Genomic DNA, 445894 nt, shown 5'->3' with positions numbered 1-445894 from the left:
AGAGAGAGAGAGAGAACAGCATCCCCAAGACGTTCCTGTCGCAAAACCGTAATATCGTGCCTCTAGGTTTAGAACGGATCTAAAACAAGACAATTTGACACCAGTTTTTAACCGTGGAGGCATTGGATGAACGAGCATCTTTCCCAGAGGATTTTCCCGACGACTCAGCTCGAAGACGCGGATGGTGACGGCCACAACACCAGCGCCAATCCGACGATGGGTGAAATCATCGGCAAGCGTTTTTCACGCCGCAGTTTTCTGCAGGGCTCGCTTGCCGTTTCCGCCATTGCAGCCACGGTAAGCCCGATCGCGCTGATGAGCGCGGACGAGGCGCGCGCTGCAGACAATAAAGGCTCTGCCTTCAACTTCTCCGAAGTGGAGGCCGGCGTCGATCACAAGCATCATATCGCTGAAGGTTATGATGCCGATATTCTGCTGCGCTGGGGCGATGCCGTGCTGCCGGGTGCCCCGCAATTCGATCCGGCGAAGCAGACGGCCGATGCACAGAGCAAGCAGTTCGGCTACAACAACGATTATGTCGGCTTCATTCCGCTCGACGGTTCGTCCGAACATGGCTTGCTCGTCGTCAATCATGAATACACGAACCCGCACCTGATGTTTCCCGGCCTCGTCCAGGTGATCGACGGCAAGATCAAGCAGGGCGCGCTCAGCAAGGAGCAGGTGGATGTCGAGATGGCGGCCCACGGCGGCACTATCGTCGAGATCCGCAAGATGGGTGGCAAGTGGCAGGTCGTCGCCGACGGCAAGTATAATCGCCGCATCACCGCCAACACGCCGATGGAAATTACCGGCCCCGCCGCCGGAAACGACCGCTTGAAGACCAGTGCCGACGCGACCGGCACCCGCGCCATCGGCACGATCAACAACTGCGCTGGCGGCGTCACGCCCTGGGGCACATACATCATGGCCGAAGAGAACTTCCACGGCTATTTCTCCGGCGCGCTGCCGGAAGGTCATAAGGAAGCCCCGAACTATAAGCGTTACGGCGTTCCGGAAGGCGCCTACGAGTGGGCCAATTTCTACGACCGCTTCGATCTTTCCAAAGAGCCGAACGAGCCGAACCGTTTCGGCTGGATCGTCGAGGTCGACGTCATGGACCCGACGTCGGCGCCGAAGAAGCGAACCGCGCTCGGCCGCACCAAACACGAGGGCGCCGAGTCGATCGTCGCCAAGAACGGCAAAGTCGTCTTCTATCTCGGCGACGACGAGCGCTTCGACTATGTCTACAAGTTCGTGACATCAGCAGCGTTCAACCCGAATGATCGCGCCGCCAACATGAACCTGCTCGACAGCGGCACGCTCCATGTCGCCAAGTTCAATGAGGACGGCACCATGCAGTGGCTGCCGCTGGTCTTCGGCCAAGGCCCGCTGACGGCGGAAAACGGCTTCACCAGCCAGGCCGATGTGCTGATCGAATGTCGTCGCGCCGGTGACGCGCTCGGCGCCACCAAGATGGACCGCCCGGAAGACGTCCAGCCGAACAGCGTCAACGGCAAGGTCTATGTCATGCTGACCAACAACACCCGCCGCAAGGCCGACCAGGTGGATGCCGCCAATCCGCGCGCGGAAAACGCCTTCGGCCACATCATCGAAATCTCTGAAAACGACGGCGACTTCACTGCCACATCAGGCAAGTGGGAAGTGCTCCTGAAGTGCGGCGATCCCTCGGTTGCCGCCGTCGGTGCGACCTTTTCAACCGAGACGACCAAGAACGGCTGGTTCGGCATGCCCGACAACTGCGCCGTCGATGCTGCCGGCCGCCTTTGGGTTTCGACCGACGGCAACAACAACAAGGCCACCGGCCGCACCGACGGTCTGTGGGCCGTCGATACGGAAGGTGCGGCGCGCGCCACCTCGAAACTGTTCTTCCGCGTGCCGGTCGGTGCCGAAATGTGCGGCCCGCTCTTCACACCGGATGACGAAACCGCCTTCGTCGCCGTGCAGCATCCTGGCGATGGCGGCGAGGACTGGCCAGGCCATGGCCGCCCGTCCTATTACGAGGACCTTTCGACCCGCTGGCCGGACTTCAAGCCCGACATGCCAGTGCGGCCTGCGGTCGTCGCCATCACCAAGGTTGGCGGTGGCAAGATTGCCGTCTGACGGTTGAACGCGGAGGCTGCCACCTCGCTGTAAATGCCCTTTGGCGGCCGGGGATGAGCCCATCTTCCGGCCGCCTGTCGCCGCGCCCGTATGTGCGTTATGCAGCTCTCATTTTGAGCACGGGCGTGGCCGTCGTATCGGTGGGGAAACTTAAGGCCATCCCGACCCATTGAGAAGTAGCCTGCTATGGATGCAGGGTTTCTTGCAGCACGGTTTGGATTTCAGATAGCAGCGCAAAAATTGACGGGGCAAAGCGAGACATAGACCGATCTCCGTCAACTGCAGAGAAATCCGCCTCTGCCAACAAGATCATGATCTCAACCGGGAATGGACGCTCAGCCCGGAAAGCAAGCAGCCTCTACCGATGCGCCATCACCGTGATCCACCGCGTCGGCTCACCGTCATAACCGCCGCCGTCGTTTTCCTCGATGGTGATGTCACGCCAGCCGCCTTTTGTCAGAAGCGCCAACAGTCCGTCGGCGGAGGGATAGTTGTAATAACGGCCGAAGCCGTCATGGCCCTCCGCTTCCCCTGCCTTGAAGCTCGCGTGAAAGATGCCGCCCGTCCTCAGCGCGCGCCGGATGCGGGCGAAGACGTCGGGCAGCTCAGATCTTGGAACATGGAGAAGGCTTGCATGCGCCCAGACGCCATCGAAGGCGCTGTCGGCGTCGAGCTCCTGGAACAGCATGACCCTCACCGGCCTACCGATCAGCGCCTCCGCTTGTCTTGCAAGCTCGGTCGAGCCATCCGTCGGCGTCACGTCGAAACCGTGCGCCAGCATGTAGGCGCTGTCCTGCCCGCCGCCGCAGCCGAGCTCGAGGATTGCCGCACCCGGCGCAAGCCCGGCGAGGAAAGCATCGAGCTGCTTCGGCAGGCTGCGCACCCGCTTGGCGTATGTCTCGGCATTTTCCTCATAGAAGGCGGAGGTGCGGTCAAGAGGCATGCTGTTCGGCTCAGGAAGCCGGTCGGCGTCGATGATGTCAATGACGACAATCCCTTCCGACGTCACCCGGTAGAAGGCGACGTGGCGCATGTGGAGGAGGCGGCGAAGGCCCGCTCCGAGTTCGTCGCACTCCTCTCCCATGGAGGGAGCATGCGAAAGAAGCACGAAAATCCTGTCCCAGTCGAGAAGATAGGCGTCTGCCTGCGCCTCGCCGAAATTGAGGCAAGCATATTCGTCGATGCCTGATAGCACCGCGTCCGCCGTTCGGGTCAGCCTATAGGTTATTGTCACGCAGCTTTGCCTTCGTTTCCGACAGGATGTCGGGAATGCGTCGCTCGCTCGGGCCGCTTTCCTCAGCCTGTCTCAGAATGTTGCGCAGTTCTTCGTCGTCAAGCTTATGATGGAGCTGATCCTTCAGAACAAGCTCCGCCAGGAATGCGTCGGCACTGCTGTATCTACCGCTTGCGACACGGTTTTCGACGTATTCCGCCAGATTATCCGGAAGCGAGATCGTCATTTTCGCCATTGGATTCGGTGCCGCCTGCACATGCCGGTTATCAGCCATTCCAGATGCCAGATTATCATTTCCCAGTTTGTGATAGAAGCGTTGCGCCCAGCCGTCGAGGGCTTGGGTCACATGCGGATCAGTCTTTTTTATCGATATAGATGACGCGTTGGAGATCCTTGAAATGGGCGTCGCAGGTCAGGATATCGGCATCGTGGCGCTCCGCGGTCGCATAAATGATCGCATCGGCGGTGGCGAGTTTATGGGCTGCCGATATTTCGGCAGCACGGCGGGCAAGCGTCGTGTCGAGAGAAACAACCATGCATGTTGAGGTATAGGCGATGAAGCTGTCGACGGCTTCCTCGTCCTTTTCGCGTGCCAGCCATTTGGAAAGCTCGAGCTGCACGATCGTCGGAACGATGCATTGATCGCGTTCCGGGATTTCGGCCTGCAGCCGGGTTCCGGCAGCACTTTTCGTCAGCCATTCTATCCATGCGGAACTGTCGATCACGCGCATCAGAAACGGTCGTTCCGGTCGCGGTAATTTTTCTTGTCTGCGCCTTCGGCAATGCCGCGAAGATCGGCAAGCGTCGGGACCGGCATCAGCAATACGCCTTTGCCTTTGGGTATGAACACGAATTCCTGTCCAGCTGACCAGTGCTGTTGTTCGCGCACTTCCTTGGGGATGGAGATCTGGAATTTCGTAGAGAGGGTTGCAGTTGCCATTCTTACCTTTCCTCTATCGATTAGTGGATAGTAAGAATTCGCTGGGCGTCGGTCAATGGCGAACCGTTTTTGGCGTTGGTGCTATTTCGGTCGCCAAATGGGAAGTTGACGACGGTTTTTCCCCGCTGACTCGGCCAAAAAACCGGGCGGCGCCCGGTTTCGAAAGAGATCCGCGGATTGCTTAATGGCTGTCGGCTCAAAGAACATCATAGAGTATCGTGCAGATCGAAACGAACTTGAACGCGGGCGGAACAGATCGCCAGCCCGGCGGCTTTGCGGGCGAGGCGGAGAGCGGCGCCCACCAAGTCGGTGTTGACGCCGCCGTTGCGTGACGCGTCCGGAGTTCAAGCCGGGATAAGGCGCGTCCAGCCGCGCTCATCGTTGGTTACGCCCTTCTGCAGACTGACGAGTTGCTGGCGCAGTTCGCTGGTCAATTTGCCGGTCTGTCCGTCTCCGACCAGAAACTCGCCGCCGGCATGTCGAACCAGGCCAATGCCCGCCAGGACTGCGGCAGTGCCGCAAGCGAAGGCTTCAACCAGCTTGCCGCTGGTTGCGTCCTGCTGCCATTCTGCGAAGGAGTAGGGACGCTGCTCGACGCGCAAGCCCTTTTCTTCAGCGAGCACGATCACCGAGGCCCGGGTGATGCCCGGCAGGATCGTGCCGCCAAGGGGCGGGGTCACCACTGATCCATCATTCATCACGAAGAAGACGTTCATGCCGCCGAGTTCTTCGACCCAGCGATGCTCTGCGGCGTCCAGGAAGACGACCTGATCGCAATCCTTCTTCGCTGCTTCGGCTTGCGCCACGAGGCTGGCCGCGTAGTTACCGCCGCATTTTGCAGCACCAGTGCCGCCGGCGGCAGCACGGGTGTATTCAGTCTCGACCCATAGGGAGACCGCCTTCGCCCCGCCTTTGAAGTAGGCGCCGACCGGAGAGGCGATGACGCAGAAGACATATTCCTGAGCCGGACGAACGCCGAGAAACGCCTCGTTGGCGAACATGAAGGGGCGAAGGTAGAGACTGGCGTCGCCGGATGGAATCCAGGCCTTGTCAATGCGGACCAGTTCTTCGACCGCCTTCAGGAAGAGTTCTTCGGGCACAGGAGGCATCGCCATGCGGGTCGCCGACTGCGCGAAGCGGCGGGCGTTCTCTTCAGGCCGAAAGAGCAGAATCCGGCCGTCATCTGCCTTGTAGGCTTTCATGCCCTCGAAGATTTCCTGAGCGTAGTGCAGCACGGCGCTCGCAGGATCGAGCTCCAGGGGACGCCTCGGCGTAACCTTCGTGTCGTGCCAGCCCTTATCGGCAGTCCATCGTGCCAGGACCATATGATCCGTGAAGACCTTACCGAAGCCGGGCGTCTCCAATGCCTGGATGCGGTCGGCATCGGAGACAGGAGACTTGTGCAATTCGATTTTGATTTCAGGAGAGGTCGTCGTCGCGGTCATTGCTGGCACCTTGATAGTACATTGAATAGTGGCGGCGACACTACTGCCGCCGGGCTGGTCTTGGAAAGGCCTGAATCAGCCGGTTTCGGCATCGATCAGGGGAATAATCGCTTTCTTGTCACAGGGACAAGAAAATAGGTCAGTATTGTTGACATAAATTGCCCGGCATGGTCTGCTAGGGGAATAGAAAAATACGAGGAAACCCCATGCTGAACTGGGACACCATGTTTGCGTCGCGCTCGTCGCGCATGCGCGCATCCGAGATTCGCGAGCTCTTGAAGCTTCTCGACCGGCCCGATATCATCTCCTTTGCCGGCGGCATTCCGGATCCGGCGCTCTTTCCCGATCAGGAATTCAAGCAGGCCTATGCCGATATCTTCGACGGCGCCGCCGTCAACGCGGCGCTGCAATATTCGGTCAGTGAAGGCTACAAGCCGCTGCGCGAATGGCTGGTCGGGCAGATGGCGGCTCTCGGCATTCCTTGCGAACTCGACAACGTCTTCATTGTGTCCGGTTCGCAGCAGGGCCTCGATTATCTCGGCAAGCTCTTCCTGTCGCCTGATGACACCGCGCTGGTGACATGGCCGACCTATCTCGGCGCGCTGCAGGCCTTCAATGCCTATGAACCGGCCTACGACCAGCTGACACCGAACGGCAACCGGACGCCCGAGTCCTACCGCGCGGCCGCTTCCGCTGCCGGCGGCAAGGTAAAGTTCGCCTATCTTTCCACCGACTTCTCCAATCCGACCGGCGAAACCGTCGATCTTGACGGCCGCAAGAAGGTCCTGGCACTTGCAGAAGATCTCGACATCGCCGTCATCGAGGATGCGGCCTACCAGTCGCTGCGTTACGACGGCGATCCGATCCCGTCGATCCTGGCGCTTGAAATCGCCGAGAAGGGCCATATCAACGATACGCGCACGATCTATTGCGGCAGCTTCTCGAAGACGCTGGCGCCCGGCTTGCGCGTCGGCTTCATCGTCGCCAATGCGTCCGTCATCCGCAAGCTGGTGCTGATGAAGCAGGCGGCCGACCTGCATTCCTCGACGATCAACCAGATGGCGATATCAGATGTCGCCGAGCGCGGCTTCGACGCGCAGGTCGCCAAGATCAAGGCCGCCTACAGCCAACGTCGCGACTGCATGCTGGCCGCCCTTGACAAATACATGCCTGAAGGCACCAGCTGGACGAAGCCGGAGGGCGGTATGTTCATCTGGATCACGCTGCCGGAGGGCATGGACGGCGCCAAGCTGCTGGCGAAATCGCTTGAGACCGCCAAGGTCGCCTTCGTGCCCGGCAAGGCGTTCTTCGCCGACGGTTCGGGCGCCAACACCTTCCGCCTCAGCTTCTCCTGCGCCAACGAACAGATGATCGAGGACGGCATCGGCCGCCTGAGCGCGCTGATCTCGGCTGAAATCGGTAGCTGAGCGTGAGAGGTCGAGGAGAGGGCGTGCCCTGCGGCCCCCTCATCCGACCCTTCGGCTCCCGCTGGGGAGAAGAGGAAGCAAGCCGTAAGCTCTCGCTTCCATAACGAACGCTTTCGAGGAGGCGAGGCGTCGCTACGAATCTCTTCTCCCCAGCGGGGAGAAGGTGGCGGCAGCCGGTTGAGGGGGTGAGCGGCAGAGCCGCGAATGCACGGAGCGCAAGCGAAGGGCAACATGTGGCATATGCCATGCAGCTCCATAGACTCCCCGTTTTGCAAACCAGCCAGCCAGAACGCCGATCAGAAGATCGTCGTCCAGCCTTCGTTCGCCGTCTCGCTCTTGCCGTAGCCGACCCGATCGGCAACGGCGCCATCGGCATTGCGCAGGATGATGTCGCCGCCCCGGTTGGCAAGCTGCGGGCCGCCGGCTGCGGCATCGAGCGCTATGGTGCGCAGCTCGCCTGCGTTAAGCGATCCCGACAGCGTCTGGCTCCTGCCGTTTTCGTCCTCCAGCTTCCAGCCTTCGAGCGATGCCTCCATGTCGGAGCGGTTGATGAGCGTCACCGTTTCGGCCTCGATGCCGCCTTCGCCGTTGACCGGGTTGATCAGCGCGGCGACGATGCGCAGCGACGAGGCGACGATCGGCTGTGGCCGGCGTGTGCCTTCACCGCGGCCCTGGCCGCCACGGCTGTCGGAAACCGGATGGCCGGTCGCCGCATCGGTATTCCAGTTCTGCGACTGAAAGCAGAGGAAGATCGCCGCCCATTCGTCGGTATCGTTAAAATGGACGAGCAGGGCGCCGTCCTGGTTCGGCCCGTTGGTGGCCTTGAAGCTGCCGCCGTCGCCCTGGTTCATGTGGATGTCGTGGATGCCGTTGCCCGGCTCGAAATCGAAATATTGGTCGGGCTTGTTGTGCTCGGGGCCCCAGGCCTCGCCGAAGGCATAGAAATGGATGTCGGGATCGGCAATGCCTTCCTCGACGATCGGCTCGATGAATTCCCTGAGATCATTCTTCGGGCCGGAGAGCTGGAAGGGCGCGACATTCATGTCCTCGCGCTCGATCAGCCCGCCGCGGACGTAGTCGATCGCAAGCTCCGGACGGTCCTTGCGGATGTCGGTCAGGCCCATCGGCAGGGCTTCGAGCGCCTCCGTCAGTGCCGGATGCTTGAAATCGACGATGTTGGCATAGAGCAGGTCGTGCGGCGACATCTTCGAGCGGACATTCAGAGCGATCCGGTAGCTGACGCCGTCCGCCTCGATGCGGATTTCGATATGGGGATCGTTGTCGTCATCAAGGGCGAGTGCGCTCGCCGTACCCTTCAGGACCTTGTAATTCTTCAGCATGGAGAACCTCGCGGAGGTGGCGGGATCTTACGCTAACACGGCGAAAGTGCATCTTTTGTGACGGCTAAAGTATGACGCGATCCTTCAGATTCGCCTGTCACACTTTAGGTCTTTGATTTGAGCATGTCGTGGCCGCAAAACCGCTGCACACTTTGCGCGACATGCTTTGTCTTCCGCCGTGCAATGCCTGATCCGCTATCGCCTATTGCTCCAGATGCGGTCCGAAAAGTTCGAGATCGGCTTCACCAAGCCTGTCGCTAACCGTGTTCAGCTGGTGCCAGTAGGGATAGATCAGCGGCGGCAGGCTGACCGCGTCGAGGCGCTTGCGCTCCTCGTCCGTGAGTTTCAGATCGGCGGCGGCGATGTTGTCGCGGAACTGGGCTTCGGTGCGGCCGCCGATGATCACCGAGGTGACCGCCTTGCGGCCGATCAGCCAGGCGAGCGCAACTTGAGCGGCGGAAACGCCGCGTTCCTCACCGATCGCGACCAGCGCCTCGACGATATTCCAGAGGCGGTTCTCGTCGCGGATCGGCGGTTCGGTCCAACCGGCGAACTGGCGCGTGCCTTCGGGGGCTGCCTGGTTGCGGCGGTGCTTGCCGGAGAGCAGGCCGCCAGCCAGCGGGCTCCAGACCAGCACGCCGAGACCCTGGTCGATCGAGATCGGCAGCAACTCGTATTCGGCGTCGCGGGCTTCCAGTGTATAGTGGATCTGCTGGCTGACGAAGCGCTGGTACCTGTGCTCGTTGGCGAGCCCAAGCGCCTTCATGATGTGCCAGCCGGAATAATTCGAGCAGCCGACATAACGCACCTTGCCCTGTCTGATCAGGGTGTCGAGGGCTTCCATCGTCTCTTCAAGCGGCGTCTGGCCATCCCATTCATGCACCTGGTAAAGGTCGATGACATCGGTCTTCAGGCGCTTGAGGCTCGCCTCGCATTCGCGGATCAGGTGGTAGCGCGACAGACCCTGGTCGTTCGGGCCATCACCCATGCTAAAGCGGGCCTTGGTGGCGAGCAACACGCCTTGCGGCCGCTTACCGGAGAGCACGTCACCGATGATGTTTTCGCATTCGCCTGATGAATAGGCGTTGGCGGTGTCGATCAGGTTGATGCCGGCATCGATGCACATATCGATCATCTTTTTCGCCTCGGAGATGCCGAGATCGCCGACCATCTTCGCCCAGCCGACGCCGCCGAAGGTCATCGTGCCCATGGTCAATGTCGAAATCTTCAGGCCGGAACGGCCGAGCAGACGATATTCCATTGAAACTCCTCCTTCATCGAAACAGGATTGACGTACCTCAGCGCGACCGAATAGCAAATGGCGGCGTATTCACGCCTGCGTGAGGCTCAGGCAAGAAAGCGGACGCCGGCATCTTGGGCCGCGTGGCGAAATGGCCGATCGCGCGTGCTGGCAGCAGACGGATGGTACAATATGCTATCGACTTGTCGAACGAAAATCGTCGCAGCAACGCGGCGAGGCGGCACTGCGTCAGGCCTCGCCCTTATCCCTGTTGTGAATGTTGTCGCGGATCGAAGCGATAGTGTCCCGCATCTTGCCGGCGGTTTCGGCGTCGAGGCCGACGGCCTTGCCGATGCAGTCGAACACATAGGCGGCGCGGCTCTTCAGGGCCAATCCGTCTTTCGTCAGGCGCAGGAGCACCTGGCGTTCATCGGCGGGATTTCGATTGCGGGTGACGAGGCCGACATTTTCCAGCCGCTTCAGCAGCGGAGTGAGGGTGCTGGAGTCGAGAAAAAGCGTCTCGCCGAGATCCTTCACCGTGCGGTCGTCGCGCGCCCACAAAGCGGTCATGACAAGGAATTGCGGATAGGTGAGTTCAAGCTCGTCGAGCAGGGGACGGTAGAGCTGGTTAAAGGCGTGGCTTGCCGAATAGATCGAAAAGCAAAGCATTTCATCGATCTTGGGCACGTCAGCGAGATCATTTGATGTGGTGTCTTTCATCACGCTCTCCTTTGATCTCAATATAATTTGTGCGCGATCTGTTTGCAAGCTATTGACTCGGCAGACGAGGGAGCCTAATTAGATCGTGCACAAATAAATCGCTGGCAATTATATGCCGAACACGGAAAGCTTCAGAGGTTTGCTGCGTCAACGGATGCGCAAGCAGGTGAATTCCCCTGTGGCTCCCCATTCGGCTTCTTTGAAACTCAACCGACGAAAGGAAATGACCAATGTTCAAGTTTGCTGCTGCCGTCGCCCTGGCGGGCGCTCTTCTTTCCGGTGCTGCCGTTGCTCAGCCGGCCAAGCCGACCGTTGTCCTCGTCCATGGCGCCTTTGCCGATTCATCCAGCTGGAACGGCGTCGTCGAAATCCTGCGCAAGGATGGCTTTTCTGTCGTGGCAGCCGCCAATCCGCTGCGCAGCGTTTCTAACGACGCTGCCTATGTCTCCGACGTGATTGGCAGCATCGCCGGCCCTGTGGTCCTTGTCGGTCACTCCTATGGCGGCCAGGTCATTTCGACCGCGGCCAACGGCCACGACAATGTCAGGTCGCTGGTCTATGTCGCGGCCTTCGCCCCGGATGCCGGGGAATCGGTTGCCGATCTTGCCGGCAAGTTTCCGGGCGGCACGCTGAGCGGAGCGCTGGCGGCCCCGGTAAAGCTCAGCGCCGGCGGTGTTGATCTCTATATCGATCAAGCCAAGTTCCATGATCAGTTCGCCAGCGACGTGCCGGCCGAACAGGCGGCCCTGATGGCGGCTGCCCAACGTCCAGTCACCGAGGCCGCGCTGACCGACAAATCCGGCGAGCCCGCCTGGAAGAAGCTGCCGTCGTGGTTTTTCTCCGGCACCGGCGACAAGAACATCCCGGCCGCAGCCCTAGGCTTCATGGCCGAGCGGGCAGGCTCCAAGCGGACCGTGGTGGTCGATGGCGCCTCCCACGTCGTGATGGTGTCGCATCCCGGGAAGGTGGCTGAACTGATCGAAGAAGCTGCAAAGTAGTATTCGATCCGAGGGCCACGGCGCGTGAGCGCCGTGGCCCTCGGATGCTGTGAGCCTGATCATTCGGCTTGAAAATGCCGCCGTCGTTAAAGCCGGGCTCAGCCCCTTCCATTCGATGCCGACACAGCAGCCCTGGAGAGGTTACGACTGCTCGATGACAAAGTAGTGGTGCAGGGCGTGGACCAACCGACGCGCCCTGTCACATCTCTGTCAACGATCCCTAATAAGGGAGGGTGACGCAATTCCGAGGACCCCTCCCCATGAAAACGATCGTTTCCGCCGCAGCCCTTCTCGCCGCGAGCCTCTTTGCCATTCCGGCTTCTGCCGCAAACCTCGTTCTCTACACCAGCCAGCCGAACGAAGACGCGCAGGCAACGGTCGATGGCTTCATGGCCGCCAATCCCGATATCAAGGTCGACTGGGTACGCGACGGCACGCCGAAGATCATGGCGAAACTCCAGGCCGAGATCCAGGCCGGCAACCCGGTTGCCGACATTCTCCTCATCGCCGACATGGTGACGCTGGAGCGCCTTAAAGAAGACGGCAAGCTCTTGGCCTATAAGTCGCCGGAATCCGCAGGGTACGATGCCGCCCTTTATGACGCCGACGGCTATTACTACTCGACCAAGCTGATCACCACCGGCATCATGTACAACACTTCGGCCGCCATGAAGCCTGCTAGCTGGAAGGACCTGACCAAGCCGGAAGCCAAGGGCCTCGTCACCATGCCGAGCCCGCTTGCCTCGGGTGCGGCCCTCATCCACGCCCAGACGCTCGCCGCCGTTCCGGGACTCGGCTGGGATTTCTACAAGTCGCTTGCGGAAAACGGCGCGATTGCAGCCGGTGGCAACGGCGCCGTGCTGAAGTCGGTCGCCTCGGGCGAAAAGGCCTATGGCATGGTCGTTGACTACATGCCGATCCGCGAGAAGGCCAAGGGCGCGCCTGTCGAGTTCGTCTTCCCGAGCGAAGGCGTTTCGGCCGTCACCGAGCCGGTCGGCATCCTTGCCAGCACCAAAAATGCCGATGCCGCCAAGAAATTCGTCGATTACGTGCTCTCCGAAAAGGGCCAGGAAGGCTTCCTGAAGCTCGGCTACATCCCGGCTCGCAACGGCATGAAGCTGCCGGAAGGCTTTCCGGCGCGCGACACCATCAAGGTCCTGCCGATCAAGGCGGCCGAAGCATTGAAGAATACCGATCAGGATCTCAAGACCTTCTCGGGCATCTACGGCTCGAACTGATCCTTTCATGCACGGATACATCAAAACCGGAAACAGCCAGCCCGCCTGGCTGTTTCCTTTTATCGTCGTGGTCGTCCTGTTCCTCAGCGTGCTGCCGCTCGCTCGTCTCGCCATGGTCGGGATCGCAGCCTTCGCCAGCGGCGGCGTGATTGATGTTCTGAGCGAGGCGTCGCTCTGGTCGGCGACCTATTACACCGTCGTCACCGCCATTCTAGGCACGATCATCTCGCTCGTCATCGGCTGCCTCTTCGCCTTCCTGCTGACGCTGACCGATATCCGCGCCAAGGGGCTGCTCAGCTTCTTCTTCGTGCTGCCGATGATGATCCCGCCGCAGGTAACGGCGCTCGCCTGGGTGCAGATGTCCGGCCCCTCCAGCCCGTTGCTGAAGGCGCTGCATATCGCCCCGCCACTCGGCTCGCCGCAGCCGCTCTATTCGGTGGGCGGCATCGCGCTGCTCTATGGCGTGCAGCATGCGCCGCTGGTCTACCTGGCGCTCCGAGCCGGGCTGATGACGCTGCCGCGCGACGGCGTCGAGGCCGCGCGGCTTTCCGGCGCCTCCAGCTTGCGGGTGTTCCGCGATATCATCCTGCCGCTGTCGCTGCCCGGTATCATCGCGGGTGCGGCGATCTCCTTCGTCTCCTGCACCGGCAATTTCGGCATTCCGGCCATTGTCGGTATTCCGGCCTCGATCTTCACGCTGCCGACGTTGATCTTCACCAAGTTTTCCGCTTTCACCAGCCGCACCTTCGGCGACGTCGCCGTGCTCTCGGCAATCATCGCCATCATCTCGGTCGTCGGGCTGATGATCCAGGACCGGGCGCTGCGCGGCCGCGACTACCGCGTCATCGGGTTATCTGGGGCGAGTGCGGCCTTCGAGCTCGGCGCCTGGCGCCTTGTTTTCACACCGCTCGTTTGGGCGATCCTGTTCTTCATGCTGGCAGCACCCTTCTTCGCGCTTGTCGCTGGCGCGCTGGTGCCGGCCTATGGCGTGCCGCTCACTTTCAAGACGATGTCGCTGCATGCCTTTGAGGAGATCCTGTTCCGGCAGGCGGTAACACGCACCGCCTTTATCAATTCGCTGTCGCTCGCCGGAGCCACCGCGCTTTGTCTCCTGGTGGTGACGGTGCTTGCGGCCTATGCGCTGACGCGGCGCAAGGATGCGGCGTCGCGGATCGTCGCCAGCCTGATCGAGATACCATATTCGCTGCCCGGCATCGTCATGGCGGTCTGCTTCATCCTGGTGTTCGCAGCACCGATCCCGATCCTCCACGTGTCGCTCTATGGCACGATCTGGATCATCCTGATCGCCTATTTCTCCTCCTTCTTCGCCGTCAGCCTGAAACCCGTGGTCAGCGCCTTTCATCAACTCGATCCGGCGCTGGAAGAGGCGGCGCGGCTTTCCGGCGCCGGCTTCTTCCGCCGGCTTGCCGATATCATCGTGCCGCTGATTGCGCCGGCCGCCGGCGCCTCCGTTATTCTTGTCTTTCTGATTGCCTGCAACGAGCTGACGATCTCGGCGCTGCTCTGGTCTGCCGGCACCCAGACGCTCGGCGTCGCCATCTACAATCTCGATGACAGCGGCAGCTCGGACCTTGCTTCGGCGCTCTCGGTGCTCGTCGTCCTCATGGTCGTCGTGCTGATGCTGTTGCTCGAACTTCTGGCGAAACGACTGCCGAAAGGAGTGATCCCATGGCGAGGCTGATCCTCAACCAGCTCGGCAAGGACTTCGGCACCGGGCGCGCCGCCGTCAGCGGCTTTTCGCTCGATGTGCGTGAGGGCGGCTTCCTGGCGCTACTCGGACCTTCCGGCTGCGGCAAGACGACGGTGCTGCGCATGATCGCCGGTTTCGAGACGCCCACCGACGGCTCGATCCGTCTCGGCGAACGGCTGCTTGCCGACGCCGCGCAGTCGCTGCCGCCGGAAAAGCGCAACATGGCGATGGTCTTCCAGTCCTATGCGCTCTGGCCACATATGAGCGTCGCCGAGAATGTCGGTTATCCCCTCAAGGTGCGCGGCATATCAGGCGAGGCCTACCGGGCGAAGGTGCTCGACGCGCTCGGCACCGTCCGGCTCGCCGCCTATGCTGAACGGCGCCCGGCCGATCTCTCCGGCGGCCAGCGCCAGCGCATCGCGCTCGCCCGCTGCCTGGTGACCTCGCCCGACGTGGTGCTGCTCGACGAGCCGCTCGCCAATCTCGACCGGCACCTGAAGCAGGAGATGGAAGAGACTTTCCGCGAGTTCCACCAGCGCTCGGGTGCAACGATGATCTACGTCACCCACGACCAGAGCGAAGCAATGGCGCTGGCGACCGACGTCGCCGTCATGTCGGAAGGGCGGCTGCTGCAGGTGGCGGCGCCCGCCGAGATCTACGCGCGGCCTGAAGGGCGCATCGTCGGCGGCCTGATCGGGCGCGGCGCGATCCTAACGCTGCCGGTGATGGGCGGCGAACGCCAGTTGGAGTGGGACGAGCTGCAGGATGCGCTTCATGCCGCCAATACTGATGGCGCCGATATTCTGGTGCGGCCGGAGGATGTGATCATCGGCGGCGAGGGGGCTTCGGCAATCGTCGAATCCGTGCTGTTCGAGGGCGAGCGCTACGCCGTGAAACTGATCCTCGGCAATGGCCAGACGCTACGCGCCTTTAGCCGCGTGGTCGTCGTGCCGGGCGAGGCGGTGCGCGTCATCATCCGCACCGGCTGGCGGCTTTGATGGACTAGGATTTGAGTTTTGACGATTCCGAGTTGAAGCCTTACGAACCTTCAAGAAGAAGCAGTCCTTCTTCAGTCCATCTGTCACCTTGAATATCCGATTTAACGAAGCCGTAGGAGGCAAGGACTTCGATCGCTAGCTCGCCGGCGTGCATCGCCTTGTGGTCTAGAAAGCCATTGCCCCGGCTGAGGTATTGCTCGCACATCCACGCCAACGCTTCCAGGATCTCTTTCTCTTTGGCGGTCATGATTTTTGCGACTCCAAACATCTGGAAATTCATAAACAATATAGAAGACATTACATAACTGTTCTAACCGCTGCTATCCAGATGCTTGCGGGAGATTGTCAGCCCTTGAATTCACAGCTCGCTACGTCCGGGCTGCAAGCGGGCGGTTATTCGCAACTTTCTTGGTCCCGCCACCTTTTCCTGTGGCGATTGCCGGATAAGGTACTGCCCGCAACCGGACTCCTGCCATGTCGCTTCGCCTCGCCACCTTCAACGTCGAAAATCTCCTGACCCGTTTCGATTTCACCGGCTTCCGCAACCAGCTGCGCCAGGACCGGGTCATCAAGCTTTTCCAGGTGTCGAGCGAGGGTGTGTACCAGCAGCTCGAGCAGGCGCGGGTGATCGCTGCGACCGACGACACGCGGCAGATGTCGGCCCTTGCGATCGCCGATGCTGACGCCGATATCCTGTGCCTGCAGGAAATCGACAATATGGCTGCCCTGCAGGCCTTCGAATACGGCTATCTCTTCCGCATGGTCGGCAACGGCTATCGGCAGAAATTCCTGGTCGAGGGCAATGACAGCCGCGGCATCGATGTTGCCGTGCTGATGCGCGAGGAAACGCGCGACGGCCAGAAGATCGAGCTCAGGGATATCAGAAGCCATGCGATGACGACCTATCGCGATCTCGATCTCTTCAATGAGGATCTGGCGCTCACCAACCGCATCGACGACAAGATCTTCAAGCGCGACTGCCTGGAGCTCGACCTTCTGATCGGCGGCCGGCCGTTTTCGCTCTACGTCGTTCATTTCAAGTCGATGGGCAATCCGCGCGATGGGCTGGACGGGCGGCAATCGACCATGCCGATCCGCCGCGCCGAGGCGCGCGCCGTGCGACGCATCATCGAGGATCGCTTCAGTGCGGAGCAAGCCGGCACGAAGAGCTTCGCCATCTGCGGAGACATGAACGATTATCAGGAGCGTGTCGATGTCATCGGCCGCCGGGGCACCGGCTATCGCTTCGAACATCAGAACGAGACCGAAAGCGCGCTCGACGTTTTCAGTAGCGACGGCTTTGCCGAAAATGTCGTGCGCCGCCGCGAACCCCTCGACCGCTGGACGCTCTATCACGCTCGCGGGCCACACGAGCAGTGGCTTTGCCAACTCGACTATCTCTGGCTTTCGCCAGCACTTGCCGCCCATAATGCCGGCCGCCTGCCCGAAATCATCCGCAGCGGCCAGCCCTACCGCACTGTCTTCCCGCCGGGGCAGGAGGTGGAGCGTTATCCGCGCACCGGCTGGGACAGGCCGAAGGCGTCCGATCACTGCCCCGTCGTCATGACACTGGATCTCCCATGAATGCAAATTTGAACGCGAATTTCACCAACATCAATTTTTCCGATGATTTCGCCGGCTGGCCGCCGGAGGCGACGGTCTTTCCGATTGCCGGCGTGGATCTGCGCATTCTGCCCGGTCCCCATCCCTTCGTCGCCGCCGAAGAGGCGGCGATCCGGGAGAACTGGGGCAGGGAGACTGCTGCCAATCCGGCGCTGTTCGACGGGCGCATGGTGTTCCAGCGGTTCGTATCGCTCGGTGAAGACGGGATTGCCGGCGAGGGCCACGTCATTCCCTTTTCCGCTTTCATGTGGTGGCGCCGGCAGCCGCAGCGCCAGGGCGGCATTCACATCTTCGCCTATCCGGTGCTCGAGACCTCCGACGGCGCACTGGTGGCGATCCGCATGGGCGCCCATACCGCCAATCCCGGCCAGGTCTATTTCGCCGCCGGCTCGCTGGAGCCGGAGGATGTCGTCGACGGTCGTTGCGACATCGAAGCCAATATGCGCCGCGAAGTCCATGAGGAGACCGGGCTCGATCTTGCCGAATCCGTCGCGGGTGAGGGGCTGTTCGCCACTCATAACAAGCGCACGGTGACGCTGCTGCGGTTATTCCGCTTCGATATGACGGCGGATGAGATGATCGAGCGGATCGAGCGGCATATGCTCGTCGCCGAGGATCAGGAGATCGCGGGCGCGGTGGCGATCCGCTCGGCCGATCCCTCCGCCCATGCCTATAACATCGCCATGTTGCCTGTGATCGACTGGTATTTCGGTAAGGCCGAACGGAGTTGATGTATGCCGCCCAAAGCCATGCAGCGTTCCGGGATAACGACACGCACCACGTAACGATCGAAAGCGCGTCGTGTGAATCCGGTTGACGCGACACGTTTTAGCGCCTTGCACTCGCTCGCGTGGTCGGGCAGGTTGGCGGCGCGATGACGATTCAAGGAGGCCGATGTGGCGCGAAGCTACAGCGTCTATGACGTGTTCACCGATCGAAAGCTTGCGGGCAATCCGCTGGCGGTGATCTTCGACGGAGACGATCTCAGCGACGAGGCGATGCAGGCGATCACCCGGGAGCTCAATCTCTCCGAGACGGTCTTCGTGCAGCCTTCGACCAATCCCGCCTATGCGGCACGGCTCAGGATCTTCACGCCGGGGCGCGAACTGCCCTTTGCCGGCCATCCGACGGTCGGTACGGCGGTGGCGCTGGCCGAACGGGCACATGGTGCTGCTACGCGCGATCTCGTCTCGGTGCTTGAGGAAAATGTCGGGCCGGTGCGCTGCGCGGTTCGGCTGAGAGAAGGTGAGGCGAGCTTTGCCGAATTCGACCTGCCGCGCAAATCGCAGCCGGCCATCATGCCGCTCGACAAACTCGGCATCGCCGATGCGCTGTCGCTGAAGGTGACCGAGATCGGCTTCGAAAATCATGTGCCCTCCGTCTGGAGTGCCGGCGTTCCCTTCCTGCTCATTCCGGTGCACGATGTCGGAGCCACGCAGCGGGTGGAATTCGATCCGCAACTCTGGGAAAAAATCGTGCCCTTCGTCGATGGCGCGCTTGCCTCGGCCTATGTCTATTGCCGCGGCGGCGTCAACCACGTGGCAAAGTTCCATGCGCGAATGTTCGCAAGCGGCATGGGCATCGTCGAAGACCCGGCTACCGGTTCGGCGGCGGCCGCACTCTCCGGTGCGATCCACCATTTCGACCGGCTGACGGACGGGCATCATCCGATCATGATCGAGCAGGGGGTCGAGATGGGCCGGCCGTCCTTCATCCACCTGCATATCGATGTCGACGGCGGGGCGATCTCCAACGCGCGGATCGGCGGCCAGGCAGTGCGGCTGGCCAGCGGCACGCTCGACCTTTGATTTGATTAGAACGCCGCGCGTCCGACAGGACGCGCTAAGGACGCTCTATCACTTTGAATCTGCGCATATCCTTTCCGAAGATCGATTCCGATTTTCGGGGTTATGCGCTGCATTTCAGCCAAACCGAAAAATCTTCGCGGTTAACCAAAGAAATTTCGGCTATGCGCTGGACAAGGCTGCCGATCCTGTTTATACGCCCCGTCACACCGCGCAGCCAAGCGCGAACGGGTGATTAGCTCAGTTGGTAGAGCAGCTGACTCTTAATCAGCGGGTCGTAGGTTCGAGCCCTACATCACCCACCAAATTTCTTGAAAAGATTGATATATTCGAATTCAGGCCGGATTTTCCGGCCTGCCGGAAACTGTTCTCGAAGCGAGCGGCATGGTTCGCGCTGTCCGTAGGACTGGCCGCGTCAGTCCGTGCGCCCTATCTCCCTCTCGCGTATCGGGAGGGTCTATGAGAAGCGTTATTTTTGCCGTCGCATTGTCTCTGCCGTTGCCTGCCTTTGCCGCAGGCGTCATGAACGTCAAAGCGAGCGAGCATAGCTGCAGCGAGCTTACGCAGATCATCCGCCAGAACAAAAAGGTCTTTGTCCGCGTCGGTTTCGGCGGCCGCAGTTTCCGTTATCCGCCCGCCCAATGCAGCATGGGCGATAAGCGCACCACGACCAGTTTGCGCGATGCAGGTGGAAAACAGTGCATCCTCGATTATTCCTGCGTCTTCGACCCCGCGTCGCCCTATAATTTTCCCTAGCGTATCAGCCCGAAAAAATCGGAATCGATTTTCGGAAAGCACGATGCGAGGGATTGAAAGAGTTAGACCGTCCTTTGTGTGTCGCTCAATCGCCGCCGCTCAGTTTCATGCCGGCGAGCCAGAGTGCTGCGACGATGAAAAACGACAGTGCCGCCATCACTGCTATGGGCGGTGCGTATTCCTGGAAGGAATGCGAGGCGTTTAGTCTAAGGACGTAAATAGTCGCAACCGCAATCTTTGTGACGATCAAGAGCGCCAAGGTCGCGTTTTTGGCGTAACGCCTGGTTTCGGCCAATCGAAGCTTCCGGCGGGGACACATCGACCTTCTGTGCCGGAATGGCCCTTGTCCACTCCGGCTCTGTGCTCAGCCGTATAGTTCGGACGGTTCCCGCACTGGCGGCACGCGGTGCGATGCCCTACCTTCGCTCTCTCACATTCAGGAGTTTCCATGAAAAGCGTTGTTCTGGCCGTCGCACTGTTGTTTCCGTCCGTCGCTCTTGCCGCCGAGGCGGTGGAGGTCAATGCCAGGGATCACAGTTGCGAAGAGCTTGCGCAGATCATCCGCAAGGACAAGGCGGTTTTTGTGCGCATGGGCTTTGGCGGCCGCAGCTTCCGTTATCCGCCGGCCAGGTGCAATCTCGGCGACAAGTACGACACCGCAAGGGTGAGGGATGCCAATGGCAAGCTTTGCCTCCTCGACTACGAGTGCGTGTACGATCCGCAGTCCTTCTATAACAGGATTCCCAAATAATATTCCGATCCAGGCGTTGCCAGTAGCCTGTCGCCATGGATGACGAGGTCAAGAAAAAAGGCCGGGCGAAACTCGCACCGACCTTCCTCGATCAGTCTCGATAACGGCTGCCAGTACCTCCGTGGTCAGCCGTCAGAAACAGATTTAGTATCCCTTAAATAGGGTTTACTTAAAAAGCTTCAAGAGCTAGCAGCCGAGAGGAAGCCGGCACTGGGCCGGCTTCTTCTGACCGAGCAGCGATTACTGCTGTGCAGGGGCAGCCGGCGGAGTGGCCGGTGCTGGTGCCGGTGCAGGCGTTGCGCTGTTGTCGGTCGGAGCGATCGGCTTGGCCGGCGCCGGCTCTGATTGGGTCGTGGAGGCTGTCGTGTCCGGGGATGTGCCGGGGGTGCTCCACTGCGAATAGGCGAATGCAGCGACAGCGATCACGGCCAATGCAGCGACCCAGACAACCCACGTATTACTGCTGCGCGCGCTCGGCGTGGTGCGCAGATCCAGATTTGGGTTCAGCGGGCGGTTCGGGTCGTTGGCATTATTGGGGTCGTACGTCATGGTACTTTCTCCTCTTTCGGTGACAGAAGAATGCCGAAGTGGGCATTTTGTTCCGTTCTGGGCCGAAGCGCTTGTGCTGATTGGGTTTTCGTACTCATTATTCTCGCTTTACTGGCGCTCCGCGCATTCGCGGGCTTTGCCGTTCACTCCTCATCTGCTTTGCGGTCGACGGCAGAGACCCGGTGGTAGAGCTGCCGGCCGATCGGATGCGGTGGTGGATGGCGGGCCGCGGGTGCGGACAGCAAGCCGCCATGGCGCAATGCGCTTGACACCACCGGGTCTGTTTGCGAATGATTTCCGCATGGGGTCGCGATCACCCCACGAGGCGTCATGCTGAAGAATCGCGTCCAGTAAAACCGATCAACGGAGGGACGCGTCATGCCGTCATTTCTCGAAATTTCTCCCGACAAGCTCAACCGCCTTATCGGAACCCCCGGTGCGCCTTGCATTATCGACGTTCGCACCGAGGAGGACTTCGCACTCGATCCGCGCCTGGTGCCTAGCTCCATCCGGCGGGGCCATGCCGAGATCGGGTCCTGGGCGGGCAGCGTCGATGCCGATTCCGTCGTCGTGGTCTGCCAGAAGGGCAGCAAACTCAGCCATGGCGTCGCCGCCCACCTGCGCCATGCCGGGATCGACGCCGAGAGCCTCGAAGGCGGCTTCGAAGCCTGGATTGCCGGCGGACTGGCGGTGCCTGACGCCGAGCTGCCGCGCCGCGATGCCGAGGGGCGCACCGTCTGGGTGACGCGGGCGCGGCCGAAGATCGACCGCATCGCCTGTCCCTGGCTTATCCGGCGCTTCGTCGATCCGAGCGCCGTATTCCTGTTCGTGCCGGCGCCTGAGGTTTTAGCCGTCAGCGAGCGCTTCGGGGCGGTGCCCTTCGATATCGATGACGTGTTCTGGAGCCATCGCGGCGAACTCTGCACCTTTGATGTCATGGTCGAGGAGTTCGGGCTGGCATCGGAGCCGCTCCTGCGTCTGGCGCGGATCGTCAGGGCGGCGGATACCGCAAGGCTCGATCTCGCGCCCGAGGCGGCGGGCCTGCTGGCCGCCTCGCTCGGCCTCTCCAGGATGTATTCCGACGATCTGGAACAGCTCGAGGCCGGGATGCTTCTCTACGACGCCTTCTTCCGCTGGTGCCGCGATGCGACCGAGGAAACCCACAACTGGCCGGCGCCGAAGAAGAGGGCATGAGATGGTCGAGATGACGGATAAAGCGCCAGGCGGCAAAATGGCGGAGGAAGACGCGGGAGAGGGGCATCATCACGGCGTCTCGTTTGGCGAGGCCTTCAAGGTGTGGCTGCGTGTCGCCGCCCTGAGTTTCGGCGGCCCCGCCGGCCAGATCGCCGTCATGCACCGGATCATCGTCGACGAGAAGCGATGGATCGGTGAGCACCGTTTTCTGCATGCGCTGAACTATTGCATGCTGCTTCCCGGACCCGAGGCGCAGCAGCTCGCCATCTATATCGGCTGGCTGATGCATCGGACAGTGGGCGGTCTCGTCGCCGGCCTGCTGTTCGTGCTGCCTGGGTTCCTGTCGATCCTCTGTCTCAGCTATATCTACGCGGCTTACGGCAATGTCGGCATCGTCGCCGGCCTGTTCTTCGGGCTGAAGGCGGCGGTGCTTGCCGTCGTCGTGCAGGCCGTCATCCGCATCGGCGGCCGTGCGCTCAAGAATCGCGTCATGGTCGGTATCGCGGCCGCGGCCTTCATCGCCATCTTCTTTCTCCATGTGCCGTTCCCGCTGATCGTGCTCGCGGCCGGCATTGCCGGCTTCCTCGGCGGCAGGTTCGGGCTTGCCGCCTTTCAGACCGGCGGCGGCCATAAGGCCGGAAGCGGGCCGGTGCTGTCGGATGCCGAGTCGGCGCTTGGCGAAGGCATACCGGCGCATGCGCGCCCGAATCTCGCCTGGTCGCTGCGTATCTCGGCCGTGCTGCTTACCCTCTGGCTCGCGCCGCTCGCGGCGCTCTACGCAACCTTCGGTGCTGACAACGTCTTTACCGAAATCGGCCTGTTCTTCAGCAAAATGGCGGTCGTCACCTTCGGCGGGGCCTATGCCGTGCTTGCCTATGTCGCACAGGAGGCCGTGCAGCATTTCGGCTGGCTGAAACCCGGGGAGATGCTGGATGGTCTCGGCATGGCCGAGACGACGCCGGGGCCGCTGATTATGGTCGTCCAGTTCGTCGGCTTCATGGGCGCCTACCGGGATCCGGGAGCGCTGGACCCGATGCTTGCTGCAACGCTTGCGGCGATATTGACGAGCTGGGTGACCTTCGTGCCCTGTTTCCTGTGGATCTTCCTCGGCGCGCCGTTCATCGAAAAACTGCGCGGCAACATAGCGCTCGCCGGCGCGATGTCGGCCATAACAGCGGCGGTGGTCGGGGTTATCCTCAACCTCGCTATCTGGTTTGCCCTGCACACGCTGTTTGCCGAGGTTGCGACCGTCCAGCTTGGCGGCTTGCGGCTCGATATTCCGGTGCTGCAATCGGCCGTGCCGGCGGCAATGGCGCTGTCTGCCGCCGCGGCGATAGCGATCTTCCGCTTCAAGGCTTCCGTGATCGCGACGCTGCTAGCCTGCGCAGCCGCGGGAATGCTCTGGACGCTGGCGGTGAACTAAAGCGCGTCGCGACCTTTCAGATTCGCTCCTCGCGCTTTAGGCATTTGTTTTTACGCATGTCGTTGTCGCAAAACCGCGGCACACTTTTGCGCGACATGCTTTAGAGCCTTTCCTTGGCTCTAGGCCTCCGCCCCATCCGCGGGAATGCGCGTCGCGAGCATCTTGTCGATACGCATGCCGTCCATGTCGAGCACTTCGAAGCGCCAGTTGTCGAAGACGAAGGTTTCGCCGGCTTCGGGGATGTGCTGGAGCTGATGCAGCGCGAAGCCCGCCAGCGTATGGAAATCGGCATCCGGACGATCGCGCAGGCCCAGCCGTTCGAAGGCGTCGAAGGCCGGCATCATCGCATCGATCAAGAGCGACCCGTCTTCCCTGACGACGATATCGGGCTCTTCGTTGGATCCCGGCAGGTCGCCGGCGATGGCTTCGAGCAGGTCGGTCTGGGTGACGATGCCTTCGAGGCTGCCATATTCGTCGATGACGATGGCGAGGCGAACGGGTGAGGCCTTGAAACTGTCGAGCACGCGGACGACCGAGGTGCCCTCATGCAGCACCAACGGCTGTTTGATCACCTCCATCGGCCGGACCCTGCCGCCGTCGAGAACCTGATCGAGAAGATCCTTTTTCAGCACCATGCCGATCGGTTCGTCGATCGAGCCTCGCGCGACCAGCAGCTGTTCGTGGCTGCATTCGCGGATCGTCTTCAGGATCTCGGCCTCGCTGTCGTCGGCGTCGAACCAATCGATATCGAGACGCGGCGTCATGATGTCGGAGATCGGTCTCTCGCCGATGTTAAAGACCCGCTCGACGAGCTGCTGCTGCACCTGGTTGAGAAGGCCGGCTTCCTGGCTCTCGGCGATCAAAAGCTTGAGCTCCTGCGGCGAATGGAACGATGATTCCCCGGTTCCGGCGCGAAGACCGACACCGCGCAGCACCAGGTTGCCCATGCCGTTCAGGACGAAGATCGCCGGTTTGAACAATATCAGGAACAGACCGAGCGGGCGCACCACGGCAAGCGAAGTGGCCTCGCTGCGCTGAAGCGCCAGGCTCTTCGGCGCGAGCTCGCCAAGCACGATATGCAGGGCCGTGATGATGATGAAGGCGATGACAACGGCAACAGTATGCGCGCCCGCCGTCGCCCATTGCCCGGGCAGCCAGGACAGCAGCGGCTCGATCAGGTGGGCAAGCGCCGGTTCGCCAACCCAGCCGAGGGCGAGCGAGGAGATGGTGATGCCGAGCTGGGTGGCTGCAAGGTTGGAGTCGAGATTGTCGACGGCGCGCTGAAGTGCCGAGGCGTTCATGCGGCCTGCCGCAGCGAGTTCGGCGACACGGCTACGCCTGACCGACACCAGGGCGAATTCGGCGGCAACGAAGAAGCCATTGGCGGCGACGAGAAGAAACACGGCTAGTATCCCAACATAGTCGGAGAGTCCGCCGGCGGATTCGGACATGTTTTCCCTGCCTTCGAATTGATAGGAATCTGAAACTACACGCTCGCACACTGGTGGCAAGGCGCAGCTGATATTCTCGCGGCAGGAGCTCGCTGTGATCGACAAGCGCCGGTCTGCGGATGCGGAGCACAAGTTGTGTTGCGAACCGCATGATCGGGGTCATGTGTGTTGATGTAGAGTGCAGGAATGTGTGGCGACCGCCGTGACCGACGTCGCTCCGTTCACCTCTTGGGCGCTTCGAAGAGTTCGATCGGGTTTCCGGCCGGATCATCGAGCAGGATCTGCTTGCCGCCGATGCCCTGCACGATCTCGTTGCGGAAGCGCGCACCGGCTTGGCGCAGTGCGGTGACTTTCGCCTCCAGGTCTCCGACCTCGATCTGGATACGATTCCATCCGCCAGGCTCCGGCTTTCGTCCGTCGGGCATTGCTTGAGATGCTCCGCCCGGTCCCGTCATGCCGCTGACGAACAGACGAAAACCGTCCCTGGTCAGGATGGCGAAACTCGGTGCGGGACGAAGCGCGACGGAGAAGCCGAGATGTCTCGTGTAGAATTCCACCGCGGCGTCAACGTCGTCGACGATGTAGCGCATGCTGATACCGGGCATGTTTTCCTCCATTGTGGTCTTCGTTGTCTTGCTCTGATCGTCCCCTCACCGGATATTCAGAATTCTCCTGTTCCCAAGATACGTCGCTTCGAAACTCGATTATGCGCCCGTTTCAAGTTTTTTTATGCATCTCGTTATGCCAAATCGCTTGAGCACCTGCCGCCGCCAGCAGCGGGACATCCCTGCACGGTGGCGCCTTCCAGGCGATGAGCACAGGAGGGGCGCGTCGCCCAGCCCCATCCTCAGATGCTCCGCAAATTTCTTTTCTTCGGTCATGCCTGAGGCGCTGCCAAAGGATGAACCTGGCTGGGCGCGCCGATGGCGACAGACTATACGTCACGGTGTACAAGTTTAATCTAAAATATAAACTTCGACCCGTAGCTATTGGATTTCATTACAAAAGTTTAATTTTTATTTCAGTTTCGGTTCATCTTTTCGGCCCTAGTTTGGTCACGTGCCCAACATGAGGACCCCCACATGAAAAAGATTTTTGCAGCTCTTCTTTCCGCCTCCTTCCTTCTTTCCCCGATGGTTGTTTCCCAGGCCAGCGCCGACGATCATCGCCGTCCGCCTGTCGTCGTGCAGAAGAAGGTGGTCGTCAAGAAGACGGTCGTTCGGTCGCATTGGAAGAGGGGATACCGCGTCAATGCCAGCGAGCGTCGCCGCTTCTCCGATGTCAACGACTACCGCCGCTACCGGCTGGCGCCTCCGCCGCGCGGTTATCGCTGGGTGCGGGCCGATCACGACTACCTGCTGATCGGCGTCACCAGCGGCATCATCTCCAGCATTATTGCCGGTCGCTGATCGGTCGATAGATCAGGAAAGGGCGGCTTCGGCCGCCTTTTTGACTTTGGGAGGGCGTGTAGCAGTTTCGCGCCCTTCCTGCGCTTCTTCAATTGGCGGCGGTTGTGACCCGCTTCAGGGTTGCCTGCGCGACGGCATGACCCGTTCAGCAATGATGCCGAGAAAACCTCTTGGTCTTCCGATTTCAGCGTCGGTATCCTCCTCGTGCGTAAGCGGATGAAGCCCTTCGACCGGCGGCAGCGGTTCGCATTCGGTACAGGCGCAGAGAGTGCGTTTGATTGCCTTCGCCTTCATGCCGCCTGCCTGTTCCAGCTGGCGAAAGGATCGGGCAGGTCGCGCCAGCGCTCGGGCGCGAAGACATCTGTCCTGATGAGACAGGCGTCGAGTTCCTTCCTGATCCAGGCTTCGTCCATCGGATCGGCACCGATGAAGACGATTTCCTGGCGGCGGTCGCCCCAGACGGGGTCGAGATAAGGGCCGATGGCGCGCATGAAGGCCGGTTCCTCAGGCCATTGTTCGCGGGGTACGGCCGCCCACCAGAGACCCATCTTGCCGGTGCGCACGATTGCGCCCGCCTGGCTGATCTCGCCGACATGGTGCGGGCGCGTCGCCAGCCAGAAGAAGCCCTTGGCGCGCACCACGCCTGGCCATGTCCGATCGAGGAAGGCCTGCAGTTTTGCCGGATGGAAGGGCCGCTTCTCGCGATAGACGAAGGAGCGAATGCCATATTCCTCGGTCTCCGGCACGTGGTCGCGGAAACCGTGCAGTTCCTTGTACCAGAGCGGATGGGTCTCGGCCTTGTCGATATCGAAGCGGCCGGTACCGAGCACGTCTTTCAAGGCGACCTTGCCGAAATCCGCCTCGATCAGCTTCGCATCCGGGTTGAGGCCGGTGATGATCTTGCGCGCGGCGTCGCGCTCTTCCTTGGTTGCCGTGCCGATCTTGTTCAGCACCACGACATCGGCGAATTCGATCTGCTCGACGAGCAGGTCGACGATGGTTCTGTTGTCGCCGTCGCCGGCCGTTTCTCCGCGGTCGGCGAGGAAATCGGCCGAGGCATAATCGGCAAGCAGATTGGCGGCGTCGACGACGGTCACCATGGTGTCGAGCCTTGCGACATCGGAAAGGCTTTGGCCATTCTCGTCGCGAAATTCGAAGGTGGTGGCGACGGGCAGGGGCTCGGCGATGCCGGTCGATTCGATCAAGAGGTAATCGAAGCGGCCCTGATCGGCGAGTTGGCGCACCTCCTTCAGCAGATCGTCGCGCAGCGTGCAGCAGATGCAGCCATTGGTCATCTCGACGAGCTGTTCCTCGGTGCGGGAGAGATTGGCGCCGCCGTCGCGCACCAGGGCGGCATCGATATTCACCTCGCTCATGTCGTTGACGATAACCGCGACGCGTAAGCCTTCGCGATTGGTCAGCACGTGGTTGAGCAGCGTCGTCTTGCCGGCGCCGAGGAAGCCTGAAAGCACCGTGACGGGAAGTCTAATGTCCATGGGAACCTCATCAGAGTCTTATTAATGTTATATCATTACATTTGACGGTCCGAAAAAAGGCGGAACGGGGTTGTCCGCCTTTTTCCGCCTCAGCTCTCCCTGGAGCGTCGCGTGTCCGGCAGGACGCGCGGAGCGGCGCATGAGAGTCATGCGCTGGAGAGGCAGTCCTTCATGCTGTTGGCGATGCCGCGCATGAGGTTGAAGTAGAGATCGGGACCGGCCTTCAGCGTTGCCGCTTCGGGATCGAGCACGCCTGACTTGGCGCGCGTGCCTTCGATGACGACATTGACGAGGCGCGGCTCGAACTGCGGCTCGGCAAAGACGCAGGTGGCGCCGAGTTCGCCGACCCTGCGGTGGATTTCCGAAACACGCTCGGCGCCGGGAATGGTTTCCGGGCTGACGGTGATCGAGCCGGCGACGCGGATACCGTAGCGGTGCTCGAAATATTGGTAGGCGTCGTGGAAGACGATGAAGGGCTTGTCCTTGACGGGAGCGACCATGCCCTTGATCTCGGTATCGAGCGCATCCAGCCTGTCGTCCAGCGCCTTGGCGTTGCCCTGATAGGTCAGAGCATTGGCGGGATCGGCGGCGACCAACGTCGTGGTGATCATGGCCGCCATGGCCTTGGCGTTCATCGGGTCGAGCCAGAGATGGGTGTCGAATGTATCGTGGTCATGGTCATGGTCGTGGTCACTGGTGTGCCCGGGATCAGCATCATGTGCGGCGTCAGCCTCATCATGCTGACCGGAAGCACTTTCGTGCTCCGGGGCGTCATCATGCGGCTCGAATGCGCCGCCTTCGCGGAAAGGCAGCTTGACGAGGCCGGGCGCGTCGTCGAGAGCAGCGATGCTGGCATCCCGGCCCAGCGCCTGCAGCGGCTTTTCGAGGAAGGCCTCAAGGCCGGGGCCGACCCAGAAGATTACCTTGGCGTCCTGCAGGGCGCGGGCATTCGATGGCTTCAGATTGTAGGTATGCGGGGAGGCGGCGCCAGCGACGATCAATTCAGGTTCGCCGACACCCTGCATGATCGCCGAAACCAGCGAATGGATCGGCTTGATCGAGGTGACGACGACGGGTGCATCGGCTGCCCGCATGGTGCCGGAAAAGAGCAGGGTGGAGATCGCCAGGACCGGGATTGCGAGGGCCGGCATTCTGAGGGCCAAGATTTTGAGGGCAGGCCCCAAGGCGCGTTTCATCAATATGCTCCGCTTGAATTGCAGTTGTTATGTTATTACATCAATTGCGTTATGCTATAACGTGTGCAATAGCAGGACGCAACAGCACTTTCGGAAAATTTGATGCTCTCTCCCGCAAAGACCCCCGCCGGTATCAGGGCCGAACCGCTGGTTTCGCTTGAAGATGTCGGCATTCTACGCAGTGGTCGTTGGCTGGTGCGCGGTGTCGATTTTTCCGTCTCGCGCGGCGAGATCGTTACGCTGATCGGGCCGAACGGCTCGGGCAAATCGACCAGCGCCAAGGCGGCGATCGGTGTGTTGAAGCCCGACGAGGGCAGGGTGGAGCGCAAAGCCGGCCTCAAGGTCGGCTATGTCCCGCAGAAGCTCGCGATCGACTGGACGCTGCCGCTTTCGGTGCGCCGGCTGATGACGCTGACCGGACCGCTGCCGGAGCGCGATATGCTCTCGGCGCTCGAATCCGCCGGCATTGCCCATATGCTCGATGCCGAGGTCCAGCACCTCTCCGGCGGCGAATTCCAGCGGGCGCTGATGGCCCGGGCGATTGCCCGCAAGCCCGATCTGCTGGTCCTCGACGAGCCGGTGCAGGGGGTCGATTTTTCCGGCGAGATCGCCCTCTACGACCTGATCAAGTCGATCCGCAATTCGACGGGCTGCGGCATCCTGCTGATTTCGCACGATCTCCACGTCGTCATGGCCGAGACCGACACGGTCATCTGCCTCAACGGTCATGTCTGCTGCCGCGGCACGCCAGAGTCGGTCAGCCGCAGCCCGGAATATGTGCAGCTGTTCGGCAGCCGGGCGGCGCAGACGCTTGCCGTCTATAGCCATCACCACGATCATACGCATCTGCCGGACGGCCGCGTGCAACATGCCGACGGCACGGTGACCGACCATTGCCATCCCGATGACGGGCATCACGCGCATGACCACAGTCGTGAGCACGACAATGGTCATGATGGGCACCACCACGAACATGACCATCCGCATACCCATGCCACGGAGGACCGCCATGCTTGACGACTTCTTCGTGCGCGCCATTCTTGCCGGCGTTGGTCTGGCGCTGACGACAGGGCCGCTCGGCTGCTTCATCATCTGGCGGCGCATGGCCTATTTCGGCGACACGATTGCCCATTCAGCGCTGCTCGGCGTCGCACTGTCACTGCTTTTCGAACTCAACCTGACGCTGGCTGTCTTTGCCGTCGCCGCCCTCGTGTCGGTGCTGCTGCTCTTCCTGCAGAAGCGCCAGGCGCTGTCGGCCGATGCGCTGCTCGGCATCCTCTCGCATGCGACCCTTGCGATCGGCCTCGTCATGGTCGCCTTCATGAGCTGGGTGCGGATCGATCTCATCGCCTTCCTGTTCGGCGATATCCTTGCCGTTTCCACCACCGACATCGCACTGATCTGGGGCGGCGGGCTCTTTGTGCTCGTGGCAATGGCCTGGCTCTGGCGGCCGCTCTTGGCCGCAACGGTCAATGCCGAGCTCGCCGAGGCCGAGGGGCTGAAGCCCGAGCGGGCGCGGCTGTTCTTTATGCTGCTGATGGCCGTCGTCATCGCCATTGCCATGAAGATCGTCGGCATCATGCTGATCACCTCGCTGCTGATTATACCGGCGGCCGCGGCGCGGCGCTTCTCGCCGACGCCGGAAATCATGGCGGTGCTCGCCTCGCTGATCGGAGCGGCGGCCGTCGTCGGCGGGCTGTTCGGTTCACTCACCTACGACACGCCCTCCGGCCCCTCGATCGTGGTCGCGGCACTGATCCTCTTCATTCTCAGCCTGCTTCCCGTCAGGCGCCACCGCGCGGTCATGCAAGGACAAGGCTCATGACGACACCGCAATTGACCAAGAACCAGTCGCTTGTTTTCGACGTGCTCGAAAAGGCCGATGGGCCGCTCAGCGCCTACACCATTCTCGACAAGCTGCGCGACCACGGTTTTCGCGCTCCGCTGCAAGTATACCGGGCGCTGGAGAAGCTACTCGAATATGGCGTTGTGCACCGGCTCGAAAGCATCAACTCCTTCGTCGCCTGTGCCCATCCGGGCGACGACTGCCACAGCCACGGCATCGTCGCCTTCGCCATCTGCGAAAGCTGCGGTCAGGTGACGGAGTTCCACGACCACGAGGTCGACCACCGGCTGATGGAATGGGTGCGGGGGCAGAAGTTCAAGCCGGAAAAGACGACGATCGAGATCCGCGGATTGTGCGAGGCCTGCGCGGCGTAAGCTTCCTCGCCTCTCACTTTCTTTTCGCCGATCGGGTTAGCCCGGCTTAGATTCAGAGCCGCCCTTGCCGGGACCGTCATTGCCGCCCTTGCGGGCGTGCAGGCGAGTTCTCTTGAACGGAAATTCTCGAGGCGGCGCGTTCGCCGCTGGCAAGTGCCCCGGCGCCATCTTTGCCTGAGAAACCAAGCCAGGGGCGATCGCGTGACGAAAACCGAACTCGCGGAGATATATCGCGGCTACATAGCCTGCTTGAACAGGCAGGACTGGCCCGATCTCGGGCAGTTCGTCGGCGACGATGCGGTTCATAACGGCCGGCGGCTCGGGCTGCCGGGTTACGTCGCCATGCTCGAGCGGGACTTCGATGAGATTCCCGATCTCTATTTCAAGGTGCTGATGCTGCTTTGCGATCCGCCATACGTCGCCTGCCGGCTCGGCTTCGATTGCAGGCCGAAGGCAAAATTCCTCGGCCTCGATGTGAACGGCAGACGCCTTTCCTTCACCGAGAACGTCATCTACGAATTTCGCGGCGGCAAGATCATTGAGGTCTGGTCGGTCATCGATAAGGCGGCGATCGAAGCCCAGCTTGCGGGCTCGAAATGACCGCGCGGACGGTTTCCTGTCTGCGTTTCGATCAGATGATGGCGACGCGCTCGCCGAAGGGCGTGTCGTCGTCGAAATTCCGGGTGCCGATCCGATCGCTTTCGCCTGACAAGACCGGCTGTTCCGCCTGGTCGCCGGCCTCTTCCCCGTCGCCCGATGCCGCATGCCCGTGCCGCTTTTGCGGATGCTCCTCGTTTTCGACAATCAGATCCGCGTGCGGGATGAGACCACTTGCGGCCTCCTTCTCCACGGCCTTCTTCGTTGCCAGCTGGTCAGCGGTGATCTGCGACTGGTGGGCGGCGACCCAGGCATTGTCTGGTTCGGAGCCGATCGAGGTGCTGGTGCCGACCTTGGTGGGCTCGGACGCGGCGGTGGCGGAGATGGGGTTGATCGCGTCGACCATGATGCTCTCCTGCTGGAACAGGATCATTTTAGGCCGGATCGGTCTAAAACCTAAATCCTGTTCTAAATGAAAGAGTTAGAGCATGATGTCATCCGAAAACCGCTTACACTTTTCGGCATCATGCTCATGGCGAACCGGCAAACCAGCCGCCCGCTTTCCGGGATGAAAACGGCGTGGTCTTCGGGCCAATTAGGTAGAGATATCGAGCCCGCGCCGAAAAACACAAGGGGACATTGACGTGACTGCCACATAGGACAATGACGAAATCGGTAGCAGGTTGCGGGAAATTCGACGAAGAATTGTGTGCACAAGGGGGTGCTCAGCGCGTGGTTAATGTAAGAATCGGAAACACTTTGTGACTAAGTGTCTCCAAAAGCAGCGTTTTTTGACTTGCTGCGCGCGAAGACATGACGGATATTGTTTAAACGTTGAGGAAGCCGTCATGATTAGAATGATTGAAAACCCTGCCGAACTGGCTGGCGAAGATATCACCGGCAAATATATTCTCCGGAGGCTGAACTATCACTGGTTCGCCTACGGCAAGGCGGCTATCGTGACCGCCTGCAAGGGAACGATCCTGCAGCTTGAGCGGGAAGAGACGGTCTATTCCGAGCGTTGGGGACGTCGCGCCTATACGGGCGCCGGCAGGCGTTATCCCGGCGGCATCTGTCCGATTTCTGCGGTCGCCTGCGTTTGCGATACGCCTGATGACGTCAATGCCGTCATTCAATTGGATGTCGAAGCGCAGGACGAATTCTATCAGCTGATCGCGAAGGCCGAGGCCAGGGTTCAGGCTCTTGCCTCATCCTCACGAAACAGCCAATTTCTCGAAGCCGCCGAGTAAGGCGATTTTTTCAATGAAATCCGCCATGTGCAGCGTCCTTCTGCGCGTCTAAAAGGACGCTCGGCGCTGTAATGGAACGGAGAGCGATCATGATACAGCGGGACATCCGGCCCGGTCACTCATTCGCCGCGGCGCCATCGCTCGGATCGCTCGCCATCACCATTGCCGTGATGTTTGTAGCGCTGTTCTGGCCGGCCGGCACGCTCGACTGGCCGCGCGGCTGGATTTTTCTCGGCCTGTTCCTTGTGCTGACTGCTGTCGCAATCATCTGGATCTGGCGGACGAATCCGGAGCTGTTTGCGGCGCGCAGCCGATACCAGAAGGGTACCAAATCCTGGGACGCCGTGGTGGCGACGCTGACGATCGTTCTCCTTGCTGCCATTCTTCCGGTCGGCGCATTCGATGACGGACGTTTCCACTGGGCGCCGCAGCCCGATTGGGTCGTCTTTATCGGCTATCTCCTGATGACATCAGGTTATCTCGGCCTGACCTGGGCGCAATCGGTCAACCGGCATTTCGAGCCGACGGTGCGCATTACGGCCGACCGCGACCACAAGGTGATCGACACCGGACCCTACGCCGTAATCCGCCATCCCGGATACGCAACCGCCATCGTGCTCAGCGCCGGCATGGCGCTGTCGCTCGGATCGCTCTACGCGCTGATCCCCGCCGGCCTGCTCGTCGTCGTCCTCTTCGGCCGCACGCTCGGCGAGGAGGCCGAACTGCGCAAGGGCCTCGAAGGCTATGCGGAGTACATGGAGCGTGTGCGGTGGCGCTGGATTCCGGGGGTGTGGTGAGCGGCGGAGGCGGGCGGAGAGGGCGCCTGACCACCCGCCCCCGTCCTTCGAGGCTCCGGCCTTTGGCCTGCGCACCTCAGATGAGGGCTGATCGGTGTGCCGTGTGGTTGGGAGGCTGATGGGTGTCTGGCAGGCTGATGAATTCGCGACCGTCATCCGTCGTCCTTCTCTCAGGTAGTGTGCGGAAGGTTCTGCAAATTCACTGAGAGGGGCGGTCATGGCAGGCTGGTGATGTTCAACGTCACCTGATTCCCTGGAAGGAACGCCACCATGACCAAGACAGAAGATAAGACTGCTGTTGCTACCGTCAAAGACATTCTGCTTTCGAACCCCGATGGGCTGCACGAGGTGCTGCGCGCGGTGATGCAGGAGGTCCTTGAAGCCGAGATGGACGAGGCTTTGGGAGCCGCGAAAGGCGAACGCACGCCCGAGCGGCTCGGCTACCGCTCCGGCCATTACGGCCGCACGCTGATAACGCGGGTGGGCAAGTTGGAACTCAGGGTGCCGCAGGACCGCTCGGGACACTTCTCCACCGAGCTGTTCGAACGCTACCAGCGCTCGGAGCGGGCGCTGGTCGCCACGCTGGCCGAGATGTATGTGCAGGGGGTGTCGACGCGCAAGGTCAAGGCGATCACCGAAGAACTGTGCGGGCATGCGTTCTCGGCCTCATCGATCTCGGCGATCAACAAGCGGCTCGATGAAAGCCTAAAGGCCTTTGCCTGCCGCCCGCTTCAAGAGCCCTTTCCCTATCTCATCCTCGATGCCCGTTATGAGAAGGTCAGAGAGGGCGGCGTCGTCAGGAGCCAGGCGGTGCTGATCGCCGTCGGCATCGACTGGGACGGCCGGCGGCAAATCCTGTCCGTCGAGATGGCCGGCCGCGAGAGCCGCTCGGCCTGGAAGGACTTCCTGTTGGGATTGAAAGCCCGCGGCCTCAAGGGTGTCGAGTTCGTCGTCTCCGACGATCATGCCGGCCTCGTCGCGGCGATCGGCGAAGTCATTCCGGAAGCCGCCTGGCAGCGCTGCTATGTGCACTTCCTGCGCAATGCGCTCGACCATCTGCCACGCAAGCACGGCGACGATTGCCTGCAGGAACTGCGATGGATCTACGACCGGCGCGATCTCGCCGAGGCGAAAACCGATCTTTCCGCCTGGCTTGGCAAATGGTCGGGAAAATATCCACGGCTGACCGGCTGGGTCGAGGAAGCCATCGAGCAGACGCTCACTTTCTTCCGGCTACCGCGCACTCACCACAAGCATCTCAAGAGCACCAACATGCTCGAGCGCCTCAACGAGGAAATCCGTCGTAGAACCTACGTCGTGCGCATCTTTCCCAACACCGAAAGCTGCCTGCGCCTGGTCAGGGCGCTTGCCGTCGAAACCCACGAAAACTGGATGGAGGCCAATCGATACATCAACATGGACGATCTCAGAGAGCATAAGAAACTCGCTCTCCGCAATGCCGCATGACCAGTCTCATGACCGCCCTTTTTGCTGAACTTGACGCACATAACCTTCTCTCACCCGCGGCCCTCTCTCCAGCCTCATCCTGAGGTGCCCCGCAGGGGCCTCGAAGGACGGGGCTGGTCACCTGCCGCCGAGGTACCCAATCACCCGATCTGTTTGAGATCGCGGGCGAAGCGTTGCCAGTTGGCGACGTAGTTTTCTGCCGAGCGACGGATGGCCTCGATTGCCGCCTCGTCGAGCACGCGCACTGCGCGGGCAGGTGCGCCGACGATCAGGGAGTTGTCGGGGAATTCCTTGCCTTCGGTGACCAGCGCATTGGCGCCGACGAGGCAGTTGTTGCCGATCTTCGCACCATTCAGGATGGTGGCGCCCATGCCGATCAGCGTGTTGTTGCCGATGGTGCAGCCGTGGAGGATGGCGTGGTGGCCGATGGTGCAGCCTTTGCCTGTTGTCAGCGGGAAGCCGATGTCCGTATGGGCCATCACGCCTTCCTGGATGTTCGTGCCTTTGCCGACGGTGATCGGCTCGTTGTCGCCGCGTAGCACGGCGCCGAACCAGATGCCGACATTCTCGCCGAGTTCGATCTGGCCGATGATGTTGGCATCCGGTGCGATCCAATAGAGGCCGGCTGCGGGCAGTTTCGGCGTCGATCCGCCAAGCGCGTAGACGGGCATGGCTTCCTCCTCAGACGACCTCGACCGATAGCGTGGCGACGCCGTCGATACCGCAATTGATGCGATCGCCCCTGGCCACCGCGCCGACGCCGGCGGGCGTGCCGGTCATGATGATATCGCCGGCTGCGAGAGTGAAGAGCTTCGACAGTTCGGCGATGATCTCCGGCACCTTCCAGATCATCTGGTTGAGATCGCCGTCCTGCACGCGCTTGCCGTTCTGTTCCAGCCAGATCTTCGCCTGCGCGGGGTGGCCGAGGCGGCTGGCCGGAACGATTGGGGAGATAGGGGCGGAATGTTCGAAGGCCTTGCCGATCTCCCAGGGACGACCAAGCTTCTTTGCCTCGCCCTGGAGGTCGCGACGGGTGAAATCGATGCCGACGGCATAGCCGTAGACGCAGTCTAGCGCGTCCGCGGCCTGGATGTTTGCGCCGCCTGATTTCAGCGCCAGCACGCATTCGACCTCGTAATGCACGTCGTTCGACAGTGACGGATAGGGAAAGGCCTTGCCGGCCGGCAGCAGGTTGTCGGCATTCTTCTGGAAGAAGAAGGGCGGCTCGCGGCTGGGATCATGCCCCATCTCGATCGCATGGTCGGCATAGTTGCGCCCGACGCAATAGACGCGGCGCACCGGAAAACGCTCGGCGCTGCTTTCGACCGGCAACAACACCGGTTGCGGAAGCGGGATGACGGTGGCGGGATCGGACATGGGCGGGCTCTTCCTGTTTCGAGTCTTGATGCATCTTAGACGCAAAACATCGCGCCGGGAAAGCCGTCCTTGGCGTCCGGCTTCGGTGCATTGACGCTGTCGCGGCCGCGGGTTAACCTTAGCCATGAGCAGGATATTTGCAGTTTCGATGACGTCTACGACCACCGCGCCGCGGTGGGTGGTAGACGCGTGAACTGAATTCCGTTCATTGCTGCTGAAACCAACCCGCCGGAAACGAGCGGGTTTTTTGTTCCCGCCTGTGCCCCGTATTCGAGGACGAGATCGTGGACGATATCCAGAAACATGTTCTTGCGGAGCGGGCACTGGCCGTCGCCCGCCGCTGCATCGCCCGCCGCTATGCCGGGGCAGCATTCGCCTATGTCGCCGGCTCCATCATGCGAGGCGAAGGCACCGCCTTTTCGGATATCGATCTAGTCGTGGTATTTCCGTCGCTCCAAAGAGCTTGGCGGGAATCGTTCAGCGCGGATGAGTTTCCAGTCGAAGCCTTTGTCCACGATCCGCAGACGCTGGCGCATTACCTCCATCAGGACGCAGACAGCGGCTATCCCATCATGGTCAACATGGTGGCGACAGGCTGTATAGTGGGATTGGATATCGACAGCGCGCGCGTCATCCAGGCAAAGGCGGCAAGTATGCTGGCGGCAGGACCGAAACCTCCTGCCGGGGCGGACTACGACATGCTGCGTTACCAGGTCACCGATTTGGCCGATGACCTGCGCGGCGCCCGCCCGCCCGAAGAGGTCGCTGCCATCGCCGCACTTCTCTACCAGAAGCTGGCCGACCTGATTCTGCTCGGACGCGGCGCATGGACCGGCCGCGGAAAATGGGCGCCGCGCCTCATGAAGAAGCTCGATGCGCAACTGGCAGCCGAATTCGACGCGGCGTTCAGTCTGGCGGCAGCGGGCGACGGCGCCCAGTTTCTGGCTTTGGCCGATCGGGAGCTTGCCTTGCATGGCGGCCGTTATTTCGAGGGGTTCAGACGGGATGCGCCGCTGGAAGCGCGCCGCCTGGGAAGTATCGATTTGCGTTGACTGCATTCTGCTCGGTCATTCCTCGCCGGACTCGACCAGCGCCTCGCGGACGATCGCGTAATAGCCGGCAAGCTCAGAGATATCGGCGGCCAACCTGTCGAAGGCGGGATCGGATGGCACAAGGGTGCCGGCGTATTTCGCCGCGATGAAGGCCTGGTGGGCGGCAAGGGCTTCGGCTTCGGCCTTGTGCACGACGGTATAGACCGGCGAAGGTACGGTGCGACCTTTGACGATGATGCGATCGAGCTCAGCGACCGTGTAGGTGCCGGCGACCAGCCTTGCGGTCTCCTCGCCGAGCAGCAGGGCCACGCCATAATTCTTCGAGGCGCCTTCGAGGCGGGAGGCGAGGTTGACGCTGTCGCCGAGGCAGGAATAATCGAAGCGGCGGGTCGAGCCCATATTGCCGACGATGCATTCGCCGGTGTTGATGCCGACGCCCATCTTCAAGACGTGGGGCTTGCCGCCGCGTGCTGCGGCTTCCCGTTCCAGCTCACGGTTGAGGTTCGAAATCGCGGCCTGCATGGCGAGCGAGGCTTTGACTGCGTGGAGCGCATGCTCGGGATCGTCGAGCGGCGCGTTCCAGAAGGCCATGATGCAATCGCCCATATATTTGTCGATCGTCCCGCCATGGTCCATCACCACGTCGGAAAGCGGCGTCAGCAAGCGGTTGATCAGGCCGGTCAGTTGCTCCGGATCATCCTTCAGCGTCTCGGCGATGGTGGTGAACCCACGCACATCGGAAAACAACACCGACAGCATGCGCCGCTCGCCGCCGAGCTTCAGCTGCGAGGGATCGCTCGACAGGCGCTTGACGAGATCGGGCGAGATATATTGGGCAAAGGCGCGGGTGATTTGGCGCTTGTTGCGGCGCTCCTCGGCAAAGTCGAAGGCGGCCTGGCCGAAAACGACGGAGATATAGGCGACGGTCGGGCCGAGCGGCGAGACGAAGAGATGGGCAAGCCGCATGCCGGCGGCACTGACGGCAGCGAAGGCGAGGAGGGCCGCCGCGCTGGTCACGATCGTCAGCCATCCGGTTGCGCGCCAGACGGTGGTTGCGGCCAGCAGCACCGATATCAGGATGCAGGCGGCGACCGTCGGCAGCCGGGCCTCCGCGATCGACAGGCCGCTGCGGATATTGTCGTAGATCGTCGCCTGGATCTCGACGCCGGAGACGAGCTTGCCGGTATGGACGGTGTAGGGCGTCGCGAAGGCATCGACGCCGCCTTTGTCGATGGCGGGCGCATTCTGCAGGCTGAGGCCGACCAGCACGATGCGATCCTTGAAATAATCCGGCGGCAGCAGGTTCTTCGGGTCGAGCGCCTGATAGTAGGAGACGGTGGGATAGCTGCGGGCCGGGCCGAAGGACTGGATGAGCCGGCCGGCCGGCAAGGTCTCGGGGGCGACGCCGGCGACCTTGGTCAGCATGGCGGCAAAGCCGTCCTCGTAGCCCGGGATGCGCCGGAAGGTGCCGTCGCCGCTGAGTTCGACGGAGGCGATGCCAGTCACGGCACCTGCCTCGGTCAGCTGCGGCAGCGGGGCCGCACGGATCAGTTGCGAGGCCTGCGGCGTTTCGATCAGCGTTTCGTCGCCGGCAAGCACGGTATCGGGGCCGACCGCTTTGGTGATCGCCACGTCATTATCGGGGTTCGAGGGCTCGGCCATGATGATGTCGAAGCCGATGACGCGGGCGCCGGCGGCGCGCAGCTGGCTGATGAGCTCGGCATGCAGGCTGCGCGGCCAGGGCCATTGCGCATTGATATCGGCAAGCGAGGGTTCGTCGATCGCGACGATGACGGGTCCGCCGGGTGGCGGACGGGGATCGTCCACGGTCGAGAGATAGTCGAAGCTTCTGAGCTCCAGCAGCGACCAAGCGGGCAGGCGCGACAGGAGCGAGATGGCAATCAGCGTCGTCAGCGACAGCACCAGCAGCCTGAGATGGCGGCTCCTGGTCTGCCCTGCCTGCCGCGACTTCTCCTGCGGCCGCATCAGAAGCGAACTTTGAGCGTGCCCTTGAAAGCGCGGCCCCAGCCGGGCACTCCGGGCGTGATCTCGAAGTCCTCGTCGAGCAGGTTATAGGCGGCCGCCTCCAGCTCGATGCGCTTGTCGAACGGTTCCCAGACCAGGTGGGCGTCGAGGCTCCAGTAATCGTCGAGCTTGGTGCCGAACCGATCGCCATCGCGCTCGCCGATATAGTTGGCGGCAACCGTTGCCTTGACCTTGGCTTCGTTGACCCAGGTCAGCGCAATCTGCCCGGAATTCTGCGGTATGAAGGGAAGGGGGCCGCCATAGATCGGCTCAAGCGGATCCCGGTTTTCCGAATCCATATAGGCATAGGTAGCCGAAAGGCCGAAACCATGGCCGAGCACGACGTTTGCGGTAACGGCAGCGCGATCGATGCGGCCGCGCGAGATCGGCAGGCTCGTATCCGACGGAAGCGAGATCATCGGAAAATCGATCGAGAAATCATGCAGTTCCTGGTGCTGATACTCGACCGAGGTGAAGAATCGATCGGTCCATTCGGCATCCCACTGCAGGGCGACCGTATCCGTGTAGCCCTGCGGATTGGCGGAAAACTGGTTGGCCTGAAGCCCGAGGACGCCGATGGGGGCAAGGGTCGGAATTCCAATATCAAAGCTCTGACGCATGAAGGCAGCACGCAGCCAGTGGTTTTGAACCGGCGCCCAGGCGAGGCCGAAGCGCGGCTCCAGCCGGCTGATGTCGATGCCATCGCCCTCCAGGCGCGTGGCGAACAAGGCGTATTCGCCCTTGAGGTCCGGCGTGATCTCATGCAGCACATCGATATAGCCGCGGCCGATATCGATGGTGTTCTCGGTACGATCGGTAGGAGCTGTCAAGCCTAGGAGCGTCGTATCGACCGTGCTGCTGGCATCCAACCAGCCGCCTTCGATGCCGTAGCGAAAGGTCAAAGGCCCGGCACCTATGGAATGGCTCAAAGCGCCGATATAGGTTTGGGATTCGGTCTCCTGAGTGACGTTGGTAAAGGGAATGATGAAGGGAACCCCTCTGCCGATAAACACTGGGTCCAGGTCGACATCAAGCACGCTGTTCGTATTCGATTTGCTTCCCGAATAAAGCAGTGCTCCATTCAACACGTTTTCATACGCAAACGTGTGGCTCCAGCCGATGCCGGCATATGTGCTTTCTCGTAGAGTCTCCTCTGTCGTGTAAAGAGGCAGCGGGATAGGGACACGGAACAGGAGTTCCATGAACCCGGTGTTTGACGACAAGGCGCTCAGCGCTCCATCATTCTTGCCATGGTTGACGAAGGCTACCACGCGATCATCAGGCGTGACCGTTGCCGTCAGATAACCGTTGGCGCTCAGCAGCTTGTTGTCCGTCTGGACACCGCCGAAATCCTGGTAGTCGCGGTCGAGCGCCAGCTCTTCCCAGGTCAAGTTGCCATAGAAGCTGATCGGGATCGTCGCGTTCGAATAACCTTGGATATCGGCCTCGCCGATGCGTCTCGTATGGCCGTCGACACTGTTGATGCCGCCGCCGAGCGAACCTTCGATGAAGGGCACATCGAACAGCGTTGCCGAGCGCGAACGGCCGGAAAGCATGTGCGGCGAAAGCAGCAGGCCCTGGATGAAGGATGAGTAGCTCGACGCGTTGCCGCGGTTCTGGATGATATTGTCGTCGCTGAAGCTAGTCGCGTTGACGAAAGGAAAGATGCTGCCTTTGATCGATTGATCGATATAACCGGTGCCGTTGAAGGGATCAAAGACGGCATCGCCGTAGTAGCGGCCCCAGGCATCCAATCCTTGCAGGCGGAAGGCGTCATTCAGTGTCGAACCGGCGCTCGCATTGGCGCCGAGGCCGCTGTAATCGCCGCCGCGGGCGCGCGAGCGGCGCAGGAATTCCTGCGCGTTGCGGATCGCGCCGTCGGCGTCGTAGTCGTCGATATCGACGGCGGTGCGGAAGGCCGAGATAACCGGGTCGTTGTTGTCGAGCCGGTCGGCATTGTCGAGCGCCTGCTGGGAAGGAATGCGGTCGCCTTTTTCGTAATGGGCGGCGGCGAGCATCAGCTGTGATTGCGAATGCGCCGGGTTGGCGGTGCCGGCGGCGAGCAAATCTTGCAGCGCCTTGTCGCGCTCGCCAGTTTGCAGGTAGTATCGGCCACGGGCGAGCAGGGCAATATCGAAGGATGAATCGAGTGCAATTGCCGTGTCGATCTCGTGCTTGGCTTCCTTCATGCGCCCCTGATCGAGATAAAGGATCGAGAGATTCGCGCGCAGCAACGGGTCCTGCGGATCGAGCTCGATCGCCTTCTTGAAGGCCTTTTCCGCTTCGCCATTGGCATCGCGCGAGCCTTGCAGCAGGCCGAGAGAATTCAGCGTGCCTGAGGCGCCGGGGGCAAGCGCGATGGCGCGGTTCAGGTCCGCGAGCGCGCCGTTGATATCGCTTTCATAACTTGCCTTGTAGCCTGCACGGGCGGAGAGCGCCATCGGATGATCAGGGTCGAGCGACAGCGAGCGTTCTATCGCTTCCTTCATCTGCTCACGGTCATCGGTGAGCTGCGCCAGCTGGGCGCGGACCGCCGGCAGGGTCGGATCACCGGGGTATCGCTGCTCCGCTTTCCTGATGATATCGATCGCAGCGCGCGGATTCTCAAGGAAGCCAGCGGTATATGCCTGCATGATCGCGCCGTAGGGGCCGGTGGTGTTGGCCGGCGGCGGTTCGGCATGGGCGGGGTCGGCCAGCGAACGGGCGAAATAGCCGCCATATTGGGCCATGTTGCGGCGTGTCGGGTCGAGATGCGGCAGGGCCTTCTGGAAGAGCTTGGCGGCATCGCCATAACGCTTTTCCGAGCCGGCGATGGTGGCGTCGATCAGGTCGACGCGCGCCTGCTGGGCTGCCGTCAGTTTGCGGCCGCGGATATTCTGCAGCGTTGCGGCTGCAGCCTGGCGTCCGTCGAAGGCGCTCTGCACTTCGGCAAGTTCCAGCCAATCTTCGGTGGTGCGGCGCTCCGGCGGCAGCCCTAACAGGCGGCGGCGTTCGGTCGCCATGCGGTCGGCCCGCAGCGGCGAAGTCGGCATCAGGTCGAAGCCGTCGCGCAGGTCCAGATAGAAGAGCATCTGTTCGCGGTCGTCAGGATTGACGCTGATGACCTTGCTCGGCGCCTGGCCGATGGTCGCGACCGCCCCTTCGCCCTCGTTCACCTCGACGCTGCCCTGCGGGTTGCTGAGCGCCACGCGGCCTTCGAGCACGATCATCGAGGTCTTGGCGCCCTCGACGGTCATCGTCCAGTCCGTGCCGCGGATAGCGGCGGCGGCGGCCGGTGTTTCCACCGTCAGGCCCTGGCCACCGCGCTCGGCGCGTGCCCAGATGGTGCCGGATTGGAGATTGAGCACGGTATCGCCGCCGGCAGCCATCTTCTTGACCTGCAGCGAGGAATTGCGGCCGAGGCGGACCTGAGTGTGGTCGGAAAAAACGATGGCGAGCTGACCGTTGGCGTTGGTGCGCAGCACGTCGCCGGTCAAAAGATCCTGCTTGATGTCGACGACGCGCCAGTCCGACACGTCGATGAAGCGGACTTCCTCGCCGATCTTGCGGGCGATGACGGAGCCGGCGACCGGCGTGGCACGCGGCACGGGATCGGCCATCGCCGGCAGCCCGAAACCGGGCACGGCAAACGCCAGCGCCATGCCGACGCGACTGATGTTACTGGAATAACCCCGCATGTCCTCGACCCCATACCCCACTTCCCCTTTGTCCGTGTAGAGTGGAAAAGTCAAGTATGTTGCGCACGTGTTCTTGCTTTCGTCGTCAAGTGTAATATCAGGGAAACACTTTAGGGTATGGAGTATTCAGGTGAGTGAATTTGAAAATGCCACTGAGGTTATGCTGAGCAAGCCCTCGAGCGGGGACGTCAGCACCGAGTATTTCGATCATATCAAGAAAATCAACGACATATTTTATGATCAGATCAAGATATCCGACCAAAAGGCTGCCTATATTTTTACTTTCATGCTCGCCTTTCTGGTGAGCTCCAGCGAGGTGAGGGCCGTGTTCAGCCTGGGGCGTTACACCGGCGGCACGCCGGGCAGCATGCTCTTTTCCGGCCTGCTTGCGGCAGCCTCGGTCTTCTCGATCCTGTCGGCAATTCTTGTTGTGCTGCCGCGGCGTCTCGGCACCTCCACCTCGCTATTCTGGGGCGCCTGGCCTGATCATCGCGATATGTTCTTCGAGGCCGCGCTACGCCGTGACGAGCGCTACCTCTTCGACCAGTATCTCGAAAACGCCAACATTCTCTCGGCCATCGCCCGCAACAAATATCGCTGCGTCACCTTCGCGTTTCGTGGGCTGATGGTAAGCGTGATCGCCTATGTGCTGCTGTTGATTGCCGTGTGAGGGAGTAGGCGGCGAAGCCAGCGAATGCGCTGAGCGCAGGCGGCCAAGAATGCAGGGCGCGCCGAGGCGCGCCCGCCCGTTCAATCTTCGATTTCGAGAACGAGCTCGAGCTCGATCGGCACGCCTAACGGCAGGCTGGACACGCCGAGGACGATTCGGCCGGAGAGTTTGTCTTCGCCGAAGACCTGGAGCAGCATTTCGGATGCCCCGTCGGCGACCTTTGGGTGGTCGCGAAAATCGCCTTCGGTGGCGATGTAGACGCCGAGCTTGACGACCTTCGCCACCCTGTCCAGCGAACCGAGATATTCCCTGGCGGCCGCAAGGGCGCTAAGGATCGCTGTCTCGGCGGCCTTCCTACCGTCTTCGGCCGTCAGCGCGCCGCCGACGCGGCCGATATAGCGGGGCTTGCGGTCGACGACCGGCAGCATGCCGCTGAAGAAGACCAGCTTGCCGGTTCTGACCGCCTCGACATAGGCGCCCAAGGGCGTCGGCGGTGGGGGAAGGGCGATGCCGAGATCCTGCAGCCGCCGTTCCGCGCCGGCTGCCTGCGCTTTTGCATGGTCTACCATTTGCCCAGATGTGCGCCGCCGTCGACGTGCAGCACCTCCCCAGTGACACGCGGAGCTTCGGTGAGGAAGACGACCGCATCGGCGATCTCTTCGACATTGGAAATGCCTGCCATCGGCGACAGAGTGCTCAGGAAGTCCTTTGGATTGTCCTTGTGCAACGGCGTGTCCACCACGCCGGGAGCGACGATATTGAATCGAATTCGCTCGTTCGCATATTCCATCGCCAGGTTCTTGGAAATCGCGTTGATGCCGCCCTTTGTCATCATCGAAACCGAGGCGGAAAAGCCGGCGATCGGATGGTCGGTCAATGGCGTGGTAATGCTGACGACGCTGCCGCCGGTTTTCTGCGCAAGCATCTGCCTGACGACCTGCTGCGTCAGGTGAATGAAGCCTTCGAGATTGGTCGAGGACAATTTCTCGAAGTCGGCCATCGTGAACTCGACAAAAGGTTTGGCTAGAAAAATGCCGGCATTGTTGACGAGTGCGTCGATCGAGCCGAAGCGATCGATCGCAGTCCTTGCCACCAGCGCTGCTGTTTCGGCATCGCCGATGTCGCCATCGACGAGCTCCAGCCTGTCCGAGGCTTGGAAAGCCTCCGAGGCGCTGACCTGGCGCGAGGTGGCAACGACATTGTAGCCGCGCTGGATGAAGGCGTTGACGAGGCCGGCTCCGATACCCTGGGAGGCGCCCGTGACGATGACTGTTTTTCTCGTAGTCATGCTGATCTCCATAATCTGGTTCGGGCAACGCGGGCCTTGCGGTTGCAAAGGCGGGGTCGCTCGAGATGGGGCTGCTGCGAATGCGCCTCCATCGGGTTGTGGTTGTTTTCGCAAGGTGAATATGGCGAAAACTCCATTACCCGATTAGATGGAAATATCTGGATTCTCTTTTGCACGCATGCAAAAATGAGCGCATGGCCGATCTGAACGATATCGCCGTTTTCGTGAAGGTGGCGCAGTATGGCAGCTTCAGCCGCGCTGCCCATTCCCTCGGCATGCCGGTATCGACCGTCAGCCGGAAGGTGACGTCGCTGGAGGAGCAGCTCGGCGTGACGCTCATCCAGCGGACGACCCGCAAGTTGAGCCTGACCGCGCAGGGCCGGGCCTATTACGACAGGTGCAGCGAACCGCTCGCCCATCTCGTCGACGCCGAGCAGGCGCTCACCGAGACACAGAGAAAACCGGAAGGTCTGCTGAAGATCTCCGTGCCCGTCATCTTCGGGCAGGAGGTCTTCTACGAATTCATCTCATCCTTCCTGAAGACCTATCCCAATATCCAGATCGATCTCTTCGTCACCAACCTGTTTCTCAATCTAGTCGCCGAGAATGTCGATCTCGGCATCCGCTTCGGCGACCTCAAAGATTCGACTATCGTGGCGCAGCGGCTCGGCAAGAGTGTGCGCTATCTGGTCGCCGCACCGGACTATCTGAAGGGCAGGGTGCTTCCCTTGAAGCCCGAAGAGCTGAAAGACCATCAGTGCGTGCTTTTGAACGGCCGCAACGGCGAGGCGGAATGGCATCTCGTGAGCGGTCGCAAATCGGTTCGCCTGCATGTGTCGGGGCCGGTATCGAGCAGGGATTTCGATGCGGTGAGCGCCTTCACCTATCGCGGACATGGCATCGGCCTGCTGCCTTCGACCTATTGCGACGAACAGATCAGAAGAGGCGAACTCGTCCGCCTGCTGCCGGACTGGTCGTCCGATGAAATTTTCGTGCACGCCGTCTATCCTACGCGCCGCTTCCTGCCCTCCCGATTGCAGGTCTTTCTCGAGGCGCTGAAAGCATGGAAGAACCCTTTGTGGCTTCCCTTGCATTGAGGCTTTTCGATTCCATCACCGAAAATTGAAGCCGCGCGCGCGGCTGAGCGATCTGCGTCGGCCAAGCTGTGTTAGAGTTCGCAGGCTTGCATGGCGCAGGGATTGGATTGCCAATGCTGACGACACTTGCGGTGCTTATGAGTCTTTCCGGCATCGTCCCCATCGCGCAAGCGGGGGGAAGCGAGGTCGATGTGACCCTCGTACTTGCCGTCGACACCTCGCGGTCTATGGATTTCGAGGAGATCGGCATCCAGCGCGAGGGTTATGTCGAAGCGCTCAAGCACAAGGAATTCATCGACGCGGTGCAGGGCGGGCTGACCGGCCGCATAGCCATCAGCTATTTCGAATGGGCAGGCTATGTCGTCCGGGATTCGGTGATCGACTGGCAGGTAATCGAGACGGAAGAGGATGCGGCCGCTTTTGCCGACAAGCTCGAAGCCCGGCCGATTGCCACGCAACGGCGCACATCGATCTCCACCGCGATCGCCCAGGGCGCCAGCATGATCGTTTCCAGTCCTTTCCAGTCCAGGCGGCAGGTGATCGATGTCTCCGGCGATGGGCCGAACAATTCCGGCGATCCCGTCACCCCCGCCCGCGACAAGGCGATAGAAGCCGGCATGATCATCAATGGCCTCGCCATCATGCTGCGGCCATCCGATGCGCCCAACGGGCTCGACAAATATTATGCGGATTGCGTGATCGGCGGTCCCGGCGCCTTTGTGCTGCCGGTCCGCAAAATAGAGGATTTCGCCGTTGCCGTGCGCCGCAAGCTGGTGCTGGAGATCAGCGGCATTTCCCCGGCGGCGACGGTGCAGAAAACAGCCGGCGCCGGGACGGGCACCGACTGCCTGATCGGTGAGAAGCAATGGCGGGATATCTTCGACCGCTGATGCCAGAACAGGATGATTTTAGGCCGGGTCGGTCTAAAATCTCAATCCTGTTCTGAATTACATAGTTAGTGCCCGTCCACAAACGGTAAACCACTGAAATTATTGGAGGAATAGCGATATTGCGACGGGCAAAGCCCGGCGGTTTCAGGTATACTTTAGATCAAGCCATTGATTCTAAAGACAAACCCGCAACCGCCGGAGCCGACAATGCGCCAAGAACGCACCGTCCAAGCCAATATATTCGATCTTTTCGCCGAACACGAGATCGGCCGCGAGCTGAAAGCCATGTCGCAATGGCTGGATGAGCATCGTGATCTGCTCGGGCTGGTAGCGCAGGACCTGCGCCGCCACGGCGTCAAGGAGACCGGCCGCGAGGGCCTGCCGGCGGAGGCCGTGCTGCGTTGCGCCCTGCTCAAACAACACCGTCAGTTGAGTTATGAGGAGTTGGCCTTTCATCTGGAAGATTCCGCCTCGTTCCGGGCCTTTGCCCGGCTGCCGTGGGGGTGGAACCCGAAGAAGTCGGTCTTGCACAAGACGATCAGCGCGATCCGGGCCGGGACCTTTGAAGCGATCAATCGCGTGCTGTTGACGAGCGCCCGGCAGGACAAGGTGGAACGCGGCAAGGTCGTGCGCATCGACAGCACCGTCACTTCGGCGCTGATGCACGAACCGAGCGACAGTAGTCTTTTGTGGGACTGCGTGCGGGTGATGGTGCGGCTGTTGCAGCAGGCGGCTTCCTTGGGCAGCGCCATCTCATGGCACGATCACTGCCGCGCGGCGAAGAAGCGATCCCGGGCGATCCAATTTACCCGCGGTCGTCCGAAACGAGTTCAGCACTATCGCGCGCTGCTCAGGATCACGCGCACCACCTTGAGCTATCTCGAACAGGCGGCGGCGCAACTGCCCTTGGCGGCGGGCCCGGCGGTCGAACTCTGGCAGGCCCAACTCCGCCACTATAAGCCGCTGATCGAACGGATCATCGCCCAGACCGAGCGGCGGGTCCTGGCCGGCGAGGCGGTGCCGGCTGGCGACAAGCTGGTCAGTTTGTTCGAGCCGCATGCCGACATCATCGTCAAAGGCAGCCGCGACGTCGAGTATGGCCATAAGATCAATTTGACCACCGGCACAAGCGGGCTGATCCTCGACCTCGTCGTCGAAACCGGCAACCCGGCCGACAGCGAGCGCTTGCTGCCGATGCTGGAACGCCACATCGGCATCTGGGGCGAGGCGCCGCGTCAGGCGGCGGCCGACGGCGGCTATGCCAGCCGCGATAATTTGAGCCGAGCCAAAGCCTGGGGCATCTGCGACATGGCCTTCCACAAGAAGTGCGGCCTCAGGATCGAAGACATGGTCAAGAGCCGCTGGGTCTATCGCAAGCTGCGCAACTTCCGCGCCGGCATCGAGGCCGGCATCTCCTGCCTCAAACGCGCCTACGGCTTGGGGCGCTGCACCTGGCGTGGGCTCGACCACTTCAAGGCTTATGTCTGGTCCTCGGTGGTCGCATACAATCTCGCCCTCTTCGCCCGCCTCAGGCCGACCTGACATCCCATGTCGCCAGCCAAAACCGGACCGGCGTGACGCCGGCAGTTGCCAATGCGCGCATGTCCACCAGAAATCCTGGCCGCCGCAATTAGCACCCATGAGCCACACCGCATGGCTTCAAAGCGGCCACCAAGCGGAACCCAAGTGCGCTGCAAGCTCAAGAAAACCAGCGTTTATGGACGGAAACTAGTTAGAGCATGATGTCGTCCGAAAACCGCGCACACTTTTCGGCATCATGCTCTACCGGGTCAGCGCGCCGAAGTTATTTCAGTCAGTATCTGGTAAGCGGCGGAGACACGGTCCTCATTGGGATAGTTTTTGTTGGCCAGAATGACGATGCCAACTCGCTCTTTCGGGATGAACGCGACATATGCGCCGAAACCATTCGTTGAGCCGGTTTTATTGATCCAGACATCGTCGCGCGGTTTCATTGCCGGCATCAGTTGCTTGACGGGAATGGTCTTGAGCATCGCGCTCGAATTGTTGTCCATCAACGTCGTCAATGTCGCGGGATAGGAATACTGTTCCCAAATAAGGCCCTGGGTCATCGCGCCGACATCGAAGTATCCCGTGTGCGTATTGGTGATCGCCTGCTGGAGCTTATCGTCCAATTCGACCATTCCCATATTCGCGTCGATAAACCGGATCATGTCGCCTGCTGTGGATTTCACGCCATAGGCCTCGGACGAAAGAGTGGCGGGTGTCATCCGAGCCGGCTCGCCGCTTCGCTTGTAGCCTTGGGCATAGTCGGCCATCCTCGATTTCGGCACATTGATATACGTGCTCGTCAACCCGAGAGAAGGAAACAATTGGTCTTCCACAAGAGCTGCGAAATTTTTGCCCATGCTTTTTGCCGTTATATATCCGAGCATGCCGATGCTTGGATTGGTGTATGTTCGGTGCGTTCCGGCGGCATATGAGGGTTTCCAGCTTGCGAAGTACTCCATCAGCTGTTTTTCGGTTTTGACTTCATCGGGAACTTGCAGCGGAAATCCGCCAGCCGTGTGCGTGCCCAAATTCATCAGCGCGACATCGCCGAAGGGCCTTCCCTTCATCGACGGAAGATATTTGCTTGCCTTGTCCGACAGCGAAAGCCGGCCGGTCACGTCCGCGTAAGAGGTGAGGGTGACCGTAAAGGTTTTGCTGATCGATCCCAGTTCGAACATGGTCGCCGAGGTGACGGGCCTGCCCGTGTCCTTCGACTCGACACCGTAGTTGAAGATGTGGTCCTCTCCGTCAACGGCGATGGCAACGGCCATGTCCGGAATGCCGTATTTATCCATGATTGGTTTTATCGCGGCGTCCGAGATGGCTTTCAGTTTCAGCTCGTCAGCCGCAAAGCCACTTGTGGAAATGCATGTCGAGACCAATGCGGCCGATAGAATTCCTATCCAATCACGCTTCATTTCTTCATCCTCTCAAAGCAGCTTCATCAGCGCAAAGGCGCATGAGGACGGCATTTAATGGCACTGTTTTGCGGCAGCAAACGATGATATCTCGGAGGAGATCCAAGAAAATCTAGGGCTAAGATGGTTCGGCAATTCCTCCCTTTAAATGGCTTGAGGGCCTTCGAAGCATCGGCAAGACATCTCAGCTTCACCCGGGCCGCGATCGAGCTTTGCGTTACCCAGGCGGCTGTCAGCCAGCAGGTGAAAAGCCTGGAGAAGCGGTTGGGGGCTGCCCTTTTTCAGCGTCTCCCAAGAGGCTTGAAAATCACCGCTGAAGGCGAAGCTCTTTTGCCGACCTTGACCAATTCCTTCGATCAGATGGCGATCACGCTGGACCGGATTGAAGCCGGGCAGGTTCGGGAATTGCTGTTCCTGGGCGTGGTCGGGACGTTTGCCGTCGGCTGGTTGTTGCCAAGGCTTTCGGATTTTCAACGGCAGCACCCGTTCATCGATGTGCGCGTTTCGACAAACAATAATCGCGTCGATATGGCGGCCGAGGGACTGGACTTTGCCATTCGCTTCGGCAGCGGTTCCTGGCATGGCACAGAAGCGCTGCGTCTGTTCGACGCTCCGCTCTCTCCCCTGTGCGCGCCCAAATTGGCCGAGCGTTTGAGGTCGCCTGCAGACCTGGTCGAGGCGACGCTTTTGCGGAGCTACAGGGCGGACGAATGGAGCACCTGGTTCGCGGCAGCGAACGTTCCTCCGGCGGCGCAAATAAACGCCGGTATCGTCTTCGACTCTTCCCTGGCGATGATGGAGGCGGCCCTGCAAGGACTGGGGGTCGCTCTGGCACCGCCGTCGATGTTTTCCAGACATCTATCCTCGGGGGCTATCAGACAACCTTTTCCCACGACCATATCGCTGGGGAGTTATTGGCTAACCCGACTTCAATCAAGACCGCCAACAGCGGCCATGCTCGCATTTTCCGATTGGATAACGTCGCAGATGTCTTCCGCATCGCAATGAGCTTCCGGCGAGCCGGAGGCCGAGATCATCCCAACCGGCGTCAGCCTCGTGGCGCTCTCCTCTCGTCATGCCTCCACCGCTGCAGCTTTGCTTACGCCACGCAGATGCCCGGCACGGCGACCTTCTGGAAGAGATGCGGTGAGGCGACCGCCGAGGATGGATAGGCCGAGAGCTTCGCCCGAAACTCCGGATGCGAGAATGCCGCCCGGAAGTCGGCGGTCGATTCCCAGACGGCATAATTGAGATAAGCAGGACTTTCGCCGATGGCGCGGTGCATCTGGGTCGAGATGAAGCCCGGCTGCCGTTTCATGAAGGCGGCATCGGCCCGCCAGGCATCAAGGAAGGCCTGCTCGTCGGCCTTGTCGAGCGTGAAGAGGTTGATGAGGATGATCGCGGAGGCATCGATCGCGATTTGGCGATCGATCGGGAAGGCAGGGTCCATCGGGCGCATGAGCGACATGGTCGACTCCATCTGATTTGGTTACATGATGTCAATCTGGTGATACGGATACATATCCAGTTTGACACTATGATGTCAATATAGCTATATGGTGACAAATGGACGAACTTCAACGAACCCCGGCCGGAACAGCTTTGACCGACCTCATTCTGGATCTCTTCCGGCTCAACAACCGGATGATCAACGCCGGCGATAAGCTTGTCGACGGGCTCGGCCTGACCAGCGCCCGCTGGCATGTCCTCGGCACCGTCGTCACAGCAGGCCGGCCACAGCCGGTTGCGTGGTTGGCGCGCGACATGGGGGCCAATCGCCAGAACGTCCAGCGCATCGTCAACGATCTGGAGAAGGAAGGGCTTCTGGCGTTCCAGCCCAACCCGCACCACCGACGGGCACAGCTCGTCTTGCTGACGGACAAGGGAAAACAGGCATACGAAACCGCCATGCGTCTGCAGGCCCCCTGGGTCGACGGGCTCTCGGAAGGGCTTCAGGTCGAGGATCTCAAAATCACGCATGCCGTCATGAAGGCGTTGCGCAGCAAACTGGAAGGACATGGAGATGTTGAAGAGCAGGCCTGATCGCCATGGCGCAATAGCGGTTTCGATCCACTGGTTGAGTGCGATTCTGATCCTGGCGCTGCTCGGCTCCGGCTTCCGGGCCGCCAACGCCATGGATGCCGCGACCAAGGCAGGGCTGCTGCGCTTCCACATTCCGGCATAATTCCTTAAACAGGAGACGCAGATCGGCGAACCTACAAAGGAGCTGGCTACTGCCAAACCCAATTCGATGATCAACACTCACCAGGACCGGCTCGATGGTATGGTGGCCGCTGCACGCGGCAAAGACACGCGATGAAGTCCCGGCGCGGCACGTGCGGTACCCGCCGGGATGTTTCTCTCGAATGATGTCGCCGTCTGGTCGCCGCCCTTGCCCTATAAGGGCAGCTGCTTACCGGCCTGTTCGCTGACCATGTATTCGGCGTACCAGTCCGGCCAGTTCTCGTCGTGTTTGCCGCCGTTCCGTTTCTCGTGTTCGCCGTGCGCGGTCGCCGCACGGCGCATGGCTGACGCGAGATCGGTTGAGTTGGTGAATGTCGTCCCGTCGGTATCGATGCGTCCCGGCAGGCGCGTGGTGACTTCCTGGAACAGCCAGCCGTTGCCGTCGGGATCCTTGAAGGAGGCAAAGGAGCGGTAGCTGCGGTGATCGGGATCGCGGCCGGCAATGCGGAGCCGCCCGAACAGATAGGGTTCGTCCTTGCCGGCATAAACGCCGGCCGCGTCGTGGAACACTTCGCTCACCTCGACGCCGCGGGCGATGAGATCGCGGCGGGCGGCCTCGATGTCGGAGACGATAAGATAGAGCCCCTGGGCTGAGCCGGGGGCTGCGGCGGTGACGTTCTTGCCGAAGATGATCGCGCAGCCGGAGCCGGGCGGCGTAAACTGGATCACCCGAAAGTCGGCATCATTGGCGAAGTCGGCGTCGAGCCGCCAGCCCAAGCCGTCGTAAAAACGTTTGGCGCGGTCGACGTCGGAAACGGGGATGACGACCACCTCGAGCTTGGTGTCGACGGGCTGTGTTCTCGGGGTCTCAATGGGGGATTCGCTGCGCAGTGCATTGCTCATCTTAAGCTCCTTGGGTTCTGGATGTCTTGAGAATTGCGGACACGTGACGGGCCAAGTTGACCACGGCGCGGTGGGGTCGTCGAATCAATTATTCTGTCTGATTTGGCCGGTATTGGCGGATTCCGCTGCGACACACGGCGCGTCGCTCTCGATTCGTGCGGTTGGTGCGGTCATGTCGATCCGATGAGGCGGCGGGGTCGGTTCCCCGCCACCTTCGTCTGTCGTCCTGCGGCTCGTCGAGCCGGGGTGCAGGAAGTCCCTACGCAGCGAGAGCGGCGCGGGTTTTGCCAATCGTCAGAGCCGCCTTTGCTGCCTCGCGCCCTTTCTCGACGAAATGTGCTCGGTAGATCTGTTTGTGGTGCACGGTTTCCTGATACTGATGCGGCGTCAGCGAAACCGACAGCACCGGCACACCGGTATCCATGCCGGCGCGCATCAGCCCATCGACGACGGCCTGGGCGACGAATTCGTGGCGGTAGATTCCGCCGTCGACGACGAAGGCGGCGGCAACGACAGCGGCATAGCGTCCGGTTGCCGCAAGATCGCGCGACAGCAGCGGCATCTCGAATGCGCCGGGAACATCGAACACATCGATCTGCTCGGGCGGAATAAGCTGATGGAAGCCATCTAGGGCGCGGTCGACGATATCGGCGTGCCAGCTGGCTTTGACGAAGGCATAGCGGGTGGGTGTCATGGTAATCTCCTTTGGCGAACAGACACATCACCCAAGGCGATCACGAACGTCCCCGACAGCCGCAAGGGCGGCAGGAACGCACGTTCTCTTTCATCCGGACTATGACCGTCGGCTCAGGCATCTCACCTGATCTGCTGACCCTTCCTGAGAAGGCGCTCGCGGGCTCGCAATCTAAATTGCATACCGCCGGTAGGGACTTGCACCCCGCCCTGAGAACGGCGCGAACAATAGGGGGAAGGTGACGGGCTGGCAATAGGCCGAAATGCTTCGCGACTAATGCTGGATCAGCGCTCCCGACGCGGCGATTTCGCTTGTTGGTCGATCGCGACGGGCAAGCCCTCTTGCGGAGGATGGGCTTGCGCCTACATGCTGTGCGTGAGGACATTCACGTCAGAATAGCGGCAAGACAGGCTGCGCCGTCTCCACCGGAGACGGGCAGGGCCATGGAAACCATGGGAGAGAGAGATGCAAGACCCCTTTGTCGTCCACCGCGAGGCGCATATCGCGGCGCCGCCGGCTGCGGTGTTCGCGTTGATGACCGACCCGGAAAAGATCCTGCGCTGGATGGGAACGGAAGCGCAGGTCGAGCCGCAGCCCGGCGGGCTCTATCTCGTCAACGTTACCGGCGCGCGCTTTGCGCGCGGCTCGTTTCGCGAGGTGGTGCCGGTTCATCGCCTTGCCTACAGCTTCGGCTGGGACGGCAGCGAGGTGGTGCCGCCGGGGTCGAGCCTAGTCGAGATCGACCTGATCGAGCAGGGGGGCGGAACGCTGCTGCGGCTCACCCATAGCGGTCTGCCGAGCGCCGAGCAATGCGCCGGCCATGCGGAAGGCTGGGCACATTATCTCGGACGGCTGACCGAGGTCGCCGCCGGGGGTGATCCGGGTCCCGATCCTTTTTACGGCAGGACATGAACAATTTTTGCGGGCGGCGGGGCGGTTCTGAAGCGCTTGCCGTTGCGACAACAGCGGTCGGCGAGCGCTCTGACCAGCCGTGCGGAAGCGCTTCTTTTTCTCCCGCAAACATGAACGCGCAGTTCATCTCCAGTTCAATTTGGCGGTCATAAGGTGTGGACGGCTGGATTGAAATGGAGTTCTCGATGAAGGCACTTTCTATCGCGGCTGCCTTGCTCGCTGGCAGCCTCTCGTTCGGCACAGCGCAGGCGATGCCGATGGGGACAATCAATGTCCAGAGCAATGTCACAAAGGTCGACTACGCCTGCGGTCGCGGCTGGCATCTGACGCGCTGGGGCGAATGCCGGCGAAACTGGCGCCGCCCACCGCCGGTAGCTTTCTACGGTGGTCCGCCCCGCTGGGGCTGGGAGCGGCGTCACCGGGATTGGGATGGCCCGCGCTGGCGCCATGAGCGGCGCTGGGATCGCGACCGCCGTTGGCGGGATTATGATTAAGGGTCTTGCTTAGTTGGAGATGGACGAAGGCCGGGGCGATTTTCGCCCGGCCTTTTCTGATGAGACAGCTTCACGACGCTGACCGGCAGCGTCCTCCCGATTTGTCCGATACAGTCAGATCCTGCTGACGAGCCAGTACTTGTCGTCGATCAGCTCCTCGAGCTCGACCGGGTCCTTGACGCCGAATTCGAACCATTCGACGAGTTCCTTCGCCTTGCGGCTGCTCTCCTCCGCCGTCAGCTCGACCTGATGTCTTTCGCACCATCGCCGAAGGATCGACGTCAGCAGCGTCATGTCATTCCCATCCAGCGGATCTTTCGGCCAGAATATCGTGCCCATCGCACCCCTCAATCACACGATGACGAACGACCCTATAATGGAATCAAAGTCGCGCAAGTTTAAAGTGTTTATTTTTTGTTTTCCACCACGCCGAATGTTTTCGACAGCCGATGCGGACGGCCTTTGCGGGCGACAGGCCGAGTTGCTGGAAACGTCCCCACGATCACCCGGGGGATGTCCTTGCGGACGTCCACGTGGGCGTGCGATGTTAAGCGATGGATCTGCCGTCTCCCCTTGCCTGGCTGGTTGATGAGGCCGGAGCCTCGCCTGGTCCCGAACGGTTTCTGGCCGAGCTCGGGCGCCGGCTGCTGGCCGACGGACTGCCGCTTTCCGGCGGCACGCTGACGCTTTCGGTGCCGCATCCGATCATTGCGCGGCGCACCTGGTTGTGGCGGGCCGAGACCGGTGCTGTCATCGAGGCGCTGGCCTTTGCCGCGGCTCCGCAGAGCGAGGCCGGGCGCGACTGGCTGACCGGGCTTGGGCCGGTATGGGAGGAGCGAATAGGGCCTTCGCAGGATAGTCCCATGCTCGGCTGGGCGGGTATCGACAACCGGGCAGGGGCGGGCGCATTCGCTCCGGCCGACGCCGACAGGCTGCGCGAGGTTGCGCGTTTTGCCGCCGCACCGCTCGCAGCACTCGCGGCGCGGGAGGCGCGGGCAGCTCTGCTCGAAGCCTATCTCGGCCGGCGTAGTGCCGCCCGGGTGCAGGCCGGCGAGCTTGCCCGCGGCAACGGCGAAACCATCCGTGCCGCTCTTCTCTGCGCCGATCTGCGCGATTTCACCGCGCTTTCGGAGGTGACGGAGCCGCATGCGATGATTGCGACGCTTGACGCATGGTTCGACCGCGTCGCAGGCGCGGTGCACGCCTTCGGCGGCGAGGTGCTGAAATTCATGGGCGACGGCGTGCTGGCGATCTTTCCGGTCATGGGCGCTTCCGACGACGCAGGAAGGGTGTGCCACGGAGACCGGGAAGCCTGCGAGGCAGCACTCAGGGCGGTTGCTGCCAGCCGTGCCGGCATGGCCCATCTCGACCAGATACGCCTGGCGCAGGGGCTGGCGCCGCTGCCCTTCGGCGCGGCGCTGCATTTCGGGGAGATCCTGTGGGGCAATATCGGCGCAGCCGACCGGCTGGACTTTACCGCCATCGGCCCCGCCGTCAATCTGGTCAGCCGGCTGGAAGGGCTCTGCAAGCCGCTCGGCCGAAGCGTGCTGATCTCGGGCGCGGTGGCAGCGAATACGGCGACGGCGCTGACGCCGCTCGGAGAGCATACCTTGCGCGGCATTGCCCAGCCTTGCGCGGTCTTCACCCTGCCGGAGAGTTGAGCCGCAAGGCAGGCCAGGTGCCGGATACGGGGCGTGTCCTCCCGGCTGCCACTTTTGTCCAACCCCGAAATCCTGCAAGAGAATCATGATTGTTAAACTCCGCTTTTTTGGCTAAAGCCTGTCCGCACATTGGACGGAGGTTTCACACATGGCTCTATACGCACGCACATTTTTCTCTGCTCTGGGTCTGGCTGCAATGCTGATGGGAGCGGCCGCTCAGGCCGAAGAGGGCAAGAAAGTCTCGATCATTGACGACCGCGGCGTCACCGTCGAAGTCCCGGCGCAGCCGAAGCGCATTGCCTCGATTTCCTATTTCGCCGATGACGTCGCGCTGGCGCTCGGCATCAAGCCCGTTGCGAGCACCTATATGACGGCGGGCCGCGAACCCGATTTCCTGCTTGGCCTGACCTCCGGGATGAAGCAGATCGGCCAGCGTGCCAAGCCCAATCTGGAACTTCTTTCCGAAGCCAAGCCGGACCTGATCATCGCGATCCGCCGCTATACCGTCGGCAACGCGGCGCAGCTGCAGAACATCGCCCCCTATGTCGCTTACAATATGGAACTGCTCGAAGAGAGCTACAGCGAAACCGCCGCGCTTTCGAAGCTGCTCGGCAAGCCCGAACGCGGCGAGCAGCTGAATGCCGATTTCCGCAAGCATCTTGCAGAATACGCAGCCAAGGCGCCGAAGGATGTTCATCCCCGCTTCCTGATCATGTGGGGCGGCGCAACACCTTTCGCCTTCCACACGGAAAATACCTCGGCTTCGATCGTCGCCGCAATCGGCGGTGACAATATTCCGGGGCCGAAGAGCCCAGGTGGTGAATTCGGCATCGATCTCAGCCTCGAAACCATGCTGGAGAAGGACCCCGAGGTCATCTTCATCTATGATTCCGGCCCGGATCGTCCGCATGAGAGCAATCCGATCTGGTCGCAGCTGTCGGCGGTCAAGAACAACCGGGTCTTCTATGTCGGCGACCAGTGGGTCGAGACCAATGGCCCGATCGCCCGCGAAATCGTCCTGCGCGAGGCCGCACATTATCTCTATCCCGACACGTTCCCGGCCATTGATGTCAAAGCGGAGGCCGCCAAGCTGATCCCCGCCGAACTGCAGAACTAAGCAGCGGAAAAGACTTGCGATGAGCTCGCGGCAATCGTCTCTGGCCATTGGGCTCATCGTCATGGCCTCCATGCTGGCGGTGATGCTCGGATTGCTGGTCGGCGCAAAGCCGATTTCGATCGAGACGGCGTTCCGCGTGCTCCTCGCACCCGACGGGAAGATCGAATCCATCCTGGTCTGGACGCTGCGCCTGCCGCGCAGCCTGACGGCCGTTGCCGGCGGGGCGGGGCTTGCCGTTTCCGGCTATGTGCTGCAGACGCTCACGCGCAATCCGCTGGCCGATCCCGGCATCACCGGGGTGACATCGGGGGCGGTTGCGCCGATCGTTTGCTGTTTCGTGTTCGTGCCCTGGCTGTCGCCCATCTATTATCCCTTCATCGGCCTTGCCGGCGGGCTCGCGGCTGCCTCGGTAACATTCTGGGTGTCGCGCGGCGGGCAGGGGCGGCCCTTGCAGCTCGCGCTCGGCGGCGTCAGCATCTCCCTCTTTCTCGGCGCGATCACCACCTATGTGCTGCTGCTGACCGGCCCCCAATCGGCATCGCTGCTCTTTTGGCTGGCCGGCGGCTTCCAGGGGCGCACCTGGTCACATCTCGCCTACATGCTGCCCTGGACAATCACTGGTGTCGTCGGGGCGCTCGCTCTCCGGCGCGTGATCGGCATGTTCATGCTGAGCGATCATGCGGCGGCCGGCATGGGGCTTCAGCTCGGCCTATGGAAACCTCTCATCCTCATTCTCGCAGTCATCCCGGTGGCAGGTGTCGCACCGGTCGCCGGGCCGGTCGCTTTCGTCGGCCTTGCCGCTCCCCATGTCGCGCGGCTGCTCAAGCCGCAGGGCACGGGATGGGAGATCGGATTATCCGCCGCCCTCGGCGCGCTGATCGTCACAGTCGCCGACGTTATCGCCCGCAGCGTCGCCATTCCGCGCGAGCTGCCAGTCGGCATCATTACCGCGCTGCTCGGCGGTCCCGTCTTCATTTACCTCATCCAGCGCGGGCAGCTCAACCTTGCAGGTGAGACGCGATGAGCGCTTCGGTATCGACAAGGGGCGGTTCCGCAGCCGTGTGGATGGTTGCCGCGCTTGCCGCATTGGCGGTCCTGTCGCTTGCCGCTGCGATCTTCCTCGGCGTCGCCGACATTCCGATCGCTGATGTCGTTGCCGTGCTGACTGGCAGCGGCTCCTCCGAAGCACGTTCGATCATCCTCGATATCCGGCTTCCGCGCATCGTCACCGGCATCCTGGCCGGCATCCATTTTTCGCTGGCGGGATATCTGTTACAGACCATCACCCGCAATCCGCTTGCCGACCCGTCGCTGATGGGTGTGTCGCAAGGGGCGACGCTCTCCGTCACGATCTTCCTGCTGTTCACCGTCTATATCTTCCAGCCCGGCTCGAACACGCTTGCCGAGCTGCCGGTCGCCTGGCTGCCCGCTGCCGGGCTCGCCGGCGGCATGCTCGCCGGCGGCGCCATCTATCTGCTTGCCTTTCGGCTCGGCCTGAGTGCCCTGCGCATCACGCTCTGCGGTGTGGCGGTCGGCGCTGTGCTGCATGCGGTGGCGATCGGCCTCATCGCCGGATGGGGATCGGCCCGCATCGAAATCATTCTCGAATGGCTTTCGGGCAGCCTTTATGCCCGCAGCTGGGATCACGCGCTCTTCCTGCTGCCGTTCACGATCGCCGGACTGGCAATGTTGCCGGTCATTTACCGGCCGCTGATGCTGCTGCAATTCGATGCGCCCGTCGCCCGGTCCTTCGGGCTTGCCTATCGGCGGCAGTTCACGCTCGTGCTGATCGTGTCTTGCGCACTTGCGGCGAGCGCCGTCGGCGCGGTCGGTCCGGTCGTCTTCGTCGGACTCATCGTGCCGCATCTCGCCCGCTTTTTGGCGGGGAGGAATTTCATCCTGTCGCTTGCCCTGACGATCGTGCTCGGCGCCATCATCGTCACGCTCGGCGATCTCGCCGGCCGGCTGCTGGGACAGGCGGAGGAAATCCCGATCGGGGTGGTGACGGCTGTTTTCGGCGTGCCGCTTCTGCTCGCGCTGCTGCGCAAAACCATGTGAGGCCGAAAATGCCATTGTCCTGCTCTGACCTGTCGGTGATGTACGGCCAGCGAAAGGCTCTCACCAGCTTCAGACTTTCGCTTGAAAAGGGCGAGATTCGAGCGCTGATCGGTCCGAACGGCTCGGGCAAGAGCACGGCGCTGCATGCGCTTGCAGGCCTGATCAAACCGGCGGAGGGCAAGGCGTCGCTGGACGGCGTTGCTGTCACCTCGATGTCGCGGCGGATGCTGGCGAGGAGGTTGGCATTCTTGCCGCAACAGCCGGCCGCACCGGACGAGATGACTGTCGCCCAACTCGTCCGGCAGGGCCGCTATCCGCATGTCGGTCTGTTCCGCTCCTATGACAGCGGCGACGAGAAGGCGATCGAATGGGCGCTCGAAAGCACCGGACTTACAGGACTTGCCGATCGCAGCCTTCGGGAACTGTCCGGGGGCGAGCGGCAAAGGGCGTGGATATCAGCCGCCCTTGCGCAGGAAGCGGAGATCCTGTTGCTCGATGAGCCGACGTCCTTCCTCGATATCGGCTACCAGGTCGAAGTGCTCGACCTGGTGCATCGTCTGAGCCGGGAAAAGGGCGTCACCGTCGTCATGGCGATCCACGACATCAACCAGGCAATCGCCGTCAGTGACCGCATCTCGCTGCTCGAAAAGGGACAGCTCAGATTTGACGGCGCACCGCACGAGCTGGCCGAATGCGAGCTGATCCAGCAAATCTTCCGCGTTAGGGGCCGCTTCGTCCAGGTCGGTCCGGACAGCCCGCCGCATTTCGACGTCGAGCTGATGCGGCTTCAGCGGGCCGAAACTGGGATTAGCGCTTCACCAGCCTGAAGACGATTTTAGTCTGGGTATAGTAAGTCAGCGCATCGGCGAAGTCCGGCGTCCATCCGTCCGCGACGAAGGGGATGAAGCCGTCATATTCGAGCTTGCGGGCCGAAACCTGAAAGCCCGCCTTTTCGAAGGCGCGGCCATAATCGGTGATCGATCGATCCTGAACGACAGTATTCGTACGGTTGGCGACGAACTCGCGCCATTTCGGCCAGAGCGGGTTGTCGGTATGGCATCCCGTCACCGCATAATAGACGCCGCCCGGCTTCAGCGCTCGCCAGATATCGGCGGCGTGGGCGTTGATATCGGGAACGAGGTAGATGACCTCGTGGCTGATGGCCAGATCGAATTCCTCAGCCCAGCCTTCCAGCTGGCCGCCAACCTGGTGCTGGATCGGCAGGTTGCCTTTCAGCGTCTCTGCCTTGGCGATCGAGGTTTCGGCGATGTCGATGCCGAGCGCCTTGCGGAACGGGCGTATCGCATTGAGGTGCCGCAGCAGGCCGCCCTGATTGCAACCGAAATCAAGCACACTCTTGTCGGTCAGGTCCCGCTCAACGATGAGGTCGATCAGGTGGCGCCAGATTGGCGCATGCCCATCGGCCATCCTGTCCTCGGCATCTGGATCGATATACCACGTGCCGATGTTTTTCTGCGCTTCCTCAGCCATCCTCTTGCCCCTCGCATCATGCCGATCACGGTGACGGTCTTAAAATGCGTGGTCATGCTTGGCTAGATCAGAAGCCGGTTTTCGAGCGCCTTCCACAGCCGTCAAATTTTTTGCAAAGAAAGTTTTGCAAAGATATGTTTGCGATTATATGCTTCGCGCATGAAACATCCGCACACCAAACCTGCCGCAGATGCCGCCGCTGCCCGCACCGTTAGCCGGGTCGTGCCCGAGCCGACCGCGCTGAAGGCGCTGGCGCATCCTGTCCGACTGCGCATGCTCGGCATGCTCAGGATCGATGGGCCTGCCACGGCGACGCAGCTTGCCGCGCGGCTCGGCCTGAACAGCGGTGCGACGAGCTATCATCTGCGCCAGCTTGCTCAGTACGGCTTCATCGAGGAGGCGCCGCATGCCTCGCGGCGCGACCGCTGGTGGCGCGCCGGCCATGAGCTGACCTCGGTGCCGCCAAGTGAGGCCGAAGGGGAGGCGCTCGATCTCGACATCGCCTTCAACCAGGCCGCACTCTCGCTGCAGGTCGGCCAGATGCAGCAGGCGCTGGAGGAATATGCCGAGCTGCCGGCTGAATGGCGCAAGGCGACGGCTGCCGACGACATCATCATCCCGATGACGGCGGCACAGGCCGAGGCCCTGACGAACCGGTTGCGCGACATCATCCTGGAGGCGATGCGGGCGGCCCCACCGCTCGGGGAGGCGGCGTCGCAGGAATCCGGCATGGTTCCCTTCTATGTCATGTTGCACGCCTTTCCCTATCCGGGCCGCGTTCCGCATTGCGAAGGGGAGGATAAGCAGTGAGACGGGGCGGGCCGTTCCTGGCGCTCGCGGCTGCCGAGACATTCTCGCTCTCCGGCACGCGGCTTTCGACCATCGCAATTCCCTGGCTGGTGCTGAGCACGACGGGCAGCCCGGTGCTGACAGGCCTGACGGCAATGATGGAGATGCTGCCCTATGTTATCGCCAAGGCGCTCGGCGGACCGCTGATCGACCGCGCCGGCGCCAAGAGCATCGCCATCATCTGCGACACCGCCTCGGTGCTCGTGGTCGCTCTGGTGCCGCTTCTCGATCTCTTCGGCATGCTCGGCATGCCGGTGCTGCTGCCGCTCGTCTTTGCCATGGGCGTGCTGCGCGGCCCCTCCGATGCGGCCAAGCAGGCGATGGTTCCCGATATCGCCACACTCGCCAATGTACCGCTCGAACGAGTGACCGGCGTTGCGAGCGCCATCGAGCGGCTGGCCTCGACGGCGGGTGCGGCCGGCGCCGGCGCTTTGATCGGGCTGATCGGCCCCGGCCAGGCGCTGCTCGTCAATGCCGCCACCTTCGCCGCCGCCGCGCTGATCGTTGCCGCTGGCATACCCGGGACGCGACGCACGCCCGCGCCCGAGACTCGACCGGTCGAGCGGGCTTCCTATATCGAGGATCTGCGCGAAGGCTGGCGCTTTCTGCGCGGCGATGCGGTGCTCGTCAGCATCGTCGCCATGGTGGCGGTTACCAATCTCTTCGACCAAGCCTATCATGCCGTGCTGCTGCCGGTCTGGACACGGGATGCCGGTCATGGCCCGGAGTTGCTCGGTGCGATGTTCGCCGCCTTCGCCGGCGCCTCGATCGCAGGCGCGGCGATTGCCGCGGCGATCGGCGAGCGCATGCCGCGACTGATGGTCTATACGGTGGCCTTCCTCTTGACCGGTTTTCCGCGCTTTCTCGTTCCGGCGCTGGACGCGCCCATCGGCCTCGTCTTTGCGACGCTCGCCATAGCAGGATTCGCGTCGGGCTTCCTCAACCCGATCCTGTCGGCGGTCATCTTCGAGCGCATCCCCAAGCCGCTGACTGGTCGCGTCACCGCATTGAACACCGCCCTCTGCTTCGCCCTCATCCCTTTCGGCGGCCTCGCCGGCGGCGCGCTGATCAGCACGCTCGGCCTTGCCGCGGCGCTGTTCCTGATGGGGATTGCCTATCTCGCGGCAACGCTTGCGCCGCTGGCGCTGAAGAGCTTTCGCGGGTTTGACAGGGGCCTCGCCTGAAGCGTCCAGACTCTAGCCGCGCCCAAGCTCTTCGACGATCAGATCGATGAAGCGGCGGACACGTGGTTCCAGCAGGCGCTTGTCGGGATAGAGCGTGACGATCTTTGCGTCGTCGGTTTCGAAGTCGGCCAGGATCTGCCGGAGGCGGCCGGCGGCGAGATCGTCGATGATGAGAAAATCGGGAAGCAGTGCGATGCCCAGCCCCGCCAAGGTGGCGTCGCGGATCGCCTCTCCGCTGTCGAGCCTTAGTCGGCTGCGGCCCTGCGCCTTGATCCAGGAACCGCCTTCCCCGCGAAAGCGCCAGCCCTGTCTTTGATTGCGGCCGGCGAAGATCAGGCAGTCGTGGACCGCGAGATCGTCGATATCGCGCGGCTCGCCGCGCTCGGCAAGGTAGGACGGCGAGGCGCAGAGCCGCGCCTTATAGGTGGCGATCACGCGTGAGACCAGGCGGGTGTCCGTCGCCGTCGCGCCGACCCGGATCGCCAGATCGAAGCCCTCCTCGACAATGTCGGCCAGGCGATCGGTGAAGCTCACTTCGACCTGGATGTCGGGCCAGGCCCGAAGATATTTTTCAAGCAAAGGCAGCACGACGAGCCGCCCGAAAGCATCGGGAACGGTAAGCCGGAGAACGCCCCGCGGCGTGCTGTTCTGTCCCGCCACGCTCGCTTCCGCCTCGTCGACCGATACAAGGATCTGCAGCCCGCGCTCGTAAAACATCCGGCCTTCGTCGGTCAGGCTCAACGTCCTCGTCGTGCGGTTGAGCAGGCGCGCGCCGAGCCGGTCTTCCAGACGGGTGACAGCCTTGCCTGCCGCCGAACGCGACAGGCCCATGGCCTGGCCGCCGGCGATAAAGCTTCCGGCATCGACGACGGCCATGAAGATCAGAATATCGTTCAGGTTCGTACGCGGCATCAGGCAACTCGCGCGGTTCGGCTACAGCCATAAGTCGGTCAGTCATGGGATCGATTCAAGGTTCCGACCATCAACGCCCAACGCGGCAGTAAGGTCCGACCGCTTCGCTTCTGTGTCGACATGCCTTCGTCAAACAAGCTGCTAATAGCAGCCATCGCGCCGGTCGCCGGTCAACAAGGGTGGCCGGGGCACGACAAACAGGAAGGAAAACATGACCGCCAATGTCGGCTAACGCGCGGCTGGCACATCGAGGTCAGACGATCGGGGTTCTGCCGAATGGGCCCTGGAAAGCCGGACTACAGCATATCACCGAGACTCCAATGGTTGTTCCATCGGACGTCGATCTCGTCGTCGACATTCTGATATCTTATATCGGTGGAGAGGCGCAGCCGCCGGCTGCGGTCCTGGTTGATGGTCGAGGCGTGGATCATGTAGGGCGAGTGGAGCACCACGTCGCCGGCCTCATAATCGGCGGCGAGCCAGCGGGTGTCGAAGCGCTCCGCCATATCGGGCAGATCCTTCGAGATCCATCCGCCTTCCGCCATATGGCGGTTATAGGCACTGACCCGCTCTTCCGCAGAAAGATCCCCGCTTGCGGCCTGGAACTCGGCCTCCATCCTGACGCCCAGCGCGTGCGAGCCTTCGAGATAGACCAGGCCGCCCATCTCGGTGGGGATGTCGCCGATCGGAATCCAGGCCGTCACCAGGCGGCTGGTGCCGCCGCGGAGATAGACGAGATCGTAGTGGGCGGGTGTGGCCGTCGGCGTTCCCGGTTGTACGAAACGCATGATCTTGCGCTTGTGGAGATAGGAGATACCCTGCAGGAAATCGTCCATGAATCGGGCGAGTGGCGGTTGCGCACAGAAGCCTTCATAGGCGGCGGAGCGGACGAGCGACATCAGGCGCCGGTCCGCCAGGCTTTTGTCGAAGCCACCGGCAGACGCCAAGCCCAGCGAAAAATCGCTTCCGGGCTCGACCAGCCCGGTTTCGGCGAGGCGTTCGAAAACCCAACGGCGAAAATCGATCACATCGGCCCGCGGCAGAAGGCCCTTCAGCCAGACATAACCATCGTCCTGATAGCGGCGGCGGATGGCGTCGATGCCGATGCCAGGATCGGTCGGCGCGAGCCAACCGATCCGCTCAACGGGCAAGGTTCTGCCATTTGCGGCAAGAGGCCAATCCATCTTGCGGGCTTGCATGACCTCCGCAGCAATTGACATTTTACTCCTCCGTCGCTTGAGTTGGCTTGTCATCAATTACCTGATCCGGCATACCAACCGACATAGAGGAAATTCATAGCTGGACTTTTCGCTCACCATGAGAGACGCCGAAGCCATCTATAGAACGCCGCTCGGTGCGGCCGGCGGACTGGCAGTCACCGGCAGCGGCAGGCAGCATGCCCGCCGTGCGGTGACGGACCGGAAACTACCGAGTTTCGCCGTCGTGCTGGTGGAGCGGGGGCAAGGCTGGCTGGAAACCGTCGCCACCGGCCGCATGAGCCTGGCCGGACCTTCACTGTTCTGGCTGTTTCCCAACCGCGTGCATTCCTACGCCCCCGACGGAGACGGCTGGGACGAGCGCTGGGTGCTTTTCGAAGGGTCGTTCACGCGGGACTTCGTGAGGCTGAGGATCATCGCGGAGCGACATCCCGTCGTGGCCCTGCATCATCTCGACGAGGTGGTGCGGCTCTTCGGCAAACTTCATGCCGATCTGCTTGACGACACCAACCTCGGGCAGGCGTCGGCGGCATTGATGCTGCATCGCATCGTCGTGTCAGCCGCCAGACAGGCAAGCGGCGCGGCCGATCGACGCCAGGAAAGGCGGGATATGGCCGACATCGTGGAAACACTACGGCGGCGGGCGATGCAACCGTTGGACCTCGCAGCCTTTGCCGCCGAGCACGGCATGTCTCCGGCCACGCTGCGCAGGCGGTTCACGCTCGAAACCGGACTGCCTCCCAAGGCATTTCAGCTTCGGGCGCGCATGGATCATGCCAAACAACTATTGGCAACTACCGACGAAAAGATCGAAACGGTGGCCGCCATGATCGGCCTCGATGACCCGTTTTATTTTTCGCGGATCTTTCACGAACGCGAGGGCTGCAGCCCTCGCGAATTCCGTGCGAGATATCCGCGGGTTTGAGCGCCCGGAGTGATGGCAGCGCGTCAGCGCCAACCCATCGCAGGCGCGACGTGGGTGAGGATCGCTTCGATGACGTGGGTGTTATATTCGACGCCGAGCTGGTTGGGGACGGTGAGCAGCAGGGTGTCGGCCTCGGCGATCGCCTCGTCTTCGGCGAGTTGCTTGATCAGGGCATCGGGTTCGGCGGCATAGCTGCGGCCGAAGATCGCCCGGGTCTTCTCGTCGATGAAGCCGATTTTGTCCTCACCGTCGTTGCCGTAACCGAAATAGGCGCGGTCGCGGTCGTCCACCAGCGCGAAGATGCTGCGGCTGACCGAGATGCGCGGCCGGCGCGTGTGGCCGGCTTCTTTCCAGGCCGCGCGGTAAGCGCGGATCTGGTCGGCCTGCTGGACGTGGAAGGGCTCTCCCGTCTCATCGTCCTTCAGCGTCGAGCTCTGCAGGTTCATGCCGAGCTTGGCCGCCCAGACAGCGGTGGCGTTGGAACTTGCGCCCCACCAGATCCGCTCGTGCAGGCCTTCCGAATGCGGCTCGAGGCGCAAGAGGCCGGGCGGGTTCGGAAACATCGGCCGCGGGTTCGGCTTGGCAAAACCTTCGCCGCGCAGCACCTCGAGGAAGACTTCGGCATGGTGGCGAGCCATGTCGGCCTCGCTCTGGCCTTCGGGCGGGGCGTAGCCGAAATGGCGCCAGCCATCGATCACCTGTTCGGGCGAGCCGCGGCTGATGCCGAGTTGCAGGCGGCCGCCGGCGATGAGGTCGGCCGCACCGGCATCCTCGGCCATATAAAGCGGGTTCTCGTAGCGCATGTCGATGACGGCGGTGCCGATCTCGATCCGGTTGGTTCTAGCACCGACGGCTGATAGCAGCGGGAAGGGTGCGGCCAGCTGTCGGGCGAAATGATGCACGCGAAAATACGCTCCGTCAGCCCCGAGTTCCTCGGCCGCCACCGCAAGCTCGATCGACTGCAGCAGCGCATCGCCGGCTGAGCGCGTCTGCGATTGGGGTGAGGGCGTCCAGTGCCCGAACGAGAGGAAACCGATCTTCTTCATGCCGATGCCGCACCTTGATCTGTTGTATCTTGGGTCGATCGGTCATGGCACAGTTTCGGTCTGGAAGACAATCGGAACCGGATGGCTGCGGCGTATCACTTATCCGGCATTTGGCGTACTATCCGCCGCCATAACCGACAGCATTCGCGCGACACCTTCGCACCTTCGAAACTCGGCGATCGTATCGCGACCTTCGACGCGGAACTCTCCGAGTTGCTACGCGCCTATTCGAATGATGATTGGTTGAGCTTTGTCGTACGCACCAGGATTGTCTGGGGCGAAATCAAGCTGATCTGAGAAGAGACGATGTTTGGTAGAGACAAAGGCGCGGCAGGAGCCGCGCAGACCACCTCTCCGCCATTCCTGTGACGAGCACAGGAAATGAGGGTGGGTGGTGTTCGCGCTAGATTGTTTTGCCGACGGCGGTATGGCGCGCGAACGCGTCATGGACCGACCGACAATAGTCCCATCTCAAGATCACGCGCCGCCAACATTCTCCATCTGCTGCCGCACGCCGTTGAAGACCTGCGCCGGCACATGCAGCCCGGCATCGTCCTGGTAGAGGGCCTGCAGCTCGCCGAAGCGTTGGTCTACGTCGACCGTCAGCGCGGCGAGACGATCGAAGCGCGCCAAGCCACCCGGAGATATTTCTTCCTCGGGCTGCGGCATCGCTCCCCAATCGTCCCAGGGAAGCATCTCCATGTTATTGAGGGCGGCGAAGTCGCGCACGAGGTTCATGGCAATGAACCAGAAACCGGACTCGTCGAAGATGCCGAATTTCGCGGGGTCGGCGGCACCGGCGCGACAGCGCTGCCAGGTTTCGCCGGCGCTGAGGAATTTGCCCGGCGGCTGGTCGAGGGGATCGAAATCGAGCTGCAAGGCGGTGCGCTGAAGATCGTCGATTTGGAAGTCCGCAGAGACCCAGCGCTCTCCGTCCCAATATTCGGCGATCCAGTGATCGATGCCCTTACCGGCCTCGAAATACATGCCGAAGCCGCAGCGGGCGCGTGCCGGGACGCCCTGGGCCTTGAGTGCCGCGCAGGCGAGCACGGTGAAATGGCGGCACACGCCGATGCTGCGCTTCTCCGGTGGGCGCGGGATGTCGAGTGGGGCAGGATCGATCCCCATGATCGTATCGAGTATCTCTTGCGCCGGCCGCGTGTGTGACTGCGCCCTTCGCGCCGGGGTGAGCGGCTGATTGTAGCGCGGAGCCCAGGCTTCATGCAGCAGCGCGCCTTGCACGGCCGTAGCAACGGTTTCGACGCCCTTGAGCGCTGCAAGGGCGGGGGCATGCGGCCCGGTCGATGTCATCTGGCCGGGGCGCGTGTAGAAATCGACAGGGCTCTCATATCCGCTCATGCCGGGTAGTATGATAAAATCGGCGAGGCAGGGCAAGGTCCCGCAGGCCATGCGTGAGGCCCGCGAGCGGATCACGGGAGGTCCTTATCGCGCAGCATCAAGCGGAAGGAGAGGGACAGCCATAAGCGGCTGAGCGGGAGTCAGTTTCTGGCTCGGTGGAGCCGTCGAAGCGCCTGAAATCAATAATAGGCCGACTTGAACGGGGTGATTGCCGCACCCATGGCCGAGGCGTCGCTTGAGATCTCGGAGATGATCAGCTTCGGGCGCGGGCGCTGCACGCCGTAGCGCGGCCGATCGAAATTCTCGGTCCGGTCGATCAGCATCTGTGCCAGAGCGGTGGGAACCTGGCCGCCGAAGACGATTGCCTGCGGATCGAAAACGGCCCAGATCGCATTGATCAGGCGGCTATAGGCGGGCGTGACCTCGTCCACCCATTCGGCGACACCTGGCCATTTCGGGTCGAAATGCTTGCGCATATAGCTGATCGAGGGAACGTCGACGCCGTTGCGGTTGAGTTTTTCGATCAGCCACTGCAAGGCCGGCCGGCGTTTGCTCTCCTCGGCGTCGTACATCCCCGAGAATTCGCCGGCATTGCCGATGCCGCCCAGCAGCAGTTCGCCGTCGCTGATCAGGCCGCCGCCAAATCCGTAGTTGAAGCTCAGATAGGCAAAGTGCTTGATATAGCGGCCGACGCCGAACATGGATTCGGCGATCGCTCCCGTCTTGCCGCCGTTGCGCACCCAGGCGGGCTTGCCGAAAAATTCCGTGAGCAGCGGGCCGAGTTCGATCAGCGACCATTCATGCAGCGGGAGGGGCGCATTGTATCGGGTGCCGCTGATGTGAAAGCCGGCAATGGCAAAGCCGATACCGAAGAAGGCCTCTTCGGAAAGATTGTTCACCCTCTGATGTTCGATCAGCTGCTCGCGAACCAGATCGAGCGACTGGGCCATGGTGCGTTCGCGCAAGGCGACGCTGCTTTCGGCGAGCACATTGCCTGATATATCCATCAAGCAGATGCCGATGATGTCGGTATTGACCGAGATGCCACAGGAATAAGCGTAGCGGCCGTCGAGCCGGAGTGTCGGGCTCGGCTGGCCGCGGCCGGTGCCGGGTTTCGGCGAGCCGAAGGAGACGATGCCGCGTTCCTCCAGCTGGTCGATGATGCGGTAGACGGATTGCTGGGTGAGATCGGTGTGGGCGGTGACTTCCGATCGGGAAAGGCCGGGATGACGCCAGATCAGCTTCAGCAGGTCGCGTTCGTTCGGCGAGACGACGCCGCCGCCTTCGCGCAGGAAGCGGGTCGCGATGAGTGTCTCAGGAAAGTAGGCCATATCAACACTTCCCTCGTTAAAAATTACTACAGAGGTGTAGTAATAATTTTTGGTGCTTTCGGTTGTCTGTTGCGTCTCCCCTTTATCAGCGGCCTCTCTTCCCATCAAGTGTCACGTGCGCGTCACTAAATTGTTACACACTACGTGTAATAAATGCGCCGTCACAGAGCCGGGCTCGAACCCGGCTATCAAAACAGGCGAGGGCAATGATGAAGATTTCCATCCTGGCGGCTGCTGCCGCGCTGATGGCGGGCGCGTGTTCTGCGCAGGCCGCCAATATCGAATTCTGGTACGGCAATACGGGCGTCGTCGAAAAGGCGATCCAGGATCAGTGCGCCGCTTTCAATGCCGCGCAATCCGAGCATCGCATCACCTGCGTCGGCCAGGGCAGCTACGAAGTGTCGATGCAGAAGGCGATTGCCGCCTTCCGCGCCAACAAGCATCCCGTCCTCATCCAGTTCTTCGACGCCGGCACGCTCGACCTGATGCTGTCGGATGCCGTCGTTCCGGTCCAGGACGTGCTGCCCGAGGTCAAGTGGGACAATTATATCGCCGGCGCCCGGGCCTATTACGAAACCTCCGGCGGCAAGCTTTTCGCCCAGCCCTACAATTCCTCGACGCTGCTGTTCTACACCAACAAGACCGAGCTGCAGAAAGCCGGCATCACCAAGACGCCTGCGACCTGGGAAGAGATCATCGAGGCCGCCCGCAAGCTGAAGGCTTCGGGTCATGCCTGCCCCTTCACCACCGATGGCGACACCTGGCGCGTGCTCGAACAGTTTTCCGCCCGCCATGGCCTGCCGATTGCTTCGCGGCATAACGGCTATGATGGTCTCGACGCCGAATATGTGTTCAACACCACCTTCGCCGCCAAGCATCTCCAGAACCTGATCGACTGGCGCAAGGAAGGCCTCGTCAAGCTCAATGCCGATACCAAGGCCGGCAACTTCACCGCCGCCTTCAACACCGGCGAATGCGCGATGATGGAGAATTCCTCGGGTTCCTATACCGCCTCGGCCAAGGCGTTCGAAGGCAAATACGAACTGTCAGTCGGCATGGCGCCGATGTATGAGGGTTACGAGCGCCACAACACGCTCGTCGGCGGTGCCTCGATCTACATCATGAGGGGTCACGACAAGGCCGAGGTCGAAGGCGCCAAGGCCTTCCTCGACTTCCTGCGCCGTCCCGAACAGCAGATGTTCCTCACCGCCGCCACCGGCTACGTCCCCGTCACCAACGATGTGATGGATGCGATCGTGAAAAGCGGCGAGGCGAACGCGCCGAAATATGCGACGGCCGCCGTCGGCATCGAGTCGATGAACCAGCCGCGCACGCCGGATACCCGCGGCATCCGTCTCGGCTTCTACGTGCAGTTCCGCCAGGTGTTCATGGAAGAGACGCAGAAGGCCTTTGCCGGCCAGGAGACCATGCAGGCGGCGCTCGACAACGCCAAGAAGCGCGGCGACGAGTTGCTGCGCCGCTTCGAGCAGACCTACAAGGGCGTGAGGATGCAGTGATCCCGACATCTCACGCGCGGGACGTTTGAACGTCCCGCGCGTCCCACGCACGGGCGCGTCCCGCGCTCCCGTGCGGTCTTCCAATGCAGGGCTTCTCCATGACGTCGGAATCTTCTCTCTTCAGCCATCGCTGGCTGCCGCTTCTGCTGGTAGCGCCGCTCATGCTGCTGATTGCGCTCTTCTTCTACGTGCCGGTTTTTCAAGCCTTCTACTGGTCGTTCTTCCTCGAGCGCCCCTTCGGCGGCGGCTCGATGTTTGTCGGCTGGGATAATTTTGCCCGCGTGTTCTCCGATCCGGAGTTCTGGAAGAGCTGTTGGCGCACCATCGTCTTCATGGTCACTGCCTCAGCGCTTGCGGTGGTGGTCCCGCTGATCCTTGCGGTCGCGGCCGACCGGAAGATCCGCCTGTCGCTGCCGGCGCGTAATGTGCTCGTCTGGCCGAAGGGTGTTGCCGGCGCCTCGATCGGCGTCGTCTTCGCCTTCATCTTCAATCCCTTCGTCGGCGTGCTCGCGCCACTCAACTCAGCCTTTCCCGGCATCTGGGCGCCTGGCATCAACGGCACGGATGCCTTCATCACGCTGATCGCCGCGCATGTCTGGGGCGGCATCCCGTTCAATTTCGTCATCCTGCTCGCCGGCCTGCAGTCGATCCCGAAGACCATGCACCAGGCAGCCGCAATGGATGGGGCAGGGCCGTGGCGGCGCATCTTCGACGTGCAACTGCCGCTCATCATGCCGCAGCTCTTCCTGACGTTGGTGCTCGAGTTCACCGAAAGCGTCACCTCGGCTTTCGCGCTGATCGATACGATCACCCATGGTGGTCCCGGCGGCGCCACCACGCTGCTGGTCTATAAGATCTATACCGACGGCTTCAGCGGCTACGACCTCTCCGGCGCCTCGACCCAGACGGCGATCCTGATGGTCTTCGTTGTCCTCCTCACCGCCGCCCAATTCCTCTTCCTCGGCCGGCGCATCAACTACGAGCGGTGACCCCATGATCGAAAACGCACGTTCCCTCAACATCGCTGCCGGCTTCGTGCTCATCGTCGGCATCGTCTATATCCTCGGGCCGCTCTATCTGACGCTGGCGACAGCCTCGCAGTCCTATGAATTCATCCTGCGCAACGGGCTCGCCTGGTATCCCGGCGACCAGTTTTTCACCAATGCGGCGCACATCTTCACCGAGACGCACATCCCGGTTCAGATGCTGAACAGTCTGGTGGTCGCCTTTGGCGATGCATTCGCGACGTGCGTCCTGTCGCTTCTGTCGGCCTATGCCATCGTCTATTTCAGGGTTCGCTGGGCGAGCGTGGTCTTCGCGCTCATCCTTGCGACCATCATGCTGCCGATCGAGATCCGCGTCATCACCACCTACCAGGTGGCGTCGAACGTGTTTTCGCCGGTCAACGCGCTGCTCGATATCACCGGCCTGAACGGGCTGATCGCCGACTATTTCGGCGCGCCGGTGAAGCTCGAATGGAGCGTGCTGAACACGCATTTCGGCCTGATCGCGCCGCTTGTGGCGCATGGCACCGGTACCTTCCTGTTCCGCCAGTTCTTCCTCACCCTGCCCAAGGATCTGTTCAAGGCGGGGCGCATGGATGGGGCAGGGCCGATCCGCTTTCTCTTCGATATCCTGCTGCCCTTGTCGCGCACCAGCTTCGCCGCGCTCTTCGTGCTGACCTTCCTCAGCGGCTGGACGCAATATCTCTGGCCGCTGGTCGCCGCCTCGACGTCAGACATGCAGACCGCCGTCGTCGGGCTGGCGCGGCTCGTGCCGGATTCGGAAGGAGAGATCCCCGACTTTCCGATGATCATGGCCGGCGCCGTCATCGTTTCCATCATTCCGCTCGCGATGATCGCGCTCCTGCAGCGCTATCTGGTCCAGGGCCTCGCTCTCACGGAGAAATAGGCATGAACGCCATCGACATGGCCATCCGCGCCGCTGCCGCCAACATCACGCTATCAGGCGTCACCAAGGCCTATGACGCCGAGACCGTCGTCATCCCGCCGATGGATGTCGAACTCCGAGCCGGCGAATTCACCGTCGTGCTCGGTCCCTCCGGCTGCGGCAAGTCCACGCTGTTGCAGATGATCGCCGGGCTGGAGCGGGTGAGCGGCGGCACGATCGTCATCGGCGGCCGGCAGGTGCAGGATCTGGAGCCGAAACATCGCGGCTGCGCCATGGTGTTCCAGAACTATGCGCTCTACCCGCATATGAGCGTCTTCGACAACATCGCCTACAGCCTCAAGGTATCAGGCATGGCGAAGGCCGAGCGCATCGAGCGGGTCGGCGCGGTGGCGAAGATGCTCGGGCTGTCGGACTTCCTCGGCCGCAAGCCCGGGCAGCTTTCCGGCGGCCAACGCCAGCGCGTCGCGATCGGCCGCGCCATCGTACGCGAGCCCGGCGTGCTTCTATTCGACGAGCCGCTCTCCAACCTCGACGCTCAGCTCAGGCACGACATGCGTGTCGAGCTTGCCGAACTGCACCGGCGCATCGGCGCCACCACCGTCTTCGTCACCCACGATCAGGTGGAGGCGATGACGCTGGCGGACCGCATCCTCATCCTCAACAAGGGGCGGATCGAACAGTTCGACACGCCGAAAGCGATCTATCACCAGCCGGCCTCGGTCTTCGTCGCCAAATTCATCGGCGCGCCGCCGATGAACATCCTGCCGGTCATCGGCGACGGCACGGTGCTCAGGCTCGCCGACGGGCAGGTGGTGGCGCGAGCCCGGCTTACCGGCGCCTATCAGCTCGGCATCCGGCCCGAGGATATCCTGATCGGTGGCGGGGCCGACGGACAGGTGCTCACATCCGCCCTGCGGTTTCGCGAGGATCTCGGCTCGCACGCGATCCTGGCAGCCGAGCTCGGCGGCTCGGTCGTCAGGATCGCGACGCCCTTCGGCGTCGAGATACCGGATCACAGCCAACTCTCTCTCAATTTCCCTGCCTCCCGCCTGCATCTCTTCGATGCGGAGAGCGGCAGGGCCATACCAGGCGCATTCGGCGCAAACTAGAACATTTCCGTTTTTTTTCCGAAACACGGAAATGTTCTATCTCTTTGTTTTAACACAATTCCGAACGCAAAACAGCTGCGCACTTTTGCTGGAATTGTTCTAGAGGAAGTCCCGTGAAATACATCGACCACATTGCCGACCCGTCGCGCCCCTGCGCCATCGTCGCCCATCGCGGTGCCTGGCATCATGCTCCCGAAAACAGCCTTGCCGCCATCGAGAATGCGATCGCCGGCGGCTATGACATCGTCGAGGTGGATATCCGCCAGAGCACCGACGGCCACTTGTTCATCCTGCATGACGACACGCTCGAGCGCATGGCCGGCATCGATCGCACCCCCGAGGAGATGACGATCGCCGAGATCACCAGCCTGCGGCTGCGTATGGCCGATGGCGGGCCGGACCAGCCGTTCACGACGCAGACCGTTCCGACGCTGGAACAGGTGCTCGAAACCGTACGTGGCCGCATCTTCGTCGATCTCGACCTCAAGGACCTCGAGATGATGAGCATCGTCGCGGCCAAGGTCAAAGAGATGGGCATGGCCGACCAGGTCGATCTCAAGGCTCGCGCCGACACGCCGGAGGCGCTGGCTTGGCTCGCCAGGCAGCCCGGGATCGACGGCATTCCGTTCATGGGCCAGGCGTTCTTCAGGGTCGGGAGCGCCGAAGAGACCGCCAAGGCAGTCATCGCGGTGCGCCCCTTCATGTGCGAAGCCAAGTTCGATGCGCTTGAGACCCTGGCCGGCCAGCACGCGCGCCTGCGCAACGCCGGAATCTCGCTCTGGGTCAACACGCTCGATCCGGTCTCCTGCTGCGGCTTGACCGATAGTGCGGCACTTGCCGATCCCGACGCGATCTGGGGACGGATGATGGCGGCCGGCATCAGCGTCATCCAGACCGACCAGCCCGCCGCGCTTAAGGCCTATATCGAGGCGCGCCGGGCATGAGGGACGTGTCGAACGACATATTCTCCACCATCATGGAGGATATGCGCCGGGCGGCGGAGGCGGAGATCCTGCCCCGCTTCCTCGGCGTCACCGCCGAGGGCATCCGCACCAAGACCGCGCCCGACGATCTGGTGACCGATGCCGATATCGGCGCCGAGTGGCGGCTTACCGAAGCGCTGTCGGCGCACTTTCCCGAGGCGCTGCTGGTCGGCGAGGAGGCGGTCTCCGCCGATCCGTCGATTCTGACGCGGCTTGGCGACGCCGATCTGGCCGTCATCATCGATCCTGTCGACGGCACCTGGAATTTCGCCCATGGCGTGCCGCTGTTCGGCATGATCGTGGCGATCGTCTCGGGCGGCGAGACGGTGGCCGGGCTGATCCACTATCCTGTGACCGGCGATTTCCTTGCCGCCCGGCTGGGGCGAGGGGCGTGGCATATTGCCCGTGATGGCACCAGGACCCGGCTCAGCGTCGCGCCGCCGGGGCCGATCGGGGAGATGCACGGCTTCGTGCCGCTGCATATGTTCCCCGCCGAGGAGCAGCCGGTCTACTCTCGGAGCCTGCTGCACTTTGGCCGCACCACCACATGGCGCTGCTCGGCCTATGAATACCGGGCGGTGGCGACGGGAGCGATGAGCTTTTCGCTCAACGCCGAGCTCAAACCCTGGGACCACGCCGCCGGCGTGCTGATCCATCACGAAGCCGGCGGCCATGGGGCATTGCTCAGCGGCGAAACCTATCGCCCTGCGATGACCAAGGGCCGGCTGCTATTGGCGCCGGATGCGGAGAGTTGGGAGGCGGTCCGGCGGGGTTTTGTCGAGGGGTGATAGCGGTTGTGGTTCGGTTCGGCATTGCGACGGCGTGAAGTTTGGCAGAAGCGCCACCCACCCTCCGTCATTCCTGTGACAGGAATGACGGAGGAGAGGCGAGCGGCCGTCAGGAATTTGCCAAGCGATTGGGGATGAGTTCCGACTGCATCCAATGCGTTTCACTCTGAATGTGGTTGTCCCGCACATACTTGCCCATCCGAACTGGCATTTCGGCTTCCAGGAACGCATCAGCGATCCGAACGACAAACCCCTCCTGCTTGGTCCTATCCAGCGAGGCCGCAGTATCCTCGAACAGGCCGGTTTTGTATGGCCCCCGATACAGAGTCGACACCGGAACGATACTCAGTTCTTCGAATCGAGCGAGAGTCAGATCCCAGGATTGAACTTCGCCGTCGATAATCCAAGCAAAGCCGAGGAAGTATGACGGAAGATCATCATAGCCGATCGAGTGCCGGGCATAGAGGTTCTCACCCACGATGCGTTCGCCATCTGCCAGTTGCGGACTGATGCCGGCAGCAAAAGCCTTAAGCCAATCGCGCGATGAATGGTAACGGCTATCGGGACTACGGGCATGAGACCCGCCCCGATGAATGGTCGTGTTCTCACCATCCATTTTCTCTGTGATGACAAGATCGCCAATCATCAGCCCGTCAAGCTTCGCCATGACCTTATCGTCGCTTGTCGCTCCGGGCGAAATCGGTAGGTGATAGGTTCGTCCGTATTTCTTCATGGTGATGAAGGCATAGCCGTTGGCGACCGCACAATGCAAGGTCGCACCCGTCTGCGGATCGGCATCTTCGATGGTTGGTGCGATGATCATATCGAATTCAAGCGGAAGGAGAGCCAATGGCCATAAATGCCGGAGAACGAGTCGGTTTTCGCGATGGCGGCCGGCTTTCCTTTGCTATGATGCGGTGGACGACGAGCGGCGTGAGCCTCCGCACAAAGTCCTGGCGTGTCTTCTCATCCTTGGCCGCGGGCCGTCGCATTGCAACCGAGAAGCTTGAAACATGCGCTACACATTCGCCATAGGTGATATCCACGGCTGTATCGATCCGCTGAGAAGGATGATCGATCGTATCGAGGCCTATGCGCCTGAAGGCACGGTCGTCTTCCTTGGCGATTATATCGATCGCGGGCCTGACAGCAAAAGTGTCCTCGACCGGATCATTGCCGGTCCATCTGAGCCGTGGAGATGGATCTGCCTGAAAGGCAATCATGAGGATATGATGGTCGCTGCCTATGCCGACGGTCAGAGCAGAGCCGTGTGGCTCGGCAACGGCGGGCTGGAGACCGAAATATCCTATGGCGGCAGGGTTTTGTCGCAGCATCTGCAATGGGCGGCCGATCGTCCGCTCATGCATGTCGATCGGCATCGTATCTTCGTCCACGCCGGCGTCGATCCGAAATTTTCGCTGGACCGGCAGAGCCAGGACGATCTTCTATGGATGCGGTTCCTGGCCGGTCAGCCAGGCGAATATTGGGGCAAGCACCTGGTCCACGGCCATACGCCGTCACGGTCCAATCCGGTGACGACAGGAAACCGCACCAACATCGACAGCGGCTGCGTCTTCGGTGGCAAGCTTTCCTGCGCGGTGTTCGATGACGAGATTGTCGGCGGACCGATCGATTTTATCGCGGTGAGGGCATGAACTTGGGAGGGCCGGCAGGGAGATATTACGGGAGGAGGCAGTGCGGCTTGCTCCATCTTCTCCCCGCTGGGGAGAAGATGGCGCGAGGTCGCCGCCCATTCAGGCCCGCCAGCCGGCGGCGAGCCGCAGCCAGGGCGCCAGGTGGAAGCCGCCCATCAGCAGGTACATGGGCACCATTCCGCCGATCGGGAAGGCATCCGGCGTCGTCGTGCAGATCATGTCGGCGCTGCCGGTCGTGGCCGTCAGCAGCGCCATGACCGCGAATGTCGGGGCGGCGGCGAGCGACAGCCAATCGGCGGTGTGGGCGGCGATCCGGCCGCCCGGGCTCGCCATGCCACTGCTCGGCTTCGCAGCTGATGCGTCTGCTGCGGCGGCCAGCGAGAGCCATTCGGCGGCGTTGAGAGCGGCGTTGCCGTCGGCTCCCTTTGGAGTGTGGGCGGAGAGCAGCATTGGCGTCACTCCTTGCCATACCGGTCGTGGTGGCGCCACCAGGTGCCGGTTTCGTTGCGGCCCTTGGGTGCGCGGTCGAGCCATTGGTACATGCCCCAGAGCCCGTCCAGCCCGCGCGCATAGCTGGAATAGCTATGGTAGACGGCGCCGTCGATAAGCTCGAAGGCGCTGACGCCCGGCCGGTCGCGGGTATAGGTGGGGACATCGGTGCCGGTCATGGCGGCGATCTGAGTGATCGGGGCCTCGCTGTCGCGCGGCTGCCATGCCTGGACAGTCCTGCCCGGGAGGGGTTCGGGGGCGGGCGGTTCGCGGCGGTAATTATAGTCTACCTCGCCCTGGTGCTGCTGCTCGGCGGAGAACCAGACGCTGAAATCGCCGTTGAAGTCGCTGCCGAAGGAGGAGCCCCAGGGAAAGCTCCAGTCCATCCGCTGCTTGAACGCTTCCAGCTTTGCGAGCGGCGCCCGCGAGACCGCCCAAAAGGCGACATCGTGGTTTTCAAGATGAACGAAGACGCCGCTGAAACCGTCGGCGATCGAGGAGCAGGAGGGGCATCCCGCGGTATAATCCGGCCCGAACATGAAGTGATAGACGAGAAGCTGTGAGCGCCCACCGAAGAGATCCTTCAGCGAGACGTTGCCGCCGTCGGTCTCGAAGCGGTATTGCTTGTCGATCCTCACACGCGGCAATTGCTGGCGCTTCGTCGCCAGCGCGTCGCTCTGCCGCGTCAGTTCCTTCTCCTCCTCGAGCAGATCGAGCCTTGCTGCCAGCCATTGCTGGCGTGTTGCGTTCAGCTGTGCCGTCATGGGTCTTCTCCTTTGCCTGTCTCTCGTCGTAGCATCCGGCGCAGGCCTGCTTGCCGGTCGACGACAAATCTAAGGCTGGGTGGGGAAGTGGTGGGAGTGACAAGTGTGACGGGATTTGAATGGACTCGCTGATCACGGCAGCGGCGCGGGCGCTGGCAGTGGGAGATGCGCTCGGCGCGCTGAAGCGGGTGGCGCTGCGCGACGATGCGCCGGCGCTGGCGTTGCGCGGCATTGCGATGGCGCAGCTCGGCGATCTCGTCCGTGCCAAGGCGCTGCTGAAGAGTGCGGCGCGTGCTTTCGGCCCGCGGGAGGCGGTGGCGCGAGCCCGCTGCGTGGTCGCCGAGGCCGAGATCGCGCTGGTCTCGCGCGATCTCACCTGGCCGCCCAAAGCGCTGGAGGCGGCGCGCAAGGTGCTCGAAGCGCATGGCGACAGGGTCAATGCCGCCCATGCCAGGAATGTCGAGCTTCGCCGGCTGGTGCTGATCGGCCGGCTCGACGAGGCCGAGCGGGCGCTCGAAACACTCGACCCGACGCCACTACCGCCGGCGGCAAAGGCTGCCCATGAGCTCGTGGTCGCGGGTATCGCGATTAGACGCCTGCAGACCAAAGCGGCGCGTGCGGCGCTTGACCGGGCGAGGCAGGCGGCGCGCGAGGCCGGTATGCCCGTATTGACGGCGGAGGTGGAAAATGCCGCCCGCGTGCTCAGCGCGCCGGTGGCACGGCTGATTTCGCGCTGGCGGGAAAGCCCGCTGCTGCTGGAAGAGGTGGAAGAGCTGCTAGGTGCGGGTGCGCTCGTTGTCGATGCCTGCCGTCATGTCGTGCGCGACGATCAGCTTTCCGTGTCGCTGGCGACGCGGCCGGTGCTCTTCGCGCTCGCCCGCGCGCTCGCCGAAGCCTGGCCGGGGGATATGGCAAGGGGCACGCTCATCGCGCGCGCCTTCCGCGGCAAACATGCCGATGAATCGCATCGTGCGCGGCTGCGCGTCGAGATCGGACGGCTGCGCGCCGAACTGCAGGCGCTCGTCGAGGTCTCGGCGACGAAACGCGGCTTTGCGCTATCGCCGCAGCGCGCCGGCGAGACCGTCGTGCTGGCGCCACTGGTCGAGGGCCAGCATGGGGCGGTGCTTGCCTTTCTCGCCGATGGCGAGGCCTGGTCGAGCTCGGCGCTGGCGATCGCGCTCGGCGCCAGCCCGCGCACCGTGCAGCGGGCGCTGGATTCGCTTGCCGGGGAGGGCAAGGTGCAATCCTTCGGGCGCGGGCGGGGGCGGCGCTGGATGAGCCCGCCGCTGCCCGGTTTCCCGACGATCTTGTTACTCCCGGGACCGCTGCCAAGCGACTAGTATCGCCTGACTGATGAAGATGGCCCTACGGGCGAACAGGATGGAAGAGATGAAAAAATCGGCTGCGACGATCATTCGTGAATATGGACCTTTTCCCGGCGCCGAGCGCGTCAATGGCGTCACCTTCGATGGTGAGCACGTCTGGTTCGCCTCAGGTGACAGACTGAATGCGCTCGATCCCGCAAGTGGCGAGGTGGTGCGCTCGATCGAGGTCGCGTCCCATGCCGGTACGGCTTTCGACGGCACGTTTCTCTATCAGATTGCCGAGGATGTCATTCACAAGATCGACCCGAAGACCGGACGTATCCTTTCCACCATCCCGGCGCCTGGCAATGGCGGCGATTCCGGCCTTGCTTGGGCCGAAGGCTCGCTCTGGGTCGGCCAGCACCGGGGCCGCAGGATCCATCAGATCGACCCGGAGACGGGCAAAATCCTGCGCACCATCGAATCCAACCGCGTCGTGACAGGCGTCACCTGGGTCGACGGCCAGCTCTGGCACGGCACCTGGGAGGGCGATGACAGCGACGTCAGGCGCATCGACCCCGAAACCGGCGAAGTGCTGGAGCGGCTGGAGATGCCCGAGGGAACCGGCGTCTCCGGCCTCGAATCCGACGGCGCCGACTGCTTCTTTTGCGGTGGCGGCGCCAGCGGCAAGGTCCGCGCGATCAGCCGGCCGGCGCAGGGCAAGGAGGGGAAGGGGAAGTAGCCGATGCGACGTTGAAGAGGCCGATGCAGCATATTTCTCTCCAGCGGCAGTCAGCTCGCCAGCAATCCGGGCGCCAAGTTGGAAGTCGAAACCAAGGGTCAAGTATGTGGGGATTTCAACCGAGTGAGCGATTGATTTTGTCACGTGACGATCTACTTTCGCGGGCAGTGTCGAGGCTTCGGTGTCAGGGGCTGTACGCTAAGCCGGTGCGACGGTAGGGGAAAGACTTTGAAACATCTGCGCACGACACTCGGCCCTAAGAGCAAATCCGAACTTGGGATGATCCTGCCGCACGAGCATGTCTTCGTCGACCTCAGGACGCCGGACCAGCCCGGTTATGCTGAAGCAGAGATCGAAGACGTCGTTCGGCTGATGGCCCCTGAGATCGAACGGATCAAGAAGCTCGGTGTGACGGCATTGGTCGAATGCTCGACGGGCGGCGTCGGACGCCGTGCGGATATCGATCTTGCCGTGTCACTTGCGACGGATTTTCCAATCGTCGTTCCCACCGGCAATTACCGCGAGCCTTGGATTCCCGAATGGGTCCGCCAGGCCTCCGAGAAGGAGCTGGAGGCGTGGATGCTCCGCGAGCTGACGGAGCAGATCGACGAGACCGGGTTCCAGGCAGGCTGGATCAAGCTCAGCGCCGGCGATGAGGGCATGACGGCGCTCGAGACGAAAATTCTGCGGGCAGCCGCGCGCGCGGCGGCGCAGACAGACGCCGTCATTGGCAGTCATGCGATCAGAGGACGGGTCGTCATGGATCAGCTCGATGTCATCGAGGCGGAGGGCTACCGGGCCGACAGGTTCATCTCGATCCATACGCAGGAAGAAAAGGACTTCGCCTATAACGTCGCCGTCGCCGAGCGAGGCGCCTGGATCGAGTATGACCATGTCGGCCGGGGCGAGGACAACGAGGTGGCTGAGCTGGTGATCAAGGCGTTGGAGGCGGGCTGCGGCGATCGCTTGTTGTTGAGCCATGACCGCGGCTGGTTCGATCCGGCGCTGCCGATGGGCGGGATACCCAAACCGTATACGCATCTTTCCACGGTCTTGCTGCCAGAGCTGAAACGGCGGGGCATAGACGACGGCACCCTGGTGCGCCTGACCCACGACAATCCGTTCGAGGCTTTCGCCCGATAGGGGGAGTGGCCAGGCACGACCCAATATTTCAATCCCCAATGGCTTGTCTCTGTTGCTAGACGCACATCGCTCTTGCGACATGTTCGTCGATGGCGGAAATGATCTTTTCCCAATCTCCGGGGTGAAGTTCGTGGCCGCCACCTTCGATCTTCACGAACTTCGCATCTGTCACAGTCTGCGCGAGTGTCTCTCCGTGCGTCGGCGGAAAGACCGGATCGGCGGTGCCGTGAAGGACGAGAAGCGGCACGTTCATCTCGTCGAGCCGGCCCCGCCATGTCTCGCCGATCTCAAAGAGGACGCTGTGGTTGGTGGCACTCAGATAGCCTCCGGAGCGATCGAAGTCGCGTTCGAGGAAGGCTCGAGTTCCGGCTTCGTCGAATGGATGCGCTATTCCGGCGGACAGGCGCGCATCCTCGACGACGTACGCGACCGCGTCCGCCCGGTCCGACCAGTCCGCCTCCACGGCCATGTGTTCCAGCCAGGCCTCGCCGCTCGGAGGGAAATGGGATGTATCCACACCGACCGGCGAGGTACTGATCGCCGTTAGGGAAAGCACGCGTTCCGGCCTCTTCAGTGCGGCGGCCTGGCCGACCATGCCGCCGAGGGAAAAGCCGACGATATGAGCGCTCGGGATTCCGTAGCCGTCGAGCACGCGGAACACGTCATCGACGGCGTCCTCGAAGGTGTAGCCGGGCCGACCGGGCGGATATTTCGTGGAAAGGCCGGAATCGCGCTGGTCGTAGCGGATCACGAAGCGACCCCGTTCGGCGAGCCGGCGGCAGAATTCCTCCGGCCACCACAGCATCGACGCCATTCCGCCCATGATCAGAAGTAGGGGCGGCTGGTTCGGATTGCCGAAGCTCTGCGTCGCGAGCTCGACCCCGTCAGTGCGGATCATCAGCCCACTCATGCCAAGCCCTCGCGGTGCAGCGCGGCTTGCACCGCCGGCCGTCGTTCGATCCGTGCGATGTATTCGCCTAACGGCTCGGGCAGAGCGAATCCGAGTTGAGCTGCGCCCCACGCGAGTTGGAAAAGATAGGCATCAGCGACCGTGAAGGTCTCTCCGAACAGATAACCCCGCTCAAGTCGGCCGGCGACGAAGCCGAACCAGTGCACTATTTGCTGGCCCGTCGGCTCCCTGACTTCCTTCGGAAGCGATAGGTAGGTGGGAAAGCGCTTGTGAATCTCGGTTGCGAGAAAGCTCAGCATCTCGAGCAGGCGGAAGCGGCCCAGATGACCCTGCGGTGCCAACTCCGGTGCGCGGTCGGCGATCCAAGCCAGGATGGCAACATTTTCGGTCAGCACCTCACCATCGTCGAACATAAGGGCGGGCACATAGCCCGTCGGATTGATGTCTATGTATCGGCCGCCCCCTTCAATCTGCTTCGTCTCTAGGTCGACCTTGACCAGGTCGAATTGAATTCCAGCCTCCAGCATGGCGATGTGGTCCGCCAAGCTGGAGAATCCGGGCGCAGAGTAAAGTTTCATCCAACCGTTCCTTCCTTCGTTTCGTATGTCCATTGTCCAAGAAGAGGTGGGCAGCGTCGGGCGGTTACCCGATCGCCCACGCATAAATGTTCCCTTCATGTCCGGATACTGTAGCTAAGGTGGGGGGTGCCGCATCGGGCATATTGAGTAGGACCGGTTTGAAATGCATGTCCGGGGGCATAGAAATTCAGTCGACCGACCGCCGCACCTCTGCCTTTGGAAGGTCGGCCTGCTGGTGTTTACAAACCGTCGGGTTCGGGCAGCCTGCTGCCGGTTGTACACATGGGATGATTATGGCTTCATCTCTGCAACCTCGAATTCCAAGTATCGGAGCATTTTGTGTCGATTTTCCGTAAAAGGGCGCGGTTTTCGGGCAGAGCCGCAGAACTCAATTCCATGGAAACTGCTTTCCGAGATGTCTCTGGCGGTCGGCAATGTTGCATTCTTCTCGGGGCAGAAGCAGGTGGCGGGAAAAGCCGGCTGGTCGACGAGTTCGCCGACCGACTCTCAGGCCGGGCCTTGATCCTAAAAGGTGGGTGCATTGAGCAACGGGAATCGGCCTTACCTTACGCGCCTATTACAGCTCTATTGCATGAATTGGTTCGTCTGCGCGGCCAGTCCGCAGTCGGATCGCTTGTCAGTGGCGAGGGTACTCGAGAACTGGCCTGGCTTCTTCCCGAACTCGGCGAGACCTCCGAGCGATTTGATGCAGGCATCGCAAGGTCGCGGCTGTTCGAGACACTTCGAAAGTTGTTCGAGGAATTGGCGCGCGAGATGCCGCTCGTCCTAGTTATCGAGGACATTCACTGGGCCGATCAGGGAACCTGCGATTTGCTTCGCTTTCTTTCGACGCGGCTGAAGAAAATTCGCCTAATGCTGATCGTCACCTATCGACCCGAGGAGGCGAACGGCCCCAACGCATTGCGGACAACCATCGTGGACCTCTCTCTTTCCGAGGGTTCTGAAGTGCTGAAACTTCCTCGCCTCACCCGCGCGGAGATCGCCATGCAGCTCCAGGGCCTGCTCGGGTCGCCACCAACGCCTGCTATGATCAACAGCTGTATTTGCGGGGCTGCGGAATCCCGCTGTTCACCGAGGCACTTATCGATGCGAGCGGAAGCTTGCGCACAGATGTTCCAGGCTCGCTCAACGATTACCTGCTGAGAGGCGTGAGAGACCTGCCGGCATCCACGGCCGAGTTGTTGAAAGTGATGGCGCTCGGCGGACCGCATATTACCCATTCGCTACTTCGCAACGTGGCGAACAAACCTGACCTCGAACTCGCGGAGTTGTTGCGCCCCGCGATTTCGGCGGGGGTCGTGGCAGCCGATCGTGATGGATATGCGTTCCGCCACGCGCTTATCCAGGACTCTGTGCGGGGCGACCTGATCGCCGGCGAAAAGGTGGCCATCCATCGCTTCTATGCCGATGTTCTCGAACGCGGACCGGTTCCAAGCTACCGGATTTGGCATTCCGTAGCACTCGCGCGTCATCTGCACGGCGCCGGCCAAGCGGAACGTTGCCTAAAATGGGCCTGGCATGCAGCGGCGGAAGCCGCTGCCACTTTCGCCTATGTAGACCAGATGGAGATGCTGAAGCTCGTGTTAGCGGCGTGGCCCGAGGTCGAAGATGCGACTGGGTTGATCGGCGTCGACCATTGCAAGGTGTTGGAACTCGCTGCTGACGCCGCCTGCTGGGCAGCGGAGGCGGAGCAGGGGCTCGCCTTTGTCGAACGCGCACTCGCCGAACTGGATGCCGACGGCGATGGCGAGCAATTGGCGGCGCTTCTTCTGCAGCGCGCGGTAATGCGTCAGCACGCGCTTCTCCCAGGCGAGATCGCAGACCTTGAGCGCGCGCTCGATCATGCAGTCCGTCCCACAAGGTTGCGCGCTGATGCCCTCGGGCAGTTTTCCCGTGCGCTGATTTTACGGGGAGAGTTCGATCGCGCCAGGTGCTTGGGCGAGGAACTGAGGGATTTGGCGGAGAGGCTCGACGATGAGGAATACCGTATCGAGGCACTGATCATTGCGGCGTCGCTGGACAGGGCGCCGAACGTGTCTCGCATCGATGCCCATCGGACCGTCGCAATTCGGGCGGAGCAGGTGTCCATAGGCCGAGTCGAGATTCTTGCGGGCGCAGCACTGCTGCAGGCCCTGCTCGACGCAGGAGAATATGGCCAGATCATTGCGATCGGACCGGCGATTTTTGCGCGGACGGTCGAGCTCGGGCAGGCACGGTATATAGGAGCCTTGGTCGGTTCGCCCCTTTGCCGCGCCTTCTTGGTCTTGGGCCGTGTCTCCGAAGCCACTGAGACATGCGAACGGATGGCGGCGCTGGATCCGCTGCCATTGGGGCTTGTTCACGTCTTCGAATGCCAAGCGGAGATCGCCTTGGCATTAGGGGATGCGAATCGAATTGCTGCAGCGGCAAGATCGTTGCGCGCTCTCCCGTCGGGGCCTCAAGTTGCTAACCGTATGGCGGCCAACCTTCTGAGATTTGACATTGAAAGCTCAGCGTTATCAGGTGACATGGATCAGTCGGCGCTCTTGGTGAGATCTGCTCTGGCGCATCTGGAGAAGCGAGGGAGCGCCTCCTGGCCGCTCCTGGCTTCTGCCATCCGCGTTGCCGTCGATACGAACCAGAGAGACGTTGCTCTGGAACTGGCCGAGCTTGCCGCTCAGGCCCCATGCCGAAATATGGTAGAGCAGACCGAGAGGCTGGCGATTTTGGCTGAGATGTCGCGCGCCACGGTTTCTGATCTCGATGGATGGGCTGCGGTTGCCCAAAGCTGGGCTGGATTGAACCAGCCCTTTCGGCAGGCGTACGCCCTTATGCAAGCAGGTGCCGCCGCAGTGAACGCCGCCAAGCGGGCGAGTGGAGCGCGCCATTTCAGGCACGGTGCGGAGCTTGCTCATTCGATCGGCGCCCGCCTTTTGGCCAACCAGATTGAAGCCCTCGCTGCAAAAGCGCGTATTAATTTACGAGATGAAGAGGATGAGGGGGCGCCGAAGGCGCCCCTCGGCCTGACAGATCGAGAATTCGAGGTCCTCCGGCTAGTCGCGGCTGGCCATAGCAATCGGGAGATCGCGAAGAATCTATTCATTTCCTCGAAAACGGCGAGCGTTCATGTGTCTAACATTTTGAGCAAGCTTTCCGTCTCCAGCCGGGGCGCGGCCGCAGCCGTCGCACACCGGCTCAGGATCATTGATCTGGGATAGAGTTTGTTGGTTCGGATGCACAGTGCGTATACGGATTGGACAAGGAAATTCGGCTGGACCGCAGTGGTCAAGCAAGATTGCGTCCTCAGCCGTCGGCTCCGGAGGGCGACGGCCGCTTCGGCCATCTGTCGATTCTATCGGTGGGTGGCACGCCGATATTTGGTGCGCCACTGCCAGCCTCCCGCGTCGATTCTGCTTATTGTTTGCCGATTGGAAGGCCTCGGAAGTGCTCTATCACTCGCCACGCGACAAGCTTTAATTGCGCGAAGGGCGTTTGTTCCAATTCCAGGCCAAATGATTGATCAGTTGGGCTTGCTGGGGCTTTTCAGAAATCGACGGCGATACCAGGATCTATGAGAAGTCGCGCTCATCGAACAAAAGCGCCATGCTGATCGCATCGATGAACCGGCCATCGATGCACGCCGCACGTCGGACGATGCCTTCAGGCGCAAACCCCACCTTTTCGTAGAGAGCGATAGCACCGGCGTTGTCTTCGTAAACATCGAGTTCGACCCTGACGAAACCGGCTTCCTGCGCCGCTTTCAATGTGGTCTCGATGAGCCTTCGTCCCAGACCTCTGCCGCGATAGACGGGAAGGACCCCCATTCCCAGCCTTCCGCGATGGGCGCGCGACGGGAAGAAATGCCGGCTGATGTCGCACCAACCGACGACCTCGCCTTCAGCGGTGGCAACGAATTGCGGATTGCCCTTCGCAATCATGCCCATCACGAACTCACGAGTCTCGGGCAGGGGCGATGCTTCCAGCATGGACAGGTATTTTTTCTCCCGCGCGACGACGTCCAGCGTACGATGAAAGCTGTCGATATGGACGGCAGCGATCGGCTCGATCCTGATGCCTGACGTATCCGGCGATGCTGCTGCATCCATGTGCTTCTCCTTCAACGATTGCGGAATGCCTATCGGAGACCTGCCGCAGACCCGCACGGGAGCGCATAATTCACGGTCCGTCAACCTTTGCGTGTCAATTTCTCGACAGCGGGCGCCATCAAAAGGTTGCAGGTATTGAAGGTCGGGCTCACATCCCACATTACATTCGTCTTGGTGACGCTCACCTGCGCCGCGGCTGTGTTGCTGTGCGGATTTGCGTGGCTCGCCGCGGTGAAGGTCGACGATCTCTCGTTGCGCCGACAGGCCGACTTCGTCGGCCAAGGATTGGAAGAGCAGATCGCGGCACTTCCGCGGGAGCAGGAAAGCGTCACCAAATGGGACGATGCCTTCCTCTATGCCAAGCAGCGAAACCATGAATGGCTGCTCGACAACGTCGGCCGGTGGACGAGCCAGTATTTCGGGCACGACAGGACCTATATCTTCGACGATACCAATCGCCTGATGTTTGCGTTCCGTGACGGCGCGGATGCCGTGCCGCCGCGGCTCGGTGACGACGATGGCCGAGAAATGACCGCTCTCGCCGGGGAGATGCGCGCCGTTCTCGTCGAGCCGGCTGCAAAGCCCGGTGCCGAGGCGCTCGGGCAACTGGCCGCGGTTCGGACGATCATGATCGGCAACCGGCCGGCAATTGCCAGCGCGCGTCCTATTCTGCCGAGCTCGACCCGGATGCAGATCGAGGCGGGCCAGGAGTTCATCGCCATCTCGGTCAAGTTCATCGATGGAAAAGCTGCCGAAAGCATCGCCCATTACGCGCGGCTCGAAGGATTGCATTTCGCGCCTTCGAAAGGGGAGGACGAGCGGGCGCAGGTGCCTGTGCCGTCCCATGACGGCGGCACGATCGGTTATCTCGTGTGGCCGCCTATCCTGCCCGGATTTATGCTGCTTCAGCAGATCGCGCCGGCGGGACTTGGCTGCCTTGCGCTGCTGATTGCCGTCGTCTTCTGGCTCGGACGAGGTCTGCATCGCACCTCGGTGACCCTGCTGGACAGCCAGGCGCAGCTCACCCACCACCGCAACCATCTGGAAGAGATGGTGGTCGATCGAACGGCCGAGATCGAAAGGCAGAGAGAGGAACTGGATCGCCTGCTGGTGCACGAACGCCAGGTGAATGCGCTCCAGCGCCAGTTCGTCGCCATGGCTTCGCACGAGTTTCGCACGCCGCTCGCCATCATCGACGCCGCTGCCCAGCGGCTCTGCCGCTCGACGACCAACGTCAGCGGCGATTACGTTCACGAAAAAGCCGGCGTGATCCGAAGCGCGGTCGTGCGCATGGTCGATCTGATGGAGAGTATTCTCGCCAACGGCCGGCTCGAAACCGGACAGATCACACTGAAGCGCAGTGAAGGTGATCTGAAAGCCCTGCTCGTCACCTGCTGCGACAGGCAGCGCCATCTCAGCCGCACGCATGTGTTCCATCTCGATCTTGAGCCCATACCGGATGTCTTGACGTTCGACCGCAGCGCGATGGAACAGGTCTTCACCAACCTGATTTCGAACGCCGTCAAATATTCGCCCAACGCGCCTGACATTCATGTTCGCGCCCGGGCCGACGAGAAGACGGTGGAGGTCGCCATTTCCGACAGCGGCATCGGCATGGATGCGGAGGATCTGCCGAAGCTGTTCCAGCCCTATTACCGTGCCCGCAGCGCCACGGGCATTGCCGGAACGGGCATCGGCCTCAACGTCGTCAAGCAGGTCATCGAACTGCATGGCGGCACCGTCGAGGTGACGAGCGAACTCGGCAAAGGCACAACATTCACCATTCTTCTGCCAATAGAGTTTCTATTGTCGGATCAACAAGTCGCAGCTTAAGGAAGAGCTCATGGTTACCGTTCTGTGCATAGAAGACGAAGTCGAGATCCGGAACCTGCTCGTCGAAGAGTTGAGCGAAGCCGGCTACAAGACGCTCGAGGCTTCCAACGGCGCCGAGGGGCTGGAAATGATCCTGTCGAAGTGGCCCGATATCGTCATCAGCGACATTTCGATGCCTGTGATGGACGGGCACCAGCTTCTGGCCGAAATTCAGATCAATCACCCGGAGCTCTCCAATATTCCCTTCATCCTGCTGACGGCGCTGACCGACCGGGAAAATACGCTGGCCGGCCTTCGCGGCGGAGCGGCGGACTATCTGACGAAGCCGCTCGACTTCGATCTGCTGCTCGCCAAGCTCGAAGGCTGCGTGACGCGTCTTGCCAACGACAAGGCGGTTCACCGGTCGTTCTGATGGTCGATGGCGGAGTTAGGGGTTCCGGCTGCGCTCGGTTCCACGCCTCGGGCGATTTTGACATTGCCGGCGCGGCCGGCAATGGTTCCCTGACGGAAGACGATCTTCCACCTCCCGCCAGAGCTTAACCAGATGGTCGTTCTAAGCTTCGTCCTGTTCGGTTCGTCCAGCGTGTAGTTCAGCAGATAGAGGTTTCGGCGAGCCGTCGGACCGAGAAGTCCCGGCAGGGCCAGTCATGCCTTTCCGGCTGCTTGTAGCGCTCCGGTAGGTTGGAAATGGCGAAGTCGCGCCGGTAGATCCTGCCACTTGCGCCGATCTCGAAGAAATCCTCCGCCGTCATGGCCTCCAGATCGTCACGGCTCGTGCCGAAGGCACGCCGATGGAATATCGGCTCCCTTTGCCGGAGTTCGCCTAGACTGGTTTCGAGATCGAAATCAGACATCGTTATTTTCACTAAATACGCGAATGTCGAACGATATCAATTTGTTCTCGCGAGTTATCGCCACAGCCCGCCTGCTCAGCAAACGTCAGTTAGGACTAGCATCGACAGTCGCGCAGGGAGGCTGTGGCCGGCATTCCTGTTCGCGAAGCCGGTAGACTCCGTGCTTCGCGATGCGATCGTCCTCCGGCTCAAGCCGTCCTGCGAAGCGCGTAAGTGCGGTCCTGAGCGATATCGTTTAGATTGAATTGACTGATCAGCCGGCGAAGCGTGGCGCCTTCGTCGGCAAGCGATGCGGAAGCGGCGCTCGCCTCTTCGACCATGGCAGCGTTTTGCTGCGTGGTCTGGTCGAGACTGTTGACGGCCGTGTTGATTTCCGCAAGTCCGACGGATTGTTCGCGGGCGGAGACGGCGATTGCCTCGACATGCCGGTTCATGGAGACGATCAGCCCACCAATGGTTTTCAGCGCTTCGCCGGTTTTCGAGACCAATACGACGCCGGCGGCGACTTCTCCCGCTGATGCTTGGATCAGCGTTTTGATTTCCTTGGCGGCCTGCGCGGAGCGTTGCGCCAATTCGCGGACTTCCTGTGCCACCACTGCAAATCCTTTGCCTGCCTCGCCGGCCCGCGCTGCCTCGACACCGGCGTTGAGGGCCAACAAGTTGGTTTGGAACGCGATCTCGTCGATTACCCCGATGATGTTGGAAATCTGGCTGGAGGACTGCTCGATCCGGCTCATGGCCTGGACCGCTTGGCTAACGATTTCACCCGATGTCGTCGCACCGGCATTCGCTTGCGCGGCTACCTCACGCGCCTCCTCGGCACGCTTGGAGGCGGATGCGACATTGGCTGTGATTTCATCGAGAGCCGCGGCTGTCTGCTCCAGCGCCGCTGCCTGTTGTTCGGTTCGTTTCGCCAGGTCGTTTGCACTATTGGCGATTTCATTCGAGCCGCCGTCGATATTGACGGCCGATCCCGCCACTTCGGCGAGGGTCTGGCAGAGCTTTGCGACGGCGCCGTTGAAATCCTGGCGCAGGCCCTCGAAATCTGCATCGAAAGGCTCGCTGATCTGAACGGTGAGATCGCCGCCGGCAAGTTGCTTTAGGCTCCCTGCCAATCCGTTCGTGGCTTGCGCCATGGCCGCAGCCCTCGCGCGTTCGATTTGCTCGCGGCGCTGCCGCTCGGATTCCGTCAGCACCCGATTCGTTTCGATATTTTCATCGGCTCTGATCTTGGCAAGTGCCGTCTGCCGAAAGACCTCAACCGCCGCCGCCATCGCACCGATTTCGTCCGTGCGGCTGGAATAGGGAATCTGCATGCCGGTGTCGCCCCCGGCCAGCCCAGTCATCGATTGCGTGATCTTCTTGATCGGACGCGAGATCTGGATTGCTACATAGCAGATCGCGCCAGCAACGATTGCAAGCACAAGTGCCGTGAACGCCCAAGTCGTCCAGAGAATGTCCAAGTACTTGGATTGACTGTTTTCATAGGACGCTTCGGATCCATTAACGTTTATCGTCAGCAATTCATTGGCCAATTCTTCCGCACGATCGACGTATGGCTCCATGTCGGAATAGAAGATCGTCTTGGCAACATCGTTATCGTTCTTGCGGGACTTTTCCAGCATAGGCTCGGACGATTTCTGGTAGCTGGCGGCCTGCTCCTCGATCTGCTGCAGCAATTGGCCTTCGCGCGGCGAGGATATAAGCGGCCGATAAGCTGCAATCGCTTTGTCAAGCTCAGTGCGCTGAGAGGTAATCTTTGCTTCTGCGGCGGCGATGGCCTGGTCGTTGATCGACATGATATGGTTGGCGTAGGCAAACTTCATGCGCTCCAACTCGAAGCCGATATTGCGGACTACCGAAACACTCGGCAGCCAGTTTTTGGCGATTGCCGTTGTGTCCTGGTTAACCTGCTGCACGCTTCTGAGGGAAAACAGCCCAAAGCTCAGGAAGATGAATGCAAACGTTACATTGATAATTGTCAGCGAGGTCCGAACGTTTGGCTTGCGCATGGAATACCTTCTTCGGAGCAATGATCAGGCCAAAGTTCCAGACTTGGTGATCATTCGGCATGTGCGAATTCTAACTCTCTGCATTTAAAGAAAAATGAATATGTATATGAGGCATAGCGGGCAGGCGACTGTGTTCCCCGCGTCTTACGCAGATGGCCACCAGTACGAGGACGATTGCCGCCGAAGAGCCCCCTTATGTCTAATGCCTCTCTTTCTGCAGGATGTCGCTCAGCACCTCGCAAACACGCGGATCGAGTGTTTGGGACACGTTGAAGCGCATGAAATTCGTTGCCGATTGCGACAGGCTGAATGCGTTTCCGGGAGCCAGAACGATTCTCTTTTCGAGTGCGGCCCGCGCCACATCGGCCGCATCGATGCCATCGGGCAGCCGGCACCAGAGGAACATCCCGGCCTGGGGCTCCAGCCAGGGCGTTATACCGAGATTCTTCAGCTTGGCTGAGACCTCGCTCGTCGCCCGGGAGAGCCGGTGTCTCAGCGTCTCCATGTGTTTGCGATAGCTGCCGTCGCTCAAGACGTTCAGCACCAGCTCTGCCGTCAGCCGGCCGCCGCCGAAGGAGGTGGCGATCTTGAGGTCTGTCAGGCCGTCGATCCATTCCGGTTTCGCCACGACGAAGCCGCAGCGGGCCGATGCCGACAGAGTTTTCGAGAAACTGCCGATGTGAATGACCCGCTCGAGCCCATCGAAGGCGGCAAGGCGGGGTGCCGGCGTGTATTCGAAATCGGCGAAGATATCGTCTTCGATGATGGTCAAGTCGAAGTGGTCGGCGAGTTTTAGAACCCGGTGAGCCGTAACGGGAGACAAGGTTGCGCCGGTCGGATTGTGGATGGCGGAGTTGGTGATGTAGAGCCGCGGACGCTCATTGGCGACGACTTGCGCAAACATCTCGATATCGGGACCGGACGCGGTGTAGGGCACGCCGACGATCTTTGCCCGATGGGCGCGCAGCAGCGCATGGAAATTGAAATAGCAGGGATCGTCGACCAGCACCGTGTCGCCGGGTTCCAGCAGGAAGCGGCAGAGCAGATCGATTGCCTGCGTGCCGGAATCGGCCAGCATGATTTGATCCGGGGAGGCTTCGATCCCCCGTTCGCTCATGCGGCGGGAAATCAGCTGGCGCAGTTGCGGCAAGCCGAGCGGAGAGCCGTATTCGGCAAGCGCCGGCCCGTCGGCGCGGGCAAGTGTTCTGAGCCCGCGGCGCATGCCGTCCGCCGGCAGCCAGGAGTGCGGCAGCCAACCGCAGCCGGGCTTCAGGTCGGCTTCGCCGGCCTCAAGCGATTGCCGCGATATCCAGAACGGATCGACCGCGCGGTCGAGCTTCGGGCCGGCCTCTGCAAGCGCAAAGGGCGCTGCCTGGTTGGCGACGTAGAATCCAGAGCCTGGCCTTGCCAGGATCGCGCCTTCGGCGACCAGCCGCTCATAGGCGTCGACGACGGTCGACGTCGACAGCTTCAACGTCGCAGCCAGTCCCCGGACGGAAGGCAGTCTTGAGCCCGGCGTCAAGCTGCGCCCGGCGATGCGCTGCCGGATCGTCGCGACGACCATCTCCACGCGTGTGCGTCCCTCGTTCATCTGTATTGCTTTCTGCATCACTACAGTTTTGAAAAATCGTATCAGACCGTCACTGCCATGACCATCCGTGTTGGCCGATAAGAGTCAGAGAATGAAGGAGTGCAGCGCATCATGGACCGTATGGCATCGGGATGGATCAATGGTTTTATCGGGGTGGTGATCTTCAGCGGATCGCTGCCGGCCACCCGCGTGGCGGTGATGCAGTTCGATCCCGTCTTCCTCACCGTGGCGCGCGCGGCGATCGCCGGCTTTCTCGCGCTCGGCCTGCTGATTGCTTTCAGAGAGAAGCGGCCGAGCCGAGGTGATATTCTCTCCCTGGCCGTCGTCGCGCTCGGCGTCGTTGTCGGCTTTCCCCTGCTGACGGCCTTGGCGCTGCAGCATGTCACGTCAGCCCATTCGATCGTCTTTATCGGCCTGCTGCCGCTCGCAACCGCGATCTTCGGCGTGATCCGTGGCGGAGAACGGCCGAAGCCGGCATTCTGGCTGTTTTCCGTTCTCGGTAGCGCGCTGGTGGCGGGGTTTGCACTGACGCAGGGCCTGACGGCCTCGCCGGTCGGCGATCTGCTGATGCTGGCGGCCGTCGTCGTCTGCGGCCTCGGTTATGCCGAAGGCGGCAGGCTGTCGCGCACGCTCGGCGGATGGCAGGTGATTTCCTGGGCGCTCGTGCTGTCGCTGCCGGTGACGGTTGTGGTCGCGCTTTTCCATCGGCCGGCAACCTTCTCCGGCATCGAAGCGCCGGCGCTGCTCGGTCTTGCCTATGTCTCGCTGTTTTCCATGCTGATCGGCTTCATCTTCTGGTATCGCGGCCTGTCGCAGGGCGGCATCGCCGCCGTCGGCCAATTGCAGCTGCTCCAGCCGTTCTTCGGCCTGGCGCTTGCCGCAACCCTGCTGCACGAGCCCGTGACCTCAGCCATGCTCGCCGTGACCGTTGCCGTCATCCTGTGTGTCGCCGGCGCCTGCAGGTTTGCGCGGTAGGGGAGGATCGGGACGTTCTCTCTGTCCTCAGGTTCGGTGGAAAACCTCGGGCTGCAATTTTCCGCTCTTCATCAGATGTTGCAGCGTGTATGATATCGACAGAGCGTCGTCGAGCGCGTCATGCCCACGCAATGGAGGATGTTCGACCTCGTAATAGTCGGCCAGTTTGTTGCTGGGCGTCTTTGCCAAAACCTCGATCGGCATGCCCGCAGCGACGAGAAGCTTGACGGCGTTGTCGAACCGGCGGGCCGGGATGGAAGGCTGAATGCCTGCGACATAGCAGCTGATGGCCAACATGTTCAGCTCGTCCTTGCCCCACGACCAAAACCGGGCGCCGCCCGAGAAGCTGTCGACGCTGGAAAGGGCATCCTCCAACGCCACGCCATGGGCGTCGATATCCTCTTCGGTGATGCCGGTCAGATTGGTGAAATAAGGATCGAGCGGATACTGCTTACCGAAGCGATCGATGGGCCGAACATAGGACTTGTGCGTATCGAGGATCGGAAACTCGCCCTCGAGGCCAAGCTTGACGGCTCCGATCTGCGCAATGACAGGATCGGGATCGTGGGCCGCGCACCAAAATCTGCGTTGCGAGCCTTCCAGGCAAAGAAATTCACAGTCGAATATGATGGCGGTCCTCATCGTCGACGCTCCTCTGACAAATTATCCGGATTAGTTTAAGGACGAATCCAACGCATGGAGCGCATCCAGATGCAAGCGCCCGGCGTCTCTTTGGAGGCCTATGGCCGCCGGCCAAGCGTGCCGCCTGCAGGTGCTGCCTCGACAATTTCGCTCCCCCGTTTTGGTCGACCGTGGCAAACTGCGATGGCGGTGATCGCGGCATTTCTCGCGAGATCACCATGCAATCTGCTGAAATCAGAAATTGAGGCACCGCAATGACCGAAATCGGTCGGATCCTTGGTTCGGGTAAAGAGGCCGAAGTCTTCGAATATGGCGCCCTGGCGCTGAAGCTGTACAGGCGCGCCGCCTCCAAGGCGTCGTCATTCAGGGAAGCCGCGAACCTGTCGATTCTTGAGAGGCTCGCGCTGCCGGCGCCAAAGGTCCACGCGGTCGGTGAATTCGATGGGCGCTGGGGCGTGTTGATGGATCGGGCGCCCAGCTCCTGTTTTGCCGGCCAATTCGTCTCGACGGCAGGAAGAGCGCCGCTTGAAGACATGGCGCGCCTGCATCGAAGCATTCACGAAAAACCCGGCGAAGGGTTGCCGTCTCTCATGGCCAGGCTTTCCGCCAGGATCCGGCGAGCCGAGGGGCTGGATGCTGCGTCCAGAAAGCGGCTCCTGTCGAAACTTGATTCTCTTCAGGATGGCGACAGGGTGTGTCACGGCGATTTTCACCCATGGAATATCCACGGGTCGGGGCAGGGGTTCATGATCGTCGACTGGCTCGACGCCTGCTGCGGCAATCCTCTGGCCGATGTCTGCCGAACATACGTCCTGTTGCACCATGCGATGCCGGACCGGGCGATGGGCTATGTCGAGGCTTATGCCTCGGTCACCGAATCGGAAGTCAGCGGCATTCTGGCCTGGCTTCCCGCGATTGCCGCCGCGCGGCTGACGGAGGGCGTTGCAAACGAAAATGACGAGCTGTTGCGGTTGGCTGGCCTTCTCCGATGACTGTCGAAGCTCCAAGCAAGCGTTGGTCTCCGCCTTGCGCGAAGCTGCTATTGCGGCCGGCTATCGGCCTGGCTGATCTATCCGCTGTTTCCTCGGTCCTTTGCTTCCCGCACCAGGTCCGGCATACCATCGTGCGGACCGAGGGCGTGAAGGGGATGGTCATCCCACCAATCATTATGCAGCGGTCTGCGGTGAGGGTGGAGCGGGTAGAAAATGCGGTTCTCGGCCTTGTGGCGCTCGCCGACGACGAGGAGGTGCACTTCGGCTTGCGTGTTGTTGAGGAAACTATGGGCGATCCCCGTGCCGGCAGGAAAGCCGACGGCGTCGCCGGGCTTCAGCCGATGCAGGTGGCCATCGAGCCAGACGTCGGGCGCGCCTTCGATGACATAGACAAATTCTTCCTCGGCGCTCTCGGCATGCGGAAAGGATGTGCGCCGGCCAGGCGGCAAGCGCTCGTGATGAATGCCCAATTTCGCCAGGCCGAAATATCGTCCGAAAGGCGCACCGATGCTCATCAACTCGTCGTCATCGTCATAATGCGAGCCGTCAGGCCGTTCGATCTCGCTCCAATGGACGACAAAGGCCGGCCGCTCCGACGTTGCCATGGTAATCCTCCTGATGTGAGAGGTTCAGATGATTGAGAACACGGACATGCTGCCGTGAATGGAAGGCGACCGCAAGGGTGAAACGGTGGCCCGCACGCAAGTGGTGTGGTTGGTCGTCGCTGGCTCAGACGCCTTTCACCATAACCCTCTCCCGGCAAACGGGTCCCGAAGGGCGGCGCGGCAAAGCGAATTCGCATCAATGGGCAGCCAAACCCACGTTTCCTCCATTCCTGCGAGAGCACAGGAATGGGAAGAAAAGTGGTGCCGGCCTGATCACCGGTTATATGAACGGCTCACTTGGCAGGCACGACGAGCGGCGCCCCTTTGCGAACGATGTAAGTCGCCAGTTCCGAAGCCTTGCCGCTGCCGACATTCTTCGCAGAGTGAGCAACGCCCGTAGGAATGAACAAGGATTGGCCGGCTTTAAGGGTAACCGGCTGCCTGCCCGCGAGCTGGTATTCCAGCGTTCCTTCGATGACGAAGGCGATCTCCTCGCCGGGATGCGAGTGACTGGGGGCGAGAACGCCGGGCGCGAAATCGACGCGGACCTGAACGACCTCGTGGCCGGGCACATCGATATCGCTCTTGAGTAGATCGGTGCGCTGTAGCGGCTGTTCCGCGTGTGCAGCAGCTGCGCCGCCGAGAACAAGGGCGAGCGCGATAGCCTGGATCATTTTCATGTCGTCATCCTTCTTGAATTGACCTTTTTCCGACCGGTTGGCCGTATCGGGATTTAAGTCGATGATTGAACCTGGGATGTGTCGGCAAACCCGCATTTTTGTAAGCCAGTGTATCTGCGGTGCGATCAGTCGTGAGGCTGCTCTGACGTGGTCCTATTTAGAGGCGGTGCGGGGTTGGCGAGAACGCCAACCCAATCTCCCTCATCTCTGTGCTCGTCACAGAGATCCAGTGCGCCCAGGTCCCTGGGCGCGGGAGACTTGTTCCTGCAGCAGAGTCAATCACGGCGCGGACGCGCCGTGGCTGGATTCCTGTGACAAGCACAGGAATGAGGGAACGTGGGTGACGCCATTGCCTGAATTAGGCGGCCGACGATGAGTCCACCGGTCTGACGCCGGTAAGATTGGCAATGTCCGTGATGCCGCCGGAGGACTCGAAGTCGAATATTTTCTGGGTGACCAGAGCGGCGGCACCCCGGGCCCAGGAATTGTCTTCCCAGTCGGGCAAGAGCGGTGGGGCGGTTCGGAAGGTCCGGGCGGCGAGGGCTTCGCGCAGCGGCGTCAGGAAAGGGTCGCCGAGGGAGACGGCTTCGCCGCCGGCGACGATGACTTCGGGATCGGTAATGTTGACGAGGTTGGCAAGAGCAGTGCCGATGCCGCGGCCGGAATCGGCGACGAGGGCGAGGGCTGCGGCATCGCCTGATGCGAGCGCAGCCGACAATTCCGGCAGTCCCAGTTCCTCGCGGCCGGTCGCTTCCCGCCAGCGCCGGAGCATCGAGATTTCGGAGTGATAGGCCATAAGACAGCCGCGCTTGCCGCATTCGCAGAGCCGGCCGTTCTCCTCGTAAAGCGTGTGGCCAAATTTGCCGGCAGCACCATTGGCGCCGCGATAGAGCTTGCCGTCGATGACGAGTGCGCAACTGATGCCGACACCGACAGCCAGAACCGCCATGTTGCGATGCTGGCGGCCGAGCCCGAAGAGCTGCTGGGCGATGGCATAAGCGTTGGTGTCGTCCTCCAGCCAGACCGGGACATGGACGCGGCTGGCGACCAGTGAGGCGAGGGCGACATTGTCCCATTTGAATCGGTAGCTGCGCACGCAGGCCGTCTGTTCGTGGTTGATGACGCCGGGCATGGAGATGCCGATACCGGCGAGCTTCGCGTTCGGCCGGCCGGCGAGCTTCACCAGTTCGGGAACCGTGCCGGCCAGCAGGTCGGCGACCTTATCGGGGTCGTGGCTGTCGAGGCTTACCCGCATGGCGGCGACGGGGTTGGTGGCGAGGTCGGTTGCCACGCACTCTACCGAATCCACCATCAGCTTAAAGCCGACGGCAAGCGCGTGCTCGTAATTGATATCCACCGGAATCGGGCGGCGGCCGGTGAGGCCGGGTACGGTCTTCCCTTCGATGACGATGCCTTCCTCCAAAAGGTCGGCGACGACGAAGGTGACTGCGGCCGGGCTCAAGCCGATGACGGTGGCGATATCGGCGCGGCTCCTCGGCCCCTCGCGACGGAGGAGGTTGAGGATGAGGCGTCGGTTCATGGCTCTCGCCGTGGTCTGGTCGCCTTTTAACTTCACGATACATTCCTTAATTTTGTAAATTAATTATTGCGAGCTGGTTCGATCTATGCATAAGTTTGGCCGCCGATCAACTGAGCCAGGCGGATTATACGCCTTGGGACGACGGATGGATCGGCGCGTTGAATGCCTGATCGAGCGCTTCAAGGAGGAGGCCGCTTGGGCCAGGCTGTGTCGATCGATCAACTGGGAGGAATTCAATGGCATTTTCAAAGCAATTTCCGTCAACCACCCGCAGGAGCTTCCTGAAGGGTGCGGGCATGGTGTCTGCCGCTGCGGTCACCGGCAGTTTTCCGATCCCTGCGATCGCGCAGGCCCAAGAGGTCACGATGATCTCGGCCGAAAACAATGGCGCTGCGCTCGACGCGCTGAAGGCGATCGCCGCTAGCTTCAGCAAGGAAGCCGGCGTCAACGTCGTCATCAACAATATGGACCACGAGGCCCACAAGACGGCCATTCGCAACTATCTCGTCGCCGGCGCGCCTGACATTTGCTCCTGGTTTTCGGGCAACCGCATGCGCGCCTTCGTCAAGCGCGGCCTGTTTGACGACATCTCCGACCTTTTCGAGAAGGAGAAGTACAAGGACGTGCTGGGTGCCACGGCCGGCGCCGTCACCGACGGGGGCAAGCAATATGGCCTTCCCACTGGCGGCACGCTCTGGGGCATGTTCTACCGCAAGGATGTGTTCGAGCAGCATGGTCTGAACGTGCCGACGACGGCCGACGAGTTCATGGCCTATGGCGACAAGTGCAAGGCCGCGGGCATCACGCCGGTTGCGATCGGCACCAAGGAATTGTGGCCGGCGGCCGGCTGGTTCGACCAGATGAACCTTCGCGTCAACGGCCTCGACAAGCATATGGCGCTGATGAACGGCGAGATGAGCTATCTCGATCCCGCGTTGACGGCGGTTTTCGATCAGTGGGAGGCGATGATTTCGAAGGGGTTCTTCACGGAGAACCATACGTCCTTCGGCTGGCAGGAGGCCGCGGCGCTGCTGGCGCAGAAGAAGGCCGGCATGATGAACCTCGGCGCTTTCCTGCGCTCGGCTTTCACCGCCGAAGATCTGCCGCAGCTCTCCTATGCGACCTTCCCGGTGCTCGACGCCAAGGTCGGCCACTTCGAGGAGTTCTCGGTCAATTCGATCCACATTCCCGCAAAAGCCAAGAACAAGCAGGGCGCACGCGACTTCCTCGCTTATTTCTACAAGCCGGAGAATCTGGCGGCCTATCTGGAGCCGGGCGGCAACGTGCCGCCACGCAGCGATCTGCCGCCGAGCAAGGATCCGCTGGTCAACGTCGCCGTCGAGACGATGAAGACGGTGCAGGGCACGTCGCAATATTACGACCGCGACAGCGACCCCGACATGGCGCAGGCAGGTCTCGTCGGCTTCCAGGAGTTCATGGCCAAACCCGACCGGCGCAAGGCGATCCTGACGCGCCTCGAAGGCACGCGCAAGCGGATTTACAAGATCTGACCTGGACGTCTCAGCCCAGTTTGTTGGCAAGCTACCGCCCTTCACTCGACGTCATCCTCGGCCTTGTGCCGAGGATCTGCTGCGCATCGGCGTGGGCAGATGCTCGGGACAAGGCCAAGCATGACGAAAGAGAGGTTGGCGGGCTTTGCCAGCAGCCTGAGGCCCGCAGCCTGCTCTTCGCCTGGGGGCATAGCGCCGTTATAATATGAGGCTCCTGATATGTTGATGTTATGGCGCCGCCAGCGTTGGTGGCTTACCCCGACTTTGCTCATCGCGCCCGCGATCGTGCTGTTCTTCACGGTCATCCTGCTGTCGGCGGTAAGAAGTCTCTGGATCAGCCTGCACGACTGGGATGGCTTCGGCCCGATGGTGTGGATCGGCTTCGGCAATTACGTCGAGCTTTACAACGATCCGCAATTTTACGTGTCGCTGAAGAACAACCTGATCTGGCTGGTGATGTTCATGGCAGCACCACCTCTCGGGCTCGCCATCGCGTTGCTGGTCAACCAGAAAATCCGCGGCATGCGCTTCCTGAAGTCGCTGTTCTTCATTCCGCTGGTGCTTGCCTCGGTGACGGTCGGCGTCGTCTTCACATGGGTCTATACGCCGGAGTTCGGGTTGCTGGCGCTGATCTTCAGGGCGTTCGGGGCGACGGCGCCGGCGGTTCTCTCCGACGAGCATTTCGCCACTTTTGCGATCGTGATTGCCGCGCTCTGGCCGCAGATCACCTTCTGCATGGTGCTTTATCTCGCCGGCCTCAACAATTTGAGCGAAGAGCTGATCGGGGCGGGGCGCGTCGACGGGGCGAGGGGCTGGAACATGCTGTGGCACATCGTGCTGCCGCAGCTGACCCAGGTCACCTTCATCGCCATTGCCGTCACCGTCGTCGGGGCGCTCAGGTCCTTCGACATGGTGTCGGTGATGACGAACGGCGGCCCGTTCGGTTCGTCCTCGGTTCTCGCCTACCAGATGTTCGAGCAGTCGATCTTCTCCTACCGCTTCGGCTACGGCGCGGCGATCGCTTCGGTGCTGTTCGTGATCATGGCCGTCTTCATCGTCTGGTACCTCAGCCGCATCATCCATACCGAAGAAAGGGGAGGCTGATGTATCCTCGTCCCATTCCCGATGCCGCCATCTGGCAGCGCCGTCTTTACGTGCTCGCTGTCGTCATCGTCCTGCTGCTCTGGCTCTGCCCGCTGTTTGCGATCATCCTCACCTCGTTCCGCTCGACCGAGGATGTGATGGGCGGCAATCTGTGGGGATGGCCGACCGGGATCGGCGTGGTCGACAATTACACTGATGTCTTCACGCAGACGCCGATGGCCCGCTACTTCCTCAACAGCCTGACGATCACCATTCCCTCGGTGATCGGCGTGCTGGTGCTCTCCACACTCGCCGGCTACGTGCTGTCGCGCTATCGCTTTCCCGGCAACATGCTGATCTTCGCGCTGTTCGTCGGCGGCAATTTCCTGCCGCACCAGATCATGATGATCCCGGTGCGCGACCTGATGGTCCGGCTCGACCTGATCGATACGACCGCGGCGCTGATCATCTTCCACGTCGCCTTCCAGACCGGCTTTGCGACACTGTTCATGCGCAATTTCATCGCGGCACTGCCCGATGAACTGTTCCAGGCGGCGCGCGCCGAGGGGGCGTCTCCCTTCCAGACCCTATGGTATGTGGCGATCCCGCTGGTGCGGCCGGCGCTGGCCGCACTCGCCATCCTGATCTTCACCTTTATCTGGAACGATTACTTCTGGGCCGTGGTGCTGACCGTCAGCGACTCCGTCAAGCCTGTGACTGCCGGCCTTGCCAATCTTCGCGGTGAGTGGGTCTCGGCCTGGAACTTGATCTCCGCCGGCACCATCGTCGTCGCCGTGCCGCCCGTCGTCATGTTCTTCCTGATGCAGCGCCACTTCATCGCCGGTCTGACGATGGGCGCGGTGAAGGGATGAGCCAGCGCCTCGATATCAAGTTTTCAACAGCAGAGAGCCAGGACGCATGACCAGTCTCGAACTCCGACAGATCAACAAGAATTACGGCGCCTATCATGCGCTGCGCGGCATAGACCTTTCCGTAGCGCAAGGCGAGTTCATCGTCATGGTCGGCCCCTCCGGCTGCGGCAAGTCCACGCTTTTGAAGACGATCGCCGGTCTGGAGGAGATCTCCTCCGGCCAGATCCTGATCAACGGCCGCGACGTCAGCAAACAGGAGCCAGGGGATCGCGGCATCGCCATGGTCTTCCAGTCCTACGCGCTCTATCCGCATATGACGGTGGCGGAGAATATGGGCTTCGGTTTGCGCATGGCCAAGCGCCCGAAGGCCGAGATCGAGGCGGCGGTGGCGCGCGCAGCCAAGATCCTGAGGATCACCGACCAGTTGGGGAAACGGCCGAAGCAGCTCTCCGGCGGGCAGCGGCAGCGCGTGGCGATCGGCCGGGCGATCACCCGTTCGCCCGACGTTTTCCTCTTCGACGAACCGCTGTCGAACCTCGATGCGGCACTTCGAACCCAGATGCGCGTCGAACTCAGCAGCCTGCATGCCGAACTCGGCGCCACCATGGTCTACGTCACCCATGACCAGGTGGAGGCCATGACCATGGCGAGCCGGATCGTCGTCTTGAATCAGGGGGTGATCGAGCAGGTCGGCTCGCCGCTCGAACTCTACCGCAACCCAGACAATCTCTTCGTCGCGGGCTTTCTCGGCGCCCCGCGGATGAACTTCCTCGGCGTTACCGTCGACGAAGTGTCCGGCCGCAATGTCACGGTCTCCGCACCGGGCCTCGTGCCGGTGACGGTGGAACTGGCGGAGGCGACGGTGCTGGCGAAGGGCACCAGCCTGACGCTCGGTGTGAGGCCGGAAAACATATCGATGGTCGCCGACGGGGCGCAGGGCGGAGCGATCAACGGTCAGGTCCGGCTGGTCGAGCATCTCGGGCGCGAAACCATTCTCTATGTCGATGCCGGCAACCTCAGGACCATCGCCTCGGAAAGCGGCACCGGCAACATCACGGTGCAGTTGAGCTACGTCGCGCCTTTTGCCGCCGACCAGAACGTGGCGCTGAAGCTCGACGCCGACGAACTTTATCTCTTCTCACCCGACGGCGGACGCACGATCAGCGCCCGCAAGACGACCCTTGACAGATAATCACAGGAAACATCACCGTGTCCGACAAGACCCTCTCCGTATGGAACCCCGTCAACACCGACCGCTTCCTCGTCGGAGCCCCGCACTATCCCGAGCACGTCGATGAAAGCTACTGGGAGCGCGACGCCGAGCGCATGGCGAGGGCCGGCTTCAACGTGGTCAGAATGGCTGAATTCGCCTGGCATATTCTCGAGCCGCAGCTCGGCACCTTCGATTTCGACCTGTTCGATCGCGCCATCGCCATGCTCGGGCGCTATGGCATCGACACGATCATGTGCACGCCGACGGCAACGCCGCCGCGCTGGCTGACCGTGGCGCATCCGGAGATCTTAAGGGTCGACGGCAAGGGCCGGCCGATGAGCCATGGCTCGCGCCAGCATTGCGACACGGCAAGTCCGGTCTTTCGCGAACACAGCCGGCGGATCACCAAAGCGATGGCCGAGCACTATCGCGACAACCCTTATGTCATCGGCTGGCAGACCGACAACGAGTTGAACACCAGCATGCCGGAGAGCTTTTCGAAGGCGACGCTCACCGAATTCCAGGCCTTTCTTGCCGGCAGATACGGCGAGATCGGCAAGCTCAATACGGCATGGGGCGGCGATTTCTGGGCGACGGCCTATGACAGCTTCGACCAGGTGGTGCTGCCGATCGAGTTCGGCCCGACTTTCCCGAGCCCCGGCCACCTCCAGGATTATCACCGTTTCCTGGCCTTCTCGACAGCGCGCTTCCAGCACGACCAGGTCGAGATCCTGCGCGCCGTCAAACCCTCCTGGTTCGTCTTCCACAATCTTGGGGGCCTTAGGGATATCGACTTCCGCGGCCAGTTCACCACCGATCTCGATTTCGTCGGCTACGACATCTATCCGATGCTCTATGATGAGTTCCAGCGGCTCGGAAATCACGCCAAGGTGCAAGCGCTGCACCTCGATATCTGCCGCGGCTTCTCCGGCAACTACATCGTGCCTGAGCAGCAGTCGGGTTTCGGTAGCCAGCCGGGCTTCTGCACGCTGACGCCGGAGCCGGGGGAGCTGCGTCGCATGGCGCTTTCCTCGGTTGCCCATGGCGCCGACGGTTTGATGTTTTTCCGCTGGCGGCCCGCCCATTTCGGCGCGGAGATCTATTGGATGGGCATCATCGATCACGACGACGTCGCCCGCCACCGCTATGAGGAGGCCAAGCGCTTCGCGACCGAGATGACCGCGCTGGCGCCCAAGATCCTCGGCACCTATGTGCGCATGGATGTCGGCATCGCCGGCTCGGACTTCGACAATCAGGAAGCGCACAAGACCTATCCGATCGGCCTGCCGAGCCCGCAGGACGATGCGATCCTGCTGCACCAATATTGCTACGACCTCGGCATTGCCTGCGGTTTCATTCATCCCGAGGACGATCTTTCCAAGCTGAAGCTGCTCTATGTGCCCCATTGGGTGATGTGGAAGGACGAATGGACCGAGAGGCTGAAATCCTTCGCCGAGCAGGGCGGCACCGTCGTCATCGGCGCGCGCACCGGCACGCGCAACGAAGACAATCACGTCATCCGCGAGACCGCACCCGGCACCTCGCTGTCGCAACTCACAGGCGTGCGTGTCGAGGATTTCGGCCGTCTCGCCGCCCCCGGCGCCAATGGGCTTTTCGATGTGATGGAGCGTTCGGGCGGGCTTGTCATTCCGCCGAACAAGCCGGCGGAATCGCACCGCCGCGAACGCCGCTTCAAGATCGGCAACCGCGAACTGGCTGCCGGCTACTTCTACGAAAACCTGGCGATCGCAGGCGATGTCGAAGTGGTCGCGGCCTGGTCCAACCGCTATGCCGAGGGCCAGCCGATGGCGACGTCGCGCAAGCTCGGCAAGGGGCAGGTGGTCTATATCGGCACCTATCTCACCCCGGATCTGACGGCAGCGCTTGCCGAGCGGCTGTTTGCATCCGTCGGCATCGAGCCGCTGATCGGCGACCTTCCCGATGGCGTCGAGGTGACCATGCGGATGAATAACGACCGCCAGTTGCTGTTCATCCAGAACTACACTGACCAGCCGGCCGCCATCGGCGGCATTCCCGCTGGCCGCGATCTCCTCGATGACGAAAAGCCCGTTGCCGGCAAGCTCGATCTCGAAGGCTACGGCTGCGCGATCATCGAACTGAAGGGATGAGCTTGCGCGTGGCGTCGAAGCCAAAGAGCTGCCTCACACCAACCCTCTCCCCTAAATGGGGCGAGGGAACGTGCCCGAAGCCGCTTCGGCTCAATACCGATCATCGTGGAGCGCCGGTCTGGGGAAGGAAGGCGGGAACGCAATGAATTTACAGCTCGTCGTTTAATGCAGTTTCGTGGAACTCATGTCCTCGAAATGGGCGGCAGGTGTTGATCTACGCTTATCCTTGCTTGGATCAGGTCCCGCGCAAAGATGTGAAATCGAAGATTCTGCAAACAGCTCATGAGCTTTTCTCGAGCCAAAGACGTAGGTTCGCCCCGGAGAACGCCCCCGGCAATTTCGGCTTCCTGGACCGCGATCTGTATTCGATCATCGGTGACCCGCCGTGTGGCTGCTTCAAGTGCGGAGAACTGTGCCATTACTCATCATAGCACAGTCCGAAGATCGAAACTGAGATAGTTTAAATGCGCCTTCATGAGTGCTGGGCGCGCCTTCTGTTTCCACCTGCTCGTATGCGGCCCGTGCACGCTCATGCACACACGCTTGCTTGAAACTTGCGGTCATGACCGACAGACGCGAATGTGCTGCTTCGTCTCGTCGTAACCGCGCGCCGAATTTGGAAACGACAGGGTCATTTCGCCACCGCCTGTTTTTCAGGCGATCGCGGCGTCATTTGCGATATCCCCTGCATTCGTCGAAGTGCCGGCCGTAAAAGATCGTCTCGACGTTTCAGCGCCGACAACAATTCGTTTTCCGAAGATACGCCATTTCGAAATTCCGTTTTGAGAAAGGTAAGTGCGGCACGCTTTTCTTCGGGGTCTGCAACAGCGTGGCTGCCCCGAAAGCCGGCACTTCGAAGGACCGTCCTGATAAGGCCGATGTCGGTTGGATCATCAATTTCTGAGAAGTGAATGGAAGACATGACGTCCTCCTTCTTGGGGCTAGGGTAAATTGCCCTCAAACAGCAGCGCCCGTGACATGGCTGCCGTCAGATCAAAGGTGGTTACGATACCTTCAGTTTGCAATGATGCCCACGGCGGCGAACGTGGCATCACGTCGCCGCTGATGTATCGAGAGAGACCGGGGCGCTGTTCGATGAGTTCCGCCGTGGAGATAGGGACCGGCGAGGCAAAGCCATAACCGGTTTCAACTCAGCTGTTCTTGGAACTCGTTTTGATCCGCTTCGTTCCAAATCAGGCGTGAAACCTAGAAAACACTGCTCGTAACAGCTGGAATGCTCGAAAGTTCTTCATGCGTTCACGCAAGTATCAGTAAGTCTGCATAAAGAAAAATCGCGAAACTATCGACCTTTAAACTAAAATTTATAAAATCGCTAAAGAATTTATCCTTTTTCAATCTATCGTATTTGGATATAATAGTATTATAATTTATTCTGCCATAAATTCACTTGGGGATCTCAACCGAAAGATTGGAATTCAACGCGATCAAACGCCGAAATATCCGGCCGCGATCCGCTTGAGATGACTAGGCGCACGTTCGAGAAATTCCGACCAGCGAATTCGCAGGACGCGCCGGCGGGCTTGTCATTCCACCGAACAAGCCGGCGGAATCGCATCGCCGCGAACGCCGCTTCAAGATCGGCAATCGCGAACTGGCTGCCGGCTACTTCTACGAAAACCTGGCGATCGCAGGCGATGTCGAAGTGGTCGCGGCCTGGTCCAACCGCTATGCCGAGGGCCAGCCGATGGCGACGTCGCGCAAGCTCGGCAAGGGGCAGGTGGTCTATGTCGGCACCTATCTCACCTCGGATCTGACGGCAGCGCTTGCCGAGCGGCTGTTTGCATCCGTCGGCATCGAGCCGCTGATCGGCGACCTTCCCGATGGCGTCGAGGTGACCATGCGGATGAATAACGACCGCCAGTTGCTGTTCATCCAGAACTACACTGACCAGCCGGCCGCCATCGGCGGCATTCCCGCTGGCCGTGACCTCCTCGATGACGAAAAGCCCGTTGCCGGTAGGCTCGATCTCGAAGGCTACGGCTGCGCGATCATCGAGCTCGCGGGGTGAGTTGCGCTCGCCAGGAGAAAGCTTGGCGAGGGCTGCTGCTGCATTCTCCGCCGTCCTCGGCCTTGAGCCGAGGATCCATATCACGGGCCTGAACGGGTGCCATTGTAGATGCTCCCGTCCGTCGATCCCGAGCATGATGGAGAGGACTGGCAGCGGAAGGACTATTCATGGCGCGGACGCGCCGATCACGACCTGTCAACGTCGGCGTTGTCCTTTCAGGTCGAGAAGGGAGTCAGGCGTAGGTCATGACCGTGCAATTAAGCCGGCATCCGGGACAGCTTCCAATCGTAGGAGCGCAAGAAGCTCACCAGTTCTCGCATGGCGGCGCTGGAGTGTCTTTTGCTCGGGTAATAGAGATACCAGCTTGGCAAAAGGGGGCTCCAGTCCGTCAGAACCTCCGTCAACCGGCCGTTCGTCAGGTAAGGTGTCGCGTAGTCCTCGAAGATATGGGCCAATCCGCATCCGGCGACTGCGGCCTGCAATTCGTTGTGTGCTGAACTCACCGTCAGTCGTCCCTCCGGCAAGACTTCGAGGGCGTCTCCGCCCTTTTCAAATTTCCAGGATACCAGCGTGCCGCCGGGAAATCGTCGTCGAATGCAGTTGTGGCCGGCGAGATCATTGGGGGTCAGAGGCAGGCCATGCTTTGCAATATAGTCCGGCGACGCCACGATCGCGTATCGAAGCGATGGCCCCAGCGGTATTGCGATCATATCTTGTGCCAGTTGCTTTCCGAACCGAACGCCCGCGTCAAAGCCTTGCTCGACGATGTCGATGACCGCTGCATCGCTGATGAGCTCGACCTTGATGTCCGGGTATGTGTCCATAAAGGTGAACATTGCCGGACAGAGCAGGTGATCGATTGCGGGGCCTGGCGTATTGATGCGAAGGGTGCCGGCGGGGTTTTCCTTTAACTGGTTAAGGTCATCGACTGCGAGGCGGATGTCCGTCAAAGCTGGACCGAGGCGCTGCAGGAGACGCTGTCCCGCCTCCGTCGGCGAAACGCTTCTTGTTGTCCTGTTGAGCAGGCGGATGCCGAGCGCCTCTTCCAAAGCGTTGATTGTCTGGCTGAGTGCCGATGATGAAACGCCTCGCTCCAGGGCGGCGGCCCTGAAACCGCCGCACCTGACGATCGCCGCAAAAACATCCAGGCTATCCAAACGAAACTGATCCATTGCGAAGCCTACCTTATCAAGCTGCGTAGATTTGCTCGTCTTATCAGCGCAGTGATTTGAGGTCATCTAAATACCTCAACCGCACATGCGGATTGTCGACTGAAAGGAAAAGCAATGGATCGTCTCACATTGAACCGGCGAACGGTCATGGTTTCAGCGGTTGCTGGAACGGCCGCTCTGCTGCTCGGAGGTTCAGCCGGATCAGGCAATGCGCAGGTGCAGAGCCCGGACGCCAGGAATGTTGGATATTATCGATTTCGGGTCGGGCAGATCAAAGCGACAGTTTTGAGCGATGGCGTGATCGGCGGCCCACCGACGGTCTATGCCAACGATGCTCCGGAGGCCGAGCTGCAGGAAGTCCTTCGCCACGCTTTCCTTCCTACCGATCACATGACGCTTCAACTCAACACGCTGCTGCTCGAGGTCGGCGACAGGCGGATATTGCTTGAGGCGGGAGCCGGGGCCACGATGGGACCGAATGCGGGGCGTGTGTTCGACAATCTCGCGGCCATCGGTCTCGCTGCAGGCGATGTCGACACGATCGTGGTATCCCACACGCATCCTGATCATGTCGGCAATCTCAGCACTTCCGAAGGCAAAAAAGCGTTTCCCAAGGCCATCGTCTACGCACCCCGGGCAGACTGGGATTTTTTTGTGCGCAACAATCCCGATCTCTCCTACATGCCGGTACCAAGGGACTTTCGTGACCGGTTTGCAGCGGCGATCAAACGGAGTGTCGAGCCGATCGCAAAGGACATCGAGCTCTACGAGGCAGGTGCGGAAATCGTGCCGGGCCTCACCACGATAGCTGCGCCCGGACATACGCCTGGCATGGCAACATTCCTGGTCCACTCAGGAAACGACCAACTGCTCCTCACTGCGGACCTTGCCTATCACCCGGTCGTCAATATCGACCATCCATGGCGACCCGGACCTGACAGAGACAAGGATACCGCGCTCGCGTCGCGCCGCCTCATATTCGATATGGCCGCGACCGATAAGCTCCTTGTTCTCGGGTTTCATTACCCTTTCCCCGGGCTCGGACGAATGCTCAAGACCGACATGGGTTACGCCTGGGTCCCGGCGGGCTGGCAGTTCTAATCAGATATCGACCTGGAGGTTTTCTCATGACCCGAACGACAGTGCCGCCGTCGAGAGGTTCCGCTCGACGTGGTCTGGCGAAGCTCCACCGAGCGGAAGTCATTTCCGCTTCTGGCCGAAGCGGTCATTGGTGAGGAATTTAGTTGGTTCGCTTAGGACCCAGAGTTGCTGTCATCGAAAGCCGAATGGGGCTGCGCTTGGCTGAACATTTCCCAGAAAATATATACGACAGATGGTCCCAAAGAACAGCGACCTATAGCGGGCCCCCTAATCGGGCCTCGCTCGCTGCGCAGCGGTTTGCGTTGGAAAATATGCAAAAAAAAGCATTTCCGTACTCAAACAAAACGGAAATGCTCTCTTAATTTAGTGTGGAGCTATACTGGTCAGCTCCACACTGCTCGCACCTGAATTCGCGGTTATTCGTCTGATGTCGCCGGCGCGGCGTTCTCCAGCGAGGTGCGGATTTGATCGATCTTCCCGTTTGCGTCGCCAACCCCGAGAATGGTTTTGGCCTGGCTCAAAACCGCCGGACTGACTTCACCGGTTTTCGTTGCGGAAGCCAATGCGTCCTCCAGCGCCTCGTCCCCCAACAGAGGGTCATCGGCCGCGGGCTCGATTCCATTGTCGAGTTCATACTGAGCATAGGCCACGGCGTAAGCCGCGATAGCCGTCATGCGTGGGTCCGACGTATGCATCAACGCCTTGTAGTTTCGCTTCAAGGAGTTCAGGCCCGCAAGTTGCGCCGACAGGTTCTTTTCTTTCGTGCTGACTTTGGTCTCGTCTGCCTTGACGGACTTGGACTTGCTTGCCGCCTCGGTGGACTTGCCTTTCACGCCTTGCGATTTGGAGCTGCCATGGGTTGAACCGCTACCCTGGCTGCTGCTGCCATGGTTGCCGCTGTTTCCACCGCCGCCGCCATGACCGCCGCCATTGCCCCCACTGTTGCCGCCGCCGTTTCCACCGCTCTTTGCCAGTGCGGCCATGTCGATCCCGGCAATCGTTACCGGGCTTGCTGCAATAGCCAGCGAGAGCAAGGCCAAGGACGCTAAGGTTGCCGTGCGCATCGTTTTCCTCCGAATCAGATCATCAAGCGCCGGGCAGATGCACGGCTTGAGCAGGTAGGGGAGGTTAGACGTTGATCGCCCCTTGCACATCGGACCGAGGTCCGATGCTGGTCCCGTCTATAGTCCTACACGGCTTCGTATACTTAACGATTCCTGGTCGGAACCGGTCGACGGGACGGGAAGGCGGGAGACCGAGGAGCCGAGGCGTAACTTCGATATTTCAGATGTTTAATTTGCCCCCGGGACCGGGCAGTCCAGGTCCCCGTCATTGCACTTCAGGTAAACCTTGAGCGCTTCCGTGCGGCTTTGAGTCAGGCCGTCGTGGCACGAAGTGTTGACGAACGGATAGGCGGTGCCACCCTGGACGGTCGAGCTTTGAAAATTGCACTCGGCATCACGGAATGCAATCCATGCCTTCTGGGTCGCTACGAGAAGCTTGGTGGTGTCGGCATCATCCTTCAGCCGACCTTCGATCTTCTTGTAGACCTTGTTCATCTCCGCATCCGACTTCTTCAGGGATTCAGCCGCGCAGATGTTCATGTCTGACTGATTTGTCTTATCGCCGCAGTTGTCATCTGCAAATGCGAACGCTGACGTCGTCAGGACCAAAGTGGCGGACAGCAACAAAGCTCTCATAATGGACCTCTTTCCGATTGAATGGATATCCAAACACCGCATGCCCCGTTGCTGGTATTAACCCCATTTCTGCTCCCTGCCATCAAGTCGACGTCATCTCACCATTCATTTTCCATGGGTTGGTGACGGTTTCATTACCTTGGGTACGCCTTGCTGAGCGAGCACGATACATTCCAGGCTTGTCCATTTTCGGTGAGCAGTATCTCGGCCATACCTTGGCATAACTGGAAACAGCTCGCCGATCCGGGAGCCGCGGGCCTGTTATCGAAAACATGTCGACTTGATGCAGGACGCCTCGCTGGGGTTTTGCGAGCAAACGGTGTTGGATAGAGAATCACGCCAAGCGCAAATCGACAAGCGGGTGTAACTTCTTGAGATTCGGCAGCGATTTCGCTTGCCAAGGATATTGGCTGGTGCCTTTGACGACGAGCAGGAGGTCGCCCATCTTTCTGGCTTCAATCGTCAGCTTGGCCAGGAGATTTATGCCAGAGGAATTGAGGAACTCGAGACCCGTCAGGTTGAACGTCACCTGTTTGTGCCCCTCATGGAGCAATCCTGATATCAATGAGTAAATGGGCGCATAGGCGTCCGGTCCCGCCAGCCGGAATACGCCATCGAAATAGACCTCGTTTTTCTCAGCCCATACGCGGAAGTTTTCGTCGCTGATTTCCATTCTTCGCTCACAGATTGGAGGAGGGCGGCATCGCCACTGCTGCAGTCGTCGTCAGTATGACACGCTGGTCATTATTCCCTTCGAATGCCCATGCCATTTTTGCATCGTAATCGCTCAGAAGGGTCAGCAACCCCAAGCCCGAACCGCTTTCTGCCGATATGGCATTGGTTTCGATTTGCTCAAGAAGAAGTTCGCCGGGGTCCCTCGATTGAAGGCGATGCAGCAGTTGCTGAAAGCGAGAAGATGTCACGCCATCGATCGTGTTCTTCACCCTTATTAAAAAAGTACGGTCGAATATGCCGGCTTCAATGAGGATCTCCCCAGGCTGTCGAAACTTAACGGCATTTTCGATCAACTCATTGCTGAGATATCCAATGTCATGATGCGCCTGCACATAGTCTTTTCTTGAACGTGAATAGGGCAGAGCCATGACCTCCGCTATAAAGTCGGAAGTCATTCCTGAGTGCTTCCATCCAAGCTGAAGCGGTCCGTCGCTTAACGTGAGACGCGTGCTTGAATCCAAGCTTATGCCCGCCAGAGATTCGATACCATATACCGTTGGCGTCATGTCTCACCTATGTCGCACTGCGAGAAGCGTGATGTCGTCGTAAATCTTCTGCGATCCGATGAAGAGCATTAATGTCGCTATAATTCCGGCAACGACTTTCTCAGCGCTCTGGTCCTTCAAGCGCAGTGCTTCGCGGCACAGACGTTCGATGCCAAAGAGTTCTCCAGCGTCGTTTTCGGCTTCTGTTACGCCGTCCGTATGCAGGAGTATGAGGTCGCCCGTCTCGAAGCTTATTTCGCGGGTTTTAATGAAGGCAGAAATATCGGCTTCCAGCCCGATCGGTATACCCAGATCCATGGTGTCTATGCGCTCGACCTCGCCGTTCGCCCGCACGACGACAACTTCCTCGTGTTGTCCCGACAGGATCATCTCTTTGCCGTCATAGTCAAGAAACGCCAGAGTGAGATGCTTGTCGATTTTAGTTCTCACTATGTTTTTAAACAGGGCGCTGTTCAGGTCGGTGAGAAATTTGACTGCGTCGGTGTTTCCTGCTTCCTGCAGGGCGCGGGCGACGGACTGAACCATCAACATCAGCACGCCGCTTTCGAGCCCGTGTCCGGTAACGTCGCCGATGCCAATCTTCAACCGATTTCCGCTCTTCAATACGTCGTAATAGTCGCCGCCGACTTCTTCTGCAGGTCTCATATAGGCTGCGATCTCAAGGGCCTGAAATTCCTCAAGCTCCTGGTGCAGCGGAAGAACCATGAGCTGGATCCTCTCGGCGACGGCCAGCTCTGTTCCGAGACGTCTATTTTCTCGCTGGAGCTGTGCGTTCAGCGTCGAAATCTCTTCCTTTGCATCTTCGATTTGCGCTGTTCGCTCTTCGACAAGCTGCTCGAGATTTTCCGTGTGATAGCTGATCTGTTCGGCCATCCGGTTGAATGCTTCACCAGCCTCGCCGACCTCATCTTTGCTTGTTATGGCCACCCTGACCGAATAATCCTTCGCCTGAATCCGTTTGGCGGCATCTGCAAGTGCACTGATTCCGCTCGTTATTCGTTTCGAAGCCGCAATTACTGCTATAGCCACAATAAGCAGCGACATTAGGATCGCCAGGATTTGGTAGATCACGATCCGGTTGGTAGCTTCCGAAATTTTGGCTTGGGCCGCATAGAGGGAGGCCTGGATTTCTCGTTCAGGCACAACCACTCCAAGAGACATCGCCTCTTGCCGAACCGGGCCGCTGGACCAGAGATTGGTCGCGGGGAGTTTCTTGACGATAATGATATAGGGGACCTCGTTACCCTCCTGCTGCAACAACAAATGTTGGATGCCCAGTTCGCGGTCTAAGGCCAGTTTTGCTATCGCAGGCTGGGAGCTTCCCTTCAGGGAGCGCTCCAATCCGGTCACTCCGCTTCCGCTCGCGTCGCTTGCAGAACGCAGACCGAGCGTTTTTTCGCCTGTGCTGTTGATCGCCACAACGTTTCCGTCGGACATTGCGAGAAATCCAAAGCCGGACTGGGCCACTTTCACATTCTCAACAGTCTGCGCGAGTTGGTCGAGTGTGATGTCCGCGCCAGCCGTCCCGGCGACATCCTTCCTGTCGGCTGTCCATAGTGGTTGAAAGAAAGAAACGATCAGTTTCCCGGTAATGGCGTCCGTATAGGGCGCTGTCTGGGTTATATCGTCCGCGACCGGCCGCGTTTTCATATCCTTGGCCCAGCCCTGCCAGGACTCATAAAGTCCGGGAAAAAAGAAGTCCCAGAAATTGGCCTCGTTATGACCCGGATAAAGGCGGTCGAAGGTCTGAGCCTGGTCGGTATAGGGCGCTGTTCTGAAGATTGGTCGCTCTTTCGATCCGATGTAATACATCTGCAGCTTTGAAGCCCCGTGCTGCAGCAAGCTCGGCGCGACAAGGTCGAGAACCGCGCTGGTCTGGATATCGGTCTGAACGTCGGGTCTTGGGTTGTGGTCTTCTCCGAGCAAGTAACTCCAGACGCTGACAACGGAGACTGAGCCCGGAGCGTTCTGAGACCAGTTCGCCTTTTGATCGTAGGTGAGGCTGACGCTGCCGGGAGATGTGCGGGCGATCGCCGCGCCGACATCGGAATTACGCTCGGGATCGTCGATCTGCGCCTGGAGCACACCCGCCAAGGTGCTGACGTCGTTGTGAACCTGCCGCAGGAGCAAACTCACCTGTGCTGCGGTGGAATCGGCATATGTGCGGATATATTCCTGGCTTGCTGCTTCAAGACCCTGCCCGACTTCGAGGGTGGCGTCGCGCGACAGCCTCTGAACATTCCAAAGTGCCAGTCCACCGCTGACCAGCAGATCAAAGAGGACAGCTCCACCGACGACCAAGATGAACTTTGCCCGAAATGAGCCTAATCTTGCCGGCCTCTTCGATGATCTCTCGTCCATCACAGCGGCTTTCGGCCGGAAGCTGCCCAGATCGGCCAGCCTGCATAACCCTTGGGATGAAGAGCAGCAAAGACATGATCTTTGAATCCTTGCCGGAACCTACGAATGAAATCTGATGAGTCGCCCCGTCGAACGGCCATCTCACCCGCGTAGACATTTTCCCAAGCTTCGATCATGTCTGCGAAGTCCTGGGGATCCCCGTCAAGGTTCGTGACCATAAAGGAATCGACCTTGATGTCATCGAACCCCGCGTCGGCGAGAAGATGACGGCTTTTCGGCCCCATCTCGACATCCATGTCGAAGTGCCTGAACAGTTTGGCGACTTCTTCGTAAGTCCATTTTACGGATTCAGCATGTGGCTCGCCCAGACAATGCGAGTTTTTTTCGTTCGTGATGTAGACACGGCCGCCAGGCTTGCAGATGCGGTAGAGCTCCCTAAGCAGCATCTCTGGACGGTTGAAGATCTGCAGCGAATGTCGGCAGGTCACAAAGTCAAATTGATTGTCTCGCAGCAGCATTTGGGAAGCGTCGCCATAGGTGTACTCGATTCCCTGCAGATCGAAGTCGGCCGCGACCCTGCGAGCATATTCGAGGCTGCGCACGGAATGATCCAGCGCGACAAGGCGTGCCGGTTTAAATTCCCGTTGAACCAGGGCGGCGAAATCACCAATTCCGCAACAGATATCCGCGATGACAAGACCGCTGCGCAGGCCGTGGCGAGGCAACAGTTCGCGTTCGTGCCTCCATGTCATTTTCGTCTGGGTGCGCAGAATGGGGATGAAGGTCTCATCCTCGACAAAGCTCTGGCCCGGATAAAATGCCGAATCGTAAACTTCAACTGACAAGTTTGGCTGTGATGCCGCCAGCGTCTCGAACAAAGAGGTCGACCATGCCACCACGCTCGACGTGATGATGACGATCTTCCGTTCCGGCCTGGTCCGGCAGCTTGCCGTGAGGACATCGGACAGGGTGGAGAAGGCAGTCATGTTGATGTGCGTCAGACGTTTGACATTGACGTAAATGACCCCGCTATATTTTTCCAAACTTTGCTGCACCAGCTTGAGGGCATCGGCAATTTCAGCGGCGCTTTCAGGCCGCATCTTGCCAGACAGCAACAGCTCCTGATTTGTCGGATCAAAATGAGCAGTGAAGGGTAGGGGAAACAGGCTCATTGGAAGTCCTCGGTCGAGGGGAAATCCGCAATGATTTGAATCCCTTGTCCGCCGTCGTTCTCAATTCGGATCGTGGCGCGGAATATTGCTGCCAAATCGCTGAGCAAAACCGTCCCGTCGGACTTCATCACCAAGTATCCAGAGCCGGCGCCGGGGACAGGTTGGCTTTCGTTTGATCTTGCATTGGCGTATTTGCGGCCAAAAGCTTCCTCGCCGGGAAATGCAATTCTCAGCCGATTGACTGTCGCGCTGCGATAGAGACTGAAACTTATCCTTCCTGGCTCGCTCGTCGAACGGAAAGCAAGTTCAATGAGCTCATTCGTCGCGACGGAAAGAAAATTGGAATATCGAGCGGGATCGCTGTGACCTTGGCCGAGAATGTCTGAGAGATATTCTGTAATCCTGTCGCAAAACTGCCATCGGGATTTGAACATCGCAACGTTCAGTTCCAGCGATACCATCGGCGCAAATGCATGGTCATCGAAGCTAGCAGCTTCCTGTTCCAATACACCCTCCCTTCTTTTGCCTGGGGCGTCAGGTTGATGCATGCAATAGCTAAAGGCACGGCGAAAATCGGTTGTTCACTGTGGTAGCGCGGGGCTTACGGATGTTTCCGCCCGGGTGATGAATTCGCCAATCGCCTGGACCGGAAGCGGCCTGCTAATCAAATAGCCTTGAAGTCTGTCGCAGCTCACACTGCGCAACCATTCCGCCTGACCTAGCGTTTCAACCCCTTCGGCCGTCACCTGCATGTCGAGGTCATGTGCGAGGTTAACGATGCAGCGGACGATTGCCTGGCTTTTCAGATCGCTTTCGAGGTCGGTGATAAAGTATTTGTCGATTTTGATCGTGTCGAAAGGGAATGTCTTCAGATAGCTGAGCGAAGAATATTCGGTCCCGAAATCATCAAGCGAGATTCGTATCCCTAGCACGTTGAGAGTATTCAGGGTGTCGATATTGTTGACGGTGCGCTCAAGCAGCACGCTTTCGGTTATCTCAAGCTCCAGACGGTCTGGCGGCAACCCGATCAAGTCTAGCGTTTGGGATACGCGATCAGTGAGGCCGCTTGTCAAGAATTCAGCCGCGGACAAATTGACCGCGACGATGTAGTTCTGCGGCCACTTCATTGCCTCGCGACATGCCTGCTCCAAAACCCATGCCCCTATTTCCGGCATTATTCCATCGGCCTCGGCCATCGGAATAAATGCCGTTGGTGGGATTTTTCCAAGGAGAGGGTGGTGCCATCTGAGCAATGCTTCGAAGCCGACAATGCTGCCGCCCTCGGCGATGGGTTGGTACTCAATAGAGAATTGTTGCTGGACCAAGGCCATGCGAAGGCTGCGGCGCAGCAGTTCGCGTTGTTCCAGCAACTCAAGCATTGAGGCATCAAACGGTCTTGCACGACCACGCCCGTCCTTCTTCGCGGCGTAGAGTGCGACGTCGGACGCCTTCATCAGCTGCTCCGGACTGGTACCGTCCGGTGGAGCAGCAGATATGCCGATACTGGCACCGACAAATAGCGCGATGCCGTCTATCGTGAAGGGTTTTTTGAATGCATCAACCAAAGCTTCTGCTAACTGGTGTCCTTTGGCGGGATGTCCCGGGCCCCTTGATATGACGGTGAATTCGTCACCCGCCAGTCGATAGGCTCTGTCGTCCCTGGTAAGGCACCCTTGAATGCGGCTTGCCGCGAGCTGAAGAAGCTTGTCGCCGGCCGGATGCCCAAGCGTGTCGTTCACGGGTTTGAAATCGTCAAGATCGAGTTGCATCAGGGACAGGGTCTCGTTCGAGCCTGCGGTCTCCCGTAGCAATACAGTGAGGTCCTCGCTGAACTGGCGTCGGTTCGGCAGTCCGGTTAGCGGATCGTGGGTGGCCAGATGCAAAAGGGTTGCGCGCTCATCGTCGATAGATTTCTCGGACCGAACCACGGCAAACAGATCTCCGATCCGATAGATCGTCAGTCCGTGCGACGCTGGCGTGCCAAGATCACCCGATATTCGCAGAGGCTGGGCACTGTCGCCCAATGAACGGAGGGCGAGCGTAATCGCCGATTTGTCCAATTCTGGAAAATGCTCCCAAAACGACGCTGCTGGTTTGACAGAAGCAGGCAGCTCATTGCCCAGCAAATTCTCGACGGGATTGAAATCGCGGTCAAAGAACAAAAGCCGGTCGATTAAGTTCGAAGCTTTTGCCTCTGTTTGTCCGAGCGCCGAGGGGGCCGCATGAATTTTCCGCATGTCCGAGGCGCCCTCCGTAGTCTCATGTCATAACCAGATATTGTAGCAAATCAGCTCCCGCACAACTTGTGCACGCCAAGATTTACATTAGGCATTTCTGATTAACAATCCCCAACCTCTGCCCAACTCGCTCACGGATGGGCTTATTCCACGTCTTTATTAGAGCGATCCATTTGCATCCACCGTCTCGGTGGCGACCCTTCGATGAGTTGCGGGCAGGGGATCTCATGCGCCCGATCCGCACTCCGTCATGAACCAGTCGATAAAGCGGCGGACCGGCTTTTTCGCCCAGCTGTTCGATATGACGTAATAGCCCTGGTTCTCTGCCGTCGCGATGCCGGAAAGCACCAGCAGATCGCCGCGTTCGATCTCCCGGCGGAACACCTCGACGGGGCAGAGCGCCACGCCGTGGCCGGCGATCACGGCCGTCGCCAGCATATTGAAATCCTGGAATATCGGGCCTCGAAGCGGCTCCGGCGCTTTCTGGCCGGCCTTGCGGAACCATTCCTTCCAGCCGTCGACGGATTCGTCGTGCAGCAGGTCGGCGCCGGCGAGCGAGACGTCGCCGATCGTCCAGTTGCGTTTGGCAAGGTAATGGCTGCTGGCGACAGGCTGGTTGCGGCGGGAGAAGAGCAGGCGGCTTTCCCTGCCGCCGCTCAGATCCTCGCCCATGGTGATCAGCACGTCCAGGCTCTCGTCGTCGAAGCGTTCTTCGGCGCGGGCATAGACGATCCTCACGTCGAGATCGGGGGCGCTGTCCTGGAAGGAGGGCAGGGCAGGGACGAGCCAGCGCGATGCGATTGAGGGAATGCAGCCGACAGTGATGGCCCGCATGTCGTGATCGCGCCGCATATTACCGGTCGCATGCGCAATGGCGGCCAGCGATCCGGAGACGGCCCGGTAATATTCGCTGCCGGCTGCGGTCAACGCAACGCCGCGGCCCGATTTCTGCAGCAGCTTGCGGCCGAGCCAGGTTTCGAGATGCTTGATCTGATGGCTGACCGCCGCATGGGTGACGTGCAGCTCGTCGCCCGCTTTCGAAAGGCTCATCAAGCGGGCCGTGGCTTCGAAAGCGCGCAAAGCGTTTAACGGCGGCAACTGCATGTGTAAAATTTCCTCACAGATGACGCAGAAATCATCATTTGAAAATGACAGTGATTTCAATAGCTAATTGTTGTCGGCGATGAAAATGAATCATCGCGGTATCTTCAATAATTTATCAGGAGAATCGGCGATGTTCGTCAGAAATCTGAAGGAGGTGGAGCTCACCGAGCGTTTTGTCGACTGGGGCAACGGCACGAGCCACCGGCTGCTGACCAAAGACGACGGCATGGGCTTTACGGTGTGCCATACCGTCGTTCGCGCCAATAGCGAGGCCCTGCTTCAATACCGCAATCACCTGGAGGCCTGCTATTGCATCAAGGGCGAGGGCGAAGTGGAGGATATGGACGGCAATGTCTTTCCGATTCGCGCCGGCGATATCTACGTGCTCGACAAGCACGACCGCCATTATCTGCGCGGCGGCAAGGATCAGGATCTCGTTCTCGTCAGCATCTTCAACCCGCCGCTGACGGGCACCGAACGGCACGACCTGAACAACAAGAGCGGGTCGCAATACTGAGCGAGCAGTCGTCGTTTCAAGTGAGAAGCAGCGCCCTGCAAATGACGGGCACTGCTTCCGGCGCGAACGTGTTAGCGGCGCCTTAAAGTCCCGTGCGCAGCCTATTGCTGCGGCTGCTGTTGTTGCTGGCCCGGCGGCGGCGTACCGATCTTTTCCAGTACCTTCTTGGCCAGAGCCGGGTCGCTTTGCGCGGCCGTCAGGATCGACGAATATTCTTCGACGGAGATGTCGGGAGAAGCTTGGACGGTGTCGACCATCTGCTTCTTGGCCTCCTCCTGCAGCTGTTGCTTGGCAGCCTCGTCCTTCGTCGCGCCGATCTTGGCCGAATATTCCTGTCTCACCTTGTCGACCTGCAGATAGGCAACGGCGAAGGCTTCGATTTTCTGATCGCTGACGGCTGCCGTCGCACCGTTGCCGCCGGACTGTCCCTGCATCGGCGGCTGCGCCTGTGCCGGGGGCTGCGCTTGTGCCGGCTGCTGTTGCGCCTGGGCCACGTCGACAGCGGATGCCGGGCTGAAAGCAAGCAGACTGAAGACTGCCGCGCTCAATGTTGCGACAGATGTGTAGCGAGTGATCATATTCGTTCCTCTTCAAGTGCATGATTTGATCGGCAGCAAGACCGCCTCGGTCGATCGCTCAGCCCTCAAAGGCCGGGCGAGGTCGCGACGATGGAACCTTTAAGAGGGCACGATGCGGCGGTAACGGGGCGATTTGCTGACGATTGAGCGGCGGCCTTGTGACCGCCGGCCTGTTGGCACGTGCGGAAAATTGCAGTCACCGCCGCTGTGACGCCCGGGCGCTCGGCTTCGTTCATCGCTTATCTGGATGCAGAAATGCCGCCAGGAACGTGGCGACGGCCGCCTCGGCGTGGCGGTGAATCTCCTGCTTCGTCGGAATGGCTTCATCGCCCAGCATCATCACCCGGTTGACGGGATCGGCCATCACCAGCCAGTTGAACTGTGATGCAGCCACCGTTGCATCGGATAACTGCAGCAGCTTCTTGCCGGCCAATTGTTCGAAAGCGCTGCCCATTGACCTCGAGCGCCCGTGCAGGGCCGCGCGCGTAGAGCAGCTTGGCGAGTTCCGGGAAGCGTTGCGCCTGCCTGGGCAAGGCCGCTCGATCTTCCGCAGTTCGATGGCATGCCGGGTTGAACCACGACTCCAAGAAATTTTTCTTGAAGAAAAATTCGATCCGGTGTCGGATCGGCCAAGCCACGCCCGTCCTAGGTTCGTCCATTCCGTCCATTCAAAAGGATCACGACCATGCCGAGTACCATACGCCTGCACCGCGTTCTGGCGACCAGCCCGGAGAAAGTCTATCGCGCATTCCTGGAGGCGGACGCGCTTGCCAAGTGGCTTCCGCCGAACGGCTTCCTCTGCACCGTGCATCATTCGGAGCCGGTTGTCGGCGGCACCTTCAGAATGTCCTTCCGCAACTTTACGACGGGCAATAGCCACGCCTTCGGCGGCGAATATCTCGAGCTCGTCCCCGGCGAGCGTCTGCGCTACACCGACAAATTCGAGGACCCCAACCTGCCGGGCGAAATGGAAGTCACCGTGACGCTGAAAAAGGTTTCGGTCGGCACCGAGGTGGATATCGTGCAGGCAGGCGTGCCTGACGTCATTCCGCCCGAGGCTTGTTATCTCGGCTGGCAGGAGTCGCTGCGAAACCTCGCCAGGGTCGTCGAACCCGACATCCAGGAATAGCGCAGGACCGCGCCGGCCGGACGGCAATCTTCCGGCCTCGGCGACATCAATCAATCCTCATGCCGCGTTTGGCCAGGGCGTTGCGGGCGGCCGCAGCGCCCCAGTCGTCGGAAAGATCCTGCCCTTCGATTTCGGTTTCCGCGATCGGCGTTGCCCGGATCAGCGGCACGGAGCCGAAAGGCAGGCCGTCGATCCGGCTTGCGTCGCGGCTCAGCGTGATGCGGGTCATCGGGCGGTAATCCTCGGTCAGCCGGCAGAACAGGATGGCGCCGTGCTTTTCGACATCGCGGGCGACGCGATAACCGTCTGCCACGAGGTCTCCGATGTTGATCAACAGGTTCGCCCAGTTTTCGATCCCGGCCGCATCCAGTGTCGCGGCGTCGAATTCCATGAAAAGCTCGCATTCGACGCCGTTTTCCGGCGCGGATATGCCGGCCCAAGGGGTCGACAGCCCGTCGGTGGCAAGTGTCAGCCTTCCCGGCGCATGGATGGCGAGGATGCGGCGATGCGGGCCGAACCATTTTGTCTGGGCGTGAATATTGGCCGTTCCGCGCTCGACGGCGAAGTCCTCCTGCAGTGTGCCGCGGCTCTGCCAGAAGGCGCGCCGCGCAGCGGCAGCGGTCTCGTAGATCGGGTCGTCGGGGCCGCGCGGCACGATCGTTTGGTCATAACTGGTTTCGAGCGTGATCTTTGCCTGCATGAAGGGAAATTTCGGCTTCTTCCAGCGGATCACCACCTTGTTGAAGCGTGGCCCCCCTGAGGCATCGAGCTTTTCGACGACATTCGCGATGATGTCGAGCGGATGTCTGGAATCCTCCGGGACATGCTTTCCCTCGGCATCGAGGTAGCCGCCCGTCCGGGAGGAATGCCCCGCCTGCATCGTGGTGGCGGTCCAATCGCCGCTGACCGCGCCCGCCGGCGCCTTGCCGAGAGCCGGGGCAAGTTCCCGGATCGCATCGTCAATCGAATAGGATGTCACGTCGCCCCTCCGCCTTCGCCCAAAGATCGTATCTCGCGGCCGCTCGGCCGCGAGCAGAAGCTAGAGCGGAGGCGTCGCCGATCAATAGCGGCTGCATCGATCACGCGGGCAGGGTGGTGACAGCACTTTACTCGGATTGCTCTATGCGCCGCAGAGCTTTCCGAATGCGCTCATGGCGGCGGCGGCTCGCGCACGGATATTCTCGTCCGACGGTTCTGGCAGTGTGCGGTTCACCCGCCTGATCTGCAGATCGCCGATCAGCAGGCTTAGGAACCATTCGGCCGCCACACCTGCGGGTGGCGCCGCCAGCGCTGCCGTTTCAAGGCCGCGGCCGATCATCTTCTCGATCAGCGGAAAGACGCTATCGCGGCCGGCGGCGGCGATCGTCGCTCCCAGTTCGCCGCTTTCGTCGGCGGCGGCGGCTCGGTTCAGGGAGATTGCCTTGTCGCCGAGCAACATCGAAAGCAGGATCGGCGCGACATGCACGAGGGTTTCCAGGGGATCCACCTCGTCCCTTACGCCGCATCGAGCGCGGTTTTCGTCGCCCTGGCATTGCTTTCGACCATCGTCTGGAAGAGGCCATTCTTGTCGCCGTACCAGCGATAGAGTGTTTCATTGGAGGCTTTCGCCGCTTTGGCGATATCGAGCATCGATGTGCTGCGATAGCCTCTTTGCGCAGCGCGGTTCTGGGACTGTCGGTAATATCGGTCGTCTTCTCAGGCGCGATCTTCGGCTTCTTCTATGCCTGGGTCTGTTCGACGATGTGGGGACTTGATCGGGCCGATCCGCGGGTGGCGATCGCGGCCATGCAGGCGATGAATGCGTCGGTCCGCAACGCGGTATTTTTCCCGGCCTTCTTCCTGACGCCCGTCGTTCTCGGGCTGACTGTCGCAGCCGTGCATTTCAGCGGCCGCGGAGCGGCGGCTTTCTGGTTCGGAGCGGCGGCGGCCGTCTATCTGGTTTTCGGGCTGATGCTCACACTTACGGTGAACGTGCCGATGAACGAGGCGCTCGCCGCGCGTGCAGTCCCTGACGACGTCGCGGCGGCACGGGATATCTGGCTGGACTACTCGCAGCGATGGCAGGTCTGGAACCAGGTGAGGGCGCTGGCTTCCGGAATAGCCCTGGTTTTTGCAGCTCTGGGGGTGGCAAGGCTATGACGGCTTTGCCCCCGATCTCGCCGGTGACGACCTTGAACCGCCTTGCTATCTTTTGGCGCTAACAGCGACGGAAACAACTCAGTTGCTTCCGTCATTCGGCCGCGCTTTGGCGCTGTCGTTGGTGGTCGACGAGGCGGTTTTTCCGTCCGGTTGCTGCCCGAAATAGGTGCCGCCGAGATGGCCGCCGGCGCTGGTGTTCTTGACCTGCTGTTCAGCGCGTTTCTGAAGTTGACGAACGTTGGTCTTGCTCATTTTCGGCTCCATGTTTGAGGTGGACCTCTGGTCAACCGATGGCGGACGACACTGTTCCATATTTTCTCCAGGAACCCATCGCCTCGCGGTCGGTTTATCCGCCATGAGATTCCTCGCCGTCATCATAACGGGCCTGGCGCTCGCAGCACCTGCGGCGCACGTCTTCGCGCTCTTAAACAAGATCGGAATGGCGAAGGCGGACTATTTCGTTGCGCAACAGGCTATGCCGGATGGTGGGTCGTCGGTCTCCTCTTGCCGCTGGCGCTTCTGGCGAATATCGGCAATGCCGTGGCACTCAGGGCTGATGGAACCGCCATGATGCTGTCGGTCGCGGCAGCGGCGCTGATCGCGCTCAACCTCGTCATCTTCATGGTCTTCACCCAGCCGGCGAACGCGGCGACGGAGAACTGGACCGTGCAGCCGGAAAATTGGGAAAGCCTTCGCGCCCAATGGGAATATTCCCACGCGGTCAATGCAGCAGTCACCTTGCTTGCTTTCTGCTGCGCAACGCTCGCCTCGATACGGTAAGCCGCTTTACGCGAAAGTGTTGCCGCGGGAACAGTTGATGATCTTTTCGGTTTTCCTTGTTCCAACCAAGGAGGAACAACGATGGGCATGACGACACCGAAAGACGGCGCCCCCGGCACGACCGACCAGTCACCCCGCTGGGAAGGCCCGAAGGGAAATAAGCCTCGTGGCTACATGAAGGCCAAGGACGATCCGGATCGCGACCGCGACGCGCATGGCGAAAATAATCGCGACCCCGAGACCAGAGATCTCGGCGACGCGCTGAAGCAGAAGGGCGATTGACATGGCCAACCCCGAGAAAGACGCGGCCGGCCAGTTCGCCAAGTCGCGGGCCGACCGGAAGAGCAGCGGCGTCGCCAGCGCCAAGCCGACCGTCATCACCGGCTCCGAGGATGCGACGGTGAACAAGAACCCGCCCGGCAAGAAGAAGCCCGAGAAGGATTGGGACATCAATTATGATCCCGCCGATAGGAACGAGAGCCGCTCGCGCTAGGAAGCCGGGTCGTTATAATACCATTGCTTCAGAAATGTCTGTTGCGCGAGTGGACGTCCACTCAAAGGCCTTTCAAAGGACCCTGAGGCGGCCAGCAATCGAGGCCGATGCTACCCGCCGAAATAGGCGGGATGATCGATATCGGCGAGGAGGTCCGATTGCTGCGGCTGCCAGCCGAGCAGCGCGCGGGTGCGCGCGCTCGAAGTGGGTACGTCGAAGCCGGCGAACATCGCGAACCAGCCGAAATGCTCGGCCGCTTCTTCCTTCGAGAGTGAGACGGCGGGCACATCGAGCCGCCGGCCGATGACCTCTGCGATTTGCCTGAAGAAAATACCCTCTTCCGCGACTGCCAGAAACGGTCCGCCGACGGCGCCGCGTTCGATCGCCAGCCGATAGACGCGGGCGGCATCGAGCCGATGCACGGCCGGCCAGCGGTTCTGCCCTTCGCCGATATAGGCCGAGACGCCCTTGCGTCTGGCCACATCGATTAGGATCGGGACGAAGCCGTGGTCGCCGTGGCCATGCACCGAGGGCGGGAGTCGGGCGGTGGAGGCGCGCACGCCACGGGCGACAAGCGATACCGCGGTGATTTCGGAGGCGCGAGGGTAGGTCTCCGACGTCGGCATGGGCGGATCCTTCTCGGTGCCGACGCGGCCGGGGGCAAAGCCGAGGCCGGCTGTGACCAGCAGCGGACGATCGGAGCCTTGGAGGGTTTCGCCGAGCGCCTCGATGGCGCGCCGGTCGGCGGCGCAGTTCTCGGCGAATTTCGAGAAATCATGGTTGAAGGCCGTGTGGATCACGGCGTCCGCCTCAGTCGCACCGCTCTTCAGGCTTTCGAGATCATCGAGCGTGCCGTGATGGGCTTCGGCGCCGGCAGCCGCCAGTTGATCCGCTCCTTTGTCAGAGCGGGTGAGGCCCAACACCTTGTGTCCGGCGGCGATCAGTTCATCGACGACGGCCGAGCCGACCCAGCCGGTGGCTCCAGTGACGAATACGCGCATGTGATATCTCCAGTTTTTGCCGGAGACACATATCGGCTCTGCCTATATCATGGTAAAGTAGTGACATTATCATGGTATAGAGGCTAACAGGATGAGTGAATTCGTCACCTCGGACAACCGGCTCGGCACCTATCTGAAGGATCGTCGCGTGAGGCTCGATCCCGCCGCGCTCGGTTTTGCGGGGGAGCGGCGGCGTACGCCGGGTCTACGGCGCGAGGAGGTGGCGAGCCGGGCCAATATCAGCCCGACCTGGTACACCTGGCTGGAGCAGGGGCGCGGCGGCGCGCCGTCTGCCGACGTGCTCGACCGGATCTCTCGCGCGCTGATGCTGACGGATGTCGAGCGCGAGCATCTCTTCCTCATCGGCCTCGGCCGGCCGCCCGAGGTGCGCCACCACAGGCAAGAGGGCGTGACGCCCCGGCTGCAGGGCGTGCTCGATGCGCTTGACCCGAGCCCGGCACTGATCCGCACCGCGATATGGGACGTCGTCGCCTGGAACCGGGCGGCAACCGTGCTTCTGACCGACTACGGCGCGCTTCCGCCGGAAGAGCGCAACGTGCTGCGCTTCATCTTCCTCGATCCGCGCGTGCGCGCCGCACAGTACGACTGGGAAAGCGTGGCGCGCTTCGTCGTCGCTGCCTTTCGGGTGGATGCGGCGCGCGCCGGGGCGGGGGCTGATGTGGAGCCGCTGATCGATGAACTCTGCCGCAAGAGCCCGGAATTCCTGGCGATGTGGCGCGACAATGACGTGCGCACCCACGGCGAGGGCGTCAAGCGTATCAAACACCCCGTTCTCGGGCTTCTCGCTTTCGAATATTCCGCCTTTCAGGTGGATGGGCGGCCGGATCTCAGCATGGTGGTCTACAATCCGGCGACGGCGGAGGATGCGGCGAAGATCAGGAGTCTGACGGGTCTGAAGTGAGCAGGTGTGTGAAGGGCGGTTTGGTTGCGTTATCGCTTCCTTGCAGCAGAGCTTCTCGGCTCTCGCTTTCGGTGCCCCGAACACGATTGCGGCGCCATTCGAGCGCAACAAGCAACCAGAACGTCAGGAAAAAATAGAAGAGGAACATCCGTATTGTCGACTTAAAGATAAGCGAATTGATGGAGTCATAAGCCCGGTACGAATATCCACGAGGTCCATCACCGAAGCCGTCGAAAAAAATCTGCTGGCCAATGAGAAAAACGGTGATAAGGGCAATCCCGATCCAGGCCTTCGGCGCCGGTGGTTTTCCCTTGGGGCTGTAGATGACGATCGCGCATGCGAAGGTGGCAAAATATAAAGATAGCATCGATCGCGTAGCAAAGAATAAACATTGCTGACTGTTCGAAGGCCGAAGATTTATGAACTGGTCATAGATGGTGATGTTCTGGTGCCAGAGCGCCTTCAAGAACCAAATGTCACGAAAATAACAAACGCCCCTGGGTAGGAAGGCGCGGTATTAGCACCCAGGTCGTCACCGACAAAAGTACCAGCGACCAGAACCAAATGCCGATCACCTTTCTTCTGCGTGCAATTTCTGGATTGCCCTGCTCAGGCATGATGTTTTCCTTCAATCAAAGCGAGAGGTAGGTTCGGAATTTCCGAGTGTCAATGACGTTACGACATCGCCTCAATCCGGACAAATCCGCAGTCATGCTGTACATCGACGCGCGCAAGATTTGAGCCGCGCGGATGGGGGATTTCAATGAATTCATATCGTGCCGCGGCTTTGGTAGTTGCTTCGGTCTTGATGGTGCTGTCGGCTTCGGCTGCATCCGCCTGCAGTTGCGGACGGTCGTCCGCGAAGGACAAGTTTGCAGAAGCTGATTTGGTCGTGAAAGGCCGTATGAAGCTGGTGACCTTCGGCGTCGAGATTCCCGATCCTCGATCCGAAGGCGAGGCGCCACGGCTGACGCGTGGCGACTTTGAGGTCGACAAGGTGCTGAAGGGGACGTTCAAGGGGAAGACTCTATCGGTCTATACAGGCGCCGGCATGGGGGACTGCGGGCGTCTGGGGGATTTCCTCAACGCGGCGTTTTACTATCACAGTGACAAATTCGGCATTTACGAATTTGGATTATCGAAGACCGAATTTGCGGGGCAAACATTCTATTCTACGTCGATCTGCGACTATGCTAAAGGGCCGAAGGACGGCCAAGAGTAAGGCGCCGAACCCATGGGGATCTGAGAACGATCCTGTCGCTGCCGATGCCTGTCTCCGAGACAAAATAACCAACGACGCCTTTAGGCCCGGCATCCGCCGTCCCTAAAGCTTAGATGTGTAACCCAGAGGGCGAAGCGTCTAAGCATGACAAAGCTGTGAATATCTAAAATACTACTCATACTAGAAAATTTATTGACCGATCCGGTCTCAGCTGCTTTCCTCCCGATAGACCAAGGCGAATGGATCTTGAAGGAGATTTCCATGACAGTGCTTGCAAAACCTGTGGCGGTCGATGATGTCAGCAGCGCTTCCGAGAATGACGGGATCTCGGGCAATCTGTTGAATAATGATCTGGCCGGGGGCTCCGGCAACATGTTTCTCAACTTCTTCGACGGCGAGAGGGTGCTTGCCAAGAAGGATGGTGCGATCACCGATATCGAGGGTGAATACGGCACGTTTCACGTCAAGGCCGACGGCTCCTATACCTATACGCTGAATGAGGCCGCCAAGGCGGGCTTCGTTGATGGAGTGACGCTGACGGAGACGATCGGCTACAAGATCTCCGACGGCTCCGGCAACACGGATGTCGGCCACTTCAAGCTCGACATTCACGGGGTCACGAGCCCGCCGGTCGCCGTCGACGACGCCTTTTCCTTCCGCGAAGGAAGCGAGATGGCCCGCAACGTGCTTGCCAATGATCACCCGGGAGAGGCTGGCACGCTCTTCCTGCGCTCGGTCGAGGGCACCAGCATTCCTGCCGGTCAGGGGCAGACGACCGACGTGGCGGGTGAATTCGGCACCTTCCATTTCGCAGGCGATGGAAGCTTCACCTACGATCTCAATCCGGCCGTCAAGGCGGGCCTCGATGATGGCGAGCATGTCACGGAGAAACTCCAATATTACAAGGTCTCTGACGGCGCCGGTCACGCGGATGCCGGCGTGATCACCCTGACCGTCGACGGCGTGACGGACGGAAAGTCGTTGAACACCAATCATGTCGAGGCCCAGGCGGATGTGGTGCGCCCCTTCCTGGACCATTACGAACTCCAGGGGGTCGCGATCGATCCGCTAACGGGCAAGTATTACGTTGCGTCAGGCCATGGTTTTCCAGACGATTCCATGGTGAGCATTTACGACAACGCTGCGGCATTCGAAGCCGACCATGCCAGCGGCGCCATCTCTCTTGGCGAATATGACCTTGGCGAATACGACATCGGCGGAACCTATTTTGCGGTCAGCGGCGGCGAGATCATCGGACGAACCAACGAGGTCCGAGGGGAAGGCCCTTTCCCCGATCAGACCTATCTCGCAAAGTGGGATGCCGGAGACGGATCGTCCGATCAGCAGGGCGACCCGATCCCGGGCCTTATCGGCGAGAATGGGGCGGGCACGTTCGACTGGGGTGGATTCACGGCCGTCAATACGATGCAGGATTCGACCGGCATCTACGTCGTCGGCCGCATCGATGATGCCACCTGGCAGGTCTCCAAGATCGATCCCGACACGCTGAACCCGATCGAATCCAAAACCTTCGCCGCAGGCTCGCTCGGCTACGGCTTTGCCGTTGACGGCACGTTCTTCTTCGGCGATTCTTCCAGCAGCGAGCATATCGGCACGGCATTCGACTTCGAAACCGGGGTCAAGACAACGGTCGACGTCAACATCGCCATACCGGGAGACGACTTGATCACCAACGTGGTCTATGACTCAGCGGCGGATAATCTCTACCTCACCAACACCGGGACCGACGAAATCGCCGTGGTGCACAACGTCTCGGACGTCCTGTTCGTCTAGTGCATCGGCCCGAAAATCGGAATCGATTTTCGGAAAGCACGATGCGAGGATTGAAAGTGTTAGAGCGTCCTTTGTGCGTCCGAAAGGACGCACAACGCTCTATTGGGCCTTACCGCTCGAATGCCGACGCCGCCCCGCCCGTTCCCTTCACGGCGGGGCGTTTAACGGCGGCGTGAGGCGCGGATGCGGGCAGCGGGCTGCCTTCCAGGCCGGTCGCTACCACTGAGACGCGGAACTTGCCGTCGAGGCTGCGGTCGAAGATCGCCCCGACGAATGCAATCTTGCCGTTCCGGACAAGGCCGCTCTCCAGCCAGTACGAGGCGTCTCCGGCTGTCCCGGCAGCAAGAGCGGCGGGCCGTGCGGAACATGGATGGCGGCCGACACCTTCAGCCGGCCGCGTGGATCGGTTTCGGCCGATGATCTGGAACCATGATCCCGCCGTACTGTTTAACTGGAAGGCGCGGAAGCGCAGATAACGGGGATGCCGATGCCGGCCAACCCGGTGATGACGATCGGCCTTTCGGTTCGCCTTGGAGGAACACGACATGCAAACGACCCGATCGAAAGAACTGGCGGAGGAATACCTGCGGCTCGGTGGCAAACGGCTGGCGAAGATCGATGACAATATCGTTAAAATCCGCCACTGGGAGGATGACACGTCGGAGGCCGAGGCCTTCTGGCAGAAGCACATTGAGCCGCTGGATGACAAGCGCCGCGTAGAGGTCGTAACGCACCTTCCCACGATCAACGACAGGTGATCGCGAATCAACGACCGGTGATCGCGGCGATTCCCCGGAGCGCAGGACATTGAAGCACGACAGCGCCGCGCGTCTGAAAAGACGCAGCAGCCTGTCGTACTCGGATCGCGCCGCTGCGCTTACTGCAGCGTGCGCGTCTGAACCTGCTCGGCGGCGTGAGGCGCGGATGCGGGCAGCGGGCTGCCTTCGAGGCCGGTCGCCACCACCGAGACACGGAACTTGCCGTCGAGGCTGCGGTCGAAGATCGCGCCGACGACGATATCGGCGTCTTCCTGGACTTCGTCACGAATGCGGCTTGCCGCCTCGTCCACTTCGAACAGGGTCATATCTGAACCGCCGGAGATCGAGATCAGCACCCCCCTGGCGCCCCGCATCGAGATATCGTCGAGAAGCGGGTTGGCAATGGCCGCTTCCGCCGCCTTCATCGCGCGGCTCTCACCGGAGGCTTCGCCGGTTCCCATCATCGCACGGCCCATGCCTGACATGACCGACTTCACGTCGGCAAAATCGAGGTTGATCAGGCCTTCCTTGACGATCAGATCGGTTATGCAGCCGACGCCGGCATAGAGCACGCGGTCGGCCGTCATGAAAGCATCGGCGAACGTCGTCTTCGCATCGGCGATGCGGAAGAGGTTCTGGTTGGGAATGACGATGACCGTATCGGCCGCCTGGCGAAGCGCCTCGATGCCGATTTCCGCCATCCGCATGCGGCGGTTGCCTTCGAAGGTAAAGGGCTTGGTGACGACGCCGACCGTCAGGATGCCGGCGGCACGCGCAGCGCGGGCGATGACAGGTGCTGCACCCGTGCCCGTTCCACCGCCCATGCCGGCGGTGACGAAACACATGTGCGAGCCGGCCAGGTGATCCATGATCTCATCGAGCGACTCTTCGGCAGCCGCATGGCCGACCTCCGGCAGCGAACCCGCGCCGAGACCCTCCGTCACATTCGCGCCAAGCTGGATGCGGCGCGTCGCCTTGGAGGTGGCCAGCACCTGAGCATCCGTGTTTGCGGCGACGAATTCGACGCCCGCCAGCTTTTCCGCGATCATATTGTTGATCGCATTGCCACCACCGCCGCCGACACCGATGACTGTAATATGCGGCCGTAGTCCCGAAATGCCGCCCTTGGCGTCCGTCATCGCGCTCTCCTTTGATGCTTCGTTCATGCCCACCCTCGTTTGCGGACGGCGAATCGGCCGTCAGGATACGCGAGCAACAAGGCAGAGGCGAGGCGAAAGACGTCTCGGGGGCAGCGAACCTTTTGACATGTGACTATCGTTCTCGACAGGAATGCGTCCGCGATCGCCGCTCACCGAAGCGCGGCGATGTGGTCTTCGAGGGTGATCTCTCCGCGATTGGGCTCGCGCGGCAATTCGTGGCCGTCGAGCGTCGCCTCGGTCATGCGCGTGTAGGAGCGGGCGGCGGCAGGCGAGAAGCCGAGCTTGCGAAAGCTTTCTTCCAGCCGGTCGCGCGGCGTCGTAGCCAGGCTCACGGACCTTCCTACGACGGCAGAGAAGGCTGCGACAACATCGGCGAAGCTGTATCGCTGGGGTCCCTCCACATGCTCGATGCCGACATCGCTGACTGGGCCCGACAGACGCGCGGCCGCCGCGTTGCCGAGATCAGTGGGAGAGACCATCGGCAAGATGAAGTCTTCGGGGAAGGCAGTGGTGATCAGACCCTTGCGCGCCGGCTCCAGCAGCATATCGAAATTGGTATAATAGTAAGCCGCCCGGTTGATCGCCGCCGGAATGCCGCTTGCCTCAGCCAGGCGCTCGAACTCATGCAGCACCGAGAGGTCGCCGATGCCATCGCCTTGCCTGGCGCCATAGGTCGATTGCACCACGAGTTTTTCAAGGTCCGAATCCTTCAGCGCCGTGGCAATGCTTCGTGCAGTCTTCAGCTCTTCGGCGTTCGTATCGGTGCCTGGATGTGCGGGCGGGTTGAGGAGAAAGGCGCGTCTGCCTGTCTGGAAGACAGCCCTCAGTGCCGCGCTATCCAAGACATCAAGCACCACGGCCTCGACATTGCCACCGTCGACCGCGCTCGCCTTCTGCTCACTATGGACGAGCGCGAATATCTTCTCGCCCGCGGGCCTCAGCGCTTCGATGACACGGGAACCGACATTTCCCGCTGCACCCAGAACGATGTACATGATTTCCACCCGGCAGTTGTTTCGCTGCAAAACGAAGTCTCGGTGCCGATGGTTCCTGTCAGGTGGCGTAAAGCTGTCTTCAGCCGCCTGCCGACACATTTATGGTGAAAGCCGACCGAGTGCATGGCCCCTGGCGCGCCGATTTCGTCCACAGGCCCTGACGGGCGTGAACCAAAGCAGCGCTGCGGTGTTTACAGACACGCCTCACAACTCCGAAAGGAACGCTTCCCATGCAACGACTTCTTCTATCAGGCCTTGCGCTTGCCGCATTGGCCGGCACCGCCTTCGCCCAACAGCCGCCCGCTCCGCCATCCGCCGGGACTCCGCCCGCAGCGGCTGAACCCGGCTCGCCGCCGCCGTCTCCGTCTGCTCCTGATGACGATGAGCAGATGACGGACCGGCCGGATGCGCGGCCGGGAGATCGCCCCGATTACCGCTGGCATGGTCGGAGAGGCGACATGGGCTTCCGTGGTTTCCGCGGTCATCGCCCGCCGCCGCCACCGCCGTCCAAGGCAGCCCATTTCCGGATCGAGGACGGGAATACCCGGATCGATCTCAAATGCGCCGAGGACGAACCGATGAGGGCCTGCGCCGATCTGCTGCTCCAGGTGATGGACCGCCTGCAGGGCCAGGACTGATCATCCGCGCCTGAGGCGGGTGCCACGCGATGATGCAACCGCCCGCGTTTTCTCGCGGGCGGTTTTGCGGGTTTCTCGGGGCCGTGACACCGCCGTCGAAGTCAAACGCGGCCCCGTAGACCTCAAGGAATGATGCCGCCGCTCGAATTGGTCGATCCCTCGCCATGGGGCTTTACGGTCGGCGACTGAGGGGCGTCGGTTCAGCGCGTGACGCGGGCTGCCGATGTTCCCGAGTAGCGGTCGCCGTGGATCTCGATGCCTGAGAAGACCGCGTCGATCTCGGCCAGTTCCTCCGATGTGAAGGCGTTGTTGGCGGCGGCGATGTTTTCTTCCAGCCGATGCAGCTTGGTGGTGCCGGGAATGGGGACGATCCAGGGCTTGCGGGCCATCAGCCAGGCGATGGCGATCTGGGCTGCGGTCGCGTTTCTGCGAGCGGCGATCGCCTCGATCGCATCGACCACCGGCTGGTTTGCCTTGCGGTTTTCGGCCGAAAGGCGCGGATTGGTCTTGCGGTGGTCGTTGCCGCCTTCGAAACTGGTGTTCTCGTCCATCTTGCCGGTGAGAAACCCGCGGCCGAGCGGGCTATAGGGCACGACGCCGATGCCGAGTTCTTCGACGACGGGCAGGAATTCCCGTTCCGGGTTGCGCCACCACAACGAATATTCGCTTTGCAACACGGCGACGGGCTGGACGGCATGGGCGCGGCGGATGGCATCGGCGCCCGCTTCGGACAGGCCGAAATGCAGCACTTTGCCGGCGCTGATCAGATCTTTCACCGTGCCTGCCACCTCTTCGATCGGTACGGCAGGGTCCACCCGATGCTGGTAGAAGATATCGATGCGATCGGTGCGAAGCCGCTTGAGGGATTCTTCTACGACCACACGGATGCGTTCCGGCCGGCTATCAAGGCCGACTTCCGGCCGGCCATCCCTAAAGCCGAATTTCGTCGCGATCACCACCTTATCACGGATCGGCGCCAGCGCCTCGCCGACGAGTTCCTCGTTGGTGAACGGCCCGTAGGCTTCGGCAGTGTCGAAGAAGGTGACACCCCGGTCGTGGGCCGCCCGCAGGAGCGTGACGGCATCACCGCGCTCCATCGCCGGCCCGCGATGGTAGTTCAGCCCCATGCAGCCGAAGCCGATCGCCGATACGTCAGGGCCTCTTTGGCCGAGCTTGCGCTTGATCATTTCAAGTCCTCCTTCCCAGGTTTGATCCCAAGATAGGGCAAAGCCCGGCGGCGATTAGCCGGAGATATCGGCATGAACTTATGTGGTCCGCTCATGAATTTCCCGGCTCGCTCGGAGAGGTAGAACCGGGATCGGGTAAGAGAATTCCGGCAGTGTCTGCCGCTTGCGCCGAAAGCTGAGGGGCTTGCGTTATGACGCCAGGCGAAACATGCCGCTGCGCATAGCCTCGATCACCGTGCGCAACGTGTCTTCCCTGTCGTGCCCCTCCGTCGAGACGACATGTTGCTCGAACGGGCCAAGTGACGAGAATTGCTGATGGAGCGCCGCAATAGGGCCGGGATCGGTCAGCGTGTCGCCGCCACGCTCCCGGCAGCGCCGGATGGCGACATCGAGCGGCGGACGCAGAACCACGTAGTGGAGGGGTGCTGCGATTTTCCGGAACGGTTCCAGGAACCACGGCCCGACGATGCCGTCGACGACGACGAAGTAGCCGCCGTCGGCATAGCCTGCCGCCGCCTTCGTCAGCACGTCGACGACAACGACGTTCTGTTCATGCGCTTCCGGCAGATAGGGCGGGATCACCCCGTTCTTGATGAAATGCCAGAAGTCGTCGGAATGAAGATGGACCTTCGGCGAGCCGGGTTCGCGGGCGAGCGCCTCGGCCGTCGTGGTTTTTCCCGAGCCCGGCGGCCCGGTGAGAATGAGAACTTCGCCCGTGTGATCCATCGCGCGGCATTTTCGCACGAAGCAGCATCGTTTCGCAATTAGCCGATAGGGGGTCGGCAATAGCCCGGCCATGACCCCTTCGTTCCGAAGAAGCCGCTGAAGCGGCAGCTACTCTGGTAGTCCCGCCATCCTGAGAGCCTCGATATATCGATTGCGATCGTCCGGTCGCCGGAATGGTGGCAGCACGTCGGCGAGATTGGAAAGTCGGAGGGCTGGGTCCATCAGGCACAGGCGGGCGATCGTTTCGCGGGCTTGCACAAGCCGCCCGGCCATGGCCTGGCTCGCCCCCATCACGCGCATGGCGCTCGGGTAGTTCGGCTGGTGGTGTAGCGATTTTCCTGCCCAGGCGGCAGCATCGTCATAGTGGCCGGCGCAAAAATGCGCGAGACCGATGTTGAACTGCCAGGCAAAGAGGCGCGGATCCAAAGGGCTGAGACGCATGGCGAGTGTTGCGTGTTCAATGGCCTTATCGGGCTCGCCGAGGCAAGCCTTCACTCAGCTGCTGACGCCGAGCGCAGCGGCCAGGTTCGGGTTGAGGAAGAGTGCGCGATCGATGCAGGCCGCACTGTCATCGAGGTCGCCGCCGACATAACCGATGACATATCCGCCGTAGATGAGCGCAACCGCATCGTCCCAGCCAAGTTCGACGGCTCTCCTCGCCAGCCGGGTGGCTTCGGCAGTCTCGTCGGCGGGATTGAGCATCCAGCCGTTGCTCTTTCGGGTAGCGTAGCAGCGTGCCGCCCGTGCATGGGCTATGGCGAATTCCGGGTCACGCTCGATCGCCTCCCTGAAAAGCCGCAAGGCCTCGTCGATGACCGATCTGTTGGTGATCGTCCGGTCGAAGGCCGCCAGGCCGCGGAGATAGTAGTCATAGGCGTCGAGGCTCTCGGTCGGCTTGCGTTTGGCACGCTCGATCTCAGCCTCCTACACTTTTGGCGTTATGGCGCCGACGATGCTCGAGGCGACCTGATCCTGAAGATCGAAGACATTCGCCAGGGTTCCGTCAAAACGATCGGCCCAGAGGTGCGCACCCGTCGACGTGTCGATGAGTTGGCCTGCAATGCGCAGACGGTCACCGGTCCGGCGCACACTTCCTTCGACCACATAGCGCACGTCCAGCTCACGCCCGACCTGCTTTATATCGACCGCCTGACCTTTGTAGGTGAAGCTCGAATTCCGGGCGATGACGTAGAGATGGCGGAATTGAGCAAGCGCGATGGTGATGTCCTCGACGATGCCGTCGGCAAAATATTCCTGCTCCGCGTCGCCGCTCAAATTCTGAAATGGCAGGACCGCAACCGATGGCCGGTCGTGATGCTTCGCCGGGGCGGGGAAGACCTGCGGCTGCGCTCCGACGTCGGCGGCCGGTGCGCTCCGCGGATGTCCGGGTCCCTGCCGCGATTGCAGCGAAGCTGCCAGGGAGGACGTCTGTGCTTCTGGTACAGCCTGAAGATGCTTCTTCAAGAGCGCCCGGCAGGCTTCGTACTGGCGCAGAGCCGCGTTTTCGTGGCCCCTCAGAGCGTGGATCTGCATCAGCGCCCGATGGGCGGCCTCCACGGTCGGGTCCGCAGCGAGCAGCCTCTCAGCCAGCCCTTCGCAGGCCGATTCTTCAGCGCTGCCTGGCTCGGAAAGCGCTTGGCTCAGCCGCTCCACCAGTTGCAGTGCCTTGCGTTGATATGTGCTCCGATACGGGCCGAACCACTCGTCTAATTCGTCCGGAATGGCCTCGCCTGCCAGCACCTCGCCACGGTAGAGGTCGGCGGCAAGAGCGAGATCGGCCGTCCGGCCGGCCTCCAGTTTACGGTCGAAGATCGAAATGTCGATTTCATCAGGACCTGTTATCAGCGCGACGGTCTCCTGATCCCCGTCGATGTAGACGGCGGCATCCCCGCCGGCCGGAAACGATCGTCTGATATCGACCAGCGCCTGGCGCAGGCTGTTGCGGGCCTGCTCATTGCTTCGTCCTGGCCAGAAAGCTTCGGAAAGCAGTTCCCTGCGATGGCCGCGGCGGCCTGCAAGCACCAGGGCAGCAAAAAGAAGTGACGTCTTGCGCGTGGTGAAGCGGATTTGCCGGTGCTCCCGGGACATCACTTCAAGGCCACCCAGCAACCTGATGCGCAAAGATCGTCTCCCAGATTTCGACCGCCACCGCAGAATAGCATTTCGGCAGATAGATTTAACACCGATTTAGCGGCGGCTTGTCGAGGTTTTCCTGGCCGTTCACGCTGAACCGAACAGCCGGAATACGCCCGCGTGTCAGGCTCCCACTTGCAAATCTCACAAATGGGAGACTGAAAATGGCTCACACGGAAACTCACGCCGGCATCAGCGCGCCGAGGCCGAACAGCGTAACAATCATCGTCGCTGCCCTGAGGAAGTGGCAGCGGAGCGTCGCAAGACGGAAGGCATTGGCAGATCTGACGCCCGACCAGCTGAGGGACATCGGTTACCCCCGGGATGACATCGGCCATCCGGAAGTCAATCGACCCGTGCTCGAAATCAAAGCAGGGCTGATGACGAAGTTGATGTCAATGCGATAGTTCGAACGTTCGACTGCGCGGACGCGTCGGCTGCCAGTCGACAAGGCGAGGATCCACGGGACAAGGATCGCGCCAGATTCGATTGGCAGCAGGCAATCATTGATTCCCCTCCCAAGACGTAATGCCGACCGATTTTCAGCAAGCATAGCCCCGTCAATGATTGGCGGGGCTTTTGCTGTCCGGCGGCGCCGATTGGTCTGGCCGCTGGAAAAACGCGGAAGGAACATCAACTATGATGAGACGCTGGAACGATAGGGAGGGCACGGTGTGATCGATCATATCACCATTGCAGTGGGTGACCTGCAGAAGAGCAAATTATTCTATGAGCGCGCTTTCGACCCTCTGGGTTATCGCCTCTCCTTCGGGAAGGAGGGCGTGTTCTGGGCCTTCGATGTCGGCGGCAGCCTGTTCGAGATACAGCACACCGACGACAAGCCGCCTCTGACGCGTTTGCACGTTGCCTTCCGGGTTCGGAGCAGGGCGGAGGTCGAGGCGTTTTATCGGGTCGCGCTCGAAGCCGGCGCCCGGGACAATGGCGCGCCCGGCCCGCGGCCGGAATATGAAGAGAACTATTATGCCTGCTTCGTTCTCGACCCCGACGGATATAATATCGAAGCGATGCTCAATGAGCCGGCGCCGCAAGGGTAAGCGCAGGGCTCCGCCAAAGAATGCAATTGAGGGGAGGTGGATATGTCGAGTTTCAGGAATGCCGTCGTCTCTTTGCCCGGCAAGGAGCGCGTGGCGAAGGCGCCCTTCGGCGCGAGGATTGTCATCCATGCCACGGCCGCCGAGACAGACGGCGCGTTCGGGATGTGGGAAACCTTCACGCCGCCGGGTCATGGTCCGGCCCCGCACACGCACACCCGGGAGACGGAAGTCTTTCGGGTCATTCGCGGTCTCTATCGATTCCAATGCGGCGACGAGGCGTTCGACGCGCCTGTGGGAACCGTTGTCGTTCTGCCGCCACATGTACCGCACAGTTGGCGAAACATAGGCGACGAACCCGGCCGGATGTTCGGCACGGTCACGCCCGGCGGCTGCGAGCAATTGTTCATCGATATCGAGGCTTTTGGTGCCGATACGCCTGAGAAAATCGCGGTGATCGAAGCGCGACTGGGGATCATTAACGACATCACGCTGGCCCTGGGATTGACAGGCCCGCAACCGCGCTGACCGATCATCACGAGTCAATCGGGTCTGTCTATTGTCGGCGCGATCGCTTTCGCGGCACGGCACTCTCTCAAGAGTCCTGTCGCTTGGAAATATCCGTATGTCCTAACCGCGCTGCGTCCATGTCACCGACGCGCGCATATGGTCTTGAGGAGGCACATTTGATGCTTACGATTGGCTCGATTGTCTGGGGTGTAAGGGATGTTGCGCGCGCCATCGAATTCTGGTGCGCGGCCTTGAATTATAAACCTTTGCGAGAGCCGTCGGAAGATTGGGCCATTCTTGTCCCGGTCACGGGCGAAGGACAGCAGATGGCGATCACGATCGTTTCATCCGACCCCACCACCCACCAGCGCCATCATCTCGATCTCTATGCATCCGATCAGCAAGCCGAGGTCGAGCGGCTGTTGTCTCTTGGAGCGCAGCGTGTGGATTGGCGCTATCCCGAAGGCGCGGACTATATCGTTCTGGCCGATCCTGATGGAAACAGGTTCTGCGTCATTCAGAAAGAGATGCAGCCGCATGGCGTCAGCAATCCACCCGTTTGAACTTCTGACCTGATTGCAGTTAGAGGCAACTTCGCTCCTCCCGCGCCATCGCCTGGCCGTTCGACGGAATCCGAGCTGGCCGGAAGCAAGAAATCGCTTCATTGCCTGATGGGACTCTTGAAGCGGCAACCCGGTGGATTGGGAGTGAGATTGACCGCAATGGAGCTTATTGGTGCGGCATCCTCCAACGCTCCTCATCCTGAGGCGCGCAGCCCATAGGGCGTAGCCTCGAAGGACATGCCGCGGCGCGGCTCCTTGCATCGATGTTGCAGCCACGCCGAGCACCCGCCTCTTCCTTCGAGGCTCCTGCGGGCACGTCAGGATGAGGCTCTCTTGGACGCCGTCGCCCGCCAGGCTGCCGGTGGGGTGGCGAAGGCGCGGGAGAAGGCGCGGTTGAAGGCGGCTTCGGTGGCATAGCCGGCGTCATAGGCGATCGCCGCGATCGGCTGACCCGATGTGGCGAGCGCGACGCTTGCGAGATAAAGCCGCCAGTCGCGGATATAGCGGATCGGCGATGTCGAAAGCATCGCCTGGAAGCGATCAGCGAGGGCGCTTCGCGACATTCCCGATGCCGCAGCCAATTGCTCCAGCGACCAGTCACGTTTGGGATCGTCGTGAATGAGGGAGAGGCAGCGCGACAGCGCCGGGTCGGCAAGCGCCGCCAGCCAGCCGACCGAGCTTGGCTCGGCCATCATGATCTGGTGGCGCAGGATCTCGATGAAGAGGATTTCCGTCAGCCGCGGCAGCATCGAGACGCCGCCGGCGCGTGGCCTGTCGACCTCCTCGACCATCTGGCGGATGGTGGCGCGCAGCCAGTCGCCATCATTGGCCGCCCTCGTCCTGACATGGATCAGCCTGGGCAGGGCTGCCGAAGCGGCGCGAAGCTCAGCCCATCCCACTGCAGATAGCCGCAGAGCAGCCGCACGCCTTGTGTCTCGTCGCCGTAACGCAGCACGGGAATCTCACGCCATGGCTTCTGCGGCAGGTCGCGGGTCGGGAGCACCAGCTTGCCGTCTCTTCCCGCGCCGAGCTGATGTCCGGTGCCGAAGGGAAAGACCAGCACGTCGCCGGCCTCGAGATCGGTCTCTTCGTCCTCCACTTTCAGCCAGCAGCGGCCGGCCACAACGATGTGAAACGGCATCGTGCCCGATGCCTTTGCCGAAAGATTTGCAAGCGACGGCGCGGCATCGGTCTGCCAGTCGCCCGTCGGCATGAAGCAGAATTGCAGCGATCCCGAAAGGCGGATCGTCGAAAGCAACGCCGACAGCACGTCGTCGCGCGCGACACCCGCAGCGTCTGGATTTTCGGACAAGGCTTCACGCATTCCGGCCAAATACGCGCGCCGCGCGCGCTCCTATCATCAGTGCATTCAAACCCAATGAGAGGAGAATACTATGCAAACGGCAACCGACAAACTGGTCGTGCTCGTCACCAAGGGCATCGAATCCGAACTGTCCTCCGTCGCCTTCACCATTGCCAATGGCGGCATCACCGCCGGGCTGAAGGTCTCGGTATTCCTCACCAGCACCGGGATCGACCTGGTGCGCAAGGGTGGCCAGCGCATGACGCATGTGCCGCCGCTCGAACCGCTCGCGAGCCTGATCGAGAATTTCCAGCAGCGCGGCGGCACGATCTGGGCCTGCCCGCCCTGCGTGACTTCCCGCGGCTACAACAAGGAAGATTTGCTCGACGGCGTCGTCATCGTCGGCGCCAGCGCCATGCATGCCGAGATCAAGCAGGGGGCGGCGACGCTGTCGTTTTAATCAGGCACGCGCCGGGCGGAAGCTATTCTTGCGCTCGGCGATATACTTGTGAGATTGTAGCGTAATACATGCGATACGGCATGATGCGGGCGCAGGGGCTTCGATGACATCCGTGAGGGTCAATGAGCTGATATCGGTAGCGGGACAGCCCCATGCCGCGGACTTTGCCGATTTCGCGGCGCGCGGCTTTGCCGGCGTCATCAATGCCCGGCCGGATGGCGAGGAGCCGGATCAGCCCGGCAATGCTGCGGAAAAGGCGGCGGCGGCCGCCGTCGAGCTTTCCTACTGCTTCGTGCCGGTGAAGAGCTCCGAGATCACCGAGGCTGATATCCGCGCCTTCCAGATGGCGATGGCGCAAGCGAAGGGGCCGGTCGTCGCCCATTGCAAGAGCGGCACGCGGGCGCTGACGCTCTATGCGCTGGGCGAGGTGCTCGACGGGCGGATGAAGCCCGGGGATGTCGAGGCCTTCGGTCAAAACCTCGGCTTCGATCTTGCCGGCGCGCGACGTTTTCTGGAGAAGCGGGCGGGGCAGGCGCCTCATGTAAAGGCCTTCTTCGAGCCCCGCACCTATAGTGTGCAATATGTGGTTTCCGATCCGGCCACGAAACGCTGTGCGATCATCGACCCGGTGCTCGATTTCGACGAGATGTCGGGGGCGACGGGGACGGCCAATGCCGATGCCATCCTCGCTCATGTCGAAAGCGAAGGGCTGACGGTCGAGTGGATCCTCGACACCCATCCGCATGCCGATCATTTCTCCGCCGCGCACTACGTCAAAGGAAAGACCGGCGCGCCGAGCGCGATCGGCGCACATGTCACGGAGGTGCAGAAGCTTTGGAAGGAGATCTACAACTGGCCGGCCCTGGAAACCGACGGTTCGCAATGGGACCGGCTGTTTGCCGAGGGCGACACGTTCGAGATCGGTGCGCTTAAGGCCCGCGTGATGTTTTCGCCCGGGCACACGCTCGCATCGATCACTTATGTGATCGGTGACGCCGCCTTCGTGCACGACACGGTGTTCGCGCCGGATTCCGGCACGGCGCGCACGGATTTCCCGGGCGGAAGTGCTGCCGCTCTCTGGCACTCGATCCAGGCCATCCTGTCGCTGCCCGAGGAGACCCGCCTCTTTTCCGGCCACGACTACCAGCCCGGCGGCCGGCACCCGCGCTGGGAAAGCACGGTGGCGGCGCAGAAGCGCGCCAACCCGCATATATCAGGCATCGACGAGGCCGGCTTCGTGGCGCTGCGGCAGGCGCGCGACCGCACGCTGCCGAAGCCGAAGCTGATGCTGCACGCGCTGCAGGTGAATATCCGCGGCGGGCGGCTGCCCGAGCCGGAGGGGAATGGCAGGCGGTATTTGAAGATTCCGCTGGATGCGTTGTAGGGGCGGCCGGTGCTGGCAACCGCCGCATCGTTCAAAGCGCGTTTTCTATATCGGTCCTAACGAAGTCGTCCCCCACGAATAGCAGCCGGCATCCATGTTCCCTAGCTAGTGCCCGTCCACAAACGGTAAACCACTGAAATTATTGGAGGAATTGCGATATTGCGGCGGGCAAAGCCCGGCGGTTTCAGGTATACTTTAGATCAAGCCATTGATTCTAAAGACAAACCCGCAACCGCCGGAGCCGACAATGCGCCAAGAACGCACCGTCCAAGCCAATATATTCGATCTTTTCGCCGAACACGAGATCGGCCGCGAGCTGAAAGCCATGTCGCAATGGCTGGATGAGCATCGTGATCTGCTCGGGCTGGTAGCGCAGGACCTGCGCCGCCACGGCGTCAAGGAGACCGGCCGCGAGGGCCTGCCGGCGGAGGCCGTGCTGCGTTGCGCCCTGCTCAAACAACACCGTCAGTTGAGTTATGAGGAGTTGGCCTTTCATCTGGAAGATTCCGCCTCGTTCCGGGCCTTTGCCCGGCTGCCGTGGGGGTGGAACCCGAAGAAGTCGGTCTTGCACAAGACGATCAGCGCGATCCGGGCCGGGACCTTTGAAGCGATCAATCGCGTGCTGTTGACGAGCGCCCGGCAGGACAAGGTGGAACGCGGCAAGGTCGTGCGCATCGACAGCACCGTCACTTCGGCGCTGATGCACGAACCGAGCGACAGTAGTCTTTTGTGGGACTGCGTGCGGGTGATGGTGCGGCTGTTGCAGCAGGCGGCTTCCTTGGGCAGCGCCATCTCATGGCACGATCACTGCCGCGCGGCGAAGAAGCGATCCCGGGCGATCCAATTTACCCGCGGTCGTCCGAAACGAGTTCAGCACTATCGCGCGCTGGTCAGGATCACGCGCACCACCTTGAGCTATCTCGAACAGGCGGCGGCGCAACTGCCCTTGGCGGCGGGCCCGGCGGTCGAACTCTGGCAGGCCCAACTCCGCCACTATAAGCCGCTGATCGAACGGATCATCGCCCAGACCGAGCGGCGGGTCCTGGCCGGCGAGGCGGTGCCGGCTGGCGACAAGCTGGTCAGTTTGTTCGAGCCGCATGCCGACATCATCGTCAAAGGCAGCCGCGACGTCGAGTATGGCCATAAGATCAATTTGACCACCGGCACAAGCGGGCTGATCCTCGACCTCGTCGTCGAAACCGGCAACCCGGCCGACAGCGAGCGCTTGCTGCCGATGCTGGAACGCCACATCGGCATCTGGGGCGAGGCGCCGCGTCAGGCGGCGGCCGACGGCGGCTATGCCAGCCGCGATAATTTGAGCCGAGCCAAAGCCTGGGGCATCTGCGACATGGCCTTCCACAAGAAGTGCGGCCTCAGGATCGAAGACATGGTCAAGAGCCGCTGGGTCTATCGCAAGCTGCGCAACTTCCGCGCCGGCATCGAGGCCGGCATCTCCTGCCTCAAACGCGCCTACGGCTTGGGGCGCTGCACCTGGCGTGGGCTCGACCACTTCAAGGCTTATGTCTGGTCCTCGGTGGTCGCATACAATCTCGCCCTCTTCGCCCGCCTCAGGCCGACCTGACATCCCATGTCGCCAGCCAAAACCGGACCGGCGTGACGCCGGCAGTTGCCAATGCGCGCATGTCCACCAGAAATCCTGGCCGCCGCAATTAGCACCCATGAGCCACACCGCATGGCTTCAAAGCGGCCACCAAGCGGAACCCAAGTGCGCTGCAAGCTCAAGAAAACCAGCGTTTATGGACGGAAACTAGCTACCTCATAGGCGAAGCAGTCGCCGAAGTTCAGGCTGGCGGGATGGGCGCCTTTGCCCCAGGTGCGGTAGGCTTCGGCGATGCGGCGGGCGGAGGCAGGGGTGACGGCGACGATTTCGAAGCCGAGGCCGTCGATCAGTTGTTCCATCTCATCGCCGACGTTGCGACGGGCCGAGACGATCAAGGCTTCGGCGACCGTGCCGGCGGAGATCAGGAGATCATCCTCGGCTTCGAGGACGGCAATCAGGGCATCGGCTTGTGGTTCGCCAAGCACGATCGCCATCAGGGCGGAGGTGTCGACGGCGATCATTCGGGCAGGCCGTCATCGCTATAGAGGAAATCCTGGCTGCGTGCGGCCGGCGGCCCATCTGCGGCTTTGGCAATGGCGGAGGCCCGCACCGCTTCCATGAGCGTCCGGCGGGATTTCCGATCGGGCGCTGCCCTCATCGGAACCAGTTTCACGGCGGCATGACCGTGCCGGGTGAGAATGACCTCGTCCCCGGCTTCGGCACGCCGGACCAGTTCGGTCAATTGCCCCTTGGCATCCGTCACAGACACTCGCATCGTTCGCACTCCCCAGGACCAGTGCAGCCCAGTTTCTTCTGGAAAATTAGACCATTCGCTGGACCATATCAACGGATAATTTTCGCAGGTCGCGCTGGCGCGGGGACAATTCGCGCACCGAACTGCGGCATGAAGCCATGCAAGCGTCGTCAGCATGGTGGGTTCGATCGGCTTCGTCGGCCTCGTCATCCCCCATGCCGCTGACCGAGGATATGATCGGCCGGGTCTTCGGCGTTCGCGCCCATGTCCAGAAATCGGCCGTGCACGGCCGGCATCATATCCAGTACGTCATGGATTGACGGATGGTCGGGAATTTCGATCTCATGGAGGAGATCCGCGATTATTGGTCGAGACGGCCGGAGACCTTCGACCTCGCTTTCGGCCATAGGATCGCCAGGGGTCACGAGGCCGGCGCTGTCTTGGACCCCTTTCTCTTCATGCATGCCGTCCTGCCAAAACCGCTGGGCATTTTCCGGCGACATGCATGATCTAAAGCGGCGGAAACCGCATTGCCTCTCGCAGCAGCTCGATGGCCTCTGAGACCGAAGGCCCTCTGATCGGCGGCGGCTCTGCGCGTTCGCAGAACTCTCGCCAGACAAACAGCGTCAGTTCTGCGCCATCCGTTGCGGTTTTCCCCGGTCCCTCTGCAAAATTCTCGAGCACGCGATATCGAGCGTCCTTCCAGAACAATTCCTCCACCCAGTCATATATCGGGATCACATGGAAGTGGATCGGATAACTGGGCATGTGCCCGTACCGGCCGATATAGACGCGCTGAGCATTCAATTGCTGTTTCAGAACGCTCTGAGCCCTTGCGAGCAATGGGCCGAATTCGGCCAAAGCGTCTTCAGGCAGATCCGACAGATCGTTGGTGTCGGTCTTGGAACTGATCATGAGGTAACCGGGAAGGGCGGAGTTCATGCGGTGGTTCACAAGCCATCCGGCCGTCTCGACAACGTGAAAGCGCTGAGGGATCTCCACGGACTGCCTCTTACTCCTGATGCCCCAGGGGACGCTGTAACACATTGGATTGCTGCGCAATTTTATCGTTAAATCGACTGCAATTTAAGGTATGGGTTGAGATGGCAGCCGGCAACGGTTATCTCAACCCGACCGGCAAGCGGATCCTCCGCGAACGACAAGGCGCATAGCTCCCATGATCCCCGATTTCCTCGTCACCCATTCCGGTGGCTTTCATGCCGACGAATTGCTGTCGAGCGTCATCCTGACCCGGCTTTTCCCGCAGGCGCGTATCGTCCGCAGCCGGGCGCCGGAGTGGATCACGCCGGGCGAAGACCGGATCATCTACGATGTCGGCGGAGCCTATGACCCTGCTGCCGGGATATTCGATCACCACCAGCGCGGCGCTCCGTTGCGCGACGATGGCCAGCCCTACAGCTCGTTCGGGCTGATCTGGAAGCATTACGGCCGTGATTATCTCGCAGCCTCAGGCCTTCCCGAAGCACATGTCGAGGCGATGCATGGCTCTTTCGACGCCGGCTTCGTGCTGCCGGTCGATCTGACTGATAATGGCGCGCTCAGCCCATCCGGTCCGCTGGCCGGGCTGACGCTGCCGGCGCTGCTGGAAACCCTGAAACCGGTTTTCGACGAGGCGAGCCCCGAGGCCGATGATCGCGCCTTTCACGCAGCCCTTGCCATTGCCCGCAGTTTCGTCGAGGCCAGGATCGCTCAGAGTGCCGCAAAATTGCGGGCCGAGGCGATCGTGCATCGGGCAATCGAGGCTGCGGGGCAGGGGCGTGTTCTGGAATTACCGAGAGGAATGCCCTTCCGTCCCGCCATCGTCAAGGCGGGCGCCGATCATCTGCTGTTCGTCGTCCACCCGCGCGAAAAGGACTGGTGCGTGACCGGCATCCGCCGCGCCGAGGAGGGGTTCGAGCTCAGGGCCGACCTGCCGGCCGGCTGGGCCGGGCTCACCAATGGCGCACTGGAGGCGGTTTGCGGCATTGAGGGCGCAAGCTTCTGCCACAACGGCCGCTTCATTGCCGCTGCCAGGACCCGCGAAGCCGCTCTCGCCATGGCCGAGCTGGCGGTAAAGGAGGCGCTTTCGATCGGGGCGCAGTCAAATGGCGGCAGCTGAGGTAGCGTTGAAGGTATCAGTCCGACATTGAATAGTATTTCCTCACCTTCGCCGTCTGCGTGAATCTGCGGGCGCCCTACGGTGCGAGATCGACATGGTGGGCGCCATGCGGCAGCGGCACGCGGCCGAGCCGCTTAAGCGCCGGCCGGTCGCCTTTTGCGACGCGGAAGACTTCGAGCCCTGGGCCGGCCTCGGGGCCGGCCCCGTCATGGCCCTGGAACACGGTGGCGAGGAAGTGGTCTCCTGTCCGATCGAAGGCGCCGCCTTCCGGCAGGGAACCCTCGAAGGGATAGTCGGCGAGCCTGGCGATGGCGCCGGTTGCCGGATCAAAACTCAGAAGCGTGACGCTGGCGTCGCGGTGGAAGCGGGCAGAGCCCGGCGGGAAGGCTGTGCCGCGCATATTGACGGTGGCGACGAGTTGGCCGTCCGGGCTGATGGCGATGCCCTCGGAGGAGAGGCCGGTCTCGGCGCCGCCGAGGAGATCGTGGCGGGCCGATTGCGGCGATGTCGCGGGATCGGCGAGCCTGATGACGCTGATCGTCGATGGTGTCTGCGGGATACGGCCTTCCAAATTCGTGGCGGCGAAGTTCCGGCCCCAGTTGGCGGTGAGATAATGGCGCCCGTCCGGTGTGAAACGGCCGACGAAGGGATCGGCGCCAACCTCCATGATATTGCCCCACGGGCGCAGGATGGGCGCGTCGGCCCCGGTGACCTCGAAGAAGGCGACCCGGTTCTGCGTGTTGATGTTGACCGCCAGGAAGCGGCCTGAAGGATGCCAGTGGACGTTGGTCGCGGCCGCCGCGCGGGGCCGGCTCGGATCCTCTGACCCCGAGGTCGGCGAGGTCGAACCTGGCGAGGCGGCTGAAGCGGCCATCGCGATAGGCGACGATCTGGACGAAGCTCGCCTCCGGCGTGTTGGAAACGACGGCGACGCTCTCTCCATCAGGGCTGAGGGACAAGGCCTCGGGGAAGGCTTCGATCCCCACCGTGTCGGAGAGGCGGAGTGCCGCGCCGTCCGAAAGGTCGACTGCGAAGAGCCGCCGGCCCGGCGGCAGGTCGCTGATCCTGTTGCCGCCCTTTGGACGTTCGCCCAGCCTTTCAGTGACGAAGGCGGTTTGCCCGTCTTCGCTGAGGGCTAGGATTTCAGGCGCCGAGGTCACCGAATTGGAGACCGGTATCGATGCCGTGATGATCGTGTCCCCGGCCGGCGACATGATCGTCAACAGATCGCGATAGCCGGCATTTCGCGGCGCAAGCTCAGCGGTGCCATAGGTCCGGGCGAGAAAATCACCGTCGGAGATGACGGCGATCCGGCTCGCCGAGATGCGGCCGAGAATCTCGGGCGCGGCTTGCGCGCCTTCGGCGGCCTGCGTGCTCTGGGGTGTGGCGAGGCTAAAGGTGACGGCGAGCGTCGCGGCGGTGAGGACTGGTCCCTTCATGATCCTGCTCCCTTTTTGGTAGTCCTTTGAAAATGCCGCCGTTGCTGATAATTTTCCAATCGTAATCCTGTCGCCTGTGATAGGCATTTCGCATCAGGAGGCTGTCCTGGATATCCGCACGTTTGCCTGTTTCGTGGCCGTTGCCGAAGACCTGCATTTCCGCCGCGCGGCGGAACGGATGAACCTGACCCAGCCGGCGCTCAGCCAGCGGATCCGGGTGCTGGAAGGCGAGGTCGGGACCGATCTCTTCGAGCGCGACCGCCGCGGCGTGGCGCTGACGCCGGCGGGCGCGGCCTTCCTCGGCCCGGCCCGCGAGGCGGTGCTGCATGCCGGCATGGCGAAGGCCGAAGCCCTGCGGGCGGTGCGCGGCGAGGTCGGGTGCCTGCGGCTCGGCTTCACGCCGATCGCCTTTTACGGCGTCCTGCCGGAGGCGGTGCAGGCGTTTCGTGCCCGCTACGCACAAATCGAGGTCGATCTCGTCGAGATGAGCTCGCCTTTGCTGGAAGCAGCCCTTGCATCGGGCGACATCGACCTCGGCGTATTGCATCCACCGATTTCGCGGGATCTGATCATCCATTCCCTGCCGGACGAGCCGTTCGTGCTGGCGCTTCCGGCGACGCATCGGCTGGCGAAGCAGCCGGTCATCCGCGTCGTCGATCTTGGCGGCGAGCCCTTGCTGCTTGCGCCGCGGGCGATCGGCCCAAGCATATACGACCGTGTGATTGCCCTTTTCAGGGGCGAGGGCATCAGCCCCCGGATCGTCCAGGAGGTGACGCCGATGACGGCGCTGGTTGGCCTCGTTGCGGCCGGAACCGGTCTCGGCTTCGTCACCTCGGGCATCGCAAGAGCCGCCCGGCCGGGCGTCGCCTACCGTCCCGTCCTGCCGCCGCCGCCATCCCTACCGATCGCAGCCGCATGGCGCCCGCCGGCATTGTCGGCGGGCGGCGAGCGCTTCCTGGAGATCGTGAGAGGGTTGGTCGGGCAGGGCGATCTGCCGGAGCGGACGTCATGAACGGCGGGAGGCGCGGCAGCGAACACCCGTGCCGCAATTGCGGAACCGATTGACTTGTTGCCACGAAGGACTAAGCTTTAAGCCATAACAACCACTACCCACACGCGAGAGATAGCGGAGGGTGCAAGTGGCTGGCAACCTTGAGGAGGATGAGGTTTGCCGTGGATTACCGAGTTGTTCTGCTGATCGCCACATCCGTCATTGCTCTTTCCCCTGCTGACGCCGGGGCGCAGGAGGGCGATGCGACGGCGGGTGCCGCCGTTTTCAAGAAATGCGCGACCTGTCATGTCGCCGATTCCGATACGAACAAGGTCGGTCCGTCGCTGAACGGGCTGTTCGGCCGGAAGGCCGGAACGCATCCCAATTACGCCTATTCGGCCGGGATGAAGGCGGCCGGCGACGGCGGCCTCGTCTGGGACGAGACGGCGCTGCGCGACTATCTGCACAATCCGAGAGCGAAGGTGAAGGGCACGAAGATGGCCTTTGTCGGCGTGAAAGACGAGCAGGAGATCACCGATCTCATCGCCTATCTCAAGCAATATTCCAAGTGATGGGCAATACTCCAAATGGCGGGTCGCGGCCCGAGGGCGCGTGCCTAAATTGCCGTAATTGCCGATATTTTCTATCTGTGCGATAATAAACACGGACTTTTTGCGGAATGCGGTTTCACGGGTCGACCTGCTCGAGGAGGAGCGGACATGGCTGTCGTGCTGATCCTCGTCCTGATTGTCGTCGGCTCCGTGCTGTTCCATGTGCTGAGCCCGTGGTGGTGGACGCCGATTGCGTCCAACTGGACCTATATCGACACCACCCTCGTCATCACCTTCTGGATCACCGGCGTCGTCTTCGTGGCGGTGGTTTCGTTCATGGCCTATTGCGTCTTCCGCTTCCGGCACAAGCCGGGCAACCGGGCACATTACGAGCCCGAGAACCGCAGGCTGGAATTGCTGCTGGGAGGGGGAACGGCGGTCGGCGTTGCGGCGATGCTGGCGCCTGGCCTCATCGTGTGGAACCAGTTCATCACGGTGCCTGCAGATGCCGCATCGGTCGAGGTCGTCAGCCAGCAGTGGCTGTGGAGTTTCCGCCTGCCCGGAGCCGACGGAAAGCTCGGACGCGCCGAAACCGGCGACGTCACCCCCGAAAACCCGCTCGGCCTTGATAAAAACGACGCGAGCGGCCTTGACGACGTCATCATCGAGGGCGGCGAGCTACATCTGCCGATCGGCAAGCCGGTGCACATATTGCTGCGCTCGGTCGATGTGCTCCATGATTTCTACGTGCCGGAATTCCGCGCCAAGATGGACATGATACCCGGCATGATCACCTATTTCTGGTTCACGCCGACGCGGACAGGGACCTTCGACATTCTCTGCGCCGAACTCTGTGGCGTCGGCCATGGGCAAATGCGCGGCACCGTCGTCGTCGAAGAGGATGCGGATTACCAGACCTGGCTCGGACAGCAGCAGACATTCACCCAGCTTACGGCGTCATCAGGAGAGATGCCGCCGGCAAACTGAACCCCGTAGCGGTCGCAGACCGCTGGGAGACGAAGGGGAGAGAGATCATGGTCGAGATTCCATCCGACAGCGCAGGCGTCATCCCCTCTGCCGAAGTCGAGGATGTCGAGCTCTATCATCCGAAAAGCTGGTGGACAAAATATGTGTTCAGCCAGGATGCAAAGATCATCGCTGTGCAATATTCGCTGACGGCGATCGCAATCGGCCTGGTGGCGCTGGTGCTTTCCTGGCTGATGCGGATTCAGCTCGCCTTTCCCGGTTATTTCGCCTTCATCGATGCCGATCACTATTACCAGTTCATCACCATGCACGGCATGATCATGGTGATCTATCTCTTGACCGCGCTCTTCCTCGGCGGCTTCGGCAATTACCTCATTCCGCTGATGGTCGGCGCGCGCGACATGGTATTTCCCTACGCCAACATGCTGAGCTATTGGATCTATCTGCTCGCAGTGCTGATCCTCGCCGCGGGCTTCTTCGTCCCCGGAGGCCCGACGGGGGCCGGTTGGACGCTCTATCCGCCACAGGCCGTTCTCTCCGGCACACCCGGCGGCAAGGACTGGGGTATCCTGCTGATGCTCTCCTCGCTGATCGTCTTCATCATCGGCTTCACCATGGGCGGGCTGAACTATGTGGTGACCGTACTGCAGGGGCGCGCTCGCGGCATGACATTGATGCGCATGCCGCTTACGGTCTGGGGCATCTTCACCGCGACCGTGATGGCGCTGCTCGCCTTTCCCGCCCTCTTCGTCGCCTGCGTCATGATGATGTTCGACCGGCTGCTCGGCACGAGCTTCTTCATGCCCGCCATCGTCGAGATGGGCACGCAGCTGCAGCATGGCGGCGGCAGCCCGATCCTCTTCCAGCACCTCTTCTGGTTCTTCGGGCATCCGGAGGTCTATATCGTCGCATTGCCGGCCTTCGGCATCGTCTCGGACCTGATCAGCACGCATGCACGCAAGAACATCTTCGGCTACCGCATGATGGTCTGGGCGATCGTCGTCATCGGCGCACTCAGCTTCATCGTCTGGGCGCACCACATGTATGTCAGCGGCATGAACCCGGCCTTCGGCTTCTTCTTCGCCACCACGACGCTGATCATCGCCGTTCCGACGGCGATCAAGGTCTACAACTGGGTGCTGACGCTCTGGCGTGGCGACATCCACCTGACGCTGCCTATGCTCTTTGCGCTCGCCTTCATCGTCACCTTCGTCAATGGCGGCCTGACCGGCCTCTTCCTCGGCAATGTCGTCGTCGACGTGCCGCTGTCGGATACGATGTTCGTCGTCGCGCATTTCCACATGGTCATGGGGGTCGCGCCGATCCTCGTCATCTTCGGGGCGATCTATCACTGGTATCCGAAGGTGACGGGACGCATGCTGAACGACGTGCTCGGCCATATCCACTTCTGGATCACCTTCCTCGGCACCTATGCGATCTTCTTTCCGATGCACTATCTCGGCCTGCTCGGCGTGCCGCGCCGCTACTTCGAGATGGGAGAGACGGCCTTCGTTCCGCCTTCGGCCGATACGCTGAATATCTTCATCACCGTCATGGCGCTGATCGTCGGGGCCGGACAGATGGTCTTCCTGTTCAATCTGGTCTGGAGCCTTTTCCGGGGCAGGGAGTCCGGCGGCAATCCGTGGCGGGCAACGACGCTCGAATGGCAGACGCCGCAGACGCCGCCCGCCCATGGAAACTGGGGAAAGGATCTGCCGGTCGTCTACCGCTGGGCGTATGACTACAGCGTGCCCGGGGCGGCCGAGGATTTCATTCCGCAGAATGTGCCGGCAAGCGGCGCCGTCACACGGGAGGTTCCGGCATGAACGTCACGCTGATCTTCCTCGCGGCTATCGCCGCCATCATTATCTGGTGGCTTTCCGGGCAGCGGCTGACCTCGAAGCCCTGGCTGGAAACCGGGTCAGTACAGCTGCCGGTTCATGTCGGCATCGACCGGCAACAGTCGCCCGTACCGGCGGTGAAAATCGGCCTCTTCGTGTTTCTCGGCGTCGTCGGCGCCGTCTTCAGTCTTGCCGTCAGCGCCTATTTCATGCGCATGGCGTCGACCGACTGGTGGGCGACGCCTGTTCCCCGGCTGCTCTGGGTGAACACCGCCGCGCTGGCCTTAAGCAGCGCTGCTCTGCAATGGGCGAAAAGAGAAGCAGTACATGGCCGCATCGAGGTGCTGCGACCGGCGCTTGCTGCAGGACTTGCGCTTGCCATCTTCTTCCTCGTCGGACAGATCCAGGCATGGCGGGAGCTGACGGCGGCCGGCTACGTGCTGGCCGATAACCCTTCCAACAGTTTCTTCTACATGCTGACCGGGCTGCACGGCCTGCATATCCTCGGCGGGCTTGCCGTGCTCGCGCACACGACGGCCCGGGCATTTTCAACGGCTGTGGCGACGGACAGGCTGCGCCTCAGCGTCGATCTTTCCGCCATCTACTCGCATTTCATGCTCGCCGTCTGGCTCGCCCTCTTCGCGCTCTTTGCCGGATGGGCGAATGATTTCGTCGATCTCTGCCGCACACTGCTCAGTTAGGAGATTTGCAGATGGCACATCCTGTCCAGACACACGGCGAGCCAGGCCTCAGCCCGGTCGGCCTGCGCGGTGTCGCGGCCGATTTCAGCTCGGATCAGCGCGCTTTCAAGACCGCCTCCTGGGGCAAGGCGATGATGTGGATCTTTCTGCTCAGCGACACCTTCGTGTTCGGCTGTTTCCTGATCGCCTATATGACCGCCCGCATGTCGACGCCGGTCGCCTGGCCCAATCCGAGTGAGGTCTTCGCGCTCCACATCGGCGGCCAGAACGTGCCGCTAATCCTGATCGCGATCATGACTTTCGTGCTGATCTCGAGCAGCGGCACCATGGCGATGGCGGTCAATTTCGGCTATCGCCGCGACCGCCGCATGACGGCGATGCTGATGCTGCTCACGGCCCTTCTCGGCGCAGGCTTCGTCGGCATGCAAGCCTTTGAATGGACGAAGCTGATCACCGAAGGCGTGCGACCCTGGGAGAACCCGTGGGGGGCGGCACAGTTCGGGTCGACCTTCTTCATGATCACCGGCTTTCACGGCACCCACGTCACGATCGGCGTCATCTTCCTGCTGATCGTCGCCCACAAGGTCTGGCGCGGCGATTTCGACGTGGAACGGCGCGGCTTCTTCACCAGCCGGAAAGGCCGCTACGAGGCCGTCGAGATCATGGGCCTCTACTGGCACTTCGTCGACCTGGTCTGGGTCTTCATCTTCGCGTTTTTTTATCTGTGGTGAGGTCGTCATGAGCGAGACAACGGCGCATGCGCAAAACCAAACGGTGCATGCACAAATAGACACCGGACAACAGCACCCGATCCGGCTCTATCTCTTCGTCTGGGGCCTACTCTTCGTGCTCAGTGCCTTTTCCTACATGGTCGATTATCTCGGCGTCCAGGGTTATCTCAGGTGGACGCTGATCCTCGTGTTCATGATGCTGAAGGCTGGGCTGATCGTCGCCGTCTTCATGCACATGGCCTGGGAACGGCTGGCGCTCGTCTACGCCATCCTGCTGCCGCCGCTGCTGGTGCTGGTTTTCGTGGCGCTGATGGTATCGGAAGCGGACTACACGATCTTCACCCGGCTGGCGTTCTTTGGTGCTGCGCCGTAGGGGCTGTTAGATAGGATGGACAGATCGGAGCGGACTTCGGCCATGACCCAGGAAATCCGCCTTTTTGGCGCTATTGCGGTCCGACCCGCCGTCCTTGCTCTCATATCCCAGTTCGAAACGGACACAGGATTCGCAGTTGCGGTCAAGTGGGAGCTCAATCCTGTCGTCAAGAAGCAGATTGAAGCTGGGGAGCCTTTTGACCTCGTCATCACCAATCCGAACCTGGTTGAGGATCTGGCCGCCTTGGGAAAGGTCAAGGCGGGGAGCGAGGTCGCGTTTGGCCGGATAGCAATGGGGGTGGCGGCCAAGGCAGGCGGTCGGCCGCTCGACATCGGGTCGGTGGAAGCATTCAAACATGCGTTGAAGAGCGCCAAATCGATCGCCTACGCCAGTGAAGGAAGCAGCGGCGGCTACTTCTCCGGTTTGCTGGAACGCTTGGGAATAGCCGATGAGGTGAAGCCAAAGCTGGTGGCCATATCAGGAGGGCAGACGGCGCCGGCCGTAGGCCGCGGGGAGGCCGAGTTGGGTGTCGTTCCCGTGACCTCGATTCTCGCCGCCGCTCCCGAGGTCATGCTTGTCGGTCAGTTTCCGGCAGAACTGCAAAGTTACATCGACTTCGCCATTGGCATCAGCGCCGCGTCAACGGACGCAGAAGCTGCAAGGCAGCTGTCGGAATTTCTGACGTCGACAGCCGTTGATGACATCCTGGCGGCAAAGGGCGTCGAGCGTTGCTGAAAGCGTGCTTGGCTGACGACGAGAACGCCAACCCAACCTCCTTCATTCCTGTGCTCGTCACAGGAATCCAGTGTGCCCAAGTCCTTGGGCGCGGGAGAACGACCTCGTCGTATGAGAGTCATTCACGGCGCGGACGCGCCGTGGCTGGATTCCTGTGACGAGCACAGGAATGGGGGAGGAGAAGTAGGCACCGTCACCATAGGGGCGTTGGAGAATGCCGCGCTCGGGCGCTGGAGGATGCCGGGCTTTTGCTTCCGTCCGTAGGGCAGCAATCGGGCGATCTCCGTTGCCGTGCATCTTCGATCAACGTCTCGAAGATAGGTGGTCTCCCTTCTTCTCCCAGGACCGCAGCGCACGCCAGAGCACCGTGTTGTCGGCATAACCCAGCACACGCGCAATCTCGGACATCGGTGCAACTTTTTGGTCGCCGAGATAGTGGGCGGCGAGCGTCTGGCGGTGCTGGCGAACGAGATCACGAAGCGACACGCCTTCCTCCGACAGCCGTCGCTGGAGGCTTCGCGGCGACATCTTCAGTTCAGCGGCAAGCGTTGCGACCGTGACCGGTTTGCGGCCGAGATAGATGCTGATCAGGGCCTGGACCTTTTCCTTGAGTATATCCCCGGCCGCTGGCTCGTTGATGAGATCGCCGATATGCCGCTCCAGGATTTCGATCAGGCTTTTGTCTTCCGCACGGTGCACACGGTCAGCCTCCGCCTTGTTCATGACGATCCGGTTGCCGGATTGGCCGAACAGGATCGTCGCGCCACAGATGCGTTCCAGCACGCCGGCGTCGCGCGGGGCGTGATGCTCGAGCTGAATTTCGATCGGCCGCCAGCCACGGCGGAAGCACGAACGGACGAGCTGACAGGAGGCGGCGATCGTGAATTCGCTGTCCTGCCGGCGCGGCCACATGCTGGGATCGACGATCCGGTAGCTCCAGACAAAATCGCCATTCTCCTCGAACACGCCGGAACTGGTCGCGCCTTGTACCGCGTTGACATATTTCGACAGCCGCTCGAAAGCGCTGCGAATGGTCGGCGAGAGCGCAAAGAGCATGCCGATGGGGCCGATGTCGGCGGGCTTGAACCCGGTGCCCATACGGGCTCCCAGTGCCGGTTCACCTGTTATCGTCGCGGCCTCCTCGAACAGCGCGACATAACGCGCCATGGGCAGGACAGCGTAGGGATCTTCCAGTTGTGAGCGAAGAATGCCGTGCGAAGCGAGAAGAAGGTCGGTTTTCCCGGATCTTTTATCGATTTGTTGCACCAGCGGGATCAAGACGGAGGCTCGAATTGAAGCAACTGCGGGCATGCGGCTGATCAAATGCGATGCAACTGCCATTTTCAGCGTCTCCGGTGACCTTCGTGGCGCGAATTGTCGATTCATTGGCATAAACTGCAATTTCGGGGCCAGATCGCCGCGCTTACCTTCTTGGCAACAAACAAGCAAAGAGGGGTTCTCCATGACACTGGAATCAAGCATGCCCGCACCATCATCGCCGGAGCGTCGTCTGGCCAAGGACTCGGTGGGCCTCGCCCATATCGTGTTCTTCGTCGTTGCCGCGGCCGCGCCGCTGACGGCCGTCGTCGGCGCTTCGCCGGCCGCTTTTGCTTTCGGCAATGGCGCCGGCGTTCCCGGCGCTTTCGTGCTTGCCGGCCTGCTCTACCTGCTCTTCTCGGTCGGCTTCACCGCCATGAGCCGGCATGTGGGCGGGGCAGGAGCCTTCTACACCTATATCACCCATGGCATCGGCAAGCCGGCTGGCGTGGGTGGCGCCTTCATGGCGCTGGTCACCTATAGCGCGGTTCAGATCGCCATCTATGGCCTGTTCGGTTTCTTCATGGCCAATGCCATAGCACCGCTTGGGCTGGTCCTGCCCTGGTGGGCCTTCGCCTTTGGAGCACTGGTCGTCGTGCTGGTCTGCGGTCAGCGCAACATCGCCTTCTCAGGCGCGATCCTCGGCGTCTGCATGATTGCCGAAATCGCCATATTGCTGGTGCTGGATCTTGCCATCGTCTTTTCAGGCGGCGGACCGGAAGGCATCAGCTTCTCCTCCTTCATGCCATCGTCGGTCTTTGCGCCCGGTCTCGGCGTGGCGCTGGTCTTCGTCATCGGTTCCTTCATCGGCTTCGAAGCTACGGCCATTTTCGGCGAGGAAGCCGAAGATCCGGAAAAGACCATTCCCCGCGCCACCTATGTCGCGGTGCTGCTGATTACCCTCTTCTATGCCCTCTCCACCTGGGCAATCGTGCAATTCTACGGTCCGGGCAAGGTGCAGGCCGCTGCTGCTGCCGGCCTCGACAGCTTCTACTTCACCGCCGCCAATTCCGTGCTTGGCCCATGGTCGAGCCAGGTGATGAACGTGCTGCTGATCACCAGCCTGTTTGCCTGCATCCTGTCCTTCCACAATACGCTCAACCGCTATTTCTTCGCTCTCGGCCGTGAAGGTCTGGCCGCCAAGGTGCTTGGCAAGGTTCACAGCAAACATGGCTCCCCATATGCTGCAGGTCTTCTGCAAAGTCTGGTCGCGGCCGTCGTCCTTGCCCTGTTCGTCATCTTCGGTGCCGATCCCTACACTGTCGTGTTCTCGTGGATGGCAGCGCTGGCAGGTATCGGTATCCTGCTGGTGCAGGTGCTTGTCTCCGTCGCGATCATCATGTTCTTTCGCAAGACGCCTAACAGCTACAGCGCCTGGACCACGATGACCGCGCCAGTGCTCGCGCTCCTCGGTCTCATGGGGTCGCTGGTGCTGGTCAGTTCCAATCTTTCACTCCTTTCCGGCAGCGAAAGCCCGATCGTCAAGGCTTTCCCCTATGCCATGGTGCTGGTGGGGTTTTTGGGCGCGCTGTTTGCGATGCGGGTCAAGAGATCCAAGCCCGTTCTCTACGCCTCCCTTGGGAAGGTCTTCGAATGAGTGCGGTTGCTGAATTTGCACCCGTCGATCGCCTTCTGGTTCTCGCGGTTGGGATCCTTGCGGGCGCAACATTGCTGGTTGCCGTCGAGGCACACGCCTTCTGCTCTCTGTTCTGCATTCATGCAGACCAGATGATGATCGAGACGCAGATCTGCTCCGGTCGATCCTGATCACCACAGCTTGCGACGCGCCATGTTGCGTCGTCTCTTCCAAAAACAAGAGGTATACCAATGGACGCCGTTGTCGCAGTCACCCATCCGCTCGATCCTCTAAGCCTCGACGAGATCGCTTCTGCCGTTGCCATACTCAAGGATACGCAGACACTCGCAGCCACCTTCCGCTTTCCGATCACCCGGCTGGAGGAACCGACCAAAGCGGATCTTGCCGCCTATCGCCTGGGCGACGGGCTGGCGCGCCTCGCCTTCATCCTGGCAATCGACATCAGCAATGGCGAAACCTTCGAGGGCATCGTAGACCTGACTGCCGGCACGGTATCCTCCTATATCCGGCTGCCTCTCGATGAACTGCCCTATGGTCAGCCGCCAATCATGCTGTGCGAATTCGAAACCGTTGAAGGCACCGTCAAATCCGATCCGCGCTGGATCGCTGCCGTCAAGAAGCGCGGCATTACCGATGAGGATATTCCGCTCATCCAGATCGATCCTTTTTCCTCGGGCTATTTTGGCCGCGAATTCGAGAAGGGAAAGCGCATCGTCCGCGCCGTCTCCTATTGGCGCGAGGATGTCCGTGACAACGGCTACGCGCATCCGATCGAGGGCGTGGTGGCGGTGGTCGATCTGATCACCAACCGAGTGGTCGATCTCGTCGACGATGAAAAGATCATTCCGGTCCCGAGGAAGAAGCGCAATTATGGCCGTGAAACCTTCCCGGAACCGCGGCCCGATCTCACGCCGCTGAATATCGTTCAGCCGCAAGGGCCGAGCTTTACGGTCGACGGCTGGAAAGTCGAATGGCAGAACTGGAGTTTCCGTGTCGGTTTCACTCCGCGCGAGGGGCTTGTTCTGCATGAACTCGGCATCAAGGATCAGGGCAGGCTGCGGCCCGTCGTCTTTCGCGCCAGTGTCACCGAAATGGTCGTGCCCTATGCCGATCCGACCGCGAACCACTATTGGAAGAGCGCCTTCGATGCCGGCGAATATGGCCTCGGACGCCTGGCCAATTGCCTCGAACTCGGCTGCGACTGCCTCGGCCATATTCACTATTTCGACGTGCCGGCGGCGGATGATCTCGGCCAGCCTTTCATCATGAAGAACGCCATCTGCATGCATGAGGAGGATTACGGCATCCTCTGGAAGCATTACGAATTCCGCAACGGTATTTTCGAAGTACGCCGTTCGCGCCGCCTCGTCATCTCCTTCTTCGCAACCGTCGGCAACTACGATTACGGCTTCTACTGGTATCTCTACCAGGACGGCACGATCCAGCTCGAAGCCAAACTCACCGGCATCATCCAGACGGCGGCGGTCGCGACCGGCGAAACCTATCCATGGGGCGGCATGGTCGATGACAATCTCGGCGGTCCGACCCACCAGCATTTCTTCAATGCGCGCCTGCACATGGATGTCGACGGTGGCAACAATACTGTGACCGAGCATGAGTTCGTGCCGCGTCCCTGGGGTGAGGACAATCCCTATGGCAATGTCTTCGATACCAGGAGCCGTGTGCTGAAGCGCGAACTCGATTCCCCGGCAGTCGCTAATGGCGAGACCGGCCGTTACTGGAAAGTCTCCAACCCCAACATCCAGAACAGCGTCGGCAAGGCGCCGGGCTACAAGATTGTCGTCATGCCGTCGCCGGTTATGCTTGCCCAGCCGGATTCGACCGTTGCCCAGCGCGGCGGCTTCGCCAAGAAACACATCTGGGTCACGGCCTTCGATGCCAGGGAAAAATATGCGAGCGGCGATTATCCGAACGTGCATGCCGGCTGCGACGGCCTGCCGGGTTACGTCAAGCAGAACCGCGAAATCGAGAATGCCGATGTCGTGTTGTGGCATTCCTTCGGCCATACCCATGTCTGCAAGCCCGAGGATTTTCCGATCATGCCGGTGGAATATGCCGGTTTCACGCTGAAACCGAACGGCTTCCTCGCATCCAACATCGCCATGGACCTGCCGCCGGAAGAAAACAGCCAGAGCGTCGACAATCGCCTGCAACCTTCGCCCGATGACACCGGAAACGGTTCCTGCTGCCACACATAGCTGTAATGCTACGGCTGTTCCTTTTTAAATAGCTTTTTGGTAGTCCGACGGATTGTAAGAAAGGTAGGAAACAGAATGCAGTGGCTTCTCCAGCAGATCGAAGATACCAGCAAGCTGGCCGAGGCGCTCGACCAGCTTGGAATCTCCTACACATGGCACAAGGTCGTACCGTTCGCCGGCGAGCTCATTCCCGAGCCGGTCGTTGCGGATCCGGGTTCAGTGGTCATGTTCGGCTCCTACACGCTGTGGAAGAACGCCGAGGCGAACGGTTACCGGCCGGGTGTCTTCAAGCTGCGTCCTTTCGTTCACGAACAGGTGTGGCATCCTTACCTCCTCAACGGTGCCGATGCGCTGTTCCTGACACTCCGGGATGTCCCTCAGCGTCTGGCGGATGACGGCAGGGACTGGTTCCTGCGCCCGGTCGACGACAGCAAGGAGGAGCCCGGCAACGTCAAATCGACCGGCGAGATCATCCGCATGGCAGAGAGGGTACTGGCGCTCGACGAAGATGAAATCCCGAACGGATCGCTTCGTCACGACACGCTGCTGATGCTGACCGAGCCTGTTCGCATCCTTAGCGAATGGCGTCTCTGGGTCGTCGACGGCCGGATCGTCACCTATTCGCTCTACAAGGCCGGATCGCGTGTGGTCCACCGCCACGACATCGATGACGATGCGCTGGACTTTGGGCAACGCATGGTCGACATCAATCCTGACTACTCCCAAGCTTATGTCATCGATATCTGTCGGACCGAAGAGGGACTGAAGCTGCTCGAGACGAACTGTCTCAACGCCGCCGGGTTCTACGCCGCAGATCTCGTGAAGCTGGCGAGGGCGATCGACGGCCTGGCCCGCACCTGACGTCTTTCCGGCGAGGGAATGACGCTGTAGAGTTGCAGAATGTTTGCCCGACTATCCCACCCGGAGGCTCCGTATGGCTGAGGTCCTGTTGTTTCACCACGCACAAGGGCTGACCCCGGGTGTGCGTTCGTTTGCCGACGATATCAGGGCAGCCGGTCACATCGTGCATACGCCTGATCTGTTTGACGGGCGCACATTCCCAAGCATCGAAGCGGGGATCGCCTATATCGGCGAGATCGGATTCGACGCCATGCGGGAGCGCGGCGTGCGCCTCGCCGACGACTTGCCTGCCGGGCTCGTCTATGCCGGGTTCTCCTTCGGTGTGCTGCCGGCGCAGAAGCTGGCGCAGACACGGCCCGGCGCCCGTGGGGCTCTGCTCTTCTACTCCTGCCTGCCGATCAGCGGCGAGTGGGCCTTCGGACCCTGGCCGGCCGGCGTCGCGGTGCAGATCCACGGCATGGACAACGATCCGATTTTCGTCGGCGAGGGCGACATCGACGCCGCCCGCGAGATCGTGGAAAAGGTCGAGGACGCGGAGCTTTTCCTGTACCCAGGCGATCAGCACTACTTCGCCGACAGCTCGCTGCCGTCCTATGATGCGGATGCGACCGCGCTGCTCACCCTCCGCGTGCTCGAATTCCTGAATCGCGTCTGATCCAGACATTCCGCGGGAGATCCGTTTTGGCTCCGGTATAGCCGTCCTGAGATAGATGCCGTTCATCCTGCAGCGCGGCTTCGGCGCGGAGCGGACTATTCCGACGCCACGCAGAAATTGTTGCCTTCGGGATCATTCAAGACCGTGTAGCCATCCGCTTCCCGGACGAAGCTCGCTCCGAGGGATAAAAGCCGTTCTACCTCCCTGGCCCGATCGGGGGTGGCAATATCGAGATGTAGTCGGTTGCGGGCGGGACGTTCTCCCTGGCGAAGTTGGAAGCAAAGGCGGGTTCCGGGACCTTCGACCATCACGGTCGGGTCAGTCTCGGGTGTCAATCCGAGAGCGGCAAGGCGGGCCAGTTCTTCGTCGTCATATGGCATCACGTCGTAGCCATCGAGCGCCTCCGCCCAGAACCGGGCGACACGCGAGGGAATGTCGCAATCGATGACGATTTCTTTCAGCCTTGCCATGGAATCCTTCAAGAATTGTTGGGCCGGCGACGGCAAACGCGTTCGACGAGCGCGCCACCGACGGCCGGCAGCAATGCGAAAAGCATGAGCTGCGGTGTCTCCGTCAGCGCCAACAGGCCAGACATGAGGAAGGCGACCAATAATCCTGCCAGCACCCCGGCTGCATAGGGAAGATAATCCTTCAAGAAAGCCTCCGTCTTGTGCTGATCTCAAACAGAAGGGGCATTATTGGCTTGAGATAGAGATCTTTGCGGTATCGGCAATGGCTGGTTGCGGCCGAACCTCACGTCGTCCGATCGCTTTATGGGGATGCCACCACGTTGGTTTACGCGACAGGTCGACCCAAACGACGTGAGCCGGTGCACGTGTTTTGCAGGAGACGACCGATTTCTTTCGCGCTATGAAGACTGACCGCATATCCCCGCTACATCCGACACCGAGGTCCTTCACATGGCTTTGAAAATCCTTTTCGTTGGCGGTACCGGCCAGATTTCATATCCATGCGTCGAGCGCGCCGTGCTTCAGGGCCACGATGTCAGCGTCTATAACCGCAGTTTGAGAGGCGACCCATTGCCTGCGGGGGTTACCTCGATCGTCGGCGATCTTGCGGCGCCTGCCTATGCGGACTTGGCCAAGGCCAATTATGACGTCGTGTGCCAGTTCATTGCCTTTACGCCCGATCAAGTCGCGCGTGACATCGATGTGTTTGCCGGGCACTGCGGCCAGTACATCTTCATCTCTTCGGCTTCGGTCTATGAAAAGCCGCCGCGCCATTATGTGATTACCGAGCAGACACCGGCGATCAACCCCTACTGGCGCTATAGCCAGGACAAGATTGCCTGCGAGACGCTGCTCAAGAATTCCGAGAATCTCGCCTGGACCATCGTCCGTCCCAGTCACACTGTTCGCACCGGCCTGCCGATCATGATGGGCGACAGCGACGTCATGGCGAGACGCATGCTGGACGGCGAGCCCACCATCGTAGCCGGCGATGGCCACACGCCCTGGACACTGACCCGCTCGGTTGATTTCGCGGTGCCCTTTGTCGGGCTTTTCGGCAAGCCGGCGGCGTTGAACGAGATCTTCCACATCACCTGCGACCGCGCTCACATCTGGAACGATATTCAAAAGACGATCGCCAGATTGCTTGATGTCGAGGCCAAGATCGTACACGTGCCGACGGACACCCTGGTCCGGTACAATCCGGAGTGGGTTGGCCCGCTGCGGGGCGACAAGGCATGGTCGGCGATCTTTGACAATTCAAAGGTCAAAAGCGTGGCGGGCGACTTCACCTGCGCCGAGAGCCTTGATGAAATTCTGGTGGAGCCGATCATGCATCTCAAGCAGCGCCTGGCCAAGAACCGTCCGCCAAGGGGCGATCTCGATGCTTTGGTCGATCGGATTTGCGCAGCACAAAGCGCTCTCGGCTAGGCAGGTTCTGGTAGAGCAACTTTCCGAAAGACAAGGCTCAGGCGGTCGTGCCCGCGCTGATCACCCGGACTTGCGATGTCGCCGATCTCGACAGCCTGTCGGATTGGCTGGAAAACAACCATACCGACCTTAACGGCGGATTGAGACTTGTGGCCGCGACCCGAAGGGTCGGACGAGGTATCACGGCATGCCGCTCACAAAAAATTCCAACCTAAAACGCGTCCTAAAACATGATGGAGGTCGCGCCGGCTGAGGATCTCGGCAATGATGGCCATCCATTCGCCACTCCGATCCTATCAGGCCATGCTGTTCATTCCGCTTCCCTTCGTCGTTGCCCTGCTGCTGCTCATCCTCTTCGTCACCGTCCTCAGGCGCGACGAGGAGGCGCAGCCCAACCTGCCGTTTCTGGCACTGATCCTGCTCGCCGCGCTGCAATCCGTCCTCTCCGGCCTGCGCTGGGGCTACGGGGTGCAGGCGGTGGGCGTGATCGCGCCTGTCACCGCGGCGATGGTGCCGCCACTTGCCTATGCCGGGGTTTCCAGGCTGGTGAGGACGAGCCGGCGGCCGCTGCCGACGCGCATTGCACTGCATGCGGTGCCCGCCGCGGTCATCCTGCTTTTGATGGCGTTCCGGCGGGATGCGATCGATCTCGCGCTGGTGCTTGTTTTCGTCGGTTATGCCCTGGCGATCCTGCTTCTGATGCGGCCGGGCGCGGATGCGCTTCGGCTTGCGCCCTTCGAGGGAGCGGTGCCGGCCTATCGGGCCATCATCTTCGCGGCGGTGGCGCTGTGCCTGTCGGCCTCAGTCGATATCTTCGTCTTTCTCGATTTCACATGGGCGCATGGCGAGCATGCGCTGACGCTGATCAGCGTCAGCAATCTCGCGGTTCTCGTCATCCTCGGCATTGCGGCAGCCGCCGCCAGCCGAAGCCGGGCGCCGGCCGAGACGGTGGAGGCGGTGCTGAAGTCCGAAACGACCGAAGACAAGGAGACGATCGCCACGGTCGATGCGCTGATGGAGGCAAAAAAACTCTATCGCGATGCCAATCTCAATCTCGACCGGCTGGCCCGCAAGGCCGGCATTCCCGCCCGCCAGATCTCGGCGGCGATCAACCGGGCGATGGACAAGAACGTCTCGCAATATGTCAATGACTACAGGATCGGCGAGGCCTGCCGGCTGCTTGCCGCGAGCCAGAAATCGGTGACCGAGGTGATGTTCGAGGTCGGCTTCCAGACCAAGTCCAACTTCAACCGCGAATTCCGCCGTGTCACGGATATCACGCCGCTTGCCTGGCGTGAGAGGAAGGGCGGATCCGGCGTCTCTTCGGCTTCGTCCTGAAGTGACGCCTGTCCTCTCTCCAGCCTCATCCTGAGCGCCCCGTAGAGACCTCGAAGGTCGGGGCTGGCAACCGGCGCTTCATCCAGCCAGTCCGTACCCACGCAATCACCCGCCTCGTGGTTCGAGACGGCCGTTCGCGCCTCCTTACCATGAGGGCTGACCCTGGGTGCCTTGCCGCGCCAAGTACACAATCGCGATCGAGGACTGTCAGAAACGCGTTCGAGGTCGCGGTTTCGTCGCCGTTGGTCATTCTGGCGGCATGAACACGACATCAGAACATGACCGAGACCTTGCCGCCAAGCTGAGATCGCTTTCGATCGAGCCCGCGGCCTTCAAGACGGAACCGCCGGAGCCCCGTGTCCGGCGGCGGGTGATCCCCGAAGCAATACTGGCCCTGGCCGCGACGGCATCGCTGGTGGTGGTGCTTCTCTATCGGCCCGAAACGCCGGAGCGCATCGAGACTGTGCATGCGGGTCTCATAGGCAAGGACGAGGGCGCAATATCCGTCAATGGAGCCGACGTGCCCGCCGCCGGTCCTATCCGGGCTCCGCCCTCCAATAACCCAGCGGAGAGGGCATTGCCGTCCCGGGAGGTCACCGGCTCCGGCTACGTCGTGGCCCCCGATATAGCCACCATCTTCTCCAAATATGAAGGTCGGATCGCTGCCGTCGAGTTTGAGGCGGGCGACAGGGTCGTATCGGGGCAGGTGCTGGTGCGGCTCGATGATGCCGGCGCCCGCTTTGCGCTTCAGGGGGCCAAGATCGCTCGGCAATCGGCGGAGTTGGCGCTGACGGCGAAGACTATCGAATTGGCGCAGGCGCGGTCTTCCCTCACGCGCACCGAGCGGCTGGCCGGGCGCGATGCGATGTCGGCGCAGAGGCTGGAGGAGGCGAAGACGGCGTTCGACACTGCCGAGAATGCCGCCCTGCAGGCACGGCAGGACGTGGCCAAGGCCGATCTCGATATCGACAGGGCGCGCGAGCAAGTGGAATCGCTGACCGTCCGGGCGCCGATATCAGGCACCGTCACGCGGCTTACCGCACATGTCGGCGACACAGTGCTGTCGCGCGAGGACAGCGTGCGGGAGAATGAAAGCCTGCTTGCGATTGCCGACATGGCAACCATGGTCATCGATGCCGATGTGGCCGAGGCGAATATCTCCTTGATCCGGCCGGGCTTGCGTGGCGAATCGGTGCTCGACGGCTTTCCCGACCGGCCTTTTGCGGTCGAAGTATCGAAGATCGCGCCGGTGATTTCGCGGGAGAAGGGGACGGTGACGCTTCGCCTGTCACTTTCCTCACCGCCGTCAGACATGCGCCCCGCCATGGCCGCGCGCATCCGCCTTCTGGTGGGTGAGGCCGGGGATAGCACAGACCATCAGCAAGGAGCAGAGCGATGACCGACACTCAAGAACCCTATATCGCGCTTCGCGGCGTCAGGAAGGCATTCAGGATCGGCGTGGAGACGATCCCGATCTTTTCAGGGCTCAACCTTTCCATCGCACGCGGCGATTTCGTCGCCGTCATGGGGCCTTCGGGTTCGGGGAAATCGACGCTGCTCAACATGCTCGGCGGCATCGACAGCCCCGACGGAGGGGAGATCAGGATCGGCCGCAGCCATCTCGAGCAGATGGGCGAAGGCGCCAGAGCCGCCTGGCGGGCACACAGCATGGGTATCGTCTTCCAGTTCTACAATTTGCTGCCGATGCTGAATGCGGGGGAGAATATCGAGCTGCCGCTGCTGTTGAAGCCGCTCAAGCGCAAGGAGCGGCGGGCGCGCGTCGAGACCGTGATCGATCTGGTCGGGCTCTCCGGGCGGCAGCGGCAGTTTCCATCCAGCATGTCCGGCGGGCAGCAGCAGCGCGTCGGCATCGCCCGCGCCATCGTCGGCGACCCCGACCTCTTGCTCTGCGACGAACCGACCGGCTATCTCGACCGGAAATCCGCCAATGATATCCTCGAGATGCTGGGCTTTCTCAATCGCGAGCTTCGGAAGACCATCATCATGGTCACGCATGATCCCGAGGCCGCCTCCTTCGCCCGGCGTACGCTGCATCTCAACAAGGGCGAATTCGCCGAGGGGGCGGGCCGATGACCTTCTTCGAACTCATGCGGCGCAATGCCTGGCGCAAACGGCTGCGGGCCGTGCTGCTGATGTTTTCTGTCGGCATCGCCTTCCTGATCTATGGGCTGACGGCGAGCTTCGTCAGCGGCAGCCAGGGGGCGGCAGGCGCCAGCGACAATTTGCTTGGCGTTTTGAACAAATCGGGCCGGGGGCTGCCGCTGCCCTTCGCCTATCTGAACAGGATTGCGGCCGACGGCGATGTCGCCGCGGTCGCCTATACCGCGCGCATGCGCGGTTTCGTCGAGGTCGCGAAGAATGTGGTTGTCGTCAGCGCCGTCGATCCGAGCGCGATTGCCTCCGCCAACGGCAAAGAGTTCGGGCTGACGCCGGAGCTGATCGCAGCGCTCGAAGAGGGCGGCGACCGGGTGCTGGTCGGCAGCGCGTTGGCGGAGGCGCAGAGCTGGTCGGTCGGCCAGCGTATCGGCGTCAGCAGCCAGGTCATGAAGGAGGACGGCAGCCGTGATTGGAGCTTCGTGATCGCGGGTATCTTCGAGGGTGCCGATGCCAGCACCGACACCTATTTCATGCTCGCTCGCTACGACACGATCAATGCGACCCGCGCCCGCGACAAGGATACGGTCGACGCCTTCGTGGTGCGCCCGCGCGAGGGCGTTTCACCAGGCCTGCTTGCGGCGCGAATCGACGCGCTGTTCGCCAATTCGGCGGCTCAGACCAGGACGCAATCGGAAAAGCAGTTTCTCGAGGCCTTTCTCCGGCAATTCGCCGATGTCGGCCTGATCGTCAGCCTCGTCGTCGGCGCGGCCTTCGTGACGATCCTGATGATCGTGGTCAACACCATGCTCTTTGCCGTGAGGGAGCGCAGCTTCGAAATCGGCGTCATGAAGGTGCTCGGTTTTTCCAGCGGGCGGATCATGGCGCTGATCCTCGGTGAGACGCTGTTCGTCTTCGCCGCCGGCGGCGCGGGTGGGCTTGCGCTTGCCAAGCTCGCGACGCTGTTTGCCGGGCCGGAATTCGGCCTCGCCTTCACCTCGTCGGTGCTGCTGAAATCCGTCGCCATCATCGCCGCCCTCGGTCTCATGACCGGGCTGTTGCCCGCCTTCAGCGCCATGCGCCTGCACATCGTCAACGCCCTCAGAACGAGATAATCCAATGTCATCAACGCTCAAGCAGATCTTTCTCATGATCAGAGTCAATCTCGGCAGCCTGCCGCGGCGGCTAGCGATCTCGTTGTCGATGGTGCTCTCGGTCGCCCTCGTGGTGGCGGTGCTCGCAGGCTTCCTGGCGATGGCGCGCGGCTTCGATGCCGCGCTTGCCGGGGCCGGCTCGCCCGATGTCGCCGTCATCCTCGGCGGCGGCACCAACCAGGAGGCCGGCTCGGATGTGCCGGCCGAGGCGATCCGCAGCCTTGCCGCCATGAGCGGTGACACGGGGATTGCCCGCGACGGTGCGGGCGGGCCGACGCTATCGCGCGAGACCGTCGTTCCCGTCGATATCAGGGCAAGCGACGGTGCCGACCAGACGTTGTCGCTGAGGGGCATGGACGTGGCAGGCCCGGGCTTGCGCGAGCGCGCCCTGCTTTCCGAAGGGCGGCTGTTTTCGTCCGGCGCCCGCGAGATCGTCGTCGGCGCCCGCATCGCCCAGACTTTCCCCGGCTTTGCCGTCGGCGAGACGGTGCGCCTCGGCGCGGTCGACTGGAGGGTCGCCGGCCATTTCACCTCAGGCGGCAGCGCCTTCGAATCCGAGATCTGGGCGGATCTGGAGGCGGTGCAATCGACTTTCGACCGGCAGGGGCAGGTGCAGAGCCTGCGGGTGCGGCTCGATGGCGGGAGCCATGCCGCGAGCGCATTGGTGACGCTGCGCGCGCGCCTGTCCGGTCTCTCGGGTCCGCCGCTCACCGCCGTATCCGAGGCCGATCTCTATGCCGCTCAGGCCGAGCGCACCGAGAGCCTGATCCGCCTGTTCGGCTGGCCGATCGCGCTCTTGATGGCGGTCGGCGCTACGGCCGGGGCGCTGAACACGATGATGAGCTCAGTCTCCGACCGGACCGTCGAGATCGCCACGCTGCGGCTGCTCGGCTTCGGCCGCCTGCCGGCCTTTGCCGCGACCTGGATCGAGGCCGTGCTGCTTTCCGTCGCGGGTGCGGCGTTCGGTATCCTCGCCTCACGTCTTGCCTTCGACGGTTGGCAGGCAAGCACGCTGGGCGCCAACAATACCAAGATGGCCTTCCAGCTCGACGTCACCGCCGACGTCGCGCTCACCGCCGGGCTGCTGGGGCTTGCCATCGGCATCATCGGTGGAGCGTTGCCGGCGCTTGCTGCGACAAGGCTGCCGTTGACCTCGGCTTTGAGGGCGAGGGGGTAGAGGCTGGCTGCATGAGAACTCTCCGGGTAGGTGAAATGATCACTGCGACCCATCCGTCCGCCATCGACCCATTGCGATTATTCAGACCGTCGAATAGTAGCCACACATGCCCTCATCGACGCAATCCCTTGCCGACCATTAGGGAGCTTCGCGGGCGCCATGTCGGTACGGTCTCCGGTTTCGCGGCTGCCTGTGTCGGTCTTTACGCGATGTATCGAAAGGATCATCGTGCGCCAGGGATAGGAAGAGATGGCTAAGCCTAGTTTGGCGTTATCCCAATGCTGCTTTTGAGAGGCTGTTGCATTGTGAATACCTACCCACCTATATCTTCATCCCGAAAACAATGAGGATAGTTTGATGGGCTGGGGTGCAGCGGAATGGGGTGCAATCGCGAGTGCAGCCGCAGCGATAGCGACAGCCGCGGCAGGGTATATGGCTCTCGTGGCGGCAAATCGGACTATCAAAGCCACTAAAGAAGCAGCAAGCGAGAATGCAGCATTGCTGCGTAATCAGATTGAGGTTCAACGTCAGGAGCTTGCGGAAATCAAATCTGCAGCGATCGAAGCTGATAGGCGCCAGAAACTCCTTGCTGCCTACTCAATCTTTAGGCTTACCGGTGAGGTTCACGCCGTGGTTTCTTTCGCCACGAACAATCACCAAGGCGAGAACCCTATCATCCCACACTTCTCCGATAATCTTATTAGGAGAGTTGAAGCGTCCTATCCCCTTCAGAGCTATCTGAACAGGGAAAATCACATTGGGTTTCAGCTTCTAGACGCAGTCGTTCATGGCGAGACGCTGAATAACAAAGAGCAGGCGCTATACATCATCAATAGATTAAACGCGCTTCGCCAGGCTCTTACGCCTGCTATTGTCGGTTTGCCCAAAGGAGATGGCAGCCGAATTTACGGCAGTGATGGCATTACGCCTCTCGTTGCCACCCCTGACGCCGATATATAAGCGGGTGATTAAGGCGATGTAGTCAGTTGCAGAGGTTTGATGTTGGGGTGTCGCGCTGATCGCCGGCCTGGGGCTCCCCGCATGACCGGCAATCGAGACTTCAATGCAGCCGTGTGGCGTTTATTTATGCTCTCGACCATAGAAAGGCCTGTGTTTCCGGGCGACGTCATCACGGCGACCCGTCCCTGATCGGCCCGAAGGAGACATCAGCTTATTAATCCGCAAATGCCGCAAAGGGGCGGGGGCACGCTCTGGCGGCAAATGGAAATCCTTCGTTTGCCCTTGCACGGCGGTGGCGAGGACTCCGGATCAAGGTGAACCGCATCCACGGGTTGTTGTTCTCACAACAGGCGGAGCGCCGCCGCCTCATCTGTGCAGCCCATGGAAACTGTGGCATAACTCAGCCATGGCAATGAATGTCTTGGCGGTCCATCGCGACACGGTCGGGACGGAACAGGCGGCAGGCAATTCGCTTGCCGCCGCCTATTCCGTGGGCGTTCTCTGCTGGCTGCTGTCGGCCGGCGTCTATATCGCGGCGAAATGGGTTTCTACCGAGATGCCGCCCTGGGCGCTCTGCTTCTGGCGCGTGCTGATCGCCTTCGCGATCCTGATGCCGATCGTGCGCCGGCATTTTGGCGACATGGTCGCGCTGATGTGGGCTCGCCCGCTCGAACTGCTTCTCATTGGCGGTGTGGGACTGGCGATCTGCCAGGGCATGATTTTTGTCGGCCTCGAACATGCCGATGCCACTACTGCCGGCATCATCATCGCCCTGATCCCGATCATCACCATGATCCTTGCCCGTTTGATGCTGGCCGAGCCGATGGGACGCTGGCAGGTGATCGGATCGATCCTGGCCTTTCTCGGGATCGTGGTCATCATCATCAAGGGCAGTCCGGCCGCGCTGATGCGGCTCGACTTCAACCCGGGTGAACTGTGGATCGTCGCCGGCGCGTTCTGTTTCAGTCTTTATACCGTCCTGCTCCGCCGCGCGAAATTCGACATGAATCGCCTTGCGCTCCTGGTGCTGCTGCTCGGTGCGGCGGTGCTGACGGCGCTGCCCTTCTACCTGTTCGAGCTATTCTCAGACGAGCGCTCGACGCTCAACGGCAGCGGGCTCATCGCGCTCGCCTATGTCGCGATCCCCGGCGGGGCGGTCATGTACTACCTCTTCAATCGCAGCATCGAGGCACTGGGCGCGGCTCGGGCGGGCGTCCTCCTCTACATTCAGACCATCTTCATAGCCGTGCTCGCCTATCTGATCCTCGGCGAGCAGTTGCAACGCTATCACCTCGAAGGCGCGGCACTCATCATCGCCGGCTTGCTTCTCATCATCCTGCTGAAGCCGAAGATCAAGGCCGAAGCGGCTACTGCATAACTCCATAAATCGGGATCGACTTAAGGATAAAATTATGCAGCCATTCAAAGTGCTACAGCGTCCTTTGCGCGTCTGAAAAGACGCGCGGCGCTGTAGGGCCTGAGGTCTCCCCATCGCTGCGACATGGTTGACGCTGACCTCGGCTTTGAGGGCGAGGGGTAGGGTTTCACCTTGGAGTGCGCCTTTCGCTTACGCTCAAGGCGTTCGTCGCTGGCGCTCCTCACCCCCTGAGCGCGAGCGAAGGCAAGAATCACATGGCGCACAGACGGAAGGCGACGTATGCCTCGCGCAAACACGCCGCGATTTATTCACCTCGAAGTCGCCGATTTCTCGGCCCAAGTTGTAACTTTTGTCACACCAGGCAATTGCCTGTGGAATGAGGCGCGCGAACCCGCCCGCTGCCCCATTGACAACATCTTATCGCCTTTTTGCCGTGGCCGGTTTGCCCCCGCCGCATCCAATCGGCCGATCCTGGACGATCCCGGCGGCGACATTAGCGATCCGACGAATAGGGCAACATGGCGATATGACAGTCTACTATGTGAACTCAGCGAGTGGCTCCGACCGCAACAGCGGAACGGGCCAGAATTCGGCTTTTGCGACTTTGTCCAAAGTGGAATCCTTGAAGCTGAAACCCGGCGACAGCGTGCTTCTTGCCAAAGGAAGCGTGTTCAACGAGCAGTTCGATATCAAATATTCCGGCAGCGAGAGTGCGCCGATCAAGATCGGCAGTTACGGGACGGGTGCGGCACCCGTCATCCATAGCAGCGGCGACGGCATCCACAGTCTCTATGCCTCGAACATCGTCATCGAGAACCTGAAGATATCGAATATCGGTGGTTCGGGCATCTATGGCGGCAGTGTCACGAACTGGACGGTCCGCGACGTCGAGATCGCCAAGACGGGATTGTCGGAAAACGCAGGCGCCGTCACCTTCCGGAGCAGCAAGAACGTCACGGTCGAAGACAGCAAGATATCGGACGTCAAAGGCGACGGCTTCTGGATCGAGAAGGTCAACGGCATCAAGATTCTCAACAACACCGTCACCAGCGCGAACGGCTCGACGGCTGATGCCGTGCAAGTGAATGACAGCAGCAATATTCTGATCAAGGGCAATCATCTCGACCAGACCGACGCCAGCACTCCGAAGGGGGTGATAGCACTGGTGCGGGCAACGAATGCCGTGGTCGAGGATAATGTGCTCACCGGCGGCGGCTTCGGTATCAGCGCGCCCGCTGGCAAGAACATCGCCATCCGCGACAACGACATATCCGGATATCACGGTTACAGCTGGTCCTTCGCCGTTGGTCTCGGCGACCAGGGCAGTGCGCGGGACTATGATATTTCAGGCAACCATATTCATGACGGCGCATGGGGCGTTGCCGTCAGTGGCCCCAGCGGCGCCAGCTATACCCGCACGAATATCAAGGTCCACGACAACGTCTTCGACGACCTCTCGCAGGCGGCGCTGAAGGTCGACAGGCCAGCATCCGGCTCCTTCTACAACAATACGATCGAGACCGGCACCAAGGCCACCAGCATATCGCCGGCCATTGCCGATGCGCATACTTTCACGGTCAAAGGCAATCATACAGTCGCCAATGTCGAGACGGCGCTGGCAAGCCCGGTTGCGAAGACCGCGGCAGTCACAGAGGCCTCCGCGGACCCGGCGGTTGTCGCCGTCCATGACAATTTGAAAATCTTCACCGATACGGGCGACGCCCACCGCGGCAATCTCCTCGAAAACGACAGCTCGGATAACGACACTCTGGTGCTTCGGCGCTTCGGGGAGGAAACCGTCGGCAAGCACGGCCTGACGCTGACCGGGGAATATGGCGAGATCCATGTGGACCGGGAAGGCAACTATGCCTACACCCTCGATGAAACGAAGCTCCCTGACCATAGCGGACATGTGAGCGAGTCGTTCAGCTACGGGGTCAACGATGGAAGCTCGCATCATAGCGACGCGGATACGCTGACCGTCTTCATCCATCTGGATGGCTTGCTGAGCTGAGGTGAGGGTGCCGGGAGGCGTTCCTTCCGGGAAGGCGTGGACTCCCGGGGAAGCGTTGTTCTCGCCATCATATGGCTCCGCAGTGTTCCCTCATCCGGCTGCCGCCGGGTGAGGGCAAGGGGCTGCAATACGGCCTCAACCTTTCCGGCTTGCGACTGACCTGAAACGGGACGTCTCACCTCTGCGACCATACGTCGCCGAGGTGTACGATCATCGTTCATTCACCTTTCGCTCGTTATTTAGTAGATTGTTTTCGTATAAGTTGTCATTTCCAGGATACGCCTCCGCCAGGCGTTCTCGGGACCAAGGCAGGCCCACAGGTCTGTCAACCGTCGTGAGGGCAATATCGAAGGCCTTTTGACATGGCCTTTAGCCCCGACCGCATCCGATCCACGCGTCGCAGCCGATTCAGACGGCTGCGCGGGCAATTCGAGAACAAGGCGATATGGCAATTTATTATGTGAATCCAGCGATAGGCTCCAACAGCAACAGTGGGACGAGCGAGGCCACGCCGTTTGCATCGTTCTGGGCGGTAGAAAACTTGAAACTGCAGCCGGGCGACAGCGTGCTTCTCGCCGCCGGAAGCGTGTTCAACGACCAGCTCGACCTTAAATACTCCGGCAGCATTGCAGCTCCGATTACGATCGGCAGTTATGGTGTCGGCGATGCGCCGGTCATCCATAGCCCCAATGATGGCATCCACAGCCTCTATGCATCGAACATCGTCATCGAGAACATCAAGATCTCGGACACCGGTGGGGCAGCCATCTATGGCGGATATGTTTCGAACTGGACGGTCCGCAACGTCGAGGTCGATCACACCGGACTGGCGGGCAAATCAGGTTCGATCACCTTCCGGACCGGCTCGAACATCACCATCGAAAACAGCACGATCAACGACGTGAACGGCGACGGCGTCTGGATCGAAAAAGTCAACGGCGTCAATTTTCTCAACAACACCGTCACCAATGCCCACGGCACCGCGGCAGATGCCGTCCAGATCAATGACAGCAGCAATATCGTGATCAGCGGCAATTATCTCGACCAGACGGGGGCAGCTACGCCGAAGGGTGTCATCGCGCTCGTTCGGACCGTAAATGCCTTGGTCGAGGACAACGCGATCATCGGCGGTGGCTTCGGGATCGGCGCCCAAGCCGGCACCAACATCGCTATTCACGACAACGATATTTCAGGTTATGGCGGCTACAGCTGGTCCTATGCCATCGGTCTCGGCGACCAGGGCAATACGCGGGACTACGACATTTCAGGCAATTACATCCACGATGGTGTATGGGGCGTGGTGGTCAGCGCCTCCGGCACGACCAGTTACATTCGCGAGGGTATCGAGATCCACAACAACGTCTTTGACGATCTGTCGCAGGCGGCGCTGAAGGTCGACAGGCCGGCATCCGGCTCCTTCCACGACAATGTCATCGCCAGCGATGTCAGGCCATACAGCATCTCTCCCACCATCATCGCCGCGAACACCTTTCCCGTCAGCAACAACACGACGCTCGACGAGGCCCAGGCGACGATGCTTGCGAGCAGCGATAGTCTCGCGGTCGGCGATACGGCGCACACGGACACGGCGCCTCCGCTTGTCGCAACCCATGACAGCCTGAAAATCGCTTCCGATCTGGATGGCGCCCACTACGGCAATCTCCTCGAAAACGACAGCTCGGCCAATGGAACCCTGCTGCTTCGCCGTTTCGAGGGCGAATTCGTCGACAAGGACGGCGTGACGCTGAGCGGCCAATACGGCACAATCCATGTCGACAGTGACGGCGATTACACCTATACGGCCGACGCGGCGAAGCTCGCCGGGCTTAGCGGAGATGTCAGCGACACCTTCCATTACAAGATCTCCGATGGGACTTCGCTACATTTCGACACGGATACGCTGAGCATCTCCATCCATATGGATGACTTGCTGAGCTGATAGGTTGAACTCATCATGGACAGCGGTCAGTCCGGTGCTTGCGGTGGTCTCATTGATCACCGAGCAGGATCCTGATGACGTCGACTTCGATTTCCGTGCAGATCATCTCGTATTCGGTGATGATTGCGGGATCGGCCGATCTATCCCGGCGCATGCGATCGAGGACGGCGCAGGCTTCGCCGTAGGCGCCGCATAATTCGTAAAGATGGGGCTGGCTCGCCGCGGCGGTTCTGATCGTTGCCCGCGTCGCAGGCAGCCTCATCATCAGTCTGGACAGCCCCTGTTCCGCGGCTTGCCGAGTGATATGGGCTACGCCTTCTTTCCTGACCATGCCGTCATTCCCCGCTGCCTGTGTTTCCGATCCAGGGGGTACGCAAGACTCATCCCCTGAGTAGTACGCAGGAATGCTGCATCTGGTTTCATGCCGGATGAAGGATCAGAGCCTTTCCGGGTTAGATTGAAGCATTCTGCCGGAGCAGGTTTTCGTCAGGGCAAAGGCGATTGGCGAAGGGCATACCCCTTGGTACGTCCGAGCCGATCGCCTCTGATCCTGGCGGAAAGATGCCCGGCCCTTCGGGTTGGCTGAAACGGGCCGGCTGATCGACCGGCCGGCTTGGCCGTAGAGCCAGGCTACGACACGCGCCGGCCGGTCGACCATCCGACTCCGTTTGAGCCAACAGAATGCTTCAATCTAACCCGGAAAGGCTCTAGTGGCGCAGTGCCGCAAACAGCCGGTGCTACCAGCGCAGGAGGCGGGGGCCGAGCAGCGCGCCGATTGCGCCGGTCAAGAGGATGCCGAGCGAATACCAGAGGGTGACGAAGGGCAGGCCGTTTTCCGTGCAGAACCAGGAATAGACCCAGGCGCCGGATGCGCCGGCCGCAATGCCTGCGATGAAGCCTGTGATGCCGAGGTTGCTCGGGGCACCGCCACGGAGAACCCAGGTATTTGCGATCAGGATCGGCATGGCAAAGGCAAAGATCAGCAGCGGACAATGCAGAGCGGAGGAGCCGAGAACCAGCTCGGGGTAGCTTGCGGCCGGCGACAAAGCGAGCTGGAAAACCGCGATGACGGCGAGGGCGAGTATGATGGCCGCGGCAATCCCGAAAAAGCGGCCTTCCGTACCCTCCGGCCGGGACAGGCGGTATACGGCTGCGAAGGCGGCGATCGCCAGCAAGGCATTGTAGGCGGACTTGACCCAGAAGACCGGCAGCATCAGAGCCTGCGCCATATCGGTGCGAAGGCCGAGGACGATAAGCATCAGCAGCAGCGAGACTGCCAGAGCAGGCAGGATGGCGAGCGCGAAGCGGCGTTCGAGCGCATGTTTCGGCACCGGCTTCAGATCCCGAACAAGGCTGTCGATCACGTCCTCAGTCTCTCTCACATTCCACCTCGCAATCTTGCCGCCAGCGCCTTGATGCCCCTGTGAACGCCGACCTTAACCGCCGATTCCGACTGTCCGGTGCGGCTTGCCGTGTCGGCCACCGACTGCCCCTCGAGCTTGACTTGACGGATCAGCTCCTGCTGGTGCTGCGGCAGGCCGTTCAACAGCCGTTCGACATCCATGCGCGCTGCAATCGCATCCTCCCTGAAGTCGCCTTCGATCTCCTCGTCCAGCTCCATCTCCGCCTTGTACCGGCCGCCATGCTTTCGGTGGTGGTCGATCAGCTTGTAGCGGGCAATCGAGAAAAACCACGCGGTAAACGGCCGCTCCCTGTCATAGGTCGCCCGGCGCGAATGCAGCGCCAGCAACGTCTCCTGCACGAGATCTTCCGTGTCGGATTTCGCGGTCGTGCCGATCCGCCCGCCGTAATAACCGACGAGCAGGGTTCGCAACGTCACGAGCAGACGCCGATAGGCTGCCTCGTCCCCGTCGAGGGAAAGAAGCATCAGCATCTTCAGTGCTTGTTCCGAATGGGCGCTCGTCATGTCGTCTGCAATATCATTCGGGTGGATGACGCTTTGGTTACAGGCGGGTTCAAAAAAACTTCCGGCGGCAATTCAAAGTGTACAGCGTCCCTTGCGCGTCTCCAAAGACGCGCGGCGCTGTAGCGCTATCACATAAGCGTGAGACTGTAACCGCCTTCGCAAGGGGATCGAATTCAGGACTGTGAGCCGTCGGCGGGTGCCGGCGGACATGTCAATCGATCCGAGGAAACCTTCATGACCAAGATCCTTTCCAGCTTTGCCGCCTGCACCTTCGTTATCGGCCTGTCGCTTGCCGGCGCCGCCAGCGCCCAAAGCAGCGATGCCATGAAGAAAGACAGCATGAAGACCGACACGATGTCGAAGGACGCCATGTCCAAGGATGCAATGTCGAAGGACGCAATGGCGACCGGCAGCACCAAGGCCGACTGCATGCACAATGCCGGCATGGAGAAGGACACGATGAAGAAGGACACGATGATGAAGGCCTGCGACGCGATGAAGTAAGCTTTGGCGCGGCCGCTGAAACTTTATCGCCGGCGGCCGCGTCCTTTCTCGCGAAGACCTTTCACGCCGATCCGGAGGAACTACAATGGCCACGACCGATGCCGGCATGGCGAGCGGACGCACGCTCTTCTACCGCCATGGCCTGCTGGTGCGCCTGTCGCACTGGGTAAACGTGCTGTGCATGACGGTGCTGCTGTACAGCGGCCTGCAGATATTCAACGCCCATCCGGCGCTCTATTGGGGCCAGTACGGCGCCGACGACGATCCGTCCTTCATTTCCATGGAGGTGGAACAGGAAGGCGATGTGCTGAAGGGCGTGACGCACTTGGGCGGATTGAGCTTCGACACGACGGGCGTTCTCGGGGTTTCGAATGTCGATGGCGAGGCAGCTGTGCGCGGTTTTCCGAACTGGCTGACCTTGCCGAGCTACCAGGATCTGGCATCGGGCCGGCGCTGGCATTTCTTCTTTGCCTGGCTGTTCGTCATCAACGGCATCATCTATCTCGCCTATGGTTTTGTCAGCAGGCATTTCCGCCGCGATCTGCTGCCGGCGGCCGAAGAGCTGAAGCCTTCGCATCTCGGCCACGAGATCGTCAGTCACGCCCGGCTGCGCTTTCCCAAAGGGGCCGAGGCACGCCACTACAATACGCTGCAGAAACTCGCCTATGTCGCCGTGATCTTCGTGCTGCTGCCGCTGATGATCGGAACGGGGCTTACCATGTCGCCGGGCTTCAATGCGGTCGCGCCGTGGCTGCTCGATCTGTTCGGCGGCCCGCAATCGGCCCGCACGCTGCATTTCCTGACCGCCTTCTCGCTCGTCGCCTTCGTCGCCGTGCATGTGGCGATGGTGCTGGTCTCGGGTGTGTTCAACAATCTGCGTTCGATGGTCACAGGCTATTACGACATCGGGCAGGGAGGAAAGCCATGAGCCGCATCATCACCAGGCGTCGCTTCCTGATCGGCGCGACCATGACGGCATCGGCGCTGGGGCTCGCCGGCTGCGATGCCCTCGTCGAAAACGATCGGACGAAATCGGTGTTGAAGATCGCCGAAGGTTTCAGCATGAAGACGTAGCGTTCCTGCTCGGCGACGACGCGCTCGCCCGGGAGTTCACCGAAGCCGATATCTCGCCGACCTTCCGCGCCAACGGCACGAGCATGCCTGATAATGCCCGCTATATCGAGTGGATGAACCAGCGGTTTTCGGACTGGAAGCTCGATGTCGGCGGGCTGGTCGACAAGCCGATGCAATTGTCGCTGGCCGAGCTGAAAGCCCTGCCGGCCCGCACGCAGATCACAAGGCATGACTGCGTCGAGGGCTGGAGCGCGATCGGCAAATGGACAGGCGTGCCGCTCGGTGCGCTGCTTCAGACGGCCGGTCTGAAACCCGAAGCCCGCTACATCGTCTTCCACTGCGCCGACGAATATGAAAAGACGCTCGACGGCAGCGGCTGGTATTACGAAAGCATCGATCTCGTCGATGCGTTCCACCCCCAGACGATCCTTGCCCACAGCATGAACGGCCGCGATCTCGAAGTTGCCCATGGCGCGCCTCTCAGGCTCCGGGTCGAGCGGCAGCTCGGCTACAAGCAGGCAAAATACCTGACCGGCATCGAAGCCGTCGCCGATCTCGGTCAGCTCTACGGCGGCAATGGCGGCTTCTGGGAGGATCGCGGTTATGAATGGTATGCGGGCATATAGGCCCCCGACCGACATGCCGACCTTGACGCTTTCCTCGTGTCGGGTTCCACGGCCGGAGAGCTCGTCGTGATCGGGGGTGCGGAACCCCGCCGCTGCCGCGCTCAGGCAGAGAGGCCGATGGTGATGGTGGCGGACAGCACGCCGCTATCGAGCTTTTCGAAATCGAACATGTGGTCGGCCGCATCCTCCGGGATGAGGCCGTCCTCGTCGTTGCGCGTATCGCGGGAAGGGCGCCCGAGATAGTCGGGATGCTCACCATAGATGATATCGCTCAGCACATCGTCGAAATAGATCTGGCTGACGAGAAGCTCCTTGCCGTCGACGAGGATACGGCAGTGAACATGCGGCGTGCGGCCCTTGTACCATCCGGGATAGGCCGTCAAAAAACTTGCCTGCCCCTTGGCATCCGTCAGCTGGCGGCCGCGGAAGGCGAGCCCGCTGATCGCCTCGGCATCGCCGAAGGTGCACATCTCAGCAGCCTCGCGGCCGGAATAGATGCCGCGGTGATCGGTATGCCAGATTTCGATATCGGCATTTTCGACCGGCCGGCAATCGGCTGCGTGGATGATCCGAACGGCCAACCGCAAAGGCAGCCCGGCCTTTCCTTCCGAGACGTCCTGACGAGCCGGGGCATTGTTGACATGGCAGGGGCCAAGGGTCTGGGCGACGGTCACGACGCAATTCGGACGGGTACGGAAGAGCGGCTCAGGCAGCTTTTCCAAGGTAACCGACTTTGTGCCGCCGCTTACGAAATCCGTTCCCTTCCAGTCGAATGTCCTGGCGGCAACAGTGACATGCCGCCGCGGCCAGATCGCCATCGCAGCCACGGATGATGCGACAATGGCCGCACCGCCAAGCACAAGTGTCCGCCTCTTCATCTGTCTTCCTTTGCCTCAAGACGCAGGATTTAAGGAGGATGCGCAGGAAATTCCAATTAAATCCAGGCAATGATCGACTGCAACGAGATTATCTGCAAGGCGCCGAGACGCCAGGTGGGTCCCGAAGCGGCCACTCCTGTTTGCAGCCGGATTGACGGGAAAGCGTATTCTGCCGATGTTAGCAAATGGACGGTTGCTCCGAAGCGCCCATTGGGCTCCGGTCGCGTAAAAGATGCTGTAAAGCATTGATTTACCGGATAATTTTATCCTTGAATCGATTCCGCTTTGAACTACGCAGTAGGCATCCAAAATTCGCTTTCGAGCCAGGGCAGAGGCGTATGGAACCAACCCACTTATTCGAGCTCGTCATCGCGATGTTTCTTGCGATCATCGCGCTGCACTATGCCGCCCACAGGCTCGGACTGCCGCCGTCCGTCGCGCTGCTGACCGGTGGCGCCTTGCTGGCATTTGTGCCGGGGTTGCCGGCGATATCGGTCGATCCGGAACTGGTGCTGGTCATCTTCCTGCCGCCGCTCCTGATGGACGGCGCCTGGGCCATCGCGCTGGCGCGGTTGCGGCGCCATATGATCGGCATCGCCTCGCTGGCCGTCGGCGCTGTGTTGTTCACCTGCGCGGTGGTGGCCGTCGTGGCCCATCTTATCTTTCCATCGCTTCCCTGGGCAGCCTGCGCGGCTCTTGGCGCGATCGTTGCCCCGCCGGACGCAGTTTCGGCGCGCGCCGTGCTGGAGCGGGTAGAACTGCCGCGGCGGCTGCAGATTCTCCTGGAAGGCGAGAGCCTGCTCAACGATGCGAGCGGCCTGGTTCTTTTCCGTTTTGCCGTTGCCGCCGCCGCAACGGGAGCCTTCAGCGCCGGGGAGGCTGTCGGCAGCTTCCTCGTGCTGGCGCTCGGCGGCGCCGTCGTCGGCGTCGTTGTGGGAACGGCATGGGTCAAGCTCGTCCGGCGTCTCGGCGACGAATATCTGATCATCGCAGCCACGGTGCTGCTCGGCTGGATCTCCTATCTGCTCGGAGAACTGCTGCATGTTTCCGGCGTCATTGCCACCGTCACCACCGGCCTGATCGCGTCCTGGCACCAGCACACCGTATTTTCAGCCGCAACGCGCATGCGCGGCACGTCGTTCTGGACGGTGATGATCTTCCTTATGGAAGCTTCGGTTTTCACCTTGATCGGCCTCTCGCTGCGGGATGTCGTCGAACGCGGCGGCGGCTTGACCACGGTGATCGCGACGATGGGGCTGCCGATGCTGGCGATCCTCGTCACGCTCGTGGTGGCGCGTTTTGCCTGGGTCTTCGCCTCCGATCTCGTCATCAGGTTCTGTGCAGCCCTGGGGGTGACGCGAACTCGGCCGCTCGGCGTCGGCGGCGCGACGGTTCTCAGCTGGGCAGGCGTGCGCGGCGTGATCACGCTCGCTCTGGCGCTTAGCCTGCCCGAGGGGTTCCCGGGCCGTGACTTCATCCTCGCCACATCCTTCGCCGTCATTCTGGGAACCGTGCTCGTGCAGGGCACGACATTGGGACGGGTGATTGCCTGGGCGCGGCTGGTGGAGACGGAGACGGAAAGAGCGCGCCTGAGCATGAGCCAGGCCGAAGTCGCCATGGCGCAGGCGCAGCTCGGGACCGTCCAAAGCCTGGCATACGACGCGGAAGGACAACTCATCCACCCGCAATTGCTGGACCGATACCAGCGCAGGGCGACAGTGATCGTCGACTATGCCGAGAGAACGGAGCATTACAAACCGGTGCTCCATGCTCACTTCGACGTCGTTCTCGAAGCGGTTGCCACGGGACGACGGGAACTCATTCGCCTTCATCGCGCCGGCGACATCGACGACGAAACGTTGGACGAGCTTGAACGCGATCTCGATCTCGAGGAGTTGAGCGCGATCTCTGCCAAGGCGTAAGGTTCAGCGCCTTACGCCCTTCGATATCATCGTCAACGCATTGCGATATCGAGGCTGATGCAAGCGCGAGCGGCTTGGAAGCCGTGCTCTCAAATGGCAATCTGTTCGCCGAGTTCGACGACGCGGTTGGACGGCAGGTTAAAGTAATCGGAGGGATCGATCGCCAAGCCCTCCAGCCCCATGAATATGCGCTCCTGCCAGGCGGGCAAGCCGGTGTTCGGCGTCCTGACGAGGTTCCGGCGGCCGAGATAGAAGGAGGTCCTCATGATCTCGAACTTGAAGCCGCTCTCCCGGCAGAGAGCCAATGCCCTGGTGACATCGGGATCGTCCATGAAGCCGAAAGTGATGTCGAGGCGTACGAAACGCGGCGAGAGCTGGCTGATCTTGATGCGGCGGCTGTCGGGCACATAAGGTTCGTCCTCGGTCCAGACGGTCAGGATGACGTTCTGTTCGTGGAGCACGTGATTGTGCTTGAGATTGTGGAGCAGGACGTTGGGCGTGCGATCCGGGACGCTGGTCAGGAAGACGGCCGTTCCCGGAACGGTGACCGGGGAATGCTCCGACTTTCGCTCGATCGACCTGATGAAGGAATCGAGCGGGATCTCGTTGTTGGCCCGCAATCTCTTCAGATAGGCCTGGCCTCGGGTCCATGTCCACATCATGACCATGATCGCCAGCGCAAGGGCGACCGGAACCCAGCCGCCATCGTGGATCTTCAAGAGGTTCGCCGCCAGGAACAGGACTTCGATGATGAAGAGCGGCAGCAGCAGGACGGCGGCGAGCACGAGGGAGTAGCCCCAGACGGCCCGGAGGAACTGGAAGACCAGCATGGTCGAGATCACCATGGTTCCGGTCACCGAGATGCCATAGGCCGTCGCCAGCGACTCGGAGTCGCCGAAGGAAAAGATCAGCATCAAGACGCCGACCAGCAGGAGAAGATTGACGCTTGGCACGTAGATCTGGCCGGTGTTGGTCTCCGACGTGAACTTGATCCTGAGCCTCGGCAGGAAGCCGAGGTGAACCGCCGAGCGGGCCAGCGAAAATGCGCCTGTGATTACCGCCTGGCTGGCGATGATCGTTGCCATCGTCGCCAGAATAACCACCGGCAGCAAGGCCCAGTCGGGATACATCAGAAAGAACGGATTGGTGGCGGCTTCCGGATGGGCGAGAACGAGCGCGCCTTGGCCGAGATAGTTCAGAAGTAGGGCAGGAAAAACGAGCACGAACCATGCCATCTGGATCGGGCGGCGCCCGAAATGCCCGAGATCGGCATAGAGCGCTTCGGCGCCCGTGACCGTCAGAAAGACGGCGCCGAGCACGATGAGGCCGACGCTGCCAGCATGGCTGAGGAACAGGAATGCATTGATTGGATTGAGTGCCTCCAAAATCCTCCAATCGTCGCCGATATGGATCAGGCCGCCTGCCGCCATAGCCAGAAACCACAACACCGTTATTGGCCCGAAAAAGATGGAGACGGCGGCGGTTCCCTTCGACTGGACAGCAAAGAGAACGATCATGATCGCAGCTGAAGCGAGCGGGACGTATTCGGCAAAGGCCGGCGTAACCAGTTTCAGGCCTTCTAGTGCCGACATGACCGACAAGGCAGGCGTGATCATCGCATCGCCGATGAAGAGAGCCGCTCCGATCAGGCCGGCGAAGAAGAGCACCGGCACGTTTCGCCCCATCTTCTTCATCAAAAGGGCGAGAAGCGAAAGCGTGCCGCCTTCGCCGTCATTGTCCGCCCTGAGAAGGAAGAGCACATATTTGAAGGTTACGATGATTGTCAGCGTCCAGACCATCAGCGAAATGAGGCCGATGACCTCGGCTTCGTGTACGCCATCGGCCGCAAAGGGCCTCAGCGCCTCGCGAAGGGCATAAAGGGGGCTGGTGCCGATATCGCCATAGACGACGCCGACCGCGCCGATGACCAATCCGGCAAAGCCCTTCCGGCCGGCGCCATCCCCCGTCTTATCCATATGCGTCGACGTCATGGTTCCCCGCTCATGCCATTTGCTTTGAGCACAAACATATGCCGCATTGCAGAACGGCAAGCAAATTGATGCGGGTGCTATTTTTTTATGAGGGGCGGATGTGGGCGTAGGAAGGTGGCGTTGCGATCCGTTCAAACCTCGTTCGCATCCCTTGTGATTGCGCTTTCGCATGGTAATAAGGACGCATGACCTGCGCCCTGACCCTTTCCGGCTTCTATTATTCGCTGCTCCCATAGAGAGCGGCGCAAGGTCATATTCCTGACACTCGAGACGCCGTACGGTCGGCGGCACGTGTGTCAACAGAAGGTCTCCGGCCTCATCGGCCCAAAAGGAGACCCTCGTTGATACTATCCTCTCAGCCTATCGGACCTAGATCTGACTTTCTTCGCACTTTGAGCGAGCGCGGCTTCCTGCATCAATGCACCGACTTAGGAGCACTCGACAGTTGGCTTTGTTCAGGAGCCGGCACCGCCTATAACGGATTCGATCTCACCGCCGACAGCCTGCATGTCGGGCATCTCATTCCGATCATGATGCTGCGGTGGTTCCAGAAGACGGGTAACAAACCGATTGCGTTGCTCGGCAGTGCGACAAGCCGCCTGGGCGATCCGAGCTTCCGTGACACGTCACGTCCTTTTCTCAGCCAAGAGCAGATCCTGAAGAACCTGATCGGCATCCGGCAGGTCTTCGAGCGATTCCTCGTCTTCGGGGATGGCCTGACCGATGCGGTGATGGTCAACAATGCCGATTGGTTGGGCGGGCTCAACTATCTCGATTTCCTGCGCGATATCGGGCCGCATTTTTCAGTCAACCGAATGCTCACATCGGAGAGCGTGCGCCAACGGTTGGAACGAGAGCAATCGCTGTCATTGCTGGAATTCAACTACATGGTCATGCAAGCCTACGACTTCCATGTGCTCGCAGAAAGCCGCGGCTGCCTGCTTCAACTGGGTGGCTCCGACCAGTGGGGCAATATTGTCAGCGGCGTCGAATTTGGACGGCGGATCGGTGGACGCTCCTTGTTTGGATTGACTGCCCCGCTGCTGACGACATCATCGGGCGCGAAGATGGGCAAGAGCGTTTCGGGCGCGGTTTGGCTAAACGCCGACCGGCTGTCGCCCTATGAGTTCTGGCAATTCTGGAGAAACACCGGGGATGCTGATGTGGGGCGTTTCCTCAGGCTGTTCACCGAGTTACCCTTAGACGAAATTGCACGCCTTGAAGTGCTTCGGGATTCCGAAATCAACGAAGCAAAAAAGATCCTTGCCGACCAGGTCACCAGCCTGTGCCACGGGGCTGATACCGCGGCGCAAGCTTCCGAAACCTCCCGGCGCGCCTTCGAAGCAGGCGAAGTGCCGGCGGGTCTCCCGACGGTCATTCTCCCGGATAGCCTTCGCGGTGATTTTCCGTTGGTCGACGCCATGGTCGTTGCCAGGCTCGCCAAGTCGAAAAGCGAAGCGCGTCGATTGATCGTCGGCGGCGGTGTGCGAGTCAACGGTGGCAGCGTAAAAGACGAGACAATGCGGCTTGGCGACTCCGACGTCCAGGACGGGGTGATCCGGCTCTCGGTCGGCAAGAAGCGACAGGTCCTCCTTCAGCCGGTTTAGCGCTGTGTTCGGGGAGCGGGCAAATCCTAAACAGCTTGTCGCGCTCCCCGCGATACTCCACGTAAATCAGCGAACAGCCGTGCAGCTCCCAACGTCATCAGGCTTGACACGGCCGGATTGAAGATCGCTCCATTGCGGTATCGACGGATCAGGGCCGCCGATCTTTGCCTCGAACGTCGCACGGTCCACCTTGATGAGCCGTCCTGACGACGTGATGCCCACCATCTCCTTTTTGCTGACATATGCCAGGCTGGCATTCAGCCGGCAGAAGAACTGCTTATTGCTGTTTGAGATGACCCAGCCGTAGCCGCCAGCCTTGCCCTTGGTGAGTTTGCCGACGGCATAGCCCTGCTTTTCAAGCTTCGAAAAAGATTCCGCCTGCGCAATGCCCGTCATAAAGGCAAAGCCGATCGCTGCGGCGACGACCAGTCCGACAAAGCCCTTCCAGCCGGCACGTGCACCCGTATTGTTTATATGCGTCGACGCCATAGTTCCCCTCTCGTGCGACTTGTCCATGGCACAAACATATGCCGATTGCAGAATGGCAAGTAAATTGAGGTGAGGGCGAATTTTGTGAGAAAGGGAGGTGGATGTGGACGGAGCAGCTGCGCGTCACAGAAACATCAGCGGCCGCCAACCATGCGTGAGATCAGCGGCGGCTACATGATGCTGACAAGGACTGTCAGCAAGGGTGTTTGATAAATCCTGCGAGCGCGGCTTTTGAGCCAGCGCCATTTCGTCGGAAAGTCCGGCTATCTGCGGGATCGCTCTGCTGCGATCCCGCCCCAATCGGAGCAGAGTGTCGAGATGAAGCCGCACCACCGCATTTTCTTCATTCAGTTTGCCGTGGCCCTTTCCTTAGGTGCGTTTGTTTCGCGGCTGCCCGATCTTCAGGTCAAGTTTAGCCTGACGGAAGGCGAGCTTGGCCTTCTGCTCGCCGTCCTGTCCTCCGGGGTTCTCTGCGGGTTGACGTTCTCGGTGGGGTTGATCGAGAGGCTCGGTGCGCGCACCACCGCCTTCGTCACCGTCTTCGGTGCGTCGCTGTTTTTCGCGTTGATCCCTTGGATGCCCTCAGCTCTCTTGGCGGTGCCGTTGTTCTTCATTGCCGGCGTTTTCACCGGAGCATTCGAGATCAACGCTAATATCGAAACCGATCGCCATGAGGCGCTGCTTGGGTACCGCATCATGAGCCGGGCTCACGGCATGTGGAGCCTCGGCTTCTGCATCACCGCCCTTGTTGCCGCCGGCATGCGTCAGGCTGCCGTCTCCATCGAACTGCATACCTTCATCGTCCTGGTGACGGTCTTGATTGCCGGGTCGATCGTTTTCTCTGGGATCGAGAATGCGCCCCGACGGCAGGACGCTCACCCCGGAGATACGCCGATCATCGCTTTTCCCACGATCGGACTGCTCCCCCTTTGCCTTCTCGCCGCAGCTCCGCTTCTTGCCGAAGGCGCAAGCGTCGATTGGTCGGCGATCTATATGCGCGACGTATTCGCGGTCGAACCCTTCATCGGCGGGCTCAGCGTGACCATTTTTTCCTCGTTCATCGCCATCGGGCGGCTCGGCATGGACCCTGTCATCGACCGCTTCAATCCGCGCCCGGTCGCAATCACTCTCCTTGGGATCGCTGCCATCGGTGTTGTCATGGTTGCGACGGCGACACACCCTGCTATCGCGCTCGCAGGCTTTGGCCTGACAGGTATCGGCTGCTCCTCAGTCTATCCGCTTGCCATCTCGGCTGCGGCCCGACGCACGGATCGACCCGCACCCGTCAACGTTGCAGCGCTCGGGCAGACGACGTTCCTTGTGTTTTTCGCCGGGCCGCCACTGCTCGGTTTCGGCGCCGAACACTTCGGTATCCGCTTTTCGTACTGGGTGGTCGTCCCTGTTCTCGCCGCAGCGCTGCTGGTCACCAGGGCACTTGCCGCTGATCCTGCCCCGGTCACAGGCCAACCCGAACCGGCGCAACCACACGGTTGACACGCCACGCCGGCGACCTTTGTCGTAAGCTCGTTCACGTCCTCAACCGGAGGGGAACCTCCGGCTTTCGCTGGTGAATCGGACGAGCGCAATGTATTTCCCGTTGCGCCGAAGTATTATGGGTGGCCATCGGAAATATAGCTCGTATAGGTGAGGAGCTAATTCCGCATACTGTCGTCAACTCTTGGCGAATGGTTTTGCTGCTCAAGCATTGCGGCCACAGTCCATCTCGTCTGAGTGGACCTGGTTGGGATGGCGAAACTCCAGCCTTTCGGCCTAGCAAAACATATGTTTTACGGGGTTTGTGATGGCCGTGTCCGGCCGCAAATGGAGGCTCGACTACGGAGTTTTGCGCCTCGCTTCGGACAAATTTCCGCCGCCAAAATGCCAGTATTAGTTGTTTCTAAATCGCGCCATAATTCGCATCTACGTTGCCGCGCCTGTTTATTCTTCGCCACATTTCGGAATTTCAACATTATACAAACAATGGTGGGTAACTATGAAGGTTATTCTCGTCATCGTCCTTACGGCGCTTGCCGTGCCCTGTGAGGCGGACATGCTCCGCACGGCGTCCAAGTACAAGAGCATGCACGAACGCTCCATCTCCTTCCTGAGCATCAATCCGCGCAGGGTGTCGTGGTGCGGGGCGTTCCTTGCCTTTGTCGCCAAACGGTCTTCGCGGCAACCGCCGCCCAACCCCAACATGGCGGCGTCCTGGAGGAAGTTCGGCAAGCCGGTCGGTGTCCGCTCCGCCAGGCGAGGGGATGTCGTGGTGATCCGCACCGGCCGGCGCTTTCATGTGAGCCTGTTCGATCACATCGATCAGCGCCGGCAGTACGTCTACCTGTTCGGCGGCAACCAATCCAACCGGGTCCAGCTGTCGCGCTATCGCGCCAGTTCGGTGGTCGCCGTGCGACGATGATGTTGGGGTGAGAACTCACCCACCTTCCAAACCTCGGCAGGCGGCGGGAAAACAGGCCTTACGCCTTGCGCGCCCTGATGTGGAGGAAGATCGGCGCGATGCGGGTATCGGCGACTATTGGCTCGGCAAGCGCCACCTCGACTGACGCCATGGGCTCGCCGAAAGCTTCGATCGTCAGCCCCGCTTCGACGATCATCGACACCCAGGTCGACAGCGTCCGGTGAAAGCGCGGGACGGCAAACGGCGTCAGCGTCACCCGTTCTTCCTCTGGGATGGAGGAAAAAATCCAGCGATCGATCCGGCCGTCGCTCTCATCGAAATAATCGGCGATCTCCACTGCGACGGGCTTGCCGGCCTCGTCACGGATATTGCGGCGCGTCGGCGGCACAAAGCAGGGATGCAGGATCGAAAACTGCAGGAAGCCGCCCGGCTTCAGGACGCGGTGGATGCCCTTCAGCACCTGGCGCTGATCGGCCATGTCCATCATCGACATGAAGGCGGTGACGAAATCGAAACTCGCTTCGGGGAAATCGATGCCCTGGCCGTCGCCGAGCACGTAGTCGATGCCGAGCGGCGCTTGCGTCTCGGTCTCGCGGGCATAACGAATGAAGGTCGGGGCGATGTCGAGACCGATCATGCGGGCGCCGAGGCGGGCGACGGCGCGGGTGTTGGAACCTTCGCCGCAGCCGAGATCGAGCCCGGCAAGGCCTGCCACCGGCGGCAGCATCTTCAGAAAGGCCGGTGTGTTCAGCGCGTCGCGATATTTGTCGTAGCCTGCGCGGCTATAGATCGTCCAGGTCTCGGCATTGCTCTCCCAATGGGCGGCGACATCATTGGCGTTCATGGCTCTCCTCCTTGTGCGATCGGAACGGGCGGGGAGCTATAAGCGCAGCGGATTACAATGGGAAGACAGGCAGTCTACTGCAAGTGGTTCACGCCCATGGATCATGACCAAGTTCGCGTGCACTATCATGCGATCGAGAGGATAGGGGGCTGCTGTGTCCGACGAAGTGATCATCCGCGAGCTGGTCGGTCTCGATCAGACGATGACAATTTTCCCGCTGTACAGCCAGGTTAGTGGCCTGAGCGAGGCCGTGGTTCGCCAACGACTTTCAGCCATGTTCGCACAGAGCAACTACCGCTGCGTAGCAGCCTACATCGATGAACGGATGGTGGGTGCGTCGGGTTTCTGGACGGGCACTCAGTTGTGGTGCGGCAAGTATATCGAGGCGGACAATGTGGTGGTAGACGGCGCCCTGCGCAGTCGGGGCATCGGCGGCAAGATGATGGCGTGGATAGAGGCGGAGGCGGAGCGGACTGAATGCGCGGTGGTCCGTATCGCCATGGTGCTGGGCAGGGAGCGTACGCACCAGTTCTACGCGAGAAACGGCTACTTCGACGACGGCCTGTTGATGGTGAAAGCCCTAAGTCGCGGTGCGGCCGAGTTTCCGGAATATGTCTCTCAACAAGTTTGACCATCGGCCTCGCAGCTTGGCGCAAGTTGCCACCATTGGCGCGCGCGCCTTCTTGTTCGGGGCGGCGATTTTACGGTCGCGTGACCGAGCTTAGAGATGCCGAGGCACCGTTGCCTTCAGCAGTTGCACGAGCGTAGGGTCCATGAAATCGTACTCGTCTGGAATATCCAGGCATATCAGCCGCTTGCCTTTGAGAGCTGGCCGGTATTTGCCCTGGACTTTCGCACGGTGAGCCTTCTCCATGACGAAGACGATATCGGCCCATTCGATCAGTTCGTTCGATAGTGGGTTTTCGGCATCGTTGTTGGTGCCGGCCGAGGAGACCTCGATCTCCGGCCAGTTTGCGAAGACCTGTTCGGCCGTCGGGCTGCGAAGTTTGTTCTGACTGCAGACGAACAGGACGTTTTTCACGCTTTTATCTCTCTTCAAGCGAACAGGACCGGCGATAGCACAATTCCGTGTCCGGGCGAACCAAGGGAGTGGATGCGTCAGCCGCCGCTCACACTCTTGAACGCGGTGATGATGCTTTGGGCGGCGAGTTGGGCCTCATCTGACGTCGTCTGGAAATTGGTGACAGAGAGGCGCAGGACGTCGCGGCCGCGCCATTTGGCGCCGCCGGCGAAGATCATGCCGTCCGCCTGAATCTTTTCGATCGTCTTTCGGGTCAGTGCGTCGCCTTCTTCGTTCTGCAGGTCGGCTCCGAAGCGGATGACGAGCTGGTTCAGCGCCACCTCGTTCAGGATGGCGATGCCGGGCTCGTGCGCAAGCAGGTCGGCCACCAGCCGAGCCGAGGCACAGCACTGGTCGATCAAGGCGGCGATGCCGTCGCGGCCGAGATGTTTCAGCATCGCCCAGGTGGCAAAGCCGCGTGCCCTTCTCGAAAGCTCGGGCACGTAATGTGAGGGATCGCGTTCACCTTCGCCGGCGAGCGGCAGGTAGCTCGCGGCGATCGTCATGGCGCGGCGATGGGCGAGCTCGTCGCGGACGATCGCATAGCCGCAATCATAGGGCGTCTGCAGCCACTTGTGGCCGTCGGTCGCCCAGCTGTCGGCCGCTTCGATGCCGCGGCTGAGGTGGCTGGTCTTCGCTGACGCCTGCGCCCAGAGGCCAAAGGCGCCATCGACATGCACCCAGGCGCCTTTCGCCTTCAACAGCGGGATGATGGCGGCGAAATCGTCGAAGGCGCCAGTATTGATCTGCCCCGCCTGTAGAACGGCGATGACGGGTCCAGAGACAGTATCGAGCGTGCCCGCCAGCGTGGCCGGGTCTATCCGTCCCATCGCGTCGGTGGGCAGGCGCAGCACGCGATCATGCCCGAGGCCGAGGAATTGCAGCGCGGAGAAGACGGTCGTGTGGGCGTCGTCGCCGATCAGCACGGTAATCTCAGGCGCCCCGAAGAGGCCCTTCGCATCAACATGCCAGCCCACTTGGCGCAGCACCTCGCCGCGAGCGGCGGCAAGGCAGGTGAAGTTCGCCACCGTCGCGCCGGTGACGAAGCCGACCGAGCTTTCGGCCGGCAGCTCCAGGAGATCGAGAAGCCATCTCGCCGCGACGGTCTCGACGGCGGCCGCGGCCGGGGCGGCGGCATGGTTTCCGGCATTCTGGCCCCAGGCGCTGGTGAGGAAATCGGCCGCGACGCCGACCGGATGGGAGCCGCCGATGACCCAGCCGAAAAAGCGCGGCCCAGTGGTTGCATGCAGCCCGGGTTCGGCGCCGTCCGAGAGACGCCTGATGACGTCAAGCATATCGGAACCGGCCGCCGGCAGCGGCTCTTCGAAACAGGCAAGCGAGGCTGCGTAGTCGTGGGTGGGCATATGGCGAGCGGGTGCTGCCTGCCGGAACGCGGCCGCAAGGCGGGCGGCTTCCTGAAACAGAGATGCAATTGCCGTCATGCGGGTCCCCCTGCCGCCACCGATCCTGGAGGGCCTCACCCTCGAAAGCAGGCTGCCGGCACACGCAATCTAGCCCATATCGCCGAGGCTGTCTTCGCCTGGCAGATCTCGGATCTGGGTTCCAGGGCCTTCCTTGGGCTTGCCGAGACCTCAAGATAAATTGAGCATTGCGGAGGCGCTTCCTAAATATCTGCAATAACTACCTTATCCCGTTCTGTGCGTTTTTGAAACTTCGCGGCTCTTATTGAAAATGATTGCCTTCGTTGCAAGTATCGTTCAATAATGCGGAAATATCATTTGCACCATTGTCAAGTTGGTGCTGCCAATCAGCGAGGGATATGCACTGAAATATTTCCTTCTCTACGCGCTGACATGCACGTTGGTCGGGATAGCTCTTCTCTTCATCATCCGTGAAGTTGTACCGTTCGCGATCGACAAGCCAACCGATCAATCGGTGGCCGACTCAACTGATGAGCCAGTTGCCGGGCCAACCGAGCAATCAGCGGCCCGACCAACCGGTGAGCCGGTGCCGAGGCAAACGACCGATCAATCCGCCGTCCAGCCAGCCGATCCCCTGGTCGTCCGATCCACCGGCCAGCCAGTCGACCGGCCAGCCCGTGAACCGGTGGTCGGGCCAACTGGCGAACCGGCAGCGAGACCGACCGATCAATCGGTGGTCGGTCCGCCCGGCGAACCGGTCGTCCGGAAGGGGGGCCGGCTGGGGAGTCCGGCGCAGTGACCGGCGCCTGAGACGACGGATTTCCGTTCGATCTCGTAACTTCGAGCATATGCTGAACTGCGAAGCTTCCTGACACCGGTTGCATCGGCTGAGGCCATCTGTATTGACAGTACCTCTCATCTCGCAGGTGGTCCCGATGGATGGAAGTGGCACGACGATCAGGCATGTCAGGGCAGACGAAGTGGAGGCTTTCCGGCGCATCCGTCTGGAAGCGCTTCGTACCGAACCGTCCCTCTTTGCAAGCCGCTACGAGGACTGGGAGGCTCTTTCTCTCGAGGAGTGGCGCAATCGCCTGAATGAGCCGGTTTTCATCGCTTTTCAGGATGACGAACCCGTCGGCATAACCGGCCTAGTTCGGCAGCGGTCGAGCAAGATGGCCCATCGCGCGACGATCATCATGGTTTACGTGAGAAGGAGCCTGCGCGGAACGGGCCTTGCCGGCAAGCTGCTCAGCGCGGTGGCCGATCACGCGCGCGATATCGGCATCCTGCAGCTGGAACTCTTCGTCAGCGCTGAGAACCCGGCTGCAATACGCTTCTATCAGCGGGAAGGCTTCTCCGAGATCGGCAGGATTCCCGGCGGGGTTCTGGAGGAGGGCAGGGAGATCGACGACGTCATGATGGCTCGCCGTCTGGTCGGTTAGGTCTCACGCGGATGGCTCAACGCATATCGGCTTGCGCGACCATTGACCTCAAGCGGGGTTGGGGTTGCAGCATGCCGGCATGGGCTGGAGGTTTGGCGGTGACGAAAATTCTGAAAGACGAGGATCTGGTCGGCAGCGCGCTGATGATGATCGCGATCGATGCTCTCGAGACCGCTTTTCTCGCGAGAGCCGACAATCGGTTGATCTCTCCGCCCCGGCACCATGTCTCGTTTCCCGATCGCGGCGATCTCGTCTTCACCGTCGGCGGCATCCTCGGCGAGAAACCGCTCGCGGGCTTCCGGGTCTATGAAACATTCGAAGGGGCTGAGCATTCGCAGATCGTCGCTGTGTGGTCGGCCGACGACGCCAAGCTCAAGGGCATTATTCTCGGAGAGCGTCTCGGCAACCTCAGAACCGGTGCGATCGGAGGGCTCGCCATCCGGCATCTCAGCGCGCCTGACGCCAGCATCGTCGGGATCCTCGGCAGCGGAGCGCAAGCGCGAACCCAGCTTGCCGCGGCCGCCGCCGTTCGAAAACTGGACCGCGCCCGCGTCTATAGCCGCGACGAGAAAAATCGCGCCGCCTTTGCAGCTGAGATGCAGCACGCCTTGGATATAGAAGTGGAGCCTGCCGGCAGCGCCTATGAAGCCGTCGATGATGCCGACATCGTCATCTGCGCGACGACGAGCCGAACGCCCGTCATTCATGCCAGGGATTTGAAGCCCGGCGTGCACGTCAACACCGTCGGCCCGAAAACGCGTGAGGGATACGAACTCGGCCTGGATATTGCCGATGCCGCAGCCGTGATCGCAACGGACTCTCCCGAACAGACGCGCGCCTACGCTTCGCCGTTCTTCCTCGCCGGCTCCGGCAATGAGCACCGCATGGCCGACCTTGCCGATTTCATTGCCGGGAAAGCGGCGGCGCGAGGATCGCCTGGCGATACGACCTTGTTTTGCTCCGTCGGCCTGGCTGGAACCGAAGTCGTCGTCGCCTCGGCAATCCTCGATATGCTGTGAGCCCGTTTCCTTATTCACGCCAGACCCAGCACATCCCCCATGGCGTATGCGCCGGGTGTGCGCCCTGCGATCCAGCGGGCGGCGGCAAGCGCGCCGCGGGCGAACATGCCGCGATCGAGAGCCGAATGCGAGAGCGTCACGACTTCCTCGGCGGCGGCAAACAGGACGCTGTGTTCTCCGACGAGCCCTCCGGCCCGCAGGACGGCAAAGCCGATTTCGCCGGGCGGGCGCTCGCCGGTGATGCCGTCACGCCCGCGCCGCTCGACGGATGCGAGGGAAACGCCGCGGCCTTCGGCGGCGGCTTCGCCGAGCATCAGCGCCGTACCGGACGGCGCGTCCATCTTCCGGTTGTGATGGGCTTCGAGGATTTCGATGTCCCATCCATGCGCGGGAAGGGCGCGGGCGGCCTGGGCGACGAGGCCGATCAGCATGTTGACACCGATGGAGAAATTGCCGGAGCGCAGGATCGGAATCGCGCGGGCGGCTTCTGCGATCCGTTCGAGCTCATCCGGCTCGAAACCCGTCGCCCCGATCACCAGGGCCGGTCCACCGGCCGAAGCGCACAAACCGGCAAGTTCGGCGGCAGCGCGTCCCGTCGTGAAATCCAGGATCACGTCGGCCGCTCCGATCGCGGTCGAACGGTCGATCAGCCCGGCGCCTGCGGAGCCCTCGCGGCCGATGCCGCCGACGAACGCAAAATCCGGATCGGCCGCCAGCAGCGGCATGATGGCGCGACCCATGCGGCCATTCGCGCCGGCGACGGCTATTTTGATTGGTGAGGTCACAGATTTTCCTTGGCTCGCGATATTTCCAACGGACGGCTGTTTGCATCGGCATTACGCCGGCGAACGGGATCTGCCACTACCGCACTTGCGCTCCCGGGGCAAAGCAGCGATCTCCTCTGGTCGTCTGGTGCCTACCAGTTGCCGGGGTCGGCGGTGTGATCGATGCTGGCGAATTCGTCGGCCTTTTGCCGATCCAGCTTCACCTCCGTGGCCGCCTTCGTCTCGTCGACGACCGAGTAGCGGTCGGGGATCGGTCCCCTTGACAGTTCCTGATACAGGAGCAAGGCGGCCTCCTCGGCGGTGTCGGCCTCGATCTCCCGAGTGATTGATACGGTGAACTTGTGCATGGCTTCGGCCCTCTCGGTCGGTGCGCCGGCGTGTACGTGGCGTGCGCAGTCTGACACGAGTTTTGTGTCGATGACACTAAAACTGCTCGCTTAGAATTTGATTCATGCGACGGCTTCAGGTCTTTGTTTTTATGAATGTCGTGGTGCCAAGCCGCCGCACCGTTTTGGGCGAACTCAGCCGAGGAGATAGATCATGCGCCTGAATCAAGTAACCGTTACGATGCCTGACCTCGATGCGGGCTGGAACTTCTACTGCGCTCTCGGTCTCACTCCGGTCGTCGACGCTCGTCCTCGCTATGCGCGTTTCGTCTGCCCGGACGGGGACAGCACCTTCTCCCTGCATCAGGGCGAAGGCGGCGGTGGCGGCACCACGGTGTATTTCGAGTGCGAGAAGCTGGACGAGACGGTCGGCAGTCTCAGCGAGGCTGGTGTTCGTTTCGTCACCGGACCGGAGGACAAGAGTTGGCTCTGGCGCGAGGCGGAGCTTTTCGACCCCGGCGACAACCGCATCATCCTTTATTTCGCCGGATCGAACCGCACCGATCCGCCGTGGCGAGTGGATAAGGTGGACCGCCCGAAGTAGGGCGCCTCGGCGCCTGCCGATCCCGGCCTTCCCGAAATTGACGAATCGCGGTCGCCTCGGCATCTTTGTATCGGCGTGGCCTAACGCCGAACCTCCCAGACCTTCCCCAGCAGGGTCTTCAACCGGAGGCAAAGGGACTTTCGTCTCGGGTCGTGATCCTTGGTCCTGATGTTTCGGGCTGTTGCTGGGGAACTATGTCCGGAACGTGAGAGGCCCTGATATGACTGAGAATGGAAATTTCAAACGGCGGGTGCGTGCACGTGCCGCCAAGACGGGTGAATCCTACACCGCCGCCCGCATGCATTTTCTTCCCAGGTCGGCGAACGATGCACTGCCTGAGGCAAGACGCTTGCGTCTGGCCGTGGCCCAGACCACCCATGCAGACGATCCCCGCGATGCCGACAAACTTCGCCAGAGTGGACAGGAGATACGCCTGCTGATGCGGCGGGCGCGAGAGGCAGGGGCGCGGCTCATCCACTTTCCCGAAGGAACGACATCATCGCCGAACAAGCGGATCATGTCGGAAATCGGGCCGAGAGAGATCGGGCCGTCCGATTGGCGGCGGTTCGAATGGGCCGTGTTGCGTGAGGAGCTGGATACAACGCGCAGACTGGCGCGCGAACTCGGGCTCTGGACGGTCATCGGCTCGGTGCATCCGCTGACGCCGCCGCACCGGCCGCACAACAGCCTTTATGTCGTCTCCGACCGCGGCGAGCTGGTGACGCGTTACGATGAGCGTCTGCTGTCGAACACCAAGATCTCCTTCATGTATACGCCGGGTTCGATCCCCGTGACCTTCGAGGTCGACGGCATCCGTTTCGGCTGTGCGCTAGGTATGGAGTGCAACTTTCCCGAAATTTTCACCGAATACGAGCGGCTCGATGTCCACTGCGTGCTGTTTTCGTCCACTGGGGGGACGCCGGCCAATGATGCCTCCTTCGCCGCCGAGGTGCAGGGGTATGCGGCGAGCAACAGGTATTGGGTGAGTTTCTCCATACTCGCACATCCCGGTTTAGCTGATCCCGTGTCTTCCGGGATCGTCGCGCCCGGTGGTCGGTGGGCGGCGCAATGCCCTGCGGATGGAACGGCCGCGATATCGCTCGCCGATATCGACGACAATCACGGCGATATTGCCCGGCCGTGGCGGCGCAAAGCGCTGGGCGGCCTCTACGAGCCGCACCGCGTGGCCGGCGATCCGCGCAGCGACGGGCGAGATATGTTTTAGAGCCGCGTCGCGTCGGCGGCATTCCGGCAAAAGTGATTGCAAGCGATGCTGAACGCACTTGCGGAACCCTACCCACGGTTCCGCAATTTCTTCATACCCGCTTGTCCCGAAGTGCCATTTAGCAGCGCCGCGCAATCGTCCCGTGTGAAATCGCTCGGACTGGGCTGGAGAAAAACGGTTTGCCTCTTATTTCAGTGGGCAATGCGAAACGAGAGCGAAAGGACCGCGCAATGGCAAAGAACACGATCTGCGTATGGTACGACAAAGACGCTGAGGCTGCTGCCCGCTTCTATGCCGCGACTTTTCCCGACAGCGCCGTGGGGGCCGTCATTCGGGCACTGGGAGATTATCCTGACGGCAAGCAGGGAGACGTTCTGGTTGTTGAATTCACCGTTGCGGGTATTCCTTGCATCGGCCTGAACGGCGGCCCTGCGTTCAAACACAACGAAGCCTTCTCCTTTCAGATCGCAACGGACACTCAGGAAGAAACCGATCGCTATTGGAACGCGATCGTCGGCAATGGCGGCCAGGAAAGCGAGTGCGGCTGGTGCAAGGACAAGTGGGGCGTGTCTTGGCAGATTACGCCGCGCGTCCTCTCCGAAGCCCTTTCGGCAGGCGGTGGCCAGGCAAAGCGCGCTTTTGACGCGATGATGACCATGAGGAAGATCGACATTGCGGCGATCGAGGCGGCGCGGCGCGGCTGAGACAGCTTCGCGCAGAACGATCTTTTACCAGGGCTCGCATCTGGTGCGATCCGGTCCCAGTGGCGATATTCGCAGTCGGCTCAGAACCAGAGATCGCGCACGCAGCGTCCCTTGGATGGAAGGTCTTCAAATGTGTCCAGGCCGTCGAAATGATCGATAGGCAGATGCTGAACGAGATCCGGCGGCGCAAGCCGCATATTGACGGCCATGCGCCTGCGGCCATCCTTTGGAAGCCGCAGGCCGCGCCAGCTCAAGACACAGGCGCAGGATGGGCAGAACAATATTTCGAGAGACGGCTCGTCCCGGTCTGCGCGGGCGTAGGAGGCGGTCTGACCGATGAGGGCGATGCGCTCTCCTTCGTAGTCATAGGCCCACAGCGTGCCGTAGCGTCGGCAGAGCGTGCAGTTGCAGGCGGTGATCGAGCCCGGATCACCTTCGAGTGTCCAGCTTGCCTTACCGCAATGACATGAGCCCGTCAGCATGAGCGTCGGTTCGATCCTGCTTTCCATTCAAGGACGGCATCCTGCCTCAATCGCGCGATGACCGCAATTGGGCGATCCAGGCACGCCTATCCATCTTCCAGGCGGGATGCGAGCAGGTATCGGTGGCTCAAATACCCGCTTTCCGCGGAGGCGGCCGACCTCCACTGCGAGCCCGGTTTTATCTACTGCGTATCCGTGGATGCCTGCAGGAGGCTTACGAGCCAGGCCACGCCTTCGTCACGCATTGCCGCCTTCGGCGCAGTCGCGTTCATGGTGAAGCGCCCGAGTGGCAGGGGAGGATTGACGCTGTCGACGCCGAACCGCGCGGCATGTATCTCGACGAAGCGACGTGGCAGGGCCGAGATAAAGTCGGTTTCCGCAAGCACGGCGAGCGCGAACATGAAGTTCGGGACCGTCAGCGCCACCCGCCTGGAGCATCCATGGCTGGCCAACACATTGTCGACAAAGCCATGTGTATCGCCCAGATGCGAGACCACCAGGTGCTGCATGGCGCAGTAGCTGGCCAGCGTCTGATCGATCAGAAAAGGGTGACCCTGACGCGCAGCGATGACGAAATCCTCTTCGTAGAGCAGCAGGCTCGCAAAGCGGACTGGAAACTCGGCCTGGGGAATGATGGCGATGTCCATGTCACGGGCTTCCACTGCGGCCAACGCATCGCGCCAAGCCAGATCAGGCGATGGCTCGCCCTGTCTCGGCAGCAATTGCCGGATGCTGATTGCGATGCCGGGAGCAGACTTGGCCAACAGCTCGAGCAACGGCGGCAGAAACACAGACGAAACACCATCGGGCGCGCCGATCGTAAATCGCCGCTGAGAGCGCGCTGGATCGAATGGCTCCGCTGTCGCCACCACGCTGCGAACGCGCGCCAATATGTCGGCGATGGGTGCTGCAAGCTCCTCGGCCCGGTCTGTCGGAACGACGCCCTTCGGTGTTTTGAGAAATAGCGGGTCACCCAGCAACATGCGCAGCCGGCCAAGGCCGTGACTAATGGCCGAAGGCGAGAGGTTCAACCGCTGCCCCGAACGGCCGACATGGCGCTCCTCCATGACAGTCTCGAACAGCACGAGCAGGTTGAGGTCGATTCTGGATAGATCAATTTGGTTCAGCATATTGCTGAAATCATATCATTGGATTCATTATCCTGAAAGTGGGAGATAACGACCATTCCGGTATGGCCGGTCACTCATAGGAAGATCCCATGTCCCCTTTCAAAGGCAAAACGGCGCGCGGCGACAAGTCCGTGCACGAGGCCGCAACCCTTTCCCGGCGAGCCGCCCTGGCAAGGGCGGTCGCCGCAACGGGGTGCGTCGCGCATGCCGCTCCGGCATCCGATGCGACATTGCTCGGCATCATCGGCCGCACAGAACAACAGGCGGCGGCTTTCATGGCCGGCGACATGACACGGTGGGCGAGCCTCATCCGGCTTGATGACGATTTCACCCTGATGCAGCCTTTCGGTGGTTCCGCCAGCCATGGCTTCGACGACAGTCCCGAGCATCTGGCCGAGCTCGCCCGGTTCTTCCGCAATGGCGGCGGAACCCTGGAGGTGGAAAAGTCCTATGTCAGCGGCGACCTGATCGTACTGGTGATGATCGAGCGCCAGCATGGTGAGGTAGGCGGCCTGCAGGACCAGAACTGGTCGCTACGCGTCACTCAGGTCTATCGCCGGCATGGACCGGACTGGCGGCTCGCCCACCGTCATGCCGACCCCCTGGTTGTGAAGATCTCGCTGGAACAGGCCGCAGCCCTGGCCCGGGGCGAATGATGTCCGTCCGGATTTGAAAACGATCGCCTTGCCGTGGACCCCGGCTCTCGCGGCAACGCCTCTTTCATAGATTTTCTGAAATTTATAATTGAGATTGCAGTCTGGAGATGGTTTTCTGCGACCTTGCGTAGCTGAGTCCACGCCTCCTCCCGATTTTAATCCGAGTGGCCCATGTCGATTTCAGATGCGATCTATCGTCCTTTCGAAAGCCTGATCCGGCCGCTCGATATCCCTTACCGACCACTGCCGTCCAAGGGGCCGGTGGCGGTACTCCTGCATTTCATCTCGATGTTTCGGGGTGTGCTGATTGCGCTGGCATTTTGCTCCATGGTGTTCGAGGCGATCAACCTGACGATCGTCTGGGGGCTTTCGGTCATCGTCGATGGTGTGACACAACACGGCGCTCCCGCCTTCCTGCGCGATGAATGGCTGCTGCTGACCATTCTCGGCTTCCTGATTTTTCCGGTCATGCCGATCATGTCCTTCATGCTCAATACGCTGAAGTCGCACACGCTCGGCATCGGCATGCCGGCTGCCATTCAGTGGCAGGGCCATAAGGCTGTCGAGCGGCAGGACCTTGCCTTCTTCCATGATCTCTATGCCGGCCAGGTTTCCTCACGGCTGCAGCAGGTCTCTTCCGCCGTCCAGCAGCAGATCCTCGCCGCCTTCCAGTCCATCCCACGCTTCCTGATGCAACTGGTTGGCTCCGTGATCCTGCTGAGTGCGCTCGCGTGGCAGCTTGCCCTGCCTGTCGTCATCTGGATCGTGCTTAATGTCGTATTCACCGCCAGGATCGTGCCGACCTTCGTCGAGCGCTCGCGCCGCACCGCGAAGCAGCGCAGCCTGGTCGCCGGCGCCATCACCGATCTCTATACCAACATGCAGATGATCAAGCAGTTTGCGGCTGAAGATAGCGAGGCAGGTGCGATCCGCCGCATCATAGGAAAGGCTGTGCAGACGCAGCACAGCGAACAGCGCATCTATCGTTCGTCGGAATTGACGGTCGTGGTTCTCAACACGCTCCTGTGGCTGACCATGCTGGCGATTGGATTTTCCGGCCTCGTCAAAGGCTTTCTCACGATCGGCGAATTCGTTGGCGCGGTCTACATTCTCAACCGGCTGTCGTCGCAGATCTTCGTCTTCCTGCAGATGGGCCAACAGATCTTCCAGGCGATCGGCACGATCAAGGATGCCATGCCTGTTATGACGACACCGCCCACTATCACCGACCGGACGGACGCGAAGAACCTCGTGGTCGAGCGTGGTGAGATCCGTTTCGAAAATGTCGGCTTCGCCTACAAGTCAGGCAAGCCTGTCATCGACAGACTGTCGCTGACGGTCCTGCCCGGTGAAAAGGTCGGCCTCGTCGGCCTCTCAGGCGCCGGCAAGACCACGCTCGCCAACCTGCTCCTGCGCTTCTACGACATCAGGGACGGCGCGATCTTCATCGACGGGCAGGATATCCGCGCCGTCACCCAGGCAAGCCTTCGCCGCTCCATCGGGGTCATCGCGCAGGACGTCGCGCTGCTGCACCGTTCGGTCGGCGACAATATCCGTTACGGCCGGCCGGAGGCGACGAAGGACGAGATCGAAGCGGTGGCGAAGATGGCAAGCGCCGATGCCTTCATCGCCGATCTTTCCGACGGCGAAGGCCGCAGGGGCTACGACGCCTTCGTCGGCGACCGCGGCATCAAACTGTCAGGCGGCCAGCGCCAGCGCGTGGCCATCGCCCGCGTTCTCCTGAAGGACGCGCCGATCCTGGTGCTCGACGAGGCGACCTCCGCCCTCGACAGCGAATCCGAAGCCGCCATCCAGGAAAGGCTCAACCTCGTCATGGAGGGAAAGACGGTGATCGCCATCGCCCACCGGCTGTCGACCATCGCCAGGATGGACCGGATCGTTGTGCTCGACCACGGGCGCATCGTGGAGGAGGGCAGGCCGGACGAACTGGTCGAACGCGACGGCTTGTTTGCGCGCCTATGGAAACGCCAGACCGGCGGCTTCATTCCCGAAGAGATCGACGAACTCTTGCCGACCTCGCCTGCGACCTGATGCGAGTGCGCTATTCGACGAGCCCGAAGATAGGGCCGTAGCCGCCGTGCCAAGACCAGTCGTTGCGGCCCATTTCGGGATTGTACAGTCCGACACCGCGTCCGCCATCTAGAAACAAGGCATCGGGGCATTTCAGATGGTCGCGGAAGAGCCGTGCAAAATCGTGGAAATTCACCCCGTCTTCGCTGATCGCGAAACGAACCGCGCCACCGTCGCAGACGCCGACACCGCTGCGGCGGGTTCGGTCTGTCGAGCCGACGATGAAGATCGGGTTCAACTTCTTGGTGATGACAAGCATCGGACCGGACTGGGTGGCGAACCGTGCCTTGGGCCGACGCTTTAGAAATTCATCGGTCGGGAGTATGCCGGCGCTTGCTTCACCCAGAAAGAAGACGCCGTTCGGCTTCTTATAGAAATTCGGCACCTGACCGGTGGAGCTTTCGGCCTTTGTCGTATTGGCGCGCTGCAATTCCCTGGCGTTTTCGACGTAAAGTCCCATCGGCGAAAAATCGGTCCGATACATCCCGGCGTTGACGGCGAAAGCCAGCGTTCGCCCCTCGGCGCGAACGGCTTCGGCAAGGCTTGAAAAAGTGCGATAGGGTGCGTCATCGGCGTTCTTCCAGAACAATCGCAGGTCGGCTTTGCCCGGCTCTAGCGTGCAGACGACGTATTTTGCCTCTTCGAAGCTTTCCTGCTCACATTGTTCGGCATGCGCCTGATGCAGGGATGTCATCATTGCTGCCAGCGTTATGGCCGCCGCGAGCGCGGGATGTTTGAGATAGGTCATCGGTACGGAACTTTCTTTCAAATCGCCAATGAAGCATTTATCTGTGAGATTACAATAATTTCATGCGGCGGGTCAGGGCAAGTGAGGGAAGATCATGAGTGTCTACGCAACCGTCGGTGCAATCGATTCCGCCAAATCGAATGGGTTCTATGATGCGACCTTGGCAACGATCGGATGGAGCAAACATCGGGAATTTCCCGGATGGAGCGCCTATTCCGAAGGCGGGAAGGGTGACGGTTTCGTTCTATGGGTTTGCAAGCCGATCAACGGCGAACCGGCGAGCGCCGGAAATGGCTCGATGGTTGGTTTCATGGCCAAGTCCCATGCCGAGGTGGACGCTACGATGCGGCCATGACAAACGGCGGAACGGACGAGGGCGCGCCTGGTCTACGTCCGCACTACGGGCCGAACTGGTATTCCGCTTACGTGCGCGACCCCGCTGGGAACAAGATTGCTGTCGTCTACGACGGCTGAGGCCAGCTCGATTGCCGCAATTCGACGTCTCGGGGGACTACCAGGCGGTACGAGCGGTGCCGAGCGCGGTCGTATGAGAGGATGAGACCTGGGCGACGTGCGCCTTGAGCGACACGACGCAGTTTCCCGGAACGCTGAGATTGTGCGACGTCAAGTGTTTCAGCAATGTCTCGGCGTCGCGCTTTTCGGTTAGCGGAAATGTCACAGTCATGCGAGTTCTCCAACGAATAAACTGAGCATCCGCACAAATTAATGTCTAAATTCTTTTGCGCTGCAACAAGAAAATTTTAACGATAAAATTAAAATCGATTAGCTTTCGGAGTGGCCATTTTAAATATCGTTTGAAATTGGATTCGGGGGCTCCTCCATGGAAGCGTTGACTGCTTCGGCCAGCTGCGAGGGATGATGCCATGTGGGCATTGACCCATCCGGCCATTGATCCTCGCAGCTTATGGGATCCGAACCGGCCTGTGTCGTCCGGTTCCGGCAGGTCGAAGTGCGGAGGGGAGGCGTTTGGAGCGTCGTGAGCGTTAGGTGCGCTGGCTGACGTGAGATCGGGCGGTCATCTGCCGTTGCGGGCGGCCCAGCTCCTGAGCCGTAGTCCGTTGAGCCTGATGAAACCTTCCGCGTCGTGATGATCGAAGGCGATGGCGCTTTCTTCGAAGGTGACGAGGTCGGCGGAGTAGAGGGAGCAGGGGGAGGCTCGGGAGATGACCGAGGCGCTTCCCTTGTAGAGCCTGAGCGTCACTTCGCCGCTGACGAAAGCCTGGCTGTGGTCGATCAGGGCTTGCAGCATTTCTCTCTCGGGAGCGAACCAGAAGCCGTTGTAGATCAGCTCGGCGTAGCGGGGCATGATCTCGTCCTTCAGATGGGCGGCGGCGCGATCGAGTGTGATCGATTCAATGCCGCGATGGGCCGCGAGCAGGATTGTGCCTCCCGGCGTTTCGTATATTCCCCTCGACTTCATCCCGATGAAGCGGTTTTCAACCAGATCGAGCCGCCCGACGCCGTGCCGGCCGCCCAATCCATTGAGCTCGGTCAGCAATGCGGCCGGCGTCATGGCCTTGCCATTGACCGAAACCGGATCGCCCCTCTCGAAACCGATGGTGATAATCTCGGTGGCATCGGGCGCGTCGATCGGATCGACCGTGCGCTGATAGACATGATCGGGCGCAACTTCCGCCGGATTTTCGAGAACCTTGCCTTCGGTCGAGGTGTGCAGCAGGTTGGCGTCGATCGAAAACGGCGCCTCGCCGCGCTTGTCGCTTGGCACTGGGATCCGATGCTTCTCGGCATATTCCAGAAGCTGCATGCGGGAGCGGATGTTCCATTGGCGCCAGGGCGCGATGACCCTAATCGACGGGTCGAGCGCGTTGACGGCCAGCTCGAACCGGATCTGATCATTGCCCTTGCCGGTCGCACCATGGGCAACGGCATCTGCGCCAACCTCCCGGGCTATGCCGACCAGATGCTTGGCAATCAGCGGCCGTGCGATGGAACTGCCCAGCAGATATTGCCCCTCATAGAGCGCGTTCGCCCGCAGCATTGGAAAGACGAAATCGCGGACGAACTCCTCACGCAGATCGACGATGCGGATGTCCTTGACCCCTGACATCTCCGCCTTGGCGCGCGCCGGCTCGAGCTCCTCGCCCTGGCCGAGATCGGCGCTGAAGGTCACCACCTCGCATTCATAGGTTTCCTGCAACCATTTGAGGATGATCGAGGTATCCAGCCCGCCCGAATATGAAAGCACGATTTTATCTATCTTGGTCACTAACCCATCTCCGTCTCTATGCTGGAACGATAGGCCAAGTCCTGCGCAATGAGCTTGCGAAGAATCCGTTAAATTGCGAAAGTTTGGCATATCATGCCATTTCAGAATCAATTGGAGCTATAAAGTGCCAGCCATCATGGACCCGATCGACCGCCATATTCTGCGTGTGCTTCAGCGTGACGGGCGTATTTCGAACGTCGATCTGGCGAAGGAGGTAGGCCTGTCGCCGTCACCGTGCCTGCGTCGCGTCCGGTTGCTGGAAGAGGCCGGGATCATCGATCGCTACGTCGCCGTGCTGGACCCTGCAAAGGTCGGGGCGGGGCTGACGGCTTTTGCCCGCGTCTGGTTCAAGACCCAGGATGCCGAGGTCACGCTCCGCTTCGCCGAAGCCGTCAGGCGCTTTCCCGAGGTGATGGAATGCTACCTGACGACCGGAGAATGCGACGCCGTGCTTCGGATCGTCACCGCCGATCTGCACAGCTACTGGCGTTTTCAGGCCGATCACCTGACGCGCATCCCGAGCATCCTCAGCGTCAAGACCGACGTGCCGATGGAAACGCTGAAGCGAAGCTTCGAGCTGCCGTTGAGATAGACGTCGTGGCACGATCCCTATCCTAGGGGAGAGGTGTTCCGGCTCGTTGCCAGCCAGACGAGGCCTGTGACCAGGAGCAGGATCATCACGGCGTGGGTGATGCACTCGAGCATGGTTTGCGGGCCGGCCACCGGCGTCTCATCCAGCGATATCGGCATGCAGCGCCACTTGCCCTCATTATCATCCGGCGTGGCAGGTGTTCCGGCGTTTGATGGATGCAGGATGCAGCGCTGCGGCGTGTCCTTCGAGGCTTCGCCCTTCGGGCCGCGCGCCTCAGGATGAGGGACGTTGTAGGATGCCACACTTCCAATAGATACCGTTGGTGAATGCCGCACCAGCGTTGAAGTGAGCCTCATCCCAAGGTGCGATCCGCTGAGCATCCACGTTTGGCGGACGAACTGCCGAGCCTGAGGGTCTGGGCCAGAGGGGCCGGCGAGAGGGTTACTCGACCTGGATATGAATATGGTCGTCGTGGCGGGCGGCGCGGCAGCCTTGAAAACGGATATGGCTGTCGGTGATGCCGAGCGCGTTCTTCAGATGCGGCTCGATGAAGATCTTCTGCAGGCCGAACTTCGCCACGCCTTCGCTCGTCAACCAGCCGATCGCCGCCGATGTGCGCTGCTCCTCGATCCGGTAGGCTGGAAACAGAGACTGCAGCGCATCGAAGTTCCAGCGGGTGGTGAGCCAGTCGTTGCGCCCTTCGCATGGCAGTTCGTCGCCGGGGGCGGGTTTCTCGAAGGCGAAATAGCCGATCGGGGAGCGGGTGGCGCCATTCAGGAAGGCACCGTCCACGTCCTTGTAATAATAGGCGAAGTCGAGCTTTTTCCCGTCGGCATGCGACAGATGTGGCAGCAGCGGAAAGCCGTTCACGAAGGGGAAATTCGCATCCAGCGCGACGGTGACGGTTCCCGGAAATTCCTTATCCATGTGGGCGGCAAGTGCCTTTGCCAGATCGCGCACGCCTGGGGTGACGTAGTTGCGGTTTAGCAGGCAGTAGATCGGGGAGCGGACCACGAGCCTGTCTTCGGCGCCGGCGACGCAGGAGAGGGGAACCCGCCCGAAGATCGGCGCGGTAAGGCTCGCGGCAAAGGTGGCGCCAGCATAGCAAAGCAGGAAGATTGTAAGCTTCGCCAGAAACCGCCGTAAGCCCCAGGCGCGTGAGGCGGCCAGCGCCACGAGATAGGCGATGCCGCCGATCTGCGTCAACAACGTCAGAATGAGAACGATCAGGGCGTGAAGGGCAAAACGGAACACGGGAAGGCCTTGGGAACGTTGCTATTTCCATAGGCGAGGGGATGGGCGCGCGCAAGGCGGATGGTGGGGAGTGCGCGGCTCATTTGCGTGTCCCCTGGAGTGCTTTGAATTGACAGGATGAATTATCTGACTAAAGTCAGATAATATGACCTACGATCCTGTCTCTCGTGTCCGTCGCTTCAACCGTGCCGTCACCTCCGAAGTCGGCGCTCTCGATACGTCTTTTCTCGGACGCGGCCGTCCGCTGGGTGCTGCCCGCGTCCTCAATTCGATCGGCCGGGGGCAATCGGATGTTGCGGTGATCCGCGATTATCTCGGTCTCGACTCCGGCTTGATGAGCCGCCTGCTGCGCAGTCTGGAAGAGGAGGGTCTCATTGAGACGGTGGCGAACCCTCAGGACGCGCGCCGCCGCGTTGCCAGGCTGACCGAAACCGGCCATTGCGAGTTTCAGGCTTATGAAGCGCTTTCCAATGCGCAGGCGAAATCGTTTCTGGCGCGCCATCGCCGCCCGGACGAACTGCTGCGCGCCATGGATATCGTCGCTGCTTCGCTGAGGCGTGAGCAGATCGTGCTCGAGGAGAAAGACCCGCGACACGAGGACGCCAGCTATTGTCTCCGCGAATACTACGGCGAACTTGCACGCCGCTTCGAGAAGGGTTTCGATGTATTGCTTTCTCGCGATCCCGACGCCGAGGATATGATCCGTCCGCACGGTGCGTTCCTGGTGGCCATGTCGGATGGCCTGCCGATCGGCTGTGTCGGGCTGAAGGGTAATGGCGGCGAGGTCGCGGAGATCAAAAGGCTCTGGGTCGCCCCATCCGCGCGCGGCCTCGGACTCGCAACGCGCCTTATGACAAAGGCCGAGAACATCGCCCGCGAGCTATCCATCAAGCTCCTGCGTCTGGATACGAATAGCGCGCTGCCCGAGGCAACACAGCTTTATCGCGGAACCGGCTGGAGTGAGATCGACCGTTTCAATGACGATCCATACCCGGACACGTTCTTTGAAAAGCGCCTTTAAGTGAAGGTCGCTTTGTGCTGTCCCACTTCTCCTCCGTCATTCCTGTGCTCGTCACAGGAATCCAGTGCGCCCAAGTCCTTGGGCGCGAGAGAGTTTGTTGCTTGGATGAGAGTCCTTCACGGCGCGGACGCCCCGTGGCTGGATTCCTGTGACAGGCACAGGAATGAGGGAGGGCGAGGCACCGCTGCTGCCCGGCCCTTCGCAGGGCTCCGGGCGTTCGGCCCTGCGATCGATCCACTGGATCGATCGCTCCTGCTTTGCAGGACCGGGCCTCACCCCTGCCGGTCAGGCGGCGAAGCGCTCCGTTATCGGGCGGCGGCGCAGGTTCGGCTGCGTTACCCCGGGCGGGTTATAGGCCGCCTCCAACGGGCCGGTGTCGGTGCCGGGCGGGACGATCGCGTCGATCCGATCGAGGATTTCGTCCGTCAGGCTCACCCCGGCGCCGGCAAGCAGATCGTCGAAGTGCTCCATCGTGCGCGGGCCGATGATCGCTGAGGTGACGGCGGGATGGGCGATAGTAAAGGCTATCGCCATGTGCGCCAGCGAAAGCCCTGCCTGCTGGGCGAGCGGGATGAGCCGTTCGACTGCGTCCAGCCGGCGCTCGTCGTTCATCTGCCTGGGGAAGCGTTTGGCGCGGGCGCTGTCGGGTTGCGGCGCGCCCCTGCGGTATTTGCCGGTGAGCATGCCCATCGCCAGCGGGCTCCACACCATCGCGCCCATTCCGTAACGCTCGCAGGCGGGTAGCACTTCGCGTTCAATGCTGCGATTGAGGATTGAATAGGGCGGCTGCTCGGCGCGGAAGCGTGCCAGTCCGCGGCGCTCGGAAACCCATTGCGCCTCGACGATTTCCGAGACGGGGAAGGTCGACGATCCCACGGCGCGCACCTTGCCCGCCCGTATCAGGTCGGTGAGGGCCGACAGCGTCTCCTCGATATCGGTATCGGGTGCCGGCCGGTGGATCAGGTAGAGATCGATATGGTCGGTCTGCAGGCGACGCAGCGAATCCTCGACTGCGCGGATCAGCCAGCGGCGCGAATTGCCCTGCCGGTTCGGGTCGTCGCCCATCGGCAGATGTGCCTTGGTGGCGAGCACGACGTCGTCGCGCCGGCCCTTGAGCGCCTTGCCGACGATCTCCTCGGATTCGCCGCGGCTGTAGATATCGGCGGTGTCGATGAAGTTGATGCCGGCATCGAGAGCCTTGTGGATGATCCGGATCGAATCCTCGTGGTCAGGATTGCCGGCTGAGCCAAACATCATCGCGCCGAGGCAATAGGGGCTGACCTTGATGCCGGTTCTTCCAAGCGTGCGGTATTGCATGGTCTGTTCCTTTATTGGGGAGGCGGACTTCGTGCGCATCGATGTGGCCAACATCGTCGCGCTGTGTTAACTTGCATAAACGGAACCGTATTCCGCTTATATACGGAACAATGTTCCGTTTTGCAAGTGAGTGAATGATGAGCGACGACAGAAAAGAGCAGGAGGACGGCCTGAAGCCCGGGGAGAGGGCGGACAGGCGTGTGCGCGCCGACGCCAAGCGCAATCTCGACGGGCTGCTTCAGGCGGCATTGACGGTGTTTGCGACCTCCGGCGTCGACGCCCCGGTGCGTGAGATCGCGGAGAAGGCCGGCGTCGGCATCGGCACCGTTTACCGGCATTTTCCCGAGCGTTCCGACCTCGTCGTTGCCGTCTTCCGCCGCGAAATCGACGCCTGCGCCGACGCTGCGCCGATCCTTGCCGCCGAACATGCGCCGGGCGAAGCGCTGGCCAGATGGATGCAGCGTTTCGTCGATTTCATCGCGGCCAAGCGCGGGCTTGCGGCGGCCCTGCACTCCGGCAATCCGGCCTTCGATGCCTTGCCCGCCTACTTCCAGCAACGGCTGCAGCCGGCCCTTCACTCGCTTCTCGATGCCGCCGCTGCCGCCGGCGAGGTCCGCACCGATATCGCCGCCGAGGATCTTCTGAATGCGGCCGCAAGCCTCAGCATGCACGCCTACGCCCAAGGGTCCGAACATGCCCGGCGTATGGTTTCCCTGCTGGTCGACGGGCTGCGCTACGGCGCTGTACAGCGGTGACGCTCCGACAATAAAACGCGCCGTTACCCGGCCGCCACGCGCGCTCGGCCGGGCAACGGCCTGGCGTCATCAGGTCCGCATCGACAGTTCGATTTCCTCTTCGAATGGTGTCGAGAGGTAGCCGGTCGCCGGCGAGCGTACGCGGGCGAGTATTCGGGGCCTTCAGAGCGGCACCTGCCGGGATCTTTTGCATCGGGATTTCCGTCTTGATGTCATCATTGCCATTGCCGCCGCAGGTATGCTGGGGCATGCGCTGGCGTGAAGGAATCCCGATCGGGGCTCGTTTATTTCGCCAGCACGCGGATCGTTCATGCTTTGCTCCGGCCCGGCGTCGAAACCATCCACGGAAAGCGAAAATGCTGCGATACGCACCTTCGACGTGCTGCTCTCCTCCACCTGATTGCATACCGAAACTAGTTGCGTTGTCGCATAAGCGATCCTATATTGCAACCAGGTTTAAGGAGAGAATTCGTGGATATTGAACTGCGGTCGGGCTGTCCGATCAACCTGACGATGGAAGTGCTGGGCGATCGGTGGAGCCTCATCATCATCAGGGACATCATGTTCGGCAACCGCCGTCATTTCCGCGACCTTCTGACTCATTCGGAGGAGGGCATTGCCTCCAACATTCTGGCCGCCAGGCTGAAGCGTCTGCTCTCGCTCGGATTCATCAGCAAGCGGGACGATCCGAGCCACAGCCAGAAAGCGATCTACAGCCTGGCGGAGCCGGCGATCCAGCTTGTGCCGGTCTTTGCCATGATCGGTGCCTGGGGACTACGGCATCTCCCTGTGAGCGAGGAGCTGAGCATCCGTGCGCAGCTTCTCGAAGAAGGCGGGCAGCCGCTGTGGGACGAGTTCATGGAGGATCTCCGGCAGATCCACATCGTCGATCCGATCGGCGGCGCCAACGGTACATGCACTTCGCCGGTGCTCGCGAAGCTGACTGCGGCATTCCTCGAGGTCCGCGCGAGATCGTTGTCGCAGGCATCCTGATATCGAGGCCGGTCGGCTCGATCAGCCGCCGGCGCCCTGGTACTTGCCGGTGGCGTACCGCCAGTAGGCGATTGATATCAACACCCAGATCGGGCCGGCCAGAAGAGCCACGGGCCCGGCCCAGTCCCCGAGGATCGGGATGGGTTTGCCGAGCAGGGCGCCGACGGGGACCGAGCTGGTGAGGGCGAGCGGGACCGCGGTGATGAGGATGGTCTGGATGCCGCCGGGGAAAATGTTGAGCGGGTAGCGCGTCAATTCCCAAAAGCCGAAGAAGATCGAGAACAGGTGGTTGGAGCGCACCCAGATCAGCGCCGTGGCCCCGATCATGGTGATGAGTGCCGCGGTCAGCAGTGTCGCGCTGAGGAGCGCGGCAATAAGGAACGATGCCGACCAGACCGACCAGGCGAAGTCGACGGACTGGACGGCCCAGCCCATCAGCGGCACCGCCAGGATGACGTGGCCGGCATAGCCGATATTGAGGCCGGAAAAAACCAGATAGGCCCAGGGGCTGAAAGGCTTGACCAACAGCGTGTCGAAAGTGCCGAGCCGCACCAGTTCTTCGAGGTCGCGCAATTGTACGAAGCTCATCGCGGCGCCGAGCGAGTAAGCCAGCAGCTGGAAGCTGAACAGCAGCGCCAGTTCCGGCCAGGTCCAGCCGCCAAGCGTATCGAAGCGGGCGAGCAGGATGCCGATGGTGGCGAAGACGCTGCCATAGGAAAGGATCTGCGCAAGACGGTCGAGCCAGAAAGCGCCGCGATATTCCATCTGGGAGCGGACATGCATCCGCACCAGCAGCGGCAGGACGCGAAGGTGATGAATAAGCACGATCAGCCTCCCTGCACGATGATGCGGGTGGAGGCGCAGCGCCACAGCCAGAGGACGCCGGCGAGGAACAGCGCGGCCCAGGCAAGGCCCAGGCCGAGATGCAGCCAGACATCGGCCGCGGACAGCCTGCCGAGATAGACCGCATTGGGATAATAGACCACCCAGGCGAAGGGCAGGTGGCGGGCAATCGTGGCCAGCGGTTCGGGGAAGAACCAGAACGGTATCAGCAGGCCCGAGAACAATTGCAGCAGGGCGCCCAGGATCCAGTCCAGCGAGAAGCTCGTCATCAGCCAGAAGGCGATGAGGCCGAAGAGCGCCGACATCAGGAACAGCAGCGTAAAGGACAGCGCCCAGAAGGCGATGAACATCAAGCCATCGAACAGGGTCGCCGGTGGCAGCATGCCGTAAAACAACGCGGTAAAGGCGATGGTCGGAATGACCTGGGTCATCAGGCGATAGCCGAAGCTGCCGCATTCGTTGGCGAAAAGATAGAGCGGATAGGACAAGGGCTTGAGCAGCCAGACTGCGATATCGCCTGTCTTCAGCGACCGGCCGATTTCGCCGATGATCCTTTCAGGGCGGGTCGCTCCCATCACCGCGCCGCCGAGCAGGGCATAGGTCACCATCTGCTGCAGGGACACGCCGTCGACCACGATGCCGCCGATGCCGGCATAGGCCGCCTGCCAGATGGCGACACGCGCAAAGACCTGCACGAGTTTGCCGAAGATATTGGCCCATACTTCGTTGCGGTAGGCGAGCTGCGAATGGAAGGAGCTGCGCGCGAAGGCGAAATAGGCGCTCATGACGCCAGAGCCTTTGCATTGCGCCGCTGGTAGAAGGTGCGGATAACCTCTTCGATGTCGGGCTCGTGCAGCGCCACATCCTTGAGGCCGCGCCCGCTGCCGACCTCCGACAGGATTGCGACCAGCGAGATGTCTTCACGCTCGATGAGATAGTTCTTGCGCAGGCCCTCATCGCTGACGAGTGCCGCGGTGCGCAACGGCAGCGGTCCAGGGTCGCTGGCAAATTCAAGTGTCAGCCGCCGGGCCGAACCCAATGCCGCGCGCAGGCTCTTCAACTCACCGTCGAAGATGAGCCTGCTATGATCGACCATGATCAGCCGCGGGCAGATGGTCTCGATGTCCTGCAGGTCATGGGTGGTGAGGATGATGGTGACGCCGCGCTCGCGGTTGATCTCGGCGAGAAAACGCCGCACGGCATCCTTGGCGACCACATCAAGCCCGATGGTCGGCTCGTCCAGAAAGAGGATCTTGGGATCGTGCAGCAGCGACATCACGATCTCGGCGCGCATGCGCTGACCGAGGCTGAGCTGGCGGACCGCGCGGTCGAGAAAGGGCGTCAAATCAAGCAACTCGCTGAAGCGTCGGAGATTATCCGCATAGCGGGCGGTGGGAATGTCGTAGATGCGCTGATGCAGGGTAAAACTGTCGACCAGCGGCAGGTCCCACCATAGCTGGCTGCGCTGGCCGAAAACGACGCCGATCTCGCGGGCATTGTCCATTCGCCGCAGATGTGGTGTCCGGCCGAGGACCGAGAGCGTGCCGTCGCTCGGCACCAGGATGCCGGTCATCATCTTGATCATTGTCGATTTGCCGGCGCCATTCGGGCCGAGATAGCCAACGGCTTCGCCCGCCGCGATGTCGAAACCGATGTCGGAAACGGCCAAAACTTCCGTATATTCGTTGGTCACCAACGTCTTCAGCGCGCCCAGCAAGCCCGGAAATCGCTTGTGCTGCCGGAAGCGTTTGCTGACGCCCCGCGCCTCGATCAAAGCCGACATGTGTATTTCCTCAAGGGGTAATTCCAGCCGATTCGGCAGCAGCATCCAGGCTAACGCGAGGCTCGGCCAGTTCAAGCAAAAGTCGCTTCTTGGGGCGTTACTCAATCGGCCTAGCGTAGCCTTTTGCGTTGACAGCCATGATCAATCATTTCCTGTTAGGGTCATGAAGATTCTCGCAATATCCGGCAGCGCCCGGCGCAATTCCACCAATACCGCCATGCTGCAGGCTGTTCGCGCCGTAGCGCCAAATGAGATCGAGATTTCGATCTTCGACGACGTGGGGCGGTTGCCGGTATTCTCGCCCGATCTCGAGGGAGAGCATCTGCCGGAGGCGGTGCGGAATTTCATCGATGGATCGCCAAGAGCGACGGGGTGATCATTGCCAGCCCGGAATATGTCCGATCCATCCCCGGCGGCCTCAAGAATGCGATCGACTGGCTCGTATCGGGAGATGAGATCGTCCATAAGCCGATCGCCCTGCTGCACGCATCCCATCGCGGCGACGACATGCTGCCGGGTCTTCGCACCGTTCTTGCGACCATCACCGACCGGTTCGCGGGCGATATTTTCCTCAGGCTTCCTTTGATGAAGCTGGAGCCGGCCGAGGTGTTCAACACCATTGAGCCAGCGGAGAACCGTTCCAAGGTGCAGGCCTATCTTCAGGCCTTCTTGGCCTATTGCACGGCAGACAGTAAGACCGCCTGAGGTTCGCTCGCTGCATCATCGGACGTCCATCAGCAGGCCGTTCTCGAATGCCGTCTTTTCGTGAAGCGTGTGCAGAATGACGAGCGGGGCTGTGAGCAGCGCGACCAGGATGAAGGCGGAGAGGAAGTGTCTCGTCAGGAGACGAAGGATAGGTCGGATCATCTTGATCTCCAGCTGCCGCGGATATTCTCTGTGCTGGACCTCAACAATTGCGGCAGCATGACCGGTTGCCTTTGAAGCTCCGCAATGCTGCCGCAACCCTTGTGGCGGACAGAGGGGAGAGCGAGACAATGGGCGGGCGATGCGAATACTGCTGATAGAAGATGAGAGGGAGCTGGCTGAGGCGCTGTCGGCCGCACTCGGCAAACATGGGATCGTCGCGGACCATACGATGCATCTGGCCGATGCGGTCGAACTAACGCGGCAGAACCTCTATGATGCAATCCTACTCGATCGGCGCCTGCCCGACGGAGAGGGCCTGAGCTTCATTCCGGAGCTCAGGCGGACGGGGAAAGATACGCCGATCATCGTGATGACGGCGCTGAACGAACCGAAGGAGCGGATCGAGGGCCTCGACCTCGGGGCCGACGACTATCTCGGAAAGCCGTTCCTGGTCGAGGAGCTGATGGCGCGGCTCAGGGCCGTGCTGCGGCGATCGCCTGAACTGGCCGAACTCAAGATAACGGCCGGGCGGATGGTGATCGACCCGCTGCATCTCAGCGTCACCGTCGATGCCGTGCCGCTCGATCTGCCCCGGCGCGAACTTCTGGTGCTGGCGGCACTCGCAAGGCGCAAAGAGAAGACCGTGCTGCGCTCAACACTGGAGGCAGCGGTTTATAACTACGAAGAGGAAATCCAGTCGAATGCGCTCGACGCGCATATTTCGCGGCTGCGCAAGCGGCTGATCGATGCCTGCGCCGGCGTCGCGATCCATAATATCCGCGGCGTCGGTTATCTCATGAAGGAGGAGTGATGCGCGAGGCGACCAAGTCGAACCTTTCACTCTGGTGGACGCTCAGCTGGCAGCTCAGTATCGTTTTCGTGGCTGTTGTTGCGACTGTCATCATCGGGCTTTGCATTTATGCCACCAGCATCCTCTCGCCCAATGAAGGAATGCAGGTTCAGCTGACTGCAGCCCTCGAGGAAGCTCTTACGCGTGACTCGCAGGGCAGGATCGCCATAGCGGATAGCCCGCGGCTCAGGTCGTTCAAGGCTGAGAACAACAGGCTCTGGTTTTTCGTCGCAACACCCAGTGGAGAAACGGCCTCCTACGGCGTAATACCGGCGCCCTATGCGGACCTAGCCCGGTACGTCTACCTCATCAAAGACGCCGACATACGAGGGGCGTCTGGTACGACCGAGGTCGCCTCTATCGACCGTGTCGACACGGCAGAAGGCGAGTACAGAGTGATGTACGGCGGAAACGCCAGCAGAAGCTCCGCATTTCTGGCAATACTCGGCAAAACCTACCTCATTTACACACCGCTTTTGGCCATCGCTTTGCCCGGGGTTTTTCTAACGATCCCCCGCGTCGTAGCGCGCGCTTTGGCCGGCGTGACGGATATAGCGAGCAAGGCATCGGAAATCGAACCCCGCCGGCAAGGAGCCCGATTGCCGGTGCATGGTATTCCCACGGAAATCGCACCATTGGTGATTGCTTTTAACGGAACGCTTGAGCGGCTTGAAAACGAGTTTAAGAAACGCCAACGTTTCCTGCTCGATGCGGCGCATGAGCTGCGGACGCCGATCGCCATCATGCAGACGCGCATCGACGGCATGCCCGATGGGCGCGAGCGGCAGCGGCTGCTTGACGACGTGGCGCGGCTGGCCGAGGCGGCCGAGCAGCTGCTCGATTTCGAGCGCAACGATCAGGCGGCCGATCTCGACGAAACGGTCGATCTCGTCGAGATCGCCCGAATGACGGTTGCCGATCTGGCGCCGCTGGCGATTGCCGCCGGTTACCAGATTTCCTTTCAGAGCGACGTGGAAGGCCTGAAACGCCGTGGCAGCCCTTCCGCCCTGCCGCGGGCGGTGAGCAACCTCGTGCGCAACGCCATCGACCATGGCGGCAACGGCGGCATGATCACGGTTTCTGTGTCGGGTTCGCCTTTCGGCGGCGGCCGTATCAGTGTCGCCGACGACGGGCCGGGCATTCCGGCCGAGCATCGGGAGCTGGTGTTCGAGCCGTTCTACCGCGTCACCCCGAAGAGCAAGGGTGCCGGTCTCGGCCTCAGCCTCGTCAAGCAGATCGCCGCAAACCACGGCGGCGAGGTCGGCATCGAAAGCGCTGCGACCGGGACGCGGGTGACGATCGACCTCGGATAAGCCGGCCTGCTCCGGCGGCATCCGTTCACGGAAACGATGTAATGTTGCGGCAATTCTCGACCGCCACTTTCGCCCGAGTTCATCGGCGACGGAGGCCAGACAGCGTGCGCAGCAATCCATTCCTATTTTCCTTCCCCGTGGCGTCGAGAGGTTTGTCCCTCGCTCTGCCGGTGGCGCTCGCCATGGCCGCGGCGGGGTGCAGCTCGGTGCCGCTAAAGGAGGCCGGCACGCTTTCTTCCTATGGCAATCTCGGCGCGCCGAAGGGCAAGCTGTCGAAATCGCGCGTCTATGTCGATGGGACGCGCCTTAGTCCGGCGAAGACGGTGAGCATCGTGCCGACGACCTTCGCCTTCAGCGCCGCGACCCGCGTCAAATCGGACGCCGACCGCGTGATGGTGGCGAACGCTCTGGACCGGGCACTCTGCATTTCGCTCAGCGACAAATACCAACTGGTCTCTGCCGGCCAGCCGGCGGACCTGACAATCCGCTCCGTCGTCACCGACATTGTGCCGACCAACAAGGCGATGGCTGGTGTTTCGACCGTTGTGACCGTCGGCACCGGTTTCGTGCTGCCGGTCGGCGTGCCCCGCCTGCCTGCCGGCCTCGGCGGATTGTCGGTCGAGGCGGAGGCCGTCGACAGTGGTGGCGTGCAGCGGGCGGCGATCGTCTGGTCGCGCGGGGCAAACTCGTTGCAGAATAACCCCGCGTGTCTGAAGTCGGCGATGCCTATAGCTTGGCTTCGAAATTCAGCAGCGAGTTTTCCCGCATGCTGATCAAAGGTAAGGAGCCGAAGGGATTGGATATCTCGCCGCCCTCAGGGCAGCGGATGAAATCCTGGCTCGGCGGCAAACCGAAATACGCCGCCTGCGACGCCTTCGGCCGGCCGCCCGGACTGATGGGCGCCGTGGCCGCCAAATACGGCGCGCCGCCGCAATGGACCGAGAAGAAGCCAAAACCGGCCGCGACCTATTGAGAGAACCCGGCGCCGGCGCCCGACAAGCCGCCGCGATCAGCACTCAGCCCGCCCCAGGCTGAGGGGACGGACGGAGCAAAGGCGGGCAAGGCTTGTGCTCCGTCCGTCTACAAATCCGCCGCGCTTCACGTCAGACGACGACGCCAGGCCGCAGCCAGAAATACAGCTTGATCTGATCGGGTCTGTCGGAGGGATGCGGGCCGCGCATGAATAATTCGCCGCCATTGCGCTGGATCACCCGCCGCGAGGCCTCGTTATGCTCGTTACAGAGGATGGCGAGGCGGTCGAGGCCTTCCTTCGCCGCCAGTGCTAACAGCAGCCTCAACGCATTGGTCGCGTGGCCGTTGCGCTGTTTCCACGGCACGACGGAATATCCCACATGGCCCGATACCTCGGGCGGCAACTCCTCGGTGCCGGCCTGAAAGCGCAGGCTGATGCTGCCGCAGAATTCGCCGTCCCAGATCCAGAACAGACGGGTGGTGAGAGGCGGTGATCCGGACCCGGCGTGCCGTCTGCCATCAGGAATGAGATCGTAGAGGAATTTCGCCCGGTCCTGGCGCAGCCGCTGAAGCTCTCCGCGAATATAGGTTTCGTCGCCCGCGCGGCGCGGATCGGGAGACCAGCCAGCGGCGAGTGCCGCTTCGAAGCCCGATAGGTTTTCCAGATCCGGCGGCAGCAGCGTGACAGGCCCGGTGGGCTTTGTAGTATCTGCAAATGTCATCGATCACCCACGCTCTATCAGGCCGCAGGAAATTCAGGTTCGATCCGCGTGGCTGAAGCCGAAAGTCAAGCACGGTTGATGGCCGGTGGGAAGCGGGCGTGTTGGTTCGGCATAGGCATCAAAAAGCCCCGCATCTTCATGCGAGGCTTGCTCTGATGGATAGACCGGACTAGCGGCACTGGCGGCGCGGGCCGTAATTCGGCTGGTAGGTATTGTCATAGGCGCGGTAGGACCGGTAGCGGCTGTAGCAATACTCCGCATGCGAAGAACCATAGGCACGTGCACGCGGCTGCGAAGCGATGATGCCGCCGATGATGGCGCCGGCGGCCAGGCCGCCGATGATGGCGCCGGTATTGTCGTTGCGGCGATACCGGCGATCGTAGCGACGATCCCAGCCATAGCGGTCGTCTCGGTAGTAGTCTCGGTCGCGGTAGTAGTCCCGGTTGCGATAGTGGCGGTTGCGATACCACCTGCGATTGTTGCTGAACTGACCCGGGCAGTTCGTGAAGTTATTGCAACCAACGGTCATAATCTGGGCATCGGTGCTTTGAGGCACCGGCTGCGCCGATTGCACCGGGCTCGGCACGAAAGCCGGGCCTGCCGAGGCCGGCATTCCGGAGAAGGCCGTCGCTATCGACAGGGCAATGATGGCGAATCTGTTCATTTCACTCACCTTGGGTAAACGGATGTATCGAGGGGATAACGCAGGGGAAGGGGAAAGGTTCATTTTGGGAAATTCAGCAACAAGTTCAAATTGAAAGCAGATAGTCAATTAGATCTTTATGGGACGGGCTGCATCAATGACCGAGATGTCGGAAGGATTAGCATGCGGCTCTCCAGAATTCTCGGTGTTCTCTGTCTCTCGACGAGCTTGGCGATTGCACCTCTCAACATCACCTTCACCGATTTCTCGCCTGCTTTCGCCAAGGGCGGCAACGGCGGCGGCAATGGTGGTGGCAACGGCGGTGGTGGTGGTGGTGGCGGTGGCCACGGCGGCGGAAACAGCGGCGGAGGTCACGGAGGCGGCAGCAGCAATAGCGGCGGCGGAAAGGGCAGCGCCAGCTCGAGGGGGAAGACAGAAAGTGGCCGGACCGGAAGCACGGGCAAGGCCGCCAAGACGAAATCGGCCAAGCAGACTGTCAGTACGAAGGGCACGTCCAAAAAGACGACCATCGCCAAAGCGCCTGCGACAAAACCTGCAAAAAAGCCAGCAGAGCTTGCCGGTCTCAATTCGCTGAAGCGCAACTTCCATGCTCTCATGAAAACGGCCGATCCTCGGATGGCCGCAATTGCCGCGTTCAGCACGGCGTACGCTCAATATGAACTCACCAACGGAGTGGCGCCACCGGCCGACGATCCGGTATTGGGCGATGCCGCCCTGACTGCGGCGCTGGCCGCCGCAACCAAAACAGGCACGGTCACGCCGGAGGCTTTGGGCTGGGCACAGGAGACGCTCGGTGTCGGAACAGCTATCGGGACGATCGACCAGATGAGAGACGCCTTGGCGGCAGCCGCCCCGACACCGGAAACCCCGGCAGCAGAGACCGAGACAGCGACCGGCGAGACGGCCGACGGGAGCGCGACGACAGACCCGGTCGCGGCTGAGGAAACCTCTGAGACTGGAATGGAAGGCATAGCGGAGACCACTGAAGCCGCCCAAAGCGTTGACGAAACCGAGACCTCTGCTACAAGCACCGAGACGACAACGAACCCGTAATCCTCCTTGAGGAACCTTCGGGATTTGCCGAATTCATTGCCCCTCCGACGACGGGGCAATGCTGCTTGTCGTTGGCGACATGGCACTGTGTCACCACTGCCGCCGTGCAACTGCCTGCGGGCTTCAGACCCCGGCTTCGTTGCCGGCCGTTGCGTATGTATGTCGGCTCGCTCGAACTCGCCGCCTACGCCGACAGCCTGCTGGCCCTCACCGGACGGCGCTGGCGCGGGCTGTCAACAGGTCCATGGCTAAGGCATTGGCGAGCGAACTGGATTGGTGAAAGGTCTTTTGAACCTGAAGGCGCGCTATCAAGCTCGCCTTCCGCCGGCCAGCAGCCGAAGCTGGTTCTCGTCATGCACACCCTGGCGGTAAAGCTCGATGATGAGGGCGCCTAAGCGGTCGGCCTCCTTGCCTGATCTGTCGATCTTTAGCCCGCTACAGAGAGCTTCATGGACACGCCTGCACACATCGAGGTCCTCAGAGGCGAGCGGTTCGTCACGCGTGCTGAACAGCTTGTCTGACATCGCAATCTGCCCTTTTTGGATGCCGTGAATCGCTTTCGTGGAAAAAAGATAATTTCGCGATCTTTGCTCTGCAAGATGGGCGAAGGTCCGAAATTCAAAAACAATTTTGGCCGCGCGGGAAGATGCGGGCGAGGGCGGCGGCACGAGATGAGACCGATCAAGGCGTCGGCCGGACGGATGGTGTGAGCGTGAGATCTACTTGGTTGCGGGATTCTGGCCGCTTTGTTGCGCCAGGCGCAGCTCTTTCAGCCGCTTGGTTTTTTCGCGGCGGGCCCGCTGCTCCGCCTCGATGGTTTCCTTGGCGGCTCGCTCGGTGTTTTCGAAACGGTCCTGCCGGTAAGCCTTTGATGAGGGTTCACGTTCTCTTTTCATGGCCGCTAAACGCAAATCGGCGAAAACGGTTTCATGGGAAAATGAGTCACTGGCCGTCAATCGATCGACATGGCCGGTGTCCCTACGTATGGAGTCACAGCCATAACAGCAACCGGGCGCCTCGTCGGCGCCCGGTAACATCACGGATCAGCCCTTGAGGAAGGCTAGGATGTCGGGGTTTATGATGTCTGCGTGGGTGGTGCACATGCCGTGCGGGAATTTCTCGTAGACCTTCAGCGTGGCGTTTTGCAGAAGCTTGGACGAGAGCAGGGCGGAATCGGCGATCGGCACGATCTGGTCGTCATCGCCGTGCATCACGAAAGTCGGCACGGTGATGATCTTCAGATCTTCGGTGAAGTCGGTTTCCGAAAAGGCCTTGATGCCGTCGTAATGCGCCTTGGCGCCGCCGATCATGCCTTGGCGCCACCAATTGTTGATGACCGGTTCCAGGACTTTCGCGCCCGGCCGGTTGAAGCTGTAGAACGGACCGGCCGGCAGATCGTAATAAAACTGCGCGCGATTGGCGGCGAGCTGCTTGCGCAGGCCATCGAAGACTTCGATCGGCAGGCCACCGGGATTGGCTTCGGTCTTCACCATGATCGGCGGCACGGCGCCGATGATCACCAGCTTGGCGACGCGGCCCTGCGGCTGGCCATGGCGGGCGACATAATGGGTCGCTTCGCCGCCGCCGGTGGAGTGGCCGACATGGACGGTGTTCCTGAGATCGAGATGCTCGACGACGGCTGCGGCATCGGCGGCGTAGTGATCCATGTCGTGACCGTCGCCCACCTGGGTCGAGCGGCCATGGCCACGCCGGTCATGGGCGACGACCCGGTAGCCCTTCTCAAGGAAGAACAGCATCTGGGCATCCCAGTCGTCGGAGCATAGCGGCCAGCCGTGATGAAACATGATCGGCTGGGCGCTCTTCGGCCCCCAATCCTTGTAGTAGATCTCGACGCCGTCCTTGGTGGTAACCGTGCTCATCTTTTGGCTCCGTTGGTTGGGATTGGTTGGATTCATGCGGTCACAGGTTTGCGCCGTTGCCGGCAGAATTGGCGAGACCGCGAGCGCCGTTGCGCCTGAGGCTGGGGGCAAGAAGGTCGCACTTGATCAACCGGCTCGGAATATGTTGATGTGCTTATTGAATGCCTCTTTCTATTCTGTTGATATGACAGAAGTTTGTATGTCTCCGCGAGATGGGTGTAGCACCCGCCCATTTCGCATGACGCGAGGGGGCTGGGTGATCCTCGCCTGGCTGCTTCGCGCTGCGAACATTCCTTTATCCACTGTATCTTGGCTGTCGGCCACCTCAGGCTAATCCAGGGTGACTGATCTAACGGCGAACGTCTGTAATGAGCCATTTTTTTGATATTCGTTCAATATATCCGCCCGGGTAGTTCAATATATCTGTCCGGGGTAGGTATGTTCGCGCTCTCTCCGTTGCGCCGCGTGCATGCCGCTGCCGGCGCTCACTTGAACACGGTTCATCGCCCAACCATCTAATCCTCATTACAACAGCGCCATGGCGGACCGTCGCAACCGCGACGGCTTTGCCGGCGGCGGGACGGCCGTTATTGCCGCCTGAGGATCAAATAATGGGTTACATGGATAAGGACATAGCGCCTCAGAATGATGGGGCGCTGATCGATGCCTATTCGCAATCGATCGCAGCAGCAATCGACATCGTCGGGCCGGCGGTCAGCCGGATCGAGAGGGTGGGCGGCCGGCAGGGGCACGGGTCGGGTTTCGCCGTCTCACCTGACGGCCTGATCATCACCAACAAGCATGTCGTCGATGACGCCAAGGTCGTTCGCATCACCACGCCTGACGGTTTCGTCACTGAGGGCCGCGTGCTCGGCCGCGACGTCGATACCGATATCGCCCTCATTCGCGCCAACACAAGCACCGGCGCTTGGGCGAAGCTCGGAGACTCTCAGCGCCTGCGCAGGGGCCATATCGCGATCGCGATCGGAAACCCGCTCGGCTTCGAATGGACGGTTACCGCCGGCATCGTCTCGGCGCTCGGCCGGTCGATGCGGGCTGCCAGCGGCCGGCCGATGGAAGATGTCATCCAGACCGATGCGGCGCTCAATCCCGGCAACTCGGGCGGGCCGCTGGTGTCTTCGGGCGGAGAGGTCATCGGCGTCAACACCGCCGTCATCCAGGGCGCGCAGAGCATCGCCTTTGCCGTGGCGTCGAATACGGCCAATTTCGTCGTTTCGGAGATCCTCCGCTATGGCCAGGTCAGGCGCGCCTTCATCGGCATATCAGGCGACACGATCGTGCTGCCGCGCCGGGTGGCTCTTGCGGCGGGCACGGTGCAGACGACCTCCGTGCGCATCCGCCGCGTCGAACCCGATGGGCCGGCGGCGAAGGGAGGGCTGCAGGAGGGCGATTATATCCTCGCCATCGACGGCAGCCCGGTCGGCGGCGTTGACGACATCGTCCGATTGATGGATGGCAGCAGGATCGGCAGGGATACGGAAATCCTGGTGTTCTCGGTGGCGGGCCGGATCGAGAAGAAGATCTTGCTGCCGATGGCGCGGTCCTGACGCCGCGCTTCTGCGCCGTGGCAGACATTAGCTTACGTCAGGCGCTGACGGCCTCCTGCTCCGTCCCCGAAAAATCCACCGCCGCAAAGGCTGCTGCCAGCACCTCCGGCCCGGCGCCGGTTTTTGCCGCATCGGTCGACAGGATCTGGCGGTAGCGCCTTGCGCCGGGCAGGCCGGCGAAGAGGCCGACCATGTGGCGCGCCACGTGCTGCAGCCGGCCGCCGCTGGCGATATGGCGTTCGGCATAGGCCATCATCCGGTCGCGCAGTGCCTCCCAGTCCGGTTCGGCCGCAGGCGCGCCGAAGAAGCGCTGGTCGACATCGGAAAGGATCGCGGCATTCTGATAGGCGGCGCGGCCGAGCATGACGCCATCGACATGGTCGAGGTGGGCTGCGGCTTCGTCGAGCGTGCGGATGCCGCCATTGATGCCGATGAAGACGTCGGGCCAGCGCTGCTTCATCCGATAGACGATCTCGTAGTCGAGCGGCGGGATCTCGCGGTTCTCCTTGGGGCTCAGGCCCTTCAGCCAGGCCTTGCGGGCATGGATCCAGATCGCGTCGGCGCCGGCATCGAGAACGCGGCTGATCAGCTCGGGCAGCGCCTGTTCCGGCTCCTGCTCGTCGACGCCGATCCGGCATTTCATCGTCACCGGCACGGTCGCAACCCTCTTCATTGCCGCGATGCATTCGGCCACCGTTTCCGGCGTCAACATAAGGCAGGCGCCGAAGGTGCCCGACTGCACACGGTCGGAGGGGCAGCCGACATTGAGGTTGATCTCGTCATAGAGGTAGGGTTCGGCGATCTTCACCGCCTCGGCAAGCTTTGCCGGGTCCGATCCGCCGAGCTGCAGCGCCAGCGGATGCTCGGCGGCGTCATGACCGAGCAGCCGGTCGCGTGGGCCGTGGATGATCGCATCCGCCACCACCATCTCGCTATAGAGCAGCGCCTCGCGGCTGATCTGGCGGTGGAAATAGCGGCAATGCCGATCCGTCCAGTCGATCATCGGGGCGACCGCAAAAATCGGCCTCTTCTCAGTCATCGACGTTCCATTGTTCCTTATTCCCAGGTGCCGCAGTGCGGTGCCTCACCGCCGCGAGGGGCGGGGGGCATCCATAAAGCGCGCATATAACACTTGCCAATGCGATCGACAAATGACCGTCGGTCACCACAAACAGAAACGGCGCCCCTTGCGGAGCGCCGTTCATGCCGCCGAAGCGATGTCTAACTTACGAAGCCGAGATGTTGACAGCCTTCGGGCCCTTGCCCATGCGATCCGGCTCGGTGTCGAAAGTAACCTGCTGGCCTTCGCGCAGCGACTGGATGCCAGAAGCCTGCAGCGCAGAGATATGGACGAAAACGTCCTTTGCGCCGCCGTCCGGCGTGATGAAACCAAAACCCTTGTCCTGGTTGAAGAATTTTACGGTGCCCTTGGTGGCCATTGGGATCGTCCTTTTCCCTTAGTCTGTGTAGTATCCGCGCCCCCGAGAGGAAGCGGACGGCTTTAGCTTTCGCCCCGATCGATTGGGACGAAGGGTCAGTCGGAGAAGTCACGTACGGGGAAAGAACGTCTACGTAGGCGGGTAGTCCCGCGCCGCCTTCCAAACGGAAGGGATTACCACATCAGTCCAGTCACCGGCATGCAAATGCCCGAGTAAGTCAATTCGTGCCAGCATTTCGGGCAAAAAGCAAGCGGGATTATTGTGGCATGCCCGCATCGATACCGGGAAATGCCGAAGATTCAGATACTTGACGATGGGTTAACGGATTCTTGCACGCCTGTGCCATATCGGGATTCCGTGCCGAAACGGGATGAGCGGCGGATTCGATAGCCGGACAGGGATTTGTTCGGGGGCGGTCGGGCGACAGGCAAATCGATCAGCCCTCATGGTGAAGAGGATCGCAGAGTCTGCTCTCCAGTGTTCCTCGCGCCGTCTTTGCTCCGCCCGCATCCTGAGGTGCGCAGGCCAGAGGCCGGAGCCTCGAAGGACGGGGGCGGCAACCGGCGCCATAACCTTCGATTCTGCATAGGGGGCTTTGTGGAATGCAGGTAAGGAGCTTCCGCGCCCGCCCTCGTGGTTCGAGACGGCCCCTTGGGCCTCCTCACCATGAGGGCTCTCTTTGGCGCCTGCGGCTTTTATTCTACAGCTAGTGCAATTGTCCGCTCCATCCTCGTCGTAGGCGAGCCCCCCCCAAAAGGCTTCCCACCTACTGCGCATCCCCCAGCAACCCGCTCAAGCTCCACGGATTATCACTCTTCTGATTAGCGATGTCGTCGACCTTCCAGCCGCCGTGTTCGCGCACCAGAGTATAGAAGAGCGTCACCTCTTCGCCGTTGTCGAATTCCACCTCCACCTCGGCCTTGTCATCCAGCAGGATCGGTTGGCCGATCCTGACGTCGCTGGCCGCGCCGTCCTGGCCCGCGATCACGGGATCGAAGTCGATCGCGCCGACATCGCCTTCCGGTGTGTTGTCGAGATCGGTCTGGAGGAGCTCATTCAGGTGATCGGAGAAAAAGGTCGAATAGGGCGAGGGCGCCTCGGCGTCGCTGTCGTAGCTATAGAGCGCCTTGAGCAGCGCCTTCGGCGTCTAGTAGGTCTGCGCCAATGCCGGCAAGGCTGCGACCGCCGACACGGCGAGGGCGAGGATGAATGTGGGCAGGCGCATGCGGGCTCTCCTCGATGAGCGGTGAATCATAGCGGAATCGGGCGCTGAGGTGGAGCGGCATTTTTGGGAGGTTATCAGGGTTTGGCGCGGCCATCGGCCCCGTTTCAATGACACGGTTCCGCGCTTGCTTGTGACAGGCGCCCGGGCGAGACTTCCAAATCAAGCTGGGGAGGGTGAGATGAAATGCATCGTCGGATTCTTCATGACCAAGCCTGGAAAGCGCCATGCCTATCTGGCCGCGGCGCAGAACCATCTCGAACAGAGCCGGCTCGACCCGGATTGTCTCTATATCGAGCTGGTGCCGATGCCCGAGCATCCCGACAAGATTCTGTTGGCCGAGGCCTTCACCAGCGAGGAAGCGCATCGCCGGCACGAGGATACGGACCACATGCGCGAGTTATGGGCCGTCGGCCCGACGCTGTTGTCGCATGTCGTCATTGACAATGTGATTTCCGCGCAGGTGGAGCATATCGACGAGCGGTTTGACTGACGGATGCCTGATTTCGCGCGGCCACCCGTCGGTGGAGCTGCATGACTGCAAGTCCCACCTCGGTGCCAGGCAATCCTGTCGCGGCTAGATCAACGCCTCGTGCGACAGCGCAAACAACGGCTCGAAGACGTCCTTCACGGCAAGCGTGAAATCGTGGCTGGTGACGTTTCCGGCCGCGTCGTAGGCTTCGGCGGTGAAGGTCAGGCTGTGGGTGCTTTCGTAATCGATCGCGGCCTTGGTCTGGATCTTGTTGCCGACGAGCTTGAAGATGCCGTCGGCATCGTCCGTCAGCCGCCATTTCACCGTGTCGCCTTCCGGATCCTTTGCCGTGAGCAGGCCGACGGAGGTGCCGATCGCGACATTCTCGGAGATCGAGCTGCGCGAGAAGGCGAGATTGGTCGGCGCCTTGTTGACGGGGGCCTCGTTGACGTCGAGCACGTTGATCGTGATGTCCTTTTCGACCGTGACCTTGCCATCCGAAACAGCGACCTTGATCGTGTGCGACTTCGCCGTCTCGTAGTCCAGCGCCTTGGAGGTGACGATGCGGTTGCCGTTGATCCGGAAGTGATCGTTGGCGCCATCGAGCAGCGTATAGGTGAGGGCGTCGCCATCGGCGTCCTTGGCGCTGAGCAGGCCGACCGTGGTCCAGATCGGGGTGTCCTCGGAAAGGGCGGTTTTCGAAAGCTGGATATTGGTCGGCGCGGCATTGCCCTTCGGCGTAAAAGTGTCCGTGGCGAAGTCGTAGACGCCGTCGGCAAAGCGCGCCAATTCGACGTCTGTCAGCGTATCCGTTCCTTCCCCAGCGCTCGTCAGGATGTGATCGCCATTATTCAATGCAAAGGAATAATTGGCGAAATTGCCGGAGAAGATTGCCGTATCGATGCCGTCGCCGCCATTGATGGTGTCGTCGCCGGCGCCACCGGTCAATTTGTCATTGCCGGCATTGCCATTGAGGATATCGTTGCCGCCGCTGCCGTCGAAAATGTCGTTGCCGTCGGTGCCTGTGAACTCGTCGTCGCCGCTGCCGGTCTTGACGTCAATGCCGAAGGCATGGCCGTCGATGAAAGATCCGCGATCTCCCAGCTCGTCGGAAAGATCGAGGTGGGCACTGTCCGTCACCGCCAATGAGGGGTTAAAATCGGGGAACGGATCGGTCGACCAGACGATCTTGTCAAAGCTTTCGAACTGTGCGCTCGAACCTGCAACCCAAGAGCCCGCCGTTTCAAGGATTTCGATGTTCTTGATCGTCAGGCCTTGGAGCGACGGGGCTTGTAGCGTATCGATCCCGGCACCGCCATCGATCATTCCAGAATTCACTGAAATGAATGTCTCCACGGTTATGGCATCGTTGCCGTCGCCCGCATCGATGTCAAAGACCGCAGGGGTAAAGCTGAAGCGGTCATCATCGGAGATCGTATCGTTGCCCGTGCCGCCCCTGATGACGTCATTTCCGACGTCGCCCCAAAGCATGTCATTGCCGTCCCCGCCATTCAGCGTGTCATTACCAACTCCGCCCTGGATCAGATCGTCGCCGGCGCCCGTCGTGATCGTGTTGTCATCGCTCGAGCCGGTCACATTCGCGGAAACCGAGCCCAATTCGTCGGCCAGATCTGCCACGCCGGAATCTGAGATGGCGAGGGTGACGGCGGCGAGGGGGCTGGTTTCAGAGTCGCGGATAACATCGTAAGCTTCGAACTCAGCGCCGGTCTTGGTAACTGTGGCGCCGTTCGTATCCAGAATATTCAAGGCCATATATATATTTCCCCAAAAGATGCGTTGTAATCGGCAATATGAGACATCCCCGAAAAAACTGTTTTATTGCTCAGCGGACGACGACCCCTCGGGGATCTATGCCAATCCCGATTAAGTTTTCAATGCAAAATTGTGTCTTTTCATTGCTTTTTTAATGAAAAACTAAGGATGAAATACTGGGGAAAGGGATTTTAATTTGAGAACTCAAAGTCATACTTGGTTTCGTAAATAGTATTATCTTTCATTTTCGGATGGAGTGCTCTCGCGAAAATTGTGTTTTTCAGCGAGTTCTTCGACAATGCTGCGCCGCGCAATATTCGCGCCACTATCGCAGGTTGGTGTTGGCTTCGACTTGTTCCGGCTTCCCGCGCGGGACGCCTCACACGAGCTTGATGATCCCTGCCTTGGTCGGTCTGAAGCCGCAGGCGCGGTAGAAGCCGGTCAGGTGCGGTTCGAAATCGACATGCAGCCACTCGGCGCCGCGCTCCCGCGCAACCCTCGTCGCTTCCCGGACCAGCCGCGTCGCGATCCCTTGCCGCCGCATATCAGGATGGACCGAGGTATCGAGGATGAAGGCATGGATGCCGCCATCCCAGGCGACGTTGACGAAGCCGACGAGCCGGTCGTCCTGATAGGCGCCGATATGAGCGAGGCTGCGGGACAGGATGGGGGTGAAGTCGCGGTCGTGCGGGCTGCCCCAGGCGGCGGAAAAGAGCGCGTTCAGTTCCGCGGCGGAGGGGAAGGGGTCGATGCGCAGTTCCAGCATTGGCGGTTCCCTTCCTTCAGCGGGGATGTAGGTCTTCCGGATCAAGTGAGGGCGACGTTGTAGCTCATTCCGTCACAGCGACGAGCCGGCCGTCGCGTCTTTCGAAAATTCTGTCGGAGAGAAAATCGACGCTCCGCTGCTTCGCCATGTCGATCAGCTGCCGGGCCGTGATCAGCGCGGAGGGCACCTTTCGGTCGATCACGGCCACCTCGTCGCGCTGGCGCAGGATCAGCAAGGCGCCATCCGGGAAATTCTTGTCCACCATCGCCCAGAATTCATCCGTCAGCACGATAGCCGGCGTCAGCGGCGGGTTATCGCCGATCCGGTAGGCGATCATGTGATCGTTGACCCGCTCTTCCTGGAGCTTCGACATTTCCCGCAGAATATTCCCCTGCGCGGCCTGGCGGAGTTCGGCGACGGAGCGCTCGCCGAGATCGGCGCGCGAGAGCCCGACCAGGCTCTGCGGCGTGTCCAACTGCAAGACGATCGCCACGTCGCCGGCAAGTTCCTCCGCCAAAGACGTTGCCGCATCCTGCTCATTCGCGGGCGGCTGCCGGAAGCGGATATTGGCGAAGACATGCTGCAGGTCGAGCTCCGGCCTGCGGACCGTGACGAGAACGCTCTGTACGAGATTTTCGATGGCGGCCTCGCGGTCCAGATCGTTGCGGAGCGTATAAAGCCTGCCGTAGACGTTGGTGACATCGACCGTTCCCGTCACGGCTTCGCGTCCGCCATTGGCAAGCCGCACGCGGAGAATAGCAGGATTGCCGGGATCGATCGCAACCTCTTCGACCTCGGGCTCGCTGCGCAGGCGCGCGGCAACGGCGTCGCGCAGCTGCGCCAGCGTTTCGGGCGGCGCGGCAGAGATGGGCCTCGCTTCGGAGCGGAGGCCTATTTTCGAGAGAAGGGTCTTGAACATGTCGGCGTTTCCCTGATGTGTCGTGTCCGCATAAGCTGCCGCCGGCGTCAGGATCAAGGCGAGGCCGGCTGAAAGATTGACGATCCGCATCCTGGCCTCCTGCGCTGGCGAAAGCGGCGGCAACCGCCCGGCCGCGGGCCGAAGCGCGTTGCGGCGAACCGGATTCACGCGGCGCGTTTCAGGCGTTTGTTCATGCATGTGCTCCCCGAAGCGGCCGCAGCGGCCGGCCGCCAGCAGAAGCTAGGGCAAAGCTGTTGCCGATCAATGACGGATGAGGCGCATCGGCCGGAAGAGGCGGCGGCCTCGCGCCAGCTTGATAAGGCCTGCTTAAGTGGGTCTAAATCCGCAGCGCGATAAAAGGAGACCGGCTCGAAATCGACATGCAGCCACGCGGCGCCGCGCTCTTGAGCGATCCGCGTCGCTTCCCTGACCGCCGCGTCGCGATGCCCTGCCGGCGCATGTCGGGGTGAACTGATGTATCGAGGATGAAGGCAAGAATGCCGCTATCCCAGGCGATGTTGACGAAGCCGCCGAGCCGGCCGGGATGATGGGCGCCGATATCGGCGAGGCTGCGGCGATGCGGAGTTCGAGCGCATTTGGTTTCAAATTCCCTCGCTGTAGATGAAGGCAAACTTCGGTTTCTCCCGGCGGCGTCGCGAGAGGCTGCCGGCTGCCGGCACCGGCAATCAATGCATGCCTATAAAAATTTAAAGCGGGAAATATGCATCTTCTCCGCAAACGCCCGTTTAACAAACTGACTCCTGAGCTTATCGTCGAGCTAATAGCAATTGGGTTTTTAGCCAGATGAACAATGATCTGAATCGAGTTCGCGCTTTTGCGGATGTTGTGAGCGTTGATGCATGGCATCAATCTTTTGATGAAGGAAAGCAGGAAGTAGATTTGAAAGTTGACGTTGTTTTCACCGAAGGACGTATCGGCGGTGAGCGCGGATCGCCTGTGCAGTTCAGGCTAAAGTTAAAGCGGGCAACATTGATCGTAATTACGCCAGAAACTGAGCCTGTAGAGGTTGTACGTGAAAGCATTCGGCGTGAAGAGAATCACCTTTTAACGGAGTTTTCTTCCGAACAGGTGACGAAGAGCGATTTGGCGGCTGGTTTCGACGTAAATGCCTCGGCAAATCTGGCGGGCGGAATAAAGGGGGCTCTATCGGTCCACACTGCGGGAAAGCACGAGATATCCCGAACAGACAAAGAAAAAGTTGTGGGCAAGCACCATCCCATGAAGGCTCTGTTCCGAATCAATAATGTCAACAATACATATTCTTGGATTATTGATTGTGACGCCGCCCAGTTTCTTGAGGGACGAATTTGGGACGCCAATGCTTCACCTCTTATGAAGCTTCGCGATCTCCGCAATGATCCTCAGCGCGGTATCGCGCCGAACGTTAGAGTCGCTGTTCAGTGTTTGCGTGAAGATTTAATAATTACTGATATAAAATTGAAAGACGATCCTTCGCTAAAGGATAAGATTCTTGGAAATGATGAGAAACTGAAATTGAAAGCGGCGGAGGCCTACATACGCACAAAACTGACCGAAATTGGGCTAGAGGTCGGCGATCTCAGTAATGATTTCGCAAAACTTGTCCTAATGGATCTTGTTGCAAAAACAGAAAGATAAGTGACATGTCTCACTGGCTTGATGTTGTTGTAAATATTTTGAACTCAAAATCATCTGATTTGCGCGTCCTCGCCGAAATAGCCGGATATGATCCGAAAATACTCTACAAGGGCACAGTTATGGCTGGCGTAGATTTGTCCAATCAAGATATCGATGATCTAGATTTGGATATTCCCGCAAGCTCAGAAGAGGTGTTCTCTCCGAAGAAAGCAAAACAATTTATTATTGATAACGTCTCGCTTCCTCTGGAGTGGAAAGACAATATATTTCATTTTCGCGCAAGCAACAGGATAATATACAACATTAATCAGCTCGACGGTTCTCGCAATCTTCGAGAAGTTAAGATTAATAATACCTACGTCGAAAGTATATCTGCTCTTTCATCTTGCTTTAACCTAAGAACTCTTCAGATAAAAAATACTTCGGTGTCGGATTTGGCTCCAATTGCAGCATGTGGGAAGCTAGTCGAAGTAAATATATCTGGCACAAAAATAACTGACCTGTCCCCACTGCGGGGAAAAAATATTACTTCTCTTGAAATTTCCCAAACGAAGGTTGATGAAATTTCCGAATTAAATTTAAGGCAGCTAAGGAAGCTTGATGTTAGTGCAACGAGGATAGAAGATCTCAGCTGTTTGAAGGATTCCGAATATTTAAGTAATATAGATATTTCTCAAACGAAAATTGATGACATTAGTTTCCTATCAGGAAAAAAGTTTCTTCGATATATTAGAGCCGACAATACAACGAGTGATTGGCCAGAAAATACCGGACCATTTCTTTCTTTGGAGGGGTTTTACGCATCGAGCTCGGCAATCGAGAGTATAGAATTTCTTTCGAAATCTAGTCACATGCGAATTCTAATCATGCCGTGGAGTAAGATTAGATATATATCTCATATTGAAAAAATGCCTTTTTTATTTTATGCGGATTTGGAGGGCACGGCAATATCTGATATATCGCCGATCGCGCAATGGAAATCAATTAAATACCTTTCATTATCTTCTACGAAAATACACGATATTACTCCTCTGCAAAAACTTACAAAGCTTTCTAATCTTGAAATCTCAAATACTGCGGTAACGGATCTATCATGCATTTCTGATTTGGAGTCCCTTAAAGATTTGGATATTTCAGGGTGCGCCCCAGCTTTACTAAAAAATTTGGATAAATTTAAATCACTTACAAGCTTAAATATCTCTCGTATTGAAATCGACAGACCTGAAGATATTAGATTGCCGCCAAATTTGAGGTCGATAATCGCACCCGCTACGATATCAAAATATGTTAAATTACTTTGTCCGGACATAAATACATCAACATATATTGTATAATATAGCTGTGGTGGAATTCTATTATAGCAATATGTCGTTTCACCGCCCCGGCCGTCCGGTCTTCCCCTTCGTTCGCCCTTTACGCTTCTGCTCGCCCGGGTCCTCATAGCTCCCCACGCCCGTCTTCCCGCGCACGACCGGCCGCACGTCATCGTGCCCTTCAAGCAGCGGTGAAAACCGCTTCGTGCCCTTCTGCCCTTCGCTTGCGCTTCGGGCGTTCGTTGCTGCAATCGATTCACTGGATCGATTGCTACGCTTCGCGTACCGCGCCTCACCATCCGGCTTTTCCGGCAGCGCGCCGGTAACCGGTTTTTCCGTTCGGCCGACGGTCATTTCGTCGAGGTCGTTTTTGCGGAAGAGGGTTTTCTTGGCGGGCTCGGCGATGTCGCGGCCCATCTCATCCAGCGCCGGTTTGCGGAAGAGAGGGGTGGTGGTGTCGGTGCCTGGGCCCATGTCGTCGAGGCTGGGTCTGGAGAAGTAGGAGGGGGTGGCCCCCTCATCCGCACTGCCAGGCACTTTCTCGCCGGCTGGGAGAAGGGACTCGCGGGTCGCTTTGGCGTTCCGTCTGACGCCTTCCATTGCCTTTGACTCTTCTCTAGCCAGCGGATCGTCCATAATCGCCAGCTCGGCGGCCTTGAGGCGTTTGATTTCGTCGCGGAGGCGGGCAGCTTTTTCGAAGTCGAGGTCGGCGGCGGCGTCGCGCATGCTCTTTTCGAGCGCGTTGAGATGGGTCTGCAGGTTGTTGCCGACGAGGTTGCCGCCATCGGCGAAGCCCTTGCCGGAGGCGCCCGAGATATCGGCGCGGACGTGGTCGCGTTCGTAGACGGAGTCGAGGATGTCGGAGATCCTGGCTTTCACCGATTCAGGGGTAATGCCGTGTTCCTGGTTATAGACCATCTGCTTTTCGCGGCGGCGGCTGGTTTCCTCCATCGCCCGCTTCATCGAGCCGGTGACCTGGTCGGCATAGAGGATGACCTTGCCGTCGACGTTACGCGCGGCGCGGCCGATCGTCTGGATCAGAGAGGTCTCCGAGCGCAGGAAACCTTCCTTGTCGGCGTCGAGAATGGCGACGAAGCCGCATTCGGGAATGTCGAGGCCTTCGCGCAGAAGGTTGATGCCGACGAGCACGTCGAAGGCGCCGAGGCGGAGATCGCGGAGGATCTCGATACGTTCAAGCGTGTCGATATCGGAGTGCATGTAGCGGACGCGCACGCCCTGCTCATGCAGATATTCGGTGAGGTCTTCGGCCATGCGCTTGGTCAGCACGGTGCAGAGGGTGCGGTAGCCCTTGGCCGATGTCTCGCGGATCTCGCCGAGCACGTCGTCGACCTGGCTGCGGGCCGAGCGGACCTCGACCGGCGGGTCGATCAAGCCGGTTGGGCGGATCACCTGTTCGGCGAAGACGCCGCCCGACTGCTCCATCTCCCAACTACCAGGGGTAGCCGAAACGGCGATGGTGTCCGGGCGCATGGCGTCCCATTCCTCGAAGCGCAGCGGCCGGTTGTCCATGCAGGAGGGCAGGCGGAAGCCGTATTCGGCCAGCGTCGCCTTGCGCCTGAAGTCGCCCCGGTACATGCCGCCGATCTGCGGCACGGTGACATGGCTTTCGTCGATGAAGACGAGGGCGTTATCGGGGATATATTCGAACAGCGTCGGCGGTGGGTCGCCGGGGTCGCGACCGGTGAGATAACGCGAATAGTTCTCGATGCCCTGGCAGGAGCCTGTGGCTTCGAGCATTTCGATATCGTAGCGGGTGCGCTGCTCCAGGCGCTGGGCTTCCAGCAGGCGGCCGGCCTTTTCCAGCTCGGCAAGGCGAAGCCTGAGCTCCTCCTTGATCGACTTGATGGCGCCGTTCAGCGTCGGGCGCGGGGTGACATAGTGCGAATTGGCGTAGATCTTCACCGATTTCAGGTCGCCGACCTTCTGGCCAGTGAGCGGGTCGAACTCGGTGATGGCGTCGATCTCGTCGCCGAACATCGAGATGCGCCAGGCGGCATCTTCCAAGTGGGCGGGGAAAAGCTCGATCGTATCGCCGCGCACCCGGAAGGATCCGCGGGTGAAATCCATGTCGCGGCGCTTATATTGCTGGGCGACGAGGTCGGCCAGCAACTGGCGCTGGTCGAGCCGGTCGCCGACCGACATCTGGAAGGTCATCGCCGTATAGGTCTCGACCGAGCCGATACCGTAGATGCAGGAGACCGAGGCGACGATGATGCAGTCGTCGCGTTCGAGCAGTGAGCGCGTCGCCGAGTGGCGCATGCGGTCGATCTGCTCGTTGATCGAGGATTCCTTCTCGATATAGGTGTCGGAGCGCGGCACATAGGCTTCCGGCTGGTAATAATCGTAGTAGGAAACGAAATATTCCACCGCATTGTCGGGGAAGAAGTTCTTGAATTCCGAATAGAGCTGGGCGGCCAGCGTCTTGTTCGGCGCCAGGATGACGGCCGGGCGCTGCGTCGCCTCGATCACCTTGGCCATGGTGAAGGTCTTGCCTGAGCCGGTGACGCCGAGCAGCACCTGGCTGCGGTCGCCATTCTCCAGCCCCTCGACGAGATCGCGGATGGCGGTCGGCTGGTCGCCGGCCGGCTCGTAGTCCGACTGCATTCGGATGGCGATGCCGCCTTCGGATTTGTCGGGCCGGGCAGGGCGATGCGGCGTCCAGATCTTGCCGTTCTTGTGCAGCGGATTGCCGCTCTCGATCAGCGCCGACAGCGCCTCCACCGTGGCGGTGACGGCGGTGCCGGCCTGCAGCGACGAGGCCTCCTCCAGCGTCGTATCCATGCCGGAAACGGGATTGAGGCCGGCGGCGGCGCGCGTCTTCGGATCGGTCGAGCCGCCCATGGAGGTGCCGCGCGCCGATTTCGAGGCGCTGACGCCGCCGTCGCTGGTTTTCGTCCTGGCGGCAATCTCCACCTTCTTGCGGTGCTTGCCGGCCTTAGAGGCGATCTGGCGCTGGGTCTCGACGCCCGAGGTTTCGGCATCGGCCTCCAGCTGCTTCACCCAGTCGGCAACCGAGCCTGAGAGGGGGGCTCCCTCAAAAGACGATTGAGGGGCTTCCTCGAAGCCATTCGGGGCGGGGGATTTCTTCGGAGATTTGGCCATGGCGGGAATATGGAGAGAGTCAGCGCGAAAGTGAAGAGGGAAAGAGTACAAAAGGGAAACGAATGAATCGTTCGGATTTTTGGAATAGTCTCCCGGTCGCGTGATACTAAAAGACCCCGCCCCAAACCCCATCCTGTCGGATGCCGGGGTCGAGCCACGGGTCTCGACCCGTCCTTCGGACCCCCACAAGTGGGAGGGGTTTAACCTGCCGCGCCGGCTTTCCAAATCCTCAACGTTTCGGAAGAGGCAAGGCGGTGCCGCCGGTTAGTCCCTCCCACCTGTGGGGAGGGGTTGGGGAGGGGTCATTCTTCAGCGGTTCTTACCACACTCATCAAGCCGAACGCTGGTTCGCCGGCCCCTCCAACCGCGCGAGGTTCAACGCACTGTTGATCAACCCGACATGGCTGAAGGCCTGCGGGAAGTTGCCGAGCATGCGGCGGGCGCCGGGATCATATTCTTCCGCCAGAAGCCCGACATCATTGCAGATAGAAAGCAGCCGCTCGAACAGGCGTAGCGCATCGTCGCGGCGGCCGATCATGCCGAGGGCGTCGACGAGCCAGAAGCTGCAGGCGAGGAACGCGCCTTCGCCTGGCGGCAGGCCGTCGTCCACCTCCTGCGTCTCGTAGCGCAGCAGCAGGCCATCGCGCAGCAGCTTGCGCTCGATCGCCTCGACTGTCGCGACATAGCGCGGATCATCAGGCGGGATGAAGCCGACCATGCCGAGATGCAGCAGGCTGGCATCAAGCGCCTTGGAGCCGTAGGCCTGCACGAAACAGCCGAGTTCGGGATCGAAAGCCTTCTCGCAAACCTCGGCATGGATGTGATCTGCGAGCGTGCGCCAACGTGCGGCGGCCTCGGGCTCGCCGTCCGCCTCGGCAATCTGGACGGCGCGGTCGAAGGCCACCCAGGCCATGACCTTCGAATAGGTGAAATGCTGGCGCTGGCCGCGCACCTCCCAGATGCCCTCATCGGGCTCCACCCAGACTTTTTCGAGAAAGGGCAGAATGGCCGCCGCCAGTTCGCGTCCGCGGTGATGCGGCGGAAGCCCGCCCTTGCGGGCCTGCAGCATAGCGTCGGCCACCTCGCCATAGACATCGAGCTGCACCTGTTCGGCAGCGGCATTGCCGATGCGTACGGGTGTCGAGCCCTCGTAGCCACTCAGCCAGGGAACCTGCCATTCCAGCAGATTGCGCTCGCCGGCGACGCCATACATGATCTGCATCTGCGCCGGGGCGCCGGCGACCGCGCGCAGCAGCCAGTTCCGCCAGGCACTGGCTTCCTCGTAATAGCCGAGTTTCATCAGGGCGAGCAGGGTCAGCGTCGCGTCGCGCAGCCAGCAATAGCGGTAGTCCCAGTTGCGCGGCCCGCCGATCTTTTCCGGCAGGGAGGTTGTCGCCGCGGCGACGATGCCGCCCGTCGGCATGTAGGTCAGTGCCTTGAGCGTGATGAGCGAGCGTTTGACCTGTTCCGTCCACCGGCCCACTTTCGGGCATTTCGCGGCAAAGGATTGCCAGAATTCCTCCGTGTCCGGCAGCGCATATTCCACCTGCCGCTGAGCCGGCTGCGGCATATGCGAGGGGGACCAGGTCAGGGTGAAGATCTGGCTCTCGCCAGCGGCAACCTGGAAGGAGCCGACCGTGCTCAGGCCGCGGCCTTCGAGCGGGACGGCGCAATTCAGGGTTAGCCTGTCCGGGCCGGCAATGGCGGTGATGCCGCCATCCTCGCCATGCGTGACCCAGGGAACGGTTCGGCCGTAATCGAAGCGAAGGTTGAGCTCCATATCGAAGGCGACAGTGCCGCTCTTGCCCTCGACGATGCGCATCAGATCGCTCGTGCCATCGCGAAGCGGCATGAAGTCGATGAGAACGGCGGTGCCGGTCTCGGTCTGAAACTCGGTTTCGAGAATGAGCGTGTCGTTGCGGTAGCGGCGCGTGACGCGGACGTTTTCACCTGACGGTGACAGCGACCAGAAGCCGTTATCCTCGGCGCCGAGCAGTGCGGCAAAACAGGCGGGCGAATCGAAGCGCGGAAAACAGAGCCAGTCGATCGAGCCGTTCTTCGAGACGAGTGCGGCGGTTTCGCAATCGCCAATGAGCGCGTAGTCCTCAATGGGTACCGACACCGGAGCCTCCTTTGCATAGCAGTCGGGCTTTTAGGTAGAGGCGGTGCGCAGAGGTCAAGCGCGGAAACCAACGGGGCGGTAGGCGTGCCGGCTATCATGCAAACTCCGGATATCAATGGGGGGCATCGCCAGCAATGCCAAGCCGAAATGGAAAGTGTCGATAAATAAAAGTCTGTGGTTGAAGGCTCCGCCGCCTCCCGCATTGCGCGCGCCGATGTTACAGCTGTTGCGGGAATTGGGGACCATTCATGAACAAGATAATCATTGCATTTGCGGCCGCCGTGGCGCTTGCCAGTTGCGCCAAACGTCCTGACGCCATCGTCCAGGTCGATATTCCGATGGCTGCCTATACGAACCTCAGTTGCGAGGCGCTCGCAGTGGAACATAAGAAGGAGAAGGCCAAGCTCGACGACCTGTCCAAGCAGCAGATCAGCGCAGCGAACGGCGATGCTTTCGGTGTCTTCCTCGTCGGCGTCCCCATCGGCAGCGTCGCCGGGGGAGACAAGGAAGGGGAAATTGCCGCGTCCAAAGGCAAGGTTTCGGCCATGCAGTCCGCTGGAATGAGCAAGGGCTGCAAGCTGCCCAGCTGACAGCCGGGGCGGCAACCATCGAGATCGGCTCTGCCAAAAGTGAGGCATTGGCCGGTGATCCCGATTTCAATATCCATTTGGCGCTCGTCGTTTCTTCGCCCAAAGAGCGATGGCATTCGTGAAATGCCGCGCGCCGATCGTCCGCCCCCTCGTATCGGAACCAGAATCGGTCTTCCGCAGTTAGTTTCCTGTCACTTCAGCTTCAGGTGCTACTGCCATTAGCGACCATTCTGCCTTCTGGGAAACCCCCATCTCGATCGACCTTGATACCGGCGAACGGCTGGTTTTGCGCTCACCGCAGGATGCGCTTTATGCACTCGTCTCGGACTGGCCGGTCAATGGCGGCGTCCACCAGCAGAGGGCGATCGATTTCTGCCGCGCCTGGCTTGCCGGACGCATGCCGGCCGAGACGGTGCGGCAGGCTTTCATCCTGGCCGCGCTGGAAGCCGGCGTTACGATCAATGATGATGAAGACGGCGCAGAAGCCTCCGCCTTGAACCCTGCGGTATAGCTGGAACCGCCGGCTATATCCACGCGCCGCTCGGCCGGCGTCCGTAGCGTCAACAACGTTCCTTTCATGTATTTCAAATATTATTCCCGCTGTGTTCGTAAGAAATATGCAGCGTTACCGCGCTCCGATGTTGAGGCGGGATGATGCTTCGAAGAGGGCCCTGGCGCAGTCGCTCAGGGCTTGGCCAGCACCCGTGCCTGCACCGGCTGCTCGATGCCCTTGAGCACAAGCATGCGGGTTTCGGCGCCTGCGGCGAGATCGGCAGCCTTCGCCGCCGTTTCGGCCGAGATCAGGATCTCGCCGGCGGCGGCTTGGGATTCGAGCCTTGCGGCCTGATTGACGACACCGCCGATGGCGGTGAAATCGCTGCGGAAGGTTGAGAATTCGCCGATCTGGACCTCACCGGAATGGATGCCGACGCCGACGCCGAGGGTGCGGCCGGGCAATGCCTCGAGTGTCAGGCCGTTCAGCGCGGCGGCGCAGTTTTGCTGGATCTCCTGCGCGGCCAGGATCGCGGCGCCGGCGTGATCCTTTCGGACGATCGGGAAATTGAAGATCGCCATCAGGCCGTCGCCCATCTGCTTGTTGACGATGCCATCATGCGCCCAGATCGCCTGCGCGCAGCGATCCTGGAACCGGCTGACGATCTCGCTCAGCTGTACTGCCTCGATGCGCTCCGAAAGATCCGTGAAGCCCCGGATATCGGCAAACAGGATGGTGGCATCGACGGTGATCTGGCGCTGCTTCTTGACATATTGGAAGGAGCGTTCGCAGATCGTGCAGATATCGGGATTCATCTTGCTGCGGGTGATGCCGAAGGCGCGGAAGGGTAAGGCAAGCGGGCCGCCGATCGGGATCGGCATGTGCATCTGGTCCCAGCAGCCACGGCAGATCCGGGCGCTGCCGTGCCTGGTTGGCTCCGTAGAGGAGGCTGTCGTCATATCTCGCAATCCATCGCCTGATAGCAAAAAAATGAGCTTCCGATACTTGCCTGCTTTTGGCAACTCTGCCGACCGTCGAGGGTGACGATGGCTCGAACTATTTCGTCCAGGCCCCATTCTTCTGGGACACGTCGCCACTAAGTTGAATATCGCGCGGTCCGGCGATAGCATCGCAGTGGGACCTACTGTAGAATATTGTTAGTAATACATTCGCTCTCCAGGAAAGACCGGGGATGGAGCGCCGTCTTGCAGCAATCCTGATCGCTGATGTCGTCGGTTACAGTCGATTGAGCCAGATCGACGAAGAGGGCACCCGCGTGCGTTTTCAGGCGGATCAGAACGATGTCTTCGAGCCGGCGATCGAACGTCACCACGGGCGGCTGGTCAAAACCATGGGCGATGGGCTGCTGGTCGAATTCCAGAGTGTCGTCGATGCCTTGCGCTGCGCGGTGGAGGTTCAGCAACTGAAAGCCACGCAGAGTGCCGCGGCGCTGCCGGAGCATCGGCTCGAATTCCGGATCGGCATCAATCTCGGCGATATCATCGTCGAAGGCGAAGACATCCAGGGCGACGGCGTCAATATCGCCGATCGAATACAGGCGCTGGCCGAACCGGGCGGCATCGCCATATCGGGCACGACATACGACCAGGTGAAATCGAAAGTCCCGGTCGGTTTCGTTTCGCTCGGCGAACAGCGATTGAAGAGCATCACCGAACCGATCCGGGTCTATCGCGTCCTGCTTGACCCGACTGCTGCCGGCAAAACCCTCAAGACCCGCAGGCGCCTGCCGAGACGCCGCCTGGTTGCGGGCATAGCAGCGGCCGTTATTCTCGCTCTCGCGGGCGCAGCACTCTGGTGGCAGCCATGGATGCCGGCAAAACCACCGGGGCCTGGCGAACGTTTCGCCTATCCTCTGCCGGACAGGCCCTCTGTCGCGGTTCTGCCCTTCATCAATGTCAGCGGCGACACCGAGCACGACCATCTCGCAGAGGGGTTGACGGACGATCTGATCACCGAGTTGTCCAAAGTATCGGGTCTTTTCGTCATCGCCCGCCACTCGGTCTTTGCCATCCGGGACTCCGTCGGCAAGATCCAGGACGTGGCCGCCGAACTCGGCGTCAAATATGTGCTCGAAGGGACCCTGCAGCGGGCCGGGCCGCGGCTGCGGATCAATGTCAAACTGATCGATGCGGTCACCGGCCTGTCGCTCTGGGCCGAGCGCTACGACCGCCAGTATGCCGACCTCTTTGCGGTGCAGGACGATGTGATCGGCAAGATCATCTCGGCCCTGTCGGTCAAGCTCAGCGCGCGCGAGCGCGACCAACTGGCCCGAATCCCGACCGAAAACCTCGAAGCCTACGATTATTACATGCGGGCCGAGCAGGAGGGCTTCATCTTGAGGGATGTCGACACTTATCGTCGGACGCTGTCCTTCTACCAGAAAGCGATCGATCTCGATCCGGGCTTTGCCAATGCCCATGCGGGAATCGCGCGCGTGGCCGTCGATGTCTGGCGCAACGACTATAATTACCTCTGGTCGGCTGCCGTCGCCCGCAAGATCGCCTATGACGCCGCCGGACAGGCCCTCAAGCTCGATCCCAACAATGCCAGGGCGCACACGGTGCTTGCCCTGCTGCAATGGGTGGATGGACGCGAGACGGAGGCCAAAAATTCCGCCAACATGGCGGTTTCGATGGAGCCGAACGATGCCGAGGCCGCCGCCAACCTCGCTCTCATCCTGGTCCACACCGGAAGCAGCGGGCAGGCGATCACGGAGATGGAAAAGGCTCTGCGGCTCGACCCTTCGCCGGCGTCGAGCTTTCAACTGCTGGCGGGGATCGTCTTTTATACAGCGGGCGATGATCAGAGCGCGATCTCGCTGATAGAGCCGACGCTCGACAGCCTGCCGAAGGTCGAGCCGGCACGCGAATACCTGGCGGCCGCCTATGCCGACCAGGGCAATGAAACCAAGGCTGCAGCGGAGACGGCAAAGCTGCTGGAGCTCTTCCCCGAAAGCAATCTCACCTATTACGGCTATCTCTATGATTACTGGCGGGACGGCGATCTGCAGCGCCATCTGGCCGCATTGCGAAAGGCCGGCATCCCCGAATGGCCCTTCGGTTTTACAGGCAGTCAAGCCGACAGGCTGGGCGAGGCAGACCTGCGCAATCTTGTCGATGGCAAGAGCTGGACCGGCAAGCACAAGAACGGCACGGATTTCACCCAATATTTCGACAAGGCTGGAAACACTGCCTATCGCAGCGCGAATACCAACATCACCGGCATCGTCGAGGTGCGAGGCGACAGTCTCTGCGAAAAATTCGACGGCTATTTCCTCGACCGGATGGTGTGCGGATATGTTTACCGCAACACGTCAGGTGAACAGCGCGACAGGCCATACGTCCATGTCACGCCGCGCGCCTTGACGTTCTTTTCACCCACACCCTGACGGGTCGGGCGTTGCGGCTTCATTTCGTATCCGGTTGCTGCCAGACGGTGTGCATCTTCTCCGAAATCAGCGTCTGCTGAACTTCGGACCAATGCTTCTTCGAGTCGGTCACCTTGGTCGGATTTTTCTCCATGCCTTCGGCTGCCCCGGGATCATAGCTCAGGTACAGTTTGCCATCGATGATCCGCCAAGCTTTCGGATCGATATTGGTGGTCACCGTCCCGAAAGACACGCCATCGGCACAATAGCCGCCATATTGCGGTGCATATTTGGATGGATCGCCCTTGAAGAGATCGCGATTTTCGGCGCTGGCGAAATACCAGGTCGCGCCAAGCCAGTGGTGGGAATATGTCTCGGATCCTTCAACGGCCTGGTTTTCGGTGAAGTAGGCGACCGGGTCATAACCCTTGATCGCGACATCGCCGAAATAGCCGGTATTGACGAGTTCCTCGGCCCCCGCAGGCTGAAGGAAGGAAAGCAGCATCACCGCAGCGCCAACAGCCACGCCCATCCGCGTTCCGCATTTTTGCACATGATAAGACATAACAAGCTCCGTTCCCGGACGCGGTCCGTTACTCCAGCGAAATGCTATTGCCGTTTGGTGCATTCCTTGTAGAGCGGTTCGCCCACAAGCTCGGCTTTCTGGCAAACAGCACCGGCTTCCATGAGTAATTTGGCCGTATCCCAATGCGCCCGCCACCCGGCCTGAGTGAGAGGCGTGTACCCGTTTCTTTCCGTCGCTTCGACATCCGCGCTCTTCGTCAGCAGAAAAGCGACCACGTCGGTGCGGCCCTCTTCGGCGGCGCCGTGCAGCGGCGACATCTGATAGAAATTCTTCCTGTCGTTGACATCAGCTCCCTCGGCGACAAGTCGTTTCACCACCTCCAGATTTCCTGCATAGGCTGCCGCATGCAGTGCCGTCAGCCCACCCTTGTTGCGAATTTCGATGTCGGCGCCGCGATCCAGCAAAAGAACGGCGACATCCGCATGGCCCGCCAATGACGCGATAATCAACGCCGGCTCGCCCGCCTCATCGAGCTCCGACAGATCGGAGCCCTGGTCCAGCAACTGTGTGACGCGGGCGATATCGCCGTCCTTGGCCGCCTGATGCAAAGGACCTGCCCATGCCGGCAGGACGCCAATGACAAGCGTAGCAACAGTCGCGATAAAAATATTCACGGGCACGATCTCGGTTTGATCAGGGTTCGTATGCGCCGTTTTGTCGCGTTTTAGCACGTGTGCAATTCGTAAACAAGATTGCGCTAATGGATGCGCTTCCGGCCAACACCACTCGTCTGCGCAGGTGTCATCGGCGCGCGCTCAGACAGGCGTTTCCGGCAGCGGGCGAGCGGATCGGTTCCTAGAGCTTCCTCTCCATGAAAATCGTGATCGGCTGCAAGCTTGCGGGAATCTCTCGAAACCGGTCGCAGGGTTTGAAGCCGAAGCTCTCATAAAGGGCGATGGCCCCACGCATGAAGCTCACGGTTTCCAGCTGCACGCGATCGTATCCGTCATCGCGCATTCCATCCAGACAGGCGGTCATCAGGCCTTTGGCTGCGCCTCGGCCGCGCGCTTCGGTGCGAACATACATTTTCCGCAACTCGGCGATTCCGTCATCCGACTTCGAATAGCCGGCGCAGCCAGCGACAATTCCGTCCGCGCGCGCCAGGAAAAAGCCCGCGCCGGGTTGGCGAAACTTTTCCATCAGGGTGTCGACCGTGTGTCCGTAGACATATTCCAGCAGTTCGACCTCCGGCACTCCGAACCGGCTGGATTGTTCCGCGTCCCATTTTCCCATGGCATCGATCAGCGCAAGCGCCTCTTCGAAGTCGGACGGAGAATTGATGGCATGGACTTCCATAAACCGCCCTCCAAGGCAACAGCCGATCCGCTATTTCTACGGTCTTTGAAGGCAAGTGCAACAGCTGTGCCGGCAGAAGCGCAGCCCTCGGAACGAAATAGCGTCATACTTGTTACTCCCAGTGGTCGATATTCGCTGCCAAACTATCTCCCATCAACGAGTGACGAGCTGCGAAGGAGCACGTTTCAGCCTCGAAGCGTGGAACTTCGCCCCAATGAGGAGATTGAAAGCCATGACTGCTTCAGCCGAGAATGGAAAAAGCGGACAAGCCATGCACAAACCGCCGGTCGTGTCGCCGCAAGCCTGGGAAGCGGCCCGCGCGCAGCTGCTCGTGAAGGAAAAGGCTGAGACCCGCGCCCGCGACGCGCTGGCCGCCGAGCGCCGGCGCATGCCGTGGATGGCGGTGGCGAAGGCCTATGCGTTTGAGGGGCCTCAGGGCAAAGTCAGCCTGCTCGACCTGTTCGAAGGCAGACACCAGCTCATCCTCTACCGCGCCTTCTACGAGCCCGGCGTGTTCGGCTGGCCCGAACATGCCTGCCGCGGCTGCTCGATGGTGGCCGATCAGGTTGCCCATGTCGCCCATCTCAACGCCCGCGACACGACGCTGGTCTTCGCCTCCCGCGCGCCGCAGGCCGACATTACGCGGCTGAAGGCGCGGATGGGCTGGACGATGCCGTGGGTCACGATCACCGACAGCTTCGACAAGGACTTCGGCGTCGACGAGTGGCACGGCACCAATGTCTTCTACCGCGACGGCGAGCGCATCTTCCGCACCTATTTCATCAACAACCGCGGCGATGAGCAGATGGGCGGCACCTGGAACTACCTCGACATCACGCCGCTCGGCCGCCAGGAAGTCTGGGAGGATTCGCCCGAAGGCTATCCGCAGACCCCGACCTACAAGTGGTGGAACTGGCACGACAGCTATGTGCCGGACGACGAGCCCGACAAGAAGTGGGTCGAGGTCTCCGACGCCGGCGAGGCGGCGTTCAGGGCCGAGAGTGCAAACGAGAAACCGTAGGGTCGGTCCGGCCGTATCCTCCGTCCCGGCAGGAGGGTACGGCGGTCCGTCTGAAAGTCTGGCGAACCGCAATCTCCTTTCATGACGATGCATCAGCTGGGCAGGTCGGGGCGCCGGGGCGGTATCCCAGAACGCGCTTGCGCCGTAGCTTCGCCTCCCTGCACCTTCTGCGCGCAAAATTTCACCGGCATATCTCCTTACTGTCACGGAACCATGCTAGATTTCGCCCGATTTCCAGGGGAGGCGGGCATGGATACGGATTTTCGTGTGACCGGCAGGAATGCTGCTTCGCTTTTTGCGCTGACCATCCATCGCGGCGACGGCATGGTGCTGCTCGGCATGGACTGGAAGAATGGCCGGCCGCCGATCGATTTCGTCGGTTTCGCCATCCAGTATCGCGAGCCGGGTACTGACTTCTTCAAGAACGTGCGCAACCGTATCGGCTTTCCCGGCCAGCCGGTTCCAGACGACGGCATCCGCACGACAGAGGCGCCGATCCAGAAATTCCGCTGGGTGCATTTTCCCTTCAATGCCGATCTGCCCGGCAAGTTTCTCTATCGAGTCACGCCGAAGTTCATGGATGCGGCGGGCGCGCTGACATCGGGTGAAGCGCAGGAGGCGGAGTTGGCGCTGATGCGCGAAACTATCCCCGGCAAGCTCAACGTCGCCTTCACCCGCGGCTTCGTCTCATCGCAGGCCTTCGTGCGCAATTTTGCCCCCGACGCGCCGACGATCATCACGCTGGTGCCGCCGGTTGGCGATGAGGGGCTGGACTTCGTGCCGACGCACGCCGATGCCGAGCGGGCGCTCGCCTGGATGGGCTTCGAGGCGCGGGCCGAGACGCTTGCGCTGCTCGATAAAGCGCGCGACGCCGGCGCCGAGGTGCGCGTCATCGCCTATGATCTCAACCTGCCCGAGGTGGTCACCCGGCTGGAGGCGCTGGGGCCGAAGCTGAAGATCATCATCGACGACAGCGACCGCACCAAGGGCCACGGCCGCCCGAATTCGCCGGAGACGAGGGCGGCGGACCGGCTGATCGCCTCGGCGGGGGCTGCCAATGTCAAGCGCCAGCACATGGCGAACCTGCAGCATCAGAAGTCGATCGCGGTCCGCGGCGGCGGCATTTCGACCGTGCTTTACGGCTCGACCAATCTCAGCTGGCGCGGGCTCTATGTACAGTCGAACAACAGCCTTGCCGTCCACAGCGAAAAGGCGATCGACGATTATTTCACCGCCTTCGAGAGCTATTTCACCGCCAAACGCGCCGAAGACTTCCGCGACTCGCCAAGTTCTGCCGGCTGGATCGATCTCGGCCTTGACGGCGTCGACGCCAAGGTCGCTTTCTCCCCACACAGCGATGCCAATGGCCGGCTCGACGAGATCGGCGCCGATATCGATACGGCAGAGTCCAGCGTGCTCTTTTCGCTCGCCTTCCTCGGCCAGATGACCAGGGGGGCGATCGGCCCGGCGCTCGGCCGCGCGCTCGAACGCCCCGAGGTGCATGTCATGGGCATCGCCGATGCCGAGGTGCGAGCCGGCAATCTCGGCCTCAACGTGCTGACGCCGGACAATCGCCGCAGGGTGGTGCGGGCGGCGGCCTTAACGGGCAACGTCCCGCCGCCCTTCCTGACGGAACCCTCGGGCCTTGCCGGCGTCGACGGCAACCAGCGCGGCACGCGCATGCACCATAAATTCGTCGTGCTCGATTTCGACAAGCCGACGGCGCGCGTCTATCTCGGCTCCTACAATTTCTCGAACCCCGCCGATGACGAGAACGGCGAGAACCTCGTCGTCGTGCGCGACCGGACGGTTGCGACCAGCTACATGATCGAGGCGCTCAGGATGTACGACCACTACATCTTCCGCGTCGCCTCCGAAGCGAGCGACGGGCCGGCCCGTCCGCTGGAGCTCAAACGCCCGCCTCAGCCCGGCGGCACGCCCTGGTTCGAACGCGACTGGACCGACCCCATCCGCGCCCGGGACCGGGCGTTGTTTGCCCGGGCGGAGTAATGTCGCTGGTGACGACGGGTGCGGCATAGGCCGGGGAGCGACCTCGCCATCGGCTGGTTCCTCCACAAGGACCGGTAGCGGGACGATAACGCAGCGCTGCCCGTCCATCGCCAACACACTCTTCTCAAAGTGGAAACATTCCGGGGACGGTTGCGTTGTAGCCCTGCCGGCAGTGCGCCTGACAGGCCGTCTATGAGGAGGCTTATCCATGAAGGTGATGATCGTTGAAGATGAGAATTTTGTCGCTTTGGAGCTCGAACGCATTGCGCAAGAGGCCGGACACCAGACCATCGGGCCGGTTTCGACGGTGGAGCAGGCACTCGCCCACGCTCAAAGAAGCGATGTCGCGCTCGTCGATCTCAGTCTCTCCGATGGGCTGAGCGGCGCCCAGCTCGCGCGTCGGCTGATCGACCGCCATGGGGTTGACGTCATCTTCGTGACCGGCAGTCCCGAGAATGTCGGTCACGGTATCGAAGGCGCGCTCGATGTCATCTCCAAGCCCTTTACCGATGAGAGGATCGCCAGCGCCCTCTCGCGGGCGGAGGAGCGACGTAAAAACTTCGACAGCAGCAAGGCTGCGTTCTGAACAGCATCAAGGCTGCGTGTTATAAGAAGGAAATCGACGTCGCTCAGGCCGCTGCGCCTGCTCGAGGAGAAGTCCGGATGAAATACGCGCTCCTTGCCGTTCTCTTCGGTCTCTCGGCCTGCGCCAGCGCAGGGGATCCGCAGCCTCTTCCCGGCAGCCTCACCTATGGAGGAAAGGTTCTCCGTTCGCCCTATCGTCCGGGAACGGTGGTCAAGAATACCTTTCTCGGCGATTTCGGTTACCGTGTGTTCGAGACCTATGTCGTGCAGCCGGATGGGACGCTCAAGCTCACGTCCCAGAGCACGGGACCGGACTTCCTCTGGCAGTGAAAGAGGCACCGCCTCCTGTCGCGCCGGCGCCACGATCATCTCTGCGGCGGGACGTGGTCAGGCGCATGCGGGGCCGCATGCGCCTTGCCTGTTCAGATCACGTGCGCTTGAACTTTGCGGCCTCTTCGGAACCGCCCGTCGCATTGCCGGCGCTGTAGGAATGCGCGCCGGTGCCGGCGAGTTTGCCGCCGTCGACGATCAGGTATTCGTCGCGGATCGGCCGCTGCTCGAAGAAGCATTCGAGGATCTCGCGCGTGCCGGCGGCATAGCGGGTCTGGGCCGAGAGCGATGTGCCCGAGATATGCGGCGTCATGCCGTGATGTGGCATGGTGCGCCACGGGTGGTCGGCAGGGGCCGGCTGCGGGAACCAGACGTCGCCGGCATAACCGGCAAGCTGGCCGCTTTCGAGCGCACGCGCAATCGAGTCGCGGTCGCAGAGCTTGCCGCGGGCGGTGTTGACGAGATAGGCGCCGCGCTTGAAGTGCTTCAGGGTCTCGTCGTTGATCATATGCTCCGTTTCGGGGTGGAGCGGGCAATTCAACGTCACGACATCGCAGACCTCGTACATTTCCTCAGGCGTCGCATGCCAGGTGAGGCCCAGTTCCTTCTCCACCGTATCAGGCAGGCGATGGCGGTCGGTGTAGTGAAGGTGCACGTCGAAAGGCTTCAGGCGCTTCAGGACGGCAAGACCGATGCGGCCGGCGGCGACCGTGCCGACATGCATGCTTTCGACGTCATAGGATCGCGTGACGCAATCGGCGATGTTCCAGCCGCCTTTCACCACCCACTGGTAGGAGGGGATGTAGTTGCGGACGAGGCCGAGGATCATCATGACGACGTGCTCGGACACGCTGATCGAATTGCAATAGGTAACTTCGGCGACAGTGATGCCGCGGTCGATCGCCGCCTGCAGGTCGACGTGGTCAGAGCCGATGCCGGCGGTCAGCGCCAGCTTGAGCTTCGGCGCCTTGGCGATGCGTTCGGCGGTGAGATAGGCCGGCCAGAAAGGCTGCGAGATCACCACGTCGGCGTCGACGAGTTCGCGCTCGAAGGCCGAATTCGGGCCGTCCTTGTCCGAGGTGACCACCAGAGTGTGGCCGTTCGCCTCGAGATATTTGCGAAGGCCGAGTTCGCCCGACACGCTTCCCAGCAGCGTGCCGGGCTGGAAGTCGACGGCCTTCGGCGTCGGCAAGGTCTGACCACCAGGATATTGATCAATCCTCGGCAGGTTGTCACGGGCGTAGGATTTGGGATAGCCGTCGATCGGGTCGTCGTAGAGTACGCACAATACTTTGGCCATGGTCGGTTCCTCTGTTCGAGCAGCCGGAAACACGCCGGAATGCGCTCTTCTCGCATCGCCATTCCATTGTTGCGTTCTGGCAGCGGGTCTCGTCGAATGGGCTCGCGAGCGCGCCGCTGGTGTTTCCTCGAGGCTGCATCCCGTTTTGCCGGGATATCGTTCAACGACCGGATGATTTCATGCCAGGGGGCAGGGCGCAAATGAAAGCTTTGGAACGATTGGTAGGCGTCATCTATCAAGCCGCTTTCAGGCGAGAGCGAAAATCGGCGTCGAAATCGGAATCACGCAGAGCGCTGACCAACGCCTTCGTCATCGGCGATTGCGGTGACCGATCCGACATGACGAGGCCTATCGCCTGTGTGCTGCCGCAATGCCGGCGGCTACCTTTATACGATCACGAAGTCGTCGCTCCCGCCGATCGGTCACCAACAAGGAGCAGACAGATGAGCAACATAAGAAGCGTATTGGTCACAGGCGCCACCGGCCAGCAGGGTGGCGCGGTCGTGCGCGCATTGATCGCGCGGGGACATCGCGTCAAGGCGATCTCACGCAAGCCTGATAGTGACGGCGCCAAGCGGCTGGCCGCGGCAGGGGTCGAAGTCGTCGCCGCCGATCTTAATGACGGCGCTTCCGTGGCGAAGGCCGCAAGCGGCGTCGACACGATGTTTCTGATGGGCAACAGCTATGAGGCCGGAGTGGAAGCGGAGACCCGCCAGGGCATCATCGCCGCCGATGCGGCGAAGGCCGCCGGCATCGGCCACCTGATCTATTCCTCCGTCGGCGACGCCGACAAGAAGACCGGCATTCCGCATTTCGACAGCAAGTATCTCGTCGAGAAGCACATCGCAGGCCTCGGCCTTCCTTACACGATCAGCGCTCCCGTCGCCTTCATGGAGAACACCGTGGCGCCCTGGGCGATCGACGGCCTGCGCCAGGGCGTCTATGCCGCGGCCCTACCGCCCACCCGCGTGCTGCAGCAGATCACCATCGCAGATATCGGCGCTTTCGTCGCGGCACTGGCCGAGCGGCGCGAGCAGGTGTTCGGCAAGCGTTTCGACATTGCGGGCGACGAATTGTCGGGCGAGCAGCAGGCAACGATCCTCACCGAGGCGCTCGGCCGCCCAATCACTTACCGGGAATTGCCGATCGCGGCGATACGGCAGCAGAGCGAGGATACGGCGCTGATGTTCGAATGGTTCGACCGTACCGGCTACGACGCCGATATCGCCGCCCTGCGCCGCGACTTCGCCGATGTCGGCTGGCACAGCTATGCCGACTGGGCGAAGGGGTTCAACTGGAGTGTTCTTAGCAAGCCGGCTGGGTGAGCTAGCCGCCGTGTTGGCGATGTCGCCGCTTGTTGATATTTGGTGAGGGCCGATCGACCGGCGTTTGCCTCACGGCAACTTCGTACGAGAGGCGTTAGAGGGCAAGTCGGAGGCGAGGCGCCTACTTCTCATCCTTCATTCCTGTGCTTGTCACAGGAATCCAGCCACGGCGCGTCCGCGCCGTGAAGGACTCTCATACGAGAAAGGAAGTCTCCCGCGCCCAAGGACTTGGGCGCACTGGATTCCTGTGACGGGCACAGGAATGAGGGAGGTTGGGGTTGACGCTCTTGCCAAGCCCACCGCCGGAGCGCTGGGATGATCCTTGGTACCTTGGGACAAGGCCGGAGAGGGCGGATGATCCTTCGAGGCTTCGCCCTATAGGCTGCTTAAGATAAGGGATGTTGGAGGATGCCGGGCTCTCCGCCGCGGCAGGGCAAGAGGTACGCCTCCCAGGGCATCTGGACTTGCCCGTCTGACCGCCGACGCTTGGGAGAAGTCCGCTTGCACAGTCGCGGGCGAACGCTAGTATTCAATCGAAGACCTGTGTCCTTGAGGGAGGAGGCTTCGATGCCGTCGAGTTTCAATGTCGAAAGTGCCGATGGTTATGAACGGCTGATGGGGCGCTGGAGCAGGAAGCTGGCGCCGATGTTCATCGATTTCGCCGGTCTCGCGGATGGCGACCGGGTGCTCGATGTCGGCTGCGGCACCGGCAGCCTGGCGTTCACGCTGGCGGAAACGCCGGGCCTGCAGGAGATCGTCGCCGTCGACTATTCGCCGGTCTTCGTCGAGGCGGCAACGCGGCGCAACACCGATCCCCGCGTATCGATCCGGCAGGCCGATGCCTGCGCGCTTCCCTTCGAGGATAACCGCTTCGACAGGGCGATGTCGCTGCTCGTGCTGCATTTCGTGCCGGAGGCGGGAAAGGCGGTATCCGAGATGCGCCGTGTGGTGCGCCCGGGCGGCGTGGTCGCGGCCGCCGTCTGGGACCATTATGGCGGCATGTCCGGCATGCGGATGATGTGGGATACGGTGGCAATGCTGGATGAAAATGCGCTGGCCCTGCGCCGCAGATATTGTTTCCAGCCGATGATGCGGCCGGGGGAAATGAAGGAAAGCTTCATCGCGCAGGGCCTTGCCGACGTCGAGGAAACCTCGCTGCTGATCCGGATGGAATACCTCTCCTTCGAAGACTACTGGAACCCGATCGCCGCCGGCGAGGGACCGCTCGGCAAATATGTCGCGGGGCTGGACCCGGCGAAGCGAACGGCTGTGGATGCCGCCGTCAGGGCGGCATATGAGGCCGGCGAGCCGGATGGGCCGCGATCGTTCGCATCGGTGGCGTGGGCGTGCCTGGGCAGGGTGCCCGGATAGATTAGCGGGAGCGCCACCTCCTCTAAAGGGAGAATCGTGCTGCTCCCTCTTCTCCCCAGCGGGGAGAAGGTGGCCCGAAGGGTCGGATGAGGGGGCGGCACGGTACACCTTTGCTTGCCGCTTACGCTCAGTGCATTCGCGGCTTTGCCGCTCGCCCCCTCATCGCCTCGCTATTGCTCCGGCACTTCTCCCCGCTGGGGAGAAGAGGCAGGCAGCGGCCCGCATGCACCAACGTGAAAGCCAGGGTGCTGGAAGGAAGGTGCACGCCTTCAATATGGCGCTGAGGTGCCACCCGATCACGGCAATCGTGATGGAACACGAGCAGCATTGCTGACGTTATTGCCCGCTGTCTCCGGCTGCAAACGCTGCCGTACAGCATCACCCCGCCCGTTTCGGGCACCCCTTCCGACGGCATCCGGAATTGCCCGCCTCGCCGCCGCTTTCGGACGGAGGAATATCAGATGTCCGCTTTGGAAAGCCTGCGCCGGCTGACGCCGCAGCAGCGCAACACCGTCATCGCCAGCTATCTCGGCTGGACGCTCGACGCCTTCGATTTCTTCATTCTCGTCTTCGTTCTCAAATATATCGCCGAGGAATTCAACACCGACGTTCCCGCCGTCTCGGTGGCGATCTTCCTGACGCTTGCCATGCGGGCGCTCGGCGCGCTGATCTTCGGGCTGGCGGCCGACCGTTACGGGCGGCGCATCACGCTGATGGCCGACGTGCTGCTCTATTCGCTGTTCGAATTCCTGACCGGCTTCTCCACCGGGCTCACGATGTTTCTCGTGCTCAGGGCGCTCTACGGCATCGCCATGGGCGGTGAATGGGGCGTCGGCGCCTCGCTTGTTATGGAGACGGTGCCGGAGGAAAGCCGCGGTATCGTTTCCGGCATCCTGCAGGCGGGTTATCCGTCGGGCTATCTGATCGCCTCGATCGCGTTCTTCCTGCTCTTCCCGGTCATCGGCTGGCGTGGCATGTTTTTTGTTGGCGCGGTGCCGGCGCTGCTGGTGCTCTACATCAGACGCAATGTCGAGGAGAGCCCAGCCTTCCTGAAGCGGAAGGCCGAGGGGCGCCGGCCGTTCCTGACGGTCTTGCGCGAGAATATTCCGCTGTTCATCTGGGCGGTGCTGCTGATGACGGCCTTCAACTTCTTCAGCCACGGCACGCAGGATATCTACCCAACCTTCCTCGAGACCCAGCGCAACTATTCGAGCTATACGGTCGGCGCGATCGCCATCGTCTACAATATCGGGGCGATCTGCGGCGGGCTGTTCTTCGGGGCACTGTCGCAGCGGATCGGGCGCAAAAAGGCAATCGTCATCGCCGCACTGATCGCCGTGCCCGTCGCGCCGCTCTGGGCCTATGCGCCGGGGCCGGTGCTGCTCGCCATCGGTGCTTTCCTGATGCAGTTCTTCGTCCAGGGCGCCTGGGGCATCGTGCCGGTGCATCTGAACGAACTGTCACCCGACGAGGTGCGCGGCGCCTTTCCTGGCTTCGCCTACCAGCTCGGCAACCTGCTCGCCTCGGGCAATGCGACGCTGCAGGCGGGGCTGGCCGCCCGCTGGGACGGCGACTATGCCTATGCACTGCTGATCGTCGCGGCGGTGGTGGCGTTGATCGTCGCGGCTCTTGCCGGCTTCGGCTACGAAAAGAAGGATGTGCGCTTCGGCACGGAGGAGGCCGAGGAGCCGCATGGCGCGATGCGAATCTAGCGCTGCCTGCGGCTATGGAGGCCGGCGGCGATGGCTGCCGGCCTTTTCTTGCGTACTGCCGCCAAGGCGACAGAGCCTTTCAGCTCTTCACCACCTTGCAGGCGCAGATGCGATCGTAAAAGGTCTGTCCTCGCCAAAAGATGAAGGGCAAGAACCACCAAATAAGGGCGGCTATACCCAGGATGATGTTGAACGTTGCGGCGCCGTTGTTCAAAAGTGTGTATCCGTCGCGAGACATGCGGAGCAAGGCGTCGAAGTCTTCCGTGGGAGAGACTGGAAACAGCGAAAACGCAAAAGCGGCGGCGATGAAAAACAGATACGGGCTGAATTTCAGGATCTCCCGTCTAAACTCGGTGCCAAGGCCGGGGCTTTTACCATCGACGGATTGGACTCTCAGGCCGAGCAGCTTCTTTCCGATCGTGCGGCGGCCATTTGCGGAAAAATAGGCGAAGGCAAACGCGAGAAAGGCAATGTTGACGATGCCGGAGATCACGCTGGAATATACGAACACGGGTCCGATCACTGGATTGTCGTCCGCGTCGACAGGGATGGTCAGCCATTGGCCTGATGTCCCGTTGTCTGTTTGACGGGAGACGCCCGTCTGCAGGTATCTTTGTTTTTCCGAGCCGATTTGGCTGACTTCGCAGATCTGATTGATACGAACTTCCCCACTTCTCAGCGGCCATCCGGCGTCAATCCGCTTTGCAAGCTGATCCGGCAACTCTACGCCGCACTGTGTGTAACTCCAGCCGGGAAAGCGGAAGTCTAGGGGAAGAACTGTTGAAATACAGTAGACGGCTATGAGAATGGCGGCCTGAAAGATGATGATGTCGATGAGATAGGCCACGGCGCGTCGCCAGAAGTGGCGGGAAGGCAAAGTAGCGTATTGCGGCATCTGCGGTGTCGTGTCCATGTCGCCCCCTATGTATCTGCGCAACCTAGTCCGGCAGGTTGATTCGTTTCAACATTAAGTGGAAAAATGCACGGTATTTTTCACGGAACGTCGCGCTCCCGCGAGCCCAGTTCCGGTGCAATTCCTGCGCTGGGAAGGCGAACCGCCGCGCGACCTGCCTGGCATCCGCATCGTCTCGGTGGCGTAAGGTCGCAGCCGTTCCCGGGGCTTGCCGTCGAATGGCGGCGTGCTAGGTAAGGGCTGCCGGTATCTCCCTGCCGGATCGGTTCCCCCCTTCACAGCCCCCGAGTTTTCCATGTCCTTTTCTCCTGCCGCCGTCTTGCCCGTCGTCATACTGTTTGCTTCCAACATCTTCATGACCTTTGCCTGGTACGGGCATCTCAAGCATAAGAGCAGTGCCATCTTCCTCGCCATCATCGTCAGCTGGGGTATCGCCTTTTTCGAATATTGCCTGGCGGTGCCGGCCAACCGGATCGGTTCGGCGGTCTATACGACGGCGCAGCTGAAGACGATGCAGGAGGTGATCACGCTGATCGTCTTTGCCGGCTTCTCGATCTTCTGGCTCGGCGAGAACCTGACCTGGAACCATGCGATCGGCTTCGCCCTGATCGCAATCGGGGCATCCTTCATCTTTCGTGCATAAACTTTAGCCTTTTCAATAGATTACAAATTGTTCATGTCTGGATATCGCCGCATTTCCTACAGATTGCGGTCGCAATCAGCTGGCAGCCTGTCACCTTCTAGTGAATAGGAGGTGAGCGGTCATGAGCCTGTCTTTCCCGACGATGGCGGCGATCCGGTTCGGCTATGGTTTCCGGCCGGGCGAGGCGCCGCCGGATAGCAAAGACGATCTCATCGGCCAGCTGCGCATGGGGGTGGCGGCAACGCCGGATTTTCCCCTCGGCGGGCCCGACATGCGCCACCAGGCAATTCTCAGCCTGCAGGCGCAGTTGAAGCAGATCCGGCAGGACGCCAAGACGGTGACCGACGATACGACGCAACGCGAGATGCGCAAAGGCGTGCAACAGCAAGTGCAGCAGCAGTTCCAGCATGATGCGAACCTGCGGCTGATGCAGGCGGTGCTATCGCCGTACGGCTTCTACGAGAGGCTTTCGACCTTCTGGACCGATCATTTCTCCACCAGCGCCAATAAGAGCCTGCCGATGCGTCTCATCGTGCCGCTCTACGAGGCCGAGGCGATCCGGCCGTTCATATCAGGCAGGTTCGGCGATCTCTTGCGCAATGCCACCGCCCATCCGGCCATGCTGATCTATCTCGACCAGGCGGATTCGCTTGGGCCGGATTCGGCCGGCGGCATGAAGCGCAACAAAGGGCTGAACGAAAATCTCGGTCGCGAACTGCTGGAGCTGCACACGCTTGGCGCTGGCAGCGGCTATAGCCAGGCGGATGTCACGGCGGCGGCCATGGTGCTGACGGGGCTCACTATCGACCGCAAGGAGATGGACATCGCCTTCCGGCCGAATATATCGGAGCCCGGCGCGCATGAGGTGCTCGGCGTCAGCTATGGCGGGCGCAGGCGCTCGCGCGACGATTATCTCGACATGCTTGACGATCTGGCGCTGCATCCGAAGACGGCGGCGCATATCAGCCGCAAGCTCGCGGTGCATTTTATCGCCGACCAGCCTGACGAGGGCATGGTGTCCGATATGGCGGAGGCCTGGAAGAAGACGGATGGCGATCTGACTGCCGTCTACACCGCCATGCTCGATCATCCCGCCGCCTGGCGCGACGAGGGCGCCAAGGCGCGCCAGCCCTTCGATTATATCGTCGCTGGCCTGAGGGCGCTGAATGCGGGGCCGGTCAACGGCGTCGTCGGCAGTTTCCTGGCGTCCAACCAGCAGGGTACTGACGAGGGCGACATGGCGGCGAACACGCCTGGCATGGCAGGATCGCCGGTGCCGACGGATCCCGCCGGCGAGGCGAGGGAGAAGCGCCTCAAAGCCTTCCAGACGGCGCGGGCGCTGGGGCAGGGGGCACTCAGGCGCATGGGCCAGCCGACCTGGCTGCCGCCGAGCCCGGCCGGTTTCGAGGAAGGCTTCTCCGCCTGGATCACCGGCAGCCAGCTCGCCGAGCGGCTGGCCTGGGCAAGGCGGGCCGCAGCACAGTTCGGCCGGGACGAGGATCCGCGCGAATTCTTGAAATCGACGCTCGCCGATGCCGCGCGCGACGAGACGATCCGCGTCGTCTCGCAGGCGCCGAACAAGATCAGCGGGCTGACGCTGGTGCTGGCGTCGCCCGAATTCAACCGCCGATAGGAGCCTCTGTCATGAACCGGATTTCGCTCTCCCGCCGCGGCTTTCTGACGTCGGCCTGCTGTCTTGCCGCTGCTCCCATCTTCACGCCCGTCACCTTCGCGGCGATGCCGGGTGACAACCGTTTCGTCACTATTGTGCTGCGCGGCGCGATGGACGGGCTGGATCTGGTGCAGCCCTATGGCGATGCCGGCTTTGCGCCGCTCAGGCCGACGCTGGCGCTTACGCCCGATACCGGGCTTCTCGATCTCGACGGGCATTTCGGCCTCAATCCGGCGGCGGCCGAGCTGATGCCGCTCTGGAAAAGCCGGGAGCTCGCCTTCGTGCATGCGGTCTCGACGCCCTATCGCGACCAGCGCAGCCATTTCGACGGGCAGGACATGCTGGAATCCGGCGGCGAACATGTCGCCGAGGAAAAGACCGGATGGCTGAACCGGGCGCTCGCCGTCATTCCGCGCTCGGATGCGCGCAAGGCAATCGACATCAATACCTCGACGGAGCTGATCCTCTCCGGACCGAACAATGTTGACGTCTGGGCGTCGGATTCCAATCTGGCGCCGGCGCGCGACGAGATGCAATTCCTGGCGCGACTCTATGCCGGCGATCCGCCGTTCGCCGAGGCGCTTGCCGAGGCGACACGGGCCAATAGCGCCTCGATGATGGTCGAGCCGGAGGGCCAACGCGGCGCAAAGATCGCCGATGTGGCGGCGCTCGCGGCCAAGATGCTGAAGGGCGACTACCGCATCGCCAGCTTCTCGATATCAGGCTGGGACACGCATATCGGCCAGGCCGGCCAGTTCAAACGACCGGTGCAGGACCTTTCGCAGGCGATCAATACGTTAAAGACCACGCTCGGGTCCGAGATCTGGGCAAAGACGGTGGTGCTTGCCATGACCGAGTTCGGTCGCACCGTGCGTCAGAACGGCTCAGCCGGCACCGACCACGGCACCGGCGGCTGCGCGCTGCTATCAGGCGGCGCCATCAACGGCGGCCGCGTCCTCGGCCGTTGGCCGGGCATTGGCGACGGCCAGCTGCTCGACGACCGCGACCTGATGCCGACCGCCGACGTGCGCGAGCTTGCGGCAGCGATGCTCTACCGGCAGTTCGATGTGAGCGCGGATGATTTGACCGGGAAGATCTTTCCGGGACTGGGGTTCGATAAGGGGTCGCAGTTTCTTAGGGGGTGAGCGGCGGGGCCGCGAATGCACGGAGCGTAAGCGAAGGGCAAGAATAAGGTCCTCTCCTGGCTGGCCAGGGAGCTTGCCGCTTCCCGGCCCCTCGCATGGCTCAGGGCGTTCGACGTTTGCAATCGATTCACTGGATCGATTGCTCCCGCTTCGCGGGACCACGTCTCACCCCAGCACATCATAAAGCCGGAAGATGAAGCTGATCTGGTAGATCAGGTTGGCGATGATGAAGGCGGTGTGGAAGCGGCGGTTGGCGGTCCAGGCGGCGATGGCGCAGAGGAGGATGTAGATGATGTTGCGAGCTGGGTATTCCCAGCCGAGCGAGAGGATGCGCTCATGGCCCTTGATTGCCGTGTCGAGAATATCGACGGCGTAGGTGAGGCCGAGGATGCCGAAGAACCATTTGCGCCGCGAGATGAAATATTCCTCGTAGCCGCCATATTCGTCGAGCGAGGCCGGAAAGAGCAGGGCGCAGAGCAGGAAGAACAGACTGCAGAAGCAGATGAGGAAGAGATAGATGCCGAAGCCGATCGCCGGCACCGCCTGCAGGCGATATTCCCACCACCAGATATGGATGATGAACAGGAACATCGACAGCGCCCAACCGAGATGGATGGGATAGACCTTGGCCTTGGCGGGATGCTGGACGATGCCGGCAAGGCCGGTGAGCACTCTCGCGAGAGAAAGGCTGATGACCATGCCCATCACCACCTTGATGTGAAGGAAGACCTCCGGCGTGCTGACCGTTTCCATGCTTTCGATCCTTAGGCTGTCACTCCTCGGGGACTTGCTTCGGTTTGCCCTCTTCGTCGAGCGCCACCATGATGAAGGTGCCAGCTGTGACCTTTTCCATCTTGGCGTAACGTGCGCGGTGCGCCCAGGCTTCGACGCAGAGCGTGATCGAGGTGCGGCCGACACGGTCGATATCGGTATAGACAGACAAAGTGTCGCCGATCTTGACCGGCAGTTCGAAGGCCATCTCCTTGACGGCGGCGGTGACGACGCGGCCCTTGGCGCGCTCGGCAGCGCGGATGCCAGAGGCAAGGTCCATCTGCGCCATGACCCAGCCGCCGAAGATATCGCCGGCCGGATTGGCGTCACCGGGCATGGCAAGCGTCCTCAGCGTCAATTCGCCTCTCGGCTTGGCGGCATCGGTCATCAAGTCTTCTCCATCTGGTGCGGCGTCGGGCCGGCGATTCACTGCGAAGCACCCTAGTGCAAAGGCCGAGGGCTGTAAAAGACGGCAAGACCAAGCGCTACAGACGGCCGACGGGAAAAATGTTGCTGTCGTTGTCGATTGAAATTTCGTTTTATTTCAAATGGTTGAATTTTGTAGTTCTCACCTGACCTTACGTTATTTAATCTTCTTCTAATTAAGCTTTACGCTCCAGTAATTCCGGCAATTCAGAATGCGATTGATTTCACCTATAAGAATCGCTGGGAACCTCATGCGCAACGTCAAGATTTCCACCCGTCTTTATTGTCTCGTTGGCTTCACGCTTGCCGTGCTCGCGGCGACGATGGTCTTCTTTCTGAACTATTCTTACTCCGAGCTGGAAGACGAGCGGAAGGCAGGGCTGGCGCAGTTGGATGCGACGGCGCTCGGCATCTTCGAAAAATATTACAAGATGGAGCAGGCGGGCACGATGACCCGCGAGCAGGCGCAGGCGGCCGCCAAAGACGTGATCGGCGCGATGCGCTACGGCGCCGACGGCTATTTCTGGATCAACGACATGCATCCCAAAATGGTGATGCACCCGATTAAGCCGGCGCTTGATGGTACCGATATCTCGCAGATGAAGGACCCGACCGGTAAATTCCTGTTCGTCGAGTTCGTCAACAAGGTGAAGAAGGACGGCAAGGGTTTCGTCGACTATCTCTGGCCGAAGCCGGGCGCCGATGAGCCGGTGCTGAAATACTCCTATGTCGCCGGTTTCGAGCCCTGGGGCTGGATCGTCGGCACCGGCGTCTATGCCGACGACCTTGCCGCGCTTTATCGCCAGAATTTGCTCTGGGCCACGATGGCCTGCCTGATCGGCGCTGCGGCGACGATCGCGATTGCCTTTGCCATCGTGCGCAGCGTGACGGCGCCGATTGCCCGGCTGAGGAAAGCGATGAATGCTATTGCTGCCGAAGAAGCGTCGGTAGAGATCGCCGGCAGCGAGTATCGCGACGAGGTCGGCCAGATGGCCAAGGTGCTGCTGGTGCTGCGCGACTCCGTCGATGAGCGCAGCGCGCTGCGCGGCCGGGAAGACGAGAGGCAGCGGCAGATCGAAGAAGAGCGCCGTGGCAACGAGGCGAGCCTGCGCTCTGCCTCCGAACGGCAGACCCATGCGATGCAGGCGCTCGGCGTCGGCCTCGAGAAGCTTGCGAGCGGCGATCTGACGGTTGCGATCGGCGATATCGGCGACGATTACGCCAAGCTCAGGAACGACTTCAATGCGGCGGTCGACGCGCTGAACGGCGTCATCCACGCGATCGCCGAATCGAGCCGCGTCGTCAACGACAGCGCGTCCGATATCAGCGAGGCAACCGGCAACCTGTCGAAGCGCACGGAACAGCAGGCTGCTGCGCTGGAAGAGACGGCGGCCGCTCTCGACGAGATCACCGCGACGGTCAAGACGGCATCCGAACGGGCGAACGAGGCACGCGAGATGGTGGCGGAGACCAAGGCGAGTGCCGGAAAATCCGGCGAGATCGTCCGCAACGCGGTGACGGCGATGGGCCGGATTGAGGATTCCTCCAACCGCATCGGTCAAATCATCTCGGTCATCGACGAGATCGCCTTCCAGACGAACCTTCTGGCGCTGAATGCCGGCGTCGAGGCTGCGCGGGCGGGCGAGGCGGGCCGCGGCTTTGCCGTCGTCGCCCAGGAAGTGCGCGAACTTGCCCAGCGGTCCGCCAATGCGGCCAAAGAGATCAAGGAACTGATCAGCCGGTCGGCGACGGAAGTCGAGGGCGGGGTGGCGCTGGTGCGCTCGACGGGTGAGGCGCTGCTGGAGATCGAGGCGCTGGTCAACCAGGTCAACGATCATGTCGCATCGATCGCGACGGCGGCGCGAGAGCAGTCGACCGGGCTGAACGAGATCAACGGCTCCGTCAATCACATGGACCAGATGACGCAGCAGAATGCCGCGATGGTTGAGGAGACGACGGCAGCCAGCCGCACGCTCGCCGACGAGAGCACCCAGCTGAAGACGCTGCTTTCGAATTTCCGCCTGCGCGGGGCGGAGCAAAGAGCCGGGGCTAGATACACACGGGCAGCGTGAGTTAAGCCACTGAACAAAGGCCGGGAAACCGGCCTTTTTCACTTCCGTCGCGTGCAGATTGTGCCGGTAAGTTTTCATTCACCGTTTTTAATTAAAATTGGAGTGAGTTTTTTCGGTCACTGCCCAGCCAGCCTGTGGAAGCGATAAGAGTATGGCGTTTGTTTCCTTTCCTCGGCGATCCCTTTTGCCCTTGCTGCTTTCGGCGGCGCTGACGACCTGTTCGATCAGCGACGGGCTGGTGCCGCCGGCCAATGTCGACAACGGCACCAGGGTCAGTTCGATCTCGCCGTCGCGGGGGGCAGCGCGCATGGCGCCCGCCGTGCGCATGGCGCCGGTGGAGAGCCAGGCCTCCTATCCGGTTTCCAGCGCGCCCGTCGGCAATAGCCAGGGCTCCGTCGATTACCTCGACACGCCAAACCTTGCCGGCACCGGCCAGACGGCGCGGACCGCTCCGGGGGCGCGGGCCGCACCGGCGCAGGGGGGCAGGTTGCCGATGATCGACAGCGACGAGGCACTGGCGGCAGGCCAACCGAGCGGCAACTGGGGCGGCACGCAGGCGCTAGCGATCCCGTCCGGCGGCGTCAACATGGATGACGATCTCGGGGCGGAGCCGGTCGTCGGACTGGCGCAGGAACAACAGCAACAGATCGCCGAGGGCAACGCCACCGAGCCGGTTGTCGACGGCATCGGCACCGATAACCCGACGCAGCTCAACCAGCCCATGCGCCAGCCCCCGCAGCAGCCAATGCCGCAGCCGGCGGCCGAGGCACAGATGAGCCGGGCGCCCGCCTGGAACGACGGCAGCCCTGTGGTGGCGCCGACCCGTGTTCCCGAAGAGGACGAGAGCGAAGAGGTCGCGATGCTGCGGCCGAACAATCCGATGATGAGCGAACCGGCGGCGCCCGTTGATCCCAGCGTCATGCCGTCCTCCGAGCTTGCCTGCCGACGCGAGCTGAAGCGCATGGGCGTACTCTTCGACAACAAGCCGCCGATCTCTAACGGGCCGGCCTGCCAGGTGCCCTATCCGGTGTCGCTGAAGGGGCTTTCCGGCAATATCGGCGTCCGCCCCGCCGTGACGCTGAACTGCCAGGTGACGCTTGCCTTCGCCAAATGGGTGAAGAACGAACTGGCGCCGTCCGCCCGCTACCGTTACTGGTCCGGCATCAAGACGATCCAGCCGCTCGGCGGCTATTCCTGCCGGCGCATGAACAACAGCCGGCAGAAATACAATCCGATGTCGGAACACGCCCGCGGCAACGCCATCGACGTCGGCAAGTTCGTGCTGAAGAACGGCCACGAGATCGACGTGCGCAAGAAGGGCCTGTTCTCGCTGCGCGAAGGGCGGCTTTTGAAGGCGGTGCGCAGCGACAGCTGCCGCTATTTCAACACCGTGCTCGGCCCCGGCAGCAACCCGGAGCACTGGAACCACTTCCACTTCGATCTTCGCTCCCGCAAGAGCGGCAAGGCCTATTGCGATTGATGCATGCCACCTTAAAGCGTGCGGCATGGGTGCAACTGGTGTCGCATCAATCGGGGCCCAGCTACGAGAAAACGGTTCATCCGCGCCACAAGGCACGCTATAGATCGGCGAGGCGGATTGCCGTTTCGAGAGTTTGATCCATGAGTTATGATTTCCATGTCGGCCAGAAGGTCGTCTGCATCGATGATAAATTCAAGCATGTCAGCATCGACCAGCTCATCCGCAAGGGCGAGATCTATACGATCCGCTGGGTGGGTGAATATACCCATTATATCGACGGCACCTTCATCGGGGTGAAGCTCGCGGAAATCAACCGCGGCAATGACGACGGGCCGGAGGGATATGGAGCGGCCGACATGCCCTATCGCGCCACGCGGTTCCGGCCGCTGGTGAAGGACAAGATCTCGTCACTGCGCAAGCTGTTGGCGCCGAGGCCCGATGCACCGGTGGAACCGAAGGAAAAAATCAGGAAGAAAGAGAAGGTCTGAACGCCCCACGACAGCAATCAGGCCGTCTTTCTGCTCAGGAACAGCGCGGTCTCTTTGCGACCTCAAGCACGCCGCTGCGTTGGCTGAACGCATCGGCAATGGCTTGACGGAACCTGGTGAGTTGAGGTCCGCCGGCGCCATCGCCGGACGGATAGGAGGTGAGCGCCAGGAAGACATCCTCGGGCTCAGTGATCCGCAGGCTGGCCGGATGCTGCGACATGCTCACGTTTCCAAACTGCGACCGCATCGATCGCTCGGCAGCGTCATATCCGAAGGCTTCGGCAGCCACGGCCAGTCACACCAGGCCTTTGACGAGTTTTCACATGTGCTCGACCCTGATGTCTATGAGCCGTTGCCCGATGACTGGCTGGTCGGCATCACTGATGTCGTCAACTCGACCACGGCGATCCGGTCGGGGCGCTATGAAGACGTCAACTATGCGGGCGCATCGATCATCGCCGCCCTCGGCAATGCCTGGGGATCGTTCGATTTCCCCTTCGTGTTTCGCGGAGACGGGGCCGCATTCGCCTTGCCGCCACAGGCCATCATGGCGGCGACATCGGCATTGCGGCAGGTCGCGGACTTTGCAAGAGCCGATCTCGATCTTACCCTTCGTATCGGGCTGCTGACCGTACGCGAAATCCGCACCAGTGGGCGCGACGTCAGAATTGCCCGTTATGCCGCCTCCGAGAACGCGACCTATGCGATGCTTACAGGGGGCAGGCTCAAATGGGCCGAGCAGCAGATCAAGAACGGCCGGTATCTGGTCAAGCCGGGCCGCTACGCGACGAAGCCAGACCTGACCGCCCTCAGCTGTGACTGGACCCCGTTCCCAAGCCAGCGGGGCGAGATCCTGTCGCTGCTGGTCGAGTCTCGCGACCATATCAGTCCCGAGGTCTTTGCGGCGCTGGCGAAACGCGTCCTTGCGGTTTTCAATGCCGCGCCGCGCCAATCTCATCCGCTTCCCGGTGGCATTCCCCCCGATGGAGACAGCGGGAAGCAGGTCGATGCGAAAGGCTGGTCGGAGGTCGCGGCCAATTCGGATTTCCGCAAATTCGATGATGGTTTGCGTTTGACGCTGGACTGCACGCGCGAACAGATCGACAGGGTCGAAGCGATCCTTGTTCCGGCGAGGGCGCGCGGCAAGATCAACTTCGGACTGCACCGTCAGTCGCATGCCCTGATGACCTGTCTCGTGCCATCGGACAGGCCGGATTCGCACCTGCATTTCCTCGATGGAATGGGCGGCGGCTATGCCAGGGCCGCCGAGATGATGGAGGAAGGCGCATTTTGCGATGTCGTCCGGCATCATGCTCCGTAGCTCAGGACCCAGCCGGCGCGGGGATCATGGCCGCCAAGAGATCTAAGCGGGCTTCCCCGTTTCCCAGCTGATCAGCTTTGCGAGCATTTCGCCGAGCTGAGGCGGCGCCAGCTCGGCTTCGCCTTCTATCGCGGCGAGGCTAAACCATCTAAGCTCGGTGTGTTCGTCATCGACCAGCCGCGGATAGCCATGCCACTGATCGATGCGATAGACATGGAAGGTGACGGATGCCTCAGGGGCCTTCCGATACGAGCTTTCCCGCAAACTGCCAACGCTGCGGCGTCACGCCTATTTCTTCCATCAATTCCCGGCGCATTGCCTCTCGGCGTCTTCGCCGTTTTCGATATAGCCGCCCGGCAGGCTCCAGCGATCCGGGTTCGCCTTGCGCATGGAATTGCGTCTGGCCAGAAGAACGGTTCCGTTCTGGCTCAGGGCGCCCATAGCGATCTCGGGCATCTCGTCTTCTCCGTTATGTCAGCAACTGCCGACTGATGCCGCGATCACGATTTCGCCGGTTCGCCCTGCGTTGACCGCAGGAGGTTGTCGCGCAGCGTCGTCACCGATTTCTGCACGACGGGAAAGTCGTCGCCGAGGCCGGTGGCGCCAAGCAGCGCGTCGCCGGGATCGGTTTCAACGAGTTGGCGCCCTGCCGGCGTCAGGCTGACCCGCACCTGCCGCTCGTCGGCGGGATCGCGGTGACGGGTGACATAACCATTCGACTCCAGCTTCTTGAGGATGGGCGTCAGCGTGTTGGATTCGAGAAACATCTTTTCCCCCAACACCCCGACGGTCTGGTCGTCCTCTTCGGAGAGGGCCACCATGGCGATATATTGGGTATAGGTCAGGCCAAGGTCGTCCAGGATCGCCTTGTAGGCGCGGCCGAAGGCGAGATTTGCCGAATAGACCGCGAAGCACAGAAAATTGGAAAGCTTGCGACCGCCCTTGCCCGACTGCGGAGAGGTGAGTGCAGGCATATCCGGCCCCTTAGCTGCTTTAGATGCCGGCATAGATCCATCCTGTCCAAGCTTTCTGACGATGAGATCTATATAAATCGCATCCGATTAAATCGCAATAGTGTCGAAGTCGGTTTTCGATCCTGCCGTTTGTGGTGACTCGACAAAGATCAGCGGAAACTCCTGGGAGGCTTCCCATACTTCTTGCGAAAAGCGGTCGCGAAATGGGCGGAGTCGGAGAATCCGATTTCAAAGGCGATCGCCGTCATGGGCAGTGTGCTGTTTTCGACCAGAAACCGGCCATAGCGCAATCTCGTTTCAACGATAAAACGCTTCGGAGTCATGCCGATATTGTCCTGGAAGAGACGCGCGAACTGGCGTGGTGACAGGCCGACCAGAGAGGCCACCTGTTCCGGTGAGACGTCGCGGCCTTTCCGACTCTCGATGAGAACGACGGCTCGCTGTATGCGCGAATCTTCTGTGCGGCGAAATGTTGTAGCGCGGCCGTGATCGAAGGCGCTCATGTGCTTTTGTTCCGTGAGCGAAAGCTGGTGCACAGCCTTGGCCGCCCGATCCGGTCCGCAATGCGTGCGAATGAGCTCCGTCATCAGCGACAGGACCGATACGCCGCCAGGCACGGTAATACGGCCGTTTTCGATCAGGAAGTCATCGCGCGTGGAGAAGGCAAGACGCGGGAAGGCAATTCGGAAATCCTCCGCGTGAAAGGGATGAACGCACGCCTTGCGGCCGGCGAGCAGTCCCTCCTGCGCCAATATGAAGGCGCCTGTACAAACGCCAATGACCGGGACTCCCGCTGATGCCGCCACCCTGAGATAGTCGCGATGCTTGCTAGGTGCTGCACGCAGATGTGGCAGGAGGCCACCGATAACCACGACGTAGTCGAAGTCGGTTGGGTTTGTATAGGGCGCATCGGCGTGAACCCGGATGCCGCAGCTGGCAACCGCCGCATGGCCCGGAGCCCCCATGATCGACCAGCGACAATGCAATGGACGGGAATTGTCGGCAAAGTCCGCCGCATGCCTGAGAGGCTCGACGATACCCGTCAGCGACATCATAGGGAAGGTCGGCCAGAGGAGAATGCCGACGGAGAGATCGGCCTTTCGGTCGCGTGCAACCAGAAGTCGCTCGACCCAAAGATCGTCGAGCCAGCGTACATAGCCCGGCTCGTTGGCAGATATTTCGGAAGGTTCCTCGGATGTGATCATGGCGTGTGGCGATGATAGGGTCATCATGTCCTTTTTTCAAAGAAAATGTCCGATTTATAAAATTCAGCCGCAGCTTTCAGTGTCAAGTTTTCTCTCGTCGAACGCGACATCCGGGGAGCAGAAACCACCGGACCGGGGAACCAACAAATCAAGGATCAGAACAATGGCACTTTCTCTTTCGAGAAGGATGGTGACGTGCGCTCTGCTGGCAGGCGGCTTCATGTCCCTTTCATCTATCGCCAATGCTTTCGAAGTTGCCGAGCAGGGCAAGCTGACGGTTGCCTTCACCGGCGACATGCCCGGCTCCGGCTGGCAGGACGGGAAGCTGGTGGGCTATGACGGTGAAATCATGCAGCGCGTTGCTGACAAGCTCGGGCTCAAGATTCAGCCTGCGCTCATGGAATGGTCGGGTACGATCGCCTCCGTTCAGTCAGGCCGCGTCGACGTCATGCTCGGCACCATGGGCTGGACCGAAAAGCGTACGAAGATCATGACTCTGTCCGAGCCGATCCACTACTTCAAGAACGGCATCATGCAGTCGACGAAGACGAGCTGGGACAAGCTTTCTGATCTGGAAGGCAAGAAGATCGGCACGATCACCGGCTTTTCGTTCGTCCCGGAACTGAAGAGCATCAAGGATCTCCAACTGTCGCTCTACGACACTTCCGATGCGGCCGTACGCGATCTTATCGCCGGGCGCATCGACGCTGTCATCGGCGATCCGCCGGTGATCTCCTACGCCATCAAGCAGAACCCCGATTGGAATATGCACTTCCTCGCCTTCACCGATAACAGTCCGGATTTCCCGCTGCTGACCGGTCTCGGCCAGGTCGTCTATGGCCTCAACCAGAAGAACGACGATCTGCGCCAGAAGATGGACGCCATCATCGCCGACATGTGGAAGACTTGCGAGATGAAGGAAATCGGCGCCCGCTACGGATTGTCGTCGGATGTCTGGTTCAAGCCTGTGGGTCAAAACTTCCGCGCCGGCGTCGATCGCCCCGCAGATTACAAGCTGCCGTCCTGCGCAGCTGGCGGCTGAACGAGCGTGCGGACGGAAGCTGCAATCGGCGGCTTTCGTCCACCATCTTCGCCAAGATATAATCGCATAAGGAAACGGCGATGAATGCGCTTCTGAGCGTTGCGGGCCTGCGCAAGAGCTATGGCCCTGTCGAAGTCCTGAAAGGCATCGATTTCGACGTCGCGCCAGGTGAAAAGATTGCCCTGATCGGCCCATCGGGGTCTGGGAAATCCACCTGTCTGCGCTGCATGAATTTTCTGGAAAAGCCCAGTGCCGGCGAGATCCGCCTCGATGGCGAGCGGATCGGTACGCGCAACGGCCGTATCATGAGCGATCGGCAACTTGCACCGCAGCGCGCCGAGATGGGCATGGTCTTCCAGCTCTTCAATCTCTGGCCGCATCTGTCGGTGACGGAAAACGTGGCGATCGCGGCGCGCAAGGTCCGCGGCCTGGCTGCCGCCGAGGCACGCGAACTGGCTTTGGAGATGCTGGCCAAAGTCCATATGACGCACCGCGCTGAAGCCTCACCGCTCGAGCTGTCCGGCGGCCAGCAACAGCGTGTCGCGATTGCGCGGGCGCTTGCCCAGAAGCCAAAGCTCATGCTGTTCGACGAGCCGACATCGGCACTCGATCCCGAACTGGTCCAGGAGGTTCTGAAAGTGATGGAGGAGCTGGCAGACGAAGGGCGCACGATGCTGATCGTCACGCACGAGATCGCGTTTGCGCGCGACATTGCCGACCGCGTCCTGTTTCTCGACGGCGGCACGATCGTGGAATCCGGCCCGGCACGCCAGGTCATAACCGCTCCCCGCGAGGCGCGCACGCAAGCGTTTCTCAACAAGATCCGGCACTAGGCGTGTCATGATTGGATTTTCTGTATTCTTCTCGGTCGTCCAGGGGCTCGTCGCCGGGCTTGGCGTAACCGTTTTCGTCACGATCGCCTCGCTGGCGCTCGCAGCCGCCTTCGGGTTCCTTCTCGCTCTGCTCAGACAATTTGCTGGGATCAAATTCATCAATCTCGCGATCGATGCCGGCTGCGAAATCCTCTGCAATGTGCCGGCCTTGACGCATCTGTTCATCCTCTACTTCGGGCTTGCCAGCCTCGGCGTGAAATTGACGTCGATCACGGCGGCCATCCTGGGCCTCGGGCTCATCGGGGCGGCGATCACCTGCGCAATCTTTCGCGCCGGTTTTGCTGCGCTGCCGAGCGGGCAGGCGGAGGCGGCGCTTGCTGCAGGGCTGACCCCACTCCAGACCATCTTTGAGATCCTGACGCCGCAGGCCATGCGGATAGCGCTTCCGGGGCTCGGAAACTACGCGGTGCAGCTTCTCAAGGATACATCCGTCGTCTCGGCCATTGCGGCGCCGGAAATCATGTTCTTCGCCCGTTCAATGGTGACGTCGTCCTTCCAGACAACAATGATCTATGCGACGGCGGCGGCACTCTACCTGTTGCTGAGCCTGCCATTGATGCAGGTCACGCAGTTCCTCGAAAGACGTTACGGGAGATTGAAAGGATGAGTGCTTTCCTGGCCCCCTATGGCGATTATGGTGCCGAATGGCTGCCTCTGCTGCTGCGGGCGATGGTGAATACGGCGCTGCTTTCCGTTTGTGCCTTTGCCCTGGCCTTCGTTTTCGGCCTGCTGCTTTCGCTCTGCCAGAAATCCAGTTTCGCAGCTCTGAGGTATTTTGCGGCTCTTTATGTGACGATCGTGCGGGGCGTGCCGCTATTGGCGGTTCTGTTTCTGCTTTATTTCGGCTTGCCGGGCATCGGGGTCGTCTTCGATGCTTTCGGTGCGGCGATTGCCAGCCTGGCGTTGTGTTTCGCGGCCCAGGTCGCCGAGCTTTTCCGCGCCGGTCTGAAGGCTATACCGGCGGGGCAGAGCGAGGCAGCGCTGGCCGCGGGCTTTACCCCGGCCCAGAGCTTTGTCCTGATCATCCTGCCGCAGGTCGCGCGTGTCATCCTGGCGCCGATGATCATCACCTTCGTCTCGCTGCTCAAGGATTCTTCTCTCGCTTCGCTGATTACCGTCGACGAACTGGTGCTCACGGGGCGGTCAATGGCGACGGAGTATTTCCTTCCGTTGCAAATCTATGTTGCCGTCGGGCTCTGCTATTTCGCGATAGCCTGGCCGTTTTCGGTCCTCTCGCGCCGGCTAGCCCTTCCGGCCGCCCGCTAACTCGTCATCACAAGGCCAAGATCATGACCACTGAAACGACCGTTGCCACGGGCAACGCACGTCGACCTGCAACGCAATCGCATGAACCTCGCTGGCCGGTGATCCTCATGACGCCCGACGTCAGCGAGGCGCCTGATGCTCCGACCGAGACGGAGTATGTGGTGCGCGCCAACTATGCGGATGCCATAGCCGAGGCAGGGGGAATTCCTTTGATCTTGCCTTACAACACCCGGAACCTGGCATCGGCGTTGGCACTCGCCGATGGAATTGTCCTTACCGGTGCGCGGCCAGGGACCGAGGTGACAGGCGCGCGCAGACAGTTCGAAATTCAGCTGGTCGAGCAGGCCTTGAAAACGGGCAAGCCGCTTCTCGGCATATGCCACGGCATGCAACTGATCGGTGAATGCCTTGGGGGCGAATTTCAAACCGAGCTGCCGGCCGCCGCCGTATCCCACATCCCGCAAGATATCCCCGACGTTTTGGCGCACGAGATCATCCTCGAGCAAGGCAGCGTGCTGACCGATTGGGTGGGGAAGGGGCCGGCACGCGTCAACAGCCTGCACCGGCATGCTTTGGCCGGCCAAGGACGCTTCCGTGTCGCCGCGCGGGCGCTGGACGGAACCATCGAAGCATTCGAAGGGGACACGGACGGCTTTTGCCTCGGCATCCAGTGGCACCCCGAATACCGGCTGAGCGAACTCGACAGGAATATCATGAGGGCCTTCGTCGACCGCAGCGCAGAAGCAGCAGTCCGCAAGGCACGCAGTGCTTCATCGGCTGGAAGCAATCGTGTGCGCGCACGACTGGCACGGCTTGAGTTTGCTCTGCCGGAAGCATCCTCGCCGCCAGGCGCATTTTCCGGTGCTGTGCGGACCGGCAATATCATCACCGTTTCAGGTCAGGTGCCGCTGAAGGATGGTGTGGTGCTGCGGACGGGACATCTCGGAGCATGCGTTTCCATCGAAGAGGGGCGAGAATGCGCGCGCTGGGCGCTTCTTAATGCGCTTGCACAGCTGGAGGGGGCTGCGGGCGGCTTTGACAACATCCTGGGCTTCGTCCGGCTCGCGGGCTATGTCGCGGCGGATGCTGCTTTCGAGCGCCACGGCGCCGTAATCGATGGGGCTTCCGAACTGCTCCGAGAGCTCTTCCCGGATCGATGGGCGCATGCCCGCATCGCAATCGGCGTAACATCCCTGCCGCGCGGGGTTCCCGTTGAGGTCGAGTTGACGGCCGTCGTCGGCGACGAGGCTTGAGATGGCACGCGTTGCGGTGATCGGCGCCGGCGTCATCGGCGTATCGTCGGCCTATCTTCTGGCCCGGGCGGGGCATGATGTGACACTTATCGATGCGGCAAGCGAGCCGGGCATGGGAGCGAGTGCCGGCAACGCCGCGCAGCTGTCCTGGGCCTACGGTGACGCAATGGCATCACCAGCCCTGCTGAAGCATCTGCCAGCGATTGCGATGGGCCGCGATCCGGCCTTCCGGATCCGCTGGCAACTCGATCGGGACTTTTTCTGCTGGGGCCTGAAATTTATTGCCAATACCCGGTTCAGGCGTTGGTGGAACAATACGCAGGAGATCCTGCGCCTTGCCGAACAATCCCGTCACGAGCTCGCAATCCTGCTTAAAGAAACCGATGTCGAATTCGACTATCGTGTCGCCGGAAAACTGCACCTCTACGCCGATCGGCAAAGTTTTGCTGCCGCCGATTCCAGTGTCGCGCGCAAGAATGCCCTCGGCTTCGAACAGCGCCTGCTGACGCGGGTGGAGGCGGAAGACGTGGAGCCTGCGCTCGCCGCATATCAGGGAGAGATTGCCGGCGCCGTTTATACACCCAGTGATGCCCTTGGCGATGCGGCCGGATTTTGCCGCCAACTCACCGCCTGGATGATCGAGCGCGGGCAAGTCTCGGTGCTCTTCGGCAGGAGGGTCTCGAGCTTCGTCCAAACGGGAGGCGTGCTGACGGGGCTGCGGTTCGAGGACCGCGACGAGCTTCGCGTCGACGCAGCCATCGTCGCCGCAGGACCGCAGATCCGTTCCCTCATATCCGATTTGCCCGAGGCCCGAGACATACGCCCCATCAGAGGCTACTCGTTCACCGTTCGAAGAACTGGCCTTGCACCAAGTATCAGCCTGACCGACGTCAAGCGAAAGCTTGCTTTTGCGGCAATCGGCGACCGTTTTCGTGTCGCCGGACTGGCAGATATCGAGCGTCCGGGGGCCGGTTTTGATGCCAGACGTTTCGACACGCTCAAGCTGGCCGCCTCCGCGGTGCTGCCCGACCTTTTCGAGCGTTCGGATGAACTGATGAGATGGTCGGGCGAGAGGCCTGTGACACCGACCTCCAGGCCCATTATCGCCGGTTCCCGACACATCAAAGGTCTCTACATCAATGCCGGTCACGGCATGCTGGGTTGGACACTCGCATTGGGCTCCGCCCGCCGCGTGGTCGATCTTGTTCAACAAGTCGGTGGCTGGGGCCGCCCGGTGCTATAGTAGCGGACGCCATCCGCCTGTCGCAGCGTTCCGGCAGATGTGGGGATTTCGCTCAATTCATACTTCTTCACATCCGTCTGATCGCACCGGATCATAAAATCCGGAACGCCGTGAGTGTGGATTGACCCTTAGGCCGCGTGGACTCTTGGGATTCCCAAGTTTGAGCAAATCAGATTCAAGACTGTCTTTTGGAGGCAGTCATGGGTGTTTTGGATCGATTGGTGCTGCGGGATGAACAGTGGGAGCGGATCGCTCCCCACATCATTGGTGACGAGCGCACGCGCGGTTCGTCAGGCCGCGACAACCGAATGTTTGTGGAGGCCGTGCTTTGGATCGTACGCACTGGCTCGCCCTGGCGTGACCTACCAGAGGTCTTCGGCGAGTGGAACAGTGTCTTCCGCCGTTTTAGCCGCTGGAGCCAGAAGGGTATCTGGTGGCGCATGTTTGCGGCGATGTCAGACGATCCAGATTTTGAATATCTGATCGTCGACTCCACCATCATCCGCGCCCATCAGCACGCTGCCGGCGCAAAAAGGGGGCTGAAGATCAGGCCCTTGGTCGCTCTCGCGGCGGTCTGAGCACCAAGATCCACATGGTGGTGCGCGGGTTGGGCTGCCCGGTTCGCTTCACACTCACCGCAGGCCAGAAAGGAGATGCACCGCAAGCTGATGCCCTGATCGAGGGACTTCCCGCCAAGGTCGTCATGGGTGATACCGCCTATGACAGTGATCGCCTGCGCGCCGAAATCGCCGGAAAAGGCGCAGTCGCCGTCATCCCCAACAATCCTTCTCGTGCCAAAAAATATCCGCTGGACAAGGACCTTTATGCTCAGCGCCATCTGATCGAATGCTGCTTCTCAAAACTCAAGCAGTTCCGAAGGGTCGCCACGCGCTTCGAGAAAACCGCCCGAAACTACCAAGCTGTCGTCACTATCGCCGCAACCGTGCTATGGCTCAGATAACTGTCCACACGGCCTAGAACAGGATGACTTTAGGTCGGGTCGGCCTAAAATCTGAATCCTGTTCTAAATTAAAGAGTTAGAGCATGATGTCGTCCGAAAACCGCTCACACTTGTCGGCATCATGCTCTAGCCGAATTTCTCTGTCGTATCTGCCTTGCCGAACACCCAGTAGCCGGAAGCCTTGATCCAGCCGAGCGGGCAACCTCGTTCCAGCAGGTAGGCGCGGATATCGCGTGTCACCGAGGCTTCCGCCGCGACCCAGATGAAGGTTTCCGGTTTGATATCGACCGTGCTCAAGAGTTTCAGCAGTGCAGTGGCATCGGTTGCCTGAGAAAGCGGCCGGTGTGCCCAGCGGACGTACAGTTCGGCTGATGTCTCGAAGGTCTGCTCTTCCAGCGGGCCGATGACGGCTGCGATTGTGGTGACGACGGTTCCGGCGCCGCTTTCCTCGATCCGGCGGCCGATCGCCGGCAGAGCGGTTTCGTCGCCGATCAGCAGCCATCGTTTTACGGTCTTCGACACTACGGCGGAGCCTCTTGGTCCGCCGATCTCGAGCCTGTCGCCCGGGCGGGCGTCGATCGCCCATCGCGTCACCGGACCTGCTTCATGCAAGGCAAAGTCGATGGTCAATCTCCGCTCGGCATTGTCATAGCGGCGCGGCGTGTAGTCACGGTGCTCTTCTCCACCATCGGCTGTGGGAATGAAGATCTTGATGTGGTCGTCCGCACCGAGGCTGATGAAATCGGCGAGATCGTCACCTGCCAAAATGACCCGGCGCATGCTCGGAGTGATATCGACGACGCTTTCGACTGTCAGTAAGCGCCGCCGCGTGTCGTGGCGAATCCGCTCGATGCCAGGGGTCGATGAAGCTTGATCTTTGAATTGATTGTTATCCATGTGTCCTTCCGGGGCTTCTGAAGCTCGATCCGCAGGACACAGTCGCGCAGATCGAAGCCGCAAAGCCGTTCGATCATACGCGTTGAGTGACGTTAACGCTTACGTGGCCGGGTGACCCGACCATTGACGGCATGATGTAGCCGACGGCGACAACATGTGCAACGGCAAGGTGGTCAACAAGGGCGATGATTGCCAAAGCTTAACTTTCCGGTGCCGTTCCGGTTGGGGCAATGATCGGCCGATCGAACGCATCCGAGTTGGGCCGCATTGTGGAGTGAGTGAGAGTGTGGATGCTCTGTCTATATAGACGGCAATATAGACGGTGCTTCACACATGGACTTGATGAATGATCTCACCGGGCATTTTAGCCGGATGGAGATTGTCGATAGCGGGCGTCGCCGGCGTTTCACGGATGAAGCGAAGCTAGCGATTGTGGCTGAGAGTTATAACGGCCCGCGGCAGGTGACGGCCACGGCGCAGCGTCATGGGATCACGCGCTGGCAGTTGAATGCCTGGCGCAGGGCCGCCCGGGAAGGACGGCTTGTCCACCGCTCGACAAACGGGTTTGTTCCAGCGATCGTCGTTGCCGAGCCGGTTGTTGCGAACACGCCACCTGCGGCGACTGTCGCTGTGCCGCCGCCTGTCAGCGACCACGGTCGCATGGAGGTGGTGAGTGCGAACGACCGGCGTGTGATCGTCGGTCGGGATGTCGACGTGGACGTCCTGCTGCGGATTATGCGGGGTCTGGAGACGTTGCGATGAACCCGTTTCCGATGGGAACGGGTGTCAAGGTTTGGTTGTCGACCGGACATACAGACATGCGGTGCGGCTTTCCTTCGCTAGCCCTTCGGGTGCAGGAAGTGTTGAAGCATGACCCGCTGGGCGGTCATCTGTTCTGCTTCCGGGGCCGCCGAGGTGATCTGGTAAAATTGATCTGGCATGATGGCCAGGGCGCATGCCTGTTCACGAAAAAATTGGAACGCGGCCGGTTTATCTGGCCGAATGTAGAGGGCGGCGCGGTGGCAATCACGCCGGCGCAGCTTTCTTATTTGCTGTCCGGAATTGACTGGCGAGCCCCTCAGGAAACCTGGCGCCCGACGCGGGTTTGAACGTCTTTTGCATTGAATTTGTTGGATAAATATGCTTCTATGACAGCATGTCGTTACCGCCTCTCTCACTGCCGGACGATCTTGCCAGCGCCCACGCCGCGTTGCTGGCGGAACGCGAGGCGCGGATACGCGCTGAGGCTGAAGCGAGCAGTGCAAAAGCAAAACTTTCCGGCATTGAGGCGCTCAACGCCCATCTGCAATTGCTGATCGCCAAGTTGGAGCGCGACAAACACGGTCCGAGCCGGGAGCGCACCCAGCGGCTGATCGACCAGATGGAATTGCAGCTTGAGGAACTGGTCGCTGATGCGACCGAGGATGAGCTTGCGTCAGAGGCGGCCTCAGCGAAAACACAGACCGTTCGTGCCTTCACCCGCAAGCGCCCGGTGCGCAAACCCTGGCCAGAAAATATTGAGCGCGAACGTCTCGTCGTCGACGCGCCGACCGCCTGCACCCATTGTGGCAGCGAGCGTCTGTCGAAGCTTGGTGAGGATACTACCGAGACGCTGGAGGAGGTCCCGCGCCGCTTCAAGATCGTCGAAACCGTCCGGGAGAAATTTACCTGCCGGGACTGTGGCTGCATCAGCCAGGCGCCGGCGCCTTTCCATGCCACGTCGCGCGGCTTCCTTGGCCCCAACCTTCTTTCCACGATCGTCTTCGACAAATTCTCCGAGCATCAGCCCCTGAACCGCCAAAGTCGCCGGTTCCGCAGCGAGGGGATTGATCTGTCAACCCAGACGCTCGCCGACCAGGTTGGCTACGTCAGCGCCGCCGTCAAGCCACTCTTCGATATGATCGAAACCCACGTGTTTGCGGCCGAGCGCCTCCACGGCGATGACACCACCATCCCGATCCTGGCCAAGGGGCAGTGCATTACCGGCCGCATATGGACTTACGTTTGCGACGACCGGCCATTTGGCGGGCAGTCGCCGCCGGCTGCCGTCTTCTACGCCTCCAGCGACCGGCGTGGCGAACATCCGCAACGACATTTGGCCGAGTTCACCGGCATCCTGCAGGCCGATTGCTACAATGGCTTCAATCCGCTCTTCGACCGGAGCAGGAAACAAATCCCGGTAACGCCAGCCTTCTGTTTTGCCCATGCGCGGCGAAAGTTCTTCGAGCTGGCCGATGTCTCTCGCAGTGCCCGGCGGGGCAAGGGCTTGAGGCCTGTCTCTGCGACGGCGCTGGAAGCGGTCAAACGCATCGATGCGCTGTTTGACATCGAGCGCGACATCAACGGCAAAAGCGCCGAAGAGCGCCTTGCCGTGCGCCAGGAAAAGAGCAAGCCGCTGCTCGACGAACTGGAGGCTTGGTTCAGGCTGGAACTCGAAGGCCTGTCGCGATCCTCACCGGTGATTGAACCCATCAACTATATGCTGTCGCGCTGGGCCGACTTTGCCAGATACGCCGACGACGGCAGGATCTGCATGACGAATAACGCGGCGGAAAGAGCCCTGCGCGGGGTTGCATGTGGAAGAAAAAACTGGAGCTTCGCCGGATCCGAGCGGGGCGCCGACCGGGCGGCCATCATGCTGACCCTTATTACGACGGCCCGCCTCAACGACATCGACCCGAAGGCTTGGCTCGCAGATGTGCTGACGCGCATCGCAGATCTTCCCGTCTCCCGCCTGCGTGAGCTCTTGCCTTGGGAATGGAAGAGGATCAAGGCGGTGGCGATATCGGTTGCCGCGTAAACAGCGTCCGAAACAGCTCCTCCGACCGCCGCAGACCCTCGTCCGTCAGCACCAGCGACTTCGACTTGTTCACCGGGTCGCCGATCATGCCCTTCTGATGCAAGCGATCCGTCGTTGCCCAGTCAAAGCCCTTCCAGGCACAACGCTCGTTATGCAGCGTTAGCCACAACAGCGCCAAAACGGCATCGTCGATCTTGTCCTCATCGATCTCCATGAACCCGACGTTACCACGCGAACCCCATTAAGTCCTGCGGCCCACCTCGGATGGATACGGCCGATCAGCGGTTATGGAGAAGACGATGGACCCCAGAATCCAGGACGTCAAGCGTGCTGCTGCCGGTCGGCAGCAGGCTTGAGGTCAGTCGGTTCGATTGAGGCTGACGTGAGACCAGCGGCCATTTTGTTTTTAGTTGCAGAAAAAAAGATGACACGTTTGAAGCTAATTTCCGACACTTTCCCGATCAAAGCTCCGCCATCGCGAGCTTTGGAGATGTGATGTCGGGAATTCTGATCGCCACCCTGTTGGCAACGGTTTCAGCAAAGATTCCTGCCGGATTTTCCAGCGGTGACCTGCTTTATTCTGATTGCGGCGGCTCCCGGCAGTTTGTCGTCGGATATGTCGCGGGTTGGTTGGACAAGTGGAACCGGGACGAATATTTGGCCCGCCGTATTTTCACCGAAGTCGTTCCTGCGCCGAAAGCAATGGTGAACTCGGCGTATTTTGCCAACTCCGTTGGGGTAAACGTCTGTGTGCCGGTTGGAACGACCGCGGAAGCAATCGGCAATACATTGTGTACATTCCTGGAAGAGAATCCCGGCATTCGCGAGGCCACCGGCGACGAGCTGATGACGACGTTGATCGCCTATAAATACCGCTGCCCCGTGCCGTAAGAACGTCAAACTCCCCCCGGCTTGTTGGTTTCGATGAAACGGCTGAGCGAGGTGGCGGCGTTCAGCATGTGGGCGCGCATGCGCCGGGATGCCATCTCACCGTCGCCTTCGGCGATCGCCTGCATGATCGCCTCGTGTTCGTCCCGGGATCGGCGGAGCCGTTCGCCCTGGCGCAGCTGCGTGCGCCGGAAGGCATTCAGGCGGTTGCGCACGGCGATCGCCTGTTCGGCAAGGAAGCTATTGTGGGTGGCGTGATAGATGGCTTCATGGAATTGGCGGTTGAAGCTGTCATAGGCATCGAAATTTCCGGCTTCGACGGTCGGCTCTGAGAGATCGTGCAGTTCGATCAGGTGGCTGCGCTCCAGCGGTGTCATGCGGTAGGTGGCGAGCCTGACACATACGGCCTCGATTTCGGCCACCGTTTCGAACATCTCCATGATGCGTTCCGGCGTCATGCGGGCGACGACACCGCCGCGTCGAGCGCGAAGCTCGACGAGACCGCCCGCCGCCAGCTGACGCAAAGCTTCCCGAACCGGCGTGCGGGAGGCGCCGAAACGATCGGCAAGCTGCTGTTCGTCCAATGCTGCGCCGGCCGCCAGCGTGCCGGTGGCGATCTCGTCCGTCAGGGCGTTGCGGATGCGGTCGGAGAGCAACCCGCGATCATCGCCGTCATCCTCAGTTTCGAAACCACTCGCCATTCCGTTATCTCCGATCTAATTTCAACATCGACGGCTCGATCGATTGTGTATACAAATGCGCTTGACCTGCCGCTCAGCGTATACACTTATGGCATCACGAAGGTGTTACGTATTCAATAATTGACTTTATATCGGATGGGAATACATAAATCTCCAGCAAGCGAGGCTTCTGCATACACGAGGCCCTTCAAATACCGAATTTGAATACGACGGGAGCCGCAACGCGGCGAAGGCCAACGTCTCGCGCCGGGCAAAGCGAACCGTTCCGACATGGCATCACAGACCAACCGATTTTGACTTGGCTTCGTTCTTCGGTCCCGAACCAGCATGCTTTCGATCCTTCAATTCCTGGACGCACAAGGAACCAGATCATGATGATGAACAGACGGACTTTCTCGGCTGCCCTTGTTGCCTGCGCCGCCGCTTCTCTGCTTGCTACCCGCGGTATGGCCGCGACATCCGCTCCCGTAAAGGTGCGCAACGTCGTGCTGGCGCACGGGCTGTTTGCCGACGGTTCGTGCTGGACCGAGGTGATCGCGCGCCTGCAGGCGGCCGGGCTCAATGCCACGGCGGTGCAGAACCCGCTGACGACGCTGCCCGAGGCCGTCGCTGCCGTGAAGCGGGTGCTCGACCGTCAGGATGGCCCGACGGTTCTGGTCGGGCATTCGTTTTCCGGCATGATGGTCACGGAGACCGGCGTGCACCCTGATGTTTCGGCGCTCGTCTATGTGGCGGCACGGGCGCCGGATGCAGGTGAGGATTATACCGCTCTCGCCAAAACCTTCCCGACGCCGCCGGCGTCCGCCGGCATCGTCTTCGACGGCGACGAGGGACGCCTCAGCGAGGAAGCATTCCTGCACGACTTCGCCGGCGACCTGCCGGAGGCGAAGGCCAAAGTTCTTTATGCCGTGCAGCAACCGTTCCAGAAGGCGCTGCTGACCGGCAAGACGACGCAGGCGGCCTGGCGTTCGAAGCCGAGCTGGTATGCCGTTTCCACCGAGGACAGGACGATCAACCCGGATCTCGAACGCTTCATGGCCAAGCGCATGGGGGCGAAGACGATAGAGGTGAAGGCCAGCCATCTGTCGCTGATCTCCCACCCTGACGAGATTGCCCGGCTGATCATCGAGGCGGCGGGGCAGAACACGAACTGATCTCAGCGGCCGGCAAAGCGGCGATGCCGTTTGCCGGCTTGCTTTGGCGATGCCATGATGCCGCGAGGGGTCGTGTCTCGACCCGTTTCCGTCATTCGGGTTTCAGCAGGTCGACGCTCGCTACAGCCACCGCCTGATGCGGGCTTTGTAGGCGAGATAAGCGTCACCGAATTTCCGCTCGAGATAGGCCTCCTCGCGGGCGACCACGCCGTAGCGGATGACGAGGTAGAACGGCACCAACAGGATGATGAGCCACAGGCTGTCGAAGGCGACGGCGAGGCCGATGAGGCCGAGGAACATACCGATGTAGATCGGGTTGCGCGTGAAGCGATAGGGGCCTTCGTCGACGATCGTCGTCGTCGGCCGGCTGAGCTGGACCTGTGTCCCCGCCCGGCGGAAGGTTGCTGCCGCCCAGATCAGCAGCGCCAGGCCGGCGAGGAACACGATGCCACCGAGCCCACCGGCAGGCATGGCCGCCGGCAGGAACGGCAGCGCATAAAGCCAGTCGAGCGCAAGCCCTGCCACGACCGTCAGCGCCCAGGCGATCGGCGGCCGCACCGCCGCGCCCGAACTGTCGCGCAAATTGCCGTTCGCCGCGTTGATGCCGCCACCCATCCGGTCTCCCCGGTCCCTGGGATTCCAGCGTATGGGGCGCGTGTTTCGTGCCATTTGTCGCGGCTCCTCCACCGGTGAGTCTACCTCGTTTCGAAAGAGATTTGAAGGCGGAGAGGCGCGGTCGAAGTTCGGAACAAGAGGCGGCCGCGGGTGTTAACCGGCAAAGCTTCCATCAAGCTTGCAGCTCCTCGTTTGCGAGACGCCACCATGCCCATCCACTTCAATCATACCATTCTGTCGGCTCGCGACAGCAAGGCCTCGGCAGATTTTCTGGCCGACATGTTGGGGCTGCCGGCGCCGCGGCGCTGGGGGCCGTTCTACATGGTCACGACCGACAACGACGCCAATCTCGATTATATGGATACTGAAGGCGAAATCGTCCGCCAACACTACGCCTTCCTGGTCGGAGACGCTGAATTCGAGGCGATATTCAATCGAATTCGCGAGCGGAACCTGCGCTACTGGGCTGACCCCGGCCAGCGGAAGCCTGATGAGACCAATGACCACGACAGCGGGCGCGGGGTCTATTTCGAAGATCCGAACGGTCATCTGATCGAAATCATCACGCGCCCCTATGGCAGTGGCGGCTGGAATCCGTGAGCTTGGCGCCAAGGGAGGCGGCGACCCCGGTGCCGATCATGGACAATCATACCAGGCGGCAGCATCCCTGAGCGGCGAGGGGCCGCCGCTCCTCTCATATCGGTCGGCGCAGCGGCCTGAACGCTGCTCGAAGCTCGGCGGAGAAGAGCTCCGGCTGCTCCCAGGCAGCGAAGTGGCCGCCCTTGTCGACCTTGTGGAAATAGATAAGGTTGCGATAGGCGCGACGGGCCCATGTCTCCGGGGCCTGATAACTCTCCCCAGGAAAGACGGTGATGGCGACCGGAAGCGCGATCTTGGAGGTCTTCTCCCCGGCCGCAAGGACGGGACTGCGCCCGCCGCCATATTCCCAGTAGATCCGGGCCGAGGAAGCGGCACTGTTGGTCAACCAGTAAAGCGTGATGTCGTCGAGCACCTCGTCGGGAGACTTTTCGGGATCGCTGCTGTCGTAGGTCCAGTGCGTGAAGCCCGGATGACCGAGCGTCCATGCCGCAAGGCCGGCCGGGGAATCCGATATGGCGTAGCCGATCGTCTGCGGCCTCGTGCCCATCATCGTGGCATAGGACCTGTTCCCCATCTTGGCTGCGGCGCTGAGGGCATCGAACGCCGCGCGTTCCTCGGTGGAGAGTCGCTGCGGCGCCGGCCCGCCCGCGGCGAGCACCGCGGCAACTTCGGGCGGCACGACAGCCGGCAGGTTGATGTGGATGCCGAGCAGACCTTGTGGCGCGAGCCGTGCCATCGCGCCGGAGACCGGCGAGCCCCAGTCGCCGCCCTGGGCGACGTAGCTGCTGTAAGCGAGGCGCTTCATCAGTTCCGCCCAGGCCCGCGCGATGCGGTCCGGCCCCCAGCCGGTGCCGGTCGGCTTGCCGGAGAAGCCGTAGCCCGGCATCGACGGAATGACCACGTCGAACGCATCTTCGGCGCGTCCGCCATGAGCGGTCGGATCGGTGAGGGGGCCGATGATCTTGAGGTTCTCGAATACCGATCCCGGCCAGCCATGGGTGATGATGACGGGCAGGGCATTCGGATGTTTCGAGTGGACGTGAATGAAGTGGATGTCTAGGCCGTCGATCTCGGTGATGAATTGCGGCAGCGCGTTCAGCTTCGCTTCCGCCTTTCGCCAGTCGTAGCCGGTGCCCCAATAATCGACGAGCGGCTTGATCTTTTCGAGCTGTATGCCCTGCGACTGGTCGTCGACCGTCTCGCGTTCGGGCCAGCGTGTTGCCAGCACGCGCCGGCGAAGGTCGAGGAGGTCCGCCTCGGGAGTGTCGACGCGAAACGGGCGGATCGCATCTCCCGCGGCAGCCGATACCGGATAGGACGGAAACAGGCTGGTCGCGCCCGCGGCGGCGATCCCGATCGCCGCGGTGGTCAGGAACCTGCGCCGGTCGCGGTTCAGGGATTGCGAGCCGGCACTTGTGAGCATTTTGAAGAGCATGGCATTGTCTCCTTTGAAGCAGACGCCTTGGGCAAGACTTCGATGAGTTCGGCCGTCGTCAGAATAGCATGGGCATAGGTCGGGCCGTTCAGCTTGTGCGCAGCATGCATCATTTGGTGCGAGAAGGCGGCCGTCGCGTCGCTCAGCAGGGTCGCGAAATAACCGAGTTCCATGGCGAAGCGGGCGGTGGATTCGATACAGGTATTCCCGCCGGATCATCTCGATGCGAGGCCGGCCGTATCGCGCAGGTGATCGGGATGCGTGCCGCCGCCCATACTTCTCGCCACCATCGCGACGATGGTTTCGAAGAGTTCGTTCTTTGCCTCGACGGCGGTGATGTCGCCCGACGCGGCGGCATAGGAGAGGGCTTCGGCGGCGCCGAGCATGGCCCAGAGGCCGGCTGCGGCGATCGTGCCGACACCGGTAAAGGGCGAAAGCGCGATGCGGCATTTCTCGATGAAGGCCGCTTCGTATTCGCGCTTGATCCTTTCGAGTTCCGGCGAGCCGGCAAGTGCTGCGATCACACCGGGGATTTCGCGGCCCTGAAGAAGCACGCAGTCGACATAGGAGGCGGCGATGACTGTGGCCCGGTCGGCGAGCGACGGCTGGCTTGCCGCAAGGGCTGCGTCCATCACAGCCGTCTGGCGGGTGTCGAATTCGCGGTAGAGCGCGGCGAGCAGGCCGGGGCGGGTTTCGAAATGATCATAGACCACGGGTTTCGTCACGCCCGCCCGCTCGGAAAGCCGGCCGAGGGTCAGCGCTTCCGTTCCCTCGTCACGGGCGATCTGCCAAGCGACGTCGAGCAACTGGCGATGCCGATCCTGCCGCGACAGGCGGCGGCGAGGTTGCGGATCGATCGGCTGACCTGTTGTTTCGGCGCTTGACATCACTATATACCAAAAGTAACTTACTGAAAGTAGCTTACCAAAGGTATACAGCCCGCGACTTCCGTCCGCAATCATTCAACAGGAGTTTTCTGCATGCACGCGCTCATCGTCGTCGCGCATCCCGATCCCAGTCGCTCACCCACGGCGTCGCCGCCCATCTTGCCGAAGGTGTCACACTTTCCGATGCCGGCCATTGCGTCGAGTTTGCCGATCTCGCGGCCGAGGGCTTCGATCCCCGGTTCACCGCGGTCGATATCGCCCTGCATCTGAGGAAAGGGGTGCTGCCCGCCGACGTTGCCGCCGAGCAGGCAAGGATCGACCGCGCCGATGCGCTGGTGCTCGTCTATCCCGTCTACTGGTGGTCGATGCCGGGGCTGCTCAAGGGATGGATCGACCGGGTGTTCACGAATGGCTGGGCTTACGACGATCGCGCGGATGCCGGGCTCGTGAAGCTGCTTGGCCGTCTCCCGGTGCATCTGGTCGGCCTCGGCGGCGCCGATGCGGGGACCTATACGCGGCACGGTTATTTCGGCGCGATGAAGACGCAGATCGATCACGGGATCTTCGACTATTGCGGCGCCCGCGTCGTGACATCGGAGCTGTTGCTCGAAGCCGGACCGGACCATGCGGCCGCCCATCTGGAGACTGCGCGCGCCGTTGGCCGCAGGCTCTTCGTCACATCCGGGCGAAACGAGGCGACTGACGCCGCGTAAAGGTGTCTGAGTGCCGGTAAGGTTTATCGGCTGGCTAAGGCAGAGTCTTGCGCCGCCGGCCTTTTCACGAGACAAGCCTTGGATGAGTATTCCGACGACACATCCCTTCGCCTTCGATCCAACCTACGGCATGCAGGTCGAAGAGCTTCTTGCGGTCGAGCCGCCCGAGGCGCCTGATTGCTTCGATGCGTTCTGGGAGGCGCGTTATCTCGAGGCGCTGACGGTCGATCCGCAGCCGGTGCTTTCCCGTAGCTGGCCATCAGCTGCATGTCTGGGATGGACGCGCCCACCGCGCCGGCGCCTGGCGGAAGATGGCAGCGCTTTATATTTGACGGGGCGCCGTTATGGCCAATGCAGCGCTGCCGTTGCCACCGGCGCGTCCCAGAGGGCGATCTCCTCGTCGGTCAGCAAGGCAAGGGTAACCGACAGTCCCTGCATGTCGAGCGAGGTGACGTAGGTTCCCACAAGCGAGCGCTCGATCGGAATGCCGCGTTGCTCGATAAAGCGGCGGGCGCCGTTATAGGCAAGGTAGAGTTCGGCCGGTGGCGTGCCGCCGAGGCCGTTGACGAAGAGCAGTGCGCGGGTACCCGGCGCCACGGCGATATCGCCGGCGATGGTCTCGCAGAGATGGCCGATGATGGCGTCGGAGGTGGCGAAGGGCTGCCTGGCATGGCCGGGTTCTCCATGGATGCCGACGCCCACTTCCATTTCGCCGGGTCCGAGCGCAAATGTGGTGCGCTCGGTCTGCGGCATCGTCACGCCGTTCAGCGCGACACCCATCGAGCGGATGCGGGTGTTCAATCCCTTGCCGAGCTGCTTCAATTCGGCAAGCGACATGCCGCGTTCGGCCGCAGCACCCAGGAGCTTTTCGACGATCAGCGTTCCGGCAACACCGCGCCGGCCATTGCCTTCGCCGGACCTTGATGTCTCGATATCGTCGCTGACGACGACCATGTCGATGTTGTGGCGGTCGCCGGCCATCTCGATCGCCATTTCGAAATTCATCAGATCGCCGTCATAGTTCTTGACCACGAGCAGGCAGCCGGCGCCCGTATCGGCCTCTTCGATGGCGGCGATGATCTGGCTCGGTGTGGGAGAAGTGAAGATATGGCCGACGCAGGCGGCATCCAGCATGCCGTGGCCGACGAAGCCGATATGCATCGGCTCATGGCCGGCGCCGCCGCCCGAGATGAGCGCCACCTTGCCAGCGGTGAGATGGCGGCGGCGGATGCATTTGCGCTCAGGCCCGAACACCACCAAGGCCTCATGGGCGCGCACGAAGCCTTCGACGCTTTCGGCGACCATGGTTTCCGCAGTGTTCATGAACTTCTTCATCAAGCCCCTCCCAAGGCCAAAAGCATTACGTTACGTCAATCCGCTCACTACTCACTCGCCCCCGATATCGCGACGATCTTCTGCACCAGATCGGAGATCGCCTCTTCCAATAGGCGGTTTTTCCTGTCGTCGCCGAAGTCGGGCACCATCAGCGACAGGTGCCGCAATTTCTCGGAATGGCCGAGGTCCGGCAGCTTGCCGGGATGGGCGGCTTGATAGGCTTCGAGAAAGCGCTCCTGTTCGGCGGCGCTGAAATGGCAGACGCGGACGATCGTCGCGAGATGGCGCGCCGGCAGCGGCGTTGCATAGGTCGGGCTGGTGATCTGCGTGACGAAGCTGCGATGTTTTCCAAGCGCGGTCGCCAGGCGCTGGCGCGTGCCCGATGGCCTGTTGTCGATGATCTGCGCCAGAATGGACTTGTAGGCGATAATGGCGTCTTCGGTGTCTTCGCGCGCCATTCTACTCTCCGGCTGCCCTTGTGCCATCGGCGTTGAGGCCGATGATCGCCGATCTTATCGCGGGACGCCGGGCCGGCGCCACGGAAAAATGCCGGAAGCCGGCGGCAAGCAGCCTGGGCAGATAGTGCGGATTGCCGGCCATATCGCCGCAGATGCTGACCGGCTTGCCGGAGGTCAGCTTCACCGCCTGGGCAAGCAGCCGGAGCACGGCGGGTGCCGCCTTGCCGGCATCGGCGTCGATATCGTCGCGGGCGGAGGCGGCAAGATATTGGGTGAGGTCGTTGGTTCCGAACGAGAAGAACGCCGCCGCCCCGAAGGTATCGAGCATCAATGCGGCTGATGGTACCTCCACCATCATGCCGATCGGCGGCATCCGGTGGGGCAGGGCACGGCGGCCGAGCTTTTCGGCTTCCTCCCGGAAGATGTCACGCATCCTGTCGATTTCATCAGGAAAGGTCACCATCGGCAGCATCACCGACAGCCTGCCGAGGACGGCGGCGCGCAGCAGGGCGCGGGCCTGGATGCGGGCGATTTCCGGCCGGGCAAGCAGCAGCCGGATGCCGCGCAGGCCCGAGCCGGAGAGAGCCGGCAGGTCTTCGAGGCCGGCGAGCGGCTTGTCGCCGCCGATATCGAGCATGCGGATCGTTACCGGCCTGTCGCCCGCCTGCTCCAGCACGCGGCGATAGATCGCCAGCTGCCGTTCCTCATTGGCGGCATCGGCCACTGAGGTTATTGAAAATTCCGAGCGCATCAGGCCGACGCCGGCTGTTGCCGGATCGAGCGCATCGATCTCGGCGGCATCGTTGATGTTGATCGAGAGCAGGATCGGCACGCCGTCCGCTGTGCGCAGTTCGCCGCCGGCGGTTTGCGTGTCGGCGGCAGGCGCCTGTGCCGGTGTCAAGGGCGCAATCAGCATGCTGCCCGCCTGCAGGATGACCGCACCGGCGTTGCCATCCACGCTGACAGGATCTCCGTCTGCGGCTGAAAAGCGGCCTGCGCCGACCACCATCGGCACCGATTTCGCCCGGGCGAGCAGGGCGACATGGCCGGCAGTGCTGCCTGCGAACAGCGCGATGCCGCCGCCTTTCGACCAGTCATGGGCGAGAAAGCGGCTCGGCTCCATATCCTTGCCGACGAAGACCGAACCGGGCGGGAAATCGGCGATCGGCGTGCCGGCGAGCGCCCCGAGCACACGGTTCTTGATGTCGAGAATATCGACGGCGCGTGCCCGCATCTGCTCTTCATCGGCCGCTTCGAGTTCGCCGATATAGGCGTCGAGGGTGGCGACCCAGGCAAAGACGACATTCCCGTCGGCTTCGATGCGTGCGCCGGTCGCTTCCGCGATCGTCGGATCGCGCAGCACCTCGATCTGGAAATCGATGATATCCCGGCTTTCCGCATCGGCTCCATCGGCAAGGTGCTCGAGTTCGCCGATCGAGATATCGATCGCCTTCTCCAGCGCGCCGTATCCACCAACGGCTCGGGACGCAGGGGCAGCGTCCGGCCGCTCGGCAGCGGAAGGAGCCTTCGGCTCCCCCGCGAGAAAGGCCGGGCCGGATGCGATGCCGGGGGATGCGCTCTTCGCCTTCAGTCTAAGCGGTTCGGCCATGTTTCTTTTCCTCATCGAAGTTGCGCTCGATGAGTTCCTTCAGCGCGCGGATCGCCTCTTCGGCGAGGATGCCGTCGGCGCGGATCCGGAGGATCGATCCTTTTCGGATTCGCGCGCCCATGATCTTGATGATGCTCTTGCCGTTAAGCCAGACATCGCTGCCGTTGACGGCGATCTCGATCGAACAGGGGAAGGACTTGGCAAGCCGCGTGAAGGTGACGGAGGGGCGGGCATGCAGCCCGACGCCGTGCTTGACTTCCACTTCCGTCTGGCAGTTCACCTTAAATGGCTCGGGCAATGGCTCGGGCTCCTGTTTCTTTCGACGCAATCCGTTCGTCATCAGGGAGACAATTCCTCGGCTGTGGCGACGACTTTAGCCAGCGAAGCGCCCCCCGAAGCCTCGGCGGCGGCGATGACGGCGCCTTCGACGAGCGGCGCGTTGCAGATGGAGACGAGGGCCGAGCGGGGAAGGCCCAGCATTTCGATCGCCATCTCGCTGTTGGTTTCTGCGCCGCCGAGATCGACGAAGACGGCGACGCCGGCATCGGACCAGGCGGCCTCGATTGCCTTCAGAATGCCGCCGGCATCGGTGCCGAGTTCGCCATGGGCATTGCCGCCCGACCAGGCGAGCGGCACACAGTCGCCGACCATCTGCCTGATCATGTCGGCGATCCCCCTTGCCACCAGCGGCGAGTGGGAGACGATCACGATACCCACATTTGCGGTCTTTCCAATCATTGCGGACGGTGCTCCCCGAGATAGCGGCAGATCGCCGTGGTCAGCAGCGCGCAGCTCGACGCGCCGGGATCGATATGACCGATGGAACGGTCGCCGAGATAGGCCGCGCGCCCGCGCATCGCCTTCATGTCAGCGGTGCGGTTGGCAGAACGCTCGGCCCTGCGGGCGATTGCGCCGAGCGGAGAGCGGCTGGCGAGTGCCGCATGCACGGGATAGAGCACGTCGAGCAGGGTTTTGTCGCCGGCATGCGCCCGACCGCGTCTCGCGACGGCATCGATCGCCTGTTTCAGCACCTGCGAAAAATCGGGCTTTTCGTTGCTCTTGCGAAGCTCGCGGCCGATCTCCATCAGCAGCGTGCCGTAGAGCGGCCCGGCCGCACCGCCGACATTCATCACCAGCGTCAGGCCGATCTTTTCCATGGCGTCGGGGAAGGGCAGGCTGGACAGGCTCTCGCCTTCGGCGCTCACCGCCTCGCAGCCGCGCCGCATATTGGTTCCGTGATCGCCATCGCCGATGGCGCGATCGAGCGCACAGAGGTGATCGCTGTTTTCCGCGATCGTCGCGCGGCACACCTCGATCAATCCTGCCACAAGCACCGGTTCCGCCTGCACTGCCATCCTCCCTGTCGCCGCGCCTCCCGCGGGCTTTTGAATTTCACGCCAGTCAGGCGAGGCTTGCCACCACGCCGAACGCGCCGGCAACCGCGACGGCGCCCGGATCGGCAACGCCCGCCAGATCCCTTTCGCCGACATAGGAGGCGCGTCCGGCTCTCGCCTTCATCATCGTCTTCGTCGATTCGGCGCCGGCTGCCGCGGCCTTTGCCGCCGCGATGACATCGCCGGATGCCAGCGCCTGCAGGGCAGGCGACAGTGCATCGACCATCGTCCGGTCGCCGACTGCGGCTCCACCATAGAACGTCATCCTGTCGAGCCCGGCAAGAAGGGCTGCTGATATATCGGCCTTGTCGGCCATCGTCTTTGCCGCAGCGGTGAAGAAGATCGACAGCAGCACGCCGCTCGATCCGCCCATGCTGGTGCCGAGGATTTCGCCGAGCGAGGCAAGCGTTGCCGCCGGCCGGTCGAGCGGCAGCGTATCGAGGCGGGCCAGCACGCTGCGGGCGCCTGACGCCACCGTCGAGCCGGTATCGCCATCTCCGACGCGGCCGTCCAGGCGGTTGAGTTCGGTTTCCTGGGAGATCAAATGCTCACAGAGCGCAGTGATCAGGCGCCGGTTGCGGCTGTTCTCTCCGGCCATACCATTCGCGCCGTTCAAGCCGGCTGATGTTCTCGGTGCGGCGATGATCTGGATCTCGTGGCGTTCGACGGCCGGCATCCAGGCATGCGGTTCGACCGCTGCCGTCAGTGCCGCCTCACGCACGGCGTCCAGCCGGATCAGTGACAGCGAGAAGCCGTTCATATTGAGCGCGGTCATCATCGGCGCCGGTCCGATGATCAGCCGGAGGCGGTGGCCAAGCGGCGAGGATAGCACGGCGTTGGCGATGACGGTCATTTCGAGCGGCGGCACGGCGCCGAGATTGTTGATGAGGAGGCAGTGGCTTGCCCCTTCGCGCAGCGTTGGCGATAGGCGCGCCACCATGGTGGAGACGATATTGGCGACCGGCTGCAGGGTGATGCGCTCGACACCGGGCTCGCCGTGGATGCCGAGGCCGAGTTCGCCTTCGTTTTCGCCGAGACGGTCCTCATGCGCCTGGCCCGGCACGCTGCAGGTGGAAAGCGACATGCCGAGCGAGACGATATCGCCGGCCGCGGCCGCGGCATGGGCTGCGACCGTCTTCAGGTCCTCGCCCCTTTCGGCGTGATAGCCAGCGATCTTGTGGACGAACAGCGTGCCGGCGACGCCGCGCGGCTGGTTGATGCCGGGGATGGCGATATCGTCGGCGACGATGACCATTTCGACGTCGAAGCCCTCGGCGCGCGCCTTCTCGGCGGCGAGGCCGAAATTCAGCCGGTCGCCGGTATAGTTCTTGACGATCAGCAGGGCGCCCTTTTCGCCGGCGACGGCGCGGATCGCCGTCAGCACGGCATCGACGCTCGGCGAGGCGAAAATCTCGCCGGATACGGCAGCCGTCAGCATACCCTTACCGACGAAGCCGGCATGGGAGGGCTCATGACCGGCGCCGCCGCCGGAGATGATCGCCACCTTCGACTTGTCCCAGTCCGCTCGCAGGATCACCTTGATGTCGGGAAAGCTGTCGAGGCGGGCAAGACGACCCTTGCTGCTCGTCAGAAGCAGACCGTCCAAGGCTTCGGTGACGATGTTTTCCCTGCGGTTGAAGAAGTGTTTCATCGATTGAGACCCGTCTGTTTGTTTTTCATGCCATCATCACGCTGTTTGCCGGTCAGGACAGGCGCTGTCCAGCCGCATCGAAATAAAGCGGATCGCGCAACGTCAGGCTGATCCGGTCGCCCGGCGCGATCGCCAGATATGGATCTGCAAGTGTGACGAGCTTGTGATTGCCAGCCCTGATGTGCAGATGGTTCTGGTCGCCGAGATGTTCGATCCAGTCGATCTCGGCATTGGCATCCTTGCTGACAATGATGTCGAGATGTTCGGTGCGGGCGCCGACTGTCTTCGTGCCGGCCGGCGGCTGGCCGCCCGGCAGCAGATCCGCCGGCAAAAGGTTGATATGCGGCTGGCCGAGGCGGGCGGCGACATGCAGGTTGGCGGGATTGCCGTAGATCTCGCGCGGTGTTCCCACTTGCATCAGCCGTCCCTCGGCAACGATGCCGATGCGGTCGGCCATCGTCATGGCTTCCACCTGGTCGTGAGTGACATAGAGCAGCGTCGAGCCGAGTTCCTTCTGGATACGCTTCAGTTCCAGGCGCAGTTCGGCGCGCAGCTTGGCGTCGAGCGAGGACAGCGGTTCGTCCATCAGATAGATCGCCGGCCGGCGCACCAGCGCCCGGCCGATCGCGACACGCTGCATCTCGCCGCCGGAAAGCCTGGTCGAGCGGTTCTCCAGCTTGTGGTCGATCCGGACCATGCGCGCGACTTCGCGCACGCGCCGGTCGATCTCCGCGGTGCTGAGTTTGCGGACCGGCGCCTTCAGCGGGAAGGCGAGGTTCTCGTAAACCGTCATATGCGGATAGAGCGAATATTGCTGGAAGACGAAGGCGACATCGCGTTCGGCGGGGGCTTCGGCGGCGACATTGCGGCCGCCGATCTCGATGCCGCCGCTATCGGGCTTTTCGAGGCCGGCGATCAGCCGCAACGTCGTGGTCTTGCCGGCGCCTGTGGGACCGAGCAGCACGACGAACTCGCCGTCGCGGATCGAAAGATCGAGGTCGGCCAAAGCCTGGGTGTCGCCGAAGCGCTTGGCGAGGTTCCTGAGGACGACATCAGCCATGCCGGGTCTCCTGATAGAGCGAGGATGGCACCGCGCGGCCCGATGTGCAGTCGAAGAGTGCGAGTTTCGCCGGGTTGAATTCGAGGCCGACCCTTTCGCCGATCTGGAAGCTGCGATTGGCGGGAACGCGGGCCTTGATTAATCCTCCCTGGGTTTCCACAGCCACGACCTGGTTGGTGCCGAGATATTCGCTGCCATAGACGGCGCCGCGCAGCGCCGAGGCGTCGCTGAAGCGGATATGTTCCGGCCGCACGCCGAGCGCCAGTTCGCTTTCGGCCATGTCCTGGTGGATCTCGGGAACAGCGACATCGACGCCGTCGAGCAGGATGGAGCGATCGCCGCTTTTCAAGCCGGAGGTGAAGCGCATGAAGTTCATCGGCGGCGAGCCGATGAAATCGGCCACATACATGGTCGCAGGCTTGGCATAGATCTCCTGCGGCGTGCCGAACTGCTCGATGACGCCATGGTTCATGACGGCGATCTTGTCGGCCATAGCCATTGCCTCATGCTGGTCATGGGTGACGTAGACGGTGGTCGCGTGGATGCGGTTGTGCAGTTCGCGCAGCTCATGGACCATGATCTCGCGGAACTCGGCGTCCAGCGTGCCGAGCGGCTCGTCCATCAGGAAGCACTTCGGACGCCGGACGATGGCGCGGCCGAGCGCCACGCGCTGCCGGTCGCCGCCGGCAAGGCCGGAGACCGGGCGGTTGAGAATATGGTCGATCTGCAGCAGGCGCGCGGTCTCTTCGACGCGCTGACGGATTTCGGCCTTTGGCATGCCCTGCGACAGCAGCGGGAAGCCGATGTTCTTGCGCACGTTCATATGCGGGTAGAGCGCGAAGAGCTGGAAGACGAAGGCGATGTCGCGGGCGCTGGCGCGGTTGAAGGTGACGTCCTCGCCATCGAGATAGATCTTGCCACTGCTCGGCAGCTCGAGGCCGGCGATCATGCGAAGCGTCGTGGTCTTGCCGCAACCGGAGGGGCCCAGAAGCGCCAGGAACTCGCCGTCATGGACGGTGAAGCTCGAATCCTCAACGGCGACGAAGCTGCCGAACTCCTTGCGGAGATTTTCGATCCGGATGTCGGCCATGGTTCACTCCGGGAATTTCGAAACGATGATGAACATGACGGTGCCTATGAGCAGGGTGACCAGCGAATAGGTGTAGAGCACCAGCAGGAAGGGCTGGAACAGCATCAGGAAGCCGAGCCCGATCAGCACGGTGGCGATGGTCTCCATCGGGCCGCGGCGCAGGAAGAGCGGCCGCTTCGGACGTGCAGGGGCTGACGTTTCGATCAGATAGCTCATTTGCGGACGGCTCCGAAGGTGATGCCGCGCAGCAGCTGCTTGCGCAGGAGAATGGTGAAGACCAGGATCGGGATCAGGAAGATCGTCGTGCCGGCGGCGACCGCCGGCCAGTCCTGCCCGCCTTCGCCGATGATCGTCGGAATGAAGGGCGGCGCGGTCTGGGCCTCACCCGAAGTCAGGAGCGCGGCGAAGGCATATTCGTTCCAGGCAAAGATCAGGCAGAAGATCGCGGTCGCGGCAATGCCGGTCGTTGCCTGCGGCAGCACGACCTTGCGGAAGGCCTGAAGGCGGGTATAGCCGTCGATCATCGCCGCTTCCTCGTATTCGCGCGGGATCTCGTCGATGAAGCCCTTGAGCAGCCAGACGGCGAGCGACACGTTGACGGCGGTGTAGAGCAGGATCATGCCCAAGGCCGTGTCCGACAGGCCGAGCTCGCGGTACATCAGGTAGATCGGGATGGCGACGGCGATCGGCGGCATCATGCGCGTCGACAGGATAAAGAACAGTAGGTCGTCGGCAAGCGGCACCTTGAAGCGGGAGAAGCCATAGGCGGCGAGCGTGCCGAGGAAGACCGCCAGGAAGGTGGAACCGAAGGCGATCACCAGCGAATTGACGAAGCGCGGCAGGAAGTTCGACGGGCCGGCGATTACCATGTTGCGCTTGCGGGTCACCTCATCACAGGCGCCGGCCGGCGCCGGCAGCGAGGCGATATAGTCGGGCGTCTGCCGCGTGCGCGTGGTGAACAGATTGCAATAGCCTTCGAGCGACGGGGTGAAGACAATTTTCGGGGGATAGCTGATCGAATCCGGCGGCGACTTGATGCTGGTCAGGAAGATCCAGACGAGCGGGATGAGGGTGATCAGCGCATAGAGGACCACAATCGTGCCGGCGATGCGTTTGCTGGACAGGCTCGGTTCGACGACCGAATGGGCTGAGTTGGCGGCGCTCATCGTTGCTTCACCTTGTTCAGGGCCTTGACGTAGATGTTGGCGAGGCCGAACACCGCGACGAACAGGATGATGGCGAAGGCCGAGGCCCGGCCGGTCGCCCAGCTTTCAAAGGCGGCACGTTTCAGCGTGATCGAGGCGACCTCGGTGACCGAACCCGGCCCGCCGCCGGTCAGCAGCGTCACCATGTCGAACATCTTGAAATTCTCGATGCCGCGGAAGAGCACCGCGAGCATGATGAAGGGCAGCGCCATCGGCACGGTGATCGACCAGAACTGGCGCCAGGGCGAGGCACGGTCGACCTCGGCCGCCTCATAGATATAGTCGGGGATCGAGCGCAGGCCGGCGAGGCAGATCAGCATCACATAGGGCGTCCACATCCAGGTATCGACGATGATGATCGCCCAAGGCGCCAGTGTCACGTTGCCGAGCATCTGGATATCCGATGTCGGAATGCCTGTGACCAGCGACACGGCATAGGCGAAGAGGCCGATCTGAGGCTCGTAGAGGAAACGCCAGAAATTGCCGACGACGGCGGGCGACAGCATCATCGGGATCAGGATGATCGTCGTCCAGAAAGCATGACCGCGAAACTTGCGGTCGATCAGATAGGCGAGCGTGAAGCCGATCACCGTCTGCAGCACGATCGTCCAGAAAACGAAATGCGCGGTGGTCTGCATCGCCTGCCAGATATCGGGATCGTTGAGGACGCGCTGGTAATTTCCGAAGCCGACACCCAGGACCGGGGCATTCGGCCGGTTGGCGCGGTAATTGGTGAAGGAGAGATAGACCGCCCAAAGCAGCGGGAAGATGTTGATCGCCAAGAGCAGCGTGATGGCAGGCGCAATGAACAGCCAGGCGATCGCCCTGTCGGAGAGGCCGCGGACGCGCCGGGCGACCGAGGAGGGCGTTGCCCTTGCAGTCGCGTCGGCTGCCTTCTCGACAATGGAAGAATGGGAAATAGTCAAGTTTTCACCCGGTCTTTTGGAACATGGGAGATCTGGCGGCCCGGCTCGTCTGCGGATCCGGGCCGCCATCCAGAGAAGGATGGCGCGTGTCAGAGTGCCACGTGTCTGCCTTCGCACTGGGTCTGGCCGGACATTAGATCTTGCCGTCGTCCTTGAAGACGTCGCTCCAGTCTTTCACCAGACCGTCGAGCGCTTCCTTGGCGGTGCCGTTGCCGGCGACCACGTAGTTATGGACGCGCTTCTGCATGGCCTGCAGCAGCGAGGCGTAGCTCGGCTCGGCCCAGAAGTCCTTGACGATTGCCATCGAGTCCAGGAAGGCCTGGGCATAGGGCTGGCTCTTGGCAAAGCCCGGCGCGCTGACGACGGAATTCAGGCATGAAAAGCCGCCGAGTTCCCACCATTTGGCCTGCACGTCAGGCTGTGCGAACCACTTGATGTATTGCAGAGCGGCGTCGCGCTTGTCGGAATAGGAGACTACCGAGATGCCCTGGCCGCCGAGCTGGGCGAAATGGGCCTTTTCAGCCGGATTGGGGAAGAAGCCGATCCTCTCGCCGCCGACCTTCTCGTCCTTGTAGAGGCCGGGCCAGGTGAAGGCGAAATTCATCTGCATGGCGACCTGGCCGGATTTGAAGGCGTCGGCGGATTCAACCATGTAGACGTTTGAGCTCCCGGGCGGCGTGCAGCAATCATAGAGGGATTTGTAGAATTCGAGGCCCTTGACCGCGTCGGCCGAATTGACGAAGCCCTCCATGTCATAGGGCTTTTTCGGGTTCTCGTACTGGAATCCCCAGTCGTAGAGCACGTTGGTGACGCCCATGGTGATGCCTTCGGAGCCGCGCTCGGTATAGATCGAGGCGCCGTAGACGGGCTTGCCGTCGATCTGACGCTTCTGGAAGAACTCGGCGATCTGCTTCAGCTCGTCGTAGGTCTTCGGGGCTGCGAGATCCCGGCCGTATTTCGCCTTGAATTCCTTCTGCAGTTCCGGCTTCTCGAACCAGTCCTTGCGATAGGTCCAGCCGACGACGTCGCCCATCGCAGGCAGCGCCCAGTAGTTCGGGGTGTTCTTCGGCCATTCCGAGTAGCCGACGACGGTCGCCGGCACGAAGTCATCCATCTTGATGCCTTCCTTGTCGAAGAAGTCGTTGAGCTTGACGTAGTGGCCATTCTCGGCCGAGCCGCCGATCCACTGGCTGTCGCCGATGATGAGATCGCAGAGCTTGCCGTGCGAATTCAGCTCGTTGAGGAAGCGGTCGGCATAATTCGTCCAGGGAACGAATTCGAACTTCATCTGTGTGCCGGTCTTGGCGGTGAAATCCTTCGACAGCTCGACCAGCGCATTGGCGGGGTCCCATGCGGCCCAGCACAGCGTCAGTTCATCGGCTTTGGCGAGATTGGGCAATGCCGACGACATGACGAATGCCGTGGCCAGCCCAAAAAGGGCTTTCGATGTTTTCTGCATAAGTTCCTCCCAGAACCAAGGGCCGGCTCCCCGCCGGCGTCGCATGTTCACCCACTTCAGAGAATGCTCACATGAACTCCTCAATCATCATGTTTAGCAATATGTTTAGTGATATCTATTTTTATAAACATTGCAAGCGCCAATCGTTGCTGCAACGCGACAGGTGTCGCGCCCATGGGCGGATAGTTTTGGAGCCATCTTTTCGGCAGATCGCGAAAATTTTTTTGGCGAGCGTACCGAAGCAGCGACATCTGGCCTCGCTGCGACATCGATCGCACGATATGGACTGCACGTCGCTCCTCATTTTCCCCGGAGCGGTTCAAGCTTGGCCTCGCTTCGGTGGGGCCTTTTTCTTGAATCCTTCTTGGGTCGATGCCGCCACGCATCGGGCCGCATCGGGAATATTCCTGCGCAGTGCGAGATTTAGCCTTTCCGGCCGGATGCAACGGGCGTATTCAGCCAGTGCGCGGCTTCCATGTCTGCGCTTCTCCGCGCGGCAGATCTCCGATCGGCTTCCTCCCGTTTTCCTGCCGCGTCATCCGGAATTTTCATTGGCAGATCGATGACCACGGCAGAGACGAGCGAGAATGGGCAAGAGGCCGCAGGCGGCCGCCAGGCGAAGATCGTGGCGCTGGTCGTTGCCGTTTCCTTCTTCATGCAGATCCTCGACGGCACGATCGTCACCACCTCGCTGCCGCAGATGGCGGCAAGCTTCGGCGTGCAGCCGGTGTCGATGAGCATCGGTATCACCGTCTACATGCTGACGATGGCCGCCTTCATTCCGCTGTCGGGCTGGCTCGGCGATCGGTTCGGCGCGCGCCGCATCTTCCTGATGTCGATCGCCGTCTTCACCGGCGCCTCGCTGTTTTGCGGGCTGTCCGGCAGCCTTGCCGAATTCGTGCTGTGGCGCGCCGTCCAGGGGGCGGGCAGCGCACTGATGACGCCGGTCGGGCGCATCATCGTGCTCAGGAATGCCCGCAAGTCGGAACTCGTCCAGGCGATCGCGCTGATCACCTGGCCGGCGCTGACGGCGCCGGTGATCGGCCCGGTGCTCGGCGGCTTCATCACCACCTATGCCAGCTGGCACTGGAACTTCCTCATCAATATCCCGATCGGCATTCTGGGCATCGCGCTGGTGCTGCGCTTCGTGCCGGAGCAGCGCGAGACCAATCCCGGCAGGCTGGATCTTGTGGGCTTTGTGCTGAGCGCCGCCGGGCTGACCTTCCTGCTCGCCGCCCTCGAACTCTCGGTCAAATGGGACGGCGGGTTTTTGCCCATCATATCAATGCTGGCGGCGGGCATCGTGCTGTCAGTCATGGCGACGCGGCATTTCCTCGCCGTCGACAATCCGCTGCTCGATCTTTCAGCCTTCCGCATCCAGACATTCTCGATGTCGACGCTGTCGGCGGGCACGGCCTGCCGGATGGCGATCAATGCGACGCCGTTCCTGCTGCCTCTGCTGTTCCAGCTCGGCTTCGGCCTGAGCTCGATTGCCGCCGGCACCTATCTGCTCGTTTATTTTCTCGGCAATTTCAGCATGAAGGCGGTGACGACGCCGCTGCTGCGCTTTTTCGGCTTTCGCACCGTGCTTGGGGTCAACGGGCTGATCGCAGCGCTTTCGATCGTCGGCTGCGGTTTCCTCTCGCCGCAGACGCCGCCGTTTTTCATCCACGTGCTGCTTTTCCTCGCCGGCCTGTCGCGGTCGATGGAATTTACCGCGCTAAACACACTCGCCTTCGCAGATATCGGCCCGGCGCAGCGAAGCTCGGCCTCGACGCTGTCGAGCATGCTGCAGCAGGTATCGATGCTGCTCGGCGTGGCAGTGGCAGCGGCCGTGCTCAACATCGCCTCGGCTTTTAGGGGCGCCGACAATCCCGTCCTTGCCGATTTCCGCTGGGCTTTCGTCGTGGTCGGCGCGATCGGGGTCGTCTCGTCGCTGCGCTTCCTGCAATTGCCGGCAGAGGCAGGGGCCGAAGTATCCGGCCACCGGAAATTCCAGAAAAATTAGCTTATGCGCGGAACCAATCGGGCCGCTCGGCGTTGATGCATCTCATTTCAGGTTTTTCGTTTCCCCATCTCCTTCAACGACATCCATAGGGATCCTCCGCAGGCCAGGGTCATGTTCTGAAAATGCCGGCTTCCCGACATCCTACTTCCGCGCCGCCTGCGACAAGAGCGAGGGATAACCGCTGTTTACCCCAGGCGGCCGATGAAATACGACATTCCCATGCGGACGACTCGGAGGCTTGCGGGCGGTCGTCGCTGCGAGAGAACGCCGGAGACCGAATGAGCAATGCTAGCGGCGACGCGGACGCCCTGATCCACATCCTCTATATTGACGACGACGAGGGGCTTGCCCTCCTGATGCAAAAAAACCTGCGCCGGCGCGGCTTTTCGGTCGAGTGGGCCGAGAGCGGCGCCGCTGGTCTTGCGAGACTGGGCGAGGGCGGTATCGACGCCATCGTGCTCGATCATCTCGTGGCTGACGAAACCGGCCTCGACATTTTGCCCAGCATCACGGCGATACCGGATCACCCACCGGTCATCTATGCGACGGGTTCGGACGATACCAGCATCGCAGTCGCGGCGCTGAAGGCCGGCGCCGATGATTACATGCTGAAGGGCATCTCAGCCGATTATTTCGACCTGCTCGCCGCCGCCCTCGAACAGGCGCTGGAGCGGGCACGTTTTCGCCGCGAGACGGCGCAGGCGCAGGAGGTGATCCGCCAGCAGCGCGACCTTGCCGAAATGCTGCTTGCCGAAGTCAATCACCGTATCGCCAACAGCCTCGGCCTCGTCGGCGCGTTGATCCGCATGCAATCCTCGATGACCACGGACCAGGTCGCGATCGATGCGCTGCACGAAACGCAGATGCGCATCAACGCCATCGCCAGCGTGCACCGCCGGCTCTATACCAACCGGCAGGTCGGCTCGGTACAGGTTGACGAATATCTGAACAGCCTGCTCACCGAACTCGAAACCTCGATGCGCGACGACAAGCGGCCGCACCGCATCGTGCTCACCGCGCAGCCGGTCAATCTGGCGACCGACAAGGTGATCACGCTTGGGCTGATCGTCAGCGAGCTCGTCACCAATGCCTTCAAATATGCCTATCCGGACAACGTGCCGGGTGAGATCCGCGTCATCGTCGATCAGACGGATGGGGCATTGCGCGTCGTTGTCGAGGATGACGGCGCCGGTTTCGACCCGTCGAGCCCGGCCAGGGGAACCGGCCTTGGTACACGCATTCTGACGGCCATGGCCGCCAGCCTGAAATCGGATTTCGCCTATGACCCCGGCCACGACGGAACCAAGGCGACCCTGGTGTTTTCGTTGCATGAGGGGACATAGGAAGTGCAGCGCAGGGTGTTCCGCGTGGCACCCTCATCCGCCCTACAGGCACCGATCGGGGTCGAGCCACTGGTCTCGACCCGTCCTTCGGACCCCGAGGGGAGAAGGGGGAATCGAGACGTTGCCGCGAATCTCTTCTCCCCAGCGGGGAGAAGGTGGCGGCAGCCGGATGAGGGGGCTCCCAGCACTGTTATCCCTTTTCGTACAATAATTTACCGAAGCTGCATCATCAAGCCTAATGCTAGGGAAGGGGAAACATGGCGACGATCCGCACACCGAAGGAAGTGTATGATTTCTGGTTCGTGAGATGCGGCCGGGAGCTGTGGTTCCGCTCGACGCCGGAACTCGACGTGGAGATCCGCGAAGGCTTCCGTGATACTCATCTGGCACTTGCCGCAGGCGTCGGCGACGAATGGCGGGCGGATGCGGAGAGCCGGCTGGCGGCTGTGATCGTGCTCGACCAGTTTCCCCGCAATATCTATCGCGGCACGGCGCTTGCCGTTGCGACCGACGGGCTGGCGTTGAGAGAAGCCCAGCTCGCGCTGGCCGCCGGCGCCGACCGGGCGGTCGAAGCCGCATGCCGCACCTTTTTCTACATGCCCTTCGAACATGCCGAGAATCTCGACGAACAGGAACATTCGGTGGCGCTGTTCACCGCGCTTGGCGACGATGAATACCTCGATTACGCGATCCGCCATCGCGACGTGATCGCTGCCTTTGGCCGCTTTCCGCACCGCAATGCCATGCTCGGACGCGAGTCGACTGCTGAGGAATGCGACTATCTCTCCCGGCCCGATGCCGGTTTCTGAGGGTTTCCAGGGAGCTTCCGCCTTTCTGTCGCCTTTCTTTACTAAGACAAGCTGGCATTCTATTCCGATGACAACCTTTCCCGGAGGCGCTTTTGCGGCTGAGACCGATCCTGCTTCGCACCATTCTTCTGCTGACGCTGGCGGTCGCCGGCGCGCATTTCAAGGGTGCTGCTGCTTTCGCGCAGGAGCCGCAGGCACCGGCGGCCGCGCAGGCGCCGCTTGCCGATAGCCCGCTCGACCAGGCGACGAAGGAGATCGACAAGGCGAAGGTCCAACTGACGGCGCTTCAGGACGGCGTCAAGCAGAATGCCGACAATGACGATGCCCTCGTCGGGCTTGCGACCAAGGCCGACGAGCTCAGCCGCGCCGTCATCACCATATCGGTCAATCTCAGGCCGCGTTTCGACCAGATCAAGAACCGGCTTGCCGAGATCGGCGATCCGCCGAAGGATGGGCAGCCGCCGGAAGCCGAGATCGTCACCCAGGAGCGCAACGCGCTCGCTGCCGAACGCGCGCAGATCAACGCGCTGACGGGCGACGCCGAAAACCTGTCGATCACGGTGACGAAGCTCGTCAACGAGATCACCGAGATGCGGCGGCGGCTGTTTGCCGATACGCTGCTCAGGCGCACCGAGATTTCAGTCTCGGTGCTCGACGATGCCGCCAGAGCCTTCGTGCATGAGGCCCGCGAATTCTCGCAGGCCCTGTCGAGCTGGGCCGCTTTCGTCTGGAAATTCAAGCGTTTCCCGATGTTTGCCGCGATCTTCCTGTCGCTCGCCTCGGCGCTGATCCTGCTCTCCGGCAGTTACCGGCTGTTCGGCTCCTACCTGCGCCGCGACGAGGCTGTCGAGAACCCGTCCTATATCGGCCGGCTATCGATCGCCTTCTGGTCGACACTGATCCGCACGCTGGCGCTCTCGGTGCTGCTCGTCACCTCATTCTTCTTCCTCAATAGTTTCAACGTCCTGCGGCCCGACATCGCACCTGTCATCGGTGCGCTGTTCGGGGCGATCGGGCTCGTCTATTTCGTCGGCCGCTTCGTCAACGCCATCTTCGCGCCGAACGAACCGCATTGGCGGCTCGTTCGGCTTTCCAACCGCGGCGCGCGCTCGATCGGCTATTGCCTGCTGGCGATGGCGATCGTCAACGCGCTCGATTATCTGTTCGGTACGATCAGCGAGGCGATGGGCTCGCCGCTGGTGCTGACCGTGGTCAGGAGCCTGATCGCGGCGCTGATCATCGGCCTGATCCTGATCGCGGCGTCCTTCGGCAAGCCGATGCTGGCGAAGAACGGCGATCCCGATGCACCGGGAAGGCATTGGCCGCGCGGCATGGCGATCATCTTGCGGGTCATCGGCGCCGGTCTCATCCTCACCGCCCTGACGGGGTATGTCGGGCTCGCGCGCTTCGTCGCCACGCAGCTCATCATCACCGGCGCGGTCGTCGTCACTATGTATGTCGGCCTGCTCTCCGGCAAGGCGATATCCAGGCAGGAAAGCTTCGGCGATACTTTCTTCGCGCGCTTCCTGACACGCCGCTTCAAGCTCGGGCCGGTGGCGATCGACCAGGCCGGCCTGGTCGTCGGCCTTGCCATCTACGCGGTGGCGCTTCTCGTCGGCATCCCGTTGATCCTGCTGCTCTGGGGCTTCCATGTGCAGGACCTGCAGATTCTTGCCTATAGGCTGTTTACCGAGGTCAGGCTCGGCGGTATCAGTATCTCGCTGCTCGGCATCTGCACCGGTATTCTCTTGTTTGCCGGCGTCTACCTGCTGACGCGCTGGCTGCAGCGCTGGCTCGACGGCAATGTGATGGCCAGAAGCCATGTCGATCTTGGCGTGCGCAATTCGGTCAAGACCGGCATCGGTTATCTCGGCGTCGGCATAGCGGCGATCATCGGCGTCTCGGCGGCCGGGATCGATCTTTCGAGCTTCGCGCTCGTTGCCTCCGCACTTTCGGTCGGTATCGGTTTCGGCCTGCAGAACATCGTCTCCAACTTCGTCTCCGGCCTGATCCTGCTCGTCGAACGGCCGTTCAAGGTCGGCGACCATGTCGTATCAGGCACGGCCGAAGGCATCGTCAAACGCATCTCGGTGCGCGCCACGGAGATCGAGACCTTCCGCAAGCAGTCGATCATCGTGCCGAATTCGGAATTGATCAACGGCCTCGTCGGTAACTGGACACACCGCAACAAGATCGGTCGCTCGGAAATTCCGGTTTCCGTCGCCTACAACGCGGATCCGCAACAGGTGATGGATATCCTGCTGGAACTGACGGCCAAGATACCGCTCGTCATGCGCAATCCGGAGCCGCATGTCGAATTCCTGCGCTTCGGGCCTTATTCGCTGGATTTCGAGCTGCGTTTCTTCCTCGCCGACATGGGTGACGGCATGGCGGTGCGCAACAATCTCAGGATCGAGATCCTTAAGCGCTTCAAGGCCGAGGGCATCGAGATCCCGCTGCCACAGACCGATCTTACCATCCATCGAGAGGCTCGTCCCGCGCTTGCCGATGCGGGCAGGGATCAAGCCAATGAGCAGGAAAACTCTGCGGACACGCCCATGGAGGAGGAAGAGCAGCCGGTGCGGCAATTGCGCAGCAAGACGGCAGACGGTATTCGGAAAGGCTGAACGGGTCATTCAGCCATCATTCACAGCTATGTGTGCATGATCTCCACTATCGGGATCGCTGCCGGGGGCAGCACCGATCGTTCGAGGGGAGGGCGCGCCAGCGCTGCCGCACATGATGGCAAGATTTGCCGCCGTTCTGCTTGTCCCGCTGCTTGCCGCACCTGCGGCTGAAGCGGCATCCATCACCAACACCGATCCAGCCGCCGTCGTGCTCGTCATCACCGAGAGCGGCCAGCGCGTCGAGGTCGTCGTCGATGCCGGCGCTTCGGAAAACCTCTGTGCTTCCGGCTGCTTCATGACAACGCCCGACGGCGACCGCATCGGGCTCGACGGCGGCGAGACGATCGACATCGTCAAGGGCTCGGCCGTCGTCAAGTAGCGCCTGTCCCGATGAATGCGCTCAAGCCTCTCGGGGATTGGGAACAGTTTCCAGCCGGGCAACCGGGCGCGTCAGCCGCATGATGGCGAAGAACGCGGCAACGGCGACGGTGCTGAGCAATGCAGCGATCGACAGCGACCACGATACGCCGAGATTGCCCATCAGGAAGGCAAGCGCGAACGGCGCCATCGAGGAGACGACGAGACGGACCGACATGATTTGTCCTTGCCGCCGGCCGTAACCATCGCTTCCGAAGAGCGCGAGCGGCAAGGTTCCGTAGACGATGCTGTTAAGGCCCGAGCCGAGACCGAAGACGACGGCAAAGACCAGCGCGCCGGGCACCGAGGGTGCCGTGGCGATGAGGATGACAAGGGCTGTCGGCAGCAGGATAGCGCAGATGATCGCCAGCATCACTTGCGACAAGCTTTCGCCAAAGACCATGTTGATGAGGCGGCTCAGCACCTGTGACGGGCCGAAGAGCGTTCCGACCACCACCGCCATGGCGCCGAGGCCGAGGGCCGACATCACAGGCACCATGTGAACCAGAAGCGCCGAGTTCACAAAGCTTTCCAAAGCAAAGCCCGTCACCATCAGGATAAAGGCCGGCCTGCGCGCCGACGGCGGAAGGCTCGGCTCGACGCGTTTTGCGGCCTCCTCTCCGGTCCGTCTCCTGGTTTGACTGACGCCACGGGAGAGCCAGGCATGAAGGGGAAGGCAGACCACGAGATTGAGCGCGGCGAAGATCAGATAGACGTTCTGCCATGAGAGATGCGCATGCAGCGCGGTGGTGATCGGCCAGAAGATGGTTGAGGCGAAGCCGGCGATCAGGGTCAGATAAGTGATGCTGCGCTGGGCGACCTGCGGCCTGATCTGCACCAGCAGGGCGAAGGCTGCGCCATATTGCACCAGGTTCGAGGCGATCTCGATGCCGATCAATGCCGCGACGAAAGCGATCTTTCCCGGCGCAAAGGCGCAGGCGACGAGGGCGGCGGCGGCAATCGCCGAACCCCCTGTCATGATCCTGCCTGCGCCGAAGCGATCGATCCACGTGCCCATGAGAGGTGCGGCCAGACCGCCGATCAGAAGGGCCGCGGAGAGCGCGCCGAAGATCCATTCCGATGACCAGCCCAGATCACGGGCCATGTCGGGGGCGAGGATGCTGAAGCTGTAATAGAGCGATCCATAACCGATGATCTGCGTCAGCCCGAGCGCGGCGATGGCCGCTATCGGCGGTCGTTCGGTGCTGGCGATGGTCATAGGGATCTGAGGCTCACGCGCTGTTCGAGCTTTTCGACTTCTTCCTTCCGCTCGCTGTAGCGGTCGGTCAGATAGTTCGAGGCATCACGGGTCAGCAGCGTGAACTTCACCAGTTCCTCGCAGACGTCGACGACGCGGTCGTAATAGGACGAGGGTTTCATACGGCCGTCCGCGTCGAATTCTTGGAAAGCTTTGGCAACCGAGGACTGATTGGGAATTGCGATCATCCGCATCCATCGTCCAAGGATGCGGAGCTGGCTTACCGCATTGAAGGACTGGGAGCCGCCGGAGACCTGCATCACCGCCAGCGTCTTGCCTTGCGTCGGCCGGACCGAGCCGACCGACAATGGAATCCAGTCGATTTGCGCTTTCATGATGCCGGTCATCGCGCCATGACGTTCGGGGCTGACCCACACCTGGCCTTCAGACCATGCCGACCATTCGCGCAGTTCCTCAACTTTGGGGTGGCTCGCCGGCGCCGCATCAGGCAGCGGCAGACCTTCCGGATTGAAGATGCGCACTTCGCAACCGAAATATTCGAGCAGCCGCGCGGCCTCCTGTGCGAGGAAGCGGCTGTAGGACACTGCCCGCAACGAGCCATAAAGGATCAGGATGCGCGGCTTGTGCGTCGAGAACGCCGGCCTGAGCGCATCCATGTCCGGTTGACGCAGATGCATCGGCGATACGGCAGGCAGATCAGACAATGCGCTTGCCTCCGGCATCGAGCACTTTCTCGCCGTCTTCCTTGGTGAAGGCGCCCTGATGCGTTTCCGGTAGGATTTCGAGGACGACTTCGGAAGGGCGAGCAAGGCGCGTGCCGATCGGGGTGATGACGAATGGGCGATTGATCAGGATCGGGTCTTTCAGCATCGCATCGAGCAGTTGCTCATCGGTAAGATCGGGGTTGTCGAGGCCGAGCTCCGCATAGGGCGTGCCCTTTTCGCGGATCGCTTCGCGAACGCTCAAACCTGCATCCGCAATCACCTTGATCAGCTGCTCGCGCGACGGCGGGTTTTTCAGATATTCGATCACGTTGGGCTCAATGCCGGCGTTCTGGATCATCGCCAGCGTGTTACGCGAGGTGCCGCATTCAGGGTTGTGATAGATGGTGATGTTCATAGTTTTGCCTCTGACGACAGGGTTGAAGACGCGCCCGGCTGCAGCAGCCAGGTGAACAGGAAAAGGGCTGCGACCGCGCCTGTGATTTCGGCGATCCAGAAGCCTGGAAGATCGACTGGGCGAATGCCGGAGAAGGTGTCGGTCAGCGAGCGGGCCAAAGCGACGGCAGGATTGGCGAAGGAGGTCGAGGCGGTGAACCAGTAGGCGGCAGTGATATAGAGCCCAACCAGCCACGGCACCGCCTTCTGCTCGAACTTGATGCCGGCGAGGATGACCGCGACCAGACCGAAAGTCGCAACGCCTTCCGAAAACCATTGCGCGCCGCCGCTGCGCATCTTGCTCGACAGCTCGATCAGCGGCAGGGCAAACATCAGATGGGCGACGACGGTCCCGACGATGCCGCCGAAGATTTGCGCGGCGATATACCCGGCGAGATCGCGTTTCGCCAGCGTGCGCGACATTGCAAAGATCAGCGAGACCGCCGGATTGAAGTGGGCGCCGGAGATCGGCCCGAGAACGGTGATCAGCACCACCAGCATGGCGCCGGTCGCCAGCGTATTGCCGAGCAGGGCAAGTCCCACATCCTCAGTCAGCGATGTTGCCATAATGCCGGACCCGACGACGGTCGCGACCAGCATGGCGGTGCCGAGGGCCTCAGCGACCAGACGGCGCGGCAAATCGAACGGCCCCATCAATCGGCCGTCGCCGGTTTTGTGGACATGCCTTCCATGGCTCCGATCTGGCGCAGGTGCGTTTCCAGGGCGAGCTTGTCGATCGAGGAAAGAGGCAGGCTCAAAAAGGCGCTGACCCGGTTCTTGAGGAAGCGGGCGGCCTGCGCGAAAGCGCGGCCCTTGTCGACTTCGCTGCCCTCGACGGCAGCGGGATCCTCGACACCCCAATGGGCGGTCATCGGATGACCGATCCAGACCGGGCAGGCCTCTCCGGCGGTGCTGTCGCAGACTGTGAAGATGAAGTCCATCTCTGGAGCGCCCGGTTCGGCGAACTCGTCCCAACTCTTCGAGCGGAAACCGGTCGTGGGATAGCCCTGCGCCGCAAGCTCCTTCAGCGCATAGGGATTGACCTCACCCTTCGGCTGGCTGCCGGCCGAATAGGCCTTGAACCGGCCCTTGCCTTCGGTTTCTAGGATGGATTCCGCCAGGATCGAGCGGGATGAATTGGCAGTGCAGAGAAAAAGCACGTTGTAAACGCGGTCTGTGGTCATTGCAGTTCCTCCTTGGTTGCAGGTGCACAGCATGCGGCAACGGCAGCAGCCGGTGCGCAGATCTCAGGGTTTCCACCGCAGCAATCCTCCATCAGGAAACGGATCAGGCCGCCCAGCGCCTCGTAATTGGCGGTGTAGATGATCGAACGGGATTCGCGCTGCTGCGCAATCAGGCCCGAGCGTTCGAGCTCCTTCAGGTGGAAGGAGATGTTCGATGGCGAAACCTCCGCCTTTTCCGCGATCGAGCCCGCCGCCATGCCATCGGGGCCTGAGACCACGAGCATGCGGATGATATGCAGGCGCGTTTCCTGCGAAAGCGCGCTGAATGCGGCGAGGGCTTGACGTTGATCCATATTTCAATGATCCTTGAACTATTGAAATGAGGATTAGCCGATATGAACGCGATCGACAAGGGAAAAATTCAAGAGGACGACATCAGTCTCGGCCTTCTGCTCAAAACGCTCGCCGGCGAAAAGGACACGCCGCTGATTTTTTATTACGACGGCCGGCCGGTGAAGCCCGGCTATCATGTCACCGAGGTCAAGGCCGGCCAATTCTCAGGCCTGGATTGCGGCGCCAATCCCGAGGCCTGGGCGGAAATCTTCATCCAGCTCTGGGATATCGAGGAAGGCGACCGCACGCATATGCCGGCGGGCAAATTCCATTCCATCATCCGCAAAGTGACGGAGCATGTGCAACTGGACGGCTTGGCGAAGCTGACCTTCGAAGTCAGCGACGGCGTGCGGCCGATGCAGCTCTATTGCGCGGCGATGCCGATTCTTCGAGCCGGCGCCGTCCATGTTTCGCTTTTGCCGCGGCCGGCAAGCTGCAAGCCGCGCGACCGCTGGCTGGCAGAGGAAAACAGCAGGGTGGCAGCCTGCTGTGGGCCGAAAGCGGCACCGAGCGGCTGCTGCGCGTAAGGACAGATAAGATCGAGCGGCAGCGGAGGGTGGCAGAGAGATCTGGATTGCATTGACTGACCGCCAGTCAGCGATGTAAGTGGAAGCTGCCGATGTAATGCCGGCGCCACCCGTTTCACATCCGGAGGTAGCAATGAGCGCGCAGACCCTGTTGAACTCTCTGTTCCAATACAAAGCCAGCGTCGATGACGAGCTTCTCGGTGCCTTGAACGCGCTCGGGGCTAAGGCGCAATCCGATGAGTTCCGATCGGCCCTCCGCGTACTCAATCACGCCCATCTCGTCGATCGGATCTTCGCCGCCAATCTTCAACGGCTGGATCACTCCCATGCGGCGAGCTGGAGCAGCGAAGCGCCAGCCTTGGCGCAGTTATCCTCCGATATTCGGGATACCGACCGTTGGTATATCGATTACACCTCGCGTATAACGCCCGGGGAAATGGAGGAGGTCGTCGACTTCACCTTCACCGATGGCGGACGCGGACGCATGTCCCGCGAGGAGATGCTGGCCCATGTGGTGACGCATGGCGGCTATCATCGCGGTGAGGTCGGTCGCCTGCTGCCAGCTATCGAGAGCACCGCAATGCGCGATGTGTTTACGGGCTACCTGCACAGGACTGATCCCGCGCGCCGTCAATGAGAGTGGACCAGTCTTGCCGCCGGCCAATCCTGTTTCAAAACCGAGAACCAAGCCCCCCGAAGAACGGCGCGACGAGCTGATGACCGCGGCCGAGCGGCTGTTTCTGGAAAAGGGCCTGGAGCAGACCACGATCGAGGAGATCACGACCGGGGCGGGGGTCGCCAAGGGCACCTTCTACCTGCACTTTTCCTCGAAGGCCGATGTTCTCCAGGCGCTGCGCGCCCGCTTCGTGCAGGGCGTGCTGGATGGCATCATCGCGGCGGTCGAAGGACGGCGGCAAGAGGATTGGCGCGGGAAGCTGGCGGCCTGGTCGACGGCATGCGCCACTGGCTATCTCGACGCAGCAGGGCTGCATCATCTCGCCTTCGTGGCGGCTCCTCCTGCAACGCGGGAGGGGCTTTCGCGCAACATCCTGATCGATCATCTGAACGAATTGCTTGCCGCCGGCGCTGGCGAGAATGCCTGGTCGGTCAGTGATCCCGGCTTTACGGCGGTGTTTCTGTTCAACGCCTTGCACGGTGTGGTCAATCAGCCCGGCATCGGTGAGACGCCCGCGGCCCGTGCCGAATTGCTGCGGGCGATCGAGGTGCATTTCCTGCGCACGCTGGGTTTGCCGTCAGGCATTGATTGAGCGCCGGGCATCCCACCATCTGAGCACGCGCATCGCCCGGAGCGTCAGCCACCGCGAGGCTTGCCTTGCCCGTCATCGACCTCGAACCACACCCGAGCTCCCGTCGAGCAGCCAGGTGCTGCCTCCAATCTCATTCGGCTGCCTGCAGTTCTCGCGATTGACTGTCGCCGGCAGCAGCGCTTTCCGAAGCGGCTGGCAGTCGCCACCCCTTGACTAATCCGTAGACGGCTGGAATGACGATCAGCGTCAGCAGCGTCGAAGACACCATGCCGCCGATCATCGGCACGGCGATGCGCTGCATGATTTCCGATCCGGTTCCGGTACGCCAGAGGATCGGAACGAGACCCGCCATAATGGCGACGACGGTCATCATCTTCGGTCGGACGCGCTCGACCGCGCCGACCATGATCGCCCGGTTGAGGTCGAGCTTCGAGAAGGCGCGGCGTTCCTTTTCGCAGGCCTCACGCTGCTCCTTCAGGGCGTGGTCGAGGTAGATCAGCATGATCACGCCTGTCTCAGCCGCAACGCCCGCGAGAGCGATGAAGCCGACGGCGACCGCCACCGAGGCGTTGAAGCCCAACCACCACATCAGCCAGATGCCGCCGACTAGCGCGAAGGGCAGTGACAGCATGACGATCATCGTCTCGGTCAGCCTTTTGAAGTTGAGGTAGAGCAGCAGGAAGATCAGCGCCAGCGTCAGCGGGACGACGACGGCGAGCCGCGCCTCGGCCCGTTGCAGGTACTCAAACTGGCCGCTCCAGGCGACCGAATAGCCGGGAGGCATCTTGACGCTCTTTGCGACCGCCTGCTGGGCTTCCCCGACATAGCCGCCGAGATCGCGGTTGGCGATGTCGACGTAGATGTAGACGGCGAGCTGACCATTCTCTGTACGAATGGTCGTCGCGCCGCGGGTCAGCTTGACGTCCGCCACTTCACCGAGAGGCACCATTCCTCCGCCCGGCAGCGATATCAACACATCCCTGGCGATCGACTGTGGATCGCTTCGGGACGCCCGTGGATATCGTATGGCCACGCCATAACGCTCGCGGCCCTCGACGGTCGATGTCACGACCTCAGAGCCGAGCGCCATACCGACGACGTCCTGAATGTCGTTGATGGTCAGCCCGTAGCGGCCGAGCGCCGTCCTGTCCGGGACGATGTCGAGGTAGTAGCCGCCGATCACGCGCTCCGCATATGCGCTCGACGTTCCGGGGATCGTTTTCAGCACGGTCTCGATCTGCCGGGCGACCTTCTCCATTTCACCGAGATCGGTGCCGTAGACCTTGACGCCGACCGGCGTCCTGATCCCGGTAGACAGCATGTCGATGCGGGCGCGGATCGGCATCGTCCAGGCATTGGAGACGCCGGGAAATTGCAAAGCAGCGTCCATCTCCTTCTTCAGGCTGTCGGTGGTGACCCCCGGCCGCCATTCCGACTTCGGCTTCAGCGTGATGATCGTCTCGAACATTTCCGTGGGGGCCGGGTCGGTGGCGGTCAGTGCACGACCCGCTTTGCCGAAGACGCTCTGGACTTCGGGGAAGGACTTGATGATCCGGTCCTGCGTCTGCATCAGTTCGGCCGCCTTGGTCACCGATATGCCGGGCAGGGTGGTCGGCATGTACATCAGCGTGCCCTCGTCGAGATTGGGCATGAACTCGCTGCCGATATGCTGCACGGGCCATACGGAGACCGCGAGGATCGCAAGGGCCGCAAGTATCGTCAGCGACTTCACCCGCAGTACGCCCGAGATGACGGGGCGGTAGATCCAGATCAGGAACCGGTTCAACGGGTTCTTGCGCTCGGGGACGATACGCCCACGGACGCAGAGAACCATCAGCGCCGGCACCAGCGTCACTGACAGCAATGCGGCCGCCGCCATGGCAAACGTCTTGGTGAAGGCAAGCGGCCCGAACAGGCGGCCTTCCTGCGATTCCAGCGTGAAGATCGGCAGGAACGAGACGGTGATGATCAGCAGGCTGAAGAACAGGGCCGGGCCGACTTCGCTCGCCGCCTCGACCAGGATGTCGATGCGTGGCTTGTCGGGCGGCGCCCGTTCGAGATGCTTGTGGGCGTTCTCGATCATGACGATCGCGGCGTCGATCATCGCCCCGATGGCAATCGCGATGCCGCCGAGGCTCATAATGTTCGCGCCGAGGCCGAGCAGCTTCATGGCGATGAAGGCGATCAGGATGCCGACGGGCAGCATGATGATGGCGACGAGCGCGCTGCGGACGTGCAGCAGGAAGGCGATGGTCACCAGTGCGACGACGATGGATTCCTCGACCAGCGTACCTTTCAGGGTTTCGATCGCGGCCTCGATCAAGGTCGAGCGGTCGTAGACCGGAACGATCTCCGTACCCGCCGGAAGGCTGCTCTTGACCTGGTCCAGGCTCTCCTTCGCGTTGTCGATGACCGTCAGGGCGTTGGCCCCGAAGCGCTGCAGCACGATGCCGCTTGCGACCTCGCCTTCGCCGTTCAGTTCGGTGATGCCGCGTCGTTCGTCCGGAACGAGCTCGACCCTGGCGACGTCGCCCAGCTTGAGCGGCACGCCGTTCTGGCTGTTCAGGACGATGCTCTCGATGTCGGGGATGCCCTTGAGGTAGCCGCGACCACGCACCATGAACTCGAATTCGGAAAGCTCGACGGTACGGCCGCCGACGTCGGTGTTGCTGGCGCGCACCGCATTGGCGATGTCGTCGAGCGAAACACCCTGCGCCTTGAGGCGGGCCGGATCGACGACGATCGAATACTGCTTGACGAAGCCGCCGACGCTCGCGACTTCCGACACGCCTTCGGATTTCGAGACAGCGAACCGCACCACCCAGTCCTGCAGCGATCGCAGTTCGGCGAGCGACAGCTCCTTGGCGACGACGGCGTACTGGTAGACCCAGCCGACGCCCGTCGCGTCGGGGCCGAGCGTCGGGGTGACGCCCTGCGGCAGACGGCTCTGGGCGGCGTTCAGATATTCCAGGACGCGGCTGCGCGCCCAATAGGGATCGGTGCCGTCGTCGAAGATGACGTAGACGAACGAGACGCCGAAAAACGAGAAGCCGCGCACGACCTTCGACTTCGGCACGGTCAGCATCGACGTCGTCAGCGGATAGGTCACCTGGTCCTCGACCACCTGCGGGGCCTGGCCGGGATATTCGGTGTAGACGATCACCTGGATGTCGGAGAGATCTGGGATGGCGTCGAGCGGCAGGGAGCGCAGGGCGTAGACGCCGCCGGCGACGGCAAGCACCGCGCAGACGAAGATGAGCACGAGATTATAGGCCGACCAGGAGATGACGCGAGAGATCATGGCTTGGCATCCTCGGTCATGGCGCTGAGCGCCGAGTTCAGGTTGCTTTCAGCGTCGAGCAGGAAATTGGCGGCAACCACCACCTTGTCGCCGACGGCGACGCCTTTGGTGATCTCGGTCTTGTCTTCGCCGCGGAGGCCCAGCATGACATTCTTTGGCTCGAACCGACCTTCGCCTTTGTCGACGAAGACGACCTGGCGGTCGCCCGTGTCGATGACCGCGCTGTTCGGAACGACCACCACGGGGTTTGGCGCACCGGCCTCGATCTGGACCTCGGCATACATGTTGGGGAGGAGGACGCCGTCCGGGTTTGGAATCTCGATGCGGACTTTCGTCGTCCGCGTCTGCGTCTCGACTTCGGGATAGATCAGGTCGATCACGCCCTTGAACGTCCTGCCGGGCAGGCTCCGGACGACGACGTCGGCCGATGCGCCGATCCGAACGGAGGTCAGATCGTATTCGGGGACGTCGGCGATCACCCAGACGTTGGAGATGTCGGCGATGCGGAACAGCACGTCGCCGGATTTGGCCATCATTCCAGTGGTCGCCGAGCGCTCAAGAATGACGCCGTCACGAGGCGCGACATAACCGATACTGGCTGGCACCTGACGGGTCCGCGCGATCGTATCGATCGCCTCCTGGGGAACGCCGAGGTTCTTCAGGCGCAGCGCGGAGCCCACCTCTCCGTTCCCGCGGCCGTCATTTCTCCCGGCCGCGTATTCGGAGGCCGCAGTGGCGATGTCCTTCGAATAGAAGCTGAAGAGGCTCTGGCCCTTCCTTATTCGGTTGCCGGTGGTGACATTGGCGACGTCGTCGACGAACGAATCCGTCCGCATCGAGATGACGCTGACGAGCCGCTCGTCAAGCGCAATGGTGCCAGGCACTTCGATCTTCCTGACGATGCTGGCCATCTCGGCGGTCGTGGTCTTGACGCCCGTTCGCTGCAGCTTGCCGAGCGAGACCTTGACGGTCGAGGCGTCGCCCTGATCACCGTCGTAGACGGGGATATAGTCCATGCCCATCGAGTCCTTTTTCGGCACCGTCGACGTGTCGGGCAGGCCCATCGGGTTTCGATAGTAGAGAAGTTTCCCCGTCCCCGGCGCGGTTGCGGACGATGTCATGGTCGTTTCCGTTTCGACCGGCTTCGGTGCTGCAGTGTCGGCGAAGCTCACATCCTTACTCGCGTGCACGGCAACGAACGGCCGGCCATCCTCTGCATTCTTCGGCGTCGCAGAGAATTGCGGGAGGCCGTCCGGATGGCGATAGTAAATGATCGCGCCGGTCGGCACGGCCATGGAAGCTGCCGGCGTCACGAGCGCCGTTTCGGAGAAGGAAAGGCCGAGCTGTGCGCCAAGATCGTTCGTGCCAGCCCAATAGCCTCCCCCGCCGACCAATACGGCGAGGGAGAGCGTGGCTGCCACACGCGCTGGCGTGTTCACGGCGCTGCCTTGAGGACGAGTTCGCCCTCGACGGTGTCCGGTTCGCCCTGGACTTTGGCGGCAAGCTTGAAGCGCCAGCCACCCGCCATGGTAAAGTTCGTCTTGAAGGCATAGACACCGGGTTCCGTGGAGGCGGCGGCCTCGACGGGTGTCGTCATCATTTCCATGCCCTCGGGAGCCATGTCCATGCGGGTGGTGAAGATGACCGCGTCGGGAACGGGCTTGCCCGTGCGCTTGTCAACGAGGCGGACGGAGACCAGCGATCCCTGGCCCTGCTTGACGTCGGTCGAAACCGGCTGGAATTCGTAGTCCTGTGACGCGGCGAAGGACGCTGTGGCGGAACCGACAATAAGCACGCCGGCGAGGAGCATCGCTCCCGCGGAAAAGGTGGTCTTGTTCATAATATCTGATCTCATTGGGATAGGCGCTCAGGCCGCATCCTCAGTCATAAATTGATTGCCGTAGGTCCCTGAAAGATGCGCGAAGCACCCGCCGTGAACCGTAGACGTGTTTCAGGAATGACTTGAGATCAGGCTTTCGGAGGTCGAGCCGGAGGCTCGACATGGGCGGGCGTCAGTTGCGACGCCGGAATGAGGTGGTAGCGATGTGACGCCCAGGAGATCGCGAACGACCAGCCGTGCACGTCGGGCGCGTGGGCGAAGATCGAGGTCGTGCAGACCAACGCCAGCGGGCAGCCCTTGGCGCAATCTAGCTTGACGGGCTGCTGTTCGGGGCAGCACGGCATCTGCTCTGCCATATGCATGCCGGCCATCGCGCCGCTCATGCCATCGATCATCGCCGGAGCGGAAGACGCCATTGCACTGCTCGCCACCCCGATGCTCATCGGACCGATAACGATCGCGAGCATAGCAATGGCAAGGAACAGACGATGGATGGTCCGCCGGAAAATCATGGGCTGGATACTGGCATGCAGGTTCTGGAATTGGAAGCGGGCTCACGGAGATGTGTTGCAGTCATCGAGACGGACTGAGGGCTGGGCATCCCACCATCTGAGCACCCGCATCGCCCGGAGCGTCAGCCACCGCGAAGGCTTGCCCTGCCCGTCATCGACCTCGAACCACACCCGACCTGCAGGGCTGTCGTCGAGCGGCCAACTGCCGTCCTGCAAGCGCCGGGAACGAAGGTGGTCGATTGCCTCGCCGAGGCGCGGATCGGGGTCGGCGCCGGTCAGGATCGCGCTGGCGCGGAAATAGTCGAGCGCGCGCAAAATGTCGTAGCGCCACCGGTTCGGATGCAGGAAGTGCAGGAAGCGTTCGTCGGCCGGCTCGCCGGTGCCAAGGCGGCGGAAGAGGTTGCGGGCCAGCAGAAACTCCTCGCCCGTCCTGCGCGCCTCTCGAGACCGATGCGTGCCGCCGGTCGATCTCTCGTATTCCAGCAAACCTTCCAGCACGTTGATGCTGCTGGCGAAGGAGGAGCGGACAGAGCCGCGAGCCCGCTCGCAGTTCCAGCCGCCGTCGTTGAGACGCTCACCGGCCAGCCTGTCGACGATGGGCGAGATGTCGACGCCGAAATAGGCGCCGTCGGCAACGGTGCGGCCGTTGATGCACTCCTCGACTTCGCCCTCCCAATAGGGCTGGCCGCCTTCTTCCCAACGGGCGTTGGCGCCGACCAGTTTGACGGTGCGCCTGGCGCAGCCGCAGGCGGGATCGAGACCGAACTCGCGCAATTGCGACAGCGAGAAGGTCGTGGCCGTCCACGGCTGGCCACGCTCCTTCCACTCGTGCGGGTCGAAACCGGCGGGCAGGAAGGCGCCGCCTGCCCATTGCCCGTCCTCGTCCTGGCAGGAGAGCAGCCTGGCGCCCCAGCCCTCGGTCTCGACTTTGGCCCGCTCAGTCATCCATTCCCGCTCCGGAGCATCGAGCAGGTCACGCATCACCTGCCATCGGATCGACGGGTCGGAGTCGAGAAGCCATTCGATCACTGTGTCGGATTGGATCATGGGCGAACCTGTCGGCGGGTCGGGGTCGATGGCTCGTTTATAATCGCTTCGGCGGAGCGGTGCCAGCCGGATGGGCTCGTCGGCCGCGTCACGAACGGCGCCTTCGGTTTCCGCATCAACCGCTCGCTGGCGCTTGCCATGCTGCGGCCGGATTATGCCAAGGAGGGCACGAAACCGAAGATCAAAACGTCGGTTCGACCTATAATGCGACGGTTGTCGGCGAAAGCCTGTGCGACGCCGAGAATGCGGCGCTTCGCGCCTGATTTCTTAATCATATCCGCAAAGAAGCGGGAGGCGGCCCGATCGGGCCGCCTCTTCATTTATATCCAAGCGCGCCGATTAATAATTATTCAAATCAATCGATGTATCGGTTTGATCCGGGGACAGATTTTACATCAAAGGTTTGCTATGGCGTTTCTAGGTATTTCGGGGATGCAATATTCCGGGGAAATGTTTGCCGGCGCGCGTATTCTTGTCGCGGAAGATTCCAACGTATTCACCTCGATGATCAGCAAACGCCTCAAAGAGCTGTTCGATATCGATGTCGAGATCTGCCGCAGCTTCGAAGATCTGCAGGTTTCCTACGACAAATCTTCCGATCCGATCACGCTGGCGATCTCGAACATCAACCTGCCCGGCGCCGAAAACGGCGAAGCGCTCGAATATCTGGTCGATCTCTCCATACCCACAATCGTCTTCACCGGCACCTTCCATGAAAACATGCGCGACAAGCTGATGGCCAAGGATATTGTCGACTATATCCTCAAGGACAACATCTTCGCCGTCGACCTGCTGGCGGAATCGATCTGCCGCTTCCTCACCAATCATCGCCACCACGTGCTGATCGTCGACGATAGTGCGACTGCGCGCGCGTTGCTGTCGAGCCGGTTGAAGCGCTACAATTTCCGGGTCAGCGTCGCCGAGAGCGGCGGCAAGGCGCTGGAGATCCTGAAGGCCAACCGCGATATCGGCCTTGTCATCACCGACTACAATATGCCCGACATCGACGGCTTCGAGCTGACGCGGCGCATCCGCGCCAATATTGGCTCGCACGAGCTGCGCATCATCGGTGTTTCCTCTTCGTCGAACCGGCTGCTTTCGGCACGTTTCCTGAAGGCCGGCGGCAATGATTTCATGCTGCGTCCCTTCATCGACGAAGAGTTCTACTGCCGCGTCAACCAGAACCTCGATACGCTGCTGCAAATTCAATCGATGCGTAAGGAGCGGGCGGTTGCCTGACGGCCCTTCCAGCATCGGTATCGCCAGGGGAGCGGAAATGACGGTCGGGGACAGTCGTCGATTTTTTGCAATTGCAGGTAATGTCGCCGTTATTTGTCCCCTTCACGCGCACAGGCCTCTCGGTTATCGTCCCCGCCGGGGAGAGGGCCGAGTCGCGCCCGTCAGACGCATGGGGGAGTAGCGGCTGTGGCGTTTCAAGCGGATTTTCAGCGGGATGGCATCGGGTTACGCTCCGGCGGGCTCAAAATACTTCTGGTTGAAGATTCCCGGATGTTTTCCGCGGTGCTCTGTCACCGGTTCCAGACGGAGCTCGGCCTTGCCGTCAAATCCTGCCCGTCGCTGAAGGCTCTTCGCAAGGAACTTGCCGACGACGCTCACGGCTACACCATGGCCGTCGTCGATCTCAACCTGCCGGATTCGCCCTATGGCGAAGCGCTCGACTGCACGATCGAGCACGATATCCCGGCGATCGTCTTCACCGCGACATTCGATCTCAACACGCGCAACAAGATCATGGAGCGCAATGTCATCGATTACGTGCTGAAGGACAATGAATTCGCGCTCGACAATCTGGTAGCCACCGTCCGGCGGGCGATCTCCAACCGCAAGACGCGGGTGCTCGTCGTCGACGATGTCGTCTCGGCGCGCCAGGTGCTCGTCGACCTCCTGAAGGCACAACAGTATCTCGTCGTCGAGGCAAATTCGGGGCTCGAGGCGCTGGCAGCGCTCGAGGCCTACAGCGATATCGAGCTCGTCGTCACCGATCACCACATGCCCGATATGAGCGGCTACGAGCTGACGCGGCGCATCCGCCATCGTTTCGGTTCGGACAGGCTGCGCGTCATCGGCGTTTCCTCCTCCAACGACCGCATGCTTTCGGCAAGTTTCCTCAAGGCCGGCGCCAGCGATTTCGTCTACCGGCCCTTCGTTGCCGAGGAACTGCAATGCCGCATCGCCAACAATGCGGAAACGCTGGCGCAGATGCGGCAACTGAGGGCAGCGGCGGCCTGCGACTACCTGACCGGCCTCTATAACCGCCGCTATTTCTACGACAACGGCCCGAAGCTGGTGAACGAGTGCCTGCGGCTGAAGGTGCCGAGTTCCGTCGCCATTCTCGATATCGATCATTTCAAGCGGCTGAACGACACCTATGGCCACGAGATTGGCGACAAGGTGCTGAAGGCTGTCGCAAACAGGCTGTTTACGATCTTCGAGGGCAGCGACAATCTTCTCTCGCGGCTCGGCGGCGAGGAATTCGCCATCCTCTTCCCGCAGATGGATTCGGCAGCCGCGACCAAGCTCTGCGACGAGATCCGCTCGGACATTTCGCGGCTGAAGGTCACGGCCGACGACGAGGAACTCGGCGTCACGATTTCGATCGGCATTGCCGAGATCGCCGGTTACGAGACCTTCGAGAATTACCTGAACGCCGCCGACCAGTTTCTCTACATGGCCAAACACAGGGGCCGCAACCAGGTCTATTCCGACGCCAGGATGACGGAAGAGGCGGCGCAATAGCGGGCGCCTCATCTCAGTTCGCTTCTCTCGAAAACGCGAGCTGAAATTCGCCTGCGTCGGCGGTGCCGGTGGCGTTCCGTTGGGCCTTGTTTCCGAAAACCTGTTGACGATGGCGATGGCAGTATGGGGATCGGTCAGCTCCCTGTTGTGAACCAGACGTTCCAGTCAGATTCCAGCGCGTCGCCGTGGAACAAATGCCTGAGCCGCAGGTTCAGTAGATTCAACCGAAAAACGGAGGCGCGCGAGAGGCTGAAGCTGTACGCTCTTCGAGCCCAGCCAACGCGGCGCCGTCAGCATTTTCGCTATCCCATGAGCGTAGTGCCGGTGCCCCTTGGCTGCGAGACGGCTAGAAATGAACGAGCGACAGGCGGAACTTCCGCGCATTCTCGTGGGGTTTGGATGCGCTTGCGGCGAGACTGTGAAAGGAAAAGTCAATGCGAATCCAAGCTGCATTGATCTTTGCGATGGTCGCATTTTCGAGTTCAAACGCTATTGGACAGGCAAATGAACAACCGTCTACCGACTCGGAACGTTGCACTGCATCGCCTGCAGATCAGAACAATCAGTCGGCAACCGGGGACGCCGGGAAGGCGGCCAAGGACGGTTCGCTGTCGCAAAAGATGGACGATTGCCACGGTGTCCTGAAGCCGCCCCCGACCGGGGACAGCGAATTCAGCCAGCCCGCGCCTGAGGAAGGTAAGACACCGGTCATTCGGCCTGACAATCTACCCGGGCAGCAACAACCGAAGTGACGATTTTTGCTGCCGCCGGACCGTTACTTGGTCCAACTGGCCGCGGCGGCGGCCTTTCTCAATGTCTCACGCGGCGACCGCCTGCCTTGCCGTCGCCATGGTCATCTTGCGCTCGGCGCGCTCCTGCTGCGGCGAGCGATGGTAGAGTTCGCGATAACACTTGGAGAAATGCGAGGCCGAGACGAAGCCGCAGGCGACGGCAACCTCGACGACGGGCATCGAGGACTGCACCAGAAGGTGGCGCGCACGGTCGAGGCGGATTTCCAGATAGTAGCGAGCCGGCGAGCGGCCCATCTCCTGGCGGAACAGCCGTTCGATCTGGCGGCGCGAGAGGCCGGCGCCGTCGGCGATCTCGATCAGCGTCAGCGGCTCGGCAAGATTGCCTTCCATCAACTCGATGATCGACAGCACCTTGGCGTTCTGTACGCCGAGGCGGGCGCGCAGCGGCAGGCGCTGGCGGTCGTGCGGGTTGCGCACGCGGTCGGTCAGGTGCTGCTCGCAGATACGGTTGACAAGGCTTTCGCCAAAGTCCTCGCCGACGAGGTTCAGCATCATGTCGAGCGAGGCGGTGCCGCCGGCGCAGGTATAGAGATTGCCGTCGATCTCGTAGAGATCGGCATAGACCTCTGCCTGCGGGAAGGCTTCCGAAAAGCCCGGCAGGTTTTCCCAGTGGATGGCGCAGCGCTTGCCATTCAGGAGGCCGGCCTGGGCAAGCACATGCGCGCCCGTACAGAGGCTGCCGACGGCGACGCCGCGATTGTAGCATTCACGCAGCCAGGCATTGACTGACTTGTTGTTGAACTGCTCGACATCGATACCGGAACAGACGAGCACCATGCCCGGCCGGTTTTCGCCGCCGAGATGACGGCGCTCCTCGGCAAGCGAGGAATTTGCCTCGACGCCGATGCCGCAGGAAGAATAGACTTTTTCCCCGTCGACCGAGGTCAGCCGCCAGGTATAGGCCTGATAGCCGAGCATGCGATTGGCGATGCGCAAGGTGTCCACGGCCGCCGAAAAGGGCAGCATGGTGAATTGCGGTACCATAAAGAAGACTACCGAACGCTTCTTGATCTGCATCCTGTTCATAGCGAAATCCATGCTCGAGGGGCGATGACACATTCGTTGCGCGGAATGCGTCGCGCCGATGTCCTGAAAGCGACACTGGCATGGAAAAATGCGGCCGGGAAGAGCAAATATGCGACATCGTCGGCGATTTGGCCGGTCAAACCGCGAGAATGGCAGAGGGCAAGCATAAAACAGGCCGACAGGCGACTGAAATTCAATGTTGAAAATGGCTTAGGGATGGACGCTCAGTTCACGAAAAAGGCGGCGTTGCACGAGGCAGGCGCCGCCCTTGTCTTGGGAAGAATGTCGCATTCATTACATGATCCGGTGTTTGTTGTCGTCCGTGCTCGGCCAGCCGATGTCCTTGCGAATGTCGAAGGGCATGGCTTCGATTTCGCGGGCCGTCTGCCAGCGCGTCCAGGCGAGCACAAGCTTACGGGCATAATGTGCCAGGTCGAAGCGGCTTTCACTGGAGGTGAGGGACTTACCACCACCGCGATAGGTGAGCGTGGTCATTTTCCGGTTCCTTTCTTGGGTCAGGGGCATGGTCGTCAATGGGAGGTTCGTCCATGTCCATGATCCTAATATGGGCTTTGAAAACTCATCATTCAAACGAATAGAACTTATGGATAACATCAGAGATATTGAACGATCGTCGCGTGCCGACTGACCGGCCTGTGAGGGGACGTGTGTAGGGACCAACAAATTGAAATTCTCAATCCAAGAGATTGCGACGCTGAACATGTAGATTGGGATTTTCGGAATCGCGAAAAGCACCTCGCATTGCCGAAATCAATGGATTGCGGATGTGCTTCACGCGACTTGCATTATCGCCGAGAGCTTCCGCCAGACGACGATTGCGATTTTATCCAAAAGATTGCGATTTTGTAGAAAGTGTGCACCCAGCTCCGCTGCTAACCCCAGAAAGCTTGATATCGCGGGCCGTGTGAGGAGGGTTGTTGCCCTTTCTCGGGGCTGTCAATCAAGATCGGAAGCGGGGCAGGGAGTTCCGGACCGACCACAATTGCCTCTCCTTGCGCTAACGAGGGGATGAATGCTGCCGCATCCCGATCCAAATCTCCACAAGCTCGTTCTATCGTCTCTCGATCCCGGTCGTTTGTTAGCCGATGGACGAACAGGGTGCCCAGCTGGCTGAGCACGTCGGATGGGACATCGCGAGGCCTCTGGGTGGCGATAGCTGTGGTTAGCCCATATTTGCGACCTTCCTTCGCTATGAGGCCGAAAGCATCAAGGGAAACCTGGTTCGCGTCATCGCCAATTGATCGACCGATAAATTGATGCGCTTCGTCGAGGAAGCAGACCAGTGGCTGGTTCTGGAAGGTGTTCTTGCGAGCGAGGCCGAGCAGGTACCGCCCGAGCGAGTTTAGCAGCAGCTCACGGGTGTTGTACTTGTAGCTAACATGCTCGAACGAAAGAACCAGGGCGTGCTGGTTCGGGTCTGTGATGAATTCATCGAGAACGGCACAAATGTCGACGCCATCGTCAGAAAAGAGGCATCGCATTTCCGGAGACGATAGGTAGTTCTCAATGCGCACGTTAAGCGAGTTGCAGTTGCCGAGAAGGAAGTCATCGTGTTGCCCGTAGTTGCCCATCTCATCATTGGTGTATTGCTTGACGCATTCTTCCCGTATCTGGTCAGAGAGCAGCCTGACGTCAAAATCGCAATGGTGTGAGTCCATTTCACTGGTAAGGGCAATAAGTGCGAGTGAGACCGCATTTCGGCTTTTCCCTGCTTTCCTAATGACGCCGCTTCTTCGGACCTCCACGAATGCATTTTCGGTGATGTAGAACTGTTGGTGGTCGCCCGCGACCTTCTCCATTCGATAGCGATAGGGCTCTTTACGCAGAGCGCTAACTAGCCTCAAACTTTTGATTGCACTCCTGAGGTTGGGGCCTTGAGCTTGCGCTGACGGCGTGAGAAGTGCGTATAGGTCGACTTCCGACAATTTTTTGTATGGGAAATGCGCGAGCGGTTGCTTCTCTGTCGCCTGAGAAAAAGAGAACTCGGTAGCCCCAGATACCTTTCCCTGGAACTCGCCGGTCGGGTCGAAGAGAATGCACTTCCCCTTCAGCCGTACTATTTCATTTAAAAGTTTGGATAGCGTCCAGCTTTTACCGCCACCCGTCGCACCGAATACTCCACAATGGCGTCCAAACAGCTTTTCGGGCGGCATGGCAATAAAGCTATCCGTGATCCCGGACAGGCGACCGAGGTTCACCAGAAGCCTCTCCGTTTGACCGGGCTCCATTTCCCCTTGGAGAGCTTCCTGGATGGCCGTCGCCAGGGCGCTACCGTCAGCAAGAAACACCCCGTCGCCAACACGCGGCTTCACATTGATGCCGCGCGTGACCTTGTGGGTCGTTTTGCTGACGGTAGCTAAGAGCTGGGCGCGACCTTGGGGCTCAGCGATAACCTCGCTTTCCATCTGCCGTTCAAGGCCAGGCCTCTGACGATCAGGAATAGCAACTTCGGTAATACGACCAAGGATACATTCCTTGTCGCAATCAATAAAGACAAAGTCACCTGTCGCACCTCGGGCCAACCCCCTCTGGCCACTCGCTGCCAATGCCAACGGCACGGTCAGCTCGATTGATGCGGCGGACACGCGGGTTACTGTGCCAAGCCGTTTGTCTTGATCGATGAGCGCGTTTACCGGATCAATCACGCTGGAAAATCCCTGATTTGGTCCAGACGCATCTGTAAGCGTTGTCGATCCGACTCTCCGGTGATCGTTGGCATGGCGTCCACTAAGTCTTCAAAACGACCATTAAGGACGGTAATGCGGGGGTCGCCCTCTCCGACTAGACGCATAATCCTTTTCTGATACTGCCGTTGGACACCGATTTCCAGATCGATCAGGTGGCCACCGGCCCCGATTGCATCAAGTCTGACCACCGGAACGAAAGACGGGTCTACAAGAATCAGCCGCAAGCTCAGGTTTGACTCCAATGCAGACCAGATTGGTGCGCTGATGTGATCGTCGGCAAAGCCGAACCCCGCAACAACCAGCGTCGTGTCAGGTTCTCGCAGGGCTGCCTGGAATGCGGCGAACATATCGAGATACGGCACCTCGAACGCCTCCTGATACTTCGTCGACCTCGGGTATATCAGTACCGGCTTTAATCCCTCGGTATCGTTGGCTTGGGAGCGTATGACGACACCATCTTGTTTCCGCCGCCAGTCAACTGACCCGTGAAGCTTATACAGGTGAAAAACGCCGTCGATATAATCCGCCTTTGTGCCCGATGTCGCCCTTCGGACAATGTCGTGCTGGAAGTAATCCCGGTTAAAACGTTGTTCGGCGCTGTGTGAGAAACCATCAATGAGGACAACCCCGATACGGGCGGCTGATTCTTCCAAGCACAGGTCATAGTTGGTGGTAAAAAGTCTTACGCGGGGCTTTTCGACCGCCCGCTTAGCCAATTTCTGAATTAGGGCTTTGTGAGCGGAGAGCACGGTTTCGTTGTCGACGAAGTCAACCCTCTGCAGAATCGCACTCTCGGCCTTATCGATAAACTGTTTTAAGACGGTGACAGGATCAGCCGAGCTGTCCGATGGCGCAACCTCACCAACGGGCTTCTGATTTTTAGCCCTAGCTTCCAGGAGTTCAAGCTTCATTTTACAAAGACTTAGAAGGTTCTCGATGTCGCCAGCCTTACCTTCTTCGGGCAGCGAGCCGATGACATCAATTACCACGTTGTCGAAGTCATCGTGACCAAACAAATTTCCTTCGCAAACCTTGTCCCTCGCGGCATGCCACAAGTCGGCCATTCCAGGGGCTCGTTTGACAGTCGCGTTCTTTGCGCAAAAAGAAGCCCCCGAACCCAGCAAGGCTATCACGTTGGTAGAATGAAGCGCCTGGCTCAGTGTGTCCTCAACGCGCGTCTTAGCTCCGGCTATTCTCCTGCTCGAAGCATCATCTGGATCGGCGTCGCGGTCTTCCCAGGCAAGCCACTTCCCCTCTCGGGTAAGGAGACGTAAGTTGGCAGCCAATCCTGCCCTGTCTGACCAATAATCGCTCACGCCACCCCCGACTCGAAATTCTATAATAAGTTGAGGAGGAAGGTATCTGACGTGGTTGTTGATCCGCAACCCGACGGTCGGCCTACTCGGCACATATGGATGTCATCCAACGCGCTGAATTGATCGAATTTCCGGCCTCGGGGAGCAAGGGTTTAGAACTTGCAGCACCCATGCTTCAGCGCTCGAACCCTTTTTGTGTTTCCGAAACCGGCATTCGGCCTCAGAGCTTTCTCAAGGAATCCTTTTAAATGGCGGAAAGGAATTCGATAAGGAAATACACCCTGCATTTGGAGGGAAAAATCCTAGCAACGCGCAAGAATTCCTTTGGAGAGCTGCCTGTCTTGGGAATTCTCGGTCGGCGGTAGTGAGAGAAATTCCTTTGTGGGTGGCCACCAGCACGCTTCGACGCAGTGGCTTTAAAGCCAAAACCCACAGATGCTCAAGGAATTACAGAGTAACGTGTCGCAGGCGAATTCCTCTGGAATGCCCTTATGTTTGAAATGTCAACATTTTAGGCGACCAAACGATTTGCACGTTAATTTTAATAGAATTCCTTTAGAATTGACACTCCTCTCTAGGTTTCCAAGGTTTTCTTCTTGCGGGGCTTCCGAGTCCTAAATCGTTTGATGCGCTCGACCGGCTCGGTAACCGGCTCACCTACTAGCCAATAGCCGTTGTCATGATAGACAAAAGCGTCTTTTGCTTCCCACAGTATCTTCCCGATACGGTGGAGAGGACGCGGGGAGTCGATAACGAAGCCCGCAGCAGTCATTTTCTCAAGCAATTCCGCTCGACTAAGCGGATGCCCCGTCTCCTTCAATATCAGGTAGGCCTGTTGTCGAACTTGCCAGGCTTGCCCATTTTTCCGCTCTGCATGCCGTTTTGCGAAGCCTTCAGGCACCTTTAAGGCTTCAGATGCGATTTCCTCCGCTTCTAGCTGCGTAGTTTGGATCAGCGTCAGCTGTCGTCTCGCCTCCCGGATTCGGCTGACGTCCTTCTCTCTTTCTCGGACCTGTAGAGTGAGCTTTTCGATCTCTTGTTTGAGAGCATCGATGTCGATCCCCTGACGGGTGATCTGCTCGTCAAGGGAGGCAAGTATCGCCCCAATCGCCTTATCCGGCTTTGAAGGACGGTTTTCAACCGAGGTCATCATGACCCTTCCATCTCAGATAGAATCGCTTTAAGCGTTCCATTCAGTTGCTGCTGGCCGATGTCTGAGTTCGTGCCAGCTGTATTAGTAAGCCTTAACACCAAGAGAACAGCCTGTCATCTGCGGACCCGAAAACATAGGGGCGCGGAGCGGAGTTCTTGTTTCCTATGCACAGGATTTTTTAAAAGGAGCTAGCATGGACGTCGATATTGAAAACGTTTCGACGACGGTTGAGGAACGGTCGGCAGGGACTATCGCCAGAATTCTGTGGGCCAGTGATGGGGGCCCCGTTCGCCGGATCATAAACGGGCGGCAAACCAAGCCCACTGGCACTTTTCCGTCAATCAAGGCCGGGATGACCATGCCTTGGGAGTCTCGCCTGGAACGTATAGCGTTTCAGATGGCCGATGCCTCCAGTCGCATCGATATGTGGCTGGCCCAGCCCCATCGGTTAGAAATGATGGTGCGCGGTCGGGGTGCTCCGCTCTTGTACTTCCCGGATATGATGCTGAAGGCCCGAACCTCTCTCGGTATTGACCTGCAAAGGGGGATGTCTTTCTCGGAGGCGGCCGCGAAACCTGTGGGAAGAGGCGCGAAGGAGCATTTGCAAACGATCATTCTTGAAATCAAGGAGGATGTTGATCCCCGCGATGGTGATGAGGCCTATCAGCAGAAGCTCGTTTTGGCGAAGGAGGTTTATCGCCGTCGCGGGTTCAAGTTCTTCGAGCTAAGGCGGAAGAAGCACTTCACCTATGAAGTGATAGAGACCGTGAGGCGTTTGAATTTCGACAAATGGGTCGCGATTGATGCTTACGATGAGCATCTATGCCAGAACGAGTTCAAAAGTGACGGCCCAAAGCAGTATTGGCGGTTGGCGAAAGCGCTGGGCGACGGTCCCTTTGGTCGGGCGAAGCTTCATGCGCTGCATTCGCGCGGCTTCGTTTCGATTGACCTGAACACGGGTCTGAAGGGAAACACCAACGTATGGCTCCTTGAGCGGGAGGCCGGGCGGTGATTTTAGACCTTTCAAAAGGGGACCGGCTCCACTTCGTGGGGTCGGGAGCTGAAGTTCGAGGTGAGTTCGTTGTTGAGGGCGAGGGCTCAGCCGATCCACTCGAATTGAGGGCTGTCGCTACCGACAACCCTTATAAAATTGCCCGCATTGACTATGCCGTTTTGCAGGCCACTGGCGACGTCATCCGTCTTGAGCGAGAAGGCGTGGTCACCGCGTTGATTACGGCGGCCGACATAAAGGTGTTGCAGGAGCCGCTAGGTGTTTAGTCCCGGCATTTGATGGATAGGATCGATGATGAATCGATCTGGCTCGGAAGTCCACCTTTTGCAGATGAACTCGTAGGGGGTGAGGCCCTTTAGTGTCTTGAGCCTGCGCCCAAAATTGTAGGCGTCGATGAAGTCGGCGAGATGCTTTTTCAGTTGTGCGTGATCGTCGTAGTGGAAGCGCTTGACAGTCGCTTCCTTGATCGTCCGGTTCATCCGCTCGACCTGCCCATTGGTCCATGGGTGCTTAACCTTTGTCAGGCGATGCTCGATCTCGTATTCCTCACAGACTCGGTCGAAGATGTGCTGGAAGGCATTTTGGTCACAGGCCCGGTTGGTGAACTGGATGCCATTATCGGTCAGGATAGTATGGATGGTGTAGGGCACCGCCGCGATCAGGTTGCGCAGGAACTGGGCGGCATTCATCTTGCCAGCTTTGGCATAGAGCTCAGCGAAGGCGAACTTGGACGTGCGATCAATCGCCACGAAGAGATAGAGCTTGCCCTCAGCCGTCTGCACCTCGGCAATATCGACGTGGAAGTAGCCGATCGGGTAGCTTTTGAACTTTTTCTTCGGTTCTTTGTCGCCTTTCACTTCCGGCAGGCGTGAAATGCCGTGGCGCTGCAGACACCTGTGCAGGGACGAACGTGTCAGATGCGGGATCGTCGGTTGAAGGGCATAGAGGCAGTCATCAAGAGGCAGCAATGTATGCCTGCGAAAGGCGACGATGACGGCTTCTTCTTCAAGGGAGAGGATTGTCGAATGCGGGTCCTTCGGGCCTGTCGGAAGATCGGCCAATGATGTCCGTCTCTTCCATTTGGCTATTGTCTTCTGATTGACCCCATACCGCTTTGAAAGCGCTCTCAGGCTCTCTTCACTATTTTGTATTGCTCGACGGATTGCCTCTGTCGTTGTGGCGCTCCCGTGTAGAACCTGGCCCATAGTGCCTCCCTCCATTCTAAGGAAAATAATGCACCATCAAATGCCGGGACTAAACAGCTAGATGCATCTCCCACGCCATCACAGCTGAAGGCTTGGCAGATTCGCCGGAGAGATATTGAGAGAGCAGGGCGATTGCTCTTCTACGTTCGGTGCTACGACAATAGCCCTACGTTCGTCTCACGACAGACGAACAAACTCGATGCCTTCATTCTTAGTCGGTTTGATAAAGCCAAGGAGGCGGGTTGGAAGATAGAGAGCTGGCTCGGGAAATCTGAACAGCCAGGATAAGTGGAATTTCTGCCTGACTTCGGCTTAGATGCCGGGAACAGGAGATACCATGACGAGACGACCGCGCCGGAACCATAGCCCGGCTTTCAAGGCAAAGGTGGCGCTCGCCGCGATCAGGGGCGAACAGACGCTGGTGGAACTGTCCCAGCAGTTCGACGTGCACGCCAATCAGATCAAGCAGTGGAAAGACCAGCTCCTTGAGGGGGCGACGGGCGTTTTCGGCGATGAAGCCAAGGCGGAGCCGGCGGGTCCAACCGTCGATGTCAAAACGCTGCACGCCAAGATCGGCGAACTGACGCTGGAGAACGATTTTTTGTCCGGTGCGCTCGGAAAGGCGGGATTGCCGGGCGGAAAGAAATGATCGACCGCGAGCACAAACTGTCGGTCGTGCGCCAGGCGAAGCTTCTCGGCTTCAGCCGTGGCAGCGTCTATTATTCTCCACGTCCCGTGTCGGACGTCGATCTGGCTTTGATGCGCCGGATCGACGAACTGCATCTCGATTACCCGTTTGCCGGAAGCCGGATGTTGCAAGGGCTTTTGAAGGCAGAAGGGCTGCAAACCGGACGGCTGCACGTCGCCACCCTGATGAAGAAGATGGGCATCGAGGCGATTTACCGTCGCCCGAACACCTCGAAACCGGCACCAGGACACAAGGTCTATCCCTATCTCCTTCGCAAGCTGGCGGTCACCAGACCCAATCAGGTCTGGGCGATGGACCTGACCTACATTCCGATGGCACGGGGCTTCGTCTATCTCTGCGCTGTCGTGGACTGGTTCAGCCGGAAGGTCCTATCGTGGCGGCTGTCGATCACGATGGAAGCAGCCTTCTGCATAGAAGCGGTCGAAGAAGCGCTTGCCCGCTATGGCAAGCCCGACATCTTCAACACCGATCAGGGGTCGCAGTTCACCTCCGTCGACTTCACCGCCGTTCTGAAGAACGCCGACATCGCCATCTCCATGGATGGCAAAGGCGCGTGGCGAGACAATGTCTTCGTCGAACGGCTCTGGCGGTCGATCAAATACGAGGAGATCTATCTCCACGCCTACAAGAGCGTTTCCGAGGCCCGCGCTGCCATCGGCCGATATCTGAGCTTTTACAACACCCGACGCCCACATTCATCCCTTGACCGGCAGACGCCGGATCGGGCTTACTTCAATGCGCTGACGCCGATGATGGTGGCAGCATAATCGAGGCGGAAATCCACTTAGCAAAACGCCCGGAACTGTTCAGACAAACCGAGCCAGCTCTATAGCTCCTTCGGCCAGCGCCCTCCGAAAAGCGATTGCGAAGGGACTGCCAGGTAGACGATCTCTGGGTTTGTATCTGCGCAAGAAAGGCAGCGCTGTATCACGCTCCAAATGGGAAAAGTGGGTGTACGAGCTGGGTCAGCAGATGGTCGCCTACTATTGGGGCGACTGGAAGGTGAAGTTCATCGATGCCCATAAGTGGTTCGATGTTCGGTTTTACCAGAAAATCGACGCCCTGAAGGCCGAAATTGAGGCTGCCGGAGGCGAATTCGACGCCGCTCTTTTGGACGACGGTTCGTATGGGAACCTAACTCCTACTGTTTTGCCTTCGCCTGGGACAGCCAAGTGGATCGAACCCCCGGTAAATCAAACCTTGACCAACTGGATTTACGCGGCGCGATCCCATGCCACCGTCAAATCCAAATGGGGTATTGCACCGGCTAATCGCCAGCTGAGAGGGCGGGGCTCCAGTCTGAAGGCTGTCGCGCCGTTGGAGGTGCTCGTTTTAGATGCGACGGTGGGCGACATCTGGGCTGTCGAGGAAGTTCAGATCGATGGCAGCGTCAAAATTGTCCTCAAGCGCCCGTACATAGTGTGGGCGATGGACCTTTATTCCCGCATGGTCCTAGGGATGGTCATGACGTTCGAGCCGCCGAGCGTTGCGACACTGATGGCATGCCTTCGTGAAGTCATGAAGCCTAACGTGGAATTGATCCAGCGTTTCGGTGAGGCCAAAGGTGCAACAGATGGTTTCGGGCTCTGGCAGTGGCTGATCCTTGACAACGCGTTGGAAAACATCGGTGTCAGCTTGCAGCTGGTCGGCGACGTCGTCGGCTTTCAAGTTGATTACGCTCCGATACGAACACCAGAATACAAACCATGGATCGAGCGGCTTATCAGAACGATGAATTCGCACCTTCATTCGTTGCCCGGCGGCATTCCATATTCGCCTGATATCCTGCGAGCCAAGAAGCTCGACCCTCGGAAGGGCGCACAGCTTCGATTAAAAGATATTCGTGCACTTACAGATCATAAGATCATCGAATATCACCTCGACGAACACGACGGTATTGGGATGGCCCCCGCCCGTCGTTGGAATGAAGGCCTGATCGAGTTTGGCCGTCGAACGATTGATGACGCCAGGGCGATGAACCTCATCCTGGGGCGCTACAAGAGCCGCACTTTGACTGCTTCCGGAATAGAGTTCGACGGTCACGTATTCCACGACCAGGCCATCACAACGATGTTGCTGAATGACTTGGCCCGCCGGAATCGGGAACGTGGAGATGGAGACCAGTCAGCCACGTTTCGAGTGCATTTCTTTTACGACCCGATGAACGTGACTTCGATATCGGTGATCAACGAGTACACCAAAGAAATCGTTGAATTGCCCAACAGTGATGAGTTTTATGCCGCCACCGTTGTTTCGTTTGCATTCGCGGCCGGGGAAAGGGCGAAACAAGCATTGGCCAATAAGGTTTTCCATTCGCGCGAAGAAAGAGCCCGTTTTCGTGCGGAGTACGAGCGCGAGCTTGCGGCCAAACTTGCCACCGACACCCATGGCGAGGGCAAGCGGACGATTCGGACCATCCATGGCGGCCCGGTGTTGGAACTCCAATTGGTCCCTGGTGACAGGATTGTCGATGACCTGATCGATCCGTCGATCTCGGGAATGCCGAAAGCTCGCAACGTTCCCATCAAGATGGCGCTTAGCTCCAAAACGGGCGACCTGATAATTCCAAAAGGTCGTAAACCATCAACGAAATCTAAAAATCCCGCGAAAACTTCGCAGGTTAAGGCTGCAAACGACGCTGGCAAAGCGCAAGTGGAAGAGCCGGTCACCGCCTCTGCGAGCGATACGACCCGATCTGGCGGCAATGCTGTTGATACCGAGGCAATGCTCGACGAACTCGACCGCCTTTACAATATGTAATCCCAAACTCAAAATTTGAAGAGGACTAAAACGATGGACACCCGTTCAGCGACGAACACGATTGCGTTCGCTTTCCAGAGCATGAGGATCGAGCACACATTTATGAAGAAAGCGCATTTGTGTTTTGACGGCCTGCGCGAGACCCGCCGCCAGATTCTCAATATCGGGCTTGGGGGATACGAGGCCAAGTGCGTCACCCTTTTTGCCGACACACAGAGTGGCAAAACAACAATTTTGAAAGCTTATCTCGAAAAAAATGTGGTGGACAGGTGCTACGACGTCGGCCTTTTCAGTAGAGAGGTGCCGAGAACGCTGGTTGCTGCATTGCAGCGTGTGGTCGTCCGGGTTTCTGTGTCAGGCACGTCGACGTTGATGTCCCTTCTTGAAGATATACTCCGGGCCTACGGGGACCCAAGGCCAGAGACCGGCAATATGGGCTCGAAAAAGCATCGAATATTTCGGTACATGCAGGAGTTTCGGACAGAACTGCTTATCTTCGATGAAATGAACCACCTCAGGATCGGTGCGAGGGGGCTGTATCAGAGCGCAGAGGCCACCAGGGTCCATAATGTGCTGAAAGACTTTTTGCTGGGTGGTTGCCCTATTGTGTTTGTGGGAACGACCGAAGCGCAGGCGAAGGTTTTGAGTGACTTTCAGATTCGTGCCCGTTGCGTGAAATCGCTCTTTTTGGGGCCGTTGGTCTATGGGAATACCGAGCATCGGAGAGCCTTCACAGAATACTGTGGGATGTTGGGGATCAACCTCATGCGATCTGGGCTATTTTCGGAGCGAAGCAATTTTCTCGAAGACGACATCGTACCACGGCTGTTTGAGGCGGCCGGTGGCTATTTCGGTCACGCTAGTAACATCGTAGAATTGGCTGCTCACTACGCCAAGGACGAGGGCGCTAAGCGTGTGGAACGCTGCCATCTGAGCGCGGCTGCGGACGACTATTCGGTGCTCAACAAGCTGGCGACACGCAACCCGTTTGAAGAAGAGCTGGAGCTTGCCGATGCTTGATATGGTCGACGATAGGCATGGTCTGGTCGAACACCTTGCATCTCTCGTTGGGATGAAGGGAAGGATGTTGGCGATACCCACTGATATGCAAGAGGGTGAGGCGCTGAGAGACACGGTTTTGCGGGCGTCCGAACGAAACGGGTTCAGGAACACCAAGATGGCGGTTGATCTCGCTGAAAGTCGCTCGTTCAAGAGCGTAGCGGCAATTTCTATCGGCCCTTCGGACGAGATCGACAGGTTGGTCAATATTCTGGGCATCCGGAAGGATTCGGACGCTGCCCGTCGCATGCTCTTGGAGCCGGAGTCGTCGGGACGTGACTGGATCAACTTTTTCGGCATCAACGTCCGTCGCGGACATCTCAGCGGGGCGAGGCGTGTATCGCCTCGTTCTCTTCGGCTGCATGGTCGCCAAAAGGCAATGTGGTCTCTGAAGCCATTAAGTTTCGATCCAGAAACTCGTGAAAAGCTGCTCGATCACTGCCCGGTCTGCAATCGGCAGCTCGGCTGGTCTCGCAGCTACGGGGTTGGGTTCTGCGACATTTGTAGCTCGCCAGGAAGTTTTGTTGGCGCGGTGGACCTCCGCGAGTTCCCGCAGCCGGTTGTCGAAGTAAATGATGACGAGGCGCTTCAGTTCGTAACGGACCTTGTCGATCCTGAGCGATTGCACGCGAACAGTTCCGTCCCATTGCATCGCGATTTGGCGGAGCAGAACCGAGGCGATCTATTTCAGTTTGCAATTCAGCTGGCAGGGGTTAGCCAAAGGGCCGAGGGTGTTCATAGCGATGCGCTTAATCCCTCATGCATTGCCAAAGCGGGAAGGGCTTTGTTGGGCTGGCCAGACGGGTATGATGCTATGATCGCAGCATCGAAGCCTAGGTCGGCTATGAAAAAAGACCCAAGCGAAGATTTATCCAGTCGGCTCCGATACGATCCGACCCTGTCTCCTTCCGTCAGAGGTCTTTTAAAATCCCGCTTCGAAGTCGACTTGCGTAACCAGGTAGTCCGGCGTCAGCTAGAATTCGGAACCCAGGTGCCGTATCAGTGCTCTGGAGCGCAGCCGCTTCGGCAAGCCCGCAGCGAGCTGCTGCGCCTTAGGTCCAATTCTGCTCCGGATAGCGAAGTCGCGGTGATAGTCCTGCGCGATGCGCCTGAGGCTCGCCAGCTTTCCAAACTGCTTGGGTTGCCCATTCCGTTTCTGGTCGAGCTTTACGATGACGGTATGGTGCCCGAATTGACTAGTGTTCTCGGTAATTTCCGAAAAGCACGCCAAAAGCCCTGGACTACTTCGTTGCTGCAAACGCTAAAGACAGCACCATTGGTTGAGCCGTCTGGTATGGTCTCGCTTGCCCTGCTCAGTTTTCAGATGGCCCACATGGATGGAAAGCGGTGGGTGCAACTTTTTCGTGCCATGGCAGACGGCCGTGTTTCCGTTTCGAGGGGAGCAACGGACAAAGGTTGCGATATTCGAAACCTTTATATACCGCGAACGGACCAGCTCCAAGCCGTGCTTATGGAAAGCAGACAAGTATCGGCCACCGAACGGGTGCCGCTCCGACAGTGTGAGAGCGGGCTTGCGATGGGCATCTCCCGGCCCGTAGTTGCCTGCTTCATTAAAAATGATTTGCTCCCAAGAAATCCGACGATCAACGATATTGGTGACCTGAGGAAACATTGGATGCTTGCTTCGGAAATCCGTACAAAGTTGCTTTTGGAAAATCGAGTCGCCACTCAAAGAATGAGGGCTTTGGAAAACTCCGATGTTGCGCGGCTGTCCGTCGGGCTGACTACACTATGGTCGAGGGTGGGGGCCTGCGAAAACCTCGGACTTCTCCAAAGCAGATTCTATAGGTAGCCGAGCAGCACGGCGAGCGCTGATGGTCGGTTGCTCGCCATTAGCGGTAATGGCAAGATACGCCAAGCGCATGTAAAGGTGATTGTTGAACTTTGATCGCCGTTGATTGGGAAGCAATCGACGCCCGGTACCAGCAGAACTCTGATGGAAAGCCGCCACGTACGTGATATGATACAGGCTTCGCTGAACCATGGGAGGTGGGAATGCGTGCTTTTGTACTCACCCTCGCCGTCGGAGTGCTGTCCGCTTTAAGCGCGGTGGCGGCAGAGCCCCTTATATTCCACACGGCGCATTTCGACGACAACACCGTTGTCAATCTTGGTCTCGTCAGTAACCACGCGACAAAGCAAGCTGGATACGATTACGACGTCCTAATATCGCTTTCACAAGATGACGCTACAAGCGGTTCTGCCTACATTGATCCGGGAAAGCATCGAGCATTTGTGAAATGCAGTGATCCCGCCAAAGTGTCTGTCAGAGGCATTGACTACCCGGTGCACACACTAGGCCCGGGAGGGGATGACTGGAAGGACGATCTTTGGAGGGCAGTCTGCATGACTCCTGTCTCGTAGCCTGAATTGTCCTCGGCCTGGTTGAGACCCGCTTCACGGCGCAAATACCAAACATCTATCGGGAGGCGACGTCCCGGCAGCGGCACTGAACTCTGGGGTATCCAAAGCGCGGAGGGAACCGGCTTCCGCAGCCGGGCCATTAGTGCAGACGATACGACAAGTGGGGCGTCGAGTGATTTGGACAAGGTCTCCAGTCTCTGCGCGACGTTTACAGCGTCGCCGATCACCGTGAACTCGCTGTGGCATCCGCTGTTCAGAACCCCGCCGACGACCGTGCCGTAGTGCAAGCCGATGCCTGCGTTGAGGGCAGGGTAGCCGTTCAGCATGCTGTGGTTTTTCCAATCGTTCAGTGCATCGACGAGGTCGAGAGCGCATGCCAAGGCCCGATCTGCGTCGTCCTCTGTCGGGGTAGGTTGGCCGAAGACCGCCATCACTCCGTCACCGATGAACTTATCGACGGTCCCGCCATAGCTGAAGATGGTGCCGGAGACGAGGTGGCGGTATTCCGCCAGCACCAGGGCCAGTTCCCGCGCAGGCGCAGTCTCGGCAAAACTCGTAAAATCCCGCAGGTCGACGAACATGATCGCCGCGTTGCGACGTTCAAGGTCAAGGTTTGAGCTGCCTTCCTGGAGGTCCGCGACCACAAGCGGTGAGAAGAAGCGCGAAAGATTGAGACGCCGCTTGTCGGCTCGTAAGGCCTCCCTGCGGGTGCGATCATGGTCCCTCGCGAGCAAGTAGATAGCGAAAGCTGTAAAGCCAAAGCTTACTGTGAGGCCCAGGTCCTGGTTGAAGAATGCCGCAAGCAGCGACATTGCGTCGGCTGTATGATGTCTGGCGGCCGTGATCGCCAGCATGGCTACCCAGGAAACTAGGACGATGCCGGAGAAGACAAGCACGAGCCGACGATCTTGTTTCAGGCCGACATGGTTGAGCAGAATGAACGCCACCACCAAGCTGGTCGTCGTCAGGTTGTGGTTTTCGGTTACCGGTCCGCCAAGAATGTGCGCATACAAAATCAGGGCGACCAGCAGCGCGTCGAGAACGACAAAGAGCGTCTTAAGCCAGGAGAGGTTGGGCAGGAACCGCGCGGTCGCCACCGAAGCGACGCTGAAGATAAAGTAGCTGATGACGACGACAATGTGCATCCTTTCCGCCCCCTCGTTGCCACCAAGCAGGAGGTTGGCAAGTAGGATGGCGAAAGCGACAAATCGCAAAAGGATTGAACGGATTTCCCGCGCGGCGTCCCACTGGGCGCTGAGTGAAGATGTCATTGCTCGTCGCTTGAAAGCGCGGGTGGGTTTCCAAGACCTTGTGGGTCGACCGAGTCCGCTTTCTCTCGGTAAAGCAGAGGTGTCGCACGCGGCCGCTTAAACAGCCGCGTGCATTATCCGACAATATCGGACTACTTGATTTCCGTGACGGTCAGCTTGCCCTCGACGCGCTCGGCGACGAACTCGATGCTCGCGCCTTCCTTGAGCTTCTCAAGCATTGCATCGTCCTTGACGCGAAACACCATGGTCATGGCAGGCATTTCCAGAGACTTCAGTTCCTCATGAATGAGGGTGACCTTCTTTGCCTTCGCATCGACTTTCTTGACGGTTGCCTTGGTGAATTCGGCGGCGAAAGCGCCGGAGGCGAGGGCGATTACGACCATGGCGGTGGCAGCGAATGTGAAAACTGATCTCATTGTCTTATCTCCTTTGGGTCGGATCACTTCTTGGCTACGGTTACGTCGCCATGCATTCCGGCGTCGTAGTGACCGGGAACGAGGCAGGCGATCTTGAACGTGCCGTCATTGGTGAACTTCCAGATGATCTCGCCGGACTTTCCAGCGGCCAAACGGATCGCGTTCGGATCGTCGTGTTCCATCTCCGGGAACTTCTCCATCACGGCCTTGTGCTCCATGATCTTGTCTTCCTGGTCGAGGACGAACTCGTGGTCCAGCTCGCCCGCGTTCTTGATGGAAAAGACGATGGTCTGACCTTTGCGGACCTTGAAGGTGTTCGGCGTGAAGATCATCTTGCCGTCGTCCGTCTCCTTCATGGAAACGCGGATGGTCTGGGTGGCCTGCGCCTTTTTGCCAGGCTCACCGATAGCCATGGCTTCGCCGTGACCACCCGCATGTGAACCGGAGGCTAGGGCTGGAGACGCGAGCGCCGCGAGGAACAATGCGATAATTGCAGTCTTCATGATTTAGTCCTTTAGTTGGTTGGGAGGTGAGATCAGCCGTGCTTCATGGGCTTGGGCGTGATCTGGGTTTTGGCATCCTTGGCCTTGGTCGTGTCGGGAAGCTCACCCGTCCACTCCCAGGCCTGCGTACCGGGTGGGTTTTCGTACCAGCCGGGATCGGTGTAATCGTCGGCCGCGATGCCCTCGCGGACCTTGACGACGGAGAACATGCCGCCCATCTCGATAGGGCCGTGCGGACCCCATCCGGTCATCATCGCAACGGTGTTCTCCGGAATTTCCATTTCCATCTCGCCCATGTCGGCCATGCCAGCGGTCCCCATCGGCATGTATTCGGGTCGGAGTTTCCTGATCTTTTCAGCGACTTCCTTTTTGTCGACGCCGATGAAGGTCGGGATGTCATGTCCCATGGCGTTCATCGTATGGTGAGACTTGTGGCAATGGATCGCCCAGTCGCCGACGTATTTGGCGTCGAACTCATAGGCCCGCATCGCACCGACCGGGATGTCGATGCTGACTTCCGGCCAGCGGGCTTCCGGCCGCACCCAGCCCCCGTCCGTGCAGGTGACCTCAAAGTCGTAGCCGTGCATGTGGATCGGATGGTTGGTCATGGTGAGATTGCCCACCCGGACCCTGACCCGGTCATCCTTGGAGACCACAAGCGGGCTGATGTCTGGGAAGATGCGGCTGTTCCAAGCCCAGAGGTTGAAATCCGTCATTTCCATGATGCGCGGAACGTAGGTGCCGGGGTCGATGTCGTAGGCGCTAAGCAGGAATACGAAGTCCCGGTCCACCGGCATGAACTTCTCGTCCTTCGGGTGGATGATGAACATCCCCATCATGCCCATGGCCATTTGGACCATCTCGTCGGAATGCGGGTGGTACATGAAGGTACCCGACTTCACGAGGTCGAACTCGTAGACGAAGGTCTTGCCGACGGGGATGTGCGGTTGCGACAGCCCGCCGACCCCATCCATGCCGGACGGAAGGATCATGCCGTGCCAGTGGATGGTGGTATGTTCCGGTAGCTTGTTGGTCACGAAGATGCGAACGCGGTCGCCTTCGACCGCCTCGATGGTCGGACCCGGCGACTGGCCGTTGTAGCCCCAGAGGTGCGCTGTCATGCCCTCGGCCATCTCACGCTCGACCGGCTCGGCGACGAGGTGAAATTCCTTGACGCCGTTGTTCATGCGATGGGGCAGGGTCCAGCCGTTCAGGGTCACGACCGGTGTGTAATCCGGCCCCGATGAGGGCCGGACAGGCGGCTGCGTGTCGGCGGTTTCCATGATGGCAGCCTCAGGCAGACCCATGTTGGAGGTCTTCGCCCAGGCGGCGGTCGAAACGAGGGCCGCGCCCGCGCCGAGCATCTGTCTTCTGTTGAACATGTCTGTGTCCTTTCCTAGTGACCGCCGCCGCCGCTCTGGGCGGCCGCTGCGATTTCCGTTTCGCCACCGGCTGCTCCCGCGCCGCCGCCATAAATGGCAGGCGCGAGATTCGCTTCGGCCAACCAGAAATCGCGTTTTGCGTTGACCGCGAGGAGGATCGAGTTGACCTTCTCCCGGCTGTCGGCGAGCAGTTCGAACGTGTTGGTGATCATGCCGTTGTAAGTGAGGAGGGACTCTTCCTCGATCTTGGTGCGCAGGGGCACGACGCTGTTGCGGTAGTGACGCGCGATGTCGTAGTTCGAGCGATAGGCCTGGTAGGCGGACCGCGCCTCCGAGCGGACGTTCACGGCTTTTTCCGCCAACAAGTTCGCGGCCCGCATATAGGCCAGCTCGCCTTTCCGCATTCGGGCTTTGCCGCTATCGAAGATCGGGATGACGAATTCGAAGGCTACGTTGCCTGTCGTGTCGACTTTCTTCTCGCCGTCCTCCAATTCGCGTTCGGTCTCGAATCCAGTCAGGATTTCGAGATCGGTGACGTAGCGTGTTGCTTCCGTTAGGCTGTAGGACTTGGCCGTGGCTTCGAGATCGAGCTTGGCCATCTGCAGGTCGACGCGACGTTGCAGAGCTTCGGCCTCGATCAGGTCTCGTTTGATCAGACCCTTCGGAAGCTGTGCCAGGCGATTGGGAATCTGGTAATCGGCGTCCGATCCCCAAAGTCCCATGAGCCGTGTCAGCTCTTCTTTCGCGAGCCGGGCCTCAAGCCTAGCCTTTGCCGTCTGACCCGCCAGTTCGGCATAGAATACGTGCTCGCGGGCCTGGCCACCCTTGGTCAGCGCACCCGTTTCGCCGAGTTTTTGTGCAAGGTCCGAAGCAGCGTCTGCCGCCGCCTGCGCCTGGTTAAGTTGGGCGACCGTTTCCCACGAGGCAACGGCAGTGATCCACGCACGCCGGGTATCAGCGGCGAGTTGCAAGGTCTGCAGGGCTGCATTGAGCTGGGCCTTCCGGAACCCGGTATCGGCAATCTCGACATTCCTTTTATGAGTGGCGAGCGCCAGGAGGTTGGTGGCGATCACGCCTTCGACGGTTTTGTAAGCTTCAAGCCCTGGCGTGCCGATACCGATCAGGCCGACCTCGACTGTCGGGTTCACGAGCATGGTCGACTGCCACGCATCCGCAGCAGAGTCCCCGAGATCGGCATAGGCTGCCTGGAGGCCCTTGTTGTTGAGGAGGGCGACCTGCACCGCTGTCTCGACGTCGACGTTTTTCTTCGCCAGCAACGTCTTCACCCGACCAGCGACCGCCTGGGCATCATGGCGGTTCTGAATCCAGACCGTGTCTTTTCCACTCGCTTCTGCGGTTTTGTTGGACACCGACGAGAATCCGGAATTCCTCTCGGAATATTCCACCGCCGAGACGCACCCGCCGAGAATGAGTGGCAACGCGACAGTCGCCGCGAGCTTGAGCTTAGATACGTTCATGACGCGCCTCCGTCTGGAGCCTGCGCGTCGTTCTGGTTTCGCCACGGTTTGGGATCGACCGGAACGCGGTGCGTGTAGCCCGTAACGGGGCTATGGTAGTGAACTGGGCGAACGTCGAACGGAAGGTCGGCGAGGTCGCCCGAAGCCGTGACTTCAGGAGGAAACGTGGAAGCGCAACCGCTTGCGATAAGCGGCAAGGCAACCACCAGAAATATAGGTTTCATGGTGTAATCCGAATAGGAGATGGCAGCGGCGCAGCGGGCAAAAATACCCACCTACGCACGTTCAGACCCGTAAGGACGGGCGTGTCCTATTCAGATATTCGGGGGGCGGTGCAACGGGACGAGTTCGCCCACGACATGGTTGTCGTTGATGAATTCGTGACTGGAACGCATCACGACCGGGCCACCGTCTACTTCGGCGGTCGCGACAATTGCAAAACTCACGCAGAAGTCTTTGCAGCACTCCTGCTTCGCAATTTTTTGAATGTCGTTCGGAGAGGCGCTTTCGTCTCCATGGACGTGGTTGCCGCCTGTCATCTCGTGGTGGTCGTCAGATTGGACGGTCGTCGACGTCGACATTGGCCCGTGCATCGCTGCCGAAGCAGTGGGCAATGAGTATCCAGCCAGTGATGCGATGATCACCAACCGAAGCAGAACCAGCATTTTTGCTAATGTGATTCGATACATACCCATGCCCGAGGACTACCATCAGCCCGGAAGTTGTCAATTACGAGCTTCATCTAGCCGATGATTCGCGTCGATTATGTGGCGCTGCACAAGGAACAATCCCACCGATGCACCATGACGAAGCCTTGTAGAGCTTCCAACGATGGTAAGGTCAACCATCTTGATGAGGATTTGTCTGCAATTCTGCAATTCTGCCAAACTGCGCCAGGACTGACGTCCTCCCACCAAGGTGTGAAATAATCTTGTGTTCAACCGTCAGTCGCGCTCCCTGCACTCTTGACGTGAGGAAGATCGCAAAACACATTCCTGCCATGTGGTCTGATAACGAAACGAATGTCGATTATTTAAATTATTCGGAAGTTGCCGAAATCATCTGTGACATGGTGTCAGATAAAAGTCTTCTGCCATTGTCGCTCGGTGTCTACGGCGGTTGGGGGTCCGGAAAATCCAGCGTCTTGAAATTGGTTGAGCGGGCTCTGCGAGACCGATCCGACACCATTGTCATAGAGTTTGATGCATGGCTCTATCAGGGCTTCGATGAAGCAAAATCGGCGCTGATGACTGTGATTGCATCTGAATTGATGGCGCAGGCACCCGATAACCTAAAATCGAAGGCCGTCGATCTTTTCAAACGCGTAAATAAGCTTCGTGTACTTGGCCTTGGCGTCGAGGTCGGCATGGCGTCGGTTGGCTTGCCGACGTTTGGTATATTCTCAAAAATGTTGAACTCTGCCCAGGACGCCTACGAGGGAAATGGCGACGAGCAAGATTTAAAAGCAATACAGGACGGTGCCAAAGCAGCGAAAGAAAAAACTGGCGGGCTTCTAAGCCCGAGGGAGATTCGTACGCCTCCCGAGGAGATCACAGCCTTCAAGAATGAGTTCAGCGCCGTGCTGGACGGAATGGGCAAGCGTCTTGTCGTATTCGTTGACAATCTTGACCGCTGTTTGCCCGCCAATGCGATCAAATGTTTGGAAGCCACGCGTCTCTTCCTTTCAATGCCGAACGCAGCGTTCATCATAGCGGCTGACGTCGATATGATCCGTCATGCGGTCTCCGATCAGTTCAAGGGTGCATCAGAAACCCATGTGACCGACTACCTTGACAAGCTTATTCAATTTCCTGTGACCGTTCCACGGCTGGGAATGCGCGAGGTCTTGTCATTCCTTTGCATGTTGATCGCTACCAGGTCTGGCGTGGAAGAAAATAAGGTCGAGGAGCTGAGGACATTTCTTGTCGAAAGCATCCAGAATTCTTGGAAAGGCGAGCAGGACCTTGGTCGCGATAAGATCATCGAAATTTTGAGTGCTGATGTCGGTCTCGTTGCGCAGATCGACATGGCATTCCGGATTGCGCCAATTCTTGCCCGAGCCAAATCAGTTAGCGGTAATCCGCGCATCATCAAGAGGATGATGAACATCATAAGAATGCGGCACGCGACTGCCATTCGCCGGGACATGCAGCTTGATGAGGCGATTATCACAAAACTCGCGCTTTTCGAGCGCTGCACCGACGAGGCGACATTCAAATCTCTTTTGGACCTTATCAATGATGCGGATCAGGGCAAGCCCAAGCTATTCGTCGATCAAAAAAATGCGTCAGCGGATGGGAAAGGCGAGGTTCGCTGGCCAGAGAAATGGAATAGCCATGACGTCTTTATAAAAGACTGGTTGGCGATAGAGCCCCTGTTGGATGGCATTGATCTGCGGCCCGCCGTCTACCTTGCGCGGGAAACGCTTCCGCTCCAATTCAAATCGAAGAGCCTGTCATCGCACGCCAAGAAAGCAATCGCTGAGTTACTTCGGATACCATCGCTTACGTCCAGGGCTGCCCCGAAGGCAATAGCGACCATACCTCCGGATGAAATATCAGACGTAATGCAGGAATTGGTAGCTGCGCTCAGGCAAAACAGCGACTGGAGCCGTAAACGCAACGACCTCACCGGAGCGATTATTTTGGCGCAGCACAGCCCTGAGAACGCGCACATTTTAGCAGCGTTCTTGGAACAGATACCCAACAGACCACCATGGTTGAAGGCTAGTATGACAGGGATTGGCGAATGAGGAGGGAATATGGGCACGTCGGCTTCATCTAGAGGAAGCAACAACAATCAGCCCCTCGTACCCCCGTGGGCTGATGACCAACCAGACAAGCCGATACCGCAGCCCGTCCCAGATCGTTTCCGAGCGTTCAGACTTTCCATTGGAAAGGCCGTGTCAGACGGTGGCGATAAATCTGATCTGCGGAGGGCGCTTGGACATTATGCTCGGACGACGACCGGCGGAAGCGATGTAGGTCCGCGCCGTTTCGGCAATGTCTATTCCGCAGGCGGCAACTTCTACGCAGCACTACAGGGGCTAGCCGATGGATCAGGCGTTCCAGGTCTGGACGCGACGCAGTTCCTTGGCCGATCAACAGATTTCTTTGCTCAGGCAATAGGTCAGTTTCTTTCGGGAGAAAGCGCAGATGCCGACAGAATAAATCGTGCCGTGCAAGAGGCTGTCGCATCTGTTTTCGATATCAATGCCGATTTTGATCCGGCCGATCTCACAGATGAAACAATCGAACAGTTGATGACGGAGTTTCTGTCACAGTCGATCTTCCAAACCATTGTTGAAGATGCCGGTGGCGCGTGGGATCGGGCTCCTGATGAAGAGAAGACAGCGGAATGTGAAGGACAGCTGCTCGATCTCATCAAGGTCGTTGTTGAGCAATCCTTTCAAAAGCAAATGAGTTCGGGAGGGCAAAACTTTACCCAGGCCCAGATCAAGCAGTTCATGCGCGATACAACCCGCTCGGTTTGGCAGCAATGGGAGAGTTACGAATGAAGGTCTGTCAGTTGAAATTCCACGTCGGAAATTTCGACGACCCAATGCTCGGCAAAACGAAAGTTCTCGACGTCAGGCTTTATGGGACAACAAATACGCCGGGCACGGCCCACATCGGCAATCGTTTACCGGGCGAGATTGAACGACTCAGCGCTCCGACTTCGACAGTTGCCTATGATTTCCTCTCCATCGCTCTGGCCGTGACCGCAGCGGACTCTTTCTTCCAACGCGCCCGCTACGGTGAGGACGGTTGGGCACGAAATTTCGAGCTGGAAATTCCTCTTGTCAAACCGGCTGCTTGGAACGCGGTGAGAATTCAACTCGAACAGATGCTTCGTTTTCTGAGCGGTGACCTATGGTCACTCTCCTTTACGGGAGGTGGCGCAAAAAATCCGTCAGCACTCAAGACCCGAAAACGGCGTGTCGCGAACCTAGCCGGGGTAGATGCCGTTTGTCTGTTTTCCGGCGGGTTAGACAGTTGGCTCGGCGTCAACAAATTGCTCGCCCAGGGCAGGGTTCCTGTGTTGGTCAGTCACGCTTACACGGGTGATAGGCAGTATCAGAATCGTCTCTTCCGTACATTCAAAGGACGGGCGGAGCGGTTTTCAGCGAATGCCAGTCCGCTTCGTCATGAGGGAGGAGGAATGGATACGAGCATGCGGACACGCAGCTTCAACTTCCTGGCTTACGCTGCGGTGGCGGCTGATGCGGTTTTTCAGTTGCGACCGCAAAACGGCAAGGTTCCACTCATCATTCCGGAAAACGGGTTCATTGCATTAAACGCGCCTTTAACGCCGCGCCGGATCGGTTCTCTGAGCACAAGAACCACGCACCCTCATTACCTTGTAACAATGCAATCGATTTTCGATGGCGTGGGCATCAATGCGGTCATCGACAATCCCTACCGACATGACACCAAGGGCGAGATGATTAAGGCGTCGGCTCCTGATGCTGCGCAGGCCGCTAACGCAATGAAAACTGTGTCCTGTGGGAAATGGAAACGGAAGGGTATACAGTGCGGACATTGCGTTCCCTGCATTATCCGACGTTCCGCATTTTTCGCCGCTGGCGTCACCGACGTGACGCACTACGGACAAACGTTGGTAGAAACTATGAACGACGACCGCCTTCACAAGAGGGACGACTTGATGTCCATGATCCAGGCAACGAGAGCGGTGAAGACAGATCGCCTTCGCACGCTCGCTATGGAGAGCGGGCCTCTTCCCCTCCATGCTCCGGAAAGACAAGGCTGGTTTGACGTTCACGAGCGTGGCCTGTACGAAGTCGCCAACTATTTGCGGGCGACAGGCGTTATGACGTGATCGATTTCCATTGCCATCTTGATCTTTTTCCGGAACCAGAGAAGGCGGTGGCGGCGGCTGAAAAGTCTGGTCACTATGTTCTTTCAGTGACGACAACTCCTAAAGCTTTTGCCAAAACCGCTTATCTTGCCCGCAAAAGCAAACGTATTCGAACCGCGCTTGGACTTCATCCGCAAATCGCCCACGAACGTAAATCTGAGCTGCCCTTATTCGACCGTTTGATATCGGAAACAGACTATGTCGGCGAGGTCGGTCTTGATGGTGGGCCCGAATATCGAAAACACTACGCGGACCAACTGATTGTTTTCGATCACATCCTAGCCACTTGCCAGAAGGTTGGGGGCCGCGTGCTTTCCATCCATAGTCGCCATGCGGCGTCCGATGTTTTAGATGCCTTGGCGCGGCATCCAGGGGCGGGGACGGCGATTCTTCATTGGTTCACGGGTACAACTGCCGAGTTAAACAGGGCAATTGACTCGGGATGTTGGTTTTCAGTTGGTCGTCCTATGACGAAAAGCAAAAAGGGCCGATCACATATCGCTGGGATTCCGCAGAATAGAATTCTCACCGAGACTGATGCCCCATTCGGTGGCTCGACCGATGGCGGATACGCTGACACCGAGCTTTGCGCGGCAGTAAACGGGTTATCTAGTATTTGGGACATGACAATAGCGGAAACACAGAGCATTTTGGCGAAGAATTTGCGGATGCTCCGTCGGGTGCGGGAAAACGTTTAGGTTGCGATCTAAACCATCGCATTCCTTGAAGCCGCAACCGCGATTAGAATACTGCCAGCCTGAAGACCGGCCGCTGAATTGGCTGGAAGATCGTGGCAAGACGGTGGTTCCGGTGTGCATTGCAGCACAATCGCTTTCGTGGACATTGGCTAAGAGCAGGCTCTCCGCTTCTTGACGCCGGTCGTTCCCTCCCATTGGGTCCCGACCGCCTTGTTCAAAACGATGGTGGATATGGACATCTCAACAAAACTCTTGCGCGAATACTGACTCTACTACAGCTTGAGAGGCGGAGCAGGGGGGCTGGCATGCTTGATCAACCAGGGAAACGTGCTTACAAAATACCTATAGGTCCAGAGTTTCGGCCATATCTTTACGACGCCATCATGCGCTTTTCCTATCTGCATCCGTCTGTGCAGGTGGCAGTTGATACTGATGTGATGCTCACTGGAGCAGAGGGCACTGACGTGGCTGACCTTATCAGAGATTTCCATTTCACTCTCTGTCGACAGAAAATCTACGCCGAAACGCTGCCGCTGCGGCGAACTCTCATTGAGGGTGTGATGGGTAGATGACCGTCTTCCCACTGAAATTCAGGCCTTCTAGCGATGGCGCGTTGCTTTTCGCAGATGACGCAGGCGGATATTTCAAAGGCGATAACGCTTTCCTGGAACGCTATGCCTGTGACGGGCTCAATCCTGGTGACATGCGGTTCCTCAATGAAAACGGCCACTCCTTCGAAGAGATCGACGATCTGGCGTATACCGGCTTCGCCTACCGGTGGGCCAATCGGCTCTATGCGCCGACCGAATTGGACTATGTCATCCTCGTTCCGACGCTGCGCTGCAATCTCGCCTGCGGCTACTGTCAGGTATCTCGGGTCAACGAACAGACGCCCGGCTTCGACTGGAATGAAAGCACGCTGGATGCGGTCCTTGCATTTCTCGACAATCTCCCTACGAACCGGTTAAAGGTCGAGTTCCAAGGTGGTGAGCCGCTTCTGAAATTGGACATGCTGCAGCGGGTTCGCGATTTTTGTCGCAATCGCTTCGCCCAGACGGAATTTGTCGTCTGCACAAATCTCCAGACGGTCAGCGATGAGGCTTGGGCGTTCCTGTCGGAGCGGGATACGTTTATTAGTACGTCCCTCGACGCCAACGCGCAAACACATGAGCGCCAGCGCACCGTGACCCCGGAGAGAACAAACCAGTTTCTTGGCAACCTGCGACGAGCCGTCGACGGGTTCGGGGTGGGGAAAGTCTCTGCGCTTCCAACGCTCGACATTCGGAATTTGCCCGAACCCACATCCGTTATTGAGAGCTTCTTATCATTCGGCTTGCGGTCTATCTATCTGCGACCGGTCAACTACCAAGGTTTCGCTCGCAAACGTTTTGCCGCCAAGGACACGACGGCCGCCTGGAATGCCTATCATTCGACCTTCATTGATGCGCTCATAGAACACAATTGGACCGCAGCAGAACCTGCTGAGGAATACTACTTCGTCCACTGTCTGCGGCGTGTGCTCCGTTCAGGTCACAATGGACATGTTGATCTGCGAAACCCGAATATCTTGGGGCACAGCTATCTTGTTGTCGACTACGACGGGACCTTCTATCCAACCGATGAGGCCCGAATGGTTTCCCGCGTCGGCCAGTTCGACCTGTCGATGGGAAACGTCCAAACCGGCCTGAATAGGACTGCCGTCGACGCACTCAACGATGAGGCGTCCAACAATTTTCACCCTGACTGCGTCCACTGTCCTTATCAGGCCTATTGTGGAGTGGACCTGGTCGATGACCTGTCGCGCTACGGCCGCATCGATGTTCCAAAGCACCTCACGGATTTCTGCCAGCGGCACACACACATCTTCGATAAGGTTTTCGAGCTGATCTATTCAACTGATCCAAAGGCTCAGAAATCTCTGGCGCTTTGGGCGGGGATGCCGGAATACGAACCCGCGCTGGCAAAGGTCCATCAATGATCGACCTTCGGCTGAAAATCGATCCATTGCCTATAGTCGAACCATTGTATGCGCCGCCTACATCCCATTGATTCCGTGTGTTTCTGAGCATTGAGGTATCTGCCACAAGGTTTTCGGCAAGAGCTGGAGATTTGGCATGGCAGATGGTGAGGGATTTATTGGGCGCTGTGAAATTGTCGAGCCTCGTCGTGGAAACCGGCGATGGCCCAATGCTGTGAAGGCGCGGATTGTTGCGGAGAGCCTTCAGCCTGGAGTTAGGGTCGCTGACGTTGCGCGTCGTCATGATCTCGTTGCGCATCAGCTTTCTTGCTGGCGACGACAAGCACGTCAGGGTCTTCTGGCGCTGCCTGCCGAACTGATGCCAGCCATTGAGGACGGGTCTATCGAACCTGCCTTTGTGCCGCTGGCGATCGCAACGGAACCGAAGGAGGCTGCCGATGCATCGCCGGTTCCGGAGCTGGTCGAGATCACTTCAGGGATTATGACAGTAGAAATAGGCGCAGACCTCGTGGTGAGGGTTCCCGGCGATGTGCCGGTTGATCGGGTTGCGGCCTTGGTGCGGGCGATGCGAGGGACAGCATGATCGTCGCGGGCCAACGCTTACCGATCCTGATCGCGACGCGGCCGGTGGACTTCCGCTGTGGCCATCAGGCGCTGGCATTGATGGTGCAGACCGAGTTGAAGCTTGATCCGCATTCCGGGGTCACCGTGGTCTTCCGGTCGAAGCGCGGGGATCGTTTGAAAATCCTGGTATGGGATGGCACCGGAATGGTGCTGACCTACAAAATCCTGGAACAGGGAAGCTTTGCATGGCCGAAGGTGCAAGATGGAACGATGCGGCTGTCACGGGCTCAATACGAAGCGTTGTTCGAAGGGCTCGATTGGCGGCGGGTGATGGCGCAGCGGGTGACACCGCCAACTGCGGCAGGATGACTCACCGGCTCGATTTTGGCATTGTTTTATTGGGCTTTTCTGCTTGATTTGCTATAAAGCTGCATGTCGCAGCCCATCGATCTCAGCCAGTTCCCGGACCTTCCCGTCGAGGTGTTGAACGCCTTTGCGGCGGTGCAGTTCGAGCTGTCGGTGGAGCGTGCAGCACGTCAGCATGAGCAGGCGGCGGTGGCCGAAAAGGACGCCTTCATCACCGAGCTAAAGGAACTGATCGAGAAGCTTGAGGGCCAGGTTCAGGACTACCGGCGTACGAAGTTCGGGCCGAAATCGGAAAAGCTGGATCCGACGCAGATGGAACTGGCGCTGGAGGACCTGGAGACGGCGATTGCCGAAACACAGGCCCAGATCGCCTTCGTTGAGGAAAAGATCGCGGCGAGCGGACCCGATGTCGGCAAGGACGCCCCTCGCAAACAGCGCAAGACGCGCGCGCTGCCTGAGCACCTGCCGCGGGTCGAGCGGGTGATCGAGCCCGACAGCATTGCTTGCCCCTGTGGCTGCGGCAACATGGTGCGGATCGGCGAAGATCGGACGGAACGGCTCGATCAAATTCCGGCTTGCTATCAGGTGATAGTCACGATCCGCCCGAAATACGCTTGTCCCAAGGGCCGCACGGGCGTGGTACAGGCCAGAGCGCCGGCGCATTTGCTGGAAGGTAGCTGGCCGACCGAAGCCCTGTTGGCGCAGATCGCCGTGTCCAAGCATTCCGAACATATGCCGCTCAACCGTCAGGCGACAGTCATGGCCCGACACGGAGTGCCGATCGACCGTACGGTCCTGGCCGATTGGATGGGCCGAACGGGTGCTGCGATCGCGCCGGTGGTAGACCGCATGGCCATGATCCTGAATCAGGGCAGTTCAAGACTTTATGTCGATGAGACTACGGCCCCGGTGTTGGATCCGGGCCGCGGCACGACGAAAACTGGCTATCTCTGGGCTGTTTTGCGCGATGATCGCGGTTGGAACGGCTCTGCGCCGACGGGCGTGGTCTTCCACTACCGGCCTGGGCGTAAAGGCGAATATGCCGCAGAAATCCTCGACGGCTTCAACGGCACGATCCAGGTCGATGCCTATGGTGGCTACTCGCACCTCGCCACGCTGGACCGCACGGGCGGTGATCCGCTAAAGCTGGCCTTCTGCTGGGCGCATGGCCGCAGAAAACTGATCAAGGCCAAGCCGAAGAAAGGTTCGCCCATCGTCGATGAGGCGTTGTTACGTATCGCCGCTCTTTACAAGATTGAAGACGGCATCCGAGGCCGTGATCCCGAATATCGCCGGGCTGTCCGCCAACACCTGTCCCGCCCATTGGTGGATGAGTTCTTCACCTGGCTGTCCGCTCAAGCCGCGCGCGTCTCGCGCAAGTCCGACCTCGGTCAGGCTATGGCCTATATGCTCAAACGCCAGGATGGCTTCCGGCTCTTCCTCGATGACGGCTGCGTCGACATCGATTCAAACCTGGTCGAAAACGCGATCCGCAGCCCGGCCATGAACCGCCGCAACGCGCTGTTTGCCGGGCATGACGAGGGTGGCCGAAATTGGGCCCGCTTTGCCAGCCTGATCGGAAGCTGCAAAATGAATGGTGTCGAACCCTACGCCTACCTGCGAGATCTCTTCATCAGCCTCGCCAACGGTCATCTCGCCAAAGATATCGACGCACTCATGCCGTGGGCCTATGCGCACTGCCGGACCAGCGCCTCACAGTGAGCTCGTCCGGGACTCTTCGATGAGCTCACAGAAAATCCGCAAGCGATAGACCTGACCGCTACAACCGCAAAATCAATGGGGTGGAGACGCCGCATACGAACCATTGGTGCTGCGGCTATGTGAAAGCGACCGGACAGACCCCTCCGAACAGGACGCTCATCTCATTCGACAGGAGAGCGACTATCGCGAGTATGAATATCTCGGGTTTTCAGTTCTGGTTCACGCCACTGCAGATATGCCGCTGGATGGCGACGTGCTTATGATTTTACCCGGGCAGGGGAGTGCGCACAGGCTCATTCGAGCCTCATCGAGACACAACACGCTGCTGGTAACAGAACAATGCGATCAGCTGTGCGTCATGTGCTCGCAGCCGCCGAAAAAGCATCATGTCGATCTTTTTGATCAATTCGCCATTGCCGCGACGTTGGCCCCGTCTGGAGTCTATATCGGGATATCCGGTGGTGAGCCCCTGCTGCACAAGGATCGGCTGTTCGAATTTCTGGCGTCTGCTGCTTCCGCTCGTCCCGATTTGCGTTTCCATGTTTTGACCAACGCGCAGCATTTTGAGCCGGACGACATCAGCAGTCTGGATGCAATCGGCCTTGATCGTGTCTTGTGGGGAATTCCGCTTTATGCGTCTGAAGCTGAATTGCACGACGATATCGTGGGCAAACCAGGAGCGTTTCACAGACTGGAGCGGAATCTTTCTCTTCTGATGCGTGCGGGAGCTTCCGTTGAGTTGCGCACGGTCGTGACCCAGCAGAACTGGGAGAATCTGCGCTACCTGGCGAATTACGTCGTCAATCGCACGCCATTCATTTCTGTCTGGGCACTGATGCAGCTTGAACGGATCGGCTACGGTCGGATGAATTGGCATAAGACGTTCCGAGACACGTCCTCAGACTTTACGAAGATTAGGTCGGCGATCAATCTGGCAACGGCGAAGGGGATTGCTGTCTCCCTGTTTAATTTTCCGCTTTGCTCGGTACCAGTGCCGTATAGACAATTCGCACCATCGACGATTTCGGATTGGAAGCGAAAATATCTCGACTTCTGTGAAGACTGCTCTGCTCGCTCAGCTTGTGGTGGTTTTTTTGAGTGGTATAGTCACACCGAGGGGTTTAGTGAGCTGGGGCAAATATGAAAAAAGGGTTGTTCCTTATACCGTCGTTTCTGGCGGCGGGATTCTTGCCGTCCAAGTCTGAGGCGGCTCCGGCGACCGGACTAGTTGCGAAGAAAACCTTCTCTGTTTCAATTTTCGAACGTTTGCGGCTCAACCACGTTTATTCGCTTGCAGGGCATCGCTCACATTCAAGCCACAGCTCCCATTCCAGTCATTCCAGTCACCGCTCGTCGAGCGGCGGTGGATACGTTACTCGAACTTTGCCGCGATATGACCCGCCGGTCATACCAAAACGACGAATTTATCAAGCCCAGCCGGACACGCATCAGCTGTTGCCGAACACCAACCAGGTGGACACATATCAGGTGACACCCAATACAAGCTCAACGGATTCTGACCCGACCTATTTTCCGCCAGTTCCACAAACGCAGGAGACGAAAGTCCTGCCAGGGAATTCGGACAGATTTCGGCAAATCGTTATCCAGGTTCAAAACGCATTGACCCTGTTTGGCTACTACCAAGGTGTCATCGACGGCAAAATTGGACCGCAGTCAAAGGTTGCTTTGGCCAAGATGCAGGAGGACTACGGCATCAAAGTCACTGGCACCATAACGCCCGAAGTCCTCAACTCGTTGAATATCAGAGCCTATTGATGGGAAATGCTGCGAGACTGATGATTGCGGGCTTTTTGACCGTTTTTGGCGGAACTGGCGTTTACGCAAATTGCACCAATAGTACCGCGATCTGGTCGAATGAGGGGCAAGGCGTCCGCCACATTGTCTACGGCACCGACGGAATCAACTACGGATCAAATATTTACTTTGAAGAGTGGCGCGGCTCTCAGCTTGCCTGGCGGGCGCGGGGCTCTGTTACCTGTTCTAACGGCGCGTCCACATGCTATGGAATGGTCAGGAATGCCAGTGGCCTAACAGGCGATGACGAAACAACCGATGTGGTTTTGGAAACAATCGATGCAGACAGCGACGGCTTAGCTGATTGGGTGATTTTCGCGGGGCTTGGTCAAAAGCTTTATTACACCAACGGCGCTGATGTTAACTGGTTCAACGGATTTCAGCCCGGGAACCAGGAGCGGGTGTTGCTCCCCAATATCTACAAATTCCTATCTTGCCGAAAAGACAAAGCGGTCCAGGAGGCGGATACGATGGTTGAAGTTCCGGAGGTTGAGATTGTTGGAGCGATGTATGCAATTCCCGCCTTTTGCGCTCGGTACAAGACCTCCGGCAGCTTAACCCCGAACGACCTGACTCAAGATGGCGTATGGTATCTCGACAATACGAAATATGTCGGTTCTGAATTCGGTTGCAAGATTGTCTCCAAGACGGAAACGCAACTGAATCTTTCCTGCGAGGGCGAGGGCGAGCACTACGACACGTCCCAGAACTATTCCATGGATGGCCTCATAATGAGAGTGGGCGACGTCAACCTTTATCCCTGCAAGCGCTAGCGCTAATCTACCCGACAAGCAGCCAGCCAAAGTTTGCCAACAGGACAATAGTCAGGCGGTGCTCGTAGGCTTTCACTAAGGCCTCGTGAACGAGGTCTTCGGCGTCGCTCGGTTGCACACAAGAGATCGTGCATAGCGTCTGACCGAGACAAGCTGTCCGACGACATTAAACTGGCGTTTGTTGGAGTCCATATGAAGGTATACGAGACCAGGCCCGTTCTCATTCCATTAATACGGATATATTTTTGCGGTTGAACGAAAGGCGAGCAACATCCTCCCCTTCCGCCAGCCATTGACCTAGAATTCCCGGGCGGCTGGCAGAATATTGGGATAGCTTTTCATGATCACAGTTTCACTCTTGGAGACTGAATAGCCACCAATTTACGATATGAGGTACGACTGGAATAGCTTTAATGGCAGTGATAGCCGCCGGATTTTCTGTCGTTATGGCAGCCGTTTTTGTCTGTTCCACCCCCGTGCGAGAGCGCAGGTGCAACAGTAGACGCGAGCGCGATGAGCGCCAAAGTGATTTTCAGTGTAAATTTCAGCATTTTAACTCCCCCAAAAAATCATTCCTTTCAGGGTGGTGTGCTGATGTCAATTGGATGCAACCTAAAATCGTGTTGGCTGTCGTGGCGTAGCGGCTATTGCCAGTATACCGCCACTTTTTTCTGCCAGGCGCGGACGTTGGAAAGTGAGCGACGGGTGTTGTCGAGGCATGGGTTCAGCGATGTCCGGTTAGTATCGGATTCGCCGGTTTCGATTTTAGCCACCATCCGGTCCACTTCGTTCAGAGCGATGTCAGTCGCCACCCCCGATATCCGCAGAACGTTTTCGGCAGTAATCCTTGCTTCGCGGTAGGCAGAAGGACCTAAAGCCGCCCGGCAATTGTAGGTGGTTTGCAAATGCCGGTAAGATGCCGCCGTGAGGCCACGGTAAAGAGTGTCGTAGTCATCGGCCCAAACGGGTGCTGCGATGCTTAAGAATAGGGCACACGTGGAAATGAGCGGCTTCATGATGACGGTTCCGGAATCAAGATTGAACGAGTTGAACAAAGCAAAATGGCTTTGTCGAGATAGCGGACCAAGCGGGCGAAGGATGGCGGCTAAATCGTAACGTGTTCGCCTATCTCCATCACCCCATTTGTTGGAAGATAGAAATAGTCAGATGGGTCGATAGCCGTCTCCGTCATCTCGATATAGAGCCGGTCCTGCCAGGCGGGCAGGCCGGAATTGGGGTCGCCGACCAGCTTGCGCCGTCCACATATGGAGCGTTCTGTCTCGATCCGCAATCAACCTCGGCTGTGAAGTAAAGACAGCTTGCGTCAAAAGCGCGATTTTGCTTTGCTTCTGGACACGAGGAGGAATGCCTACATGAGAGCACTGGTCATCATGTTTGCGGTGGCTGCAGGATTGTCGTCGTGCGCGAAAACCACGCCGGAAGCGGGGGATTTATCGCAGGCATCCGAAATGGTGGCATTCGATACCAAGTTTTCCTGCGCACAATCCATTGAGCCGCGCCAGGCTTGCCTCGTCTCAAGAATAGTCTCCTTCTTGAATAAATTCGACGAGGCAAGGTAGGTATTAATGTCAGAGAAACCCGTTGCTCAAGGTCCAGGCCATGCCCGCCAGGGCACTGACCAGCAGCGTGCCGATCACCGATGCGTTGAAGCGGAAAATGGCGACGGCCGCTGCTAGCGATAATAACAGTGACGGAAACACAAGCGAAGCCATGACCGGAACTTCGAATGAGATTGGCCCTACGTGCCGGGTGGTGACCTGCGCAAACAGCGTGTGTAGGGCAAACCAAACGGCAAGGTTAAGGATGACGCCAACGACAGCCGCAGTGATCGCCGACATCGCGCCCGTCAGAGCGACGTTACCGCGCAGCTTTTCGATGAATGGCGCTCCGAGGAAAATCCACAGGAAACACGGGATGAACGTCACCCATGTTGTCAGGATCGCCGCAAGGGTCGCTGCCATCATCGGACTGATTGAACCCGGATCGCGGTAAGCGCCCATAAAGCCAACAAACTGGACCACCATTATTAGAGGCCCCGGTGTCGTCTCCGCCATTCCGAGGCCATCCAGCATTTCGCCGGGCTTCAGCCATCCAAAGTGCTGGACAGCTTCTTGGGCAACATAGGCGAGAACGGCGTAGGCTCCGCCGAAGGTCACCACAGCCATCTTGCTGAAGAAGACGCCGATCTGGGTGAAGACGTCGTTCGGACCGAGATAGATGTAGAGAAACGCGAGCGGGACCAGCCAGAGCACGAGGAAGACGACCGACACCTTGAGCGACCAGGCAAGGTTTGGACGAGCATGGGCTGGCGTCTGTTCACCCAGTGCGGAGTCCTCGTCCTTCAAGGTCGGCCCAGACTCAGCTTTGTGTCCGCCGCCGACACGGAACAGCGGCGAACCGGAGCGGCCGCCGATGTAGCCGACGATGCCTGCCGTCAGGATGATCAGCGGGAAAGGCATCCGGAACACGAAGATCGCGACGAAGGCGGCCGCCGCGATCCCAACCATCAACCTGTTCTTGAGCGCTCGGCTGCCAATCCGGAACACCGCCTGAACGACGACGGCGAGCACCGCAGCCTTCAGTCCAAAGAACAGCCCTTCGACCACGGTAACATTGCCGAAGGCCGCATAGATGTAGCTGAGGGCGAGGATAGCGAGAAACCCAGGAAGAACGAAGAGGATGCCTGCCACAAGGCCACCCGCCGTCCGGTGCAGGAGCCATCCGATGTAGATGGCGAGCTGCTGCGCCTCCGGGCCTGGCAGCAGCATGCAGTAGTTGAGGGCGTGCAGGAAGCGATGCTCACCGATCCAGCGCTTTTCGTCGACGAGTATACGGTGCATGACTGCGATCTGTCCTGCCGGACCGCCGAAGCTCAGCGCAGCAATCCGTAGCCAGACGCGGAAGGCTTCGCCGAACGAGATGCCGTGGTCGTAGGTTTTCGGGGCCGCAGACGGGGCGGCCTGATCAATAATGTCGGTCATATCAGGCTCCCTTTTTTCCGGCTGGCCAATTGTGCGTCTCGTCTGTTGCATCCCTGCACCAGCGATAGAAGGCATCGTATAGAAGGAGACCCGCTTCCAGTTGCTCGTGATCGTCGGCAAACATCCGCGAGAGCCCAAGCGAAGCCGCAAGCAGGCCGGGTGCCTCGGGGGCTAGATCGAGACGGGATGTGTCTGCCCCGCGCACAATGGTTGCCAAACGGAGGAGGGGTGGGGACGAGATAGCAAATTCCTCTACCATGACATCGAAGGTGCAAAGCTCGCCGCGATGGCTCCATTTGATGTCCGCCTCAATGTCGAACGGAGCGCCCCCGAAGCGGTCTGCGACCAGTTCGACCTCGGATGGCGGCACGAACAGGAAGACGGCGCTCGGATCGACGAAGCGGCGGATGAGCCAGGGGCAGGCGATCCGGTCGATTTTGGGCCGCGCACGCGTGACCCAGACAGTCTGCCCGGCGGCATTCCGAGGAGGCAGGAGTCTCACGGGAACGACGGGGAGCTTTTGGGCGATCCATGCCTCGAAGCCGCCTTCCAGACTGTCTGCTGGTATTCCGGTCTGCCGCAGCCACGCTGCAACACCGTGGCTGAGCTTCTGGCCGCGCTGGCAGATGATTATCGCCGAGGCTCCAGCGAGCGAGCCGATCCAGGTATCGAGTGTGCGGTAGTCCCGCCGGACGGAGCCGGGGATTAGTCTCGGATCGGCATCGAAGTCCTCGTCTATACGGACGTCGATGAGCGCCGGGCAAGTCGGCGTGCCAATAAGCCGGGCAAGTTTGTCGGGGGATATTTCCAAGTAGGTAGACATGACGCGTCCTTCCGTTGATCGGTTGTTGGACGCGATACTTCGGCTGTCGCCTCGTGGGGTGATCGCGACCCCATGGACGGTGTTTTGAAACGATCTCCCGATACTGTCAAGCGCTTGGCCGACTGTTATGCAATCGTCACCACCCGTTAAAAGGCCGTAGCACTCAACGTTCTTGATCTACGGACAAGCCCATTCAGCCCCCTGTCAGATAATCCGGACAGGAAGCTGTCAGCGTTGTATGGCGATCCAAATCTGTAAGTATCCTGATTGCCCTGACATACGTTGCGGTTTGCTCTGAAAGGTTTTTTGAGAATGGCCAGCATTTCCAGCACCAGGCCGTCAATTTGGCGCGAAATCCCAAAGGGAATTTGGGCGCTCGGCTTTGTGTCTTTGCTGATGGATGTTTCATCCGAGATGATCCACGCACTGCTGCCAGTTTACATGGTTACGGTGCTCGGAGCCTCGGCGCTGACGGTCGGGATCATCGAAGGCATTGCCGAAGCGACAGCCTCCATCACGAAGGTTTTTTCCGGCGCTCTCAGCGATTGGCTTGGAAAACGAAAACTGCTTGTTGCAGTTGGTTACGGTATGGCGGCGCTGACCAAGCCGGTGTTTCCGCTCGCGCCCTCGATCAGTTGGCTCATCTCGGCGCGGTTCATCGATAGAGTTGGAAAAGGTATCAGGGGAGCGCCCCGTGACGCGCTCATCGCCGACATCAGTCCTGTTCATCTTCGGGGTGCCAGTTTCGGCCTTCGCCAGTCGCTCGATACAATAGGTGCATTCCTTGGGCCTTTGCTGGCGCTTGGATTGATGTGGTGGACCGCCGATCAGTTTGCCATCGTTTTCTGGATCGCTGTTATCCCGGCCGCCCTGTCATTTCTCTCGGTTGTTTTCGCTGTCAGAGAGCCGGAGCGACAGCCGGGGTTGCGATGGGTTCGCATGCCGTTCAGCCGCTCCGAGCTTGTCCGCTTACCTTTAAACTACTGGGTCGTCGTCGGTTTATCCGCCGTCTTCACCCTTGCCCGATTCAGTGAAGCGTTTTTGATCCTTAATGCGCAGGCGGTCGGCTTGTCGCTCATGTTCGTGCCACTTGTTCTCATCGTCATGAACATCTCATACGCGTTGTCGGCATATCCCATCGGTGTCATGGCGGATCGGGTTGATAGGGCTAGCTTGCTGATGATGGGTCTGGCACTGCTTGTCGCCGCCGATCTTTGTCTTGCTTTCATTCCCGGACTGCTCGGCCTGGGAGTTGGTGTTGTTTTGTGGGGGCTCCACATGGGGTTCAGCCAAGGCGTGCTGGCGGCTTTCGTTGCCGATGCCGCCCCCGCTGAACTTCGAGGCACTGCTTTTGGTATCTTCAATCTCACTGCAGGGGTGGCACTGCTGATCGCCAGCGTAGTGGCAGGCGCACTATGGGACACCTCCGGACCACAGGGAACGTTCCTGGCAGGCGCGAGCTTCGCGGCATTGGCAGGGGCCGGTTTATTGCTGAGCAGGCGATGGTTGCGGACAAGGCAAACGGTAGAAGGAGCAACGGATGTATGAACTCGATGTTTGGATGACGCAGGCGATCAATGGCCTGGCGGGTCGGAACGGCCTTGCCGATCAGTTCATGGTTCTTGTCTCTTCAATTGGCGTCCCACTGCTTGTGCTGGCTGTCGCTGTGCAATGGTGGCGGAAGTCCGACAGGTTATACATCCGGCATGTTCTTGTCGCGGCAGGGCTGTCTTTTCTGCTGGGCCTTGGCGTCAATCAGATCATTCTTCTGTTTCTCAGTCGCATACGCCCCTACGATGGCGGTATCACCCATCTTATCATCGAGCGAAGCGCCGACCCGTCTTTTCCATCAGATCACGCAACCGCGACGTTCGCCGTTGCAGCGGCATTTCTCTTCCATGGGATGGAGAGGCGAGGGCTGGCGTTCCTATCAGCCGCAATTTTGGTGGCTTTCTCACGCGTCTACATTGGGACGCACTATGCAAGCGATGTCTTGGGTGGTGCGCTCACCGGAATACTGGCCGCCGGAACTATCGTTGTCTTCTACAAGCCAGGAACGCGCGTTGACCGCATGGTCACTGGAATACTCTAAGAGCACTCATCGAGGGCCATCAAAAAAGCAAGCACCGCTCAAATCCCGTCTCCCATTGGTCTCATGAGGAATTCATTTGTCGTACGTCAGCGCATTCACAAGCTTCGTCGAAATGCACCCGCATCTCGCATACGGCCTTGTCCTGCTGCTGGCACTCTCTGAATCTCTTCCGGTACTAGGTGCCGTGGTTCCGGGAACCGCTATCATCGTCGGCCTCGCTGCACTTGTGCCGTCGGGTGTGTTGAAACTATTTCCACTGCTCGTTGCGGCGCTGATCGGCGCAATGATCGGCGACGGCCTGTCCTTCTGGCTGGGGCACCGCTATCACGAGCAAATCCTGACGAGATGGCCATTCCGACGATATCCGCAGCTAATCGAAAGAAGCGAAGCGTTCTTCAAAAGGCATGGTGGCAAGAGTGTCTTTCTGGCGCGTTTCACGCCTGGTGTCCGCGCCTTTGTTCCCTTGGTCGCGGGGATGCTGAAAATGCCCGTCGGTCGCTTCTATGTCTCAAACATTCTGTCGGCGCTCATCTGGGCACCACTGCATATCTTGCCGGGTGTAGCGCTCGGGGCCTACGTTCATTCGGCCGGAGAAGCTGCCGTCAGGTTGGCGAGCCTGGTCGCCATTCTTTGTCTGCTCGTCTGGCTGACAATACGGTTGGTGATGCTGGGAATTCGGCGTGGGGTCCCCGTCCTTCAGTCAGGTTTGAGTGAATTGAGATTATGGGCCAGTACCCATGACAGTTGGCTTAGCAACCAGATGGCTTCACTGATCGATCCGGAAAAACGCGAATCCGCGCTGCTTGCCGGACTCTTCCTTTTGTTGATCGCTGCAGGATGGTTGTTTTTCGGAATCCTAGAAGACGTCGTGACCGGCGATCCGCTCGTTAATTTCGATGTCGCTGTTTTCCAGCTACTCCAAGGCCTGAGAACATCATGGGGCGACTCCGTGATGATCGGTTTCACGGAACTGGGCGACACTACCGTCGTCGTTCCTGTCACCATTGCTGTTCTGCTTTGGCTGGTCTGGAGGCGTGCATGGGGTACATCCGCCTATTTTCTGGCGGCGGTTGCCGCCGGTTCGGTGTTCAACACCATCATAAAGGTGACAGTTCATCGTGCCCGCCCGGTTTCGGAGCTATACGAAGGCTGGAGCAACTTTTCCTTTCCAAGCGGTCATAGCACCACAAATGCTGTCCTCTATGGTTTTCTCGCATTTCTCATTGGCCGAAGTCTGCCGCCTGCTGGGCGCGTGACCGTGGCATTTGCAGCGGCCGTGCTAATCACTCTGATTGCGTTCTCACGCGTCTATCTTGGTGCGCATTGGTTCTCCGACGCTGCAGGCGGCTTGGCTTTCGCCGTGACGTGGCTGGCGGTCCTGAGCATCGCTTACGAGTACCATCGGTCCTCTGAGGATAAAACGAGCGGCATTCTGGTCGTCACCATTATCGCTCTTGTCACTGCCGGTGGTTTCAATATCGCCCGTCACTATCAGCGGGACGTTCAGCGTTATGCCGTTAAGGACGTGGCTCCGAGGGCGGAAGTCGCCGATTGGTGGAATACAGGTTGGCAGGAACTACCCGCTCGCCGCGTCGATATCACCGGGGAAAGCGAAGAACCTTTCACGCTGCAATGGGCAGGCACATTGGACGAACTCCGAAACACCCTTGAGGGTGCTGAATGGCGCATGCCGCCCAACTGGACTGTAACCAACTCGCTGCAATGGCTCACGTCGTCACCTAAACTGATGTCACTTCCCGTCGTGACTCATCCCGAGCGTGGACGGTTGCCTTCAATGACCCTTATTCGCGCGAGCGGAACAGACCCCGGTGGGAACCGATACGTCCTTCGCGTCTGGCGGGCGGACAAGCAATTGAATGACACCCAGGCCGAACTTTGGTTGGGATCGGTTGTCGAGGAAACGCCAACTTCTTTTCTCTGGGTAGCTGCATATCCGACAGCGAAAAGTGACGTTAATGGCCCTCGAAACGCGTTGAGTCAGGCTCTTCCAGAGCTTCGGGTGGCTAGGCGAGACGCAAACACTGAGGATGACAACTGGGACGGCAGAACATTGCTTGCCCGCGAAAGAAAACTGTCCGGCAGATGAAAGCTCGTACCGCGTTGTTCCTTCGCCAATCCGATTCCCCAAGCAGAATCGTTTATGGCCGCTGACTATCGCCACCAAAGTTCGTGCGCGGCGACCAGAATCAAAATGGCACCCGATAGTGCCTGAAGGCCCTTGGTCAGGTGCGATATCAGCTTGGGCCGGGTCTCGAACATGTGCATCGTAAGCGCACAATTCCCCGCACCTGTTCACTGAACGGCGAATGAGGGAGTCTGTGTCCACAAGGGAGACTGTGGACACAATGACATTGGATAACTTGAAGGGCTCAGGGGGTCTTCGGGCAGTGAAGGTTCTTCCCAACGGGAAGCGGCGTTTCGATCCGGTCGAGAAAGACCGGCTGATCGACGCCGCAATGAAGCCCGGCGTATCGGTTGCCCGTCTGGCACTGGCGCACGGCGTCAACGCCAATCAGTTACGCAACTGGGTGAAGCTTCGCCGAGATCGGCAGGCCCAGGGTAGTTTGACGGCTGCTGCAGGGCAGGAAACGTCGGCCTTTGTTCCTGTGGTTGCAGCGTCGCCGATTGCGCGGCAGCCCGACATGCCGGCCCGGCCATCATCGGCAGGAATGCGGCTGATGGCGTCTTTGCCAAATGGTGTGCGGCTTGAGCTTGAGGATGTGGATGAGCGGGCTCTTTCGGCGATGATCGAAATTCTGGGGCGGTGCAATGTTCCGGCTGGCTGACGATCTTCGCGTCTATCTTCACCGGGACCCGATCGACTTTCGTGCGGGGATCAACAGCCTGGCGATCCTGGTCGAGCAGTCGATGGGCCTGAGCCCGTTCGAGCGTGCTGTCTTTGTCTTTTGCAACCGCCGGCGCACCCGGATGAAGCTCCTGTTCTTCGAGCGGTCAGGGTTCGTGCTTGTATTGAAAGCCTTGTCCGAAGACCGGTTTCGCTGGCCCCGCCGCGAGGCGCCGGTCGTGACGCTCGATACCGAACAGTTGCGCTGGCTGCTTGACGGCATCGATCTCGACGCGATGGTGCGCCATCCTGTTCGGCAATATGAGTTTGTCGGCTGAAGGCTGTTGACGGAGCGGGGCGGCTCAGATTCAAAGCTACGATGACACGAGCCGGCACCCCGACCGTTGCGGAACTGATGGCGCTTCTGGCGGCGAATGCTGCCGAGAACGTCGCGCTGCGGGCTGAGAGAGACGCCCTTGAGCAGCGTGTCTTCAAGCTCGAGGAAGAACTGGCGCTTGCACAACTGCATCGTTTTGCGCCGCGCAGCGAAAAGCATATGGATCGCGTCTTCAATGAAGCCGAGAACGCCGCTCTCGAGGCCGATGCTGATGAGGGCTTGGCCGACTGTGACGAGACCGACGCCACTGAGCTTCCCGACACGGGATTGCCAGAGGTGGAAAAGCCCGAAGGCCGCAAGCGCGGGCGTAAACCTCTTCCGGCAAATTTGCCCCGCCAACGCGTTGAATATGACCTTGCCGACGATCAGAAGACCTGTCCGTGCTGCCGCCATCCGTTGCATCGCATGGGCGAACTCGTCACCGAGCAGCTGCATATCGAGGTGAAGGCCACGGTGCTGCAGAATGCCCGGGCCAAGTATGCTTGCCGCAACTGCGAGCGCACCGATATCAGCACTCCCGTTATCATCGCGCCGATGCCCGCACAGCCCTTGCCGGGGAGCATTGCCACGGCCTCGACGCTGGCCTTTGCTCTTGTTCATAAATATGTCGACGGCACACCGCTCTATCGCCTGGCACAGGCCTTCGAGCGCGCTGGCGTCCCTGTCAGCCGTGGCGCTCTTGGCCATTGGGTGATCGGGTCCAGCGAAAAGCACCTCGTTCGCATCTACGATGCACTGAAGCAGCGGCTCTTGTCGCAGAACGTCATTCACGGTGACGAGACCACGGTGCAGGTGCTGAAGGAAAAGGACAGGAAAGCAACTGACGAGTCCTACATCTGGGCCTATCGCAGCGGGCAGGATAGTGTCGAACCGGTTGTGCTGCTCGAATATCAGCCCGGTCGTGGGCAGGTGCATCCGCAGACTTTCCTTGGTGACTATCGCGGCATCCTGATGAGCGACGGCTATCAGGGCTGGCGCACCCTGAAGGGCGCAACGCATGTCGGGTGTATGGCTCACGCCAGGCGACGCTTCGTCAACGCCTTCAAGGCCGGGAAGAAACAAAGCGGGCCGCCCGCGCAGGCATTGAAGTTCTTCGACCAGCTCTATCGGATTGAAAGGCAGGTGCGGGACGAAAAGCCGGATGACGGCGAAACGCAGGCCGATTGCATCCGGCGCTTGCGCCAGAAGCATAGCGTTCCAGTCCTTGATGCCCTGAAGGAGTGGCTCGACAGGATGGCCCCCAAGGTCGTGCCCGACACCAAGCTCGGCGATGCGATCTCCTATACGCGAAACCAGTGGCAATATCTGACCCGCTACACCGAAGACGGCAGGATGCCGATCGACAACAATTTATTGGAACGCGATATCAGAGTTTTTGCCACTGGAAGGAAGAGCTGGCTATTTTGCGACACTGTCGACGGGGCCAAGGCAAGCGCTGTCATCTACAGCCTTATGCTGACCTGTCGCGCCTGTGGCGTCGAGCCATTCACCTGGTTGCGACACGTCTTTACCGAATCGCCGCAGCGTCCGGACGGCGCCAATATCGACGATCTGCTCCCATTTAACTTCGCCAAATCCACTGCCGCATAAGCCGCTGCGGGCGTCACAATCCACTGCGTCAACGCGCAGCGAAATGAGCGCTTACTGTGCATCATCTGCTGGCGGAAGAACACCGCAGTTAAGGCGACTGCGGACAAAGTCAACGCGACACCAACCATCATCACCAGAGCGAACAGGATACCTGCCTCGGGTACGCCGCGCGAAATGGCGAAGGTCATGACAAAAAGCGTCAGCGGGCACGGTATCAGTCCAGCCGACAAGCCCACCACAATGCCTTGCTGATCGCCGTGGGAGTGAGGCTCGCGGAATAGGGCGGTCCACAACATCCAAATGCCAATTAATCCCAGCAATCCTCGGCTCACCGATTCCAAAATCGGCGAGGAGCCTGCTCCCGTGCCGCCGAACATGATCGAGACCAAAGGAAGGGAGAAAAGCGCGATGATGACGGACATCGTGACGTGCATGAACGACAGCGCGAGCGATACCAAAAGGCCGCGAAGCATTCCCGCCGACGAACCGGCCAGATAGGTCGCGAGGATCGACTTGCTGTGGCCGGGCGTCATCGCGTGAATGGCTCCGAAGGCGATTCCCATCGGCAGAAACCCAAGGAAAGCACTCCAGCCGGTTCCGCTGGCATAGGCCTTGATGTGGGCGGCGAAGCCCAGATAAATGTCGCGCTGGATGTCGATGACGAACTGCCACATGGATCACATCCAACTCAGCGCGACGGCCGTCAGCACTAGGTAGCGGGAAACCTTGGCGATTGTGACCAGGAATAGGAACATCCAGAACGGCTCCCTCAGCACGCCAGCAATTACAGTGAGCGGGTCGCCGATGATCGGCAGCCAGCTCCCAAGCAATGACCACTTTCCATATCGTTGGTACCAACGCTGCGCTTGCGCAAGCCGTTGAGCGCTGACCGGAAACCACGCCCTGTCCTTGAAGCGCTCGATACCGATGCCGAGCAGCCAGTTCGCAACAGACCCGAGGACGTTTCCGGCACTGGCGACGGCAACCAAAAGGGCGGTCGGATAGTTCCCAGTCAGGAGAAGTCCGACGAGGACCGCCTCCGACTGAAATGGCAGAATTGTCGCCGCCGCGAACGCGACGAGAAACAAGCCCATATAGGCTGCGAGATCACCCATGCGTGAATGCTCGCGTCCGGTTCCTAATGATGGTGCCCCTCGGGCTCAAGCATCTTGAAGGAAAGCCGTTCGCTGTCCGCAGCATTGGACAGCACAAGCTCTGCGTCAAATTCGTGTGGCTCGGCCGGAGCCCCCATGCTTTGCAGGAGATGATGGTTACCTGCGACGGGCACCATTGCATGCTGTTCCAGACCTACGTCGCGTTTAATGGCCACGGTGGCGGAGAGACCTTCTGCATGCCGAGATACGCGGAGGCGGAAACGTTCGCCGTCGGCTGTATCGACGATTTCGAGGAGGCCCTGTGCCAGCTTGCCATTCACCTGGAAGGGGTCCGGAGCGTGATGGTGTCCCTGCGGTTCCGGTGCAACAATCCTGACGGTCGCGACGGCAAGCGCCGGAATGTGGGCGAAGAGTTCGCCTTCTAGCCTGCTGGTAATGACGTTGGCCTCTGCAAGCAGAACGCCCTCGTCAATGACCACTGCGACATCGACGTGAAGCTTGTGCCCCAACCAGCGTGCTTTCGCCCCGGTGACTTTTTCGATGCCCTTGACGTGGGCGGCGGCGTGTTCGATCTCATCGACGACACCAGGCTCAACGCCGTCAAGCATGCGCGTCAGCACCGAACGGGCTGACTGCCAGACGATACCGAAGATGGCCACCGTGATCAGAAGGCCGACAATGGGGTCGGCGAGCGGGAAGCCGAGCCAGACACCGATGGCTCCGGCGACGACCGCGAGACTGGTCAGGCCATCGGTGCGGGCATGGTATCCGTCGGCGATCAGCGCCGCGCTGTTGATTTCCCGGCCCACGCGGATACGGAACACAGCAACGGCTTCGTTACCGATGAAGCCGATGACGCCAGCGCCGATCAACCAGCCGAGATGGGAAATCGGCTCCGGATTGATGAGGCGGCTGATGGCCTGGTAGCCAGCGACGAGTGCGCTGAACAGGATGATCATGACAATGATGATGCCAGCGAGGTCCTCTACCCGGCCCAAACCATAATTGAACGTTTTCGTTGGCTTTCGGCGAGCCAAGACAAACGCGATCCAAAGCGGAATGGCGGTCGTTGCGTCGGCCACATTGTGGATCGTGTCGGCGAGCAATGCAACGCTGCCAGAGATTAGCACCACCACAATCTGCATCGCCGCAGTCAGGGCAAGGATGACGAACGACCATTTGATCGCCCAGATGCCACGGTCTGTTGTCGCAATCGTTGCGTCAATCACACCGTGCGTATGGCCGTGCGGTCCGTGATGATCGTGACCCTGGGGGAGTGGCTGTGACCGTGGCTGCCAAATCCAAACCAGTCGAGAACTTTATTCCACATAGCCCTGCTCACATTGCTGTTCCGTGTCGCAACGCCTGGATGGCCGCGCACTGATTGATCAAAGATATTTTGTGATCGTCTTGAACTCGTCGATAGTCCGCCGTTGGTCGCCGCCCAGCGGCCCGACCGCGTCATCCAGGCAATGATCGAGGTGGTCCTGGATCAGTGTCCGCTTGGCGTTGGCGATTGCCTTCTCGACTGCCTGGAGCTGTTGGGCGATGTCCAGACATGGTCGGCCACTTTCGATCATCGCGATCACGCTTTTGAGATGTCCCTCGGCTCGCTTCAGCCGTTTGACAATTTCCGGATGGGTGTCATGTCGATGTTCCGTCATCTTTCATACCTATCCCCCTGGAGAGGATAATTCAAGTGGATCGCCTTGCCCAAATTCCAGAAGCGGGGTAACAGTTCGACCATGCTGCTTCGCTCGACTAAAAGACCGCTTAACGTTCTCACCGTCTTTATGGCGGGGATCGCGGTCCTGTTCCTGGCGCTTGCTGGGATGGGCGATCATGCCCCGCAGCTGCATTCTGTGGCCGTTGTCGTAGAGACGGATGATCACGATTATGCTCATACTCATAGCCACGGCGATCTCGACGTCGACATATCGTCGGACAAGAATGCAGACCATCATCACGCTGACCATACTCACGATAAAGCAGGCCTTGTGGCAGCTGTTGAAATGGAAACTCGCTTCCGGTCCACTCCATCCTATGGTGTTATTTCCGAGGGATTAGCCGCCGGGCGGCTTTACGGCATTGATCGTCCTCCGCGTACCGTGGCGTTGATCTGACAAGTGCCGCTCCGGCGACGTGTTCAACGCAATCACGGAAATTCCATATGAAACAACCACCTCTTGGAGGCGGCGGTCGCGGGTTTGTGTCCCGCCCGTTCGTTCTCCAGCTTTTCCTTGTCTTAATTTTGGTATTCGCTTGGGCGGGAACGGCGGCAGCACATGCCGTCGCTGAGGGCGATAAGGGCTACATCCAGGAAATCACAGGCGTCAACCTGATACCATTTATCTACCTCGGGGCGAAGCACATGGTGACCGGATACGACCACCTGTTGTTCCTCTTCGGCGTGATTTTCTTCCTATACAGGCTGAAACACATCGGCATCTACGTCAGCCTGTTTGCCATTGGACATTCGACGACCATGCTTCTGGGCGTCTATTTCGGGTGGAACGTCAGCTCCTACCTGATCGATGCGATCATCGGCCTGTCAGTCGTCTATAAGGCGCTCGATAACCTCGGGGCATTCCAACGATGGTTCGGCCACCAGCCAGACACGAAGCTCGCCACTCTCATCTTCGGCTTCTTCCACGGTCTGGGGCTTGCGACAAAAATCCTGGAATACGAAATCGCCCAGGATGGCCTCGTTCCCAATCTTCTCGCCTTCAACTTGGGCGTGGAAATTGGGCAGCTCATCGCTCTCGCGATCATCCTTATCGGCATGAGTTACTGGCGGAAGACGTCAAGCTTCATCCGCCATGCCTATACCGCCAACGTCCTCATGATGACCGCCGGGTTCGTGCTGATCGGATATCAGCTCACCGGCTATTTCGTCGCCTAATCTGAAAGGAAACAGGATATGTTTAATTCTCAAGCACCAGCACCGGGCGACCTGCCATCGTCGAAGCAGCTGGTAAAATCGACAGTCATCGCTGCCGCTGCGGCAGCCGTCATCCTCGTCACCGTCGTTCTCCCATCCGAGTACGGAATTGACCCTACCGGAACGGGCAGCGTGCTCGGTCTAACCGAGATGGGCGAGATCAAGACCCAGCTCGCAGAAGAGGCTGAGGCTGATCTTAAGAAAACGCAGGAGATGAAAGTTCCGGCGGCGACCGGAGCCGCAACGCAGCAGGGCTCCGGCCTGATGGATCGCCTGATCAATGAATTCGGCGTCCGGGCGGCATTCGCTCAGGAAATGCTTCAGGATGAGATGTCCGTGACGCTGAAGCCGGGCGAGGCGACTGAGATTAAGCTGACGATGACCAAGGGCGCGAAAGCCACTTACGAATGGATCGCGGAAGGCGGTGTCGTAAACTTCGATATGCATGCCGATGGCAACAGTGGTGAAACAACCAGCTACGAGAAGGGGCGAGCTAAGCCATCCGGTTCTGGCGAACTGGAAGCTGCTTTCGACGGTAAGCATGGTTGGTTCTGGCGCAACCGGACTGATGCTGATGTCACAATCAAGCTGAAAACATCGGGAGCATATTCGGACATCAAGAAGGTGATGTAAGCGCTTGGCCATGCCAGGCCGCAACGTCTGGCATGGCCTTCGACTTCGCGTTTTCGGAAAGCCTATCACAGCCCGGATAGCAGCTGGGTACATTGCAACATTGGCTAATCTTCAGACGCATTGTGGGAATCGAACGGGCCTGTTTGATCGCGCGAATCTGGAGGATAAGGTGCGTCCTGAACGCCACTACTTCCCGAAGCACCTGAGCACGACCCTGCCTGCCATTCAGCAGGTAAGTCGGCTCCACCTTCCGCTCAAGATTTTGTATTCCCCGACGCAAGCGGGACATTCCCGTCGCAGTCGCCAGGATCGCCCCTGTCTTCTCAGGGCGGCGACCCTGGGCACAACAGCAGTTCTCGGATTCTGGGTGATCCTTGAAAGCCGGGGAGGGAACAATCTTCTGAAAGGCGCGTTTGAACGCGAAAGGAATTGCGCTTCCATGCCTGTTCTGAGAATCCTTTACCGCTTAGCCCGCATTGTGGCCCTGTGCGTCATGATGGTGAACCTCCACGGCGCGGCGGCGGCTGGGCAATTCAACGCCAATCACAATTGCCCGTCCGTCTCGGAGTTTGGCCATCGCGCTCCAACATCCGTTCATCATTCGGGTTGCTGCTCCAATTTGCACTGCTGCCCGATTCTGGCAGAGCCGCCGTGTGCAGAGGCGCATGCAGTCGTCCCCCGACCGGTTACGGCGATCCTGAACGAACTTAGTCCGTTCCTGCTCGTGCGTGCCTTCCACCCCCCTCCAAAAGCTCCTTAGCTGATTTGCTGAAACCAAATATTTGAATCCAAACAGGAGAATAGAGATGAAAACTCTCGTAAAATATTCGCTCGCTGCAGCAGGCGCTCTTTCAATACTCGTGATTATGCCAGCCGCCTCTTTCGCGGAGATGGCCTATCCGGAAAAGTGCAAGTCCGAGATGGACATGTCAAAGATGGATATGATGTCCGGTGACATGGGCATGGGCGACATGATGACCGACTATCAGAAGGCATCAATGGAAGGCATGAAGTCGATGCACATGAACATGATGCAAGGCATGATGAAAAAGGACGCCGACGTCGCCTTCGTTTGCGGGATGATCGCCCATCACATGGGCGCGATCAGCATGTCCGAGGTTGAGCTGAAATATGGTGACAACGAATGGGCCAAAAAGGCTGCCCAGAAGATCATCGAGGCGCAGACCAAAGAAATCGCCGAGATGAATGAGTGGCTCGACAAGGAAGCGAAGTAGGGAAGGGAGCACGAGCATGCATCACCTTTCAGACGAAATGAAAGCCTGCATCGACAATTGTCTCGCTTGCTATCGTGAGTGCTTGTCGATGGCCATGGGGCACTGCCTGGAAATGGGCGGCAAGCACACCGAACCGCAACATTTCAAGCTCATGATGGCCTGCGCGGAAATCTGCCGAACTTCGGCTCATTTCATGCTCATTGGTTCAGAGCATCACAAGCACGTCTGCCGAGAGTGCGCCGAAATCTGCGCTCAGTGCGCGGAGGATTGTGAGCGTGTCGGGGACATGGAGTCGTGTGTAGCGGCTTGCCGTCGCTGTGCGGAGAGCTGCACAAAAATGGCGGCTTGAAAAGATGGTGGAGAGCACGGATGAGAGTGCTCTCCACCAACACCCTGTGTCATCAGGCGTTGTTAGCCTTTGCCCCTTCCAACCAGTAGGTGATCAAACTCGCGGCCCAAAGGGCGAAGAGACCAAGTAGTGCTCACCTGAAGTCGGAGTTGACCGCGAAAAGACGGCTGTCATCGTCCCAATCGAAGCTGCGCCACCAAGGCTGGCACCGAACACTGCTATGGGCTCTCGCGAGCGAAAGGCCGTAGCGGCGAGGGTGATCAAAAGAACACCTGTCGCCATTGCGAAGCCTCCAAGGACCGCAAAGACATACCAAGCAATCTCTCAAGCGCTGCCCGAGAGCTGACAGGTCGGCGTCGGTCAACTGCAGATAACGCACGTCCTCCGGCAGCATGGGCGGGCGAAATAGAACAAAGTAAATGGCTTATCCCGTTCGCACAGGTGTTAACAACATCTACCATTGGAGGATGACGCATCTCCCCCGCTTCAGTATCAAAGCGGGATGAGCGAGAGCCTGTTTCCGACGCGGCAAATGCCACAATCTCCGCCGAACGTCAGGACGGCCGGAATGCGAGCGAAAGTCCATCGGTTCCGGCCGAACGCTCACAGATGCCCCATTGCGGCCGCTCATTAGCGGTCGCCGCATGATCGAATTGGGCGGAACTTTGCCGTACGCCTCCATAGGACGCGGCAAGCCATTTCCCAAAAGTTGATTTGACAACCGCCATGATCGCGCCCAGGTTGCTTTAGTAATCCATAAGATGCATCCTAACAAATTGGCTAGGGAGGAAACAATGGAAGCCGTCAATCGTAGAACCGCGCTCGCACTCGGTCTTACAACGGCCGCAACGCCACTGATCGCCTGGGCGACGCCAGCAGCCGCCCAGACTTACGGCCCCGATGAGGGCGAGGAGATCGGACCCGGTGTCAGAGTTGTCGCGCTCGGTGAGCGGGCTTCGGTCATACCAGCTTATAAAATGGTGAAACTGCGGGATGTTGTTATCCAACCTGGGGCGAAGACGCCGGACAACATGATGAAGAACGATATGCTCTGCCATATGACTGAGGGAGAACTTTCGGTCGTTCAGAACGAAAAAAAGTTCACGGTCAAGAAGGGCGATGTTTGGACCTGCGCTAATGCCGATACGACAGAAGGCACCCAGAACATGAGCAATTCGGTCGCGATCATGCGGGTCATCGATTTGATGACCGCATAAGGAGGCGACGCGCGGAAGTGCGGCAACGGCGGCTCTAAGAGGGAGCCGGAGACGTCGTTGCCGATCCCATCTCATATCCGCACGCTCCTCAATCTCAGGGCATTGCCAATGACGCTTACCGACGAAAGCGCCATGGCGGCCGCTGCGATGATCGGCGACAGCAAAAGTCCGAACGCGGGGTAGAGCACTCCGGCGGCAATGGGTACACCAGCCGCGTTATATATGAAGGCGAAGAACAGGTTCTGCCGGATGTTGTTCATTGTCGCATGACTCAGTTGGCGAGCCCGCACAATCCCTTGCAGATCGCCTTTGAGCAGAGTGACGCCTGCGCTCTCAATCGCGACATCCGTGCCGGTTCCCATAGCAATTCCGACATCTGCAGCAGCCAGGGCAGGGGCGTCGTTCACCCCATCTCCGGCCATGGCGACGATCCGGCCTTCTTCCCGCAAACGCTTGACGATCTTGCTCTTGTCTTCCGGCAGGATTTCGGCCTCGACCTCGGTGATCCCGAGCTTGCGTGCGACCGCGTCGGCCGTCGTCTTGTTATCGCCCGTCAGCATGACGACCCGGACCCCTGCCTTCAGCAAAGCTAGAACTGCATTTGGCGTCGTCGTTTTGATTGGGTCGGAGATCGCCAAAAGGCCTCCAACACAGCCGTCTATCGCGATGAAGATTACCGTTGCGCCTTCACCCCTCATCGCTTCCGCCTGCCTGGTAAGAGCTGAGACATCGATATGAGCTTCCTCCATGATGCGGTGGCTGCCTATAATGAGCTTTCGTCCATCGACACTTCCCGTAACCCCTTTGCCAACCGGGCTATCGAAATCTTCCGCGACGCTGAGAATCAGCTGTCGTTCCGCCGCCGCGTTGACTATGGCAGTTGCCAGTGGATGCTCGCTCGCTCGTTCCAGTGTTGCCGCCAGTCGCAGCAGTTCGGATTCTGTGAACCCGTTTATCGCCGCTATCGACGTTACCTTGGGTTTCCCCTCGGTCAGGGTTCCGGTCTTATCGACGACCAATGTGTCGATTTTCTCGAAACGCTCCAGGGCTTCGGCATTCTTGATCAAGACACCAAGACCTGCACCCCGGCCAACGCCCACCATGATCGACATTGGGGTCGCAAGGCCCAATGCGCAGGGGCATGCGATGATGAGCACCGCGACTGCGGCTACAAGGCCGTGGGCAAAGCGCGGTTCTGGTCCCCATATCATCCACGCTACGAATGCCACGATGGCAATCCCGATCACCACGGGGACGAACCAACCGGAAACTTCGTCGGCCAGGCGCTGGATGGGCGCTCGCGAGCGCTGGGCGTCCGCAACCATGCGGACGATCTGGGCCAGCATGGTGTCGCGGCCGACTTTTCCTGCCTCCATGACGAAGCCGCCGGTCTGGTTCATCGTGCCGCCTATCAGCTTTGCACCGACCTCTTTGGTGACGGGCATCGATTCACCTGTGATCATCGATTCATCCACCGAACTGCGACCTTCGATAAGGCTGCCATCGACCGGGACCTTTTCACCGGGGCGAACTCGAAGCCGATCCCCGACGACAACCATTTCCAGGTCGATGTCCTCGTCGACACCATCGCGGACGCGGCGTGCAGTCTTCGGGGCAAGGTCAAGAAGTGCGCGGATGGCTCCACCGGTCTGTTCACGGGCTTGCAACTCCAGCACTTGTCCAAGCAATACCAGGACGGTGATGACGGCTGCAGCTTCGAAATAAATGGCGACCGAACCGTCTGCGGAGCGGAACGTGGCTGGAAACAGACCAGGTGCAAGGGTTGCAACGACGCTGTAAGTCCACGCGACACCCGTCCCCATCGCGATCAATGTGAACATATTCAGCCGCATAGTGACGAGCGACTTCCATGCTCGCTCGAAGAATGGAAAGCCCGCCCATAGGACGACAGGTGTCGCAAGCACTAGTTGAACCCAGTTCGAGGTCTGGGCACCAAGCACCATGTGAAGATTGGTGAGGTGGCCACCCATCTCCAGCAGGAGCACAGGCACGGACAGAACGAGCCCGATCCAGAAACGACGCCTCATATCGAGGTATTCGGCGCTGGGGCCGGTTTCTATTGTGACCACTTCCGGTTCCAACGTCATTCCGCAGATTGGGCAGTTCCCGGGCCCGATTTGCCTTACCTGGGGATGCATAGGGCAGGTGTAAATCGCGCCTTCCGTCTGATCGGTGACCGGACTTCCTTCGGTTGCTAGCGTGGCCTGAGCCTGTTGTTCGCCATGATGGTAATAGCGACCTTTATGGTCCTTTTGAACATCCATGATTAGTTCCCTATTGGTTCGCCTCGTTCGGAGCGTCTCTGGCTGATCCAAGACTTTGCAAGGAGACGCAGTACCAGGGTGTCGGCAATTGTCACCGACATGGTCGCCGCGCGGGTATCGCAGGCAACCGACGATCATCCCGCCGTTGAGCGGAGGTGTTCAGAGAAGGGATCGGGGAGGGCCGAGAGCAGGTGAGGAGCTGAGGCCGGTCATGGACTGCTGAGGATCAAGGTGTCGCTGAGCGCCAAAATCCAGGTGAAAAACACCAGGGTCCGAAGCCGGAAGAATGACGTTGCACAGGCTGCATACGCTTTTGCAGCAAGACTTCTGCTCGGCAGGGTGGAGATCACCTTGTCCAGCTACGTCACCCATGGACGTTTCGATATGTGCAACTTGAGGTGAGCTGTTATCGCAAATAACGGGAGCAGCCTCGGCCATCGGCGCGACGAGGAACATAATTGCGACCAAAAGGGTCAGCAATTCTTTCGCGTATCTTCGAATGGTTTGGCTTACGGCGAACATGTTTTCGCTCGAACCTTGTTATTGTATTCAAGCACAGTGCCGTGCCGATGCGAGAGTTGCGTTGACCTGGATCAAACGCGAGAACGTTTCCAGCCCCGAAGGTTGAGCCTCCGTCCAATGGCATGGTCAAAACTGGGAGGAATAGTCCCCGGGGAAATGGAGTGTAGCATGGGGATGAATGCAAGCGTGAGGAAACTAGCAGTTCTTGTTCTTCCAATAGCCGTTTTCGCCACAGCGATCTCCGTAGCAACCGCCCAAACCGCCCTGCCAAGCAACTCTATCCAAAGACAAGACGGCATGAAGGCGATGGCAAACGCCGCCAAGTCCATCAACGCCATGTTCAAGAACACGTCGCCCTACGACGCAAAAGCGTTCAAAGCGGCCGCCGAGACCATTCGGGCTCACTCGGGAGCTACCTTGTCGACGTTGTTCGACGGTTCCGGCACCACGGCTGGCTCGAAAGCCAGCGCAAGCATTGAAACCGACCGTCAACAGTTCGACAAGTTGGCAAACGATCTTGGCATTTACGCGTCGGCCCTGTCCGTCGCAGCTGACCGAAATCCCGATACGCTCGGCCCCGAAACGCGAATGCAGGGGGGCGAGGCCATGATGGGCGGACCCCTGGCACGGAAGATTGACGCCGCACGAGAAGCGGAATCAATGCCCGCCGAACATGCCTTTCATCTGATGCTTCAAACGTGCACGTCTTGCCATGCCAAGTTCCGGATCGAACCCAAGTAGCGGGAACTTGCAATCGCCGTTAGCGCCTATTTTATCGCGAATGTTACTGCCAGCTTCGAGATATGGTCGAAGCTGGCCGGTTTAGGTCATTTGCTCGGAGAGAGAACGCGATCTCGAATGAGGAGGAAGGTCCTCTCTACGCAAAACCAGAGCACGGTTGCAGCCGCAAAGCTGGTCGCCAGATAAATCACGAAGCCAAAACCACCCTGAAGGTTCTCTTCCCCGAAGATAAGTCTGTCAACATGGAAGACCGATTTGTGGGTCAGATACAGGCTGTACGACAAGGTGGCGACAATCACGGCACCCGGAACCGGCCACCGTTTCAGAACATGCTCCAAGTCGAGCATAGCGCCAAGAATTAGGGCGATGCCGATTGAAATCAGCGGAAATCCGGCAACTGCACCAAGCTGCGCCTGGAAGACGAGAAAGAGGTTTGTTCCTGCAAGTGGTCCTCGGATGGAAAACAGTACAAGTGCCGCCACGACGAGAGCGGCTCCTAACGGCAGGGCGACACGCGGAGGCGCGTGACGCTTGCAGAGTTCCGGTTTGAAAAATCTTGCCGCAGCGAGGATCACACCGAACATCAGGCCATCCAGGCGGGTGTATGTCGGATAATATACGTCCCTGAGATATACGGCGAAGGCATCTCTCAGCTTGTCGGCATCAACAAGAACGCCGACCTGGCTTTCCCAAATCGCGTATCGAAGGATCATTCCCGCAACCACCAACGCCATAGCGGTCAAAAGCATCCAACCCGTGCTAATCCGACGATGCAACAGCAATACGAGAAGCGGCAAGACCAAATAGAAATGCTCCTCGACACAAAGCGACCATGCCTGCGTAAAGGCTCGTCCTACGCGAGGATCGAAGTCGAAATTTACAGTGAAGGTCGCAAAGCTCCAGACCGGTTGCATCGTCGGAGCGTCCCGGAGAATGGGGAAAATTGCGTAGAGGCCGAGAACAACGAAAAACGCCGGGAAAATACGAAAGGCACGGCGCAGATAGAAGGACTTCAGCCCAACGTTTCCGGTTCGGAAAACTTCCTTGAAGAGTTGGGTTCCGATCAGAAACCCGCTCAAAACAAAGAAAATATCGACCCCTAGCCACCCATAGGTACGAATGCCGACCAACAGGGATGGTGTCGCCTCGACTGGTAGGTGCACCAGCATAACAAGCAGGATCGCCAATGATCGGAGAACATCGGGGCCAACCGCCCTTGATTGTACCTTCTCCGTGGCTTGAGACGCGAGACTTCGTGCTGATGGGAAATAAGCAGAATCTGAATTGACGATAGTGTTCATTGTGACGATCCGTGGCTGTCTCTGGAAAGATTGGGACACGCCCAGGGACGTGTGGGTGCAACCATAGCTTTCTTTTTCCAGATCGAAACAGGCAGGTTCAGATAGATAAAATTAACCTAAATTTTCGTAAATTTTGAAGTGTCGCACGACCTCTTCCCTGAAATCCCTCCGGCGTGCCTATGCTGGGTCACCTTTCTGGTTGTGCAGTTTGCGCCATCCGTATCTGGTCATTCCACGCGGCTTGTAGACCGAAAGCGTCGTCGTCACGAGCAATACGACGAGGCCACCAGCGGCATGGACAACGAGCGAGCGCCTGAGACCAAGGAGATCGGCACTGGACAATGTCGTCTCAACCGCTACCGCCGCGACGTGGGCTATTCCCTCCATCTGGAGCAGCAAAACAATCACGGCCAGGAGGGTTAGGAGGAGTTTCGCCAGGACCCAATAGTGTCGGAACAAGCCCCATGTCGTGCCCAGAGACTGAGCGACGCCGATGAGCAAGGAGGCGGAAACTAAAGGAACAATGACAAAACGCGCAATCACCTCCATTGCGATATAGGCGCTCCGCGTCACCTGCGCATCCTGACTCGTGAGGCCTGCCACCGCGAGAGCGAGGAAGCCCGCGACCGCGCCGAGCGAGCCGACCGAGGAAACGATGTGCGCGATCAGGACGAACTTGCGGAGCCCGGGTCTTATATTCATGGGCGATCACCTTGTGGCGTTGTCTGGCTGCCCGTGTCAGCAGGCGACAGGTGGCGGCCAGGACCGTGAGGGCCACCGATTCCGGTGACTATCAAAATGACGGCCATCAAGATTATCACGCCGAGCATTATCCCAGAGATTTTCACCCATCGAGGCATTCCAGGGTAGGAATCCGGATCAGCCATCTTCGTTCACATTGCCCTTCGCATCTTCGTAAAGTGGACATCATGTCTGATAACAGAGATGATGTTCAACGGAGTCAACGACCAAACAGACGGGAAGGTCCGTTGTTGGACGATCTCCTCGATTTGCCCGGGAACAGCGATGGCAACAGCCAACCATACGATTGACCGCAGGATAGCCCGAACCAGGACATCGCTACACCGAGCCCTGATTTCCTTGATTATTGAAAAGGGCTACGATTCCATCACCGTTGAAGAAATATGCCAGGCAGCGAACGTAGGTCGATCAACCTTCTATCTGCACTACACGGGCAAGGATGATTTGAAGCAAAGCGGCCTCGACGGCTTGCGCAGGCAACTTGCTGAAACGGCGGCTCATGCGGCGAAGGGCGAGGGGAGCCAACGTTTGGGCTTCAGCCTCGCTATGTTCGAACATGCCCGCGACCATGTCGATGTTTATCGGGCGTTGGCGGGCAGTCGCGGAGGTGCGGTCGCACTTGGCACAATTCGCCAGATACTCTCCGATTTAGTCCGAGCCGAACTGGCGACCAATGTCGGCAAGCCCTTGCAAGATGCCATCCCGCGAGAACTCGTTGTTCAATACGTCGTTGGTGCCTACATGGCGGTACTGACCTGGTGGTTGGATGGAGGCACGAAACTGCCGCCCGACCGAGTCGATGCGATGTTTCGTCGATTGGCGTCAGAAGGGGTGATGGCGAAGGACTCTTGAAGGCCGGATCGAAAAACCCTCATTGCTTAGCGTTGACCCCAAATCGGGCATTGATATCCGGTGTTTGCTTTTCAGAGGCGTTCGCAATCTCTTCAATGATCGGGCAATCCGGTCGATCATTGCCTTGGCAATTGTTCGCCAGGTGCTTTAGGGTCTTGGTCATGGCTTGTATCGCCGCCGCCTTACGTTCCAGTTCGGCGATATGCTCAAGTGCAATCGCTTTGACGTCTGCACTCGCTCTCGAACGGTCGCGCCATAGGGTCAAAAGCGTTTTCATCTGCTCCACTGAAAAACCGAGGTCACGGGCTCCTCGGACAAACCGCAATGTATGAATGTCGTTGTCGCTGTAAGTGCGATAGCTCGCCTCCGTCCGGTGCGCGGGGCTTATCAACTTGATCTGCTCGTAGTAGCGGATCATTTTTGTAGAAACGCCGGTCGCTTTTGAGGCTTGCCCGATATTCATTTTGATATCCTCATGAGTGGACGGGCGTCCGGCCAGAACCGGACGCCCGGATTTTCAAGCTGGATTTGCCCGACGAAGCCGGAGCGCATTGCCGAGTACAAACACACTCGACATTGCCATCGCAGCCGCTGCGAATATCGGCGACATAAGGGTGCCGTTCACGGGGTACAATACGCCAGCAGCGACCGGAATCAGCAGGACGTTGTAGGCGAATGCCCAAAACAAGTTCTGCTTGATGTTCAGGATCGTGGCCTTGCTGAGGGCGATGGCCTTCGGCACACCGTTCAGGTCTCCCGACATGAGCACGACATCGGCACTTTCAATCGCGATATCAGTTCCTGTCCCTACCGCCAGGCCGACATCGGCTTCGGTCAGGGCTGGGGCATCGTTGATGCCGTCACCGATGAAGGCCACCTTTCGGTTGTCGTGTCGAAGTCTCTTGACCGCCTCGACCTTTCCCTCCGGCAAAACCTCGGCGATGACTTCGTCGATACCAAGCTGCCTGGCTATTGCCTCGGCCGTACGACGGTTATCTCCGGTGATCATCGCCACCTTCAGGCCAAGGTTATGCAGGGCCTTAATCGCCTGAGGAGTGGTTTCCTTGATTGGATCGGAAACAGCGATGATGGCCGCCAGACGTCCGTCGATTGCTGCATAGAGCGGAGACTTGCCGCTGTCGCCGAGCCGTTCGGCTTCGCGGGCGAACGTCGAAACATCGATCTTGTGTAGCTGCAGGGCGCGGTCGGCACCAACAAGGATGTCCGATCCGTCCACCGTGCCGCTCACACCAAATCCAGGTGTCGCCTCGAAATTCTTCACGGTGGCCAAACCAACGCCCTTCGCCTTCGCGGCCGATACGATAGCTTCGGCAATCGGATGCTCGGACAAGGACTCCAGGCTTGCAATCTGAGCCAGTACCAGGTCGGCGTCGAAGCCGTCGGCGACGATCAGGTCCGTCAGTTCCGGGCGTCCCTTGGTCAGGGTTCCGGTCTTGTCGAGCGCAACGACATCTGCCTCACGCAGGCTTTGCAGTGCTTCACCCTTCCGGAACAGTATGCCGAGTTCAGCTGCGCGGCCCGTGCCGACCATGATCGAGGTCGGTGTTGCCAGACCCATGGCGCAGGGGCATGCGATAATGAGAACAGCGACCGCGTTCACCAGCGCGAATGTCAGCGCAGGAGAGGGGCCGAAGACGTACCAGGCAGCGAAGGTCACGATGGCCGCGAGGATCACGGCCGGAACAAACCAACCGGTAACCTTGTCGACCAGGGCCTGGATCGGCAGTTTCGAACCCTGCGCGGCCTCGACCATCTTGATGATCTGCGCGAGCAGCGTGTCGCTGCCGACCTTGGTTGCCTTGAAGGTAAACGACCCCGTCTTGTTGATGGTGCCGCCGACCACTTCGCTGTTCGCAGACTTCTGAACGGGTACAGGCTCTCCCGTAATCATGGATTCGTCGACGTACGAACTGCCGTCTACCACAGTGCCGTCGACCGGGATTTTTTCACCCGGCCTGATCCGGATGATGTCGCCGACGACAACGTCGCTGATCTGAATCTCGACGAATTCCCCGCCATGAGAGACGAAGGCCGTCTTGGGTTGCAGGCCGACTAGCCGCTTGATCGCCTGGCTGGTCCGGCCCTTGGCGCGGGCTTCCAGGTATCGGCCGAGCAGGATCAGCGTGACGATAACGGCCGCAGCCTCGTAATAGACATTCGCGGTCCCTGGGGGCAGAAGGCCAGGCAAAAAGGTTGCAACGACCGAATAGCCCCAGGCCGCAGAAGTACCAAGGACGACAAGCGAATTCATATCAGGCGTCCAGCGTAACAGGTTTGGTACGCCCTTCTGGAAGAACCTCAGGCCCGGACCAAACAGGACCACGGTCGCCAGCACGAACTGGAGATAAAGATTGTTGCGCATCCCGATGGTGTCCATGATCAGTTCGTGGACGCCGGGTATGAAGTGGGAGCCCATCTCCAACAGGAAGAGCGGAAGTGTCAGCAACGCCGAGAAAAACAGCAGGTTCTTGAGCGTACGTATCTCGACGGTACGATGGTCGTCACCGTCACCGCTGACCTCAGTGGCGACCACCTTGCGAACGTCATAACCTGCACCCCGGACGGCTGCCTCAAGCGCAGTTATCTCAGTCGTTCCGGAGATGAGACGAACGGTCGCCTTTTCCGTAGCGAGGTTCACAGAAGCGTCGATGACACCGGGCACCGCCTTCAGCGCCTTTTCAACACGAGAGACGCACGAGGCGCAGGTCATGCCTTCGACACTGAGTTCCTGGGTGACGATCTTGGGCTCATATCCAGCCTTTTCGATTGCGCGGAGAACCCCACTGGTGTCCGGCGCTCCATTGAAGCGAACGGTTGCTCGTTCCGTAGCCAAATTAACATTGGCGGAAGCCACGCCCGGCACGGCCGCAATAGCTTTTTCCACACGGAGAACGCAGGATGAGCATGTCATCCCCTCGATGCCAAAATCGGTGGCAAGGGGTAGCGGAGAGGCTGGGGTAAACTTTGAAATCGCAGTCATCGGAGGAATCCTTTTCCTAACTGCATAGATAGGTAAAGCTTCCAAAGATGGTAAGGTCAAGAGCGGTTTTGCGAAAAACGCGGAAAGATGGAGTTGACGTGATCTACGAAGACGAGTTGCCGACATCGCTGGCCGAACGAGCAACGATGATGGAACAGTTGATGACGGCGAGGGCAGCCTCGCTGTCAACACGGCAGGGGCAGTTGCGACATTTCAGGTGGAAACATTGGCCGCCAAAAGAGGATGATGCTGCGCTTTCTGCTCTTGATGACCATGATAAAGTCTATCGTTTAACGAGCTGCTGAGTCGTTTCCTGAAACATCACTACATTCCCCAGTTCTACCTGAAGCCTTGGCTCGGAGCAGATAACAAGCTCACGGAGTACCGGCGGCTCAAATTCCCGCACGAGCAGTTTCCCAGGCTTGAGATAAAGAGGCGAGGGACCGGAGAGACCGGTTATGCAGAGAACCTCTACATCATTCCTGGTGCCACTCCTGAGACAAAGCAGAACATCGAAAAGATATTCATGGGAGCGGTCGACAAGAAGGCGGCGGATGCTCGTGACCAGCTGCTCCAGAGCAACATCCCGACCGATCCAGAGTTAAGGCATGCTTGGGCGCGTTTTCTTCTGTCTCTGATCATCCGCACTCCCGAGGAGATTCGAGCGTTCAAGGTCAAAGTTATTAGAGACATGGATGTGCCCGATCCGGCTTTCCAAGCCCGGTATGACCAGGTGCGCAAGGAAAATTGGCCTTCCACGCTGGAAGATTATATGAAGCTGGAGAGCCCCAAGATGCTGGAACGGACCGCCATTATGGTTGCGACCAAGCTCATCCAGAACGAAAACGTTCTTCGGACCTTCATGGGTGCGATGTGGTGGGTTTTGGATATTTCGGCCGTTTCCAGGCGCATCCTGACCTCTGACCATCCGGTCATCATGACAAATGGGCTCGGAAGACCCGATGGGCATTTCGCGCTACCGCTCAGTCCGACGAAGGTATTCGTCGCTTTTATGAATGCCGAATTTGGTGAGGCTGTTCGGCGGATACCTATCGGCCGCATTGTGCGAGAGGTGAATGACGGAGTGATAGGTCAGGGGCGTCGTTCTGTGTATGCGGCTGATGAGCAGAGCACGACCGAAGTGAAGAAGCGCATGGGTAAGCGGGATTATATGCTCCCGTTTCCACGCGAGATCATGAAGAACTGAAGGTCGGTCGGCATCGAGCTGCGTAAGCCGATCTATCATGGCGAATTTGGTTCCATCATGGCGCGTCGTTATGCATGGCTCCGGCTGTGGCGACAGGTTTCAGAAGTTGCGTAGGAAACGAATGCGGGCGAGAATGCCGTGTTGCTAGGGATCAAATCTTCGAGCGATGGAGGGCGATGTGGGGCAGCGAGAGAATTCGGCCAAAGCACCGGCCACCGTTGCGTTCATAGATATTGCGGGATTCAGCGCTATTGCGGACGTTTATGGTGACGCGGCTGCGCTTGACGTGCTTGAAGTATTCGAGAGCATGGTCCGCGACGCCCTCAGCGGCTATGAGCCCCCGATCAAATGGATCGGCGATGAGGCAATGCTCTCGTTTCCTGAGCCGGATACAGCGATCCAGGTGCTTGGAACGCTGTTGCAGGCATGTCGTAAAGAATCCCGGCTACCGCTCACTCGGACGGGGCTGAACCATGGGCCGGTCATCTACAGAGCTGGTGATCTCTTTGGATCGACCGTCAACATTGCAGCACGAATCGCCGCGCTCGCATCGCCTGGGCAATTGCTTGCCACTCAACCCATTGCCGAGGCGGCTGTCACAAGAGGTATCCTGGTGCGAGACCTCGGAATGGTGGCACTTAGATCGGTAACCGGGGAAGTCCCTCTCTATGAGATCGAGCTTGCTCCGTCGGCTGACCCGGCCTGGATCGATCCTGTGTGTAAGATGCATGCGCCGTACTCATCCTATAGGCGCGCCGCCCCGGAGGGGCCGTGGTTTTGTTCGCCGCGTTGTGAGGAAGCATATCGGCGGTCGCCGCAAACCTATGAGGTGCCCCGGTGACCCGACAAGGGTCGTAGGACGTCATTGAATTGGCACGGGTAGCTGAGGAACCCAGAAAATGATCCAAAATGAATTGACTGTCGGTGCTCTTGATCGTCATCTCGTGCAACGGCCGGTCACGCCGCTTTCGGGAGTTATCCCGCAAGGTTTCCATGCGGGACATGAGAAGCGATCAGCGCCGGTTGAAAATCGGGTACGTACCTCAAGTAACGTGTCATGTTTTCATCTTGAACCCCTGATACTTTGGACTAAAGTTGCATGTGCTGGAGGTCGCGAGGAGGCGGCTTCCGCCAAAAAAAATGTCAATTCTTGGGAGGGAAATGATGCAGAATTCTGAGGTCGCAATACCACCAAAAGACCTCAACATGCTCCAGTCGGTTCTTGACGCTTGGTGCACACAGCAGCGCATTCCGCGTAAGGATGCGACTGCGGAAGCGAAGATATTGATCAACGAGTACAAGCGCGGCAATCGTTCGCAGCTCAAGCTCATCGACGCACTTATAAACAGCACAACGCACTAGCTGGCTCAACTGCCGCTTGTAGTCGAAAACCCGGCCTAAACAGCCGGGTTTTCATGCCGAAATGAAATACGCCCGCGCAATCAACATAGCAGGCCTCGACTTGATCAATTGCTCTATGTCTCATCGGTGAGGCGAATAATAAGCCTCCTGCTGCATGTATTCGACATAGTCATCGTATCGCGCCGTGGAAATTTCGTTCCGCGCGTCCCCGATGCATTCGGGGCAGACCTCGTCGTAATCCATACCGAACCGGTTAAGAACGACATATCGGCCCTCGTCAAGATCGGTGTCGAAGTCGTCGTGCAGGGAAATCATTTCCTCGGGAAAATAGGTGTAGGTGCCGCATCGGGGACATTCCACCGTCTCATGGTGATGCATACAGGTGTAGCAAGCACATTCGGCATCGAACAAAACAAATGTGGTCTCAAAACACTCGGGGCAGTCCCTAATATCCTGATCTGGAATATTTTTCTCCGCAATGCGATGCAGTGCCCGTTTGCGTAACTCTTTTCGGGCGGCATTCCACTGAATGATTTGATCCAAGTCAGCTGGACGCAAGAACTCGTTTACCGAGGTGGAGAGGTGGTGGCGGAAAAAATCGGCTACGAAGGAGAACACAAAGCAAAACGAATTTTGAGCATGATGAACATTTAGACGGCTTTCAGCATGCGTCAGTTCGTTCCGCAGCTTGATCGCCGCGTGCAGCCGTTTGTTATCCGTTTCGCTGAAATGGATGGTTCCTATTTTCGGATTGCTCAGTCGCTTGATTGCTCCTGTAATGTTGATCGTATGTTTGGGGTCATCAATGTTTTCAAAAATAAACATTGGATGGATTTCTTCGAGCTTCGCCTTGAGCGCCAACTCCAGGGATTGCACGAGGGTTGTGATCGCAAATTGCCACTGACGCGGCTCGCCATGGGCAAGCACGGCCTTCGAGACGGATTCCGCCAGAAAGGCTTGGCTGTTCGTTCGTAGGGTCAGCCGTATTTCGTCTGCCATTTCCATCCACACAGCTTTCAATTGGCAAGGATACAACGCGGAAATTCCAGCATGGTCAGGCTGGTATCAATTTGGCTGGAAGCGATCATAGGTGTCTTCGACCTCTTCCTCTCCTTGATGCTTAGGACCCGCGTTTTCGAAATGAAGTAGGGTCAGTTCCTGATCGAAGCGGTCTGATCTCATGCACATCTCTACGACAGGTTCATCGAACCAGATGCCGCTGGGCTGCCGAACGCCAGTCATAGCCTCCTGGCCAAATTGCTTGCGGACTGCAATCGCTGCAGCAGGAAGTTCTACAACCTCATTCTTCGTGCGAAAATATCGCCCGGACTTAAGTGCCGCGTCACTTGATTTCGCCCAATAAGCAAAGCCTTCATTTGATACAACAAGGAGCGCCCGCGTATCGGTGTATTCGAGCCAACGCAAAATAGCGGCGGTCAGAGAGACGCCGTAGCGGGCTGCCATATTGCCCAGTTTTTCAATATCCGGGCGCTCTTTAGGGGTGACTTTTCGCCGGAAGTCATGAAGGGGCATGAGCAGGGCGGCAGCGAACTGGTCGGCTTCCTTTTCAATCCCTTCACCCGCGCGGCGATTGACGCTGTTTTCATCACAGAAAATGCCGCCATCGAAACGGTCATCTTCTTCGATGAGACGGCGATGCAAGATGTAATGCCCAAATTCGTGGGCGACAGTAAAAGCTCTCCGGGTTTCTGGTTGGCTTTTTTCGTAGGCAATACCCCATTGCCTCGGTTTGGTTTGGCTATAGACCAGGGCTCCAACGCACCCCGGCAGATGTTTCCCTGTGACCTCGTGAATGGGACTGACCGGATTGATGTTTCGGGAATATTCCATCGCCAAATTTGTAATATCGACAGGGCGACGGTCGAACCGATCCTCCCCAATACCAGGTCCAACATCTTGGTGATGCGGCCAGATTCAACAAGCGGCTTCGGCCCCATACGAACGGTCATTTTTTTCCCAACTTGGCCAAGGATTCTGCCATGTCTCTCAGAACCTTCCGAGTGTCATCCGGCAATCCGCTGTACTGTCGGAAGAAGGCGATGTCCTCGGCCTGCGTGCGATTCTGCTCGTCGCTTCCGATCAAATAATCTGCGGTGACTCCCAACGCTTTTGCGATATCGGCGAGCTTTTCAGCGGAGGGACGAGGCGGATTTTTGTTTTCCAGCTCCCAGATGTAACTCTTTGATGATCCTGACAATTCGGCAAGCTGGTCAAGAGTCAACTTTTTGTCCGTGCGCAGCGCTTTGATGCGAGCGCCTAGTTTATTCTGCATGATCCGATCTCCTTCTTTTTCTCGTTTTTCCACAGGTTCGGAGTAGCGATATTTTAGAACCCTTGACTTCGAATATCAAGACCATCATATAGAGTTCGGAGTAGCGAACTTTTTAATTAAGTTTTAGCGAACTCAGCACGACCAAAAAGGGGAGCCCACAATGATCAGCACACTTGCGCGTCACAAACCGAAACTGGAGAGTAAACATGACGAGACGTACGGTCGATGGAATTGACCCATTCTTAAACCGCATCGACGCGATCCTCGCAGAGATCGCGTTCAGCGTTCAGCTACCGCCGTCTTTGCACGGCAAAGCCGTCGACCGGTACGAGGCGGTCAGAAAACACCTCGAAGCCACGACCTCGATCTTTTATGACCAGATCGAACACTTCTATCCGCAGGGTTCCATGGCCATTGATGCCACAATCTCAAATCGTGGAACTGACGACGAATACGACCTGGATATCATTGCCCAGTTGGGCGAGCGTTTCCGTTCAATGTCGCCCATCGGAATTCTTACCGAACTTGAAAAAGGCCTTATCGGCTATCGCGGCCTGACAGTCGTTCGCCAGACGCGGTGCGTCACGATCTACTACGCCGACCAAATGCACCTGGATATCTCCCCCTCACTCAGGGATGTCGGAACCTTGGAACGGCAGAGCGTGATTATGCATGCTAAGGGCCCGAAGGCTTCAGACGATGATCAAGAGGTCCCGATGAATGCCTACGGCTTCGGCGAGTGGTACATCGAGCGGACCCCGACGGAATTGAAGGTCGTCGAAGCTTTTAAACGGCGGTGGGAAGATGCCGAACATCGCCGCGTAAAAGCAGACGCGGACGTTGATGAAGTGCCTCTCCAGACAGAATTCGTTGTCAAGAGCAACACGACCTTAGCGCTTCAGTTGATCAAGCGGTTCCGAAATGTCCGGTATGCTGACCGTCCGGGACGGATGCCGCCATCCGTTATGCTCTCCTACTTCGCGGGTTTGGCGGCGAGGCCGGGCAGCTCGTTGACAGAAGCTCTATTGCGCATCACCAAGTGGATCATCAACGAGATTGAACAGGCGACCATCCGCAATCAGAAGCTCCGGGTCGAAAACCCCGTATACAGCGAGGATGTCTTCACCGACCGGTGGCCTGAAACAATTGATCAGCAGAAGCGGTTTGCTGCTGATCTTCGCGACTTGGTGCGGGGGATCGAAAGGGCGGTCAACAACGAAATGTTGCCGACCGAACTGCAGGACTGGCTTCGCGAAATGTTTGGGGATCGTGTCGTCACGAAAGCGGTTGACCAAATGGCGATGCAGACACGCCTTGCGGCAGAGCAGGGCCGTCAAGGTTATACCAAACGTGGCGGCATCCTGGTACCGGCCGCTCCAGTGGTGATCACCTCTTCGCAGAGTTCCGCATACGCTTCGCCCGTACAGGGTTCGCGTCACACCTACTTTGGAAGCAATTTCAAATGAGGGGAGGGTTCAAAGCAGTTGAGGAACAGATCACCGCCATGCAAGCCGATTGGCCGCTGTTTCGCGTACGAAAAGCGGGGCCTGAAGCGGCAATCTGGACCGGGGAATTGAAGCCGCAATTCTCGGCATACCGGATCGAGGTCCGGTATGCCGTCGGCGGCTCACCTGAGGTCAGAGTCATTTCTCCCGAGTTGATAAGGTTGCCTGAAAATATAGAAGGGCCGTTGCCGCATGTATACGGCCCCCTTACCGACCCGACACTTTGTCTATTCGACCCGGCAACCGGCGAGTGGGACGGGTCGATGTTGCTTTCCCGTACCACGATACCTTGGACAATTGACTGGCTCACTTTTTACGAATTCTGGGTGATGACCGGGAAATGGTCAGGCGGCGGTCGCCATCCCAAATGTTCGCCGTCAACGGAGACCCAACAATGAATTATGTAGCTCCACCGCGTTCCGATGGCACCATCCAATATACCAGGAAGAAGTTGCCGTGGCCGAAAGACCGCCCGTTCCGTATCCTATCGATTGATGGCGGCGGTATCCGAGGCATCTTCCCGGCCGCATATCTTGCAGAGATCGAGAAGCGTTTCCTCGGTGGTGCGTCGATTGTCAATCATTTCGACATGATCGCTGGGACGTCGACTGGTGGAATTATCGCCTTGGGTCTTGCCCACGGCATGTCTGCGAAACAGGTGCTCGAAATCTATACGGAGCGCGGCGATATCATCTTCCCATCACCGAGGGGCTTCGCTCGCCTTCGGCAGCTGGCTCGTTTTCTCTTTCGGCCCAAACATGACCAATCGGTCCTGAAGGGAGAACTTTTTCGGATTTTTGGCGACAAGGTCATCAATGACGCAACAACGCGCTTGGTCATTCCAAGTTTCGAAGGCGTACATGGCGAGCCATTCATCTACAAGTCGCCCCATCATCCCGACTATCAGAAGGATCGCCATAAGAGTTTCGCCCATGTCGCATTGCACACCACTGCGGCACCTGCTTACTACCCTGCAGTCGAAAACGATGGCCATATCATGATCGATGGCGGTGTTTGGGCGAACAACCCAATCATGAACGCCTTAGTGGATGTCCTCGCGTGTTATGACGTGCCACGCGATAACATCCGCATTCTTTCGCTCGGAACCGGCGACGAGACTTTGAAGCTGCGCAACAAGCATTTCAACGGCGGCGTGAACGGGTGGGGCATATCTTTCGGGGTGCCACCACTGTTCAAGATCGCAGCCAGGGCGCAGTCAAAGAACGCCTTGGGACAGGCCTACCTTCTTGCCGGGAAGAACAATGTTGTACGCGTTGATGTGCCCGAGCACCATCAACTCATAGGTCTGGATGACGTTCTGAGGTCTAAGCGGGAATTGCCATTGGTTGCCCGTGCGCAAGCTGATGCCTCAGGCCACTACATCCAAGGTGTTTTTCTGTCAGACTCGGTCGATCCGTTTCATCCTTGTGCGCTCAGGTGATCCGGTTTCACATGCCAACGTCCTTCCAAACATCACTCCGAAGGCTGTAATTATCGACCTCCACCGAGGTCCATCGGCGAGCAAGTGTCCACTCGGCGTATTAGTCGTCCGGTCCGTCGTCGGGAGCCAAATTGTGGGCTCGCCATTCCTGCTTGGGGATTTCGCTGCCCACCAAAAACGCAAATGACACAATATTACTGATGTCGGCGGTCACGGCGCATTTGAAACCGATGTTGTACCAATGACTTTTACTTCGAAATGCACCGCCCTCGGCGTCAATCGCGGTGGCTGCCATTTTCGGGTCTGACATCGCGTAGGCCACCAGGTAGTCCGGTTGAAACGTTTTGTTCCATCTATGGACCTGCTCCATAGCTTCGATGTTGCACAACTGAATCATATGCTCTTCGGTCGCCAATTTGCGGAGAGCTTCTCGAACCTTCTTGCTCCTTGGGGCCGCCAGTATCTTGGCGGCATACAGTTGGCTCGCAGCAACCATCCGTGCTGGCTCGACATCGCGTTTTCCGACAGGCGGCAGCTCTTCGGCACTCGCCTTGTTGGTTTCCTCGGCCTGAACAGCCGGGGTCTCCGCAACAGGGGCAATATGCTCGGTGGCTATTGGCGGCTGCACCGCGAGGTCCACATTTTGCGGTGAGACCATCTCAACGGCGATACCCTCGTCATCAGGTGGTACGAATTTGGGGACGCCTGGAATAAAGCTTAGAACGATAATGCCGAAAACCAAGTGGGCTATAACAGAGCTGGCTCGGTTTGTCTGAACAGTTCCGGGCGTTTTGCTAAGTGGATTTCCGCCTCGATTATGCTGCCACCATCATCGGCGTCAGCGCATTGAAGTAAGCCCGATCCGGCGTCTGCCGGTCAAGGGATGAATGTGGGCGTCGGGTGTTGTAAAAGCTCAGATATCGGCCGATGGCAGCGCGGGCCTCGGAAACGCTCTTGTAGGCGTGGAGATAGATCTCCTCGTATTTGATCGACCGCCAGAGCCGTTCGACGAAGACATTGTCTCGCCACGCGCCTTTGCCATCCATGGAGATGGCGATGTCGGCGTTCTTCAGAACGGCGGTGAAGTCGACGGAGGTGAACTGCGACCCCTGATCGGTGTTGAAGATGTCGGGCTTGCCATAGCGGGCAAGCGCTTCTTCGACCGCTTCTATGCAGAAGGCTGCTTCCATCGTGATCGACAGCCGCCACGATAGGACCTTCCGGCTGAACCAGTCCACGACAGCGCAGAGATAGACGAAGCCCCGTGCCATCGGAATGTAGGTCAGGTCCATCGCCCAGACCTGATTGGGTCTGGTGACCGCCAGCTTGCGAAGGAGATAGGGATAGACCTTGTGTCCTGGTGCCGGTTTCGAGGTGTTCGGGCGACGGTAAATCGCCTCGATGCCCATCTTCTTCATCAGGGTGGCGACGTGCAGCCGTCCGGTTTGCAGCCCTTCTGCCTTCAAAAGCCCTTGCAACATCCGGCTTCCGGCAAACGGGTAATCGAGATGCAGTTCGTCGATCCGGCGCATCAAAGCCAGATCGACGTCCGACACGGGACGTGGAGAATAATAGACGCTGCCACGGCTGAAGCCGAGAAGCTTCGCCTGGCGCACGACCGACAGTTTGTGCTCGCGGTCGATCATTTCTTTCCGCCCGGCAATCCCGCCTTTCCGAGCGCACCGGACAAAAAATCGTTCTCCAGCGTCAGTTCGCCGATCTTGGCGTGCAGCGTTTTGACATCGACGGTTGGACCCGCCGGCTCCGCCTTGGCTTCATCGCCGAAAACGCCCGTCGCCCCCTCAAGGAGCTGGTCTTTCCACTGCTTGATCTGATTGGCGTGCACGTCGAACTGCTGGGACAGTTCCACCAGCGTCTGTTCGCCCCTGATCGCGGCGAGCGCCACCTTTGCCTTGAAAGCCGGGCTATGGTTCCGGCGCGGTCGTCTCGTCATGGTATCTCCTGTTCCCGGCATCTAAGCCGAAGTCAGGCAGAAATTCCACTTATCCTGGCTGTTCAGATTTCCCGAGCCAGCTCTAACAGAGGCAAGGACGCTCCAGTTCCAGCCTTCGTGCTTCGACTTCGCGCCGAAAAACCTCAATGGCAGCGATGCCGTGGATGCGACAACATCGACATCTGACAAACTGACTGTCGGGTAGCTCGAAGAATTCATTCAGTCCAGTCCGAAGCAAGCCGGTAAACTCGCCGTTTCCGCATGGTTCGGCCAGGGAGATACCACTTCATCGCATAATTGCCCCTGGCAAATTCATGCATATATCGCAGCAGGTGATGCCCTCGCTCGTCAGCGGAGGCATCGCCTTGCTCATTAAAGTCGGCTGATAGTCACAGGATAACCAGCTTGCTCAATCGCCTGGCCAATCACGGAAGGATCAAGGGCTGTCTCCACCTTCGCCTTCCTTGACGCTAGATCGATTGTAACATCGGCGCTCGGATCGGCCGATTTGATAGCTTTCTCCACGGTACCCTTGCAGTGGCCGCATGTCATGTTCGGGATATCGAACTCATACATCTGTTGTCTCCTTTTCGATGTGTTGCCATGAATGTGGGGCTTCCAACGGTGGGAAGGTCAAGGGGGGCTCAGGATTTCATGAAAACCAAGTACGCTAGCGGTGCTCTGGGGGACGAAACGGCCGCTTCATATTTCTTGAACGACCTATTGCACAATTCCGTGAGCCTACTTCACACGTCGTTCGCCGCATGCCAGAGTATGGGCATGTCGTTTCTGAAGACCTTGCACCGGCTATTCTTCATTGCTGCCCTGCTCGGGATCATCCTTGGTCCCGTGGGCATCGGAGCAGCCGACAGTGCTATGGCGTCATCAGTTTCGGTTGCGATGGCTGGCATGGATATGCCCGATGAAATGCCGTGCTGCCCGGAACAGAAGCCCATCAAGCTAGACTGCGGCAAGGCCTGCCCCCTTGCGTTGCTCTGCACTACAGCGATTGTTGGTCAGTCGGCCAATAATCACGAATGGGCGCTAAAACCAGGCTGGATCGCACAACGGTTCAGCGTGATGCCCCATGCAGAACTGGCATCCACCGACATCGATCCGCCTGCTCGCCCTCCCAGAGCCTGATCTCCCGTCATTGAAGCGCGTTGTCATTTGAGCCGTGTCCGCATCTTGCGACCGGTCGTCCTGACAGCGATCCATTTTGACTAAGGACGCGGTCCAGGACCCGTCCGGATGAGACGTTGAATCATGAGCAAGACACTCTTTAACGCGGGGACCGTCCTCCTCTCAGGCGCAATGCTGTTTGCAACTCCAGTCGCCTCCTCAGCTGCGGCAACCGACTTCGAATTCCAGGCAGTCACGACCGACATCAAACAGGGCGCTGGGGAATCTGTATCTGTCCGCCTGATTGATAAGCGAACTGGCAAATCAGTTCCCGATGCGGTCATCTTCACCACCCGTATGGATATGGCTCCAGAAGGCATGGAAACGATGACCACCCCCGTCGAGGCGTCTGCATCCACCGAACCAGGCGTTTACACATTCACGACGAACCTTTCCATGGAAGGCGGATGGCGGTTCCAGATCGCCGCCAAGGTTCAAGGCGAACCGGAAACGGTTCAGGGCGAACTCGTCCTGAAGGCCATGCCGTGACCATGCCGCGCTTTATTGCCACGGTTTCCCTCGCCGCAATTGTCGGCGGGGGAGGTTATTGGGCTGGAAAAAATGATCTCGGTTCCTGGCTCGGAAACAAGCCAGCAGAAGTCGCGATGGCGGCCGATGATGGAGGAAAGCCGGAGCCTACCGGTCTCATCATTTACTACAGCCACCCGGACGGAGTTGCCGAGTATTCGGCTGGGCCTAAGAACACTGATGACGGGCGGCCGTTCGTGGCCGTCCGCGAAAGCGAAGACGTGAGGTTCGACGCAAAAGGAGCGGTGCTCCCGTCTGACGCCGCGTCCGCGAGTTCCGAACGAAAAATATTGTACTACCGAAACCCGATGGGCCTTCCGGATACCTCGCCCGTGCCGAAAAAGGATTCCATGGGAATGGACTACCTACCCGTTTACGACGGCGAGGTAAGCGATAGCTCAACTGTGAAGGTATCGCTCGGAAAACTCCAGCGGACCGGCGTCAAAACCGCATTGGCGCAGATGACCACGGTCAGCCGGAAAATCCGGGTGCCAGGCACGGTTTCGCTCGATGAGCGGTTGGTCAGCATCATCTCCATGCGGGCGGACGCCTTTGTGGAAGATGTCGCCAACGTCACCACTGGCGACAGGATCAAGAGGGGGAAAACCTCTTCCATTTCTATTCGAAGGAAATCGCGACCGCCGGAGCTGAATACGCGACCGAGATGCGCAATGGCGGGAAGGCTGGCTCTGACACAGGCTCCGCTCTCCGGTTGAAGAACCTCGGTGTGCCGACGGCAACGATCAATAGCATCGCGACCGACAGAAAGGTGCCGCAAAGCATTTCCTACACTGCTCCGCGTGATGGGGTTGTCCTGGAGCGCATGGCGGTGAGCGGCATGATGGCAGAGGCCGGAGACATCCTGTTCCGGATCGCGGACGTCTCCAAGGTCTGGGTGATCGCCGACGTCCCGAATACGAGTTGGGTGCCGTCCGAAAGGGGGCGGTCGCTTCCGTCAACGTCCGCAATCTGCCCGGCAAGGTTTTTACGGGCAAGATTGACCTCATCTATCCGGAGGTCCAGATGCAGACGCGGACGACAAAGGTCCGGATCGAGCTTCCAAATCCGGACGGGCAATTGATGTCCAACATGTATGCCGAGGTCGAAATCGAGGCCGGAGCCGGAAACCCGGTGGTCGCCGTCCCCAACAGTTCGGTCATCGATACGGGTGACCGCCAGATCGTATTCCTCGACAAAGGTGAAGGGAAATTCGAACCGGTGCATGTCACCCTGGGCATCCGAGGTGAAGATGTTACCGAGGTCACCAATGGGGTCGCGGCTGGAGATCGCGTGGTTGTTTCTGCCAATTTCCTCCTCGACGCCGAAAGCAACCTAAACGCTGCACTCAGCGCCCTGATGCCAGACGAGGTGAAACCATGATCGCGCAACTGATCTCCTGGTCGGCCCGCAACCTGGTCCTTATCTTCGTCGGCGCAGCACTGTCCATCGCGGGCGGCATCTATGCGCTTCGCACGTTACCGCTCGACGCCATCCCCGATCTGTCCGACGTCCAGGTGATCGTCTTCACCGACTATCCTGGACAGGCTCCCCAGGTCGTCGAGGACCAGGTCACCTATCCCTTGACGACCTCGATGCTGACCGTGCCGAAATCGAAGGTGGTGCGCGGCTTCTCGTTCTTCGGCGTGTCGTTCGTCTACGTGATCTTCGAAGACGGAACCGATCCCTATTGGGCCCGCAGCCGCGTACTCGAATATCTAAACGCGGCCGCAGGCCGTCTCCCCGACGGCGTGTCCCCGAGCCTCGGGCCGGATGCGACGGGTGTAGGCTGGGTCTACCAGTACGCCGTGGTGGCCAAGGAACTGTCGCTTGCCGAGCTTCGCTCACTGCAGGACTGGGTCGTGCGGTTTGCCGTTTCGAAGTCCGAGGGTGTGGCCGAGGTCGCAAGCGTCGGCGGGTTTGTCAAACAATATTCCATTGTCGTCGATCCCGCCCGGCTGAAGGCCCAGAATGTCTCGCTGTCGGATATCGCCGATGCCGTGCGGTCCAGCAATCGCGACGTCGGCGGCCGAACTGTCGAAATCTCCGAGTTCGAATTCATGGTGCGCGGGAAGGGCTACCTTCAGGGCATCAAGGACATCGAGAGCATCGTCCTTAAAACCAACGGCGGCATCCCGCTTCGTCTTTCCGACGTCGCCAGGGTTGAGCTGGTTCCGGACGAACGCCGGGGCATCACCGAGCTGAACGGTGAGGGGGAGGTCGCGAGCGGAATCGTCCTTCAGCGCTTCGGCGCAAACGCCTTGACTGTCATCGACAACGCCAAGAAGAGCTTAGCCGCGATCAAGGACAGCTTGCCAGCAGGGACGGAAATCCTTCCGGTCTATGATCGATCTGAACTGATCAACGCCGCTATTGAGACCCTAAAAGGGACACTTATCGAGGAGTCCATTGTTGTCGCCCTTGTGACAATCGCATTCCTGCTCCATGTCCGTAGCGCCCTCGTCGCGATCATCATGCTCCCAATCGGCATCTTGATCGCCTTTGCCGCGATGCGTTCACTAGGGATCGGGGCTAACATAATGAGCCTTGGCGGGATCGCCATCGCCATCGGCGCGATGATCGACGCGGCCATCGTCATGATCGAGAACGCCCACAAGCATCTGGAACGCGCCCCGCCTGACAAGCCACGAACGGAGGTTCTGATCAAAGCCGCGAGCGAAGTAGGGCCAGCCCTGTTTTTCAGCCTGCTGATCATCACGGTTTCGTTTCTTCCAATCTTCACGCTGGAGTCACAGGAAGGGCGGTTGTTCGGGCCGCTCGCCTTCACGAAAACCTTCGCGATGGCGGCGGCGGCATTGCTGTCGGTTACGCTCGTGCCCGCGCTGATGGTGGTGTTTGTCCGGGGCAAGATCGTTCCGGAACACAAAAATCCGCTTAACCGGTTCCTTATTTGGATATACCGCCCGATCATCTCGGGTGTTCTCAAGGCGAAGACACTCACGATCCTGGTGGCGATGGTGGCGCTTGCCGTGACAATCTGGCCCGCCCGTCAGATTGGCAGCGAGTTCATGCCGAGCCTGAACGAAGGCACGCTCATGTACATGCCGACAACTCTTCCAGGCTTGTCGATCACGAAGGCTGCCGAGCTGATGCAGACGCAGGATCGGATCATCAAATCCTTTCCGGAGGTTGAAACGGTCTTCGGAAAAGCGGGAAGGGCGCTGACCGCAACCGATCCTGCACCGACGGAGATGTTTGAGACGATCATCACCTTGAAGCCGAAATCTGCGTGGCGGCCGGGCGTAACAATTGACAGCTTGAAGCAGGAGATGGATTCGGCGCTTCAGTTTCCGGGCGTCTCCAATGCCTGGACCATGCCGATCCGCGCCCGCATCGACATGCTGTCGACCGGGATCAGGACGCCGGTTGGCGTCAAAGTCTACGGAACTGATCTCAAGGAAATGGAGCGGGTTGCTCGTGACATCGAGACCGTCCTGAAAACAATCCCGGGAACATCGAGCGCCTATGCCGAACGTGTGATTGGCGGATACTATCTTGATATCATTCCAGACCGCACGGCGCTTGGCCGATATGGACTGAGCGTCGACGACGTTCAGGATGTGATCGGCATGGCGCTTGGTTCGGAAGTGGTGACATCGACGGTCGAGGGCAGAGAGCGCTACGGAGTTGCCATCCGATATCCGAGAGCGTTTAGAAGCGATCCTCAATCGATTGCACGGGATGTCCAGGTTTCGCTACCTGGAGGCGGAACAGTACCGTTGGGGGAAGTCGCAGAGGTAAAGCTTACGCGGGGTGCCACCACCATCCGGACAGAGAATGGCCAGCTTGCCGTCTACATCTTCGTAGATATCGCCAATCGTGACCTGGGCGGCTATGTCGCGGAAGCACAGAACGCCGTAGCCAGCAGTGTGACGATGCCTTCCGGATATTCGGTCGCATGGAGCGGACAGTTCGAATACCTGGAACGGGCCAAGGCACGCCTCGCCATCGTAGTGCCCCTGACACTCGCGCTGATATTTCTGCTGCTCTATCTAAACTTCAGAGCGCTCGCAGAGACGCTGATCGTCATGCTCTCCCTGCCGTTCGCCTTGGTCGGTGGCATTTGGTTGATGTGGTGGTTGGGGTTCAATGCCTCCGTCGCAGTAGCGGTAGGGTTCATCGCTTTGGCAGGCGTCGCGGCAGAGACTGGCGTGATCATGCTGATCTACCTCGATCAGGCGCTTGCCGAGCAATGGCGAGAGTGCGTGCGGTCGGGGCGTTTGATGAGTCGCGACGACTTGAACCGGGCGATCATGGTCGGTGCTGTCGAACGTGTCCGGCCGAAGATGATGACCGTCGTGGCAATCATGGCCGGACTGGTGCCGATCCTTTGGAGCACGGGTGCCGGGTCAGAAATCATGCAGCGGATCGCCGTGCCGATGATCGGCGGGATGATCTCGTCGACGATCCTTACCCTGGTGGTCATTCCGGCGATCTATGGGCTGGTCAAAGGCTGGCGGCTGTCCGCCAGCACAGAAGCCCGGGTCGACATGAAGGCCGGATCGGTGGTGTTGAACGAGGCGGCCGAATGAATGGAGGATGCCATGATGAACGATGTGATGGGCAGCGGGATGATGTGGGGCATGGGGCTCGCGGGCCTGGTCGGGATCGTCGTGATTGCCCTCGTGGTCGCGGCGCTCGTCAAATATCTGTTTTTCCGCTGAAGCGGATGTTTCTAGACGGGAAACCGCCAGCGCCGAAACGTGAGTGAGTGTGATTTGACTGCGGTCCGGCGCAACTCCGACAATGCCATTAGGCATTCGGAAGCTCGGCATTTGGGGGGCCGCTTAACTCGGTTTCCCGTCTGCTACCGTTTTTGGAAAGGACAATCAAAATGAAACGGCGACATTTTCTTTATTCCATCGTCGCGGCCGGATCGATTTCTTTGATCGGAGTAGCGAGAGCGGCCGGTGAAAGCATGATCGTCTACAAGGACCCGAACTGTGGCTGTTGTCACGCCTGGGCCGAGGCGATGAAAAAGGCTGGTTTTTCCGTGCGGGCTGAAGACGTGGACGATCTCAACATCATCAAGGAGCGGTTCGCCGTTCCTGCTGAAATGCAAGGCTGCCACACAGCCATTGTTGCCGGGTACTACGTGGAAGGTCACGTTCCCGTGGAAGCCGTGAAAAGATTGGTCGCCGAACGCCCGAAGATTGCTGGGCTTGCCGTCCCCGGAATGCCAGAGGGATCACTGGGAATGGGCGACGACCCGAAAGCATCTTACGACGTCTATGCGGTGAACAAGGACGGGTCGAGCATACTTTATCAGGCGGTTAGGCCGAAAACCTGACGGTCGATAGGTCTCCCGGCGATATGCAAAGAGCCAGCCCGGGACTGCAGTGCCTCGCCGTGCGGCGACCTCTCGGGCGCGTCATCCACAATATCGGATTGACAGAGTAATTATATCCAATATTCTGGATATATGGATGATAATCGAGTAATTGCGGCATTGGCCGCCCTGGCGCAACCGACGCGCTTGCAAACCTTCCGACTTTTAGTGGAGCGCGAACCTGAAGGCGTCGCCGCTGGCGAACTGGCCCGCCTCATTGGTGTCCCACAGAACACTATGTCGGCCCATCTCTCGACGCTTGCTCACGCGGGCCTGGTCAGTGGTGACCGCCACAGCCGTTCAATTATCTATCGTGCCGATCTTAACCGCTTGCGGGAGGTCACGCTCTATCTGATCAAGGATTGCTGCGGCGGCAATCCGGACCTTTGCACACCGCTTATCGCCGACCTGACGCCCTGCTGCCCACCGAAAGAGGCTGCGGAAGCTTAGCTCACGCTCCAACACTGAGGAGGATCAAGATGACCGACAAGACCTATAACGTGCTCTTCTTGTGCACGGGCAATTCAGCACGCTCCATCATTGCCGAGGCTATCCTCAACCGACTTGGTCAAGGCAAATTCAAAGCCTTCTCCGCAGGCTCGCACCCGAAAGGCGTGGTGCATCCATTCTCGATACAGCTGTTAAAGGGCTTGAACTACGACACATCGTTCGCCCGTTCCAAGGATTGGGAGGAGTTCGCGAAACCCGGCTCTCCGCAGATGGATTTCGTATTTACCGTCTGCGACAACGCGGCAAATGAGGCTTGTCCGGTTTGGCCCGGTCAGCCGATGACAGCGCATTGGGGCGTGCCTGATCCGGCAGCGGCCGAAGGCACCGAAGCCGAGCGACACTTTGCATTCGCTGACACCTATCGAATGCTGAACAATCGAATTTCCATCTTCGTCAGCCTGCCGATGGTCAGCCTGGATAAGCTCGCTTTACAGAAACGCCTCGACGAGATCGGGCGTAACATCCCGAAAGCAGGTTGACCAGTGGCATACGATCTCAAGCGGCGCTTGGTCGCTGAAGCCCTTGGTACCGCCATTCTGGTCGCCACGGTGGTCGGTTCCGGGATCATGGCGGATCGGCTATCGGATGATGTCGCCGTCTCGCTCCTCGGAAACACAATTCCAACAGGGGCGATCCTGGTAGTCTTGATCACCATTCTTGGGCCGATCTCCGGGGCGCATTTCAATCCGGTCGTGACCATGGTCTTCGGACTGCGGCGCGAGATAGCCTCGCAAGCAGCCATCGCTTATATCGCAGCGCAAATCGTCGGCGGGATTGCTGGATCGTTTTTAGCGCATTCGATGTTTGAGTTACCGATCCTGGAGATTTCGACGACAGTGCGAACCGGGCAGGGGCAGTGGCTCGCTGAAATTGTTGCGACCTTTGGCCTGGTACTTACGATCCTTGGCGGTCTCCGCTTTCGGTCAGATGCAATTCCTTGGCTGGTCGGCCTCTATATCACCGCTGCCTACTGGTTCACCGCCTCAACCTCGTTCGCCAATCCAGCCGTGGCAATCGCTCGCGCACTGTCGAATACTTTTGCTGGCATCAGACCCACAGACGTTCCAGCGTTTATTGTCGCGGAAGTCGTTGGCGCACTACTGGCGACGGCTGTCGCCGGGTGGTTGCTCATGCAGGAAACGTCCGCATCCCCAATTCACACGAATCCAATAAAGGCCAAATGACCATGGACGTGACCATCTACCACAATCCCGACTGCGGCACCTCCCGCAACACATTGGACCTCATTCGGCACGCAGGCATCGAGCCCCTGGTTATCGAATACCTCAAGACGCCACCGACCCGCGAACAGCTGAGCAAGATGATTTCAGACGCTGGTCTGACCGTCCGCGAGGCTATTCGCGAAAAGGGCACACCCTATGCCGAACTCGGTCTCGATAACGCAGACCTTGCGGATGAACAGCTCCTCGACGCGATGCTCGAACATCCGATCCTGATCAACCGCCCCTTCGTCATCTCGCCATTGGGCACCCGGCTTAGTCGGCCCTCTGAGCTTGTCTTGGATATTTTGCCCGAGGAGAGCTTTAAGGGACCATTTGTCAAGGAAGACGGTGAGGCCATTCTCGATGAGAAGGGAAAGCGCATTGTCTGATCTGCCTGCCGCCGTTTCCGAACATCTTCGCAGCCTCGATCTGGACGCCCTCCGACCGGCCTTTTCGACACACAAGCCGCGCATCCTGATTTTGTACGGTTCGTTGAGATCAGTTTCCTACAGCCGTCTTCTCGCTCATGAGGCTCGGCGTTTACTCGAACATTTCGGAGCCGAAGTTAGAGTGTTTGATCCTACAGACCTGCCGTTGCCGGATGGCACCCGTATCCCATCCCAAAGTGCAGGAACTTCGTCAGCTCTCTGAATGGTCGGAAGGCCAGGTATGGGTCAGCCCCGAGCGGCACGGTGCGATGTCGGGCATCATGAAGACCCAGATCGACTGGATACCGCTTTCGATTGGCGCGGTACGTCCAACACAGGGCAAGACGCTGGCGGTTATGCAGGTGTCCGGGGGGTCGCAATCGTTCAATGCGATCAACCAGATGCGCATCCTCGGGCGCTGGATGCGGATGATCACCATTCCGAACCAATCCTCTGTCGCCAAGGCGTTTCAAGAGTTCGATGCAGACGGGCGAATGAAGCCGTCTTCCTATTACGACCGTGTGGTCGACGTCTGCGAGGAACTGATGAAGTTCACGCTGTTGACGCGGGACGTCTCGTCTTACCTGACGGACCGGTATAGCGAGCGCAAGGAGGATGCAGAGAAGCTGGAAAAGCGCGTGCAACTCAAAGCCATTTAACGGATTATGTCCGCCGATCCTGTGTGATCACATCACTCGGGACCGGTGCATACGACTCACGCGTGTCGCCAAACTTTGACGGCTGAGACCAAGAGGATCACCGCAAGAGCTGGCAGCAGGACACCATTCGGGACAATGCCGAGCAGCCGCCCGCCGATGAACGTGCCGACTATCGACCCTGCTGCCATGACCAGTAGAAACACCTTGTTGCGGCCAAGTACGGAAAAGCTCTGGTCGCGACTGTAGCGAGTGAAACCGACAAGCATCGTGGGCAAGCTCACGGCCAGGGACAGACTTCCCGCGAGCTTGATATCCGCACCAAACAACAGCACGAGCGTCGGGATCAGCAACTCACCGCCAGCCACACCGAGCAAGGAGGCAACGATGCCGATGATCAAGCCTGCAACAACGCCCGCTACAAGTTGAGGCGATCCGGTCAATAAGGGTTGTCCAGCTGTCGCGTCATGCCCGACCACGAGCACCACCGCGATAGCAACAAGAAGCCCGGCGATGACCTTGTAAAGCGTTTCCGATTTCAGGCGTGTTGCCCATCCCGCGCCGAACCAAGCCCCGAGCAGGCTGCCAGCTAACAGATTTACGACGATTGACCAATTGGCGGTAATCGCACTGAAAGGCACAGTCGCGGCGCGGAATGGCAGGGCTGAGGCGACAACAACAAGGCTCATTGCCTTGTTTAGGATCACGGCTTCCAATGCGCCAAAATTGAACAAGCCAATGAGGAGTGGCAGACGAAACTCCGCGCCGCCGCCAATCAATCCGCCCAATGCGCCAATGATCCCCCACCACCAAAAGCCATTGGAAGCTTGCGCTGCGTCGCATCATTTGCCAGTCCGTCTGCCATAATCGTCGTATCCCGTTGGACATTTCGCTTTGTACCCGTTTATTGGCACTCGGGCGATGAGCGTACCTGTGGTTGACGGTATTTTTCCTCGCGGAACCAGCCACCATCGCCCCATATATTTCGGCAAATGTCGAAATACCGCTTGACGACAGCGCCGTGGCCGTTTTAGTTTATTTCCATGATCATCGAAAAAGCAGCATCCCAGCTTGAAGCTCTCGGCAATGTCACCCGTCTTCGGATTTTCCGAATGCTGGTCCGTGCAGGTGACGAAGGTTTGCCGGTCGGCCAGTTGCAGGAAAAACTGGACATCCCGGGTTCAACGCTGTCGCACCACGTTAAGAAGCTCGTGGATACCGGACTGGTTATCCAGGAGCGGCAGGCGACGACACTTATCTGCACGACGAACTATCGCGATATGGATGCTCTGGTTGGGTACCTCGTGAACGAATGCTGCGCGGATGCCAAGTGCGGGACAAAGTCGAAAGAAGTCGCCGCCTGATCCCCTTTTTTTCAAAATTTCGAATATTCTGGAAGTACAGAAAGAGATAAGCATGACTGTCATGAATGAACTCCCCGTTGCCGTAATAGGCGCGGGACCTGTCGGACTTACCGCCGCCGCTCACCTTGTCGCCCGTAACATTCAACCACTCGTTTTCGAACGTGGCGATACGGTGGGTGCGGCGCTGCTTGATTGGGGACATGTCAGGGTCTTCTCGCCATGGAAATACAATATCGATGATGCGGCACGCGTTCTTCTGGACCGGCACGGATGGGACGCACCTCAACCGGATAATCTGCCGAACGGCCGGGAGATCGTCGAAGAATATCTTGTCCCATTGGCATCCGTGCCGGAGATTGCGTCTGGCCTGAAATTGGGTGCAACAGTGATCGCGATCACCCGTCACGGCCTCGACAAGGTTTCGTCTGGCAATCGTGACAATGCGCCGTTTGTTATCCGATATACCGATCAGACTGGCGAGCATGACGTGCTCGTCAGGGCCGTGATCGACGCCTCGGGAACCTGGACCCAACCCAATCCAATGGGAATCAACGGTCTTAGCGTTCCGGGAGAAATCGCGTCGTTCAGCCGGATTTCATACGGCATTCCCGATGTTCTCGGCACTCGCCGCAACGAGTTCCTTGGCAAACGCACGCTGGTGATTGGCAGCGGTCATTCGGCCATCAATGTCGCCATCGCTCTCATGGACCTGCAAGATGTCGATCCGAAGACCCAAATTCTCTGGGCGCTGCGGCACCACGGCGTCGAGCGCCTCCTCGGTGGCGGCCTGAACGATCAGTTGCCGGAACGCGGAGCGCTGGGCCTCGCGGCGAAAAAGGCCATGGATCAGGGTCGCCTGCAGATGCTGACTTCGTTCTCCGCCGAAAAGGTCCGGGTGCAAGAGGGTAGGGTGCATCTGACGGCGAGGGTTGGAACACAGCTGGCAGAATTGGACATCGACCAGATCGTCGTCACCACCGGGTTTCGTCCAGATTTCTCCTTCCTGAGCGAACTGAGGATCGAGGTGGACCCAGCTGTGGAAGCACCGCCAGCGCTGGCCCCGCTCATTGACCCTAATTTCCATTCCTGCGGAACCGTACCGCCTCACGGCATTGAGGAATTGAAGCATCCGGAGAAGGATTTCTACATCGTCGGTTCGAAGTCCTACGGTCGTGCGCCGACATTCCTGATGAAGACGGGTTACGAACAGGTGCGGTCGGTCGTTGCTGAAATCGCAGGCGATCACATCGCCGCCCGTATTGTCCAATTGGTTCTCCCCGAAACCGGCGTCTGCAGCGTCGACCTCGGGAGCAAGGACGTGGGTTCGTGCTGCGGTGGACCGGTCCCTGTTGAAGTCGATGCGTGTTGTGTTGCCGATGCCACGGCAAAGTCGGAAGGCAAATCTGGATGCGGCTGCGGACCAAGGTCCGATGCTACCGAACATCTTACTGAGAGCGCCTGAGCAATGGATGATCGGAAACTGCCAGTGTCAGCTCTGTGGGGAATCGGTCTCACCCAGATCATCGGGTACGGCACCCTCTTCTACGCTTTCAGCATCCTCGTGCCGGACATTGCCCGGCAACTTGGGTGGAGTGAACAATGGGTTTTCGGTGCGTTCTCGGGTTCGCTCCTAGCCGGAAGTTTGATCGCGCCAACTGCCGGTCATTGGGCTGATCGCATCGGGGCCGGAAAATTGATGGCATTTGGATCGGTCGGGGCCGCAATCTCGCTCCTTTTAACGGCCGCCGCACCAGGACCGATCACCTTCTGTCTGGCACTCGCCCTGACACAGGTTGTCTCTGCAACAGTGCTCTACAGCACCGCCTTCGTAGCCATCGTTCAAATCGGCGGTAGAAAAGCGCAGAAATCGATTGTGCATCTAACCCTGATCGCAGGCTTTGCCTCGACGGTGTTCTGGCCGCTGACATCCTGGCTTCACGATTGGATGTCCTGGCGGCAGGTCTATCTCCTGTTTGCGCTGCTCAATATCGGCATATGCTTTCCGATCCACCTTTGGCTTGCCAGGCTATCCTCCTCGAAGGTTGCAGGCGAACAGTCCGCGCAATCCTCTACATCCGCTGTGTCGTCGACCACGCCGTCGTCCAAGGGGCAATTGATATTCGTCCTGATGCTAATCGGCTTCGCAATCGAAGGTTATGCCCTGTCGGCAGTCCTGGTTCATATGGTTCCATTGACACTGGCACTGGGCCTTGGCGCATCCGGAATCTACATTGCCTCGCTTTTCGGACCGTCACAGGTCGCGAGCCGTTTCGTCAACTTGCTGTTCGGCGGCGGACTTTCCCAAACCTGGCTCGCGGTAATCGCGACGCTCTTTCTCCCCCTCGGCCTTGCGATCCTACTCCCTACATCGCCTTGGATTGTGGGGGCGGTTGTCTTCGCAATCTGCATGGGGCTTGGTTCAGGTCTGACGAGCATTGTCGGCGGTACACTGCCCTTGGAACTGTTCGGCCGCGAAGGTTACGGCAAGCGTTTAGGCTGGTGCACCTCGGCGAAACAATTCACGTCGGCCATTGCGCCGGTTTCCATGTCGGCATCGATGTCCGCCATAGGTATCGTTCCCTCTTTGTGGATCGTTGGCTTGATCGGTATGGTTGGGGCAATGGCGTTCCTGGCGATTCCATTGATCGTGAGGCAAAGGATAATCACATCACCACTGAGCGCCTGAAGTTCCCCGCCCGTGGAGGTAGTGTGCGCTTATTGCCGGAAACCTCAAATGGCCTTCACGTCTTCGCGGACGGTTGTTCTGAACCCAGTTCCGGGCAAGGAGGGTGGGCATTCATCGCCTACCGCGATGCCGTGGAAATCGCGGCCGACTTCGGTGGTGTCCGGGATTCAGCGAACAACGCGATGGAGTTGATCGCCCTGCTCAAGGCAGCGATGTGGGTCAATACCAACGCTCCGGGTGAATCTGCGATCATCTGGTCCGATTCCCTTTACGCAGTTAAAGGCTGCAACAGCGGGCGACATATCTGGAAGACCAACGGCTGGAAGAAAATTGTCCCGAATGCGAATGCCCGAAGCCGAACTATCGCCAATCCAGAACTTTGGAAGGCAATCGATCTTCAACTGTCACCCAACCCGCTGGTGACAATCGCCTGGTGCAAAGGTCATTCTGGCATCGAAGGCAACGAACGCGCGGATGAACTCGCGGGAAACGGATGCCTTTCGATCTAGAGTGGCCAACGTGCGTGATTTGCGAATGGCGGTATCTCGCGGGAAGCGAACGGTCGTTTCGAGCCACTTCGCGACCTTGGCTGAGGTCCCAAATGCACAAACAGCGGAAGAGAGCGAGCTTCCGCTGTTTGTGCCACAGCGGTCACTGCACTTGATGCGAACCGATGTTCTGAGATTCGAAACCCACCGACAAAGCCGATGCCGCCGATGCTACCGTTCTGCCTGATTGCGAAGGCGTGCCGTCCACGATCCACGTCACCCCTTCAACTCTTCGATGTCGTTGAGCTTCCAGCTCTTGTCGAAATACGGCTGTAGCGGACCATAAAAGCGGAAGTAAGCGAACCAGGCCTTGTCGGGAATCGTCGGTATCCAATTCTTCTCATGCCCGGACGGAGCATTTGGGCCAAAGTAGAGATCGACTGATCCATCGCTGTTTTTGACGATGTCCGTCCTTGATGATTTGTCGGCGATGTGCTGCGGGTTGTCGATCAGGACGCGATTCAGGGAATCATAGACCGTTACAGACCAGAACAATTTTGCCGGAACATCGGCGGGCACATGCAATGAATAGTTCTTGGCTCCGTCGAGCCAGTTTCCGGCGGCGTCGGAGTGCGCGGAGAGATAGGCTTGACCGACGCCGGGCGTCTTGGTGACCATCCCCTTGGTGGTTGTCACCGCCTCATAGAAGTATTTCGCTCGCTGGTCGAGCTGGGTGTAGGTCGCCGCTTCCTGGAAGGGGTCGAACATAATCACATAGTCCCAGTTCGAGTCTGGACGGTAGCGTGCTCCTTCCTCACGGGTGTTGAACGAATTGGCCTGAGCCATAAGCTCACCCATCACCGCGCCGTGAGTCAGTATCTTCTTCTGCCGCTCGTCGGGTTGAAACGGTTTTCCCTTCTCGATCCCAAGTGGCCGAAGCATAGCCATCATGATCCGGTCGCGTTCCAACACCGGCTCCCGCTGGACGATATCGTTCAACCTTTCCCAGTAGGCAAATCCGCGCGGCGGAACCTGGCTCCAGGCACGACCATCGGGCGTGATCAATTCAGTCGGCTTTGGGTTTTTGCGGTCGGCAAACGGGTAGATGCGAACACTCGCGATCAATGCCTTGGCCTTTGCGGGGTCAGGATCGAGCACGCGGAAGGCGAAGAAGACATTGTTGGTCGGGGAATGAATGACAATAGCGCCCTTGAGGTCCGGGGCTTTTTGGCCTGGTCCGACAATCAGGTATTTCGCGCCTTTGCCTTTGTCCGGACCGGTCTCGCCCATGTCTGTGATCGGCCGTTGCCAGAAATCGCCAACGCCCCCGGCCGTCGAGCCTTTTGGGTAGTCGATCACCAAGGGACCGGTCTTCGAAAGGTCGGGAAAGCCGCCGATATAGGGTGTCGTAGCATTAGCCGTCAGGATACCCAGTTTGTCCTTGACGCTTTGATAGATAACCAGATCGGTATCGCCAGCGCCAAGTGCCTCCTTCGTTGAGGCCTGCCACTCGGCAAAACCGATGATTGGCAGGGCCCAGATGTAGGCCTGTGTCGCTCGCTGGAAATCCATTTCATCGAAGAGCTTATCGACGGTAGCTTTGTCTGCAGGTAGTCCGAGTGATAACGGTATGTCGCCGATTGGCGTCTTGACTGTCGAAGCGTCCTTAGACGCTGCCGTTCCAGCTAAGAGGGCAAAGACTGCGACGGCAGAAACCGTCGTTAGAATTGATGGCATCTCTAACTCCCCTGTATCTGTATAGGATTGCGCCGCTCAGTTGATTGGCTGGGGCTGAGGGAGTGTCCAGTTCCCGCTGATAGCCTCGGGCGAGGGGCCATAGACGCGGGCAACCAGGCTGTACTTCCCCTCCGGCGTCGGCAGCCAATTGGAGTCCTTGTCTGCGCCAGGAGACGAATGACCGAGGTAGATCGTCAGCGACTTGTCCTTGCCGTAGACAAGCCCCGGCGTCCGGTCGCCGATGGAGTAACGCTTCAATGCATTGGCGTAAAGAAGCCGGTCTGGCAACGTGTAGAGAGTCAGGGACCAAAAGAACTTGGCAGGCGGCAATTGACCGGGCGCAAAGTAAAGCTTGGTCGGCTTTGCACCGTCACCGACGAAGCCGCCATACCAGGCCTCTTCAATCGAGTTCCCGTAAAGCCCCTTCTGGGCACCCATCGCTCGGGTCATATAGTTGCCACGCATGAACTCACGGTTTCCGAAGAGGCCGTTTGAACTCAATGTCTTTGCGGCGGTCTCCTTCATCGAAGCCTTGGCGTCTTCGACCCCAGCATCGATGGCCTTCAAAGTTTCGGGATCGACTTTTGTGGAATCAAATGATTTGCCAGGACCGATGCCAATCTTGGCGAACCGCTCCATCATATCTTTCTCGTCACCCACTGTCGGCTGCGTAAATTGCAGGAGAAAATTTATGTATTCAATGAAGTCGTGATTAGTCGCTTTGGCCGCATCGTAAGTAGGGAACGAAATCTCAGGTGCGGGTTTCGGTGACGGCGCATTCAGGAACTTGCTGAGCGACGTGAGCTTGTATTGCGCCTGAATCTTCTTGAGGTTCTCGACGTCCTCAGGCCCGGTCAGAGAGGTCCTTCCCAAAATGCCGACGATGTCGGTCTCGGATCGGATGACCTTGGTAATCCCCTCAACCTTGGTTTCTTTCCATCTGGGCCCTGCGATCAGATAGTTGCCCGCATTGTAGCCCGTTGCCCGAACGCCGACGTAACCGAAATTATAGGTAAAGAGATCGATCAGTTGCATGACGTAGTATCGGTCCTCGGGAACGGCCGGGACACTAAGGACGATGGGTTCTGCACGAAGATCAAGCCACGCCCATGAGTAGGGCGTGTCGTTGTTCGGGGTGACTATGTCTTTGTTGTCGGGCGTGAAGGCCTGCGAATAATTTCGGAAAGTATTGAAACCGCCAACATATTCCGACGACTTCGGATCGGTGGCCTGCTTTGACCAAGTCTGATAGCTCGCAATGGGAGCATAGGAGTAGATATATGCCTCTTGAGCAATTGAACGGACCTCCTCGGAGGTCGGCGATTGCGCCACCGCGAGTGACGTAAATCCCAGTGTCAGAGCTGATGCAATAAAGAGCTGTTGAAACATATGGCCTCCAGATGTCACTAAAGGCGGTAACCTAGCTTCCGCGCATAAGGGCGGCAAGGAAGTTTCGGTCGGACTATGTCAAAAGCTTGCGTTGGGCCGAAAGGCGTCATTGATGGCATTGCTAGACAGGACCAGAAATCGCCCACGGTTGACGTATTCCAAAGTTGTCGCGAGGGTTGTTGCATGCGCTTTTTAGATGTGAGTGGCGCATGAAAATCGAGGTTTTTGACCGGGCCGACATCTCGCTGCACCTTAAGCAATTGTCGGGCCTGTTGGTCGACGCGGTCAATCAGGGCGCGTTGGTCGGCCATATCCTGCCATTAGACATGAACGCGGTCGAGCACTACTGGCACGATGTGGCAATCTCGGTCGTCGCTGGAGAACGCTTATTGATCTGCGCGTCGGTCGAGAACAAACTTGTCGGTACGGTCCAGCTATATTTGTCGCCGGAGCCAAACGCTCCGCATCGGGGTGAAGTCTATAAACTCATCGTCAACAGCACTCGCCGAAATCAAGGGATCGGCGAAGCTTTGATGCACGAAGTCGAACGACAGGCCACCAAATACAAGCGTTCACTTCTTTTGCTCGATACGGCGCAGGGAGGGGCGGGGGAACGCCTTTATCGACGCCTTGGATGGCAAGAGGTTGGGACAGTGCCTCGTCATTTTGTTGATCCGTGGGGCAATATGACGGCATCCGTTTATATGATGCGGTTTATCGAATGACCGGACTCCTCGCTGCATCGGTTTAACGCGCACAGGCGTGATAACTGGGCCTGCGCCATGCCAGAAGCAATCTGGACATGAACTTCGGGGGGAAGTACACGTAGGCGAGGGACCGTGCCGACCTACGCTTCTAGAAGGTTCGGCTGAACTATCAGGTGTGGGGGCCACAAGTGGGGGCGGTTAGAGCAGCGTTGGTGGACGCCTTCATTGCCGCCCTGCCGGTGGCCTTGATCTATTTCAGTGGTTGGGCCTATCTGACATCTTATCTCGGCCAGTTTGGGATTGACGCGACCCAGTTCGACGTCAGCTTCACAACTGTACTCGTCTATGCGTTTGTGCCACTTCAGTCTTGTTCTGTTATTTTCGCGATAGCCGCCATCGTCCTCCTTGGCTTTACGGGTTTTTTGCTCGAATTCAACGTGAAGGAAGATGCGAAGATATTGCGCAGCCTGGCTGCGTCACTTGGTCTTGTCGCTCTGGTTCTGGTTGTCGTCCTTCTTTTCGTTGTAAAGGCAGCGGCAACGACAGCCGCTCGTGATATGAGCGACAATGTCTGGAAAGGTGACAAATCCCAGTCGGTAGTGCCTCTACTCGACGCGCGAAAGGACGATCCGGCAGCAAAATTATATAACGCTTGCAGAGACGGCCGACGTCTTCGCCAGATAATAGGTTTGCCGAGCCAACTATTTTTGATGTGTCGCAGTGATGTCGATGAATGTAACAGGGGAACGCTTTTTGCTGTCAGCCATGAGGGAAAGATTCTTTATTCGGCAGACAAGGTCAGGGAGGAAATCAATGTTCGGAAGATTTGTCAGCCTTAGTCTGATCGTGCTTCTCGCGGTGCCCCATCCGTCATTTGGCGACGATATTGAACTCGCCGGGAGAAGAAAAATTGTCGTTGGCGACGGACCGTATGAGATAAAGGACGAGTCAGGCGTCATCGGTTTTGTTGTAGCCACCGCCGGAAATTTCGTCACCTTCAAGCCCTGTTCCGGGGAATCGTTTTCGCTCGACCGCAACAAACTGCTTCCCACAAAAAACAAATGCAAAAATGCGCCATCTCCTGACGAGAACCCTTTGGTGGCAAACTGTGGCAATGCGTGGGATGGTTGGGACAAAACGAAGGTCGCACAGGCAATCAAAGGCAACGAGCCGGTCGGCACCACATTCTTTACCACCAGCGACAACGAGATAGTTGCGCAGGCCATGGACCCGACGCAGATGGCGGCAGTCATCGACAGCGTGGCTCAACTGAAAGATTGTGGTCAATATACTATCGGTTTTGACAAGCAAGGAGAGAGTAACTTGCGCATCATTCAGCCAATGCAGGCGATACATCTAGAGAATCAGAACTGAATGCCACCAAAGAGAAAACATCAATATTGAAATATAGGCGTAGGATCGATTTTCGGAAGAACCAAATACCTGGCGCGAGATAACGCGCGCGCGCCATACCGTGATTTGGCAGCTAGATGGATTCCAATTCGGTCGAATGCCATAGATATTCGTCGCGGCATTGCAGGGTCGCTCGGTCAGACTTGTAGCGTAGGTCGCCTGTAGCTCCGAGGTTACGAAGCTTCGTCAGTGTCTCACTTACGTCATTCTCCTGCGAAGTTTTGCAGTATGCACAGACGAGGTGGTGGCCGAGCTTCACATCAAGCCTAGCTGACGAAATCTTCACAGCCGCCAGATCGCCATGAGCCGCAGCTTCCGCCAATTTCCGCCATATGCCTTCAGGATCGCCAAGGGCTATGGGAACCAACCACTTACCAGACGCCAATTTGTCGTCGTCACCGCCGATTTGCGAAGTGAACCCCGACTTTGAAATCGCAGCGTGCCACATAAGGCGCATTCCTCTCGAAGTGATAAACGTTGAGAATTGGCCTTTGGCGCGGAGACCAAATAACCAAGAGCCGAGGTTAGCGGCCCGACGAGAAATCGCTTGGCCGGGTCTGTTAAACGACAAGCGGCGTATCGTGGCTGGTTGACGTCGACGAAATTCCGCCCGATCCTTTAATGGTCCGAGACTGTGCGAAATTTCAGATGATGCCCCAAAATCCTAACCTAGTGCCCGTCCACAAACGGTAAACCACTGAAATTATTGGAGGAATAGCGATATTGCGACGGGCAAAGCCCGGCGGTTTCAGGTATACTTTAGATCAAGCCATTGATTCTAAAGACAAACCCGCAACCGCCGGAGCCGACAATGCGCCAAGAACGCACCGTCCAAGCCAATATATTCGATCTTTTCGCCGAACACGAGATCGGCCGCGAGCTGAAAGCCATGTCGCAATGGCTGGATGAGCATCGTGATCTGCTCGGGCTGGTAGCGCAGGACCTGCGCCGCCACGGCGTCAAGGAGACCGGCCGCGAGGGCCTGCCGGCGGAGGCCGTGCTGCGTTGCGCCCTGCTCAAACAACACCGTCAGTTGAGTTATGAGGAGTTGGCCTTTCATCTGGAAGATTCCGCCTCGTTCCGGGCCTTTGCCCGGCTGCCGTGGGGGTGGAACCCGAAGAAGTCGGTCTTGCACAAGACGATCAGCGCGATCCGGGCCGGGACCTTTGAAGCGATCAATCGCGTGCTGTTGACGAGCGCCCGGCAGGACAAGGTGGAACGCGGCAAGGTCGTGCGCATCGACAGCACCGTCACTTCGGCGCTGATGCACGAACCGAGCGACAGTAGTCTTTTGTGGGACTGCGTGCGGGTGATGGTGCGGCTGTTGCAGCAGGCGGCTTCCTTGGGCAGCGCCATCTCATGGCACGATCACTGCCGCGCGGCGAAGAAGCGATCCCGGGCGATCCAATTTACCCGCGGTCGTCCGAAACGAGTTCAGCACTATCGCGCGCTGGTCAGGATCACGCGCACCACCTTGAGCTATCTCGAACAGGCGGCGGCGCAACTGCCCTTGGCGGCGGGCCCGGCGGTCGAACTCTGGCAGGCCCAACTCCGCCACTATAAGCCGCTGATCGAACGGATCATCGCCCAGACCGAGCGGCGGGTCCTGGCCGGCGAGGCGGTGCCGGCTGGCGACAAGCTGGTCAGTTTGTTCGAGCCGCATGCCGACATCATCGTCAAAGGCAGCCGCGACGTCGAGTATGGCCATAAGATCAATTTGACCACCGGCACAAGCGGGCTGATCCTCGACCTCGTCGTCGAAACCGGCAACCCGGCCGACAGCGAGCGCTTGCTGCCGATGCTGGAACGCCACATCGGCATCTGGGGCGAGGCGCCGCGTCAGGCGGCGGCCGACGGCGGCTATGCCAGCCGCGATAATTTGAGCCGAGCCAAAGCCTGGGGCATCTGCGACATGGCCTTCCACAAGAAGTGCGGCCTCAGGATCGAAGACATGGTCAAGAGCCGCTGGGTCTATCGCAAGCTGCGCAACTTCCGCGCCGGCATCGAGGCCGGCATCTCCTGCCTCAAACGCGCCTACGGCTTGGGGCGCTGCACCTGGCGTGGGCTCGACCACTTCAAGGCTTATGTCTGGTCCTCGGTGGTCGCATACAATCTCGCCCTCTTCGCCCGCCTCAGGCCGACCTGACATCCCATGTCGCCAGCCAAAACCGGACCGGCGTGACGCCGGCAGTTGCCAATGCGCGCATGTCCACCAGAAATCCTGGCCGCCGCAATTAGCACCCATGAGCCACACCGCATGGCTTCAAAGCGGCCACCAAGCGGAACCCAAGTGCGCTGCAAGCTCAAGAAAACCAGCGTTTATGGACGGAAACTAACCTAGTGCCCGTCCACAAACGGTAAACCACTGAAATTATTGGAGGAATAGCGATATTGCGACGGGCAAAGCCCGGCGGTTTCAGGTATACTTTAGATCAAGCCATTGATTCTAAAGACAAACCCGCAACCGCCGGAGCCGACAATGCGCCAAGAACGCACCGTCCAAGCCAATATATTCGATCTTTTCGCCGAACACGAGATCGGCCGCGAGCTGAAAGCCATGTCGCAATGGCTGGATGAGCATCGTGATCTGCTCGGGCTGGTAGCGCAGGACCTGCGCCGCCACGGCGTCAAGGAGACCGGCCGCGAGGGCCTGCCGGCGGAGGCCGTGCTGCGTTGCGCCCTGCTCAAACAACACCGTCAGTTGAGTTATGAGGAGTTGGCCTTTCATCTGGAAGATTCCGCCTCGTTCCGGGCCTTTGCCCGGCTGCCGTGGGGGTGGAACCCGAAGAAGTCGGTCTTGCACAAGACGATCAGCGCGATCCGGGCCGGGACCTTTGAAGCGATCAATCGCGTGCTGTTGACGAGCGCCCGGCAGGACAAGGTGGAACGCGGCAAGGTCGTGCGCATCGACAGCACCGTCACTTCGGCGCTGATGCACGAACCGAGCGACAGTAGTCTTTTGTGGGACTGCGTGCGGGTGATGGTGCGGCTGTTGCAGCAGGCGGCTTCCTTGGGCAGCGCCATCTCATGGCACGATCACTGCCGCGCGGCGAAGAAGCGATCCCGGGCGATCCAATTTACCCGCGGTCGTCCGAAACGAGTTCAGCACTATCGCGCGCTGCTCAGGATCACGCGCACCACCTTGAGCTATCTCGAACAGGCGGCGGCGCAACTGCCCTTGGCGGCGGGCCCGGCGGTCGAACTCTGGCAGGCCCAACTCCGCCACTATAAGCCGCTGATCGAACGGATCATCGCCCAGACCGAGCGGCGGGTCCTGGCCGGCGAGGCGGTGCCGGCTGGCGACAAGCTGGTCAGTTTGTTCGAGCCGCATGCCGACATCATCGTCAAAGGCAGCCGCGACGTCGAGTATGGCCATAAGATCAATTTGACCACCGGCACAAGCGGGCTGATCCTCGACCTCGTCGTCGAAACCGGCAACCCGGCCGACAGCGAGCGCTTGCTGCCGATGCTGGAACGCCACATCGGCATCTGGGGCGAGGCGCCGCGTCAGGCGGCGGCCGACGGCGGCTATGCCAGCCGCGATAATTTGAGCCGAGCCAAAGCCTGGGGCATCTGCGACATGGCCTTCCACAAGAAGTGCGGCCTCAGGATCGAAGACATGGTCAAGAGCCGCTGGGTCTATCGCAAGCTGCGCAACTTCCGCGCCGGCATCGAGGCCGGCATCTCCTGCCTCAAACGCGCCTACGGCTTGGGGCGCTGCACCTGGCGTGGGCTCGACCACTTCAAGGCTTATGTCTGGTCCTCGGTGGTCGCATACAATCTCGCCCTCTTCGCCCGCCTCAGGCCGACCTGACATCCCATGTCGCCAGCCAAAACCGGACCGGCGTGACGCCGGCAGTTGCCAATGCGCGCATGTCCACCAGAAATCCTGGCCGCCGCAATTAGCACCCATGAGCCACACCGCATGGCTTCAAAGCGGCCACCAAGCGGAACCCAAGTGCGCTGCAAGCTCAAGAAAACCAGCGTTTATGGACGGAAACTAACCTAGCTGCGTTAAGAGCGGCGATTCCTCATGAGGATGCTCAACTGGAGGCGGCAAGTGCTTGTCTCCTTCAGATGGTAGGGCAGCGGGACACTGGCTTTCCGCACATGACTTTGGATGATGCCCGTGAAATTGCGCGCGTCATCCGAGGCCGTTTTCAATCCGGTTCCAGCTGAGCCTTAGATCATGGCGACGTTCCCGGTTGGACTAGGTGGCCTGGTTTGCCTTGGTAGAGTTGTTGAAATCCGGAAATTTCGTCGCTGGATAGGTGATTGAGCAGCTGTGCAAGGCGCTCACCCGCTAGGAATTTCTCGTCCCTCAGTGCGCCCGCGATTTTTATCAGCGCCTCCTGGTGCGACTCCAGTATTTCCTTCGATCTCTTGTACTCCGCGTCAAGAATGAGATCGATATCAGCGCGAAGGTCAGGAATTATTGAAAACAAGGCCCCTTCCGACTGGTCAATTCCTTCGGGAAACGTCGAGAGGCGTCTGCCCAACCCGAACCTCGTGACCATTTGCGAAGCTAGTTCAGTTGCCTTCGCAACGTCGCTCCTTGGTGATCCTCCAGCAGTAGTCGAGCGGTAGCCGAATATCAGCTCCTCGGCGGCCATACCGGCGAGACCCACAGCGATGTCACCTCGGAAGTACCTCTCAGTTTTAAACGGTGTCACCGGCTCATCGATCCAAGTCGCTCCGTGAGTTTCATGTGACCGTTCGTTTTCTGATGTATGATCGAAAATCTCTATTCGTGAGACGGTCCCCACTTCCAGTACCTTCGCTACCAACGCGTGCGCTGCCTCATGAATGCATATTCGCCAGAGATCGGCTCCGACCAACTTTATGCGCTCGGAGATGTGCTCAGTAAGGTCCTCAATTTTTAAATCCCTATTCGCAATGCGCGCACGCTGTCGCGCTTTCCGCGCAACAAGTTCCAAGTCCGAACCCGTCTTTCCTGAAAGCGCTCTTGCTGCTTGGCTTATCTCAAGGCAATTTGCCAACTCAGGAAGGTAGAAACGAAGGATTGAGGCTCGCTCTTCCGCATTCGGTGGCGAGAGTTCAATATGCTGCTCTATCCTACCCGAACGGATGAGGGCAGGATCAAGACGTCCAGGCAGATTTGTTGCTGCCACCACCACAACACCTTCGCGTCCTTCAGTACCATCGAGCGCTTCAAGCAAAGCGTTTACAACCTCGTTGCAATACTGCTGATTATCTCCTGAGAATTTTCGGCGGTCTCCAAAAGCATCGAATTCATCGAGGAATAGAATTGACGGGGCGGATTCTCGCGCCTCATTGAAATCGATCCTCATCGCTTTCAACAAGTCGCCGAGATGACCGTGAGATTGCCATTTGGCAAGCGAGGCCGATACCAAGTGAGCGCCGCACGCGGACGCGAGGGATACGGCAAAGCTGGATTTTCCGGTACCCGGCGGGCCGTACAGCAGAACTCCTTTATCAACATCGGCCCAGTGAAGCGCACCGGCCCGCCAGAGTTCCAGATCGCGTTTTAGATCGAGGCCCCACGTCCCTGCTGCGCCATACGTTGTAAGCGGAAGGACCCGCCGGGAACTGCTGGCTTTTGATGATAATTCCTTGACCCTTGCCAGCGCAGACCGTGCCGAGCGGCCTTTGCGGAAGATCGAATCTAAGTACCTCGGGTCCTGTTGGCGAAGAAGTGCTTTGCATTCTTCGGACAATGGGCCGACGTCCAGTTGGCGAGCGAGGCTATCCAGATGTCGATCATCAAGGATTTCCAAATCGACGTTCGTGTCTGCACTTATCCTGAACTCGGCGTGCAGCTCCGCTCCCTTTGGGAGAAAGACCACTACCTTCTGAGCGTCCAGATATGCGCCAGGGCTGAAATCCCAATTCCCTTTTTTAGTCCTTGGGGGATGGCAGAAAGCCTTAATCCGCAGGGAGCTGCGACCTCCAGACTTGAGGCCGAGTTCTGCGACATAGTCGAAGTCGTCCACCGGCCAAGCCCGTGGAACTTGGATCACCATTACTGAAGTCTCGGAAGTGAAGAAATGCTGCTGATTTTTCATCAGGCGTACGAACGCGCAAAAAGCCAGAAACCGTCGCGGGCTGCTGGCCAGGGCAGTTGGGGCGGCTCGTCGGCTAAGTTCGGCAGGAAATTTGGAGATCGCTACACGGACTTCGGTAGTGGCTGTTAGAAGGTTCTCTATCGCGGCATCGAGCATGTCCTGGGTGTGGGGTTTCATTGGTTGGGCCCTCCTTCAAGAGGACGTCCTAGGCGATACCAGCGGTTGAAAGTCCTGGCGAGGTTCTGCCTTTCATCCCAGAAGACGATCTCGGTAGTAAACCCGGCGTTCCCGCTCTTAATGTTCGGATGGCCGGTGATGGTCCCCACAAGAACAGGCACGGCTCTCTTGGCGATGACCCAGTCCGAAATGGTGGCGCTGGATACGATGGATTTCGGACCCAGCACCGCAAACCTTTCAAGGTCGTCAGCAAGCCGACGGTAGGCGTCAATCATTTCCTGCGGGGACGGAATTGGAGGGGAAGCCGAGTTAGCCATGAAATACCTCGTGGTGATTCTGATTTGAATCGCTGCGAAAAGAATCGTTGCTACTTCTTGTTAAATAAACGCAACTAAATGTCAACATTGTGCTACATTAAGTCGCTAATGTTGACATTTTTCGATAAGGTGCGTTTTTCGCTGTATGGCGATTAATTATCCACCAGAGATATTGCGTGCGGGCCGGGCATTAGTTGGCTGGAAACAAAGCCAGTTGGCTCAGGCAGCAGGGGTATCGCGCCATACACTCCTCCGTGTCGAAGAGGGCCAGAACGTCATGTTGGAAACGCTTACAAGCGTTGTGAGAGCCTTGGAGGATCAGGGGGTGGAATTCACCGGTGCGACCACGGCCTATGGAGTGGGCGTGCGCTGGCGTACCCCTTCCGGTCGGACTGGTGAGGACCCAGCCGAGGACGACGTCCCAAAAAAGGGGTAACGGTCATACTTCGTTGCGCGCCCTCGAAGTGCAAATGGGTACTGTTGCCAATTCGCGGCGCGGCCAATGGCCGTCATGTTGCACGCGATTGGTGAGAGGAGTGCGGGGCCGCTTATGGCTAAGCAGTACGGACTTATAGATGGCGAGGCGGCTCGTCGCCACCACGCCCTGGCCGGTCGCAAACTCGCAGTATCTGTGCAGCCTATGCCGGGCGAGGGAGCCGCAGACCTGATTTTGAGAGCGAGCGCTCTCAATGCCTACCACTACCCCTTCGAAATTATGAAGATTATTGGCGGGAAACGCGAACAAAGATTTTCACATTACGGGGTAGCCAAGTGGGGGCTCACCTTAGATGGCCTCGGAGACCTTCTGGGCACTAGGAAGGGACAGTCCGATATTGCTCCGCTTCTTTACCCGTCAACTGGCCGGGATAGCTTTGACTTCTTTTCTAGCAATCTGCCGTACCATCAGCTTATCGGTCATCGACGGGTCGCGCCAACTTTTTTGAAGTATGGTGGCTATCAAAAGGCCATTTGGCACATCAAGTCACTTACGTTCGATCCTTCAACTTTCGAAACGTTGCTCGATAAATGCCCGGTTTGCCGCGCCCGACTAACCTTCGTCTCTACAAAGGGCATTTGCTCTTGCCACAAATGTTTTGATCCGAACGACCGTCGAAAGGCCTCGGTCGATTTACGTGACTACCCCCAACCCATTGTAGAATTCGACGACGAGGAGGCCGTCCGGTTCGTAACCGACCTCATCGATCCCGAAAGAGTAGATCGTGGACGTGCGGCTCTCCATCCCGAGTTACGCGAATTTAACCCTGGGCATCTTTTCGAATTCATAGTGCAGGCCGCGAAGGCGCTTGATTTCAAAACTGGGGTGTGTCGAGCGCTTCAGTCGAACTTTTCGGCTGTCGGAGAGGTCAGCGCGAAAAATCTTTCTGTAGCGGGTCGTGCAATGATCAACTGGCCTCACGGCTTCATCGAGATGGCTGAGAGTTTAAAGAATGTGTGGTTTTTCCCACAGACCAAGGATTTCTATGCGCACCCTCTAAGGGTCCGATTGATGTCGCCATTTTACGATCCCCGCTTCCGAAAGTTGATGACGTCCGGGATCAAGTCATCGTTGAGGGCGAGCGTGCTAATTGCGGTCGATGGGACGACTAAAACGACGCCTAGTACCACGCCACAGAGATTATGACGGTTTGTCTTATCGTAGAATTGGCAGGGCTTCTGGTGGGATGAGAAGTTGGATGCTGCGTGCGGCGCCTGGCACGCGAGATATAAAACCCGCCTTCTCGAGGGTCAGCACCATCTGGTGAACAGACGGAGCCGTAACGCCGAAGTGGCGACGCATGTCGGCTTCGGCCGGAGGCTGTTTGAAGATGCGGCTGTAGGCGTAGATGAAGGCCAGGTACTGGCCTTGGATCTGCGTAAGGCCCCGTCTTGCCGTTGCGGCTTGCGGGTCAAGTGAGGGACTCATTTTGGGATTCATCTGCGTCTCCACGCTGAAGGAGGTGTCGATGAATATAAAGTTTCACATAGAGCTTAGCCAATCGGAACGTGACCAACTGGCCGCTTTGTTGAGCGGGGGGTGCCACAGGTCGCGCAAGATCAAGCGCGCCCAGATCCTGGTCGCAGCGAACGAAGGCTTCAGCGACGAGGTGATCGCGGCAACCTTGAACGTCAGCGGATCGACGATTTACCGGACCAAACGCCGGTTTGTGGAAGCCAATCTGGAAGGGGCGCTCAGCGAAGAACCGCGCCCGGGTGTTGAGCGCAAGCTATCGAGCAAGGAGGAGGCGCTGTTGGTAGCGACCGCCTGCTCAAAGCCGCCGCCCGGGCGAGCCCGCTGGACCCTGGAGCTTCTGGCAGATGAGATGGTCCGGCTCACCGATCATGACCAGTTGTCCTCGGAGACCGTGCGTCGCCGGCTGGCTGAGAACCATCTCAAGCCTTGGCGCAAAGACATGTGGTGCATCCCAAAGATCGATGGGGAATACGTCGCGCGCATGGAGGATGTTCTCGACCTCTACGCAGAAACGCCTGATCCACAAAGGCCCGTGGTCTGCTTCGACGAGAGCCCGACCCAACTCATCGGCGAAGTGCGCGAGCCCATTGCGGCCAAGCCTGGCCAGCTTGAACGCTACGATTGCGAGTATCGCCGAAACGGCACGGTCAATCTGTTTGTCTTCATGGACGCCCACCGGCCCTGGCGCAGGGTGAAGGTCACCGATCGGCGAACCAACCAAGACTTCGCCGAGTGCATGCGCGAACTGGTCGACGTCGATTATCCCGACGCGCCGATCATCCGCGTGGTGATGGACAACCTCTCCACTCATTCCGCCGGGGCGCTTTACGACGCATTTCCCGCCCCGCAAGCTCGAAGGGTGCTGAAGCGACTGGAGTTCCACCACACGCCCAAGCACGCCAGTTGGCTCAACATGGTCGAGATCGAGATCGGTGTCCTGCGTAGCCAATGCCTCGACCGTCGTATCGACAACAAAGACACCATAATCGCCGAAGTCGCAGCCTGGGAGCAGCAACGCAACGCCCACGGCGCAAAGATCCAATGGATGTTCACAACCGAAAATGCCCGCAAAAAGCTCCGTAAAGCTTACCCCGTCAAAGAGTCATAATCTCTGTGGCGTGGTACTAGTACGTCACCGCCCGTATCGTGGCATGACCTCTCCCGTTATGCTCACGCATCGAAACTGGTTCGCGAAGAGAGCGCGAAATCGGGCCTCCCTGTGAGCGCCTTGCTCGCATGCTACGCTTCAGGTTTCAGGTGCCCAGACCAATTGCTCGCCAGAAACTGGCACGCGACCACACGATCTGTCTGCGAACTCACTTCAATCGAGGTTCCACGCACGAGGGGCAAGAAGCGGACGCTCTCCATTAGCGATATTGTTTTGGCGCTTTATCACCTTCCCGGCAGCCCCTGGCCGCAGATGCTGCAGGGAATACTGGGCCAGACCCTTCCGACATTGAGAAAATCAGTGAATTCGCCCTACATCCGTGGTCTTGTCATCGGTGACTTTGAAGTTTGGAAAGCTTTTTTTGCTGATCTGGCACCAGGACCCGACGGCTCCTCTGCGGAGATAACCGGTGGTGAAGCAGGGTTTTACCTAGGCATGAGCGGCCCCCAAATTTCGAACCTTGTCGCGTACGGATTTCTATCAAGCGGTAGGATATCGATGGCCGAAATATGGGATTTTCGTAGAAAGTTCATATCGCCAAAAGAGGTTGCGGCTAGGCTCCAGGTGAACGGGGAAATTACGCTGGCAAACGTTGTTGGAGGCGAGTTAAATAAAGCAGGGATTACCGCTATCCGCCTTGGCTCCTTCGTTCGATCACGTATCGACGTCGAGCAATACTACGGTAGCCGTTTGGCCTGAAATAGGCTCTGAGAATCGCAATCTTGGTATCACTGCTTTATTGTATCGAGACTTGTGGGAATCGCTTTAGATTGGTTCCAACACGTGCGGGGCTGCGACGGTCTTGATCCCCAGACTTTTGGCGCAAGGGAATCACAAATCTGCACCCTGGGGAGAAGCCAGCTTGGAGGGTGAAATCCCTTTTTGAATGATTGGGGCGATCATTGTCGTTGCGGTGCTAAGCGAATGCCGGTCGAGGCCGCGAAGGCCAGATCGACGCAGGGCATCATTGTATCAACGGACCTGAAATCACCCCGCCCTAGGTGTTTAGTCCCGGCATTTGATGGTGCATTATTTTCCTTAGAATGGAGGGAGGCACTATGGGCCAGGTTCTACACGGGAGCGCCACAACGACAGAGGCAATCCGTCGAGCAATACAAAATAGTGAAGAGAGCCTGAGAGCGCTTTCAAAGCGGTATGGGGTCAATCAGAAGACAATAGCCAAATGGAAGAGACGGACATCATTGGCCGATCTTCCGACAGGCCCGAAGGACCCGCATTCGACAATCCTCTCCCTTGAAGAAGAAGCCGTCATCGTCGCCTTTCGCAGGCATACATTGCTGCCTCTTGATGACTGCCTCTATGCCCTTCAACCGACGATCCCGCATCTGACACGTTCGTCCCTGCACAGGTGTCTGCAGCGCCACGGCATTTCACGCCTGCCGGAAGTGAAAGGCGACAAAGAACCGAAGAAAAAGTTCAAAAGCTACCCGATCGGCTACTTCCACGTCGATATTGCCGAGGTGCAGACGGCTGAGGGCAAGCTCTATCTCTTCGTGGCGATTGATCGCACGTCCAAGTTCGCCTTCGCTGAGCTCTATGCCAAAGCTGGCAAGATGAATGCCGCCCAGTTCCTGCGCAACCTGATCGCGGCGGTGCCCTACACCATCCATACTATCCTGACCGATAATGGCATCCAGTTCACCAACCGGGCCTGTGACCAAAATGCCTTCCAGCACATCTTCGACCGAGTCTGTGAGGAATACGAGATCGAGCATCGCCTGACAAAGGTTAAGCACCCATGGACCAATGGGCAGGTCGAGCGGATGAACCGGACGATCAAGGAAGCGACTGTCAAGCGCTTCCACTACGACGATCACGCACAACTGAAAAAGCATCTCGCCGACTTCATCGACGCCTACAATTTTGGGCGCAGGCTCAAGACACTAAAGGGCCTCACCCCCTACGAGTTCATCTGCAAAAGGTGGACTTCCGAGCCAGATCGATTCATCATCGATCCTATCCATCAAATGCCGGGACTAAACACCTAGTGTGCAGCGGTCGGGGTGATGATCCCGAGATTGCCAAGCCCGACGACGATCAGCTGGACTGCGACTGCTGTCAGCAGAATGCCGAAGACGACCTCCGAGACGATCATGGTGACTGGCTTCATACGTTTGGCGAGCTTGTCGATGTTGGTGAACACCAGATAGTCCAACGCGCCGACGATCAGGATAAGGGCAATGACGAGTATCGCGCTGGCGATCGAGACGACTTCACCGGAGGCGATGATGATGATCGTAATGCCGACAGGATTGAGCAGGTAAGGGACCGCAAGCGGAAATACGGCCAGCTTGTCTGGATCGACGGGCGCCGCAATGTCGTCATGCGGCTTTTCTGTCGGTCCTGATGCCATCTTGATCGCGATCAGCGCGAGGATGATGCCGCCGGCGACGGCGACCGCGCCGCCGGTGATGTGGAGAAGCCGCATCAGCAAAGCGCCGGTGGCAAAAAGGATCAAAGCCGTGACGACGGCGATCAGGACCATCTGGCGGCCGATGCGCACCTTGGTTTCGGTATCGAAGGCGTGGGTCTTTTCCAGAAACGGCACCAGGGCGATCTTCGGCCCCATGCCGATCAGAAGCAGCAGGAGAAGTTTTCCGACGAGTGCGGCATCGATGACTGTGAAATCCATGGAACGTGCCCTCTAAATTTGTGACGCGGAAATCGAGACCCTCCCGGCCCGGGGGAGGATCGTGACGAAGAGAAACCAAACGAACTCGCCAGTTTTTCTGCGAGCACTCAGCGCGGGCATACGTCCCAGAAGCCCGTCGTCTTGGCGGGCGAGGTGTAGTACCAGCATTGGCCGGATTGCGGCGGCGTACCTGCCAGCGAGACGGCGGCAGCTCCGGCGACGAAGCCGATGGCAGCACCCGCGGCAATGGCGGTGCCCGGACGCCAATAGCGGCGAGGGGTGACGACCACGACGCCGCGCCGGACGGGCGGGCGAACGACGGGAGCGGTTCGGCGTCCGACCGCAGCGCATCCGCGTGGTCCGCAGGCAGCAGCGCCGCAGCCTCTCGGACCGCATGCCGCGACGCCACGACGGGCGGCTTCAGCCTTTACCGGAATGAGGGCGGGCGCGCTGACCGTCATCATGACGGCAAGTGTCGCAAGCATGTGCGACAGGATGACCAGGATCTTCATTTCATTTCCTCCCATTGCTCTCGTCCGTGTTTTTCATTGCCTCGAAGATGCCGCCCTCAGGCCGGGTTTGCGGCCGCGGCTGCGTTCTGTGCCGCGAGCGTCTGCTGGGCAGCGGCTGCGACAGCGTCGTCCTTGCCGCCCGAGACCTGAACGGTGGGCACAGCGAGCTTGATGCCGTTTTCGTTGAACGCCTCATGGATCATCCGCAGAGCCCGCCGCTTCAGCGTGAACTGCTGGCCGGGAAGCGTCATGACCTTCATGCGCAGGAGCAAGCCGGAGTCGCCCAGGCTGTCGATCCCCTGCATCTTCAGCGGCTCGATCGTCGTCGGTTTGAACTCTGGATCCTCGAACAGCTGCAGGCCGATCTTCTTGATGATCTTGCGGGCCTTCTCGATGTCGGAATCGTAGGTGATGGTGATCGTCATCTTCTCGATCACCCAGTCGCGGCTCATGTTCTGCACGGCACCGAGCTCGCTGAAGGGGACGATATAGACCGCGCCGCGATGGTGCCTGAGCTTGATTGATCGCAGGCTGAAGGATTCGACGGTGCCCTTGTAGCTGCCGCTCTGGATATATTCGCCCACCCGGAAAGCGTCGTCGAGCAGGTAGAACATCCCGCTGATCACGTCCTTGACCACCGTCTGCGCGCCGAAACCGATCGCGACGCCGACCACGCCGGCGCCGGCGATCAACGGGCCGATCTCTACGCCGAGCGACGACAGTGCCATCATGATCGCGACGGCGACGAAGAGGATCATCAGGAAATTGCGAAGGATCGGCAGCAGGGTTCTGAGACGTGTGCGCCGCCGCTCCGGTTCGCTGCCGACTTCGAGGACGGTTTCGGTGTCGCCGAGCTTGCGATCGATCAGCACTTTCACGACGCTCCAGGCGAGATCGACGACGAGCAGAATGATGCCGGCGCTGAGGAGGCCGCGCACGAGGCGCAGAAGCGGAGAATCCTGCATCGTCATCTGCGTCAGCCTGATATCCAGGGCGCTCGCCAGCAGAATGATGGCGCCGACGATCAGTGCCGCCCTGATGCCGCGCTCGACGATCACCGAGACGACGGTGCCTCTCTTATGGCCGTCCTCATCGTCATGGGAAGAGCGCAGGATATTGTCGACCGACGCCTTGGTAAGGGCGATGGCGCCGGGCAGTGCGGCACAGACCACCGCGATCCAGAACAGCCTCATCGCTCCCACCACCCACAGCAGCCAGACGGCAACGAAGTAGACCGTCCAGAGCCAGTTCCGCGCTCGCGGGCCGATGCGGCTGGCCTGGTCGGCCGTCAATCCGGACGGACGTCTCCAGACGGCTTCGATGCCGATGACGAGCAGCACGAGGCCGAGGGCATAGGCCACGAGTTGCCGGGCCGGGACGGAAAAACCGAGTGTACCGAGCAAGCGGATGGTCACCCAGCCAAAGGCATACCAGCCGACGAGATAGCCGAGGCGTTTCGCCCAGTGGCCGGCGGCATCCCTCGTAATCGGTACGACACGAAACCGGCCTTCTTCCTCTGCTCGCGGCGCCAGAAGCACGTCGAAAAGCGCGCTCGCCAGACGGAAGATCACGATCGCAAAGAGGTAACCGACGACGATTTCCCGAACGACCGGCGGCCATTGGAACAAGAGGAAGAAGCCGATGCTGCCGAGGCCGAACGACAGAACGAAACATGCCGCCCACAGAAGCCTCGCGGCCAGTGCGATCACCCTCTGGCGAACCGTGGCGAAGGGCGCGCGTGTCATCCAGGAGCGCCAGCCGGCGCTGATCCACCAGAACAGCCATTGCGCAGCCAGCCCGACGGCGACGAAGGCAGCGACCAGAAAGATCGGCCGCGTCCCGCCGTTCGCCTGGATGTCTTGGTCGAGTATGGCCGCACCACGCATCGTCTCCGAAGGAAAGGACTGGATAGCCCCGAGAAGGTTGGAGGCGTGGACACGGAACCGCATCGCAAATTCCGAGAATGAAGGGTCGCCGTTCGGCGTTGCGACAGGCGGTTCCGTCACGGTCTTGGCTGCTTCCGATTGCTGCTGCAGGAAGCGCTGGACATCCGGATCCGAGAACATGCCGATAAAGCGCTGGACACTTTCAGGCTGCGGGCTCGCAGGCGTCGTGCTCTGCGCCGCGGCAATGGAGGCACAAAAGAGAATGGATACCAGGGTGGCCCCGATGAGAAGCGGCCCGACCAGGCGGATCTTGGAAAGTAAAGGCATCGTCTATCCTGATCTCGATGAAGCTGTTGCGTCTGCCGGTTGCTGAAGCGTTATTGCCTGCATGTCTCCTTCGATCGGCCCGCGGCAGTGCACTCGGCCGTCTTCGGTCGCGTACCCACGGGACCCGTGAGGCCGCTGACCTGGCCGGCGTAATTATCTCTGGTATCCGCATCGACCACGGCGACCGGGGCGGCAAGGATCAGGCCGGCTGCGCTGCCCGCGGCGGCCGCCGTGCTCGTCGTCGCGGCGAGGATCTTGTCCCCGAGCCCGACCTTGCTGTCGGTCAGCGTCTGGCCCTCGGAAATGCGCGCGCCGATGAGCTGAACGACCTCGGGCGATTCCGCAAATTTCCCATGGTTCAGCCTGTCTCCGGCCTTGACCTTGGTGAGGTCGATGACCGTGATCTGGCTGTCGGCCAGTTCCTTCTCGTAGGGGGCCTGCTCGGGATCGATGGCGCCGAGTCTGGCGACGTCGCCCCATACCCTGCGGGATACCGCGAGCGCGCGGTCGTCTCGCGAAACGAACAAGGTGAAATTCGGATGCTGCTTGCCCATGTCGACGATCTGCTGGCGGAAGACATCGACATCCACGTCGGGCGAGGCCAGCATGACATTCTTGAACTTGCCAGGGAGGCGGCCGTTGCGGATCGCCATCTGACGAAGCGCTTCCAACGCCAGCCAGTTGCCCATGGAATGCGCCAGGATCGAGACTTCCTTCACCTCTGGATCCCTCGCGAGATACTGGAAGAGCGTTTCCAATGCGTTGCGCGTATAGTTGGTGCTCTCCCTGTCATAGCCATAGGCGAGCAGACTGCCGCGCGACGGCCATGTCACCAGCACGGGCGCGCTACGCACGCCGGAATCCTTGACGATCTGAGCGAAGCGATAGACGGAATCTTCGAAACGGTTGTTGAAGCCGTGGATGAACACCAGCACGCTGCGGTCGCGGCTCTTCCTGACAGAGGCGCTCAGCCATTTCTTGGCGTCGTCGCGCGTGATCTCCTCGGCTTTCAAGGTTGCGAAGTCGGTGGCCGGATTGGATGGAAGTCTTCTCGGCCAGGCGACTTCGCCGATCTTGCGGACGTTCGCAGGCGGGATGGATACTGTGATGTCGGCAAAGGCTGGGGCGAGTGCGCGCTCGCCTGTGAACATTTCGCCTTGGATGGTGGAGCGGCTGCGCGTCGTGGTCACCAACATGTGCACTTTGGTGGCGTTCGGCGCGCTATCGGCAACCGGGATGAGGACGTTCTTGGGGTGGCCTCCGCATCCGGCCAATGCGCAGAGCAGCAGCAGAGCCGAGATCCATTTCAAACCCAGAGCATTTCCTGGTTTCTCCGAGCCACGGAAATGCTCTGTCTTTTTGTTTTCACGCAATTCCGGACGCAAAACCGCTGCGCACTTTTGCTGGAATTGCGCTAGGGAAAGGCTTGGTTGAATTCGGCCGTCAAGACATTTTGCTGTGCTCACTGGCGTTCCTCATAGCCCTGTCAAGTTCGTACAGGCCTCGACGCCGCACGCCGCGGCGGTCGAAGTCCGCACTGAGGTCAGACTATGCGAAGACGAGATGGCGTGCCCGTATGATCGGGTATGTTACGGTCGGGAAGACAGTATCAGCGGGGTTGCAGGTCCGAGGTGGCGGCGGTCGACGCGATTGCATCGGGATCAGGCACCGTCATCCCCGCCTTGCGAAGTCCTTCGATCAGACGATCGCGATCTTCGGGCTGCATGTTGCGCATTGCGAGTTCCGTTACAATGTTCGGCAGGAAGTCAGGTCGCATGCTGACGAACACCTGTCCTTCCCGGCGGGCGTCGTCCATCATGCCAGCCTCTGCGTAGATGATGGCGGCGACAACATGGAAGAGAGGGAACTTCTGCATGTTCGCCTGTCTGATCTCCAGCACGGCGGTCTGGTTGTCGCGGAGCATATAGGCGGCCAGGGCTCGCGTTCCGTGGTAGAAGCCGCCGCTGCCTGGATTGAGCGCGATGGCCTCGTCCAGCAGGCTTGCTCCACGTTGCCACTGGCCAGCGATCGCAAGCCGGGTTCCGAACTCGCCCATCAGTTCGGTGTCGTTGGGGTTGGTGGCGAGCGCTTGCTCGCCCACACGAAGCGACTCAGCGAGCTGCCGGTCGAAGAACAGCGCCGTCATCAGCGCCTGGAGCCCACGCGTATTGGTTGGATCAATCTGGGTTGCGCGCCTGGCGGCATGGAGTGCACGCTGTATGGCTGTGTCCTGGCCTAGTGTCGGGTTGAACTTGTAGCGGTCCTCATCGAGATAGACGATCGACAGCATCGCCCAGGCGGTCGCATAGCTCGGAAACAGCGCGAGCGCGGCCTCGAGGCAATCCCGGACGCGCGCATGCGCTTCCGCGCTCAGTTCCGAACGATAGGCATAGAAGCGCAACGTACACTCATACGCTCCGAGATCATCAGGCGGCGGACCGGCGGAGTCGATCTGTGCCATGACCCCGTAGGGCTGGGCGATGGCGGTCGCGACCTTTCTGGCGACATCCGTCTGGATCGCAAACAGGTCTCCCGATGCGAGATCATTGTCATAGTTCTCCGACCAGAGGATTTCGCCGTCCGACGTATCGAGCAGCCTCGCCGTCACGCGAAGGCGCTTGCCCGACGTGCGTACCCCGCCGGCAAGGAGATAACGTGCGCCGAATTCGGCCCGGACCTCCGATGCGCCCACATCCGCGGGGAGGGACTTGGACGTCTCGCGGCCGAAGACCTTGATCTCCTTGAACCGTGGCAGGATGGTCATCAGCTCCTCGGTCAGGCCGGCCGTGTAGAGCTGCGCCTCCGGCCCTTCGCCGAGATTGGCAAAGGGAGCCACCACGAGGGCAGGCCGATCGGGCGACAGGCTTGCAACGCGTTCGGGCGACGGAGCAGATCGCGTCCCGATCCAATAGAGCGAAATAGCCGCTGCAGCGAACGCAGCAGCACCCGGCAACAAGACCCGCCTTGCAGGCCACCAGCGTCCGGGACGGACCTCAGAGGGTGAGGTTTCGCCAGCGTCTTCGTCTCCAATGTCGACTGATGCCGGACAGGACCAGGCGAAGGTTGGAACATACCCGCCTTTGGGAATGTCGATCCTGACCGGGTCATGCTGCCCGGCGACGAGATAATAGCGCTCGAGCGACCGCCGCAGCCGTCCGGCCTCGATCCTGACCACTGGATCGTCCTGGGTGAAGCCTGGATCCCGGCCGAACACCTCGATCGCGATCGAATAGGCTTTGATCCGGTTGCCCCGACCATCGAGGGTTTCCGAGACGACATAGCGGAGAAACGCAGCCGCGCGACCGACGCCTGGAAATTCAGGGCTGGAGACGACACGTTCCAGTTGCTCGCTGATATCATCGGCTTGAGGCGCCGGCCTTGAAGAAATGGGTGCAGCAGACCCCTCTGCCGGTATCGATGTCTGCATGTCTGTCCCCAATCCCCCGTGGAGCCACATCACTGCCAGACCGTATGTTACGGTAACATACTCCACGAACCGATCATCGTCCATGAAGATCGGGATCTGGCACACGTTGCAGTGGCGACGTCTCGAATGCCGGTAAGGAGTGGACCATGGACGAAGGCGTGACCGCAGTCCGTCGGCAGTTTCCAGCCAGGATCAAGGCGATCGACGATCTCTCTGCCCGCAGTGAGGATTTTCGGGAAATATGCAGGGACTTTGCCGACGCCCAATCGGCGCTGCAGAAATGGAACGTCTCAACCGATCCGAAACGCGACGAGCGCGTCGTCGAATACCAGGAACTGATCGCAGAACTCTCCAAGGAGATAGAAGGCGCGCTTGACGCCTCGGTATCGCGAACCGCTCGCTGACGAGGCCAGACTAAGCCCGCGGCAAGCCATCGCGAGGCGTATGTTACGGTTACCTACTTGCGTTCCATCGCCCGGTAACGACCATCGCGACAAACGTCCGGCGTTGAAACTTTGCGCTTCCACGAAACGAAACGCCTTCGAAGGATATTGCCGTGGTTTCCGAAAACTTGGACGAGCCAGCCATTTCCCCAACGCCTCGGAATCCACTCCGCAGGATAGCGCTCATCGTCGTCCTGCTGGCGCTCGCCCTGTTCGTCCTCTCCATCTTCATGGAGCGGCGCACGCCGTCGACCTCACAGGCTCAGGTCCAGGCCTATATCGTCGGCATCGCCCCCGAAGTCACCGGTCGGGTCATCGAAGTCGGCGTCACCGACAATTCGCGGGTCGAGGCCGATCAGGTTCTCTTTCGTATCGATCCCGAGCGTTATGAACTCGCCGTCAACGAAGCCGAAGCAGCGCTCGCGAGCGTCGGCCAGTCGATCGGGGCATCGACTGCGACCGTCGATGCCGCACAGGCCAAGCTCGTTCAGGTGCAGGCCGACAGAGACAATCTGCGCGACCAGTTTGCCCGGGCAACCGAGCTCGTGAAACGCGGCGTCTTTTCCAGGGCCAGGTTCGATGCGGCCAAGTCGGCCTATGACCAGGCGGAAGCCTCCGTCTCGGGGGCGCAGGCCGACCTTGCCAAGGCAAAAGAGCAGCTCGGCCCGGCCGGCAACAACAATCCGCAGTTGCGGGCAGCCCTTGCCGGACTGGAGAAGGCACAGCTCGATCTGGTGCGGACGACGGTGCGGGCACCGTCAGCCGGTGTGGTCACCAACCTTCAGCTCACCATCGGCAAGGTGGTCTCGGCCGGCCAGTCGGCCATGACCTTCATCGACGCCGGCACCATCTGGATCAACGCGGCCTTCAAGGAGAACAGCCTGGAGAAGGTCGCTGTCGGCAACAGAGCGGACATTCTCTTCGACGCGCTTCCCGGCCGGCTGTTTCCGGCAACGGTCGAGAGCGTCGGGTTTGGCGTATCGCAAGGCAGCACGGACCCGAGCACCGGATTGCCGACGATCCGAAACGACAGCGGCTGGGTCCAGGAGGCACAGCGCTTTCCGGTCCGGCTCATCATCGACGAGGCGCAGAGGCCGAAGGGCGGCGTGCGCTACGGCTCACAGGCGACCGTCGTCATCTACACCGGCGACAACCCCGTCACCAATGCCTGGGGCTCGCTCTGGATCCGCATCATGTCGGTGCTGACCTATGTCAGCTGAGAGGAGCCCCGCGGTCGAGGAGCAGAAACGCAAGGGGCTTCGAGTTGCGTTCGCAGTCTCCATCGGCTTCACGTTCGCAGTCTATGTCGGGGCCATCGTACCTTTCCTCGGCCCGCTCTTTGCCGCCCAGTTTCTGCTCGGAAGTTCGCGGCCCATGCCGCTCGGCAAGACCGTCGGCGCGGCGATGGTCATCCTGATCGCCGGGATCGGAATGATGGTTCTGACCAACGTGCTCGGCGACCGTCCGGCGCCCTTTCTGCTGATCCTGGGACTGACCTATTTCGCGTGCTTTGCCGCGCAGTCGACGGGAAAGGGAGGAGCGGCTGTCTTTCTCGTGCTCGTCGTTTCGATCATCGTGCCTCTGCTCGGCATCCTGAACAAGGAACTCGCCAATTCCATCCTATCCATCCTGGTCGCCGGGGTGTTGTCGGGCACGGTTCTGATGTGGCTCGCTTATGCGGTCTTTCCCGAGCCGTTCTCCCGTGAGGTCGAGGCGCGGATCGACGAGCGGCCGCCGGCCCTGGGGCGGGCGCTGGCAAACACGGTCATCCTTCTGGGCTCCGTCGTGATCTGCCTGACGAGCGACAACCTGACCGTTGCGGTGGTCATTCCGATCACCGTGGCGTCGCTGCTCGGGCAGCTCGACGTTGCCGCGAGCGCACGAGTGGCGATCGGGCTCGTGCTCGTCAACCTCTTCGGCGGTATGCTTGCCTCCATTGCCTATGCCGCGCTATCGCTGCGCCCCAATCTTCTCTCGATCTTCCTCATCGTTCTCGTCGTGGTCCTCTTCATCGGAGGGCGCGCGGCCGCCCGGTCGAAGGACGCACCGGTATTTGCCGGCGCCCTGACAACCTTCCTGATCCTCTTCGGCCTCGGGGTGTCGCCTCTGCCGGGGAGTGCTGCAGAATCTTTCGCCACCCGCATTGTCTATGTCGCAGTGGCCTTGATCTACGCGCTGCTGTTTGCCGTCATCCTGTGGCCGCGAACGAGGGAAACGAAGAGGATATCGGCATGACCATCCGTTCGCCGCAACAGATCGACCGGTTGGCAATCTCGCCTCCCTGCGTGCATCGAGCAGCCGCGGTAGTGTGGGAATGGCGCTCCGGATCGGCCGTTCTTGACGGAGAGGCTGATGTAAGAACGACGCGCGTGACGTTTTTGCTGTTAATTCCTCGCCATAGGATAGAATATAAGAGCAATCGAATATATGGCAGCCGACAGCCTACACACCATGTCTGACCGCAAGGAGGATTTGAGATGGCTAGACCTCATGCATTGTTACTCGCCACGGGCCTGTTCCTGCCTTTTGCAGAGTTTCCATTTTCGCCACATCTGATGCCGACCGCCGCCGCCCAGGAGCCTGCCGCTTCCAGTCCCGTCGCGACGGAAGACAACGCGCCGGCGCCGCTGAGTGAGGACGAACTCGAAATCCTGGTGGCGCGGATTGCACTTTATCCGGACGAACTGGTCGCGCTCGTCACATCGGCGTCGCTCTATCCGCTGCAGGTCGTGGAAGCAGCCCGGTTTCTCGAAACCTTGAAGAAGCAGCCCGAGCTCAAGCCGAAGACGACGTGGGACGGCAGCATCGTATCGCTGCTGAACTATCCCCAGATCGTCACGATGATGAGCGACGATCTGGACTGGACGCAGTCGCTCGGAGAGGCGCTCTCCTACCAGCAGAAGGACGTTCTAATCGCGATACAGCAACTGCGCGACAAAGCGGTCGCCGACGGCATCATCAAGACCGACGACAAGATCAAGGTCAGCCAGGAGAACGACAATGTGGTGATCGTCTCCGCCAGTCCCGACAAGATCTACGTTCCGCAATACGCGCCGGAGATGCTGTATGAACCAAACTATGTGGCCGCGCCTATCGGCTACTATTCAGAGCCCTATCCGAACTACTACTATCCGACCGCCACCTTTTTTGCCGGCGTGGTGACGGGAGCAGTGTGGGCGGCTGCCGTCGACTGGAACCGCTGGGGTGTATGGGGCGGGCGCTGGAACGGCAACGTCGATATCGACTGCAACAACTGCTTCAACAACATCAACGGCAAAGTGAATATCAACGACGTCGACTGGAAGAAGGTCGACCGCAGCAAGATCGGTTTCGACAGCGCGCAGTTCAACAAGATCGACCGCAGCTCCTTCCGGACCAGTATCGAGGCGAACGGCAACAACAGGGTCGGAGCAAGAGGCAAAGACCGTGCGAACACGGTCCGCGACCAGCCAGGCAAAGTCAGTGTCAACGATGTCCGCAAGAGCAAGATCGATGCGGACAGGGTCAATGCTACGCGCAACAAGGCAGGCAATACGGGAGTGGCTCCCGGGAGCGGGAAGGGCGCGCAGGCTGCGCAGAACCGCAGGCCCGAGGCAAGGACGCCGAACAGGGCTGCCGAAAACGCAAGGCCCGGGGTCAACGCCAAACGCCCGGTCGCAAAGCCGAAGCCTGCGGCCCGGGTCGACAGCCGGCCGAAAAAGCCGTCGGCCCTCGGTCAGGTCGACAGCGGCAGGCGCGCTGAGATGCAGTCCAACCGCGGCAGACAGGCCATGGCCGGCGGCAATCGCGGCGGTGGTGGAGAAATCCGCCGCGGCGGTGGTGGCGGCGGCCGTCGTCGATAACCGGAAGAAGGAGGAAAGTCATGACCAACTCAGTCAGAAACATGCTTCTGGGTTCGGTGTTCGCTTTTGCGGCTCTCGCCACCAATCCGGTTCCGGCATCTGCAGCAGAGCCATCCGATGCGACCGTCATCTCGGGCTTTGCCTCGCAGAGCGATCCGCCCGTATTCGAGATGCCGGAACAAGCTGTTGACGCCTTCAAGGCGGCGCTGGCGGCGGACGATTTCGACAAGTTCGCGGCGCTGCTCGGCATCGATGCAGCAAAAGCAAAGGCAGGCGAAGGGGTGATGGACACTTATGCACAAATCCGGGAGGGCACACAGAAGAAGGTCGTGGTGAAGGACGTCGATGGCCGCAAGATCATCGAGATCGGCGACAAAATGTGGCCGCTACCATTTCCGATCGTGAAGGGCGACGATGGCAAATGGGGTTTCGACACCTATGCCGGGTTCGAGGAGATCATCAATCGTCGCGTCGGCGAGAACGAATTGCAGACCATCGACACGATGAAGGCCTATGTCGATGCCCAAAAGGAATATTCTTCCGCCGACCACGATGATGACGGCGTTCTGGAATATGCCCAGAAACTGATCAGCGGCGACGGCAAAACTGACGGTCTCTATTGGTCGCCTGATCTCGGCGAGGGAGATAGCCCGGCGGGCAACGCTCTCGAAGACAATGCGGCGCTTGATAAGGCCAAGGCCGGCGAGGGCTACTACGGCTATCGCTACAGAATCATCGACGGCCAAGGGCCGAATATCGCGGGTGGAGAGTTCGATTATGTGATCAACGGCAATATGATCGCTGGATTTGCACTGATCGCCTGGCCGATCCGATATGGCGAAACCGGCGTGCACACATTCGCAGTCAACGCAAACGGTACGGTCTACCAGGCCGATCTGGGCCGGGAGACTGAAAAAATAGCTGCTGGTGTCAGGACTTTCAACCCGGGTGACAATTGGGACGTGACTGCTGATTGAACACGGTCGCGGATGTCTGGAACCAAGTCCGCTCCACCTCGTTGCCGCTTCGTATCTGGCAATGATGCAAAGGAGGAAACGATGATTTCCGCAGATCAGATTCGTGAACATATGGAAGTTCGGGCTGCCGACGGCACCCATGTCGGGACGGTCGATCACCTCGACGGCACCACCCGCATCAAACTGACGAAGACCGACTCGGGGGATGGAAAGCACCACTTGATCCCGCTCGATTGGGTCGATCACGTGGATGCCCACGTCCATCTGTCGAAGAACGCCAGAGATGTCCGAAGCCAATGGGCTACCATCAACTGACAGCCTGTCGGCTGCGGCGTGCGGGCCGCAGCCTCCTTCGAACAGGATGATTAGGGCATGACGTCGTCCCAAAAACGTTCACGCTTTTCGGCATCATGCTTTTAAAGGAACCCGCCATGTCGAAGCAATTGAAGAGGGGCGATGAGGTCAGCTGGAATACCAGCCAGGGAAAGACCAAGGGCAGCGTGATTAGGAAGCAGACCAGCCAGACGAAGATCAAGGGTCACACAGTGAAGGCCACGGTGGCAGAGCCGCAGTATATCGTCGAAAGCGAAAAATCGGGAAAGCGAGCCGCGCACAAGCCCGACGAACTCAGGAAGCTCTGACGACCGCGGGCACTTTATTCAGGTACAAGGAGATCGAATATGCCAGCCAAGTCGAAAGCCCAGCAAAAGGCTGCGGGTGCCGCGCTCTCGGCAAAGCGCGGCGAGACGCCGAAGAAGGAGCTCAAGGGCGCTTCGAAGCAGATGGTCGAGTCCATGAGCGAAAAGCAGCTCGAAGAGTTTGCCTCGACCAAGAGAAAGGGCAAACCGGAACACGCCTCGAAATAGACGGCGAAATCATGGCGCCCCCGGCTCAGGTCGTCGTCGATTGTATGGAAAATTCCGCGACGTCGTGCGACTCGGAGACGGCGGCCAGGATTGCGCGGGCGGATGCGTCTGGATCTTTCGTGAGCCAGCGCAATTCGAAGGCCGCCCCGATGCGGCCGTCCTCGGTCCGTTTCAGCGATCCGAACAGCGTGCTGCATTCGAGAGGGCTAAGCACATCCGACAGATCGGGAATACCGGAGTTCGGACAGTAGATAACGAGCGTTGCCTTGCGTTCGGACCGTAGCCACGTGTCCAGTTGCTTCATCGGCGACAACACGATGAAGGCCACCAGGGTAGCCACCGTCCCCGTCACGATCTGGCCGCCGCCGAAGCAGAGGCCGACGACGGTCATGAACCACATGGTCGCGGCCGTCGTGACGCCCGTCATCGTGTCGCCGCGCCTCAGGATCACTCCGCCGCCGATGAAGCCGACGCCCGTGAGCACGCCGAGGGGAAAGCGCAGCACGTCCATTTGCGTGAAAAAGTTGAACGTTTTTCCGTAGGTCGATAGAAGGAGATTGGCTTGGATCATTGCCAGGCAAGCGGCAAGCGCCACCAGGATCGTGGTCCTGAAGCCTGCGGCATGACCGCCGCGCTCGCGGTCGAGACCGATGAGGCCGCCGGCGACCACCGTCAGTACGATCCGTGAAGCGATGTCCCACCAGCTCGGTGTCAGCGGCATCGCGTCGGTCAGGAGTGAAGGCATCGTCTGATCCTGACGGTGTTGCCGCTCCTTCGCTGCTGGCGGGGCATTCGTTCCTCCTGCGCTACAGTGCCTCCGGATGAGATAAACGCAATGCCGGCCAGGACGTTCCCTTTGCCTCGGGGTCATGGAGGTTTGCCCAGACGGCAATATTGGCGGTTTATCGGCGGTCGGTGTATGCTTCCGAACGGGGGACTATTCCCCACCACCAACCATAAGAGCGCATGGCGTCTAAAACGGAGTTTCAATTGGCCGTTGCCTTCACTAAGGAAGAGAGTTTCGAAACCGCTTCGGAAACCCTGCTGCCCGATCGTCCGATTTCGCCGCATCCGAACCTGATCACGGAAGCGGGATTGAAGGCTCTGGAATTACAGTTCCGGCAGGCTCGCGAGGCCTATGATGCTGCGAGCCCCATCGAAGACGTGAACGAACGGCGGCGGCAGACGGCCAATCCCTTGCGTGATCTTCGCTACTTAGCCGCAAGACTTCGCACCGCGCAGCTCATGCCTGCCCCCACGTCAATCGATACCGTCGCCTTCGGCAGCACGGTGACTTTCCGTAGTGATGATGGCCGTGTGCAGACCTATCGCATTGTCGGAGAGGACGAGGCCGATCCGAAGGCCGGGTCCATTTCCTATGTCTCCCCGGTGGCGCGGCTCCTGATGGGCAAGGCTGTTGGGGATATGGTGGAGACAGGGGGCCAGGAACTGGAGATCATCGCCATCGCATAGGAGTGCTCTATTCGCGTAGTCCGCTCATTATTTTGGTACTATCCGGTACTTTATTTATCGAACCTTTACCATCCGTGGCTAGAACGATGACATTCCATATCGAAAGTCATGCTCATGGTCAGCGCAATTTCAGTTTCGCATCCACCATTTTGAGTTCAGCCGCTTCAACCTCGTCTTCCAGTTCGTCGGATCAGCTTGCCTCTCTTTGAGGCGCAGCTTGCCGAAAAGCAGGCAGCCCTGTCGGAAACGCAGGACGAGCAAGAGAAGGCTACGATCGAAAAATCCATCGCGACGCTGGAAGCGAAGATTGCCAAGATCGAAGCGAGCGAGAGCAGCCAAACTCAGGCGGCTGCTGCATCGAAGCCTGCCGGTGGCGCTCCGAAAGAACTTTCCGGCGAAAGCGAGCGTATCGGCACGACGAATTTTGACGAGACCAGCGAGTTCGGCAGCCGCACGGCTCACATCTGATAAAAGCGACCCGTTCACCGGGATGATGCTGCATTTTGAGTGATGCATCAAAGCCGGCGCTTGGCCACGGTGACGACTTCGCGTGTCAGATCCGCCAGGCGGTCGGCGGCGAGGCGATTTATCTGCCAGTAGAGCGGGACATCGAGTGGCGTGTCGGGCACCAGCTCGATCAGCCGTCCGGATGCGAGGTGCTCGCGGGTCAGCTGGGTCGGGTTCATTCCCCATCCCATGCCTGAAAGGCTCGCCTCGACGAAGCTCTGCGGCGACGGCAGCCAGTGGGTGGGATAATCGAGATCGCGTCCGAATGTTCGCCTGATCCAACTGCTCTGCAGCCTGTCCTTTTGATTGAAGGTCAGCGCCGGAGCGTCGCGGATCGCCTCTGATGTCACGCCCTGCGGAAAATGGCTTGTGACGAAGTCGGGGGTTGCCGTTGCATGGTAGCGCAGAACGCCGAGGGCAAAACGCCGGCATCCGCGGACCGGTTTTTCCAGGCTGGTGACGGCGGCGATCACCCGTCCGCGCTGCAGCCATTCGGCGGTATGGTCCTGGTCGTCGACGGCGACGTTCAGCAGATAGGAAGAGCTTTTGGCAAAATTCGACATGGCCTCGACGAACCATGTTCCGAGGCTGTCGGCGTTCGTCGCGATTTGAAGCGTGACCCTTTGGCGTGGTTCGTCGGGATCGACGAGGGCGGGCAGTTGCCCGAAGAGTTCTGCTTCGAGCATGCCGACATTCTCCATATGGCGGCAGAGCCATTCTCCCTTTTCGGTCGCCGTGCACGGCGTGCCTCTGACGATGAGGACGACGCCGAGACGCTCCTCGAGCTGCTTCACGCGCTGCGAAATGGCCGAAGGGGTCACGTTCAAGGCGGTCGCAGCTCTTTCGAAGCTGCCTGTCTGGACAATAGTTGCGACGGCGCGAAGAGCGGGATAGTCGAGCATGGATTAGTTTCACTTAATCTGGGTAAGCTGGATTAATTAGCCTAATTCTCGAAATAGCGATAGCGCAACCTCACCGAAATGAGGGGCGTTGGCCGAAGAGATGAATTTTTCGATCTATGGAACCGGCCTGATGATGGGCCTCAGCCTGATCGTCGCCATCGGCGCGCAGAACGCCTTCATTCTCCGTCAGGGCTTGCGCAACGAACATAACTTCGCCGTCTGCCTCGCATGCGCGGTATCAGATGCCGCGCTGATCGTGCTTGGCGTGACCAGCCTCCATCAAATCGCCAGGTTCATGCCCTGGCTCGATCCCGTCATGCGCTACGGGGGAGCTATGTTTCTGGTCTGGTACGGGGCAAGAAGCCTCTATTCCGCCTTGCGGTCGTCCGCCGCTCTCACGGCCGCGGAAGCCAAGCCATCGAGCTTTCGGCAGGCGCTGGCAACTTGCCTCGCACTCACCTGGCTCAATCCGCATGTTTATCTCGACACCGTGGTGCTGCTCGGCACGATATCGACACGATATCCGGGAGAGCAGGCTTCTTTTGCGGCAGGGGCGGTGACGGGGTCCTTCCTGTTCTTCTTTTCGCTCGGATATGGCGCGAAGCGGTTGCGGCCGATCTTCTCGAAACCCTCATCCTGGCGCATGCTGGAAACGCTCGTCGCTTTCACGATGTGGATCATAGCGTTCAAGCTGCTGGGCGGGTTGTGACCGCCGTTCGGCTGTCGGTCGGCCGCTGCGGCGCAGGTCAAGCGGACGTTGCAAGTGGACCGCCATCGATCTGTCCAGATCCTGAGCGGATTCAAAGCGATGAAGCGTCTCTACCGCGTCCCATCGCATGCGCGGCGCTCCGGGACGGTCAACTCCATCTCGCGCTGACAATCTGCCAGCAGATGTGGCGGAAAACGCCTTAGTTCCCGGAGCGCATGCTCATGGTTCGCATCCCTGCGCCTCTGCGACTTGAATGCGGAAAAGGCCTGTACGATATTCCAGATGCTTGTTTGAGACATGTCGGGCCTCCTTTGCTGCATTTAGCTGCCGACGCTCGAAATATGGGTGTCAATTGACATTCAATCAAACAAAATGATATGGGGTTATAAATCAGAAAAATTGAAAGATGCGACGATGAGCATTCCCTTTCGCCGTCCCATTCCGCTGCTTGACAACGAAGTGCTGCGTACCTTCGTGGCGATCGCCGAAACAGGCAATTTTTCGACCGCCGCAGAGGCTGTCTTCCGCACGCCGTCGGCGGTATCGATGCAGATCAAGAAGCTTGAAGAACAACTGGGGGCGACGCTCTTTCTGCGCGACGCCCGCTCGGTATCGCTGACGCGCCACGGCGAGATGTTGCTGTCCTATGCCCGCAACATCCTGGCGCTATCCAACGAGGCGGTGTCGCGCTTCATCATGCCGGAGCTCAGCGGCGTCGTGCGGCTCGGCGCGCCGGAGGATATCGGCGAACGGCTGCTGCCGAGCATCTTGAAGAGTTTCGCCGAGAGCTATCCCGGCATCATGGTCGACGTGACGATCGACATGAGCATCGGGCTGAAGAAACGCATGGAGGAGCAGCGGCTCGACCTGGCCTTGATCAACTGTGCGACACGGCCGTTCCCGACGGGCGGTGAGGTGGTGTTCCGCGAGCGGCTGGTCTGGGCCGGCGCCAAGTGCGGTTCGGCGCATCGCCGCGATCCGCTGCCGATCTCGATCTGGGAAGACGGCTGCATCTGGCGCCAGGAGGCGCTCTCGCAGCTCGAACGCAACAAGCGGCACTATCGCGTCGCCTATCTCAGCGGCCACACGATGGCGCAGCGCGCCGCCGTGCTGTCCGATCTCGCCATTGCGCCGCTGCCGCTGTCCTATGTCAACGAGGACATGGCGATCCTCGGGCCTCAGGAAGGACTGCCGGAGCTCGGCGCCTTCGATATTCGCTTGCTGACCGCCTCGCAGGTATCGGGGCCGATCGAGACTGTGGCCGACAGCATTCGAGGCGCCTTTGCCGAGAGAGCGAAGGCGGTCGCCGCCTAGCCGCATAGTCCCCGAAAACCTGATTCAATTTTTGGGAAAGGATTACGCGCCGATTGAGGTGTGATAGGGCGTCCTTTGCGCTAGCTTGTATCCTTCCAACCAGTGAACCTTTTGGTTTGTCGTGCGTTATCGGCGCGGACGGCAATTGTCGCCGTTCGGGGTTGATTTCAAACAAGGATATCCGAGATGACGACAACGGCCAAAATTGCCGCAGCCTTGATAGTTCTTCTTGCCCTTTCTTCCTGCGGCAACACGATCCGCGGCATAGGAAAAGATACGGCAAACACCGTGAACGCCACGCAGGACGCCGGCCGCTCAGTCGACCGCGCCGCGAAGAAGTAGCGACCGTTCAGATCGCTGCTAGAATCGCCGGATCAGGTGCTGACCCGGCGCGCAACTATTGGCGGGGTCCGGATCATCCTAACGGATGACCGGGGGATAAACCTTTTCCAGCCCGCCGGATCGGTCGAGACCGGTCCGGAAGGCCTGGTAGGCGGGGTGCTGGCTGGAGCGGGCGGTTTCCGTCAGCCGAATCTGCAACCGGTCCGGCGCATGGCTTCCGAGCCAGACTCCCAGATTTTCGAGCTTCAGCGAGTTTAGGAAACGCGATCCGGCGGCGAGATCGAGATGGCGCCGCAGGCCGTCGAGCAGGTTGTCGTCCTGGGCGGCGTTTTCCATGAGCAGCGCCAGGTAGGACTTGTCGGTCTCCGACAGGGCGGCGAGCTTTTCCGCAACGGTATCGCGGTCGGGAAAGGGAACATTGCCTGTCATCGAATCGTCCATGCTTGATCGTGTTTTGGCCGTTATAAGCTCGCCTTGACCTTCTCGGCTACATCGACCGGGACCCATTTCGTCCACAGACTCTCGTAATTGCGAAGGAAATAGATCGCGGCATCCTCGTTGCTTTCGCGGTTTTCGTCCTGCCAGGCGAGCACCTGGTTGATCGTCGCATTGTCCCATTTGCGGGTCTTGAGATAGGCCGTGACAGGTTCGGCGCGGCTGGCGAAGGACCTGGTCATCAGTGTGAAGGCGCGCGAGACCGGGTAGGAATTGAGCTGAGGTCGGGCACAGCCGGCAACCGCGGTGCAGCGGTCCCATTCATTCTTGTTGTGGCCGACGCCGAAGCTCAGGCGCGTCATGTCGTATTTGCCGAGGATGGCGGTCGGCGCCCAGTAATAACCGAGCCATCCGATCTTGTTGTCGAAGGCGCGGGCAATCGAGGCGTCGAGCCGTTCGGGACTGCTGGTCTCGACGAGCTCGAAGCCCTTCTTGTCGGCGGCAAGCGCCTTGAACAGGTTGGTGGTCGATATCTGACAGCTCCAGTCGGCAGGGCAGTTGTAAACTGCGCCTTTCGACGGGTCGTCCTCGGCGGGGAAGAGTTCGGGATGTTTCAGCGCGTCCTCGACCGAGCGGATATCGGGGTGGGCGTCGGCGATAAATTTCGGAATCCACCAACCCTCGACGGCGCCGTCGGCCAGGATTTCGGCCCCCTGTACCAGCCGGCCGGTATTGACAGCCTGATCGAGCAGGGACCTGACGGAATTGATCCAGTATTCCGAGGCGATGTCCGGGATGCCTTTCTCATTCATCGAGGCGAAGGTCGGCAGGGTGTCGCCATCGACGATGGTGACCGAGCAGCCGTAGCCCTTTTCCAGGATGATCTTGTCGAAACTCGCCGCAATGCCTGCCGAGGCCCATTTCATTTCGGCGATCGAAACGCTGCCGCATTCGGCGGCTTCGGCCGGCGTGACGGTAGAAAGAGCCGCGGCAAAGACGGCCGGAATCAGAAACGTCTTCATCGTCATTCCCCGAATTCTTCTTAGGCGGACGTGCAGCAGGCTCTGAAATTCACCGACAAATCTCTCCGGCACCCGAATGGAAAATGCCTGCCGGGGCGATAGCGCAACAGGCTTTCCGGTTCATGGGCAAGCCGTGTTCAACAATGGCGTGTTATGACGGAGCCTACGCGTTCGCTCGCAGAAATCAACCATCTTCTGCTCATGGTTGCGTGACTAAATTATTGAATTCGAAGAATTTATGTCAGCATTCCGAAATTGGCGCTCTCGGGCGAAAAGCACACTCTCGGCGACAGGCTGCGGATCTTCGGCAGAAATTTTGGCCAGAATGTCAAAAAAGATCAAAATTAACATTTGCGTAAGCCTTCAATAACTCTCCGGTAAGAATGTGCCGTTATCAGTTGGGTCGTGGCAGCAATGACCGCCGCTTCTCCGGTTCAGGTAGTGCGTACCGGAGAAAGCGAGCTTCGCCGTGTAAGGGCGAAGACGCCTGAGTTTTTCGGCAAACCGCGCAGAGCCAAGGCCATGCGCGGTTTTCGCGTTTTGGAAACCTGCCCCAAACCAAGTCTTGCCCCGGGCCAAGTCTTGACCTGGGATTGCCGCCCATTGTAGGCCTCGCCTGAACGAGAGGCGAATGCGGGCCACCATGGCAAGAGCGATCATGCTGCAGGGAACCGGCTCCGATGTCGGCAAGACGGTGCTGGTTGCGGGCCTCTGCCGGCTGGCGGCCAATCGTGGCCTGACGGTCCGACC

452 protein-coding genes, 1 tRNA gene, 28 pseudogenes and 1 riboswitch (1 of these 482 running past the window's edge) are annotated in these 445894 nt (G+C 60.2%); of the genes and pseudogenes, 264 read left to right on the top strand and 217 right to left on the bottom strand.

The features are described from left to right. The first annotated feature begins 126 nt into the window (after positions 1–126). Complete coding sequence (locus tag BA011_RS11845; RefSeq protein WP_065280606.1) at positions 127–2121, top strand: PhoX family protein; 1995 nt, start codon at positions 127–129, stop codon at positions 2119–2121. Positions 2122–2479: 358 nt separating this feature from the next. Here BA011_RS11845 and BA011_RS11840 read toward each other — a convergent pair whose 3' ends face one another. The 6 genes and pseudogenes from BA011_RS11840 to BA011_RS11820 form a co-directional block, all read right to left on the bottom strand. Next, positions 2480–3064: a class I SAM-dependent methyltransferase gene (locus tag BA011_RS11840; RefSeq protein WP_065282509.1), complete on the bottom strand. Its 585-nt coding sequence runs from the start codon at positions 3062–3064 to the stop codon at positions 2480–2482. Positions 3065–3073: 9 nt separating this feature from the next. After that, positions 3074–3355, bottom strand: a pseudogene (locus BA011_RS41545) (type II toxin-antitoxin system RelE/ParE family toxin); the annotation flags it as partial. Then, the gene (locus tag BA011_RS11835; RefSeq protein ID WP_065282508.1) at positions 3339–3590 is read right to left on the bottom strand and encodes a ribbon-helix-helix domain-containing protein; all 252 of its coding nucleotides are present in this window, start codon (positions 3588–3590) and stop codon (positions 3339–3341) included. The pseudogene BA011_RS41545 and the gene BA011_RS11835, both read right to left, overlap by 17 nt. A gap of 118 nt (positions 3591–3708) precedes the next feature. After that, the gene (locus BA011_RS11830; protein ID WP_065280605.1) at positions 3709–4086 is read right to left on the bottom strand and encodes a type II toxin-antitoxin system VapC family toxin; all 378 of its coding nucleotides are present in this window, start codon (positions 4084–4086) and stop codon (positions 3709–3711) included. Next, entirely contained in the window at positions 4086–4295 is a 210-nt protein-coding gene (locus tag BA011_RS11825) for an AbrB/MazE/SpoVT family DNA-binding domain-containing protein (protein WP_017961195.1), read from the bottom strand. The genes BA011_RS11830 and BA011_RS11825 overlap by 1 nt, the downstream gene beginning before the upstream one ends. 344 nt (positions 4296–4639) lie before the next feature. After that, positions 4640–5740 (bottom strand): branched-chain amino acid aminotransferase, encoded by a 1101-nt coding sequence (locus tag BA011_RS11820; protein ID WP_065280604.1) that lies wholly within the window; start codon positions 5738–5740, stop codon positions 4640–4642. Positions 5741–5946: 206 nt separating this feature from the next. Here BA011_RS11820 and BA011_RS11815 point away from each other — a divergent pair, with 206 nt between their 5' ends. Beyond that, the gene (locus tag BA011_RS11815) at positions 5947–7167 is read left to right on the top strand and encodes a PLP-dependent aminotransferase family protein (RefSeq protein WP_065280603.1); all 1221 of its coding nucleotides are present in this window, start codon (positions 5947–5949) and stop codon (positions 7165–7167) included. A 296-nt stretch (positions 7168–7463) separates the two neighbouring features. Here the strand turns inward: BA011_RS11815 and BA011_RS11810 are convergent, their stop codons facing one another. The 3 genes from BA011_RS11810 to BA011_RS11800 all read right to left on the bottom strand — a co-directional run bounded on the left by BA011_RS11810 (position 7464) and on the right by BA011_RS11800 (position 10467). Continuing rightward, on the bottom strand, positions 7464–8507 hold the full coding sequence (locus BA011_RS11810) for a DUF2278 family protein (RefSeq protein ID WP_065280602.1): 1044 nt from the start codon (positions 8505–8507) through the stop codon (positions 7464–7466). A gap of 202 nt (positions 8508–8709) precedes the next feature. After that, positions 8710–9768, bottom strand: a complete 1059-nt coding sequence (locus BA011_RS11805) for an aldo/keto reductase (protein ID WP_065280601.1) — start codon at positions 9766–9768, stop codon at positions 8710–8712. A 228-nt stretch (positions 9769–9996) separates the two neighbouring features. Beyond that, positions 9997–10467 carry a MarR family winged helix-turn-helix transcriptional regulator gene (locus tag BA011_RS11800; protein WP_065280600.1) on the bottom strand — a complete coding sequence of 157 codons (471 nt, stop codon included), beginning with the start codon at positions 10465–10467 and terminating at the stop codon, positions 9997–9999. Positions 10468–10697: 230 nt separating this feature from the next. Between BA011_RS11800 and BA011_RS11795 the strand changes: the two genes are divergently transcribed. From BA011_RS11795 to BA011_RS11780, 4 genes are all read left to right on the top strand, one after another. Next, positions 10698–11465, top strand: coding sequence for an alpha/beta fold hydrolase (locus BA011_RS11795; RefSeq protein WP_065280599.1), 768 nt, complete (start codon positions 10698–10700; stop codon positions 11463–11465). 260 nt (positions 11466–11725) lie between these two features. Next, entirely contained in the window at positions 11726–12703 is a 978-nt protein-coding gene (locus BA011_RS11790; protein ID WP_065280598.1) for an ABC transporter substrate-binding protein, read from the top strand. A 7-nt stretch (positions 12704–12710) separates the two neighbouring features. Continuing rightward, positions 12711–14405, top strand: coding sequence for an ABC transporter permease (locus tag BA011_RS11785; RefSeq protein ID WP_065280597.1), 1695 nt, complete (start codon positions 12711–12713; stop codon positions 14403–14405). Next, entirely contained in the window at positions 14393–15412 is a 1020-nt protein-coding gene (locus BA011_RS11780; protein WP_065280596.1) for an ABC transporter ATP-binding protein, read from the top strand. The genes BA011_RS11785 and BA011_RS11780 overlap by 13 nt, the downstream gene beginning before the upstream one ends. A gap of 40 nt (positions 15413–15452) precedes the next feature. On the opposite strand, the gene BA011_RS11775 is transcribed toward BA011_RS11780, so the two are convergent. Then, complete coding sequence (locus BA011_RS11775) at positions 15453–15659, bottom strand: hypothetical protein (RefSeq protein ID WP_026158758.1); 207 nt, start codon at positions 15657–15659, stop codon at positions 15453–15455. Between the two features lie 227 nt (positions 15660–15886). Between BA011_RS11775 and BA011_RS11770 the strand changes: the two genes are divergently transcribed. The 5 genes from BA011_RS11770 to BA011_RS11750 all read left to right on the top strand — a co-directional run bounded on the left by BA011_RS11770 (position 15887) and on the right by BA011_RS11750 (position 19596). After that, on the top strand, positions 15887–16996 hold the full coding sequence (locus BA011_RS11770) for an endonuclease/exonuclease/phosphatase family protein (protein ID WP_065280595.1): 1110 nt from the start codon (positions 15887–15889) through the stop codon (positions 16994–16996). Next, entirely contained in the window at positions 16993–17766 is a 774-nt protein-coding gene (locus BA011_RS11765; protein WP_065280594.1) for an NUDIX hydrolase, read from the top strand. Before BA011_RS11770 ends, BA011_RS11765 begins: the two co-directional genes overlap by 4 nt. 165 nt (positions 17767–17931) lie before the next feature. Further along, complete coding sequence (locus tag BA011_RS11760) at positions 17932–18843, top strand: PhzF family phenazine biosynthesis protein (RefSeq protein ID WP_065280593.1); 912 nt, start codon at positions 17932–17934, stop codon at positions 18841–18843. A 226-nt stretch (positions 18844–19069) separates the two neighbouring features. After that, a tRNA-Lys gene (locus BA011_RS11755) sits at positions 19070–19145 on the top strand. Between the two features lie 154 nt (positions 19146–19299). Continuing rightward, positions 19300–19596 carry a hypothetical protein gene (locus BA011_RS11750; RefSeq protein WP_017961167.1) on the top strand — a complete coding sequence of 99 codons (297 nt, stop codon included), beginning with the start codon at positions 19300–19302 and terminating at the stop codon, positions 19594–19596. An 85-nt stretch (positions 19597–19681) separates the two neighbouring features. Here the strand turns inward: BA011_RS11750 and BA011_RS11745 are convergent, their stop codons facing one another. Next, a complete protein-coding gene (locus BA011_RS11745) occupies positions 19682–19891 on the bottom strand; it encodes a hypothetical protein (protein ID WP_237352657.1) in 210 nt (69 codons plus the stop codon). A gap of 153 nt (positions 19892–20044) precedes the next feature. On the opposite strand from BA011_RS11745, the gene BA011_RS11740 reads away from it, so the two are divergent. Next, on the top strand, positions 20045–20347 hold the full coding sequence (locus BA011_RS11740) for a hypothetical protein (protein ID WP_029870368.1): 303 nt from the start codon (positions 20045–20047) through the stop codon (positions 20345–20347). Positions 20348–20587: 240 nt separating this feature from the next. Here the strand turns inward: BA011_RS11740 and BA011_RS11735 are convergent, their stop codons facing one another. Next, positions 20588–20896: a hypothetical protein gene (locus BA011_RS11735; RefSeq protein ID WP_003541169.1), complete on the bottom strand. Its 309-nt coding sequence runs from the start codon at positions 20894–20896 to the stop codon at positions 20588–20590. Between the two features lie 378 nt (positions 20897–21274). Here BA011_RS11735 and BA011_RS11730 point away from each other — a divergent pair, with 378 nt between their 5' ends. Then, positions 21275–22090, top strand: a complete 816-nt coding sequence (locus BA011_RS11730) for a chromate resistance protein ChrB domain-containing protein (protein ID WP_065280592.1) — start codon at positions 21275–21277, stop codon at positions 22088–22090. Between the two features lies 1 nt (position 22091). Next, positions 22092–23513, top strand: coding sequence for a chromate efflux transporter (gene chrA / locus BA011_RS11725; protein ID WP_065280591.1), 1422 nt, complete (start codon positions 22092–22094; stop codon positions 23511–23513). Between the two features lie 119 nt (positions 23514–23632). Here the strand turns inward: chrA (BA011_RS11725) and BA011_RS11720 are convergent, their stop codons facing one another. Together BA011_RS11720 and BA011_RS11715 are read right to left on the bottom strand one after the other, a co-directional pair. After that, positions 23633–24964, bottom strand: a complete 1332-nt coding sequence (locus BA011_RS11720; protein ID WP_065280590.1) for a hemolysin family protein — start codon at positions 24962–24964, stop codon at positions 23633–23635. Between the two features lie 221 nt (positions 24965–25185). Next, the gene (locus BA011_RS11715) at positions 25186–25569 is read right to left on the bottom strand and encodes a VOC family protein (protein WP_012758163.1); all 384 of its coding nucleotides are present in this window, start codon (positions 25567–25569) and stop codon (positions 25186–25188) included. A 477-nt stretch (positions 25570–26046) separates the two neighbouring features. On the opposite strand from BA011_RS11715, the gene BA011_RS11710 reads away from it, so the two are divergent. After that, a complete protein-coding gene (locus BA011_RS11710) occupies positions 26047–26373 on the top strand; it encodes an RcnB family protein (protein ID WP_065280589.1) in 327 nt (108 codons plus the stop codon). 114 nt (positions 26374–26487) lie between these two features. On the opposite strand, the gene BA011_RS11705 is transcribed toward BA011_RS11710, so the two are convergent. The 3 genes from BA011_RS11705 to BA011_RS11695 all read right to left on the bottom strand — a co-directional run bounded on the left by BA011_RS11705 (position 26488) and on the right by BA011_RS11695 (position 29065). After that, entirely contained in the window at positions 26488–26667 is a 180-nt protein-coding gene (locus tag BA011_RS11705; RefSeq protein WP_065280588.1) for a hypothetical protein, read from the bottom strand. Beyond that, positions 26664–27869, bottom strand: coding sequence for a zinc metallochaperone GTPase ZigA (gene zigA / locus BA011_RS11700; protein WP_065280587.1), 1206 nt, complete (start codon positions 27867–27869; stop codon positions 26664–26666). The genes BA011_RS11705 and zigA overlap by 4 nt, the downstream gene beginning before the upstream one ends. Before the next feature lie 146 nt (positions 27870–28015). Continuing rightward, the gene (locus tag BA011_RS11695; RefSeq protein WP_065280586.1) at positions 28016–29065 is read right to left on the bottom strand and encodes a zinc ABC transporter substrate-binding protein; all 1050 of its coding nucleotides are present in this window, start codon (positions 29063–29065) and stop codon (positions 28016–28018) included. Between the two features lie 102 nt (positions 29066–29167). Here BA011_RS11695 and znuC point away from each other — a divergent pair, with 102 nt between their 5' ends. The 4 genes from znuC to BA011_RS11675 all read left to right on the top strand — a co-directional run bounded on the left by znuC (position 29168) and on the right by BA011_RS11675 (position 31885). Then, a complete protein-coding gene (gene znuC, locus BA011_RS11690; RefSeq protein WP_065280585.1) occupies positions 29168–30082 on the top strand; it encodes a zinc ABC transporter ATP-binding protein ZnuC in 915 nt (304 codons plus the stop codon). Beyond that, positions 30075–30890 (top strand): zinc ABC transporter permease subunit ZnuB, encoded by an 816-nt coding sequence (znuB, locus tag BA011_RS11685; RefSeq protein ID WP_018482892.1) that lies wholly within the window; start codon positions 30075–30077, stop codon positions 30888–30890. Before znuC ends, znuB begins: the two co-directional genes overlap by 8 nt. Then, entirely contained in the window at positions 30887–31285 is a 399-nt protein-coding gene (locus BA011_RS11680) for a Fur family transcriptional regulator (RefSeq protein WP_065280584.1), read from the top strand. Before znuB ends, BA011_RS11680 begins: the two co-directional genes overlap by 4 nt. A 201-nt stretch (positions 31286–31486) precedes the next feature. Continuing rightward, positions 31487–31885: an ester cyclase gene (locus BA011_RS11675; protein WP_065280583.1), complete on the top strand. Its 399-nt coding sequence runs from the start codon at positions 31487–31489 to the stop codon at positions 31883–31885. Positions 31886–31916: 31 nt separating this feature from the next. On the opposite strand, the gene BA011_RS11670 is transcribed toward BA011_RS11675, so the two are convergent. Continuing rightward, on the bottom strand, positions 31917–32288 hold the full coding sequence (locus BA011_RS11670) for a hypothetical protein (protein ID WP_065282507.1): 372 nt from the start codon (positions 32286–32288) through the stop codon (positions 31917–31919). 442 nt (positions 32289–32730) lie between these two features. Between BA011_RS11670 and BA011_RS11665 the strand changes: the two genes are divergently transcribed. The 3 genes from BA011_RS11665 (at position 32731) to BA011_RS11655 (ending at position 35396) form a co-directional block, all read left to right on the top strand. After that, the gene (locus BA011_RS11665; protein WP_032992104.1) at positions 32731–33132 is read left to right on the top strand and encodes a hypothetical protein; all 402 of its coding nucleotides are present in this window, start codon (positions 32731–32733) and stop codon (positions 33130–33132) included. An 89-nt stretch (positions 33133–33221) separates the two neighbouring features. After that, entirely contained in the window at positions 33222–33929 is a 708-nt protein-coding gene (locus BA011_RS11660) for a methyltransferase family protein (protein ID WP_186806546.1), read from the top strand. 270 nt (positions 33930–34199) lie between these two features. After that, positions 34200–35396, top strand: coding sequence for an IS256 family transposase (locus BA011_RS11655; protein WP_065279141.1), 1197 nt, complete (start codon positions 34200–34202; stop codon positions 35394–35396). Positions 35397–35536: 140 nt separating this feature from the next. On the opposite strand, the gene BA011_RS11650 is transcribed toward BA011_RS11655, so the two are convergent. Together BA011_RS11650 and BA011_RS11645 are read right to left on the bottom strand one after the other, a co-directional pair. Then, positions 35537–36067 (bottom strand): gamma carbonic anhydrase family protein, encoded by a 531-nt coding sequence (locus BA011_RS11650; RefSeq protein ID WP_065280581.1) that lies wholly within the window; start codon positions 36065–36067, stop codon positions 35537–35539. Between the two features lie 10 nt (positions 36068–36077). Next, complete coding sequence (locus BA011_RS11645; RefSeq protein WP_065280580.1) at positions 36078–36773, bottom strand: fumarylacetoacetate hydrolase family protein; 696 nt, start codon at positions 36771–36773, stop codon at positions 36078–36080. Between the two features lie 284 nt (positions 36774–37057). Here BA011_RS11645 and BA011_RS11640 point away from each other — a divergent pair, with 284 nt between their 5' ends. After that, on the top strand, positions 37058–37825 hold the full coding sequence (locus BA011_RS11640) for a nucleotidyltransferase domain-containing protein (protein ID WP_065280579.1): 768 nt from the start codon (positions 37058–37060) through the stop codon (positions 37823–37825). 15 nt (positions 37826–37840) lie between these two features. On the opposite strand, the gene BA011_RS11635 is transcribed toward BA011_RS11640, so the two are convergent. Continuing rightward, positions 37841–39811, bottom strand: coding sequence for a CHASE2 domain-containing protein (locus BA011_RS11635; protein WP_065280578.1), 1971 nt, complete (start codon positions 39809–39811; stop codon positions 37841–37843). Next, on the bottom strand, positions 39811–43527 hold the full coding sequence (locus tag BA011_RS11630) for a FecR domain-containing protein (RefSeq protein ID WP_065280577.1): 3717 nt from the start codon (positions 43525–43527) through the stop codon (positions 39811–39813). The genes BA011_RS11635 and BA011_RS11630 overlap by 1 nt, the downstream gene beginning before the upstream one ends. Before the next feature lie 130 nt (positions 43528–43657). Between BA011_RS11630 and BA011_RS11625 the strand changes: the two genes are divergently transcribed. Continuing rightward, positions 43658–44197, top strand: a complete 540-nt coding sequence (locus tag BA011_RS11625; protein ID WP_027668719.1) for a Pycsar system effector family protein — start codon at positions 43658–43660, stop codon at positions 44195–44197. Between the two features lie 80 nt (positions 44198–44277). Here BA011_RS11625 and BA011_RS11620 read toward each other — a convergent pair whose 3' ends face one another. Next, positions 44278–44766: a RidA family protein gene (locus BA011_RS11620; RefSeq protein ID WP_065280576.1), complete on the bottom strand. Its 489-nt coding sequence runs from the start codon at positions 44764–44766 to the stop codon at positions 44278–44280. Further along, positions 44760–45485 (bottom strand): SDR family NAD(P)-dependent oxidoreductase, encoded by a 726-nt coding sequence (locus tag BA011_RS11615; RefSeq protein WP_065282506.1) that lies wholly within the window; start codon positions 45483–45485, stop codon positions 44760–44762. The genes BA011_RS11620 and BA011_RS11615 overlap by 7 nt, the downstream gene beginning before the upstream one ends. Before the next feature lie 194 nt (positions 45486–45679). Between BA011_RS11615 and BA011_RS11610 the strand changes: the two genes are divergently transcribed. The 3 genes from BA011_RS11610 to BA011_RS11600 all read left to right on the top strand — a co-directional run bounded on the left by BA011_RS11610 (position 45680) and on the right by BA011_RS11600 (position 49014). After that, entirely contained in the window at positions 45680–46582 is a 903-nt protein-coding gene (locus tag BA011_RS11610) for a LysR family transcriptional regulator (RefSeq protein WP_065280575.1), read from the top strand. A 113-nt stretch (positions 46583–46695) separates the two neighbouring features. Beyond that, positions 46696–47472 carry a DUF1194 domain-containing protein gene (locus tag BA011_RS11605; protein WP_065280574.1) on the top strand — a complete coding sequence of 259 codons (777 nt, stop codon included), beginning with the start codon at positions 46696–46698 and terminating at the stop codon, positions 47470–47472. Between the two features lie 207 nt (positions 47473–47679). Then, positions 47680–49014: an ISNCY family transposase gene (locus tag BA011_RS11600; protein ID WP_065279157.1), complete on the top strand. Its 1335-nt coding sequence runs from the start codon at positions 47680–47682 to the stop codon at positions 49012–49014. 248 nt (positions 49015–49262) lie between these two features. Here BA011_RS11600 and ampC read toward each other — a convergent pair whose 3' ends face one another. Further along, complete coding sequence (gene ampC / locus BA011_RS11595) at positions 49263–50420, bottom strand: class C beta-lactamase (protein WP_065280573.1); 1158 nt, start codon at positions 50418–50420, stop codon at positions 49263–49265. 123 nt (positions 50421–50543) lie between these two features. Between ampC and BA011_RS11590 the strand changes: the two genes are divergently transcribed. Then, positions 50544–51428, top strand: coding sequence for a LysR family transcriptional regulator (locus BA011_RS11590; protein ID WP_065280572.1), 885 nt, complete (start codon positions 50544–50546; stop codon positions 51426–51428). Positions 51429–51519: 91 nt separating this feature from the next. Here BA011_RS11590 and BA011_RS11585 read toward each other — a convergent pair whose 3' ends face one another. Then, the gene (locus tag BA011_RS11585; protein WP_186806545.1) at positions 51520–51888 is read right to left on the bottom strand and encodes an antibiotic biosynthesis monooxygenase family protein; all 369 of its coding nucleotides are present in this window, start codon (positions 51886–51888) and stop codon (positions 51520–51522) included. Positions 51889–51986: 98 nt separating this feature from the next. Between BA011_RS11585 and BA011_RS11580 the strand changes: the two genes are divergently transcribed. Together BA011_RS11580 and BA011_RS41540 are read left to right on the top strand one after the other, a co-directional pair. Then, on the top strand, positions 51987–52463 hold the full coding sequence (locus BA011_RS11580) for a MarR family winged helix-turn-helix transcriptional regulator (RefSeq protein ID WP_065280570.1): 477 nt from the start codon (positions 51987–51989) through the stop codon (positions 52461–52463). Beyond that, positions 52444–52605 (top strand): hypothetical protein, encoded by a 162-nt coding sequence (locus tag BA011_RS41540; RefSeq protein WP_237352655.1) that lies wholly within the window; start codon positions 52444–52446, stop codon positions 52603–52605. The genes BA011_RS11580 and BA011_RS41540 overlap by 20 nt, the downstream gene beginning before the upstream one ends. Before the next feature lie 212 nt (positions 52606–52817). Here BA011_RS41540 and BA011_RS11575 read toward each other — a convergent pair whose 3' ends face one another. Together BA011_RS11575 and BA011_RS11570 are read right to left on the bottom strand one after the other, a co-directional pair. Beyond that, positions 52818–53507 carry a VOC family protein gene (locus BA011_RS11575; RefSeq protein ID WP_065280569.1) on the bottom strand — a complete coding sequence of 230 codons (690 nt, stop codon included), beginning with the start codon at positions 53505–53507 and terminating at the stop codon, positions 52818–52820. Between the two features lie 259 nt (positions 53508–53766). Next, positions 53767–54201, bottom strand: coding sequence for a 6,7-dimethyl-8-ribityllumazine synthase (locus BA011_RS11570; protein WP_065280568.1), 435 nt, complete (start codon positions 54199–54201; stop codon positions 53767–53769). A gap of 78 nt (positions 54202–54279) precedes the next feature. Next, a riboswitch (FMN riboswitch) is annotated at positions 54280–54422 on the bottom strand. A gap of 244 nt (positions 54423–54666) precedes the next feature. Between BA011_RS11570 and BA011_RS11565 the strand changes: the two genes are divergently transcribed. Both BA011_RS11565 and BA011_RS11560 read left to right on the top strand, forming a co-directional pair. Next, positions 54667–55113, top strand: a complete 447-nt coding sequence (locus BA011_RS11565) for an SRPBCC family protein (RefSeq protein ID WP_020050677.1) — start codon at positions 54667–54669, stop codon at positions 55111–55113. Between the two features lie 185 nt (positions 55114–55298). Further along, positions 55299–55607 carry a GCG_CRPN prefix-to-repeats domain-containing protein gene (locus tag BA011_RS11560; RefSeq protein WP_065280567.1) on the top strand — a complete coding sequence of 103 codons (309 nt, stop codon included), beginning with the start codon at positions 55299–55301 and terminating at the stop codon, positions 55605–55607. 114 nt (positions 55608–55721) lie between these two features. On the opposite strand, the gene BA011_RS11555 is transcribed toward BA011_RS11560, so the two are convergent. Further along, the gene (locus BA011_RS11555) at positions 55722–55946 is read right to left on the bottom strand and encodes a hypothetical protein (RefSeq protein WP_017961130.1); all 225 of its coding nucleotides are present in this window, start codon (positions 55944–55946) and stop codon (positions 55722–55724) included. Positions 55947–56161: 215 nt separating this feature from the next. On the opposite strand from BA011_RS11555, the gene BA011_RS11550 reads away from it, so the two are divergent. From BA011_RS11550 to BA011_RS11530, 5 genes are all read left to right on the top strand, one after another. Continuing rightward, positions 56162–57268, top strand: coding sequence for an adenylate/guanylate cyclase domain-containing protein (locus tag BA011_RS11550; RefSeq protein WP_065280566.1), 1107 nt, complete (start codon positions 56162–56164; stop codon positions 57266–57268). Positions 57269–57416: 148 nt separating this feature from the next. Beyond that, the gene (locus BA011_RS11545) at positions 57417–58385 is read left to right on the top strand and encodes an ABC transporter substrate-binding protein (protein ID WP_065280565.1); all 969 of its coding nucleotides are present in this window, start codon (positions 57417–57419) and stop codon (positions 58383–58385) included. A gap of 19 nt (positions 58386–58404) precedes the next feature. After that, the gene (locus BA011_RS11540; RefSeq protein WP_065280564.1) at positions 58405–59409 is read left to right on the top strand and encodes a FecCD family ABC transporter permease; all 1005 of its coding nucleotides are present in this window, start codon (positions 58405–58407) and stop codon (positions 59407–59409) included. After that, complete coding sequence (locus tag BA011_RS11535) at positions 59406–60443, top strand: FecCD family ABC transporter permease (protein ID WP_065280563.1); 1038 nt, start codon at positions 59406–59408, stop codon at positions 60441–60443. Before BA011_RS11540 ends, BA011_RS11535 begins: the two co-directional genes overlap by 4 nt. An 8-nt stretch (positions 60444–60451) precedes the next feature. Further along, positions 60452–61270, top strand: coding sequence for an ABC transporter ATP-binding protein (locus BA011_RS11530; RefSeq protein WP_065280562.1), 819 nt, complete (start codon positions 60452–60454; stop codon positions 61268–61270). On the opposite strand, the gene BA011_RS11525 is transcribed toward BA011_RS11530, so the two are convergent. Then, positions 61251–61934, bottom strand: coding sequence for a class I SAM-dependent methyltransferase (locus BA011_RS11525; RefSeq protein WP_065280561.1), 684 nt, complete (start codon positions 61932–61934; stop codon positions 61251–61253). The two genes, BA011_RS11530 and BA011_RS11525, sit on opposite strands and share 20 nt — an antisense overlap. A gap of 159 nt (positions 61935–62093) precedes the next feature. Between BA011_RS11525 and BA011_RS11520 the strand changes: the two genes are divergently transcribed. Further along, positions 62094–62744, top strand: coding sequence for a winged helix-turn-helix domain-containing protein (locus BA011_RS11520; RefSeq protein WP_065280560.1), 651 nt, complete (start codon positions 62094–62096; stop codon positions 62742–62744). Beyond that, on the top strand, positions 62741–63967 hold the full coding sequence (locus BA011_RS11515; protein ID WP_065280559.1) for an MFS transporter: 1227 nt from the start codon (positions 62741–62743) through the stop codon (positions 63965–63967). Before BA011_RS11520 ends, BA011_RS11515 begins: the two co-directional genes overlap by 4 nt. Positions 63968–63979: 12 nt before the next feature. Here BA011_RS11515 and BA011_RS11510 read toward each other — a convergent pair whose 3' ends face one another. Together BA011_RS11510 and BA011_RS11505 are read right to left on the bottom strand one after the other, a co-directional pair. After that, positions 63980–64879 (bottom strand): LysR family transcriptional regulator, encoded by a 900-nt coding sequence (locus BA011_RS11510; protein ID WP_065280558.1) that lies wholly within the window; start codon positions 64877–64879, stop codon positions 63980–63982. Between the two features lie 296 nt (positions 64880–65175). Continuing rightward, on the bottom strand, positions 65176–66099 hold the full coding sequence (locus tag BA011_RS11505; protein WP_065280557.1) for a phytanoyl-CoA dioxygenase family protein: 924 nt from the start codon (positions 66097–66099) through the stop codon (positions 65176–65178). Positions 66100–66196: 97 nt separating this feature from the next. Here BA011_RS11505 and BA011_RS11500 point away from each other — a divergent pair, with 97 nt between their 5' ends. Continuing rightward, the gene (locus BA011_RS11500) at positions 66197–67021 is read left to right on the top strand and encodes a helix-turn-helix transcriptional regulator (RefSeq protein ID WP_065280556.1); all 825 of its coding nucleotides are present in this window, start codon (positions 66197–66199) and stop codon (positions 67019–67021) included. Positions 67022–67044: 23 nt separating this feature from the next. Here BA011_RS11500 and BA011_RS11495 read toward each other — a convergent pair whose 3' ends face one another. Further along, positions 67045–68067: an LLM class flavin-dependent oxidoreductase gene (locus BA011_RS11495; protein WP_065280555.1), complete on the bottom strand. Its 1023-nt coding sequence runs from the start codon at positions 68065–68067 to the stop codon at positions 67045–67047. Positions 68068–68148: 81 nt separating this feature from the next. Between BA011_RS11495 and BA011_RS11490 the strand changes: the two genes are divergently transcribed. Beyond that, positions 68149–68364, top strand: coding sequence for a hypothetical protein (locus tag BA011_RS11490; RefSeq protein ID WP_065280554.1), 216 nt, complete (start codon positions 68149–68151; stop codon positions 68362–68364). 180 nt (positions 68365–68544) lie between these two features. On the opposite strand, the gene BA011_RS11485 is transcribed toward BA011_RS11490, so the two are convergent. Both BA011_RS11485 and BA011_RS11480 read right to left on the bottom strand, forming a co-directional pair. Further along, complete coding sequence (locus BA011_RS11485; RefSeq protein WP_065282505.1) at positions 68545–69426, bottom strand: transglutaminase-like domain-containing protein; 882 nt, start codon at positions 69424–69426, stop codon at positions 68545–68547. A gap of 179 nt (positions 69427–69605) precedes the next feature. Next, positions 69606–70757 carry an ROK family transcriptional regulator gene (locus BA011_RS11480; protein ID WP_028740941.1) on the bottom strand — a complete coding sequence of 384 codons (1152 nt, stop codon included), beginning with the start codon at positions 70755–70757 and terminating at the stop codon, positions 69606–69608. Positions 70758–70966: 209 nt separating this feature from the next. Here BA011_RS11480 and BA011_RS11475 point away from each other — a divergent pair, with 209 nt between their 5' ends. The 6 genes from BA011_RS11475 (at position 70967) to BA011_RS11450 (ending at position 77065) form a co-directional block, all read left to right on the top strand. Continuing rightward, a complete protein-coding gene (locus tag BA011_RS11475) occupies positions 70967–72274 on the top strand; it encodes an extracellular solute-binding protein (RefSeq protein WP_065282504.1) in 1308 nt (435 codons plus the stop codon). Positions 72275–72372: 98 nt separating this feature from the next. Beyond that, on the top strand, positions 72373–73263 hold the full coding sequence (locus tag BA011_RS11470; protein WP_028740943.1) for a carbohydrate ABC transporter permease: 891 nt from the start codon (positions 72373–72375) through the stop codon (positions 73261–73263). Between the two features lie 4 nt (positions 73264–73267). Continuing rightward, the gene (locus BA011_RS11465; protein WP_065280553.1) at positions 73268–74185 is read left to right on the top strand and encodes an ABC transporter permease subunit; all 918 of its coding nucleotides are present in this window, start codon (positions 73268–73270) and stop codon (positions 74183–74185) included. Between the two features lie 2 nt (positions 74186–74187). After that, positions 74188–75294, top strand: coding sequence for an ABC transporter ATP-binding protein (locus tag BA011_RS11460; protein ID WP_065280552.1), 1107 nt, complete (start codon positions 74188–74190; stop codon positions 75292–75294). A 113-nt stretch (positions 75295–75407) separates the two neighbouring features. Then, positions 75408–76238: a glycerophosphodiester phosphodiesterase family protein gene (locus BA011_RS11455; RefSeq protein WP_065280551.1), complete on the top strand. Its 831-nt coding sequence runs from the start codon at positions 75408–75410 to the stop codon at positions 76236–76238. Further along, entirely contained in the window at positions 76235–77065 is an 831-nt protein-coding gene (locus BA011_RS11450) for an inositol monophosphatase family protein (RefSeq protein ID WP_065280550.1), read from the top strand. Before BA011_RS11455 ends, BA011_RS11450 begins: the two co-directional genes overlap by 4 nt. A 109-nt stretch (positions 77066–77174) precedes the next feature. Here the strand turns inward: BA011_RS11450 and BA011_RS11445 are convergent, their stop codons facing one another. Beyond that, positions 77175–77798, bottom strand: a complete 624-nt coding sequence (locus tag BA011_RS11445; RefSeq protein WP_065282503.1) for an RNA ligase family protein — start codon at positions 77796–77798, stop codon at positions 77175–77177. Positions 77799–78078: 280 nt separating this feature from the next. Here BA011_RS11445 and BA011_RS11440 point away from each other — a divergent pair, with 280 nt between their 5' ends. Next, positions 78079–78720: a metallophosphoesterase family protein gene (locus BA011_RS11440; RefSeq protein WP_065280549.1), complete on the top strand. Its 642-nt coding sequence runs from the start codon at positions 78079–78081 to the stop codon at positions 78718–78720. A gap of 99 nt (positions 78721–78819) precedes the next feature. Here BA011_RS11440 and BA011_RS11435 read toward each other — a convergent pair whose 3' ends face one another. Then, positions 78820–79170, bottom strand: coding sequence for a hypothetical protein (locus BA011_RS11435; protein WP_065280548.1), 351 nt, complete (start codon positions 79168–79170; stop codon positions 78820–78822). A 5-nt stretch (positions 79171–79175) separates the two neighbouring features. Next, a complete protein-coding gene (locus BA011_RS11430) occupies positions 79176–79973 on the bottom strand; it encodes a DUF899 domain-containing protein (protein WP_065280547.1) in 798 nt (265 codons plus the stop codon). Between the two features lie 119 nt (positions 79974–80092). Between BA011_RS11430 and BA011_RS11425 the strand changes: the two genes are divergently transcribed. From BA011_RS11425 to BA011_RS11415, 3 genes are all read left to right on the top strand, one after another. Then, positions 80093–81313, top strand: a complete 1221-nt coding sequence (locus BA011_RS11425) for a DNA-binding protein (RefSeq protein WP_065280546.1) — start codon at positions 80093–80095, stop codon at positions 81311–81313. 49 nt (positions 81314–81362) lie between these two features. Continuing rightward, positions 81363–82019, top strand: a complete 657-nt coding sequence (locus BA011_RS11420) for a PQQ-binding-like beta-propeller repeat protein (protein ID WP_065282502.1) — start codon at positions 81363–81365, stop codon at positions 82017–82019. Positions 82020–82247: 228 nt separating this feature from the next. Then, positions 82248–83162: a phosphotriesterase family protein gene (locus BA011_RS11415; RefSeq protein ID WP_065280545.1), complete on the top strand. Its 915-nt coding sequence runs from the start codon at positions 82248–82250 to the stop codon at positions 83160–83162. Between the two features lie 55 nt (positions 83163–83217). On the opposite strand, the gene BA011_RS11410 is transcribed toward BA011_RS11415, so the two are convergent. Beyond that, complete coding sequence (locus BA011_RS11410) at positions 83218–84072, bottom strand: alpha/beta fold hydrolase (protein WP_065280544.1); 855 nt, start codon at positions 84070–84072, stop codon at positions 83218–83220. After that, a complete protein-coding gene (locus BA011_RS11405; protein WP_065280543.1) occupies positions 84069–84650 on the bottom strand; it encodes a glutathione S-transferase N-terminal domain-containing protein in 582 nt (193 codons plus the stop codon). Before BA011_RS11405 ends, BA011_RS11410 begins: the two co-directional genes overlap by 4 nt. Positions 84651–85046: 396 nt before the next feature. Between BA011_RS11405 and BA011_RS44850 the strand changes: the two are divergent. Continuing rightward, a pseudogene (locus tag BA011_RS44850) lies at positions 85047–87868 on the top strand (helix-turn-helix transcriptional regulator). A 351-nt stretch (positions 87869–88219) separates the two neighbouring features. Here BA011_RS44850 and BA011_RS11395 read toward each other — a convergent pair. Next, a complete protein-coding gene (locus BA011_RS11395; protein ID WP_065280542.1) occupies positions 88220–88756 on the bottom strand; it encodes a GNAT family N-acetyltransferase in 537 nt (178 codons plus the stop codon). A gap of 87 nt (positions 88757–88843) precedes the next feature. Between BA011_RS11395 and BA011_RS11390 the strand changes: the two genes are divergently transcribed. Continuing rightward, positions 88844–90589 carry a sensor histidine kinase gene (locus tag BA011_RS11390; RefSeq protein WP_065280541.1) on the top strand — a complete coding sequence of 582 codons (1746 nt, stop codon included), beginning with the start codon at positions 88844–88846 and terminating at the stop codon, positions 90587–90589. A gap of 10 nt (positions 90590–90599) precedes the next feature. Beyond that, positions 90600–91001 (top strand): response regulator, encoded by a 402-nt coding sequence (locus BA011_RS11385; RefSeq protein WP_003560657.1) that lies wholly within the window; start codon positions 90600–90602, stop codon positions 90999–91001. A 178-nt stretch (positions 91002–91179) separates the two neighbouring features. Here BA011_RS11385 and BA011_RS45080 read toward each other — a convergent pair whose 3' ends face one another. From BA011_RS45080 to BA011_RS11370, 3 genes are all read right to left on the bottom strand, one after another. Then, on the bottom strand, positions 91180–91443 hold the full coding sequence (locus tag BA011_RS45080) for a DUF4440 domain-containing protein (protein WP_237352652.1): 264 nt from the start codon (positions 91441–91443) through the stop codon (positions 91180–91182). A gap of 188 nt (positions 91444–91631) precedes the next feature. After that, positions 91632–93455 carry a HAMP domain-containing methyl-accepting chemotaxis protein gene (locus tag BA011_RS11375; RefSeq protein ID WP_065280540.1) on the bottom strand — a complete coding sequence of 608 codons (1824 nt, stop codon included), beginning with the start codon at positions 93453–93455 and terminating at the stop codon, positions 91632–91634. A gap of 199 nt (positions 93456–93654) precedes the next feature. Then, the gene (locus BA011_RS11370) at positions 93655–95067 is read right to left on the bottom strand and encodes a PLP-dependent aminotransferase family protein (protein WP_065280539.1); all 1413 of its coding nucleotides are present in this window, start codon (positions 95065–95067) and stop codon (positions 93655–93657) included. Between the two features lie 90 nt (positions 95068–95157). On the opposite strand from BA011_RS11370, the gene BA011_RS11365 reads away from it, so the two are divergent. Further along, positions 95158–96021, top strand: a complete 864-nt coding sequence (locus tag BA011_RS11365) for a DMT family transporter (protein WP_065280538.1) — start codon at positions 95158–95160, stop codon at positions 96019–96021. A 27-nt stretch (positions 96022–96048) separates the two neighbouring features. Here the strand turns inward: BA011_RS11365 and BA011_RS11360 are convergent, their stop codons facing one another. Then, on the bottom strand, positions 96049–96663 hold the full coding sequence (locus tag BA011_RS11360) for a 3'-5' exonuclease (protein ID WP_065280537.1): 615 nt from the start codon (positions 96661–96663) through the stop codon (positions 96049–96051). Between the two features lie 54 nt (positions 96664–96717). On the opposite strand from BA011_RS11360, the gene BA011_RS41530 reads away from it, so the two are divergent. Then, on the top strand, positions 96718–96921 hold the full coding sequence (locus BA011_RS41530; protein ID WP_151343455.1) for a hypothetical protein: 204 nt from the start codon (positions 96718–96720) through the stop codon (positions 96919–96921). Continuing rightward, positions 96918–97655, top strand: coding sequence for a phosphotransferase family protein (locus tag BA011_RS11355; RefSeq protein WP_065280536.1), 738 nt, complete (start codon positions 96918–96920; stop codon positions 97653–97655). Before BA011_RS41530 ends, BA011_RS11355 begins: the two co-directional genes overlap by 4 nt. Before the next feature lie 77 nt (positions 97656–97732). On the opposite strand, the gene BA011_RS11350 is transcribed toward BA011_RS11355, so the two are convergent. The 3 genes from BA011_RS11350 to BA011_RS11340 all read right to left on the bottom strand — a co-directional run bounded on the left by BA011_RS11350 (position 97733) and on the right by BA011_RS11340 (position 100516). Continuing rightward, positions 97733–98260, bottom strand: a complete 528-nt coding sequence (locus tag BA011_RS11350; RefSeq protein ID WP_065280535.1) for a cupin domain-containing protein — start codon at positions 98258–98260, stop codon at positions 97733–97735. 293 nt (positions 98261–98553) lie between these two features. Continuing rightward, the gene (locus tag BA011_RS11345) at positions 98554–98940 is read right to left on the bottom strand and encodes a cupin domain-containing protein (protein ID WP_065280534.1); all 387 of its coding nucleotides are present in this window, start codon (positions 98938–98940) and stop codon (positions 98554–98556) included. 358 nt (positions 98941–99298) lie between these two features. Next, positions 99299–100516 (bottom strand): ROK family protein, encoded by a 1218-nt coding sequence (locus BA011_RS11340; RefSeq protein ID WP_065280533.1) that lies wholly within the window; start codon positions 100514–100516, stop codon positions 99299–99301. Between the two features lie 200 nt (positions 100517–100716). On the opposite strand from BA011_RS11340, the gene BA011_RS11335 reads away from it, so the two are divergent. The 5 genes from BA011_RS11335 (at position 100717) to BA011_RS11315 (ending at position 107288) form a co-directional block, all read left to right on the top strand. Next, on the top strand, positions 100717–101991 hold the full coding sequence (locus tag BA011_RS11335; RefSeq protein WP_065280532.1) for an ABC transporter substrate-binding protein: 1275 nt from the start codon (positions 100717–100719) through the stop codon (positions 101989–101991). 219 nt (positions 101992–102210) lie between these two features. Beyond that, entirely contained in the window at positions 102211–103095 is an 885-nt protein-coding gene (locus BA011_RS11330; protein WP_065280531.1) for a carbohydrate ABC transporter permease, read from the top strand. Beyond that, positions 103095–103946 (top strand): carbohydrate ABC transporter permease, encoded by an 852-nt coding sequence (locus tag BA011_RS11325; protein WP_065280530.1) that lies wholly within the window; start codon positions 103095–103097, stop codon positions 103944–103946. Before BA011_RS11330 ends, BA011_RS11325 begins: the two co-directional genes overlap by 1 nt. 46 nt (positions 103947–103992) lie before the next feature. Continuing rightward, on the top strand, positions 103993–105138 hold the full coding sequence (locus BA011_RS11320) for an ABC transporter ATP-binding protein (RefSeq protein ID WP_065280529.1): 1146 nt from the start codon (positions 103993–103995) through the stop codon (positions 105136–105138). A gap of 17 nt (positions 105139–105155) precedes the next feature. After that, positions 105156–107288, top strand: a complete 2133-nt coding sequence (locus BA011_RS11315; protein WP_065280528.1) for a beta-galactosidase — start codon at positions 105156–105158, stop codon at positions 107286–107288. A 631-nt stretch (positions 107289–107919) separates the two neighbouring features. On the opposite strand, the gene BA011_RS44250 is transcribed toward BA011_RS11315, so the two are convergent. After that, entirely contained in the window at positions 107920–108210 is a 291-nt protein-coding gene (locus BA011_RS44250) for a hypothetical protein (protein ID WP_186806543.1), read from the bottom strand. A gap of 606 nt (positions 108211–108816) precedes the next feature. On the opposite strand from BA011_RS44250, the pseudogene BA011_RS11305 reads away from it, so the two are divergent. Further along, a pseudogene (locus tag BA011_RS11305) lies at positions 108817–109317 on the top strand (Beta-galactosidase C-terminal domain); the annotation flags it as partial. A 257-nt stretch (positions 109318–109574) separates the two neighbouring features. On the opposite strand, the gene BA011_RS11300 reads toward BA011_RS11305, so the two are convergent. Then, positions 109575–110555 carry a LysR family transcriptional regulator gene (locus tag BA011_RS11300; RefSeq protein WP_151343453.1) on the bottom strand — a complete coding sequence of 327 codons (981 nt, stop codon included), beginning with the start codon at positions 110553–110555 and terminating at the stop codon, positions 109575–109577. Between the two features lie 48 nt (positions 110556–110603). On the opposite strand from BA011_RS11300, the gene BA011_RS11295 reads away from it, so the two are divergent. Next, the gene (locus BA011_RS11295; protein WP_065280524.1) at positions 110604–111590 is read left to right on the top strand and encodes an MBL fold metallo-hydrolase; all 987 of its coding nucleotides are present in this window, start codon (positions 110604–110606) and stop codon (positions 111588–111590) included. A 416-nt stretch (positions 111591–112006) separates the two neighbouring features. Here the strand turns inward: BA011_RS11295 and BA011_RS11290 are convergent, their stop codons facing one another. The 9 genes from BA011_RS11290 to BA011_RS11250 all read right to left on the bottom strand — a co-directional run bounded on the left by BA011_RS11290 (position 112007) and on the right by BA011_RS11250 (position 121405). Beyond that, positions 112007–112654 (bottom strand): hypothetical protein, encoded by a 648-nt coding sequence (locus BA011_RS11290; protein WP_065280523.1) that lies wholly within the window; start codon positions 112652–112654, stop codon positions 112007–112009. Between the two features lie 228 nt (positions 112655–112882). Next, positions 112883–113290 (bottom strand): lysozyme inhibitor LprI family protein, encoded by a 408-nt coding sequence (locus tag BA011_RS11285; RefSeq protein WP_065280522.1) that lies wholly within the window; start codon positions 113288–113290, stop codon positions 112883–112885. A gap of 334 nt (positions 113291–113624) precedes the next feature. Further along, positions 113625–113963: a slr1659 superfamily regulator gene (locus BA011_RS11280; protein ID WP_017961073.1), complete on the bottom strand. Its 339-nt coding sequence runs from the start codon at positions 113961–113963 to the stop codon at positions 113625–113627. A 7-nt stretch (positions 113964–113970) separates the two neighbouring features. Continuing rightward, entirely contained in the window at positions 113971–114531 is a 561-nt protein-coding gene (locus BA011_RS11275) for a slr1658 superfamily regulator (protein WP_065280521.1), read from the bottom strand. Between the two features lie 3 nt (positions 114532–114534). After that, positions 114535–116895, bottom strand: coding sequence for a SpoIIE family protein phosphatase (locus BA011_RS11270; RefSeq protein ID WP_065280520.1), 2361 nt, complete (start codon positions 116893–116895; stop codon positions 114535–114537). Continuing rightward, complete coding sequence (locus BA011_RS11265) at positions 116892–118064, bottom strand: class I SAM-dependent methyltransferase (protein WP_065280519.1); 1173 nt, start codon at positions 118062–118064, stop codon at positions 116892–116894. The genes BA011_RS11270 and BA011_RS11265 overlap by 4 nt, the downstream gene beginning before the upstream one ends. Then, positions 118061–118570, bottom strand: coding sequence for a hypothetical protein (locus tag BA011_RS11260; protein ID WP_065280518.1), 510 nt, complete (start codon positions 118568–118570; stop codon positions 118061–118063). The genes BA011_RS11265 and BA011_RS11260 overlap by 4 nt, the downstream gene beginning before the upstream one ends. A 75-nt stretch (positions 118571–118645) precedes the next feature. After that, complete coding sequence (locus BA011_RS11255) at positions 118646–120301, bottom strand: putative bifunctional diguanylate cyclase/phosphodiesterase (protein WP_065280517.1); 1656 nt, start codon at positions 120299–120301, stop codon at positions 118646–118648. 225 nt (positions 120302–120526) lie between these two features. Further along, positions 120527–121405: a LysR substrate-binding domain-containing protein gene (locus tag BA011_RS11250; RefSeq protein WP_065280516.1), complete on the bottom strand. Its 879-nt coding sequence runs from the start codon at positions 121403–121405 to the stop codon at positions 120527–120529. Positions 121406–121535: 130 nt separating this feature from the next. Here BA011_RS11250 and BA011_RS11245 point away from each other — a divergent pair, with 130 nt between their 5' ends. After that, positions 121536–121922 carry an ectoine synthase gene (locus BA011_RS11245; RefSeq protein WP_003541014.1) on the top strand — a complete coding sequence of 129 codons (387 nt, stop codon included), beginning with the start codon at positions 121536–121538 and terminating at the stop codon, positions 121920–121922. A gap of 101 nt (positions 121923–122023) precedes the next feature. On the opposite strand, the gene BA011_RS11240 is transcribed toward BA011_RS11245, so the two are convergent. Both BA011_RS11240 and BA011_RS11235 read right to left on the bottom strand, forming a co-directional pair. Beyond that, positions 122024–122500: a DUF4168 domain-containing protein gene (locus tag BA011_RS11240; protein WP_065280515.1), complete on the bottom strand. Its 477-nt coding sequence runs from the start codon at positions 122498–122500 to the stop codon at positions 122024–122026. A 232-nt stretch (positions 122501–122732) separates the two neighbouring features. Next, on the bottom strand, positions 122733–122954 hold the full coding sequence (locus tag BA011_RS11235) for a TetR/AcrR family transcriptional regulator C-terminal domain-containing protein (protein WP_237352650.1): 222 nt from the start codon (positions 122952–122954) through the stop codon (positions 122733–122735). 231 nt (positions 122955–123185) lie between these two features. Here BA011_RS11235 and BA011_RS11230 point away from each other — a divergent pair, with 231 nt between their 5' ends. Next, positions 123186–123629, top strand: a complete 444-nt coding sequence (locus BA011_RS11230; protein WP_025395108.1) for an SRPBCC family protein — start codon at positions 123186–123188, stop codon at positions 123627–123629. A 46-nt stretch (positions 123630–123675) separates the two neighbouring features. Here the strand turns inward: BA011_RS11230 and BA011_RS11225 are convergent, their stop codons facing one another. From BA011_RS11225 to BA011_RS45075, 3 genes are all read right to left on the bottom strand, one after another. Next, on the bottom strand, positions 123676–124608 hold the full coding sequence (locus tag BA011_RS11225) for a hypothetical protein (RefSeq protein ID WP_065280514.1): 933 nt from the start codon (positions 124606–124608) through the stop codon (positions 123676–123678). Between the two features lie 141 nt (positions 124609–124749). Continuing rightward, on the bottom strand, positions 124750–125115 hold the full coding sequence (locus tag BA011_RS11220; RefSeq protein ID WP_237352648.1) for a TetR/AcrR family transcriptional regulator C-terminal domain-containing protein: 366 nt from the start codon (positions 125113–125115) through the stop codon (positions 124750–124752). Between the two features lie 8 nt (positions 125116–125123). Continuing rightward, complete coding sequence (locus BA011_RS45075) at positions 125124–125258, bottom strand: TetR family transcriptional regulator (RefSeq protein ID WP_237352646.1); 135 nt, start codon at positions 125256–125258, stop codon at positions 125124–125126. 21 nt (positions 125259–125279) lie between these two features. Here BA011_RS45075 and BA011_RS11215 point away from each other — a divergent pair, with 21 nt between their 5' ends. Further along, on the top strand, positions 125280–125768 hold the full coding sequence (locus BA011_RS11215) for a DUF1772 domain-containing protein (protein ID WP_065280513.1): 489 nt from the start codon (positions 125280–125282) through the stop codon (positions 125766–125768). Positions 125769–125846: 78 nt separating this feature from the next. On the opposite strand, the gene BA011_RS44245 is transcribed toward BA011_RS11215, so the two are convergent. Further along, entirely contained in the window at positions 125847–126020 is a 174-nt protein-coding gene (locus tag BA011_RS44245; protein ID WP_165507519.1) for a hypothetical protein, read from the bottom strand. 252 nt (positions 126021–126272) lie between these two features. Between BA011_RS44245 and BA011_RS45070 the strand changes: the two genes are divergently transcribed. From BA011_RS45070 to BA011_RS11200, 3 genes are all read left to right on the top strand, one after another. Further along, the gene (locus BA011_RS45070; RefSeq protein ID WP_237352644.1) at positions 126273–126548 is read left to right on the top strand and encodes a DUF1772 domain-containing protein; all 276 of its coding nucleotides are present in this window, start codon (positions 126273–126275) and stop codon (positions 126546–126548) included. Between the two features lie 81 nt (positions 126549–126629). After that, a complete protein-coding gene (locus BA011_RS11205; protein WP_017961057.1) occupies positions 126630–126830 on the top strand; it encodes a hypothetical protein in 201 nt (66 codons plus the stop codon). A 1-nt stretch (position 126831) separates the two neighbouring features. After that, positions 126832–127041 carry a hypothetical protein gene (locus BA011_RS11200; RefSeq protein ID WP_065280512.1) on the top strand — a complete coding sequence of 70 codons (210 nt, stop codon included), beginning with the start codon at positions 126832–126834 and terminating at the stop codon, positions 127039–127041. Positions 127042–127151: 110 nt separating this feature from the next. Here BA011_RS11200 and BA011_RS11195 read toward each other — a convergent pair whose 3' ends face one another. Beyond that, positions 127152–128042: an SDR family oxidoreductase gene (locus BA011_RS11195; protein ID WP_065280511.1), complete on the bottom strand. Its 891-nt coding sequence runs from the start codon at positions 128040–128042 to the stop codon at positions 127152–127154. Positions 128043–128133: 91 nt separating this feature from the next. Here BA011_RS11195 and BA011_RS11190 point away from each other — a divergent pair, with 91 nt between their 5' ends. Next, the gene (locus tag BA011_RS11190) at positions 128134–128964 is read left to right on the top strand and encodes a helix-turn-helix transcriptional regulator (protein ID WP_065280510.1); all 831 of its coding nucleotides are present in this window, start codon (positions 128134–128136) and stop codon (positions 128962–128964) included. Here the strand turns inward: BA011_RS11190 and BA011_RS41515 are convergent. Together BA011_RS41515 and BA011_RS45065 are read right to left on the bottom strand one after the other, a co-directional pair. Beyond that, positions 128939–129430 (bottom strand): hypothetical protein, encoded by a 492-nt coding sequence (locus BA011_RS41515; RefSeq protein WP_237352642.1) that lies wholly within the window; start codon positions 129428–129430, stop codon positions 128939–128941. The genes BA011_RS11190 and BA011_RS41515 overlap by 26 nt on opposite strands. A 10-nt stretch (positions 129431–129440) precedes the next feature. After that, the gene (locus BA011_RS45065) at positions 129441–129581 is read right to left on the bottom strand and encodes a hypothetical protein (protein ID WP_237352640.1); all 141 of its coding nucleotides are present in this window, start codon (positions 129579–129581) and stop codon (positions 129441–129443) included. A gap of 146 nt (positions 129582–129727) precedes the next feature. On the opposite strand from BA011_RS45065, the gene BA011_RS11175 reads away from it, so the two are divergent. Further along, a complete protein-coding gene (locus tag BA011_RS11175; RefSeq protein WP_186806542.1) occupies positions 129728–130186 on the top strand; it encodes a hypothetical protein in 459 nt (152 codons plus the stop codon). A gap of 261 nt (positions 130187–130447) precedes the next feature. After that, positions 130448–131980 carry an Ig-like domain-containing protein gene (locus tag BA011_RS11170; RefSeq protein ID WP_065282501.1) on the top strand — a complete coding sequence of 511 codons (1533 nt, stop codon included), beginning with the start codon at positions 130448–130450 and terminating at the stop codon, positions 131978–131980. A gap of 109 nt (positions 131981–132089) precedes the next feature. Here BA011_RS11170 and BA011_RS11165 read toward each other — a convergent pair whose 3' ends face one another. Beyond that, positions 132090–132527 carry a hypothetical protein gene (locus BA011_RS11165; protein ID WP_065280506.1) on the bottom strand — a complete coding sequence of 146 codons (438 nt, stop codon included), beginning with the start codon at positions 132525–132527 and terminating at the stop codon, positions 132090–132092. On the opposite strand from BA011_RS11165, the gene BA011_RS11160 reads away from it, so the two are divergent. Then, the gene (locus BA011_RS11160; RefSeq protein ID WP_065280505.1) at positions 132526–132738 is read left to right on the top strand and encodes a hypothetical protein; all 213 of its coding nucleotides are present in this window, start codon (positions 132526–132528) and stop codon (positions 132736–132738) included. The two genes, BA011_RS11165 and BA011_RS11160, sit on opposite strands and share 2 nt — an antisense overlap. A gap of 119 nt (positions 132739–132857) precedes the next feature. On the opposite strand, the gene ftsZ is transcribed toward BA011_RS11160, so the two are convergent. Together ftsZ and BA011_RS11150 are read right to left on the bottom strand one after the other, a co-directional pair. After that, positions 132858–133877, bottom strand: coding sequence for a cell division protein FtsZ (gene ftsZ, locus BA011_RS11155; protein WP_011652582.1), 1020 nt, complete (start codon positions 133875–133877; stop codon positions 132858–132860). A gap of 170 nt (positions 133878–134047) precedes the next feature. Beyond that, positions 134048–134893, bottom strand: coding sequence for an NmrA family NAD(P)-binding protein (locus BA011_RS11150; protein ID WP_065280504.1), 846 nt, complete (start codon positions 134891–134893; stop codon positions 134048–134050). A gap of 230 nt (positions 134894–135123) precedes the next feature. On the opposite strand from BA011_RS11150, the gene BA011_RS11145 reads away from it, so the two are divergent. Beyond that, positions 135124–135531, top strand: coding sequence for a hypothetical protein (locus BA011_RS11145; RefSeq protein ID WP_065280503.1), 408 nt, complete (start codon positions 135124–135126; stop codon positions 135529–135531). 200 nt (positions 135532–135731) lie between these two features. Here the strand turns inward: BA011_RS11145 and BA011_RS11140 are convergent, their stop codons facing one another. The 3 genes and pseudogenes from BA011_RS11140 to BA011_RS46325 all read right to left on the bottom strand — a co-directional run bounded on the left by BA011_RS11140 (position 135732) and on the right by BA011_RS46325 (position 139565). Next, the gene (locus BA011_RS11140) at positions 135732–136718 is read right to left on the bottom strand and encodes an aldo/keto reductase (protein ID WP_065280502.1); all 987 of its coding nucleotides are present in this window, start codon (positions 136716–136718) and stop codon (positions 135732–135734) included. A gap of 189 nt (positions 136719–136907) precedes the next feature. Beyond that, positions 136908–137444 carry an ATP-binding protein gene (locus tag BA011_RS11135; RefSeq protein WP_065280501.1) on the bottom strand — a complete coding sequence of 179 codons (537 nt, stop codon included), beginning with the start codon at positions 137442–137444 and terminating at the stop codon, positions 136908–136910. A gap of 108 nt (positions 137445–137552) precedes the next feature. Then, a pseudogene (locus BA011_RS46325) lies at positions 137553–139565 on the bottom strand (BTAD domain-containing putative transcriptional regulator). Between the two features lie 176 nt (positions 139566–139741). Here BA011_RS46325 and BA011_RS46320 point away from each other — a divergent pair. From BA011_RS46320 to BA011_RS11110, 4 genes are all read left to right on the top strand, one after another. Beyond that, a complete protein-coding gene (locus BA011_RS46320; RefSeq protein ID WP_065280500.1) occupies positions 139742–139984 on the top strand; it encodes a DUF1127 domain-containing protein in 243 nt (80 codons plus the stop codon). A 267-nt stretch (positions 139985–140251) separates the two neighbouring features. Beyond that, the gene (locus tag BA011_RS11120) at positions 140252–140632 is read left to right on the top strand and encodes a VOC family protein (RefSeq protein WP_065280499.1); all 381 of its coding nucleotides are present in this window, start codon (positions 140252–140254) and stop codon (positions 140630–140632) included. 42 nt (positions 140633–140674) lie between these two features. After that, positions 140675–141157: a cupin domain-containing protein gene (locus tag BA011_RS11115; protein WP_065280498.1), complete on the top strand. Its 483-nt coding sequence runs from the start codon at positions 140675–140677 to the stop codon at positions 141155–141157. A gap of 161 nt (positions 141158–141318) precedes the next feature. Beyond that, on the top strand, positions 141319–141702 hold the full coding sequence (locus BA011_RS11110; RefSeq protein ID WP_065282500.1) for a VOC family protein: 384 nt from the start codon (positions 141319–141321) through the stop codon (positions 141700–141702). Positions 141703–142019: 317 nt separating this feature from the next. Here the strand turns inward: BA011_RS11110 and BA011_RS11105 are convergent. Further along, positions 142020–143026, bottom strand: a pseudogene (locus tag BA011_RS11105) (AraC family transcriptional regulator). A gap of 70 nt (positions 143027–143096) precedes the next feature. On the opposite strand from BA011_RS11105, the gene BA011_RS11100 reads away from it, so the two are divergent. The 3 genes from BA011_RS11100 (at position 143097) to BA011_RS11090 (ending at position 146431) form a co-directional block, all read left to right on the top strand. Continuing rightward, positions 143097–143465: a DsrE family protein gene (locus BA011_RS11100; protein WP_065280497.1), complete on the top strand. Its 369-nt coding sequence runs from the start codon at positions 143097–143099 to the stop codon at positions 143463–143465. A gap of 103 nt (positions 143466–143568) precedes the next feature. Then, positions 143569–144849: a bifunctional sulfur transferase/dioxygenase Blh gene (gene blh / locus BA011_RS11095; RefSeq protein WP_065280496.1), complete on the top strand. Its 1281-nt coding sequence runs from the start codon at positions 143569–143571 to the stop codon at positions 144847–144849. 247 nt (positions 144850–145096) lie between these two features. Then, positions 145097–146431, top strand: a complete 1335-nt coding sequence (locus BA011_RS11090) for an ISNCY family transposase (protein ID WP_065280293.1) — start codon at positions 145097–145099, stop codon at positions 146429–146431. A 173-nt stretch (positions 146432–146604) separates the two neighbouring features. On the opposite strand, the gene BA011_RS11085 is transcribed toward BA011_RS11090, so the two are convergent. Next, entirely contained in the window at positions 146605–146931 is a 327-nt protein-coding gene (locus tag BA011_RS11085; protein WP_065280495.1) for a type II toxin-antitoxin system VapC family toxin, read from the bottom strand. Further along, positions 146928–147185 (bottom strand): type II toxin-antitoxin system Phd/YefM family antitoxin, encoded by a 258-nt coding sequence (locus tag BA011_RS11080; RefSeq protein ID WP_017961033.1) that lies wholly within the window; start codon positions 147183–147185, stop codon positions 146928–146930. Before BA011_RS11080 ends, BA011_RS11085 begins: the two co-directional genes overlap by 4 nt. A gap of 197 nt (positions 147186–147382) precedes the next feature. Here BA011_RS11080 and BA011_RS41500 point away from each other — a divergent pair. Then, positions 147383–147484, top strand: a pseudogene (locus tag BA011_RS41500) (histidinol phosphatase); the annotation flags it as partial. 3 nt (positions 147485–147487) lie between these two features. Next, positions 147488–147673: a hypothetical protein gene (locus BA011_RS11075; protein WP_017961031.1), complete on the top strand. Its 186-nt coding sequence runs from the start codon at positions 147488–147490 to the stop codon at positions 147671–147673. Position 147674: 1 nt separating this feature from the next. On the opposite strand, the gene BA011_RS11070 is transcribed toward BA011_RS11075, so the two are convergent. Continuing rightward, positions 147675–148166 carry an HIT family protein gene (locus tag BA011_RS11070; protein ID WP_065280494.1) on the bottom strand — a complete coding sequence of 164 codons (492 nt, stop codon included), beginning with the start codon at positions 148164–148166 and terminating at the stop codon, positions 147675–147677. 175 nt (positions 148167–148341) lie between these two features. Here BA011_RS11070 and BA011_RS11065 point away from each other — a divergent pair, with 175 nt between their 5' ends. After that, positions 148342–149283 carry an MYG1 family protein gene (locus BA011_RS11065; RefSeq protein ID WP_065280493.1) on the top strand — a complete coding sequence of 314 codons (942 nt, stop codon included), beginning with the start codon at positions 148342–148344 and terminating at the stop codon, positions 149281–149283. A gap of 76 nt (positions 149284–149359) precedes the next feature. On the opposite strand, the gene BA011_RS45040 is transcribed toward BA011_RS11065, so the two are convergent. Further along, positions 149360–150157, bottom strand: a complete 798-nt coding sequence (locus tag BA011_RS45040) for a lactonase family protein (RefSeq protein ID WP_237352633.1) — start codon at positions 150155–150157, stop codon at positions 149360–149362. 641 nt (positions 150158–150798) lie between these two features. Between BA011_RS45040 and BA011_RS11055 the strand changes: the two genes are divergently transcribed. The 8 genes from BA011_RS11055 to modA all read left to right on the top strand — a co-directional run bounded on the left by BA011_RS11055 (position 150799) and on the right by modA (position 157632). Next, a complete protein-coding gene (locus tag BA011_RS11055; RefSeq protein WP_237352632.1) occupies positions 150799–151734 on the top strand; it encodes a LysR family transcriptional regulator in 936 nt (311 codons plus the stop codon). A gap of 161 nt (positions 151735–151895) precedes the next feature. Then, entirely contained in the window at positions 151896–152285 is a 390-nt protein-coding gene (locus BA011_RS11050; RefSeq protein WP_065282498.1) for a c-type cytochrome, read from the top strand. Positions 152286–152432: 147 nt separating this feature from the next. After that, positions 152433–153251 (top strand): cytochrome c oxidase subunit II, encoded by an 819-nt coding sequence (locus BA011_RS11045; RefSeq protein WP_065280492.1) that lies wholly within the window; start codon positions 152433–152435, stop codon positions 153249–153251. Positions 153252–153298: 47 nt separating this feature from the next. Continuing rightward, positions 153299–155077 carry a cytochrome c oxidase subunit I gene (ctaD, locus tag BA011_RS11040; protein ID WP_065280491.1) on the top strand — a complete coding sequence of 593 codons (1779 nt, stop codon included), beginning with the start codon at positions 153299–153301 and terminating at the stop codon, positions 155075–155077. Then, a complete protein-coding gene (locus BA011_RS11035; RefSeq protein WP_065280490.1) occupies positions 155074–155793 on the top strand; it encodes a cytochrome c oxidase subunit 3 in 720 nt (239 codons plus the stop codon). The genes ctaD and BA011_RS11035 overlap by 4 nt, the downstream gene beginning before the upstream one ends. A gap of 11 nt (positions 155794–155804) precedes the next feature. Continuing rightward, on the top strand, positions 155805–156524 hold the full coding sequence (locus BA011_RS11030; protein ID WP_065280489.1) for a heme-copper oxidase subunit III family protein: 720 nt from the start codon (positions 155805–155807) through the stop codon (positions 156522–156524). Positions 156525–156531: 7 nt separating this feature from the next. After that, a complete protein-coding gene (locus BA011_RS11025; RefSeq protein ID WP_065280488.1) occupies positions 156532–156897 on the top strand; it encodes a cytochrome C oxidase subunit IV family protein in 366 nt (121 codons plus the stop codon). A gap of 42 nt (positions 156898–156939) precedes the next feature. Beyond that, positions 156940–157632, top strand: coding sequence for a molybdate ABC transporter substrate-binding protein (gene modA, locus BA011_RS11020; RefSeq protein ID WP_065280487.1), 693 nt, complete (start codon positions 156940–156942; stop codon positions 157630–157632). 303 nt (positions 157633–157935) lie between these two features. On the opposite strand, the gene BA011_RS11015 is transcribed toward modA, so the two are convergent. Further along, positions 157936–158973: an AraC family transcriptional regulator gene (locus BA011_RS11015; RefSeq protein ID WP_065280486.1), complete on the bottom strand. Its 1038-nt coding sequence runs from the start codon at positions 158971–158973 to the stop codon at positions 157936–157938. A 121-nt stretch (positions 158974–159094) separates the two neighbouring features. Here BA011_RS11015 and BA011_RS11010 point away from each other — a divergent pair, with 121 nt between their 5' ends. From BA011_RS11010 to BA011_RS10995, 5 genes are all read left to right on the top strand, one after another. Continuing rightward, the gene (locus BA011_RS11010) at positions 159095–160546 is read left to right on the top strand and encodes an APC family permease (protein WP_065280485.1); all 1452 of its coding nucleotides are present in this window, start codon (positions 159095–159097) and stop codon (positions 160544–160546) included. Further along, positions 160543–160716, top strand: a complete 174-nt coding sequence (locus BA011_RS44240) for a hypothetical protein (RefSeq protein WP_186806541.1) — start codon at positions 160543–160545, stop codon at positions 160714–160716. The genes BA011_RS11010 and BA011_RS44240 overlap by 4 nt, the downstream gene beginning before the upstream one ends. 60 nt (positions 160717–160776) lie before the next feature. Continuing rightward, on the top strand, positions 160777–162765 hold the full coding sequence (locus BA011_RS11005; RefSeq protein ID WP_065280484.1) for a primary-amine oxidase: 1989 nt from the start codon (positions 160777–160779) through the stop codon (positions 162763–162765). 75 nt (positions 162766–162840) lie between these two features. Further along, complete coding sequence (locus tag BA011_RS11000) at positions 162841–163626, top strand: ATP-grasp domain-containing protein (RefSeq protein ID WP_065280483.1); 786 nt, start codon at positions 162841–162843, stop codon at positions 163624–163626. 73 nt (positions 163627–163699) lie between these two features. Beyond that, the gene (locus tag BA011_RS10995; RefSeq protein ID WP_065280482.1) at positions 163700–164281 is read left to right on the top strand and encodes a dienelactone hydrolase family protein; all 582 of its coding nucleotides are present in this window, start codon (positions 163700–163702) and stop codon (positions 164279–164281) included. Between the two features lie 95 nt (positions 164282–164376). Here the strand turns inward: BA011_RS10995 and BA011_RS10990 are convergent, their stop codons facing one another. Together BA011_RS10990 and BA011_RS44235 are read right to left on the bottom strand one after the other, a co-directional pair. Continuing rightward, positions 164377–164751: a VOC family protein gene (locus BA011_RS10990; protein ID WP_065280481.1), complete on the bottom strand. Its 375-nt coding sequence runs from the start codon at positions 164749–164751 to the stop codon at positions 164377–164379. Between the two features lie 8 nt (positions 164752–164759). After that, complete coding sequence (locus tag BA011_RS44235; RefSeq protein WP_017961013.1) at positions 164760–164936, bottom strand: hypothetical protein; 177 nt, start codon at positions 164934–164936, stop codon at positions 164760–164762. A 265-nt stretch (positions 164937–165201) separates the two neighbouring features. Here BA011_RS44235 and BA011_RS10985 point away from each other — a divergent pair, with 265 nt between their 5' ends. The 10 genes from BA011_RS10985 to BA011_RS10940 all read left to right on the top strand — a co-directional run bounded on the left by BA011_RS10985 (position 165202) and on the right by BA011_RS10940 (position 178257). Beyond that, the gene (locus BA011_RS10985; protein ID WP_065280480.1) at positions 165202–166182 is read left to right on the top strand and encodes an SDR family oxidoreductase; all 981 of its coding nucleotides are present in this window, start codon (positions 165202–165204) and stop codon (positions 166180–166182) included. Positions 166183–166446: 264 nt separating this feature from the next. Continuing rightward, positions 166447–167520 carry a helix-turn-helix domain-containing protein gene (locus BA011_RS10980; RefSeq protein WP_151343449.1) on the top strand — a complete coding sequence of 358 codons (1074 nt, stop codon included), beginning with the start codon at positions 166447–166449 and terminating at the stop codon, positions 167518–167520. Positions 167521–167686: 166 nt separating this feature from the next. Further along, positions 167687–168919: an efflux RND transporter periplasmic adaptor subunit gene (locus BA011_RS10975; protein WP_065280479.1), complete on the top strand. Its 1233-nt coding sequence runs from the start codon at positions 167687–167689 to the stop codon at positions 168917–168919. Beyond that, on the top strand, positions 168916–169614 hold the full coding sequence (locus tag BA011_RS10970) for an ABC transporter ATP-binding protein (protein WP_065280478.1): 699 nt from the start codon (positions 168916–168918) through the stop codon (positions 169612–169614). The genes BA011_RS10975 and BA011_RS10970 overlap by 4 nt, the downstream gene beginning before the upstream one ends. Then, positions 169611–170750, top strand: a complete 1140-nt coding sequence (locus BA011_RS10965; RefSeq protein ID WP_065280477.1) for an ABC transporter permease — start codon at positions 169611–169613, stop codon at positions 170748–170750. Before BA011_RS10970 ends, BA011_RS10965 begins: the two co-directional genes overlap by 4 nt. A gap of 4 nt (positions 170751–170754) precedes the next feature. Beyond that, the gene (locus tag BA011_RS10960) at positions 170755–171966 is read left to right on the top strand and encodes an ABC transporter permease (RefSeq protein ID WP_065280476.1); all 1212 of its coding nucleotides are present in this window, start codon (positions 170755–170757) and stop codon (positions 171964–171966) included. A 357-nt stretch (positions 171967–172323) separates the two neighbouring features. Continuing rightward, positions 172324–172926, top strand: a complete 603-nt coding sequence (locus BA011_RS10955) for a hypothetical protein (protein ID WP_065280475.1) — start codon at positions 172324–172326, stop codon at positions 172924–172926. Between the two features lie 406 nt (positions 172927–173332). Beyond that, on the top strand, positions 173333–174304 hold the full coding sequence (locus BA011_RS10950; protein ID WP_027668996.1) for a DMT family transporter: 972 nt from the start codon (positions 173333–173335) through the stop codon (positions 174302–174304). 526 nt (positions 174305–174830) lie between these two features. After that, positions 174831–176318, top strand: coding sequence for a right-handed parallel beta-helix repeat-containing protein (locus tag BA011_RS10945; RefSeq protein WP_065280474.1), 1488 nt, complete (start codon positions 174831–174833; stop codon positions 176316–176318). Positions 176319–176763: 445 nt separating this feature from the next. Beyond that, positions 176764–178257: a right-handed parallel beta-helix repeat-containing protein gene (locus tag BA011_RS10940; RefSeq protein WP_065280473.1), complete on the top strand. Its 1494-nt coding sequence runs from the start codon at positions 176764–176766 to the stop codon at positions 178255–178257. 49 nt (positions 178258–178306) lie between these two features. On the opposite strand, the gene BA011_RS10935 is transcribed toward BA011_RS10940, so the two are convergent. The 3 genes from BA011_RS10935 to BA011_RS10925 form a co-directional block, all read right to left on the bottom strand. Next, positions 178307–178588 (bottom strand): nodulation protein, encoded by a 282-nt coding sequence (locus tag BA011_RS10935; RefSeq protein ID WP_065280472.1) that lies wholly within the window; start codon positions 178586–178588, stop codon positions 178307–178309. Positions 178589–178994: 406 nt separating this feature from the next. Further along, positions 178995–179639 (bottom strand): NrsF family protein, encoded by a 645-nt coding sequence (locus BA011_RS10930; protein ID WP_065280471.1) that lies wholly within the window; start codon positions 179637–179639, stop codon positions 178995–178997. Then, positions 179636–180184, bottom strand: coding sequence for a sigma-70 family RNA polymerase sigma factor (locus BA011_RS10925; RefSeq protein ID WP_065280470.1), 549 nt, complete (start codon positions 180182–180184; stop codon positions 179636–179638). The genes BA011_RS10930 and BA011_RS10925 overlap by 4 nt, the downstream gene beginning before the upstream one ends. A 234-nt stretch (positions 180185–180418) precedes the next feature. Between BA011_RS10925 and BA011_RS10920 the strand changes: the two genes are divergently transcribed. From BA011_RS10920 to BA011_RS10910, 3 genes and pseudogenes are all read left to right on the top strand, one after another. Continuing rightward, complete coding sequence (locus BA011_RS10920; protein WP_065280469.1) at positions 180419–180688, top strand: pentapeptide MXKDX repeat protein; 270 nt, start codon at positions 180419–180421, stop codon at positions 180686–180688. Between the two features lie 85 nt (positions 180689–180773). Continuing rightward, the gene (locus tag BA011_RS10915; RefSeq protein ID WP_065280468.1) at positions 180774–181616 is read left to right on the top strand and encodes a cytochrome b/b6 domain-containing protein; all 843 of its coding nucleotides are present in this window, start codon (positions 180774–180776) and stop codon (positions 181614–181616) included. Then, positions 181613–182388: pseudogene (locus BA011_RS10910) on the top strand (molybdopterin-binding protein). The gene BA011_RS10915 and the pseudogene BA011_RS10910 overlap by 4 nt, the downstream one beginning before the upstream one ends. 101 nt (positions 182389–182489) lie before the next feature. On the opposite strand, the gene BA011_RS10905 reads toward BA011_RS10910, so the two are convergent. Next, a complete protein-coding gene (locus BA011_RS10905; protein ID WP_065280467.1) occupies positions 182490–183266 on the bottom strand; it encodes a protocatechuate 3,4-dioxygenase in 777 nt (258 codons plus the stop codon). A 338-nt stretch (positions 183267–183604) separates the two neighbouring features. Here BA011_RS10905 and BA011_RS10900 point away from each other — a divergent pair, with 338 nt between their 5' ends. Further along, the gene (locus BA011_RS10900; protein WP_065280466.1) at positions 183605–185188 is read left to right on the top strand and encodes a Na+/H+ antiporter; all 1584 of its coding nucleotides are present in this window, start codon (positions 183605–183607) and stop codon (positions 185186–185188) included. 89 nt (positions 185189–185277) lie between these two features. Here the strand turns inward: BA011_RS10900 and BA011_RS10895 are convergent, their stop codons facing one another. After that, entirely contained in the window at positions 185278–187179 is a 1902-nt protein-coding gene (locus BA011_RS10895) for a potassium transporter Kup (RefSeq protein WP_065280465.1), read from the bottom strand. Positions 187180–187520: 341 nt separating this feature from the next. Here BA011_RS10895 and tyrS point away from each other — a divergent pair, with 341 nt between their 5' ends. Next, complete coding sequence (gene tyrS / locus BA011_RS10890; protein WP_065280464.1) at positions 187521–188786, top strand: tyrosine--tRNA ligase; 1266 nt, start codon at positions 187521–187523, stop codon at positions 188784–188786. A gap of 66 nt (positions 188787–188852) precedes the next feature. Here tyrS and BA011_RS10885 read toward each other — a convergent pair whose 3' ends face one another. After that, positions 188853–189275 (bottom strand): hypothetical protein, encoded by a 423-nt coding sequence (locus tag BA011_RS10885; RefSeq protein ID WP_151343448.1) that lies wholly within the window; start codon positions 189273–189275, stop codon positions 188853–188855. 318 nt (positions 189276–189593) lie between these two features. Between BA011_RS10885 and BA011_RS10880 the strand changes: the two genes are divergently transcribed. Together BA011_RS10880 and BA011_RS10875 are read left to right on the top strand one after the other, a co-directional pair. Next, positions 189594–190769, top strand: a complete 1176-nt coding sequence (locus BA011_RS10880; RefSeq protein WP_065282495.1) for an MFS transporter — start codon at positions 189594–189596, stop codon at positions 190767–190769. A 499-nt stretch (positions 190770–191268) separates the two neighbouring features. Then, complete coding sequence (locus BA011_RS10875; protein WP_065280463.1) at positions 191269–191691, top strand: TIGR02594 family protein; 423 nt, start codon at positions 191269–191271, stop codon at positions 191689–191691. 58 nt (positions 191692–191749) lie between these two features. Here the strand turns inward: BA011_RS10875 and BA011_RS10870 are convergent, their stop codons facing one another. Continuing rightward, positions 191750–192535 (bottom strand): class I SAM-dependent methyltransferase, encoded by a 786-nt coding sequence (locus BA011_RS10870; protein ID WP_065280462.1) that lies wholly within the window; start codon positions 192533–192535, stop codon positions 191750–191752. A gap of 154 nt (positions 192536–192689) precedes the next feature. On the opposite strand from BA011_RS10870, the gene BA011_RS10865 reads away from it, so the two are divergent. Then, a complete protein-coding gene (locus BA011_RS10865) occupies positions 192690–193166 on the top strand; it encodes a GNAT family N-acetyltransferase (protein WP_065280461.1) in 477 nt (158 codons plus the stop codon). Positions 193167–193256: 90 nt separating this feature from the next. Here BA011_RS10865 and BA011_RS10860 read toward each other — a convergent pair whose 3' ends face one another. Both BA011_RS10860 and BA011_RS10855 read right to left on the bottom strand, forming a co-directional pair. After that, complete coding sequence (locus BA011_RS10860) at positions 193257–193577, bottom strand: low molecular weight protein tyrosine phosphatase family protein (RefSeq protein ID WP_065280460.1); 321 nt, start codon at positions 193575–193577, stop codon at positions 193257–193259. A gap of 77 nt (positions 193578–193654) precedes the next feature. Beyond that, on the bottom strand, positions 193655–195058 hold the full coding sequence (locus BA011_RS10855; protein WP_065280459.1) for a pyridoxal phosphate-dependent decarboxylase family protein: 1404 nt from the start codon (positions 195056–195058) through the stop codon (positions 193655–193657). Between the two features lie 313 nt (positions 195059–195371). Here BA011_RS10855 and BA011_RS45035 point away from each other — a divergent pair, with 313 nt between their 5' ends. The 3 genes from BA011_RS45035 to BA011_RS10840 all read left to right on the top strand — a co-directional run bounded on the left by BA011_RS45035 (position 195372) and on the right by BA011_RS10840 (position 197459). Next, entirely contained in the window at positions 195372–195797 is a 426-nt protein-coding gene (locus BA011_RS45035; protein WP_065280458.1) for a PT domain-containing protein, read from the top strand. A gap of 136 nt (positions 195798–195933) precedes the next feature. Next, complete coding sequence (locus BA011_RS10845) at positions 195934–196440, top strand: GNAT family N-acetyltransferase (RefSeq protein ID WP_065280457.1); 507 nt, start codon at positions 195934–195936, stop codon at positions 196438–196440. Positions 196441–196538: 98 nt separating this feature from the next. After that, a complete protein-coding gene (locus BA011_RS10840) occupies positions 196539–197459 on the top strand; it encodes an ornithine cyclodeaminase family protein (protein ID WP_065280456.1) in 921 nt (306 codons plus the stop codon). A 14-nt stretch (positions 197460–197473) separates the two neighbouring features. Here the strand turns inward: BA011_RS10840 and dapB are convergent, their stop codons facing one another. Both dapB and BA011_RS10830 read right to left on the bottom strand, forming a co-directional pair. Next, on the bottom strand, positions 197474–198244 hold the full coding sequence (dapB, locus tag BA011_RS10835; protein WP_065280455.1) for a 4-hydroxy-tetrahydrodipicolinate reductase: 771 nt from the start codon (positions 198242–198244) through the stop codon (positions 197474–197476). A gap of 131 nt (positions 198245–198375) precedes the next feature. Continuing rightward, on the bottom strand, positions 198376–198591 hold the full coding sequence (locus BA011_RS10830) for a hypothetical protein (RefSeq protein ID WP_065280454.1): 216 nt from the start codon (positions 198589–198591) through the stop codon (positions 198376–198378). A 193-nt stretch (positions 198592–198784) separates the two neighbouring features. Here BA011_RS10830 and BA011_RS10825 point away from each other — a divergent pair, with 193 nt between their 5' ends. The 3 genes from BA011_RS10825 (at position 198785) to BA011_RS10815 (ending at position 201103) form a co-directional block, all read left to right on the top strand. Further along, complete coding sequence (locus tag BA011_RS10825) at positions 198785–199174, top strand: VOC family protein (RefSeq protein ID WP_065280453.1); 390 nt, start codon at positions 198785–198787, stop codon at positions 199172–199174. Positions 199175–199394: 220 nt separating this feature from the next. Then, a complete protein-coding gene (locus tag BA011_RS10820) occupies positions 199395–200399 on the top strand; it encodes a carbon-nitrogen hydrolase family protein (protein WP_065280452.1) in 1005 nt (334 codons plus the stop codon). 230 nt (positions 200400–200629) lie between these two features. After that, a complete protein-coding gene (locus BA011_RS10815; protein WP_065280451.1) occupies positions 200630–201103 on the top strand; it encodes a VOC family protein in 474 nt (157 codons plus the stop codon). An 80-nt stretch (positions 201104–201183) separates the two neighbouring features. Here BA011_RS10815 and BA011_RS10810 read toward each other — a convergent pair whose 3' ends face one another. Both BA011_RS10810 and BA011_RS10805 read right to left on the bottom strand, forming a co-directional pair. Continuing rightward, entirely contained in the window at positions 201184–201585 is a 402-nt protein-coding gene (locus BA011_RS10810; protein ID WP_065282494.1) for a GFA family protein, read from the bottom strand. Positions 201586–201767: 182 nt separating this feature from the next. Beyond that, positions 201768–202715 (bottom strand): LysR family transcriptional regulator, encoded by a 948-nt coding sequence (locus tag BA011_RS10805; RefSeq protein WP_065280450.1) that lies wholly within the window; start codon positions 202713–202715, stop codon positions 201768–201770. 89 nt (positions 202716–202804) lie between these two features. On the opposite strand from BA011_RS10805, the gene BA011_RS10800 reads away from it, so the two are divergent. Both BA011_RS10800 and BA011_RS10795 read left to right on the top strand, forming a co-directional pair. Further along, on the top strand, positions 202805–203371 hold the full coding sequence (locus BA011_RS10800) for a YybH family protein (RefSeq protein WP_065280449.1): 567 nt from the start codon (positions 202805–202807) through the stop codon (positions 203369–203371). A gap of 171 nt (positions 203372–203542) precedes the next feature. Further along, on the top strand, positions 203543–205423 hold the full coding sequence (locus tag BA011_RS10795; RefSeq protein ID WP_065280448.1) for an ABC transporter ATP-binding protein: 1881 nt from the start codon (positions 203543–203545) through the stop codon (positions 205421–205423). Positions 205424–205433: 10 nt separating this feature from the next. Here BA011_RS10795 and BA011_RS10790 read toward each other — a convergent pair whose 3' ends face one another. After that, positions 205434–206210, bottom strand: coding sequence for a phosphodiester glycosidase family protein (locus BA011_RS10790; RefSeq protein ID WP_065280447.1), 777 nt, complete (start codon positions 206208–206210; stop codon positions 205434–205436). 94 nt (positions 206211–206304) lie between these two features. Between BA011_RS10790 and BA011_RS10785 the strand changes: the two are divergent. After that, positions 206305–206684 (top strand): annotated as a pseudogene (locus BA011_RS10785) (VOC family protein). Positions 206685–206721: 37 nt separating this feature from the next. On the opposite strand, the gene BA011_RS44230 reads toward BA011_RS10785, so the two are convergent. Then, positions 206722–206895 (bottom strand): hypothetical protein, encoded by a 174-nt coding sequence (locus BA011_RS44230; protein WP_003540843.1) that lies wholly within the window; start codon positions 206893–206895, stop codon positions 206722–206724. A 351-nt stretch (positions 206896–207246) separates the two neighbouring features. Continuing rightward, on the bottom strand, positions 207247–208458 hold the full coding sequence (locus BA011_RS10780; protein ID WP_065280446.1) for an argininosuccinate synthase: 1212 nt from the start codon (positions 208456–208458) through the stop codon (positions 207247–207249). 124 nt (positions 208459–208582) lie between these two features. Here BA011_RS10780 and BA011_RS10775 point away from each other — a divergent pair, with 124 nt between their 5' ends. After that, entirely contained in the window at positions 208583–209050 is a 468-nt protein-coding gene (locus BA011_RS10775) for an Lrp/AsnC family transcriptional regulator (RefSeq protein ID WP_065280445.1), read from the top strand. A gap of 17 nt (positions 209051–209067) precedes the next feature. Here BA011_RS10775 and BA011_RS10770 read toward each other — a convergent pair whose 3' ends face one another. Continuing rightward, complete coding sequence (locus BA011_RS10770) at positions 209068–209352, bottom strand: hypothetical protein (protein ID WP_065280444.1); 285 nt, start codon at positions 209350–209352, stop codon at positions 209068–209070. A gap of 139 nt (positions 209353–209491) precedes the next feature. Beyond that, positions 209492–210304, bottom strand: a complete 813-nt coding sequence (locus BA011_RS10765) for a hypothetical protein (RefSeq protein ID WP_065280443.1) — start codon at positions 210302–210304, stop codon at positions 209492–209494. 145 nt (positions 210305–210449) lie between these two features. On the opposite strand from BA011_RS10765, the gene BA011_RS10760 reads away from it, so the two are divergent. Next, a complete protein-coding gene (locus BA011_RS10760; RefSeq protein ID WP_065280442.1) occupies positions 210450–211325 on the top strand; it encodes a bifunctional helix-turn-helix transcriptional regulator/GNAT family N-acetyltransferase in 876 nt (291 codons plus the stop codon). A 285-nt stretch (positions 211326–211610) separates the two neighbouring features. Here the strand turns inward: BA011_RS10760 and BA011_RS10755 are convergent, their stop codons facing one another. Beyond that, entirely contained in the window at positions 211611–212642 is a 1032-nt protein-coding gene (locus BA011_RS10755) for an aldo/keto reductase (RefSeq protein WP_065280441.1), read from the bottom strand. A gap of 134 nt (positions 212643–212776) precedes the next feature. Between BA011_RS10755 and BA011_RS10750 the strand changes: the two genes are divergently transcribed. After that, positions 212777–213397 carry a TetR/AcrR family transcriptional regulator gene (locus BA011_RS10750; protein ID WP_065280440.1) on the top strand — a complete coding sequence of 207 codons (621 nt, stop codon included), beginning with the start codon at positions 212777–212779 and terminating at the stop codon, positions 213395–213397. 69 nt (positions 213398–213466) lie between these two features. Here the strand turns inward: BA011_RS10750 and BA011_RS46315 are convergent. Together BA011_RS46315 and BA011_RS41465 are read right to left on the bottom strand one after the other, a co-directional pair. Further along, positions 213467–213556, bottom strand: a pseudogene (locus BA011_RS46315) (O-methyltransferase); the annotation flags it as partial. Positions 213557–213697: 141 nt separating this feature from the next. After that, positions 213698–213793, bottom strand: a pseudogene (locus BA011_RS41465) (dihydrofolate reductase); the annotation flags it as partial. 75 nt (positions 213794–213868) lie between these two features. On the opposite strand from BA011_RS41465, the gene BA011_RS10745 reads away from it, so the two are divergent. Beyond that, positions 213869–214390 carry a winged helix-turn-helix transcriptional regulator gene (locus BA011_RS10745; protein WP_065280439.1) on the top strand — a complete coding sequence of 174 codons (522 nt, stop codon included), beginning with the start codon at positions 213869–213871 and terminating at the stop codon, positions 214388–214390. Positions 214391–214411: 21 nt separating this feature from the next. Here BA011_RS10745 and BA011_RS10740 read toward each other — a convergent pair whose 3' ends face one another. The 3 genes from BA011_RS10740 to BA011_RS10730 are packed head-to-tail and all read right to left on the bottom strand — an operon-like array spanning position 214412 to position 217016. After that, complete coding sequence (locus tag BA011_RS10740) at positions 214412–215215, bottom strand: ABC transporter permease (protein ID WP_027668758.1); 804 nt, start codon at positions 215213–215215, stop codon at positions 214412–214414. Between the two features lie 2 nt (positions 215216–215217). Further along, positions 215218–216018 carry an ABC transporter permease gene (locus tag BA011_RS10735; RefSeq protein WP_065280438.1) on the bottom strand — a complete coding sequence of 267 codons (801 nt, stop codon included), beginning with the start codon at positions 216016–216018 and terminating at the stop codon, positions 215218–215220. Next, the gene (locus tag BA011_RS10730; RefSeq protein WP_065280437.1) at positions 216015–217016 is read right to left on the bottom strand and encodes an ABC transporter ATP-binding protein; all 1002 of its coding nucleotides are present in this window, start codon (positions 217014–217016) and stop codon (positions 216015–216017) included. The genes BA011_RS10735 and BA011_RS10730 overlap by 4 nt, the downstream gene beginning before the upstream one ends. Positions 217017–217179: 163 nt before the next feature. Here BA011_RS10730 and BA011_RS10725 point away from each other — a divergent pair. Then, positions 217180–217721, top strand: a pseudogene (locus BA011_RS10725) (NADPH-dependent FMN reductase). A gap of 15 nt (positions 217722–217736) precedes the next feature. Here the strand turns inward: BA011_RS10725 and BA011_RS44225 are convergent. After that, entirely contained in the window at positions 217737–217883 is a 147-nt protein-coding gene (locus BA011_RS44225) for a hypothetical protein (protein WP_186806540.1), read from the bottom strand. Positions 217884–218022: 139 nt separating this feature from the next. Between BA011_RS44225 and BA011_RS10720 the strand changes: the two genes are divergently transcribed. The 3 genes and pseudogenes from BA011_RS10720 to BA011_RS10710 all read left to right on the top strand — a co-directional run bounded on the left by BA011_RS10720 (position 218023) and on the right by BA011_RS10710 (position 221019). Then, positions 218023–218694, top strand: coding sequence for a response regulator transcription factor (locus BA011_RS10720; RefSeq protein WP_065280436.1), 672 nt, complete (start codon positions 218023–218025; stop codon positions 218692–218694). Beyond that, positions 218694–220046 carry a sensor histidine kinase gene (locus BA011_RS10715; RefSeq protein WP_065280435.1) on the top strand — a complete coding sequence of 451 codons (1353 nt, stop codon included), beginning with the start codon at positions 218694–218696 and terminating at the stop codon, positions 220044–220046. The genes BA011_RS10720 and BA011_RS10715 overlap by 1 nt, the downstream gene beginning before the upstream one ends. Positions 220047–220087: 41 nt before the next feature. After that, positions 220088–221019: pseudogene (locus BA011_RS10710) on the top strand (DUF3313 domain-containing protein). Between the two features lie 130 nt (positions 221020–221149). On the opposite strand, the gene BA011_RS10705 reads toward BA011_RS10710, so the two are convergent. After that, the gene (locus tag BA011_RS10705) at positions 221150–221740 is read right to left on the bottom strand and encodes a GNAT family N-acetyltransferase (RefSeq protein WP_065280434.1); all 591 of its coding nucleotides are present in this window, start codon (positions 221738–221740) and stop codon (positions 221150–221152) included. A 169-nt stretch (positions 221741–221909) separates the two neighbouring features. Further along, positions 221910–222404 (bottom strand): BA14K family protein, encoded by a 495-nt coding sequence (locus tag BA011_RS10700; protein WP_065280433.1) that lies wholly within the window; start codon positions 222402–222404, stop codon positions 221910–221912. Positions 222405–222566: 162 nt separating this feature from the next. On the opposite strand from BA011_RS10700, the gene BA011_RS44220 reads away from it, so the two are divergent. After that, positions 222567–223457 carry a hypothetical protein gene (locus BA011_RS44220; protein WP_065280432.1) on the top strand — a complete coding sequence of 297 codons (891 nt, stop codon included), beginning with the start codon at positions 222567–222569 and terminating at the stop codon, positions 223455–223457. Between the two features lie 308 nt (positions 223458–223765). Here the strand turns inward: BA011_RS44220 and BA011_RS10690 are convergent, their stop codons facing one another. The 3 genes from BA011_RS10690 to BA011_RS10685 all read right to left on the bottom strand — a co-directional run bounded on the left by BA011_RS10690 (position 223766) and on the right by BA011_RS10685 (position 225337). After that, positions 223766–223981, bottom strand: coding sequence for a hypothetical protein (locus BA011_RS10690; RefSeq protein WP_065282493.1), 216 nt, complete (start codon positions 223979–223981; stop codon positions 223766–223768). A gap of 195 nt (positions 223982–224176) precedes the next feature. Beyond that, positions 224177–224413 (bottom strand): hypothetical protein, encoded by a 237-nt coding sequence (locus BA011_RS41450; RefSeq protein WP_186806539.1) that lies wholly within the window; start codon positions 224411–224413, stop codon positions 224177–224179. 87 nt (positions 224414–224500) lie between these two features. Then, complete coding sequence (locus BA011_RS10685; protein WP_065280431.1) at positions 224501–225337, bottom strand: alpha/beta fold hydrolase; 837 nt, start codon at positions 225335–225337, stop codon at positions 224501–224503. 611 nt (positions 225338–225948) lie between these two features. On the opposite strand from BA011_RS10685, the gene BA011_RS10680 reads away from it, so the two are divergent. Then, positions 225949–226905, top strand: coding sequence for a S1C family serine protease (locus BA011_RS10680; protein WP_065280430.1), 957 nt, complete (start codon positions 225949–225951; stop codon positions 226903–226905). Between the two features lie 37 nt (positions 226906–226942). Here BA011_RS10680 and dusA read toward each other — a convergent pair whose 3' ends face one another. The 3 genes and pseudogenes from dusA to BA011_RS10665 all read right to left on the bottom strand — a co-directional run bounded on the left by dusA (position 226943) and on the right by BA011_RS10665 (position 229569). Next, the gene (gene dusA, locus BA011_RS10675; protein WP_065280429.1) at positions 226943–227944 is read right to left on the bottom strand and encodes a tRNA dihydrouridine(20/20a) synthase DusA; all 1002 of its coding nucleotides are present in this window, start codon (positions 227942–227944) and stop codon (positions 226943–226945) included. A 187-nt stretch (positions 227945–228131) separates the two neighbouring features. Further along, entirely contained in the window at positions 228132–228344 is a 213-nt protein-coding gene (locus tag BA011_RS10670; RefSeq protein ID WP_003540801.1) for a cold-shock protein, read from the bottom strand. Positions 228345–229110: 766 nt separating this feature from the next. After that, positions 229111–229569: pseudogene (locus BA011_RS10665) on the bottom strand (DUF3828 domain-containing protein). Positions 229570–229747: 178 nt separating this feature from the next. On the opposite strand from BA011_RS10665, the gene BA011_RS10660 reads away from it, so the two are divergent. Continuing rightward, positions 229748–230059: a putative quinol monooxygenase gene (locus BA011_RS10660; protein ID WP_011652481.1), complete on the top strand. Its 312-nt coding sequence runs from the start codon at positions 229748–229750 to the stop codon at positions 230057–230059. A gap of 84 nt (positions 230060–230143) precedes the next feature. On the opposite strand, the gene BA011_RS10655 is transcribed toward BA011_RS10660, so the two are convergent. From BA011_RS10655 to BA011_RS10640, 4 genes and pseudogenes are all read right to left on the bottom strand, one after another. Further along, complete coding sequence (locus tag BA011_RS10655) at positions 230144–231811, bottom strand: cadherin domain-containing protein (RefSeq protein ID WP_065280428.1); 1668 nt, start codon at positions 231809–231811, stop codon at positions 230144–230146. Between the two features lie 379 nt (positions 231812–232190). Beyond that, entirely contained in the window at positions 232191–232577 is a 387-nt protein-coding gene (locus BA011_RS10650) for a GNAT family N-acetyltransferase (RefSeq protein WP_065280427.1), read from the bottom strand. A 64-nt stretch (positions 232578–232641) separates the two neighbouring features. Next, positions 232642–233586 carry a hypothetical protein gene (locus BA011_RS10645; RefSeq protein ID WP_065282492.1) on the bottom strand — a complete coding sequence of 315 codons (945 nt, stop codon included), beginning with the start codon at positions 233584–233586 and terminating at the stop codon, positions 232642–232644. A 237-nt stretch (positions 233587–233823) separates the two neighbouring features. Then, positions 233824–234070: pseudogene (locus BA011_RS10640) on the bottom strand (GNAT family N-acetyltransferase); the annotation flags it as partial. A gap of 230 nt (positions 234071–234300) precedes the next feature. On the opposite strand from BA011_RS10640, the gene BA011_RS10635 reads away from it, so the two are divergent. Both BA011_RS10635 and BA011_RS41445 read left to right on the top strand, forming a co-directional pair. Next, positions 234301–235134, top strand: a complete 834-nt coding sequence (locus BA011_RS10635; RefSeq protein ID WP_151343446.1) for a hypothetical protein — start codon at positions 234301–234303, stop codon at positions 235132–235134. A 5-nt stretch (positions 235135–235139) separates the two neighbouring features. Next, positions 235140–236468, top strand: a complete 1329-nt coding sequence (locus BA011_RS41445) for a leucine-rich repeat domain-containing protein (RefSeq protein ID WP_151343445.1) — start codon at positions 235140–235142, stop codon at positions 236466–236468. Positions 236469–236507: 39 nt separating this feature from the next. On the opposite strand, the gene uvrB is transcribed toward BA011_RS41445, so the two are convergent. Together uvrB and BA011_RS10625 are read right to left on the bottom strand one after the other, a co-directional pair. Beyond that, the gene (uvrB, locus tag BA011_RS10630) at positions 236508–239570 is read right to left on the bottom strand and encodes an excinuclease ABC subunit UvrB (RefSeq protein WP_065280425.1); all 3063 of its coding nucleotides are present in this window, start codon (positions 239568–239570) and stop codon (positions 236508–236510) included. A 331-nt stretch (positions 239571–239901) separates the two neighbouring features. Beyond that, positions 239902–241692: a glycoside hydrolase family 15 protein gene (locus BA011_RS10625; RefSeq protein WP_065280424.1), complete on the bottom strand. Its 1791-nt coding sequence runs from the start codon at positions 241690–241692 to the stop codon at positions 239902–239904. Between the two features lie 248 nt (positions 241693–241940). Between BA011_RS10625 and BA011_RS10620 the strand changes: the two genes are divergently transcribed. Both BA011_RS10620 and BA011_RS10615 read left to right on the top strand, forming a co-directional pair. Beyond that, complete coding sequence (locus tag BA011_RS10620) at positions 241941–242282, top strand: hypothetical protein (RefSeq protein WP_065280423.1); 342 nt, start codon at positions 241941–241943, stop codon at positions 242280–242282. Positions 242283–242568: 286 nt separating this feature from the next. Beyond that, on the top strand, positions 242569–242793 hold the full coding sequence (locus BA011_RS10615; RefSeq protein ID WP_064653080.1) for a DUF982 domain-containing protein: 225 nt from the start codon (positions 242569–242571) through the stop codon (positions 242791–242793). Between the two features lie 173 nt (positions 242794–242966). On the opposite strand, the gene BA011_RS10610 is transcribed toward BA011_RS10615, so the two are convergent. Then, positions 242967–243734 (bottom strand): adenylate/guanylate cyclase domain-containing protein, encoded by a 768-nt coding sequence (locus BA011_RS10610; RefSeq protein ID WP_065280422.1) that lies wholly within the window; start codon positions 243732–243734, stop codon positions 242967–242969. Between the two features lie 233 nt (positions 243735–243967). Between BA011_RS10610 and BA011_RS10605 the strand changes: the two genes are divergently transcribed. Beyond that, a complete protein-coding gene (locus tag BA011_RS10605; protein WP_065280421.1) occupies positions 243968–246184 on the top strand; it encodes an adenylate/guanylate cyclase domain-containing protein in 2217 nt (738 codons plus the stop codon). A 19-nt stretch (positions 246185–246203) separates the two neighbouring features. Here the strand turns inward: BA011_RS10605 and BA011_RS10600 are convergent, their stop codons facing one another. From BA011_RS10600 to BA011_RS10590, 3 genes are all read right to left on the bottom strand, one after another. Continuing rightward, entirely contained in the window at positions 246204–246695 is a 492-nt protein-coding gene (locus BA011_RS10600; RefSeq protein WP_065280420.1) for a YHS domain-containing (seleno)protein, read from the bottom strand. A gap of 77 nt (positions 246696–246772) precedes the next feature. Further along, a complete protein-coding gene (locus BA011_RS10595; RefSeq protein WP_151343444.1) occupies positions 246773–247420 on the bottom strand; it encodes an ankyrin repeat domain-containing protein in 648 nt (215 codons plus the stop codon). Positions 247421–247544: 124 nt separating this feature from the next. Next, positions 247545–248045, bottom strand: a complete 501-nt coding sequence (locus BA011_RS10590) for a GNAT family N-acetyltransferase (protein WP_065280419.1) — start codon at positions 248043–248045, stop codon at positions 247545–247547. 232 nt (positions 248046–248277) lie between these two features. Here BA011_RS10590 and BA011_RS10585 point away from each other — a divergent pair, with 232 nt between their 5' ends. The 4 genes from BA011_RS10585 (at position 248278) to BA011_RS10570 (ending at position 251991) form a co-directional block, all read left to right on the top strand. Further along, positions 248278–249066, top strand: a complete 789-nt coding sequence (locus BA011_RS10585) for a DUF899 domain-containing protein (RefSeq protein ID WP_065280418.1) — start codon at positions 248278–248280, stop codon at positions 249064–249066. 249 nt (positions 249067–249315) lie between these two features. Continuing rightward, positions 249316–251076, top strand: a complete 1761-nt coding sequence (locus tag BA011_RS10580; RefSeq protein WP_065280417.1) for a phospholipase D-like domain-containing protein — start codon at positions 249316–249318, stop codon at positions 251074–251076. A 208-nt stretch (positions 251077–251284) separates the two neighbouring features. Beyond that, a complete protein-coding gene (locus BA011_RS10575) occupies positions 251285–251662 on the top strand; it encodes a response regulator (RefSeq protein ID WP_065280416.1) in 378 nt (125 codons plus the stop codon). Between the two features lie 77 nt (positions 251663–251739). Beyond that, entirely contained in the window at positions 251740–251991 is a 252-nt protein-coding gene (locus BA011_RS10570; RefSeq protein WP_065280415.1) for a hypothetical protein, read from the top strand. A gap of 97 nt (positions 251992–252088) precedes the next feature. On the opposite strand, the gene BA011_RS10565 is transcribed toward BA011_RS10570, so the two are convergent. After that, positions 252089–253291 (bottom strand): NAD-dependent formate dehydrogenase, encoded by a 1203-nt coding sequence (locus tag BA011_RS10565; RefSeq protein ID WP_065280414.1) that lies wholly within the window; start codon positions 253289–253291, stop codon positions 252089–252091. Positions 253292–253734: 443 nt separating this feature from the next. Between BA011_RS10565 and BA011_RS10560 the strand changes: the two genes are divergently transcribed. The 3 genes from BA011_RS10560 to BA011_RS10550 all read left to right on the top strand — a co-directional run bounded on the left by BA011_RS10560 (position 253735) and on the right by BA011_RS10550 (position 257699). Continuing rightward, positions 253735–254616 (top strand): NmrA/HSCARG family protein, encoded by an 882-nt coding sequence (locus tag BA011_RS10560; protein WP_065280413.1) that lies wholly within the window; start codon positions 253735–253737, stop codon positions 254614–254616. A 567-nt stretch (positions 254617–255183) separates the two neighbouring features. Continuing rightward, positions 255184–255987, top strand: coding sequence for a class I SAM-dependent methyltransferase (locus BA011_RS10555; RefSeq protein WP_065280412.1), 804 nt, complete (start codon positions 255184–255186; stop codon positions 255985–255987). Between the two features lie 461 nt (positions 255988–256448). After that, positions 256449–257699: an MFS transporter gene (locus BA011_RS10550; RefSeq protein ID WP_065280411.1), complete on the top strand. Its 1251-nt coding sequence runs from the start codon at positions 256449–256451 to the stop codon at positions 257697–257699. Positions 257700–257778: 79 nt separating this feature from the next. Here BA011_RS10550 and BA011_RS10545 read toward each other — a convergent pair whose 3' ends face one another. Beyond that, positions 257779–258612, bottom strand: coding sequence for an RDD family protein (locus BA011_RS10545; protein WP_065280410.1), 834 nt, complete (start codon positions 258610–258612; stop codon positions 257779–257781). Positions 258613–258907: 295 nt separating this feature from the next. On the opposite strand from BA011_RS10545, the gene BA011_RS10540 reads away from it, so the two are divergent. The 3 genes from BA011_RS10540 to BA011_RS10530 all read left to right on the top strand — a co-directional run bounded on the left by BA011_RS10540 (position 258908) and on the right by BA011_RS10530 (position 262072). Further along, a complete protein-coding gene (locus BA011_RS10540) occupies positions 258908–259255 on the top strand; it encodes a DMT family protein (protein WP_065280409.1) in 348 nt (115 codons plus the stop codon). A 121-nt stretch (positions 259256–259376) separates the two neighbouring features. Continuing rightward, on the top strand, positions 259377–260888 hold the full coding sequence (locus tag BA011_RS10535) for a DUF1800 domain-containing protein (RefSeq protein ID WP_065280408.1): 1512 nt from the start codon (positions 259377–259379) through the stop codon (positions 260886–260888). An 11-nt stretch (positions 260889–260899) separates the two neighbouring features. Further along, on the top strand, positions 260900–262072 hold the full coding sequence (locus BA011_RS10530; RefSeq protein ID WP_065280407.1) for a DUF1501 domain-containing protein: 1173 nt from the start codon (positions 260900–260902) through the stop codon (positions 262070–262072). A gap of 165 nt (positions 262073–262237) precedes the next feature. Here BA011_RS10530 and BA011_RS10525 read toward each other — a convergent pair whose 3' ends face one another. Then, positions 262238–262825 carry a hypothetical protein gene (locus tag BA011_RS10525; protein WP_065280406.1) on the bottom strand — a complete coding sequence of 196 codons (588 nt, stop codon included), beginning with the start codon at positions 262823–262825 and terminating at the stop codon, positions 262238–262240. A gap of 19 nt (positions 262826–262844) precedes the next feature. Further along, entirely contained in the window at positions 262845–263231 is a 387-nt protein-coding gene (locus BA011_RS10520) for an acyl-CoA thioesterase (RefSeq protein ID WP_003540707.1), read from the bottom strand. 289 nt (positions 263232–263520) lie between these two features. On the opposite strand from BA011_RS10520, the gene BA011_RS10515 reads away from it, so the two are divergent. The 3 genes from BA011_RS10515 to BA011_RS10505 all read left to right on the top strand — a co-directional run bounded on the left by BA011_RS10515 (position 263521) and on the right by BA011_RS10505 (position 267309). Then, positions 263521–265341, top strand: coding sequence for a methyl-accepting chemotaxis protein (locus tag BA011_RS10515; protein WP_065280405.1), 1821 nt, complete (start codon positions 263521–263523; stop codon positions 265339–265341). Between the two features lie 151 nt (positions 265342–265492). Continuing rightward, positions 265493–266821 carry an extensin family protein gene (locus BA011_RS10510; protein WP_065280404.1) on the top strand — a complete coding sequence of 443 codons (1329 nt, stop codon included), beginning with the start codon at positions 265493–265495 and terminating at the stop codon, positions 266819–266821. A 140-nt stretch (positions 266822–266961) separates the two neighbouring features. Next, complete coding sequence (locus tag BA011_RS10505; protein WP_065280403.1) at positions 266962–267309, top strand: CAP-Gly domain protein; 348 nt, start codon at positions 266962–266964, stop codon at positions 267307–267309. A 17-nt stretch (positions 267310–267326) separates the two neighbouring features. Here BA011_RS10505 and BA011_RS10500 read toward each other — a convergent pair. Beyond that, positions 267327–267595 (bottom strand): annotated as a pseudogene (locus BA011_RS10500) (SAM-dependent methyltransferase); the annotation flags it as partial. On the opposite strand from BA011_RS10500, the gene BA011_RS10495 reads away from it, so the two are divergent. Then, positions 267518–268630: a DUF3095 family protein gene (locus tag BA011_RS10495; protein WP_237352631.1), complete on the top strand. Its 1113-nt coding sequence runs from the start codon at positions 267518–267520 to the stop codon at positions 268628–268630. The pseudogene BA011_RS10500 and the gene BA011_RS10495 sit on opposite strands and share 78 nt — an antisense overlap. A gap of 42 nt (positions 268631–268672) precedes the next feature. On the opposite strand, the gene BA011_RS46535 is transcribed toward BA011_RS10495, so the two are convergent. The 4 genes and pseudogenes from BA011_RS46535 to BA011_RS10480 form a co-directional block, all read right to left on the bottom strand. Then, positions 268673–268894: a hypothetical protein gene (locus BA011_RS46535; protein ID WP_420493436.1), complete on the bottom strand. Its 222-nt coding sequence runs from the start codon at positions 268892–268894 to the stop codon at positions 268673–268675. Further along, positions 268863–269020: pseudogene (locus BA011_RS46530) on the bottom strand (NUDIX domain-containing protein). Before BA011_RS46530 ends, BA011_RS46535 begins: the two are co-directional and overlap by 32 nt. Positions 269021–269130: 110 nt before the next feature. Then, positions 269131–269604, bottom strand: a complete 474-nt coding sequence (locus BA011_RS10485) for a MarR family winged helix-turn-helix transcriptional regulator (RefSeq protein WP_151343443.1) — start codon at positions 269602–269604, stop codon at positions 269131–269133. A gap of 149 nt (positions 269605–269753) precedes the next feature. Further along, on the bottom strand, positions 269754–270809 hold the full coding sequence (locus BA011_RS10480) for a GlxA family transcriptional regulator (protein ID WP_065280400.1): 1056 nt from the start codon (positions 270807–270809) through the stop codon (positions 269754–269756). 163 nt (positions 270810–270972) lie between these two features. On the opposite strand from BA011_RS10480, the gene BA011_RS10475 reads away from it, so the two are divergent. The 7 genes from BA011_RS10475 (at position 270973) to BA011_RS41440 (ending at position 277467) form a co-directional block, all read left to right on the top strand. Next, a complete protein-coding gene (locus BA011_RS10475; RefSeq protein WP_065280399.1) occupies positions 270973–271851 on the top strand; it encodes an ABC transporter substrate-binding protein in 879 nt (292 codons plus the stop codon). 80 nt (positions 271852–271931) lie between these two features. Next, entirely contained in the window at positions 271932–272684 is a 753-nt protein-coding gene (locus tag BA011_RS10470) for an amino acid ABC transporter ATP-binding protein (protein ID WP_065280398.1), read from the top strand. 7 nt (positions 272685–272691) lie between these two features. Further along, on the top strand, positions 272692–273351 hold the full coding sequence (locus BA011_RS10465; RefSeq protein WP_065280397.1) for an amino acid ABC transporter permease: 660 nt from the start codon (positions 272692–272694) through the stop codon (positions 273349–273351). Next, positions 273348–274010: an amino acid ABC transporter permease gene (locus tag BA011_RS10460; RefSeq protein ID WP_065280396.1), complete on the top strand. Its 663-nt coding sequence runs from the start codon at positions 273348–273350 to the stop codon at positions 274008–274010. Before BA011_RS10465 ends, BA011_RS10460 begins: the two co-directional genes overlap by 4 nt. A gap of 23 nt (positions 274011–274033) precedes the next feature. Next, on the top strand, positions 274034–275263 hold the full coding sequence (locus BA011_RS10455; RefSeq protein ID WP_065280395.1) for an Atu1372/SO_1960 family protein: 1230 nt from the start codon (positions 274034–274036) through the stop codon (positions 275261–275263). Between the two features lies 1 nt (position 275264). Further along, positions 275265–276506, top strand: a complete 1242-nt coding sequence (locus BA011_RS10450; RefSeq protein WP_065280394.1) for an FAD-dependent oxidoreductase — start codon at positions 275265–275267, stop codon at positions 276504–276506. Between the two features lie 200 nt (positions 276507–276706). Further along, positions 276707–277467 (top strand): IS5 family transposase gene (locus BA011_RS41440; RefSeq protein WP_130672637.1). Its coding sequence is split into 2 segments (ribosomal slippage): positions 276707–277034 and positions 277034–277467, totalling 762 coding nucleotides; the frame shifts between segments, so codons are not numbered across the junction. Positions 277468–277593: 126 nt separating this feature from the next. Here BA011_RS41440 and BA011_RS10435 read toward each other — a convergent pair. Beyond that, the gene (locus tag BA011_RS10435) at positions 277594–278364 is read right to left on the bottom strand and encodes a siderophore-interacting protein (protein ID WP_065280393.1); all 771 of its coding nucleotides are present in this window, start codon (positions 278362–278364) and stop codon (positions 277594–277596) included. 333 nt (positions 278365–278697) lie between these two features. Here BA011_RS10435 and tnpA (BA011_RS10430) point away from each other — a divergent pair, with 333 nt between their 5' ends. Genes tnpA (BA011_RS10430) through tnpC (BA011_RS10420) form a run of 3 tightly spaced genes read left to right on the top strand, consistent with a single transcriptional unit; the run spans position 278698 to position 281164 of the window. After that, complete coding sequence (gene tnpA, locus BA011_RS10430) at positions 278698–279126, top strand: IS66-like element accessory protein TnpA (protein WP_041365281.1); 429 nt, start codon at positions 278698–278700, stop codon at positions 279124–279126. After that, positions 279123–279473: an IS66 family insertion sequence element accessory protein TnpB gene (tnpB, locus tag BA011_RS10425; protein WP_064246224.1), complete on the top strand. Its 351-nt coding sequence runs from the start codon at positions 279123–279125 to the stop codon at positions 279471–279473. The genes tnpA (BA011_RS10430) and tnpB (BA011_RS10425) overlap by 4 nt, the downstream gene beginning before the upstream one ends. Before the next feature lie 47 nt (positions 279474–279520). Next, on the top strand, positions 279521–281164 hold the full coding sequence (tnpC, locus tag BA011_RS10420; protein ID WP_064246225.1) for an IS66 family transposase: 1644 nt from the start codon (positions 279521–279523) through the stop codon (positions 281162–281164). On the opposite strand, the gene BA011_RS10415 is transcribed toward tnpC (BA011_RS10420), so the two are convergent. Next, positions 281133–281378: a DUF6429 family protein gene (locus tag BA011_RS10415; protein WP_041365332.1), complete on the bottom strand. Its 246-nt coding sequence runs from the start codon at positions 281376–281378 to the stop codon at positions 281133–281135. The genes tnpC (BA011_RS10420) and BA011_RS10415 overlap by 32 nt on opposite strands. A 281-nt stretch (positions 281379–281659) precedes the next feature. Between BA011_RS10415 and BA011_RS10410 the strand changes: the two genes are divergently transcribed. Beyond that, positions 281660–282055, top strand: coding sequence for a hypothetical protein (locus BA011_RS10410; protein ID WP_003540671.1), 396 nt, complete (start codon positions 281660–281662; stop codon positions 282053–282055). A 5-nt stretch (positions 282056–282060) separates the two neighbouring features. Here the strand turns inward: BA011_RS10410 and BA011_RS10405 are convergent, their stop codons facing one another. Further along, a complete protein-coding gene (locus BA011_RS10405) occupies positions 282061–282753 on the bottom strand; it encodes a GntR family transcriptional regulator (protein WP_065280392.1) in 693 nt (230 codons plus the stop codon). A 371-nt stretch (positions 282754–283124) separates the two neighbouring features. On the opposite strand from BA011_RS10405, the gene BA011_RS10400 reads away from it, so the two are divergent. Then, on the top strand, positions 283125–283907 hold the full coding sequence (locus BA011_RS10400) for an alpha/beta fold hydrolase (RefSeq protein WP_065280391.1): 783 nt from the start codon (positions 283125–283127) through the stop codon (positions 283905–283907). 120 nt (positions 283908–284027) lie between these two features. Here the strand turns inward: BA011_RS10400 and BA011_RS10395 are convergent, their stop codons facing one another. Continuing rightward, the gene (locus BA011_RS10395) at positions 284028–284576 is read right to left on the bottom strand and encodes a methyltransferase family protein (RefSeq protein WP_237352630.1); all 549 of its coding nucleotides are present in this window, start codon (positions 284574–284576) and stop codon (positions 284028–284030) included. A gap of 153 nt (positions 284577–284729) precedes the next feature. On the opposite strand from BA011_RS10395, the gene BA011_RS10390 reads away from it, so the two are divergent. Then, positions 284730–285122 (top strand): VOC family protein, encoded by a 393-nt coding sequence (locus tag BA011_RS10390; protein ID WP_065280389.1) that lies wholly within the window; start codon positions 284730–284732, stop codon positions 285120–285122. Between the two features lie 94 nt (positions 285123–285216). Here the strand turns inward: BA011_RS10390 and BA011_RS10385 are convergent, their stop codons facing one another. The 3 genes and pseudogenes from BA011_RS10385 to BA011_RS10375 all read right to left on the bottom strand — a co-directional run bounded on the left by BA011_RS10385 (position 285217) and on the right by BA011_RS10375 (position 287444). Further along, positions 285217–286557, bottom strand: a complete 1341-nt coding sequence (locus BA011_RS10385; RefSeq protein ID WP_065280388.1) for an epoxide hydrolase family protein — start codon at positions 286555–286557, stop codon at positions 285217–285219. Further along, a pseudogene (locus tag BA011_RS10380) lies at positions 286515–286763 on the bottom strand (isochorismatase family protein); the annotation flags it as partial. The gene BA011_RS10385 and the pseudogene BA011_RS10380, both read right to left, overlap by 43 nt. A 9-nt stretch (positions 286764–286772) precedes the next feature. After that, a complete protein-coding gene (locus tag BA011_RS10375) occupies positions 286773–287444 on the bottom strand; it encodes a TetR/AcrR family transcriptional regulator (protein ID WP_065280386.1) in 672 nt (223 codons plus the stop codon). A 93-nt stretch (positions 287445–287537) separates the two neighbouring features. On the opposite strand from BA011_RS10375, the pseudogene BA011_RS10370 reads away from it, so the two are divergent. From BA011_RS10370 to BA011_RS41425, 3 pseudogenes are all read left to right on the top strand, one after another. Beyond that, a pseudogene (locus BA011_RS10370) lies at positions 287538–288157 on the top strand (NAD(P)H-dependent oxidoreductase). 82 nt (positions 288158–288239) lie between these two features. Further along, positions 288240–288410, top strand: a pseudogene (locus BA011_RS41430) (acetylxylan esterase); the annotation flags it as partial. 1 nt (position 288411) lies between these two features. Continuing rightward, a pseudogene (locus BA011_RS41425) lies at positions 288412–288489 on the top strand (esterase); the annotation flags it as partial. Positions 288490–288499: 10 nt separating this feature from the next. Here the strand turns inward: BA011_RS41425 and BA011_RS10365 are convergent. The 14 genes from BA011_RS10365 to BA011_RS44215 form a co-directional block, all read right to left on the bottom strand. Further along, positions 288500–289492, bottom strand: a complete 993-nt coding sequence (locus BA011_RS10365) for a dihydroxyacetone kinase subunit DhaK (protein ID WP_065280385.1) — start codon at positions 289490–289492, stop codon at positions 288500–288502. Positions 289493–289539: 47 nt separating this feature from the next. Next, positions 289540–289950 carry a hypothetical protein gene (locus BA011_RS10360; protein ID WP_062943731.1) on the bottom strand — a complete coding sequence of 137 codons (411 nt, stop codon included), beginning with the start codon at positions 289948–289950 and terminating at the stop codon, positions 289540–289542. Position 289951: 1 nt separating this feature from the next. Continuing rightward, a complete protein-coding gene (locus BA011_RS10355) occupies positions 289952–291559 on the bottom strand; it encodes a putative PEP-binding protein (protein WP_065280384.1) in 1608 nt (535 codons plus the stop codon). Beyond that, positions 291543–291899 carry an HPr family phosphocarrier protein gene (locus BA011_RS10350; protein ID WP_065280383.1) on the bottom strand — a complete coding sequence of 119 codons (357 nt, stop codon included), beginning with the start codon at positions 291897–291899 and terminating at the stop codon, positions 291543–291545. Before BA011_RS10350 ends, BA011_RS10355 begins: the two co-directional genes overlap by 17 nt. Further along, positions 291899–292297 (bottom strand): dihydroxyacetone kinase phosphoryl donor subunit DhaM, encoded by a 399-nt coding sequence (gene dhaM / locus BA011_RS10345; RefSeq protein WP_062943728.1) that lies wholly within the window; start codon positions 292295–292297, stop codon positions 291899–291901. Before dhaM ends, BA011_RS10350 begins: the two co-directional genes overlap by 1 nt. After that, entirely contained in the window at positions 292294–292914 is a 621-nt protein-coding gene (gene dhaL / locus BA011_RS10340; protein WP_065280382.1) for a dihydroxyacetone kinase subunit DhaL, read from the bottom strand. Before dhaL ends, dhaM begins: the two co-directional genes overlap by 4 nt. Positions 292915–292960: 46 nt before the next feature. Next, positions 292961–294604 (bottom strand): dihydroxyacetone kinase subunit DhaK, encoded by a 1644-nt coding sequence (locus BA011_RS10335; protein WP_065280381.1) that lies wholly within the window; start codon positions 294602–294604, stop codon positions 292961–292963. A gap of 52 nt (positions 294605–294656) precedes the next feature. Further along, on the bottom strand, positions 294657–295664 hold the full coding sequence (locus BA011_RS10330) for an ABC transporter ATP-binding protein (protein WP_065280380.1): 1008 nt from the start codon (positions 295662–295664) through the stop codon (positions 294657–294659). Further along, the gene (locus tag BA011_RS10325; RefSeq protein WP_065280379.1) at positions 295657–296754 is read right to left on the bottom strand and encodes an ABC transporter ATP-binding protein; all 1098 of its coding nucleotides are present in this window, start codon (positions 296752–296754) and stop codon (positions 295657–295659) included. Before BA011_RS10325 ends, BA011_RS10330 begins: the two co-directional genes overlap by 8 nt. Before the next feature lie 3 nt (positions 296755–296757). Further along, a complete protein-coding gene (locus BA011_RS10320; RefSeq protein ID WP_065280378.1) occupies positions 296758–296970 on the bottom strand; it encodes a hypothetical protein in 213 nt (70 codons plus the stop codon). After that, positions 296967–297920: a carbohydrate ABC transporter permease gene (locus BA011_RS10315; RefSeq protein ID WP_065280377.1), complete on the bottom strand. Its 954-nt coding sequence runs from the start codon at positions 297918–297920 to the stop codon at positions 296967–296969. Before BA011_RS10315 ends, BA011_RS10320 begins: the two co-directional genes overlap by 4 nt. After that, positions 297917–298885: a carbohydrate ABC transporter permease gene (locus BA011_RS10310; RefSeq protein ID WP_020050414.1), complete on the bottom strand. Its 969-nt coding sequence runs from the start codon at positions 298883–298885 to the stop codon at positions 297917–297919. Before BA011_RS10310 ends, BA011_RS10315 begins: the two co-directional genes overlap by 4 nt. A 133-nt stretch (positions 298886–299018) precedes the next feature. Beyond that, positions 299019–300344: an ABC transporter substrate-binding protein gene (locus tag BA011_RS10305; protein ID WP_065280376.1), complete on the bottom strand. Its 1326-nt coding sequence runs from the start codon at positions 300342–300344 to the stop codon at positions 299019–299021. A gap of 80 nt (positions 300345–300424) precedes the next feature. Further along, positions 300425–300730 (bottom strand): hypothetical protein, encoded by a 306-nt coding sequence (locus BA011_RS44215; protein ID WP_186806538.1) that lies wholly within the window; start codon positions 300728–300730, stop codon positions 300425–300427. A gap of 176 nt (positions 300731–300906) precedes the next feature. Here BA011_RS44215 and BA011_RS10300 point away from each other — a divergent pair, with 176 nt between their 5' ends. From BA011_RS10300 to BA011_RS10280, 5 genes are all read left to right on the top strand, one after another. After that, positions 300907–302352, top strand: coding sequence for an MFS transporter (locus BA011_RS10300; protein WP_065280375.1), 1446 nt, complete (start codon positions 300907–300909; stop codon positions 302350–302352). Positions 302353–302630: 278 nt separating this feature from the next. Then, on the top strand, positions 302631–303695 hold the full coding sequence (locus BA011_RS10295) for a sensor histidine kinase (protein ID WP_065280374.1): 1065 nt from the start codon (positions 302631–302633) through the stop codon (positions 303693–303695). Between the two features lie 257 nt (positions 303696–303952). Then, the gene (locus BA011_RS10290) at positions 303953–304504 is read left to right on the top strand and encodes a DUF924 family protein (protein WP_065280373.1); all 552 of its coding nucleotides are present in this window, start codon (positions 303953–303955) and stop codon (positions 304502–304504) included. A gap of 92 nt (positions 304505–304596) precedes the next feature. Then, positions 304597–307131, top strand: a complete 2535-nt coding sequence (locus BA011_RS10285; RefSeq protein ID WP_065280372.1) for a mechanosensitive ion channel family protein — start codon at positions 304597–304599, stop codon at positions 307129–307131. Positions 307132–307243: 112 nt separating this feature from the next. Then, complete coding sequence (locus tag BA011_RS10280; RefSeq protein WP_017994411.1) at positions 307244–307510, top strand: hypothetical protein; 267 nt, start codon at positions 307244–307246, stop codon at positions 307508–307510. 21 nt (positions 307511–307531) lie between these two features. On the opposite strand, the gene arsK (BA011_RS10275) is transcribed toward BA011_RS10280, so the two are convergent. Genes arsK (BA011_RS10275) through BA011_RS10250 form a run of 6 tightly spaced genes read right to left on the bottom strand, consistent with a single transcriptional unit; the run spans position 307532 to position 311461 of the window. Further along, positions 307532–308767: an arsenite efflux MFS transporter ArsK gene (arsK, locus tag BA011_RS10275; protein WP_065280371.1), complete on the bottom strand. Its 1236-nt coding sequence runs from the start codon at positions 308765–308767 to the stop codon at positions 307532–307534. Next, complete coding sequence (gene arsH / locus BA011_RS10270; RefSeq protein ID WP_065280370.1) at positions 308764–309489, bottom strand: arsenical resistance protein ArsH; 726 nt, start codon at positions 309487–309489, stop codon at positions 308764–308766. Before arsH (BA011_RS10270) ends, arsK (BA011_RS10275) begins: the two co-directional genes overlap by 4 nt. After that, positions 309464–309886, bottom strand: coding sequence for an arsenate reductase (glutaredoxin) (arsC, locus tag BA011_RS10265; protein ID WP_065280369.1), 423 nt, complete (start codon positions 309884–309886; stop codon positions 309464–309466). Before arsC (BA011_RS10265) ends, arsH (BA011_RS10270) begins: the two co-directional genes overlap by 26 nt. Further along, positions 309883–310578, bottom strand: a complete 696-nt coding sequence (locus BA011_RS10260; protein ID WP_065280368.1) for an MIP/aquaporin family protein — start codon at positions 310576–310578, stop codon at positions 309883–309885. The genes arsC (BA011_RS10265) and BA011_RS10260 overlap by 4 nt, the downstream gene beginning before the upstream one ends. Beyond that, positions 310578–311108: an arsenate reductase ArsC gene (locus tag BA011_RS10255; RefSeq protein ID WP_065280367.1), complete on the bottom strand. Its 531-nt coding sequence runs from the start codon at positions 311106–311108 to the stop codon at positions 310578–310580. Before BA011_RS10255 ends, BA011_RS10260 begins: the two co-directional genes overlap by 1 nt. Then, the gene (locus tag BA011_RS10250) at positions 311105–311461 is read right to left on the bottom strand and encodes an ArsR/SmtB family transcription factor (protein ID WP_017960883.1); all 357 of its coding nucleotides are present in this window, start codon (positions 311459–311461) and stop codon (positions 311105–311107) included. The genes BA011_RS10255 and BA011_RS10250 overlap by 4 nt, the downstream gene beginning before the upstream one ends. A 42-nt stretch (positions 311462–311503) precedes the next feature. On the opposite strand from BA011_RS10250, the gene BA011_RS10245 reads away from it, so the two are divergent. The 3 genes from BA011_RS10245 (at position 311504) to BA011_RS10235 (ending at position 313296) form a co-directional block, all read left to right on the top strand. Then, positions 311504–312028, top strand: a complete 525-nt coding sequence (locus tag BA011_RS10245; RefSeq protein WP_065280366.1) for a DUF6428 family protein — start codon at positions 311504–311506, stop codon at positions 312026–312028. Positions 312029–312161: 133 nt separating this feature from the next. After that, the gene (locus tag BA011_RS10240) at positions 312162–312665 is read left to right on the top strand and encodes a DinB family protein (RefSeq protein WP_065280365.1); all 504 of its coding nucleotides are present in this window, start codon (positions 312162–312164) and stop codon (positions 312663–312665) included. A gap of 79 nt (positions 312666–312744) precedes the next feature. Continuing rightward, positions 312745–313296, top strand: a complete 552-nt coding sequence (locus BA011_RS10235) for a TetR/AcrR family transcriptional regulator (protein ID WP_237352629.1) — start codon at positions 312745–312747, stop codon at positions 313294–313296. Here the strand turns inward: BA011_RS10235 and BA011_RS45030 are convergent. The 6 genes and pseudogenes from BA011_RS45030 to BA011_RS44210 form a co-directional block, all read right to left on the bottom strand. After that, positions 313282–313391 (bottom strand): annotated as a pseudogene (locus BA011_RS45030) (squalene cyclase); the annotation flags it as partial. The gene BA011_RS10235 and the pseudogene BA011_RS45030 sit on opposite strands and share 15 nt — an antisense overlap. Before the next feature lie 35 nt (positions 313392–313426). Continuing rightward, positions 313427–316597, bottom strand: a complete 3171-nt coding sequence (locus tag BA011_RS10230) for an efflux RND transporter permease subunit (protein ID WP_065280363.1) — start codon at positions 316595–316597, stop codon at positions 313427–313429. Then, positions 316594–318036 carry an efflux RND transporter periplasmic adaptor subunit gene (locus BA011_RS10225; RefSeq protein ID WP_237352628.1) on the bottom strand — a complete coding sequence of 481 codons (1443 nt, stop codon included), beginning with the start codon at positions 318034–318036 and terminating at the stop codon, positions 316594–316596. The genes BA011_RS10230 and BA011_RS10225 overlap by 4 nt, the downstream gene beginning before the upstream one ends. Next, the gene (locus tag BA011_RS10220) at positions 318033–318452 is read right to left on the bottom strand and encodes a FixH family protein (protein ID WP_186806536.1); all 420 of its coding nucleotides are present in this window, start codon (positions 318450–318452) and stop codon (positions 318033–318035) included. The genes BA011_RS10225 and BA011_RS10220 overlap by 4 nt, the downstream gene beginning before the upstream one ends. Positions 318453–318565: 113 nt before the next feature. Then, the gene (locus BA011_RS10215; protein WP_237352627.1) at positions 318566–318853 is read right to left on the bottom strand and encodes a hypothetical protein; all 288 of its coding nucleotides are present in this window, start codon (positions 318851–318853) and stop codon (positions 318566–318568) included. A gap of 138 nt (positions 318854–318991) precedes the next feature. Next, a complete protein-coding gene (locus BA011_RS44210) occupies positions 318992–319996 on the bottom strand; it encodes a squalene cyclase (protein ID WP_065280360.1) in 1005 nt (334 codons plus the stop codon). Here BA011_RS44210 and BA011_RS46525 point away from each other — a divergent pair. The 5 genes and pseudogenes from BA011_RS46525 to BA011_RS10195 all read left to right on the top strand — a co-directional run. After that, positions 319988–320137: pseudogene (locus tag BA011_RS46525) on the top strand (hypothetical protein); the annotation flags it as partial. The gene BA011_RS44210 and the pseudogene BA011_RS46525 sit on opposite strands and share 9 nt — an antisense overlap. 267 nt (positions 320138–320404) lie before the next feature. Next, positions 320405–321235, top strand: a complete 831-nt coding sequence (locus tag BA011_RS10205) for a response regulator (protein WP_032991940.1) — start codon at positions 320405–320407, stop codon at positions 321233–321235. Positions 321236–321421: 186 nt separating this feature from the next. Then, positions 321422–322753, top strand: a complete 1332-nt coding sequence (locus tag BA011_RS10200) for a diguanylate cyclase (protein WP_017960878.1) — start codon at positions 321422–321424, stop codon at positions 322751–322753. 31 nt (positions 322754–322784) lie between these two features. Next, positions 322785–322904, top strand: a pseudogene (locus BA011_RS45025) (glutaredoxin); the annotation flags it as partial. A gap of 283 nt (positions 322905–323187) precedes the next feature. After that, positions 323188–323505: a hypothetical protein gene (locus BA011_RS10195; protein ID WP_065280359.1), complete on the top strand. Its 318-nt coding sequence runs from the start codon at positions 323188–323190 to the stop codon at positions 323503–323505. Between the two features lie 66 nt (positions 323506–323571). Here BA011_RS10195 and BA011_RS10190 read toward each other — a convergent pair whose 3' ends face one another. The 5 genes from BA011_RS10190 to BA011_RS10170 all read right to left on the bottom strand — a co-directional run bounded on the left by BA011_RS10190 (position 323572) and on the right by BA011_RS10170 (position 329768). Beyond that, positions 323572–324591: a GlxA family transcriptional regulator gene (locus BA011_RS10190; protein ID WP_065280358.1), complete on the bottom strand. Its 1020-nt coding sequence runs from the start codon at positions 324589–324591 to the stop codon at positions 323572–323574. A gap of 294 nt (positions 324592–324885) precedes the next feature. Beyond that, positions 324886–325086, bottom strand: a complete 201-nt coding sequence (locus BA011_RS10185) for a hypothetical protein (protein ID WP_025394959.1) — start codon at positions 325084–325086, stop codon at positions 324886–324888. A 398-nt stretch (positions 325087–325484) separates the two neighbouring features. Continuing rightward, the gene (locus tag BA011_RS10180; RefSeq protein WP_151343440.1) at positions 325485–327257 is read right to left on the bottom strand and encodes an ATP-binding protein; all 1773 of its coding nucleotides are present in this window, start codon (positions 327255–327257) and stop codon (positions 325485–325487) included. Further along, positions 327254–328363, bottom strand: coding sequence for an SIR2 family protein (locus BA011_RS10175; protein ID WP_237352625.1), 1110 nt, complete (start codon positions 328361–328363; stop codon positions 327254–327256). The genes BA011_RS10180 and BA011_RS10175 overlap by 4 nt, the downstream gene beginning before the upstream one ends. Positions 328364–329189: 826 nt before the next feature. Then, positions 329190–329768 carry a hypothetical protein gene (locus tag BA011_RS10170; protein WP_065280357.1) on the bottom strand — a complete coding sequence of 193 codons (579 nt, stop codon included), beginning with the start codon at positions 329766–329768 and terminating at the stop codon, positions 329190–329192. Positions 329769–329961: 193 nt separating this feature from the next. Between BA011_RS10170 and BA011_RS10165 the strand changes: the two genes are divergently transcribed. Both BA011_RS10165 and BA011_RS10160 read left to right on the top strand, forming a co-directional pair. Beyond that, positions 329962–330780, top strand: a complete 819-nt coding sequence (locus BA011_RS10165) for a hypothetical protein (protein ID WP_065280356.1) — start codon at positions 329962–329964, stop codon at positions 330778–330780. Continuing rightward, positions 330777–331046 carry a hypothetical protein gene (locus BA011_RS10160; RefSeq protein WP_065280355.1) on the top strand — a complete coding sequence of 90 codons (270 nt, stop codon included), beginning with the start codon at positions 330777–330779 and terminating at the stop codon, positions 331044–331046. Before BA011_RS10165 ends, BA011_RS10160 begins: the two co-directional genes overlap by 4 nt. Here the strand turns inward: BA011_RS10160 and BA011_RS10155 are convergent. Beyond that, positions 331035–331985, bottom strand: a complete 951-nt coding sequence (locus BA011_RS10155) for an IS481 family transposase (protein WP_072638367.1) — start codon at positions 331983–331985, stop codon at positions 331035–331037. The two genes, BA011_RS10160 and BA011_RS10155, sit on opposite strands and share 12 nt — an antisense overlap. A 337-nt stretch (positions 331986–332322) precedes the next feature. On the opposite strand from BA011_RS10155, the gene BA011_RS10145 reads away from it, so the two are divergent. The 4 genes from BA011_RS10145 to BA011_RS10130 all read left to right on the top strand — a co-directional run bounded on the left by BA011_RS10145 (position 332323) and on the right by BA011_RS10130 (position 338326). Further along, a protein-coding gene (locus BA011_RS10145) for an IS3 family transposase (RefSeq protein WP_186806533.1) occupies positions 332323–333461 on the top strand; the annotation gives its coding sequence in 2 pieces (ribosomal slippage) (positions 332323–332581 and positions 332581–333461; 1140 coding nt in all). 130 nt (positions 333462–333591) lie between these two features. Beyond that, positions 333592–335454 carry a DDE-type integrase/transposase/recombinase gene (locus BA011_RS10140; RefSeq protein WP_151343439.1) on the top strand — a complete coding sequence of 621 codons (1863 nt, stop codon included), beginning with the start codon at positions 333592–333594 and terminating at the stop codon, positions 335452–335454. Positions 335455–335487: 33 nt separating this feature from the next. Next, a complete protein-coding gene (locus BA011_RS10135) occupies positions 335488–336474 on the top strand; it encodes a TniB family NTP-binding protein (protein ID WP_065280353.1) in 987 nt (328 codons plus the stop codon). After that, on the top strand, positions 336467–338326 hold the full coding sequence (locus tag BA011_RS10130; RefSeq protein WP_065280352.1) for a hypothetical protein: 1860 nt from the start codon (positions 336467–336469) through the stop codon (positions 338324–338326). The genes BA011_RS10135 and BA011_RS10130 overlap by 8 nt, the downstream gene beginning before the upstream one ends. 487 nt (positions 338327–338813) lie before the next feature. Here BA011_RS10130 and BA011_RS10125 read toward each other — a convergent pair whose 3' ends face one another. The 7 genes from BA011_RS10125 to BA011_RS10100 form a co-directional block, all read right to left on the bottom strand. Next, complete coding sequence (locus tag BA011_RS10125; protein WP_065280351.1) at positions 338814–340169, bottom strand: adenylate/guanylate cyclase domain-containing protein; 1356 nt, start codon at positions 340167–340169, stop codon at positions 338814–338816. Positions 340170–340300: 131 nt separating this feature from the next. After that, positions 340301–340585, bottom strand: a complete 285-nt coding sequence (locus BA011_RS10120) for a copper-binding protein (protein ID WP_065280350.1) — start codon at positions 340583–340585, stop codon at positions 340301–340303. 23 nt (positions 340586–340608) lie between these two features. Next, positions 340609–341088 carry a cupredoxin domain-containing protein gene (locus BA011_RS10115; RefSeq protein ID WP_065280349.1) on the bottom strand — a complete coding sequence of 160 codons (480 nt, stop codon included), beginning with the start codon at positions 341086–341088 and terminating at the stop codon, positions 340609–340611. Between the two features lie 32 nt (positions 341089–341120). Then, the gene (locus BA011_RS10110; protein ID WP_065280348.1) at positions 341121–342470 is read right to left on the bottom strand and encodes a multicopper oxidase family protein; all 1350 of its coding nucleotides are present in this window, start codon (positions 342468–342470) and stop codon (positions 341121–341123) included. Positions 342471–342484: 14 nt separating this feature from the next. Then, positions 342485–343948, bottom strand: coding sequence for a TolC family protein (locus tag BA011_RS10105; protein ID WP_065280347.1), 1464 nt, complete (start codon positions 343946–343948; stop codon positions 342485–342487). Continuing rightward, positions 343945–344172 (bottom strand): hypothetical protein, encoded by a 228-nt coding sequence (locus BA011_RS45020; RefSeq protein WP_082554045.1) that lies wholly within the window; start codon positions 344170–344172, stop codon positions 343945–343947. The genes BA011_RS10105 and BA011_RS45020 overlap by 4 nt, the downstream gene beginning before the upstream one ends. 90 nt (positions 344173–344262) lie before the next feature. Continuing rightward, positions 344263–344643, bottom strand: coding sequence for a hypothetical protein (locus BA011_RS10100; protein ID WP_065280346.1), 381 nt, complete (start codon positions 344641–344643; stop codon positions 344263–344265). 275 nt (positions 344644–344918) lie between these two features. Between BA011_RS10100 and BA011_RS10095 the strand changes: the two genes are divergently transcribed. From BA011_RS10095 to BA011_RS10045, 12 genes are all read left to right on the top strand, one after another. Further along, a complete protein-coding gene (locus BA011_RS10095) occupies positions 344919–346700 on the top strand; it encodes a KAP family P-loop NTPase fold protein (protein WP_237352623.1) in 1782 nt (593 codons plus the stop codon). Between the two features lie 150 nt (positions 346701–346850). Continuing rightward, the gene (locus BA011_RS10090; protein ID WP_065280344.1) at positions 346851–347465 is read left to right on the top strand and encodes a hypothetical protein; all 615 of its coding nucleotides are present in this window, start codon (positions 346851–346853) and stop codon (positions 347463–347465) included. Beyond that, the gene (gene qatC, locus BA011_RS10085) at positions 347462–348787 is read left to right on the top strand and encodes a Qat anti-phage system QueC-like protein QatC (RefSeq protein WP_151343437.1); all 1326 of its coding nucleotides are present in this window, start codon (positions 347462–347464) and stop codon (positions 348785–348787) included. Before BA011_RS10090 ends, qatC begins: the two co-directional genes overlap by 4 nt. Continuing rightward, a complete protein-coding gene (gene qatD, locus BA011_RS41380) occupies positions 348784–349524 on the top strand; it encodes a Qat anti-phage system TatD family nuclease QatD (protein WP_151343436.1) in 741 nt (246 codons plus the stop codon). Before qatC ends, qatD begins: the two co-directional genes overlap by 4 nt. A 305-nt stretch (positions 349525–349829) precedes the next feature. After that, positions 349830–350096: a hypothetical protein gene (locus BA011_RS10080; RefSeq protein ID WP_065280342.1), complete on the top strand. Its 267-nt coding sequence runs from the start codon at positions 349830–349832 to the stop codon at positions 350094–350096. Further along, the gene (gene hxsB, locus BA011_RS10075) at positions 350093–351502 is read left to right on the top strand and encodes a His-Xaa-Ser system radical SAM maturase HxsB (RefSeq protein WP_065280341.1); all 1410 of its coding nucleotides are present in this window, start codon (positions 350093–350095) and stop codon (positions 351500–351502) included. The genes BA011_RS10080 and hxsB overlap by 4 nt, the downstream gene beginning before the upstream one ends. Positions 351503–351638: 136 nt before the next feature. After that, on the top strand, positions 351639–352085 hold the full coding sequence (gene tnpA, locus BA011_RS10070; protein WP_065280340.1) for an IS66-like element accessory protein TnpA: 447 nt from the start codon (positions 351639–351641) through the stop codon (positions 352083–352085). After that, positions 352082–352435, top strand: a complete 354-nt coding sequence (tnpB, locus tag BA011_RS10065) for an IS66 family insertion sequence element accessory protein TnpB (protein WP_065280339.1) — start codon at positions 352082–352084, stop codon at positions 352433–352435. Before tnpA (BA011_RS10070) ends, tnpB (BA011_RS10065) begins: the two co-directional genes overlap by 4 nt. A 63-nt stretch (positions 352436–352498) precedes the next feature. Further along, positions 352499–354154, top strand: a complete 1656-nt coding sequence (tnpC, locus tag BA011_RS10060) for an IS66 family transposase (protein ID WP_065280338.1) — start codon at positions 352499–352501, stop codon at positions 354152–354154. Between the two features lie 106 nt (positions 354155–354260). Beyond that, the gene (gene hxsC, locus BA011_RS10055; protein ID WP_237352621.1) at positions 354261–355298 is read left to right on the top strand and encodes a His-Xaa-Ser system radical SAM maturase HxsC; all 1038 of its coding nucleotides are present in this window, start codon (positions 354261–354263) and stop codon (positions 355296–355298) included. Next, on the top strand, positions 355295–355930 hold the full coding sequence (gene hxsA, locus BA011_RS10050) for a His-Xaa-Ser repeat protein HxsA (protein WP_065280336.1): 636 nt from the start codon (positions 355295–355297) through the stop codon (positions 355928–355930). The genes hxsC and hxsA overlap by 4 nt, the downstream gene beginning before the upstream one ends. Then, on the top strand, positions 355930–356742 hold the full coding sequence (locus BA011_RS10045; protein ID WP_151343435.1) for a hypothetical protein: 813 nt from the start codon (positions 355930–355932) through the stop codon (positions 356740–356742). Before hxsA ends, BA011_RS10045 begins: the two co-directional genes overlap by 1 nt. Positions 356743–357152: 410 nt before the next feature. Here the strand turns inward: BA011_RS10045 and BA011_RS41370 are convergent, their stop codons facing one another. The 3 genes and pseudogenes from BA011_RS41370 to BA011_RS10035 all read right to left on the bottom strand — a co-directional run. Beyond that, a complete protein-coding gene (locus BA011_RS41370) occupies positions 357153–357293 on the bottom strand; it encodes a YHYH domain-containing protein (RefSeq protein WP_151343434.1) in 141 nt (46 codons plus the stop codon). A 93-nt stretch (positions 357294–357386) separates the two neighbouring features. Next, positions 357387–357758 carry a hypothetical protein gene (locus tag BA011_RS10040; RefSeq protein ID WP_065280334.1) on the bottom strand — a complete coding sequence of 124 codons (372 nt, stop codon included), beginning with the start codon at positions 357756–357758 and terminating at the stop codon, positions 357387–357389. An 89-nt stretch (positions 357759–357847) separates the two neighbouring features. Then, positions 357848–358003: pseudogene (locus BA011_RS10035) on the bottom strand (KUP/HAK/KT family potassium transporter); the annotation flags it as partial. Between the two features lie 112 nt (positions 358004–358115). On the opposite strand from BA011_RS10035, the gene BA011_RS41365 reads away from it, so the two are divergent. Beyond that, positions 358116–358322, top strand: a complete 207-nt coding sequence (locus tag BA011_RS41365; RefSeq protein ID WP_151343433.1) for a hypothetical protein — start codon at positions 358116–358118, stop codon at positions 358320–358322. Positions 358323–358331: 9 nt separating this feature from the next. Here the strand turns inward: BA011_RS41365 and chrA (BA011_RS10030) are convergent, their stop codons facing one another. Next, positions 358332–359744: a chromate efflux transporter gene (chrA, locus tag BA011_RS10030; protein ID WP_065280332.1), complete on the bottom strand. Its 1413-nt coding sequence runs from the start codon at positions 359742–359744 to the stop codon at positions 358332–358334. A 1-nt stretch (position 359745) separates the two neighbouring features. Next, positions 359746–360567, bottom strand: coding sequence for a chromate resistance protein ChrB domain-containing protein (locus BA011_RS10025; protein ID WP_065280331.1), 822 nt, complete (start codon positions 360565–360567; stop codon positions 359746–359748). Between the two features lie 312 nt (positions 360568–360879). Here BA011_RS10025 and BA011_RS10020 point away from each other — a divergent pair, with 312 nt between their 5' ends. The 6 genes from BA011_RS10020 (at position 360880) to tnpC (BA011_RS09995) (ending at position 367452) form a co-directional block, all read left to right on the top strand. Further along, positions 360880–362115: an MFS transporter gene (locus BA011_RS10020; RefSeq protein WP_065280330.1), complete on the top strand. Its 1236-nt coding sequence runs from the start codon at positions 360880–360882 to the stop codon at positions 362113–362115. Then, complete coding sequence (locus BA011_RS10015; protein WP_065280329.1) at positions 362108–362659, top strand: phosphatase PAP2 family protein; 552 nt, start codon at positions 362108–362110, stop codon at positions 362657–362659. The genes BA011_RS10020 and BA011_RS10015 overlap by 8 nt, the downstream gene beginning before the upstream one ends. Positions 362660–362735: 76 nt before the next feature. Further along, positions 362736–364766, top strand: a complete 2031-nt coding sequence (locus tag BA011_RS10010; RefSeq protein ID WP_237352620.1) for a bifunctional DedA family/phosphatase PAP2 family protein — start codon at positions 362736–362738, stop codon at positions 364764–364766. A gap of 259 nt (positions 364767–365025) precedes the next feature. Beyond that, positions 365026–365466 (top strand): IS66-like element accessory protein TnpA, encoded by a 441-nt coding sequence (gene tnpA / locus BA011_RS10005; RefSeq protein ID WP_065282368.1) that lies wholly within the window; start codon positions 365026–365028, stop codon positions 365464–365466. Further along, on the top strand, positions 365450–365803 hold the full coding sequence (tnpB, locus tag BA011_RS10000; RefSeq protein ID WP_018240906.1) for an IS66 family insertion sequence element accessory protein TnpB: 354 nt from the start codon (positions 365450–365452) through the stop codon (positions 365801–365803). Before tnpA (BA011_RS10005) ends, tnpB (BA011_RS10000) begins: the two co-directional genes overlap by 17 nt. Before the next feature lie 41 nt (positions 365804–365844). After that, complete coding sequence (gene tnpC / locus BA011_RS09995; protein WP_065279183.1) at positions 365845–367452, top strand: IS66 family transposase; 1608 nt, start codon at positions 365845–365847, stop codon at positions 367450–367452. A 62-nt stretch (positions 367453–367514) separates the two neighbouring features. Here the strand turns inward: tnpC (BA011_RS09995) and BA011_RS41360 are convergent. The 4 genes and pseudogenes from BA011_RS41360 to BA011_RS09980 all read right to left on the bottom strand — a co-directional run. Continuing rightward, positions 367515–368126 (bottom strand): annotated as a pseudogene (locus BA011_RS41360) (sulfite exporter TauE/SafE family protein); the annotation flags it as partial. 3 nt (positions 368127–368129) lie between these two features. Continuing rightward, positions 368130–368567, bottom strand: a complete 438-nt coding sequence (locus tag BA011_RS09990) for a YqaA family protein (RefSeq protein ID WP_065280328.1) — start codon at positions 368565–368567, stop codon at positions 368130–368132. Positions 368568–368590: 23 nt separating this feature from the next. After that, the gene (locus BA011_RS09985) at positions 368591–369796 is read right to left on the bottom strand and encodes a cation diffusion facilitator family transporter (protein WP_237352618.1); all 1206 of its coding nucleotides are present in this window, start codon (positions 369794–369796) and stop codon (positions 368591–368593) included. 159 nt (positions 369797–369955) lie between these two features. Continuing rightward, positions 369956–370231, bottom strand: a complete 276-nt coding sequence (locus BA011_RS09980) for a metal-sensing transcriptional repressor (protein WP_065280327.1) — start codon at positions 370229–370231, stop codon at positions 369956–369958. A gap of 45 nt (positions 370232–370276) precedes the next feature. On the opposite strand from BA011_RS09980, the gene BA011_RS09975 reads away from it, so the two are divergent. The 6 genes from BA011_RS09975 to BA011_RS09950 all read left to right on the top strand — a co-directional run bounded on the left by BA011_RS09975 (position 370277) and on the right by BA011_RS09950 (position 374942). Beyond that, entirely contained in the window at positions 370277–370690 is a 414-nt protein-coding gene (locus BA011_RS09975) for a hypothetical protein (protein WP_151343431.1), read from the top strand. 47 nt (positions 370691–370737) lie between these two features. Then, positions 370738–371469, top strand: a complete 732-nt coding sequence (locus tag BA011_RS09970; RefSeq protein ID WP_065280326.1) for a HupE/UreJ family protein — start codon at positions 370738–370740, stop codon at positions 371467–371469. Positions 371470–371640: 171 nt separating this feature from the next. Continuing rightward, positions 371641–372141 carry a transmembrane anchor protein gene (locus BA011_RS09965; RefSeq protein ID WP_335727675.1) on the top strand — a complete coding sequence of 167 codons (501 nt, stop codon included), beginning with the start codon at positions 371641–371643 and terminating at the stop codon, positions 372139–372141. A gap of 806 nt (positions 372142–372947) precedes the next feature. Then, positions 372948–373376 carry a DUF305 domain-containing protein gene (locus tag BA011_RS09960; protein WP_065280324.1) on the top strand — a complete coding sequence of 143 codons (429 nt, stop codon included), beginning with the start codon at positions 372948–372950 and terminating at the stop codon, positions 373374–373376. 16 nt (positions 373377–373392) lie between these two features. Next, positions 373393–373725, top strand: a complete 333-nt coding sequence (locus BA011_RS45015) for a four-helix bundle copper-binding protein (protein WP_065280323.1) — start codon at positions 373393–373395, stop codon at positions 373723–373725. Between the two features lie 794 nt (positions 373726–374519). Further along, positions 374520–374942: a hypothetical protein gene (locus BA011_RS09950; RefSeq protein WP_065280322.1), complete on the top strand. Its 423-nt coding sequence runs from the start codon at positions 374520–374522 to the stop codon at positions 374940–374942. 71 nt (positions 374943–375013) lie between these two features. Here the strand turns inward: BA011_RS09950 and BA011_RS09945 are convergent, their stop codons facing one another. Then, on the bottom strand, positions 375014–377227 hold the full coding sequence (locus BA011_RS09945; protein ID WP_186806534.1) for a copper-transporting P-type ATPase: 2214 nt from the start codon (positions 377225–377227) through the stop codon (positions 375014–375016). A 690-nt stretch (positions 377228–377917) separates the two neighbouring features. On the opposite strand from BA011_RS09945, the gene BA011_RS09940 reads away from it, so the two are divergent. Continuing rightward, on the top strand, positions 377918–378490 hold the full coding sequence (locus tag BA011_RS09940) for a cytochrome c (protein WP_065280321.1): 573 nt from the start codon (positions 377918–377920) through the stop codon (positions 378488–378490). A gap of 86 nt (positions 378491–378576) precedes the next feature. On the opposite strand, the gene BA011_RS09935 is transcribed toward BA011_RS09940, so the two are convergent. Then, positions 378577–379791, bottom strand: coding sequence for an acyltransferase family protein (locus tag BA011_RS09935; RefSeq protein ID WP_065282483.1), 1215 nt, complete (start codon positions 379789–379791; stop codon positions 378577–378579). Between the two features lie 177 nt (positions 379792–379968). Next, positions 379969–380493 carry a hypothetical protein gene (locus BA011_RS09930; protein WP_065280320.1) on the bottom strand — a complete coding sequence of 175 codons (525 nt, stop codon included), beginning with the start codon at positions 380491–380493 and terminating at the stop codon, positions 379969–379971. A 324-nt stretch (positions 380494–380817) separates the two neighbouring features. Here BA011_RS09930 and BA011_RS09925 point away from each other — a divergent pair, with 324 nt between their 5' ends. Further along, positions 380818–381405, top strand: a complete 588-nt coding sequence (locus BA011_RS09925) for a TetR/AcrR family transcriptional regulator (RefSeq protein WP_151343429.1) — start codon at positions 380818–380820, stop codon at positions 381403–381405. 19 nt (positions 381406–381424) lie between these two features. On the opposite strand, the gene cueR is transcribed toward BA011_RS09925, so the two are convergent. Further along, positions 381425–381868, bottom strand: a complete 444-nt coding sequence (cueR, locus tag BA011_RS09920; protein ID WP_062583472.1) for a Cu(I)-responsive transcriptional regulator — start codon at positions 381866–381868, stop codon at positions 381425–381427. Between the two features lie 54 nt (positions 381869–381922). Then, a complete protein-coding gene (locus tag BA011_RS09915) occupies positions 381923–384406 on the bottom strand; it encodes a heavy metal translocating P-type ATPase (RefSeq protein ID WP_065280318.1) in 2484 nt (827 codons plus the stop codon). A gap of 98 nt (positions 384407–384504) precedes the next feature. On the opposite strand from BA011_RS09915, the gene BA011_RS41345 reads away from it, so the two are divergent. The 5 genes from BA011_RS41345 (at position 384505) to BA011_RS09900 (ending at position 386975) form a co-directional block, all read left to right on the top strand. Next, on the top strand, positions 384505–384711 hold the full coding sequence (locus tag BA011_RS41345; protein WP_151343428.1) for a hypothetical protein: 207 nt from the start codon (positions 384505–384507) through the stop codon (positions 384709–384711). Next, positions 384705–385613 carry a DUF4238 domain-containing protein gene (locus BA011_RS09910; RefSeq protein ID WP_151343427.1) on the top strand — a complete coding sequence of 303 codons (909 nt, stop codon included), beginning with the start codon at positions 384705–384707 and terminating at the stop codon, positions 385611–385613. The genes BA011_RS41345 and BA011_RS09910 overlap by 7 nt, the downstream gene beginning before the upstream one ends. A gap of 166 nt (positions 385614–385779) precedes the next feature. Continuing rightward, positions 385780–386454, top strand: coding sequence for an adenylate/guanylate cyclase domain-containing protein (locus BA011_RS09905; protein WP_062583475.1), 675 nt, complete (start codon positions 385780–385782; stop codon positions 386452–386454). A gap of 58 nt (positions 386455–386512) precedes the next feature. Next, positions 386513–386791, top strand: coding sequence for a hypothetical protein (locus BA011_RS41340; protein ID WP_151343426.1), 279 nt, complete (start codon positions 386513–386515; stop codon positions 386789–386791). Then, positions 386778–386975, top strand: coding sequence for a hypothetical protein (locus tag BA011_RS09900; protein ID WP_151343425.1), 198 nt, complete (start codon positions 386778–386780; stop codon positions 386973–386975). Before BA011_RS41340 ends, BA011_RS09900 begins: the two co-directional genes overlap by 14 nt. Before the next feature lie 120 nt (positions 386976–387095). Here the strand turns inward: BA011_RS09900 and BA011_RS09895 are convergent, their stop codons facing one another. The 3 genes from BA011_RS09895 to BA011_RS09885 all read right to left on the bottom strand — a co-directional run bounded on the left by BA011_RS09895 (position 387096) and on the right by BA011_RS09885 (position 389268). Further along, complete coding sequence (locus BA011_RS09895) at positions 387096–387980, bottom strand: hypothetical protein (RefSeq protein ID WP_065280315.1); 885 nt, start codon at positions 387978–387980, stop codon at positions 387096–387098. A 60-nt stretch (positions 387981–388040) separates the two neighbouring features. Continuing rightward, complete coding sequence (locus BA011_RS09890) at positions 388041–388826, bottom strand: ImmA/IrrE family metallo-endopeptidase (RefSeq protein ID WP_237352665.1); 786 nt, start codon at positions 388824–388826, stop codon at positions 388041–388043. 115 nt (positions 388827–388941) lie between these two features. Next, on the bottom strand, positions 388942–389268 hold the full coding sequence (locus tag BA011_RS09885) for a helix-turn-helix domain-containing protein (RefSeq protein WP_062583482.1): 327 nt from the start codon (positions 389266–389268) through the stop codon (positions 388942–388944). Between the two features lie 206 nt (positions 389269–389474). Here BA011_RS09885 and BA011_RS09880 point away from each other — a divergent pair, with 206 nt between their 5' ends. The 3 genes from BA011_RS09880 to BA011_RS09870 are packed head-to-tail and all read left to right on the top strand — an operon-like array spanning position 389475 to position 392214. Then, positions 389475–390734 (top strand): nucleotidyltransferase, encoded by a 1260-nt coding sequence (locus BA011_RS09880; RefSeq protein ID WP_065280314.1) that lies wholly within the window; start codon positions 389475–389477, stop codon positions 390732–390734. Next, the gene (locus BA011_RS09875) at positions 390731–391171 is read left to right on the top strand and encodes a hypothetical protein (RefSeq protein WP_065280313.1); all 441 of its coding nucleotides are present in this window, start codon (positions 390731–390733) and stop codon (positions 391169–391171) included. The genes BA011_RS09880 and BA011_RS09875 overlap by 4 nt, the downstream gene beginning before the upstream one ends. Next, a complete protein-coding gene (locus tag BA011_RS09870; protein WP_065280312.1) occupies positions 391168–392214 on the top strand; it encodes a CBASS cGAMP-activated phospholipase in 1047 nt (348 codons plus the stop codon). Before BA011_RS09875 ends, BA011_RS09870 begins: the two co-directional genes overlap by 4 nt. Before the next feature lie 100 nt (positions 392215–392314). Here the strand turns inward: BA011_RS09870 and BA011_RS09865 are convergent, their stop codons facing one another. The 3 genes from BA011_RS09865 to BA011_RS09850 all read right to left on the bottom strand — a co-directional run bounded on the left by BA011_RS09865 (position 392315) and on the right by BA011_RS09850 (position 394744). Further along, on the bottom strand, positions 392315–392956 hold the full coding sequence (locus tag BA011_RS09865) for a DUF930 domain-containing protein (protein ID WP_151343424.1): 642 nt from the start codon (positions 392954–392956) through the stop codon (positions 392315–392317). A 73-nt stretch (positions 392957–393029) separates the two neighbouring features. Then, positions 393030–394168, bottom strand: a protein-coding gene (locus BA011_RS09860) for an IS3 family transposase (RefSeq protein WP_186806533.1) whose coding sequence is annotated in 2 segments (ribosomal slippage) — positions 393030–393910 and positions 393910–394168 — 1140 coding nt in all. Because the reading frame shifts where the segments join, the coding sequence is not laid out codon by codon here. A 372-nt stretch (positions 394169–394540) separates the two neighbouring features. Then, entirely contained in the window at positions 394541–394744 is a 204-nt protein-coding gene (locus tag BA011_RS09850; protein WP_065280308.1) for a heavy-metal-associated domain-containing protein, read from the bottom strand. Positions 394745–394822: 78 nt separating this feature from the next. On the opposite strand from BA011_RS09850, the gene BA011_RS09845 reads away from it, so the two are divergent. The 11 genes and pseudogenes from BA011_RS09845 (at position 394823) to arsH (BA011_RS09800) (ending at position 404045) form a co-directional block, all read left to right on the top strand. Further along, positions 394823–395311, top strand: coding sequence for a hypothetical protein (locus BA011_RS09845; protein ID WP_237352616.1), 489 nt, complete (start codon positions 394823–394825; stop codon positions 395309–395311). Positions 395312–395434: 123 nt separating this feature from the next. Beyond that, positions 395435–395839 (top strand): FixH family protein, encoded by a 405-nt coding sequence (locus BA011_RS09840; RefSeq protein WP_065280307.1) that lies wholly within the window; start codon positions 395435–395437, stop codon positions 395837–395839. Beyond that, positions 395836–396594, top strand: coding sequence for an efflux RND transporter periplasmic adaptor subunit (locus tag BA011_RS46520; protein ID WP_420493426.1), 759 nt, complete (start codon positions 395836–395838; stop codon positions 396592–396594). The genes BA011_RS09840 and BA011_RS46520 overlap by 4 nt, the downstream gene beginning before the upstream one ends. Then, positions 396510–397258: pseudogene (locus tag BA011_RS46515) on the top strand (efflux RND transporter periplasmic adaptor subunit). The gene BA011_RS46520 and the pseudogene BA011_RS46515 overlap by 85 nt, the downstream one beginning before the upstream one ends. Beyond that, a complete protein-coding gene (locus BA011_RS09830; protein ID WP_065280306.1) occupies positions 397255–400428 on the top strand; it encodes an efflux RND transporter permease subunit in 3174 nt (1057 codons plus the stop codon). The pseudogene BA011_RS46515 and the gene BA011_RS09830 overlap by 4 nt, the downstream one beginning before the upstream one ends. Before the next feature lie 302 nt (positions 400429–400730). Further along, a complete protein-coding gene (locus BA011_RS09825; protein ID WP_065280305.1) occupies positions 400731–401186 on the top strand; it encodes a DUF411 domain-containing protein in 456 nt (151 codons plus the stop codon). Positions 401187–401318: 132 nt separating this feature from the next. Beyond that, positions 401319–401675, top strand: coding sequence for an ArsR/SmtB family transcription factor (locus tag BA011_RS09820; RefSeq protein ID WP_065280304.1), 357 nt, complete (start codon positions 401319–401321; stop codon positions 401673–401675). Positions 401676–401704: 29 nt separating this feature from the next. Then, entirely contained in the window at positions 401705–402214 is a 510-nt protein-coding gene (locus BA011_RS09815; RefSeq protein WP_065280303.1) for an arsenate reductase ArsC, read from the top strand. Between the two features lie 3 nt (positions 402215–402217). Beyond that, positions 402218–402919, top strand: a complete 702-nt coding sequence (locus tag BA011_RS09810; protein ID WP_065280302.1) for an aquaporin — start codon at positions 402218–402220, stop codon at positions 402917–402919. Next, positions 402916–403347, top strand: a complete 432-nt coding sequence (arsC, locus tag BA011_RS09805; RefSeq protein ID WP_065280301.1) for an arsenate reductase (glutaredoxin) — start codon at positions 402916–402918, stop codon at positions 403345–403347. Before BA011_RS09810 ends, arsC (BA011_RS09805) begins: the two co-directional genes overlap by 4 nt. Further along, positions 403322–404045: pseudogene (gene arsH / locus BA011_RS09800) on the top strand (arsenical resistance protein ArsH). The gene arsC (BA011_RS09805) and the pseudogene arsH (BA011_RS09800) overlap by 26 nt, the downstream one beginning before the upstream one ends. A gap of 56 nt (positions 404046–404101) precedes the next feature. Here the strand turns inward: arsH (BA011_RS09800) and BA011_RS09795 are convergent. Continuing rightward, positions 404102–404830, bottom strand: a complete 729-nt coding sequence (locus BA011_RS09795; RefSeq protein WP_151343421.1) for a sulfite exporter TauE/SafE family protein — start codon at positions 404828–404830, stop codon at positions 404102–404104. Between the two features lie 255 nt (positions 404831–405085). Here BA011_RS09795 and BA011_RS09790 point away from each other — a divergent pair, with 255 nt between their 5' ends. The 4 genes from BA011_RS09790 to BA011_RS09775 are packed head-to-tail and all read left to right on the top strand — an operon-like array spanning position 405086 to position 408601. Continuing rightward, positions 405086–405406 carry an ArsR/SmtB family transcription factor gene (locus tag BA011_RS09790; RefSeq protein ID WP_065280300.1) on the top strand — a complete coding sequence of 107 codons (321 nt, stop codon included), beginning with the start codon at positions 405086–405088 and terminating at the stop codon, positions 405404–405406. Between the two features lie 52 nt (positions 405407–405458). Next, positions 405459–406868, top strand: a complete 1410-nt coding sequence (locus BA011_RS09785) for an FAD-dependent oxidoreductase (protein WP_065280299.1) — start codon at positions 405459–405461, stop codon at positions 406866–406868. A gap of 24 nt (positions 406869–406892) precedes the next feature. After that, a complete protein-coding gene (gene arsK / locus BA011_RS09780; protein WP_237352614.1) occupies positions 406893–408092 on the top strand; it encodes an arsenite efflux MFS transporter ArsK in 1200 nt (399 codons plus the stop codon). Positions 408093–408115: 23 nt separating this feature from the next. Then, entirely contained in the window at positions 408116–408601 is a 486-nt protein-coding gene (locus tag BA011_RS09775) for a ribonuclease H family protein (protein WP_237352612.1), read from the top strand. A gap of 255 nt (positions 408602–408856) precedes the next feature. Here BA011_RS09775 and BA011_RS09770 read toward each other — a convergent pair whose 3' ends face one another. Both BA011_RS09770 and BA011_RS09765 read right to left on the bottom strand, forming a co-directional pair. Then, a complete protein-coding gene (locus BA011_RS09770) occupies positions 408857–410317 on the bottom strand; it encodes a DUF1254 domain-containing protein (protein WP_151343420.1) in 1461 nt (486 codons plus the stop codon). Between the two features lie 36 nt (positions 410318–410353). Then, positions 410354–411706 (bottom strand): DUF1254 domain-containing protein, encoded by a 1353-nt coding sequence (locus BA011_RS09765; RefSeq protein WP_065280297.1) that lies wholly within the window; start codon positions 411704–411706, stop codon positions 410354–410356. A gap of 209 nt (positions 411707–411915) precedes the next feature. Here BA011_RS09765 and BA011_RS09760 point away from each other — a divergent pair, with 209 nt between their 5' ends. From BA011_RS09760 to BA011_RS09750, 3 genes are all read left to right on the top strand, one after another. After that, positions 411916–412431, top strand: a complete 516-nt coding sequence (locus BA011_RS09760; RefSeq protein ID WP_065280296.1) for a GNAT family N-acetyltransferase — start codon at positions 411916–411918, stop codon at positions 412429–412431. A 194-nt stretch (positions 412432–412625) separates the two neighbouring features. Further along, positions 412626–413252: a hypothetical protein gene (locus BA011_RS09755; RefSeq protein WP_151343419.1), complete on the top strand. Its 627-nt coding sequence runs from the start codon at positions 412626–412628 to the stop codon at positions 413250–413252. Beyond that, entirely contained in the window at positions 413227–413787 is a 561-nt protein-coding gene (locus tag BA011_RS09750; protein WP_065280295.1) for a hypothetical protein, read from the top strand. Before BA011_RS09755 ends, BA011_RS09750 begins: the two co-directional genes overlap by 26 nt. Before the next feature lie 112 nt (positions 413788–413899). Here the strand turns inward: BA011_RS09750 and BA011_RS09745 are convergent, their stop codons facing one another. Beyond that, complete coding sequence (locus BA011_RS09745) at positions 413900–414274, bottom strand: putative phosphothreonine lyase domain-containg protein (protein WP_186806532.1); 375 nt, start codon at positions 414272–414274, stop codon at positions 413900–413902. Positions 414275–414637: 363 nt separating this feature from the next. Between BA011_RS09745 and BA011_RS09740 the strand changes: the two genes are divergently transcribed. Continuing rightward, positions 414638–415972, top strand: coding sequence for an ISNCY family transposase (locus BA011_RS09740; protein ID WP_065280293.1), 1335 nt, complete (start codon positions 414638–414640; stop codon positions 415970–415972). 333 nt (positions 415973–416305) lie between these two features. Beyond that, complete coding sequence (locus tag BA011_RS09735) at positions 416306–417640, top strand: ISNCY family transposase (RefSeq protein WP_065279157.1); 1335 nt, start codon at positions 416306–416308, stop codon at positions 417638–417640. Between the two features lie 373 nt (positions 417641–418013). On the opposite strand, the gene BA011_RS09730 is transcribed toward BA011_RS09735, so the two are convergent. Both BA011_RS09730 and BA011_RS09725 read right to left on the bottom strand, forming a co-directional pair. Further along, a complete protein-coding gene (locus BA011_RS09730; RefSeq protein WP_065280292.1) occupies positions 418014–420050 on the bottom strand; it encodes an AAA family ATPase in 2037 nt (678 codons plus the stop codon). Then, a complete protein-coding gene (locus tag BA011_RS09725) occupies positions 420047–420367 on the bottom strand; it encodes a hypothetical protein (RefSeq protein ID WP_065280291.1) in 321 nt (106 codons plus the stop codon). Before BA011_RS09725 ends, BA011_RS09730 begins: the two co-directional genes overlap by 4 nt. 145 nt (positions 420368–420512) lie before the next feature. Here BA011_RS09725 and BA011_RS09720 point away from each other — a divergent pair, with 145 nt between their 5' ends. Both BA011_RS09720 and BA011_RS09715 read left to right on the top strand, forming a co-directional pair. Then, positions 420513–420803: a helix-turn-helix transcriptional regulator gene (locus BA011_RS09720; RefSeq protein WP_151343417.1), complete on the top strand. Its 291-nt coding sequence runs from the start codon at positions 420513–420515 to the stop codon at positions 420801–420803. Positions 420804–420917: 114 nt separating this feature from the next. Continuing rightward, positions 420918–422009: a hypothetical protein gene (locus BA011_RS09715; protein WP_186806531.1), complete on the top strand. Its 1092-nt coding sequence runs from the start codon at positions 420918–420920 to the stop codon at positions 422007–422009. A gap of 9 nt (positions 422010–422018) precedes the next feature. Here BA011_RS09715 and BA011_RS09710 read toward each other — a convergent pair whose 3' ends face one another. Beyond that, positions 422019–422303 carry a LexA family protein gene (locus BA011_RS09710; RefSeq protein WP_420493416.1) on the bottom strand — a complete coding sequence of 95 codons (285 nt, stop codon included), beginning with the start codon at positions 422301–422303 and terminating at the stop codon, positions 422019–422021. Positions 422304–422331: 28 nt separating this feature from the next. Here BA011_RS09710 and BA011_RS09705 point away from each other — a divergent pair, with 28 nt between their 5' ends. From BA011_RS09705 to BA011_RS09695, 3 genes are all read left to right on the top strand, one after another. After that, complete coding sequence (locus BA011_RS09705; protein WP_065282351.1) at positions 422332–423447, top strand: IS630 family transposase; 1116 nt, start codon at positions 422332–422334, stop codon at positions 423445–423447. 273 nt (positions 423448–423720) lie between these two features. After that, a complete protein-coding gene (locus BA011_RS09700; protein ID WP_151343416.1) occupies positions 423721–424206 on the top strand; it encodes a hypothetical protein in 486 nt (161 codons plus the stop codon). Between the two features lie 359 nt (positions 424207–424565). Further along, entirely contained in the window at positions 424566–425516 is a 951-nt protein-coding gene (locus tag BA011_RS09695; protein WP_072638367.1) for an IS481 family transposase, read from the top strand. Here BA011_RS09695 and BA011_RS09690 read toward each other — a convergent pair. The 5 genes from BA011_RS09690 to BA011_RS09670 form a co-directional block, all read right to left on the bottom strand. Beyond that, positions 425513–426160: a MarC family protein gene (locus tag BA011_RS09690; RefSeq protein WP_065280287.1), complete on the bottom strand. Its 648-nt coding sequence runs from the start codon at positions 426158–426160 to the stop codon at positions 425513–425515. The genes BA011_RS09695 and BA011_RS09690 overlap by 4 nt on opposite strands. A gap of 107 nt (positions 426161–426267) precedes the next feature. Then, entirely contained in the window at positions 426268–426672 is a 405-nt protein-coding gene (locus BA011_RS09685) for a hypothetical protein (RefSeq protein ID WP_065280286.1), read from the bottom strand. Positions 426673–426728: 56 nt separating this feature from the next. Further along, positions 426729–428885, bottom strand: coding sequence for a mechanosensitive ion channel family protein (locus tag BA011_RS09680; RefSeq protein WP_065280285.1), 2157 nt, complete (start codon positions 428883–428885; stop codon positions 426729–426731). A gap of 50 nt (positions 428886–428935) precedes the next feature. Further along, a complete protein-coding gene (locus BA011_RS09675) occupies positions 428936–430195 on the bottom strand; it encodes an alpha/beta hydrolase (RefSeq protein WP_186806530.1) in 1260 nt (419 codons plus the stop codon). Between the two features lie 299 nt (positions 430196–430494). Continuing rightward, complete coding sequence (locus BA011_RS09670; RefSeq protein WP_065280283.1) at positions 430495–432312, bottom strand: adenylate cyclase; 1818 nt, start codon at positions 432310–432312, stop codon at positions 430495–430497. Between the two features lie 146 nt (positions 432313–432458). Between BA011_RS09670 and BA011_RS09665 the strand changes: the two genes are divergently transcribed. From BA011_RS09665 to BA011_RS09630, 8 genes are all read left to right on the top strand, one after another. After that, the gene (locus BA011_RS09665; RefSeq protein WP_065280282.1) at positions 432459–432716 is read left to right on the top strand and encodes a hypothetical protein; all 258 of its coding nucleotides are present in this window, start codon (positions 432459–432461) and stop codon (positions 432714–432716) included. A gap of 152 nt (positions 432717–432868) precedes the next feature. Then, positions 432869–433975 carry an HlyD family secretion protein gene (locus tag BA011_RS09660; protein ID WP_065280281.1) on the top strand — a complete coding sequence of 369 codons (1107 nt, stop codon included), beginning with the start codon at positions 432869–432871 and terminating at the stop codon, positions 433973–433975. Continuing rightward, positions 433965–434990 (top strand): DUF2955 domain-containing protein, encoded by a 1026-nt coding sequence (locus tag BA011_RS09655; protein ID WP_065280280.1) that lies wholly within the window; start codon positions 433965–433967, stop codon positions 434988–434990. Before BA011_RS09660 ends, BA011_RS09655 begins: the two co-directional genes overlap by 11 nt. 242 nt (positions 434991–435232) lie before the next feature. Continuing rightward, positions 435233–436597: a DUF3300 domain-containing protein gene (locus BA011_RS09650; protein ID WP_065280279.1), complete on the top strand. Its 1365-nt coding sequence runs from the start codon at positions 435233–435235 to the stop codon at positions 436595–436597. A 20-nt stretch (positions 436598–436617) separates the two neighbouring features. After that, complete coding sequence (locus BA011_RS09645; protein ID WP_065280278.1) at positions 436618–437574, top strand: DUF2950 domain-containing protein; 957 nt, start codon at positions 436618–436620, stop codon at positions 437572–437574. Between the two features lie 81 nt (positions 437575–437655). Further along, the gene (locus tag BA011_RS09640) at positions 437656–437889 is read left to right on the top strand and encodes a DUF2171 domain-containing protein (RefSeq protein ID WP_017960856.1); all 234 of its coding nucleotides are present in this window, start codon (positions 437656–437658) and stop codon (positions 437887–437889) included. Positions 437890–438005: 116 nt separating this feature from the next. Next, positions 438006–438215, top strand: coding sequence for a DUF2945 domain-containing protein (locus tag BA011_RS09635; RefSeq protein WP_065280277.1), 210 nt, complete (start codon positions 438006–438008; stop codon positions 438213–438215). 39 nt (positions 438216–438254) lie between these two features. After that, a complete protein-coding gene (locus BA011_RS09630) occupies positions 438255–438440 on the top strand; it encodes a DUF3008 family protein (protein WP_003564288.1) in 186 nt (61 codons plus the stop codon). A 25-nt stretch (positions 438441–438465) separates the two neighbouring features. Here BA011_RS09630 and BA011_RS09625 read toward each other — a convergent pair whose 3' ends face one another. Continuing rightward, entirely contained in the window at positions 438466–439185 is a 720-nt protein-coding gene (locus BA011_RS09625; RefSeq protein ID WP_065280276.1) for an MgtC/SapB family protein, read from the bottom strand. A gap of 245 nt (positions 439186–439430) precedes the next feature. Here BA011_RS09625 and greA point away from each other — a divergent pair, with 245 nt between their 5' ends. Both greA and BA011_RS09615 read left to right on the top strand, forming a co-directional pair. Further along, positions 439431–439913, top strand: a complete 483-nt coding sequence (greA, locus tag BA011_RS09620) for a transcription elongation factor GreA (protein WP_065280275.1) — start codon at positions 439431–439433, stop codon at positions 439911–439913. Between the two features lie 108 nt (positions 439914–440021). Further along, a pseudogene (locus BA011_RS09615) lies at positions 440022–440381 on the top strand (hypothetical protein). A gap of 47 nt (positions 440382–440428) precedes the next feature. Here the strand turns inward: BA011_RS09615 and BA011_RS09610 are convergent. Then, the gene (locus BA011_RS09610) at positions 440429–441322 is read right to left on the bottom strand and encodes a LysR family transcriptional regulator ArgP (RefSeq protein ID WP_065280274.1); all 894 of its coding nucleotides are present in this window, start codon (positions 441320–441322) and stop codon (positions 440429–440431) included. Between the two features lie 100 nt (positions 441323–441422). Here BA011_RS09610 and BA011_RS09605 point away from each other — a divergent pair, with 100 nt between their 5' ends. Further along, positions 441423–442031, top strand: coding sequence for a LysE/ArgO family amino acid transporter (locus tag BA011_RS09605; RefSeq protein ID WP_065282478.1), 609 nt, complete (start codon positions 441423–441425; stop codon positions 442029–442031). Positions 442032–442141: 110 nt separating this feature from the next. On the opposite strand, the gene BA011_RS45010 is transcribed toward BA011_RS09605, so the two are convergent. Then, positions 442142–442330, bottom strand: a complete 189-nt coding sequence (locus BA011_RS45010) for a hypothetical protein (protein WP_151343415.1) — start codon at positions 442328–442330, stop codon at positions 442142–442144. A 73-nt stretch (positions 442331–442403) separates the two neighbouring features. Between BA011_RS45010 and BA011_RS09600 the strand changes: the two genes are divergently transcribed. After that, positions 442404–443345: a LysR family transcriptional regulator gene (locus BA011_RS09600; protein ID WP_017960848.1), complete on the top strand. Its 942-nt coding sequence runs from the start codon at positions 442404–442406 to the stop codon at positions 443343–443345. Between the two features lie 186 nt (positions 443346–443531). Then, entirely contained in the window at positions 443532–443687 is a 156-nt protein-coding gene (locus tag BA011_RS09595; protein WP_065280273.1) for an entericidin, read from the top strand. 78 nt (positions 443688–443765) lie between these two features. Here the strand turns inward: BA011_RS09595 and BA011_RS09590 are convergent, their stop codons facing one another. Then, positions 443766–444128 (bottom strand): hypothetical protein, encoded by a 363-nt coding sequence (locus BA011_RS09590; protein WP_186806529.1) that lies wholly within the window; start codon positions 444126–444128, stop codon positions 443766–443768. Positions 444129–444148: 20 nt separating this feature from the next. Then, on the bottom strand, positions 444149–445150 hold the full coding sequence (locus BA011_RS09585) for a glycine betaine ABC transporter substrate-binding protein (RefSeq protein ID WP_186806528.1): 1002 nt from the start codon (positions 445148–445150) through the stop codon (positions 444149–444151). A 637-nt stretch (positions 445151–445787) separates the two neighbouring features. Here BA011_RS09585 and BA011_RS09580 point away from each other — a divergent pair. Next, positions 445788–445894, top strand: the start of a protein-coding gene (locus BA011_RS09580) for a cobyric acid synthase (RefSeq protein ID WP_065282475.1). Its footprint extends 1348 nt past the window's final position; only the first 107 of its 1455 coding nucleotides appear in the window; its start codon is at positions 445788–445790; the stop codon falls past the right edge of the window.

The sequence above is a fragment of the Rhizobium leguminosarum genome (assembly GCF_001679785.1).
GTDB lineage: Bacteria > Pseudomonadota > Alphaproteobacteria > Rhizobiales > Rhizobiaceae > Rhizobium > Rhizobium leguminosarum_R.
The sequence above is the reverse complement of the archived record's forward strand: the minus strand, read 5'-3'. Positions and strand labels throughout refer to the sequence as shown.

What these genes read in the sequence shown, in the direction of transcription:
- BA011_RS11845 (WP_065280606.1), top strand. Translation starts at nt 127, where the DNA reads ATGAACGAGCATCTTTCCCAGAGGATTTTCCCGACGACTCAGCTCGAA.
- BA011_RS11840 (WP_065282509.1), bottom strand. Translation starts at nt 3,064, where the DNA reads ATGCCTCTTGACCGCACCTCCGCCTTCTATGAGGAAAATGCCGAGACA.
- BA011_RS11835 (WP_065282508.1), bottom strand. Translation starts at nt 3,590, where the DNA reads ATGGCGAAAATGACGATCTCGCTTCCGGATAATCTGGCGGAATACGTC.
- BA011_RS11830 (WP_065280605.1), bottom strand. Translation starts at nt 4,086, where the DNA reads ATGCGCGTGATCGACAGTTCCGCATGGATAGAATGGCTGACGAAAAGT.
- BA011_RS11825 (WP_017961195.1), bottom strand. Translation starts at nt 4,295, where the DNA reads ATGGCAACTGCAACCCTCTCTACGAAATTCCAGATCTCCATCCCCAAG.
- BA011_RS11820 (WP_065280604.1), bottom strand. Translation starts at nt 5,740, where the DNA reads ATGACCGCGACGACGACCTCTCCTGAAATCAAAATCGAATTGCACAAG.
- BA011_RS11815 (WP_065280603.1), top strand. Translation starts at nt 5,947, where the DNA reads ATGCTGAACTGGGACACCATGTTTGCGTCGCGCTCGTCGCGCATGCGC.
- BA011_RS11810 (WP_065280602.1), bottom strand. Translation starts at nt 8,507, where the DNA reads ATGCTGAAGAATTACAAGGTCCTGAAGGGTACGGCGAGCGCACTCGCC.
- BA011_RS11805 (WP_065280601.1), bottom strand. Translation starts at nt 9,768, where the DNA reads ATGGAATATCGTCTGCTCGGCCGTTCCGGCCTGAAGATTTCGACATTG.
- BA011_RS11800 (WP_065280600.1), bottom strand. Translation starts at nt 10,467, where the DNA reads ATGAAAGACACCACATCAAATGATCTCGCTGACGTGCCCAAGATCGAT.
- BA011_RS11795 (WP_065280599.1), top strand. Translation starts at nt 10,698, where the DNA reads ATGTTCAAGTTTGCTGCTGCCGTCGCCCTGGCGGGCGCTCTTCTTTCC.
- BA011_RS11790 (WP_065280598.1), top strand. Translation starts at nt 11,726, where the DNA reads ATGAAAACGATCGTTTCCGCCGCAGCCCTTCTCGCCGCGAGCCTCTTT.
- BA011_RS11785 (WP_065280597.1), top strand. Translation starts at nt 12,711, where the DNA reads ATGCACGGATACATCAAAACCGGAAACAGCCAGCCCGCCTGGCTGTTT.
- BA011_RS11780 (WP_065280596.1), top strand. Translation starts at nt 14,393, where the DNA reads ATGGCGAGGCTGATCCTCAACCAGCTCGGCAAGGACTTCGGCACCGGG.
- BA011_RS11775 (WP_026158758.1), bottom strand. Translation starts at nt 15,659, where the DNA reads ATGACCGCCAAAGAGAAAGAGATCCTGGAAGCGTTGGCGTGGATGTGC.
- BA011_RS11770 (WP_065280595.1), top strand. Translation starts at nt 15,887, where the DNA reads ATGTCGCTTCGCCTCGCCACCTTCAACGTCGAAAATCTCCTGACCCGT.
- BA011_RS11765 (WP_065280594.1), top strand. Translation starts at nt 16,993, where the DNA reads ATGAATGCAAATTTGAACGCGAATTTCACCAACATCAATTTTTCCGAT.
- BA011_RS11750 (WP_017961167.1), top strand. Translation starts at nt 19,300, where the DNA reads ATGAGAAGCGTTATTTTTGCCGTCGCATTGTCTCTGCCGTTGCCTGCC.
- BA011_RS11740 (WP_029870368.1), top strand. Translation starts at nt 20,045, where the DNA reads ATGAAAAGCGTTGTTCTGGCCGTCGCACTGTTGTTTCCGTCCGTCGCT.
- BA011_RS11735 (WP_003541169.1), bottom strand. Translation starts at nt 20,896, where the DNA reads ATGACGTACGACCCCAATAATGCCAACGACCCGAACCGCCCGCTGAAC.
- BA011_RS11730 (WP_065280592.1), top strand. Translation starts at nt 21,275, where the DNA reads ATGCCGTCATTTCTCGAAATTTCTCCCGACAAGCTCAACCGCCTTATC.
- chrA (WP_065280591.1), top strand. Translation starts at nt 22,092, where the DNA reads ATGGTCGAGATGACGGATAAAGCGCCAGGCGGCAAAATGGCGGAGGAA.
- BA011_RS11720 (WP_065280590.1), bottom strand. Translation starts at nt 24,964, where the DNA reads ATGTCCGAATCCGCCGGCGGACTCTCCGACTATGTTGGGATACTAGCC.
- BA011_RS11715 (WP_012758163.1), bottom strand. Translation starts at nt 25,569, where the DNA reads ATGCCCGGTATCAGCATGCGCTACATCGTCGACGACGTTGACGCCGCG.
- BA011_RS11710 (WP_065280589.1), top strand. Translation starts at nt 26,047, where the DNA reads ATGAAAAAGATTTTTGCAGCTCTTCTTTCCGCCTCCTTCCTTCTTTCC.
- BA011_RS11705 (WP_065280588.1), bottom strand. Translation starts at nt 26,667, where the DNA reads ATGAAGGCGAAGGCAATCAAACGCACTCTCTGCGCCTGTACCGAATGC.
- zigA (WP_065280587.1), bottom strand. Translation starts at nt 27,869, where the DNA reads ATGGACATTAGACTTCCCGTCACGGTGCTTTCAGGCTTCCTCGGCGCC.
- BA011_RS11695 (WP_065280586.1), bottom strand. Translation starts at nt 29,065, where the DNA reads ATGAAACGCGCCTTGGGGCCTGCCCTCAAAATCTTGGCCCTCAGAATG.
- znuC (WP_065280585.1), top strand. Translation starts at nt 29,168, where the DNA reads ATGCTCTCTCCCGCAAAGACCCCCGCCGGTATCAGGGCCGAACCGCTG.
- znuB (WP_018482892.1), top strand. Translation starts at nt 30,075, where the DNA reads ATGCTTGACGACTTCTTCGTGCGCGCCATTCTTGCCGGCGTTGGTCTG.
- BA011_RS11680 (WP_065280584.1), top strand. Translation starts at nt 30,887, where the DNA reads ATGACGACACCGCAATTGACCAAGAACCAGTCGCTTGTTTTCGACGTG.
- BA011_RS11670 (WP_065282507.1), bottom strand. Translation starts at nt 32,288, where the DNA reads ATGGTCGACGCGATCAACCCCATCTCCGCCACCGCCGCGTCCGAGCCC.
- BA011_RS11665 (WP_032992104.1), top strand. Translation starts at nt 32,731, where the DNA reads ATGATTAGAATGATTGAAAACCCTGCCGAACTGGCTGGCGAAGATATC.
- BA011_RS11660 (WP_186806546.1), top strand. Translation starts at nt 33,222, where the DNA reads ATGATACAGCGGGACATCCGGCCCGGTCACTCATTCGCCGCGGCGCCA.
- BA011_RS11655 (WP_065279141.1), top strand. Translation starts at nt 34,200, where the DNA reads ATGACCAAGACAGAAGATAAGACTGCTGTTGCTACCGTCAAAGACATT.
- BA011_RS11650 (WP_065280581.1), bottom strand. Translation starts at nt 36,067, where the DNA reads ATGCCCGTCTACGCGCTTGGCGGATCGACGCCGAAACTGCCCGCAGCC.
- BA011_RS11645 (WP_065280580.1), bottom strand. Translation starts at nt 36,773, where the DNA reads ATGTCCGATCCCGCCACCGTCATCCCGCTTCCGCAACCGGTGTTGTTG.
- BA011_RS11635 (WP_065280578.1), bottom strand. Translation starts at nt 39,811, where the DNA reads ATGCGGCCGCAGGAGAAGTCGCGGCAGGCAGGGCAGACCAGGAGCCGC.
- BA011_RS11630 (WP_065280577.1), bottom strand. Translation starts at nt 43,527, where the DNA reads ATGCGGGGTTATTCCAGTAACATCAGTCGCGTCGGCATGGCGCTGGCG.
- BA011_RS11620 (WP_065280576.1), bottom strand. Translation starts at nt 44,766, where the DNA reads ATGGTAGACCATGCAAAAGCGCAGGCAGCCGGCGCGGAACGGCGGCTG.
- BA011_RS11615 (WP_065282506.1), bottom strand. Translation starts at nt 45,485, where the DNA reads ATGACTACGAGAAAAACAGTCATCGTCACGGGCGCCTCCCAGGGTATC.
- BA011_RS11610 (WP_065280575.1), top strand. Translation starts at nt 45,680, where the DNA reads ATGGCCGATCTGAACGATATCGCCGTTTTCGTGAAGGTGGCGCAGTAT.
- BA011_RS11605 (WP_065280574.1), top strand. Translation starts at nt 46,696, where the DNA reads ATGCTGACGACACTTGCGGTGCTTATGAGTCTTTCCGGCATCGTCCCC.
- BA011_RS11600 (WP_065279157.1), top strand. Translation starts at nt 47,680, where the DNA reads ATGCGCCAAGAACGCACCGTCCAAGCCAATATATTCGATCTTTTCGCC.
- ampC (WP_065280573.1), bottom strand. Translation starts at nt 50,420, where the DNA reads ATGAAGCGTGATTGGATAGGAATTCTATCGGCCGCATTGGTCTCGACA.
- BA011_RS11590 (WP_065280572.1), top strand. Translation starts at nt 50,544, where the DNA reads ATGGTTCGGCAATTCCTCCCTTTAAATGGCTTGAGGGCCTTCGAAGCA.
- BA011_RS11585 (WP_186806545.1), bottom strand. Translation starts at nt 51,888, where the DNA reads ATGTCGCTCATGCGCCCGATGGACCCTGCCTTCCCGATCGATCGCCAA.
- BA011_RS11580 (WP_065280570.1), top strand. Translation starts at nt 51,987, where the DNA reads ATGGACGAACTTCAACGAACCCCGGCCGGAACAGCTTTGACCGACCTC.
- BA011_RS41540 (WP_237352655.1), top strand. Translation starts at nt 52,444, where the DNA reads ATGTTGAAGAGCAGGCCTGATCGCCATGGCGCAATAGCGGTTTCGATC.
- BA011_RS11575 (WP_065280569.1), bottom strand. Translation starts at nt 53,507, where the DNA reads ATGAGCAATGCACTGCGCAGCGAATCCCCCATTGAGACCCCGAGAACA.
- BA011_RS11570 (WP_065280568.1), bottom strand. Translation starts at nt 54,201, where the DNA reads ATGACACCCACCCGCTATGCCTTCGTCAAAGCCAGCTGGCACGCCGAT.
- BA011_RS11565 (WP_020050677.1), top strand. Translation starts at nt 54,667, where the DNA reads ATGCAAGACCCCTTTGTCGTCCACCGCGAGGCGCATATCGCGGCGCCG.
- BA011_RS11560 (WP_065280567.1), top strand. Translation starts at nt 55,299, where the DNA reads ATGAAGGCACTTTCTATCGCGGCTGCCTTGCTCGCTGGCAGCCTCTCG.
- BA011_RS11555 (WP_017961130.1), bottom strand. Translation starts at nt 55,946, where the DNA reads ATGGGCACGATATTCTGGCCGAAAGATCCGCTGGATGGGAATGACATG.
- BA011_RS11550 (WP_065280566.1), top strand. Translation starts at nt 56,162, where the DNA reads ATGGATCTGCCGTCTCCCCTTGCCTGGCTGGTTGATGAGGCCGGAGCC.
- BA011_RS11545 (WP_065280565.1), top strand. Translation starts at nt 57,417, where the DNA reads ATGGCTCTATACGCACGCACATTTTTCTCTGCTCTGGGTCTGGCTGCA.
- BA011_RS11540 (WP_065280564.1), top strand. Translation starts at nt 58,405, where the DNA reads ATGAGCTCGCGGCAATCGTCTCTGGCCATTGGGCTCATCGTCATGGCC.
- BA011_RS11535 (WP_065280563.1), top strand. Translation starts at nt 59,406, where the DNA reads ATGAGCGCTTCGGTATCGACAAGGGGCGGTTCCGCAGCCGTGTGGATG.
- BA011_RS11530 (WP_065280562.1), top strand. Translation starts at nt 60,452, where the DNA reads ATGCCATTGTCCTGCTCTGACCTGTCGGTGATGTACGGCCAGCGAAAG.
- BA011_RS11525 (WP_065280561.1), bottom strand. Translation starts at nt 61,934, where the DNA reads ATGGCTGAGGAAGCGCAGAAAAACATCGGCACGTGGTATATCGATCCA.
- BA011_RS11520 (WP_065280560.1), top strand. Translation starts at nt 62,094, where the DNA reads ATGAAACATCCGCACACCAAACCTGCCGCAGATGCCGCCGCTGCCCGC.
- BA011_RS11510 (WP_065280558.1), bottom strand. Translation starts at nt 64,879, where the DNA reads ATGCCGCGTACGAACCTGAACGATATTCTGATCTTCATGGCCGTCGTC.
- BA011_RS11505 (WP_065280557.1), bottom strand. Translation starts at nt 66,099, where the DNA reads ATGTCAATTGCTGCGGAGGTCATGCAAGCCCGCAAGATGGATTGGCCT.
- BA011_RS11500 (WP_065280556.1), top strand. Translation starts at nt 66,197, where the DNA reads ATGAGAGACGCCGAAGCCATCTATAGAACGCCGCTCGGTGCGGCCGGC.
- BA011_RS11495 (WP_065280555.1), bottom strand. Translation starts at nt 68,067, where the DNA reads ATGAAGAAGATCGGTTTCCTCTCGTTCGGGCACTGGACGCCCTCACCC.
- BA011_RS11490 (WP_065280554.1), top strand. Translation starts at nt 68,149, where the DNA reads ATGGCTGCGGCGTATCACTTATCCGGCATTTGGCGTACTATCCGCCGC.
- BA011_RS11485 (WP_065282505.1), bottom strand. Translation starts at nt 69,426, where the DNA reads ATGAGCGGATATGAGAGCCCTGTCGATTTCTACACGCGCCCCGGCCAG.
- BA011_RS11480 (WP_028740941.1), bottom strand. Translation starts at nt 70,757, where the DNA reads ATGGCCTACTTTCCTGAGACACTCATCGCGACCCGCTTCCTGCGCGAA.
- BA011_RS11475 (WP_065282504.1), top strand. Translation starts at nt 70,967, where the DNA reads ATGAAGATTTCCATCCTGGCGGCTGCTGCCGCGCTGATGGCGGGCGCG.
- BA011_RS11470 (WP_028740943.1), top strand. Translation starts at nt 72,373, where the DNA reads ATGACGTCGGAATCTTCTCTCTTCAGCCATCGCTGGCTGCCGCTTCTG.
- BA011_RS11465 (WP_065280553.1), top strand. Translation starts at nt 73,268, where the DNA reads ATGATCGAAAACGCACGTTCCCTCAACATCGCTGCCGGCTTCGTGCTC.
- BA011_RS11460 (WP_065280552.1), top strand. Translation starts at nt 74,188, where the DNA reads ATGAACGCCATCGACATGGCCATCCGCGCCGCTGCCGCCAACATCACG.
- BA011_RS11450 (WP_065280550.1), top strand. Translation starts at nt 76,235, where the DNA reads ATGAGGGACGTGTCGAACGACATATTCTCCACCATCATGGAGGATATG.
- BA011_RS11445 (WP_065282503.1), bottom strand. Translation starts at nt 77,798, where the DNA reads ATGAAGAAATACGGACGAACCTATCACCTACCGATTTCGCCCGGAGCG.
- BA011_RS11440 (WP_065280549.1), top strand. Translation starts at nt 78,079, where the DNA reads ATGCGCTACACATTCGCCATAGGTGATATCCACGGCTGTATCGATCCG.
- BA011_RS11435 (WP_065280548.1), bottom strand. Translation starts at nt 79,170, where the DNA reads ATGCTGCTCTCCGCCCACACTCCAAAGGGAGCCGACGGCAACGCCGCT.
- BA011_RS11430 (WP_065280547.1), bottom strand. Translation starts at nt 79,973, where the DNA reads ATGACGGCACAGCTGAACGCAACACGCCAGCAATGGCTGGCAGCAAGG.
- BA011_RS11425 (WP_065280546.1), top strand. Translation starts at nt 80,093, where the DNA reads ATGGACTCGCTGATCACGGCAGCGGCGCGGGCGCTGGCAGTGGGAGAT.
- BA011_RS11420 (WP_065282502.1), top strand. Translation starts at nt 81,363, where the DNA reads ATGAAAAAATCGGCTGCGACGATCATTCGTGAATATGGACCTTTTCCC.
- BA011_RS11410 (WP_065280544.1), bottom strand. Translation starts at nt 84,072, where the DNA reads ATGAGTGGGCTGATGATCCGCACTGACGGGGTCGAGCTCGCGACGCAG.
- BA011_RS11405 (WP_065280543.1), bottom strand. Translation starts at nt 84,650, where the DNA reads ATGAAACTTTACTCTGCGCCCGGATTCTCCAGCTTGGCGGACCACATC.
- BA011_RS11395 (WP_065280542.1), bottom strand. Translation starts at nt 88,756, where the DNA reads ATGGATGCAGCAGCATCGCCGGATACGTCAGGCATCAGGATCGAGCCG.
- BA011_RS11385 (WP_003560657.1), top strand. Translation starts at nt 90,600, where the DNA reads ATGGTTACCGTTCTGTGCATAGAAGACGAAGTCGAGATCCGGAACCTG.
- BA011_RS45080 (WP_237352652.1), bottom strand. Translation starts at nt 91,443, where the DNA reads ATGTCTGATTTCGATCTCGAAACCAGTCTAGGCGAACTCCGGCAAAGG.
- BA011_RS11375 (WP_065280540.1), bottom strand. Translation starts at nt 93,455, where the DNA reads ATGCGCAAGCCAAACGTTCGGACCTCGCTGACAATTATCAATGTAACG.
- BA011_RS11365 (WP_065280538.1), top strand. Translation starts at nt 95,158, where the DNA reads ATGGACCGTATGGCATCGGGATGGATCAATGGTTTTATCGGGGTGGTG.
- BA011_RS11360 (WP_065280537.1), bottom strand. Translation starts at nt 96,663, where the DNA reads ATGAGGACCGCCATCATATTCGACTGTGAATTTCTTTGCCTGGAAGGC.
- BA011_RS41530 (WP_151343455.1), top strand. Translation starts at nt 96,718, where the DNA reads ATGGAGCGCATCCAGATGCAAGCGCCCGGCGTCTCTTTGGAGGCCTAT.
- BA011_RS11355 (WP_065280536.1), top strand. Translation starts at nt 96,918, where the DNA reads ATGACCGAAATCGGTCGGATCCTTGGTTCGGGTAAAGAGGCCGAAGTC.
- BA011_RS11350 (WP_065280535.1), bottom strand. Translation starts at nt 98,260, where the DNA reads ATGGCAACGTCGGAGCGGCCGGCCTTTGTCGTCCATTGGAGCGAGATC.
- BA011_RS11345 (WP_065280534.1), bottom strand. Translation starts at nt 98,940, where the DNA reads ATGAAAATGATCCAGGCTATCGCGCTCGCCCTTGTTCTCGGCGGCGCA.
- BA011_RS11335 (WP_065280532.1), top strand. Translation starts at nt 100,717, where the DNA reads ATGGCATTTTCAAAGCAATTTCCGTCAACCACCCGCAGGAGCTTCCTG.
- BA011_RS11330 (WP_065280531.1), top strand. Translation starts at nt 102,211, where the DNA reads ATGTTGATGTTATGGCGCCGCCAGCGTTGGTGGCTTACCCCGACTTTG.
- BA011_RS11325 (WP_065280530.1), top strand. Translation starts at nt 103,095, where the DNA reads ATGTATCCTCGTCCCATTCCCGATGCCGCCATCTGGCAGCGCCGTCTT.
- BA011_RS11320 (WP_065280529.1), top strand. Translation starts at nt 103,993, where the DNA reads ATGACCAGTCTCGAACTCCGACAGATCAACAAGAATTACGGCGCCTAT.
- BA011_RS44250 (WP_186806543.1), bottom strand. Translation starts at nt 108,210, where the DNA reads ATGTCTTCCATTCACTTCTCAGAAATTGATGATCCAACCGACATCGGC.
- BA011_RS11300 (WP_151343453.1), bottom strand. Translation starts at nt 110,555, where the DNA reads ATGACCTCAAATCACTGCGCTGATAAGACGAGCAAATCTACGCAGCTT.
- BA011_RS11295 (WP_065280524.1), top strand. Translation starts at nt 110,604, where the DNA reads ATGGATCGTCTCACATTGAACCGGCGAACGGTCATGGTTTCAGCGGTT.
- BA011_RS11290 (WP_065280523.1), bottom strand. Translation starts at nt 112,654, where the DNA reads ATGCGCACGGCAACCTTAGCGTCCTTGGCCTTGCTCTCGCTGGCTATT.
- BA011_RS11285 (WP_065280522.1), bottom strand. Translation starts at nt 113,290, where the DNA reads ATGAGAGCTTTGTTGCTGTCCGCCACTTTGGTCCTGACGACGTCAGCG.
- BA011_RS11280 (WP_017961073.1), bottom strand. Translation starts at nt 113,963, where the DNA reads ATGGAAATCAGCGACGAAAACTTCCGCGTATGGGCTGAGAAAAACGAG.
- BA011_RS11275 (WP_065280521.1), bottom strand. Translation starts at nt 114,531, where the DNA reads ATGACGCCAACGGTATATGGTATCGAATCTCTGGCGGGCATAAGCTTG.
- BA011_RS11265 (WP_065280519.1), bottom strand. Translation starts at nt 118,064, where the DNA reads ATGAGCCTGTTTCCCCTACCCTTCACTGCTCATTTTGATCCGACAAAT.
- BA011_RS11255 (WP_065280517.1), bottom strand. Translation starts at nt 120,301, where the DNA reads ATGCGGAAAATTCATGCGGCCCCCTCGGCGCTCGGACAAACAGAGGCA.
- BA011_RS11250 (WP_065280516.1), bottom strand. Translation starts at nt 121,405, where the DNA reads ATGCAGTTGCCGCCGTTAAACGCTTTGCGCGCTTTCGAAGCCACGGCC.
- BA011_RS11245 (WP_003541014.1), top strand. Translation starts at nt 121,536, where the DNA reads ATGTTCGTCAGAAATCTGAAGGAGGTGGAGCTCACCGAGCGTTTTGTC.
- BA011_RS11240 (WP_065280515.1), bottom strand. Translation starts at nt 122,500, where the DNA reads ATGATCACTCGCTACACATCTGTCGCAACATTGAGCGCGGCAGTCTTC.
- BA011_RS11235 (WP_237352650.1), bottom strand. Translation starts at nt 122,954, where the DNA reads ATGGGCAGCGCTTTCGAACAATTGGCCGGCAAGAAGCTGCTGCAGTTA.
- BA011_RS11230 (WP_025395108.1), top strand. Translation starts at nt 123,186, where the DNA reads ATGCCGAGTACCATACGCCTGCACCGCGTTCTGGCGACCAGCCCGGAG.
- BA011_RS45075 (WP_237352646.1), bottom strand. Translation starts at nt 125,258, where the DNA reads ATGCTCGATATCGCCAAAGCGGCGAAAGCCTCCAATGAAACACTCTAT.
- BA011_RS44245 (WP_165507519.1), bottom strand. Translation starts at nt 126,020, where the DNA reads ATGAGCAAGACCAACGTTCGTCAACTTCAGAAACGCGCTGAACAGCAG.
- BA011_RS11205 (WP_017961057.1), top strand. Translation starts at nt 126,630, where the DNA reads ATGGGCATGACGACACCGAAAGACGGCGCCCCCGGCACGACCGACCAG.
- BA011_RS11200 (WP_065280512.1), top strand. Translation starts at nt 126,832, where the DNA reads ATGGCCAACCCCGAGAAAGACGCGGCCGGCCAGTTCGCCAAGTCGCGG.
- BA011_RS11195 (WP_065280511.1), bottom strand. Translation starts at nt 128,042, where the DNA reads ATGCGCGTATTCGTCACTGGAGCCACCGGCTGGGTCGGCTCGGCCGTC.
- BA011_RS11190 (WP_065280510.1), top strand. Translation starts at nt 128,134, where the DNA reads ATGAGTGAATTCGTCACCTCGGACAACCGGCTCGGCACCTATCTGAAG.
- BA011_RS45065 (WP_237352640.1), bottom strand. Translation starts at nt 129,581, where the DNA reads ATGCCTGAGCAGGGCAATCCAGAAATTGCACGCAGAAGAAAGGTGATC.
- BA011_RS11175 (WP_186806542.1), top strand. Translation starts at nt 129,728, where the DNA reads ATGAATTCATATCGTGCCGCGGCTTTGGTAGTTGCTTCGGTCTTGATG.
- BA011_RS11170 (WP_065282501.1), top strand. Translation starts at nt 130,448, where the DNA reads ATGACAGTGCTTGCAAAACCTGTGGCGGTCGATGATGTCAGCAGCGCT.
- BA011_RS11160 (WP_065280505.1), top strand. Translation starts at nt 132,526, where the DNA reads ATGCAAACGACCCGATCGAAAGAACTGGCGGAGGAATACCTGCGGCTC.
- BA011_RS11165 (WP_065280506.1), bottom strand. Translation starts at nt 132,527, where the DNA reads ATGTCGTGTTCCTCCAAGGCGAACCGAAAGGCCGATCGTCATCACCGG.
- ftsZ (WP_011652582.1), bottom strand. Translation starts at nt 133,877, where the DNA reads ATGACGGACGCCAAGGGCGGCATTTCGGGACTACGGCCGCATATTACA.
- BA011_RS11150 (WP_065280504.1), bottom strand. Translation starts at nt 134,893, where the DNA reads ATGTACATCGTTCTGGGTGCAGCGGGAAATGTCGGTTCCCGTGTCATC.
- BA011_RS11145 (WP_065280503.1), top strand. Translation starts at nt 135,124, where the DNA reads ATGCAACGACTTCTTCTATCAGGCCTTGCGCTTGCCGCATTGGCCGGC.
- BA011_RS11140 (WP_065280502.1), bottom strand. Translation starts at nt 136,718, where the DNA reads ATGATCAAGCGCAAGCTCGGCCAAAGAGGCCCTGACGTATCGGCGATC.
- BA011_RS11135 (WP_065280501.1), bottom strand. Translation starts at nt 137,444, where the DNA reads ATGGATCACACGGGCGAAGTTCTCATTCTCACCGGGCCGCCGGGCTCG.
- BA011_RS46320 (WP_065280500.1), top strand. Translation starts at nt 139,742, where the DNA reads ATGGCTCACACGGAAACTCACGCCGGCATCAGCGCGCCGAGGCCGAAC.
- BA011_RS11115 (WP_065280498.1), top strand. Translation starts at nt 140,675, where the DNA reads ATGTCGAGTTTCAGGAATGCCGTCGTCTCTTTGCCCGGCAAGGAGCGC.
- BA011_RS11110 (WP_065282500.1), top strand. Translation starts at nt 141,319, where the DNA reads ATGCTTACGATTGGCTCGATTGTCTGGGGTGTAAGGGATGTTGCGCGC.
- BA011_RS11100 (WP_065280497.1), top strand. Translation starts at nt 143,097, where the DNA reads ATGCAAACGGCAACCGACAAACTGGTCGTGCTCGTCACCAAGGGCATC.
- blh (WP_065280496.1), top strand. Translation starts at nt 143,569, where the DNA reads ATGACATCCGTGAGGGTCAATGAGCTGATATCGGTAGCGGGACAGCCC.
- BA011_RS11090 (WP_065280293.1), top strand. Translation starts at nt 145,097, where the DNA reads ATGCGCCAAGAACGCACCGTCCAAGCCAATATATTCGATCTTTTCGCC.
- BA011_RS11085 (WP_065280495.1), bottom strand. Translation starts at nt 146,931, where the DNA reads ATGATCGCCGTCGACACCTCCGCCCTGATGGCGATCGTGCTTGGCGAA.
- BA011_RS11080 (WP_017961033.1), bottom strand. Translation starts at nt 147,185, where the DNA reads ATGCGAGTGTCTGTGACGGATGCCAAGGGGCAATTGACCGAACTGGTC.
- BA011_RS11075 (WP_017961031.1), top strand. Translation starts at nt 147,488, where the DNA reads ATGGTCGGGAATTTCGATCTCATGGAGGAGATCCGCGATTATTGGTCG.
- BA011_RS11065 (WP_065280493.1), top strand. Translation starts at nt 148,342, where the DNA reads ATGATCCCCGATTTCCTCGTCACCCATTCCGGTGGCTTTCATGCCGAC.
- BA011_RS45040 (WP_237352633.1), bottom strand. Translation starts at nt 150,157, where the DNA reads ATGGCCGCTTCAGCCGCCTCGCCAGGTTCGACCTCGCCGACCTCGGGG.
- BA011_RS11045 (WP_065280492.1), top strand. Translation starts at nt 152,433, where the DNA reads ATGGCTGTCGTGCTGATCCTCGTCCTGATTGTCGTCGGCTCCGTGCTG.
- ctaD (WP_065280491.1), top strand. Translation starts at nt 153,299, where the DNA reads ATGGTCGAGATTCCATCCGACAGCGCAGGCGTCATCCCCTCTGCCGAA.
- BA011_RS11035 (WP_065280490.1), top strand. Translation starts at nt 155,074, where the DNA reads ATGAACGTCACGCTGATCTTCCTCGCGGCTATCGCCGCCATCATTATC.
- BA011_RS11030 (WP_065280489.1), top strand. Translation starts at nt 155,805, where the DNA reads ATGGCACATCCTGTCCAGACACACGGCGAGCCAGGCCTCAGCCCGGTC.
- BA011_RS11025 (WP_065280488.1), top strand. Translation starts at nt 156,532, where the DNA reads ATGAGCGAGACAACGGCGCATGCGCAAAACCAAACGGTGCATGCACAA.
- modA (WP_065280487.1), top strand. Translation starts at nt 156,940, where the DNA reads ATGACCCAGGAAATCCGCCTTTTTGGCGCTATTGCGGTCCGACCCGCC.
- BA011_RS11015 (WP_065280486.1), bottom strand. Translation starts at nt 158,973, where the DNA reads ATGGCAGTTGCATCGCATTTGATCAGCCGCATGCCCGCAGTTGCTTCA.
- BA011_RS11010 (WP_065280485.1), top strand. Translation starts at nt 159,095, where the DNA reads ATGACACTGGAATCAAGCATGCCCGCACCATCATCGCCGGAGCGTCGT.
- BA011_RS44240 (WP_186806541.1), top strand. Translation starts at nt 160,543, where the DNA reads ATGAGTGCGGTTGCTGAATTTGCACCCGTCGATCGCCTTCTGGTTCTC.
- BA011_RS11005 (WP_065280484.1), top strand. Translation starts at nt 160,777, where the DNA reads ATGGACGCCGTTGTCGCAGTCACCCATCCGCTCGATCCTCTAAGCCTC.
- BA011_RS11000 (WP_065280483.1), top strand. Translation starts at nt 162,841, where the DNA reads ATGCAGTGGCTTCTCCAGCAGATCGAAGATACCAGCAAGCTGGCCGAG.
- BA011_RS10995 (WP_065280482.1), top strand. Translation starts at nt 163,700, where the DNA reads ATGGCTGAGGTCCTGTTGTTTCACCACGCACAAGGGCTGACCCCGGGT.
- BA011_RS10990 (WP_065280481.1), bottom strand. Translation starts at nt 164,751, where the DNA reads ATGGCAAGGCTGAAAGAAATCGTCATCGATTGCGACATTCCCTCGCGT.
- BA011_RS10985 (WP_065280480.1), top strand. Translation starts at nt 165,202, where the DNA reads ATGGCTTTGAAAATCCTTTTCGTTGGCGGTACCGGCCAGATTTCATAT.
- BA011_RS10980 (WP_151343449.1), top strand. Translation starts at nt 166,447, where the DNA reads ATGATGGCCATCCATTCGCCACTCCGATCCTATCAGGCCATGCTGTTC.
- BA011_RS10970 (WP_065280478.1), top strand. Translation starts at nt 168,916, where the DNA reads ATGACCGACACTCAAGAACCCTATATCGCGCTTCGCGGCGTCAGGAAG.
- BA011_RS10965 (WP_065280477.1), top strand. Translation starts at nt 169,611, where the DNA reads ATGACCTTCTTCGAACTCATGCGGCGCAATGCCTGGCGCAAACGGCTG.
- BA011_RS10960 (WP_065280476.1), top strand. Translation starts at nt 170,755, where the DNA reads ATGTCATCAACGCTCAAGCAGATCTTTCTCATGATCAGAGTCAATCTC.
- BA011_RS10955 (WP_065280475.1), top strand. Translation starts at nt 172,324, where the DNA reads ATGGGCTGGGGTGCAGCGGAATGGGGTGCAATCGCGAGTGCAGCCGCA.
- BA011_RS10950 (WP_027668996.1), top strand. Translation starts at nt 173,333, where the DNA reads ATGGCAATGAATGTCTTGGCGGTCCATCGCGACACGGTCGGGACGGAA.
- BA011_RS10945 (WP_065280474.1), top strand. Translation starts at nt 174,831, where the DNA reads ATGACAGTCTACTATGTGAACTCAGCGAGTGGCTCCGACCGCAACAGC.
- BA011_RS10940 (WP_065280473.1), top strand. Translation starts at nt 176,764, where the DNA reads ATGGCAATTTATTATGTGAATCCAGCGATAGGCTCCAACAGCAACAGT.
- BA011_RS10935 (WP_065280472.1), bottom strand. Translation starts at nt 178,588, where the DNA reads ATGGTCAGGAAAGAAGGCGTAGCCCATATCACTCGGCAAGCCGCGGAA.
- BA011_RS10925 (WP_065280470.1), bottom strand. Translation starts at nt 180,184, where the DNA reads ATGACGAGCGCCCATTCGGAACAAGCACTGAAGATGCTGATGCTTCTT.
- BA011_RS10920 (WP_065280469.1), top strand. Translation starts at nt 180,419, where the DNA reads ATGACCAAGATCCTTTCCAGCTTTGCCGCCTGCACCTTCGTTATCGGC.
- BA011_RS10915 (WP_065280468.1), top strand. Translation starts at nt 180,774, where the DNA reads ATGGCCACGACCGATGCCGGCATGGCGAGCGGACGCACGCTCTTCTAC.
- BA011_RS10905 (WP_065280467.1), bottom strand. Translation starts at nt 183,266, where the DNA reads ATGAAGAGGCGGACACTTGTGCTTGGCGGTGCGGCCATTGTCGCATCA.
- BA011_RS10900 (WP_065280466.1), top strand. Translation starts at nt 183,605, where the DNA reads ATGGAACCAACCCACTTATTCGAGCTCGTCATCGCGATGTTTCTTGCG.
- BA011_RS10895 (WP_065280465.1), bottom strand. Translation starts at nt 187,179, where the DNA reads ATGACGTCGACGCATATGGATAAGACGGGGGATGGCGCCGGCCGGAAG.
- BA011_RS10885 (WP_151343448.1), bottom strand. Translation starts at nt 189,275, where the DNA reads ATGGCGTCGACGCATATAAACAATACGGGTGCACGTGCCGGCTGGAAG.
- BA011_RS10880 (WP_065282495.1), top strand. Translation starts at nt 189,594, where the DNA reads ATGAAGCCGCACCACCGCATTTTCTTCATTCAGTTTGCCGTGGCCCTT.
- BA011_RS10875 (WP_065280463.1), top strand. Translation starts at nt 191,269, where the DNA reads ATGAAGGTTATTCTCGTCATCGTCCTTACGGCGCTTGCCGTGCCCTGT.
- BA011_RS10870 (WP_065280462.1), bottom strand. Translation starts at nt 192,535, where the DNA reads ATGAACGCCAATGATGTCGCCGCCCATTGGGAGAGCAATGCCGAGACC.
- BA011_RS10855 (WP_065280459.1), bottom strand. Translation starts at nt 195,058, where the DNA reads ATGACGGCAATTGCATCTCTGTTTCAGGAAGCCGCCCGCCTTGCGGCC.
- BA011_RS10845 (WP_065280457.1), top strand. Translation starts at nt 195,934, where the DNA reads ATGGATGGAAGTGGCACGACGATCAGGCATGTCAGGGCAGACGAAGTG.
- BA011_RS10830 (WP_065280454.1), bottom strand. Translation starts at nt 198,591, where the DNA reads ATGCACAAGTTCACCGTATCAATCACTCGGGAGATCGAGGCCGACACC.
- BA011_RS10825 (WP_065280453.1), top strand. Translation starts at nt 198,785, where the DNA reads ATGCGCCTGAATCAAGTAACCGTTACGATGCCTGACCTCGATGCGGGC.
- BA011_RS10820 (WP_065280452.1), top strand. Translation starts at nt 199,395, where the DNA reads ATGACTGAGAATGGAAATTTCAAACGGCGGGTGCGTGCACGTGCCGCC.
- BA011_RS10815 (WP_065280451.1), top strand. Translation starts at nt 200,630, where the DNA reads ATGGCAAAGAACACGATCTGCGTATGGTACGACAAAGACGCTGAGGCT.
- BA011_RS10810 (WP_065282494.1), bottom strand. Translation starts at nt 201,585, where the DNA reads ATGCTGACGGGCTCATGTCATTGCGGTAAGGCAAGCTGGACACTCGAA.
- BA011_RS10805 (WP_065280450.1), bottom strand. Translation starts at nt 202,715, where the DNA reads ATGCTGAACCAAATTGATCTATCCAGAATCGACCTCAACCTGCTCGTG.
- BA011_RS10800 (WP_065280449.1), top strand. Translation starts at nt 202,805, where the DNA reads ATGTCCCCTTTCAAAGGCAAAACGGCGCGCGGCGACAAGTCCGTGCAC.
- BA011_RS10795 (WP_065280448.1), top strand. Translation starts at nt 203,543, where the DNA reads ATGTCGATTTCAGATGCGATCTATCGTCCTTTCGAAAGCCTGATCCGG.
- BA011_RS10790 (WP_065280447.1), bottom strand. Translation starts at nt 206,210, where the DNA reads ATGACCTATCTCAAACATCCCGCGCTCGCGGCGGCCATAACGCTGGCA.
- BA011_RS44230 (WP_003540843.1), bottom strand. Translation starts at nt 206,895, where the DNA reads ATGACTGTGACATTTCCGCTAACCGAAAAGCGCGACGCCGAGACATTG.
- BA011_RS10760 (WP_065280442.1), top strand. Translation starts at nt 210,450, where the DNA reads ATGACCTACGATCCTGTCTCTCGTGTCCGTCGCTTCAACCGTGCCGTC.
- BA011_RS10755 (WP_065280441.1), bottom strand. Translation starts at nt 212,642, where the DNA reads ATGCAATACCGCACGCTTGGAAGAACCGGCATCAAGGTCAGCCCCTAT.
- BA011_RS10750 (WP_065280440.1), top strand. Translation starts at nt 212,777, where the DNA reads ATGATGAGCGACGACAGAAAAGAGCAGGAGGACGGCCTGAAGCCCGGG.
- BA011_RS10735 (WP_065280438.1), bottom strand. Translation starts at nt 216,018, where the DNA reads ATGAGCGCCTATTTCGCCTTCGCGCGCAGCTCCTTCCATTCGCAGCTC.
- BA011_RS10730 (WP_065280437.1), bottom strand. Translation starts at nt 217,016, where the DNA reads ATGTCGGCTTTGATCGAGGCGCGGGGCGTCAGCAAACGCTTCCGGCAG.
- BA011_RS44225 (WP_186806540.1), bottom strand. Translation starts at nt 217,883, where the DNA reads ATGATCCGACCTATCCTTCGTCTCCTGACGAGACACTTCCTCTCCGCC.
- BA011_RS10720 (WP_065280436.1), top strand. Translation starts at nt 218,023, where the DNA reads ATGCGAATACTGCTGATAGAAGATGAGAGGGAGCTGGCTGAGGCGCTG.
- BA011_RS10715 (WP_065280435.1), top strand. Translation starts at nt 218,694, where the DNA reads ATGCGCGAGGCGACCAAGTCGAACCTTTCACTCTGGTGGACGCTCAGC.
- BA011_RS10705 (WP_065280434.1), bottom strand. Translation starts at nt 221,740, where the DNA reads ATGACATTTGCAGATACTACAAAGCCCACCGGGCCTGTCACGCTGCTG.
- BA011_RS10700 (WP_065280433.1), bottom strand. Translation starts at nt 222,404, where the DNA reads ATGAACAGATTCGCCATCATTGCCCTGTCGATAGCGACGGCCTTCTCC.
- BA011_RS44220 (WP_065280432.1), top strand. Translation starts at nt 222,567, where the DNA reads ATGCGGCTCTCCAGAATTCTCGGTGTTCTCTGTCTCTCGACGAGCTTG.
- BA011_RS10690 (WP_065282493.1), bottom strand. Translation starts at nt 223,981, where the DNA reads ATGTCAGACAAGCTGTTCAGCACGCGTGACGAACCGCTCGCCTCTGAG.
- BA011_RS10685 (WP_065280431.1), bottom strand. Translation starts at nt 225,337, where the DNA reads ATGAGCACGGTTACCACCAAGGACGGCGTCGAGATCTACTACAAGGAT.
- BA011_RS10680 (WP_065280430.1), top strand. Translation starts at nt 225,949, where the DNA reads ATGGGTTACATGGATAAGGACATAGCGCCTCAGAATGATGGGGCGCTG.
- dusA (WP_065280429.1), bottom strand. Translation starts at nt 227,944, where the DNA reads ATGACTGAGAAGAGGCCGATTTTTGCGGTCGCCCCGATGATCGACTGG.
- BA011_RS10670 (WP_003540801.1), bottom strand. Translation starts at nt 228,344, where the DNA reads ATGGCCACCAAGGGCACCGTAAAATTCTTCAACCAGGACAAGGGTTTT.
- BA011_RS10660 (WP_011652481.1), top strand. Translation starts at nt 229,748, where the DNA reads ATGAAATGCATCGTCGGATTCTTCATGACCAAGCCTGGAAAGCGCCAT.
- BA011_RS10655 (WP_065280428.1), bottom strand. Translation starts at nt 231,811, where the DNA reads ATGGCCTTGAATATTCTGGATACGAACGGCGCCACAGTTACCAAGACC.
- BA011_RS10650 (WP_065280427.1), bottom strand. Translation starts at nt 232,577, where the DNA reads ATGCTGGAACTGCGCATCGACCCCTTCCCCTCCGCCGCGGAACTGAAC.
- BA011_RS10645 (WP_065282492.1), bottom strand. Translation starts at nt 233,586, where the DNA reads ATGCGGATCGTCAATCTTTCAGCCGGCCTCGCCTTGATCCTGACGCCG.
- BA011_RS10635 (WP_151343446.1), top strand. Translation starts at nt 234,301, where the DNA reads ATGAACAATGATCTGAATCGAGTTCGCGCTTTTGCGGATGTTGTGAGC.
- BA011_RS41445 (WP_151343445.1), top strand. Translation starts at nt 235,140, where the DNA reads ATGTCTCACTGGCTTGATGTTGTTGTAAATATTTTGAACTCAAAATCA.
- uvrB (WP_065280425.1), bottom strand. Translation starts at nt 239,570, where the DNA reads ATGGCCAAATCTCCGAAGAAATCCCCCGCCCCGAATGGCTTCGAGGAA.
- BA011_RS10620 (WP_065280423.1), top strand. Translation starts at nt 241,941, where the DNA reads ATGAACAAGATAATCATTGCATTTGCGGCCGCCGTGGCGCTTGCCAGT.
- BA011_RS10610 (WP_065280422.1), bottom strand. Translation starts at nt 243,734, where the DNA reads ATGACGACAGCCTCCTCTACGGAGCCAACCAGGCACGGCAGCGCCCGG.
- BA011_RS10605 (WP_065280421.1), top strand. Translation starts at nt 243,968, where the DNA reads ATGGAGCGCCGTCTTGCAGCAATCCTGATCGCTGATGTCGTCGGTTAC.
- BA011_RS10600 (WP_065280420.1), bottom strand. Translation starts at nt 246,695, where the DNA reads ATGGGCGTGGCTGTTGGCGCTGCGGTGATGCTGCTTTCCTTCCTTCAG.
- BA011_RS10590 (WP_065280419.1), bottom strand. Translation starts at nt 248,045, where the DNA reads ATGGAAGTCCATGCCATCAATTCTCCGTCCGACTTCGAAGAGGCGCTT.
- BA011_RS10585 (WP_065280418.1), top strand. Translation starts at nt 248,278, where the DNA reads ATGACTGCTTCAGCCGAGAATGGAAAAAGCGGACAAGCCATGCACAAA.
- BA011_RS10580 (WP_065280417.1), top strand. Translation starts at nt 249,316, where the DNA reads ATGGATACGGATTTTCGTGTGACCGGCAGGAATGCTGCTTCGCTTTTT.
- BA011_RS10575 (WP_065280416.1), top strand. Translation starts at nt 251,285, where the DNA reads ATGAAGGTGATGATCGTTGAAGATGAGAATTTTGTCGCTTTGGAGCTC.
- BA011_RS10570 (WP_065280415.1), top strand. Translation starts at nt 251,740, where the DNA reads ATGAAATACGCGCTCCTTGCCGTTCTCTTCGGTCTCTCGGCCTGCGCC.
- BA011_RS10565 (WP_065280414.1), bottom strand. Translation starts at nt 253,291, where the DNA reads ATGGCCAAAGTATTGTGCGTACTCTACGACGACCCGATCGACGGCTAT.
- BA011_RS10560 (WP_065280413.1), top strand. Translation starts at nt 253,735, where the DNA reads ATGAGCAACATAAGAAGCGTATTGGTCACAGGCGCCACCGGCCAGCAG.
- BA011_RS10555 (WP_065280412.1), top strand. Translation starts at nt 255,184, where the DNA reads ATGCCGTCGAGTTTCAATGTCGAAAGTGCCGATGGTTATGAACGGCTG.
- BA011_RS10550 (WP_065280411.1), top strand. Translation starts at nt 256,449, where the DNA reads ATGTCCGCTTTGGAAAGCCTGCGCCGGCTGACGCCGCAGCAGCGCAAC.
- BA011_RS10545 (WP_065280410.1), bottom strand. Translation starts at nt 258,612, where the DNA reads ATGGACACGACACCGCAGATGCCGCAATACGCTACTTTGCCTTCCCGC.
- BA011_RS10540 (WP_065280409.1), top strand. Translation starts at nt 258,908, where the DNA reads ATGTCCTTTTCTCCTGCCGCCGTCTTGCCCGTCGTCATACTGTTTGCT.
- BA011_RS10535 (WP_065280408.1), top strand. Translation starts at nt 259,377, where the DNA reads ATGAGCCTGTCTTTCCCGACGATGGCGGCGATCCGGTTCGGCTATGGT.
- BA011_RS10530 (WP_065280407.1), top strand. Translation starts at nt 260,900, where the DNA reads ATGAACCGGATTTCGCTCTCCCGCCGCGGCTTTCTGACGTCGGCCTGC.
- BA011_RS10525 (WP_065280406.1), bottom strand. Translation starts at nt 262,825, where the DNA reads ATGGAAACGGTCAGCACGCCGGAGGTCTTCCTTCACATCAAGGTGGTG.
- BA011_RS10520 (WP_003540707.1), bottom strand. Translation starts at nt 263,231, where the DNA reads ATGACCGATGCCGCCAAGCCGAGAGGCGAATTGACGCTGAGGACGCTT.
- BA011_RS10515 (WP_065280405.1), top strand. Translation starts at nt 263,521, where the DNA reads ATGCGCAACGTCAAGATTTCCACCCGTCTTTATTGTCTCGTTGGCTTC.
- BA011_RS10510 (WP_065280404.1), top strand. Translation starts at nt 265,493, where the DNA reads ATGGCGTTTGTTTCCTTTCCTCGGCGATCCCTTTTGCCCTTGCTGCTT.
- BA011_RS10505 (WP_065280403.1), top strand. Translation starts at nt 266,962, where the DNA reads ATGAGTTATGATTTCCATGTCGGCCAGAAGGTCGTCTGCATCGATGAT.
- BA011_RS10495 (WP_237352631.1), top strand. Translation starts at nt 267,518, where the DNA reads ATGCTGCGACATGCTCACGTTTCCAAACTGCGACCGCATCGATCGCTC.
- BA011_RS10485 (WP_151343443.1), bottom strand. Translation starts at nt 269,604, where the DNA reads ATGCCTGCACTCACCTCTCCGCAGTCGGGCAAGGGCGGTCGCAAGCTT.
- BA011_RS10480 (WP_065280400.1), bottom strand. Translation starts at nt 270,809, where the DNA reads ATGATCACATCCGAGGAACCTTCCGAAATATCTGCCAACGAGCCGGGC.
- BA011_RS10475 (WP_065280399.1), top strand. Translation starts at nt 270,973, where the DNA reads ATGGCACTTTCTCTTTCGAGAAGGATGGTGACGTGCGCTCTGCTGGCA.
- BA011_RS10470 (WP_065280398.1), top strand. Translation starts at nt 271,932, where the DNA reads ATGAATGCGCTTCTGAGCGTTGCGGGCCTGCGCAAGAGCTATGGCCCT.
- BA011_RS10465 (WP_065280397.1), top strand. Translation starts at nt 272,692, where the DNA reads ATGATTGGATTTTCTGTATTCTTCTCGGTCGTCCAGGGGCTCGTCGCC.
- BA011_RS10460 (WP_065280396.1), top strand. Translation starts at nt 273,348, where the DNA reads ATGAGTGCTTTCCTGGCCCCCTATGGCGATTATGGTGCCGAATGGCTG.
- BA011_RS10455 (WP_065280395.1), top strand. Translation starts at nt 274,034, where the DNA reads ATGACCACTGAAACGACCGTTGCCACGGGCAACGCACGTCGACCTGCA.
- BA011_RS10450 (WP_065280394.1), top strand. Translation starts at nt 275,265, where the DNA reads ATGGCACGCGTTGCGGTGATCGGCGCCGGCGTCATCGGCGTATCGTCG.
- BA011_RS10435 (WP_065280393.1), bottom strand. Translation starts at nt 278,364, where the DNA reads ATGGATAACAATCAATTCAAAGATCAAGCTTCATCGACCCCTGGCATC.
- tnpA (WP_041365281.1), top strand. Translation starts at nt 278,698, where the DNA reads ATGGACTTGATGAATGATCTCACCGGGCATTTTAGCCGGATGGAGATT.
- tnpB (WP_064246224.1), top strand. Translation starts at nt 279,123, where the DNA reads ATGAACCCGTTTCCGATGGGAACGGGTGTCAAGGTTTGGTTGTCGACC.
- tnpC (WP_064246225.1), top strand. Translation starts at nt 279,521, where the DNA reads ATGTCGTTACCGCCTCTCTCACTGCCGGACGATCTTGCCAGCGCCCAC.
- BA011_RS10415 (WP_041365332.1), bottom strand. Translation starts at nt 281,378, where the DNA reads ATGGAGATCGATGAGGACAAGATCGACGATGCCGTTTTGGCGCTGTTG.
- BA011_RS10410 (WP_003540671.1), top strand. Translation starts at nt 281,660, where the DNA reads ATGTCGGGAATTCTGATCGCCACCCTGTTGGCAACGGTTTCAGCAAAG.
- BA011_RS10405 (WP_065280392.1), bottom strand. Translation starts at nt 282,753, where the DNA reads ATGGCGAGTGGTTTCGAAACTGAGGATGACGGCGATGATCGCGGGTTG.
- BA011_RS10400 (WP_065280391.1), top strand. Translation starts at nt 283,125, where the DNA reads ATGATGATGAACAGACGGACTTTCTCGGCTGCCCTTGTTGCCTGCGCC.
- BA011_RS10395 (WP_237352630.1), bottom strand. Translation starts at nt 284,576, where the DNA reads ATGGCACGAAACACGCGCCCCATACGCTGGAATCCCAGGGACCGGGGA.
- BA011_RS10390 (WP_065280389.1), top strand. Translation starts at nt 284,730, where the DNA reads ATGCCCATCCACTTCAATCATACCATTCTGTCGGCTCGCGACAGCAAG.
- BA011_RS10385 (WP_065280388.1), bottom strand. Translation starts at nt 286,557, where the DNA reads ATGCTCTTCAAAATGCTCACAAGTGCCGGCTCGCAATCCCTGAACCGC.
- BA011_RS10375 (WP_065280386.1), bottom strand. Translation starts at nt 287,444, where the DNA reads ATGTCAAGCGCCGAAACAACAGGTCAGCCGATCGATCCGCAACCTCGC.
- BA011_RS10365 (WP_065280385.1), bottom strand. Translation starts at nt 289,492, where the DNA reads ATGAAGAAGTTCATGAACACTGCGGAAACCATGGTCGCCGAAAGCGTC.
- BA011_RS10360 (WP_062943731.1), bottom strand. Translation starts at nt 289,950, where the DNA reads ATGGCGCGCGAAGACACCGAAGACGCCATTATCGCCTACAAGTCCATT.
- BA011_RS10355 (WP_065280384.1), bottom strand. Translation starts at nt 291,559, where the DNA reads ATGGCCGAACCGCTTAGACTGAAGGCGAAGAGCGCATCCCCCGGCATC.
- BA011_RS10350 (WP_065280383.1), bottom strand. Translation starts at nt 291,899, where the DNA reads ATGACGAACGGATTGCGTCGAAAGAAACAGGAGCCCGAGCCATTGCCC.
- dhaM (WP_062943728.1), bottom strand. Translation starts at nt 292,297, where the DNA reads ATGATTGGAAAGACCGCAAATGTGGGTATCGTGATCGTCTCCCACTCG.
- dhaL (WP_065280382.1), bottom strand. Translation starts at nt 292,914, where the DNA reads ATGGCAGTGCAGGCGGAACCGGTGCTTGTGGCAGGATTGATCGAGGTG.
- BA011_RS10335 (WP_065280381.1), bottom strand. Translation starts at nt 294,604, where the DNA reads ATGAAACACTTCTTCAACCGCAGGGAAAACATCGTCACCGAAGCCTTG.
- BA011_RS10330 (WP_065280380.1), bottom strand. Translation starts at nt 295,664, where the DNA reads ATGGCTGATGTCGTCCTCAGGAACCTCGCCAAGCGCTTCGGCGACACC.
- BA011_RS10325 (WP_065280379.1), bottom strand. Translation starts at nt 296,754, where the DNA reads ATGGCCGACATCCGGATCGAAAATCTCCGCAAGGAGTTCGGCAGCTTC.
- BA011_RS10320 (WP_065280378.1), bottom strand. Translation starts at nt 296,970, where the DNA reads ATGAGCTATCTGATCGAAACGTCAGCCCCTGCACGTCCGAAGCGGCCG.
- BA011_RS10315 (WP_065280377.1), bottom strand. Translation starts at nt 297,920, where the DNA reads ATGAGCGCCGCCAACTCAGCCCATTCGGTCGTCGAACCGAGCCTGTCC.
- BA011_RS10305 (WP_065280376.1), bottom strand. Translation starts at nt 300,344, where the DNA reads ATGCAGAAAACATCGAAAGCCCTTTTTGGGCTGGCCACGGCATTCGTC.
- BA011_RS44215 (WP_186806538.1), bottom strand. Translation starts at nt 300,730, where the DNA reads ATGCGTGGCGGCATCGACCCAAGAAGGATTCAAGAAAAAGGCCCCACC.
- BA011_RS10300 (WP_065280375.1), top strand. Translation starts at nt 300,907, where the DNA reads ATGACCACGGCAGAGACGAGCGAGAATGGGCAAGAGGCCGCAGGCGGC.
- BA011_RS10295 (WP_065280374.1), top strand. Translation starts at nt 302,631, where the DNA reads ATGAGCAATGCTAGCGGCGACGCGGACGCCCTGATCCACATCCTCTAT.
- BA011_RS10290 (WP_065280373.1), top strand. Translation starts at nt 303,953, where the DNA reads ATGGCGACGATCCGCACACCGAAGGAAGTGTATGATTTCTGGTTCGTG.
- BA011_RS10280 (WP_017994411.1), top strand. Translation starts at nt 307,244, where the DNA reads ATGATGGCAAGATTTGCCGCCGTTCTGCTTGTCCCGCTGCTTGCCGCA.
- arsK (WP_065280371.1), bottom strand. Translation starts at nt 308,767, where the DNA reads ATGACCATCGCCAGCACCGAACGACCGCCGATAGCGGCCATCGCCGCG.
- arsH (WP_065280370.1), bottom strand. Translation starts at nt 309,489, where the DNA reads ATGCCGGAGGCAAGCGCATTGTCTGATCTGCCTGCCGTATCGCCGATG.
- arsC (WP_065280369.1), bottom strand. Translation starts at nt 309,886, where the DNA reads ATGAACATCACCATCTATCACAACCCTGAATGCGGCACCTCGCGTAAC.
- BA011_RS10260 (WP_065280368.1), bottom strand. Translation starts at nt 310,578, where the DNA reads ATGGGGCCGTTCGATTTGCCGCGCCGTCTGGTCGCTGAGGCCCTCGGC.
- BA011_RS10255 (WP_065280367.1), bottom strand. Translation starts at nt 311,108, where the DNA reads ATGACCACAGACCGCGTTTACAACGTGCTTTTTCTCTGCACTGCCAAT.
- BA011_RS10250 (WP_017960883.1), bottom strand. Translation starts at nt 311,461, where the DNA reads ATGGATCAACGTCAAGCCCTCGCCGCATTCAGCGCGCTTTCGCAGGAA.
- BA011_RS10245 (WP_065280366.1), top strand. Translation starts at nt 311,504, where the DNA reads ATGAACGCGATCGACAAGGGAAAAATTCAAGAGGACGACATCAGTCTC.
- BA011_RS10240 (WP_065280365.1), top strand. Translation starts at nt 312,162, where the DNA reads ATGAGCGCGCAGACCCTGTTGAACTCTCTGTTCCAATACAAAGCCAGC.
- BA011_RS10235 (WP_237352629.1), top strand. Translation starts at nt 312,745, where the DNA reads ATGACCGCGGCCGAGCGGCTGTTTCTGGAAAAGGGCCTGGAGCAGACC.
- BA011_RS10230 (WP_065280363.1), bottom strand. Translation starts at nt 316,597, where the DNA reads ATGATCTCTCGCGTCATCTCCTGGTCGGCCTATAATCTCGTGCTCATC.
- BA011_RS10220 (WP_186806536.1), bottom strand. Translation starts at nt 318,452, where the DNA reads ATGAGATCAGATATTATGAACAAGACCACCTTTTCCGCGGGAGCGATG.
- BA011_RS10215 (WP_237352627.1), bottom strand. Translation starts at nt 318,853, where the DNA reads ATGGCGTCTTCCGCTCCGGCGATGATCGATGGCATGAGCGGCGCGATG.
- BA011_RS44210 (WP_065280360.1), bottom strand. Translation starts at nt 319,996, where the DNA reads ATGATCCAATCCGACACAGTGATCGAATGGCTTCTCGACTCCGACCCG.
- BA011_RS10205 (WP_032991940.1), top strand. Translation starts at nt 320,405, where the DNA reads ATGGCGTTTCTAGGTATTTCGGGGATGCAATATTCCGGGGAAATGTTT.
- BA011_RS10195 (WP_065280359.1), top strand. Translation starts at nt 323,188, where the DNA reads ATGCGAATCCAAGCTGCATTGATCTTTGCGATGGTCGCATTTTCGAGT.
- BA011_RS10190 (WP_065280358.1), bottom strand. Translation starts at nt 324,591, where the DNA reads ATGAACAGGATGCAGATCAAGAAGCGTTCGGTAGTCTTCTTTATGGTA.
- BA011_RS10185 (WP_025394959.1), bottom strand. Translation starts at nt 325,086, where the DNA reads ATGACCACGCTCACCTATCGCGGTGGTGGTAAGTCCCTCACCTCCAGT.
- BA011_RS10175 (WP_237352625.1), bottom strand. Translation starts at nt 328,363, where the DNA reads ATGGCCGACTTGTGGCATGCCGCGAGGGACAAGGTTTGCGAAGGAAAT.
- BA011_RS10170 (WP_065280357.1), bottom strand. Translation starts at nt 329,768, where the DNA reads ATGATGACCTCGGTTGAAAACCGTCCTTCAAAGCCGGATAAGGCGATT.
- BA011_RS10165 (WP_065280356.1), top strand. Translation starts at nt 329,962, where the DNA reads ATGGACGTCGATATTGAAAACGTTTCGACGACGGTTGAGGAACGGTCG.
- BA011_RS10155 (WP_072638367.1), bottom strand. Translation starts at nt 331,985, where the DNA reads ATGGGCCAGGTTCTACACGGGAGCGCCACAACGACAGAGGCAATCCGT.
- BA011_RS10135 (WP_065280353.1), top strand. Translation starts at nt 335,488, where the DNA reads ATGGACACCCGTTCAGCGACGAACACGATTGCGTTCGCTTTCCAGAGC.
- BA011_RS10130 (WP_065280352.1), top strand. Translation starts at nt 336,467, where the DNA reads ATGCTTGATATGGTCGACGATAGGCATGGTCTGGTCGAACACCTTGCA.
- BA011_RS10125 (WP_065280351.1), bottom strand. Translation starts at nt 340,169, where the DNA reads ATGACATCTTCACTCAGCGCCCAGTGGGACGCCGCGCGGGAAATCCGT.
- BA011_RS10120 (WP_065280350.1), bottom strand. Translation starts at nt 340,585, where the DNA reads ATGAGATCAGTTTTCACATTCGCTGCCACCGCCATGGTCGTAATCGCC.
- BA011_RS10115 (WP_065280349.1), bottom strand. Translation starts at nt 341,088, where the DNA reads ATGAAGACTGCAATTATCGCATTGTTCCTCGCGGCGCTCGCGTCTCCA.
- BA011_RS10110 (WP_065280348.1), bottom strand. Translation starts at nt 342,470, where the DNA reads ATGTTCAACAGAAGACAGATGCTCGGCGCGGGCGCGGCCCTCGTTTCG.
- BA011_RS10105 (WP_065280347.1), bottom strand. Translation starts at nt 343,948, where the DNA reads ATGAACGTATCTAAGCTCAAGCTCGCGGCGACTGTCGCGTTGCCACTC.
- BA011_RS45020 (WP_082554045.1), bottom strand. Translation starts at nt 344,172, where the DNA reads ATGAAACCTATATTTCTGGTGGTTGCCTTGCCGCTTATCGCAAGCGGT.
- BA011_RS10100 (WP_065280346.1), bottom strand. Translation starts at nt 344,643, where the DNA reads ATGGGTATGTATCGAATCACATTAGCAAAAATGCTGGTTCTGCTTCGG.
- qatC (WP_151343437.1), top strand. Translation starts at nt 347,462, where the DNA reads ATGAAGGTCTGTCAGTTGAAATTCCACGTCGGAAATTTCGACGACCCA.
- BA011_RS10080 (WP_065280342.1), top strand. Translation starts at nt 349,830, where the DNA reads ATGCTTGATCAACCAGGGAAACGTGCTTACAAAATACCTATAGGTCCA.
- hxsB (WP_065280341.1), top strand. Translation starts at nt 350,093, where the DNA reads ATGACCGTCTTCCCACTGAAATTCAGGCCTTCTAGCGATGGCGCGTTG.
- tnpA (WP_065280340.1), top strand. Translation starts at nt 351,639, where the DNA reads ATGGCAGATGGTGAGGGATTTATTGGGCGCTGTGAAATTGTCGAGCCT.
- tnpB (WP_065280339.1), top strand. Translation starts at nt 352,082, where the DNA reads ATGATCGTCGCGGGCCAACGCTTACCGATCCTGATCGCGACGCGGCCG.
- tnpC (WP_065280338.1), top strand. Translation starts at nt 352,499, where the DNA reads ATGTCGCAGCCCATCGATCTCAGCCAGTTCCCGGACCTTCCCGTCGAG.
- hxsA (WP_065280336.1), top strand. Translation starts at nt 355,295, where the DNA reads ATGAAAAAAGGGTTGTTCCTTATACCGTCGTTTCTGGCGGCGGGATTC.
- BA011_RS10045 (WP_151343435.1), top strand. Translation starts at nt 355,930, where the DNA reads ATGGGAAATGCTGCGAGACTGATGATTGCGGGCTTTTTGACCGTTTTT.
- BA011_RS41370 (WP_151343434.1), bottom strand. Translation starts at nt 357,293, where the DNA reads ATGCTGAAATTTACACTGAAAATCACTTTGGCGCTCATCGCGCTCGCG.
- BA011_RS10040 (WP_065280334.1), bottom strand. Translation starts at nt 357,758, where the DNA reads ATGAAGCCGCTCATTTCCACGTGTGCCCTATTCTTAAGCATCGCAGCA.
- BA011_RS41365 (WP_151343433.1), top strand. Translation starts at nt 358,116, where the DNA reads ATGAGAGCACTGGTCATCATGTTTGCGGTGGCTGCAGGATTGTCGTCG.
- chrA (WP_065280332.1), bottom strand. Translation starts at nt 359,744, where the DNA reads ATGACCGACATTATTGATCAGGCCGCCCCGTCTGCGGCCCCGAAAACC.
- BA011_RS10025 (WP_065280331.1), bottom strand. Translation starts at nt 360,567, where the DNA reads ATGTCTACCTACTTGGAAATATCCCCCGACAAACTTGCCCGGCTTATT.
- BA011_RS10020 (WP_065280330.1), top strand. Translation starts at nt 360,880, where the DNA reads ATGGCCAGCATTTCCAGCACCAGGCCGTCAATTTGGCGCGAAATCCCA.
- BA011_RS10015 (WP_065280329.1), top strand. Translation starts at nt 362,108, where the DNA reads ATGTATGAACTCGATGTTTGGATGACGCAGGCGATCAATGGCCTGGCG.
- tnpA (WP_065282368.1), top strand. Translation starts at nt 365,026, where the DNA reads ATGACATTGGATAACTTGAAGGGCTCAGGGGGTCTTCGGGCAGTGAAG.
- tnpB (WP_018240906.1), top strand. Translation starts at nt 365,450, where the DNA reads ATGTTCCGGCTGGCTGACGATCTTCGCGTCTATCTTCACCGGGACCCG.
- tnpC (WP_065279183.1), top strand. Translation starts at nt 365,845, where the DNA reads ATGACACGAGCCGGCACCCCGACCGTTGCGGAACTGATGGCGCTTCTG.
- BA011_RS09990 (WP_065280328.1), bottom strand. Translation starts at nt 368,567, where the DNA reads ATGGGTGATCTCGCAGCCTATATGGGCTTGTTTCTCGTCGCGTTCGCG.
- BA011_RS09980 (WP_065280327.1), bottom strand. Translation starts at nt 370,231, where the DNA reads ATGACGGAACATCGACATGACACCCATCCGGAAATTGTCAAACGGCTG.
- BA011_RS09970 (WP_065280326.1), top strand. Translation starts at nt 370,738, where the DNA reads ATGAAACAACCACCTCTTGGAGGCGGCGGTCGCGGGTTTGTGTCCCGC.
- BA011_RS09960 (WP_065280324.1), top strand. Translation starts at nt 372,948, where the DNA reads ATGAAAACTCTCGTAAAATATTCGCTCGCTGCAGCAGGCGCTCTTTCA.
- BA011_RS45015 (WP_065280323.1), top strand. Translation starts at nt 373,393, where the DNA reads ATGCATCACCTTTCAGACGAAATGAAAGCCTGCATCGACAATTGTCTC.
- BA011_RS09950 (WP_065280322.1), top strand. Translation starts at nt 374,520, where the DNA reads ATGGAAGCCGTCAATCGTAGAACCGCGCTCGCACTCGGTCTTACAACG.
- BA011_RS09945 (WP_186806534.1), bottom strand. Translation starts at nt 377,227, where the DNA reads ATGGATGTTCAAAAGGACCATAAAGGTCGCTATTACCATCATGGCGAA.
- BA011_RS09940 (WP_065280321.1), top strand. Translation starts at nt 377,918, where the DNA reads ATGGGGATGAATGCAAGCGTGAGGAAACTAGCAGTTCTTGTTCTTCCA.
- BA011_RS09935 (WP_065282483.1), bottom strand. Translation starts at nt 379,791, where the DNA reads ATGAACACTATCGTCAATTCAGATTCTGCTTATTTCCCATCAGCACGA.
- BA011_RS09930 (WP_065280320.1), bottom strand. Translation starts at nt 380,493, where the DNA reads ATGAATATAAGACCCGGGCTCCGCAAGTTCGTCCTGATCGCGCACATC.
- BA011_RS09925 (WP_151343429.1), top strand. Translation starts at nt 380,818, where the DNA reads ATGGCAACAGCCAACCATACGATTGACCGCAGGATAGCCCGAACCAGG.
- cueR (WP_062583472.1), bottom strand. Translation starts at nt 381,868, where the DNA reads ATGAATATCGGGCAAGCCTCAAAAGCGACCGGCGTTTCTACAAAAATG.
- BA011_RS09915 (WP_065280318.1), bottom strand. Translation starts at nt 384,406, where the DNA reads ATGACTGCGATTTCAAAGTTTACCCCAGCCTCTCCGCTACCCCTTGCC.
- BA011_RS09905 (WP_062583475.1), top strand. Translation starts at nt 385,780, where the DNA reads ATGGAGGGCGATGTGGGGCAGCGAGAGAATTCGGCCAAAGCACCGGCC.
- BA011_RS41340 (WP_151343426.1), top strand. Translation starts at nt 386,513, where the DNA reads ATGATCCAAAATGAATTGACTGTCGGTGCTCTTGATCGTCATCTCGTG.
- BA011_RS09900 (WP_151343425.1), top strand. Translation starts at nt 386,778, where the DNA reads ATGCAGAATTCTGAGGTCGCAATACCACCAAAAGACCTCAACATGCTC.
- BA011_RS09895 (WP_065280315.1), bottom strand. Translation starts at nt 387,980, where the DNA reads ATGGAAATGGCAGACGAAATACGGCTGACCCTACGAACGAACAGCCAA.
- BA011_RS09890 (WP_237352665.1), bottom strand. Translation starts at nt 388,826, where the DNA reads ATGGAATATTCCCGAAACATCAATCCGGTCAGTCCCATTCACGAGGTC.
- BA011_RS09885 (WP_062583482.1), bottom strand. Translation starts at nt 389,268, where the DNA reads ATGCAGAATAAACTAGGCGCTCGCATCAAAGCGCTGCGCACGGACAAA.
- BA011_RS09880 (WP_065280314.1), top strand. Translation starts at nt 389,475, where the DNA reads ATGACGAGACGTACGGTCGATGGAATTGACCCATTCTTAAACCGCATC.
- BA011_RS09875 (WP_065280313.1), top strand. Translation starts at nt 390,731, where the DNA reads ATGAGGGGAGGGTTCAAAGCAGTTGAGGAACAGATCACCGCCATGCAA.
- BA011_RS09870 (WP_065280312.1), top strand. Translation starts at nt 391,168, where the DNA reads ATGAATTATGTAGCTCCACCGCGTTCCGATGGCACCATCCAATATACC.
- BA011_RS09850 (WP_065280308.1), bottom strand. Translation starts at nt 394,744, where the DNA reads ATGTATGAGTTCGATATCCCGAACATGACATGCGGCCACTGCAAGGGT.
- BA011_RS09845 (WP_237352616.1), top strand. Translation starts at nt 394,823, where the DNA reads ATGAAAACCAAGTACGCTAGCGGTGCTCTGGGGGACGAAACGGCCGCT.
- BA011_RS09840 (WP_065280307.1), top strand. Translation starts at nt 395,435, where the DNA reads ATGAGCAAGACACTCTTTAACGCGGGGACCGTCCTCCTCTCAGGCGCA.
- BA011_RS09830 (WP_065280306.1), top strand. Translation starts at nt 397,255, where the DNA reads ATGATCGCGCAACTGATCTCCTGGTCGGCCCGCAACCTGGTCCTTATC.
- BA011_RS09825 (WP_065280305.1), top strand. Translation starts at nt 400,731, where the DNA reads ATGAAACGGCGACATTTTCTTTATTCCATCGTCGCGGCCGGATCGATT.
- BA011_RS09820 (WP_065280304.1), top strand. Translation starts at nt 401,319, where the DNA reads ATGGATGATAATCGAGTAATTGCGGCATTGGCCGCCCTGGCGCAACCG.
- BA011_RS09815 (WP_065280303.1), top strand. Translation starts at nt 401,705, where the DNA reads ATGACCGACAAGACCTATAACGTGCTCTTCTTGTGCACGGGCAATTCA.
- arsC (WP_065280301.1), top strand. Translation starts at nt 402,916, where the DNA reads ATGACCATGGACGTGACCATCTACCACAATCCCGACTGCGGCACCTCC.
- BA011_RS09790 (WP_065280300.1), top strand. Translation starts at nt 405,086, where the DNA reads ATGATCATCGAAAAAGCAGCATCCCAGCTTGAAGCTCTCGGCAATGTC.
- BA011_RS09785 (WP_065280299.1), top strand. Translation starts at nt 405,459, where the DNA reads ATGACTGTCATGAATGAACTCCCCGTTGCCGTAATAGGCGCGGGACCT.
- BA011_RS09770 (WP_151343420.1), bottom strand. Translation starts at nt 410,317, where the DNA reads ATGCCATCAATTCTAACGACGGTTTCTGCCGTCGCAGTCTTTGCCCTC.
- BA011_RS09765 (WP_065280297.1), bottom strand. Translation starts at nt 411,706, where the DNA reads ATGTTTCAACAGCTCTTTATTGCATCAGCTCTGACACTGGGATTTACG.
- BA011_RS09760 (WP_065280296.1), top strand. Translation starts at nt 411,916, where the DNA reads ATGAAAATCGAGGTTTTTGACCGGGCCGACATCTCGCTGCACCTTAAG.
- BA011_RS09750 (WP_065280295.1), top strand. Translation starts at nt 413,227, where the DNA reads ATGTTCGGAAGATTTGTCAGCCTTAGTCTGATCGTGCTTCTCGCGGTG.
- BA011_RS09745 (WP_186806532.1), bottom strand. Translation starts at nt 414,274, where the DNA reads ATGTGGCACGCTGCGATTTCAAAGTCGGGGTTCACTTCGCAAATCGGC.
- BA011_RS09740 (WP_065280293.1), top strand. Translation starts at nt 414,638, where the DNA reads ATGCGCCAAGAACGCACCGTCCAAGCCAATATATTCGATCTTTTCGCC.
- BA011_RS09735 (WP_065279157.1), top strand. Translation starts at nt 416,306, where the DNA reads ATGCGCCAAGAACGCACCGTCCAAGCCAATATATTCGATCTTTTCGCC.
- BA011_RS09730 (WP_065280292.1), bottom strand. Translation starts at nt 420,050, where the DNA reads ATGAAACCCCACACCCAGGACATGCTCGATGCCGCGATAGAGAACCTT.
- BA011_RS09725 (WP_065280291.1), bottom strand. Translation starts at nt 420,367, where the DNA reads ATGGCTAACTCGGCTTCCCCTCCAATTCCGTCCCCGCAGGAAATGATT.
- BA011_RS09720 (WP_151343417.1), top strand. Translation starts at nt 420,513, where the DNA reads ATGGCGATTAATTATCCACCAGAGATATTGCGTGCGGGCCGGGCATTA.
- BA011_RS09715 (WP_186806531.1), top strand. Translation starts at nt 420,918, where the DNA reads ATGGCTAAGCAGTACGGACTTATAGATGGCGAGGCGGCTCGTCGCCAC.
- BA011_RS09710 (WP_420493416.1), bottom strand. Translation starts at nt 422,303, where the DNA reads ATGAATCCCAAAATGAGTCCCTCACTTGACCCGCAAGCCGCAACGGCA.
- BA011_RS09705 (WP_065282351.1), top strand. Translation starts at nt 422,332, where the DNA reads ATGAATATAAAGTTTCACATAGAGCTTAGCCAATCGGAACGTGACCAA.
- BA011_RS09695 (WP_072638367.1), top strand. Translation starts at nt 424,566, where the DNA reads ATGGGCCAGGTTCTACACGGGAGCGCCACAACGACAGAGGCAATCCGT.
- BA011_RS09690 (WP_065280287.1), bottom strand. Translation starts at nt 426,160, where the DNA reads ATGGATTTCACAGTCATCGATGCCGCACTCGTCGGAAAACTTCTCCTG.
- BA011_RS09685 (WP_065280286.1), bottom strand. Translation starts at nt 426,672, where the DNA reads ATGAAGATCCTGGTCATCCTGTCGCACATGCTTGCGACACTTGCCGTC.
- BA011_RS09680 (WP_065280285.1), bottom strand. Translation starts at nt 428,885, where the DNA reads ATGCCTTTACTTTCCAAGATCCGCCTGGTCGGGCCGCTTCTCATCGGG.
- BA011_RS09670 (WP_065280283.1), bottom strand. Translation starts at nt 432,312, where the DNA reads ATGCAGACATCGATACCGGCAGAGGGGTCTGCTGCACCCATTTCTTCA.
- BA011_RS09665 (WP_065280282.1), top strand. Translation starts at nt 432,459, where the DNA reads ATGGACGAAGGCGTGACCGCAGTCCGTCGGCAGTTTCCAGCCAGGATC.
- BA011_RS09655 (WP_065280280.1), top strand. Translation starts at nt 433,965, where the DNA reads ATGTCAGCTGAGAGGAGCCCCGCGGTCGAGGAGCAGAAACGCAAGGGG.
- BA011_RS09650 (WP_065280279.1), top strand. Translation starts at nt 435,233, where the DNA reads ATGGCTAGACCTCATGCATTGTTACTCGCCACGGGCCTGTTCCTGCCT.
- BA011_RS09645 (WP_065280278.1), top strand. Translation starts at nt 436,618, where the DNA reads ATGACCAACTCAGTCAGAAACATGCTTCTGGGTTCGGTGTTCGCTTTT.
- BA011_RS09640 (WP_017960856.1), top strand. Translation starts at nt 437,656, where the DNA reads ATGATTTCCGCAGATCAGATTCGTGAACATATGGAAGTTCGGGCTGCC.
- BA011_RS09635 (WP_065280277.1), top strand. Translation starts at nt 438,006, where the DNA reads ATGTCGAAGCAATTGAAGAGGGGCGATGAGGTCAGCTGGAATACCAGC.
- BA011_RS09630 (WP_003564288.1), top strand. Translation starts at nt 438,255, where the DNA reads ATGCCAGCCAAGTCGAAAGCCCAGCAAAAGGCTGCGGGTGCCGCGCTC.
- BA011_RS09625 (WP_065280276.1), bottom strand. Translation starts at nt 439,185, where the DNA reads ATGCCTTCACTCCTGACCGACGCGATGCCGCTGACACCGAGCTGGTGG.
- BA011_RS09610 (WP_065280274.1), bottom strand. Translation starts at nt 441,322, where the DNA reads ATGCTCGACTATCCCGCTCTTCGCGCCGTCGCAACTATTGTCCAGACA.
- BA011_RS09605 (WP_065282478.1), top strand. Translation starts at nt 441,423, where the DNA reads ATGAATTTTTCGATCTATGGAACCGGCCTGATGATGGGCCTCAGCCTG.
- BA011_RS45010 (WP_151343415.1), bottom strand. Translation starts at nt 442,330, where the DNA reads ATGTCTCAAACAAGCATCTGGAATATCGTACAGGCCTTTTCCGCATTC.
- BA011_RS09600 (WP_017960848.1), top strand. Translation starts at nt 442,404, where the DNA reads ATGATATGGGGTTATAAATCAGAAAAATTGAAAGATGCGACGATGAGC.
- BA011_RS09595 (WP_065280273.1), top strand. Translation starts at nt 443,532, where the DNA reads ATGACGACAACGGCCAAAATTGCCGCAGCCTTGATAGTTCTTCTTGCC.
- BA011_RS09590 (WP_186806529.1), bottom strand. Translation starts at nt 444,128, where the DNA reads ATGGACGATTCGATGACAGGCAATGTTCCCTTTCCCGACCGCGATACC.
- BA011_RS09585 (WP_186806528.1), bottom strand. Translation starts at nt 445,150, where the DNA reads ATGACGATGAAGACGTTTCTGATTCCGGCCGTCTTTGCCGCGGCTCTT.